Raw genomic sequence first — 444,525 nt, forward strand, 5'->3', positions numbered from 1 at the left:
TTCCAAGCGTCTGATGCAGAACGAAGGTCGCCTGCTGCGTCTCGCCGAAAGCTATGGCGTCAAGCGCGAGGCCTTCCTCGAGCAGTACCAGGGTGCCGAACTTGATCCGAACTGGATGAAGTCCATCGCCAATCTTTCCGGCCGTGGCTGGAAGGAATTTGCCAAGGAAGAGAACCAGACGATCCGCGATATCCGTGGCGAAATCCAGAATCTCGCCACCGAAACCGGTATCTCGATCGCCGAATTCCGCCGCATCGTGTCGATGGTGCAGAAGGGCGAACGCGAAGCGCGCATCGCCAAGAAGGAAATGGTCGAGGCGAACCTGCGTCTCGTCATCTCCATCGCCAAGAAGTACACGAACCGCGGGTTGCAGTTCCTCGACCTCATTCAGGAAGGCAATATCGGCCTGATGAAGGCGGTCGACAAGTTCGAGTATCGTCGCGGCTACAAGTTCTCCACCTATGCGACCTGGTGGATCCGTCAGGCGATCACCCGTTCGATCGCCGACCAGGCCCGCACGATCCGCATTCCGGTGCACATGATCGAGACGATCAACAAGATCGTCCGCACCTCGCGCCAGATGCTGCACGAAATCGGTCGCGAGCCGACGCCGGAAGAACTGGCCGAAAAGCTCGCAATGCCGCTCGAAAAGGTCCGCAAGGTCCTGAAGATCGCCAAGGAGCCGATCTCGCTCGAAACCCCTGTTGGTGACGAAGAGGATAGCCACCTCGGCGATTTCATCGAGGACAAGAACGCGCTGCTGCCGATCGACGCCGCCATCCAGGCGAACCTGCGCGAGACGACCACCCGCGTTCTCGCCTCGCTCACGCCGCGTGAAGAACGCGTGCTGCGCATGCGCTTCGGCATCGGCATGAACACCGACCACACGCTCGAAGAAGTCGGCCAGCAGTTCTCGGTCACTCGCGAACGTATCCGTCAGATCGAAGCGAAGGCGCTGCGCAAGCTGAAGCATCCGAGCCGCAGCCGCAAGCTGCGGAGCTTCCTGGATAGCTGATCAGGCGAGAGAGTTCTGAAATGCCAAACCCGTCGGAGCGATCCGGCGGGTTTTTCTTCGTGACCTCTGACCTTACTCTTGTTCGTAAGGCTCTTTCGCCTTACTTTGGGCGCATGGAGGATCTGATGGCCAAGCTGAGTATCACATCAAAAGGGCAGGTGACGCTGCGCAAGGAGGTTCTGAAGCATCTTGGCTTGAGGCCCGGTGACAAGGTTGCCGTAGACCTCCTGCCGGATGGGCGCGCAACTCTTTCCCCGGTTCGGTCCGAGCAGACGTTTCGAGACCTTTCTGCCATTTTGAAGGGGCGGACGAATGGGCGCATCCTTTCGATCGACGAGTTGAACGAGGCTATCGCTTCAGCCGCTGTAGACGTTGGAACCGGATCGGATCCCGTAAAATGAAAATCACGGCGGACACCAATGTTCTTCTGCGTGCTGTTGTCGGAGATGACGCGCGGCAATCAAAGGCAGCCGTTGAGCTTCTGGCCGATGCGGAGTTGGTTGCCATCACTCCTCAGGCGCTTTGCGAACTCGTGTGGGTTCTCGACAGATCCTATGGGGTGAGCAAATCCGATATCTCGAAGGTAATTCTTGGGCTTCTGGACACGAAGAATGTCACCGTTGATCGCGCCTTAGCATTCAATGGACTTGGCGCGCTGGAAGCCGGCGGTGATTTCGCCGACGGCGTCATTGCGTTTTCCGGCCGGATGATGGGCGGCGAGCAGTTTGTATCTTTCGATAGAAAGGCTGTTCGGATTCTGACGGAGGCGGGCCAGGCAGCCCACCTGATCACTTGACAGTCTTATTGCTTCTCTTGTTGGCTCCGCCTCCCTTTTTGCCGCAATCGTCGCTATGGATCACACCATGACGGATACGAGGAAGACAGGCTGGCGGCGCTTCGGTGGAGGGCTCGCCCTCTCGCTGTTGCTGCATGCGCTTGCAGTGGCCGTCTTCCTGTTGAGCTTCGATAGCCCCCATCAACTCTCGCCAGAGGATCAGGCCGTCGCGGTGACGCTGGTTGCTCCGCCGCCGGTACCCGAACCTGAGCCTGAACCTGAACCGCAACCCGAACCGGCGGAGCCGCCGGCTGAGGCCGAACAGCCGCCGACACCGGAAGAGCCGGTCGAACCGCCGCCGGTCCCGGAGCCAGAAGCGCAAGTGCCTGCGGAAGAGGTGACCGAACCGGAGCCTGAGCTGCCGGATGCCGCGTCGGCACCGATCCCCGTGCTGCGGCCCGTTGTGCGCTTTGGTGAGCGGGACAGCGGACCGGAGATTGCGCGCGGAACCGAGGCCGAGCGCAATGCCGAAGACAATGCGCGCCCCGCCGAAGAGGCAGAACAGGTGGCCGAGGCGGCGCCGACGCTCGCCCAGCCGGAGATCAGTCTGCCGGAAGCGCCGCCGATCGAGGGGGCTTTGCCGGAGGCCGCCGAAGAAACCCAGGCGGGGGAGGGTGAAGCCGAGGCGGACGTCGCGACGGAGAATGCGCCCGCAGATCCGGCAGTTGTGACGGCGATTGCCGAAGCGCGGCTTGAACCGCGCGAGGTGACGGAGCTCTTCTCCTCGGCGATATCGGGCGATCAGGCGGCCATGACCGCCATGGCCGGTCTGACACGCCAGGAACGCGGCGACCAGCTGTGCGGAACCGAACTCAGCCAGCAGCTGCGCAACGGGACACCCGCCTATGTGCCCTATCTGCTGCCTATACTGCGGCTCAGGGAGGGGAATGTCGTGGATGTTCCGCTTGCGGCCTTCCGCGATATCAACGGCGCCTGGATCAATATTGCCGTCCGCTGCGAGGTCGATGACGATGCAACCGAGGTCGTGTCCTTCTCGCTCTCGGTCGGCAAGGCTGTTCCAAAGTCCGAATGGGCCGAACGGGGCTTTCCGGACAGCTGACCGCTGCGTGGATCATCCGAGCGAGTTTCGGATGACGGCCATGAAGACCCGAGCGGCGATCGCCGTCAGTTCGTCGGGATAATCGTAGTCCGGATTGTGCAGGGCAGGGTGCGTCTCGCCGGCGCCGAGAAAGAACATGGCCGACGGGCAGACGGCGCGCAGACGGCCGAAATCCTCCGAGGCCCGCATCGGCAGATCTCCCTCGTTGAACCGTACTCCTTCGGTGGTCAGGGCCTGTTCCAGGTGAGCGACGGCTTCGGCTGCGTTCTCGCAGTGGAAAAAGACGTCGTGATAACTGATGGACCGTACGAGGCCGGCTTGAGCGGCGGCCGCCGTCACCAGACTTTCCGCCCTTTCGCAGAGTTCTGCCATCCGGTCGTCGATCAGCGTGCGCAGCGTCACCCAGATTTCGGCATCGCCGGGCGCAATGCCGAAGGCCGGTTCGCCGAGCCAGGCATGGGTGACGGTTGCCAGCCTGAAGTCGAGGGAAGGCGGCGCGTCCTGGGACAGGGCCGTCAGGGCCGGCATCAGCGCCGACATGGCCGCCATCGGCGAGATCCCGGTTTCGGGCTGCGACGCATGGGCCGTCTTGCCGGACAGCCTGATCTTCATGCCGCGCGACGCGCAGTTGACCGGGCCGCTTTTCAGCGCAACGGAGCCGAAGGCAAGGCCCGGCGTGTTGTGTAGCGCATAGGCAAAAATCCGGACGGATCTCGGAGAAGCGTGGATCCGCCAGCACGGCTGCTGCCCCACTGCCATCTTCCTCCGCCGGCTGCCAGAGCAAGACGACCCGGCCTCTGGTGATCGGCTGGCGGGATCGTCCCGTTGCAAGCGCGATGAGGATGGTCGAGTGGCCGTCATGGCCACAGAGATGGCCCTTGCCGGAGATGGTCGAGCGGTGGGCGGCTTCCGACTTTTCCTCGATCGGCAGGGCATCGAGTTCTGCGCGAAAAAGGAGGGTTGGCCCCGGCTCTGTTGCTTCGAAGACGGCTGCGACGCCGTGGCCGCCAAGGTTTGCGAGGATCTCAGAGGGCCCAAGAGACGCCAGTGCCTGAATGACGCGACGTGCCGTTTCCCGTTCCTCGCCCGAGACTTCCGGATGGCGATGCAGTTCATGGCGGAAGGCCTGCAGCTCGATGATTTCGCGGTTGGTCAGAAACATGCAGTGCTCCTCATTTCCCCCAGAATGGCATATAGCACGGCGGCCACAGACCCAAGGGGTGCAGACCCTAGAGATGGAGGCGGGGCTGCGGTCAGACCAGCAGCTTGATGGCAATCGCGGCCATCACCACGGCGATCACGGCATCGAGCACGCGCCAGGCGACCGGTCTGGCAAACAGCGGCGCCAGCAGGCGTGCGCCATAGCCGAGGGTGAAGAAGAAACAGAAGGATGCGGTCATGGCGCCCAGGGCAAAGGCGGTCTCATGACCGGCATAGCGGGTCGAGATTGATCCCAGCAGCACAACGGTATCAAGATAGACATGCGGGTTGAGCCAGGTGAACGCGAGACATGTCATGAAGGCGACCCGCAGGCTCGTGGCATCCGCACCGTCGGCCCTGAGGCTGTTGCCGCCGGTCCAGGCCGAATAGAGGCTGCGACTTGCATAGGCGAGCAAAAAGGCGGCTCCCCCGTAGCTCATGACCGGTTCGAGCCAGTCCAGGCGCGAAAGGATCGTGGCAAAGCCGGCGACCCCGAGCGCAATCAGGATCGCATCCGAAATGGCGCAGGTCAGCACCAGCGGCAGAACATGCTCCCGCCTGAGGCCCTGGCGCAGGATGAAGGCGTTTTGCGCGCCGATGGCGACGATCAGGCTCAGCCCGAGAAGAAATCCGGCGGTGGCGGCGGTGTACATGTGGCGCTCCAGATGAATGCCGCTTTGACTAAATCGAGAACGCGGATTAGGAAAGTTGATAAATCTGATCTCAGATAAGGGACGTTAATGTTTGATCCCGCCCAGCTTGCTGCCCTGTCGGCTGTCCTGAGAACCGGCAGTTTCGACCGCGCGGCGCAGCTCCTGCATGTCACACAGTCGGCGATCTCCCAGCGGGTCCGGCAGCTCGAGGAACAGGTCGGCACATCACTTGTCGTCCGGTCGCAGCCGTGCCGGGCCACCGAGGCGGGCGAGCGGCTTTTCCGTCATGCGGAGGAGGTGCGCCTGCTGGAGCAGGGCGTGCGGCGGGATCTCGGGTTGGCGTCGACGGGTGCTGAGGAAACCGGCGGCTGGCCAAGCCTGAGGATTGCCGTCAATGCCGACAGTCTGGCGACGTGGTTCCTGCCGGCCATGGCTGAGGTCGGCGGCGTTTTGTTCGATCTTGTCATCGACGATCAGGATCATAGTGCGGACTGGCTGAAGCGCGGCGAGGTCCGGGCGGCCATCAGCGGGTCGGCCAAGCCGGTCCAGGGCTGTGATTGCCGTCCGCTCGGTGCGCTCCGGTATCTGGCAACCGCGAGCCCTGCATTCATCCTCCGCTGGTTCGGCGACGACCCGGTGACGGCCGCGCGCCTGGCGCAGGCACCGGTCATCACCTTCAATGCCAAGGATCGGCTGCAGACGCGCTGGGCAGAGCAGACGCTCGGTGTCTCCAGTACCGGTCCATCCCACTGGCTGCCCTCCAGCCATGCCTTTGTCGATGCGGCAATTTCCGGCATCGGCTGGGGCATGAACCCGGAAAACCTGGCGGCTGCTGCGCTGGCCGATGGACGGTTGCAGGAACTGGTTGGGGGAAAACCGCTCGATGTGCCGCTTTACTGGCATGTCAGCCGCTCGGTGGCGGGTGCCTTGAGGCCGTTGACGGATGCCGTCATCAAGGCCACGCGCGGCGCGCTCCGCCCCCTGGCATGAGCCTGCTCGCAGCCGCTCGCATCTTGTCGCAGGCGATCATGAGCCTATGTTGGAAATAGAGAGGGAGAGGATCCATGTCATTGGAAGATCAGACACTTGCTGCGCTCGATGCGTTCAATCGTCACGACTTCGACGCGCTGATGCCGATGTTCGAGGACGAGGCCGTGCTGGACCTGCCGGATGGCATCCGGGTCATCGGTCATGCCTCGTTCCGCGATACACTCGCGGCCTATGTGCTGAGGCACGGCCTCTCGCTGTCCGATCATGTCGTCATGAGTGACAAAGCGGGCTTCCGTTTTGCGGTCGAATGTACGCTGAATGGTTCGGACCGTCGCGATGCCAATGGTGGCAATGCGGCGGATGAGGGGCCTTATGCACTGCCCGCAGTCATTGTCTTCGAGCGCGAGGATCAGCTTTTCTCGCGCCTGAGCCTTTATGCCGGAACCCGTCCGTGACGGCCGTCTGTCTCAGTACTTGCCGAGATAGGCTTCGAGAACAGTCACGATCATCGCGTGGTCTTCCTCGGACTTCAAACCGGAGACGGTGATCGCGGCGATCACGCCGGTGCCTTCGACGCGCACGGGGAAGCTGCCGCCGTGATCGGCATAGTCCAGGGGGTCGAGACCGATTTCCGGCGAGACGCTGCGACCACGGGCGCGGTTGAGTTCTCCGACCCTCAAAGAGGCCTTGTGCATGCGCAGCGTGACATTGCTCTTGCGGCGTGCCCAATGATCGTTGTCGGGCGCGGCGCCGGGCAGGGCGACGTGAAAGAGCGTACGGTCGGAGGTCCTGATGTCAATGACCACGGGTGCCTTTTCAGAGAGTGCCAGATCAACCAGCCGCCGGCCCACGTCGAGCGCGACGCGTTCATCGAAGCTCTTGAAAACGAGCAGGCTTTCCTGTCTCTCGATGGTTTCGATCAGGCTCATCGCTTGTGGTCCTCCCTAGGTTGGTCGGAGACTATAGAGGCCTGTCGGGATAGGCTAGATACCGGGCATGGTTCTCCCCGGCGAAGCGTGAAAGGTGTTGTTGATGGCGATGCTGCGACTGGCGATCTCCACCCGTGGGCAGGGGCTCTACGAGTTCACCGAGGCGGCAGGCAAGTTCCTGCGCGACAGCGGGTTGGAGGAGGGCGTCATGACGGTCTTCGTGCGACACACCTCCTGCTCCCTGCTGATCCAGGAGAATGCCGACCCCTCCGTTCAGACGGATCTCAAGGCCTTCTTTCGCCGGCTGGTCCCGCCGACCACGGATCCGGCGATGCAGTGGGTCACCCATCGCGACGAAGGTCCCGACGACATGCCGGCCCATATCAAGGCCGCGCTCCTGCCGGTCTCGCTGTCGATCCCCTTTTCCGAGCGCCGACTGCTGCTCGGCACCTGGCAGGGCATCTACCTCTTCGAACACCGCGACAGCCCGCATCGCCGGGAGGTGGTTCTGCATGTCTGAGCTCCCGTCGCCAAGGTGAACATGGTCTGAATGGCGGATTCGGACTGCATTCAGCCGGACGAAGCTAGTCTCTCCCCAATCGCCAGTGACGGCGGGATGGAAACAAAGGCGCCGCAACACGCGCCGGTTCGAGGAGAGAGAAAATGATCGGCATGCTTCGCAAAATCGGTCTTGCAGCCCTGGTTTCGGTCATGGCGACGGCCGGCCTCGCTGGTACGGCTTCGGCCGATAGCTTCGGCTGGGGCGTCTACATCGAAGGTCCGCGCCATGCCGGTCCGGGCTGGGATCGCCCCGGGCATCGGCCGGACTGGGACCGTCCCGGCTGGGATCGCCCGCATCGCGGTGAGTGCCGCCCGCATCACGCCGTGGAAAAGGCTCGCTGGAACGGCCTGCGCCGGGCCTTCGTCGCAGACGTGACGCCGCGCCGCGTCGTCGTCGCCGGCGTTCGTCACGGCGACCGTGACCGGATGGTCTTTGCGAATGTGCGCGGTTGCCCGATCATCCGTTACTGACGGAATGGCCGCGAAGTCGACCGGCTTTTGCGCCAATGCCTGAGCCTTGATCGCCCGCAGCCCGGGCCATGCAACACGGGGCCAGATAAGACCCCGGCTGCATGGCCCGTCTTTTTCCTATCGTTGTTTATCGATGCCTTGAAGACGCCCGAATCGCTTCCCATATGCCGATCAACCCGCTGGTCCGGGCCCCTCTGGCAAGAGCCCTCGGCACTCTTGCGATGTCGGACCGTTTCGACACCGTTGCCGGTCCAAGGACTAGTCCATGAGACGCCACCATTCCATTCTGATTTCCCCCGGCCGGTTTCCGGCCCATGAAGCTCAGGCCTCCGTGCCCGGCACGCCGAAGCCCCGTATCCATCTTCCGCATAACGTCGTATCCTCTGCCGCGCGGCAGGAGGTGATCCGATGATCGGTGAATGGATCGCATCCCTGTTTGCTGCCTTCGTCGTCGACCCGATCGAAGCCGATATCCGGCAGCGACTGGAGGAGATGCAGGCGCCTGTGCAGGTCGTCTCGCAAGCGGGTGACTGCCTGCGTACCACGGGACCTGCGCTGATCGAGCGTGCGGCCGGCGATCTCTGGTGGGCTGGGACCACGGCAGTTTATGTCGTCACCGGCCTGACGAGCCCGGCCGAGCTGCTCGATGCCAACAATCCGGCCTGTGCGCCGATTGCGAGCTATCTCACGTCTGCGGAAGCGGAAGCCTGATTGATGATCGAGGAGGAAAACCGACCCATGCCCCTGACCGTTGTAAAGACAGCCAATGCTGCCGCGCATCCGCATGAAGAGGATGGCCTCGGCAGCATTCGTGCACGCCGCAACCTTCTTGCCGGCTACTGGGCCGGTTCGCTGATCGGCTTTGCCGGCGATGATCTCGGGCGTTATGCCCGTGATCTGCATGCCGTCGATCACGTGGTGGCCGGCGACGGCGACGTGATTGCGCGCCTGTCTCGCGATCTTGCAACGGCCGGCCACAAGTTCACCAAAGCCGATATCGAAGCGGCGCTCCGCCGTTTTCATGCCCAGGCGCTCAAAGACACCGGCTGCACCGAATAAGCAGCCGGACGTCTTCCGTCTTCCGTCAGCGCTCCGATCTGGCGTTGTATCCGGCGTCAGACGCGTTACACTCCCCAACGTCACCATGAAATCGCTCGGGGAGGAGCAATTCGATGAGACGCATGTGGCCGGAGGAATTCAGCAATCTTCTCGATGGCGCCGAAGAGGTTACGCTTAACAGCGCTGCGCGCATGCGCGACGACGGTTCGCACAGTGAGGCGATCCATCGCAAGGCTCTCAAGCTGCGCCTGTCGCAGGCCGATTTCGAGCGCATCTGGCCGCTCGCCGAGGCTCGGTACCGTCTACAGGGCCGCCTCGCCGGCAAGGCGATCACGCTGATCGTCAACAACCCCCATTACAGCCAGTGGCATCCCGCCGATGGCGGTACGGAGGAAAGTGTGGCCGACAGCGGCCGCAGCTATTCCACGCGCTATGTCGTGGTGCATTTCCTGCTCGATGATGTGCAGGAGACAGTGGCCGCCTGAGGGGTGGTTTCAGCTATCGGAAATCGGAGCGGTGGGCCCGGAGGGCCTGCCGAATTCGAGCACGATCAGCCGTCTAACCCCGTCTGCGGCAACAACACCGTTTCATCAATCAATGGCTCAACAGAGCCGCCGCCCAAGACAATATGGACACGGTTGTCATCCGCTTCCGCAGTTGCATGCGAGGCATCCGATTATCAACCGAACATCAGGTTGGGCAGCCACAATACTGCGGCCGGGACGAAGACCAAGAGAATTGCCACCAAACTGACCGCGATCATGAAAGGGATCGACTCGCGGGTATAGTCGCTGATGCTCACTTTCAGGATTGAGCAGGCCGCATACATCGCTGCGCCGACCGGCGGGGTGAAATTGCCAATGGTGGCGGCGATGATGAAGACAATTCCGAAATGGACCGGATCTCCGTCTAGACTGCGTATCAGCGGCAGAACGATGGGGGTGAGCATGATGATCAGCACGGTGGCGTCGATGACGAGCCCTGCGATCAGCACCGCCAAGGCGATCAGCACCATGATCAGCGAAAGATTGTCCGTCAGCCCCAGGATTGCGCCGGCTATCGCGTCGGGGACGCGCTCAACAATTATGCCATAGGAAAAGATCGCTGACAGTGCGATCAGGAACATCACCGAGCCAACATCGCCAAGGCTGCCTTCCATGGCTTCTGCAAAGCTTCTGAACTTGAGCTGGCGGTAGATGATGACGCCGACAAAAATGGCGTAAAGCACGGCGAAAGCGCCGATTTCGGACGGGGTGAAGATGCCTGCGCGCAGCCCAAACAGCAGAATGACCGGGAAGAGCAGCGCCCAGATGCCGCCGCGCAACGCCGTGCCCAGTTCTTTCAGCGTGATCCGGCTTTGCCGCTCCGGCTTGTAGTTGCGGGCATTGGCGGTGATCCACACGGCCACAGCCAGCGCCACCCACAACATCAGCGCCGGCACAATGCTGGCCGCGAACAGGCGTCCGATCGAGACCTGCCCTATCGAGCCGTACAGGATCATGCCGATGCCGGGCGGGATGATCGGGGTCAGGATCGCACTGAAGGAAATGATACCGGCGGTGAAGCCGGGCGAAAAGCCGCGCTTGATCATCGGTTCGCCCAGCATGCGCGATTGCATGGCGGCGTCAGCGATGGCCGAGCCCGAAACGCCGCCCATCAGGGCCGAAAGGGCGATTGAAACCTGTGCCAGCCCCCCCTTGAGACGGCCGGTCATCACCAGGGCCAGATTCAGGAGCTGTTCGGTAATACCCGAACGGTTCATGAGATTGCCGGCGAGAATGAAGAGCGGTACGGCCAGCAGCGCGAAATTCTGCGTCTGGCTGACGGTCACCTGCACTGGAATGGTGAAGGGCAGTTCGGGGTGTTGCGCGAAAAAGATCGCGCCCGAAATGCCGATGGCAAACGCCACGGGCATGCCCATCGCCAGCAGCACGAGAAAGGCGATTGCGACGAGGATCATGGCGCTAGCACCTTGGCTTCAAATGCATTGCGGGCGAGATCACGCCGCATCTTGATGATTGTGGTGATGAGCATGAGGGTCGCCCCGACCGGCAGGCTGGCCGTGACCCAGCTGTAGCTGACACCCGGAATGCCCTGGAAACTACGCGCCCTGCTGGTCCAGGTCAGCTGGAAACCTGAATAGATGAGATAGACGAGGAAGGCCGCGATCAGCAGATAGTTGATCAGCATCATCAGCCGCTTGATGGACGGCGAGAACCGGGTCACCAGCGCATCAATCGACATGAAGAGGTCCTTGCGCCAGGCAATGTCAGCGCAAAGGAAGGCGGCCCAGGCAAAGGCGCAGGTGGCGATGTCCATGGTCCAGTTGAGTGGCATGCGATAAAGCCTTGCCACTCCACCGGTGAAGATCATTGCCACCATGATGAGCAGAAAAGTGCCGGCGAGGATGGCTTCTAGCCTGATGAAGCCGTTGTAGAGCTTTTGCATGAGTTCACATCCTCGCCGGTGAAATGGGCCAGATTACTTCTTGCCGATTTCGCTGTAGACCTTCGCGCGCGCCTCGGTGAGGCCCAGCGCTTCGTAAGCTGCCATGCCTGCCTGCTTGAACGGAGCAAGGTCGATGTCATCGACAATCGTCATGCCCTTGTCGACCAGCGTCTGCTTTGCGGTTTTGGCGGCCTCGGCCATCGTGGCCGAGGTAGCCTGCCCGGCTGTGCGGCATTCTTCGACGAGAGCGGTCTGGTAGTCCGCGGGCAGCTTGTTGAACCACTCGTTGCTCACCACCTGGAAGTTGATCAACTTGATATGTGCCGTCTCGTTGGCATGGGTGAGCACCTCGAACAGGTTGCCGGCAGTGATGTTGGGGTAAACGAGTTCGGCGCCATCGATCGCCATCTGCTGCAGGCCCGGATAGACGTCACCGAAAGCCATGGCGGTCGGTGCTGCGCCCAGTGCGCGGATGGATTCCTGCCAGATCGGGGCAGGCGGGGTGCGGATACGCAGGCCCGCCAAGTCCTCGGGTGAGCGGATCGCCTTGTTGGTGAAGAAGTGGCGATCACCCTGGACCCAGTCGAAGCAGACCACCTTGATGCCGTGCTCATCCGCGAGCTTCTTCTGCCATTCGACCATTGAGGGCGCGGTGGCGAGCGCGAATGCTTCCTCGTTGCTATCGACGAAATAGGGCCCGTTCACCACGGCCAGTTCCTTGACGTAATTGCCAAGGCGGGCGGCATCGGTATTCTGCCCGATATTGGCGCCCTGGCGGATCTGTTCGATAATGTCTTCTTCGACGCCGAGCTGGGCTGAGGGGAAGACCTCGATGGTCAGCCCGCCATTGGTTCTTTCCTTGACCGCTTCGGCCCAGGCCAGGAAGCCCTGGTGATAGGGCTCGGACGGGCCAAGCACGTGGTTGAAGCGCAGCGTGAAGTTTTCCTGGGCATGCGCGCTTGCAATTCCTGTAAGGGTCGTGGCCGCCACGAGCATGGCGGCAAGCTTTAGGGTCTTTCTCATGCTGTTCCTCCCTTGTGTGGAATACTGGGTTCATCTGCGGTGTTCTCCTCAGCCCACCGCCCTTCATTCGCCCTGTCGCTCACTTGCTCCAGGGTAATTTCACCGCATATCTGTGTGCCAACCGCTCAAAGGCTGACTGTGTATCGGGATCCAACGGCACGCCGGTGGCTTCGCGCTCTTTCGCTACGGCCCATTCGCGGTCGCCGGGTGCCATGACCTTGGCCCCTTCGCGCACCGTCGAGTTTCTGAGTGCATCGACATAACGCTGCATGCCGTCATCGAATGTCTTCCGATCCACAACGGCATCGGGGCGTATCGCAAGGGTGAATGCACCCATATATCGGGGCGTCTGTTTGTCAGGTCCGCCCATGGGTAGAATTTCGTGGCTGAGTTTCATGCCGGAAATCACGGCGGAGAAAATCTCCACCATGCCGGCCAGGCCCGCACCCTTGAAACCGAAGTCACCGCCCAGTGGCGCCAGCATTTCAACCAGCGAGGCGTCAAGCGTGTCGCGCCCGAAGCCATCAGAGGCTGTTGCCTCGGGCAAAGGCCGGCCCAGGCTCTGGTAGAGCTTGACCCGATTATACGGGATTGCGCTGGTCGCCATGTCGAGAAGCCAGGGTTCCTGCTGGTCTATCGGCACGGCCATGGCGATCGGATTGGTGCCGTGAAATCTTTCAGCACCCCCATGCAGTCTTACAAAACTGTCAGAGTTGCAGAAGGCGATGCCAATATAGCCCTTCCGCGCCGCTTCCAGCGCATAGGCCCCAGCCGGGCCGAAATGTGAGGAGTTGCAGATGGACACGGCGCCGATCCCCGCCGCTTCGGCCATCTCGATTGCATATTCCATGCCGAGATAGGCGCCGAGTGCTCCATGGCCGTTGTCGGCGTCCAGACGGCCGAAACTGGCATAAGTGCGCAGAAAGGTGGGGTAGGGCGCTTTGTTCACGCGCCCGCCTTCAAACACCGAGACATAATGGTCGAGCAGGCGTATGCCGTGGCTATCGACACCCAGACGGGAGCCATGCAGCATTGCCCGAGTGGCTGCGTCACAGCTGTGTGCGTCGGCCCCAACCGCTGCCAGCACTTCGCGGCTGAAACGGTCGAGTTCCTCAAGCTTTGCCAGCGTTCGATCGCTTTGGGCCACTGCGTTCATAGTGTCTGTCCCCCATCAATCACAAGCACCGTGCCCGTCATGAACGCACTCTCATCGCTGGCGAGATAGACGCAGGCAGCGGCCATTTCATCGAGAGTGCCCAGTCGGCCCATGGGTTGGCGCGCGATAAATGCAGCCCGTGTCGCTGCCGGATCCGGCGTTGCCATGATGCGTTCGTTCAGCGATGGCGATTCTGTCGTGCCCGGCGCGAGCACGTTGCAGCGAATGCCCTGCCCGATGAAGTCGCGGGCCACAGCCTTGCTCAGCCCGATCAGGGCTGCCTTCGATGCGCCATAGGCAGCGCGATTTGCCACTCCGGTGATCGAGGATGCAACCGAAGCAACATTCACGATCGAGCCCGATCCGCGCTCAAGCATGCCCGGCAATGCCGCCTTCATTGTCCGAAAGCAGGCGGTCACATTCTGGTCCAGGCTGCGCGCCCAGTCCGCGTCGTTGCAGTCGAGAATTGTGCCGCTGTGGACCCAGCCGGCACAATTGACCAGGATGTCCACCGGGCCGACTTCGACGAAGGTCTTCGCGATGGCCGTGTCATTGGTCACATCCATGGCCGATATGGAGATCGCGTCCGACTGCTTGAGATCCATGAGCTTGTCGAGGGAGCGGCTGGTCGCGATGACCTTGGCGCCCTCTGCCGCCATTGCCACGGCAACCGCCCGGCCTATGCCTTGTCCGGCACCCGTGACCAACGCAGTTTTTCCGGCCAGACGTCCTGTCACAATGCTCCTCCGTGATGTACTATGTACACAATAGACATTTTTTGAGAGGCTGTGCAAGGGGGCTGCGGTGTTGTCGCTCGACAATGTGATTGCTATGCTGGATGCCTAAAGGATGAGTATCATCACAACCATGGCCAGATCTGCCGCAACACCGCTCGGCCCGGCGCCGCGCCTTCACACTCAGATTAGGGATATCGTGGCGGCGAGAATCGCGCAGGGGGCTCTTGCCGCCGGGACGCATCTGCATGAGTCCCAGCTCGCGACGGAATTCGGGATCTCGCGAGCGCCTGCGCGGCATGCCTTGGCTGCGCTTGAAGAGGCAGGTTTCGTCACCAAGGCGGCGGGGCGGGGCTATCTTGTCGCGGCCAACCCGCCATCGGTTGACTACGCTTCCGATCTGTCGTCCCCCGATCCTGTGGTAACTGTCAATTCCAGCGCCAGTTGGGAGCGCATCTATCAGGAGGTGGAAAACGAAATCATCGCCCGCATTTCCTTTGGCAGTTGGCGGCTGAGCGAAGTGGCCCTCGCCAGTCACTATGGTGTCAGCCGCACGGTAGCGCGCGATGTTGTCGGTCGCTTGCAGCAGCGTGGCCTGGTCCGCAAGGACGATGGCGGCCGCTGGTATGCGCCGGCGCTCACCCCGGAACATATTGGCGAACTCTATGAAATGCGCGCGCTGCTTGAGCCTGCGGCCTTGCTTAAGGCCGTTCCCAACCTGCCCGATGGCCTGCTCGACACAATGAGCGCCGATCTCGATGCGGCTATCGCCAATGCCGAGGTTATCGGTGGCGATGTTCTCGATGAACTCGAGAACCAGTTGCACTTTCAATTGCTGAGCTTTTGCGGTCAGAACACATTGATGCAGGCGATCATCCAGCATCAGTCACTTCTCGTTGCGCATCATTTTCTCTATCGCTGGACGCCGAAGCTCTTCCGCTCCGAGCCCTTTCTTCCCGAGCACCGAGAAATCCTGGACCGGCTTATGGCCGGCCGCTTTGAGGATGCGTCTCATAGCTTGAAATGGCACCTGCAATCATCGAGTGCGCGCGTCATTGCCCGTGTCGATCTCATCCAGGACGAGTTCCGCACCGAGGGCATCTCCTTCCTTACCCTGGCGAAATAGAGTGGGCGGAGGCTGGCCTGTAGAAAATGCTTGATGTATGCATTGGTCATTTTCTGCGCGGAGGATCGGGTCATGAGGTTGAAGGGTAAAACGGCTGTTATCATCGGCGGTAGCGGCGGCATCGGGTTGGCGCTCGCCCAAGCCATGGACCGCGAAGGCGCTCGGGTTGCGATCGTTGCGCGGAACCAGAACAAGCTCGATCAGGCCGCCAGCGCTCTTTCGGAACAGACGGTCCTGCATGCCGCCGATGTCAATGAACCGGTGGCAATGGACGATATGGTCGCGAGCCTGACCGATAAACTCGGCACACCCGACATTCTCGTGAATTGCCAGGGCACCACGGTCATCAAGCCAACACTTGAGATCACTCGCGAGGAGTTTGCCGAGGTGATGCGTACCAATATCGAGAGCGTCACTTTTGCCTCGATCGCCTTTGGCCGCGACATGATCGCGCGTGGATCTGGTTCGATCATCAACATTGCTTCGCTGTCGGCCCATCGTGGTTGGCCCTTGGCGGCGGTCTACGCCATGTCGAAGCACGCGATTATCGGCCTCACCAAATCCCTTGCCGCCGAATGGGCCCCCCACGGGGTGCGTTGCAACTCCATTTCGCCGGGTTTCTTCATGACCGATCTCAACCGCGAACGGATGCCTGAGGCGCGTAAGCAGGCTGCGCTTGCGCGTACTCCCTATGCGCGGTTCGGGAATGTCGAGGAATTGGCCGGTGCGGCGCTTTACCTCGCCTCGGACGAGTCCCGCTTCGTTTCCGGTGCCGACATCAATGTCGACGGCGGCTATCTTGCCGCCGGCATATAGTTGACGTTTGAGGCGAGGGGCATCGCAGTCCACTGTTGGCCTGGCTCGCTCTCCAAACGGCACAAGTGCGGTTGATCAATCGCAATCACGATGCAAGGCAGTGCGCTCAATCCCAATAAGTAAAAATATGTTACTAAAATGCATATTTTTCAGTAATTTGGCGTTATAGATGCATTAGTGCATTTTGCGCTTGTCAATTGCCTTTCGCTAGGGCATCACGGTGTTATACGTCATCCCCGGAAGCCTTAGGCGGACCTTGCCCTGACCCCAAGGTGAGGCTCAAGCATTCAACATGATCAGTGCCTTTTCGCCATATTCAGACAGATGGGGTCATCTTGGCGAGAGCCCCGTTTTTGATCCGAACGGCATGTGCCTCTGGTGGGCCGATACCGAAGGCTGCCAGATCTTGCGCACGGCTCTGACGAGCGGGGCAACCACGACGTTCAAGGCGCCGGAGGCCGTCGGCTGCATTGGGATGTGGTCCGATGGCAAGCTGCTGGCAGGTCTTGCCTCGGGCATGTTTCTGTTTGATCCGGACAGCGGGACGTTTGATCTCGCTTGCAGTCCGGAGACACGGCAGGATGTGCGCTTCAATGATGGTGCGCTCGATCCCGCCGGGCGGTTTTTTGCCGGCACCATGCATCGCGATATCACAGAGCCGGCCGGGGCGATTTTTTGCGTGGAAAGGGACTTGAGCCACCGACGTCTCTTCGAGGGTCTGTGGACACCCAATGGCCTTGCATTCGACCCGGTGCGTGCGCGGATGTATTTTTCCGACTCCCACCCGTCCGTGCGCACGATCTGGGTATCCGATTATGACGTCATCACCGGCACGCCCAGCAATCGGCGTGTCTTTGCGACCACGCATGCGGTCGAGGGAAGGCCGGACGGTGCCTTTGTCGACGCAGAGGGAATATACTGGATCGCCGGTGTCGGCGGCTCGCAGATACTGAGATTTACCCCAGGCGGAGAGATGCTGGCACCGATCACGGTGCCGATCAGCCATCCCACCAAGCTCTTGATCGTCGATGGAAGCCTCTATCTCACGTCGCGCCGCACGGCGTCGCCTGGAGAAGAGCATCCATCTGGCCATCTCCTGCGGGCCAGCATCTCTTAGCAGTACCGGCGAAAACCGCACTGCCGCACATCCGCTAGGATATGTCGGCCGGCAACTTGATGTAATCGGGATACTTGTCGCTGATCGTATCGATGACGGACAGCGTGCCCGAGAGATGGTGGCGAAGGCTGGCTGTGGCCGCCTCCACATCTCCCGAACGGATTGCTTCGACGATGGCGCGGTGGTCCGAAAGTACCTGATCCTGCTTGCCTGGCATAGGCAGGTTGAGCATGCGGAGACGATCCAGATGCAGGCTCTTGCGACGGATCGTTTCGTGAAGGCCCATGATGCCGGCACGTTCGAACAGGATGCGATGAAACGCCTTGTCCAGTTCGTCGAAGCGATCATAATCGGAGGGCGACATGGCATTCTGCTGATCGGCGAGAGCTGATTGCAATGCCTCTGCCGTCTCGACAGCTGATGTTGCGGTCAGCCGGCGCACGGCCTCGAGCTCGACCGACAGACGCAGGAAATGTGCTTCCGTGGCCAGTTTGATGTCGATCTTGGCGACGACGGTGGCAAACTGAGGAAAGACTTCGACAAGTCCCTCTTCCTCCAACCGTATCAGCGCGTCCCTGACCGGGGTCTGGCTGACATGGAATTCCTGCTGCAAGCCCTGCCTGGATATGACCGTGCCCGGAGGCATGGCGAGCGAGAGGATGCGCATGCGCAGGATTTCGAGAATCTGTGGCCCCGCCTGACGCCAGCGGTCAAGGCCACGCATGCGCGACTTCACCTTCAAGGACGCACTCCCCTTCACTGTCTGAACCTGTTCGTTCGCTTATCCAAGCAATTTCCCATATTTCAGACCGGGCTGCGTGACCAGCCGTATTGTGACGACAACGACTGCCAATCTCGATCCTAGAGCCCCTCATCATCGACACCTGGTATCGGCGCCGCCGGATTAAGCCGGCGGCGCAATGTCTTAGCCAAAGGCAAGATTAGGCAGGAAGAGCACCACTTCCGGCAGGAAAAGCAGAGCCACGACCAAGGCGATCACCGTTGCGAGGAATGGCAGTGCCTCTCTCAGATACTCGTCTATCTTCACATGCATGAGCGAGCAGACGGCGAACATGGCCACGCCCACTGGCGGTGTCATGCCCCCGAGGGTGACGATACTCATCATCAGAATGCCGAAATGCACCGGATCGACACCGATCTGCGTGATGATCGGAACGAAGATCGGCGTCAGCAAGAGGACGAGCACCGTGCTTTCGATGAACAGGCCGGCGACCAGCAGGAAAAACAGGATCATCGCCACGATGACTGCCGGGCTTTCTATCCCCTCCAGCATCCACGTCGAAACATCCTGAGGCACCTGAAGATAGATGATCGCAAAACCAACCATGCCCGACATGAGGATGATGATCATGATCAAGCCGATATCAGAAACGGCCTGAGACACGGCTTCCTTCAGCCGGGCGAAATCGAGTTCCCGGTGACCGAAATAACCGACAAAAACGGCATAGGCGACGGCAAAGGCGCCGACTTCCGACGGTGTGAACACCCCGCCACGAATGGAAAACACGAGCGCGACGGGAAAGAGTAGCGCCCATTTGGCATCCCACATGGCCATCATCAGAGCCTTGAAGGTAGGCCGCTTGCTGTCTGAAACTACATAGTCACGACGCTTCGCGATCACATAGGTTGTCAGCATGAGAGCGGCCATCATCAGAAGGCCTGGGACAATGCCTGCAAGAAACAGCCGACCAATCGAAACATTCCCGACATAACCATAGAGGATGAGCCCGATGCTCGGAGGGATCGTCGCGGTTATCAGGGAGCTTACTGCGATGATGCCGGCAGAAAAGCCGTTGCTATAGCCTTGCGCGATCATCGTGGGTCCAAGAACACGCGCCTCCATGGCAGCATCGGCGACTGCCGAACCGGAAACTCCGCCCATGACCGTCGAGAGGACGATCGACACCTGGGCAAGGCCACCGGCCATCCAGCCCACTGCGACAAATGAAAACTTGAACAGTCGGTCAGTGATGCCGCTGACATTCATCAGATGTCCGGCGAACACAAAGAAGGGCACAGCCAGCAAAGGAAAGCTCTGGCTCATGGTCGCAATCTTCTGAACCGCAATCGAGATGGGCATGGTCGATTCGTTGAGAAAGAAGACAAAGCCCGCAATCCCGATTGCGAATGCGACCGGCATCCCAATCAGCATGAATGTAAAAAAGATGACTGAAATCAGGCCCATGTCATGCCTCCGGAGTGGTCGGACGATGCTCGTCGCGCGAATAGATGAAGGCAGCGCCGTTAGTCCCGCGTTTGGCGGCACTGACCATGTTCCTCACGAGAGCAATGGCGATCATCAGACAGCCGACAGGAACTGCAGAGGTCACGAAGGCATAAGACAGGCCGCTGTCTCCAAACACCCGTTGCGTGTTGAGGAGGGTCAGCTGGTAGCCTTCGATGGCGAGGAACAGCAAGAATGTCAGAATGACCAGGGAAACGGCAAATTCCAGACGCAACCTTGTCGTCGGGTTGAGCCAACGCACGAGGATATCGATACCGAGATGGGCCCGTTCGCGCATGCCGCGCGCCGCACCAAAGAAACACAGCCAGATGAACAGCAATTGCGCCATGTCCATCGACCAGATGAGCGGATAACCAAAAAAGCGCATGATGGCGGCAGTCAGCACCAGCAACACGATCGCACAGAGCAGCAAGGACGCTATTGCCAGTTCCAGCATAGCCAAACGTTTCAACATGGAGATTTTCCCTGAAGGAGAAGGAAAGCGGGGGCTTTCGCCCCCGTCACAAGGTTATTCCGAAGCAATCTTCTGCAGGGTATCACGCAGTTCGCCATAACCCAGGGCATCGTAAACCGAAGCTGTGGCCTCCTTGAAAGGCGTTACATCGATTTCGGCGACGGTCATGCCACCGGCCTTCAGCTCTGCTTCGATGCTTGCGAGCACATCACGGGTGCCGAAGGAGGCGACGTCGCCGGCCTTCAGAGCCTCTTCGCGAAGGAGCGCCTGGAGGTCGGCCGGAAGGCTGTCGAACCAGGTCGCACTGGTGACCAGTCCCGTGATCAGGTTGATGTGTCCGGTCTTGGTGAGGTGGGTGGTGACTTCGGCAAGCTTGGCACCTTTGCCTGCCGGCAACTGCGCTTCGGCAGCATCGATGACACTCTGCTGTAGGGCCGAGTAGACTTCAGCAAACGGCATCGGGGTGGGGGTCGCCCCCATGGCCTTCACGGTTTCCATCCAGACAGGCGCACCGGGTGTGCGAAGACGAACGCCGGAAAGGTCTGCTGGACCGGCGACAGGCTTTTTCGTCCAAAGATGCCGCTCGCCCTGCCACCAGTTGAAGGACAGGATCTGATGGCCCGATGCGGTACGCAGGGCCGCGACCCATTCTTCAAACAGAGGGCTTGTGACAACCTTTCGCATGCCGTCATAGCCATCTGCGAGATAGGGGGCGCCGAGAACGCCGAACTCCTTCTGGAACACCGCCAATCGTCCACCATCGACGACCACGGCAACAGGCGCACCGGCGCGGGCCTGCTCCAATACGTCTTCATCCGGCCCGAGCTGCGAGTTGGGGAACAGTCTAATTTCAAGTGCACCATTGCTGCGTGCCGCGATCGCATCGCGGAAGCTTTCCAGTCCCTTGTAGAGGGGGTCGGTGGTGGTCAGCGCCGTGTTGATGCTGAGCGTGTGATCAGCAGCCTGAAGCGGCAGAGCTGTTGCCAGGCCGGCAGCGGCGGCAACGAGAGTCATGAGCAAGGGTCGCATAGTTCTCCTCCAGTGTTCGGCTCCTCCGGCCGTCATCTCACGCTAGTGCTCTAATGCATCAGCGTCAATAGACTCTACAAAACAATGTTATACGCCATTTTCTCGTATTGCGTTTTCTAAACATTCCAGATTACGATGAAGGCTGATGCACTGATGCATCAGAATAAGAGGCCAAGCGGCGTCAGATCGCTGGTCGCGGACGATCCGCCCGCCGTCGTGTGCGCGGTCATGGCGGTATCGACAAGAACGAGGGACGGAAACGGCATGACAAGAAAAACTCCGGAAACCCTGCGCTCAGCACGCTGGTTCGCACCGGATGACCTTCGCAGCATGGGGCACAGGTCCCGCATGATGCAGCTTGGTTATGCTGAGTCCGAATTCATGGGGCGACCGGTCATCGGCATTATGGACACCTGGTCGGAGCTGAACACCTGCCACTCTCACTTCCCTGAACGTGTGGCCGATGTGAAGCGCGGCGTCCTCCAGGCGGGTGGCTTCCCCGTCCGGATGCCATCGCTTTCCGTCGATGAAAGCAACATGAAACCGACATCCATGCTGTTTCGCAACATGCTGGCGATCGAGACGGAGGAAATGATCCGTTGCCATCCACTCGATGGCATCGTCCTGATGGGCGGCTGCGACAAGACCACGCCCGGCCTGGTCTTGGGCGCCATCTCTGCCGGTGTGCCCTTCATCTACATTCCGGCTGGTCCGATGATTCGCGGAAACTTTGCCGGCAAGACCCTGGGCTCTGGTTCGGATGCCTGGAAATACTGGGACGAGCGGCGGGCCGGCAATCTGACAGACGAAGATTGGCGCGGCATTCAGGGCGGCATCGCCCGCTCACCCGGCACCTGCATGACGATGGGGACGGCGAGCACGATGACCGCCATCGCTGAAAGCATGGGGCTCACTCTGCCTGGCGCATCCTCAATCCCGGCGGTCGACAGCAATCATCAGCGCATGGCGTCCGAGGCCGGGCGCCGCATTGTCGATATGGTGTGGGAGGATTTGAGGCCCTCCGACATTATCACCGAGGCAGCCTGCCGCAATGCCGCCATCGTGGCCATGGCCACCGGTTGTTCGACCAATGCCGTCGTGCATCTGATCGCGATTGCGAAACGCGCCGGCATTTCCCTGACCCTCGACGATCTCGATGCTTTGGGCCGTGTCACGCCGCTGATTGCCAATGTCCGCCCCGCCGGCAAAGACTATCTAATGGAGGACTTCTACTATGCCGGGGGGCTCAGAGCGCTCATGGCGCAGCTCAGAGACCGTCTTGATTGTTCGGCGATCACGGTGACGGGCAAGAGCCTCGGGGACAACCTTGAGGGTGCGAAGGTCTATAATGATGACGTCATCCGACCGCTCAGCAACCCGGTCTATCATCAGGGTTCGCTTGCCGTGCTGCGGGGCAATCTGTGCCCCAACGGAGCCGTGATCAAGCCGGCGGCCTGCGATCCGCGATACTATCGCCACGAGGGCCCCGCTTTGGTCTATGACAGCTATCCCGAGCTGAAGGCCGCCATCGATGATGAGAATCTGCACGTGACGCCCGATCACGTGCTGGTCTTGCGAAATGCAGGTCCGCTTGGTGGTCCGGGCTTTCCGGAATGGGGCATGCTGCCCATCCCCAAGGCGCTGATCAAGCAGGGACATCGGGATATGCTCAGGATCTCCGATGCCCGCATGTCCGGGACGTCCTATGGCGCCTGCGTGCTGCATGTGTCGCCGGAGAGCTTTATCGGCGGCCCCCTGGCGCTGCTGAAGACCGGCGACATGATCCGGCTCGACATCGAAAACCGGAGCCTCGACATGCTTGTGTCCGACGAGGAGCTTGCCCGCCGAAAGGCTGCCTGGACACCGCCGGAACCGCGTTATGAGCGCGGCTGGGGATGGCTCTTCTCCAAACATGTGACCCAGGCCGATCAAGGCTGCGACTTCGATTTCCTGCAGACTGACTTTGGTCGCACGGCCGGCGAGCCCGACATTTACTAACCGAGGATCCCTGATGACCACCTATGTTCTGTCGGACGACGTCCGGGCGAAATTCACCAAGATCTCCACCGCATCGATTGCGACCGCCCTCTACAAACGCGGCCTGCGCAATCAGTTCATCCAGGGCGTGGTTCCCGTCACGCCGAAGGCTGAGACCATGGTCGGCCAGGCCTTTACCCTGCGCTATATTCCGGCCCGCGAGGACCGCAATCCGATCACCGTCTTCCGCAACCCCGACCATCCGCAGCGGGTTGCTGTCGAAACCTGCCCGGCGGGCCATGTGCTGGTGATGGATGCACGCAAGGACAGCCGCGCTGCAACGGCCGGCTCCATCCTGATCACCCGCCTGGCGCTAAGAGGCGCTGCCGGCGTGGTCTCCGATGGTGGCTTTCGCGATGCCGAAGGGATCGGTGCGCTCGACATGCCGGCTTACTATGCGCGGCCATCGGCACCGACAAACCTCACCCTGCATGAAGCCATCGACATCAACGTGCCGATCTCCTGTGGCGATGTCGCGGTGTTTCCGGGTGACGTGCTGGTCGGTGACCGCGACGGCGTGATGGTCATTCCAGCCCATCTTGCCGACGAACTTGCCGAGGAATGCTCTGGCATGGAGAGCTACGAGGAATTTGTTCTCGAAAAGGTCAAGGCCGGCACCCCTATCATCGGGCTTTACCCCCCGACCAACGAAACCTTCCTTGAGCAGTATCAGGATTGGAAAAAGCAGAATTAGGCAGAAATGGTGGGCCCGGAGGGAGCGCCCACCATCGCTCAAAAGCCTTAAAAGCCAGGGCTTGAGGGATCGCTAGGGGGGCACGATGTCCCCCCTTTGTGTCTCTGCATTGCATGGAACAAATGGACATGCAATCAGAATGAGTATTAGTTGCGTTGACCTAGCTGCCGTCAGAACTGGTTATCTCAGGGGTGAGAGACAACGAGTTTGCTCCAAAACGCCTATGCACTTCTGCCTGTAGAACCGCCGCATGCTTCTGGGCGTCCTGAAGCGCCTCCTCTAGCCGGCGCAAGTTTTCCCAATGTTGCGCCCATAATGTAGCATCTGCTAATTTTTCAAGTGGTAGCGGCTGTACTGCTCCCCAAGTCTCGAAACGCTCCAGCGCTGCAATACGCTTGTCTAGGTCTGGAATTTTTCTGGATGCTGGTGAGCCAGCGGCACTGCCTACGATCCAAGAGCGCCATTCTTTTGCACCCTTAGACTGGTTGCAGCGGCCACATGACGGCACCAAATTCTTGTAGTCAGAAATGTATCCTGTGGGCCTCTTGTTCCTTACAAGTGGGCGTAGATGATCCCAATCTGAAGCTACCCCGCCGCAGTACGCACATACAATGCCATCGTCCATACCAAGCTCTCGCAGAGCCTCCGACTGCTGGCTAGATGAGGGCGGGACCCAAGGAATAACCGCTTGGACAAAGCTATTCGTAACCGAGGATACTCGTTGCGTAATCTTCAATGGCTTTCTGAACTTCACTTCTTATTCATCCCCAAATCATCAATGCGATTTCTACATTGTCGTTTCGCCCGAATTTCCTGTGGGAAGCGGAGCGCTTTTTACAGCGAATGCTGATACGACCATAGGCTTCAGGCTTTCATGGGGGTAGTTTCTATAGGTTGATAAACATTGACCAGATCTATCGACACCGAATCAAATATGGTGCAACTTGGTGCAAAGGGGTGCGCATGGCCACGACTCAGCATCAGAAGCGTTTTACGGTGTCTCTCGAAGCTGAGGACTACGACGCGCTTCGTGCGATTGCTGACGGCCACCGCCCCCCTCTTAAGCTGCAATACGTTGTAAACGTTGCAATAAAGAATCTCTTAGAGCGGCATGCTACAAAGCAATTGTCGTTCCCTTTGGATGAGTAACCAAATGGGCGGCCTCAAATTTATCGATCTCTTTGCTGGCCTTGGCGGCTTCCATCAGGCACTTGAACGGCTCGGGCATACGTGTGTCTTTGCCTCTGAACTCGATCCGGCGCTTGCCAGCCTCTATGAGAAGAATTTCGGCATCCGGCCACACGGCGATATACGTGAGGCCTTTTCTAAGGTGCCTGCACACGACGTTCTGTGTGCAGGGTTTCCTTGTCAGCCGTTTTCAAAGGCGGGTGATCAGCTTGGTTTTGATTGCCCGCAATGGGGTGACTTGTTTGACTACGTTCTGAGAATCCTAGACACGCATAAACCATCCTACCTGCTTATCGAAAACGTTCCGAATCTCCTGCGCCATAACGAGGGTAAGACTTGGGAGAAGATCAAAGCAAGGCTGGAAGAGCTGGAATATGTGGTCGATAAGCACAAGTTGTCGCCATATATGTTCGGCGTCCCACAAGTGCGCGAACGTGCCATCATCGTTGGGGCGCGGGCAGGTCTAGGTCACTTTGCGTGGCCCAAGCCGACCCACAAGCTTGAAGAAGTCACGATTAAGAGTGTTCTCGATAAGCGGCCGCCCGATGCACGGGCGCTAGGCCCGAAGTTCATTGAATACTTGGCAACTTGGCAGCAGCTCTTAGATTCACTACCTCGAGACGAAGAACTCCCATCATTCCCCATATGGGCAATGGAATTCGGAGCGACCTACCCGTTTCGCGATCGGTCGCCGCATGACATCGGCTTCGGGGCGATTGGCGCCTATAAGGGCGCGCTGGGGAGGCCGCTGCGCGGTCTTAGTTCCGAAGAGGTGAAAAAAACTCTACCTGCTTATGCGCTTGATGAGATTGCTAGTTTTCCCGAGTGGAAGAAGACTTTCATCCGTCAGAACAGGGAGTTCTATAAGCGGCATAAGGCCGTTATTGATCCATGGCTCCCCAAACTCGTGGATTTCTCCCCCAGCTTCCAGAAACTTGAGTGGAATTGGAAGGGTGGGCCAAGGGATTTGTGGCAGACTGTCATCCAATTCCGCGCATCAGGGATTCGCGCCAAACGTCCGACTGCAGCACCCTCGCTCGTCGCCCTCACTACCAGCCAAGTACCGGTAATCCCATGGGAACGGCGATACATGACCATGCGAGAATGTGCTCGGCTTCAAAGCATGGGAGCCCTACCTTACCTACCCGAAAGCCAGACCGCAGCGCATAAAGCACTTGGAAATGCGGTCAACGTTGACGTTATACATGCAGTTGCAACCGCATTGCTGGTGCCGCCCTCTACCCGGAATGCAGCGGCATATGAAATGACTTCAAGCGCTGAGAGCAGCTATGCTGCATGAACAAGGCGGGCCCGAAGAACCCATCACCGCTGTACCTATTCGGCCTGGTGTAAGCGTACTCTCGATCTTGCGGCACCTGAACTATAAGACTTGGTTCGCGTTGGCTGAGTTCGTGGACAACGCCGTGCAGAGCTATCTTGTAAACAAAGATCGCCTTGAGACACTTCATGGCTCTGATTTTCGCCTCAAGGTAGATATTTCGATCGAGTCAGCCGCGCCATCGCGTATCGTCATACGAGACAATGCTGCCGGTATCGCTTTGCAAGACTTCCCTCGCGCGTTTCGACCAGCCGCAATTCCACCTGATCGCAGCGGGCTATCAGAATTCGGCATGGGGATGAAAAGCGCTGCATGCTGGTTCGCGCCACGATGGTCGGTGCGGACAAAGGCGCTCGACGAATCTGCCGAACGAATGGTTCGCTTCGATGTAGCGAAGATTGTCCAGGACCAGCTCGAAGAACTGGAGATAGCGGAAAGCCCGGCACAGCCAAAGGCCCACTTCACCGAGCTTGTTCTTGATGAACCTTATCACATTCCCGCCGGGCGAACTGTTGGTAAGATCAAAGACCATCTCACGGACATTTATCGCGTTTACATTCGAGGTGGAATTCTTGAGCTGCGCTTCAACGGCGAGTTGTTAGAGTATTCTCCCCCGCGTCTGTTGTCCGCGCCTTATGCGCGCAAGCCGGAAGACGGCATCCGGGAATGGATGTGCAATGTCGAATTTGACTTCGGCAACGGTCTGTCGGTGACTGGATTTGCTGGCCTAATGGACCCGATGAACACCAATCGCTCCGGTTTCGCATTGTTTCGACGTAACCGCCTCATCGAGGGAAGTGGCGACGAGGGATATCGACCCCCTTTCATTTTCGGTCAGCCCGGTAACTTCCGTTGGCGCAGGCTCTTTGGTGAGCTTCACCTAGAAGGTTTCGATGTTAGCCACACGAAGGATGGTTTCCGCTGGGATGAGAACGAGCAGCCATTTCTTGAGTTATTGCGCGAGAAGCTTGACGGGGACGACTTACCCATGCTTCGGCAGGCGGACCTTTATCGTGTTCAAGCTGCACGCAACGAACTAGCCAGGGCAGCGCAAACAGCGATTAGCAGGGCTGTTGACGCCATGCAGGCAACCTTGCCTGGTGCGCTACCCGCCGTTGCCAACGAGCAGGCAATCGAAACGCCAGACACCCCACTCGAACCTGAACCTTCTATCTTAGCGGCTCGCGAGCTAGCGATTAGCTTCCGTGACCAAAAATGGCTACTGCGCATCGAACTGACTAGCGACCCCGCGCAAGGTGATTGGCTCGCAACTAGTGACCACATCTCACGCGAGGATGGAGTACAGGTCTTAGAAATGAGACTGTCAGTAGTTCATCCGTTTATGGTCAGTTTTGCACAAACGGACCCCGATGACTTGGAAGCCTTGCTGCGTGTAGCGGCAGGACTAGCGCTTTCCGAAAAGCTGGCACGGGGTGTCGGCGTGACTATGGCGGGCACCATTCGCCGCAACTTGAACGAGCTTTTGAGAGAAGCTCTGGCCACTCCATAGGTGTGATACATGTCCAGCGGATCAGCAGTCGTTACACCCCTCGATCCACCCCGGCAGCCGGGTATGAACTGGAATCCACATATAGGGGAAGAAGCGCAAGATTTGGTTGCACGCAAGCTTTCCCACGAAAGCGAGGAAGCCCGCACCGCTGTTTTACGCTCTGCTGCGTCCATTTTGTCTAAGGCGGTTGATCCACAAGTCGCGTCGGGCAGTGAAACTGGTCTGGTCGTAGGCTATGTGCAGAGCGGCAAAACATTGTCGTTCTCTACCGTTATGGCTCTAGCGCGTGACAATGGTTTCCAACTTGTCATTGTCGTGGCGGGTACATCCAAGCTATTGCTGAAACAGTCTACTGACCGACTACGGAATGACCTCCAGATCGATAGGATCGAAGGTCTTTTAAAATGGAAGCTTTTTACTGGCCTTGCGGACAACGAAACCAACCGTCGGCATATTCAGCAGACACTAGGTGAATGGTCAGACCCTGATGTGGCGCCCAGCGAGCGAGCGACTGTCCTTATTACAGTAATGAAGCAACACACTTGGCTGAGGAAGCTCGTCAATTTGCTGGGGCATCTCAACCTGACGGGCGTTCCGACACTGATTATCGACGACGAGGCGGATCAGGCTAGCCTAAATACACTCGTTCGGCAGCAGCGCCAAAGCACTACATACCAGCGACTACTGGACCTACGTGACGCGATTCCACACCACACTTTTCTGCAGTATACCGCGACGCCCCAGGCGCCATTGCTTATCAACATCATCGACACCCTATCGCCGAGTTTCGTCGAAGTGCTGGAGCCCGGCACGGGTTATGTCGGTGGACAGGGTTTCTTTTTTGGCAACAGGCCTCTTATACGAGTAATTGGACCCGACGACATCTCAACTGACGACAATCCGCTCGCAGACCCGCCGCAGCCCCTGCGTGAAGCTCTTCGAGTGTTTCTGCTAGGCGTAGCCGCCGGCCTTATAGAGGGGAGAAGTGCGAGAAATCTACAACGCTCCATGCTTGTGCATCCATCTCAACGTACAGATTCGCACGCAGAATACTGGCAGTGGATCGGCAACATGTTCGACGAGTGGCAACGCGTGCTGGAACTCCCCGACGACGATGCTGATAAGCAGGACCTCATTGAGGAATTCAGGCAGGACTATACGGAACTTGCATCTACAGTAGATTCACTCGCTTCGTTCGAGGATATCGTACGGAGACTTCCCCGAGCATTCCGCAACACCAAGATCGAACAAGTAAACGCGAGGAGTGGCAAAACGCCAGAAATCGATTGGAGTCAGTCCTATGGCTGGATCTTGGTCGGTGGACAGTCGATGGACCGTGGATTTACCGTGGAAGGGCTGACTGTAACCTACATGCCGCGCGGGCCGGGGCTCAACAATGCCGATACGGTTCAGCAGCGTGGCCGGTTCTTCGGTTACAAGCAGCGTTATCTGGGATTCTGCCGCGTTTACTTGGAACAAGAAGCTCTAAACTCCTTCAGCGATTACGTAACGCACGAGGAGTTTATGCGGCATCAACTCCAAGAACTTCAACGCAGCGGTGCGCCTCTTCGGGAATGGAAGCGCGCCTTTGTTCTTTCACCGGCCCTGCAGGCTTGCCGCCGAAACGTTCTAGATTACGATTATGTGCGCGGTAACTACTCTGATCAATGGTTCTATCCTGGCATCGCAGAGGCACCTGATGAGGTTCTTGTAGCCAACCGAAATACAATCTCCAATTACATAGCGTCGATCAACCTAGTTGTTGATCCAGATCTTGCTGATCGAGAACCCGCCCAGCGACATAAAGTTTGCCGTGGCCTTTCGTTGGCACAAGTGGTTAGCGATCTAATCGTACCGTTCCGAGTTACCGGGGCCGCAGATTCACGCAATCTTATCGGACTACTTCTTCAGCTATCGCACGCTTTGGAAGTAAACGGCGACGAGCGGTGCACGGTCTACCAGATCAGTCCAGAGTTTGCTCGTTCACGTGCGATCGATACCAATGGTAAGATCAACGAACTCTTCCAGGGGGCAACCCGACTAGCTGCTGGGGGCTACAGCTACCCTGGTGATGCTGCTTTTCGGGATGAGAACACTATAACGATCCAGCTGCACAGTCTACAGTTGCGGCGAGACGGCGCTACTGTCATCGAAAATGTGCCAGTAGTTGCAATCTGGGTTCCGAGCAGGCTCAGACTACAGTGGATTTCGCAGCACCAGCCCGAACAAGATGACTGAGGTTTCACTTTTTGATCTTTTGTCCTTGGTTGAGCCGCTGCCGCAAAGCACGAGCGAGCGGTCGCTTCGGGTGCGCTCGATACCGGGCTATGAGCGTCACTATGTGGGCCGAAATAGTTTTGGCCATCCCTGCCTCTTGCTAGGTAGCCAGCCAGGGGCGTTTCAGGTGCCGGTACGGCTGGCTATGATAGAGGTTCGCTACGGGAATCTTCATCGCATACATCCTCTAGATGGTGATGAGCGTGAGGAATTGCTATCTGTTATCTCGTGTACATCCCATGATATTCAGACCCAGGCGCATTTTCTGCACATCTGCGAGACCGTTTTACGCATACTAGGATCTGACCCAACGCTGCATGACATCGTACTGACTGTGCAGCGCCTCATCGAGCTCTTCCGAAAACTCTCTCAACCGGCTTCTCGCTCGCTGACAGGTCTACTGGGGGAATTATTCTTGATTGCAGCTAGTCGCAACATACGTGCCGCTGCATCAGCATGGCGAACGACCGACGTTGACAGATTCGATTTCTCTACTGCCGACGTGCGCCTTGACGTAAAAGCTTCGAGTGACCGCTCGCGTGTCCATCATTTGTCAGCAGAGCAATGTCAGCCGCCTGTCGCAACTGTAGGTCTCCTTGCCTCACTATTCATCGAGCGCAATGGCGGCGGGCAATCGGTGCGCGAACTGATCGGAACCATCGAGACCGCGTTAGCCGGTGACAACGAATTGATCCTACGAGTGCAAGAAACGATAGCTCAAACTCTCGGCGAGAGCCTGCCTACGGCTATGACCGTTCGTTTCGACGAGCGCCTTGCACGCGCATCGCTACGGTTCTTCGACTTGGCCACAATTCCCGCAATTCGTGATGGCATCCCCAATGGCGTGAGCGGCGTACATTTTCGATCCGACTTATCTCAGAGCGCTGCTTTGACTCAGCGCGACGTGGAGAATTTGTCCGTTAACGCCGGAATTTTTCTGCCTGCATAGGTATGAAAGGTGTTCGATGCCCACCTTCTCAATCACGAAATGGAAAAATTTTTGCGAGGGGGTATCTATGTTGCCTCCCACAGCCATTGCCCCCATGGGCACCTAAAGGTCTGGCATGCCCTCGTACTCGACCTTGGGCCTTGATAATTCTGCTCTGCCATCTTCGGATTAACACGAACCACATAGGCGAGGGGGGGGGGGAGGCCTGTGTCCGCAAGGGGTATGCCTCAGCGAGCGTCCACAGGCGAGGGGGCGGAAGTGTCTGCAAGGGTTGCCGTACCTTTATGGATACCCGTTTAGAGGACACGCCACTCTACCGGACAACCTGAGTATTCAGTATGCTTCGAAATGGTATGCCCAAAGCGAATCGCTTTACAGTGCGACAAGTGACGCTTCGATAAGCTGTCTTGACAACTCAAAGCGAAGTGAAAATAACGAAGGTATCCAAAACGAAGTGAGGTGCCTTATGTTTGTCCGTGCCTATCTCAGAGCGTCGACTAAGGAGCAGGATGCCAACCGCAGCAGAAATGACCTACAACGCTTCACTGACGAGCGTGGGCTCAAGATCGCGGCGTGGTATGTCGAGAATGAAAGCGGCGCATCCCTGAAACGTCCTGAGCTCTTTAGGCTGCTATCCGATTGCCAACCGGGTGACGCCCTGCTTGTCGAACAAGTTGACCGGCTCAGTCGCCTGAATACAGGTGACTGGGAGCAGCTGAAGTCCGAGATCAGTGCGAAGCGAGTAAGGGTAGTGGCCCTGGACCTGCCGACATCACACCAGCTTATCCAGGCTGGTGGTGACGAGTTCTCAACGCGTATGTTGGACGCCATCAATGGTATGATGTTGGACATGCTAGCTGCCATTGCTCGCAAAGACTACGATGACCGACGCAGAAGGCAGCGGCAGGGCATTGATGACGCTAAGGCCCGAGGGGTCTACAGGGGTAGGCCAGAAGATGAGAAGCGGAATGCGGCATTGATGAGCATGCTACGGAGCGGCCAGACATGGTCGAGCATTGTTCAGGCTACTGGCGTGTCTACGTCAACGCTGTCGCGGTTGGCAAAGCGGCTCAAAACCGGCGCGACGGACGGGAACGTGTCGCTCTAAATCGGCATCTACCTAATCTGCACTAGTAATGGCGGGTGGGAGGCCCTTAGGCCGACCCCGCCGATCCATCCCATATAACCAGTCTAATCTCCTTTGCTCATAGTGACCTTGCCCCCAAGTTTTATCCAGTTTTGAGTTCGCTCCGGCGGTTTTGTGTTGCTGTATTCGGGGCGGTAGCGGCGGGTTGCGGTGCGGAGCCATTCCGGCTGCGCAGCACCGCATCACGTCGCGGGTTGATGGTCTGGGCAAACTCGGTTGGCGTGAGCCAGCCGAGGGCTGAGTGTGGTCGATGATCGTTGTAGTCGCTACGCCAGCTTGAGAGCGCCGATCGGGCATGGTTCAATGACGAGAAGAGCGTCTCGTTCAGGAGTTCATCCCGCAGTCGGCCATTGAAGCTTTCGATGAAGGCGTTCTGGATCGGCTTACCCGGCGCGATGTAGTGCCATTCCACCTTGACCTGGTCCGTCCATTGCAGGATCGCGTTGCTGGTGAACTCGCTACCATTGTCGCTGACAATCATCTTCGGCTTACCGCGCTCCTTGATGATCCGGTCCAGTTCACGAGCAACGCGCAGACCGGAAAGGGATGTGTCGGCGACAAGACCCAGGCATTCCCTGGTGCAATCATCGACAATCGTCAGCACCCGGAACCTGCGGCCATCGGTGAGTTGATCCGACACAAAGTCCAGCGACCAGCGATCATTGGCCGTCATCGGGACCAGCATCGGTGCACGTGTGCCGATCGCTCGCTTGCGGCCGCCGCGCTTGCGCACCGTCAGCTTCTCCTCCCGATACAGCCGGAAGAGTTTCTTGTGGTTCACATGGTGCCCCTCGCGTTTGAGCAGCACGTGGATGCGTCTATAGCCAAAGCGGCGGCGTTCATGCGCCAATGCTTTCATTCGCTCGCGAAGACGATCATCGTCGCTGCGCCTGGTTTCGTAACGGACCGTCATTCGGCAAAAGCCGCTGGCTTTACACGCCCGCCGTTCGCTCATCTGGTGGTGATCCATCAGATGCACGACAGCTTTCCGCCTTGCTGCGGGCGTCACCACTTCTTTCCCAACAGGTCCTTCAAAGCTGCATTGTCGAGCATCGCGTCCGCCAGAAGCCGCTTCAGCTTCGCGTTCTCGTCCTCCAATGTCTTCAACCTCTTGGCTTCGGACACGTCCATGCCGCCGAATTTGGCCTTCCATTTATAGATGCTGGCATCGCTCACGCCGTGCTTGCGGCAAAGCTCTGAGACCGGCGTGCCTGCCTCGTGCTCCTTCAGTATCCCTATAATCTGTTCGTCCGTGAAACGGTTGCGCTTCATTCTCTGGTCCTCTCAATAGGCCAGAGCTTACTTCAAAATGGATTAGTTCAGCGGGGCAAGGTCAGTTCGTATATGCCCCACGCTCCCCGTCGTTGTTCTTCTTGGTCTGCCTTACTCCGAGACCGGAGAAAAAATTCTCGCTGGCATGGTGGTTCTGTTTCGCCCACTCGAAGAGCTCGTGGTAGGTTTGCAGGTACTTGTTGATTGTCGCAACCTGGATAACCTCGACCCCCTGCATATTGAGAACGTCGGCGAGGGGCTTGCCTCGCGTGAGCGGGTTCTTGGACCGATTGCGCGGATAAGCTAGCAGGGTGTCCTTGACCCGCTTGGCATCCATGGCGGTTAGCGTACGAACATCCGTATCGCCGCCTAAGATCTCCTCTAGGAGTTTGATGTGGTCAGCCTTCTCGATAACGGTCTTCTCTGCCCAAGCTTTGCCTCTCTGGCGTTCTGCGCTGTAGGCGGTCGCTACTTCGGCTACGGTCATGCCAGAGGTCTGCGCCGCTTGGGTCGGCGCTGAGAACGTCTGCTGTGGATCGTCACCAAGGTCATACCGCGTCAGCGACTTGTTGTAAGCAAGAACCGCTTTGGCGAACTCGTGGAATGATAGCTTCATTTCCCGTTCGAGCCAGCCGTACTGTGTGCTGCCCGGTTGGATGTCTAGGTCGTATTCATTGATGAAGCGGGCCAACAACTCGTCGTCAGATTTCACGAGAGAGAGCGGAGTATCGGTTTTCTTTGCATGCTTCGCTACGCGCTTGCTGGTCTCGTAGGCTTGCCGGTCCATCTCGTTCAGAGGGCCGGTATCATCCATTTCTTTTTTCGCCTGATTCAGCAAACGCCGGAAATGCTCGGTCAACGCGTTTCTAATTTCCTCGTACCGCATTCCGCACGCAATTCCGTATTCATTCCATTGTTCGCCTATGTGGCTCAGAGAACGGGACAAGCGCAATGCTTTTCGTGGGTCACGGGTCTGTAGAGATAGCTTGAGTGTCGAAGCTTTTTTCTGTGGATGCAGCTGCTTTGGTATGGGCCAACGCAGATAGAAGATGCCGCATCGAGACTTCACGAGATAGGCCGGATTGAACAAACCAATGTTCCCCTTGGATGTCTCCCCAAGAAAATCCGTCTTTGTTGTTTGACACCTAGTTCTGCAGTTAACCGGGAATAACTGGGAAAAGGCGGGAACTGGTGAAAAGCGCCGAGAAAACAGGCCGATAGGCGCGACCAGGTGAGGCGAAAACAGCCGATCGGTTTGACGCGAGGTTTTGCAGCCCCTGCGGCAAAAATGATGCGAACGGTACGATCCGAGATCTCTGCACCGGCTGTTTCAAAAAAGGGGCTCTCGATTTCAAGAGAGCTTCAAAACCCCGCAAAACCGGGCTTTTGAAGAGTTCGGAGCCTCGGGGCGTACGCACTTTTCGCCCTGGCACACCGGCGCAATTCCAATTTTAAGTTTCCGGTCTGCCGGAAAGTTAGATCAAGCCATTGTTACGAAAAGAAAAAAGCCCCTTTGATGGGGCTTTCTAAGTTTCCGGCTATCAGGCGTAGTTAGCCGTGGGCACTGGTCCATCCTGGCTTGGCCGAACGAGGTCCATGCATGACGGCTGCGAGTGCGGAAGTGAGGCGGTGGGGGTCGCGAAGTTCAAACATGAGTTCGGCGAGTGCATCCTCCTTGTCGAGCGACTTTGCTTCCTCGCCGGCCTTCGCCGCGTCCGGGTCTACGAGCTTGAGTGCCTCCCAATATCGCCAGGCATTCGGGCACGCGCGACCGGCGAGAGCCTTGCCTTTGCCAAGCAGGAAGAGGGCTGCGATGGCAGGCAAAGTCAGCAGTGCCGACGACACTCCCCAGACGATTGGGTTGCGGTTCCAGCGACGCGCGAGCGCAGCGCCGAACAGTCCGAACGTCGCCATCGAGTAAACATACCAGAACCAGAGCTGGTCACTTTCCATTGTCAAAACCTCGGTTGTATCCGTCTCTCTCTTAAACCGCTCGCATAACATAGACAACGCGGCCATGGACGTGGAGCCGCTTCAGATGGTTCCGCGAGATCCTGATCGGCGGGTATTGCGGCCCGTCGGCATCCGAGATCAGAGTGACGCCTGCCGGGTCGTTCTGTAGACGCTTGACGAAGAGATCGTCGTCGAGCTGGGCCACGTAGATCTGACCGCTGCGAGGCGTCGTGTCGTTTACATCGACGAGCAGCAGCGAGCCGTCAGGGATCGTCGGGAACATGCTGTCGCCCCGAGCCCAAAGCATCGCCAGGCCGTTCGGACGCAGTCCGAGGCTGTCGAGCAAATCCAGACCAAGCGTCAGTTCGCTTTGAGGGTCGCCAGAGAAGGCGAAGCCACCTGGGCCGGCCGATGCCCGGATGTCGAACAGCGGCAAATGGGCGACTTCCGGCAAACTGACCGGGTTTGGTCTCTGTTCCTGAAGCCCTTGGGTCGCCAGTAGATTTTGCACGCCGACCATCTCCGGCTTCGCGATCTTGGGACCATCTCCGGTGATGAGCCAGTTCAGGTTTACGCCGGTGACCTCGGCAATCTTCTGCAAGCCCTCCGGCTTTGGACGGGTACCAATCAGCCAGTTTCCGATTGTACGCCGAGGGATGTCCGTGGCCTTCGCCAAGGCCTTCAGACCGCCGACCAGTTCACTTGCTTCCCTGATCCGTTCTTCAATTCCGGACATGCGACCTCACGTGGTGGCCAAAAATGGTGACTTCCCGCTTGACAGGTCACCAGATTTGGCTACTTTCAATCTCAGCGTAACGCATCGGCGACCAAACCCAGCGATACGCACTCGCGTCTTAACCAGCGACAAAAAGCGGCCGAAGCCGCTGAAAGCCGAGGAATGAATATGACCGACCCCAAGCGGACCTGGGATCAGCACTCGATCAAGGCGGAACTTCACCGCCGTGGCATGACCCTCAGCGGCCTGGCGCAGTTGAAGGGCATCAACCCGAACAACTTTCGCGCCGTCTGGTCGCGTCCCAACCGCAAAGCGGAAGCGGCCATCGCCGAATTTCTTCAGGTGCCGGAGAAGGAGCTCTTCCCGGACCGGTATCCGATCAAGAAGGGGAGGATCCTTTCCCCAGAGTATCAGGCGGCAATCGAGAAGGCTGCTGCCTGATGGCACGGACGGCGGGAGCGCTCTGGCCTTTGACGTCCGCAGATGCGGCAGAAGGCGGGCTCAACCACTCCTCCCGGCCGTCGTTCCCGGCCGTCCGTGTTGCCTTGAACTAAACTCCATTTGACCGAGTCTCACAATGACGAAACGGCCTTCCAAAATCGACACGCGAAATCCTCTAGCCCCTGCTTTCCCGGCTCGGGACGCAAGTCCAGATGTCTTGATCGCGACGGTTGTGACGCTCGCCCTTTTCGGTGCTGCTCTCGCGGTGGCGGGGGTGATGCTTTGAACGCCTTTGATCTCGATCTCGGCCATGTGGAAGCGGCCTGCTTTGCGGCAGTCTCAGAATACTTCCCGCATCTCTCTCTTCGCGACGTCATCGCGCCACCTCACCAGTGGTTTGATGCCGCACTCGCTCGGCAGATCGCGCTGCATCTGATGGTGCGCCAGTTCAACCTGCCAAAGCGCCGTGTCGTCGAGATGCAGCAACGCTCCCGCGAAGCCATCAACCGCGCCTTGCGCACGATCGACGAGCGTCTGGCCGACCGACCGTTTGCCGCAAGCTACGGCGCCATGGCCGAGCGGGCACACATCCTTTTGATCCACCGCATTGAAGAGGCAGCGTGATGGCCGAACTCAAATCCATTTCCATCTCCGACATCCATATCGGCGATCGTTTGCGCGAGATCGACGAGGATCACGCCCAGGCCATCGCGTTGTCAATCGGCGAGATCGGCTTGCAGTCACCCATCCAGGTGCGCCCGACACCTGCCCAGAAGGGCGGTAAGTTCACTCTGGTTGCCGGAGGGCATCGCCTTCGCGGCTGCCAGATCGCGGGGCTAACCGAGATCGATGCCTTCGTGGTCAAGGCCGACGGCCGGCAGGCGCAGCTCCTTGAGATTGCTGAGAACCTCTTCCGCAATGATCTCTCCATTATCGACCGGGCCATCTTCGTCCAGCAGTACCGCGCGCTTTGGGAAGATGAGCATGGCGAGATCAAGCGCGGCGGTGATCAGAAATCAAAGGGCAACGGTTGCCCTTTGATCGAGGGGAGCTTTTCTGAGCACGTGGCTGATCGCTTGGGTGTGTCGGTCCGATCGGCCAAAAACCTCGACAACATTGCAAGGCGTCTCCACCCAGAGCTTCGATCGGCGCTTCGGCATACACAGGTTGCCGATCAGACAACCATGCTCCTGAAGCTCGCGAAGATGGAGCCGGCCATGCAGCGCCGTGCAGCGATTGCCTATCGCGACCTGGGCGACATCAAACAGGCGCTGACGCTGATCAGCGACAAGCGGCCTGTCGAGAAAAGCGCCGACGAAATCCTTTTCGAAAAGCTCGTTGACCTTTGGTCGCGCTCGAACGCGAGCGTCAAAGCGAGCTTCCTTTCCCACATCGGTCTCTCAGACGAGACCACCCAGGCTGCGGAGTGACCCCCATGAGCCGCAATCCCGACCAGCTCGACTTCTTCATGCAATCCACCTTTCCGATCCGGACGAAGGTGACGACGATCGATCTCGACCGGTTTCGCTCCCGGATCAAGCGGGCCATGGCGAAGGCGGTTCGCGAGTGCCCGTATGACCGCACCGAAATTGCTGCACGCATGGCCCGGTATCTCAGCCAGAAGGTCACGAAATCTGCGGTCGATTCCTACACGGCCGAAAGCAAGGTCAGCCACGACATCAGCCTCGTGCGCTTCAAGGCATTCGTTCACGCAACCGGCGCCGTCTGGCTTTGGGATGAACTGGTCTGTGACGACGGGCTGACCGTGCTCGATGGCGAAGAAACCAAGCTGGCAGAGATCGCCTACTGGCAGCAGGAGCAGGAGAACATCCGCGCCAAGCTGAAAGCCCTCAAGTCAGTGCCGGTGCAGGTGCGGGAGCGCGCTCGCTGATGTCGAAGGTGTCCCTCAAAAGCCAGATCGCAGCCGTGCGCAGTGTCGCCGAAGGGGAATTCCCCATCGTCGCCAGCAGCAACCAGAAGCGCGACTTGCTACGGGACCATCTCAAGGCCGCTCACGCCACCCTTCGGTGGCTGGAGCAGAACGAGGCTGCGATCCGCAGTTTTATCGAGCGTCAACGGGGAGGCGCAGCGTGAAGAAAGAATGGTTCACCCTTGCCGAGATTGCGGCTTCGGCACTGCCGGAGTTGCCGAGGGGCAAATCGGCTTTGAGCGAGCTGGCGGCTCGCGAGGGATGGCGTTACCAGCCAGGCAAAGTCCGCAAGCTTGACCGACGCGGCGGCGGCTTCGAATACCACATCAGTCTTCTGCCCGGTGCAGCCCAGGTGAAGATTGCCGCGATCCATGGCGCACCGGCCAATGACGACACGGACGCTGTTGCCGAGGTTCGGGAAAAGCTGTGGGCGCGTTTCGAAGCCTTGCCTGCCAAGCATAAAGGCATCGCTGAAGCCCATTTGAAGGCCGTTCAGGACTTCATGCGGATGTGTGCCGAGGGAATGTCGACACAGGTTGCCGCCGCGATCATCGCCCAGCGGGAAGGTGTGTCGGTCCGCACCGTCTACTACTGGCAAGAGACAGTCGTTCTTCATCCGCGCACCGACTGGCTGGCAGCGCTCGCACCCTCTTACGGCAGCGTGAAAGGGTGGGCTGATTGCCACCCGCAGATCTGGGACTGCATCAAGTCTGATTTCCTGCGGCCGGAGAAACCGAGCTTTTCGGCCTGCTATCGGCGGGTGAAGGCAGCGGCCGAGCAGCATGGCTGGACGCCGCTGCCATCGGAACGTGCTCTTCGCCGCCGCCTCGATTCCGAGGTTCCTGAGGCCGTCCAGGTGCTTGCCCGCTCCGGCAAGGACAAGGCGAAGACGCTCTTCCCGGCTCAGCGCCGTACCCGCGACCATCTGCATGCGATGGAAGCCGTCAACATGGACGGCCACAAGTTCGACGTCTTCGTGAAGATGCCCGACGGGACTGTGACGCGCCTCTATCTGATTGCGCTCCAGGATCTCTATTCGGGCAAGTTCGTCGCCTGGCGTCTGTCCGACAGCGAGAACAAGGAGACCACCCGCCTGGTCATCGGTGATATGATCGAGCGCTATGGCATCCCAGAGCGGATTACGCTCGATAACGGCCGGGCCTTTGCTTCGAAGTGGATTACGGGCGGTGCCGCCAACCGCTATCGATTCAAGGTTCGGGACGAGGATCCGCAAGGCCTTCTGACCACGCTCGGCGTCGAGCTGCAGTTCACGAAGCCCTATTCCGGCCAGTCCAAGCCGATCGAGCGCGCCTTCAAGGATCTCACCGATGACGTCGCGCGCCACCCGTTTTGCGCCGGCGCATATACCGGAAACAAGCCGGATGCGAAGCCCGAGAACTATGCGAGCCGTGCCATCCCGCTTGAAGATTTCCGGCGGCATGTCGACAGTCTCATGGCCGAGCACAATGCACGGCCTGGCCGCAAGGGCGGCAACTGTAACGGTCGTAGCTTCGACGAAACCTTCAGCCAGTCCATGGAAGCGCCCGACACGATCGTGCGCCAGCCGACCGCTGCACAACGCGCTCTCTGGCTTCTGGCCTCCGAGGGGATCAAAGCGCGCAAGGGCAATGGCGAGATCCACATCTATGGCAACCGTTACTGGTCCAAGGAACTTACGGCCTATGCCGGGAAGTCAGTCATCATCCGGTTCGATCCGGAGCACCTGACGCGGGATCTCAGGGTCTACGACCTCAACAATCAGCTGATCTGCTCGGCACCCTGCATAGCCGACACCGGCTTCCACGATGCGGAGGCCGCTCGCCTGCACGAGAAGGCACGCTCCGGCTACCAGAAGGCGGTGAAGGCCGAGAAGGACGCCCATGCTGCGCTCTCGGCACAGCAGCTCGCCGAGATCTACTCCAAGGGCAAGCCGGAAGCACCGGCCACGCCCGTGGCTATCAGACCCAAGATTTCACGGATCTTCACAGGCTCTGCAGCGGCAAAGGTCGAGGCGGTGTCGGAGGAGAGTTTCGAAAACAGTTTTGGCCGCGCCATGTCGCTTCTTGGCGGTGCGGACATCCTTGAGTTCCCGCGAGGGAATGAGCCGGTAAGTACTGCGTACGGTTCCAAAAAGAAGGGCGGGAAGTGATCCCGCCCCATCGGCCACAAGGCCAGCATAGCTGAGGAACCAAATACATGAACGACATTCAAAGCACAAGCGCGGGGTGGGAGCGGCCTTTGTCAGGTCCGTCGATCATCCCTGGACGGGTTCAAGACGATATCGACGCGTGGTCAAACCTCGTCGACCGTGTCCGCGAGGTCGCGATCCGTCGCGGCTGGAACAAGGCAGAAACTGCTCGCCGCTCCGGCATGGCGAGCGGCACCTTCTCACAATGGTACTCGGGCACCTATGCCGGTCGCCTTGATCGCCAGAACGACATCATCGGCAAATGGCTGGACGCGCTCGAAGATCAGGCTGAGCTTGCAGCGACAATTCCGACCGGGCCGAGCTTCCTGCGGCTTAAGACATCGGAGGAGATCATCCAGACACTGCGCTGGTCACAGCTATGCCCGGATCTGGTGGTCATCACTGCCGCCTCCGGTCTGGGCAAGACCGAGGCCTGCAGGCACTATCATCGGACAGTCCCTCACACGCACATGGTGACCATGAGCCCGCACACCAAGACGGTGCACGGGATGCTGGTTGCTTTGGTGAGTGCTCTCGGGATCCAGCAGCACAACCCCGCTCGCTACGTCGAGGCGATCGGACAGCGGCTCGAGTTCGAGCGGCAGCAACACGTTGCTGATCGTGGATGAGGCCCAGAACCTCGTCGATGACGCCGTCAATCAGCTGCGCCACTTCGTCGATAACAACCGCTGCGGTGTCGCCCTCGTTGGCAACGAAGAGATCTACGCCCGCTTCACCAAGAAGTCGGACGGGCCGAGCTATGCTCAGCTGAAACGTCGCATCGGCAAGCGTTTGAAGCGCAACAAGCCATATACCTCTGATCTCTCCGCCTACATCGAGGCGTGGGGCGTGACCGAACCGGAGGCTGCGAAGTTTCTCACTGGCGTCGGCATGAAAGGCGGCGCTCTCGGCCAGATCGACAAGACCATGAAGCTTGCCAGCATGCTGGCGCTGGGCAGTGGCCACGAGCAGGTGACGCTTGCCCATATCCGCGAAGCCTGGAGCAACCGCGATGTCGAGGACATGGCATGACCCAGCTCTCCCACGAACTTTTGATGATCTCCATGGAGCTGGAGAAGGAGCGCCCCGAGGTTTCCGAGAGGATCAAGCTGCTCTCAGGCTTGGCCTGGTCGCAGGAAATGGAGCTGCAGGCGCACCGGCTGCTTGAAGCCAGCCGCCAGGGCAATCGCTTCGTCGCCCAGCTTGCAGCCGGCGTCGAGGCCCTTGCGGATGAGGACAGCAATGTTGTCCGCCCGGATTTCGGGAAAGGAGGTCGCTCATGAGCAGCTTACCTCTCGTTTCCGATCTGGTCGGTGCCGTGATCAAGTCCTTCCGCCCGTTTGAAGACAGCGGAATGGAGCTGAACCCTCAGGCCGTTACCACGATCATCCGCAATCTGCGCACGATCCAGGAGATTGCTCGTGATTACGAGCAGGAGGCCGGGATCCAGATCGAGCTGGCCCGGATTGATGCCGGGCGCCAGGCATCCCGCGACCAGCGGTTTGCCGATCGTGTCGATTCCCAGCTTGGCGGCAATGTCTACCGCCTGCCGACCAGGCTGCGCGTCATCGAGCACGGTCCGGATGGGGGTGATGCGGCATGACACAGTCCATCAGCCTCATGGCCCGCATCGAACTTCCGATCGCCGATCTGATCGCGGCGGTCGGCCCCGAGATCTACGCCAGAGCCAATGCGCGCCCGACCCTTCGGACGCGCACCGACAGGCAGGCAGAAGCCCGCGCCGTCGATCAGGTGATTGCCGCCTTTGAGCGGCTTGAACGGGTGACCAATACGGTGGGCGAAAGCGAAGCCCGCCGAAACCTCATGAACGCAATCAGCGGACTTAGAACCGTCCGCGTCAAATCCCGGAGCAAGTGAGATGGAAGCAGTCATTTTGGAAGAAAAGCCGGAGGACGGCGTGACCATCATGAACGGGCGCCCGTTCATGACCGATGCAAAAGGCCGGCTGGTGCCGCTGGCGAACGTCTCGGCCCAGGACAAGCTGGAAGACGAAACCGTTCGCAAGATCATTGGCCACGCCAAGGCGCTGAATGCCCAGATCGCCCGCTTTCGGGATCACACCGTCGGCGACATGAACAGCTTCGACGCGCTGCTGGCGCAGGAATACGGCGTGTTCAAGGGCGGCCGGAAGGGCAACAAGACCTATCACAGCTTCGACGGACTGATGCGCGTCACGCTGCAGGTTCAGGATCAGATCACCTTCGGACCGCAGCTGCAGATCGCGAAAACGCTGATCGACGAATGCCTCAACGAATGGTCGGCCGACAGCCGGCCGGAGATCCAGGCGATCGTCACCCGCGCCTTCAACACCGACCAGGAAGGCAAGATCAACAGGAGCGAGCTGTTCATGCTGCTCCGCCTCGACATCCCAGACGAGCGCTGGAACCGGGCCATGGATGCGATCCGTGCCTCCATGCGGGTCACCGGCTCGAAGGAATATGTCCGTTTTCATTTCCGCGAAACGGTCGAGGGCCGATGGATGCCCATCACGATCGACCTTGCCAACGCCTGAAGGAGGCACCGATGCAGAGCAAGATCATGGATATCGTGAAGCTCATCGAAGGCGGCCTGCAAGCGCTTCCGCCCTATGTCGATGATCGGGGCGTCAAAGCCTGGGAGGACAGCTTCGCCAGCCGTCGCAAGGCCTCACGCCAAGTAATGCTGGATGCGATCGAGCAGGCAGGCAGCGGCAAATACACGGGCGATATAGGCAATCACCGCCTGGAGATCGCCGGGGTCGCTGTTGCTGACCGCAATGCCTATGAGCAGCTCATGAGCGGTTGGCTTGATGCGGCAAAGCGCGTGGCAGGTGCCGCATGACCAAGAAATCCCGCACCGACAAGCGCTCGAAGTCCGGCGCGCAGACGCCTTGCCCGCACTGCGGCAAGCTGCTGCGCGGCGCCAAGGGCATGAAGATGCACATGGCCGAGCAGCATTCAGACAAGGCCGCACCGGCTCAGGTAGGTGCGGCATGATCGCGGCTGTCCGAACACTGGTCGCCCAGAACAACTGCCCGATCTGCGGCAGCGCGGTAACCAGCGGCGGCGGCGGCGTCGCCTTCGCCTCTGCCAGCTTTGCCTGCGGCGCCGAGCTGCAGACAGCCAATGGCCAGATCGTCATCAGTACAGCCTGCCCGTCGCCAAGCTATGTGGCCGTGCGGGCTCTCAACGAGCTGGTCCGCGCAACGGCCGAGGCAGGTGCGGCATGACCGAACTGACCCGCCGGGAGCGCATCCGCGCCATCCTCATCGCCGAATTCAAAGGCGATGGCCATGAGCTGTTCGAGCACGAGGGCGAGACCTATGCGCGCCTGGTCGAGAACACGAAGCGCGGCGCCGTCGTGCTCGCCGAGTTCAACCTCGACACGCTGGCCAGCCAGATCGATAGGAGGCTCGGATGAACAAGGCGCGCCGCCGCACTCAGCCGCTCGGGCAACGCACTGTCACCGACTGGACGCCTAAGAAGGCCCACACGTTCGCAATGAAGCGCGTAAAAGAGATCGAGCTTCTCCTTCAGGAGATCAGCTACACCTATGACCAGATCTTTCAGCCGGTTGCCTACGAATGCGATCAGCTGATCGAGAGCCTGAAGCTGATCCGCGAGGAAATCGACAACGCTCTTGAGATCGAGGCACAGCCATGACCTCCTCGATCGCCGCCATCCACTCCCTCTCGAAAAAGCTCGGTCTGGACGAGGATACGCGTCGGGCCAAGATGACCGTGATCACGGGCAAAAGTTCGACCAAGGAGATGACCGAGGAAGAACGGCAGCGCGTGGTTGTCGCGCTGAAGGCTGAAGCCGGGCAGACGCCGCCAAAGGCATCGGCGGTGAAGGGGCTGACGGGCAAGTTTGCCAAGAAACTGCAGGCCCTCTGGATTGCCGGCTACAACCTCGGCGTCGTCAAGGATCGCCGGGATGCTGCACTGCTCGCCTTCGTCAAGCGCCAGACCGGTCTCGATCACACTCGATTTCTGCACCATGCCGACGACGGTCGCGCCGCGATCGAGGCGCTCAAGGGCTGGCTGAAGCGCGAAGCCGGCGTCGGCTTTGGCAACAACAACGGATACGAGTGGCTGCAGCGCGACGGTGCGAAGATCGCCTGGGCGCAGTGGCGCATTCTTCATCCAGGCGCTGGCCTCATCCGGCGCGAGGGCTTCGACCAGGAGGCCATCCGGCTTTCCGGCCGGGAAGATGCGCAGGTGCTGAGCCACCTGGTGGACCGCGACTGGCAGCGGGTGATGAATGTTCTTGGCGAACGCGTGCGCGCCGCGAAAGGCGGTGCGTGATGGCTCGCCTTCTTTGCTCTCATTGCGGCCAGCCCATGGGCGACTTCTCCGGCATCGACGTTGCGGGTTTGACGCGTACTGAGCTGTCTCTTCTGGAAGCGCTGGTCAAAGCGAGACACAAGCTCACGCCGCTCTCCACCTTAACGGATCTGATTTATTGTGATCGTCCTGATGGTGGGCCAGAGGATGCGGAAAACGTGGTCCGCCAGATGATCCGTCGCTTGCGCAGCAAGCTCGAAGAGAAGGGCTGGTCTGTTGAGGTCAGGTGGGGCGTTGGATATCGGCTGATCCGCCTCGACGGAAAGGCGGTGGCGTGATGACCTCTGTCCACGTCATGAACCAACGCCACCAGGCGGCTGATAGCCTGGACTACTTCCCTACACCGCCCTGGGCGACCCGCGCCATGCTGCACGAGGTGCTGATACCCCGGCAGAACGTCTTGTTTCCGATCGCCGAGATGACAGCGCTCGACCCGTGCTGCGGCGGTGGCCATATGGTCGTGCCTTTGCGTGAGGTGTTCCGTCAGGTCGAGTTCTCCGATGTCCATGATTGGGGCTTCAATCCGCCGATCCGCGACTTCACCTTCGAGAGCCGCGCGAGCCTTGAGGCCGACGGCCGGATCGTGCCTGACTGGCTCTTCATCAACCCGCCTTTCAACATCGCTCAAAGCTTCTTCGACACGGCTTTGAGGATCGCTCGAAAGGGTGTGGCCTTCTTTGTTCGCGTCTCCTGGCTTTCCGGCCAGGAGCGCTACCACCTGATCTATCGCGACACGCCACCATCCTATGTCGTGCATTTCGCCGAGCGTGTCTCGCTGATGGAAGGCGTATGGGATCCCGAGCTGTCGAGTGCCACCGACTATGTGTGGCTCGCCTGGGTGGACGGCGTGCCGCCGCAGCCGCCGATCTGGCTTAGGCCCGGCATGGAACAAACCTACACGAAGCTTTCCGACATGGTGCTCGCCACACCAGGCGAGGCTGCACGCCGGCTGAAGCGGAAGAAGGAAGAGGCCGCGCGGCTTGCGGCAGAGAGGGCAGGTGCGTGATGAGCTTACTTAGCGCCAACAAGTTCGCAGCGCCTTCTGTAGGGTTCTCCCCCAAAGTGCAGCCAGTTTGCAGCTACGCTGTGGAACCACGGCAGCACCAGATGCTCTTTGTTGAGATCGAACGCACCGGTAGAAGCAAGAGCTTGATTGTAAGCCTTTGCGTCAAGTGCGTGGTAGACGGGCGGTTCGTCGGCAGCGATCTGCAGGGCTTCTCCACGCCACCGTGCGCAATCGTCGGCAGTCGGTATGGTCATGGCCTCGATCGATGCCAGAAGCCGATAGTATTCTTTCTGCAGGGTTTGATGGCGGCTAGCTCTGCCACTGAAATCATAGACGAGCTGAGCGGCCCCGATGACGGCGGTCAACATAGCTGGCCATTCAGGCCCGATACCCAGAACACTCAGAACGTCGGAAGCGGCGGTCGCTCCAAGTACGACCACCAAAAAATTGAAACGGCGGCTCCAGCTTTCAAGCACCCTCTGTCGTGCACTGTGGTAGATCGCGTTCTTGAGAGCGTTCACCCTTATGAGTTGGTACTCGAACGGGTCAGCAGACATTTCTACTCCTTCTTTTTTGGCTCCGCAGGTGCCGGCTTCGACGACGTAGGCGGTGAAGCAATCAGGCTGTTTCTGTCTGGAGTGCGCGGGTTCGCGCTCAGGATTTCAGTCGGCGAGTCCGGTCGGGTCGTCACAATACCCAAGGACATCTTCAATTCTTCTTCAGCCATAAAGTTCGTCTCCAGATGGTTGCTGCATTTGGGGATGATCGGGGCTGCAGGGCGGTGGTACGCCCTGCAGCCCAACCACTATAGCTGGTTTCAGCCATTGTTCCAGCGACCCCTTCTCACCGCGAAGGAGATCGTGTGATGGTTGCCTACGGCTTCAAGAAATACTTCGCGCCGCAGATCGAGGACGGCAGCAAGGGCCACACCATCCGGGGGCATCGCCGCCGGCATGCGCATGTCGGCGAGCCGGTGCAGCTCTTCACCGGGATGCGCACCCGCCATTGCCGGAAGATCATCCCGGATCCGGTCTGCATCGCCGTGCTGCCGATCACAATCATGTCTTCGGATCTGATCGAGGCGGGCATTGCCTATATCGAGGTGGATGGAACACCGCTGCACCGGGACGAGATCGAGGCCTTTGCCATTTCTGACGGTTTCGACCCGGCCCGGCTCACGGGGCTGGCACCGTCCAGGCTGATCGGGGCGACGGCTCGCGAGACCATGGGCCGCTTCTGGGCTACTGAGAACCCCGGCTCGATCTTCCAGGGCGTGATCATCCGCTGGGAGGCTCGCTACTGATGGCCCGCGCGCTGCCGCTTTTCGACGCCATGGAGCTGGACAGGATCCGGCGCAAGCGCATCGAGCTGCAGTGCAAACTCGCGCGTGGGGGTGTGGATGTCCGCACGCGCATTCACCGGGAAGAAGAGCTGCGCAAGCTCACCGCCCGCCAGATCGAGATCGAGCAGCGGCTCGGGATCGGAGGCCGGTCATGACCAGCCTGCCAGGAATCCTCGCCGATATCGCAGACATTGCCGGCGTAGACGTTGCCTACGAGATCGCGCGCAGCCATGGTGGAACCCGTGTCTCCATCCCGCCGCGTGCGGTGCAAGGCCACTGGCTGACGGAGCTTGTGGGCTTCGAGACGGCCGACAAGATCTGCCAGGGGCTTGCCACGCTCGATCCCGATGGCAAGCTGCGCGGCGTTCAAAACGAAGTCATCCCGCGCGGCCCGGCCTCTATCCTCAGGGCCGCCCGGCGCCGGGCACAGGAAGCGTTGGATGGCGGCATGAGCACGCGCGAGGCTGCGCGCGCCTCAGGCTTGCATGAACGCACGATTTGGCGCATGAAAGCCAAGGAAGACGACGGCCAGGGCAGTCTCTTCTGAACCTGCTGACAGCTGTCAGCCCTGCAAATCCCCCACTGATTGCATAGTCGCTCCAGATCACCGGCCATCCGGCCGTTCGCGTTTCTGGAGCCCATCATGACAAGATCCGTGAGCCCGAAAGGGCGAAAGTTCCTCTACGCTCACGAGGGCGTGGTGACGAAAGCCTATCGCTGCCCGGCCGGGATCTGGACGATCGGTGCGGGCCTTACGACGGCCTCGGGTGTCGTCACGGTCAAGCCGGGCATGGTGATCACGGAAGCCGAGAACGACCGCCTCGTGGATCTCGCGCTGAAGCGAAACTATCTGCCGCGCGTTCTGAAGGCTTTGGGCGAAAGCTGCAGCCAGCATGCGCTCGATGCCGGCACGAGCTTCGATTACAACACGGGCAAGATCCACTCCGCCTCCTGGGTCAAGTCCTTCCTTGCCAACAACCCGATCGACACCCGCCGCCGCTTGCTGATGTGGAACAAGGGCAACGGCAAGGTTCTGCCCGGCCTGACGCGCCGCCGTGGCGAGGAGGCGACCCTGCTTCTCGAAGGACGGTTCCCGGCCGAGATCGAGCGCTCCGTTGTCGGGCTCCAGCAGGCCAAGCCCGGCGCTTTTGCATCCATCGTGGTCTCTCTGACGACGGCGGAAATCGAAGAGGCCAAGGAGGCGCTTGTGAAGCTGGGATACAATGCCGGCGCGCCGACCGGCGCCATCGATCGCGCTGCCGTCGAGCAGTTCCAGAAGGCGCATGACCTTACCGTTGACGGCAAGGTCGGCATGGCCACGCTTGCAACCCTTCAGCGGGAACTCGACGCCCGCTCGAAGGCGGCTCAAGGCTCTGTCGCAACAGCCGGAGGCGCGGGTGTTGCCGGCGGTGACCAGGTGGCCTCAGCCGTCACCGGGCCGGCGCCTGTCGATCCCACGGCCGTGGCCTCCGATCAGCTCGCCACGGTGGTCGGCCTCGGCTTAGCAGCCGTCGCCGTCGTCTATCTCGCCTGGCAGGCCTACCGGTACCGTGACGTTATCGCCGCGCGCATCGGCGACAAGGCTCCCCGTCTCACCGCTTTTCTCCGGAGCTTCTGACATGTCCGCGATCGCATCCATTGTCCTCGCCTCGGCTGCCAAAGTCGGCGCACCTATCGTGAAGGCCATCCTGGAAAAGCATGTCGGGGGATTGCCCGGAACCTTGGCCGGCACCGTTGTCGATCATGTCGCTGAGCGTATCGGTGTTCCGCCGGAGGAACTGCCGATGCAGGATCCCAAACTGATCGAGAACGCAGTCCGCGATGTCGAGGCAGCCGGGCCCGAGGTCATTGCGCTCTATGAGGCGGGGCTGAAGGGGCAGTTCGAGCTGCTACAGGCCGAGCTTCAGGAGGGCTTCTGGCAGAGCGCCTGGCGCTGGGGCTGGATGTATCTGCTCGCCTTCCTCTGGGTCTGCGCCTTCCTGCTTTTCCCGGTGCTGAAGGCCTTTGGCATTGCGCTCGACCCGATCGACAGCGCCACCCTGATGACGCTCACCGGTTGGTTCATCAGCCTCTACATGGGCGGCCATACCGTGAAGGAAATCGGCCGTCAGGCGGTTGAGGCGGTCAAGACCTGGCGGGGTCCGAATGTACAGTGATTTCGACCGCGAGATCGGCGAAGAGCGCGTCGAGCAGGAGCGCCAGGCGAAGATCGATGCTGCCCGCGCGGCGCTGCAGAGGCACGGTCGCGAGGTCTGCGAGTGCGGCGCCACGATTTCGGCTGCGCGCCGCGCCGTCTACCCATCCGCCACACGTTGCCTGGAATGCCAGGAGATTGCCGAGAAGGAAGCCTATCTCAGATGACCCCAGCCGAAATCTCTCAATATCTCGGGCTGGCGCTCGCAATCATCGCCCTTCTCGGTCACGCCAAGGGCTACTTTTCCTCGGGTGAGAAACAGCTTTCCAAGGATGTGGCAGCCCTCAGGAAAGAGGTTGAAGAGTGTCAGGACGAGCTGGTCGGCCAGGCGCGGCGGATCCAAACGATCGAAGGCGAAATGAAGCATCTGCCCGACCGAGAAGCGCAACACCGTATGGAACTGCAGCTTGCCGAGATGAATGGCAAGTTCGCTGCCCTTGAGGAGCGGCTGCGGCCGATCGCGCAGGTCAGCATCCGCCTTCAGGAATTCATGCTGGAGCAGGCTAACAGGTCATGACGAGGATTTCGATGGAAGAGGAAGCGCGGCTGGCCATCCTTAAGGAGCTGGCCAAAGAGGACAACAAGGCGATGTCGTCTGCCCGTATGCAGGGTTTCCTCCTGACGGGTTTCCTGATTGACAAGCCACGCGAGTGGGTCGAGGCGCAGTACCAGTACCTAAAGGATATGGGCGCGGTGTCTGTTGTGTCGCGCGACACCGTCAAGATTGCCCGCCTCGAGGCGCGTGGGCAACATCATCTCTCTGGCCTCCTCAACATCCCCGGCGTCATGCCGACCAGCGCACGGCCGGAGTGAACCATGGCGGGGCGTGGGCGTCTTTCCAATCTTGATCTTTTGCCGGAAGAAGCGCGCGACGATGTCCTCTGGGCAATCGGCGAGCTGAACAAGCGCGAACGCACGCAAGCCGATATCCACTTCGAACTGAATGATCGGCTCGAAGCCAAAGGTATCGAGACGATCTCACGCTCGGCGTTTAACCGCAAAGCGATGCGGCTAGCAAAGAGATCGATGCAGCTGGAGGAGCGCCGTCACATCTATGCCGGCATTGCCGAGCGATTGACGCCGGAAGAGATCGGAAATGCGGATCTCGTTCTCGGCGAGTTCCTGAAGACACTGCTGGACGAATTGCTCGATGAGGACGGTATCGGCACCAAGGGCGCGATGGAGTTGGCCCGTGCCTACAAGGATACGGTCATGGCACAGCGGCATTCGGCCGAGCTGCAGGAGAAGGCAGAGGCCAGAGCCAATGCGAAGCTGAAAAAGGCCGTCACCGACGTCACCGACGTGGTCCGCAAAGCCGGCGTCTCTGAAGAAACCATGCAAGAGATCAACCGTCGCCTGGGCATCGTCTGATGGGCCGCGCCTTAATCATCCCGGAAAATCCGAAGGCGATCTTTCTGCCCTATCAGAGCCGTTGGATCACCGACCTTTCGCGTCTGAAGCTTATGGAGAAGGGCCGACAGATCGGTCTCTCATGGTCAACAGCCTATGCCACGGTTTCCCGCACATCGCTGATGTCGGCCCGTCACGATCAGTGGGTGTCATCCCGAGACGATATTCAGGCGCGCCTCTTCCTGGAAGACTGCAAGCTGTGGTCGGGCAATCTAGAGCTTGCTGCTCGCGACATGGGCGAAATTGCCCTGGACGAAGAGGGCAGACATACCGCCTACACCCTGCGCTTTGCCAATGGCAAACGGATCAATTCGATGTCGTCGAACCCGGATGCGCAGGCCGGCAAGCGCGGCGGTCGCGTCCTCGACGAATTCGCACTGCATCCCGATCCCCGCAAGCTCTGGGCCATTGCCTATCCCGGCATCACCTGGGGCGGATCGATGGAGGTGATTTCCACCCATCGCGGCAGCCAGAACTTCTTCAACGGTCTCGTCCGCGAGGCACGGGAAAAAGGCAACCCGAAAAAGATAAGCCTGCATCGAGTCACACTGGAAGACGCCTTGAACGACGGCTTCCTATACAAGCTGCAGCAATCTCTTCCCGATGACGATGAACGCCAGGAGATGACCGAGGCCCAGTACTTCGACTGGGTCAAATCCGGCTGCGCCGATGAGGAGAGCTTCTTTCAGGAATACATGTGCCAGCCCGCCGACGATGACGCGGCATTCCTGGAATACGACCTGATCGCGGCCAATGAGTATCCCGAGCGGATGAACTGGCAGGAGATCCAGGGACGTAACCTCTATGCCGGTGTGGACATCGGTCGAAAGCACGATCTGACCGTTCTCTGGATTGTCGAGGTCCTGGGCGATGTGGTCTACACGCGGCACATCGAAACCATGAAGAACATGAGCAAGCCGAACCAGGAGAAGATCCTCTGGCCCTGGCTTGAGAAGTGCGTGCGCACCTGCATCGACGCCACAGGCCTCGGTATTGGCTGGGCAGACGATGCCCAGGCGAAGTTTGGGAGCTACGCTGTCGAGGCGGTCACCTTCACGCCCAAGGTCAAGGAAGCGCTTGCCTATCCTGTCCGGTCACACATGGAAGAGCGCACGCTGCGAATACCTTATGACAGGGAAATCCGCGCGGACCTTCGATCGGTAACCAAACAGGTAACCGCCTCAGGAAATGTCAGGTTCACCGCCGAACGTACACCGGATGGACATGCCGACCGCTTCTGGGCGCTTGCCCTGGCGCTTGAAGCCGCGAAGGGCTCTCACGGTGAATATGCATATCAGTCCGTCAAGGATCAGGCCCGCGACAGTCGCAGAGCGGCCGATGACGATGACGACACAGACTTCGGGAGACGGCATTGGTAGAGCGCAAATCACCTATCCTCGGACCGGACGGCAATCCGATCGTCATCCGCACGCTCTCGCAGGAAGTCGCGACACCGACGATCGCGGGCGTGCGCCGCACCCATGAAGAACGGGTCGCGGCCGGCCTGACGCCGGAGCGGCTCGGCACCATCCTGCGTGACGCGGCCGAGGGCAATGCCCGGTCGTATCTGACGCTAGCGGAAGAGATGGAGGAGAGATATCTGCATTACGCGTCGCAGCTCCAGACCCGGCGTCTGGCGATCGAGAGCATCGATTTCACGATCGAGGCCGATGATGTCGATTCGAAGATCGTCGATGCGGTGACCGAGCTGATCCATGACGAAGGTTTCAAGGAGGCGCGCGGCCATCTGCCGGACGGGATCTCCAAGGGCTATGCCGTCGTCGAGATGATGTGGGAATACGAGCGCAAGGCGCTGCGGCCTGTCGAGTATGTCGATCGGGATCCGCGCTTCTTTCAGCTCGACCGGATGACGCTGCGAAACTTACGGCTTGCGGTCGATGGCTCGATCGAGGGCGAGCAGCTCCCGGAGGCGAAGTTCCTGCGGCATATGCCGCGCACCAAGCTCGGCCTGCCGCTGCGCCGTGGCATGGCCCGGCCTGCCGCCTGGGCCTATCTCATCCAGCAGTTCACGCTGCAGGATTGGGCGGCCTTCTCCGAGGTCTATGGCATGCCGCTTCGGGTCGGCAAATACAATGCGAGTGCAAGTCCAGCCGACAAGCGGACACTGCTGAAGGCCGTCGCCTCGATTGCCAATGATGCCGCCGCGATCATTCCCCAAGGCATGGATATCGAGTTCCATGAGGTCAATGGTGCGAATGGCGCTGCCGTCTTTTCCGGCCTGCTCGATTACATCGACAAGCAGATTTCGAAGCTGATCGTCGGGCAGACCATGACCAGCGACGACGGTTCGTCGCTCGGCCAGGCGAAGATCCACAACGAGGTGCGTCTCGATATCCTCAGGGCCGATTGCAAGCAGCTCGCGGCCACCATCAACCGCGACCTGATCAAGCCTTTCATCGATCTGAACTTCGGCCCGCAAGACAGATATCCGTTGGTCGAGCTGCCGGTTCCGGACCCGGAGGATGTCAAGGCGCTGGCCGACAGCCTCGGCGTGCTCGTGCCGCTCGGCTTCCGGGTGAAGCAGACGGAGATCCGCGAGAAGCTCGGCCTGTCTGACCCGGCCAAGGATGACGAGGTGCTTGTGCCTGTCCAGGCATCAACCACCGCGCCTGCGGCGCAGACGAAGCCGGAGGAGACGCCCGAGTCCAAGGCAAAGCTTGACCCACAGGCCGCAACGACCGAAGCAGCCGAGGACGTCAAGGCCAAGGTCGCGGCACTCTCCGCCATCGTATCCGACCACAAGCGTTCCTGCCGCTGCGGTGCCTGCACCTCGCTGCTCGCGGCGGAGGCCGGAGAGCCGGAGGCGCTTGACCAGGTCGAGGCGCTGTTTGCATCTGCGATGGATGATTGGGAGGCGATGGCGACCCCGATCATCGCGCCGATCGCCGAGATCATAGAGAAGGCCGGCAGTTTCGAAGAGGCTTCGAGCATGCTTGAAACCCGCTTTCCAGACGCTTCGAAACTGGCTGAGCGCCTCGGCCGCTTGACGGCGATTGCGCGCGGCGTCGGCGACATCGTGGACTGACGATGGCAGAACGCAAGAAATTCGCGGTTCCGGCCGAGGTCACCGACTACTTCGACGGCAAGACCTCCATGCCGGCTTTCTCCTGGGCCGATGTCTGGGCGGAGGAACATGCCTACACGTTCACAGTCGCCAAGGCCGTCGAGCTCGATGTGCTCGACGCCTTTCGATCGACGATCTCCACCGCGATCTCTGAGGGCCAGGGCTTCGAGAGCTGGAAGCCGATGATCGAGAAGGAGCTGACGAAGCTCGGCTGGTGGGGACCGCGCATGGTCTCCGATCCGACCGGCGCCCAGCCAGACCGCATGGTGAACTTCGCCAGCGATCGGCGGCTGAAGACGACGTTCTGGGCCAACATGAACACGGCGCGGGCTGCCGGCCAGTGGGAACGGGCGCAGCGCTCGAAACGGGTGCTGCCCTATGTGCTCTATGTGCGCACCACATCTGGTGATCCGCGCGTCGAGCATCTGCGATGGGTCGGCCTGATCCTGCCGATCGACGACCCCTTCTGGCGAACCCATTGGCCGCCGAACGGCTGGGGGTGCAAATGCCAGGTGCGGATGATCTCGGCCCGCGAGCGTGAGCGGCTGATGGGAACCGAGCGTGTCATCGGGCAGGATCTCGACGGCAACGACGTCAAGATCCGCTATACCGACCAGGCGCCTGATCTCGGGCCTGATATCCAGTATCGCAACCGGCGCACGGGCGAGATCTCCATGGTGCCGCCGGGGATCGATGCCGGCTGGCAGACCAACTCCGGACTGGCGCGCGCCTCGACGCTCATCCAGAACCTCGACACGAAGCTGGCGGTGGCCGCTCCGGAGGACGCCACCCGCGTGCTTCGGGATCTCTGGGCGGATCCTTATCTGAGGATTGCGCCGCGCCTTCCGCAGGCCTTCGCTCTGCCGGCAGGACACAATGCCGGCATTGCGGCCGAGCTTGGCGCGACATCGCCGGTCATCTCGATCACGGGCGAGGCGATCGGCACGCTGCTCGGCGCCGGGCTCGATATCGACGATCTCTCGGTTCTGCCCGATGTTCTGTCCTCGACGGCGGTGAAAAGCTTCCCGACCGACGAGCGTCCTGAGATCGAGATCATCGCGCGCCTGGGTTCGGTGATTTGGCGCAGCATTCTGCGCCTCGCCCAGGGTGGCCTTATGCGGATCGAACGGCTCGAACAGGGCAACGAGTAGGACGGCCACAGACGCGCTTAAAGCCCCTCTGACGGGCGGTGAGCCGTGCCCGACCCTTAAAACGCGTCCACGGGCTTTGAAGAGGCTTCGAAAACGGATCGGGGCTTGATCCCATCCCCCGCTCGGGGTTAGATGCGCGCATGTGAGGCGAACGGCCCGTCAACGGCCTCCTTCGTGGCAGGCTGACAGATGTCAGCCTCAGGGCGGGCGTGAATGGTGGCAGTTTGCCGCCATGTTCACGAAACCCCAGACACTCATCCTATCGACGCTTGCTCCCGCTGTCCCCGGCATCGCCGAGGCCATGACCGGTCTGACGGTGCTCGACGCCTACCTGGCCGATCCGACCGCCGCTGCCAGCCAAGCCGGCCCGGAATGGATCAAGGTCACGCCGCGCGGCAAGTTCACGGCACGCGACGGTCGCGTCTTCGATGTGGATCCCGAGCTGCTCGCCGCCCGCTTCGTCCAGGACGGTGTCGATCTTCCCGTCGATATCGACCATGCGACGGTGAAGAAGGCGATGTTCGGCGAGGCAGCTCCGGCTGTCGGCTGGATCTCGAAGCTCGAAGCCCGCGCCGATGGCCTTTATGGCAAGGTCGAGTGGCTGGCCGAAGGCCTTGCTGTGCTCGCTGCCCGCACCCACCGCTACATTTCACCCACACTGAAACACGACGAGAACGGCAAGGCCTTCTGGCTGCATTCGGCCGCGCTCGTTGCTGCGCCGGCTGCTGCGATGGCGGCCGTCGCATCGGCTGACCTTTCAACCTCTGAGGATCCCAAAATGCTGAAAGCCATTGCCGCCGCCCTCGGCCTTTCCGAGGACGCGTCCGAGGCCTCGTGCCTATCTGCCGTCACCAACCTGAAAGCCCGCATCGACCCTCAGGTTCATCAGGCCGCACTCGACCAGATCAAGACTTTGTCGGCCGATCTCGATGCCCGCAATGCTGCCGATCACAAGGCCAAGGTCGATGGGCTGCTCGAAGACGCGCTGAAGGCGAAGAAGATCGTGCCGGCGCAGCGCGACCGGTATGCCGCGCTCTGCGCCACGCCGGAGGGTCTCGCCCAGGTCACGGCGCTGTTCGCCACCATGACCGCGACGCTCAGCGCCTCCGGCCTCGACGAAAAGCAGCCCGCCGACAAGGTCTCGACGCTCTCGGCCGAGGATCGTGAGGTCATGAAGATGCTCGGCATCTCCGAAGACGACTACCGCAAGGCCAACGGCCTGACGGCTGCTGCCTGAACCCCTGAAACCTGCTGGAGACAAAGATGACCGCTCTTAGCCAGGCCCGCCCCGTCGTCCAGATCGAGGGCCGCCAGTCCAACCCACCCGTCAAGGGTGGCACCACCATCTACCAGGGCGGCCTCGTCGTCATGGACAACGGCCTGGCTGTGCCAGGGCGCACGGCAACCGGGCTGATCGCCATCGGTATTGCACAGCAGACCGTCGTCAACTCCGGTGCTGACGGCGCCAAGAAGGTTCCGATCGAGCGCGGCTGCTTCAAGTTCGCGAACCTCGGCGCCGACGCTGTCACCGCAGCCGATATCGGCAAGGATTGCTTCATCGTCGATGATCAGACGGTGGCCAAGACTTCCGCCACGAACACCCGCTCGATCGCGGGCAAGGTCATCGAAGTCGAGGCTGACGGCGTCTTCGTCCGCGTCGGCAACTAACGCCCGAAAGGACCAGAACCCAATGGCACGAGTTATCACAGCCGCCCTGCTGGATGCAGCACTTCGCGGTTACAAAACGATCTACCAGGGCGCCTTCGCAGCCGCTCCTTCCATGTATGCCTCCGTCTCGACGATCGTCACCTCGACGACCCGCGAGGAGATCTACTCCTGGCTTGGCGACATGCCGAAGATGCGTGAGTGGATCGGCGATCGCCGCGTCAAGCAGCTCGCCGCCAAGGGCTACAGCATCACGAACCGCAAGTTCGAGATGACCATCGCCGTCGAGCGTGACGACATCGAAGACGACAAGCTCTCCCTCTACAATTCCCGTTTCCAGATGATGGGCCAGTCGGCCGCGCAGCACCCGGACGAGATCGTGTTCGAGCTGATCAACGGCGGCTTCACCACGCTCTGCTACGACGGTCAGAACTTCTTCGATACCGACCATCCTGTCGGCCAGCCTGGTCAGGAGACGTCTGTCTCCAACATGCAGGCTGGCTCCGGCGAGATCTGGATCCTGGCCGATCTGTCTCGCCCCCTGAAGCCGTTCATTTTCCAGAAGCGCCGTGACTACGAGTTCACGACCAAGGAAGACGGCCGGACGTCCGATCATGTGTTCATGAAGGACCAGTATCTCTACGGCGTGGATGCGCGTGTCGCCGCCGGCTTCGGCTTCTGGCAGATGGCCTTCGGTTCCAAGGCCGAGCTGACGTCGGCGAACCTCCGGGCTGCCTATACTGCCATGACCGAGTTCAAGGACGACGAAGGCCGGAAGCTCAATATCCGTCCGACCCACCTGATTGTGGGCAACACCAATCACTTCAAGGCGCGCGACATTCTCATGTCCGAGCAGGTGAACGGAACCACCAACACCGACCGCAACCTCGTGCAGCTGATGCACGCACCGTTGCTGGGCTGATCCACGAACCCTTGGGGGGTGCGGCGAGCGATCCGGTGGCCCGAGCGTTTGCGGGCCACCGGGTTTTCCGGAAAGCGGCAGGCCGTGCCTCTTTCCCGAAAACCCGAAGACCAGGAGAAACATGATGTCGAAGCGTTCCCAGGCAAAGCCGGCGATCAAGCCGAAGGCAGAAGAAACCTTGAACGGCTCGAACACGCTGCCGGCGCTGATCGAGATTGCCGAGGGCCAGGCACTGCAGATCGGCACGGTCGTGAGCTTCGCCCACACCTTGTCCGCTCTCGCTGTCGATGCCTGGAACGCGCTTTCCGAAGCTGAGCGGGATGAGCGCCTCAATACGGTGATTGCAGACATCAAGGTTGCCCACGCTGCGGATGCCCTGCCGGAAGATATCAAGGGCAAGCTGGTCGATCCTTCGACCGGCGCTCTGCTGTCCGGTGCCAGCGCGGCTCAGGAATTCGAAATGGTCGTTGCCGAGCAGGTGTTGATCGTCTCCGCGCCTGGTGGCCCGCGCCGTCGCGCCGGCTTCAGCTTTGGTCCGGTTCCGGTCGAGCTGCGTGCCGAGGATCTGGGCGATGATCCGGCTGCGGTCCTGGAAGCGCTGCGCGCGGATCCGCTGCTGAAGATCGACGGGCGCTTCGAAGAGCGCCCGGCAGACAACGACTGATCAGGAATACCGAGCGAAAGCATCCGGCGACAACGGTCAGGCCACCCGCCCAAAACTGAAACGGCGGATCTGATGACGGGAGATGCGAGTAGGCGAGGCCCGCGCGCACGGCGCCTGCAACGTCTGACAATGGACGTGACAGCCGGGAGAGACCGGCACCAAACTCCAAGAGGACGCCATGCAGCCTTACGCCACCATCGCAGACATCGAAGCCCGGTTCCGCGATCAGCTTACGCTGGTGGCGGCCGACGAGCAGACCGGCCTGCGCGATGATGTGCGCATCGAGAAGGGACTGCTCGACGCCTCGATCGAGATCCGCGGCATCCTCGCCGGCCGCTATTCGCCGGCCGAGCTTGCCAGCCTTGACGCCGACTCTCTTTCGCTTCTCCGGCTCTACTGCATCGACGTTGCCTTCTACCGGATCGCGCTCGACTTCTCGCGATCGACCGAGAACATCAAGGAGCGCTACGACCAGACCATCAAGCGGCTGGAACAGATCGCGGCCGGCAAGGGTGCGCTGACATCGAGCGCCCCTTCCGGCGGTGGCGACGCTACCGAGGCCGGCGACATCGGCCAGAATGAAGTCGTGCTGCAGGCGCCCGAGCGCATGTTCACCCGAGACCGGTTGGGCAGCATATGAGCACGTCCATCATCATCGACATTTCCGGCCTGGACGAAGCCTTCGTCCGCCTCCGCCCGATCTTCGAGTTCGAACCCACCGAGCTGATGACCGCGATCGGCGCGCTCGGCGATAGCCAGACGCGCCGGCGCATCGAAGAGGAAAAGACCGCACCGGATGGCACGCCCTGGCTGCCCAACACGCAGCGGACGTCGATCCTGATGGAGACCGGCCAGCACCTCCTGTCGTCGCTGGTCTGGACTGCATCCGCTGAGCAGGCCGAATGGGGCGCCACCTGGGAATATGCCCATGTCCATCAGGAGGGCATGACGATCGTGCCGAAGAACGGCAAGGCACTCGTCTTCACGCTCGGCGGCAACGCCCAGGTGATCCATGCGAAGAAGGTCACGATCCCGCCGCGTCCCTTTGTCGGCCTCTCCGATGACAACATCGAAGAGATCATCGGCGTCGTGACCGACCACTTCGGAGTGATGCAATGATCGCGCCGAAGCCACTCGATCAGCTGCTTGCCACCGATGCGCTCGGGCCGCTGCAGGCCGCGATCGTCTCGACGCTTGCCGCGCTCAATCCGGGCGTGACCGTCACGGCCCATCCGGGCAAGGTCGATATCTCGGAACTCCTCAACAAGACCGTCGTCAAGGCGCCCGGAATCGGCGTCGGCTTTTCCAAGATCAAGACCGGCCAGCAGGTGGACGGGCGCTTCTGGCTGGTGATCGAATGGGTCGCCTATGTGGTGGCCGAAGCCAAGGTCGTTGGCGCCAGGCGCGTCGAGAAGGAAGCCGTGGGTCTCGCGATCGGCGGGCGGGTGCTGGAGATCCTTGCTGATCTGGAGACCTCGCTCTGGCAGCGCTCCGGCGTCATGCCGCCGGAGACGACACCGCCGGCAGAGCTTAAACCCCTCTTCACGATCAAGGATCAGTCCCAGGGCGTCGCCTATTACACGGTGACCTGGACACAGATCATGGCGGATCTCGGCGGCAGCGTCTTCCCCGACCACGTCGGCCGCTACAACGAGGAGACCGGCCTGATCGATTATGACGAGGGCCGGATGATCAACGAGATTGGGCCGTGGATCCCGGCAGCCGAGGAGGCCGACGATGCGTGATCCCGTCGCCCTTGAACTGCGCCGGCAGATGAACCGCATCGAAGCGGCCGAGCGGCGCATGTCCATGGTGGTCCTGACCGGAAAGGTCGGTCCAAAGGATGCTGCAAAGCGCCGGCTGCGGCTGAAGCTCGGCAAGAACTCGAAGGGCGAGGACGTGCTCGGCCCGTGGATCCGCTGGCAGGAGGCCGGCGTCGGAGCGCTCTCGATCCACAGCGAGCCGGCCGAAGGCGAGCAGATGCTGATGATCTCGATGTCCGGCACCGTCGGCGCCGGGTCGATCGCGCTCCCGGCGGCCTTCGACCAGGACAACCCGTCTCCTTCCGATGCCAGCGACGAGACCGTGATGAAGCGGCAGTCGGGCAAGTTTCACCTGGTCGCGCCGGATGGTTTCCTCTTGGAAGGTCCGGTCGAGATCAAGGGCGACTTCCAGGCGCGCGACGGCAGCTTCCGCCACAACGAAACAAACGTGGGCGACGACCACGGCCACATATCCGCACCGCCGGGAGTGCCCGGCCCACCCTTGTCTTCCTGAGGAGATCACCATGGCCCAGACCAGCAGAGCAAAGACCAGTAGAACAAAGTCCACTCCGATCGACCCAGTCGAACCGGCTGAACCGACCGAGATCACGGCCGCAACGACCGGCGAAACGGATGGCGCCAAGACCTATGTGGTCACCGAGAAGGCACCCGCGCGGGTCGCCGGCAAGCGCGTGACCGCCGGCGAGAGCATCGTTCTCACCGACGACCAGGCGCGCGGCGAGCTGCTCGCGCTGCACATCCGTCCGGAGGGTGTCGAGCCGAAGGCCGACGCACCTGAAGGCGCTGAGAACAACGGTTCGAACGAAGCATAAAGACTGTTTGAAGGGCCTTTGAAACCATGGCAGGCGAGATCCGCTACCGGACAGGCATCAACGCACGGACAGGCCAGATCCTGACCGGCCCGGCGCATCTTGCCCAATCCTTGGCCAAGATCTGGCAGACCCGGCTCAGCACCCGCGTGATGCGCCTGACCTTCGGTGCAGATCTCCGCTCTGCGCTTTCCGAGGACCTGACGCCCTCGATCGCACTTCTGATCTACAACGAGATGGTGGCTTCCGCCGCGCGCTGGGAGCCGGAATATCTGATCACCCAGCTGCAGCTTGTGACGCTTCAGGAATCGGGAAAGCTCGGGATCCGCCACGGCGGGATCTACTATCCCGAGGGTCGCTTCGGAAACTATGGGCTTGCCGTCGATCTCGGCCTTCAGTCCACCACACCAACCGCGCTGGGGCTCTGATGGCGACGATCGACCTTTCCACCCTGCCGAAGCCGACCGTGATCCAGGAGCTGGATCACCAGGCGATCGTCGATCGCCAGCAGCAAAGGTTCCTGACGATCTGGAACGAGAAGCGGGCGATCTTCCCGGATCTGCCGGAATACTCGGTCGAGATGCTGGCAAGCGATCCCTTCGCCATCGAGAACGAAGCCGACAGCTATCGCGAGATGCTGCTCAGGGCCGAGATCAACGACGTCTTCCGGGCGACGCTTCTCTACTTCGCGAAGGACGCCAACCTCGATCACCTGGCTGCCTTCCTCGACGTGGTGCGCATGCCGGGCGAGAACGACGATCGCCTGCTGACCCGCGTGCTGCTCGCCGTCATGGGGCGCTCGACCGGCGGGCCGATGGAGCGCTATCAGTCGATCGCCATGGAGGCCGATATCCGTGTCGAGTGGGCTCAGCCCTATCGCAGCTTTCGCAGCCCCGTCGTCTACATCGCGATCTTCTCGACGGAAGCCGACGGCGTTGCGAGCACGGAGCTTCTCGACAAGGTGCGTGCTGCCCTGGCCAATCCGGGTGCACAGCTGGTCAACGACACCATCATCGTGCAGGCCGCCATCCGGCGCGTCGTCAATCTGACCGGGGACATCTGGATCCTGCCGGATGCGGATGATGCAACCGTCGCCCGTGCGATCGCCAATCTCCGCGCCGAGTGGGACAAAGAGCAGAAGCTCGGCCGGGATCTCACCCACGCCTGGGTGCTGTCGAAGCTGATGATCTCCGGCGTGCACAAGGTCGCGCTCGCCTCGTCGGCCGATGAAATCGCACAGCCGACCGAGGCCATCTCGATCGGCACCGTCAACCTCACGCTGCGCGGGAGGGCCTATTGACCTCGCTTCTGCCCGCCAGCTCCGACATCTATGAGCGCGTGCTCGAACAGTCCCGCGAACAGCGCTGGGCCGCTCTGAAGGCTGCCGTGCCGGCGATCCGCACGGGCAAGCGGATCTCGCCGGCACCCGACGTCCTGCCGTTCCTCGTCTTCGAGGACGGGCTTGGCATGCTGACCCCGTTCGTCTCCAACATCTACGAGCTGCTCGACGGCCGGGGCCGCGCCTGGATGCGCAAGCGCGGCACCTATGAAGCGGTCACGCGCGGTCTTGCCTTCCTCGGCCTGACCGCCTCGATCGAGGCGGCAGACCATCGCCGTGTCTGGTGGAATTCCGCCCAGCTTCGCTTTCCGGTTCTGCCTGAAAACGACAGCCCGCTGCTTGACCGGATAGAGGGCATCACGAAGCTTTCGCTGCCGTTCCGGTCGGATTTCCGCCGGGGCGTACACCAGTACGACATCGGCCCGGCGATCGGCAATGCGAGCCGGTTGAACAGCAGCCTGCTGGAGCATGAAAGCGGTACGCGGCTCAGGGCCGGTGGACCGATCTGGTCCTTCGGCCGCACCACGGAGATCGAGCACAGCCTGACCAAAGCCGAGGGTACGGCGATCGGCAACTGGCTGGACACGCCCGAAGACGGTGGGCTTGCCTGGGTGGATATGGATTACCCCTGGGTGACGGCAGATTTCGCATGGGCGGATGATCCGGTCACCCAGCGCGCCAAGCTGATGGCGGCCTGGTTCAACGGGCGGCTTTTCTATCTCAAGCTGATCGACGGAAATGGCGATGTCCTTGGATATCGTCGAGTCAAATCGAGCCATGCTGTATCGCCAAGCTTCGATGGTCCATTCATTTTCGGCGGCCAGAGATATTCCAAGTCGCCGGCTGGTCAGCTCGCCTATGTCGAGTTCATGACCGATTTCGGTGACTTCGATGGCGTCCAAATCGAAGCTGTCGAGGTCGTGAGTGATCTCGTCTTGGCTTCGGATGTCAAGCCAGGCAAGGCGATGCTCGGGCCTGAAGATGTGGTCAGGCAGGTTTCATTTCCCGCCGGTCGCTTCTGGATGGGTGCCGCTGATTTCCCGTCCTTCGCCCACCGAAAGGTAACATTGCCGCTTCGCAAAACGGTCCGCGAGCGCTTCAAATTCCTCGTGAGGTTCTGATGGCTTTCGAACACCCTTCCGGCCTGCCCTTCGCCTATGACCGCGCTCAGAGCCGGCCGGAGATCCAGCAGCTCATCTTTCACGGCCAGCAGGCCTATATCCAGACGTCTGAACTGACCGAGATGGGCACGATCGCCCGCAACCTGATCAAGCGGCTCGGCCGGGTCATCGTCAGTGACGGCGACCGCATCGAGCGCGGCGACGCCTTTGTCGATATCGACGCCGAGACCGTGACGATCGAAGCCGGCCGCGTCTATGCAGACGGTGATGTCTGGGATGTGCCGGGCCGCGTTCTCTCAGACGTGGCCATGACCGGCCGCACGGAGGTCGGCATCCGGCTCGTGACCACCTGGATCACATCGGAAGATGACCCGACGCTGCTTGGCCTGGTGCCGGGATCGGATGCCGAAGGCGAGCCGGGGGCGGCCCGCGAGATACGGAGCGCCACCTGGTCGCGGCAGGATGCGGATGAGCCGGGCCTGTTCTTCACGGTCTACACGCTGCAGGACGGGGTGATCCTCGACCAGACCGGGCCGAACATCCTGGCGCCGGCGCTGCAGTCGATCATCGAATATGACCGGCCGAACGGCAACTATATCGTCAGCGGCTGCCGCGTGACCTGGCTCGGTACCGATGCCGGCAAGCAGATCTTCTCGATCTCGGAGGGCGAGGCCAACATCAACGGCTACAAGCGCACCCGGCTTGCCGCACTCCGCCATGAAGAGCTGGAAGACTGGGACGAGCTGCTGATCAACGGCGAGACCCACACCTATCCCGGCGGCGCCTCGCATACCTTCGCGGTCGATGTTCCGCCGATCGGCGTCATCAACACCATCCTGCTCACCAAGCAGAAGACGGTCGCGGTGACACGCGGGGCGATTGCCAATGGCGCCGATGGCCTGCCGGATACCAGCGTGACCGAGATCATCTCGGTAACGCAGGGCGGAACCACCTATGTCCAGGGCACGGATTTCACGCGCGTGGGCAATACCGTCGATTGGGTGCTGGTCGGCGCGGAGCCGGCTGCCGGATCAACATATTCGGTTACGTACCGCTACCGGGCCAATGTCACGGCCGACGCCTTTACCGATCGCGAGATAACCGTCTCCGGCGGGGCGACGGGTGGCGATATCATCGTGACCTATACCAGCAAGCTGCCGCGCATCGACCGGCTCTGCCTGACCGAGGAAGGCGCACCGCTTTACATCAAGGGCATTTCCGCGCGCTCCAATCCGCGCCCGCCAGGCGCGCCGAGCGATGCGCTTAAGCTCTGCCAGATCCGCAACGACTGGATGTCACCGCCGGTGATCATTGTCGATGGTGTCGATGACGGCGTGCGCTTCCTGCCTGCATCCGAGATCGCGCGGCTCTATTACAGCCATCTCGACATGCTCCGGCTCTTCGGCCTGGAGCGGCTGAAGAACGCGACCGACGCCCGCGAGCCGGTGGCCAAGAAAGGGATCTTCGTCGACCCCTTCACCGATGACAGCTACCGCGATGTCGGCGTTGCCCAGACCGGCGCGATCTTCAACGGCATGCTGCAGCTCGCCATCGACCCGACCTTTTACGACACGACGCTGACCGCACCCGTCACGCTGGATGGCGTCGAGGAGGTGATCATCTCGCAGGAGCTGAAGAGCCAGTGCGAGAAGATCAACCCCTATATGAACTTCACCTTCCTGCCGGCTTCCATGGTGCTGCAGCCGCCGGTGGATTTCTGGACGGTGAGCCGGCAGCAATGGCTTTCGGCGCAGACACAGGAGTTCAATCAGGGGGTCCGCACGGATGGCGGCCCGCTGACGACCGTCAGCAGCGTCAACCAGCTGGTGGACACCCGCAGCGAGCTGATCGAGTTCCTGCGCCAGATTACGGTGGGTTTCACGATCGAGGGCTTTGCGCCCGGCGAGATCCTGGAGGAGCTGAGTTTCGACGGCGTGGATGTGACTCCTGTGGGCACGCTGACGGCCAATGCGAGCGGCGTGGTCACCGGCAGTTTCGTGATCCCCGAAAACGTGACGGCCGGTACCAAGACGGTCTTTGCCAGCGGCATGGGCGGCTCTGAGGCCACCGCGCTCTTTGCCGGCCAGGGCCGCATCGAAACCCAGATCATGCGCCAGGTGACGACCGTCAACCGGTGGACCGAGCTTCAGGTCGTGCAGCAGTTTCGCCAGAGCGAGCGCAGCTCCGATCCACAGGCGCAGCTCTTTGCCGTTCCCGAACTGCGCCAGATCATCGGCTTCGATTTCCACCTCTGCGCGATCGGCGACACCAGCAAGGATATCGTCGTCAACCAGGTCACTACCGCGAACGGCTATCCGACCGCCGACATCCAGGCGGAGGCCTTCGTCTCGATGGCCGGCGCTGTCGTCGGCTGGAAGGAAGCACGCTTCTCGCTCCCGGTCACGACCACACCGCAGACCCTGCACGGGCATGTCATCAAGACCGATGACGGCGATCATGCGGTCTCGGTTGCCAAGCTCGGCGGCTTCGATGTCGAGCTGCAGCAGAAGATCTCGCGGCACCCTTACGTGGTTGCGCCGCGCTTCTCCTCGGTTAACGCCCGGACCTGGACGGCGCATCAGGACGAGGCCCTGAGCTGGCGGGTCGTTGCCTTGACCTATCCGGTGACGACGAAGGTGGTGGAGCTTGGAAGCTTCGCGCTTGTGGATTGCTCCGATCTTCAGATCCGCGCCAGCATCGAGCTGCCCTCGGCCGGCTGCTCGGTCGAGTTCGAGATCGAGCGGACGAACGGCACGATCTACCGGCTCGCCGCCGGCCAGGTGCTGCAGCTCCCGGAATATCTGACGGAGACCGTCGAACTTCGGGCGGTGCTAAAGGGCACGTCGAAGCTCTCTCCGATCCTTTATGCGCCGGTGCAGCTCGTTGCCGGCAAGATCCACGAGGAGCTGACCTATGTCACGCGCGCCTTCGATCTCGGGGAGCTGGTGCGCGTGGCGAGCTACTACAAGGCGTTTCTGCCCGGGGGCTCTTCCGTGACCATGCACATCTCGAAGGACGGAGGCGCCTGGACGCTGATGCCGCTCGAAGACACGGAGCCGCTTGCCTTCCCGCTCTGGGTCGATCGCAAGCATGAACTGACCGGGCAGACGGCGACGACCTGCCGGCTGAGGATCACGGGCACCGGCGGGCCGGCCTCGCGCCTGCTGATCGGTGACTTCAGCGCAGCCGTCTTCTGAGGAGAATGACCATGGACCGGACACCCAACCTCAATCTCCCGATCCCGAACGAGAACGCGGATCCGCCGACGAAAATCAGCCAGCAGTTCCCGGACATTGCCCTGGCCTTCATGATGCTCGACACGATCATCCACACGCTGCAGAGCGTGGTGGCGGGCAAAGCCAACGCCGAACATAACCAGGCTATGTCAACGATCACCGGCCTGGTCGAAGCGCTGGCGGCCAAGATGCCGGCGAACGCGACCTTCTCGCTCGATGATCTGACGGATGTGCAGGGCGCGGCTGCAGCTGCGGTCAATTATGTCCTGGTGAAGAACGCCGAGGGCAATTGGGTTCCTTCTTCGGCGCTTGCTGCGGTCGGGGCACACGAGCATTCGATTGCCCAGGTCGTGGGGTTGTCCGCGCTCCTGGAAGACATCGCCGAGCTGCTTGCCACCAAGGCTGATAATGACGACCTGACCGGACTTGTCTCCGAAGGCGGCACGCAGACACTTTCGAACAAGACGCTGGCAGCGCCCGTGGTGAACGCGCCTCAAGGTGAGTTTCTTCGCGGTGTCGGGCGCGGACTGACCATGGCCAATGACGTGACAGATGCCAACAACCGCATCGTCTTCTCGACCGGCTCCTATCCCAGCGATGGCGCCACGCCGGCACTGATGACGCTGTCCAGCGCATTGACCAAGAGGCTGGATGCAAACTGGACTGTTGGCAACAATCAGGGCGGGCTGGATACAGGCTCCAAGGCGATCAACACCTGGTACTACCCGCATCTCATCCAGCGGTCCGACACGGCTGTCGTTGACGTGCTGCTCTCGGTCAATGCAACAAACCCAAGCCTGCCGGCGAACTACAACCGCAAAAGCCGGCTTCGCGGCGCGGTCAGAACCAATGCCAGCGGCAACATCATCCCATTCGTGCACATCGGAGACGACTATTGGTGGTCCAACCGTGCACAGGATGTGAGTGCTGCCGCGTCCAACTCGGCGCAGGTCGTTCAAATCTCCGTGCCGCCCGGTCGCAAGGTCATCGCGAAGCTGCTTGTGAAGCTGCAGATCAACCGCGACAACGCGCTCTTCCTGACAGCGAGGGTATCGGACCCCGACACCCCGGACGTGGCGCCATCAACCGATCATGACCCGATCCTGCAGTTCACGGGCGGGGTCGCAGGATCCATCATCACGCAGACATTTTACATGGAGGTGCCGACGAACGCCTCCGGCCAGATCCGGTATCGCTGCGGAAACTCCCAGACAGGGTCTTCCATTCAAATCGCAACACTTGGATGGCGCGAGGTTCGAGACTGATATGCCTTACATTCAACGATTAAACGGCACGATTGTTGGCGCGTTCACCTTCGAGCAGCCTGGACTTGCCGAGGAGTTTCTGGCCGAGGATCATCCGGAAGTCGTGGCATTCAGAACGCCGTCGGCTTCGCCCCCGCTCACCCAACCGCTTGATCGCCTGCGTTTCTGGCTGGCGGCGGCCTCGGTCCATATCTCGAAATGGGACATCCGGGACCGCATTGCTGCCATGCCGGACGAGACTTTCGAAGAGAGGCAGGCAAAAAGCGAAGCCATCGCGTGGTTCGAAGAAGCCAAGGTCTACCGCCGCAACGATCCGCTGCTGATCCGCTTTGCAAGCGAAGAAGGGATCAGCGCACAGGAACTCGACGCTCTCTGGATCTGGACCGTCCAGTCGGCACCGCCGATGCCAAGTCAGCAGGCTTGATTTTGCCGGTCGGGGAGGCCATGCTCCGACCATTCAAACTTTTTTCGACAATTGGAGCTGACTGCTGACAGCTGACAGCCGCAGATTTTTCGTGCTGTTGGCCACGGTTGCCTGAACCTAATGATAGGCAGGGATGACCGATGTCAGGCACCACGGATTTCGTCGGCGTACGCCAGTTTTCCAACCTTCGCAGCACCGTCGCCAAGATCGACACGCGCGACTCCACGGTTATTGGCGTGCCTCTGCCGGCGCCGCTCGCCGACAATGTGGCGTTTCCGATCGATGAGCCGGTTACGCTCTCGCTCGACAACAGCGCGCAGATCGAGCTGCTGGGGGCCGGCATCGCCAGGGACACGGTCAACCAGATCCTGTCGGAAGGCATCGTCACCGATCTCGCCTTCGTGCGCACCCAGCATTCGACGCTGACGGACCCGCAGGCAAAGCTCGAAGCCGAGATCAACTCCATCGTGGGCAGTGCCGGCGCCAAGACCGGTGTCTGGGCGCTGCTCGATGCGAAAAGCCACATCAAGATCGAGCCGGGCTGCATCATTGCACCTGGCTATATGGCGCACCGGCTCGACAATGCCGCCAATCCGATTGTCGCGGCCGCCCGCACGGTTGCCGACCGCATCATCGACTGCGTGGTGATCGCCGATACGCCTTCCAGCTCGACGGAGGACGCGATCGAATGGGCGGAGGATTTTGCCACCGCCATGAACGTCATCGGCATGTATCCCGGTGGCGTGGTCAATCTCGGCGCCGGCAATGTCACCCGGCCACTTTCGGCCCATGTCGCGGGTGCCATGGTGCGCCGGGACAAGGAGACCGGTGGGCCTTACAAGGCGTTCTGGAACCGCGCGCTCCAGGGTGTTCTCGCTCCTTCTGTGCCGGTCGGTTACACCGACGGCGACATCAATTCCGAAGCCAACCAGCTCGCCCAGGCAGGCGTCGGTTCGATCATCGAAGGCAATCTGCTCTGGGCGCCGTTCACCACGGCGACCGACCCGACGGTGAAGAGCTGGCGCTCGATCAAGAAGATCCGCACGCGCCGCGCCGTGCAGAAGGCGATGCTTCGCCCGCTGCGCCAGTATCTGGCCGAGGACATCACGCCGCATACGGTGGCGCTGGTCTATCGCGCGGCCGACCAGTTCCTCTCCGACCTGGTCACGCTCGGCGCGATCATCGATTACGAGCTGATCTGGTCGAAGTCTCTGAACCCGGCCTCGCTGCTGGAAGCCGGCGGTCTGCGCGTGAAGATGCGTTGGGCCGAGACGCCGGATCTGGTCGATCTGCAGCTCTACGACGAACCCATGCCGGAAGCCTTCGACCTGCTCGATGCCAACATCGCCGCAGCGCTCTCGCAGCTCGGCCTCTCGAACATCCGCGTCACGGCCTAAAGGAGACTGACCCATGGATCGCATCATCCGAGGCGCAAACTGGTACTGTGACGAGATCAACCAGCGCCTGCGTGCCGATGAAACCACGCTGCCGACGCTCACCCGTGAAATGATGAGTTTCGTCATGGGGGGCGGCTTCTTCGCCATGGAGCTGCCGGCCGAGATCCAGCCGCTCTCCTGCGAAATGTCGGTCAACGGTGTTCACGAGAACCTGAAGTCCCGCTTCGGCCGCGAGCCGGGCGACTGGACGACGATCACCTACTACGAGAACCTCCTGAACGTCTTCCCGACGAATTCGACCGGCGAGGTCGAGGGCGGCGGGCAGCCGCAGCTGACCGGTCGTGTCGTCTTCCTGAAGGGCCTGTTGAACGAATATGCCCAGGGCGGCGTGAAGGGCCAGAAATCGACCGGCGCCACCCGGCTGCGCTGGTCCTCGATCGTGCTCTACCACGACATCTTCAACGGCCAGACGGTTCACAAGTTCGATGTCCAGAACAACACGCTGATCATCGACGGCGTGAACTACACGGCCGAGCATAACCGACTGATCGCGGCCTGATCTTCGCGCCTGAGCGTCTGATCCCCTTGTGCTGGCCGCGCGACGCTGCGGCCGGCCTTCCTTTTGAAGAGGCTTTAAAATGACGTCGAACAGTCCTCAAAAAGCGACCATTTTCACCCCGCAGTCGAAGAGCGATCCCACCGATGTGAAGGTCGAGGAAATACCGCTGCCGCCTGCCGAGATGTGGGAGGAGCTGGACAACAGCGGCAAGGCGAAGACGGCGGCGGAACCGGAGAAGCGGCCCGTGAAGGCGGTGGACCAGGCGGCGGGCGACCGGCCGATCGCGGCCTTGAAGTTCCTGAAGGCTATGGAGCAATCAGTCGCCCTTGATTTTCCATTCGAGCATCCGGAGCTGGGTGAAATCGAGGCCGTCACCGTGAGACGCATGACGGTCGGGCAGATGGGCGACATTCTCGACCGCCGCGATCCGAAGTCTCCCGACCTTTTCGACATCTACGCGATCATGACCGGACTTGAGGCCGATGTGCTTCGGGGTCTTGAGGCTAAGGACGGCGAGCGGGTGACGGGGGTGTGCTTTGATTTTTTGCCCCCGTTGTTGCGGCCGGTCCCCAGGGACTGAACCGCGTCATCATTGATCTGACGAGGTGGCGTTCCGTGATGGCCCGAATTTCAAACAGCTTCTCGACCCCGCTCGACGCGCTTTCGCGGATGGCCTGGGACGAGGCGCTACTTTGGTACCCTGAAGCGCAATCCGTCTATTCCGAGACCTGGGGAAGAGCTCGATGACCAATATCGATGTAGCCCTCAGGCTTCGCCTTGATTATCAGAAGCGTGGTGCGGACGAAGCCGAGCGCGACCTGAAGGAAATCAAGCAGGCCGCCGACCAGATCGGGAGGTCTCGGGGCGGCGAGCAGCTCAACCAGGACATAAGGGCGATCGGACGCTCGGCCGATGATGCCAAGCAGAAGATTTCCGCGATCGGGACGGGCTTCAATGGTGTCGCCCAGGAGGCGCGCGAGGCAGCCACGGCTGTCGGTCGCATCAAGACGGAAGCCGACCTGGCGCGCGCTTCGATCGCCACCATGGACAACGGCGCATTCACCGGCCTGAAGACTGACGCGGCCAGTGCCAAGGCTGCCATTGCCGAGATCGGTGCGGCCGCTGACGCTGCTCAGAACAAGATAAGGCAGTTGCGGCCCGGCTACTCGACCATGACGACGGGCGGTGGACGTCTGATCGCTGACGGTCATTGGCGGCCCGCTGGTGGAATGATGACATCGGCCGAGGGAGCGCTTGATCAGTTCGGTGTTCCCCTGGCCTTGGGTGCCGGGGGTGCTTATCTGGCCGGCGCCGTCCCAGCCGGTGCGGCTGTGGCGGCGGGCGCTGCCGTCCGTGCCGCCGGAAACGATGAGTTCAGGCTCGATCAGATCCAGAACATCGGCGGCTTCACAGACGAGGAAAAGCGCCGCTATGACCAGATACTTGGGGCCATCGGTCCTCAATATGGTGTTGGGAAATCGGGCGCGATGGATGCTTTCGGCTCGCTGCTTGCCGGAGGTCTGAGTCACAGCGACGCTGCGGTGATGACGGAAGGCGTGCTTAAGTTTGCCAAGGCCTCGGATACGAACGTAGGTGACGCCGCCAACATGGCGACGGCCTTGCGCAACAACATGAAGATAGACCCGAAGGATTTGCCCGGCGTCTACGATTCAATCATTGTCGGTGGTAACGCCGGCAAGTTTGAAGTTGGCGATATGGCCCGCCACTTTCCGTCCATTCTTGCAGCCATGGCGGTGCAGGGTTCAACGGGGGCTAGCGGCGTCAACCTCGCGGCTGCAGTAACACAATCAATTCGCGAGAGGTCTGGATCCTCTGACCAGGCCAAGACATCCTTTGAAGCAGTCCTGCGCGACATGCTGGCCCCGGAGGTGACAGAGAGGGCCAAGGAAGACTATGGCCTTGATGCCTTTGCGGTGCAGGAAGCTGCTGCGAAGGAAGGTCAGGATCCCGTTCTAGCATTGATCAAAGCCTATCGAAAAGCTGTCGGCGGTGATCAACGCAAGATGCGCGACCTCTTCCGGAACGACGAAAGCTTCAAGGGATTGGCCGCCATCTTTGACGATCTCGAAGCGATAGAAGCGCTGATGGCCAGAATGAATGAGGCCCGAGGCACGGTTGATTCACAATACGAGAATGCGACCGACAACTTGAATTCTCAAGGCTCTCGCTTGAGCTCGAATGTCGGCCAGAACCTAAAAGACGCTGCTGCTCCGCTCCTCCCGTACTTGACGGGTGCAGCGCGCGCCATTTCTGAGGCCATGGAGCAGGCGCGAGATCAGCAGCAGAACGATCCGACTTCGATTGCTCCAAGCGGGGGCTTGATCCAAGAGGGCCTAAAACTCTGGCTCGAACACACTTCGTCCGGACGAAAGCAGCCCTCAGCCATAGAACGCTTCCTATGGGGCAGCGCCGCTGACCCCAACTTCAATTCCAAGGACCATTTCGGGATCAGCCTGAAGCCGTCCGCTCAGACCTCCATGGAGGGTTATCGGGAAGGATTCGCTGAGGAAAGCGCAAAGGCCGAGCAGGACGCGCAGTCGTTTGTCGATAGGATGAAGGCTCTTCTCGGGTTTACGGTGTCGCCGGTCATCTCTCCGACCTATGTGCCACCGGCCGGGGCTCCCTCGTCTCCGGCGCCGGGCCAGCAGTCGTCGATCTCGCCGAGCAACACCAACAATCTGACGATCAACTCCCCGAACGCCAAACATGCCGGCCGGCAGGCGGCGCGCGAGATCCAGCGCGCCCAGGCCCGCTCACTTTATGACACCGGCAGGAGGCCTGCATGAGCGCACTTCGGCCAAACGGCGCCCTGATCTCAATCGGCGGTGCGATCCTCTACACCGTGGGTCTGAACCCGCAGCGGATTGGCTATTCCTCGACCGCCCGCTTTCCCGTCCATCCGGTGCAGTCCGGCTTCAGGATGCAGAAGACGGGCGTGGATCCGGAGCGGATCATCATTGAGGCACAGACCTTCCCGCATGTCGTTGGTGGGCTCGATGCCTATGCGATCCTCAAGGCCTATCACCGGGCCCAGAACGTCGTTCCCTATATCCGGCTGCGGGGCAACTATCTCGGGGAATCGGGCGGGCTTTGCGTGATCGAGACGATCGACACGGACGAGGAGCGGCTCCATCCCTTCGACGGCGTTGGCCGCAAGGTCGATGTTTCGCTCGGTCTCATGCTTGTGCCGGCGACGGCAAGCCTGGGCGGAGGGATTGATATCGCCACGTTGGGAGGGCTGCTCGGATGACCTACACCGTAGCCTTCGGCGGAGAGCGCCTCGACCGTATCGCGAGGAAATTGATGCAGACCGAGCGGCAGGGCACGGTCGAGGCTCTGCTCGACGCCAATCCGGGTCTCGCGGCTTCCATCCAGTCCGGCATCGTGCCGGCCGGCACTGTCATCCGGCTTCCGGCCGTGTTCACGGCCAAGGTCGAAGAGACCACCTTCACGCTGGCTTGGGAGTGATCAATGCGCAAACCCGTCGTTCAGGTTATCGGAGAGCTGGGCAGCGATCTCGTGCCGGGCTGGGGAAGTGCGCTGATTTCGGTCTCTTACACTGACAACGAGGGCGGAGAGGCCGATGAAATCGAGCTGCAGTTCTCCGTCGCCCCGCCGTTTCCCGCGCCGCCGCCGAAAGGCCAGAAGTATCGGCTGCTTTATGGCTGGGAGGCATCGGCCCTGAAGGATGCCGGCATCTTCACAGCCCAGAGCCCAAGCCTGACCTTCGATGCGGAAAGTGGCTGGACGATGCTGGTCGTTGCCCGCTCTGCCGACTTTGTCGATGCGGATAAGGCGGCAGATGCTGAGCATTTCGAAGAGACGACGGCCGGCGAGATCTTCCGGAAGCTTGCCTCGGGCGTCGGCAAGAGCGCCCGCGTCCATCCGTCGATCGCCCGAATCGAGATCCCCTATCGCCTGCGGATGCAGCAATCGGCGGTGGGCTTTGCGCAGCAGCTCGCCGACGATCTGGGCGGCACCCTGAAGCTTGCCAACGGGCAATGGCTGATCACCGCCAAGAACAGCGGAGAGACGGCCGGTGGCTCGACCATTCCACCGATTGTCATCTCCGCCGATGAAATCATCAGCTGCGACCTGACGACCGAAGGACGGCCGGAGTTCGGCGAGATCCAGGCGAGCTGGTTTGACGAGGAGCAGGGCGTGTCCATCCTCGAAGTTGTTCCCGGCCTCGGCCAGGTGGCGAAGTTCCTCGCGCTGCATCCAGCTCCTTCGGCCGGCGAAGCAAAGCAAAGGAGCAGGGCCGAGGCGCTGGACATGGCGCGGGCTACGATCTCAGGCAGCGTCACGATCGAAGGGCGGCCGGAGGCTATGGCTGGGGCTCCCATCGTGCTTTCCGGCTTCGGCGGCTGGTCGGGCTCAGATCTCGTTGCTCCGACAGTTGTTCACACCTTCACCTTTGATGAAAGCGGCGGATGGCTGATGTCGCTTGAATGCGCTGCAAAGACCTAAAGAGGATCCAGATATGCCAACCAGACTGAACGTGACAAATACGACAGGTGAGGGAAATTCTTGGTCTCCCCCCGACGACTTCATCGTCCAGGTGAAGGCCCAGTATCCTCTTGCCGTTTTCGATGTACTGGGTCGGGTGGACGAAGCTGCTGACTGGATGCTGATGGGCTCCATCAGGCCAGAGGACAGTTTCGGCCGCTTCCCGAGGATGCCGTTTGTGAAAGTCGCTGTTCGAGAGAACAAGTCTGGTTCCACAGCTACCGCTTGGAGCGACATTTAGAAAGGTTTTCACCATGCCAGCAGTCACCAAAGGGGTTGTCTGCCCCGCCGGCCAGTGGACGGCCATTGCCACGAACGCGGTCAACGTCCTGGCGTCGCTTCGGACGATTGGGGTCGCCTACATCCGGACGGGGACCTCGACGCCTTCCACCGTGCCTGATCCTTCAGGTTCCGGAGCGGCCCTGGATTTCCTGAGCGTCAAAAGTGGCCAGCCGATCTCGCTGTCCGTCGATGAGTTCAATGCGATCAACGTCTATGCCTACCCATCCGGGTCCGAGGCGCTAACCTTTGAGGTCATATCGGAATGAGCGTTCTTGCCTTGGGGAATGCCAGGTTAGCCGTCGGTGGGATGAAGCTCGGTCTTGCCCCAAACAGGGGGCCTGCCTTCATACGTGGCGCGGCGGTCGATCTGCGCTTTGACATCGGCCGCTACCGTCTCAACGGCCAGTCCGTGTCGCTTGCCACCATCGACGCCTACCACTCCCGCGCCTCAAACTCCTGGGGCCAGAATGCGCAAGGCATCTGGCAGGAGTTTCCGACAGGTCAGATGGAGGTGTTTCCGGGGCTTGGTTATGATGGGCGGGAGGGGCATACGGTTCTCAATGCGAACCCGTTGAACCCGAGGCTGTGGAGCATTACTAGCGCCTCCGTTAGCGACGAGATCGGGACTTTTCTCGGCTTCTCTTCTGCACGTCGAGTTGCGACCGATGGAAACATCTTTTCCAACGTTCAAGCCTCAATTACGGGCGGATTGACAAGCGGCACCGTTTACGCCGTTCGCGCTTTGTATGTTGTAGGCTCATCAGGACGCGCGAGACTTATTGTCCGCAATGTTAGCGGCGGTGTCGAAAGCCGCCTTAATGGTGCAGCAGAGGCGCTGACTTCTGGATCAACCGCTGCTGGAACTTGGTCGAACATCGTCAACATCAACCACGGCGGCGGTATCTACGAAATCCAAGCGATTTTCACGGCGACGTCAACAGGCGCCTCGGCAATACTTGCGCTCGGTCCCGACAGCACCACCGCAGGTCAGGACGTCATCGTCATCGCTGGCCAGATCGTCCAGCGACCCTACCAAGTCCCCTTCGGTGTCGGCACGGTCGCAGCGGACACGCTGATTATCCCCGCAGCCGATGCAGGTATGGCGGTTAATCCGAGTGTGACCGGCGTGACGATGTTCTGGCGGGGGAGAACGTTCGCCTCTGCGGCAACCTTCGCAAACCTCTTGGATGTTCGTGCTGACAGCAGCAATCGTCTAGGCTTCTTCGTTCGAACCAATGGCACCATTGGCTTAACGGTGCAGTCCACAGGGAATAACATCACTCAGGGAAGCAGTGTTGCTGATCTTAGGGGGCAAGAGTTTACGGCACTCTTGACAGCCAGACCCAACGGGACGGCCTGGAGCAAAATCGCGACCCAAGCGCCTAGCACAACGCCTTGTGTTCCAAGTGGCATGGCCATGTCTGGCGTGGGGGTTGGTAACGAAGGTGGCGGCGGTGCCCCATCAAACCACATCACCCGCCGCGCTGGCTTCCTGCCGTTTGCCCTCTCCGACGCCGACGCGCTCGCGCTCTTCAACCAGATCAATCAGGGGCTTTGACATGATCGACCACCTCATCGTCACACAGACCGCCCCTGATCTTTCCCCGTTCGGTATCGAGGCATGGGACGGACCTAACCCCGTTTCCGGCACCTTCGAGGGCCACCGCGTGGACGTGATCCCGGTCACGATCTACCGCACCGAGGCCGCCGAAGAGACACCCGCCGAAACCGCTCCCGGCTTCTGGTTTGCAGTGCGCTCCTCCCAAGAGCTTTCCCTGCCGTGGCCCGTCGTCACGGTAACGGACAGTGACCGAGCAGATCTCGGCGAGCCTTTCGTTCTCAACGTGGGGGACGGCTGGACCTGGGAGCAACTGACGGGCCGCGTCTGGCCGGTATGGGCCGGGACCGAGTATCCGTTTGGGCCAAGCATGGGTCCACACATGCTGGTGCCCGAATGAGCTTCTGGTCCCGCTTCAGAAAGCCGAAGACGGTGACCGCCGCCAACAAGTCCGACGCCCCGCTGCAATGGCTTGTCTTTGCTCTACAGCATCCTCAGGAGTCCAGGCGGGGCACGGCTGATCCACTCGTCTATTCCGCCGGTCTGATGGCCACGCTGGACCGGATAAACCGGCAGGTGAACCGCTCCATCAAACCGGCCTCCGATAAGCGTGACGTCTGGACGCTGTCACCCCAGCAGGGTGATTGTGACGACTATGCCGTAACGAAACGGCATCTTCTGCGCAGGGCAGGGCTCAATGTCGGCGCTTTGCGGATCGCCATGGTGATCACATCCAAAGGCGAGCACCACGCCGTTCTCGTCGTCAAGACAAAGGCGGGTGACTTCGTGCTCGATAACCTCACCGACAAGATCCTGCGGTGGGATCAGGCCGGATTGAGACTGCTCAGAGTGCAGACCGCAGACCCTTCTGTCTGGGCGGCGTGATTCGAAGGGCTTTCACTCGATCTTCAAATGGGGTTTGAGAAGTGTCTCACGAACCTTTGACACATCGGTCTGAAAATAGTTTCTGCTGCAAAACCTTGCGTCAAATTTGCAGTTTTTCGCGGCGAGCTACAGTCTTCTAAGTGCTTGATTATAAAAGAAATGGTGGGCCCGGAGGGCCTGTGAAAGCCATGAGATTTCAACGGGCTGCATAGCGGTTCGCCACCATGGTTAGCCAGGTGGTTAGCCACGTCGCTTTTTGGAGCGGATATCGTTGGTCAGCCGCTTCATGGCGTCCGATGCCAGCCGCTCCTGCTCAGCGGCGCGGCTGTACAGTTCGGCATGGGCGATATCGTCATGACCGAGCGTTCCCATAAGCTGACGCGTCGACGCGCCAGTCTCCGCGAGCATTTTCCCCAGCGTCTTCCTAAGTCCGTGCAGCGTGCAGCCCTTCGGCATGCCTGCGCTGTGCGTCCAGTCGGCCATGCGGCCGGTCAGTGACTTCTCTGAGAAGGGCTCGCCGTATGCGGTCAGCAGCACCGTTTTCGCATCCGGCTTGCGTTTGATCGCCATCAGCGCCTCGCGCAGCATGGGGGTGATCGGCAGCACAAGAAGCTTGTCGCCCTTCTTGGTCGTCAGCGTAACATTGCCCTTCACGAAATCGAACCAACTCCATTCAAGGCGGGCGATGTCCGAGCGACGATTGCCAAGCCAGAGGGCGAGGGCATAGGCGGTGCGCGGCGTGGTGCCAAGCGCCCAGCGAGCCTCGAACATCTCCCTCTCCGCGTCCGTCCACGCACGCCAACCCTTGTAAGCGGGCTTATAGGCCAGCTTCCATGTCGGATCGCTCTCGATCCATTCTTCGTCCAGACCGACAACGATCATCTTTCGGAGCGCGACCAGGAGATGCTTCGCCTTATGCGGCGTGGCAGCAAATCGAGCGAGGATGGCCTTGACGTGACGGCGCTTTAGATCGGCGACGAGCATGTCGCCCCATAGTTCGGGGAAGTCAGGATCGACCGGCAGCTCCAGGAACTCTTCCGCGAGGTGAACATTCTTCGACCTGGTCGCGGGATCGAAGGCCAGCCATTCTGGCGACTGCTGGACCTTGCGCCATGCCGCTCTGAAGGATTCCGGTCTTGCGGCGCCGGGCATCGTGACGAGCTGCGCCTGCTTGATCGGTTGGCCCGTGGTCGCGGCCTCATAAGCCGCTTCGAACTCAGGATCTCCGGGGCTGCCCGGTATCGCTATCGTCTTTCCTTTACGGCGAAACCGCCACCGGAGTTTTCCGTGGCGGTCCTCATAGCACGACAGGTTCGGGCGCTTTTCTTCGATCATTGCACCACTTAGGCACGAAGCTTCTGTCTCGACAAGATCTCGTCGATGGCATTGCCCTCGCTCGGCAGCTCGTTGAAGGCAAGATCGAGCGCAACTCGATCCCAGATCACACGCCCGTCGATCTTCTTCGGTTTCGGCATGCGGCGATCCTTGACCATGTCATCGAACTTGGTGGTGCCGACGCCGATGTATCGCGCGGCTTCCTCGCGGGACAGCCCGCGCGGCGGATAGGACAGGCTATCGGAACGCTGGCTCATATTTCGCTCCTGGTCTTCTTCTGTTGGATGCGTTCAAGCTTCAGCTTGTCGTCAATTAGGAAGAGCTCGCTGTAGCGGTGCATCATGCTGGTCGGGATCGTGATGATGGCGAACTGCACGAAGAGCCTCGCCAATGCGGTGCGGGTTTCGATCATTCCCCCACCTCCCTCGGTTCGGGTGATGGGGTTTCAGCCAGCAAGCGATATGCCTCGATCACACCGGCTGCCTGAGCCTTGGCGTCGTCCAAGGCGTTGTGAGCCACGCCAACGGTTGGCTGTGATACACCGGTGATGTCGAACAGGGTTCGGCAGTCTCGATGCGTCCGGAAATGCCAAGGAGGAGACAGCTTGCAGGCCCTCATTGCGGCTTCCAAGAGAACGAGGTCAAACGACGGCGGCTTTGCCCATACGCGGGACGGACTACCGGCAACAGCAAACAGACCGAACTCCCCGAGGGCGCCGCTAAGGAAGCGATCGCCCGAAAACGCTGCATCCTGCGCCTCTGTCGATTGTTTCATCCACCAAAGCATTGTGTCGATATCGGTTGTAAGGCCCGCCTCGATGCACGATGAAGGCTTGATTGCGGCATAGAACTCCTTGCCAAGCTCACCTGTCTCCGCATCGAAATAGACGGCACCGATGCTCAAGATGACGCTGCCTGGCCGGCTGCCCAGAGTTTCAATGTCTATCATCAGGTCACGCATTGTCCTTGCCCTCCGTGGTGGCGTTGGCGGTTTCAAGTGCCTGCGCTTCGTCAGGGGTTGCGACTTCGAAGTGGGGATGAGCGTTGCCCTCTTCGTCGATCACCTCCATCTCGTGGAGCCGGAATAGGCCGCCGAGCGTCCAGTTACAGGGATCGCCATCTGGCTCCTTGCGCGGACTCTTTGCGCCCATGAAGCGACCGACGCAGGAGAAGCCGATTTGCCTCTCTGCAGTCTCCGCATCAGCGCCAGCACGTGCAAAGCTGGTCATTGACTGGACAGTCTTGCACATGGGGCACTTAAACGCGGCGTGAGAGCGGTCGGATACACCCTGTGCTTTGATGCGAGCGCGGAACTCGTCGAGCTTGACCGTTTCCATCAGCGAGCGTCCTCCGTAGTGGTGAGAAAGGTCGAGAGGCCGTTTTTCTCGCTGGTGCTGTTGAACTTGGCGACAACGGCCGGTTCGATCTCAATCCCAGCGGTGATGGCGACGAGGATGGCGCAATGAATTACGTCGGCCAGTTCCTCGGCCAGGTGCTCGACGGTGTCTCGCGAGCCCCGCCAGCCGTGCCGCTCGCGCTCAAGCTTTTTGATGACGTTCTGCGCCTCGCCACATTCGCCGCCGAGTTCGTTGCCGCGGAAGGACAGGTCGGGCTTCTGATCCGGGCACCATTCTTCCTGACGCTCGACATGAGCGCGCTGCAACTCGGACAGCGAAAAGCCTGCCACATGTGATGAGGGTGGTGGGGGTGCCGGGTGCTCATAGAGGGGCTTTGCATCTGCGGGCACGTCTGGCTTCCGATCGTCGCCAGTCATGTAGAGGCAGCCGAGATGGTCAAACCAATACCATGCGAAGGGTTGCGGTTGCTCCGGGGATTCCGGGTTGCTGCCAAGTGCGCGCGCAGCTATCCCGCTTGCCGCTTCGAGTTGCCTCGAAAGAATAACTTCCTCCAGGGCCTTCATGTAATGAGCTGCCAGTCTGCGCATATGCTCGGCATGTGCCTCAAGAGCACGGATGGTCAGTTCGCGCTTTGGTGTGGCCTCTGTATTCATCTCACTCTCTCCTTGAAGCTCTTCAGGAGGCTCTGCCAGCGGGCGGCGGCTTCCGGGTTATCGTCCAGTTCGGCGCGGCTCTTCACCCGCAGCATGTTGCGGACATGGGTCGCGATGCGATTGGGATCGGCGATGTCGGCGCCGTGGACGTCGCGCAGCCATTGCTGGAAGTCCTGGCGGCCGCAGTAGGTGCCGCACTGCTGGGCGTGGCTGAAACGCTTGGTGGTCGGGTCCGGCTCACCTTTCAGGCGACGGATCTCGTCTTCAAGGTGCTTAACCATGTCCTTCAGGTATCTGCCGGCTGAGAGCGCTGCGCGCAGCATTTGCGGGCCGCGAACGACAAATTCTCGATCGGCATGACTGATCTCTTCCGTGAGAAGGAGGATCGGTCGCGCATCGGCGCCGCTGTCACCCTCGATAAGGATCTCGGTGCGCCCGTCCTCGAAGTTGCGGAAACCCTGCCATCCGAGCGATAGTAAGGGCTCGATCTCCGCTGCCTTCTGCAAAAGAGCCCTTTCCTGGTCGTTCGGCTTTGGGGCGGAGATGGTCATGCTGCCTCCCTGCCTGGCGCGTTGCGGTAGCGCATGACCTGAAGGACGAAGACTTCGGTGTCAGACCCCACGGGCACGACCAGGACAGGGGTAACGGCGTCGGTGAAGTACATCCGCACCCGCTCGCTGCTGATATTTGCCATTAGCTTCAGGAGCTGCGCGCCGTTGATTCCAACCTCGAAATCGACAGGGGCCGAGACCGAGCACTCGACCTCTTCGACGGCGATGCCACCGGTCTCTCCGATAAGGTCAAGCTTGATGCCTGTCTGAGTGATGACCACGCGCATGGCGTCGTGCTTCTGGTCATCAATGACGATACTGACGCGGCGCACAGCTGCGGTAATGTCGGCGGTGACGGCCTCGATGTACTGGTCGCGGCTCTTGGGAATGACACCTTCGTAGCCGGGATAGGTTCCGTCGATCAGCTTGGAGATCATGGTCACGCCATCACGCCGGGCGAATAGCAGCCCATCCGTTGTGGCGATGCTGCAGCCCCGCTGCGCACCTTCGAACATCTTGCGCAGGCTTTCGACCGTCTTCGGCGGCAGGATCACATGCGGATAGCTATGGCGCCGCTCAGGCAGGCGAGGTTCGGGCGTCGAGGGGCAGTAGACCCGAGCGAGGCTGATGCCGTCAGTGGCGACTAGCGTCAAAATCTCGCGGCCATCCATCTCGCGAGCGTGAAGGCAGAGTCCTGCAAGATAAGCTCGATCGTCGCGCTTGTTGTAGGCGAAACTGGACTTGCCGAGGCCTTGCGCCAGCTCGTTGCCATCCACATCATACCAGTCGGCGCCGCTTCCATCGCCGATCGAAGGGAAATCCTCACCGGGAAGGAAGGGGATGGACAGGCTGGCCTTGCCGGATCGGATGGATACCTGATCCTTAAAGCGCCCGGATCCGAATATGATCTCGCCACTCTCCGGCAAGCTTGACGACAAGGCCTTCAGGCGGTCTCCGGGCAGGCAGAATGCGGCGCGGTCGGTCGCCTCAAAGATCTCGCATTCAGCGTCGACCTGCAGATCGAGGTTCGATGCGCGCAAAGTCAGCACGTCGCCGTCGATCGAGAACATGACGTGTCCGAGGATCGGGATGGTGCTGCCAAAATCGACAGCGCCCATAATCATGGCGAGCGCCTTGCGGAAATCGGCGTGGTGCGCGCGGAACCAGATGTCAGCCATGAGCCGGCTCCTGCCGGGCACCGCACATGCGGGCAAGATTGAGCTCCGCTAGGGGGGGGCGCAGCCCAGCAGCATCGCCTGCAAAATCGTAGAAGCGTTGGAGCAACTGTTCCGTGCTCTCGCGATCGGCGATGGCGCGATAGATTTCGGCAGCCTCGGCGCGTTCGGCGTCATCCAGACAGAGAGTTCTCATTGATGCGTTCCTTTCTGGTCCAGCCATTCCTGCAGCGTGGCGGCAAGCTGTCGGTCGCGTGGATCGTTGGTGAGCGCGGCAAGTTCGAGCGACAGCCGGAGGGACCAACCGAGGGTTCGGCCTTTCGACAGGCCACCGAGGCCAAGCGTGGACGTGCCGGCGGCGGCGTTTTCCGTGCCGGCCTCGATATCGCCGCTGATGGCCGCGACGAGATCCTCAGCATTCCCAAGGTGGGTCAAGGCTTCGAAATTCGGGCGGCGTGGCTGACCGGGCGCAGGCGCGTGATCTCGCGGACGGAACTGAATAACTTCGCAAAGATGGGTCATGCGCCGCCGCCGATCTGCAGCACGTCAACATCGGCTGGCGCCTTCCAGCGCTTGATCTTGGTGATCAGCGCAGCGGGATACCTGGCCTGGATGCTGGCTGTTGCGGCCTTCGGATCGTCGGCCTCGACGAGCCTGCAGTCGGCCGTGCCATCTGCGCGGGTGAAATGGACGTTGAAGCTGGTCATGGCTCAAACTCCCTCGGCGTCGATCGAGGCCTGCTGCACTGCCGGAAGGCGGACGGAAGCGGCGTAGACGGTGAGGCCGCTCAAGGCTGCGAGGAAGCCGATCAGGGCATAACCCAGCATGAGCGAGCGCAGACGCGCCATGCGAGTTTCGCGCGTCGCGGCGAGCCGAATGGACAGCGACGGGCGCAGCGATACCAGATGCGGATCGAGATCCTCTGGCGGGTGGCGCCAGACGGGCTCGATGTGCATGGCGGCGCCGGGATCGTCGAGTGACCAGTCGTACGGGTCGCGGGCTTCGCGAATAGGTGAAGGCGAGGTGCGATCGAAGCGGTCGAGCGAAAGGGATGTCTCGACGTCTGCAGCTTCGGTCATGCGCGGGTGAAGGGCGAGGGCGGTCCGCATGGTCAGACCTGCTTAACGAAGTTGCGGCGGGCGAGCTGGCGGGCCTGTTCGGCGTAGCGAGCGACGACTGCCGGCGGAATGCCGCGGGCAACGAAGGCGTCCTCGGTGATGGGTTCGCCACTGCCAGCGAGTTCGCGGATGGTATCGGCAATGCGGCGGACCGCGATCTGCCGGCAGGACTGCCGTGCGGATGGCATGGGGTTTTCTCGAAACTCAATCATGGGGCTCTCCGATCCTCCGGCTCGAAGCGATGCCCCGCCGGCTGGAGGAGTGCCGGCGGGGTTACGCGTCCGCAACTGGGAGGAGGAGTGCTGCGGATGAAATGGAAAATAAATCTACATCTGCCGCGCGTCAATACGAAGATAGAAATAAAATCTACAATGAAAATGCGACTCGACTCGGTTCGTTCTCTGCGGAATTATGAGAACCAAAGGAGAACGGGATGCAACTTGCGTATAGTAGGCCTGGGGTGGCCTTTGAGCTGCATATTCGGTGTGAGAACTGCCAGCGAGAGACGTCGCGGCAGATTACTGTTCCGTTGGTCGACGATGCTCCTCGGGATATCGACGAGCTTCTGGACAGCGCGTTTCTGTCGTCTCTCCGATATTGCTGCCGCCATTGCCAAAGTCCGATAGGGCGGCTTTTCGGTGTCTTGCCTGTCGACCGTTACTAAAGGGGAAGGTCGTTAACGATGCGTCGAACTAAGGCGATGATCTGCACAGATGTGCCGTCATCCGCTTCGTGGTTCCGGTTCACAAGGATTGGCTTGTGTCGGCCGTTCGTCGAGCGAGGATGGAACTCCACGCGATCTCCGTACAGTTCGATCTGCTTCACTGACCACTCGCGGGTGTGGCCGCCGTCTTTTGTTCGCTCGACCACCACTACCATTCCGTCACGCAATGCGATCTCGTGATCAATGTCGTCGTAAGCAACGGAAATGATGCGGTCTCCGGGAAGGATGGGGCGCGGCTTTAGATCGTTCATGGAATCGCCGGAGACGTCGAAGGCCATCTGCCTTGCTTTAGGAAAGCGGTCATCGGCAGGCAGGGTCACGTATCGGGCATCAGATTGATCGAATTCATCGACCTCGCGAAACGTGCCGGCTTCCACGGTTCCTGCGATCGCCACTGGCACCATCCGACCGCTACCTGCAGAGACTTCGATCTCCTCCGGATCAATTCCCTCTTGGAGCCATAGCTTAGGCTTGCCAATTGCCTTCGCCAGACGGTCCATTACATCGCCCCTCGGCTGTTCAATCTCGCCGTTCAGGTACTTGTTGATGTTCGCATAGGGAATGCCACTCTGGCGGGCAAGGTCCTTGCCGTTCCAGCCAAGTTCATTCCGGCTATCGTTCAATCTCTTCCACCAGGTCATGCTTAGCATTTTAAATCCGAATTTTTTTCCGGGGGTAGATTTCGCGGCGCTTGCTTGTAGATTTAAAATCTATTACGAAGGCAGCATGAGAAACGCGCTAACAGTGTCTGACCTAATCAAATCCGCAGGCGGACCTGCGGCGATCCAAGCCGAGCTTGATCGGGTCGGTAGCGCATTGACGCGTGACGCAATTTACAAGTGGCAGAAGACAGGCATTCCGGACCGCTACTGGTTTGCGCTGATGTCGCTGACCGGTTGTTCTCCCGGAGAACTGTACAACGCCAACTGCGTTGCGCGCGCTGCCCCGGCCCCTGTTCCGGAGGCCGCAGAATGAATTTGCGCCTCTCAACCCTCGGGCCTTTGCCCGTCGTCTGCCTGGGCGCCATGCCCCTTTCCATCCTTGGCGCGCTGGCAGGCGAAAACGTCCGGTCTTGTGATGGGGCCGGCTGCAAGGCTGCTGCGGCGGATGTGAACAGTCGCCGCCATCGACCGTTACAATGTCGCAGCAGCTTTTCTCTTTTCCCCACGCGCCAGATTGACCTCGGCGCGTCGCCTGCCCGGAGCGCCGCGCATCGGCGGACCTCATCGGCTGCGCTGGCAGCTCCGGGCTTTTTCTGTTCCGCATGTGGGCCTCCATGAGTTTTTCCATGCCGCAGCCTTAAGCGCGGCACTGCGTCCCATCACCGAATGAATTTTGGCCTTTGATTCCTTGACGAACCGGGGAGCGATTTCGTGCGCGTCATTTCCGAGAGAGACCTGAAGAAGCTGAAGGCCGCGACGCGGTTTTCGGTCGATGGCGCCGGCGGCTCGGAAGAGTTCCAGAAGGCGACCCGCGTGCGCCAGGGGCAGCTTTCCAAGTATGGACTGGCCGGCGACGAGCATATGGAAACCTTCGTTCCGATCGATGTCGCGGTCGAGGCCGATCTCGAAGCGGGATCTCCGATCATCACCGAGATGATGGCGAAGCTGCAGGGCTATCGCCTGGTGCGGGACGACGCGGAAGCGCCGGAGGCGGGGCTGACGCATCGCGACATCTCGGCGCTGAATGCCGAGGTCGGCGACGTCTCACGGCTGGCGATCGAAGCGCTCGACGACGGGAAGGTCGATGCCCGCGAAAAGCGCGACCTGATGCGCGAGCTGGCGGATCTGAAAGCCCAGATCGCCCTGATCGAGGGCAAGCTCGGAGGTGGGGCATGACCAGCCTGCCCGCCGGATGGACTGAGGAAGATTTTGACACGCTGAAACGCCTCTGGGCCGATAGCGAAAAGACGATCGTCATCGCAGCGGAACTCGGCATGACCGAGGGCCGGGTGACAGGCGTGATCGAGCGGCATCGCGACCTTTTCGGCAATCGTGACCGGCATGCGCGCGCTAGGCGGCGCGGCAAGGCTCTGGCGCAGCTCTGGCTGCAGCGGCGGGCGGAGATCCTGAGCGAGGGTACCCGGCCATGATCGGCACGCTTGTTTCCCTTATCGAGAGCATTCAGTCGCGGCAGACCTGCCCGGCCTGCGACGGGCCACGACAACCGAACAAGCTGCGGACGGAATGGCACCGGTCGCGGGCGATCTTCGCCTGTGGTGCCGTGTTCATCGCGCGCGGCGAGGCGATCGAGGTCGAGCGGCCTTGCGGGGATCGCTCGAAGCTTTGCGCCGAACTCTGGACGATCTCGGCCAAGGGGCAGGGCGGGGCATGAGCGAGCGGCAGGCAGAGCAGGAACAGGTTCGGTCGGCGCTGCTGATCAAGCAGGCGCGCATGGAGCGCGTTCTGGAGCTGCATCACCGGCAGGGTTTTTCGACCTTCTGCGTGGCGGCGGAACTGAAGATTTCCGAGGACGAGGTTTGCGCCATCCTCGAAGAAGTGGAGCGGGGGCGGTGATGAACGAGATTTCGACCGTCCGCGCGGATCATGCCGACATTTCCGCGCTGCTCTCACGCATTGATGAGGCGCGTTACCTTCTTGAGACCGGCGACGTGCGGCAAGCGCTGTTCCTGTCCGAGGGCGCCTATGACGAGGCGAAGGCGGCACGCGGTTTTGCAGCGCGTATGAAAGCCAGCGAAGATCTGATCGCCCAGACGAACGCCATGGTGGCCGAGGCGCTGGAGATTGGCAGCCTCGCCAAGGTCGCGCTCGCCAATGAGTATGACCGGGCTCAAGCGGCCGGTGTAGTTGCAACGCGCGGACGTCCGAAAAAGGTCGCAGGCGAGGACCTTTTTCAATTGTCCGATTTCCGGCTCGACAAGCGTGTCATTCTCGATGCCCGGAAGCTGAGAGATGCCGAGAACAAAAACCCGGGCGTGATTTCGCGTACGATTGCCGTGCTTTCTGCCGGGGGTGTTCTGCCGACGAAGGCGAACCTGCGCGCGGCGATCGGTACCGCCTCAGCCTCGAAAGAAGATCGCGGCAAGAACTTTTATCAGACGCCACGGGTGGCAACGATCGCGCTCCTGGCGCATGAGAGTTTCACCGCGACGATCTGGGAGCCGGCCTGCGGCTTCAATGCCATCGGTCGGGTGCTGGAAGGGCAGGGCTACGATGTCCTGCTGTCTGATATCGAGGATCGCGGCACGGTCTCCGAGGCTGGTGACGCGCAGAGCGTTGGTGACTTCCTGCTGAGCAAGCCCGACGACTCCGGCGATGGGCCGGACATCGTCACCAATCCTCCCTATGGCGCGGAACTGAACGCCTTCGTCGCCCATGCGCTGCGTGTCCACAAGCCGCGCAAGATGGCATTGCTACTTAACTCGAATTTCGAATTCGGGTTCGACGATGACGATCGCAATTTCGTTATGGAGGATTGCGCGCCGTCGCGGATCTACAAGTTCAAGCGCCGGCTGCCGATGATGCACCGTGAAGGCTATACGGGGCCGGAAGCCTCCAGCCGCATGAATACGGCCTGGTTCATCTGGGAGCGCAACGAAGACGGCAGCTATGGCAATGCCGACGGCTGGACGAAGAGCCGGCGTATTGACTGGGCTGACTATGCCGATGTCGACGCGCTTGAGCCAGGTGAAGGCGGAAATTCGCACGGCATCGAGTTCGACGATGCCCCACGAACGACGGTGAAGCTGGAGCTGCACGAGCGTGTCGAGCGCGACCGGCAGGACGCCCTGGCCTGGATCAGGGCGCGCGAGAGCTTTAGCCGGCGCGAACTGTGCAGCGGAATCGGCAGGCGCGACTCGACCGTCGAGGCGCTTATTTCAGAATTCGAGAGCGATGGTTTGATCTCTCCCGCCGATGCGACTGGTCGCGACGGGCGGCACGTGGTGCTGCAGGTTCGTCAGGCGGTGGCGGCATGACCTCGCGCCTCGATTTCGGACCCGGAATGCTCGCGCTCTTCCTGCGGGCGCATGTGATCTATGCGGGCGTCTGTGGCGCGTCTCTTCCCGTCAATCAGCGGAAGCTGGACGGGCCGCGCAAGGCGGCAGAGCAAGAGGAAGAACGACGGCTGGCAAAGGCTGCCGGCCTGCGTGTCGAGACCCTACGGCAGGCCATGCGCTGCAGCCAGAAGGTGACCTTCGACGAGCGTACAGCGCTTTGGCTGTCCATGGACATCAATCCTTACATTCATCAGCGGAGGGCGGCATGAGCGGGCTGCAGAACGGGCGCGACCCGTCCTACGGGGATCTCGACTGGCGCCGTCTCGCCGTCGAGGTGAGGCGTCATCGAGCAAAAGACCATCGTGGCATCAGGGATATCACGCCTGACATCGGCATCACCAATTCTGACTTTTCTCGCGTGATGAACGGGCAGGTGATCGGCGCCGGCCGCGTCATCGCGCTGTGCCGCTGGATGGGGTGCCAGATCGACGACTTTTACATCGAACCAGAAAACGCAAAGAAATCAGTCTGTTTCACTGGGCGCAACGTGAAACATAGCGGGGGTGCGCATGTTTCGTGAAAGCCTTTTCGCCGGGACTATGCTTGCGGCGGCAGCGCTGCCCTATTCCGGCGAGCCGATCATCATTGATAGTTTTGCGGGTGGTGGCGGCGCCTCGACCGGAATCGAGCAGGCGCTCGGTCGGTCTCCGGATTATGCCATCAACCACAATGCGGCGGCACTTGCGCTGCATGCGGTCAACCATCCCGAGACGGTGCACCTGTCGGAGAACGTCTACAAGATCGACCCGCTGGACTATCTGCGCGGAAAGCATGTGGGCCTCGCCTGGTTCTCGCCGGACTGTAAGCATTTCTCCAAGGCGAAAGGCGGAAAGCCGGTCTCGCGCAACATTCGAGACCTGTGCTGGATCATTCCGGGCTGGATCGAGCGGATCCAGAAAAGCGGCGGCAAGGTCGATATCGTCATCATGGAGAACGTCGAGGAGTTCAAGGATTACGGCCCCTTGAAATATACCGACCGTGGCGAGATGCCCGATCCGGAACGCAAGGGCGAGACGTTCCAGAAGTGGTGCAGGAAGCTTCGCCAGCTCGGCGGCAAGATCGAGACGCGAGAGCTGCGCGGCCGGGACTTCGGCGCACCGACGATCCGCAAGCGGCTGTTCATCATTATCCGGTTCGATGGCCAGAAGATTGTCTGGCCCGAGCCGACGCACGGCAGCCCTGACGATCCGGATGTGATCGCAGGCCGGAAGCTGCCGTGGCCCATCGTTGCCGACCAGATCGATTTCAGCCTGCCATGTCCGTCCATCTTCGACAGTGCCGAGGAGATCTGGGAGAAGCACCAGGTGCGGGCCGTGCGTCCGCTCGCCGACAATTCGCACGCTCGTATCGCTCGCGGGATGGATCGCTTCGTGCTCAAGGCCAAGCGACCCTTTCTCGTGCAGACCGGTTACGGCGAAAGAAGCGGACAGGCTCCACGCTGCATGAGTGTCGACGAACCGCTTGGCACGGTGGTGGCTGGTGGCATGAAACATGCACTCGTAGCACCGTCGATCCAGCGCTTCAACGGGGGTGCCGTAGGCTGCGACATGCGCGGCCAGCTCGGCGCAATCACTGCTAACAGCTTCATCAAGCGACCGGGCGGCGCGGCGCCTCTGGGCGTCTTGGCGCCGGTCCTGACTTATGCACAGCAGGGTGGCGCGAACAGGCCGGTGGACGGCCAACTGCAGACCGTGACGGCGAGCGAGAAAGACCAGAACGCGGTCATGTGCGCATGGATGGCGCAGTTCAACAATGACAGCCGGCGCATCGGCGGCGTCAATCCCGGCAGGCCTCTAGACGAGGCCGCGTCGACGATCACGCAGACAGGCAGTCACCAGCAGCTCGTCTCGGCCTATATCGCGCGCCAGTTCGGCACAAGCACCGGCCACGCCGTCACTGAGCCGTTGGCAACGACCATGGCGGACGGGCAGGCGAAGAGTCAGCTGATCCTTCCCTACCTGCAGTCCTATTACGGAAACGGCGAGGGCGGTCGCGAAGACGAGGCGATGCACACGGCCACGACGCGCGAGCGGTTCGGCCATATCGAGGCGCTGGTCGGTGTGCCGCCTTTCACAGAGGCGCAGGCCGCGCGTGCGCGGCAGGTGGCTGACTTTCTGCGGGCACATGGGGTTTGGGACGAGCGTGAGTTCGTCACCGTGGATGTCGACGGAGTGACCTTCGTCATCGTCGATATCGGCATGCGCATGCTGACGCCGCGCGAGCTCTACAACGCGCAAGGCTTCCCCCGCGACTACAAGATCGACGGCTACCGCGACCAGAGCGGGGCATGGGTGCCGTTCTCGAAATCGGTGCAGGTTTCCTGCGTCGGCAATAGCGTCTGCCCGCCTGTGGCGAAGGCGCTGGTGGCGGCGAATGCGATGCATCTGGCAAGACAGGAGATGGCAGCGTGAGCATCCTGCTGATGTCCCGTATATTCCGGCAGCCGATGGGCGGGCACACGCGCAAGGCTCTGGCCGTGCGCCTGGCCGACTTCGCCGACGACGAGGGGCGCGGGATCTGGCCGAGTGTCGACAGACTGGCGGAAGAGACAGAGCTTTCGGTGCGGACCGTGCAGCGTCTGCTGGCCGATTTCGTGGAGGAAGGCGTTCTCGTTCTCGTGAAAAAGGCGAGCGGGCGGCCGGGAGAGGCGAACCGGTACGACTTCGATCTCGACCGTCTCTTCGCGGCGCCGTCCGCAAAGGAAAACAATCCTGTGGTCAAAACGACGGGTGACACTGTGACACCCGTCGAGGGTGACCAGACGGGTGTCACCGTGACGGAGAGGGGTGACACTGACGACGGAGACGGGTGTCACCGTGTCACCCGAACCGTAATAGAACCTCCAGTTAACCTTCATGAGAGAGAGGGCGCGAGCGAGCGAGACGGGCAAGGGGAAGAAAATCCCAAGACCATTGTCCGGAAGTTCGACAAGTGGTGGCCGACCTATCCGGGCTATGCAGGCACCAGCCGTGACGCGGCGGTTCGGGAATGGATGGCCATGAGCCGGCAGGAGCGGGACGACTGCATTGCCCGGACGCCGGCTTTCATCAAAGCGACGCAGGCGATCAAGGGCAGTTTCGTCTGGCCGAGCGTCTATCTGAGGGAACGCAAGTGGCTGCTGATGGACGAGCCGACCTCGGCCGTGGCGACGCCGACCGTGCACAACCCGTTCTCCCGTGCCTGGATGGCGCTCAGGCTTTCGGAGCTTACGAAACCGATGCGGCGGGAAGGCTGGCCGGCTCTCAGCCAGTTCCAGGCGACGCAGGCTCGTGACCCCGAAAAGGCGCGGCAGATCAACCTGGAGCGCAAGGCGCGCTATGGCTGGCCGAAGGTGACCGAGATGCACGACAAGGCCGACAGGCGGCAGGGGATGCTGGTGCATGGACCTCTCGTCGGGATCTCCGAGAGCTTCGTGAAGATGCATCGCGACAGCGAGGAGGCGGGTCGCTGGAAGGCGCTGCACGAGCGCATGGGCTGGCCATGGCTTCCGGAGCCGACGCCGGAATGGCTGTGGATGCCCGAGGGCGAACCCGAAGCGGCGATGGCGGAGCTGCAGGCGAAACTGAACGAGGCGACAGGCAGAGGGATCAGCGATGATGCAGCATAGGGGATTGGTGGGCGTGGCGATCGCAGCGCGGTCGCGGGCAAGCTTCGATGACATCGAACGCGAGGCAAGGCTCGAAGTGCTCGAACGGGCGGCGCGAATCATCCATGCCGATTCGCCGTGGTTTGCTCTGCGGGTGATGACCGGAAAGGAAGTTACCGTGCAGGAAGCGCTGGAAGTTCTGGGGATAACTTCTCTGGTGCCGATGCGTAAAGGGCCGGATCTGAGGCGGCGCCATCGCATCATTCCGGGTAGTTTGCAGCCCGTCATCTACGGCTATGTGCTGGTGCAGAGCGATCCGGCGCCGGATATTCTGGTCGCATTCAAGGGGCTCGATGACGTGATCGGTATCCTGGGTGGAGCGGAAAAACCGATGCGCGTTACCGCAAGTGAAATCAATCGGTTCAAGGCCATGGCTGATGCGGGGCTTTACGATTGGGAGAAGCCTTGCGGCCTGGTCGTGGTGGCTGGCGAAAGGGTTCGGACGACGGACGGACCGTTCTCGGGTTTCGTGGCGACGGTGGTCACGCCGAATGCCAAGGGTAGAGGTGACGTGGTGATCTCGGTCGACATATTCGGACGCGAGACACCGGTGACCGTGCCGCTTGCCATCCTCGAAAAACTGTGAGAGTCATCCTTCCACTGGATGAGCTGATGATCCTGCAGTGAGCCTCTGAAAACGCCTAAACAGCGGGGAGAAATCCCGAGGTCGGTACGCCGGTCAGCCCCAGCCTTGACGGTCCGAAGATCGGACATCGACTCAAGGCCAGTGCGTAAGCCATGACCTGATGAGAGTGATGAGCCCGGTGATGATCCGGGCTTTGTTGTGTCTAGGAGTATGGGCAAGCTGAAGACCTTGGCGCCGAGGCTAGGTGCCCTCGCACCGCGACTGGGCCGAGCGCCTGGTGATGAGAAGGCCCGGCTCAAGGAGCGAGACCAGAACGTCGAGTGGCGCGGCTGGTATGGCACCGAGCGATGGAAGAAGCTGAGACGTCAGGTCTGGGCTCGCGATCATTACAGGTGCCAGAAGACGGGCGTGCTCTGCATCGGCAAGTACCCGGCCGACAACAGCCCGGTGGCCGACCACAAGATCCGGCACGGCGGTGACCCTGTCCTGTTCTGGGACCCCGAGAACATCGAGACCGTCAGCAAAGCCTACCACGACAGCGAGAAGCAGAAGCAGGAGCGGGCTCAGTCCCGATAGCGAAGATGGCGTCTCTCAACCTCGATGCGGGTCAGCTGATGAGTGAAGTGACAATGACCTTCACGCTCACCCGCACATATCGGCTTCGTATGTGGATCGCGGCACGCTTGATCGCACTCGCTGGTCTGGCACTCGGCACGACCATGGTCATCGTTGAAGTCGATGGTGACGAGGCCGATCAGGCAGGCGCCTAACCCTTAGCAGGGGGGGGCGGGTCGAAAGTTCGGAAGGCCTTCGCTTCCCCACCCGCGCCCTTCTCATTCAGAGATTTTTTTCGTGATGACTGAGAATTTTGACCTGTTCGGCAACCCTTGGGTGGATGAGCCGGTAAAGCGCGGAAGGCCTCCGCATGAGGTCTCCGTCAGAAACCGTAACAGAGTCAGCATGTTGGTTGCGCTCGGATGGACAAACCCGCGCATCGCAACTGCTTTGGGCGTCACTTTGCCGACGCTTCACAAGTATTATTTTTATGAGCTCCGCCAGCGTGAGGTAGCACGTGACCGGCTAGAGCTTCGCCGCTTGGAGTTGGCATGGGAGTTGGCTGAGAAGGGCAACGTTGGCGCCTTCAAGGAATTCGGCAAGCTCGTCGAGCGAAACGACCGCATGGAGCTGGAGCGGGAGCTGGCGACGGCTCCAAAGCGCGAGGAGAAGGCAACGACAGCAGAGCGAGTCGGCAAGAAGGTCATGGACGAGATGCGAGCGCTCGACGCCGATGCCGATCTGATGGCCGAGCTGGAGCGGGAAGCCACGCAGAATGCACGCCACTGAAGACCTCCCTCGGTTCGCTTGCCCGGACTGGTGGGAGAAGCTCCAGGCATGTGAGACCCCAATGGCCGATGTCCCTCTCAACCGGGAGAAGGCAGCCAAGGCGCTTGCATTCTTCAACCGGCTGCGATTGCCAGATGTGCCTGGCAATCCGACTTTGGCCGAGGCTTGTGGTGATTGGTTCCGCGATATCCTGTGCGCGTTCCTTGCTAGCGAGGATCCAGAAACCAAGCAGCGGCTGGTCTGGGAATTGCTCTGCATGGTGCCGAAGAAGAATTCGAAGACCACCTATGTGGCGGCGCTGGGCCTTACCGCGCTGTTCATGGAGGAGGCTCCGAACCGGCAGATGCTGATCGTCGCGCCCAGTCAGAACATCTCTGAGCGCTGCTTTGGCCAAGCCCAGTTGATGGTTCAGAGCGACCACAAACTGGCCGAGATTTTCAAGGTGCAGGAGCACCTGAAGTGCATCACTCGCCGGAAGACGGGCACGCAGTTGGACGTGAAGACCTTCGACACGTCGATCGTAACAGGCGAAATCCCGATACTCACGATCATTGACGAGCTACACGAACTGGGGAAGGCAGCGAAAGCTACCAGGGTGATGCAGCAAATCCGGGGCGGCGGTATCACGAAGCAGCGCGGCCAGGTGCTGATGATTACGACCCAGTCGGATGAGGCTCCTGCAGGGATCTGGCGGACAGAACTGGATAAGGCCCGTGCGATCAGAGACGGCAAGGCCGGTGCATCGCCCATCATGCTGCCTGTCCTCTACGAGTTCCCGAAGGAGCAACAGGTTAACCAGGACTATTGGCGCGACCAGCAGAACTGGAAGTTCATTCTTCCAAACCTAGGCCGCTCGATCGATCCGCAAGCCCTGATCGACGACTACGAAAACAACGGCAAGGTCAGCAAAGAGACCGAGCAGATCTGGGCAAGCCAGCATCTCAATATCGAGATCGGCGTCGGCCTTGGCGGTGATGGTTGGTCTGGCGCTCTTCACTGGTCTTCCTGCATCGATGCAAGCCTGTCCGGGCTTGATGCGCTACTGGCAAGGTCGGAGGTTTGCACCATAGGGATCGACTGGGGCGGTGCGGACGACCTGGCCGCGCTTTACGTGATCGGGCGCGAGAAACGCACAAAGCGGTGGCTTGGTTGGGGTCGCGCGTGGGCTCGGAAAAGCGTGTTTGAGCAGCGCAAGTCCATCGCCTCACGCCTCAGGGAGTTCGAGCAGGCTGGCGATCTTGTCGTGTCAGCGACCGGTGAAGAGCAGGCAGCCTCGGCCGCCGAAATCTGCAAGCGCGTGGCGGACTCGGGTTTGCTTCCCGAGCAGGCTGGTATCGGTCTCGATAGTGCTGGCATCGCGTTGCTGCTGGATGCACTCGAAGAGTTGAAGCTTGAGCAGCCGTTGGTTCAGGCCGTTGCGCAGGGTTGGAAGCTGCAGACCGCGATTTCGTCGGTTCCGCTAAAGCTTGAAGACGCGCGTTTCCTGCATGGCGATCAACCGATGATGGCCTGGGCTGTTGGTAACGCCAAACAGGAATTGAAGGGCAGTAACTACGTGGTGACCAAGCAGGTCTCGGGTGCTGCCAAGATCGACATGCTGATGGCGCTGTTCAATGCCGCAATGCTGATGTTTCAGAACCCTGACGCGAAAGACGACGGCATGGATGACTATTTCAAAAGTCTGGCAGGTGCAGCGTGAAGGTTCTGGACCGGATCAAGAGTGCGATCGTGCGCCGACTGGATGTACGGGAGCCGGACAATTGGGCTTCGAACAGCATGCGCGGCGATGCCGGCGAGGTCGTGACCGATGACACGGTGCTGTCGCTGTCGGCGGTCTGGGCCTGCGTCAACCTGATCGCCGGGACCATCGCCAGTCTGCCGCTGGTGGTCTATCGCACCGACAGTCAGGGGCGGCGGAATGTCGCCCGTGATCACAAGCTCTACCGGGTGCTGCATGACAGCCCGAACTATGATCAGACCGCCGTCGATTTCTGGGAGTTCGTCAGCGCCTCGATCGAGCTTTGGGGCAATGCTTATGCGCGGATCTCGCGCACCGGCTCGGACGTGGCCAGCCTGCATCCTATCGCGCCGAACCTCGTTTCGGTTCGCCGGCTCGCCTCCGGAACGATCGAATACCGCTGGACGGAAGAGGGCAGGTCCTTTGTCGAGACCGACAAGACGATGCTCCACATCCGAGGATTTGGTGGCAACCCTCTAGGCGGCATGTCGACGCTGCATTTCGGGCGCCACGCCTTCAGCCTTGCGAGGGCTGTCGATCGCTCTGCCGGATCAACGTTCAAGCATGGTCTTCGTCCTTCCGGTGTCCTGACCTTCGAGAAATGGCTCTCGCCTGAGCAGCGCCAGGTCGCAGAGGATAAGCTCAACGAGAAATTCCTCGGCGCCATGAACGCTGGGCGACCTCTGATCCTCGAAGGCGGCACGAAGTGGGAGCAACTTACAATCTCGCCCGACGATGCGCAGCTTCTGCAGTCGCGTGGCTTTTCGATCGAGGAGATCTGCCGCTTCTTCGGCACGCCGCCCTTCATGATCGGTCATACAGAGAAGTCGACGAGCTGGGGCACTGGCCTCGAACAGCAGACCCTCGGCTTCCAGAAGTTCACGCTGCGTAGGCGGCTGAAGCGCATCGAGCAGTCGCTCGAGAAGCAGCTTTTGACGGCAAATGATCGGGCGAACCGCGTCACCATCGAATTCAACCTCGAAGGATTGCTGCGCGGCGACAGCGCCGGCCGCGCCCGGTTCTACCAGCAGATGACGCAGATCGGCGCGATGACCATCAATGAAGTGCGCGCGCTCGAAAACCTGCCTCCTGTAGACGGTGGCGACGTGCCGCGCATGCAGATGCAGAACATGCCCATTACGGAAATCGACGAGGAGGCCGTGCGCCGCCTCATCGCGCAGCAAGGAACATCGGCATGAGCAAGTTGCTTCTGGCAAACCTCCTGAAATCCGACGCGCACGGCGACGACATCAAGTCGGGTCCGTGCATCGAGATCAAGGCCGACACACTCAAGGAAAGCGGGGAGTTTTCCGGCTATGGGTCGACTTTCGGGGGCGAGCCTGACAGCTATGGCGATGTGATCGCGCCTGGCGCTTTCAGCGATTCCTTGGCAGCCCACGCGGCTGCCGGCACCATGCCGAAGATGTACTGGCAGCATGACCGGACCAAGCCCATCGGCAAATGGCTGGAAGCCAAGGAAGACGCGAACGGCCTCTTCCTGGTCGGCAAGCTCAATCTCGATGTCCAGCAGGCGCGCGAGGCATATTCGCACCTGAAGAACGGCGACATCGATGGTCTTTCGATCGGCTACCGCATCAAGGCCTATTCAGTCGACACGGACACAGGCGTCTGGACCCTTGAGAAGCTAGATCTTCGCGAGGTTTCCATAGTCTCCGAAGGCGCGAACGACCGCGCCACGGTTTCGAGCGTTAAGGCTGCCAAGCAGTTTCAGCAGCTGACAGAAAAACTGAAGGCCGGGGACCGGCTGACAGAGCGGGAGTTCGAGGGTTGGCTCAAGGGATTGGGCTTCTCGAACTCGCAGGCGGAGCGTGCCGCGCGTCTCCACCTGAAGGGGCAGGGGGAACCTGCCGAAGCGGATACTGGCGTCGCGTTCTTGCAGGCACTGCTGCGCGATTAACCCCTTCCCAACGAGGCACATCATGAAGAAGAAGTTCTATATGCTGGCATCCGCCGGCATCCTCGGCGCTATGACCGCCAACGAACGCATGGCTGGCCGCTATCTGCGCGATGGCGGCGGTCACCCGAACCCGGAAGCACTTGCCCAGCAGGTCAAGCAGAAGTTCGATTCTGCGCTCGACGCCGTAAAGGCGATCGCAGAGGAGGCTCTCGGCAAGGCGAAGAGCGGTGAGGAGCTGTCGACCTCCCTGAAGGAAAAGGCCGACGAAGCCCTGACCAAGATGAATGGCCTGAATGAACAGGTCGCTGAATTGCAGCAGAAGCTCGATCGGGTCGGCGGCGGTGATGACGCCGAGCGCAAGTCGGCCGGTGAACTCTTCACCAGCGACGAGCGTGTGAAATCGTTCCTTGGCAATGAGCCCAGCTCCGGCAAGGTTGATGTCCGCATCAAGGCGACGCTGACCTCGCTGACGACCGACGCTGCCGGCTCGGTTGGTGATGCAATCGCGCCGACGCGTCTTCCTGGCGTCCTGCCGCTTCCGCAGCGCCGCCTCACCGTCCGCGATCTTCTGTCTCAGGGCCGCATGGACGGCAACGCTCTCGAATACGTCAAGGAAACCGGCTTCGTGAACAACGCGGCGCCGGTGGCTGAAGGCGCTGCCAAGCCGTCGTCCGACATGAAGCTCGATTTGGTCACCACCTCGGCCAAGGTCATCGCCCACTGGATGAAGGCATCCAAGCAGGTCTTGTCGGACATCTCGCAGCTGCGCTCCATCATCGACCAGCGCCTGCTTTACGGTCTGGCCTATGTCGAGGAAGCGCAGCTGTTGAACGGTGACGGCACTGGCCAGAACCTCGCCGGCATCATCCCGCAGGCGACCGCCTACTCGGCGCCGATCACTCTGTCTTCGCCGACCAGCATCGACATGATCCGCCTCATGCACCTGCAGGCGGCGCTTGCCGAGTATCCGTCGACCGGCACGGTCATGCATCCGAGCGATTGGGCTTGGATCGAGACCCTGAAGGACACGACCGGCCGATACATCATCGGCAATCCGCAGGGCGGTATCGCTCCGACCCTCTGGGGTCTGCCTGTTGTCGCCACCCAGGCAATGACGATCGACAAGGTCCTCGTCGGTGCGTTCCAGCTTGGTGCTCAGATCTTCGATCGTTGGGATGCCCGCGTCGAAACCGGCTTCGTCAATGACGACTTCACCAAGAACCTCGTCACCATTCTGGCAGAAGAACGTCTGGCCCTCGCGGTCTACCGCCCGGAAGCCTTCATCTACGGCGACTTCGGTCGCGTGACCTGATCGAGGTCGGCTCATCAAGGAGGGCGGCAGCTCGCCGCCCTCTCTATGAACCGATGGAGACTGTCATGAAAAACTACACCGTTATGCGCCAGCACCTCGGCGACAAGATGTACATGCCCGGCGATACCAGGAAGGCAAAGCCCTCCGACGTCGCTCACCTGGTAAAAAGCGGCGTCCTCGTCGAAGGCGAGGGCGCGAAGTCGGAAAAGCCTGCCAGCAATAAGGCGGAGCCGCCGGTGCGCAACAAGGCCCGCTGATCCAGCTGTCACCCGAACCCGCTTGGTGGTCTGATCCCATGCATCGTCCTGTCCTGGTTACTGCGGCCACGGCTCTGCCTGTCTCGGTCGATGACGTGAAGCTTGCTCTTCGGATCGACGGCTCCGACCTCGATGCCGATATCGATCGGCTCATTCGCAGCGCCGTCGCTCACTATGAAGGCTGGGGCGGCGTCCTCGGAATCAGCCTTGTCGAACAGACATGGCGGCAGGATTTCGACCGGTTCGAGCAGCGCATGCTTTTGCCGGTTGGTCCGGTCACAGAAATTGTCTCCGTCTCATACAGGAATGCATCAGGCGCCCCGTCGACAATCGACGACAGCCACTATGCTTTGAAACAGGATGCAGGCGGACGCTTCTTCGCCCGCTTCGTCAACGCCTTCTCAACGCCATCAGATCTCTACGAGGATGCTGCGGTGTCTGTCGAGTACAAGGCCGGTTGGCCGCTCGGTGACGGTGACGCCTCGACGGTGCCAGCGGATATCAAGACCGCGATCATTCTCTTCGTTCAGAAGCACATCGATGAGGCGGCTCAGAGCGCGGCTGACTTGCTCGATCGCGTCGAGAAGGATCTCGTCTACAAGTATCGGAAACCAGTCTGATGTCGATCGCGGCGCAAGACCTGAACAGGCGCATCACTTTCCAGCGTGCGACGACCGTCCCCAATGAGTTGAATGAGCCTGTCGAGACCTGGGTCGATCTGGCGACGGTATGGGCGAAGCGGGAGGATGCGAGTTCCGGAGAGAAGGAAGCCGCTGGGCAGACCGGTGCTTTCCTCATGGCGCGCTTCACGGTGCGGCGCAGTGCAACGTCTGACGGGATCAAGCCTAACGACCGCATCAGCCATGATGGTGCGATTTGGTCCATCGTCGAGAAGATGGAGCACATCGAAGCGCCGCGGCGATTCCTGACAATCAAAGCTGTTCGGGACGCAGACTGATGGCGCGCAGTAAAGTCAAGATCGAAGGGCTGCGCGAACTGGATCGCGCACTTGGCCAGCTGCCAAAGGCGACGGCGAAGGCAGCGCTGCGTCAGGTACTCAAGGATGCAGCTGAACCTGTGGCGCAGGCTGCGAGGGCTGGGGCTCCGCGCGATGAGTATCACCTCTTCGAGAGTATCGACGTGTCAACGCGCCTTAATCGTCGACAGAGGGGTCTGCATCGCGCGCGGGAGACCGCGACGTTCCAAGAGATGTTCGTCGGCACAAACAACCCGGCGGGCGTGCAGCAGGAATTCGGGAACGAACGGCATGTCGCGCAGCCCTTCATGCGGCCCGCGTGGGACGCAGAGAAACAGCCGACGCTGGAGCGGATCTCGAACTCTCTCTGGCTGCGGATCACCGAAGCCGCCCAGAGGCTGGCAAGACGAGCCGCAAGGGGGCGTTGATGGAAGCCGAACTCACTGCGTTGCTGGCGTCCGTCGCCGGCGGGCATCGCTATTGGGTTAGAGCGCCGCAAGGTCTTTCGCAGCGGCCCTATGTCGTTCTGCAGCGCGCCTCGAGACTGCCCAACTACACGATGGGTGGTGCCTCCGGTTATATCGCCAGCCGCGTCCAGGCTGACATCTACGGCGAAAGTTTCACGACGACCAAGGCTGCAGCTGACGCGCTGAAAGGCGTCGTGTCAGGTTACACAGGCGGCTCGATCCAAGGGATCTTCATCGACGCCGAAAGAGATCTGCCCGACGCGGATGCGGGCGAGGTGAACAAGCTGTTCCGCATATCCATCGACCTCATCATTCACCATGGAGAAGCACCATGACCGACGCCCGTATCGGCTACGGCACCAAATATGAAATCTGGGATGCCAGCCTCACCACGCCCGCCTTCGTCGAGGTGGCGGAAGTCATCAACGTTACGCCTGGCGAAGCGACTGCCGACCGCATCGACGCGACCCATATGCAGAGCCCGAACCGCCGGCGCGAATACATCTCCGGCCTGATCGACAACGGCGAGGCCTCTTTCGAGATCAACTGGGTTCCGGGCAGCGACACCGACGAGCTGCTGCGCGGACTCTTCGATTCCGGCGAGACGGTCCAGCATCGCATTACCTTTCCGGGCCCATCGCCGCGTGTCACCTGCACGTTCGACGCCGCGCTCATCGGCTATTCGAAAGCGATCCCGATCGATGATCGCATGACCGCCACCATCACTGTTGCCGTTTCCGGCGAGGAAACTTGGGGCACGGCGACCTGATGGCAAACTCTGCACGCGGATCGGTCGCGCTTCAGGCCGGCGACCAGGAATACATCATATCGTTCTCGATCAACGCTCTCTGCGAGATCGAAGACGCGTTTGGCGTCACTGTCCAACAGATCGGCGCGATCTTCGAAAAAGATGCGAGCATGAAAGACGTTCGCAAGCTCGCTCGCTGCGCACTGTCCGATCATCATCCCGAGGTCACTGACAAGGAAGCGGGCAAGATCGTGACGGCTGCCGGGCTGCCGGTCTTCATGGATGCTGTCCAGCGGGCGTTCCAGCTTGCGTTCCCGGAGGCGAAGGGTACGGAAAACCCTCCGCCGGCGAGGGCTTCAGACCGCTAGACCTTCTTCGGTCATGGGTCGAATGCGGGCTGGAGCCTTCGCAATTCTGGCGTCTCACGCTCCGGGAGATCGGGGTTGTCCTCGACGGGGCTGTCGCGCGGATGAATCGCGAGCGCGACGAAACAATTGTCCTTGCCTGGCATATCGAAGCCATTGCCCGGCAGAAAAAGCTTCCGCCCCTTGAGCGGTTGCTGAAACCGCAAAGTCAGCCAACCGGGCGCGTGATGACGCCCGATCAAATTCAGTCGGCCCTGCGCGGGTGGTTCGGCGCTCGAAAAGGCAAAAGGTGACGAATGGGATCGGCAGTCATTGGCGCGCTTCGCGTCAATCTTGGTATCGATACAGCACAGTTTACCGATGGGCTGAAGGGCGCGCAGGCGTTCATGCAGCGCATCGGCAAGCAGATGCAGAGTGTCGGCGCGACGCTCTCGACCTATGTCACCGCGCCTCTGGCGCTCGCCGGTGGTGCAATCGCAGCGGCAGCAATTGGGCTGGCGAAGGATGTCGACGAACTGAAGAAAGCGGCCCAGATCTCGAATGTCGGCTTTGAAGAGTTCCAGAAGCTCGCCTATGCAGCGAAGTCAGTGGGTATCGAGGGCGACAAGCTGGCGGACATCTTTAAGGACGTGAATGACCGCATTGGTGACTTCAACGAGACCGGCGGCGGGCCGATGGCCGACTTCTTTGAGAACATCGCGCCGAAGGTCGGGATTACTGCCGACGCCTTCAAGGGGCTGTCAGGCCCGCAGGCGCTGCAGCTCTATTACGATAGCCTGAAAAAGGCTGGCGTGTCTCAGCAGGAAATGACGTTCTACCTCGAAGCCATGGCATCGGACCTGACGGCACTCATTCCTTTGCTTGAAAACGGTGGTGAGGGCTTTCGCGAACTGGGGGAAGGCGCTGCCGTCATCACTCCAGAACAGGCGGCCGGCCTCAAAGCTTACAATGACGCCATGCGTGCTTTGTCCGAGGCCTTCAAGGGGCTCACCATCGCCATTGCGACCAGCGGCCTCCTGGAGTTCGTGACATCGATGGTTCTGCAGTTGACCGAGGTGGTGCAGGCTATCTCGCAGACCAACCCGGCGCTTCTTCAGTGGGGCACCGTTATTGCCGGCCTCGCTGCCATTCTCGGTCCTCTCCTGGTCGGTGTCGGGCTCTTCGTGACCGCTGTTGCCGCGATCAGTGCCCCGGTGCTGGCGGCGGTCGCAGGGATTACCGCGCTTGTTGCCGCAGGTGTTGCGCTCTATGCAAACTGGGACGAGATCACGGCGCGCTTTCCGATAGTCCAGCAGGTCATCACGACGGCAGTCGACGTCATCAAGGTTAGCCTTACAGGCTTGCTCGAAAACGCGCGCCTCATGGCGACCGGTATCGTGCAGCTTCTCAGCGGCGACTTCGCCGGCGCATGGACCACAGCGCGCGAGCTGGTGCACAACTTCTGGCAGACGCTCGGCGCTGTCATGGACACGGTCTTGCCCGGGTTTACTGCGGGCCTGAGCCGCATGATGCAGGCGGTCCAGCAGTTCGTGACCGACATGGTCAACGCGTTCCTGGCTCTGCCTGCTAAGATGATCGAAATTGGCGGTCAGATCATCGACGGGCTCTGGCAGGGTATCCAGGCGCGCTGGGAGAGTGTGAAGGGCAACATTACGGGTCTTGCAAACAGCATTACCGACAGCGTGAAGTCTACCCTCGGCATCCGCTCACCGTCGCGCGTCATGCAGGAACTCGGCACTTACATTGTCCAGGGTCTCGCCAACGGGATCACGTCGACCCAGAGCCAAGCCATTGCCGCCGCTCAGGGTGTTTCCGGTGCTGTCACGGGTGCGTTCGACGGCGTGCAGCAGATCGGCGACAGCCTCGCCAGCACGCTTTCCGGTGCGTTTCAGGGGCTGATCGACGGCTCAAAGAGTGTAAAAGACGTGCTCAAGGATCTTCTGGGGCAGCTTTCCAGCATGTGGCTGAACAAGGCATTCCAGATGCTGCTCGGCGGTGGCGGAGGCGGCATGGGGGGCGGTGGTCTCTTCGGCGGTCTTTTTGCCGGTATCGGCAAGATTTTCGGGTTTGCGCGGGGCGGCAGTATTCTGCCGGGCGGCGCCGGTGGTATCGACAGTCAGCTCGTCATGTTCCGGAAGTCTCCCAACGAGCGCGTTGACATCACCAAGCCGGGTCAGACGCTTTCCAGCGGTCGCGGAGGCGTCGCAGACGTACGGGTGTTTGTCGACGACAATGGCAACTGGCAGGCCAAAGTCGAGCAAATTTCTGATGGTCGCGTGGCTCGCGCTGCCCCCGCTATCGTCGGCCAAGCCAATAACCAGGTGCTGCCGACGATGGCCCGTCATCAGATGCAGAAGGCAGGAGGAGATTACCGCCTTGGTTGATCTACTTCAGTGGCCCCGGGATCTTCTCGTGCCGAAGGCCTGCCGTGCGAACCTGATGCCATTTACGAGATCCGGTGGACGGTCGCTCGGCGGGGTCCGGCCCGCGACGCGGACGGATGTCGGGTTCTGGTCCATCGAGTTTGCCGAAATCCTGATTCACAGCCGTGCCCAGCAACGGACGTTCGAGGCGATCAAGGGCGCTCTCTCGGGTGCGGCTGGTCGCATTGCGGTGCCCGTCTACGCACCGAAGCGGGCACCGTATGCATCAGGCGCATTCGAGCCTCAACGCGAAGTGCCGCACTCCGACGACAGCCTTTTCGACGATGATACGGGCTACGTTCAAGGCGCGATCTCCGTGAAGAGTGTCGGGGTCACGGCTCTGGGTGCGACGCTCATCCGTGTCAAGGTGATTGCAGGTGAGGAAGATCTGGTCGGTTGCCTGTTTTCCTACGGTCATGCTCTCTACAGTATCAGCCAGCTGATCGAGGAGTCCGATGACGTCCAGACGCTGCGTATCAGCCCACCGGTGCGTGAACTGATTCCTGATGATGCCGATCTGGAATTCGACGAGCCGACATGCCTTTGCAACCTGGCCAGCGATAGCCAGATGGCCAATGGCGAGAACGCTGAGGGCTTCGAGCCGGTCTCCCTGTCTTTCGTTGAAGACACGGACTACTGGAACCGGCTGGCACTGGGGCTGATCTGATGACGATCAAGTCACTGCGCGTTCTGGGGCAGCTCGATCTTCCGTCCGGCACCTTGCGGTTCTGGGATGGCTCCGGCGGTCCCCTGGTGACCGAGGATGGAGAAATCTGGCGCGCCTGCGTGCTCACCGACGATGCGCTCGATCAGATCGAGCAGGCGATCAACGCTGAAGCATTCACGCTCGCGCTGGTCATCTCCGGCATCGACGAGGTCGCCTCGAACCGGATCTGGGCAGACTATCAGGCGGGCACCATCCGGGGCTCACGCTTCAGGATCATGATCCAGGCCTGCGACGCGTTCGAGCAGCCGATCGGATTACCACAGATCAAAGGGACCTATCGCATCGACAACCTCATCTTTGGCGATGCTGTCTCCGAAGATGGCATCCGGTCGACCATCACGATCGAAATGACCAACCGGTTTGCTCTCCGGACCTTGACCAACGGTGCCGTCCTTTCTGACGTCGACCAGAAGGAGAGGTCGCGTATCCTCAATCCGACCGCCTGGCTGGCGGGTCTCTATGACCGGTTTTGTGAGCGCATCATCCTGATGCGTGACCGAACCATTCGGTGGCCAAACTGGTGATGGACGTCACGCTGGCGGCCTTTCTGTCGTCCTACGAGCGGAAGGTCTGGGTTCCGGCTCATGTGAATTGCCTGATGTATCTCGCCGCATGGGCGATCTGGCTCGGTCATAAGGACCCGGCACGGCAATGGCGAGAGACTTTTGAAACCGAAGAAGGTTTCAGGGCGATCATCTCGGCGGCCGGCGGCTGCGTTCCGATCGTCACCGAGGCGGTTTCGGCACTGAACTGCTCGCCAGTTTCGGTTCCTACCTGCGGAGACATCGCCGTGATCGGCTCCGCGAAGAACCTGCAGAGACAATTCGGCGCGATCTACGACGGCGAGCGTTGGCTTGTGCGCTTCACCAACTCCATCGGTCCGATGTCGGCCCGGCCACTGGCTATCTGGAGACTTTGATTTGCCTGGCGTAATCGAAACAGTGGCGCTGATCGTCTCCTCGATCGCGACGACAACCCTTGCTGCGAACGCGCTCTATCTGGGCACCATGGCGCTTGCCTATGCCGGGCTTGCCTACGGCGCGACGCTGCTGCAGGGGCTGTTCGTGCAGAAGCCGTCCGTTCCGCGTCCGGAGGATGGTTCCTACAATCTGAAACAGAACGTGCCATCACTTTCCTACGTCCTGGGGCGGGTGAAAAAGGGCGGCGACTACGTCTTCCTGGAAGAGGCGTCGGGAACGGCCTACCACGTCACTGTCTTCGCTGCTCATCAGGTCCAAGGATATGCGCAGCATTACCTGCATGATGATCCCGTCGTTCTCAACGGATCGAACCAGGTCGTCAGTCCGGATCATTACTTCCTGGCTTCTGTGGGCTACGTGACGATCGAGACCCGGCGCGGTCTTCCGGCGGAGACCGCCTATGCGATCCTGCTGCTTCGCTTTCCTTCAATCTGGACTGCGCAGCATCGTGGAGACGGGCTGGCCTCTGTTCTGATGGCATGCGCATCGACCGCTGCTGAGGACTATCTCAATGTCTATCCCAACCAGATGCCGCAACACTCTGCGGATCTCTATGGGCACTCGAAGATCTACGATCCGCGCACCGAAACCTACGGCTACACCTCGAACATCGCGCTGTTTCGATTGTGGCACCTGACCAGCCCGGTCGGTGGTCGGCTTTCGCTCGATGATGTCTACCTGCCCGACTGGGAAGCCGCCGCAGATGTCTGTGACGAGTTCGTCACCAACAGGAGCGGGGGATCGGAGCGCCGATACCATGGCGGCATGTGGTTCAGGGCAAACAATGACCCGGTCGAGATTGGCCGGAACATGGACCAGGCGGCAGAGCTCGTCGTGTATGAGCGGCCCGATGGCCTGGTCGGTGTTCATTCCGGGCGCTATGTCGAGCCCGATATCCGGCTGACCCGCGACGACATCATCAGCATCCAGCTGGATGGCAACACGCGAGAAGCTGGGAATGTGCTTGCCGTTCGCGGTCGTTATGTCGACATCGGGTCGGCGTTCAACACGGCCGACGCCGCCATCTACGGCGATCCCTATGTCGACGAAACCGAGCGCACCAAGACAGTCGATAACGTGCTGGTGCAGTCGCATAACCATGTGCAGCGTCTGCAGAAGCTGACCTATCAGCGCTCCAATGCGCCCAGAGTCGCGGTCCTTGCGCATTACGAGCCTGCAAAGGATGTGGCTTACCGGCGCTTCATCAGGATCCATCTTCCGCCGAAGATGTCGGAAGTCGTCGTCGAGATCACCAGCTCTCCAAAGCTTTCGCTGCGCAATCTCACCGTGGAGTTCTCCGGGATCATCGTTCCGGCCTCCCTTTACGATTTCGATGCGGCGACGGAAGAGGGCGCGCCGGGGTCCAGTGTCGTGATCCTTCCCCCCGGTGGCGTTCCTACGCCTGCTGGCTTCAGTGTCGTTATCCTGAACGAAGCGGTGACCGGTGGCGGCACGGCTGCCTATGCGAAGGCCAGCTGGGCCTTCGAAGCGGCGTCGCTGATCTATGAACTGGAGTGGGAACGAACATCAGGATCGGAGCCGCCGCTCTCGGTGAACTCGAAGGCAGGGCAGACAGAGGTCCGGTCGGGATACCTGGCTGACGGCGTACAGTATCGCTTTCGTCTCCGGGCCTGGGGCAACGGCACGCCTTCGGACTGGACCGGATATCAGGTGCTGAACGCGACGGCCGATCCGGTGGCACCTGCCGCCGTTTCCGGCGCCGGCGTGACCGGGGGCGCCGGGCAGGCGAGCTTCACTTGGGTGGCGCCGAACAGCGCCAACTATGCGGGCGTCCGCATCTACATCAACACTTCGAACAGCTTCACAGGCGCAACTCTTGTCGCGACCGAGTACGGGCCGGCGAACATCGCCGATGGCAAGATCGTCACCGGACTGACCGCTGGCACCAAATACGGCTTCCTGGTCGCCATCAACGCCTCCGGCACTGCCGCAGCTCCGGTCGCGACCGGTGCCTTTACCGTCAGCTAATAAGAGCCGACGCAATCACGCTCACTGCTTTTTGGAGAACTTCATGTCGATTAACCCGCCTGGATCTGAAGTATTCCGCGACTATCAAACCGACGGTGTTCCGGCCTCCGGGGTGCATAAGCCTAAGAAATCGGCTATCAGAGCATGGTCACAGAGCATCGAAACGCTCCTCTCCGCTACTGCAAGTGCTGCCGCTGTCTTCGACACGCGTACATCTCTTTTTGCCAACGTTGACTATCCTGCAAACACTCTTGCCTGGGTGGTCGCGGACGCGATGGCGGATTTCAATGGGATCTATCGAAAGAGCGGCGCTTCAGGAGGTGGCTCGTGGACGCGCGTTGCTGACCTGCCCTACAGCTTTCTGGTCGCAAGCGACGTAGGTGCGGGGACGCCGAGCGCGATTCAAGCGACCACCAGCATCCCAGTTACTGCCGGTGTTTTGGTAGTGCTCAATGTCTTCGATACGAACACTTCCTCGCCTGTGACCATATCGTTCAACGGCGGCGCATCCTTGACGCTGAAGACTATCAGCGGTTCAGATATCCTTCCCGGTGCCCTACTGGCCGGATCCGTGGTTGCCGGCTATGTGACGGGCGGGACATTTCGACTTTTGACGGACATTGCCAGTGCGGCAATTCAGGAAGCGGCCGAGTCTGCTGCCGAACTTGCGCGGAAGTGGGCGGAAGGAACGCTGCCTGCAGGTGGCGGAACGAAGTCTGCCAAAGAATGGGCCGAGCTTGCGGGCGAAATCACGCTGGGCATCGCGCCAATCTCGGCGACTGGCGATGGATTGACGACCACCTTGTCGCTGCCAATCGACCCCGTTTTCGTCTACAACGTGCGCGTCGCCATCGATGGCGTTGCTCAAAAGCCGGGGGCCGCTTTCACCACGAGCGGCACGACGCTCACTTGGTCCGAGCCACCACCGAACGGCAGCGACATCTTTGGCTACATCATTACGGCTACCGAGGTATCGGTGGGAACGCCATCGGCTGGCACAGTATCTGGCGGCAGCATCAACACAGGGCAGGGGGCCGAGATCGTCGCGGCCATCGGCGCGCAGGCATTGTATGCGCAGTGCCAAGGTAGGTTAACTTTGGCATCTGGCGCGGCAGTACCATCTACCGATGTCACTGGTGCACCGACGATCTATTGGACGCCGTATTCTGGCGAGCGGGTATGGCTCTACTCCGGCACCCTCTGGAGGTCGTTTGCTCCGGGCGAACTTTCGCTTGCATTATCTGGTGGCACCGCATCGCGGCCGCATGATGTATTCATGGATTTCAACGGCGGCGTTCCATCGCTCGTCCTGGCAGCTTGGACCAACGATACGACGCGCGCTACTCCTCTCGCTTCGCAAAACGGCATTCTGGTCAAGAGTGGGACACCGACGCAGCGTTATTTGGGCACCATCTACCTTAGCGCTTCAAAGCAGTGTGAGGACTCCATGTCCCGGCGCTGGGTGTGGAATATGTATAACCGTCGCCATCGTCCAATGCGGGCGGTGGAAGGTGCGGATACATGGAACTATACGCTAGCAACAATTCGGCAGGCGAACGCAAATGCGGCAAACCAGCTGGATTTCGTTCGGGGTCTCGATGAGGATTTCGTCGAAGCTGTCATATCCGCTGTAGCTACCAACGGAACAGTGCCGTGCGGCGTTCGTGTCTTCATCGGATTGGACAGCACTACCGCACCAGTAGCTGGTTCGCTTTTCACGTTCGCTGAGTGCCAAGTGGCCAACCGCGCAGCGCTGCCTAGTGCAACTTTCCGGGGGCTTGCCGGTATTGGTCGCCACGCGCTTACGTGGCTCGAATCGTCGACGGCTACCGGAACGACCACATGGTACGGCGACAATGGTTCAACAACATCCATTCAATCCGGCATCGCCGGCTCAGTCTTCGCTTAAGGAAAAGACATGACACTCATTCGTGTATCTGACGCGATGCTTGACGACGACGTCGGAGGCGGTGGCGCCGCGAAGTCGACGATCGCAGAGATCAAGGCAATTGATCCTACAACACAGAAGTCGGTGGAATTGGTGGATAGGCTCCGCTCTGGTCACTTTGATCGCGTGGATAGCGATCTGTCAGCCAGGCTGGTGACAAAGATCGTCGCCAGCACTTCAGTCTCTGGAAATACCTTCACTGCCACCGCGCACGGCTTCTACAGTGGGCAAGTTCTGCTAGCCACCGCGACAGCCAACGGCGTGACGGCCGGGACGAAGTACTGGGTCATCAGAACTGGCTCAAACACCTTCCAACTGGCTACGTCCTACGCCAACATGCGCGCAGGGACGCCGGTCACGTTGACTGGCACGACCAACCAGACATTCAAGCGGCTGCTTGATCCGCTTGAGGGAATGTTCATCATTGCTAACGGGCAGGCTGTGACAGGCGAGAACGGGGCCTGGGTCAGGCGGTGGGACTTTACGAATGTCTACCCTCAATGGTTCGGTGCAAACCTGAATGGCACGGACGATCGTCAAGCTATCATGGCAGCCTTGGAGGTTGCGGCCGAATACGAAGACTACAGTCCGACCGGCGGTGGCCTTGTTTGCCGTCTTCCGGCCGGGGCGATCGGCTTCAACGGCGAACTCTACAACTACCGGAATGCTTCTCTAATTGGGGCCGGGCGAGCTAAAACGGTACTCAAGAACCTGTCTTTGACAGAAAACGCTGTCACGTTTGAGCGCGCCGGGTCTTACGGCCCGACTCCCGGTTCGCCGCCGTGGGCAAGCGGCGGTCTCAACACATCGTTTGGTCGAGTCGGTGGGTTCACACTGGAGCAGAATGAAAGCGCCGGGCGCGGGCTATACGTTGGCGGTCAGTATACGGTTGCCGATGATATCATGGTGAGAAATCAGGGCGGGACTGACGTTTACGCCATCACCCTTGAGGGCTGTACGCTCTCTGGCCTCCTTAACATCGACATCCTGCATTCGAACTGCGGACTTCGTATGATCGACGTCTTTTATCCGACGTTGGATCGCGTGAGCATCGAAGCAACTGAAGGCTACGCCATCTACGCGACAAACTGCACCTGCATCTCGATGAAGGCTCTATACGTCGACCCGTGGGATCAAAACACGCGCGACGGATTATGCTATTTTGATTCTTGCCCAAGCGTTGATCTTTATTCCGTCACAGCGGAGTTGCCCGCCGCAGCGGCAATCGATGCTCTGGGGTGGTTCCACTTCGCCAACTGCGAAGGGGTCAGGGTGCGCGGGGGGCGCATAAACCACAGCGCCACTCAGGACTCGAAGTGCATGTTCCTCATTGAGGGTGGTGGCAATGTGAACATAGAAGGCGTTGAGTGGATAGAATCCACTCCAAACATGTCGTTCCTTCGCTCTTTGACTGAAGGTGCCAAGGGCGTTCGGGTCGCCAACATCTATACGAGACACGCTGGCGCTACCGGACGAGACGGCGTCCTTCTTGCTTCCGTCGCATGCAGTGACGTAATCATTGAAAACTGGGTTGATGCTACGGGGGTGTGCACGCATACCTTGCTTGGAAACCGCATCTTCTGCTTGAATACGCTTTCGAATATTACTCTTTCTTCAGGTTCGCACCACACGCTAGTAAACTGCCGCGGGACGAACGGAGGTGCGGTGATTGGTGCCGCGCAGAAGATCAACTCGGCTTAACGCCTGAACAGCAGTTGGCCGGGAATGGCAAGCCCGACCAATAGCCAGAAGGCAGGAGAATCGAGAAAATTGGCCGCCAGTGAAAAGGTAGCAAGGGCAATCGCAAGTGATACGTGTTCGACGCCAAAGGCTGCCGAATTCCGCTCAAAGGCCTTTCTCGCATCATTGTTGAGAAGGCACAAAAAGTACGCGCCGAATATCAAGGTCAAAAGTATTGGTAAAAACGGGACCAGGGTTGAGTAGCCGGAAACCGTTCTGGACGAAGCGGCCTCGGACGCAATCAACTCCAAAATGTCCTGTCGCAATATCCCAGCCTCAGATGGGCAGAAGTTGGTGTTATCAAGCCAACTGAAGATGCCAGCCTCGTTCGTCCCGAAAATCGAGTGACCCAGATCTGCAATCCTCACAGCGATGCTTTGCCAAATGTTGTGGCAGTTGAAAAAGTAGAGTTGGAATACTCCTGGGAACAGAAGGGCATATGCCGCAAGCGCAATAGCCAAAGCTGCTGCCATCCTCACAGCGCCTCGGCGACAACCAAAAAAGTAGTTGTAGATTATGATCAGGCCGACGCCGAGAAAGACCACTTTTGCAAGCGACAATGCCGCCGAAATAGACAGCATCGCTACTGCGACGATGTTTCTCGCAGCGATCGAAGGCGCACACAATCCAAATCCAACCAAGATTAACAATGAGGCAAACTGGTTTGAGTGCAGTAGCCCCGCCGGCCGACCCTGAAGGTAATTCGCTTCAACCTCGGCGTAGCCAAGCATGAAAGTCGGATGAGACGTTTTAGGTACTTGAAAAGATTCCGAAACGTATCCGTGCGTTGTCAGAAGCTGCGTCCACTCTCCCGCACCTGCAAGCTGAAGGGCCATGAGCGCTGCAGAGGCAGTGAGGATTATGAGCAACGCGTTTGTGAAACCTTCACGATTCCTATGTCCGATCAAGGCGCCGGCGGCAAAGAAAACTAGGCAGATGGCTACCTGGTAAGGCAATCGGTAGCCGGTAGCGCCGAGCAAGAAGGCTAACAAGGAAAGACCGGCGAACTTAATGAAGCGCTTTTCCTGTATTAGCAGGATTGAGCAGCAAATACCTATGCTGAACAAATGGAACGCTCGGCCTGCTAGCGCGAAGTGAGCGCCGATCTGATTGGACAGCACCACTGCCGCAATGGCGCAAAAGGCCAAAGAAAAGCTTAGGGTGGCAGAAAGCCGCTGTGCAGCCGAACTAGATGCCGATGGCAAGCGTCGGCCCTCTCGTGACGGTGCCAAGCCGTTCATCAGTTTCAATCTCAGCGAGTCCCAGCGCGATGAGGCCTGCGCACAGGGCCATCCAAAGCGAAAACCCACCGACTAGTTGTCGGATCACGTTCTTTACCACGCCCCTCTCCATTGTTGGTGTGGTGGTGGGTAGCACAACCAAGGCGCATCCGCCAGTCGGACGAGCACTTTTGGTTTTCTTTCGCGCTTCTGAAAACCATTCTGCACGACTTACCCGAGAAAATGAGGAGCCTCCCATGATCACGACCACGTCCCCCCGTGGCCGCGCCTTTACGCGCGGGCATGAAGGCGTTGTGCTGACCTGCTATCTTGACGCGGCTGGAATTCCGACGATCGGAACCGGCTTCACCATGCGCAGTGCTGCCGTGCGGCGCGAGCTTGCCAAAATCGGCATCACGAAGCTGGTGCCGGGCAAAACGAAGATCACGATCGCGCAGAACGATGCGATCTTCGCCGCCGTGCTGGCTGACGAGTTCGAACCCGCCGTGGTGAAGAACTCTCCCGCCGGCCGCACGCAGCAGCAGATGGATGCGGCCACCAGCGCCATCTTCAACCTCGGCACGGGCGCCATGGGTTGGCGCTGGGCTGATGCGTGGCGCCGAGGCGACGTGGCTTCTGCCGGGTCTATCCTTGGCAGCAACTACAACACCGCCGGCGGAAGGAAGCTTCCTGGGCTCGTCCGTCGACGCCGGGAAGAGGCTGCACTGTTTCTGCGCGGCGACTATGGCGACCTTCGTTACACCAAGCCGGAGGGCGTGCAGCGCAGTGTGCAGACCTCAAAGCCATCCGGCCCCGACGAGGTGGTGCGGGAAGCGCAGGAGCTGCTGCGCAAAGCCGGCTTCGACCCAGGATCTGTCGACGGATGGATGGGGCCAAAGACGACGTCAGCGATCGTGGCTTTCCAGACTGCGCATCCTCACCTCACGGCAGACGGCATTCTGGGACCGGCCACGCTGGCACAATTGCGCCGCGAAGCGACTGTGGCCTCGGAGGCCGCGACCAAAGGCGCTGCCGGCGGCGCGGTTGCTGGTGCCGCGGCGCTCGCCAGCGGACTGCCGTGGAGCTGGGTTGTTACTGGCGCCTGCATCGGGGTTGCAGGTCTTCTGGCCTATGTGGCCTGGCGCAAGCGCGACGTGATCGCGAGGCACATCAACACCTGGCGCGGACGCGACGCGGTCGTCTGACCTTGGTCCTCGATCGATCCTTCATGAGGAGAACACTCAATGAGCATTGTGGCATCCGTCCTGATAGAGGCAGCCGCGCGGATCGGTGCGCCCGTCGTCAAGTCGCTGCTGGAAAAGCACGTCGGTGGCATCGCTGGCGAGGCCGGCGGGGCCGTGATCGACGCCATCGCAAACCAGGCCGGCGTACAGCCTGAGCAATTGCCGCAGCTGCCGGCGGATCGCATCGAGCAGGCGGTTCAGGCGGTCGAAGAATCACCGGACATCATTCTCGCACATGCCCGCAGCCAGGAGCTTGCCAACGAGTTGATGCTGGCGGAGATGCAGAAAGAACACTGGTTCGGTTGGGCTTGGCGTCCGGCAGGCATGTGGCTGATGCTGGCCTGCGTCGGCTGGCTCATGCTCGTACGGCCGATCGTCAATGCGATGCTCTGGGCGATGGTGCCGGGCATTCAGATCGAAGCGGGTATCGATTTCGCCAACTTCTTCGGAATATTCACCATTTATACCAGTCTCTACATGGGTGGACATACCGTGATGAAAGCCGTCGAGAAGGCGAGGCGGTCATGACGCCGGCGGAGGGCTATCGGGGGCCGGGGATCTGGATCCGCATCCAGCATCGCTTCGGGCCTCGCATGATGGAATGGTTCATGGCCGCACACATGATGCTGTTCGGCTGCGTTCTCCTCATGCCGACGCAAACGTTCAACCAGCCGGCCTGGAGAACATTTCGGGACGTCTTTCCCTCCGAGGATATTCTCGGCTGGACCATGTTCTGGGTCGGCGTGCTGCGCATCGTCGGCCTCATCATCAACGGCGCGCGCAAGAATGTGACGCCGCAAATCAGGCAGGTGTCAGCCGGGATCGGCTGCTTCATCTGGGCAGGCATCACATTCGGGTTCTACTCCTCCGATGTCGTCTCGACCTGGCTCGCCATCTATCCGCTTTTCGCGATGGGCGAACTCGTCAACATCCACCGGGCCGCACACGACGAGGGGGAAATCAGGAATGGAACAGCAGATCGCTAACTTGCCGCTTCCAGCGCTCTTGGCCTTCGGCGCAACAGTAGGGGCCGTCTGGGGCGCGCGATGGCTTGGCCTACTGCAGGGGCAGAAGGCCGCGCCAGCGACCGCAGGCACCGCGCAGGTGGCGGCCGTGGTCGTTGATCCAACTGCGCTCAATCGGGCCACATCCGCTCTTGAAGCGCACACCGAGGCGCTGCGCGAGCTGACCGAGGAAGTTCACGACGGGAACCGCACGCTGAAGCTCCTGGCACAGGAGACGGACAGGATCCGGGAGGAGCTGCGTATCCAGCGGGAGATCCGCCGACAGTAAAGCCCGATCTGCCAAAATCTTATGCCCCAAAAGGCGCTCCAGTGAACATATAAGCGAGATCCGGACATCCGACGCGGCAAGGTCGTTTCGCGTCGCCGTCTCGCGGGCAGTTCGCGGTCAGCCGCATGAACTGGTTCAATGTCATGTCCGGGCCGTGTCTCTCTTTCGCGCGCGCAAGATTGTAGCGACCTCGCCGATCGCATTCCGTGCACATCAGCTCTATGATCGGTAGCGTGAAGTTACCGAGCGTCGGGACCGTCGACCAGATTGTCTTGGTCATCCGAATAGGCTCCAGATCTGCGCGCCGACTGAGACCAGAGTGGCCAAGATCATCAGCGCAGCGATAACCATGACGACTCGGTCCCAATTCATTGCGGGCCTCGCTTGCGCAGCTCCTCGATCTGCCGATTGACCCTTTCATTCTCGCATATCGCGAGCATGCGGTTTTCCGCGACGGCTACCAGAGCCGCGAGGGTCTCGACCTCTCCCCAACCAACTTCGACAGCATTATCCACCAGCTGCAGCAAATCATCCTCCAGTGCTTCCTGCGCGTCTAGGAAGCGATCTGGATGCTGTGCAGGGCGGGGTGGAGGTTTGATGGCCATGATCGAGCATATGGCTCGGTTCGTGCGGCTTGCAAGAGTGGCGTCAATTGCACCAGCTGCGACGCTTGCCGGTCCAAGGGCGGGCAAGGCCTTCGGCGATCAGCTGCTCGCCTATGTCGACGCCGTTGATATCCACGACTGCAAGGGTTCTGCCGTATTTGTCAGTCATGCGACTGCCGTCACCCCGCTGTATTCCTATCGTGCCGCTGGCCAGTAGCTCCCGGACGCGACTCTTTGCGACCTGACCGAGCCGTCGCTCTGCATCGCATTGGGCGTGCCGGATCTCTGGCGTATCGATGTTTAGAATTCGGATTGTTTCGCCATCGACTTCGATCGTGTCGCCGTCGATCGTGCGCACTGAAGCTGGCGACGCCGTGCCTGTTAAGGCTGCCGTTAGAAGAGCAATGGCCGCAAATGCACGAATCGAGTGTGTCCCTGTCATGTGACTTTCATCGGCCATCCGAGAAGCGGACGCAATAGGTTCGCCGGTTCGCCGGAAAACAACGGGAACAGAGGTGGCTAACCGGTGGCTAAATGCCTTTGAAATCGAAGGAATTTGGTGGGCCCGGAGGGACTCGAACCCCCAACCAAGCGGTTATGAGCCGCCGGCTCTAACCATTGAGCTACAGGCCCAGCCCGGCGCGATGCCGTCGGGCGGGCAATGGTTACCCCGCACCGGTGACGGGCTCTAACGCAATTTCAGGTATGCGACAAGCCTCTGCCGCAATGGCTTCACAATCACGCGTCATCACAGGTGGTGGAAGGGCATTGCGCCGGGTGAGACGAAGAGGTCCGCTGGCGCTGCGGGACACAAGGAAACATATTCATGCTGAAATTTACACGCAGCCTCGTCGTTGCGACGGCCCTTTCGGGTTCCGTACTCACGGCCGGTTTTATCGCGCCGGCGCTGGCTGCCGAGGCGGAGCGCCGCGAGGCTACGATCATGGTGTCCGGCGAGGGCGAGGCGACCGTGTCGCCGGATATGGCCGTCATATCGCTGGCCGTTGTCCGCGATGCCGATACGGCGTCTGAGGCACTTTCTGCCAATAGCGCCGCGATGACGGAGGTGCTCGCCGCCCTCAAGGCGCAGGGTATTGCGGAGAAGGATCTGCAGACCACGGAATTCTCCATCCAGCCGAAATACAAGCAGGATACCCGAAGCGATGGCACCTACGAGGCGCCCGTGATCGTCGGCTACACGGTCAGCAATGGTCTGACGGTCCGGGTGCGGGACCTCGCCAAGCTCGGCACGATCATCGACCAATCGGTGAAACTCGGCGTCAACCAGGGTGGCGGCATCTCGTTCACCAATGACGATCCGGAAGCGACCATCGAGGCCGCGCGCAAGCAGGCGGTCGAAAAGGCTGCGGCTAAGGCCAAGACATTGACGGACGCTGCCGGCGTCAAGCTCGGTCGGGTCGTCGAGATCTCGGAGAATTTCGCCCGCCCGATGCCGCAGGTCTATGCGGCCGCACCGATGGCGAAGATGGCGGATGAGTCGGTGCCGATCGCATCTGGCGAAAACCTCTATTCGGTGACCGTCAACATCACCTATGCGATCGAGCAGTGAGTGCTGATCGCAATCCTGGAATAGAGAAAGGGCCGGTTTTCCGGCCCTTTTTGCATCTGCCGGTCTCGTGGATGCTCAGACGTCGAGCGGGTGTTCGGCGATCATTTTCGTCAGACTGCCGTCTGCCGGGAAGAGCGGAATGAGGCAGGCCTGGAGGGCGTGGTAAATGTCGCCCTTGCCGGGGAAGAGGCTGTTTGATGGCTTGCCGTCTTCGGTCAGTTCCTCGAACCAGCCGCCATGCTCCCGGTCGAGATTGTTATTCGCGATATAGTTCCAGATCTTGCGGTAGCTTTCCTCGTGGAAGTCGCTTTCCTGGTGCTGGTTCAGGAAGTGGGCAGCGGCAGCGCCTTCGCAGAGCGGCCACCAGAGTTTGGCCCGCTTGTCGGGGGCGTTCGCCCAGTCGAGCGTGTAGAAGAAGCCGCCTTTGTCCTTGTCCCAGCCGAGCGCCATGGACTGAAAGAAGAGGCCGCGCGCGGCTTCCGGCATCCAGTCGTGTTGCTTATCCCCGAGCCCCCACAGCTGCAGGATAAGGCGAGCCCATTCCAGCCAGTGGCCGGGTGTGGTGCCAGCGGGGCGGAACATTTCGTTTGGATGGTAGTAATTGCGGTCGACCACCCAGTTTTCATCGAAGTGCTCGGCGACACGGAAGGCTTCTTCGCGGGCGCGGCGGTTGATGATCAGGTCGGCGATGCGTTCGGCCTTGGTGAGGTAATGCCGCTCGCCTGTCGCCTCGAAAGCGGCCATCAGGCTTTCGGTGAGGTGCATATTGGAGTTCTGGCCGCGATAGCCGGGGACGGGCTGCCAGTCGGAGGAGAATTCCTCGGCGATTGCGCCGTGGCTCTCTTCCCAGAATTTCTTCTCGATCACCTCTGTGATGTCGGCGAGCATGGCGTCTGCCAGCGGATGGCCGACGCATTTGGCCGAGGACGCCGCCAGCAGGACGAAGGCATGGCCGTAACCCTGTTTCGTGTCGTCGACAGCGCCGGTGTCGTTTGCCTGCCAGAAGTAACCGCCGTTCTTCTGGTCGCGGTGGCGTTCCCAGAGATAGCGCATGCCGTGATCGACGATATCGGTCGAGCCCGGGCGGCCCAGCAGGTGTCCAATCGCGTAGCAATGCACCATGCGGGCGCTGGCATGAATGCCGCGCGCTGGATTGTCGGTAACTAGCGGCTTGCCGTCGCGCGACAGGTCGTAGAAGCCGCCCTTCGGGTTGAGCGCGGGACCTTGGAAGAAATCGAACAGGCCATCGGCCTGGGCCAGCAGCCATTTGCGATGATAGGGGCGTGTGCTCCAGGAGGTCGACAGGGCCTGCTGCGATTGATTTTCCGACATTTTGTCCTCCCGGGCTGCATCGTTGCAGCCTCTATATCCGACCGGTGGGGTCGCTGTCACGGCCTCCGCGCTGACAGTCACAGGATGATCGCATGTTGACATAAAGATGTCTTTATGTGATTTGGCTCGTGTCGCAGACACAATAGGAGACTTCGCAGATGCTCGATTCACTGTTCGGCCGTGACGGTGCTGCCCGGGACGGAGCGGAGATCCTGGAAGCGCTGCAAAAGGCGGCGCGCGAGCGTATCCTGATCCTCGACGGCGCCATGGGCACGGAGATCCAGGGGCTCGGCCTTACCGAAGAGGATTTTCGCGGCGAGCGTTTCCTCGGCTGCGCCTGCCATCAGCAGGGCAATAACGACCTGCTGATCCTCACCCAGCCCAACGCCATCGAGGACATCCATTTCCGCTATGCAATGGCGGGTGCCGATATCCTCGAAACCAATACCTTCTCCTCGACCCGCATCGCCCAGGCCGATTACGAGATGGAAGGGGCGGTCTATGACCTGAACCGTCACGGCGCGGAACTCGTGCGCCGGGCGGCCTGGCGGGCCGAGCGCGAGGATGGCAAGCGCCGTTTCGTCGCCGGTGCCATCGGACCGACGAACCGGACGGCGTCGATTTCGCCGGATGTCAATAATCCCGGCTATCGCGCCGTCTCCTTTGACGATCTGCGCCTTGCTTACGGCGAGCAGATCGACGGGCTGATCGATGGCGGCGCCGACATCATCCTGATCGAGACGATCTTCGATACGCTGAATGCCAAGGCGGCGATCTTTGCCTGCGAAGAGCGTTTTCTCGCCAAGGGCATTCGCCTGCCGGTGATGATCTCGGGCACGATCACCGATCTTTCTGGCCGCACGCTGTCGGGCCAGACGCCGACGGCCTTCTGGAATTCCGTGCGCCATGCCAAGCCCTTTGCAGTGGGCCTGAACTGCGCGCTCGGGGCAGATGCCATGCGGCCGCATCTGCAGGAATTGTCCGGCGTCGCCGATACTTTCATCTCTGCCTATCCAAATGCCGGCCTGCCGAACGAATTCGGCCGCTACGACCAGAGCCCGGAAGAAATGGCGGAACTCGTTGCCGGTTTTGCCGAGGAGGGCATCGTCAATGTCGTCGGTGGCTGCTGTGGTTCGACGCCGGCGCATATCGCCGCGATCGCAGAGGCTGTGAAGGGCAGGGCACCGCGCCAGCCGGCCGAGCATCGGCCCTTCATGTCGCTCTCGGGGCTTGAGCCGTTTGAACTGATCAAGGACATTCCCTTCGTCAATGTCGGCGAGCGAACCAATGTCACCGGCTCGGCCAAGTTCCGCAAGCTGATCACGGCAGGCGACTACACGGCAGCACTCGCCGTTGCCCGCGACCAGGTGGAGAACGGCGCGCAGATCATCGACATCAACATGGATGAGGGCCTGATCGATTCGGAAAAGGCCATGGTCGAATTCCTGAACCTGATTGCCGCCGAGCCTGACATCGCCAAGGTGCCGGTCATGATCGACTCGTCGAAGTTCCCGATCATCGAAGCCGGCCTCAAATGCGTGCAGGGCAAGGCGGTGGTGAACTCGATCTCGCTGAAGGAAGGCGAGGAGAATTTCGTCGCCCAGGGCAAGCTGATCCGCAATTACGGTGCTGCCGTCGTCGTCATGGCCTTCGACGAGAAGGGGCAGGCCGATACCTATGAGCGCAAGGTCGAAATCTGCCGCCGCGCTTATCGCATCCTGACGGAAGAGGCGGGCTTTGCGCCTGAAGACATCATCTTCGATCCCAATATCTTTGCGGTCGCGACCGGTATCGAGGAACACGACAATTACGGCGTCGACTTCATCGAAGCGACCCGGACGATAAGGCAGGAAATGCCGCTGGTGCATGTCTCGGGCGGGGTGTCGAACCTCTCCTTCTCCTTCCGCGGCAACGAGCCGGTGCGGGAAGCCATGCATGCGGTCTTCCTCTACCATGCCATCCAGGCGGGCATGGACATGGGCATCGTCAATGCGGGACAGCTCGCGGTCTACGAGAGCATCGATCCGGACCTGCGCGAGGCCTGTGAAGACGTGGTGCTGAACCGTCGCAAGGACGGAACGGAACGCTTGCTGGAGATCGCCGAACGCTATCGCGGCACGGGTGAGGCAAAGACCCGGACACAGGACATGAGCTGGCGCGAATGGCCGGTCGAAAAGCGGCTGGAGCATGCGCTGGTCAATGGGATCACCGAATTCATCGATGTTGATACGGAAGAGGCGCGCAAACAGGCCGAGCGTCCGCTGCATGTTATCGAGGGGCCGCTGATGGCGGGCATGAATGTCGTCGGCGATCTCTTCGGTGCGGGAAAAATGTTCCTGCCGCAGGTGGTGAAATCGGCGCGGGTGATGAAGCAGGCGGTGGCGGTTCTGCTGCCCCATATGGAAGAAGAGAAGCGGCTGAATGGCGGCACCGGCGAACGCCAGGCGGCGGGCAAAGTGCTGATGGCGACCGTCAAGGGCGATGTGCATGACATCGGCAAGAACATTGTCGGCGTGGTTCTCGCCTGCAACAATTACGAGATCATCGATCTCGGCGTCATGGTGCCGGCGACCAAGATCCTCGAAGTGGCGAAAGCGGAAAATGTCGATGTCATCGGTCTGTCCGGCCTGATCACGCCATCGCTGGACGAGATGGTGTATGTGGCATCCGAAATGCAGCGCCAGGGGTTCAATATTCCACTGTTGATCGGCGGTGCGACGACGAGCCGGGTGCATACGGCGGTAAAGATTCACCCGCAATACAAAGCGGGGCAGGCGGTCTATGTGACCGATGCCAGCCGCGCCGTCGGCGTCGTCTCGTCCCTGCTCGCTGAGGATGGCAACGAGACCTATGTCGACGGTATCCGCGCCGAATATGCGAAGGTGGCCGAGGCCCATGCGCGGGCGGAGGCCGAAAAGCAGCGCCAGCCGCTGGCGTCTGCCCGGGAGAATGCCGTCAAGCTCGACTGGGGTGCTTACAAGCCGACGAAGCCGAGCTTCTCGGGCACGAAGGTGTTCGAGGAATATGATCTGGCCGAGCTCGCCCGCTATATCGACTGGACGCCCTTCTTCCAGACCTGGGAGCTGAAGGGGCGTTTCCCGGCCATTCTCGACGACGAGAAGCAGGGGGAGGCGGCCCGTCAGCTTTATGCCGATTCGCAGGCGATGCTCGAGAAGATCATTGCGGAAAACTGGTTCCGTCCGCGTGCGGTGATCGGCTTCTGGCCGGCCAATGCTGTCGGTGACGATATCCGGCTGTTCAAGGATGACAGCCGCGCCGACGAGCTTGCAACCTTCTTCACGCTGCGCCAGCAGATCGCCAAACGCGAGGGCAGGGCCAATGTCGCCTTGTCGGACTTCGTGGCGCCAGTCGAGACGGGTCTGCAGGATTACGTCGGAGGTTTCGTTGTGACGGCCGGCATCGAGGAGGTGGCGATCGCCGAGCGTTTCGAGCGGGCGAATGACGATTATTCCTCGATCCTGGTCAAGGCCCTGGCCGACCGCTTTGCCGAGGCCTTTGCCGAGCGCATGCATGAGCGGGTGCGTCGCGAATTCTGGGGCTATGCGCCGGACGAGGCCTTCACGCCGGAGGAGCTGATCTCGGAGACCTATGGCGGCATCCGCCCCGCGCCCGGCTATCCGGCCCAGCCCGACCATACGGAAAAACTGACGCTGTTCTCGCTCTTGGATGCGACCAAGGCGACCGGCGTGACGCTGACGGAAAGCTATGCCATGTGGCCGGGCTCCTCTGTTTCGGGCCTCTATATCGGCCATCCCGACAGCTACTATTTCGGCGTTGCCAAGGTCGAGCGCGATCAGGTGGAGGACTATGCGGCCCGCAAGGGTATGGATGTGCGCGAGGTGGAGCGCTGGCTGGGGCCGGTGTTGAATTATGTGCCGAAGGCTGATGCCTGAGGATGGATTGGCGCTACGGCCCCTCATCCCCCTGCCGGGACCTTCTCCCCGTGAACGGGGAGAAGGGGGCAAGACGCTGGCCGCACTCGCCTTCTCCCCGCTTGCGGGGAGAAGGTGCCGCCCTTCGGCGGGCTCAGGAGGCGGATGAGGGGGCTGCCGCTAGGGTAGCGACCGGCGCCGAGCGCCAAATACTTGCCTCATCCACTGCGCGAACGCGCTGACAAATCGATTCCAAATTCGGCGATAAGGTATTGAGGCAGATTCCTAATTGCCTTTATGCCTCCAGCCGCAGCAGGATCGCTGTCGTGTCGTCGCTCTGCTTGTAACGCGGATAGTTCAACCCGTCCGGATCAACCGTCCGCTCCATGTGGCGAAGCTCCATGACCAGTGACTTCAGCCCGGCAGTTGCCGCCCGCTGGATCAACGTTGCCGCGTCGTAGAGCTTGTAGAGGGCAACGAGGTCGGCCAGCCCGTCGGAGCAAAGGATGGCGGTTGCGCCCCCGCCATAGATGGGCACATCGACCATGGCGAGGTGATCGGCAGCTTCGGGCACCACGCCGAAGGTCCATGTGGTGCCGCCGGGCGTGTTCTGTCGCGCGCGTCCTTCACGCAGGTTCGCCAGGGTTTCCGGATCACTGGTTGCGATGTTGGCCGAACCGATGCCGCCGAGGCGGGCAATGTGCTTGGCGGCCTGATGCTGTTCCCATTCATAGGCGCCGGGGATCGGGATGACGAAGTCGGCGCGCCCGTCGTCATGCAGGAGATACAGGCAGCTGTCGCCGAGACCGAACCAGCGGAAGCCGGTCGGCGTCGCCTGTAGGCCCGTCAGACTGCAGAGCGGCCAGGCGTAGCGCGGCTGGTCGCCGGCTGTGGCGATGAAGGTGTCGCGGGCCTCATGCGAGACCTGTCGCAGGACCGTCTTCGGGTCGGCGGTAAAGTCCAACCGTTCGGCAAATCGGATGGCGGCGAATTCCGCGATCCAGGCGGCGTCGGAGCCGTAGCCCTCCATGAACTGCCGATCGCCAAGGCCCGTCGCCCCGTCGATGACGAAGGCCGCGTCGCGATTATAGCTGAGGCGATCCTCGTTCGGGCGGTCCGGCTTGCCGGGGTCGGAAATGGTGTCGATGATCGAGATTTGCGGCATTGGTATCCCGTGCATTGGCCGTTGGCCGGATGTGTCCGGTCTGCCCTGTGCCTAGCATGTGGGAACGTCTGCGTCAGCCGCGAGCGGCGCGAAAGCGGCTCATGATCTCGGCCCGGGTCGGGTCCGTCATCACGACTGCCAATCCGAATTCGAGGGGAGTGAGCTTGGCCTCATCGGGATAGATGATGTCGTCTGCAAGAATTTCAGCCGGCAGAAGCGCCCGGACCCGGCTGTCGGTAGCCGTGCCCCTGTGAACGACGTGCTCGCGCGCGGCGATCTCGGGATCAAGCAGGTGGTTGATCAGGGCATGGGCGCCACGTTTGTTGTGGGCTCTGGCGGGGATGGCGTAATAGTCCGTCCAGATTTCGCCCCCATCCGAGGCAATGGCATAGGCGATGTCAGGCACATCGCCATGCATCTGTGAGGCGTCATTGCTCCAGCACATGGTCATCCAGGCTTCGCCGGTGCGCATGGCAGGCTGATAATCGCTGTCGATAGCCAGCAGGTGGGGTTTGACCTGCATCAAGAGGTCTTCGGCGCGCCGCAGCTCCTCCGGTTCCAGCGAGTTGAAACTGTGGCCGAGAGCCACCAGCGCACCGCCGATCGCAGTCAGTTGATAGTCTTGCACGATGGTTCTGCCCGAGGCGGTGGTCATCGCGACATAGAAAAAATCGCGCCAGCTTTCGACCGGGTCGAGTTCGCGGCTGTTATAGGCGATGCCCGTGGTGCCGGCGTTCTTCGGTACGGCAAAGATGGCGCCTGCCCGCACGCCGGGTTTGAGAAATCGGTCGGCATGGGCGGCGAGACTGAAGTTCGGGATATGCCTCAGATCAAGCGGCATGAGCATGTCGCGCCGGACATAGGGCGCGATCGCATATTGCGTGGGTACGATGATGTCCCAGACACGGCCGCGTTCCAGCGCCTGCAAGGTGCCTTCGTTGGAACCGATAATCGAGATGTCCACCTCGACACCGTAGCGGGCGGTGAAGTCCTCGAAGGTCTTGGGATCGTGATAGTTCGGCCAGGTGGCGAGCGAGACCTTCTTGCCGAGCGGCGAACCTTCCGATGTTGCGACGCTGGTGCGGCGGGCTCCGCCAACGACCAAAGCCGCCAGTCCAAGCCCGGTGACGGCGAGGAAATGCCGGCGTGTGACGGAGCCGCGTTTGAGCCGCATGAATTCGTTCATGAAGCCCTTGGCGTCAGTCTCTGGCAATGTCTTCTGCTTGACCATGGCTGCTCTCGATCCGTTTCCGGTTTCGTGCAGCCAAATTTCAGCACAAACGAGTTAACGCTATCACACCATATGGAGGAGATCGGTTGTTTCGGCAGGTGCCATCAGATCATCCTATCGATGATGCCGATGCCGTTTTCACGGAAACTGTCCATGGTGGCGAGCGCCGGGGCGGCTTCGGTCAACGTGATGCGGCGGCCAATCAGTCGGTCGGGCGAGAGCTTGCCGGAGAGGATCATGCGCAGCATGGCGTCGTAGCGCCAGGACTGCATGCCGTGGCTGCCATAGATTTCGAGTTCATGCGCGATGACGCGGGCCATGGGGATGGCGGGGGTCGCGTGATCCGCCAACATCAGGCCGACCTGCACATGGCGGCCGCGACGGCGCAAGTTGAGGATCGAGTTGCAGCAGGTTTGGGGATGACCAAGCGCATCGACGGAAACATGGGCGCCGCCGCCCGTTACCTCGCGCACAGCTTCGGAGACATCGGCGACCGAACGGCTGTCGATGGTGACGGATGCGCCAAGGGCTTGGGCGAGTGCCAGCTTGTCCTCGGCGATATCGATGGCCACGACATTGGCACCGAGCGCGGCACCGATCATGATCGCCGAGAGGCCGACACCACCGCAACCGTGGACTGCCAGCCATTCGCCGCCCTGCAGCCGGCCCTGGTCGACGACGGCGCGGAAGGAGGTGGCAAAGCGACAGCCGAGGCTGGCTGCAGTTTCGTAGCTGATCTCTTCCGGTAGATGCACCAGGTTCTGGTCGGCATAGTCGATCGCGACATATTCGGCGAAGGAACCCCAATGGGTGAAGCCGGGCTGGAACTGTTCCTCGCAGACCTGCTGGTTGCCGGAGCGGCATTCCATGCAGTGGCCGCAGCCGGAGACGAAGGGGACGGTCACGCGATCGCCGACCTTGAAGCGCCTGACATCGCGGCCGACGGCGGCGATCGTGCCGGCCAGTTCGTGGCCGGGCACGTGGGGCAGCTTGATGTCGGGATCGTGGCCCATCCAGCCATGCCAGTCGCTCCGGCATAGGCCGGTTGCCTTGACGGTGATGACCACTCCGCCATTCGTCGGTGTCGGGTCGGGCAGGGTGCGGATTTCCGGTGCCGCTCCGAACTGTTCGTAATACATGGCGCGCATGGGGTCCTCCTCCTGAAGAAAAATGCCGCCCCGAGGGACGGCATCTCGATATCATTGCCGTTCGGTGTGCTGTGCCTCAGCTGGCCAGCACGATCAAGGCCGAGGGGTCGATCTTGACGCCGACGGTGTCGCCGACAACAGGCGGCCGGGTGCCCGGATCGTTGAAGGTGTCGAAGGACAGTGTCTTGCCACCGACATCGATCCGGGTGCGGATCACCGAGCCGAGGAACTGGCTTGACGTGACTTTGCCCTGCACCGTCGCCTCATCCGAACCTGCAAGGCTACCTGCCTCCGGGCGCATGGCGAGCTGGATCGTCTGACCGTTTGCAGCGGGGATCGTCTCCTTGATCACCAGCGTCTTGTCGCCGACCTGCACGATGCCGGCGCCCTGATCGGTCACGATGGCATCGATCACGTTCAGCGTGCCGACGAAGGAGGCGACGAAGCGGGTGGTGGGGCGGTTGTAGATCTCGAAGGGCGTGCCGATCTGGTCGGCCTTGCCGGCGTTCATGACGACGATGCGGTCGGAGATCGACAGCGCCTCTTCCTGGTCATGGGTGACGAAGACAGTGGTGATGCCGAGCTGTTGCTGGATCTGGCGGATTTCCTCACGCAGCGACACGCGGATCTTGGCGTCCAGCGCCGAGAGTGGTTCGTCGAGCAATAGCACCTGCGGCTTGGGCGCCAGCGCACGGGCGAGTGCGACGCGCTGCTGCTGACCGCCCGAGAGCTGATAAGGGTAGCGCTCGGCGAGATGATCGAGATGGATCAGGGCGAGCATTTCCTTGACGCGCTTGTCGATGTCGGCCTTGGGCATGCCTGAGATCTTCAGGCCGAAGGCGACGTTGTCGAAGACGTTCATGTTGGGAAACAGCGCATAGGCCTGGAAGACCATGCCGATATTGCGCTGGTTCGGCTTCAGATTGGTCTGGTCCTTGCCGGCGATTTCTATCGTGCCGCCGGACGGCGTCTCGAAGCCGGCGATCATGCGCAGAACGGTCGTCTTGCCGCAGCCCGATGGCCCGAGAAACGAGATGAACTCGCCCTTTTCGATCGCCATGTTGAAGTCGTGCACGACCTGCGTGGCGCCGAAGGATTTCTTGAGATGAGAGAGTGTCAGGAAGGTCATGAAAAGAAATCCTCAAGCCTGGCGCGGGGCTGTTTTTTGAAGGCGGGAGACAAGCTGGATCAGCCCGAGGCAGCCCCAGGTGATGCCGAAGGCAATGACCGCAAGCGCTGCGGGTTCATAGGCGCGGTTGGCACCGAGTAGCTGCATGAAGGGTCCGAAGGCCGGCTTGTTGAGAAGGGCCGCCATGGTGAATTCGCCGATGACGATGGCAAAGGTCAGGAAGGCGCCCGAGAGCACGGCGACCAGCACATTCGGCAGGATGATCTTCGAGATGATGGTGAACCAGCCGGCGCCGAGGCTCTGGGCGGCTTCCGTCAGCGTGCCGATGTCGATGGTGCGAAGACCCGTATCGACGGCGCGATACATGTAAGGCAGAGCGAGCGTCGCATAGCCGAACATCAGCAGGATGTCGGTGCCGAAGGCCGAGCCCGTCAGCGGCAGCCAGCTGGAGGTGTTGTAGAGCCGGATATAGCCGAAGACGATGACGATGGCCGGAATGACCAGCGGCAGCAGCGTGACGAACTCGATATAGGGCCGCAGCCGCGGCAGCTTCAGACGAACCCAATAGGCGGTGGGCACCACGAGGAACACACCGAAGAGGATGGTCACGAGTGCCATGGTGACGGAATATGTGAAGGTCTCCTGGAAGCGCGGGTCGGCGAGCACCTTGCCATAGGCATCAAAGGAGTATTCTCCACGCCGCATTTTAAGCGAGAAGTTGGTCATGCCGATCAGCGGCAGGAAGAAATAGAGGAGGCCGAAGATCAGGGCCCCCCAGGCCCATAAACGCTTCATTTCAGCCACCTTTCGCTGCGGGCGCGCAGCCAGATATAGAGAGCATTGGCGACACCGGTCACGACGATCATGCCGAAGGCGAGCGCGTAGCCGAGATGGGGATCACCCAGCACGTCACCGCGGATCTGGGCGAAGAGCAGGATCGGAACGATATTCAGCGACGAGCCGGTCAGTGCAATCGCGGTTGCGACGGCGCCGAACGCATTTGCGAAGAGAAGTGCCATCGTCCCGAGAATTGAGGGCAGAAGGATCGGGAAGGCGACGAGGCGCCAGTATTGCGCATTGGTCGCGCCGAGGATCGAGGCGGCCTCGCGCCATTCGCGCTTCAGGCCGTCGAGTGCCGGCGTGATGATCAGGACCATCAGCGGGATCTGGAAGAAGAGATAAGTGACCGTCAGGCCCCAGAAGGACAGGAGATTGAAGCCCATCAGGCGCAGATCGATGCCGAGCTGTGTTTTCAGGAAAACGGTGAGCATGCCGACCGGGCCGAGGGTCGCCAGAAAGGCGAAGGCCAGCGGCACGCCGGCAAAGTTGGAGGCGACGCCGGAGAAAGTGAGCAGCGGGCCACGTATCCACTGCGGCAAGCCACCGAGCACCACGGCTGCGGCGACACTGAAGCCGATCAGGCAGCCCAGAATGGCCGAGGCGAGGCTGATCTTGATCGAGATCCAGTAGGCCGCCATGATCGAAGGCGTGAAGAGGTTGGCAATATTGTCCAGCGTGAAGGAGCCGTCGGGGCGCTGGAAGGCGCCGATGACGATCTTCATGGTCGGCATGATCAAGAAGAGAATCACGAAGGCTGCAAAGGGCACGACCCCGAGCCAGTGAAGTGGAAGTTTCGTTCGTGGCCGCGCCTGATGGCCCGGACTCACCGCCTCTGTCGACATTCGATCTGCCCCTCTGTCCGCAGTTTCACGGATCGTCTTAAAATGCGAGCGCCGCCCCGACCTTAGAGAAGATCGGGGCGGCACATCAAGAACTTACCTTACTGAACGTTGGCGCCGACGACGCTATCCCAGCCGGCGGTAACGGCGGCCTTGTTGGCGTCTACTTCTTCGAGCGTCGGGAAGTAGGCCTTCTCATAGGACGCAGCCGGCGGCAGTGCGTCGAGCAGGTCCTGCGGGACCTTGCCAGCCTTGACCATGGCGTTGAAGCGGGCCGGGTGGCAGTAGCCCTTCAGCCAGCCGAGCTGACCTTCGTCCGAATACAGGTGTTCCATCCACAGCTTGGCCGCATTCGGATGCGGTGCATAGGCCGAGATACCCTGAACGTAGACGCCAGCGAGAACGCCCTTATCCGGAACGACGACTTCGACCGGCGGGTTGCCGGCAAGCGTGTCACGGGCTGCAAGCGCGTTGTAGTCCCACATGATGACGATCGGGGTTGCGCCCTGGGCGAGCGTGCCGGACTTGCCGATGACCGGAACGAAGTTGCCGGCCTTGTTCAGCTCGGCGAAGAACTTCAGACCGGCTTCGCCAGCGTCCTTGCCAGCGGCTGCACCCGTTGCCATGCCGGCGGCGAGAACGCCAAGAATGGCCTGGTTGGAGGCGCGCGGGTCGCCGGCGAGAGCAACTTGACCGGCATATTCCGGCTTCAAGAGGTCAGCCCAGTCCTTCGGCGTGTTGGCAACCAGGTCCTTGTTCACCAGGAAGGACATGACGCCGTAGTAGTCGCCGTACCAGTAGCCTTCAGCATCCTTGATGTTCTCAGGGATTTCGTCCCAGGTGGAGACCTTGTAAGGCTGCAGCAGGCCTTCGGCCTTCATCTGCGGACCGAAAGCGAGGCCGACGTCGACGACGTCAGGAGCCTGCGGGCCCTTGTTGTCCTTGTTCGCCTTGATGGCTTCAACTTCGTCAGCCGAGCCGGCATCCGGGTTCAGTTCGTTGACGGTGATTTCCGGATACTTCTTCTTGAAGGCGGCGATGACTTCGCCGTAGCCGCACCAGTCGTGGGGCAGGGCGATGGTGGTCAGCATGCCTTCCTTCTTGGCAGCTTCGATCAGCTCGGCGCTCGGCTCGGCGTAAGCGACAGCCGAGCTCGTCATGACCAGGGCGGTCGTGAGCGACAGGAATTTGCGGATGGTCTTGGTCACTGTGGTTCTCCTCTGAGGTTTGGCAGCGATGCGGTTCACTTAGGTGCGCTCTGTTATGGTTATGTGACGGATGACTTTGCTGCCGGTTCTTCTTTGCCGACGGGTGTCGCGTCATCCAAACAATAGTTCCTCCATTTCGTCGGGTTGCTCCTTACCGAGGTTTTCTGAAAAGGCGTGCCTGTTCGAAAAGTCCCTCAAGGGTATTGATACGCTCGCGCGTCTCGTCCCAGGACGAGCTCTGCACGGCTTCGATCAGTGCCTCCACAACGAATAGCGTGACCACGGAACTATCCCAGGCCGACGGTGCCTCGATATGAAGCTTGAAACAATGTCGCGCATGCTGTGCCACGGGCGACATCCACTGATCTGTAAAGACAATAATCTCGACGCCATTGGTTCTGGCGACTTCGGCAAGCGTGGTGAGATCCGCCTCGTATCGGCGGATGTCGAAGATTACCAGAACATCACCGGCCTGCATGTTGAGCACATGCTGCGGCCAGGAACTGGCATTCGAGGACATCAACGTCGTGCGCGGTCGGATGACCTGCATATGCGTGAAAAAATACTCCGCCAGAGCGCCGGTGATGCGCCCGCCGACGAAATAGAGGCTTCGGTTGCGATCGCCGATCAGGCGGGCGGCATCGTCGAAGGTCGCCGTGCGCAGCTCGCCAAGCGATGATCGGAGGTTGGCCATCACCGCTTCGGCAAAGCGATTGAGGATATGCCGGTTGGGCGCATTGGCGGCCCAGCGGTCGTGTTTGGCGATCGGGTTGGAGATCGTCGCTTCGAGTTCCTGGTGGAGATGCGCCTGGAACTCCGGATAGCCCTTATAGCCGAGCTTCTGCACCATACGGGCAACGGTCGGGGTCGAGACACCAGCGTTTTCGGCAACGGTCGTAATGCTGCCCAGCCCGGAGACGGGGTAGTTGTTCAGCAGGCTTTCGGCCAGCTGCCGTTCGGCACGCGTCAACCCATCGAAATGGGCATGGATCACGTCCGACACCGTGGTCGACGCATTCATCAAGGACCGATTGACTCCCCTCAAGCCAGTCTGTCGCCGGCTTTTGCAGGATTAAGCCTCGCTGTCACAATTGAGTCAACCGGGATGTGAAGAGAAATTTTCAGAGGCGGATTGACAGACGCTTAACCGTGAAGAATTCTCTTCGAAAATAATGTGGGACAGTGAGCCCGGGGGAACAATCAGCATGCTCTTGAGGTCGGGGATCCTGACAGCGTCCGATGGCGACGTCGTTGCATTGGAAAATGCGACGGCGGCAAGCGGCGTGGTTCTTGTCTGCGAGCATGCCTCTTCGCTACTGCCGCCTTCTGCCGGTGATCTCGGCTTATCATCAGACGCATTGTCGAGCCATATTGCCTGGGATCCGGGCGCACTTGATGTTGCGCGTCGCCTTGCTGCGGCGCTTGATGGCCTTCTCGTCCACCAGCGTTTCTCTCGCCTGATCTATGACTGCAATCGTCCGCCAGAATCGCCAGCAGCGATGCCGGAGAAAAGCGAAATCTACGAGATCCCAGGCAATCTGAACCTCACTCCTGCGGAGCGCTATGCGCGGACGGCAGCGCTTTACATTCCCTTCCACGATCGGATCAACACCGAGATCGAGCGGATCCTGGGCGAGGGGCGCAAGCCGGTCATCGTGACCATACACACATTTACGCCGGTCTATTTCGGCAAGGCTCGCGAGGTCGAGATCGGCATCCTGCACGACACGGATAGCAGGCTTGCCGATGCGATGCTGCAGGCTGCGGACGGTGGCCCCTACAGGGTTGAGCGCAATTCTCCCTACGGCCCCGAGGACGGGGTGACCCATACTCTGCGCCTGCACGCGCTGCCGAAGGGGTATGCGAACGTCATGATTGAGGTTCGCAACGATCTGGTTCGCGACGGGGCAGGCGTGGCGGCAATCTCCACCTATCTCGCGGACTTGATTTCGGCGGGGCTGCAAAGGGTCGCATAACTATTTGAAACGCTGGGCAAACCATACATCAAAGAGGGAACGGATGCCGGCAGATGAGATCATGAGACGAGGACCGCTCAGGCGGTTCGGGCTGGCGGTGGATTGATGCCGCAGGCTCTTCAAACCTATGTGCGCGTCGTGGACGCTTTCAATCGCCGTGTCGGGCGCATCGTCATGTACGGCGTTTTCGTCATGATGGGCATCCTGCTTTATTCGTCATTTTCAAAAGGGCTTTTGCTGCCGGCCAACTGGACGCTGGAAATGGCGCAGTTCGTAATGGCCGGCTACTATCTCCTGGGTGGCGCCTATTCGCTGCAGCTCGACAGTCACGTGCGCATGGATCTGCTCTATGGGCGCTGGTCGCCCAAGACGAAGGCGGTCGTGGACGTGATCACGATTATGATGCTCTTCGTCTACCTGTTCTTCCTGCTCTGGGGTGGTGTCTCCAGCACGACCTATGCGCTTCAATACAATGAGACCAGCTACTCGTCCTGGTCGCCCTATATGGCGCCGATCAAGATCATCATGGTGGTCGGCATCTTTCTGACCTTCCTGCAGGCGACCTCGATTTTCATCAAGGACCTTGCGCTTGCGATGGGGAGGCCGATCGCATGAGCGATTACTTGAGCTATGAAATGATCGCGCTCCTGATGTTCTCATCGATGATGATGTCGATGCTGACAGGTCAGCGCGTGTTTGCGACGATCGGTTTCGTCGGTGTTGTCGCCGCCGCCGTGCTCTGGGGCAATGGCGGCTTCGAGATGGGCTTTTCTGCCGGCATGAAGCTGATGAAGTGGTATCCGCTGCTGACGCTGCCGCTCTTCATCTACATGGGTTACATGCTGTCGGAATCCGGCATTGCCGAAGACCTCTACAAAGCCTTCCATGTCTGGTTTGGTGGCATGCCGGGTGGTCTGGCGATCGGTACGATCGGCTTGATGGTCGTGATCTCTGCGATGAACGGGCTTTCGGTCGCGGGCATGGCGATCGGCGCTTCGATTGCGCTGCCCGAACTGCTGCGCCGCGGCTATGACAAGATCATGGTTTCCGGCGTGATCCAGGCCGGCAGCTCGCTCGGCATCCTTATCCCGCCGAGTGTCGTCCTGGTGCTCTATGGCATGATCGCGCGTCAGCCGGTGAGCCAGTTGTGGCTTGCGGGTGTCTTCCCTGGGCTGCTGCTCGCGACGCTGTTCTGCATTTACATCTACGTTCGTTGCCGCCTCAACCCCGCGCTCGGTCCCGCCCTTCCCAAGGAAGAGCGCGACATGCCGATGCGCGAGAAATTGAAACTGCTGCAGGCGGGCATCCTGCCTTTCCTCATCTTCTTCCTGATGATGGGCTTGTTCCTGATGGGCGTCACAAGCCTTGTCGAAAGCTCGGCTGTGGGTGCGCTCGGCGCTCTCTTCGCCGCCTGGTACAAGGGGCGCCTGACCAAGGCGGTGTGGAACCGTGTGCTGGAGCAGACGCTCGGCATCTCCTGCATGTTCATGTGGATCATCTTGGCGGCCCTCTGCTTCGGCGCCGTTTTCGACGGGCTCGGTGCGGTCAGGGCAATCGAGAAGCTGCTCGTCAACGATATCGGTCTGACACCCTGGCAGATCCTGATCATGATGCAGTTGTCGTTCCTGGTGATGGGTGCGTTCCTTGATGACACCGCCATGCTGGTCATCGTTGCACCGCTTTACATCCCGCTGGTCGGGAAGCTCGATCTCGGGATCGACAATGCGTTGATCTGGTACGGCGTGCTCTACACGATCACCTGCCAGATCGCCTATATGACGCCGCCCTTCGGCTACAATCTCTTCCTGATGAAGGCGATGGCGCCGCCCGACTTCCGGTTGATCGACATCTATCGGTCGGTCATCCCCTTCGTGCTGATCATGATGCTGGGCATGGTGATCATTATGATCTTTCCGCAGATCGCCACCTGGCTACCAAGCCAGATCTATCTCCGAGGTTAGCGTTCGAATGACAAGAGGCCCGGCAAACGGGCCCGGCACCAGGACTACCCGCCGGATCCGAGGTTCTGCGGGCTTCAAAAGAAACGAAGAACAGAGGGAAACGAAATGACCAACAGCAGACGTTCATTCCTGAAGACGGCCGCCATGGCGACACCCGCCGTTCTGGCAGCCCCTTATGTCAAGGCCCAGAACGCCAAGATCACCTGGCGCCTGCAGACCTATGCCGGTGCGGCACTTGCCGAATTCGTCATTCGACCGGCGGTCGATGCCTTCAACAAGGCGGCCAACGGAGAGATGGAGATCCAGCTCTTTACCGCCGACCAGCTGGTGCCGACCGGCGAACTCTTCCGCGCCATGCAGGCGGGCACCATCGACGCCGTCCAGTCCGACGACGACTCGATGAACTCGCCTGTCGATATCAAGGTCTTCGGCGGCTACTTCCCGTTTGCCTCGCGCTACAGCCTCGATGTGCCGACGCTGTTTTACGAATACGGTCTCGCCCAGATCTGGGATGAAGCCTATACGGAAGTCGGCGTGAAGTGGCTGTCCGCCGGCGCCTGGGACCCGTGCAACTTCGCCACCAACAAGCCGATCACCAAGCTCGACGATCTGAAGGGTCTGCGCGTCTTCACCTTCCCGACGGCGGGCCAGTTCCTGTCGCAGTTCGGCGTCGTGCCGGTCACCATTCCCTTCGAAGACGTGCCGGTTGCCATGCAGACCGGTGAAATCGACGCGATCGCCTGGTCTGGTATCACCGAGGTCTTCACGTCCGGTTGGGTGGATGTCACCAAGTACTTCCTGACCAACAACGTGTCGGGCGGCTGGTGCGGTTCGTTCTTTGCCAATGCCGATCGCTGGAACGAGGTTCCGCCGCATCTGCAGACGCTCTGGCAGATGTGCATGGATAGTTCCCATTACAAGCGCCTGCACTGGTACTGGGGCGGTGAAGCCCGCCTTCGCGCCGAAGGTGGCCGTCTCGAACTCACCAGCATCCCGGATGCCGAATGGAAGACCGTCGAGGATGCGGCGCATGTCTTCTGGGAAGAGGTCGCCAAGCAGACTCCGCGCACCGGCAAGGTCGTCGAGATCCTGAAAAAGTACAATGCCGACATGGAAAAGGCCGGCAAGCCTTACCGTTACGGCTGATCAACGGAAGCGGTGGCCCGGCTTCTGGCCGGGTCACCTTCACAAACAAGACGGCATGAGCCAATCACTGCCCTGGGAACACCGAGATGACCACTTACACATTCGAAGATCTGAAAAAGGACGTCACTGAGGGGCGCATCGACACGGTATTGGCGTGTCAGGTGGACATGCAGGGCCGTTTGATGGGCAAGCGCTTCCAGGCGGAGTATTTTGTCGAGAGCGCCTACAAGGAAACCCATAGCTGCAACTATCTGCTCGCGACCGATATGGAGATGGAAACCGTCTCCGGCTACAAGGCGACGAGCTGGGAGAAGGGTTACGGCGACTACACGATGAAGCCGGATCTTTCGACGCTGCGTCGCATCCCCTGGCTTGAAGGCACAGCGCTGGTGCTCTGCGACATGCTCGACCATGCGACCCATGCGGAAGTGCCGCATTCGCCGCGCGCGATCCTGAAGAAGCAGGTCGCCCGGCTTGAAGCCATGGGCATGAAGGCCTTCATGGCGACGGAACTCGAATTCTTCCTCTTTGACCAGACCTATGACGAGGCGCGGCTTTCGGGTTACCGCGACCTCAAGCTGGTTTCAGGCTATAACGAGGACTACCACATCTTCCAGACGACCAAGGAAGAGGATGTGATGCGGGCGATCCGCAAGGGCCTCCAGGGCGCCGGCATCCCGGTTGAAAACTCCAAGGGCGAGGCCTCTGCCGGCCAGGAAGAGATCAACGTCCGTTATGCCGACGCTCTGTCCATGGCCGACCGGCACGTCATCATCAAGAACGGCTGCAAGGAAATCGCCTGGTCGAAGGGCAAGGCCATCACCTTCCTTGCCAAGTGGCATTACAATGCTGCCGGTTCGTCCTCGCATATCCACCAGTCGCTTTGGTCCGCCGATGGCAAGACGCCGCTCTTCTTTGACGAGAAGGGCCAGTACGGCATGTCGGACACCATGAAGCACTACATGGCCGGGCTGCTCAGCCACGCTTCCGAGATCACCTATTTCCTGGCGCCCTATATCAATTCCTACAAGCGCTTCATGGCGGGCACGTTTGCGCCGACCAAGGCGATCTGGTCGAAGGACAACCGCACCGCCGGCTACCGCCTCTGCGGCGATGGCACCAAGGGCATCCGCGTGGAGTGCCGCGTCGGTGGCTCCGATCTCAACCCCTATCTCGCCATGGCAGCGCTGCTGGCGGCTGGCATCGACGGCATCGAGAAGAAGATGGAACTCGAGCCGGCCTTCACCGGTGATGCCTATGGCGCGCAGGGTGTTCGCGAGATCCCGCGCACGCTGAGAGCAGCGACGGAAACGTTGAAGGATTCGGCCATGCTCAGGGCTGCATTTGGCGATGATGTGGTCGACCACTATGTCCGTGCTGCCGAATGGGAACAGGAGGAATATGACCGTCGGATCACCGACTGGGAGGTGGCGCGCGGTTTTGAGCGGGCTTGAGGTTGTTGCGGTGAGAACCACGGGCTGGTAAAATCGCAACAGCCTGGAGGTGCCTCATGATCGACAGTGCCTGGTTCTATCAGCAGCTTGAAAAAGATGGACGTTCGCTCCGCGCCATGGCGCGGGAGCTTGGTCTTGACCCGAGTGCGGTCTCACGGATGCTGCGGGGCGAGCGAAAGATGAGCGCCGAGGAGCAGGATGGGATAGCCGCCTATCTCGCCGTGCCGCTTGCGGTGGTCGCTGCGAGGCGGCGCGGGGAGGTGGCAGGCTTCGCCGAAGAGGGACAGGAGGGGTATGTGCTCAATCCCCCTCCGGTGGACCTTGCAAAGACGAAAACGCAGTCCGCTGCTCCGTGGGATGCGGACCCACTGGAGGGACTCAATCTGGAGGCAACGAATTTCTACGATCGCGTTCGCGGTTGCATGAGGGGCACGATTACGATTGCGCCCGGTGTCGATCTGACTGAGCCAGCTGACCCGGAATGGGCGAAGGTCTATGACGACTAGGCGGTTTTTGCTTGATACCTGCGCCTTGATCTATCTAGCTGAAGATCAATCAATTGCGATTGATGCTCAAGCCGCGTTGCGCACAGTCGAGCCTGTGAGTCGCGGCATCTGGGTATCGGTCTTCTCGGCGTGGGAGATCGGCATGCTGGTGAGCAAAAGTCGCTTGATGACGGCGAGGGAGCCAAAGCTGTGGTTCGACTCTGCCGTTTCAAAATTTGGAGCAGGGATTCTGGGAGTGACAACGGATTTGCTGTTGCAGTCCTCCTTCCTGCCCGAACCGCTGCATGGCGATCCGGCTGACCGGATCCTGATTGCGACCGCGCGGTCCTATGATTTGACGATCGTGACCCGCGACCGCGCCATTCTGACCTATGGCGCGGCGGGTCATGTGAAAGTACTGGCCTGCTAGGCCGAAGGAGCAAGTGAGAATGACGATGATCCAATGCATTTCGCCGATCGATGGATCGGTTTATGCCGAGCGACCGGCGATGTCGCTGGAAGCGGCGACCGAGGCCGTGGCTCGCGCGCGCAAGGCGCAGAAGGCCTGGGCGCGCCGGCCGCTCGAAGACCGCATCCAGCTCGTGCTGAAGGGCGTGGCCCGTCTCAACGAGATGTCCAACGAAGTGGTGCCGGAACTGGCCCATATGATGGGCCGTCCGGTGCGCTATGGCGGCGAGTACAAGGGCTTCAACGAGCGCTCCAACTATGTCGCGGCGATTGCTGCCGATGCACTTGCGCCGCTGGTCGTTGAAAACAGTGCAAGCTTCGAGCGCCGCATCGAGCGCGAGCCGCATGGCGTCGTCTTCGTCATCGCGCCGTGGAATTATCCTTACATGACCGCGATCAACACGATCGCGCCGGCGCTGATGGCCGGCAATACCGTGGTCATCAAGCATGCGACCCAGACGCTGCTGGTTGGCGAGCGCATGGTGCGTGCCTTTGTCGAAGCGGGTGTTCCCGATGATGTCTTCATCAACCTCTTCCTCGACCACGCCACGACGTCCGCGCTGATCGCCGCTGGCAACTTCAACTTCATCAACTTCACCGGTTCGGTCGAAGGCGGGCGTTCGATCGAACGGGCCGCTGCCGGTACCTTTGCCGGTCTCGGCCTAGAGCTCGGCGGCAAGGACCCCGGTTACGTCATGGAAGACGCCGACCTCGACGCTGCCGTCGATACGCTGATGGATGGTGCCACCTACAATTCCGGCCAGTGCTGCTGCGGCATCGAGCGCATCTATGTGCATGAGAGCCTCTACGACGCCTTCGTCGAGAAGTCGGTTGCCTGGGTGTCGAACTACAAGCTCGGCAATCCGCTCGATCCGGAAACGTCGCTCGGGCCGATGGCCAACAAACGCTTCGCCAAGGTGGTGCGCGAGCAGATCGCCGATGCGGTCTCCAAGGGCGCCAAGGCGCTGGTCGATCCGAAGCTCTTCCCTGCCGATGACGGCGGCGCCTATATCATGCCGCAGATCCTCGTGAACGTGGATCACTCAATGACCTTCATGAAGGAAGAAACCTTCGGCCCCGCCGTCGGCATCATGAAGGTCAAGAGCGACGCTGAGGCCCTCGAACTGATGAACGACAGCCCCTATGGTCTGACTGCCTCGCTCTGGACGCAGGATCCCGAACGCGCCGCCCGCATCGGCCGTGACATCGAGACCGGCACCGTCTTCATGAACCGGGCAGACTATCTCGACCCGGCGCTCTGCTGGACCGGCGTCAAGGAAACCGGCAAGGGCGGCTCGCTCTCCGTTCTCGGCTTCCAGAACCTCACCCGTCCGAAATCCTACCACCTGAAGAAAGTCACGAAATGAACATCGTCGCCAACTGGAGCTACCCCACCGCCGTCAAGATGGGACGTGGCCGCATCAAGGAACTGGCGGACGCCTGCAAGTCGCTCGGCATGAAGAAGCCGCTGCTGATCACCGACCGGGGCCTTGCTCCGATGGCGATCACCCAGACGGCGCTCGACGTGCTGGAAGAAGCCGGCCTCGGTCGCGCGCTGTTTGCCGATGTCGATCCGAACCCGAATGAGAAGAACCTCGAAGCCGGCATCAAGGCCTACAAGGATGGCGGTCATGACGGCGTCGTCGCCTTCGGTGGCGGTTCTGGCCTCGACCTCGGCAAGTGCGTGGCCTTCATGGCCGGCCAGACCCGTCCGGTCTGGGACTTCGAGGATATCGGTGACTGGTGGACCCGCGCCAATTCCGACGGCATCGCGCCGATCGTTGCCGTGCCGACCACGGCGGGCACCGGCTCGGAAGTCGGTCGCGCTTCGGTCATCACCAATTCCGTCACGCATGTGAAGAAGATCATCTTCCATCCGAAGTTCCTGCCCGGCGTCGTTATCTGCGATCCGGAACTGACCGTCGGCATGCCGAAGATGATTACGGCGGGCACGGGCATGGACGCATTTGCGCATTGCCTGGAAGCCTATTCCTCGCCCTTCTATCATCCGATGAGCCAGGGCATTGCGCTCGAAGGCATGCGGCTGGTGAAGGAATTCCTGCCGCGTGCCTACAAGGACGGCACTGACCTCGAAGCCCGCACCAACATGATGTCGGCGGCTGCCATGGGTGCTGTTGCCTTCCAGAAGGGGCTCGGCGCGATCCATGCGCTGTCGCATCCGATCGGTGCCGTCTACAACACCCATCACGGCATGACGAATGCTGTGGTGATGCCGCCGGTTCTGAAGTTCAACCGTCATGTCATCGACGAGAAGATCGAACGCGCGGCTGCCTATCTCGGGATATCAGGCGGCTTTGACGGCTTCTACGATTACGTGCTGGCCCTGCGTGCTGAACTCAACGTGCCGGCCAATTTGACCGCCATGGGCATTGCCAATGACCGGATCGACGAGCTCTCGGCCATGGCGATCGAAGATCCGAGCGCCGGTGGCAATCCGGTCAAGATGACGCTGGAAAACACCAAGCAGTTGTTCGCCGACTGCTTCTGAGCGTTTTCAGACATGATCTGATGGCCCTGGCACCTGATGCCGGGGCCTTTTTTTGTGCGGTCGCCAGATGTTCGAGTCTTCGACATTGAGATGCATCGCACCTTTGCGACGTTGATCGCGGCGATCTTTCCGGCTCATGCCAATCTTCGAATATGCTATGTTTTTCCGCCGCTTCTCCCCATTAAGGGGGAGGGCGCTGGGGCTGTTGTTTCCATTTTGTTAACCATGTTTGGGCCATCATGCAGACACGTGGCGCCGATGATGCAGGTTGCCCCAGAGCGATGAGCCGCTCGGACCGGACCTCTCAAGGATCAAGCATGCCAGTCATTTCTTTCGCCAATGCCAAGGGCGGCGCCGGCAAGACCACCGCAGCCCTTCTTCTTGCCACCGAACTGGCACATCAGGGCTACCGAGTCGCCATTCTGGACGCCGATCCGCAGCGCTGGATCACCCAATGGCACGAGATTTCCGGCCCGCAGCGCAATATCGAAGTTATCTCCGAAGTGACGGTTGCTTCCGTGCAGGGGCATATCCGCGAGCTGTCGCGCACGAACGACTACATCATCATGGATCTGGCCGGCGCGCGTGACGCGATGGTCACGACGGCCATCGGCCTGTCGGATCACGTGATGATCCCGGTGCAGGGTTGCGCCATGGACGCCAAGGGTGGCGCTCAGATCCTCGATCTGATCAAGCTGATGGAAGATGCCGGCAATCTGGTCATTCCGCATTCGGTGGTTCTGACCCGTGTCACCTCGATGGTGACGACGCGTGCGCTTCTGACGATCAAGGGGCTGCTGGCTGCCCGAGGCGTGAATGTCATCAATACCCCGATTGCCGAGCGAAGCGCCTATCGCGAGATCTTCGACTGTGGTGGCACGCTGTATTCCATGGATGCAGCGAAGATCAGCAATCTCGACAAAGCCCAGGAAAACGCCAAGGCTTTTGCCTCGGAAGTCATGCGCCTGCTGCCGGTGAAAATCATCCGCTCCGGCGAGCCGCGCCGCCTGTTCCGGCTGGTCCGTTCGGCAGCCTGAGCCGCAAACTTCCACGTTGCGAACGAAGAGACCGCCGGGTTTGCCGGCGGTCTCTTCGTTTTTTAGGTTGTCATCGCATGCCGAACGTGGCCGGTCTATTACTCGACAAATTCCACCGTCACGCCGGGCTTCACCATCTTGGCAAGCTCCGTCGCATCCCAGTTGGTCAGGCGGATGCAGCCATGGCTTTGGGTGCGGCCGATCTTGGATGGTTCGGGCGTGCCGTGGATGCCGTAGGTCGGCTTGGACAGCGCCAGCCAGACCGTTCCGACCGGGCCGTTCGGACCTGGCGGGATCTGCAGGACTTGCGTGTTGTTGCCCTGCTGGAAGTTGATCTTCGGGTTGTAGGTGTAACCCGGATTGAGGGCGATGCGATCGATCGTCACCGTGCCGGTGGGCGAGGGCGTATCCGCCGAGCCGATGCTGGCGGGATAGGCGGCGATCAGGCTGCCATCCTCGCCATAGGCGAAGACCTGCTTTAAGCCCTTGTTGGCGACGATGCGTGCCACATTGGCCTTTTTCGTCGGGCCTGGCTCGACCACCTTGATCGTCGTGCCGGGGATCGAGAAATCGACGCCGGGATTGAGTTCCCTCAGATAGGCTTCGTCCATGTGGAAACGTTCGGCGAGCATCTCTGCCGTCGAGGTGTAGGACATGGCCGGCAGTTGTGCCTTGTGGGCATAGTCGTCGGGGATCGATGCAACGAAGGGCCCGGCGGCATCGCCGGCCGTGATCGTGTAGTTCTTGATGGCGAGGCCACCCGACAGGCGCAGGCGCTCCAGAATGTCGTCCGCATTGTTGGGGTCGAGCGTCTCGCCCGTCATCTGTTCCCAGGCGACGATCGCCTTGTTGACGTTCTGGCCCATCTTGCCATCGATGACGCCGGGCGAAATGCCCTCGCGATCGAGGAAAACCTGGAGGGCGGTGATTTCGAGGCGAGAGAGATCGCTCTTGACCGGTATGTCGGGCGTCACCGTACGGGCTGGAGCCGTCTCGGCAGGAGCCGGAAGATCCGGTCCGCCATAGGGCATGTCCTGAGGCATGTTGTCGAGCGGGATGCTGTCTCTGGGCGCCGCGTCCGGGATCGAAGCGGTGGTGACATCGTCATCCCAGCCGCGCGGTGCAGGTTCCGGCTCCGCATAGGGGTCATAGACGCCCGGAAGGCTGCGGTCGCCGCCACGCTGGCGCGGCGGATAGTAACTTTCGGCGGGGATCTCGGTTGCGACCAGATTGCCCATCCGGTCGATCAGGACCGTACGTCCCATGCGGTCGCGGCTGATGAAGACTTCTCCGGCCTCCGGCACGTAATCGAGGATGTCGCCTTCGGGCGATATCAACAAAGTCTGCGACCGACCGTAGTCATAAACTGACTGGGCTGATGTCGCGCTGACAGATGCGACTGAAGCGACAGCGAAAACCGCCAGTATCAAGCCAGAATTTCTCAAGTCGATCACGATCCGATTCCTCGATTAAGCCCGCGACAAACGCGACAAATTTGACACTAATGTGGAAAAGGTGAATTCATAATGAAGATAAGGTTAATCCGCTGTGGGGGCGGACGGGATGATCGTGTTGTAGGCAGGGTCAAAGCGCGGGTTTTGAGGGGGACGCATGCAAGATCGACTGAGTATGGAAACCTTCCTGCCTTTTCGGTTGCTCAGGGTGGCCGAAAGCGTTGACCATGGCTTCATGCAGTTCTGCGGGCCGGAGGACGAATTGTCCTGGTCCGAATGGCAGGTTCTCTGGTCGCTGGGGGAGCGGACGCCGACGACTGCCAAGGCGATCTCGTCCCATTCCGGGCTCTCCAAGACAAAGATCAGCCGCGCGGTGAAGGTCTTGGAGGACAAGGACTACCTCGTTCGGAAGAAGGATCGGCTGGACCGGCGCTTCGAACTTCTGTCTCTAACGCAGAAGGGGCAGCAAAGGTTCGAGCGACTGGCGAAGGAGGCGGGCGCCTTCCAGCGGTGGCTTGAGCGCAGCGTCAACATCGCCTATCTCTCCTCGCTCGATAGCGGACTCGGCGGGCTGGAGGATTTGATTTCCACCGGTTACCTCAGGGCGCCGCAGCGTCTGCCCGAGGAAACGCTTGCATGATCACATTTTCCGGCCCGAAGGGGCCGCGTCTTGCCCTTGATCAAGGGTCGGTTTTCGACATCGGCTCCTGCATCGTGGATGGGGTGGATCTCGCGCCCGGTCGGGCGATCCCTGATGACGGCGATCCGCGCATCGATCATTCGCTGGAAGGCTTTCTCTTCACCTGTGGGCCAGACCATATCCGCCATCGCGAGCCGATTGCGGGAACGGATCTGTTCTATCCCTTGCACGGATCCTTCTCGGCCAATCCGGCCCATTCCCTTGAAATCACCGTTGATGGCGAGGATCTCGTGGCGCGCGCCAGTGTTGACGTGGCGCTTGCGGGCGGCGGCAAGGCTGAGCTTCGGCGGCAATGGCGCCTGAAAGGTGAGAGTGGCGAAGTGCAGCTTGCCGATACCGTTGTCAATGTCGGCAAGACAGCGTTTCCGGCGTTCCTGATGTACCACATGAATCTCGGCGCCAAGCACTTCGACGCCGGCACGCGGCTGGAAGGCGCGATGCTGGATAGCGGCGGACTTCCGTGGGCTTTCGGCGAGGGGGATGGTGGCATATTCTGTGTGCCAGCGGGGCATGGCGGCTGGGCGGAGCTCAGGCTCGGACCGATCGCGGCCATTGGCGGAAAAACGCTGAAAGTCCGCTTCCGCACCGATACGCTGCCGCATCTGCAGGTCTGGCGGAACCAGAAGGCACCCGCGCATGTGCTCGGGATCGAGCCCGTTTCGCATCGCTGGGTGGGACTTGCCGAGCTCGAAGCGGCCGGCGAATTCAACATTTTGCAGCCGGGTGAAAGCCGCGATTACGGTCTGGCCTTTTCGTTCGTCTGACGCGGAATGGCGAGCCTGTCGCGATTGACGCTCAGGGATGCCCGTCGTAGATGTTTGGCCCAATGAAATGGACGAGGTGCCCCGATGAACATCCGTGAGATCAACGAGGAATATTCGGTCAGCGGCCAGATCACCGTCGACGAAGTCGACGAGATCAAGGCGCTCGGCTTCAAGTCGATCGTCTGCCATCGCCCCGACGGCGAAGACTTTGGCCAGCCCGATTTTGCCATTATCGCAAAGCGCGCCGAAGAACTGGGCCTCAAGATCAAGCATGTGCCTGTTGGCCCCATGGGCGTCACGCCCGATGCCGTCGCCGACATGGTCGATGCGCTGGAGGAGTTCGAGCGTCCCATGCTTGGCTATTGCCGCTCGGGTGCGCGCTCGACCGCGACCTACGAACACGCGCTTCGCCAGCGCGGCTGATCCGATTTCGTCACCATCGCCGGCCGGACCTTTGCGTCCGGCTTCTGCGTGTTTTACCCAAGCCTCAAGCAGGAGTTTTCCCATGAGCATCAAGCGTATCGAGCCCGGCAAGCGCATGAGCGGCGCCGTCGTCCACGGCAACACCGTCTATCTCGCCGGCCAGGTTGGCGAAGGCGCATCCGTGACCGAGCAGTCGAAGTCGGCACTTGCCGAAGTCGACCGCCTGCTGGCCGCTGCCGGTTCGGACAAGTCGAAGATCCTGCAGACGATCATCTACCTCTCCGACATGTCGACCTTCGGCGAAATGAACGCCGTCTGGGAAGCCTGGATCGATCCGGCCAACCCGCCGGCCCGCGCGACGTCGCAAGCCGCTCTCGCGACCCCGGACTACAAGGTCGAGTTCATCGTCACCGCCGCTCTCTGATTTTTGAGAGACGTCCCAGAACAGGAAAAGGCCGGGAGCGATCCCGGCCTTTTCTCGTTTCCGATCAAGGGCCTGTCAGGCCTTGTTGCGAATCTGAGTCAGCGTCCGCGTCGGCGTGATCGCTTCCGGATCGAGCTTGATTTCGATGATCGCCGGCTTGCCGGAGGCGCGGGCGCGCAGGAAGGCGGGGGCGAAGTCTTCGGTCTTTTCCACGGTTTCGCCGTGGCCGCCATAGGCCTTGGCGAGTGCCGCAAAATCGGGGTTGGTCAGGTCCGTGGCGCTGACGCGGCCCGGATATTCGCGCTCCTGGTGCATGCGGATCGTGCCATACATGCCGTTGTTGATCACGAGCGTGATGATCGGCAGGTTGTAGCGGATGGCGGTCGCGAATTCCTGGCCATGCATCATGAAGCAGCCGTCACCGGCAAAGCAGATGACTTCACGCTCAAGGAACAGCTGCTTGGCGGCGACGGCTGCCGGAAGGCCGTATCCCATGGAGCCGGAGGTCGGGGCGGCCTGGGTGTTGAAGGCCTGGAAGCGGTGGAAGCGATGCAGCCAGGTGGCATAGTTGCCGGCGCCATTGGTGAAAATCGCATCCTTCGGCGTGTTGGCTTCGATCCACTCCATGATCGGCCCCATCTGCACGGCGCCGGGACCGGCTTTGGGCGGCGTCGACCAGGTGAGATAGGCGGCGTGCATGGTCTCAGTGCGTTCGGCCCAGGCGGGGGCGGCGGGTGCCTTGAGGGTTTCGAGCGCTGCGACGAATTCCTCAGGCGCCGCGCAGATGGCGAGATCAGCGCGGTAGACGCGGCCGAGTTCGGACGGGTCTGGATGCACATGCACGAGCTTTTGCGCCGGGTAGGGGATGTCCATCAGCGTGTAGGAGGAGGAGGGCATTTCGGAGAAACGGCTGCCGAGCAGGATCAGCAGGTCTGCTTCCTTCACTTCCCTAGCCAGCGCCGGGTTGATGCCGATGCCGACATCGCCGGCATAGGACGGATGCAGGTGATCGAAGAGCATCTGGCGGCGGAAGGAGCAGCCGACGGGCAGCTTGAACTTTTCTGCAAAGGCCTGGATGCCGGCGACCGAGGTCTCGCTCCAGCGGGTGCCGCCGAGAACGACCATCGGGCGCTTGGCGGTCTTCAGCATTTCGCCGAGGGCGGCGATCTGGCTTGGGCCGGGATGGGCCTCGACGGGGGTGTAGGGCTTGGCTTCCGGGGCTTCGACCTCGTCGAGCAGCATATCCTCGGGCAACGTCAGCACGACGGGGCCGGGGCGGCCTGAGGTGGCGACGGCAAAGGCGCGGGTGACGAATTCCGGGATGCGGCGGGCGTCATCGATTTCGCCGACCCATTTGGCAAATTCGGTGAAGGCGCGGCGGTACTCGACTTCCTGGAAGGCTTCGCGCTCCTTCATGTCACGGCCGATCTGGCCGATGAAGAGGATCATCGGGATCGAATCCTGCTTTGCCACATGCAGGCCGGCGGAGGCGTTGGTGGCGCCCGGACCACGGGTGACCATGCAGATGCCGGGTTTGCCGGTGAGGCGGCCCCAGGTGTCGGCCATCATCGCAGCGCCACCTTCCTGGCGGCAGACCAGCGTCTCGATGCCGCTGTCCTTCAGCGCGTCGAGCACGGCCAGATAGCTTTCGCCGGGAACACAGGAGACGCGCTCGACGCCGTTGGCCTTCAGCGCCTCGACGATCAGTTCACCGCCGGTTCTCTTCATTTCGTCTTCCTTTCCAGCTCGGCCAGTTCGGCCAGAATGTCGTCGCCATGCTCGCCGATGCGCGGGCTTGGGCGCTCGTAGCGCAGGGGGGTCTCGGAGAGCACGATCGGCGTGCGCACGCCCGGGATCACGGTGCCCTTGTCGTCGGTCAGCTCGATCTTCAGGCCACGTGCCTCAACCTGCGGGTCGGCGAACATTTCCTCGATCGAGTTGATCGGTCCTGCCGGCACGGCATTCGCCTCACAGGCGGAGAGCAGATCGCGCTTCTGCCACTTCGCGGTTTCTGTGGTGACGATCCGCCGGACTTCGACCTTGTTGGCAACGCGGGCCTTGTTGGTGGCGAAGCGTTCGTCCTCGGCAACAGAGGGGATGCCGAGGATGCTGCAGAGGCGCTTGAACTGCCCGTCATTGCCGACAGCGAGGATCAGGTGGCCGTCTGCTGTTGGCACCACTTCATAGGGACTGATATTGGGATGGGCATTGCCGAGGCGAACAGGCGGCTTGCCGGAGATCAGGTAGTTCATGTTCTGGTTGGCGAGCACAGCCGACATGACGTCGAGCAGGGCCATATCGACGAACTGGCCCTGGCCGGTCTTCATGACGTGAATGAGGGCAGCCTGGATGGCGGTGACGGCATAGATGCCGGTGAAGATATCGGCGATGGCCACACCCGCCTTCATCGGCGCGCCGTCCTTCTCGCCTGTGATCGACATGAAGCCGGACATGCCCTGGACGATGTAGTCGTAACCGGCGAAATCGGCATAGGGGCCGTTCTGGCCAAAGCCGGTGATCGAGCAATAGACGAGCTTCGGGTTGATCGCCCTCAGGCTCTCGTAATCAAGGCCGTATTTTTCGAGGCCGCCGCGCTTGAAGTTTTCTATGACGACATCGGCAGAGGCGCAGAGACGGCGGACCGTTTCCTGGCCTTCCGGCGACTTCAGGTCGAGCGCGATCGAGCGCTTGTTGCGGTTGGTCGAATGGTAATAGGCGGCCGAGAGGTTGTCGCCGTCGGCGCCTTCGACGAAGGGTGGACCCCAGGCGCGGGTGTCGTCGCCGCCTTCGGGGTTTTCCACCTTGATCACGTCAGCACCGAGATCGGCGAGCATCTGGCCTGCCCAGGGACCTGCCAGCACGCGGGCAAGTTCGATCACGCGGATGCCGGTGAGCGGAGCAGGGGATGATGGCTTGGGCGTCATTGCGCGATCCTGTTCGGCGTCGTCAGTGGCGCAGGCCCATCCCGAAGCGGTGGTCTGCCATGACAAGAACTGCTGTCAGTCGAGCTATATCGCCGGATTTCACCATTCGCACCTGATATTCTCTCATGGCATCATTCCGTTTCGGCAATATCCTGACGCGTCACGGGCCAAGATTGCCGAGCCATGCGAGGAAATCGGCAATCGGTTTTTCACGGCCGATCTCGTTCAGCGTCTCATGGCGCATGCTGTCATAGACCGTGGTTTCGACATCCGTCATGCCGACATCGAGCATACGTTGGCCGAGCCAGCGGATCTCGCGGCCCATGTTGGTCGCCGGATCCTGGCCGCCGCCGACGAGATAGACCGGAAGGCGCTGCGGCAGGCGGGCGAGGCGTTCCGGCTCTGCGCCGGCAAAGGTGAAGCGGAAGATGTCGCGCCACATCGAGACGCTGGCATCGAAGCCGCACAGCGGATCGGCGATGTAGGCGTCGACTTCCTTCGGGTCGTGCGACAGCCAGTCGAAAGCGGTGCGATGGCCGGGAATGGCGCGTCCCCAGGCGGCAAAGGTCGCCTTCGGCAGGATGAGTGACGGGACGTCCGAGCCCTTCAACATTTGTTCAAGGTAGAGCACGCCCTGGGCGAAGCGACCCGCGAGCCCCGGATTGAAATTGGAGTTCCAGATGGTCAGGGCGTTGAAGGATTGCGGGTGTTCGATGGCGACGTTGAGCGCGATCAGCCCGCCCATGGAATGGCCGAAGAGGATGACGGGCAGGCCTGGGTGGTTCTGCACCGCCATATCCCGCATCGCCATGACATCGGCAATCACTTTGGATACGCCCTCCTGGCGGGCAAACAGACCCAGCGCAGCATCCGGTGCCGTGGTTTCCCCATGGCCGCGATGGTCGTGGGCATAGATGTGATAGCCCTGTTCTGCCATCGTGGCGCCGAAGGCCTCGTAGCGACGCGAATGCTCCGCCAGGCCGTGGCAGATGATCAGGACTGCGCGTGGTTCTCGTGTCGATGGCTGATGGTGATAGGCGAGGTGGGCGCCTGATGGCGACGGATGATAGGATAGATCTGAATACATGCATGTCTCCCCAGAGCGATAGAAAGCCATCCGGCACCGTCATGCAATGCCCCGGTTTTGCTTTTGGACGCCTTGAGGTCGATCAAGCGGCTAACTCAGCGTTAAGGCAGGCTGGTCAGAGTGCTGCCAGATCCTGGAACGCCATCTGATGATGAAGTTGTCCAGGCCAGACCAGGAGCGAGAAAGCTTGCGACAGAATCCTGACATTCGCGATCGGCCTGCCGTCTATGCCGCCATCATCTTTTGGGCCGGTGTCTTTGTTATCTTCGTCGATCTCGCGGATGGACGTTCCCTGATCCTTGATGTCGATGACCAATTGCGCGCATTGCAGATCCAACTGTTTTTCTCCGGCCAGTCGAACTGGCATGATCTTTCCATTCCTGCTGTGCGGCTGCCGGAGGTTTACATCTCTCCGTGGTCCCGTCTGGTGGATCTCCCTTACATCCTGATTGGATGGACGCTCACCCCGCTCTTCGGAGCAGCGGCAGCACTGGACCTGAGCTTTCTGATCTGGCCACTGGTCATGCTTGCTCTTTATGCGCTCTTGGCTGCCGCTTTCCTTTGCCGTCTGCTCGGGCCTCTCGAATGGCCGCCGCTTCGCCGAGCTCTGCTCATCTGCATCATCGGCCTGATGATGGGACCGGCACTCCTTGAGTTTACGCCCGGACGGATCGATCACCACAATGTCCAGCTTCTGGCCATGCTTGGCATCCTGGTCGGCATTCAACGCTTCGATCGTGCCGGGGCCGTCCTCATTGGACTGTGCTCATCTGTTTCGCTGCTGGTCGGGCTTGAGTGCCTGCCGCTGATCATGGCCGCCTATGCTGGGCTGGTGATCTTCTGGCTTGCCGGTGTCCGAAACAGCGATGTTGTGATGGGCTATGCCGGCGCAGGTTTCGCAGTTTTTTCCAGTCTACTCGGCCTTATCTTCGTCGGGCCGTCGGACCTTCTGGAAACCGCTTGTGATGCTTTCTCGGCTCCCTTCGCTTTGGCAACGCTGCTGCTCGGTTTGCTGCTTGCGGGGCTTGGCCCATGGGGTCGGAAAAAGCGGACAGGCCTGCGTCTCCTGGTCCTGGTTATCGGGGCGGCTAGCATCCTTCTGTCGATGATTGCGCTCTATCCGCAATGCCTGGCCGGCCCGTATGGAATGATCGACCCCTTGGTCAGGTCGAACTGGTTGGATCGGATCCCACAGGAGCATGGGCTGATCTTTCAGGTTCAAAACGGCTCGATCAATATCTTGCCTCTGATCGCCTTGCCGGTCCTGATCGCGATCTGGACTGCTCCCGCCTTTCGTTCGAGGCTGCGCGAGGATCCCGGGCTCGCGCTTGCCCTGCTCGTCGCGCTAGTTTCGGTCGCGGCTGTCATCCTGCAATTGCGCTATGCCCGTTTTCCTATCGCTCTTATGCCGCTCTTCATCCCGCTTGCCGTTTCATGTCTGCTCTCAGGTCCATCGCGCGCTGCGCTTGGCGGTGTCGCTGTCGTGTCCGGGGCGTTTATCCTTTCTCTCGGGATAGGTGCGCTCACCTATGCCGGCACAAGCCGCGACATCGCGGTCATTGATACCATGGGTAATCCTTGTGATGGCGCGGATTTCACCGCGATTAGAGAGATCGAGCCTGGCCGGGTGCTCGCGCCACAAGGTCTCGGGCTCCCGCTCATCCGAGCATCGGATGGCCGCGTCGAAGTTGCCGCGATCCCCTTCCATCGCGCATCCCCCGGGCTCTCGACGATGTTTGCGGCTTTCCTTTCCGATGATGGGGCAGTGCGCCGTCAAGCGCTTGAAGGGTTCGACTGTGTCGCGGTCTGCGCGTACCCGATCGATGCGGGGCCGTCGTCCACCTCGCTCTATGCAAATCTGCTGAGCGGAAAGGGCTGGCCGGGCTTGACGGATGTCTCCGGATCCCCAACTTCGCCGCTCAGGATCTTCCGGATCGATCATGGTCAGCTGCAATAGGTCCATGGACGGCTTCGAAAATCGGTCAATTGGCGTGTCCGCCGCATTGCCCCCATTGCCAGTTTCGCCTACATAGCGGCAACTTTCCCCTTTTCGACGCGCGGAGCTCCCCGACGATGGCACGTCAGTTCATCTACCACATGGCCGGCCTCAACAAGGCCTATGGCAACAAGAAGATCCTTGAGAACATCCATCTCTCCTTCTATCCCGATGCCAAGATCGGCATTCTCGGTCCGAACGGTGCGGGTAAGTCGACCGTGCTCAAGATCATGGCCGGTCTCGACAAGGAGTGGACGGGTGAGGCCTGGCTCGCCGACGGCGCGACGCTTGGCTATCTGCCGCAGGAGCCGCAACTCGATCCGACCAAGACCGTGTTCGAAAATGTCATGGAAGGCGTTGCCGACAAGACGGCCATCCTTAATCGCTACAACGAACTGATGATGAACTATTCCGACGAGACGGCGGAAGAGGGCTCCAAGCTCCAGGACATCATCGACAGCCAGAACCTCTGGGATCTGGAAAGCCAGGTCGAGATGGCCATGGACGCGCTGCGCTGCCCGCCTGGCGATGCGGATGTGTCCAACCTGTCGGGTGGTGAGCGCCGTCGCGTCGCGCTTTGCCAGCTCCTCCTGCGCAAGCCGGACCTGCTCTTGCTCGACGAACCGACCAACCACCTGGACGCCGAGACGATTGCCTGGCTGGAAAAGCATCTGCGCGAATATCCGGGCGCCATCCTGATGGTCACCCACGACCGCTACTTCCTCGACAACGTCACGGGCTGGATCCTCGAGCTCGACCGCGGTCGCGGCATTCCCTACGAAGGCAACTATTCGGCCTATCTGACCGCCAAGGCCAAGCGCCTGGCGCAGGAAGAGCGCGAAGAGGGCAGCCGCCAGAAGGCGCTGTCGCGCGAACAGGAATGGATCGCGGCAAGCCCGAAGGCGCGTCAGGCGAAGTCGAAGGCGCGTATCCGCGCCTATGACGAGTTGGTGGCCGCTGCCGAAAACCGTCGTCCGGGCGAAGCCCAGATCATCATCCCGGTCGGCGAGCGTCTCGGCCAGGTGGTCATCGAGGCGGAAAACCTCACCAAGGCCTATGACGGCCGCGTGCTGTTCGAGAACCTATCCTTCAAGCTGCCGCCAGGCGGTATCGTCGGCGTCATCGGCCCGAACGGTGCCGGTAAGTCGACGCTGTTCCGCCTGATCACCGGTCAGGAAACGCCGGATAGCGGTACGATCCGCGTCGGCGATACCGTGCAGCTGGGCTATGTCGACCAGAGCCGCGATTCGCTCGATGGTTCGAAGAACGTCTGGGAAGAAATCTCGGGCGGCAACGACATCATCAAGCTCGGCAAGTACGACATGAACAGCCGAGCCTATTGCGGCGCCTTCAACTTCAAGGGCGGCGACCAGCAGCAGAAGGTCGGCAATCTCTCAGGCGGTCAGCGCAACCGCGTGCATCTCGCCAAGATGCTGAAGGCGGGCGGCAACGTTCTGCTGCTCGACGAACCGACCAACGACCTCGACACCGAAACGCTGTCGGCTCTCGAAGACGCGCTGGAAAATTTCGCCGGCTGCGCCGTGATCATCAGCCACGATCGCATGTTCCTCGATCGTCTCGCCACGCATATCCTTGCCTTCGAAGGCGACAGCCATGTCGAATGGTTCGAAGGCAACTTCGAAGATTACGAGCAGGACAAAATCCGCCGCCTTGGGCCGGAATCGGTCAATCCGAAGCGGGTCACCTACAAGCGCCTGACGCGCTGAGGCAGACAGAGACTTAAAAGCTTACAGGGCCGGCTTTGAGAGAAGCCGGCCCTTTTGATATCGTCTGACCATGGGTGCTGTCTTGCGACATCGGCCTTGCGTGTTTTAGTAAATTTGCAATAAGTTTTACATACTAATGTCCCGATTTGACTGGCTGGGGGGCTTAAGTCCTGCAGCGCAACTTGGGGGGTTACATGGCTGCGCTATCGCTACGGAGACAGCTCTATCTCATCGCCACGGCGCCGTTGATCGCCTTTCTTTGGCTCAGTGTCACGTCGGTTTGGAGCGGCTACCAGCAGTATGCTGCGCTTGACCGACAGATGGTGGTGCAGACGCTGGCAATGGCTGGCGGGAGAATTGCTCAAGTCCTTCCGGCTGAGGCTTTTGCTACGCCGGATAATCTCGTTGAACGGCGCAGAGCTGTCGATGAGGGGCTGGCCACGCTGAAGACAGCCTACGCCGCGTGGCAGGCGCAAGGCGGGAAGGACGCTACAATCGAGAAGGCCTTTGCTCTGATCATCGAGAAGGAACGGGGTCTTGCGACCTATCGTACGAACGTCGATGCGGGGACTGCGACTTCGGATGAGGCCCTTTTCGTGTTGCAGCCTGCGTCAGCGGCCGGTCTTGAGTTGGTGCGCCGTTCGGGTGCAACCATACAAGATCTCGAACTTGCAAGGCTGATCGACGGCTACTACGCCCTGATGCAGGTGAATGATGCTGGTCTGATTGAAATTCGACTGGGCGAGCAGTACTTCTCAGGTCAAGCGCTTGAGCAGAAGCAGTATGCGTTCTTCCTGCACGCGTTTGGCCTGCGCGAGCGCTTTACACCCTTGCTGCGGGAATTCCTCCCGCCTGAAATCGTAGAGCCTTTCGATGCATTTCAGGCCGGCGCGGAGGGGCAGTTCCTGCAGGCTGCTCGCCTGAAGATAAGTGAAACTGCTCCTGCTGGTGCGGATCCAGCTTCCGCTGAACAGTGGCTGGGCTATACCGGTGCGCAAGCGGGCATGATGGCGAAACTGATTGCTCAGACTGACGTCTTCTTGGCCAATGGCGCGCAACAGAAGCTCGAAAGCCTTTACGCGAAGTTCCTGAAGGGCGTGGTTGTCGCCCTCTGCGTCACATTCGTGGTGTTGGGGCTCTTCTTCTTCGTAGTTCGTTCCGTATCGCGGATGATTCGCGGGACTGCCGACCGCATGAAAACGCTCGCTGATGGTGACCGACAGGCGCCGATACCCTTCATTGAGCGCTCTGACGAAATTGGAGGTATGGCGCGCTCTGTCGAGGTCTTCCGTGAGGCGGCGATCCGCAATGCCGAACTGGAGGCTGAGGCAGAAGAGAACCGCAGCCGAGCAGAGCGCGAACGCGCCGAGATGCAGGCCCGCGCCGAAGCGGATGCGGAAGAGCGTCTGACCAAGGCGACAGGCACGCTCGCTGCCGGCCTGAAGCGGCTGGCGTCCGGCGATCTGCTGTGCGAGATCGACGAGCAGTTTGCCCCGCAGTTCGAGGCGCTGCGCCACGACTTCAATACCTCGGTGCAGCAGCTGCGCGGAGTTCTCGTCTCCGTCGGTCGCTCGGCCCATGCGGTCAGTGGCGGCTCGGGCGAGATTTCGCATGCCTCCGACGATCTGGCCAAGCGCACCGAACAGCAGGCGGCTTCGCTCGAAGAGACGGCAGCAGCCCTTGAGGAGATCACCTCCAACGTCACCGCCACCTCGCGCAGGACCGGCGAGGCGCGGGATATCGTGCGCAATACCCGCAGCCGCGCCGAACAGTCGGGCGTCGTGGTCGGCAATGCGGTGACGGCAATGGAGCGCATCGAGCATGCCTCGAAGCAGATCAGCCAGATCATCGGCGTGATCGACGAGATCGCCTTCCAGACGAACCTGCTTGCGCTCAACGCCGGTGTTGAAGCAGCCCGCGCCGGTGAAGCCGGCAAGGGCTTTGCCGTCGTTGCCCAAGAAGTGCGCGAGCTCGCACAGCGTTCCGCGAATGCTGCGAAGGAGATCAAGGCGCTGATCGGCAATTCGGAAGTGGCGGTCAGCGAAGGCGTGAAGCTGGTCAACGAGACCGGCGACGGGCTGACCGCGATCGCCGGTCTCGTGCAGGCGATCAACGAGCATATGGACGCTATTGCCTCCGCCGCCCAGGAACAGTCGGTCGGCCTTGGCGAGGTGAACCAGGCGGTCAATCACATGGACCAGGCGACGCAGAAGAATGCGGCGATGGTTGAGGAAATGAATGCGGCGTCGGCCGGTCTTGCCCAGGAAGCGGCAAGCCTTGCCGAGCTGTTGCAGCGCTTCCGTACCGGGCAGGAGAGGGCCGCTCCCTCCGCAGGTCAGACTGCAGCCCAGAGCCGCATGGCTGCACCGGCGCGTCCGGTGAGCGCCCCCGTTGCGCAGCCGGCTCCCCGTCGCGCCATGCCGGCTGTCTCCGGCAACACGGCACTGTCCAAGGACAACTGGGAAGAATTCTGAGCGGGACCTGCGGTCCGCACTTTATTCAGCATTGTCGCGAGCGGCCGCCTCACAAGGGTGGCCGTTCCGGTTTTCTCAGTCCTTGAGCCGCAGCATTGCCGATTCATGCTTGCATCAGATGCGAAACAGACATAAAGATATCTTTATGTCGTTATTGCGGTGGTGCGAATGAGACTTGGCGTTGATCCTCTGGTGGAATTGCTGAAGGCAGCGGGCGAGCCGACCCGTCTGCGCCTCCTCACGCTTTTGTCGTCGGGTGACCTTACGGTGACCGATCTTACCGAAATCCTGGGCCAGTCGCAGCCGCGAATCTCGCGGCATCTGAAATTGCTTGCGGAAGCGGATCTCATCGATCGCTATCAGGAAGGGGCCTGGGCCTATTTTCGCCTGAAGCAGGATGGCGCAGCTGCCGCCCTTGTCCGCGTTCTGTTGGATGCCGCTGATGAGGCTGACCCTGTGCTGCAGCGTGATCGGGATCGTCTGGCCGGCGTCAAGCGGGCGAGGGCGGAGAAGGCTCAGGCCTATTTCAGCCGCAACGCCTCGGAATGGGACGAGCTTCGGCGCCTGCATGTCAACGATGCAGATGTTGAGGCCGCACTTTTGCGCATTGTCGGAAGCGAGGCCGTTGATTCGATGCTCGACCTGGGCACCGGCACCGGACGCATCCTGCAATTGCTGGCGCCCCGTTACCGGCGCGCCATCGGCATTGATGCCAGCCGCGATATGCTCGCGGTTGCCCGTTCGAACCTCGACAAGGAAGGTATCCTCTCGGCGAGCGTTCGGCATGGCGATATTCTGAACTTGCCGCTGGATGCGACCGATTACGATCTCGTTACCATCCACCAGGTCCTGCACTTTCTGGAAGAGCCGGAGCTGGCTCTCGCCGAAGCGGCCCGGATGTTGAAGCCGGGTGGCCGTCTCGCGATAATCGATCTCGCGCCGCATGCCCATGAGTATCTGCGTGACGAACACGCCCATGTCCGTCTCGGTTTCTCTCATGGCGTGATGGCAGAATGGCTCGGCCGGCGCGGGCTGACGGTCGAGAAGGTCCTCGACCTGCCGCCGGAGAGCGCCAGCGGTCGCGGGCTGACGGTGACGATCTGGCTCGCCCGGCGCGGCGCCTCTGCTGAGACTGTTTCAGACCAACCTCTTGCCAAGACCGGGAGCAGATGAATGACGAAGCCCGAACGGCCTATCGCCAAGACCCCCGCGCTGCGGATTTCCTTTGAGTTTTTCCCCCCTAAGTCTCCCGATATGGAGGATCAGCTCTGGCAGACGGTCAAGGCCTTGCAGCCTTACCAGCCGGATTTCGTGTCCGTCACCTATGGCGCGGGCGGAACGACGCGGGAGCCGACATTGGCGACGGTCAAACGCCTGATCAATGACACCCCGCTGGCGACGGCCTCGCACCTGACCTGTGTCGGAGCGACCCGCGAGGAGGTGCGTGCCGTGGTCGAAGAATTCCAGGCCGCCGGCGTTCGTCACTTCGTTGCGCTGCGTGGCGACCCGCAAGGCGGCGTCGGTACGCGTTATGCACCGCATCCGGGTGGGTTTGTGAATGCTGCCGACCTCGTCTCAGGTCTCAGAGAGATCGGCGATTTCGAGATCTCTGTCTCGGCCTATCCAGAGCGGCATCCCGAAAGCGGCACCGATGCGGTCGATCTCGATATGCTGAAGCAGAAGGTCGATGCTGGGGCAACGCGGGCTCTGACGCAGTTTTTCTTCGACAACGACATCTTCGAGCGTTATCTGGAGCGTGTCCGCAAAGCCGGGATCAATATCCCGATCGTGCCGGGGATCATGCCGATCCAGAACCTCACCCAGTTGAAGCGCTTTGCATCCATGTGCGGGGCAAGCACGCCTGCCTTCCTCGATGAACGTTTCGAAGGAACTGAGGGCGATGCTCAGCAGCGTGCCGCTGTCGCGGCGGATATCGCGGCGGAGCAGATCGCTGATCTTTCGCGCCGTGGGCTCCAGGAATTCCATATCTACACGATGAACAGGGCTCCGCTGACGATTGCGGTCCTCGAACGGCTCGGCATGTCCTTGCCGGCCAGCAATGTATCGGGTGCCGCCGCCTGACGCGCCTTCATTCATGACGAAAAGAGGCGCATGACAGTCCATGTCATGCGCCTCTTCTCCGTTTCGGTAGTCAGGAATGCTGGAGAGGCCGAGCCCGGCCAACCCATGGGTGGGGTCGTTCAACCTGTGTCAGATAAACAGCATCGTGGCTATGAAAACAAACGCTGCACCGACGATCAGGACATTGATAGAATTGGTCAGTCCCATGTGTGCCTCCTTGCGTTGACCGTTAGATATTATGTCCGTTTTGTGTCGGCGCAAAGCCAATTCTGTGCTGCGCTGCGGCAAGAGGCGGTGGAAAACTTATCAAAATCCTTCAATAATCTATTTTTCTCAGAGGGTTACGGTGACTCTCGCCCTGTTAATGAAGTTTAATTTCCGTGATGCGGGATCGGGGTGCTCGGAGGGCTTTCTTCGCATTCGTCATGATCTTCCGGTGCGCTTGCGAAAGACAAAAAAGCCGGGACGACGTCATCGACCCGGCTTTAATGATGATCCTCGACGGATGGCTCAGAGTGCGCTGAGAAGGGCAGGCGTCGGCCAGCCATCGGCGGGCAGGCCAACCCGCTGCTGTTCCTTCTGCACGGCGACGCGCGTACCGGCGCCCAAGATGCCGTCGATCTTGCCGACGTCATGGCCAAGTGCCTGCAACTTGGTCTGAAGCGCCTTCATCTGATCGACGTCGAGGCCCTGTTCGGGATTGCCCTTCTGATAGACCGGTGCGCCGCCGAAGCGGGTGGCGAAATAGGCTGCCGAGGTCGTGTAGATGAAGGACTGGTTCCATTCGAGATAGATGTTGAAGTTCGGATAGGTGATGAAGGCCGGCCCCTTGCGGCCCTGCGGCAGCACGAGGGCGGCCGGCAGAGAAGAGAAGGCTGTGTTGCCATCGCGCGGCTGGACGCCGAGTGCGAACCAGTCTCCAGCGGTCAGCGTGCCGCCGAGACCTGATTTCTCGAAGGGCAGATTGTCCGGGATCGTGACCTCCTGGATCCAGGGCTCGCCGCGTTTGAACCCGAGATGCTGAATGAATTTTGCCGCCGTCAGAATGGCATCCGGGCTGCTCTGCTTGACGTTGACGTGACCGTCGCCGTCACCGTCACCGTCGATGCCAAACTCGATGATATCCTCTGGAAGCATCTGGACCTGACCGATTTCGCCGGCCCAGGCGCCGGTATTGGTCGCGGGTTCCAGGTCACCATGCTCGACCATCTTGATGAGGGCGAGAAGTTGCGGGCGGAAGAGCTCCGGGCGGCGGCAGTCGTGGGCAAGGGTCACCAGGGCGTTGCGCGTGTTGAAATCGCCCTGAACCGCGCCGAAGTCGGTTTCCATGGCCCAGAAGGCCGTGATGACGCCGGCCGGCACGCCATACTCCTGCTCGGCACGGGCGAAGACCTCGGCATATTCCTTGATCTTTTGCCGACCGATGTCGAGGCGGGACTGGCTGACGGTGCGCCCGGAAAACTCGAGGAAGGTCTGGCGGAAGACACCCTGAGACCGGTCGCGGGAGAGAACCTTCTGGTCGATTGCGGCTCCGGCCAGCGCCTTGTCGGCGACATCGGCCGGGGTGCCCGCGGCAATGGCTTCCGCCTTGACACCGTCCAGGAAGGTCGCGAGATCGCCACCGCATTGCTGCTGCGCCTGGGCCAGACCCGTGGAGGCAAGGAGCAGGGCGAGGGGGAGCGCAAGACGCCGGGCTTTGTTCATCGATCGGTCCTTCATTTTAAAGTTCCGGCGCATGGCGCTTCTTGCGTATGCATCCGGTCAATTCAGGTGGTTCAGCAGAGCCTCTAGGCCGTGTTTGCGATCATTTCGAGACGGCAGCAACCCAATTCTGCCAGTTCTTCTGCGTGCCGGCAAAGACGTTGATGTCGGTTTCTCCGTTGATGCCGGGGATAACGCCGGTCGAGGTATACTGCCAGAACGACCAGCGGCGCTCCGGATAGATGACACTGGGGTGCTGGGCGACAGCCCGAACCCAGAAATGATGGTCCTTGAAGGCGCCTTCGAGATTGTCCCGGTGAAAGTCGACCGAGGTATAGATGATCGGGCGCTTGCCGTAATGGGCCTCGATGCGTTGCATGAACCGCTGCATTTCCGCGCGCACAGTCGCGGGATCTGGCCTCAGGCGGCAGGTCGGAGAGGTCGGGTTCCATTCGACGTCGAGCACCGGCGGCAGAAGGTTTGCGTCGCGCGGCACATTGCGGATGAACCAGTCGGCCTGTTCGTCCGCCGATGAGCAGAAGTAGTAGAAGTGGTAGGCCGCATGCGGGATATCGGCGTCGCTGGCTCCCTGCCAGTACTCTTGGAAACGCGGATCCAGCATGTCCTTGCCTTCCGTTGCCTTGATGAAGACGAAGGAAACCCCCGACCTCTTCACTTGGCGCCAATCGACGTCGCCGTTCCACTTGGAGACATCGATGCCATGGACTTCGTGGCGATGCGGGGTCTTGCCATCGAAATGCTGCGGATCGGTGTCGTGGAAGCGCGGTGAGACGGAGGCCGTTTCCAGCACGTCATAGGATCCCGAGGTGCAGGCCGTCATGGCGAGGCAAGTCAGGAGAAGCGTCGAAAGCCAGCGCATCATGGGTCCGTGATCTCAGAATGGACGGTCGATGCGCCCAATCGGCTCATCAACGGTTCGTGGGGCAGGCGCGAACACCGTCCCCATCATGGTGAAAACCGGATTAGATGCAATCTTGCTTGCGCGAGGCGGTCAGCGCGTCAGGACGGCGTGCCAGGCATAACCGCGCCAAAGTGGCTGGAAGCTGAGGCCTAGACCCTGCGCCAAGGCGCGCTCTTCCAGCACGGCGCGCAGGTCCGGACGGGGCGTGACGTGGAAGCGGACTAGCCAGGCCTGCAGTCCGCTCCTGAACCATCGCGGCAGGTGTTCCTGCTGGCCGAAATCGACGATATGCAGCGACCCTTTCGGTGCAAGCGCGTCGATCCCCCTGTCAATCGCCGCCTGCCAGTCCGGGATCATGGAGAGCGCGTAGGAGATCATCACGCGATCGAAATGGGGTTCGGCAAAATCGGCAGGTCGGAAGGCTGTCGCATCCGCGACCTCAAGCCTTGGGGGAGAGGCTGTGCCCTGAAACTTCGCCCGAGCGGTTGCCAGCATTTCTGCCGAGATATCCAGACCGTAAAGGCGCGCCGCCGGGAATTGCCGGCGGGCCAGCACAAGGTTGCGGCCAGTGCCGCAGCCGATCTCCAGCAGCGAACCGCCCTTCGGAACATCCAGGCTCGTGATCATGTGGTCACGGCCGAGCAGATAGTATTTGCGCGTCAGGTCGTAAATATGGCGCTGGTAGCGATACATCCGGTCCATGCGGTCGGCATGGCTGTCATTCTGATCGGCTGCGAAGGTGGCAGGGCTTTCGCTCATGCGGGCCGCTTTTCGTAGATGTGGAAACCGCCATAGATGGCGGAGCGATCCTGACGGTTCAGGTTCTGTGAGCGGTCGGCGTGGTAATCCCACTGGGCGAGCAGATCCGGCGCGAGCTTGCCGTTCAGGATGCTCTCTTCCGCAGCCGTGCGGAAGATGACACGGGCGCCCTCGGCGGCGGTGCGCGTGATTTCGGTCCACAGCTCGTTCAACTGCCGCGGGTTCATCCAGTCCTGGGCGTCCAGAAGCACGTAACGGTCGACGCTGTTTGCCGGCTTCTTCGTCAGGAGCTCGGTGAAGCTTGCATGGTCGACCGTCACGCGATCGGCGGCATCGCGAATGGCGCAATAGTGCTGCTCCTGCAGATAGGTCGGCAGCACGCCTTCTTCCGGCTTCGGATAGCGGCGCATGAAGGCCTGCCAGGCGAAATAGTTGTCCTTCAGGAGGAAGTGGCAGCAGAGTTTTTCCAGCCTGTGGCGCAGGACGGGTGCGATCGTGCCGTCGTCGGCGAGCGATGCAAGCTCGTCATATTGCTGTGGCGGAATGCCGAGACCGAAGAGCGAACTCTTCTGGCGGGTGAGCCAGCGGATCAGCGGCTTGTCGAACAGCGGCGCGATCCGGCTGTCGAAGAACATGCGCTGTTCGCGCAGCGACCGGGTTTGCGCGAGTTCCTCCAGCCGCACGCCATGGCTGCGGGCAATCAGGTGGCCGATGGCGATGAAGCGGCCGAGCAGGCCGGTGCGATAGATGTTGCGATTGAAGACCGCGATGCGCCGGCGGCCGTCCAGTCCGCGCGCGTCCCAATGGCGCCGGGTGGCGGCGTCGAGATGGGAGGCGATATGGCGGTCATAGAGACGCACATTCGATTTCACCGAATGCTCGCCCAGCAATCGCCGGACCGATGCGTGGTCCGGAAGGTGGCGGAAGGCTGCGAGCTTCAGGCGGTTCAGCGCGATGTGGTTCGGGTTGAGATCGACTACGTCGATCGAGGCCGGACGGCGGCTCAGGTAAGCCAGCATATTGCAGCCGCCGGAGCCGATCGTCACGATCCGATGGCCCTCGGCCAGGTCCATGGCCTGCATGTCGACTTCCGGATCTTCCCAGATCTGGGCGTAGACGAGGCCTGAGAAAAGCCAGCCGAACACGCGTTCCGACATGCCGGCGGGTGAGAGGGCTGCGTGCTGCAGCAGGGCGTCCTTCAGCTTCTCGTTTCCGCGAAATCCGGCATCTGGTGCAAGCTCGGTCATATCGATCCGCCGTCCTGTTGTGTTTCACGGCGTGTAGCGTCGCGTTGCTACAGTTTGATGACGTCACCCCCGAAGGACGGTAACCGAATTTCAACGCATTCTATGCAAATTCTCCTCAGTTATTTTTGGGGTGTTTAACATGATGTTAAGTGAAATCCCGCTCGGCAGACGTTTGCATTATGGTCTTGCCGGCTTTGTTGGCGGTGCTGCCGCGCCTCTTGCGATTGCGGTTCCGTTGGTTGCTCAGTCCGGTTTTCCGGCGCTTTCCACTACACTCAGCGATCATTGGTCCCTTTTGGCTGCTTGCTGCCTGCCGCTTGTCGGCACGGCCCTCGGTTGGCGCATCGCTGCCTGGGAGACAGCCTTGCATGACCGCATTCGCCACCTGGAGGGGGGCGCGTCGGTGCTCAGAGCTGCCTCACGGACCGACAGCTTGACCGGTCTTGGGAACCGCCAGACGCTGAATGAGGCGCTTGCGAAAAGGCTGGAAACCGGCGGCCCTGGCGGCGGTACGTTGCTTCTCCTTGATCTTGACCGATTCAACTACGTCAACGGCACGCTGGGACATGCTGCCGGCGACGCCCTGTTGGTGGCCGTTGCGGATCGCCTGCGTCAGGCTGCTGGCGGGGATGCAGAGCTCTACCGGATCGGGGCTGACGAGTTTGCGGTCATCCTTCCCCAAGTGCATCGGAGAGCCGTTGCAGAATTTGTCTGCCTGGAGATCGAGCAGGCCATGGCGGTGCCTTTCGACCTCGCCGAGGGCCGCATCATGGCCGATGTCAGCATCGGTGCGGTCCATATCTCTCCGCAGGATGAGGACCCGGCCCGCTTGCTTGAGCGGGGAGCTATGGCGCTCTATCGTGCGAAGGAAGCTTTCGGGCCTGCACATGCCTTCTACGACGAGACCGTCGCCCGTGAGGTGAGGCACGGTCTGGAACTCGAACGGGATCTTTCCCGAGGCTTCGTCGATGGTGAATTCTATCTCGAGTATCAGCCCATCGTCGGCGTCGAGAGCGGCGAAGTCCGCTCGCTTGAAGCGCTCCTGCGCTGGCGTCATCCGGAAAAGGGGTTGATTACACCCGATGTCTTCATCCCTCTTGCAGAGAAGACCGGTATCATCCAGCTGATCGGCAAATGGGTTGTACAGCAGGCCTGTGCCGCCGCCGCGACATGGCCGGCACCCACCGGTGTCAGCGTCAATGTGTCCGGGGATCAGTTCAAGGATCCGCAATTCGTTGCCCACATCCTCGATTGCCTTGTCGACACGGGGCTTGCGGCGGAGCGCCTCACGGTCGAGGTGACGGAAGCGGTGTTCTCCGTCGATATCGACCTTGTCTGCCGCAGTCTGGCGGAATTGCGGTCGGCCGGTGTGCGCATTGCGCTTGACGACTTCGGAACGGGCTTCTCCTCCATCAACAATCTGAGACTTTTCCCGCTCGACGAATTGAAGATCGACCGCTCCTTTGCGCAGCAGATGCTGGAGACGACGCAGGGCGCCAGACTGGTCGACCTGATGCACAAGCTGTCGGAGACCTTCCAGATCCGCACCACGATCGAGGGCATCGAGACCAAGAATCAGCTCGACTACGTCAGGCTGCTGGGCATAGGCGAGGCCCAGGGTTTTCTGTTTTCCAGACCCTTCGCCCCGGCAGACGTCTTGGGCTATCTACAGACACACGTGGTTCAGCGCTCGGCCTCGCCGGCAAGCTGAAAGTCACGGGATAAGCGTGGAGTGTCTTCATCCTGATCTTTCGCCTGTCATGCATTCCTGCTTCGATGGTGATCACAGGAGGACGGACATATGCGGAAACTGGTGAAGTGGGCCTTGCGGAGCGTGGTTGCCCTGGTTGTGATCCTAGGGCTCGGTGCCGGTTGGGTCATTGCTTTTCCGCCGGAATTGTTGCGGGTGGGGACTGGCTATGCAGCCAAGATCATCTGCTCCAACGTTTTTATTGCCGGTCGTGATGCGGACGACGTGCTGCGCGATGACGTGCAGGCACCAGGACATCCCTTGCTGAAGCTCGTCAGCGCGGATGTTGACCTCGAACAGGGGCTTGTCAGGACGTCCTTGATCGGCGTCGTTGCGCCGTCTGCGGCGCTCTATCGCACCGGCCTTGGCTGCACCACCGTGCGAGAAAGCGAAATCGACGCGGCGAGGGCACTGACCGCGCCAGCAGCGGAAGTATCTCCCCCAGATCTGGCGACGGCCTGGCCGGAGGGGGAGGCGGATGTCGAGAATGATACCCGCCTTGCCGAGGTCCTTGATGATCCGGATCTGGTCGGCCCGCATGTCCGCGCCGTTCTCGTCGTCAAGGATGGTCGGATCATCGGCGAGACTTATGGCGCTGGCTTCAATGCGCAGACGCCTTTGCTCGGTTGGTCGATGACGAAGACGGTGACCGCAGCGCTTGTCGGTATCCTCAAGCGCGAAGGGCGGATCGATGAAAAGGCGGCAAATCTGTTCCCCGAGTGGAGCAATGATCGCCGCGCTGAGATTACACTTGCCAATCTGCTCGCGATGGAAAGCGGCCTGCGCTTCAACGAGAGCTATGGTGATGTGACCGACGTGACGCGGATGCTTTATCTGGAAGGCGACATGGGCGCCTATGTGGCGTCATTGCCTGCCGAAGCCCAGCGAGGCACGCAGTTCAACTACTCCTCCGGCGAGACGGTGCTCATCTCCCGCTATTGGATGTCCCAGTTCGCTGATCGCAAGGACGCGCTTGCCTTTCCCCGGCGTGCCTTGTTCGACGCGATCGGCATGCGCAGTGCCGTGCTTGAAGCGGATCCGACGGGCACCTTTGTGGGCGGCTCGTATCTTTATGCGACCGCGCGAGACTGGGCCCGGTTCGGGTTGCTGATCGCCGAGAAGGGCCGGTGGGCCGATCGGCAGATCATTGATCCCTCGATCATGACCAAAATCTATGCGCCGACAGTCGCCTCCGGCGGCGATTACACCGAGGGCCAGGCGTGGCAGAATGGACCGGGTGGCAATGACAGCAATTTTGCGCTGCCAGACGACGCGCTGTGGATGTCGGGCCACGATGGGCAGTCGATCGCGGTTATTCCGTCGGAGCGACTGGTGGTCGTCAGAATGGGCTTGACCCCGCGCAGGCTAGACTACAGGCCGCAGCGGCTTGTTCAGGCTGTGCGCGAAGTCCTGCGCTGATACTCACTGCATGAGGTGCAGCAGACCCTTTCGCTTGGCATCGTAGTAATAGCCACGCGAATAAAGCCGGATGGCCTGATCGTGGTCGTTGTCCGCAACGATCCAGGCACCGCGCAGATACTTCACTGCATATCTGATGTTCGTTTCCGCGTCGAAAAGCCCCTCGGCCGGGCCTTGGTAGCCCATTGCCTTTGCCGTGTTGTAACGGATCTGCATCAGGCCGTAATTGCCCTTGCTATAGGCGGCCGGATCGTAGCGGCTCTCGCGATGAACGACGCGATGAACGAGGTCGAGCGGTACCTCGTATTTTTCTGCGTATTTTTCGAGCAGCGCGTTGAGCCGGGTCGGGCCAACGGTCGATGGCTTGCGTTCGGCGTTCAAAGCAGGCGGTTCGCCGGGCGGCGAGACGTCGAAGGGATCGCCAAAGCTGGTGAGTGCTGTGACGCGCAAGGGGGCTGCATAGGCCAGAACAACCTCAGGCCTGTCGCCGGCCGGCGCGGCTGCCGTGGCCACCGCCGCCGATGCAGGTGCTGCCAGTGTTGCCTGGGTTGGGGCCGCAGCCGCTGCGATCTGCTGACTGCCGGTCGTTGTCGTGGGCGTGGTGACCATGGCGAGCGCATCGGTCGCAGCGGTCTGTGGTGCCGTGGGAGACAGGGCGGAAGCCTTCAGCGCCGGGATCGGGGCCGCCGTTTCGGTGCCGGGAATGATCGGTGCAGGGCCGGGATTGGCCGCAGCGAGTTCGGCCTGTGTCATAACCGGAGCACCGCTCGTCACGGCCTCTGCCGCCAGGGCGGCCTGCATTTCCGGCGATGTTGGATTGGCTTTGGGCGCCGAGGCGAGATCCGCCTTCACGCTTTCATCGATCGCGGTGCATCCGCTCAATCCAGCCAACAGGGAGACGGCCATGCACAGCGCAATGCCACGATCAGTTCTGACGTTCATGCCATTATCCGTTACGAGACGCAGGCGAAGAGATCGGCAAATCACCGACAATTCGTTTCCATTCCTTAATCTATGCCCAGCATTGCGGCAAGCTTGCGACCGGGCGGGCTTCCCGGACGCGCTGCAAATCTTCAGGCAGCGATCTTGCGATAGCCGGCAGTGACGGCCTTCGCGGCAATCAGAACGGTTCCGCCAGATCGATTGACCGTGCGGCGAACCACATGTTTTCTCATCACTTTCCGGGCGCGCTCGGCAAACAGTGCATAGGGAAGGGTGGTGACCACGGTAAGCGCCAGGAAGGTGCCGCCGAGCGCCAGGGCCTGCGGGACATAGGCGGCATCCGGCGTTAGGAATTGCGACAGAATTGCGGCGGCGAGCAGGCCGCTGCGCAGGTCCCGGGATTCGCTGCGCGAGCAGTGGAGGATCACCCGCAGCGGGCGCTCTTCAGGCAGGTTGTCATTGTCAGCCACAGGTTCCACACCAACCGGTGCGCGCGACAGGCCAAGCGCAAATAGGGCCAGCCAGAGCAGACCGATCCACTGATAGACCGCGAAAGCTGTCGGTGACAGGGAAAGCAGCCCCCAGGACAATATCAGCGCTGCAGTGACCGGCACCACTGCGCCAAGGGCCGTCCCGGTTGCCGTGGCGAAGACGCTCTTGCGGCCATGGGCCAGCGCATAGGCCAGCACCAAACGCTTCGAGCGGCCGGGCACAAGCAGAGCGGCCGTCGCAATCGCCGCGAACAGGATCCAGACAGACAGGGGCATGACACTCACTCCTCGAACAAGAGGAAGCCAGCTTTCGACGGCGAGGTCAATGGATTGGACGGTACTTCTGTCCGAGATAATCCATCACTTCTTTGAACCATGGCGTGTCCAGGTCGAATGGCTTGCCGCCCTTGATGCGGGGGAACTCAATGGTGCGCAGACGCCCACCCTGATCCTCGTCATGGCCGGTGACACCGGAGACCTTGTTGAGGCCGCTTTCGACGGCGAGATCCACCATGCTCTGGATGAGCCTTAGGTCATCATAATTGGCCGGGGCCGAGCGTGCATAGTAGCCGGATTTCTGGACCATCGAGCGGTCGGCATCGAGGAGCTTGGCGAAGTGCTTCTGGAACCAGTTTCCTACATTGATCGTGTCGAGCTTCACATGGCCGAAGGCGTCGCGTTTGATCTCCTCGCCGGCGGCTTCGCGATCGGCGACGATCTCGTCCATGCAGGCGCCTTCCGAAACGAAAAGCGTGACGAAACCAGTGCGGTCCATGATCTCCTTCAGACGGGCGGCTTCGCCTTCCATGTCGAAATGGGTTTCCGGCAGATAGAGACCGTCGATGTTCTTGAGCTCCTGATTCATCATGAAGCCTTCGACATATTCATTGTGCTTGGTGCGCTGCATGTAGGCGCGGGCGGTTGCCGCCGTCAGCCAGCCGCAGTGGCGACCCATGACTTCGTGGATGACAAGCGTGCGCGGCGAGGCGCTCTGCTCGTTGGAGACGTGGTCGAAGAAGCGGGCCCCGACTTCGGCCGCCGTCCAGGCGCCGAGCGTCTGCTTGATCGGATAGACGTCGTTGTCGACGGTCTTCGGCAGGCCGACGACGGTGAGGTTATAGCCGTTGGCGCCGAGATAGGCGGCAAGGTCTGCGGCTGTCGTGTTGGTGTCGTCACCGCCGATCGTGTGCAGGATGGTGATGCCATCGGCGGCTAGACGTTCGGCTGCGACCCGAAGTGGGTTTTCATCCTCCTTGACGAGGCCGCGCTTGACGCAGTCGGCGACATTGGTGAGCTTTACGCGGCTGTTGCCGATCGGCGAGCCGCCATAGCGATGCAGAACATGCGCCTTTTCGCGCATCTCCTTGGTGATCTCGATCTTGTAGTCCATGAGCAGACCGCGGAAGCCGGACTTGTAGGCGACGATCTCGACTTCGGGTGCGATGTCGGTGTAGCGCTCGATCAATCCGCCCACGGCGGACGAGAGACAGGGCGCGAGGCCCCCGGCGGTCAACATCGCGACTTTCTGCTTGGCCATCATTCCTCCTCGGGCCGTCATAGAGCCCGCTGCCGTCTGCGTCAGGTGGCAAATGGATGCGATAGGCGGTCACGGCTGTAAAGCGAAAAAATCAAGAAAAACCAACGTTTCGCTGCGCGTTTCGCGGCGTCCGTGAATATAATCGATTCAATCGCCACGATGTCCCGGAACGCCGCCTGTGGATAATCCGTCGCGAATGGCAGTGCGAACAGATCCTGCCTGTTTCAGCAAAACCGATTCAAGATGAAGAAACTTTAATCTGCGCTTACTGGCTCGGCTCCTTGCTTTTCCTGGACATATTTGGTCAAGCTTTTCGCATGATCTTCGATTTCGCCTGCGAACAAATATCGTCATTCTGGGACCGTTTGCTCGGTGCGATCGGTGACGCCGCCGGCAATGTGATCGGCAGCATCGTCGAAGCCGTGCGCACGGTGTTCGAAGGCGATCCCGAAACGCGGCGACGCGTTTCCTTCTCCGTTGCGATCATTGCCCTGTCAGCCAAGATGGCGAAGGCTGACGGGATCGTGTCGAATGCCGAGGTCGATGCATTCCGCAAGATTTTCGAGTTTCCGCCGGAAGAGGCGCGGAACGTCGCGCGCCTTTACAATCTCGCGCGCCAGGATGTCGCCGGATTCGAGACCTATGCGAAAAATCTTGCCACCATGTGCCGGACCTGTGACGAGTTCTGCCCGGTTCTCGAAGACATCATCGACGCACTCTTCCACATCGCCAAGGCCGATGGTCTGGTGCATGAGAAGGAACTGGCATTCCTCGCCCGTATTGCAGAGATTTTCAGCATTCCGGATGAACGTTTCGCCTCGATTACAGAGCGGCACATTCACCAGGAGGGTGATCCCTATGGTGTGCTCGGCGTAAAGCCCTCGGACGATTTTGCGACGATCCGCAGGCGGTACAGGGCGCTGGCTGCCGAACATCATCCGGATCGTCTGCATGCGCGTGGCGTACCGACGGAGTTCCACTCGGTGGCGCATCACCGCATGGCGAAGTTCAACGCGGCCTATTCGGCAATCGAAAAGGCGCGTCGCGCCGCATGACGTCTTTCCAGGCTGACTACGGGCGTGCGGAGATCTGTCCGTCTCCGAATCATGGCGAGCGGCTCGGCGTCGAGCGGCCCGATATTCTTCTCCTGCATTACACCGGAATGCCGTCTGCCGAGGGCGCGCAGGCATGGCTCTGCACGCCAGAGAGCCAGGTTTCCAGTCACTACATCGTCCATGAGGACGGGCGTGTTGTGCAGATGGTCCCCGAATCGCGTCGTGCCTGGCATGCGGGCAAAAGCGTCTGGGCCGGTGAGACCGACATTAATTCCCGTTCGATCGGCATTGAAATCGCCAATGCCGGGCATCCCGCAGGGCTGCCGGATTATCCCGATGTGCAGATCGAATCCGTCATCCAATTGTGTCGCGAATGCGTCAATCGCCATCAGATAGCCCCTGAGCGGGTGCTCGCACACTCCGATGTCGCCCCCATTCGCAAGGTCGATCCGGGTGAAAATTTCCCCTGGGATCGGCTCTACCGGGCAGGGGTCGGGCACTGGGTTGAGCCCGCACCCATCGGCGGTGGACGCTTCTTCCAGCGCGGCGACCGCGGGCAGCCTGTGGAGGCGCTTCAATCGATGCTGTCCCTCTATGGCTATGGAATTGAAATCACAGGCGAATTCTGCGCTCAGACCGAGGGCGTCGTGGCCGCATTCCAGCGGCATTTCCGGCAAGCCAAGGTTGACGGCGTGGCCGACAGCTCGACCATCGAGACGCTGCATCGGCTACTGACGAGCCTGCCGCGCTTTAGCTGAAAGGCGACCCTTTACACTCTGTTTCGGACCAACGAGGTCAACGCGTGCCGATCGCTTTTGTTGCGACGCCACAGGATTTCCTCATTGGGCGGCTCTAAAGGACGGGCTGAACGGCGCCAGCGGTTCAATGAGGAACCCGGCGCGAAGATCAACTTGAGAACCGAGACGGGCGGCCCGAGCCGGGCTCGCGACGCGATTTCGCGTCCGCTTTGACGCGCGCTGACTTCGGTTGCTCGATTGGAGACTGAACCTTCCATGACACGACGACTTGTTGCTGCTGCGGCATGCATTGCCCTTCTGTTGACTCATGCCCAGTCGGCGCTTGCCGGCAGCGAGGAGCGCCGTTTCAAGAAACCACTGAAGACCATTTCCCGCGATGCCGGCTATCCGGCCGCTCCCTCCTTCTCCAAGAGCCCCTACAGCGCCATCATCACCAAATATGCCAAGACCTATGGGGTCCCTGTCGATCTCGCCCATGCCGTCGTGCGCATCGAGAGCAATTTCAATCCCAAGGCGCGTGGCAGCGCTGGCGAAGTTGGGCTCATGCAGATCAAGCCGGCAACCGCCCGGGCCATGGGCTATCGCGGCAAGACCAAGGGGCTTTACGATCCGGAGACGAATATCCGCTACGGCATGAAATACCTGTCGATGGCCCATGAACTGGGCGGGGGTGAAACCTGCGGCACCATTCTGCGCTACAATGCGGGGCACGCCGCCAAGCGCATGAACCCGATCTCCAAGCGTTATTGCGGCAAGGTCATCGCGCTGATCGGCAACTGAGAAAGACCTGTGCCGGAGGGGTTTCTCAGACTGGACACGAGGTTTCGCCATGCTATCACCGGACGCAACGTAAGGATGGTGTCGTATGGTCGAGCGGTTCAAGTTTCTTGTTGTTGGTCGGGGCATGATGGGGGCTGCAGCGGCCCGTTACCTCGCGATGCAGGGTGATGGCGTTGCCGTCATCGGCCCGGACGAGCCGAAAGACTGGGCGAACCATCAGGGCGTCTTTGCCAGCCATTATGACGAGGCGCGGATTACCCGGACGATCGATTCGAACCCAGTCTGGGCCCGGCTCGCCAATCGGTCGATCGCCCGATATGGCGAGATTGCCGCCGAGAGTGGCGTCGACTTCTACGAAGAGATTGGTTGCCTGATCGTCGGGCCGAAACGCGGCGGGCGCGATCCCTATGTCGGTCAGGTCGAGTTGGCGGCTCGCCAGCTCGGCGTTTCGATCGAGATGCTGTCGGATGCCGAGCTCACGTCGCGCTTCCGCTATTTCGACTTCGGCACCGATTGCGAGGGTGTCTACGAAGAGAAGAATGCCGGTTACGTCAATCCGCGTCGGCTCGTCGAGGCGCAGAGCGTTCTGGCCGAGAAGGCCGGTGCGACCGTGATCCGCCGGACGGCGGTGTCGGTTCGGGAGGAGGGGGATGTCGCCATCGTCACCACCGACGATGGCGCGGTCTATTCGGCGGAACGGGTGCTGATCGCCGCTGGCGGTTTCTCGATCAACGAAAACCTTCTGCCGCGTTCCCTCGATCTCAAGGTCTATGGGCGTACGGTTGCCTTCTTCGAGATCCCGGACGCGGAACTGGACGCCTATGCCGGCATGCCATCGCTGATCCACCAGCCGGATGATCCCATCGATCACATCTACCTTCTGCCGCCGGTGCGCTATCCCGATGGCAAGACCTATCTGAAGATCGGCGGCGATCCCGATGATCTGCTGCTTGAAACCGAGCCGGAGATCCGTGCCTGGTTCCGGCGCGGCGGGCGGCTGACGACACGCGATCATCTGCATCGAATCATCACCGGACTGGTGCCGACGCTTGCGGATGCGCCTATTTCCATGGCGGCCTGCGTGACCTCGTTCACGCCGGACAACTATCCGGCCATCGGTTTTGCCGGCGAGCGAATCGCCGTGTTGACCGGCGGATGCGGTGCGGCGGCGAAGAGTTCCGACGAGATCGGACGCCTCGGTGCCGAACTCATCCAGCATGGACGGATCCTGGACGATGCCTATGGGGACGTGTTCCGGCCCGTGTTCAGAGACTGATTCACCAAAAGCCTCCAAGCCGGCGTGGCGTCTCGCTTTTTGATGGCAATCGCAGAACGGGTCGGCTAAGGACCCCTTGCCAGTTGGCCGGGCAGCCGCGCTTTACCAATGCCGAAAGGCGGTAGGGTGAGGAAAGTCCGGGCTCCACGGAAACACGGTGCCGGATAACGTCCGGCGAGGGCGACCTCAGGGAAAGTGCCACAGAAAGCAAACCGCCTCGCATGCGAGGTCAGGGTGAAAGGGTGGGGTAAGAGCCCACCGCGTCGCTGGCAACAGGGACGGCACGGCAAACCCCACCGGGAGCAAAACCGAATAGGGATGACGCGGGTGGCGCGCAAGCGTTGCTACAGCCTGTTTCCGGGCCAGTCATCCGGGTGGGTTGCGCGAGGCAGCGTGCAAACGCTGTCCCAGATGAATGGCTGCCACGTTCCGGGAAACCGGGGCCATACAGAACCCGGCTTACAGGCCAACTGGCAAATTTTCCCTTTTTCCTCTTTTCGGCGAACCGCCTGAAAACAAAGGCGGAATGTGCTGCGCGCGGTCGGATCACATTTGCGGCAACGGCTGCCGAATTGCGCCCGGAAAACAGCGGCTTCTAACCATTCGTTAAGCTTAACCGCCTATCAATAATTGAATCGCGGAAAGGGCTCATCCCGACCGTTCCCATTGACGCCCATATTGTCCCATGGTATCCCATTTGCATGCCGTTGCGGGGGTCTTTCCATTCCCCCAGTCCCGTGAATCAGGTGCTTCCTCTCGTCTTTCGGGCGGGCGCGTCGCGGGTGTTTCGGTTGGTGTATCCATGCGTAATCGGGGGTCGTGTGGTGGCCCTTCGTCCAAGGGGAGGTCGGTAGTCAGAGATGAGCCGCTTCCTGTCCAACGCGACAAACAGGATCGATGCGAAGGGGCGGGTTTCCGTCCCTGCGGCATTTCGCGCCGTGCTGGTGCAGCGCGGAATTCAGGAGCTTTATTGTCTCCAGGATTTCGTCTATCCGGCGATCAATATCGGTGGTCCGGATCTGCTCGAGCGGTACGAGCGGAAAGTGGCGGCCGAGGATCCCTTTGCGTTGGAGGCAAACGAGATGTCGCTGCTGCTGCATGGTGGCGGCGTCTTCACGCGACTCGATGCCGAAGGGCGATTGGCGGTGACGGATTTCATCCGGGATTTCACGGGGATTTCCTCGGAGGTCTGTTTCGTCGGCCGTTCGGATCATTTTCAGGTGTGGCAACCGCAGGCGTTTCACGAGGCGCAGGCGAGGGCCAGAGAGGTGGTCAGGCAGCGGGGCCTGCGCACCTAGAAAGACGGGGAAACGGAATGGCGGCGAACTTTGGCGAAGGTTTTTCCGATGCCGATGGCGGACCGGTTCGTCACATTCCGGTTCTTCTCACAGAAGTGCTTGATGCGCTGGAGCCAGCTTCCGGCAAAGTCATCCTCGATGGCACCTTTGGTGCAGGCGGCTATACGACCGCCATTCTCGGCAAGGGTGCCGATGTGATTGCGCTCGACCGTGATCCCAATGCGATTGCGGGCGGTCAGGCGCTTGTCGATGCAAGCGGCGGTCGCCTCAGCCTGCATCACACGGAATTTTCCAATCTCGGCAACTTTGCGCCTGCGGGTGGTCTAGACGGTGTCGTTCTCGATATCGGCGTCTCCTCGATGCAGATCGATGAGGCCGAGCGCGGTTTTTCGTTCCAGCGCAACGGGCCGCTCGACATGCGCATGGCCGTTTCCGGCGTTTCTGCAGCGGATGTCGTCAATCGCGCCAAGGTTTCGGACCTCATCCGTATCTTCGGCTTTCTAGGCGAAGAGAAGCATGCGGGCCGAATCGCACGCGCCATCGAAAAGCGCCGCGCCAGCGAACCGTTCCAGACGACGCGTGAGCTCGCCAACCTCATCGAGACGGTCAATCCGCGCAAGGCCAAGGACAAGATCCATCCGGCCACGCGCGTTTTTCAGGCCTTGCGCATTTATGTGAACGACGAGCTGGGCGAGCTTGCCCAGGCACTGTTTGCCGCCGAGCGGGCGCTGAAGCCCGGTGGTCGTCTGGTCGTCGTCACCTTCCACTCGCTGGAAGATCGCATCGTCAAGAAATTCTTCTCCGAACGGTCCGGCAAGGCGTCAGGCTCGCGCCATCTTCCCATGGTGGAAGCGCGCCCGGCAACCTTCGAACCGGTCGGCAAGGGCATGGTCGCAGCGACAGACGAAGAGGCGGAACTGAACCCCCGCGCTCGCTCCGCGAAGCTTCGCGCCGGCATCCGCACTTCGGCGCCTGCCGAGCGCGCCGATATGTCGATCTTCGATCTGCCTGACCTTGCCACTCTCGAAAAGATCGGAGGCTGACCGTGCTGAGACCCTTCGATTTTCTCATGGTCTGCGCCATGCTGGCGGCGGCGACCGTCACCTACAAGATCAAGCATCACACAGATAACAAGGCGGCCGAAGTTCGCCGGCTCGAAGCTGAAATCAAGCTCGAGAAAGATACGATCGATCTCCTGAAGGCGGACGAGGCCTTGCTGACGCAACCCAACCGTCTGGAGCGGCTGGTGCAGACCTATGCGGCCGAGCTGCAGCTCGTGCCGACCGATCCCAGCCAGCTCGCCCGGCCGATGGAACTGCCCATGCCGAAGGACCAGGTTCCCGTGCCGGAAGCCGAGGAGGGCGCTGCCGACGGCCTCAGCGCAACGGCTCCGTCCGACCCCATCAAGGATCTCATCATGACAGGATCGGTGGACCGCTGATGACATTTCTTTCGAAAATCATGCTGCTGAAAAGCCAGGCGCACTTTTCCACCGACGTGCAGCGTGGCGGTGCCGTGGTGAATACCGCCACGTTCAAGGGGACAGGCAAGCGCAAGTCCGAGATGGCGAAGACCCGCGTCGGCCTGATGATCGCCACCTTCTGCATCGCCTATGCGGTGATTGGCGGTCGTCTGGTGCAGTATGGCCATGCCCAGCCGGAAACCGTGTCCAGCATCCTGCCGGCCGATCGTCTGATGGCGTCCCGCCCCGATATCCTGGATCGCAACGGCGAAGTGCTGGCCACCGACATCCGTACCGTGTCGCTGTTTGCCGAGCCGCACAAGATCGTCGATCCCGACGAGGCGGTCGAGCGTCTTTCGACCGTGCTCAAGGATCTCGACGTCAGGGATACCTATCGCAAGCTCTCGTCCGATTCCCGCTTCCAGTGGCTTCGCCGTCAGCTGACGCCGAAGCAGCAGAGCCAGATACTGGCGCTCGGCATTCCCGGAATCGGCTTCCGTCCGGAAAAGCGCCGCTTCTATCCGGGTGGTGCGACTGCCTCGCATATCGTCGGCTACGTCAATATCGACAATCGCGGTATGGCCGGCATGGAGAAGTACATCGACAACCAGGGGATGGCGGATCTGCGTGCGCTTGGCATGACCAGCGACACGCCGCTTGAGCCCGTCCAGCTCTCCGTCGATATCCGTGTTCAGAACATTCTGCGTGACGCTTTGGTTACTGCCGTTACGAAGTATGAGGCGATTGCTGCCGGTGCCGTCGTGCTCGACGTGCATACGGGTGAAGTCATTGCCATGTCTTCCATTCCGGACTTCGACCCGAATCGCCCCCAGGAAGGGGCGCAGGAGGGCTGGATGAACCGGATGACGAACGGCACGTTCGAAATGGGTTCAACCTTCAAGACCTTCACCACGGCCATGGCGCTCGATTCGGGCAAGGTGTCGATGAAGGACAGTTTCGACGCCCGCTATCCGATCCGCATCGGTCGCTTCACCATCAAGGATTTCCACGGCAAGAACCGGATCCTGACCGTGCCGGAGATCTTCCAGTATTCCTCCAACATCGGCACGGCCCGCATGGCCGAAGCCGTCGGTACGGCCGGCCACCGGGAGTTCCTGACACGGATGGGGCTTCTGACGCGACTTGAGACCGAGCTGCCCGAAGTCAAGGCGCCGTCGCAGCCGCGCGAATGGAAGCAGATCAACTCGATCACCATCTCGTTCGGCCACGGCGTTTCGACGACGCCTTTGCAGACGGCGGTCAGTGCTGCAGCCCTCGTGAATGGTGGCAAGCTGATCGCGCCGACCTTCCTGACCCGCAACCGCGAACAGGCCGACCAGATTGCACAGGTCGTGGTGAAGAAGCAGACCAGCGACGATATCCGTTATCTGTTCTGGCTGAACGGCAAGAGCGGTTCGGGCAAGCACGCGCTTGTCGAAGGTTTCAATGTCGGCGGCAAGACCGGTACGGCGGAAAAGGTCGTCAACGGGCGGTATTCCGACGATCAGAACTTCAACTCCTATGTGGCGGCCTTCCCGATCGAAAATCCGCAATATCTCGTACTGAGCTTCATCGATGCACCTAAGACGGGCGAGGGCGGAGGCCGCACCGCTGGTCTGACGGCTGCACCCATCGTCGGCGAGATCATCCGCAGAAGCGCCGCAATTCTTGGTGTAGAACCGAAATACGGGGAAGACGGCTCAGCATTGCTCGTCTCTTATTGATCAGATCGACTACAGACGGGGCGATTCGCGAAAATTGCCCCGAGAGGATGGACTGCATATGCTTTTGGGCGCACTGGCTGGCGAGGAGTTTGGGGATCAGGTGACAGCTGGCGGCGCTGCCGGCATCGAGGTTCGGGGACTTTCAGCCGACAGCCGCAAGGTCGAACCGGGCACCGTCTTCTTCGCCTTCTCCGGATCGAAGGCCGATGGTTCGGCCTATGCTGCTCAGGCCGTCGAAAAGGGCGCCGTCGCCATCGTCGCCTCCCATACCATCGACACCTCCGTTCCCGTCGTGGTCGTCGATAATCCGCGCCGTTTTCTGGCGCTTGCGGCTGCCCGCTTCGTCGGTCGCCAGCCAAAGGTGATGGTCGCCGTGACCGGTACCGCCGGCAAGACGTCGGTCGCCTCCTTCACGCGCCAGATCTGGGCGGAAGCCGGCCATGCGGCAGCCCAGATCGGCACGACCGGCGTTATCTCGCCGAAGCGCAATGATTATGGTTCGTTGACCACGCCGGATCCGCTGGCATTGCACACGCTTCTCGGCGAACTCGCCGATGAGGGCGTGACGCATGCTGCCATGGAAGCGTCCAGCCACGGGCTCGACCAAAGCCGTCTCGACGGCGTGGTGCTCTCGGCTGCCGGTTTTACCAATCTCGGTCGGGACCACATGGACTACCACCCGACCATGGAAGACTACATGGCGGCCAAGATGCGGCTGTTTGATACGCTGCTGCCCAAGGGCGCGCCGGCTGTTGTTTTCGCTGATGATGCCTGGTCGGACGAGGCGATCCGCGTCGTGAAGGCATCCGGCCACGATGTCCGGACCGTGGGCCGCAAGGGCGATTTCCTCAGCCTGAAGCGCGTCGAGCATTTTCGTCACAAGCAGGTCGCCGAAGTCCATCATGCGGGCGAAATCTTCGAAGTTCACATTCCGCTTGCCGGCGATTTCCAGATTGCCAATGCCCTGGTGTCTGCCGGTCTCGCCATCGCGACGGGTGTGGGACCCGCTGTCGCGCTCAAGGCGCTGGAGCATCTGAAGGGTGCATCTGGTCGGCTGGAACTTGTTGGCCAGACCAAGGGCGGGGCACTTGCCTATGTCGATTATGCCCATAAGCCGGAAGCGCTTGAAAATGTGCTGACCTCGGTTCGTCCGTTTACGACGGGCCGGGTGATCGTGGTCTTCGGTTGCGGTGGGGACCGCGACAAGGGCAAGCGGCCGATCATGGGCGAGATCGCCGCGCGGCTTGCCGACGTGGTTATTGTCACCGATGACAATCCGCGCTCGGAAGTGCCGGCGACCATCCGCTCCGAGATCATGGCGGCAACGCCAAAGGGGATCGAGATCGGCGACCGCGCCCAGGCCATACGGGCCGGGGTTGCCATGCTTTCCACCGGGGACACGCTGATCGTGGCGGGCAAGGGGCATGAGGAAGGACAGACGGTCGGGACCGAGACGCATCCGTTCTCGGACCACCAGGAAGTCCGCAAAGCCTTGGAGGAGTTCGACCGTTGACCCTGCTCTGGACCGCGCGTGAAATGGTTACCGCCATGGGTGGCCGTCCCTTCGGCAATCTGCCTGAAGGCGTTACCGGTATTTCGATCGACAGCCGCACGATCACACCAGGCGAAGCCTTCTTCGCCATCAAAGGTGACCGTGTCGACGGCCATGACTATGCCAGCATCGCGATTGCCAACGGTGCATCGCTGCTTGTCGTCAGCGAAGCCAAGCTGCCCGCGCTAGGCCGTCTGACCGTGCCGATGATCGTGGTCGAGGATGTTCTCGTCGGCCTGCAGAAGCTCGGCATGGCCGCCCGTGACCGGACTCCCGCGACCGTGATTGCCGTCACGGGTTCGGTCGGCAAGACGACGACCAAGGAGATGCTGCGCCTGACGCTTGCGCCCTCCGGCAAGGTGCATGCCTCCGTCGCCTCGTTCAACAATCATTGGGGTGTGCCGCTGACGCTGGCCCGCATGCCGATCGACACGCGTTACGGCGTGTTCGAACTCGGAATGAACCATTCCGGGGAGCTCGGTCCCCTGTCGCGCATGGTGCGGCCCGATGTTGCGATCATCACGACCGTTGCGCCCGCCCATCTCGGGAATTTCTCCGATGTGTCAGAGATTGCCGACGCCAAGGCGGAGATCTTCGAGGGCATCGTCAATGGCGGCGACGCGATCCTCAATCGCGACAATCCCTATTACGAACGCCTCGAACAGGCGGCGCTCGCGCAAGGTGTCGAAAACATTCATAGCTTCGGGCAGCACGCCAAGGCTGAGTTCCGGCTGGCGGAATTCGATGGTGCGGCCGAGATCTCGACGCTTTGGGTGTCGTTTGGCGGTGAGACGCGCGAAGTGACGATCGGTGCTCCTGGCCGGCATCTGGCCGAAAATGCGATGGCGGTTCTTGCCGCCGTCTCGCTTGTCGGTGCAGATGTCGATGCGGCCATCGAGGCGCTTGCGAACTTGACGCCGGTCAAGGGGCGCGGTCAGCGCCACCGGCTGAAGATGCCCGATGGCGTGCTGACGCTGATCGATGAAAGCTACAATGCCAATCCGGCGTCGATGCGGGCCGCGATTGCCGTTCTCGCAGCCGCCCAGCCGACAGGCGAGGGGCGACGGATCGCCATTCTCGGCGACATGCTGGAAATGGGCCAGTTTGCTCCGAGCGTGCATGCCGATCTCGCCGGCCCGTTGCTTGCTGCCGGCATTGAGCATGTCTGGCTTGCTGGTCCGGAAATGGCGGCGCTTCGCGACGCTCTGCCGGAAACGGTGCACGTCGTCTATCTCGAGACCACGCAGGAGCTCGCGAATTTCGTTACCGCAGAGGTCCGGTCCGGCGATGTCGTGATGGTCAAATCTTCTCTCGGCATCGGTTTCGGCAAGATCGTTTCGGCTCTGCTTGACAAGTATCCGGCATTCACCGACACGGAGCGCCACCTTTAATTCCGGGCTTTTTGAAAGGGCTCCCATGCTGATCTGGCTTGTGGAACTGGCGGACAACCTTCAGTTTTTCAATCTCTTCCGTTACATCACCTTCCGGACCGGGGCTGCTCTCTTCACCTCGGCGCTGGTGGTCTTCCTGTTCGGCCCGGCGATGATTTCTTCGCTGCGCGTGCGCCAGGGCAAGGGTCAACCGATCCGTGCCGACGGACCCCAGACCCATTTCAAGAAGGCGGGTACGCCGACCATGGGCGGTCTGATGATCCTCGCAGGCATCGTGGTTTCCTCGCTGCTCTGGGCGGATCTTTCGAACGTTTATGTCGTCGCGACACTGCTGGTCACGCTAGGCTTCGGCGCGATCGGCTTTTATGACGACTATCTCAAGGTGACGAAGCAGACGGAAAAGGGCTTTTCCGGCAAGGCGCGTCTGGGGATCGAGTTTTTGATCGCGGGCACTGCCGTCTATTTCATGATGTCAACGGCGCTGAGCTCTGGACCGCAGGGCTCGACCTTCGGGTCTTCGATCGCCTTCCCGTTCTTCAAGGACTTCCTGATCGATCTCGGCATCTTCTTCGTGCTGTTCGGCGGCTTCGTCATCGTCGGCGCCGGCAATGCGGTGAACCTGACCGACGGTCTCGATGGTCTGGCGATCGTGCCGGTTATGATTGCCGCTGCCTCGTTCGGCGTCATCGCCTATCTCGCCGGTAATGCCGTCTTTGCGAACTATCTGCAGATCAATTTCGTGCCCGGCACCGGTGAGCTTGCGGTTGTGCTTGGCGCGGTGATCGGAGCGGGCCTCGGCTTCCTGTGGTTTAATGCCCCGCCGGCGGCCATCTTCATGGGTGACACCGGCTCGCTTGCCCTTGGCGGTCTGATCGGCTCGGTCGCTGTCGCGACCAAGCACGAGATCGTCATGGCGATCATCGGCGGTCTTTTCGTCATGGAGACGCTCTCGGTCATCATCCAGGTCGGCTATTTCAAGCTGACCGGCAAGCGCGTCTTCCTGATGGCGCCGATCCATCATCACTTCGAAAAGCTCGGCTGGACGGAGAGCCAGGTGGTCATCCGTTTCTGGATCATCGCGGTTGGCCTTGCCATGCTCGGCCTGTCCACCCTGAAGCTGCGGTGAGGCGGCGATGATTCCGGCGACCACGTTCAAGGGCAAGACCGTCGCACTGTTCGGGCTCGGTGGCTCGGGGCTCGCGACCGCCAAGGCCTTGCAGGCCGGCGGGGCTGGTGTGATCGCCTGGGACGACAATCCCGACAGTGTGGCACGGGCCGCTGCCGAAGGTGTCCCGACGCGGGATCTGCGCGAGATCGACTGGTCCTCCGTCGCTTCCTTCGTGCTTTCGCCGGGCGTGCCACTTACCCATCCGAAGCCGCACTGGACGGTGGGCTTTGCGCGTGCCGCTGGCGTCGAGATCATCGGCGATGTCGAGATCTTCGTGCGCGAGCGCCGGACGCATGCGCCGGACTGCCCGTTCATCGCGATTACCGGAACCAACGGCAAGTCGACGACCACGGCATTGATTGCCCATATTCTTCAGGCAAGCGGTCGCGACACGCAGCTGGGCGGCAATATTGGCCGTGCGGTGCTGACGCTCGATCCACCGAAGGACGGTCGCTTCTTCGTCGTCGAGTGCTCGTCCTACCAGATCGATCTTGCGCCGACTCTCAATCCGACGGCCGGCATCCTGCTCAACCTGACGCCCGATCATCTCGATCGTCACGGCACCATGCAGCACTATGCGGATGTGAAGGAACGTCTGGTCGCCGGGGCAAAGACGGCGATCGTCGGCATCGATGACAGCTACTGCGAACTGATCGGTGACCGCATTGAGCGGGCCGGGACGAAGGTCATCCGGATCTCCAAGCGCCAGCCGCTGGCAGACGGGCTCTATGCAGAGGGTTCGCGGATCATGCGGGCGGAGCAGGGTGCAACGTCGCTGCTGGTGGATCTCGATGGCATCCAGACGCTGCGCGGCAGCCACAATGCCCAGAATGCCTGTGCGGCGATCGCAGCCTGCCTGGCCGCCGGGGCGTCGGAAGAGGAGATCCGCAAGGGGCTCCAGAGCTTTCCGGGCCTCAAGCATCGCATGCAGCCGGTTGGGCGGCGCGCTCAAGTCGTTTTCGTGAACGACAGCAAGGCGACCAATGCGGATGCGGCAGCGCCTGCGCTTTCAAGCTACGAGCGGATCTACTGGATCGCCGGCGGATTGCCGAAGGAAGGTGGCATCGCAAGCCTCGCACCACTCTTTCCGCGCATCGTGAAAGCCTATCTGATCGGTGAGGCTGCTTCGGCCTTTGCAGCACAGCTCGGGGACCGTGTGCCTTACGAGATCTCGGACCGACTGGAGCGTGCCGTGGCGCATGCTGCAGCGGATGCTGATCGGGATGGCGAAGCTTCGGCAGTGATGCTCTCACCGGCCTGTGCGAGCTTCGACCAGTACAAGAATTTCGAGGTCCGCGGCGACGCCTTCGTTTCGCATGTCGCAGATCTTCCAGGGGTGACGATGCTGATCGATCTGCCGACAGGAGGCAAATGAGATGGTAAGCCGCGTGGAGAGAGGGCCGGTCGCCGACTGGTTCTGGACGATTGACCGTCTGTTCCTGATCACCTTCGTTCTCCTCATGGGCATCGGGCTGATGCTCTCTTTCGCGGCCTCGCCGGCGGTGGCCGAACGGCTCGGCCTCGACAGCTTCCATTTTGTCAAGCGCCACGCGATCTTCATGATGCCGGCGCTTGTGGTCATGATTGGCCTGTCGTTTCTTTCCCCGCGCCAGGTACGGCGTGTGGCCATGCTGATCCTGGCGGCCTCTCTGATGATGATGGTGTTGGTGCTTTTCATCGGTCTTGAGGTCAAAGGCGGGCGGCGCTGGCTGTCGATCGGATCCATGTCGATCCAGCCGTCTGAGTTCATGAAACCTGCCTTCGTTGTGATCTGCGCCTGGCTGTTTTCCGAACACGCGCGCCAGCCGGAAATTCCCGGCAATCTCTTCGCCATCCTGCTGTTTGCCATCGCCGCTGCACTGCTGATCGCCCAGCCTGACCTTGGTCAGACAATCCTGATCGGCAGTGTCTGGGGGGCGATGTTCTTCATGGCCGGCATGCCCTGGCTCTGGATTGTCATTCTGGGCGTCCTGGGGGGCGCCGGGTTCTTCGGGGCCTATCTGACGCTGCCGCATGTTGCGGGGCGAATAGATCGATTCCTGACCGGGGAAGGCGACACCTTCCAGGTCGATACCGCCCGCGAAGCCATCATTCGTGGTGACTGGTTTGGCCAGGGGCCAGGCGAGGGTGTGGTCAAGCGCATCATCCCTGATAGCCATACCGACTTCATTTTCTCGGTCGCGGCCGAAGAATTCGGCATCGTCTTCTGCATGGTGCTGGTGGCGATCTTCGCCTTCCTCGTGCTGCGTGGCTTGAGCCACGCCTACAAGGAGCGCAACGATTTCAACCGTCTCGCCGTGTCGGGCCTCGTGCTGCTACTCGGCGTGCAGTCGATGATCAATATCGGCGTCAATCTCGAACTTCTGCCGGCCAAGGGCATGACGCTGCCGCTCATATCCTATGGTGGATCGTCGATGACGGCGATCTGTGTCACGGCCGGCTTCATCCTGGCGTTGACGCGCCGTCGTCCGGAAAAGCGCGCTCAGGAGCGCAGTCTTTTCCGCTCGGTGGCGGGTGTGCCTGCGGAGTAGTTGAATGAGCAAGGGTATCGTGTTGCTTGCCGCCGGTGGAACCGGCGGTCATCTTTTTCCGGCCGAAGCGCTGGCGCATGAGTTGAGGGCGCGCGGCTTTGCCGTGCATCTCGTCACTGACCGGCGTGCGGAACGTTATGCGGGCAGCTTCCCGGCAGACGAAATCCATACGGTCTCCTCGGCGACCATCGGTTCGAAGAACCCTGTTGCCGTCGTCAAGGCGTTTTTGTCCCTTTGGCGCGGCTATCGGGAAGCGCGGGCGCTCATCTTGCGCCTGAAGCCAAAGGCCGTCATCGGCTTCGGTGGCTATCCGACCGTTCCCCCCGTCTTTGCTGCCGCCGGTCTCGGCGTTCCGACGGCCTTGCACGAGCAGAATGCGGTGATGGGGCGTGCCAACAAGCTGCTCGCCTCGCGTGTTCGCGCGATCGCCGGCGGATTTCTGTCTCCGAGTGGCGATCATGCGGCGAAGATGGTGCTCACCGGCAATCCCGTTCGCCCGGCGGTGATTGCCGCAGCAGCCCAGCCCTATACGCCTTCGGGTGCGAATGAGGCGTTCAATCTCGTGGTCTTCGGCGGGAGCCAGGGTGCGCAATTCTTCTCCGACGCCATTCCCGGTGCGATCCGCCTGTTGCCCGATGCGCTGCGTCAGCGTCTGGCGGTGACACAGCAGGCGCGGCCGGAAGATCGGCAGAAGGTGATCGACAGCTACACGACGCTTGGCATTCGCGCGGATGTCGCGCCCTTCTTCACCGACATGGCGGAGCGTCTGGCAGCTGCTCATCTCGCGATCTGCCGCTCTGGCGCGTCGACGGTGTCGGAGCTCGCCGTGATCGGGCGTCCGAGCGTGCTTGTGCCCTATCCCTATGCACTGGACCATGACCAAGCGGCGAATGCAGCCGCGCTGGCTGCCCAGGGCGGTGCGCAGGTGATAGCCCAGGCTGAGCTTTCCCCAGAGCGGATCGCAGACCTCCTGACCAAGGCGATGGAGGGGCCGGAGGGGCTTGTCACCATGGCTCATGCCGCGAAAAGCACGGGCAAGCCCGACGCTGCCGGCTTGCTCGCCGACCTCGTAGAGGCTATTGCCGCCGGCAAGGGCATTGCCCAGTCGAAGGGAGCCACACAATGAAAATGCCGAAATCCATCGGCCTGGTCCATTTCATCGGGATCGGCGGCATCGGAATGAGCGGGATCGCCGAGGTGCTGCACAATCTCGGTCACAAGGTGCAAGGGTCTGATCAGGCCGAAAGTGCCAATGTCCAGCGTCTGCGCGCCAAGGGCATCGAAGTCTTTGTCGGCCACAAGGCCGAGAACCTTGGCGACGCCGAAGTCGTCGTCGTATCGACCGCGATCAAGAAGAACAATCCGGAACTGATTGCGGCGCGCGAAAAGCTCTTGCCGATCGTCCGACGTGCCGAAATGCTGGCCGAGTTGATGCGCTTCCGTAATGCGATTGCCATTGGAGGCACGCATGGCAAGACGACGACCACGTCGATGGTCGCCGCGCTTCTCGAAGCCGGCAATCTCGACCCGACCGTCATCAATGGCGGCATCATCAATGCCTATGGTACCAATGCCCGCATGGGCGAGGGCGAGTGGATGGTGGTCGAGGCGGATGAGTCCGACGGCACCTTCTTGAAGCTGCCGGCCGATGTAGCTGTCGTCACCAATATCGACCCAGAGCATCTCGACCATTACGGCACATTCGACAATGCGCGGGCGGCGTTCCGCCAGTTTGTCGAGAACGTGCCGTTCTACGGTTTCGGTGTGATGTGCCTCGACCATCCGGAAGTGCAGGCGCTGGTCAGCAAGATCGAGGACCGCAAGGTCATCACCTATGGTGAGAACCCGCAGGCCGATGTGCGCTTCTCGAATGTGCGCCTCGATGGTACGCGCTCGATCTTCGACGTCGAGATCCGCCGTCGCCGCACGGGTCGCGTCTTCAACTTCAAGGATCTCGTGCTGCCAATGCCGGGCCGGCACAACATCTCCAATGCCTGCGCGGCGATTGCTGTGGCCAATCGGCTCGACATTTCCGAAGAGGCGATCCGCAAGGGGCTGGCCGGCTTCGGGGGCGTGAAGCGGCGGTTCACGCTGACGGGGACCTGGAACGGAGTACAGGTCTTCGACGACTACGGGCATCATCCGGTCGAGATCAAGGCCGTGCTGAGGGCGGCGCGCGAGGCCTGCCAGGGCCGGATCATTGCCGTGCACCAGCCGCATCGCTTCACGCGCCTGTCGAGCCTGTTTGATGATTTCGCCAACTGCTTCAACGATGCCGACACGATTTTCCTGTCGCCGGTCTATTCGGCAGGGGAGGATCCGATCGAGGGTGTCGATTCGGAGACCCTGGTGTCGCGCATCAAATCTGGTGGTCATCGCGATGCGCGTTACTTGGCCGCGCCGGATCAACTCGCCTCCCTCGTTGCGGGCATTGCACAACCGGGTGATTTCGTGGTCCTGTTGGGGGCTGGCAACATCACCCAGTGGGCGGCAGCCCTGCCGGCGGAACTTGATGCAATTTCGGGAAAGTCTTGAATGAAACAGGTGGATGGGGAAAAGCTTCTGGCGTCGCTCGGCCCGGGGGTCAACGATCTCAAGGGGCGGCTGACACCGGATGCGCCGATGGACCGGGTCACCTGGTTCCAGGCCGGCGGTCTTGCGGAACTGATGTTCCAGCCGCATGACGTTGAGGACCTGACTGCCTTCCTGAAACTCTTGCCGGAAGATGTGCCGCTCACCGTCGTGGGCGTCGGATCGAACCTGCTCGTGCGTGACGGCGGCATCCCCGGTGTGGTGATCCGCCTGTCCGCCAAGGGGTTCGGCCAGGTCGAGCTTGCGGGTGAGAACCGGATCCGCGCCGGTGCGATCTGCCCGGACAAGCACATTGCCGCCATGGCGATGGACAACAATATCGGTGGCTTCCACTTCTATTACGGTATTCCCGGTTCGATCGGCGGCGCCGTGCGTATGAATGCCGGCGCCAATGGCGGAGACACGGCAGGCCGTCTGATCGAAGTCGAAGCGGTTGACCGCAAGGGCAATGTGCATGTCCTGTCGAATGCCGACATGGGCTACAGCTATCGCCATTCGGCGGCACCCGACGGTCTGATCTTCACCAGCGCGCTGTTTGAGGGTTACCCGGAAGAAAAGGCAAAGATCCGCGCCGACATGGATGCGGTTCGCCATCACCGGGAAACGGTCCAGCCGATCAAGGAAAAGACTGGAGGGTCGACCTTCAAGAACCCGGAAGGACATTCCGCCTGGGAACTGATCGATGAGGCCGGTTGCCGCGGTCTGATGATCGGCGGTGCGCAGATGTCGTCGTTGCACTGCAACTTCATGATCAATGTCGGCCATGCGACGGGTTACGATCTCGAATATCTCGGCGAGACCGTGCGCCAGCGGGTGTTTGAAACCTCCGGCATCAAGCTCGAATGGGAAATCAAGCGGTTCGGGATTTTCATGCCCGGTCGCGAGGTCAAGCCTTTCATGGGTAGTGTGCCGGCCTGAGGCCTCGCATTCCCGTACGAAGTTTTAACTTCGCTCAATTAGGCTTCCCGAAGTTTCGGGGAGTTTCATGTTCGATCTGGTGCATGTCTGGGTTATTCGACAGCTGACGCTTGGTGAGTTTGCGTCGCGGCAGTCGGTGCTGTCGAAAGCTGTCTTGATGGCGGCGAAGATCGCTGTCTTTGCCTATCTGTTGAATATCGTTGGCCACCTCATCCTCGTGGCTCTTGGGCTGCTTCCCTATCCCCTTCTTCCGGCACTCGTGGTTGCGACGATGCTGACGCCGCCGGTATCCTTTATCGTTGCGGTGATTGCCTATTCGGTCGTGGGCCTTGCGATCTATGACCTTGGGGTGTCGCGCCAGCGCTTCGAGACCTTGAGCCGGACCGACATGCTGTCCGGGCTTATGAACCGCCGGGCATTCCTCGAGACGTTTGAGATGGCGCGCGGCCCGGTCGCCCTGATCCTTTTCGATATCGATCGCTTCAAGTCGATCAACGATACGCTTGGCCATAAGGCGGGAGACGATGTCATCGTCCGGACGGCGCAATGCCTGAAAGATGCCCTGGGCTCAGGGGAAGCCATCGCCCGCATCGGCGGCGAGGAGTTCGCCGTGTTGCTGACGGGGAAGGGAACGGAGCGGGCCATGCAGATAGCCGAGACCATTCGCGCATCCGTCCCAGGCATGGGTCTGACCATCGCCGGGCGCCAGGTCTCCGTCACCGTGTCTGCCGGGGTTTCCGAAGGTCTTGCCGAGCTTGGTTTCAGCGAACTCTTTTCCGGCGCAGATCGCGCTCTTTACCTCGCGAAAGCGAGCGGACGGAATCGAATCGTGCATGCGCGAGAGCTGGTTGAGGCTTCTCTCAGCCTGTCCGGCCCTGACGATGGTCAAGCCGTCGGGAGCCGTCCTCGGCTAACTGCCTGAAGCCAACCATCATAAAATAATCTCAATATCACAGTGCTTTACGTTGCTAAGCTAAATCGACTTATTAGCTTGTGAGGCATTCTGTTTTGCAGTCGAGTTAACGAAAGTAAACGGTTCATTAACCTTAATGTTGTTCAACTGGCCTCACAGAGCCGGATCAGTCGGTTTGACTGCCGGTCGGGTTTGGAATTTGCGAGGCGTTGATGAGTGGCAAGCATGTCGCGGTTTTGATGGGTGGATTGTCCTCCGAGCGGCCTGTCAGCTTGTCCTCGGGGAATGCCTGCGCGACTGCTCTCGAGGGTGAGGGCTTCAAGGTTACCCGTGTCGATGTTGGTCGTGACATTGGTCGGGTGCTCGAAGATCTCCGTCCGGATGTGGCCTTCAATGCGCTGCATGGTCCCTTTGGTGAGGACGGCACCATTCAGGGTGTTCTCGAATATCTTGAAATTCCCTACACGCATTCCGGCGTGCTCGCGTCCGCGCTTGCGATGGACAAGAAGCAGGCCAAGATCGTGGCGGCCCAGGCGGGCATCCCGGTTGCCGAGGCCATGGTCATCAGTCGTTTCGATATCGGCAATACGCATCCGATGGCGCCGCCATATGTGGTCAAGCCGGTCCGTGAAGGTTCGAGCTTCGGTGTCGTCATCGTCCGCGAGGATATGGCGCATCCGCCGCAGATCCTGACCTCCAGCGAATGGCGCTATGGCGACGTCGTGATGGTCGAGCGTTATGTCGCCGGTCGTGAGCTCACCTGCGGCGTGATGGATGGCACGGTGCTTGGTGTGACCGAGATTGTGCCGCTCGGGCACAGCTTCTACGACTACGACTCCAAGTATGCCGCTGGTGGCTCGCAACACGTGCTTCCTGCGCAAATTTCATCGAAAATTTACCAAAAAATACAATCATTAGCGCTCAAGGCACACCAGGCGCTCGGGTGTCGCGGGGTGAGTCGGTCAGACTTCCGTTACGACGATCGCTTCTCCGAGGATGGTGATCTGATCTGGCTGGAGCTCAACAATCAGCCGGGCATGACCCCCACTTCGTTGCTGCCGGAAATGGCTGCCCATGCGGGTTACAGCTTTGGTGAATTTGTACGTTGGATGGTGGAGGACGCTTCTTGTTCTCGTTGAGCGGCAACAAACTGGTTGATGGTCCGGGTGTTTATCCCGCTGCGCCGCTTGCCTCCGGGGAGGCGAAGGTGCTGCCGCGGCCGCTCCGCCGTCTCGTGCGTTTCGTGGTCAGCCTCTGCTCTGGCCGTATCGTTCTGCCGCCTCATCTCGGCAAGGCGAGCCTGGCCGGCTTCTATGGTCTTGTGTGCCTTCACGGTGTCATTGTCGGTGGTCACGGTCCTGTCGTGATGCAGACGGTCACGTCCAAGGCTGGTTTTGCGGTTGAGGACGTGCGGGTCTCCGGCAATCAGCACACGTCCGAAATCGACATTCTTCAGCTTCTGGGTCTTGATGGTTCGACCAGCCTGCTCGGCCTCGATATCGCTGCTGCGCGGCAAGCCTTGTCGCAGCTTCCCTGGGTCGAATCGGCCGAGGTTCGCAAGGTCTATCCTTCCACGGTCGAGGTGGTTCTGCGCGAGCGTCAGGCCTTTGGCATCTGGCAGCATGGCAATGACCTGTCGCTGATCGAGCGTTCGGGCTCGGTGATTGCTCCGCTGCGGGATAACAAATTTGCTTCGCTGCCGTTGTTCGTTGGCCGCGATGCCGAGACTGCGGCTGCGGCGATCGACGAGGAGTTTTCGAACTGGCCGGCCATTGCGTCGCGTGTGAAGGCTTTCGTTCGGATCGGCGGTCGTCGCTGGGACGTCCATCTCGACAATGGCGTGATCGTACGTCTGCCCGAGGAAAATGTCGCCGGTGCCCTGGCGCTGCTCAACCGGTTTGATGAAGAGCAGCAGGTCCTGTCGCGTGATATCGCGCTGGTGGACCTGCGTCTGCCCGATCGTGTTGCCGTCCGCCTGACGCCTGGTGCTCTGGAGCGCCGCACGGCTGCTCTTGAAGAGCGCCGCAAAGCCCTGAAGAAACTGGAGCAGAAGATATGAGCATCTTCGGCGGTTCCTCCTTCGGTTTCCCGCCCGCCAAGCCGCTTTCGTCGAAGCGGGCACATGTCGTCTCGGTCCTCGATATCGGCTCGACCAAGGTCGTCTGCATCATTGCGCGGCTTACGCCGCGTCGCGAATCGGCGGTTCTGCCCGGGCGCACCCACAATGTCGAAGTGATTGGTCTTGGCCATCAGCGTTCGCATGGCATCAAGTCCGGCGTGATTGCCGATCTCGACGCTGTCGAAAGCGTCGTGCGCCTCGCCGTCGATGCGGCAGAGCGCATGGCCGGCCTGACTGTCGAAAGCCTGATCGTCAACGTTTCTGCCGGGCGCATCGGTTCGGATGTCTATACGGCTTCGATCGACCTCGGCGGCCAGGAAGTCGAATCCGGCGACCTGCGCAAGGTTCTGATTGCGGCTGGCCAGCAGTCCCAGGGCAATGACCGTGCGGTCTTGCATTCGCTGCCCACGGGCTTTTCACTTGACGGAGAACGGGGAATCCGTGATCCCCTTGGAATGTATGGCGACGTTCTCGGCGTCGACATGCATGTGGTCACGGCCGAACGTGCAGCGCTTCGCAATCTGGAGCTCTGCATCAACAGGGCTCACCTGACCGTCGAGGGTGTGGTTGCCACGCCTTACGCCAGCGGGCTTGCTGCCCTGGTCGATGACGAGGTGGAGCTCGGTTGCGCGGCGATCGACATGGGCGGTGGCATGACCACCATCTCTGTCTTCGCCGAAGGCAAGTTGATCCATACGGACGCCATCGGGATCGGCGGTCACCATGTGACGACCGATCTGGCGCGCGGGTTGTCGACCCGTATCGAGGATGCAGAACGTCTGAAGGTCGTTCACGGTTCGGCTGTCGCCAACGGCGCCGACGAGCGCGAAGTCGTGTCGGTTCCGCCGATCGGCGAGGACGACCGGGATCAGCCGACCCAGGTTCCGAAGGCGCTCCTGACCCGGATCATCAGCGCGCGGATCGAGGAAACCCTCGAAATGCTGCGCGACCGGATCCAGAAGTCCGGCTTCTCGCCGGTGGTCGGAAAGCGCGTTGTGCTCACGGGTGGCGCCTGCCAGCTGACCGGCATGCCGGAAGCGGCGCGCCGCATTCTGGCCCGGAACGTGCGTATCGGTCGCCCGATGGGTGTCTCTGGTCTGCCGGCGGCAGCCAAGGGACCGGCCTTCTCGACGGCCGTCGGCCTGACGATCTATCCGCAGATGGCGGATCAGGAAACACATGCCGGGCAGGGCGGGTTGTTCTCGCCCTTCGGCAACGGAAACAGCCGCTTCGCCCGCATGGGCCAATGGCTGAAAGAGAGTTTTTGAGTTCACCCGGCCGAACACAAGGTTCGGCCAAGGGAAATCTGTTGAAATGACATGGCCGGCTTGGCGATGCGGCCGGAAAAAGAAGGAACGGGTACCATGACCATCAAGCTGCAGAAGCCAGATATCACTGAGCTGAAGCCCCGCATCACCGTCTTCGGTGTCGGTGGCGGTGGCGGCAATGCCGTCAACAACATGATCACCGCTGGTCTGCAGGGCGTCGATTTCGTCGTCGCCAACACGGATGCCCAGGCGCTGACGATGACCAAGGCCGAGCGCATCATCCAGCTCGGCGTCAACGTAACCGAAGGTCTCGGCGCCGGCTCGCAGCCGGAAGTCGGACGTGCGGCCGCAGAAGAGTGCATCGACGAGATCATCGACCATCTCAACGGCACCCACATGTGCTTTGTCACCGCCGGCATGGGCGGTGGTACCGGCACGGGCGCTGCCCCGGTTGTCGCCCAGGCCGCCCGCAACAAGGGCATCCTGACCGTTGGCGTCGTCACCAAGCCGTTCCACTTCGAAGGCCAGCGCCGCATGCGTCTCGCCGAGCAGGGCATCGAGGAACTGCAGAAGTCGGTCGACACGCTGATCGTCATTCCGAACCAGAACCTCTTCCGCATCGCCAACGACCGCACCACCTTCGCCGACGCCTTCGCGATGGCCGACCAGGTCCTGTATTCCGGCGTTGCCTGCATCACCGACCTGATGGTCAAGGAAGGCCTGATCAACCTCGACTTCGCGGACGTTCGCTCCGTGATGCGCGAGATGGGCCGCGCGATGATGGGCACGGGCGAAGCATCGGGCGAAGGCCGCGCCATGCAGGCTGCTGAAGCTGCCATTGCCAATCCGCTGCTCGACGAAACCTCGATGAAGGGCGCTCAGGGCCTGCTGATCTCGATCACCGGCGGTCGTGACCTGACCCTGTTCGAAGTCGACGAAGCTGCCACCCGCATCCGCGAAGAAGTCGACCCGGACGCCAACATCATCCTTGGTGCTACCTTCGACGAAGCTCTGGAAGGCATCATCCGCGTGTCGGTCGTTGCCACCGGCATCGACCGTGCGGCGCTTGCCTCCAAGGGCTTCGAGGCCGCTCCGCTGGCAAAGCCGGCTATGCGTCCTTCCGCGGCCGTTGCTCCGGCACCGGCCGCATATCAGCCTGCAATGACGCAGGCCCCCAAGCCGACCATGGACCCGGTCGCAGACACCATTCGTTCGGCTGAAGCAGCCATGGAACGTGAACTTGAAATCGCCGTTGCCCGTCAGTCGCTGAGCCAGCCTCAGCCTGCTCCGCAGCAGGAATTCCGCCCGGCAAGCCGTCTGTTCGCTTCGCCGGCTCCGGAAGCGGCTCCCGCTCCGCAGATGGCACAGCCGGTTGCTCCCGCCCCGGTCATTAGCCAGCCTGCTCCCGTCATGCAGCAGCCCGCTCCGGTCATGCAGGCGCCTGTCGCGCCGGCTCCGATCGCAGCCGAGCCCCGCATGGCAGCAGAGCCGGTCCGCATGCCGAAGGTGGAAGACTTCCCGCCGGTTCTGCGCGCCGAAATCGATCACCGCGCCCAGCCGGTAGCACCTGCTGCCCAGGACGAGCGTGGCCCGATGGGTCTCTTGAAGCGCATCACCAACTCGCTCGGCCGCCAGGCTGACGAGGAGCCTGTGATGGGCGACATGACCGGTTCTGCTCCGGCTGCTGCCTCGCAGCAGCGCCGTCCGCTTTCGGCGGAGGCAAGCCTCTATGCACCGCGTCGTGGCCAGCTCGACGATCACGGCCGTGCAACGCCGGCCCGTGCCGTCAGCGAAGACGACCAGCTCGAAATCCCGGCTTTCCTGCGCCGTCAGACGAGCTAAGCACTATCCGAGACTCACTTCCGAGAACCCGGGTCGCAAGACCCGGGTTCTCTGCGTTTAACACTTTGTTAGATGATTGGAAATTCTCAAGGAAATTCAATCGGCTGTCTTCGTTACAAAACGAAAGAATCAGTGATTTGGCTCACGTCCCGGTCACACGTATGTATGAAGTCGAAACAAGGGGTAACGCTCCTTCGGCAAGAGACTGCGACGGGAAACGATCGATCCACCGCCTCGTCGCATCAGTTGTAAGGCTATCGGAATGGCAATTGCTTTGCTCGGATTTCAGACCACGATCGCAGCGCCACTTACGCTGACGGGTATCGGGGTTCATTCCGGCCGTGAGGTGTCTATCACCTTTCAGCCGGCGGAAGCCGGGACGGGCATCATGTTTGTTCGCCAGCACGATGATGGCTCCACCAGCGAATATCGCGCGGTCTCTGCGCATGTTGGCAACACCGATCTCTGCACGGTGCTCGGTACCAATCCGGCACGGTCTGTTGCAACCATCGAACATGTGATGGCCGCGCTTTATGCGCTTGGCCTCGATAATGTTGTCGTCGAGGTCGATGGCGCGGAAATGCCGATCATGGACGGCAGTTCCGAAGTCTTCATCGATGCGATCGAACAAATTGGCATCGTCAATCTCGGCGTCAAGCGCCGCTACATCCGCGTGACCAAGCCTGTCCGTATCGAGGCCGGCGCGTCGTGGTCGGAGTTCCGCCCCTATGATGGCACACGCTTCGAGGTCGAAATCGATTTCGACAGCAAGTTGATCGGTCGGCAGAAGTGGGAAGGCGATCTGACAGCCGAAACCTTCAAGACGGAACTGGCGCGAGCCCGTACCTTCGGTTTCATGCGCGATGTCGAGCGCCTCTGGGCTGCCGGTTTTGCGCTGGGCTCGTCGCTGGAAAACTCGGTCGTGATCTCTGACGATGATACCGTCATCAATGTCGAAGGTCTGCGCTACGAGAAGGATGAGTTCGTCCGTCACAAGACGCTCGACGCTGTCGGTGACCTGGCACTTGCCGGCGCGCAGTTCATCGGTTGCTACCGTTCCTATCGTGGCGGTCACAAGATGAATGCCAACGCCCTGAAAGCGCTGCTGAGCGATCCGACAGCCTATGAGGTTGTCGAGGCTCCGAGCCGCAGCCATCAGGTTCGTGCGCGTGAGTTTGTTCCGGTGCAGGTTTCGGAGTTTGCACCCTGGTCGGCTTAAGTGCAGGACAGAATATCTGAATTTGACCGCCGGCCTCTCTTCGAGCGCCGGCGTTTTTGCTTGAGAATTGGGGGAGGGGCGAGAATGCCACTTTCTTCGCGCCCTGCCACAAAAATGCGTTAAAGTGACATCACTGCGTTGCCCTCATGCTGCTTTTGTGGCTAGAAACGCCAATTGAAGGCGACGGTTTTCAAGCGGCGCTGCAATCGGGATCATTTCGAATGAATCATGTGGGATCGGTCGTTGTGAAGAAAGCCGTGCGTATTGCGGGCCTCAGCGTGATGTTGTCTGTGGGCGCCTTGCTCGCGGGATGCCAAAGCGACCCGGATATCGACATCAGCAAGCTGGCTGCAGAGACCGAGCCGCCGGAAGTTCTCTACAATCAGGGCCTCGCCAACATCAAGGCCGGCAACATGGCCGAGGCGTCGCGCAAGTTTGACGCGGTCGATGCGCAGAACCCGTTCTCCGAATGGTCGCGCAAGGCGCTCGTCATGAGCACCTTCACCAAGTATCGTCTTGGCCGCTATTCCGATGCGATCGCGACCGGTAACCGCTACCTGAGCCTCTATCCGAAGTCCGAGGACGCAGCTTACGCCCAGTATCTCGTTGGTCTGGCCTATTGGCGGCAGATTTCCAGCGTCACGCAGGATCAGCGTAATTCGCTGAAGACGATCGAAGCGATGGAACGCGTCGTCAACGACTATCCCGATTCGGAATATGTCGATGATGCGCAGGCCAAGATCCGGTTTGCCCGCGACCAGCTCGCCGGCAAGGAAATGCAGGTTGGCCGTTACTATCTGGAACGTAAGGAATATCTCGCTGCGGTCTCGCGCTTCCGCGTGGTCGTCGAGGAGTATCCGAACACGAACCAGATTGAAGAAGCCTTGGCACGCCTCGTCGAGTCCTATTATGCCATGGGTGTCGTATCGGAGGCCCAGGCCGCTGCAGCGGTTCTTGGCCACAACTACCCGGACAGCCAGTGGTATGCCGACAGCTATGCGCTGCTGCAGAAGGGCGGTCTGGAGCCGCGTGAAAATGCCGGTTCCTGGATTACCCGTGCCGGCCGCAGACTGCTGATCGGGACCTGACGGTCCCTCGTCACGAAGTGAGATCCTGAGCCCATGCTGGTCCAGCTGTCGATCCGCGATATCGTCCTGATCGAGCGGCTCGATCTTGCCTTCGAGACGGGCCTGTCCGTGCTGACCGGTGAAACCGGCGCTGGCAAATCCATCCTGCTCGACAGTCTTTCCTTGGCACTCGGCGGCCGTGGTGACGGCTCGCTGGTGCGCCATGGCGAGGACAAGGGCCAGGTGACGGCCGTGTTCGACGTTGGCGGTAGCCATCCTGCGCGGACGTTGCTCAAGGGCAACGGCGTTGACGACGACGGCGACCTGATCTTCCGTCGTGTCCAGTCGGCTGACGGCCGCACCCGCGCCTATATCAACGATCAGCCGGTCAGCGTGCAGCTGCTGCGTCAGGTCGGCCAGCTGCTGGTCGAGATCCATGGGCAGCATGACGACCGCGCCCTGATCGATACCGATGCCCATCGCATGCTGCTTGACGCCTTTGCCGGCCTGACGGACGAGGCGCTCGATCTTGGCGAAAGCTATCGTCGCTGGCGCGATGCCGAGCGGGCCTTCAAGACGCATAAGGCGAAGGTCGAGGCTGCCGCACGCGAGGCCGACTATTTGCGTGCCTCCGTCGAGGAGCTCGAAGGTCTGTCTCCGCTCGACGGCGAGGAAGACGAACTCGCCGAGCGTCGCTCGCGGATGCAGAAGTCCGAGCGGATCGCCGGCGACATTGCCGAGGCTTCCGAATTCCTGAACGGCACGGCGTCACCCGTCCCGCATATCGCCTCGCTGATGCGGCGTCTCGAGCGAAAGAGCCATGAGGCGCCGGGACTGCTCGAAGAAACCGTGCAGCTCCTCGGCGCGGCACTCGACACTCTGTCTGCCGCACAGATGGAAGTGGAAGCGGCGCTGCGCCGCACCGAGTTCGATCCGCGTGAACTGGAGCGTGTCGAGGAGCGTCTGTTTGCGCTGCGTGCGGCCGGTCGCAAGTATTCCGTGGCGGTTGCCGACCTGCCGGCGCTGGCAGAAAAGATGGTTGCGGATCTCGCCGACCTCGATGCCGGCGAAGAGCGGCTTGGCCAGCTGGAGACCGCTGTTCGCGATGCCAAGGGGCATTATGACCATCTGGCCCAGCAGCTTTCCTCGAAACGCCAGAACGCCGCCCAGGCGCTCGCCGATGCGGTCATGCAGGAACTGCCGGCGCTGAAGCTCGAGCGTGCACGGTTCATGGTCGAAGTCGCAGTTGATCCGGAAAATGCGACTGCCGACGGCATCGATACCGTGGAATTCCATGTCCAGACCAATCCCGGAACCCGCCCCGGACCGATCATGAAGGTTGCTTCTGGTGGTGAGCTTTCTCGCTTCCTGCTGGCGCTCAAGGTGGCGCTTGCCGATCGCGGTTCAGCGCCGACGCTGGTCTTTGATGAAATCGACACCGGTGTCGGCGGTGCCGTCGCGGATGCGATCGGCCAGCGGTTGAAGCGGCTCTCCGCGAAGGTCCAGGTGCTGTCGGTTACCCATGCGCCGCAAGTCGCGGCACGTGCGTCCACGCATTTCCTGATCTCCAAGGGGCCCTCCGGTGACGCCGGCGATAAGATCGCGACCCGCGTCGCCATCATGGAACCGGATCATCGCCGGGAAGAGATCGCCCGCATGCTGGCCGGTGCCTCGGTGACCGACGAGGCGCGGGCCGCGGCTGCGAAGCTTCTGGCGGCTGGCGAGTGAACATCTTGCCCCGGGCACCCGTTGCCTTCAAAATCGAAACCTGTTTCGTTGCCGCATTATGATGGACTTGATCCAGATCTACTGGGCTGAAACCCTTGCCGTGCTCTCTGTCGTGTTCGGCACGGTGGCGGCGACCCATGCAGCGATGACCAAGCGCGAGGTGCGCTCGGCACTCGGCTGGGTGGGCGTGATCATTCTGTCGCCGCTGGTCGGGGCAATGATCTATGCGGTCGCTGGCATCAACCGGATCCGTCGCGCCACACTGATCTCCAGGCGGGCGCTTGAACTTGATGAAATCTGGCGCAATCTGTCGCTTTATGCTGTCAGTGGACAAGCCATCGCCGATCAGTTCGGTAACCGCTTCCGCCAGATGAAGCTGCTCGGCGATAAGGTGACCCGTCACCCGCTGTCCTCCGGCAACCGCATCACGATGCTGTCGACCGGGGACGAGACCTTCGAGGCCATGTGCCAGGCGATCGAGGCGGCGGAAAAGAGCGTCATTCTCGAAACCTATATCTTCGATCGGGACAGTGTCGGACGACGCGTCGCCGATTGCCTGATCGCGGCGCATAAGCGCGGGGTGGCGGTCCGGGTGATCGTGGATGCCGTGGGCGCCCGATACAGTGTCCCCAGCATTATCGGCTATCTCGAACAGGAAGGTGTGTCCGTCGCCGCCTTCAATGGTCAGGTCATCATGGGGCTTCGGCTGCCTTATGCGAACTTGCGCACGCACCGGAAGATCATGGTGGTCGACGGCACCATCGGCTTCGTGGGGGGCATGAACATTCGTGCGGCCTTTGCCGGGCGTAACGCAGCCCGTGACACGCATTTCCGTGTCACTGGTCCTGTTGTCGCCGATATTCTGGCTGTTGCTGCCGAGGACTGGCATTTTGAAACAGACGAGATGTTGCTCGGACCCGAATGGCAAATAGAGCTCAAGGAGGCGGTGCCGGGTGCAGGGACCGCGATCCGGGCTGTGGTATCGGGACCGGACACCCATATCGAGACCAACCATCGGCTGCTTCTCGGCGCTTTCTCGGTTGCGGAGCATTCGATCCGGATCGTGTCGCCTTACTTCCTGCCGGACACGACCTTCATCGCGGCGTTGAATACGGCGGCTCGGCGCGGCGTGCAGGTGGACGTCATCGTGCCCTCGCAAAACAATCTGGCGATCGTTGCGCGGGCGATGATGGGCCAGTTCGACCAGATTCTGCGGGAAGGCTGCAGGGTGCATTTTTCCACCGGTCCCTTCGACCATTCCAAACTGATGGTCATTGACCGGCAATGGTGTTTCATCGGTTCGTCAAACCTCGATTCCCGCTCGCTGCGGCTGAATTTCGAAATCGACCTTGAGGTTTATGACCGGGTGCTCGCCGAGCAGATCTCCGACCAGATCGATTCAAGGCTGGCAACAGCGGAAGAGATCACGCTTGAGGCGCTGAAAGCGCGTTCGCTGCCGAACAGGATGCTTGATCGCTTGTTCTGGCTCGGATCGCCCTATCTTTGATTTTGGACGTCCTGCTTGAGGTCGTCTTCTGCGGAAGTCGATCCTGGCCCAACCGACGACGGATACGAATGGTGTGATGAAGAAGAGCAAGCCCAGTCTCGCCAGCGCCATGGTCTCGTCGATTCGCAACAAAAAGTGGCGCCCGGGAGCGCCTGCCCCGTCGGAAGCCACGGACGGCACGATCACCGTTGCCTCCTACAACGTGCACAAATGCGTCGGCACCGATGGCCGCTTCGATCCCGAACGGATCATCGACGTCATCAGGGAAATCGGCCCTGACGTGATCGCACTGCAGGAGGCCGATCAGCGGTTCGGGGAGCGATCGGGGCTTCTCGATCTCAATCGGTTGAGGCTGGAGACCGGACTTTTGCCGGTGCCTGTGATGTCCGGTCCGAAATCGCATGGCTGGCGGGGCAATGTGCTCCTCTTTCGCGAGGGCATCGTGCGCGACGTGCATCAGGTGGCGCTGCCGGGGCTCGAACCCCGCGGCGCCCTGGTGGCCGAAATCGATCTGGAAGGGCGGTCGTCCCTCAGGGTGATTGCGGCGCATCTCGGGCTGTTGCGCTGGGCGCGGCGGCAGCAAGCCGATGTCATTCTAGGGCTTCTCCAGGGCAGGGCAGAGCGCCCCACGATCCTGATGGGCGATTTCAACGAATGGCGGCTCGGACCGGGCTCGGCGCTGACGCGGCTGGAGCCTGTTTTCGGGCCACTGCCGCCGGCAATCCCGAGCTTTCCTGCGCGTATGCCCGTGCTTTCTCTGGACCGGATCATGGCGAATAGGGCGGGGCTGATCGCCAGTCTCACCGTGCATGACACGCCGCTAGCACGACGCGCTTCCGACCATCTGCCGCTCACCGCAAGGCTCGACCTCAGCAAGGTGGAGGACTGAGGCGGAACCCTTTTCATTCGCCGATTTTCCGCTAAACCCGACTGGAGAATTCCGGAGGACGCCATGGCCGTTGACACAATTCCCGTCGAGACCCTGACCGAAGAGCAGGCGAGGGCCGAGCTTCAGAGGCTTGCCGCCGAGATCGCCCATCACGACGCGCTCTACCACGGCAAGGACCAGCCGGAGATTTCCGACGCCGATTACGATGCGCTGAAGCGGCGCAACGATGCAATCGAGGCTGAGTTTCCGCAGCTGGTGCGCACAGACAGCCCGTCGCAGCGTGTCGGTGCCGCCCCTGCCGGCATCTTTGCGCAGGTGGTGCATGCGCGGCCGATGCTCTCGCTCGACAATACGTTTTCCGACGAGGACGTGCAGGACTTCGTCGCCTCCGTCTATCGCTTCCTCGGACAGCTTCCGGACAGTTCGATTGCCTTTACCGCCGAGCCGAAGATCGACGGGCTTTCCATGTCGCTGCGCTACGAGAACCGCAGGCTGGTGACGGCGGCGACCCGCGGGGATGGTACGACCGGTGAAAACGTTACGGCGAACATCCTGACCATCAAGGAAATCCCGACCGAGCTGCCTGCGGATGCGCCCGATGTCGTCGAGGTGCGTGGCGAAGTCTACATGGCGAAATCCGACTTCCTGGCGCTCAATGCGCAGATGGAGGCCGAGGGCAAGCAGACCTATGTCAATCCGCGGAACACGGCGTCCGGATCGCTGCGCCAGCTCGATCCGAAGGTGACTGCGAGCCGCAAGCTGCGCTTCTTCGCCTATGCCTGGGGCGAGATGAGCCAGATGCCGGCGGAGACGCAATGGGAGATGGTCCAGACGTTCGGCCGCTGGGGCTTCCCGATCAACCCGCTTACGGCGCGCCTGACTTCGGTCGAAGCAATCATCGACCATTACCGCCAGATCGGCCTGCAGCGGCCGGATCTCGACTATGATATCGACGGTGTCGTCTACAAGGTCGACCGGCTGGATCTGCAGGCGCGGCTCGGTTTCAGGTCGCGCTCGCCGCGCTGGGCAACCGCCCACAAGTTCCCCGCCGAACAGGCCTTCACCACCGTCGAGGCGATCGACATTCAGGTGGGCCGCACCGGGGCGCTGACGCCGGTAGCTCGGCTGACGCCGATCACCGTTGGCGGCGTGGTCGTGACCAATGCGACGCTGCACAACGAGGATTACATCAGGGGTATCGGCAATTCCGGCGACCGCATTCGGCCGGATGAGCATGACATCCGGATCGGCGACACGGTCATCGTCCAGCGTGCGGGTGATGTCATACCGCAGGTGCTCGACGTCGTGCTCGAAAAGCGGCCTGCTGCGTCCGTATCTTACGTCTTCCCGAAGACCTGCCCGGTTTGCGGCAGCCATGCGGTGCGGGAAAAGAACGAAAAAACCGGCAAGCTCGATTCTGTCACCCGCTGCACCGGTGGCTTCGTCTGCCGGGCACAGGCCGTCGAGCACATCAAGCATTTCGTCTCGCGCAATGCCTTCGACATTGAGGGGCTCGGCACAAAGCAGGTCGACTTCTTCTTCGAGAGCGACGATCCGGCGCTGATGATCCGCACCGCGCCTGACATCTTCACGCTGAAGGCACGGCAAGAGCGATCGCTGACCAAGCTTGAAAACATCGAAGGGTTCGGCCGGGTCAGTGTGCGCAAGCTCTTCGAGGCGATCGATGCCCGGCGCGAGATCGCGCTCAACCGGTTCATCTTCGCGCTCGGGATTCGCCACGTGGGTGAGACCACGGCCAAGCTGCTCGCGCGCTCCTATGGCAGCTATGCGGCTTTTGCAGAGGCAATGGAGGGCGCTGCGCCGAAGTTTGGCGAGGCCTGGAATGAACTCAACAGCATCGAAGGGATCGGCGAAGTCGTTGCCGCTTCGATCGTGGAGTTCTTCAAGGAGCCCCGCAATCTCGAGGTCGTGCAGCGGCTTCTCGCCGAGGTGACACCGCTCGATGCGGAAGCACCTGTTGCCAGCGACAGTCCCGTCGCCGGCAAGATCGTCGTTTTCACGGGCTCGCTCGAACGCTTCACCCGTGACGAGGCCAAGGCACGGGCGGAAGGGCTGGGCGCCAAGGTCGCAGGGTCGGTGTCCAAGAAGACGGATTACGTGGTGGCGGGCCCGGGTGCCGGTTCGAAGCTCGACAAGGCACGCGAGCTTAGCGTGCAGGTGATGACCGAAGACGAGTGGCTGGCCCTGATCGGTGGGTGAGTTAGGCCACGCTGACCGCCGCATCCGACCGTTCGGAAGCCATCGACTGGATGTGGGCCCCCCGCATCAGTTCATTCTCGTGGAGAATGCGGTTGCGACCGGACGACTTGGCGAGGTACAGGGCGCGATCGGCGGCGGCATAGACTGCCGAGAAGTCGCGTAGCGGTGTTATGTCGGCGATCCCGCCTGATACGGTCACCGCGATGGACTGGTGGACGGATTCGACAGGGCGACTTGCGATGGAACGACGAAGCTTTTCAGCGACCCGTTGGACTTCGGCATAATCAGCGTGGCGGAACAAGACGGCGAATTCTTCGCCACCGATCCGTGCAATCAGATGTGACTGATCGATTGTGTCGGTTATGGTCTGCGCAATTGATACGATGACATCGTCGCCGGCCATGTGCCCATAACGGTCGTTGATCTGCTTGAATCGGTCGATGTCGAGGATCAACAGCTGACCATGTTCGACCTGCGAAAGATCCTCGATGAAGGCGCGGCGGTTCAGCAAGCCTGACAGCATGTCGGTCCGGCTCAACTGCTGGAATTCCAGCCGTGTCCGGGCAAGGTGGATAACGGCATAGCCCATATACAGCGAACAGAGCATCGTCAGCGTAAAGGATACAACCAGAGCTATTGTGCAGCCGATGAGCAGGTCCCGCCATAGCGGGTTCAGCAGGATATCAACCGCATGTAGCAATGTGAGTATCGCCGCGACCATCAGGCTAGCAAGGATGGCAGTGCGCAGAGAAAGCCGAGTCGCAAATCTCAGAAGTGGATCCCAGTGATCAAACTCTGTCGCGCCTATGTCGCGGATCACCCATGCTTCAATCTGCTGCTTCAACATTCTTGCGACCACACAATAAGACTTGAAAGGATAGTCATTTCCTCGTCACGAGAGGAAATCTCGTGGCGTCTTGCGTCCAGATCTTCTGTTATCCGTTGCCTGCATGTGTCTTGCGTCACCGTGACAATTACAACCTATGCAGTAAAGGACTCATTTGGACCCCTACTAGTTTTAGTCATCGAAAAATTAAGTTTCAATGAATTTGTAACCTTTGATTGCGTTGTTTCTGCACCATATCGGAGCGTCTACGGCTCGGTGAAGCTGGTTGGCACAATTTCAAGTAGGCCTGCGGAGGGATTGTTTACGAATATCATCGCGCCGCGAGAGGTCGATCCGGCGGCCACATAGTCAAAGGTCAGTTCTGCCTCCTCCGGTTGCATATCTTGGCTTCGAAGCGTGGCTTTCACATTCACGTCGGCAGCGGCCTGATCACCCGTGTTTTCTACTTGGATCATCACGTGCCAGCCTGGCGAGACAGCTTCAGTTGCGATGACCCTTGCGGAGAGTTCCGGCGGGCGATCGGAGGAGGTTGTCGCTTCAAACAGCATCCAGCCTATGATGGCGAGAACGAGGAGGCTGGAGAGAATGCCCGTGAACCACTCGATCCAGTGAGGCCGCATCTGTTCGGCGTGTTTGCTGAGACTTGAACGTGTCATGATGCTGTTCCTCACAGGACAAGACGGGCAGCGGCCGCACCGATTGCAGCCGGAAAACCAAGGACAATGATCGTCACAAGGGCCTGGGTCATGCCAAGGTCGTCGAGCCGACCGAAGGTCCAGAGCGTGTAGAGGCTGACCATCAGGGCAACGGTATAGCCGGGCAGGGTGAAGCGAAAGAAGGCGTGCCAGGCCGGTGTTTCGGCCTCAAGGCTATGGCTGCCTCTGAAGGCGAGAGCGTAGACGAAGCCGTGCATCAAGAGGACAGAGAGAACGAGCAAGGCCAGCGCGTGCCATACGGTCATCTTGTAGGCGATGAGGATCATCTCTTCCGTCGGCGCCAGGTTGAGCGATAGATACACGGCGCCTACCGCCATCATGAAGAGTTCTGTGGCATAGCTCGTCACATTCTCTTGGATATCTTCATCTTCCTTCTCGCCGTCACTCATGCCGAGTTGGCTGCGACCGAGCAGCGCGCCGATGCTTGCCGGCACGGCCTGGAGCGCCACCATGCCGACCCATTCTCCTGGCGGCATGTCTGGTTTGATGACCCCAAGCAGAACGAGGACCAATCCGCAGGCCGCGATGCCCATGCCATAGGGGACAATCGCGTCCCGGGCCGATTCGGGCCAGGAGCCGGTGCGCTCAAAGCCGATTCGATGCGACAGGCAGAGGAGAAGTGGCAGATTGAGGATGAGCAGGAGGAGCAGTCGTTCGCGCTCCATATAAAAGCCGATGAACCACATCTCCATGGTCATCAGCATCGGGAGGGAGAAGAGCAGGGCACCCGCGCCGCCGCGTGCCAGTCCGACCAAGAAGCGGCGCGCTTGTGCCGGATCGTGACCTTTGTTCTCGATTGCTGCCATCGTTCCACCGTCCCTTGCCCCGCAGGGAATGCGCGGCGGACAGTGGTTGTTCCGTCTGTCGTATAGAGGACGGAGAGAGGCAGGGTATCTCTCTCAAGATGCAGAGCTCCCTGCGGAAGCCCCGACCTTGTCTTAAAAGCGTGTCAGCCCTTCGGCTTGAAGCTCTTCTTCTTCGGACCGGCGGCGCCGCCGCGATCGTCGAACTTGCCCTTCGGCTTGCCGGCAAAGGCCGGCTTGTCGCCCTTCGGCTTGCCCGTCCATTCGGGCTTGGCCGGCTTGTCCCAGGCATTCGAGGCGCCCTTCGGCTTCTTCTTGAAGGCGGGCTTGTCGTCGCTCCAGTCGTTGCGCTTCGGCTTGGGCGCGTCACCCCAGACTTCGGCATCGGTCACGGCCATGCTGTCGCGCGGACGCTCGGCGCCTTCGGCCTTGCGGGCATAGGGCTTCTTGTCACCGAACGGTTTCTTTTCGCCGTAGGGTGCCTTGTCGCCATAGGCCTTCTTTTCGCCGTAAGGCTTCTTGTCACCATAGGACTTCTTCTCGCCATAGGGCTTGCGGTCACCCTCTTCGCGCGGCGGGCGCGGGGCGCGCTCTTTCGGCGGGGCGGAGAAGTCCGGCGTGCCCGGAAGCTGGGCCAGCGTGATGCCACGCTCCAGCGCTTTATTCGGGCCGAGCGCACCGAGGAAGGTGTCGAGCGCGTTTGCCGCGATCTCGACGAAGGTTTCTTCGGGCTGCATCTTGATCGCGCCGATCTCATTCTTGGTGATATTGCCATTGCGGCAGAGCATCGGGATCAGCCAGCGCGGTTCGGCATTCTGGCGACGGCCGACGGAAACGGAGAACCAGACGCTCGGACCAAAATCGCCGCGCGGCTTGGTGACGGCGCTGGCGGGGTTGGCATAGTCGGGCTCCTTGCGGACCTTGCCGGCTTCGAGGCTGACGGGGATCAGGTCTTCCGGTGCCGACCGCTTGCCGCGCTGCAGACGCAGGAAGGCGGCCGCCACCTGTTCGGCGCCATGGGTTGCGATCAGCGCCTCGATCATCGGTGCTTCGTCTTCGGTGACCGCTTCGGTGAGGGTCGGATCGGCCATCAGGCGTTCGTCATCACGGGCCTGCACTTCATCGGCAGAGGGCGGCAGGGCCCAGGTCGGGCGGACATTGGCGCCGGCGAGCAGGCGTTCCGCCTTTCGGCGGGCGCTGTTGGGCACGATCAGCGCCGAGACACCCTTGTTGCCGGCACGACCGGTACGACCCGAGCGGTGCAGCAGGGTTTCGGAATTGGTGGGAAGGTCCGCATGGATGACGAGCTCAAGTCCGGGCAGGTCGATGCCGCGGGCGGCGACATCGGTCGCGATGCAGACGCGCGCACGGCCGTCGCGCATGGCCTGCAGCGCATGGGTGCGCTCGTTCTGCGAGAGTTCGCCGGACAGCGCCACGACGGAGAAGCCACGATTGTGCAGGCGGGCGGTCAGGTGGTTGACGGCCGCACGCGTCGAGCAGAAGACGATGGCATTGCGGGCTTCGTAGAAGCGCAACACGTTGATGATTGCGTTTTCGCGGTCGGGATTGGCGACTGCGAGTGCCCGGTATTCGATGTCGACATGCTGCTTCTGCTCCGACACCGTTTCGATGCGGCGGGCGTCGCGCTGGTAGCTCTTGGCCAGATCGGCAATCGAGCGCGGAACCGTTGCCGAGAACATCAGGGTGCGGCGGTCGTCCGGCGATTCCTCGAGGATGAATTCGAGATCTTCGCGGAATCCTAAATCTAGCATCTCGTCGGCTTCGTCGAGCACCACGACCCGCATCTGCGACAGGTCGAGCGCGCCACGGGTGATGTGGTCGCGCAGACGGCCCGGCGTGCCGACGACGATATGGGCACCGCGTTCCAGCGCCCGGCGCTCGTTGCGAATGTCCATGCCGCCGACGCAGGAGCCGATGACAGCGCCGGTTTCGGCGTAAAGCCATTCCAATTCACGCTTCACCTGCATGGCAAGTTCGCGGGTCGGGGCGATGGCAAGGGCGAGCGGTTGACCGGCGCGGTCGAAGCGGCCGGCTTGCGGAATAATGGTCGGCGCCATGGCAAGGCCGAAGGCAACCGTCTTGCCGGAGCCGGTCTGGGCGGAGACGAGCGCATCGCGACCTTCAAGGTCAGGGTCGATCATCGCCTGCTGCACGGGGGTGAGGGTTTCGTACCCGCGCTTGCGCAAGGCCTCGGCGATCGCCGGGACGATGGCGTCAAAATCAGTCATGAATTGGTCTTTCGAATGTGATGGATGATGCGGGCCAAAGCGCCGCGCCCGCCGATTGCGGGTATGTTGGCGCCGTTCCTACTCGCCTCGGCCTCGAAAGTCGAGGGGCAGGGGAGGAAAAGGGTTTCTTATGGTGAAGGGACGGGGCGTTGTCTTGTCCGAATCCGCTGCACGGCCTAAGGCTTGATCCATGTCCATCTGCGCATTTTCCGGGAAGACCATCGCCATCGACTTCGAGACCGCCACGGAAGCGCGGGCGAGTGCCTGTTCGGTTGGCCTTGCCTTCATCGAGGAAGGGCGGGTCGTCAGGGTCGAAGAGCGCCTGATCCGGCCACCGGGGAACCGCTACTCGCCCTTCAACATTGCCATCCATGGGATTGGTCCGGACGATACCTCTCATGCGCCGGACTTTGCCGAGGTCATGGCCGAATTCGCCGGGGAGTTCGAGGGTGCGCGCATGGTGGCGCATAATGCAGCTTTCGACTTTTCCGTGCTGCGGGCCTGCCTTGATCTGGCAGATCTGGACTATCCGGAGGTGTCCTACCTGTGCAGCGTCAAGCTCGCCCAGCGCCATTGGCCGGATCTCGGATCGCATCGGCTGAACGTCCTGGCTGCCCATCTCGGGCTTCGGTTCGTCCATCACAACGCAGCCGAGGATGCGCGCATCTGTGCGGAAGCCTGTCTGGCGATGGCGCGCGAGGCAGAAGTCGCCGATTTCGTCGAACTGGCGCTCAAGCTCGGTCTGAATGTCGGGCGGTTGAACCGCCGCAGCTACGAGCCTTGCTCCTTTGCTCGCAAGCCGAAACGGGTTGCCGCCTTGCAAGCGTGATGCGGTATCTTATGTTTGGGATACTGTTCACAAAGGAGTGATGACCATGTCCCTGAAGTCGATCCTCACCGCTTCCGCCCTCTTGGTCGCGACAGCAGCCCCGGTTTCTGCGGAGGTGGTTGGCGAAGTCGGTGTCGATTGGGTCGGCAATGACATCATCGTCGAGGCGATGACCGATCCTGATGTGAAGGGTGTCACCTGCCATGTCACCTATTTCGACCGGTCGATCATTGACCGCCTCTCCAACGGCAACTGGTTCGAGGATCCCTCCAACAATTCGATTGCCTGCCGCCAGACAGGGCCGATCGAGATCGGCGACATCGATCTGTCTCGGGAAGGTGAGGAGGTCTTTCGCGAGGGGCTATCGATCATTTGGAAGTCGCTGGTCGTGAACCGGATCTACGACAAGCAGAACGACACGCTGATCTATCTGGTCCATTCGCGCCAGGTGGTCGAGGGCTCTGCCAAAATGGCGATTTCGACAGTGCCGCTTTTCAATCAGACCGTCGTCTGGACGAACGGCAAGCCGAACTAAGACCAGTTTTGGGTGGAGTGAAGCTCCTAAGTGGTCATGTGACCACAGTCACTGTCATGAACCGGTGACATCTGCCAATCGTTAGGTTCCGGCGATGCGTCACCCCCAATCTCGCAGCCGGGTGGAGAGCAGCCTGTTCAACTCTCCCAATGAAAACGCCCTGGAGCCGTTCGGATCCAGGGCGTTTCTTGTTGTGCGGCAGGGCCTTACTTCACGTAGACAATCTTGCCGCCATTTGCTGCGGTTTCCACGTCAATGACGTTCATCGCTTCGATGCTCTGCTCCTGAAGAGCAGCCATGATCGCCGGGTCGGCGCTCACCTCGGCCTGAGCTTCGGCCATAGCGGTCTGGTCGTTGACCATGGCTTCCAGGCGGGTGTGCTGCTGACGGTCCTGGTCGTTGTTCAGGCTGTCGAGGCGGACGATGTTCACGCCTTCCGTCGCCATTGTCGTCGAATTGGTGGTGGTCGTGGTATCGACCATCGGGTCAGCGGTCTGAGCCAGTGCTACGCCCGAAACGGACGCGAGAGACATGGCACCGGCGAGCGCGAGCTTTACAGCAGAATTCATAGTATTTCTCCTTTGATTCCTTGCAGAAACTTCCGCGTCGTCGGAAGCCATGGAGAAACGTCGGAGCCCGCTGACGGTTCCGTATTTTTTATAACATGTATTAACTATAAGTTTCTGTGGCCGTGCAACTGCCCAAACGGGAACGAGCCCCGACAGGGTCGAGGCTCCTTCCTGGGAAGAGGACTATCAATCAGGCGGCCTGGGCCAGCTCGTCGGCAATCACGGTGTCGAGGTTGAGGAAGCAGACCATCGACTTTTCGAGGGCGACGATACCGCGGCAGAAGGCGCGCTGGGCTTCCGGAATGATTTCCGGTGCCGGCTGCAGATCTTCCGAGCGAATGGTCATCATGTCCGAAACCTGCTCGACCAGCAGACCGACCAGCTTGCCGGCGATGTCCGTGACGATGATCGCCGCGCGTTCGGATGGCTCGGTCATCTTCATGCCTAGGCGGCAGGCCATGTCGATAACCGGGATAACGGCGCCGCGAAGGTTGATGAGGCCGAGCACGTAGGGCGGGGTATGGGGCATCGGAGTGACCGGGGCCCAGCCGCGAATTTCACGGATCGCCATGATGTCGATGCAGAATTCCTGGTCGCCAAGGTGGAAAGATACGATTTCGAGATAGGCACCCGACTGTTTAATGGCATTGCTCATGTTTAGAACTCTTCCCAGTGTTCTTTTGCTGCGGCAGCAGAAGCGGTTGCCGAAGCTGTTCGGTTAAACGATCCCGCAACCTTGTCCATCAGTGCCCGCGCGGGGGACGGTTTCTGAGGGGAGGCGGCCAGGGCCGGCTCCTGCTGTTGAACATGAACAGGATCGTTCAAGTTGACCTTGAACTGACTGACGAGGCGCGAAAGGCTTTCCGCATCACTCGCCAGCGTGTGGCTTGCCGCATTGGTCTGCTCTACCATGGCGGCATTCTGCTGCGTGACCTGGTCCATCTGCCCAACGGCGGAGTTGATCTCGCTCAGACCAACTGATTGTTCTCTCGCGCTGGTAACGATTGCCTTAACGTGCTCGTTAATTCGTAAAACATCTTCGCCGATGCGATGCAGGGCCTCGCCGGTGGCGGTGACGATTTCGACGCCGGAGCGAACTTCTTCGCTGGATCGGCCAACAAGTGTCTTGATGTCGCGGGCTGCTTCGGCGGCTCTGCCGGCGAGTGCACGAACCTCCTGTGCGACGACGGCGAAGCCCTTGCCGGCCTCGCCCGCGCGGGCGGCTTCGACACCGGCGTTCAGTGCGAGAAGGTTGGTCTGGAAGGCGATTTCGTCGATGACGTTGATGATCTTGCCGATTTCACCTGTCGCGCCCTCGATGCGCTCCATGGCCGCCATGGCATCGTTGACGACAGCGCTCGACTGCTCCGCATAGGTCTTGGCGTTGTCGACCATGTGGCTTGCCTCTTCGGCGCGTTCGGTCGCCGTCCTCACCGTCTCGGTGATTTCGGTGAGGGCAGCCGAGGTTTCCTCAAGGGAAGCGGCCTGTTGTTCGGTCCGTCGGGCCAGATCGTCGGCGGCACTGCGCATCTGCTGGCTGTTTGCACGGATGGAGCTGCTGTTGCTGGCGATCTCTGTCATCACCCGCTTCAGATTGGTGGCGACTTCATTGAAGTCGTTTCTGAGGCGTTCAAGATCCGGCGGGAAGGGGCTTGTGATGGCGGCGCAGAGATCGCCGTTTGACAGTCGCGTGAGGCCTTCGCCAAGCGCATCGACGGCGAGTTTGAGAGCCTTTGTGTCAGCTTCCATGGCGGCCGTGCGGCTTTCGCGTTCCGCTTCGTTTTGCCGGCGCTGTGTCCGGCTCGCCTCTTCAAGATCATGTTTTTCGATGGCCGCCTTGCGGAAGATGTCGGCTGAACGGGCCATGCCGCCGATTTCGTCCTGCCGGTCTGTGCCGGCAACTTCGGTCTGATAGTCGCCATCGATGATCCGCTGCATGCTTGTGCGGACCAGGCGGATGCCATCGGCGATGGAATTGCCGTGGATGAGCTGGAGGGCAATGACTGTGATGAACGCAAGACTGCCCAGGCCAAGCTGGAAGAACAGCGCCTGATCGCTCCGACGGGTTGCCTCGCTGACATATTCCTCGACGAGATTGCCGCCGAGGGCCGATAGGTTGTTCAGAGAGCCTGCGAGCCGCTCGCCGGCGCCGTCGATCGTATCATCGATGGCCGCGTAATCGGCTTCCGGTGCGCCGGTCTCCACCATGCGTTTCAGATCAACCTTGATCGCCTGCGTGACTGCGGCGAGGTCTGCCTCGTAGCTGCTGACTTCGCCAGGCGCGCCTGCTTCCTCTGCCACAGCTCTCAATACCGACGTACCATCGGTCAGCAGGGCGACCGCAGCATCGATGATTGCGACACGTTCCGGCTGGATGCTGCCTTCGCCGCGGTCAATGATCGTGTCCATCGCCGCCAGCACCATATTGGCGTTGGCAAGGCGCATTTCGTTGATGCGCTCGACTTCGTTCTTGATGTCGATCGATTCCTGGATGGCGGTCGATATGCGTGCATTCTGGTACCAGCCGACTGCGAGCATCGAACCAATTCCGAGGACTGCAGCGGCGCCGAGCGTCATCAGACGCTGTTTGACGGACAGATCTTTACCCGTGATGAAATTGAACATTGAGCTCCCCAGCCTCGATCCCGGCTGCCTCTGCATGCCGGCGACACCATGCGTAGTCGGGAGCACCCTGCGGACTGTCATGCCCGCCTGACCGGGACGGCCAGAACGCTTCACGCAGAATCTAGAATATTAGTTAATCAAGAACTAATCATGGCCGCATTTGGCTTAAACATCGTCTGTTGCCGGCTAAGATGCTGTAATCGCGCGGCGATAGAGATGCCATGTGGCGTGTCCTAGAAAGGGGAGGACCACCAGGAGGCCAAGAAACGCGGGAAGCAGCGAGATGACGGCCAGTCCTGCGACGATCACACCGAATGCCAACATCGGTACGGGGTTTTCGATGACGGTGCGCATGCTGGTCAACATGGCGGTGACGAAGTCCACATCGTGGTCCAGGAGCAGCGGCATCGAGATGACAGTGGCGGTAAACAGGATGATTGCAAGCACAGCCCCGACGACTGTACCGACGGCAAGGAAGAGCAGACCCTGGGGCGTGGTCAGGACCACATTGACGAAAGCGTCGAGTGTGGCGGGGACCCTGAAGCCCAAGAAAAGCGCCATGAGCAGCCGAACCTGATAGATCCAGATCCAGAAGATGAACAGCACGACGAAGGCCATCCAGGAGAGCTGACGCTCTCGCTGGCGGAAGACCTCGGCGAGGACCGCCTTCCAGCCGATCGGCTCGCCGAGCCTGTGGCGACGGCTGATCTCATAGAGCCCAACGGCGATGAACGGGCCGATCAGAGGGAAGCCGATCGCAACGGGGATGATCATCCAGGGCAGGTGGTAGTAGCTCAGCATAACGGCAATGAAGATGCCGCCCAGGGCATAGATTGCCCCGAAGAACAGGCCGAAAGTCGGGTAGGCTCTGAAGTCGCCCCAGCCGTCGGCCAGCGCTGCTCGAATGTCGTCGATACGAAGCCGGTTGATACGAAACTTTGGCAGCGTGCCGCGATCGAGTGCCTGCTGTTCCATCCGTCCCTCCCAAAGACGTAGATTGCTGCGACAATCTGTCAGAAACTACCATGTTTCTTCCTTGATATCCGTCAAATCATGTCCTTGCGGATCAAAATCTCGCGTTTCATCTGGCTTCAAGTGCGATATGATGCGGACATGACCGTTCAAGTTCGTTCGCAGAAATGGTTGCCGCTGACGGCTCTGCTGCTGGCAGGGGCACTCTTCAGTGCTGCAGTCTTCCTTGGCTGGATGCATCACGGGGCTGATATTTTTCTAACCCTCATCGAAAGCGGGCTGGCCTACTGCTTCTGACCCGCCGCTCCGTGACAAATCGGCGCTCATGCCCGGATTTACATCGAGTTGAATTGCCTTCTCGCATCGGGAGGCTTATCGGGCTGAACATAAAGTTCGATTTCAAGGAATTGCCATTATGCAAACGGTCAGGGTCATCTTGTGGGCGGCGGTTGTCGTCATGGCGGGCGTTCTCGGCTGGTTGACCTATTCGGTTACGAAGTCTGATCAGCAGATTGCAGAAGCGCCCTTTGGCGTCCCCTTCCAGCTGGTTGATCAAAATGGCCAGCCCATCACCGAGCAGGCGTTCCGTGGCAAGCCGACGGCCCTGTTCTTCGGCTTCACCCATTGCCCTGAAGTCTGCCCGACCACTCTGTTCGAGCTTGATGGGTGGCTGAAGCAGGTGGACCCGAATGCTACCGGCTTGCAGGCCTATTTCGTCACGGTTGATCCGGAGCGTGATACGCCCGAAATCCTTGGCCGTTACATTTCCAACGTGACCGACCGGATCACCGGCATTGCCGGCGACCCCGCCAAGATCGCTGAGGTCGTGAAGGGCTTTCGCGTCTATGCCAAAAAGATCCCGCTGGATGAAGCGCAGCCGGATGGCGATTACACCATGGACCACACCGCCTCGATCTTCCTTCTCGATGCGGAGGGGCGCTTCAAGGGTACGATCGCCTATGGAGAAAATCCCGACACGGCGATCAAGAAGCTCGAAAACCTGATGAAAGGCTGACGCCCTGGAGCTTCGGCTGAGGTTGCCATCCGGGCGTTTGCGTTGTACCGCAACGCCTCTGACTGCCCTGACCTTCCAAGGATGACCGATCGTGGCCGAAATTCGCCTTTATGTGACCACCACCGAGAAGAATGCCAACCGGATCCTCGATCTGATGAGCTTCGCTTTCGGTGAGGAGGACTATGCGATCGCGACCACCGAGGTCGACGAGAAGGCCGATATCTGGGAGGCTTCCATCTATCTGATGGCCGACCAGGAGGAGGAGGTCATCCCCCGGGTTCAGGAACTGCTTTCTGAAGAATTTCCGGAGGCTGCAATCGAGCGCGAGGTGATCCCGGACATTGATTGGATCGCCAAGTCGCTCGAGGGCTTGAAGCCGGTGCGGGCCGGCCGTTTTCTGGTTCACGGTTCGCATGATCGCGACAAGGTCCAGCCGCACGACGTGGCGATCGAGATCGATGCCGGTCAGGCCTTTGGCACCGGACATCACGGAACGACGGCAGGCTGCCTCGAAGTCATCGAAAAGGTCGTCAGGGCGCGGAAAGTGCGCAATGCGCTGGATCTCGGAACGGGCAGTGGTGTGCTGGCGATTGCCGTGCGCAAGCTTCTACCCGTACCGGTGCTGGCGACCGATATCGATCCGATTGCGGTTCGTGTGGCCAAGGAAAATGCGCGCCGCAACCAGGTCGTTGACGGGATCGACTTTCGCACGGCGCCTGGCTTTCACTCGACCGCGTTCCGCGAGCATGGCCCCTTCGATCTGATCATCGCCAACATTCTGGCGCGGCCGCTGATCAAGATGGCGCCGCAGCTCGTCAATCACCTCGCGGCAAATGGTTCCGTCATCCTGTCGGGCATCCTGGCGGAGCAGCGCTGGAAGGTGATTGCCGCCTACAGCGGCGAGGGGCTCTCGCATGTGAAGACGATCTGGCGCAATGGCTGGGTCACCATTCACTTTACCCAAGGTAAGGGTTGATACCTAAGGTCAGTTTTGATCATGCAGAAAAGGCGGCCCGCTAGGAGCCGCCTTTTGGGCTTCGGCATCATGCCGCGCCGGGGGCCGCGAGCGTGGGAGGAGCGCTCAAGCGGACACATTTTAAAGCGGTCCTTCGACCGCCGACTGTCAGATGATCGAACGCTGATGCGGGCGACGGCGCAGCTCGTCACGGTTCAGGCCCATGGCCTGCAGCGAGGAGTCATCAAGGTTCAGAAGAGCGCCGGTTGCATAGAGATCGGCACGGCGCTGGCGTGCCTCAACGAGGTTGTTCAGGGCGGTGCGCAGGAAGGACTTGGCCATCTCTTGGTTTCCTTTCGGTTCCGGACGCTTCGTTCTGCGTCCTCGATGACCCTGATATAGTCCTATTGGAGCCGCTCAGTCAGATGGCTTGGAGCACGGGAGATCTGCAAATGCTGCATGGCAGCATGAGGACTGCCTCAAATTGTGGCGTATCGGGCTGGATCAGGATGCATCTGATGCGAAACCATGCGGCGATGGTGGTGGCAACGGAGTGGCCTTGCTATAAACGCCGAGAGAGTCCCGAACCCACCGCGAGTCATTCCCCATGTTTCAGTCCTTCGAGGTCAAGTCCACGCCGCATCACGGCAAGTCCCGGATCGCAGCGCTCAGGGGACTGTTTGCAGAGTTTGGTATCGATGGACTGCTGGTCCCGCGCTCGGATGACTATCTCGGCGAATACGTGCCCGAGTCCGCCGAGCGTCTCGCCTGGGCGACCGGCTTCACCGGTTCGGCCGGGATGCTGCTTTTGACCGAGGTGCAGGCCGTCGTCTTCGTGGACGGCCGTTACGTCACGCAGCTTGCCCAGCAGGTCGATCCGACCGTCTTCACGCCCGGAGACCTTGTCGGCGAACCGCCGCACAAATGGATCGAGAACCGCGCATCGAAGGGTTTTCGTCTGGGGATCGATCCCTGGGTGCATACCGGTGCGGAGGTCCGCAGGCTGGAAAAGGCGCTGGCGGAGAAGGGCGGCAGCCTTGTCTTCCTGCCGCATAACCCGGTCGATCGGCTCTGGACGGACCGTCCGGCCGAGCCCAAGGGCGCCGTCATGATCCAGGCGCTGAACCAGGCCGGTGTGTCCGCTGCCGACAAGCTGAAGAAGATCGCAGCCGATCTGACCGAGAAGAGCCTCGCCGCCGTCCTGATTTCCGATCCGTCGTCGGTGGCCTGGATCTTCAATCTGCGTGGCAGCGATGTGCCGCATACGCCGCATCCGCTGTCACGGGCGATCATCAAGGCGAATGGATCTGCCGAACTCTTCCTTGACAGCGCCAAGACCAATCTCGAGGTCGAGACCTATCTCCGCGACCTTTGCGAACAGGTTGATCCCACGTTGTTGGCCGAACGGCTGGAACGGGTCGCCAAGGGCGGCCAGCGCATACTCGTCGATCCGGATCTGACCCCTTATGCGCTGGCCCGCCTGATCCGCGAGAGTGGCGGCGACGTCGTCGAAGGCAATGACCCGGCAAAGCTCGGGCGTGCGGTGAAGAACATGGTCGAGCTCAACGGCTCGGCGGCGGCGCATCTGCAGGACGGCGTTGCAATGGTCGAGTTTTTGCACTGGTTTGACGAGCAGCCGCATGGCAGCCTCACCGAGATTGCGGCTGCGCAGAAGCTTGAAGCCGTCCGCGCCGCTGTCGGGCAGCGGATGCAGAACCCGCTCAGGGATATCTCCTTCGACACGATCTCTGGTTCCGGTGAGAATGCGGCGATCATGCATTACCGCGTGACGACCGAGAGCGACCGGCAAATCCGCTCCGGCGAGATGTTCCTGATCGATTCGGGCGCGCAATATGTGAATGGGACGACCGACATCACGCGGACGCTGGCCGTCGGTGAGGTGCCGGAGGAGCAGAAGCGCTTCTTCACCTTGGCGCTGAAGGGGATGATCGCGATCAGCACGGCGCGCTTTCCGAAGGGCACGCGCGGCTGCGATCTCGATCCTTTGGCCCGTATCGCGCTCTGGAAGGCCGGTGCCGACTTCGCCCATGGCACAGGCCATGGCGTCGGGTCCTATCTCTCGGTGCATGAAGGGCCGCAGCGCATTGCTCGGCTTTCGACGCAGGAGCTGCTGCCCGGCATGATCCTGTCGAACGAGCCGGGTTATTATCGCCCCGGCAGCTTCGGTATCCGGATAGAGAACCTTATCTATGTCCGCGAGGCCGAGACGATCGAGGGCGGCGACCAGCCGATGCTCGGCTTCGAGACGCTGACCTTTGTGCCGATCGATCGCCGGCTGATCGTGCAGGATCTGCTGACGCGCGACGAATTGAAGTGGCTTGACGCCTATCACGCCAAGACCCGTGACGAGCTGCTACCGCTGATCTCCGACGTGGCCACCAAGCAGTGGCTGGAGCAGGCGACGGCGCCGTTTGAGCGCTGACCTGAGACCTCAGACCTCAGACGAGGAACTGCCGCATCAGCATGACGACGGCCCAGCCGCCGATCAGCATGGGAATGGTGGAGAAGCGCAGGCCGATCAGAAGCGAGGCCGCCATGGCGGCCTTGACGTCGATCTCGCCGGCGAAAAAGGCGGGGGCGACGAGTGTCGTCAGGACGGCTGCCGGGACGGCATTGAGCGCGGCCTCCAGCCTGGGCGGCATGGTTTTCAGCCGTTTCACCAGGACGTAGCCACCAATACGGGTGAGGAAGGTCGCAATCGCTGCTGCCGCGATCAGCATTGTCATGTAGGGCGTCAGAAGCGTGCTCATCGGGCGGTCTCCTCGGCAGGCTCGTCCTTCGGCGGAAGAGGCAGAAGAGCCGCGAGCAAAACTCCCGCCAAGGCGCCGATGCTGATGTGCCAGGGTGTGCCGACAACATGCTGAGCGGCCACCGAGACAACGGCGCTCACAGTCACGATCAGCAGGAAATTGCCTCGCTTGCGGAAGCCGAGAACGAGGCCGAGGAAATAGATCGGCAGCAGAACGTCGATGCCGTAGTCGGCGGGATTGCCGATGACGCTGCCCAGCGCGCCGCCAAGCGCGCTCATGGCGACCCAGGGAACGTAGATCATCGCGCCGAAGCCGAAATACCAGGGGAAGCTCACTTCTTTGCCGCTTTCACCGCGCGCCACGGCTTCTGCAAATTGCGGGTCGGTCAGCAGGAAGAAGCTCAGCAGCTTCTGCGGCAGGGTGAAGTGATCGATGAACGGGGTGAGGGCCGCCGAATAGAGGATGTGGCGGAAATTCACCGCCAGGATCGAGAGGACGACGATCCACATCGGCACAGCCTGCCCGAAAAGCTCGATGCCGACCAATTGGCTGGCGCCGGCATAGACGGTGGCGCTCATCAGCGCTGCCTCGGCGACAGTCTGGCCGTTCGCCACGGCGACCGCGCCGAACAGGATCGCAAACGGACCGGCAGAGATGATGACGGGCAGCGCTTTGAGCGCGCCTTCGGTGAAATCGGATCGGGACATGTTAGACTTCTCGCGTTCATCTGCTGGCTAAAGCCTGTCGCTCTGATCGACAAACCAATTCCGCTGATGGAACGACCATCGCCGTTGATGAATGGCATTGCCATCCGGACGGGATTTCCGTCTTGTCGAAAAGTCGCATCCGATGTGGAGGAAAGGCAGATGGAGAAGGATCTGATCAGTCGCGAGGACAGGGAGCGGCTGTTACTCAAGGTTCAGCGTCATCTGTCCGATGAGGCCGAAACGGAGCTCGGGCGCTTCGAGGTCGAGACTCTGGTCGATCTGGTCGCGCGGCTTATCGGGCCGCACTACTACAACAAGGGACTGCGCGACGCGCAGGCGCTCATTGCCCGGCAGGTCGACCAGATCAACGATGCGCTCTACGAAATGGAACAGCTGCCGGAGGCCTATACCAAGTGTCGATGATAGGGACCTATAGGATGGCTTCTTGCGGGTCTCTGGCTAGGCGCGGCGCGCCGGACGATGCTGTCGCATCGGCCAAGCGGCGCAACAACGCCAGGGGCCCGCAAGAAGCCACCTCCGGTCGGCTTCCCGGCCTTTCTGGCGTCGTCGAGTTCCTCGACCGATGCGCAAGCATCGGTCTTCGGACCTCTCCTAGCCAGTAAGACCGGTCGAGCCGATCCTATGGGTTCCTATCACCGACACTTGGTATTACTATTTCTTCGGGCGGATCTGGAACGTGTGTTCCTGACCGGGGAAGACGCGGTCCTTGACCTCGGATGCATAATCGCTGGCGGCCTTGTCGATGACCTCGGCCAATTCGCTGTAATGCTTGACGAAGCGCGGCTTGAACTCGTTGAACAGGCCCAGCATGTCATCTGAGACCAGGATCTGGCCATCGCAGGCCGGCGAGGCGCCGATTCCGATGGTGGCGGCTCTGACATTGGCCGAGATTTCCCGTGCCAAGGGTTCGACGGTGCCTTCGATGACCATGGCGAATGCGCCGGCCTCATCGATCGCCTTGGCGTCGCGGCGGATCTTGTCCTGCTCGGCTTCACTGTGGCCCTTGGAGCGGTAGCCGCCCGACGTATTCACCTGTTGCGGCATGAGGCCGATATGGCCGAAGACCGGCACGCCGCGAGTGACCAGGAACTCCACGGTTTCGGCCATTTCGGCGCCACCCTCGAGCTTCACGCCGTCGCAGCCGGTTTCCTTCATCAGGCGCACCGCGTTGCGGAAGGCCTGTTCCTTGCTTTCCTGGTAGGAGCCGAAGGGCAGGTCGACGATGACGCAGCCGCGCGTCGTGCCGCGCATGACGGCCTGGCCGTGGGCAACCATCATCTCCATGGTCACGCCGACAGTCGTATCCATGCCGTAAAGCACCATGCCGAGGCTGTCGCCGACGAGCAGCAGATCGCAATGCCGGTCGAGGATGCGGGCGATCGGGGTCGTGTAGGCGGTCAGCGAGACGATCGGACGGTTGCCCTTCAGGGCCGTGATGTCGGCCGGGGTGAAGCGCTTCTGGCGGGGTGGTGTGCTCATGTCAGGCGGCCTCCATGCCGGTGGCGGCCGCTTGGCCGATGATGCGGTTGTCGAGAAGCTTGGTCTTGCCGAAACGGACATAGAGCAGCACCAGGGCATTCCCGTGGACCGTCTCGATGCGTTCCAGCGTGCGCGGATCGCGGATGGCGACGACTTCCGGCTCGGCGAGCGGTTCGGTGCGCAGGAAGTCGATGAGTTTTGCTTGGAGTGTCGCGACGTCGCGAATTCCGGTCCGCAGAAGGCGCTCGGCCTCAGCCAGCGTCTTCGGCACGATGACAGCGGCGGCTCGCTCTGCGGGTGACAAATAGACGTTGCGCGAGGAGCAGGCTAGACCATCGGATTCGCGCACCGTCGGAACAGGCACGACGCGGACGGGCTGGGCCAGGTCCTCGACCATCTTCTGGATGATGGTCACTTGCTGATAGTCTTTCTCACCGAAATAGGCGGCATCCGGCTGGACGATGTTGAAGAGCTTGGTCACGACAGTTGCCACGCCGGCGAAATGACCCGGACGGGCTTCACCTTCGAGCTCCGAGCCGAGTTTTGGCAGATCGACGACGGTCTGCATCGGTTCGGGATACATGTCCTCGACACCGGGCGCGAAGAGAAAATCGACACCGGCCTCTTCCAGCATGGCGCTGTCGCGCGCCAGATCGCGCGGGTATTTTTCAAGATCCTCGTTCTTGCCGAACTGCAGCGGGTTGACGAAGATCGAGACGACGGTGACGTCGTTTTCAGACTTGGCGCGACCGACCAGGCTCAGGTGGCCCTGATGCAGATAACCCATGGTCGGCACGAAGCCGATCACCTGGCCGGCACGGCGGCGGGGCGCGAGCTTCTGTCGCAAAGCGGCGATCGTGGTGACGATTTCCATGACCGGCGTCCTCCCTGTCTTGTCGTTGGCTCGGCTCTAGCGCTTGCCGCTAAAAAAGGCAATCGCACGGATCCTCAGCAGAGATGTCCTCAAGCCGTGATCATGGTGCTGTCGGTGATCTCGACGCCTGCCCGGCGCATCGCCTCGATTGCCTCTTCGACACCCTTCGCGTCGATCCCACGGCAGCCATCGGCGATCAGGCGGACCTTGACATCAGGCAGCATGTCGACGGCATCCAGCGCTGAGAACTTGACGCAATAGTCGGTCGCAAGACCCATTATGTCGAGCGCGGTCACACCCTTCTGCTTCAGCCAGCCGGAGAGGCCGGTAAGGGCTGCCTTGTCGTTGTCGCGAAAGGCCGAGTAGCTATCGACGGTCGGGTTTTCGCCCTTGCGCTGGATATAGTCGATGCGCGCGGTCTTCAGGTCCGGGTGAAATTCGGCATCTGCCGTGCCCTGAACGCAGTGGTCTGGCCACATGACCTGCGGCTGCCCGGAAAGCTCGCCCATGTCGAAGGGGTTCTTGCCCTCATGCTGGGACGCAAAGCTGCCATGGTTGGCGGGGTGCCAGTCCTGCGAGGCGACGATCAGATCATAGACGCCGCTTTCGATCAGGCGATTGGCGACGGGCACCACCGCGTCACCCTCGGCGACGGGCAGGTTCCCGCCGGGGCAGAAGCCGTTCTGGATGTCGATGAGCAGCAGGGCCTTGGTCATGATGGTGCTCCAATTCTTGTGCGGCGCAAGATGGCAACCGCAAGCCGTCTTATCAAGGGGATGGGGCAGATTTCGCAGTCGTAGAATGCGAAGCATGATGGCGCTTGCGGCGATCGGTAGTTCGGTGATCCGGTGCCGGCGGATGGCATCACCACGCTTCGGCTTCGCACCCGTCAACGGCGGTTGCCTGGTTCACTTTCGGCACACTTCGACGTGTCCGGATCTTGTGCCGAAACGGAACGTTAACCATGTGATTCTACACACATGCCGTAACGTGAGGATGTTTCGCATGAGTAGCCAAGCCATGAACGGCCAAACCAACCCGACCATCGCCTTCTTTCCGCTCGCGAACCGTAGGGATCTGGTCCGCCGTTCCGCGATCGAACTCGATCGCCTGAATGGCTATGCTGCAACCGAGTTCTGGAAGACGACCTGCCGGGGACTTGGAAACGAACTTCTCGCCCTCGGCTGCCCGGAAGACGAGATGCGCGCCGAGATCATGGATTTTCAGGCTGCGGTCCAAGTCGAGCTGATGTGGCTGCATCGCGAGGAAGCGGCCCAGGGCTGAACGTCTTGGCTTCATCGCCATAGTTCCTGTTGGCAATGCTGACCGGTGCTTGTGTCCTGTCTTTTCTCTCCGCTAAGACAGCGCCATCACGCATCCCGTTATGAGCAGCAAGCCTTGGCCAAACTCCACTACATCTACGCCACCATGAATGCCGGCAAGTCGACGCTGCTCCTGCAGGCGGCGTATAACTACCAGGAGCGCGGCATGCGGGTGGCCATGCTGATAAGCGCGCTCGACAACCGGGCCGGCAAGGGCTTCATCGGGTCGCGGATCGGGCTTCGTGCCGAGGCATCCGCCTTTGGTTCGGAGGCAGATCTGTTTGAAGCCATCCGGGCGGATCACGCGGCGTCGCCGCTCTCTTGCGTTTTCGTCGACGAGGCTCAGTTCCTGACCACCGAACAGGTCTGGCAACTCGCCCGCGTCGTCGATTCCCTCGATATTCCCGTTATGACCTATGGCTTGCGCACCGATTTCCGCGGCGAGCTTTTCCCCGGCTCCAAGGCGCTTCTCGCCATCGCCGATGAACTCACCGAAGCCCGCTCGATTTGCCATTGCGGTCGCAAGGCAACCATGGTCGTGCGCATTGGCGAAGACGGCAAGGCACAGCGGGATGGCGCACAGGTTCTGATCGGCGGCAACGAGACCTATACGTCGCTGTGCCGCCGGCATTGGCAACGGGCCTTTGCTGCTGAGGAAGTCACCGCCGAAGCGTGACGACGGCCGGTGGGATCAGCGCCCGCGTGAGCGCAGCCTCTGCCACAGGAGCAGGCTTCCCCGGGCGATAACCCGGCTGACTTCCAGATAGGTTCTGTAAGGCAACACGGTCAGATAGCGCCAGCGCGGCAGCTTGTGGGAATTCATGTCGCCCTGGATCTGCGATTCAAACGCGGTGTCCTGGCTCGCGACCAGAGGGCTTATGAAGGCACCCTTCAAGCCTGAGAGATATTCGAGATCGAAGGCGATGTCGTAGGCAAGCCGCATGGGCACCAGGTCTTCTGCGATCCAGCGGGCTGCCTTGCGGTTGATCATATAGGCGCCCGAGCCCTTTTCACGGGTGAGGGCAATGGCCAGCGAACGGCGGTCCGTCAGCTTGCGATAGGGAAATTTCCGTCCGCTGCTCACCGTCGTCAGGCGCAGGATATCCCAGGCATCGCTGTTCCTGGCGGCAGCATCGATCGTTTCAAGGAAGTCCGGCTCGAAGCTCACGTCGTCTTCGAGGATGAGGCAGAGATCCGCATCCGAGGCGAGGAAGCGGCGCGCGCATTCGACGTGGCTGAGATAGCAGCCGACTTCGCCATATTTCATGCGGCGGCCATGGAGCAGCTTGTAGGAGAGTTCGGAAAACTCGGGGATCGGGAAGCGGAGATTGCGACCGATGACAGCCGGTACGCGTTCCGCATGAATGCCCGCGGCTGCGGTCTCGCGGTTCATCACCTCCATACGATCCTCTGCCCCATCCATGTTGATAAGATAGATGGCGAGGTTCAGGCGGCTTTCCGGAAGGACTTGCAATGCGGTCTCCAATCAGACGGGCGAACGGCCTGCCTTCTGCGCAATCGGGGTCGAGGCGTCAATAGTCGCCGCGACCGCTCACGCTTTTTCGACGAAGCCGTCGAGCACGCGTTTCTGGCCGGCGCGGTCGAAATCGATGGTCAGCTTGTTGCCTTCGATTGCTGACACGTTGCCGTTACCGAACTTGATGTGGAAGACGCGGTCGCCCACCGAAAAACGCGAGGGTTCTGACGTCGTCGACTTGGCGACGAGCTCGCCTTCGATCGTCTTTGCGCGTGGTCCGCTTTCGCCATAACCGATCCGCTCCACCGCATGGCCGGAGCGCGCGCCCCAGTTTTCACGGGTCGCGTCGGTCTTGTTGGCCTGGGCACGCTTCCAGCCGGGCGTCGAATAGCTGTTCTGAAAGGGTTCCTGCTTGTCGAAGCGCGACTGGCCGTAGGGGTTGCGGCCGTAACCGCCATAGGAGGTCTCCGCTTCGGCGACCTCGACATGCGCCGGCGGCAGCTCGTCCAGGAAGCGCGAGGGCATGGTCGACTGCCAGAGGCCATGGATTCGGCGGTTGGAGACGAACCAGATGTGGCAGCGGCGCTTGGCGCGGGTGATGCCGACATAGGCGAGGCGGCGTTCTTCTTCGAGGCCGGCGCGACCACCTTCGTCGAGGGCGCGCTGGTGCGGGAAGAGACCTTCCTCCCAGCCGGGCAGGAAGACGGTTTCGAATTCCAGGCCCTTGGCCGAGTGCAGCGTCATGATCGAGACGGCGTCGAGGTTCTCGTTGGTCTCGGCGTCCATGACGAGCGAGACGTGTTCGAGGAAGCCGCGCATGCTCTCGAAGGCTTCCATCGAGCGGATGAGTTCCTTCAGGTTTTCCAGACGTCCCGGCGCTTCCGCCGATTTGTCGTTCTGCCACATGGCCGTGTAGCCGCTCTCGTCGAGGATCTGCTCGGCGAGTTCGGTATGCGGCGTGTTTTCGAGCAGGGTCTGCCAACGGCGGAAGTCGGTGACGACATCGAAGAGCGCCTTGCGGGCCTTCGGCTTCAACTCGTCGGTCTCGATGATGTCGGCGGCTGCCGCGAGCATTGGGATGTCGCGGGCGCGGGCGTAGTCGTGCAGATTGCGGATCGTGGTGTCGCCGAGGCCGCGCTTCGGCGTGTTGACGATGCGCTCGAAGGCGAGGTCGTCGGCCGGCTGGCAGACGAGGCGGAAGTAGGCCATCGCATCGCGGATTTCGAGGCGCTCGTAGAAGCGTGGGCCACCGATGACGCGGTAATTGAGGCCGAGCGTGACAAAGCGGTCTTCGAATTCGCGCATCTGAAAGGAGGCGCGGACCAGGATCGCCATGTTGTTCAGCGGATGCTGCTGGCGCTGCAGCTGTTCGATCTCCTCCCCGACAGCCCGGGCTTCCTCTTCCGAATCCCAGGCCGCATGCACGACGACCTTGTCGTCGTTCGGATCGACGCGGTCGGTGAACAGCGTCTTGCCGAGGCGGCCCTCGTTATGGGCGATCAGAAAGCCGGCTGCACCGAGGATATGTTCGGTCGAGCGGTAGTTACGCTCGAGCTTGATGACCTTGGCGCCAGGGAAATCCTTCTCGAAGCGTAGGATATTGTCGACTTCGGCGCCGCGCCAGCCATAGATCGACTGGTCGTCATCGCCAACGCAGCAGACATTCTGCGGCACGCCCGGCGGGCGCTGGGCGAGCAGCCTTAGCCACATGTACTGTGCGGTGTTGGTGTCCTGATACTCGTCCACCAGAACGTATTTGAAGCGCTGGTGGTACTCCTTCAGCACGTCGGGATTGGCCTTGAACATCCGGATCGGATGCAGCAGCAGATCGCCGAAGTCGCAGGCGTTCAAGGTCTTCAGGCGGTTCTGGTAGGCGACGTAGAGTTCGCGGCCCTTGCCATTGGCAAACGCCCGGGCGTCGCCTTCCGGAATCTGGGCTGGATCGAGCCCCTTGTTCTTCCAGCCGTCGATCATCTGGGCGAACTGCTTTGCGGGCCAGCGCTTGTCGTCGAGACCTTCGGCCTGGATGATCTGCTTGATCAGCCGCACGACGTCGTCGGTATCGAGAATGGTGAAATCGGAGGACAGGCCGACGAGTTCGGCGTGTCGGCGCAAGAGCTTCACGCCGATCGAGTGGAAGGTGCCGAGCCAGGGCATGCCTTCGACGGCACCGCCAACGAGATGGCCGATGCGCTCCTTCATCTCGCGCGCGGCCTTGTTGGTGAAGGTCACCGCAAGGATCTGGCTCGGAAAGGCCTTTCCTGTTGCGAGGATGTGGGCAATGCGGGTCGTCAGTACGCGGGTCTTGCCGGTGCCGGCGCCGGCGAGCACCAGAACGGGGCCATCGACGGTCTCGACGGCTTCGCGCTGCTCCGGGTTCAGCCCCGAGAGATAATCGGGCGCACGGGCCTGATCACGGGCGGCCATGGCGCGCGCGGCGATGCCGAGACCGCCAGGGGCAGGCATACCGGGTGCGGGCGCGGTGGACGCGGCCGGCTTGCGCGGCGCGGGCTCTTCATCGAAGAAGGGAATATCGTCGAAACCGTTACTCATGCGGCCCAATGTAGTGATTCGGGTTCGAAAGGCCAGTGACGCCGTTCTGGTTTTATTCCTCGCAGACCGTTGCGCACGGATTTTGCGAGGCTTTGTGAGCGTCGCGTGGTAAGATCGAAGAACCAGCGCGTTTCGGGCTTCTGCAGGCACCTGTTCACGGGGGCGTGAAAAGATGCGAGATTACAAATCAGTAAGCTTGCCATCGAGCCATTGCCACCTTGAGTTTGCGCCCGATACTAAACGGCATCTTTTCGTCCGATATTTTGGAGCCCTGCATGCCGCTTTGGAAGCAACTCGCCATTTCTATTGCCATCCTCTTTCTCGGTCTCTGTTCGCTCGTCTATTTTTCGCCGGGCGCCGGCCAGACGCTCGTGTCGATGGGTGTGCCGCAATCGATGATCTCGCTCGTCAGCCGCGCTCCCGAGGCCGATGGTGCGGGTCCGGGCGGCCAGCAGGCGCAAGCCGGCGGTCAGGCGGCTGGTCAGCGCCAAGGGCAGGGTCAGGGGCAAGGACAGGGGCAGGGCAACCGGCGCGGCGGCAATCAGGCCATCCTCGTCGCCACACAGCCGGTCAGTATGGGCGTCATCAATGATCGCCTGAGTGCGATTGGGGACGGCGAGGCGATCGAGGCCGTTACCGTGATGCCGCAGGCGTCCGGGACTGTTGCGGAGATTCTCGTCACCTCCGGCCAGAAGGTGCAAAAGGGCGATGTGATCGCGCGGCTTGATCGCGAAGAGCAGGTGATCCTGCGTGACCAGGCGGCTGTCGCCTTGCGCAGCGCGACGGAGAAGGCCGAGTCCTATCGCAACCTGCAGAGCTTCTCACGGCTCGACGTGCTCGATGCCCAGATTGCCCAGGAACAGGCGCAGCTGCAGCTGACGACCGCCGAACTGAACCTGAAGCGCCGCGATATCGTCGCGCCGATCAATGGTATCATCGGCATTGTCGGGGTCAGCGTCGGTGACAACGTTACCAATTCGACCGCGATCGTCTCGCTCGACAACCGGAGCCAGCTGCTCGTCGATTTCTGGGCTCCGGAGCGCTTCGCCGCTGCCGTGCGCCCGGGAATGCCCGTTGAGGCGAGCCTGGTTTCGCGACCGGGACAAATCTTCCAGGGCAGCGTCGAGGCCGTCGATAGCCGTGTTGATCAGGCTAGTCGTACGATCCGCATCCGTGCGAAGATTGACAACCCCGATGATGTGCTGCGTGCCGGCATGTCCTTCAATGTCGTAATGCGTTTCCCCGGCGACAGCTATGCTGCCGTCAATCCACTGGCGGTGCAGTGGGACGGTGAAGGCTCCTTCGTCTGGCAGATCGTCGATAACAAATCCGTGAAGACGCGTGTCACCATCGTGCAGCGCAATTCAGATCAGATCCTGGTCGAAGCGCCCTTGAAGGAGGGCGATGTTGTCGCCGTTGAAGGTCTGCAGCGTGTTCGCGAGGGCGGGGCGGTCGAAGTGGCCGGTGGTGCTGAATCCCAGGAGGTTGCCACACGATGAGCGCGTCTGAGATCGGTTCCGAACAGTCCGGGCGCAGCTTTACCGCGCTCTTTGTCCGCCGCCCGGTTCTCGCGGCGGTGCTCAATACACTGCTTGTGGTCGCAGGTCTTGCAGCCCTTGCCGGTGTCGAGATCCGCGAATTGCCGGATGTCGATCAGCCGGTCATCACGGTGAGCACCGATTATGATGGTGCGTCCGCAGAGACCATGGACCAGGAGGTCACACGCGTCATTGAAGGGGCGGTCGCTCGTGTCAGCGGGCTCAAATCCATGTCGTCGCGCTCTTCTTTCGGGGAAAGCCGCACGACGCTGGAATTCAACGACAGCGTCGATCTGGCTGTGGCGGCCAATGATGTCCGGGATGCGCTGGGACGTATCCGCAACCAGTTGCCTGATGACGTCGAAGAGCCTCGCATCGTCAAGGCCGATGCCGACTCACAGCCGATCATGCGACTTGGTGTGACGTCCAGCACGCTGTCGATGGAAGATCTCACGCTTCTCGTCGAAAACGAGATCTCGGACCGTCTTGCTGCGGTCGATGGTGTCGCTGATGTTCAGATCTACGGCGATCAGGAGAAGGTCTTCCGGATCGACGTTAACCAGGCTGCGCTCGCCAGCCGGGGTTTGAGCGTTGCCGATCTGGCGACAGGTCTGCAGAATGCATCGCTCGACGTTCCCGCGGGTTCGCTGGAATCGCAGACGCAGGACATCGTTGTGCGGGCGACCGCGAACCTGACATCCGTCGAAGACTTCGAGAATGTCCTGATTGGCGAACGGGTGCGCATGCGCGACGTGGCGACGATCACGCTGGGACCGGATGACGGCTCGACATCGCTCCGGTCGAATGGCGTTCCGGGTGTGGGCCTTGGTGTGATCCGTCAGGCTCAGTCCAATACGCTCAGCATCTCGGAAGGGGTTCGCGCCGCTGTTGTTACCATGCAGGATGCGCTGCCGGAAGGCACGCGCGTCATTGTCACGAGTGACGATGCCGTGTTCATCGAGGGTGCCCTGCATGAAGTCGAGCTTGCGCTCGCGCTGTCTGCGGTCATCGTCCTGGTGGTGCTTTTCCTGTTCCTGCGTGACTGGAGAGCGACACTCATCCCCGCGCTCACGATGCCGGTTGCTTTGATCGGCACGCTGGTTGCAATCTATCTGGTCGGTTTCTCGATCAACATCCTGACGCTTCTGGCCATCGTTCTGGCGACGGGTCTCGTCGTCGATGATGCGATCGTGGTGCTTGAGAACATCGTCCGACGGCGAGCGGAGGGCATGGGGCCACGTGCGGCGGCGGTGCTTGGGACACAGGAGGTGTTCTTCGCCGTTCTCGCAACAACTGCGACCCTTGCTGCCGTCTTCGTACCCTTGTCTTTCCTTCCCGGACAGCTGGGCGGTCTGTTTCGCGAATTCGGCTTCGTGCTTGCGTTTGCCGTCCTCTTGTCATCGATCACCGCTCTGACGCTCTGTCCGATGATGGCATCTCGGATGCTGTCGCGGGAAGCCAATCATGATCACGGTGTTCTCGGTGCTTTCGGTCGTGGGTTTGCCAGCTTCTACGGACGCACGCTGAGGGCATGCCTGGGCAATCCCTTGATCGTGATTGTCGTGGCTTCGCTGTTCTCCGGTGCTGCCTATTTCGCCTTCACGACGATCCGCAGCGAGCTGACGCCGCGCGAAGACCGCTCCATGGTGATGATGCGACTGACGACACCGCAGGGATCGAGCCTTGCCTATACCCGCGATCAGGTCCAGCGGGTCGAGGAGAACCTGAAGCCGCTGCGAGACAGCGGAGAGATCGAAAACATCTTCTCGATCTCGGGGCAGGGCTCCTCGAACAGCGCGTTCATGGTCATGACGCTCGCGCCCTGGTCCGAACGGACACGCAGCCAAGATCAGATTGCCCAGGACATCAACGCGGCCACGGCCAAGGTGCCTGCCCTTCGCGGCAATGTGTTCCAGACCAACAGTCTGCGCATCCGCGGTGCCGGCAGCGGTCTGCAGATGGCCATGGTCGGGTCGAGCCACGAGAAGCTGACCGAGGCTGTTCTTCGGGTCGTTGAGCAGATGCGCGACCGTCCGGAGTTCCAGACGCCGCGTCTCGACAACGAACCGACCCAGGCACAGATCTCCGTCACCATGGATCGGGAACGGGCCTCCGATCTCGGCGTCGATATCGGTGCGATCGGCACTTCGCTCCAGGCTTTGCTGGAAGGCCGCTCTGTCACGGACGTCTTCGTCGACGGCAATTCGATCCCCGTGCGGCTGGTCTCCAGCACGCAGCCTATCAATGACCCGACCGACCTCGAAAACATCTTCCTGACCACCTCCGATGGTCGGGTGGTACCGATGTCGACCATCGCGTCGCTGGAAGAGAGGGCGGTCTCACCGCAGTTGAACCGCGAACAGCAACTGGCTTCGGTTTCGTTCTCGGCGGGGCTCGCAAACGGTGTGGCATTGGGTGATGCGGTGCAGGCGGTCACGGAACTGGCGCAACCGCTTCTGCCGCCGGGCGCTCGGTTGATCCCGCTCGCAGAGGCCGCAACGCTTGAGGAAAACAGCTATGGCATGGCGCTCACTTTCGGATTTGCGATTGCGATCATCTTCCTGGTGCTTGCCGCACAGTTCGAAAGCGTCGTCTCGTCGCTGATCATCATGGCGACGGTTCCGCTCGGTCTTGCCTGTGCCGTCTTCGCGCTCGTCGTCACCGGCTCGACGCTCAACGTCTACAGCCAGATTGGCCTCGTGCTCCTGGTCGGGGTCATGGCCAAAAACGGCATTCTGATCGTGGAATTCGCCAACCAGCTGCGCGATCGCGGACTATCGGTGCGCGAAGCGATCGAAACGGCCTGCACCATCCGCCTGCGGCCGGTCATGATGACGATGATCGCGACCGTGCTCGGTGGCGTGCCGCTGGTTCTGGCGCAAGGTGCAGGCGCCGAGGCCCGGATTGCGCTTGGCTGGGTGATCGTCGGTGGTCTCGGCTTTGCGACGGTCGTGACCCTCTACATCACGCCGGTTGCCTACCTGCTGCTTGCCCGTTTCTCCAAGCCGCATGCACAGGAAGAGGCACGCCTGCGCACGGAACTCGAAGACGCGTCTCTGAAGAGCGCAAATGATCCGGGCCTGCCGCCGAGGATTGCTGCCGAATGATCCAAGAGGACGCCCGGCCTTTGCTTGTGTCGGGCGTCTGGACAATTCCAAAACCCTATCCCATAGCAGGTGTGCACGGCGTCTTTCTCCGTGCAGCCTTGTCTTGGATCTGGGGAGGTGACGGATGGCTCGTAAGGATGTGATCGATGGCAAGCGCAACGAGGAGGGACTTGCTCTCGTGGTGCCGATCCTGAAGCAGCGCTTCGGCGAGCGATTTCAGACCGGGCAATCCTTTCGTGACCAGCACAGCCACACCACGACCTATCTGCGATCGCAGCTGCCCGATGGCGTCGTCTTCGTTGAGAGTGCTGACGATGTGCGCGAAGTCGTGCGAATCTGTGCCGCCAATCGCGTCCCGATCGTGCCGTTCGGCACGGGCTCGTCGCTGGAGGGACAGGTCAACGCACCGTCCGGCGGGATTTCGGTCGACTTTACCAGGATGAACCGCGTGCTGTCGGTCAATGCCGAAGATCTCGACTGCACCGTCGAACCCGGTGTCACCCGCGAGGATCTGAATACCTATCTGCGTGACACGGGCCTGTTCTTCCCGATCGATCCGGGTGCCAATGCCTCGCTTGGGGGCATGACGGCAACGCGGGCCTCGGGCACCAATGCCGTTCGCTATGGGACGATGAAGGACAATGTGCTGGCGCTAACGGTGGTGACAGCGGATGGCGAGGAGATCCGCACGGCGCAGCGTGCACGCAAGTCCTCTGCCGGATATGATTTGACGCGGCTGTTCATCGGCTCTGAGGGCACGCTCGGGGTGATCACCTCGATCACGCTGAGGCTCCAGGGGATCCCGGCCAAGATCAGTGGCGGCGTCGTTGCCTTTCCGACCCTTGAGGATGCCTGCAATGCCGTGATCATGACGATCCAGATGGGCATTCCGGTGGCGCGCATCGAATTGCTCGACGAGATGCAGATCCGCGCCTGCAATGCCTATTCGAAGCTTTCCTACGCGGAGCAGCCGACGCTCTTCGTCGAATTTCACGGAACGGAAGAAACGGTCGAACTGCAGGCCGCCCAGTTCGGGGAGATCGCGGCGGAGTTCGGTGGCGGCGCATTTGCCTATACCGCCAATGCCGAGGAGCGGAACCAGCTCTGGAAGGCGCGACATAACGCCTATTGGGCGAGCCGCGCGCTCGCGCCCGAACTTGCGGCCCTTTCGACCGATGTCTGCGTTCCGATCTCCCGCCTTGCCGAATGTGTGGCCGCGACACAGGCCGATATCCGGGAGAACGGGTTCCGGGCGCCGATCGTCGGCCACGCGGGCGATGGAAACTTTCATGTGCTGCTGCTGTTCAACGACAAGGACCCGGCTGACGTCGAGAGGGCAGAAGCTTTCCTGGCGCGGCTTAACGGGCGCGCACTTGCCATGGAGGGAACCTGCACGGGCGAACACGGGGTTGGACAGGGCAAGATCAGCTATCTGGAGCAGGAGCTGGGTTCGGCTCTGCCGGCGATGCGCGCGATCAAGGCCGGTCTCGATCCGGACAACATCTTCAATCCCGGCAAGATCTTTCGGCTGTGACTGCAAGAGCTTGCGGGTTGCCCCTGCGGCGAATTGCGTTACCTTCGGGGCCGTAATCAAGGGAGTGGCATTCGGTGCTCGGACGCATACTGGTAACGCTCGGCGGTCTTCTGGTGGTTGCGCTTTTTTCCGCGCTGTTGGCGCCCCTGTTCGTGGACTGGACGAATTTTCGCCAGAACTTCGAGAGCCAGGCGAGCCAGCTGCTTGGCAAGAAAGTCGTGGTGAATGGCGAGGTTTCAGCGCGTCTTTTGCCGTTCCCGTCGGTCACCATGGAAGATGTCACCGTCGGCAGTGATGTGGATGGCACGCCGCTTGTCAGGGTCGCCCGCTTCTCGCTCGATGCGGAACTTGCCCCCATTCTCTCCGGTGAGGCCCGCATCTTCGACATGCGGATCGAGGAGCCGAAGGCGCGAATCCGGCTTCGGCCGGACGGCACGCTCGACTGGTTGCGCGGCAGCAGGCCCAGCATCCCCGCCCGGACCGTCGTTCTCGAAAAAGCCTCCGTCACCGGCGGAACCATTGAATTCATCGATGAGCAGTCGGGTCGCAACCGCGTCCTAAGCAGGCTGGACGCTGCCCTTTCGGCACGCACGCTGGCAGGTCCCTGGTCGGTCGAGGGCAGGGCGGTGCTGGATGGCGAGGCAGCCCAGTTTGCTCTGACCACCTCCGAAATGTCCGGTGCTGCCTTGCCGCTGCGTCTCCGGATCGACCCTGAGGCGCGGCCCTTCGACCTGCTGCTGGAGGGTGAACTGGCGCTGGAAGAGGGAAAGCCCCACTACACGGGCAATTTTTCCTCGACCTGGAAGATCGCACCGGTGGCAGAGGCTCAGCCATCCGAGCAGGCAGCTGTGCCGCCGCCGCGCATCAGGGGGGAATTCAAGCTTGCCAATGACAGCATCACGGTAGCCAACTACCGGCTTGAACTCGGCGATGCGGTCGATCCCTATGTCATCACCGGAGAGGCCAAGCTTGATACCGGGGCCAATCCGGAGTTTCTGCTGACGGCCGAGGGACAGCAGGTCGACGTCAACCGGATGGCAGCCGATGGCAGTCGTGCGAAGACCTCCAGAAACGGCGCGATCTCCGTCCAACAGCGACTGGCCTTGTTGATGTCTGCGGCCGCAGAAATCCCCATCCCCAAGGTTCAAGGACGTGCGACGCTAAGTCTTCCGGCGATCGTGGCCGGCGATACCGTGTTTCGTGATCTTCAGCTCGACGTGCGCCCGGCCGGCAATGGCTGGACGGTGGACAGAGCCGTTGGCGTTCTGCCGGGGCGGACGCAAGTGGAAGCGACCGGGCGGCTGGTGCTCGTGGGCAGGCCCTCTTTCGAGGGCAAATTGCTCGTGGCATCGACCCAGCCGTCGGGGCTTGCAACCTGGATTTCCGGTCGCGTTGATCCTTCCATCCGCAGCCTCGCCTCGGCCGGATTTTCTGCCTCGGTCAATCTGACGCCTGAGCTGCAGCGCTTCGAGAATCTCGAACTGGCCATCGGTGCGGAGCCTTTGAAGGGGCGGATCGAGCGGGAATCACCAGAAGGGGAGGCTGCCAGTCTTTCCGTCGATCTGACTGGCGATGGTCTCGACCTTGATGCGGCACGCGCGATTGCGGCGCTTGTCGTCGGTGAGGATGCCGAGCAGCGATTGCTTGCCGAGCGGGTCGCGACCCGGCTGAACGTTGGCGCTCTCAGGGCCTTTGGTGTAACGGCAGAAGATGTGGAAGCGATCGCTACCTATCAGGCCGGGGAGCTTTCTATCGAACGCTTAAACCTCGGCAATGTGGCCGGTAGCGCAGTCCGGATCAACGGCGTCTGGCGTGACACGGAGGAGGCACCTGTCGGAGAGGCTGATATCGACTATGTTTCCGACGATCCTGGCCCATTCCTTGATCTCCTTCGCCAACGCCTGCCGTCGAGCCCTTTGGTTGACCGGCTTGCGAGCAGTGCGCAGTGGTATGCCGAAAGCGATATCAAAGCCAAATTGCAGGTTGCTGACGCTGGCGCGGTCACGATTGACCTGACGGGCCGCGTCAATCAGAGCGCTCTCGCGATGACGGTTGAAGCGAACGAAATGGCGGCGCTGTTGGACGGCGGTGAACGCAATTTCGAGATCCGGCTTGAGAACGACGAGGCACAGGTCCTGCTCGGACAGGTCGGCCTCGATCCTCTGCCATGGACCACGGGCGAAGGCGGCGTGTTGACGCTGACGATCAATGATGCGGCGAACGGAGATGCCGACGCCGTAGTCGGCTTCGCCGGCCCCGCAACGATATTCGACGCAACCGCGAAGCTCACGGCTTTCAATTCGCCCCGTCTTCTCGATGGCGCTTGGCAGCTGTCGCTCGACAGCCAGGACTTCGGCCCCTATCTCATGGCGCTCGGTCTCAGCCTGCCCGATGCGGCAACCGGCCTGCCGGTCAAGCTGGACAGCGCCCTTTCGCTCGCCGAAGATCAACTCGCTGTCGATCGTTTGGCCGGGACGCTGGGCGGTCAGTCGATCGAGGCGCAAGGACAGGTGAACCTGGCAGGTGCCATTCCCTCCGCCGTCGGCACCGCGCGTGTCGATCAACTCGATCTGGACTGGCTTGCGGAGACCATGGTCGGACCCCTTGCCGATCCTGCCGACGGGACATTGTCGAATGCGCCGCTCAATCCGGCGAGCTTGCCGTTTGATCTCGATCTTGGGCTTTCGGTGAAGCAATTCTGGCCGGGCGTCGCGGAGGCGATGACCGACGTGTCGGCGAAGCTCAAGAACAAGGCTGGCGAGTTGAGCCTCGATGACATCTCCGGTGGATGGTTGGGTGGTCAGGTCACAGGGCGGTTCTCCGTGGCGAACACGGATGGCAGCGGTTTCCTGCAGACCCGGCTCGATGTCGCCGGCGCTGATGTTCTGCGTACGCTCAACGCCTTGCGGCTTGAGCGGGGTATGGCGGAGGCCAAAACTCCCGCGGGACGCATGGACGTCACCTTTGTTGCCGAAGGCGCGGGTAAGACGCCGGCCGAGCTGATCGGGACTGCGAGCGGATCCGGAGAGGTGCGGTTCAGCATGGTGGCGTTCGATTCGCTGCGCCTCGATATCCTCCCGGCGCTGATCACAGAGGTGGACACGCTCGGTACCGAGATTGGTGAGGACAGGGTGCGCGGCATCGCAGAACGTCTCGTCGGGGAGGGGCAAAGCGAGTTCAAGGCGCTCGTCCTGCCATTCTCGCTCTCGGACGGAACGGTTCGCATTCAGGCGGCGAGCCACCAGACTCCGGAAGCAAAGCTGGACGGGACGCTGCGGCTCGACCTTCGAAGCGGGCTTATCGATGCAGATCTCGGTGTCGCCCTCAATCCCGGCGAGGCTGCCATGGAGGGCGCACAACCCAATCTCCGCCTGATCTTTGAGGGCGATGCGCTGGCGCCCGAGCGATCGCTGGAGGTGACAGAACTCACCAACTTCGTGTCGCTACGCGCGTTCGAGATTGAAAGGCGCAGGGTTGAAGCTTTGCAGGCGAGCGTGCTCGAAAAGCAGCGGCTTCGGCGTGAGGCAGCCCTTGCCCGATCCCGCGCCGAGGAGAGGACGCAAGCTGAGGCCGAACGCTTGCAGCAGGAAGAGGCGGCGCGGGCACAGGCAGAAGAAGAGGCGCGCGCCGCAGCAGAACAGGCTGAGACGGCGCCGGGATCGCCCGATGCATCCACAACGGAGCCCCGCGCTCCCCTAACAACCGAGACCGTGCCGACCACACCCGTTCTGCCCGTTGCGCCTCAGGAGCGCGTGGTGCGCCAACCCCTGCCTGACATGCGTTTTGAGGGGCTGCCGGGCGTCAATTGAATTTCAGTCGAGGTGATCGCACAGCTCAGTTGCGGATTGGACGTCGGTTATCAGGTCCCTGATGGATGAGATGCCGCGTGCTTGAGTTCTCGCAGCACGAACAGCCGAAGTGCGGAGGAGAGGTTCGAATCGAGGGGTCTGGCTTCGTCGATTTCGGCGATCAGGCCGGCAAAACTCAGACCGCGCCGTGCGGCGAGCGTCTTGAGTTCGTCGAGAAACGCGTCTTCGACGGAAAAGCTCGTGCGGTGTCCATGTAGGGTGATCGAACGCTTGCGGATCATGGCGGCTCCCGACGGGCGGCAAGTGTTCAGGCGTGGCACGTGGGTCGGAGTTGCAGTGCGGGTTCAGTCCCGGTCGGGCTTCTCGATCCGGCCCTGTTCATGCTGGCGCGCCGCTTTGTCGTTCAAAGTTTTTGTCAGCGATTTTTCCGCCTTCGTCCTGCCATGGCTGATGCGGTTCTGCTCGGCCACAGCCTCGCGTTCGCTGCGGGCCTTTGCCTTGCGAAACTGGCGGAGATTGACGACGTCGGCGGCCATGCTTGGTGCTCCACGAATAAGGCCGGGTGGTAAGCCCGGCCGAACGTCATGCGATCACTGCTTCTTGCGGAAGGCGTCGAGGGAAACGACGGAGCCTTCCTTCTTCTCGTCGGACTTCGGAGCCTCAGTCTCCTCCGTCTTGGCGACGGCTTCCAGCGGGTAGGCGGTGATCTCGGCCTCACCTTCGTCCTCGTCGGCGAGCGGCACGTCGAATTCGAGCTCGAAATTCACGGAGGGGTCGTAGAAGCCGCGGATGGCATTGAAGGGGATGACCAGCTTTTCAGGCGTATCGGAGAAGGACAGACCGATCTCGAACAGGCTGTCGGTCACCTTCAGGTCCCAGAACTGGTGCTGGATGACGATGGTCATCTGCTCGGCATACTTCGCCTTCAGATGCTGGGAAATGCGCACGCCCGGCGCGCCGGTCAGGAAGGTGATGAAGAAGTGATGGTCGCCCGGCAGGCGCCCCGTCGCGGCAACCTCGGCCAAGACCTTGCGGATGACGCCGCGAAGTGCGTCCTGGGCCAGAATGTCGTAGCGAATATGGTCGTGCCCCATCAGATCCCTGCTTTCCTTATCATGCCGAATTTCAGCGGCTTATGCCACGACGCGACGAAGCGGAAAAGCCCCGAAGCATCAAACTGGTTCGGGCAATGTACATCAAATCTCAGGCTGCTGGTAGCAGCGAAATCCGAAGCAAAGTCATGGAGAAACACTGAGGGTTGAGATTAGGTGAAGGCTTCTGTTGCCAGGTGCCTTCGGACCCCGCCTTAAGGGGCTAACCCTAAGGACTTAGAGCGGGTTTCCCGCACCGCCATTAGGCAGCGAGAGCGTAACCCTTAGCGTTGTTGTCGTTTGCAACTACACTTGTGACCCGATAACGGCGGTATCATGCCGAGCAAAAGTTCGATCTTTACGCCCTTGTCGATCCTATTTCGCCCCCATCAAAAGCCGGTCAGAACATAACGTCGTCACCGACCGGTTTTTGGTGGAGGCGCCGGGTACCGCCCCCGGGTCCAATAGGTTTATTACACCGACCGTTTATTGCCATAGCCGGAGCAAGCCCCGGCAAGGCTGATATAGGTGTTTCCAACCCCGATGAAAAGAGGGCCGGGGCACAATCGACCGGAGACGTTGCTGTTCCAGCCCTTCTGGCGGGGATAACAGCGCATGCCGCATTGGTTTGGGCCGCATGCGGCGGTATGATGTCGGCGACAACGACTCGATGATGGACTCATGCACCAGTATCACGACCTTCTGCGCCATGTTCTCGAAAATGGCAGTGATCGCGGCGATCGCACCGGGACCGGGACGCGCTCGATCTTCGGGCATCAGATGCGCTTTGACCTGGCCGACGGCTTTCCGGTGATCACGACGAAGCGGCTGCATCTAAAGTCGATCATCCATGAGCTCCTCTGGTTCCTCAAGGGCGATACGAATATCCGCTATCTCAAGGAAAATGGCGTCAGCATCTGGGACGAATGGGCCGACGAAGACGGCAATCTTGGCCCCGTCTACGGCGCCCAGTGGCGCTCCTGGCCGGATTATGACGGCGGGCACATCGATCAGATGGCCAAGCTCGTCGAGAGCATCAAGACCAATCCGAATTCTCGCCGCCATATCGTGACCGCCTGGAACCCGGCGCTGGTCGACGAAATGGCACTGCCGCCATGCCACTGCCTGTTCCAGTTCTATGTGGCGGACGGGCGGCTTTCCTGCCAGCTTTACCAGCGATCGGCCGATATCTTCCTCGGCGTTCCCTTCAACATCGCATCCTATGCGCTGCTGACGTTGATGATCGCCCAGGTGACGGGGCTGGAGCCGGGTGACTTCGTGCACACGCTCGGGGATGCGCATCTCTATGCCAACCACTTCGATCAGGCGAAGCTGCAGCTGACCCGGACGCCGAAGGCGCTGCCGGTGATGAAGCTCAATCCCGAGGTCAAGGATCTCTTCTCGTTCAAATACGAGGACTTCACGCTGATCGGCTACGAGGCCGATGCCAGCATCAAGGCGCCGATCGCCGTCTGATGCAAGGCGAGGGCTCCGTAAAGCACATGGCAGACATCAAGATCGTCATCATCGTGGCCGTGTCCGAGAACGGTATCATCGGGCGGGATGGTGACATGCCTTGGAGGCTGTCGACGGATCTGAAGCGTTTCAAGGCGCTCAGCATGGGCAAGCCGCTGGTCATGGGCCGCAAGACGTTTGAGTCCGTCGGGTCAAAACCGCTGCCTGGCCGTCCGCATATCATCGTCAGTCGAAGCCAGAACTTCGACATGCCCGGCGTGGAGACCGTTGCAAGCCTTGAGCAGGCGCTTGATCGCGGTCGCGCGATCGCAGACGAAGCGGGCGTGGATGAAGTCTGCGTTGTCGGGGGCGGGGAGATCTATCGCCAGTCACTGGCGCTTGCCGATCTCCTGTACGTGACCCATGTCGAAACGGTCGTAGAAGGCGATACCGCGTTTCCGGCGATTGATCCTGCGATGTTCGAACGCGTCGAGGAAACGGCCGTTCCAGCCGGCGAGAAGGACAATTACCCCACACGCTACGCGATATACCGTCGCAGGCGCGTCTAATAACGCAAAATTTGCCCTTTCCGAAGAAGAAGTTGGCCCCCTCGCGTTGAAAGCGGTGACCGCGATACCTATAAACCTCTGGAACCTCATGCATGTCGGTCGATCGGCCAGCGGGCGGAGGACGTGGGAGCTTTTACAGCAAAGAGGTATTGATGCCCTGGAGCAATCAAAACGGCGGCGGCGGCGGTCCATGGGGCGGCGGCGGCGGCGGTGGTAACAATCAGGGCCCCTGGGGGCAGGGGCCAAACCGGCCACGCGGAAACGGTGGTGGCGGCGGCGGCGGCGGTGGCGGCAACCAGCCCCCGGATCTAGAGGATCTGATCCGCCGTGGGCAGGATCGACTGAAGAACGTCGTTCCCGGCGGTATCAACGGCGGCGCATTCGTCATCATCGGCATCGTGCTGGTCGCCTTCTGGGCGATGCAGGCCATCTACACGGTTCAGCCCGATGAGCGTGGCGTCGAACTGCGCTTCGGTTCGCCGAAAGAAGAAGTGGCCATGCCGGGTCTGCACTTCCATCTCTGGCCGATCGAATCGGTCGAGATCGTCAAGGTCACCGAGCAGCAGCAGAATATCGGCAGCCGCCCGACCTCGAACAATCCGGGCGCCGGCCTGATGCTCAGCGGCGACCAGAACATCGTCAGCGTTCAGTTCTCGGTGCTCTACACCGTGTCGGACCCGCAGTCCTATCTCTTCAACCTCGAAGACCCGACGCAGACGCTGCAGCAGGTCTCTGAAAGCGCCATGCGTGAAGTGGTCGGCCGTCGTCCTGCGCAGGATGTCTTCCGCGATAACCGTGAAGAGATTTCGACCCAGGTTCGCGACATCATCCAGGGCACCATGGACACCTATGGCGCCGGCATCGCGATCAACGCGGTTCCGATCGAAGATGCCGCTCCGCCGCGCGAAGTGGCCGAGGCCTTCGAAGAAGTGCAGCGCGCCCAGCAGGACGAAGACCGCTTCGTCGAAGAAGCCAACCAGTACGCCAACCAGCGTCTCGGTCAGGCCCGTGGTCAGGCCGCCCAGATCCGCGAAGAGGCAGCCGCCTATAAGGATCAGGTCGTCAAGGAAGCGGAAGGTGAGGCCCAGCGCTTCATCTCGATCTATGACGAATACGTCAAGGCGCCCGACGTGACGCGTCAGCGCATCTATCTGGAAACCATGGAGAATGTCCTGCGTAATTCCAACAAGGTGATCATCGACGAGAAGCAGGGCGTCGTGCCTTATCTGCCGCTCAACGAAATCACGCGCCAGCCGGGCAACCAGCCCGCAGGCCAGTCGGCGACGGGAGGCAACTGATATGCAGAACCGTATTGCCTATATCCTCGTTGCCATCGGCGCCGTGCTCTTCTTCGTCTATTCGTCGATCTTCGTGGTCAACGAACGCGAACAGGCGATCGTGCTGCGTTTCGGTCAGATCCAGGACGTCAAGAGCGAACCCGGCCTCTACTTCAAGCTGCCCTTCGCCTTCATGGACGCCGACCGCGTTCAGTATGTCGAAGACCGCGCTTTGCGCTTCGACCTGCCGAACATTCGTGTCCAGGTTCGCGGCGGTGCCTTCTATGAAGTCGACGCCTTCGCTGTCTATCGCATCACCGATGCCCGTCGCTTCCGCGAAACGGTCTCGGCCGATCGGGAAGCGGCTGAATCGCGTCTGCGTACCCGTCTCGATGCAGCCCTTCGCCGCGTCTACGGTCTGCGTAACTTCGATGCAGCCCTTTCCGAAGAGCGTGGTTCGATGATGTCGGACGTTCGCAACGATCTTCAGGCGGCAGCCGAAAGCCTCGGCCTGCAGGTCACCGACGTGCGTATTCGCCGGACAGACCTGACGCAGGAAGTGTCGCAGCAGACCTTCCAGCGCATGAAGGCCGAGCGTCTGGCCGAAGCCGAACTGATCCGCGCCCGTGGTAACGAAGAAAGCCAGCGTCGCCGGGCGATCGCCGACCGTCAGGTCGTCGAGCTCCAGGCCGAAGCGCAGCGTGATTCGGAAATCCTGCGCGGTGAAGGCGATGCCCAGCGCAACAGCATCTTCGCCGATGCCTTCCAGCGCGACCCGGCCTTCTTCGAGTTCTATCGCTCGATGCGCGCCTATGTTGCTTCGATGAGCAATCAGGGCACGACGATGGTTCTGTCGCCAGACAGCGACTTCTTCCGCTTCTTCAACAGCGGTGTCGGCACTGGTGGGGCAGGGCAGGCTGTTCCTGCGCCGGTGACACCGCCAGCGGCGGTCGGCAACTGACCTGATGGATGACCTGCTCGCAGGGATCGCCATCTTTCTGATCATCGAGGGGCTGGCCTATGCGCTGGCCCCTCGTTTTCTTGTGCGCATGGCGCGGCTCTTGCCGCATGTCCCCGAGGACCAGCTGCGGCTGCTCGGGCTCACGGCCGTGACAACAGGCGTTGCAATCGTATGGTGGATCCGCGGTTGACAAGATCTGGTCGCAAGCTGCGGTTAGAGCTATTCCGGCAATTGTGATTTTCCCTTCGCCCATTCCGCCTTATGTTCTTTCAGACAGCAGACAATCCAGTGAGGAAGCCGATGATGAAACCTGCCCGCGCGTCGCGAATGATTCTGTCGGCTCTTCTGATGGGAACCACGCTGGGCCTTGGCACAGTCGGCATACCCGCAGCCGTTCATGCGCAACAAGGACCTGATTCTGTTGCGGATCTCGCCAGCGGACTGCTGGGCGCGGTGGTGAATATCTCGACGTCTCAGAGCGTCGCGGAGGAGGGCGAGGGACCCCTTCCGCAGGTGCCGGAGGGTTCGCCGTTTCAGGAACTGTTCGAGGATTTCTACAGGAATCGCGAGGGTGGCGGCAGCAACAACCGGGTGAACTCCCTCGGCTCCGGCTTCGTCATTGATCCGACCGGCTTCATCGTGACAAACAATCACGTGATCGAGAATGCCGATGATATCGAGGTCATTTTTTCCGATGGTTCCAAGCTGAAGGCGAAGCTCATCGGCACCGATACCAAGACCGATCTGTCCGTGCTCAAGGTCGAGCCGCCTCAGCCGCTGACCTCGGTCAAGTTCGGTGATTCGACCAAAATGCGGATCGGCGATTGGGTCATGGCGATCGGCAACCCGTTCGGTCTCGGCGGGTCCGTGACGGTCGGCATCATTTCGGCGAGCGGCCGCAACATCAATGCAGGCCCCTATGACAACTTCATCCAGACGGATGCGGCGATCAACAAGGGCAATTCCGGCGGACCGCTGTTCAATATGAATGGTGAGGTCATCGGCATCAACACGGCGATCATTTCGCCAAGCGGAGGATCGATCGGTATCGGCTTTGCGGTGCCGACCGAGCTTGCGGAGAACATCGTCAATCAGCTCATTGAATTCGGGGAAACCCGTCGTGGCTGGCTCGGTGTCCGTATCCAGCCGGTCTCGGATGAGGTTGCGCAAAGCTTGAACATCGGACGTGCGCGCGGCGCATTGATCAGCGGGATCGTCGAGGGTGGCCCGGTGGCCAATGGTCCGATTGAAGTCGGTGATATCGTCACCTCCTTCAACGGTCGTGCGATTGCCGAAACGCGTGACCTGACTCGTATCGTGGCCGAGAGCCCGATCGGCGAGCCACTTGATGTCGTCATTCTTCGCGATGGCAAGGAGCAGACCGTCAAGGTCACCCTCGGTCGTCTTGAGGACGAGGAGGTCGCCAGCAATGAGACCGATCCGGGGACCACGGTGGAGCCCGGTGAAGAGGGGACCGCGCCCGATGGTGATCAGCAGACGCCCGCCGACCCGCCGGCCACAGACGAGGCTCCGGATGGTGGCCAGCAGGCCGAACCGCCGGCTGCGGATGACCAGGCCGAGCAGAGTGCGCCTGTGACCGAAGGGCTGATCGGGGTCGAACTGACTGCCCTGACCGACGCCAATCGCCAGAGCTTCTCGATTGCCGAGGGTGTCGAGGGCGTATTGATCACGCGCGTGCTGCCCGGCTCCAAGGCGGAAGGCAAAGGGCTGAAGGTCGGCGAGGTCATCGTTGAAGTGGCGCAGGAATTCATGAAGACGCCGCAGCAGGTCGCCGAGAAACTCACCAGCATCAAGGGTGAGGGCCGACGCAGTGGTTATCTGATGATCGCTGACAAGGATGGCAATCTGCGGCTCGTGGCCGTGCCGCTGGAATAGGTCAGGCGGACAGTCTCTGGACGGAAGGGTTCGTCTGGATCAGATGGTTTTGGAAGCTTTCCACCGGCATTGGTCGGCCGGTGAAGTAGCCCTGGATTTCGCTACAGCCCATCTGGCGTAGCCGCTCCAGCTGTTCCTTGGTTTCCACGCCTTCGGCGGCGATGCTCATGCGCAGATCGCCAGCCAGCCTGATGACGGCTTCAACGATGGCTCGGCTGTCTGCGTTTGTTTCCAGGTCCGAGATGAAGGACTGGTCGATCTTCAATTTATCGAAGTGGAAGCGGCGCAAATAGCTCAGGGATGAGAAGCCCGTACCGAAATCATCCAGTGCGATCCGGACGCCGAGCCGCGAAATCGTTTCCAGCGTCTGTTGGATCCCGATCGTGGTCTCCATCAACAGGCTTTCCGTCACCTCCAGCTCCAGGCGATGGGCTGGCAGCCGATTTTCCGTGAGAGCCGTTTCGATGAGCGGCAGAAGGCCGGGACTGAGGAACTGGCGCGAAGACAGATTGACCGCCACACGCACGTTCTCGGGCCAAGTGGCGGCATGCCTGCAGGCCTCACGCAGTACCCAGCCGCCGAGCGCTGTAATCTGACCGACGTCTTCGGCGATGGGAATGAACTCGGCCGGGCTAATTGGCCCGAGCTTCGGATGGTTCCAGCGCAGCAAGGCTTCGGCGCAAACCACTTGCTGGGTCTCTGCATTGACGAGCGGCTGGAAATAGACGGTAAGGCTTTCCTCGGCGATCGCCAGTACCAGCTCTTGTTCGATGAGGTTGCGCCTTCGGGCGGCTGCATCGAGAGAATTATCGAAGAAGCGATAACGGTTGCGCCCGTCGGTCTTGGCTCGGTAAAGCGCCAGATCTGCGTTGCGCATCAATTGATCTGGTTCAGTCCCGTCGATTGGGGCGCAGGCAATGCCGATACTGACCCCGATATGAACCGAACCGCAGCGCAAATCGATCGGCTCGGCGAATTTATCGATGATGCGCGATGCCAGTATCGCTGCACTTTGCGGATCGTCGCCACAGACATGCAAAATGGCGAACTCGTCGCCGCCAACACGTGCAAGCGTATCGGTATCGCCGCGCAGCTGGCTGAGGATGCTGGCAACAGCGCGTAGCAACTCGTCGCCGCTTGTGTGGCCGAAATTGTCATTGACCTGCTTGAAACGGTCGAGATCGAGCAGAAGCACGGAGAAGGCATCTCCAAAGCGCTCATAGCGCGAGACGGCCCTCTCGAAATCCTCGGATAACAGAACACGATTGCCAACCTCTGTCAGAGGATCGTGGCGCGCCATGTGCTCGATGCGAAGGCGGCTTTCGCGGTTAGCAGTGACATCACGACCAACGCCCCGGTAGCCCATGAAGTTGCCCTGTGGGTCGTAGATCGCCTTGGCGGTCAGGGACCAGATCGCAAGTTCGCCACCGAGTTCCACGCAGATGTCCTGATCACGGAAGGATTGCCGCGACATCAGACTGTTGGTGAAACTCTCACGGCAATCGTGTCCTTCCAGACTGACGGAAGAGAAGGGCATGATGGACAACAAGGGCTGCCCGAGCACCATATTCTCGGGTACCTGCAGCGTGTCATAGAAGCGTGTGGAGGCGCGCTCAAGATTGAGATCTTTGTCGACACCCCAGAGCCAATCAGCGGCGTTTTCCTCGAAATCGTTGAGCAGCAGGCCGATCACTGCGCGCTGTTCGTCTGATGCAATCTTGGCCCGAACGCGCTCGGTCAGGCTTTTACAGACGGCCAGCGATGAGCGGATGATGATCGAAGCGAAGACGATGTACAGCGCGAAGAGATAGGCACCAACGATGGAGGGATCGCGCGAGAGGGCGATCGCCGCACCGATTGCGACCGTTCCACAGAACACGATGGACGCCGGCGGAATGGTGGCCAGGGCGAAGCCACCACCGCCCGCCATTCCGACCGTCAGCGCAATCAGCACCATGCGCTGGGTCTCGTTGGCGGTTGGATAGGCGACGATGTCCAGCACTGCCCAAAGACCGCTCAAGATGGCGGCATAGATGACTGTCAGGATCGTGCCCCGCAAACTCGCACGCTCCCTCGGGCCGCGCTTGCGATTTCGCCACCAGGAAAGGCTGGTATAGAAGACGACGGCGAGGAGCAGGCCGCAGATGAGATAGACGGCCGGCGCCGAAGGGCTGCCGTGAAAGACAAAGATGGTCAGCGTTGCGTTGCAGAGGTTGGCCGCCATCATCCAGGGCGTGCTGGCGGACAGGACCGAGAGCCGTATCGCGCGGATACGATCTGCTTCCTCCGCTGTCTGGTCGCCTTCTCCAAGACGCAAGAAGCGGTCGACCATGATCGATATTCGAGAGGCAGCTCGCGCCAGGATTGTTGTCTCCATGGCGCCAGAGATAGCATTTACATTTTAAGTACGCGTAAATTAGTCACTTCAATTGAGAGGCATCCCCAGAATTGCCCTGACTGCGAAACAAGACATGCCGCTTCAGGTGCGGGTGGGTGTCGGGCACCTTGGGGTGATCGAAGTCATTTCCGTGCATGGGTCGCATATCGATACGACGCATAACCGCGATGGAGCGGTGGTTGTTTTGCACCGCGAAGGCGTAGATTTCCTGAAAGCCGCAGGTCTCATGCCCGTATCTGAGCAGTCGCGTCGCCGCTTCCGTCACGAAGCCTTGACCCCAGAACCGTGTCGCCAGGCGCCAGCCGATCTCGACAGCATCGACAGGAAGTATGTCGGGTAGCTCGGACCGCGCCAGACCGCAGAAACCCATCGCCTCATCGGTCATACGATCGGCTAGCGCGTAGAAGCCGAGGCCGGTCTCGCTGATCATAGCGCGGTTGCGGTCGAACAACAGGTCGCATTCCGCGTGTGAGCGGCGGAAGGGGAAGAACTCCATGACCTTCGCATCACGATTGATTTCGTAAAACAGATCACGATCCTCATCCCGCCAGTTGCGCAGGCTCAGGCGCTCTGTTTCAACGATCCGCATGGCCGTCCCTTAAGACGTCACAAAGTCCGACTTCCGATAGCCCTGGAGATAGAGGAGGGCAGTCAGGTCGCCGTGATGGATGCGAATCTTTGCCTCTGCCGCAACGGCAGGCTTGGCGTGCAGCGCGACGCCGGACCCTGCAATGCCCAGCATGCCGAGATCGTTTGCGCCGTCACCAACCGCAATGACGTCGTCGGGGCTGATACCCAGACGGTGTGTGATGTCGAGCAGGGAGTCCACTTTCGCCTGCTTGCCAAGAATGGGCTCGGCAACCTCGCCGGTCAGCACACCGTCCCGTTCGATCAGCGTGTTGGCACGGTTCTCGTCGAATCCAAGCATGGCAGCAATCGGTCCTGTGAAGACGGTGAAACCACCTGAGACGAGGGCCGTGTAACCGCCCTCGGATTTCATGGTGGCGATCAGTTCCTTGCCGCCGGGCGTCAGCGTTATACGCTTTGATATTACCTCGCCGACCACAGAGATCGGCAGGCCTTTCAGTAGCGCGACACGCTCGCGCAGTGCCGGCTCAAAAGCGATCTCGCCATTCATGGCCCGAGCCGTAATCAGCGACACCTTGTCCTTCAAACCGACTTCAGCGGCCAGTTCATCAATGCATTCCTGGCCGATCATGGTCGAATCCATGTCGGCGATCAGGAAGGATTTGCGGCGCGTGTCGGCGTCCTGGACGGCGACGTCCACCGGTTGGCCCTCAAGCGCCTGGCGCAGCAGGTGTTCCGCCTGAAGCGGGTCTGTGCCATCGGCAAGCGCAATATCGCAGGCGATCCCATCCGCGAGCCAGTACACGCGAGAGGACGCGACGGCATCAGCAGCCTTTTCGGCAAGGGATGGGCTCAGAACAGGGTTTGACGGATTGGCGACAAGCGTGGCAACCAAGGCCATGATGGAAGATCCTAGCAAGAACAGAGACGCGATCCTGATAACCGGGCCGACCGCCAGCGGCAAGTCCGCGCTGGCACTGGCGTTTGCCCGCCGTCACCAGGGCGTCGTCATCAATGCCGACAGCATGCAGGTCTACGATACGCTGCGCGTCATCACCGCCCGCCCCAGCGAGGCTGACATGGATGGGGTGCCGCATGCGCTCTACGGCCATGTTCCGGTGCAGAGAAGCTATTCGACGGGCGACTGGTTGCGTGACGTGGGTGCGCTGCTGGATGAGCTTAAACGAGCGGAACGGCTGCCGGTCATTGTTGGCGGGACGGGTCTCTACTTCAAGGCATTGACGGGTGGACTTTCGGCGATGCCCGTGATCCCGGATGTGGTGCGCGCCGATATCCGCCGTCGATTGGAGACGGAAGGCGCTGAAGCGCTGCATCTTGAACTCTCGACCATCGACCCGGCGGTCGCAGAGCGCCTCAATCCAGCAGACGGCCAGAGAATCGTCCGGGCGCTGGAGCTCCTTCGGGTCAGTGGGCGATCGATTGCCGAGTTTCAGGGGCATTCGGGGCCCATGCTGGTTGATCCCGATCGGGCGCAAAAGCTGGTTGTCCTGCCTGATCGAGCGGTGCTGCACGAGCGCATCAACACGCGCTTTGGCAAGATGATGGAGGAGGGGGCGGTCGAGGAGGTCGAAGCGCTTCTTGCACTCGGTCTACCGCCCGAAATGCCAGCGATGAAGGCAATCGGCGTTGCTCAGATTGCCGACATGCTCGCAGGTCGCATTGGGCGCGACGATGCGGTTGAGCGCGCGTCTGCAGCCACACGACAATATGCCAAGCGGCAGATGACGTGGTTTCGCAACCAGATGGATGAGAGCTGGGCGCGCGTCGATCCGGCGAGCATCCGGATCGACTGAGCGATCAATCGCGCTTGTAGAGGCTGGACAGAGGCTTCTTCAGGATGCTTTCGCGCAGGGAAGAGCCGCCTTCGCGGCGAAGTTGCTGCGAGCCGAAGCTGGGTGGCGCAGGGTCTGCCGCATAGCCGGTTGACGGTGTCGCCGGTCGCGGCCGTAGATTGTCGTCCACGCCCGATCGCGGAAGCATGTCGGGCCGGTAGGGCTCGATCGGCGGCGTTTCGGATGTCGCCAGGCTTTGTCTCTGGATGGGCGGCTCGAATGCGGGCCTTTGGCTCGGCTGGTAGGTTGAATGCTGATGAGCCGTCACGGCCGGGCTGCGCGGCAGTGGCGCGGAATGCTGATCGTCGTCGTCGAACTCTTCGTCATCATAGACGCCGTCCGGGGCTTGTGGCAGGTCGTTCCGACCGAGGCTGCTTTCGAAGCTCTGCTGGAATGCAGATATGTCGGGTCCTGCAATGGCGCGCATGCGGCCGACAATGGTGCGAAGATCAACGGTATCGGGCGTTTCCTCGGTGTGTTTGGCGTTGACACCGTTGGCTTTTGGCAGTGCCGATTCATCGACACGGGTGAAACGCATGCGCATCGGTACGGCGATGGCTTCACCAAAGGCAATCGCTTCACCGTTGCCAATCGAGGAAATGAAGCTCGTCGTCGAGATCGAGCTATCGGGGATCGCCGAGCGGATGATCTCCTGGTCGCGGTCGTTGGCAAGCCGCATGGCAAACAGCGTCGAGCACTGCGATAGAATGGTCTGGTCCAGTTCGCCGGGACGCTGGGTGATCACGCCGAGCGAGACGCCGTATTTTCGGCCTTCCTTGGCGATCCGGGCAATCGCCTGGCGCGTCGGGAAGAAACCGAGGGTGGGATCGGCCGGTACGTATCGGTGGGCCTCTTCGCAAACGACCAGCATATGGATCGCGCCGTTCGACCAAAGCGCAAGCTCGAAGGCCATGCGGCAGAGAACGGATGCAACCGAGTTGACGACTTCGGAGGGAATGCCTGCGAGCTGAAACGTCGAGATCGGGCGATCGTCTCCCGGAATGCGGAAGATATGCGCGATCGTCTCCATGATCGTGTCGCTGATCGTGTTGTTGGAGAACATGAAGTGATAGCGCGGGTCGTTGACCGCTGACATGATGCGCATCTTCAACGAGCGCAGGAATGGCTTTTCCGAGCGGCCCTCCAGGCGGCCGATGCGCTCATCGATCAGGGCAAGCAGGTCGGCGATACGATAGGGGACGGGCGTATCCGCCGTCATCGAGCTCTTGTCGGCCATACGGCGCATGAGCGCGCTCTCATTGCCTCGGAAGGCACGCTTAGCCTCGGGCATCAGATCGCGCAGGATATCCAGTTCCTCTGCAACCGGGGGGCGGCCGCGGAACAACACTTCGGCGAATTCTTCAAGCCGCATCAGCCAGAAGGGCAGGTCGAGCGTGTCGGTGTCGATGACAACGGCGAGCTCTGGGAAGGCTGCTGCGAATTCGTTGTGCGGGTCGAGGATCAGGATGCGCAGCTTCCGATCGCTTTCGATTGCCTTGCGCAGCAGGAGCGAGACGGCAGTCGATTTGCCCACACCTGTCGAGCCAACAACGGCGAAGTGCTTCGACAACATGGAAGGAATATGGATCGTCGCGTCGATCGATTCGTCCTGGGTCAGATTACCAATCACAGCGGTGTCGCCGAGACGCGTATCGTAAATGCGCGACAGGTCGGCTGCCCGGATACGGTGGGCGATGGCGCCGAGATAGGGATAACGCGAGATGCCTGTCGTGAAGACTTCCTTGCCGTCAGCCTGTACATAGACCTCGCCGAGCAGCTCGACTTCGATGAGGAACTGGTTGTCGGCGCCTTCACCCCAGTCCTTGCCATCCGTCTGCATGGAATAGGCGAGCGCTACGACGCGGTTCTTTCCGACGCTGATCGAGATCAGTCGGCCGACGGACCAGAGCTCTGTCAGATCGGTGCCGCCATCTTCGGCGACAGCGGCGATCGTTGCACGCGAACCGTTACAGGCGACGACGCGCCCGAGCATCCGGTTGCCTGGCCGCATACCATCGCGGCGGTCTTGTTCTCCGGCGGCGCCGGACTTGTGAAGATCATCGTTCAACAAGCGCATTCTCCCTGCTGGCGCAAGCTTAGGGAGGAGCGCTTAAAACTTCGTGTAACCCGTTAGGCTGGCGGTGATAAATCATCACTGTCTGCGCAACAAACTTTCGTCCTTGATGCAGAAAATTTACAAAAGATGCGTTGACCGTGACCGGCTTTCTGGCTAACACTTCGGCCCATGAAAAACTCGGTTGCACTTATCGTGGTGGGAAGGCGCATGGGCAGGATGGTGTAACCATCCGGCGATAGCCACCCATGCGCTAGATGACAGGCTCCTCAAAGGGGCCTTTTTTTATGCCCTGAACCGGGTTATCAGCCCCAAAACCAAGAAGGCAGATGGAAACACAGCATGACGGGTAAAGACAATCAGATGACTGGCGCCGAGATCGTCCTGCGCGCGCTGAAGGATAACGGTGTCGAGCATATCTTCGGCTATCCCGGTGGGGCCGTGCTTCCGATCTATGACGAGATCTTCCAGCAGGAAGAGATCCAGCACATTCTCGTCCGCCACGAGCAGGGCGCAGGTCACGCGGCGGAAGGTTACGCAAGGTCAACCGGCAAGGTCGGCGTCATGCTTGTGACCTCCGGCCCCGGTGCCACCAATGCGGTGACGCCGCTGCAGGACGCGCTGATGGACAGCGTTCCGCTCGTCTGCATCTCCGGTCAGGTGCCGACTTCGCTGATCGGTTCGGACGCCTTCCAGGAATGCGATACCGTTGGCATCACGCGCCCCTGCACCAAGCACAACTGGCTGGTCAAGGACGTCAACCAGCTGGCCTCGATCATCCATGAGGCCTTCCGCATTGCCCAGACGGGCCGTCCGGGTCCGGTTCTCGTCGATATTCCGAAGGACATCCAGTTCGCCACCGGCACCTATACGCCGCCGGATGCGCACAAGACGCTGAAGAGCTACCAGCCGAAGGTCTCGGGCGATGCCCGTGCCATCCAGGCAGCCGTCGAACTGATGGCGTCTGCCCGTCGCCCGATCATTTATTCTGGCGGTGGCGTCGTGAATTCCGGTCCGGAAGCGACGAAGCTGCTGCGTGAACTGGTCGGTCTCACGGACTTCCCGATCACCTCGACCCTGATGGGTCTCGGCTGCTATCCGGCCTCGGGCAAGAACTGGCTCGGCATGCTCGGCATGCACGGTTCCTACGAAGCCAACATGGCGATGCATGATTGCGACGTCATGGTCTGCATCGGTGCGCGCTTCGATGACCGCATCACTGGCCGTCTGAACGCGTTTTCGCCGAACTCGAAGAAGATCCACATCGACATCGACCCGTCGTCGATCAACAAGAATGTCCGCGTCGACGTGCCGATCACCGGTGATGTCGGCCGCGTTCTCGAAGACATGGTCCGCGCCTGGCGCGCCCTGCCGAAGAAGCCTGAGGCGTCGCAGACGGCCGAGTGGAATGCGACCATCGCCAAATGGCGCGCCCGCAACTCCTTCGCCTACTCGCCGTCGAAGGACGTGATCATGCCGCAATACGCCCTGCAGCGGCTCTATCAGCTGACCAAGGATCGCGACACCTACATCACGACCGAAGTCGGCCAGCACCAGATGTGGGCGGCCCAGTACTACGGCTTCGAGCAGCCGAACCGGTGGATGACCTCCGGTGGCCTCGGCACCATGGGCTACGGCCTGCCGGCAGCTCTCGGCGTGCAGATCGCCCATCCGGAAGCTCTCGTCATCGACATCGCCGGTGACGCCTCGATCCAGATGTGCATTCAGGAAATGTCGGCCGCCATCCAGTATGAAGCACCGATCAAGATCTTCATCCTGAACAACCAGTACATGGGCATGGTCCGCCAGTGGCAGCAGCTTCTGCACGGCAACCGTCTGTCGAACTCCTATACGGAAGCCATGCCTGACTTCGTCAAGCTGGCCGAAGCCTATGGCGCCGTCGGCATTCGCTGCGAAAAGCCCGATGATCTCGATGGCGCGATCCAGGAGATGATCGACGTGAAGAAGCCCGTGATCTTCGACTGCCGTGTGGCCAATCTCGCCAATTGCTTCCCGATGATCCCGTCGGGCAAGGCGCATAACGAGATGCTGCTGCCGGACGAGGCGACGGATGAAGTCGTTGCCAATGCCATCGATGCCAAGGGCCGTCAGCTCGTCTGACCGGGAGGAACAAGACCATGAACGCACATCTTCAGCCGACCGGTTCGGCCTACTTTATCGCCAAGGAAACCTCGGCCATTGAGAGCCATACGCTCTCGGTGCTTGTCGATAACGAGCCGGGCGTCCTTGCCCGCGTCATCGGCCTGTTCTCCGGTCGCGGTTACAACATCGAAAGCCTCACGGTCTCCGAGACCGAGCATGAGGCGCATTTGTCGCGCATCACCATCGTGACGCGCGGGACGCCAACCGTTCTCGAGCAGATCAAGGCTCAGCTCGAGCGCATCGTTCCGGTGCATCGCGTAGTGGATCTGACCGTTCGCGCGCGTGAACTGGGTCAGGAGCGCCCGATCGAGCGTGAGGTCGCCCTGGTGAAGGTGGTGGCGGAAGCGGAAATGCGGGCGGAAACCCTGCGCCTTGCCGATGCTTTCCATGCCAAGGTGGTGGACGCGACCGTCAACCACTTCATCTTCGAGATCACCGGCAAGTCCTCCAAGATCGACCAGTTCGTGTCGATCATGAAGCCGCTTGGCCTCAACGAGATCTGCCGCACCGGGATCGCTGCGATGAACCGTGGTCCGCAGGGCATGTAAGGAATTCGGGAATTCCCGAACTGAAAAAGGGCGGCCTCGCGGTCGCCCTTTTTTGTTGTCTTCTCTCTTCAATTCATGCCGAGGAGATCGAGGAGGCCCATCTGCTGCGGCGCAGGGGGTAGATCAGCCTCCGCCTTTTTCGCCTTTTCCTTGACTGGCTTCTCACTGGCCTTGACCTTCGAAGTCTTCTCCAATTTGTCAGAGTTTGCCTCGACATCTGCCGGATCGGCCTTCTTATCGGAGGGCTTTTTGGCCTTGGCTACCGTTTCCTCGGTGGCCAATGCGCCTGCCGTCTCGCCGTCGACGTCCGTCGTTGTCAGCATGGCTGTCAGCGCATGGCGCAGCGCTGCAGGCCTCAGGCTGTAGTGGATGTATTGCCCCTTCTTCTCGCCTTCGATCAGTTCGGCGTTTTCCAGGATCGAGAGGTGCTGGGAAATCGAGGGCTTGGCCATGTCGAAGCGTGCGGCGATTTCACCGGCGGTAAGGGTCGACTGTGACAGATGGACCAGCATCATCCGCCGGGGATCAGACGCCAGCGCATGAAAGACGCGGGACGAGATCTTGTCCATTGCCGGATGCAGGTCGGTCTTGCCGCGTTTTGCCATGTCATGCCCCTCAGCCTGCGGTTTTCACACCGCAATTTTCAAATTAGGCAATCTCCTAATTTCCTGAGGGACTGCGGTAAAGTGCCGGAAATGCAGGGCCTGTGGATAGATCGCGATTTTGCGATGGTCAGAGCCGTTCATTTTTAAATGGAAGCAGTTCTGCCGGAGCAGGTTTTCGTCAGGGCAGCGACGATCGACGCTGCGCATACCCTGAGGTATGGGCGAGACGATCGCCGCTGATCCTGGCGGAAAGATGCCCGGCCCTTCGGGTTGGCTGGAATGGGCCGCCTGATCGCCCGGCTGGCTTGGCCGTATGCTGTGGCTACGACGCGCGCCAGCCGGGCGACCATCCGACTCCGTTTCAGCCAACAGAACTGATTCCATTTAGAAATGAACGGCTCTAGAAGCCGATCGGTATCTCGGGCTTGTTCAGCATCAGCCAGAGGATGGCCATGACAGAGAAGAAGGCGGGAAAGCCGCAGGCAAACCAGATGCGGAAGAGCCTGTGATAGCGGGGTGGCAGCGGCGAGCCGGTCGCGGCGGCTTCCCGGGCGAGATCGCGGAGCCGGATCTGGATCCAGACGACGGGCAGCCAGAAGAGGCCGACCACGACATAGAGGATCAGTGACAGCAGCACCCAGCCAGACATCAGCGGCCAGCCGATCTCATAGGCCAGCCAGGCGCCGGTGATCGGCTGAAGGATGGCGGCGGTCGCGGTGAAGATCGTGTCGGCGATGACCACAGTTCCGGCTACATGGGCAATATGCGAGGCATTGCCGGTCCTGTGCGCCAGCAGCATGAAGAAGGCGATGCCGGCACCGGTGCCGAAGAGTACGGTCGCCCCGATCACATGCACGAAGCGCAGGATCTCCTCCAGCATCTCAGCGCTCCTCCAGGACTGCAAGCGTTGCTAGCGTCAGCAGGATTGAGGGGATGACCTTCACCAGCGGTCCAAGTGGATCGAGCCAGAGGGTTGGTTCGATCAGCGTTCCGCCGGCAAGATAGGCGAGTGAGACGGCGATCATGCCGAGCATGGCTCGTTTTGCCCAAGGCTGCACGAGGATCGCGAGGCCGAGTGCGATATCCAGCAGCGAGGTGAGGATGGTGACGGTGAAAGCCATGCCTGCCGGCATGCTGGCGCCGAAGCGCAGCGATGTCGTGACAGGATCGAGAAGCGGCACCAGACCGGAGACGATCCAGAATAGCGAGAGCGTCAGGATCATCAGAGGCTTTAGCAGATAGAGACGGGCGAACCAGAGGTCCTGAACGGCAGCCGGTTCTGTCGCCAGCCGCAGTGTCGGGTCGGGCGCGGTCAGGGGCGGGCGGGCTCTCTCCGGTGCCACGCCGATGCCGCTGATGCGGATGGCGGTGGAGCGCAAGGGTGAGCGCCAGCCGAGGCGCCCGGCGAGATCGGCGGCAAGGGAGAGAGGCCGAGCCAGCGCTGAGGGCAAGCGGATGACGGGTGCATCGGCAAGGCCGAGCCAGCGGCGGTAAAAGCGTGCCATCTGCTCGACACTGCGGGTCGGTTCGCCTGCGAGCACCAGATCGGACCCAGGGGCGATACGGCCGTCGATGGCGTCGAGCACCGCCTGTGCCACGTCATGCACATGGACTGTATTCATCGGGCTTTCGGCGTCGACCAGCGGCAGGACGCCGGGGAAGGAGGCGATGGCGCGCAGCAGGGCGGTGCCGCCATAGGCATTGCGTCCGACCACGACCGTCGGACGCAGGATGACATGCGGGAGGCCCGAAGCCGCGAGCGCGCGGTCGGCCTCAAGCTTGGTGGCCATGAAGGTGGTGCCGGCGCTCGCCAGGTTTTCGGGTGCCGAGATCTGGATGATCAGCGGAGGTGCTGAGCGCGTGGCGGCCGCCTGTTGCAGGGCGAGCATGGCCTCCGTCTGCACGGCCACGAGATCGTCGCGCAACCCGTCCTGCAGGGCGCCGGCGCAGTTGATCACGGCTGTCACGCCATCCAGGAGCGGAAGCCAGTCCGCCGCTTGCCGGAGCGTGCGGAGATCGCGGGCGATCCAGGTTGCTGCGGGAAAACGGGTGCTGGCCTGCGTGGTGTCGCGGCCAAGGCCGGTGACCGGATGGCCGGCTTCTCTGAGCGTCAGCAGAACCTGCTGGCCGATGAAGCCGGTCGCGCCAAGGATGAGGATGGTCATGCGTTCACTTTCCGCCGTGCCGGTCGAGATCAGATCATGTCCAGCGGCATTTTGCGCGCCGGTGGCGGGAAGGCAGCGTCGAGGCGGGCCCAGTCCTCGTCGGAGATTTCGAGATCCACCGCGTCGCGATTCTCGTGCAGGCGGCGAATGTTCGAGGTTTTCGGGATCGGGATGACGCCATCACGCTCCAGCAGGAAGGCAAGGGCAACCTGTGCCGGGGTCGCCTGATAGGCCTTGGCGATGTGAATGAGTTCGGGATGGTGCAGAATGCGGCCCTGTTCGATCGGTGAATAGGCCATGATCGGGATGCCGTGCTCCTGGCACCAGGGCAGGAGATCGAATTCGATGCCGCGACGGGAGAGATTGTAGAGGACCTGATTGACGGCGCAGTTTTCGCCATCGGCCACGGAGAACAGCTCCTCCATGTCATCAAGGTCGAAATTCGAGACGCCCCAGGCGCGAATTCGGCCCGCAGCTTTCAGTTCTTCCATCGCCGCGACCGTGTCGTCGAGCGGGTGTTCGCCCCGCCAGTGCAGAAGGTAGAGGTCGAGATGGTCGGTCCCCAGCCGGTCGAGGCTGGCATGGCAGGCCTTGATCGTGCCATCGTAACTCGCATTCCAGGGCAGGACCTTGGAGACGAGAAAGGCGTCTTCGCGCCGATCCTTCAAGGCTTCGCCGACAATGCGTTCGGCACCGCCGTCGCCATACATCTCGGCCGTGTCGATCACCGTCATGCCGAGATCGAGCGCCAGCCTGACGGCATCGACTTCCGCCTTGGCCTCGGATTTCGTTTCGCCCATCATCCAGGTGCCGAAGCCGAGAGTCGGGATCTCCGCGCCGCTCGGCAAGGTGACAGTGGGGATGGCGTCATGCATGGTGATCCTCCTTGAGGCGGAATGCGCGAAGGATAGCGAGGCGGTCCCGCGAGGCAAGGACAAAGCGCTGTTGCCTTCGTGTCACCATAACAAGAATGCGGATGGCGCCTGGCGATATGACAGTTAGGCTGACATAAAAATCCGGGAGGAATACACATGTCGGTCGATACCCTTCTTGCGCTCGTCCTGTTTGCCTTCGCGACCTCGATCACGCCGGGGCCGAACAACATGATGCTGTTCGCGTCGGGCGTGAATTTCGGCTTCCGGCGGACGGTGCCGCATATGCTCGGCATCGGTGCCGGTTTCCTCTCCCTTCTGATCGGTGTCGGCATGGGGCTCGGCGCCGTGCTGCATGCCTATCCGCCGGCCTTCATCGCCCTCAAGGTTGCAGGCGGTCTTTATCTCCTGTGGATCGCCTGGAGAATCGGCACGTCTCGGTCGATGGGCGAGGGGGAGGCCAAGGCGCGACCGATGACCTTCTTCGGCGCTGCCGCCTTTCAATGGGTCAATCCGAAGGCCTGGGTGATGGCCGTAACGGCGATGGCGGTCTATCCTAACCCGGAGCAATATGCGCTAACGGTCGCCATCGTCGCGCTGGTGTTTGCTGCCGTGAACGTGCCGAGTGTCTCGACCTGGGCGGGTTTCGGCTCGGCGCTCAGGGAGTGGTTGTCGGTGCCGATCCGGCTCAAATGGTTCAATATCACCATGGCTGTGCTGCTGGTGCTCAGCCTCTGGCCAATGCTGAAATAGGAATTCCGATGTCCGGCCATCACCACGACGATCATCACCATCACCATGGTCATGATCACCACCACGACAACCAGTATTCGGACATGCAGGCGCGGGTGAAGGCGCTCGAAACGCTGCTGACCGAAAAGGGCTTGATCGATCCTGATGCGATCGATGCGATCGTCGAGACCTACGAGACGAAGGTGGGCCCAAGAAATGGCGCGCGGGTCGTGGCCAAGGCCTGGGCCGATCCCGCATTTGCCGACTGGCTGAAGCGCGATGCAACGGCGGCGATCGCAAGCCTCGGCTATACAGGGCGGCAGGGCGAACACATGCGCGCTGTCTTCAACACGCCCGACACCCACAATCTCGTCGTCTGCACGCTGTGCTCCTGTTACCCCTGGTCGGTGCTTGGTCTGCCGCCGGTCTGGTACAAGGCACCGGCCTATCGATCGCGGGCAGTGATTGATCCGCGCGGGGTGTTGGCCGAATTCGGCGTAAGCCTGCCGGAGGAGATCAGGATCCGCGTCTGGGATTCGACGGCGGAACTGCGCTATCTCGTCGTGCCCCTGCGTCCCGCCGGAACGGAGGCGCTCGACGAAGAGGCGCTCGCCGATCTCGTGACGCGCGATTCGATGATCGGTACCGGTCTGGCGCTTGCTCCGGAGGGTTTGCGATGAACGGGCCGCATGATCTCGGCGGGCAGATGGGCTTCGGGCCGGTCGCGCCGGAAAAGGACGAGCCGTATTTCCATGCCGACTGGGAAAAGCGGGCGCTCGGGATCACGCTCTCCTGCGGCGCTTTCGGCGCCTGGTCGATCGACGAAAGCCGGCATGCGCGCGAGAATATTCCGCCTGCGAGCTACCTGGCAGCGAGCTATTACGAGGTGTGGATCCGCGGTGTCGACATACTGCTGGAGCGGCATGGTTTTGCGACTGCCGACGAACTGGCAACCGGTCATCACCACGAGCAAGGGCGTGCGCCAAAACGTGTCCTGAAAGCCGAGATGGTCGAAGGCGTGCTGGCCCGTGGCGGGCCGTGCGACCGGCCCGTCGATGTTGCGCCGAAGTTTGCCGTCGGTGACCGTGTGCGGACGAAGAATTTCCATCCGACGGGCCATACACGGCTGCCCCGTTATGCCCGTGCGAAGACGGGTGTCGTCGAGGCGGTACAAGGCGGCTTCGTTTTCCCTGATGATAATGCCCATGGGCGGGGTGAAAACCCGCAATGGGTTTATACCGTCGTGTTCACGGGACAGGAGATCTGGGGCGAGGGTGCCGATCCGACACTCACCGTCTCCATCGATGCCTGGGAGAGCTATCTTGAGCGTGTGTGACACGGTGACCGATCTTACGGCATCGCCGGGCCTGCCGCGCTCGCCCGAAGGGGCGCCTGTCTTTGCCGAGCCGTGGCAGGCGCAGGCTTTCGCCATGACCGTGCATCTGCATGCGCGTGGCGTGTTCAGCTGGGCGGAATGGGCCGACAGCCTGTCTGCCGAAGTGCATCGTCCGGAGCGGGCGGCGGATGGATCCGACTATTTCGACGCCTGGGTCGCGGCCTTGGCGGGCCTGCTGGAGCGCAAGGGGATCGCCGATCGCGACATCGTCGAAGCCCTGCGCGAAAGCTGGCAGCGGGCGGCGGAGGCGACGCCGCATGGTGCGCCGATCGAGCTAATCAACGACCCGCTTAGGGCCTGATGTCCACGATTTGTTCTGATTTTCCCGGCTTTGGCCTTGCATCGGGCCTACGAATCCGCGCATGACCTAGGCCATGCAATTCGCGCCCCAGCAAGACGAGGCCCTCAAGGCCGTTTCGAAATGGCTGAAGGAGGGGAAATCCCCCGTCTTCCGTCTGTTCGGCTATGCGGGTACGGGCAAGACGACGCTGGCCAAGCACTTTGCCGAACATGTCGACGGCGACGTGCTGTTTGCGGCCTTTACCGGCAAGGCAGCGCAGGTGCTTCGCTCGCGCGGTGCCTCCAACGCCAAGACAATTCATTCGCTTATCTACCGCCCGCGCGGCGAAGAGGCTGTCGAGGACGAGGAGACCGGCAAGACGTCGATTGCGCCGATGTTCTCGATCAACCGTCAGAGCCCGGTCGCCAAGGCGGCACTGATCGTCATCGACGAATGCTCGATGGTCGACGAGGCGCTCGGCCGCGACCTGATGAGCTTCGGCACGCCGATCCTGGTGCTCGGCGATCCCGGCCAGTTGCCGCCGGTCTCCGGTGGCGGCTTCTTCACCGACCAGGAACCGGATTATCTCCTGACCGAGATCCACCGCCAGGCGCGCGACAACCCGATCATCCAGCTCGCAATGCATATCCGCGAGGGCAAGGAGATCATGTATGGCGACTACGGCACGACAGCGCGGGTGATCTCGAAGAACGAGGTGACGCAGGATCTCGTGCTGGGCGCTGATCAGGTCCTGGTCGGCACCAACAAGACGCGGCGGCGCTACAACATGCGCCTCAGGGAGCTGAAAGGCTTTACCGTCGACTATCCGCAGGCTGGCGACAAGCTGGTGTGCCTGAGGAACGACCAGGTGAAGGGCCTGTTGAACGGTTCGCTCTGGCAGGTCATGACCTCGTCGCGCGAGACGGTCAAACCCGGCATCAATCTCCTGATCAAGCCGGAAGACGACGACATGGATCGCGGGGCGGCGAAGATCAAGCTTCTGAAGGCGGCCTTCGAGGACATCGAGACCGAGGTGCCGTGGTCGACGCGCAAGCGTTACGACGAGTTCGATTACGGCTATGCGCTGACGGTCCACAAGGCTCAGGGCTCGCAGTGGAACGACGTTGTGCTGTTCGACGAAAGCTGGGCGTTTCGGGATACGCGCGAGCGCTGGCTCTATACGGCCGTTACCCGCGCGGCAGAGACGCTCACCATCGTCAGGTGAGCGCTCGTGACAAAGCTCACTTCGCCTTGAGCGCAGTCAGCGTGGCCATCAGTTCCATCGTGTCCTTGCCGGAGGCCGTCGCGATTTCGGTCAGGGGCTTGGCGCCATCCGCCGCCGTGAAGCCTCCCTGTTTCAACGCATCGACAACTTCCGCCTCTGTTTTCCCGAGCAGTGGGGCAACCTGACCCGGCGTGCCCGCAGCGACCACGTTGACCATGGCAAAGGCCGGATTGCCGCCTGCGCCGCTTGACGAGCCCGTCATGGCGGGCCAGGCAAAGACAAGGCCGGCGACCAGACAGAGGCCGAGCGACAGGGCCATGGGCAGGCGCTTGAAATAGGCGAGGAACGGGCGCCAGTTTTTCCAGACATGCAGGACGAAAGGCAGGATCAGCACCAAACTCAGCCATTCATGCATCTCGCGGAAGGCGGCAGTACCGAAATGGAAAAACAGTGCAATTCCGGAAATCAAAGAGACGAGGAAGAGCCCGGTGGTGAAGGGTGTTGCATAACGGGACAGGAGATTCGGCATGATGGAGAGGGCCTCAGTCGTTGACATCGCCTTGCTCCTAATCCTCGTCTATCGCCCTGTCCCGTTAAACTTCCTCCACAATTGATGATCGGCAACCCTATCCGGCAGGGGGGTTCAGTTTGCCACCATTCCGAGGAGAACGGCTTTTGCAACCGCCTGGAACCGGTTCTGGGCATCGAGTTTGCCAACGATGCTCGCTTCGACGGCGGCGACCTCGTCCATCTTCAGCTCCAGTGTCCGTGCGATCCGGATTGGCGTGTAGCCTTCAGCCATCAACTGCAGGCACCGTGCTTCCATCTCCGTCAGGCTTGGTCCCTTCTGTTCGGTCGATGTGCGCTTTGCCTGAGTTTCCTCATGCTCCAGCAAGATGTTCAGCTGCTGAAGCTGGCGATGGACCGTCGAAAGATTGGCGGCCAGCTCACGGCGCCGGGCGAGGAGCGTTTCCTCTAGGATCAGGTTTGCCTCGCTTTTCGATGTGGCCGTTGCGAGTGTGTCGAAGAGATCCTGGATGACCGAGATCGGCATGCCGACCTCGCGGCAGATATTGATGAGTGCCATACGGGCCACTTCGTTGCGACCATAGACACGCATCAAGCCGATGCGCTGGGCCTTGATCAGCCCCTTTTCCTCGTAGAAGTGCAGTGTTCTATGGGTCACCCCAAAGAATTCCGCCATATCCGCGATCGCCACGGGGTCTTTGGGTGGCTCTTTCAGCAGGACGATGTCGGGAAAGATCATGTCCATTCCGGACTGGCCGGATGTGGTGGTGATCGGTTGCAGATGGTGTGTTCCGTTCGACATGTTCCCCTCCATGTTCCGTGTCGACGCCTGCTTAAGCCGATGGTCCGCCGTTTTGTTTCCTCTGTGTCCGGTCTTCCTCCGGCTTTCGAATCTCCACCTGTCTGGAAGTCTATAGTATATTCGATATTCATAAAATAAAAAATCAGCCTTGCCGAGTGCCGATGCAACGCGACGGGATTTCGGCTTCAGCGAGCGAGCGCCGACAGGCTGATCAGTTTGTTGATTTCTGTAATGATGTCACTGCCCGGGCCGAGGCCGGGCCATTGCTGCTGACAGCGGCGTGCGCTGACATAGGCCGCATCAGTGCGTTCGAGTGAATAGCGATAGGTCGCCTCAAGGCATTTCATCTGTCCGGTCGCAAGGCCGGAGGCATGACAGAAGCGGTAGATGGTGCCGGGTATGGTGAGGTTTGCTGCCGCGAACTGATTGGCGATCATGCCGACCTCGAGGCTGTCTCCAGACGTCTCGTAGATGCTGTTGCCGACCGGGACCTCTCGGTCTGATCGAAGATGACGCAAGCAAAGCCTGAGGGCCTTGGCGTCAAGTGCCTCCGCCTGCAGTTCGAAATGCAGCGGGTGTGGAGCCCCCCCATCACGTCTTGGCCCGCCTTCAGCGCTGGCTATCGCGACTGCCCAGAGCCGATTGCGCCAGAGCCTTGTGGCGTTGATGAAAACCGATGCCAGATGGTCGCCGGGTTTCGGAGGGCAGATGAAGAGTTCCGGCAGATTCTTGCTCGCGCTTTCTTCGGTTCCCGTTGCGGATCTCAAGGGCGTCTTGTTGACGCTGACGTCGCCGCTTTGTTGCCATCCTCGTTGTTCTTCTGCTCGACCCTCATAGACCGGAACATAGGCGCCTGTGGGGATGCGGATGCGAAGCGGCTCTTCGCGGCCTTCATTGGTGTAGAACTGGGTGAGAAGTTTGCGGAGTTTGCCGGCCTGTACACGGACAAGCGGGTCTGTGCCCGGATCGAAGCCTTCGCTGCGGCCGAACACATCTATGCCGATCGTATAGCCTTTCAACTGATGGGCGAGCCCAGCCTGCTCCGTTTCGACAATGTATCTGAGAAAGGCCCGAAGTCGCTCCGAGCGGGCAAAGGTGCGGCTGGCGAGAATCCGCTGCATGGCATTTGTGACCTCTCGGCCATCGAACCTAGCATCCGTCAACATTCTTGCTCCAAACCGTCGCCGGCCGCGCACGTTGCATCGGCTGATGCTGTCATCGAGTGTGCGATCCGTCACAATCCGCTTCTGACTAAGCCATGGGAGAGCGGGGTCAATACCCCAAAGTCTAGGGGGCTGAGGGCGTTGCCATTCATCAATTTTGCGCATCGGCGCATTTGCGATTCTCGTTGGCCTTCGCGCGCATGATGACGTAAGGATGCCGGCGAAACTTTCCATTGCTGGATCATGCCGCCATGCCTGCCAAGCTCTCCGTCAATCTCAATGCCATCGCCATGCTCCGCAATCGCCGAGACCTGCCTTGGCCAAGCGTTGCCGATCTGGGCCTCATTGCCCTGGCTGCCGGTGCCAGCGGTTTGACGGTGCATCCGCGCCCTGATCAGCGGCATATCCGGTTCAGCGACTTGCCGGTGCTGCGCGCCTTGATTGACGATGAGTTTCCCCAGGCCGAGTTCAACATCGAAGGTTATCCGAGCGAGGATTTTCTGGCGCTCTGTGAGGCGACCGAGCCTGAGCAGGTGACGCTGGTGCCGGATGATCCGTCGCAGGCAACGTCCGACCATGGCTGGGACCTCTTCAAGCATCAGGATTTTCTGAAGGGCGTCGTCTCGCGGTTGAAGTCCAAGGGCATGCGGGTTTCGCTCTTCGTCGATGGTGACGGGCGCGCCGAACCCATGGCGCTTGCCAAAGCAACTGGAGCAGACCGGGTCGAGCTTTATACGGGCCCATACGGTGGCTGCTATCATGATCCGGACGAAGCCGCCCGTCAGGTGGAATTGCTTGGCCGGACTGCCGACGCGGCCAAGGCTGAAGGTCTCGAGGTGAATGCTGGCCACGATCTTACCGTGGCCAACCTCCCGGCGCTGGTCAAGCGCATCCCGCATCTGGCGGAAGTGTCGATCGGCCACGGTTTGACGGCTGATGCGCTGGAATATGGCATGGCGGAAACCGTCCGGCGCTTTTGCCGTGCCTGCGGCCAGGCCATCTAAGTTCCGACAGCGGCCTCAAGCCGCGCGCATGTCTCGTCCGTCTTGAAGAGCGAAAGTCACTGCGGCTTCAGCATGGATCGTGGTCGAGTCGTAGCCGGGCAGGGCAAGCCTTGCAGGGTCTAGGATCAGGCAAATCTCCGTGCAGCCCAGGATGACGCTGTCGGCGCCCTCGGCCTTTGCCTGCTCGATGATCTCGAGAAGCCTGTCACGCGACGGTTCGAGAATGCGGCCGGCGCAAAGTTCGTCGAAGATGATGTCATGGGTTGCGGTCCGTCCCGCTTCGTCCGGTACCATGATCTCGATGCCATGGCGCTTCATGCGTTCGGCATAAAAGGGCTGTTCCATGGTGTAGCGGGTGGCAAGCAAGAGCGGGCGTTTCATGCCTCCGGCCTTCAGGGCGCGGGCGGTTTCGTCGATGATGTTGACCAGCGGTACGCTCAGCTGCGCCTCGACCTCATCGGCGACCATATGCATGGTGTTGGTGCAGATGAGAACACAGGCGGCGCCCGCCTTTTCAAGGCCCGAGGCAACCTCGCCCAGCCGCTTGGCGGCGAGGTCCCAGCGTCCGGCCTTCTGCAGGGCGACGATCTCTTCGAAGTTGACCGAATGCATCAGGACTTCGGCGGAGGCCAGACCGCCGAGGCGGGCGCGTACGGCCTCGTTGACCTGGCGGTAATAGACCGCCGAACTCTCGAAACTCATCCCGCCGATCAGGCCAATCGTCTTCATCTTTCGTCTCCCAGTTTGGATAGCAAGATCATCGCTCGGGTTCAGCGCGAATGGGTTGCAATGATCTCAAGGGATTGATGGCTTGGCGCTTCTGCATATGCGCGATATGAAGCATCCGCGCGCAATTTTTGCGCATGTCTTGGAAACGGCGAGGTGTGGTGGCGTGATTGATGACCGAGACAGGAAGATTCTCGAACTGCTTCAACAGGATGCGAACCTCGCCGTCGCGGATCTGGCGGAAAAGGTGGCGCTGTCAACGTCCGCCTGCTCTCGGCGCATCCAGAAGCTTGAGGAGCAGGGATTTATTGCGCGGCGCATCGTGGTGCTGGACCGGGAAAAGGTCGGTGTTCCCACCACGGTCTACGCCCTGGTGAAGACTGCGCATCACGCCGACGAGTGGATCGAGGCGTTTCGACGGGCGATCAGCGATATTCCGGAGATCGTCGAGGCGCATCGGCTGACGGGCCACTACGACTATATCCTGAAACTGGTGTTGCCACGTGTCGAGCATTACGACGTGGTCTATCGACGGCTGGTCAAGCGAGTTCGAGCTCTTCGATGTCTCTGCATCGATCTCGATGGAGACATTGAAGCAGGGACTGGCAGTGCCGGTTACCTATGCGCAGTGACTATTCTGGATCGGGCAAGGCCGTGTCGGCACGGCAGCGGCTGATCGGCAGTTGCTCAACACTATAGATCGCCGAAATGCGGCCTAAGAAACTGTCGCCAAAATCGCTGCTGCGCTCTGTCTCGGCTTGGATGCAGCCGCAGGCGTAGCCGTAATATCCATTGGTCTGAACAAAGTCACCGGTGGTGAAATCGGGCATGTTTTCCATGCCAAGCGGCTCCAGGTCTGAGCCTTGGGCCATCATCATCCAGGAGCCTTCTCCGTCATCGAGCCAGTAATTTCCCGGGGTCGGGTTCTGGATCCAGCCGCAGCGATTTTCTTTTGCCGAGACGGCAGTGGTTGCGCCAAGGATGAGGGTGAAAGAGAGGAAAAGAGGTGCGATGCGCATGAGACTGTCCTGTGGTTTGACTGAACCATACGGAGTGTTTCCGATGGTGGGAATGACCAAAACTGGACTGTCCATGCTGCACGACGCAAAGAAAGCCCCGCAGCCTAGGCTGCGGGGCCCCACACGCACCCTGAAGATCAGGAGGCGTTGGAGATGGAGCGGTTGACGAGGGTCACGGTCTTGTCGGCGTTGACCTTGTAGATCTCGCGAACGTCCTGGCCGCTGCCGTTGTTGAAGGTGTGGAAGAAGGTCGAACCGGCGGGTGCCTTTTCGAGCGTGACATTGGCGTTGTCATAGGTGATCGAGCCCGGGATCGGCTGGACGGCGGCGAAAGCGGAAGTGCCGGCTGCGAGGGCGATGAGGGCGGCGGAGATGATGGTCTTCATGGTCGTGTTCCTTGTCTAGGGTTGGGTTGGCCGCGGCTCGGGGTCTGAGGGGGAGGGCCGAGCCAGCCGCCGGGGTCTTCTGTGCGTCTTGGGAGGCGCGTTAATTACGAAGCGTTGGAGATCTGGCGATCAACCAGGGTCACCGACTTGTCGGCGTTGACCTTGTAGATCTCGCGAACGTCACGGCCGTCACCGTTGTTGAAGGTGTGGAAGAAGGTCGAACCGGCAGGTGCCTTTTCCAGCTGGACGTTTGCGTTGTCATAGGTGATCGAGCCCGGGATCGGCTGGACGGCGGCGAAAGCGGAAGTGCCGGCTGCGAGGGCGATGAGGGCGGCGGAGATGATGGTCTTCATGGTCGTGTTCCTTGTCTAGGGTTAGGTTGGCGGCGGCTCGGGGTCTGAGGGGGAGGGCCGAGCCAGCCACCGGGGGTCTTCTGTGCGTCTTGGGAGGCGCGTTAATTACGAAGCGTTGGAGATCTGGCGATCAACCAGGGTCACGGTCTTGTCGGCGTTGACCTTGTAGACTTCGCGAACGTCACGGCCATCACCGTTGTTGAAGGTGTGGAAGAAGGTCGAACCGGCAGGTGCCTTTTCCAGCTGGACGTTTGCGTTGTCATAGGTGATCGAGCCCGGGATCGGCTGGACGGCGGCGAAAGCGGAGGTGCCGGCTGCGAGGGCGATGAGGGTGGCGGAGATGATGGTCTTCATGGTCGTGTTTCCTTATCTTGAATAGAGCTGGCCTTCAGTTCTCAGCTCTAGGTTGCGTTTCAGGGTATGCTTCACCTGTGTTGCGGGTCGTCCTCTGCGTCAGTCGTTCGACATGGAACGGGAGACGATGGAGACGGTCCGTTCTGGGTTCACCTTGTAAATCTCGTGCACCTCGGTGCCGTTGAGATAGAAGGTGTGGAAGAAGTTCGAACCGGCGGGGGCCTGTTCGAGCCTCGGTTGGGCACCGCCATAGGTGATGGAGCCCGGGATTGGCTGCATCGCAGCAGCGGCCGACGTGGCCAGGGGAGCGGCCAGTATGGAGGTCATGATTGCTGCTGCGATGGTCTTCATGAGTGTGTGCCTTTAGAACCTTGCTTAATCGAACTGCTCGGTTCGATGATTGAGATATGGCGTAGAGGGATTTGGTTTGCAAGAGCCATTTGCGCACAATCGAACTGATTGGTTCGGTTGAAGTACTCGGTATCAAGGATGATACTTGCGGAGAGATGTGATTGAAATCAGTATGTTAGCGTTGAAGGACACTGTCATTTAACTATGACATACAACGATTATTTTCTACTGCTTTCACCCTTTCGTGACGGCGATTGAGGGCTTCGGGAGGGGTTGCCTGCCCAAAACTCTGTCTCTCCGCTGAGGCAATTGCAGCCTTTTTTCGCAAATTTGGTCTTGACCTTCCGCCGTTGGACAGACATAAACCTGCGAACCGTACCGTACGGTACCAGGAGGCGCTCATGTCCATCGACAGTCCGACATCGGAATTTACGCCGCGTCAGAATGCCGTTCTGGCTGAGGCGCTGCGGCTGCTCGTCGAGGGTGGCGACAAGGCCGTGACGACTGCCGGTCTAGCGCGCGCCGCCAACTGCTCGAAGGAAAGCCTCTACAAGTGGTTCGGAGACCGGGATGGTCTTCTGTCGGCGATGATTTCCTACCAGGCGAGCAAGGTCCGGACCTTCGAGCGTCCGGGCGAACGGCTGACGGTTGCGAGCCTCACGGATCATCTGGAAATCTTCGCGCGCGATCTGCTGGACGTTCTCGCCGGCGATGTGTCGCTCGCTCTCAACCGCCTTGCCATCGGCCAGTCGAGCCGCGATGGATCGAAGCTCGGCACGCTGCTTCTCGAACGCGGCCGTCGGCAGATCGATCGCCGGGCGAGGGCGCTGCTCGATGCGGGACAGCGGGACGGGCTCCTGCGTTTCGGCGATGGCGAAGAGGCCTATCGCACGCTTTATGGCCTGATCGTCAGCGATTTGCATGTGCGCATGCTGCTCGGCGAAGCGCCGCAGACCCACAAATTCGGTGCTCGGGCCTCGAAGGCGGTTTCCGCCTTTCTCGCCCTTTATGGCACGGACCGCGTCTTGGCGGGCCTTGACGGGGCATCCCGTTCTGGCTCGCCGACCAACAACATCCACCACAACTGACAAGCATAGGGAAGGACACTACAATGCGCGTCTATTACGATCGTGATGCCGACTTGAACCTGATCAAGTCGAAGAAGGTTGCCATCATCGGTTACGGTTCGCAGGGCCGCGCGCATGCGCTGAACCTGAAGGATTCTGGTGCCCAGAACCTCGTCATCGCCCTGAAGGCCGGTTCGCCGACCATCAAGAAGGCAGAAGCCGATGGCCTCAAGGTGATGACGGTTGCCGAAGCTGCCGCCTGGGCCGACCTGATGATGATGGCGACCCCGGACGAGCTGCAGGCCGACATCTACAAGGCCGACATCGCTCCGAACATCCGTGACGGTGCAGCGATTGCTTTCGCCCACGGCCTCAACGTACATTTCGGCCTGATCGAGCCGAAGTCGACCGTCGACGTCGTCATGATCGCACCGAAGGGCCCGGGCCACACGGTTCGCGGCGAATACCAGAAGGGCGGCGGCGTTCCCTGCCTCGTTGCCATCCATCACAATGCCTCGGGCAACGCCCTTGAACTCGCGCTCTCCTACGCCTGTGGCGTTGGTGGCGGCCGTTCGGGCATCATCGAAACCTCCTTCAAGGAAGAGTGCGAAACCGACCTCTTCGGCGAACAGGTCGTTCTCTGCGGCGGTCTCGTCGAGCTGATCCGCGCTGGTTTCGAAACCCTGGTCGAAGCCGGCTACGCCCCGGAAATGGCCTATTTCGAGTGCCTGCACGAAGTGAAGCTGATCGTCGACCTGATCTATGAAGGCGGCATCGCCAACATGAACTACTCGATCTCGAACACGGCCGAGTGGGGCGAATACGTCACCGGTCCGCGCATCATCACGGCTGAAACCAAGGCTGAAATGAAGCGCGTGCTGCATGACATCCAGACCGGGAAGTTCACCTCGGACTGGATGCAGGAATACCGCGCCGGTGCAGCCCGCTTCAAGGGTATCCGCCGCATGAACGACGCCCACCAGATCGAAGAAGTCGGCGCCAAGCTGCGCGGCATGATGCCGTGGATCGGCAAGAACAAGCTGGTCGACAAGGCCCGCAACTGATCGACTGCTGCATCAGTCTGCAGGACTGATCATCGCCTGATAAAGAGATGGCCGGGAAGAAAACTCTTCCCGGCCATTTTTCATCGGCGTCGTCCGTTGTTTAGGCTTGATCGTCGTTCAGGCAGAGCCAACCAGACGTTCTGGCTGGTCGGTGTCGCAGACGCGGTTGCGCCCGGCAGCCTTGGCATCGTAAAGGCGCCGGTCGGCACGTGCGACGAGGGTGTGCGCGTCATCGGCCGGTTTTGCGCGTGCGACGCCAATGCTGACGGTGAGCTGAGCAGAAATTCCGTTATCAAGCGTCATGAGCAAGTTGCCCACACGCAGACGCAGCTCTTCGGCAATGCGCGAAGCCGAGTGCGCCTGCTCGCCTTGCACCAGGACGGCGAATTCTTCCCCGCCATACCGGGCCGCAATCCCGCCAATCTTGCGCGTGTGCGCGGACAGAAGTTCGGCGAAAACCCGAAGGGCCTGGTCGCCGGCCGGGTGGCCATGTGTATCGTTGAAGCGTTTGAAGTGATCGACATCGATCAGCAGCAGCGCCAATGGTGTGTCGGCGTCTTGCAGCTGTGAAAGACGGCTTGCCAGTTCCTGGTCGAAACTGCCGCGGTTGTCGAGGCCGGTCAGAGCGTCTGTTCGGGCATGGCGGCGAAGTTGCTCATTCGCATGCATGAGCTTTTCATTGCTGTCTGCCAGGGCTTGGACGAGAACCTGCGTTTTCTTCTCGGCTGCGAGACGTTTTTCGTCCATCGCGATCAATCGGACCATATAGCTTGCGAGGAAGCCGACATAGGCAAGGCAGATCGGCACCATGATCCAGTTGCCCTCACGGATTGCCGCGATGTTGATGAAGAGCGTGATGATCAGAATGACGAGCAGGGTCGAACGTGGCGCGAGATAGGCGCGGGCCGCGCTGGATTGCAGGATGCCGCAGCCGATCGCGAGAACAACCACCTGGGTATTCGGACTGCCGCCGGCGTAGAGGATAGCAAGGGCCGTGCCCCAGACGATGCCCGAGAGCAATGAGACGATTGTGAACAACTTCAGCCAGGGTCGAATATGGTCGGCCGGGTTACGTCTGCGAAACCGAATGTCCGCGATGCCACGCATCGTCACCTGCGCTGCCAGCAATGCGGCGACCACGCCCACCTCCATCGTCCGTCCTTCCAGGAGAGGCAAGATGGCGGCTGACAGGATGGCGATGGCGGCAACAATGTGTGGCAGGATGTGAAACAGAACCGAGAGATGATCCCACGGCGGATTCGTTTCGTCTTCGATGCCGATCATGGGCAGGGTAAGCTTTTGCATTTGCAACAGTCGGTCCTTTCGTCTTGCAACGCAATTATAGGCTCGATCCCGTTAAATTTTAGGGCTGGCTCAGAAAGAGACTTTGGATGGTTTCCCGTCGATGAATCCCGGGCCCATAGCGATAGGTCAGCATTGTTGACCTATCGAATTTTTCGTGGTCTGTTGCTGGACAATCAAAAAATTCGAGGAAACATCCATGCTGAACTGGGACCATGTTTTTGCCACGCGTTCGTCGCGCATGCGCGCCTCCGAGATCCGCGAATTGCTGAAACTGCTCGACAAGCCGGACATCATTTCGTTTGCCGGTGGCATTCCTGATCCGGCCCTCTTTCCCGAGGCGGAATTTGCGGAAGCCTATGCTGCGCTGTTTGCCGATGGGAAAGCGGGAGCTGCGCTGCAATACTCCGTCTCTGAAGGGTATGGCCCGCTGCGCGCCTGGCTCAAAGATGAGATGGGCCGGCTCGGCATCGCCTGCGAGGTCGACAACATCTTCATCACCTCCGGCTCGCAACAGGCGCTCGACTATCTTGGCAAGCTGTTTCTCTCGCCCGGCGACACGGCGCTTGTGACCTGGCCGACCTATCTCGGTGCGCTTCAGGCCTTCAATGCTTACGAACCGCTCTATGATCAGTTGTCGATCGGCAACCGGACGCCCGAGAGCTACAGGGTGGAGGCTAAGGGGCAGGGGAGTGCCGTCAAGTTTGCCTATCTCTCTACCGATTTCGCCAACCCGACTGGACAGACCGTGAGCCTTGAAGAACGGCACCGGGTGCTGGGTCTGGCCGACGCACTCGACATCCCGGTGATCGAGGATGCGGCCTATCAGCATCTGCGTTATGACGGGGAGGCGATCCCGCCAATCCTTGCGCTCGATATCGCCCGCAGCGGTGGCATCGACGCCTGCCGGACGATCTATTGCGGCAGCTTTTCCAAGACGCTCGCGCCGGGCCTGCGCGTCGGTTACGTCGTGGCGGCACAGCCGGTGATCCGCAAGCTTGTGCTGATGAAACAGGCGGCGGATCTACATTCCTCGACCATCAACCAGATGGTTGTGGCCGAAGTGGCGGCAAAACATTTCCCGGCACAGATTGCCAAGATCCGTGCGGCCTATGTCGCCCGTCGCGATGCGATGCTGTCAGCCCTGCAGAGGAATATGCCTGATGGCACCGAATGGACGCGCCCCGAGGGCGGCATGTTCGTTTGGGTAACGCTGCCGGAGGGCATGGATGGCGCGGCACTGCTGGCCCGGTCGGTCGAGACGGAGAAAGTGGCTTTCGTGCCGGGACAAGCCTTCTTTGCCGATCGCTCCGGCGCCAACACGATCCGTCTGTCCTATTCCTGCGCCAACGAAGCGATGATCGAGGAGGGCATCCGGCGTCTGGGGCGGCTGGTCGGGCATGCCCTGGTACTTGCTGCGTGACAGACTAAGGCAGTCCAGAGCTGACCTGAACCGGCCTGGGTTGCGGAGGCGGAAGCGGCGTGATTGAGTGCGCCCAAGCCGCCGCCTTCGCAACCGATCTCCCGTCAGGTGTTCATGTCCATTCGCATCGCGACCTTCAACATCGAAAACCTGATCGCCCGCTTCGATTTCACCGGCTATCGCAATCAATTAAAGTCGGATCGCGTCCTGAAGCTGTTCGATATCAAGTCGGAAGCCGACTATCAGCGGCTTGAGGCAGCAAGGATCGTGTCTGCCACCGACGACACGCGGCAGCTCTCGGCGCTGGCGATTGCCGACACCAATGCCGACATCCTGTGCCTGCAGGAGGTCGACAACATGGAAGCGCTCAAGGCCTTCGAATACGGCTATCTCTTCCGGATGATCGGCTCTGGCTATCGGCAGAAATATCTGGTCGAAGGCAATGACAGTCGCGGCATCGACGTTGCCGTGCTGATGCGGGAGGAGACCCGGGACGGCCAGCCGATCGAGCTGCGCGATGTCACCAGCCACGCAGCGCTGACCTATCACGATCTCGGTCTTTATCATCCGGAGCTCGGGGAGCGGATTCGACCGGATGACCGGATCTTCAAGCGGGACTGCCTGGAACTCGACCTGCGCGTCGGTGGTCGGCCACTGACGGTCTATGTGGTGCACTTCAAATCGATGACCAATGGTCGCGACGGGGTGGATGGCCGGACCTCGACCATGCCGATCCGCGAGGCGGAAGCCAAGGCCGTCCGGCACATCATCGAGAATCGCTTCGGTCGAGACAATGCTTCACGGCGCAATTTCGTGATCTGCGGCGACATGAACGACTATCAGGAGCGCGTCGATGTCATCGGTGACCGGCGCTCGGGGTACGAATACGTGCATCGGCCTAACCTTTCGAGCGCGCTCGATGTCTTTTCTCACGACGGGTTTGCCGAGAATCCGATGCTGCGCCGGGACGCGCTTGATCGCTGGACGCTCTACCATGCGCGCGGCCCCGAGGAGCAGCATCTGTGTCAGCTCGACTATATCTGGCTGTCGAGCGGGCTTGCGAAGGCCAACCCGAAAGCCGTTGCGGAGGTGATCCGCAACGGCCAGCCCTTCCGCACGCCCTTTCCGCCGGGACAGGAAGTGGAGCGCTATCCGCGGATCGGATGGGACAGGCCCAAGGCGTCCGACCACTGCCCGGTCGCCATCACCCTGCATCTGCCATGAGCGACTTGCCGCTGGACGACATAGGATTGCCGGCCGATGGCAGTCTCCATCCGGTTCGCTCGCTTGCGTTGCGGATTTTGCCTGATCCGCATCCCTTGGATCTGACCGAGGGCGAGGCGATCCTCGCCAACTGGGACCGCGAGGTATCGGCAAATCCGGCGCTCTTCAACGGCAGGCTAATCCTGCAGCGCGAAATCCGCTATCAGGGCGGCGATCTCCAGGCACTCGGCCATGTGTCCAACTTCGCCACCTTCCTTTGGTGGCGGCGGCAACCTGCGCTCGCGGGAGCCTGTCACCTGTTTGGCTATCCCGTCCTCGTCTCCTCTGACGGGGCACTGATTGCCGTCGAGATGGCACCGCACACCGCCAATCCGGGACAAGTCTATTTCGCGGCAGGTTCGCTCGATCTGTCGGATGTCGTGGATGGGGTTTGCGATATCGAGGGCAATATGCGCCGCGAGGTGATGGAGGAGACGGGGCTTGATCTCGACCTCGCCCGGGCTGATCCGGTGCTCTATGCGAGTTATCGTTCGCGGCGCATGACGCTGGTCCGGCTGTTTTCTTTCGAGCAAACCGCCGAAGAACTGGTACGGCAGATTAATGCCTTTGCTCGCGACTGCCCGGAGCCGGAAATCACGCGGGCTGTCGCTATCCGCAGCGACGACCTTGGCGCGCATCGATACGGTGCCGCAATGCCGCCGATTCTGACCTGGTATTTTCGCGACCGACGCTAGTCCGGCTCGACTTGCCTTGGCGTTTCGGGTCGGGCAGTGTGTGCCGCGAGCGTGACCTTCAACGGAGACGGCCCGTGGCGAGACAATATGCCATCTATGACGTGTTTACCGACCGGAAGCTGGCGGGCAATCCACTCGCCGTGATCTTCGATGGCGCAGACCTCTCCGATGAGATGATGCAGACGATCGCGGGCGAGATGAACCTGTCGGAAACCGTCTTCGTCCAGCCCGCCGATCACGCCTCACATACCGCCCGGATCCGCATTTTCACGCCTGGACGGGAGTTGCCCTTCGCCGGGCATCCGACGGTGGGGACGGCGATTGCGCTGGCAGAGCGGGCCTATAGCGGCGAGGCCGCCAATATGGATATCGTTTCCGTGCTTGAGGAGACGATCGGGCCGGTGCGTTGTGCTGTCAGGGTCCGTCCAGGGGAGGCGAGCTTCGCGGAATTCGATCTGCCGCGGATATCCAGCCGTCACGATCATCATCTGGATCGCCAGGGCCTTGCCGATGCCTTGTCGGTCAAGGTGAGCGCCATCGGCTTTGAAAATCATCAGCCGATGGTGTGGAGTGCCGGCGTGCCGTTTCTGCTGGTTCCGCTGCACGATGTGGCGGCGATGGAGAGCGTAGAGTTCGACCCGCAGCTCTGGGAGCGCGTGGCGCCGATGAGCGAAGGACGGATGACATCGGCCTATGTCTATTGTCGCGGCGGGGTTCACCATGCCGCGAAATTCCATGCCCGCATGTTTTCACCCGATATGGGCATAGCCGAGGATCCTGCAACCGGGGCTGCCGTGGCAGCACTTTCTGGTGCAATCCATTTCTTTGACGGTCTGCCGGATGGTCATCATCCAATGATGATCGAGCAGGGCGTGGAGATGGGGCGGCCGTCCTACATCCATCTCCATATCGACGTCAAAGACGCTGTCGTCTCACGGGCACGTATCGGTGGTCAGGCCGTTCGCCTGGCCTATGGAACTCTGGATCTTTGAAAAGATTGAGAATTTCCCGGATTTTGAAATTTTTTTGACCAAAGGGCCAAGATTTTTCCCGGGGGCGCTGGACAAGGTGCCTGATCCTGTTTATACGCCCGGTCACGCCACCGGAAACGGGGCGTACGAGACCGGAAACGGTGTCAGGCGGGTGATTAGCTCAGTTGGTAGAGCAGCTGACTCTTAATCAGCGGGTCGTAGGTTCGAGCCCTACATCACCCACCAAATTCTCCGGAATATCAGATGTTTCTGATTAGCTTCTAATCCAAAGATTGAACAATAAATCGTGCGTTTGCTCGATGGCTTGCCGACTGTTTCAATCCACGGCTGTCATCTCTTCCGTATCGCACTGCTTCAAACGAGTACTGTTCGTTGGCTAAGGTTGTTCCCGCTCTCCTTGCGCCGAATCTCTTGATGTCCAGTCCGGTTTGTTTTCTTTTTGTTCCGCCAATTTGTCGATCAGGTTCGCTTTTTGTATCGGATTTTTGTGCCGATTTGAGCGTCTTGCCCTGTGGATAACTGTGGACAACCCATGTAGCCGGCTCAGCGTGTCGCGCTGAACCGGGCCTGGGGCAGGACATAGGGGATCGTTGCGCTTGGCAGGCGTCCGACGCTGCCGGTGATGCCGTAGACATGGGCAATCGTCTCGTCGTCGATCGTATCCTTGGGATGCCCCTCACGGATCAGTTTGCCGTGGTGCAGAACGGCCAGATGATCGGCAAATTCGGCAGCAAGGTTGAGATCGTGCAGGATGGCGAGGACGGCGCCGCCGCGTCGGGCGAAGTCGCGGGCGAGTTCCAGAACCGAGATCTGGTGGCCGATATCGAGACTTGCTGTCGGCTCGTCGAGGAAAATCGCGCGCGGGCGACCCTCCAGCACCGGATCCGGCATCTGTGCCAGCACACGCGCCAGCTGGACACGCTGTTGCTCGCCGCCGGACAGTGCGTTGTAGCTGCGCCCTTCAAAGCCTCCGAGACCGACGCGGGCCAGGGCCTGGCGTGCCGCAAAGTTGGGATCCCGGCTGCCATGGGCGACTGCGCCCATGCGCACCACTTCAAGCGTCGTGAACGGGAAGGAGAGGGCAGTGGACTGTGGCAGGACCGCCCGTTCGCGGGCGAGATCGAGGGGGCTGAGTGTCGCGATCCGCTGGTCGCGGTAAAGCACGTCGCCGGCATCGGCCCGCATCTCGCCGGAGAGTGTCTTCAGAAGAGTGGACTTGCCAGCGCCGTTCGGGCCGATGATCACGGTGACCTTGCCGGCCTCAAGATGCAGGCTGACCTTGTCGAGAAGGGTGCGCCCGCCGCGGCGGATGGTAATGTCTTGCGAACGGATCATCACAAGCCCTCCATGGCCTGGCGGCCCTGTCTGCCGAGCAGCAGCATCAGGAAGACGGGTGCGCCGAGGATTGCGGTGATGATGCCGATCGGCAGCTCTGCCGGCGCGGCGATCGTGCGGGCGACCGTGTCGGCGAGCAGTAGCAAGGCTGCTCCGCCGAGTGCCGAGGCAGGCAACAGGAAACGGTGCGACGGGCCGATTGCCAGCCTCAACAGATGCGGCACGACGATCCCGATGAAACCGATCGAGCCGGCTGCGGCCACGGTTGCGCCGCAGGCGGCGGCCACGGCGAGGATGGTCAGACGCTTCAGCCGCTGGACCGGCACGCCCATGTGGAATGCTGCGGCGTCACCCAGGATCAAGGCGTCAAGGCCGCGTGCGACGAAGGGGATGATGGCGAGCACGAAAAGCACGAAAGGCAGGATCGCCATGATCTTCGCCGTGGTCGCGCCGCTCAGCGAACCAAGGGACCAGAAGGTGATGTCGCGCAGCGCCCGATCGTCGGCGATGAAGATCAGGAGACCGGTGGCAGCCCCCGTCATCGCGGCAATCGCGATCCCGGAGAGGATCAGCGCCGTCGTCGATGTCTGGCCGTTTCGGGTCGCGATCACATAGAGAAGAAAGGTGTTTGCAAGGCCACCGAGGAAGGCCATCAGGGGCAGGAACTGCTCGCCGAACAGCGACTGAAGCGGAAAGAGCAGTGTCGGACCGAGAACGATGGCGATGACGGCAGCGAGCGCTGCGCCCGAGGTCACGCCGACGATGCCGGGATCGGCGAGCGGATTGCGGAACAGGCCCTGCATCATGGCGCCGGAGACACCGAGCGCGGCGCCGATCAAAAGGCCCATGCCGGTGCGCGGCAGGCGCACGGCCTCCAGGATGATCAGATTTTGCTGATCCATGCTCGCCTGATCGCCCGTCAGATAGGCGATCAGGTGCGGCAGGCCGACGCCCGTCGGGCCGACCACGATCGAAACGAAGACCGCAACCGCCAGGAGGACGGCCAGCAATACCAGAACGAGGAGACCGATCGCGGACCGGTCTCCGTCACGCCTGCCGAGGGTCGACATCAGGGCGAGCGTGTTCACGGTTACTGTCCTTCCGGATAGAGCATGCCGTGGAGGTCGCGGGCGGCGTCGGCCGCACGCGGTCCAAGCCCAAGCAGATAGAGCCCGTCCATCGTCAGGAAGGCCTTGTTGCGGCCTGCGGGCGTTGCGGCAAGGGCGGGAAGTGCGAAGGCCTGATCGGCCGTCAGGTGCTGGGCCCCGCCGCTCATGACAAGCACGACATCCGGCGCTGCAGCGATCACGGCTTCATCCGTCAAGGGCTTGTAGCCGGAGATGGTCGATACCGCATTTTCGCCACCGGCGAGGCGGATCATCGCGTCAGCCGAGCTCTGGCTCCCGGCGGCCATGACACGGCCATTGGCCAAGGACAAAGCGAAGAGAACCTTCTTCTTCGGTCCGGTTGCGGATTTCACCTTGTCTTCGACGGCCTTGAGGCTGGCCTCGACCGACTTTGCCAGTTCCTCTGCCTTTTCGGCGCGGCCGATGGCCTGGCCGACGGCGCGGATCTTGTCGGGGATTGCCGCTGTCTCGGGTGGCGACGGGATGCTGACGAAGGTCAGCCCGCTCGCTTTCAGGATATTGATCGAATCGACCGGGCCGGCGCCGGCTTCGGCGATGATGAGATCCGGTTTCTGCGATAGGACCCCTTCGGCGGAGATCTGCCGCACATAGCCGATATCTGGCTTGGATGTCGCTTCCGGCGGATAGAGGCTCGTCGTATCGACGGCGACGACCCTGTCACCCTCGCCGAGTGCATAGATGATCTCCGTGACGGTTCCGCCGATCGCCACGATGCGCTCGGCATCTTTCGCCGTTCCTGTTTCAGGCAGGAAGAGGGGCAGCGTGAGGGCAAGGGCAAGAGCAGGGAGCACCTGGCGGCGTGACGGGCGAATGGTCAACATGGATGTGTTCAAACCTATGATCCGGGCATCCGCAGGCGGGCGCGTATCCGCCTCCAGATCGCCAATTATGAGATTGTCATGTACGGGAAACTCCCGACAATTAACTTGACTGTGCTACACAAGTTTAAATAGGAAGGCAACAGAGCGTGGTCGTTCCAACGCGCCGGATTTCGCGGTAAACTCGCGAGCCGAGCGCATGCCCGACCGCGACGAACCGATCTTGCAAAGAGGGAAGCAGACCCATGTACATCGCCATGAACCGTTTTCGCGTCGTCCCGGGCTTCGAGGAAGCCTTCGAGAACCAGTGGAAGGCCCGTGAAGGCCGGCTCGCCGAGATGCCCGGTTACATCGAGTTCCACATGCTGAAGGGCCCCAAGGCCGAAGACCACACGCTCTACGCCTCGCACACCGTCTGGGAAACTCATGCCCATTTCGTCGCCTGGACGAAGTCGGAGCAGTTCCGCGCGGCCCATGCCCGCGCCGGTGAAAGCAAGGTGCAGTATCTCTCCGGCCCGCATTTCGAAGGCTTCGACGTCATCATCCACGAAGACCGCTCGGGCAAGCGCTCCGCGCCCGAAGCCGCGTGAGGTCGTGATGGACACGCTGACTCAAACCAGCAGTGAACGTCGCGAACGGGCACTCGCAGCGCTGGCCGAAAAGCCCGATGGCGTGATCGAGCAGATCGCTGCCAAGGCCGAGGTTACGCCGGCGGAGGTGCTCGCCATTCTTCCGGAAGGCGCTGCCGTGGTGGTGCCCTCCGAGAAATGGGAGCAGATCTGGAAGGACCTGACCTCCTGGGGCGAGATCCTGATGATCGTGCACACCGACGACATCGTACTCGAGGTCGAGGGCAGCCTGCCCGAAGGCAGCGAAGGCCATGGCTGGTTCAACATCCATGGCGACAGCCCGATCGGCGGTCATATCCGGAAGGAACGCTGCGTTTCGATCGCATTCGTCGATCGCGGTTTCCACGGCCGTCGCTCCTGTTCCGTCTGGTTCATGAATGCGGACGGCAAGGCCATGTTCAAGGTCTTCGTCCGTCGCGACAAGGAACGCAACCTGCTGGAAGGCCAGGTGGCGCGCTTCGAGGCGTTGCGCCAGAGCATCGTCTGACGTTGGAAACTCGAACCGCCGGTCGCTGTTGACCGGCGGTCACTTCCATTAAGCTGTTCTTTCTTTTGCCTTTAACCGCATCTATTGTCCTGCGGATTTCATCCACGCACTGGACTAGATTTTGATCCGATTCCGTTCGATTTCGTTCGCCGTCGCGCTTGGCCTTCTGGCGGGCTGCTCCTTCTTGCTGATTCAACAAGCGCCTGCCTTTGCACAGAGCTCGGATGCCCCACCGGCGGCGGTGGCCGCACCTGTGACGCCCGCGCCTGCCGAGGTAGCGCCGCAAGCGCCAGTCGAGGCAGCTCCGGCAGCTCCGCAACGCGACGAACAGATCGTTGCCGCCGAGCAGCGGATTGAAGAAGCTCGCGCCCGGCTTTCCAGCCTCCGCGATCAGGTGGAAAAGAACCTGCAGGAAGACGGAGTTCTTGCAGAGCTGAAGGTCAAGGCGGATGCTCTGGTACGGGAAGCGCTGGCCTTCACGGTTGATCTTCGCCCGCGTATCGATGCCATTCAGACGCGACTGACGGAACTCGGTGAGCCGCCCGCGGAGGGGCAGCCGGCCGAAAGCGCCAGCGTGACTGACGAGCGCGTGCGACTGAATGCAGCCCGTGCCGAAGTCAATGCGCTGACCGGCCAGGCCGAGGATCTGTCGATTGACGCAAAGGGTCTCTCTGACCGGATCTCGAACATTCGCCGTGCGCTGTTCACAAGCCGATTGTTCGAGCACACCGATATCAATGGTGGCGTCGTTGACGAGGCGCTGCAGTCGTTTTCGGCGGATGCAGAGCGTGTTCAGCGCAGTATCACAAGCTGGCTGACCTTCGTCATCAAGTTCAAAGCAGTGCCACTGACCTTCGCCGTGCTTCTCTCCATGGCGTTGGCCTCGCTGATCCTGTTTGTCGAGTATCGCCTATTCGGCAGGATCAACCGGCGTGATCCCACAATCGAGGACCCGTCCTATCTCAGCCGCTTCTCAGTGGCCTTCTTCTCGACGATCCTGCCGTCGCTGGCGCTGAGCTTTTTCCTGGCCTCGACCTACTTCCTTCTTGATACGTTCAACGTGCTGAGATCGGACATTTCGCCGATCATTGCCTCGGTCTTTGCGCTGATCGGTCTGGTCTTCTTTGTAACGGCGATTTCGCGCGCGGTCCTTGCACCGGCCGCACCGAACTGGCGCCTGGTCGGGCTGTCCAACAAGGGTGCGCGTGATCTCAGCATCGCCATCTTCCTGATGGCCCTGGTGAACGGGCTCGACTATGTGGTGTCCGTTATCAACGAGACCTACAGCTCGCCTGTCGTCCTGACCGTCATGAAGAGCTTCGCCTCGTCGGTCGTCGTCGGACTGCTGCTGTTCTTCGTCTCCTTCCTCAGGCCAGTCATCACCGAGAGCGGTGATCCTGCGGCGCGGGGCAGTCCGTGGCCGCGTGCCGTCTCCATCACCCTGCGGATCGTCGGGGCGGTGCTCATCCTCGCTGCGGCGATCGGCTATGTCGGCCTTGCGCGGTTCCTCGCGACCCAGATTGTGCTCACCGGCGCGGTTCTGGCGACCATGTATATTGGTATCCTTTCGGGCAAGGCGATCTCGGCTCCCAACCAGTTCGGCGAGACCCGTGTCGGCCAGTTCATCGCCCGGCGCTTCCGGCTCTCGGCCGTGGGGCTGGACCAGAGCGGTATTGCCGCTGGCCTCTTCATCTACGCCTTCGCACTGGCCACCGGCATTCCGCTAATCCTGATGTCCTGGGGTTTCCAACCTCGCGATCTGCAGCTCTGGCTGTTCAATCTCTTTACCGAAATCAATATCGGTACGATCCGCATTTCGATCTTCGGCATCCTGGGCGGCGTTCTGTTGTTTGCCGCCGGTGTCATGGTCACCCGGTGGTTCCAAAGGTGGCTCGACGGCAATGTCATGGCGCGCAGCCATGTCGATGGTGGGGTGCGCAATTCGGTCAAGACCGGTATCGGTTATCTCGGAACCGGTGTCGCTGCCATCATCGGCATCTCCGCTGCCGGCATCGACCTGTCGAGCCTCGCGCTGGTGGCCGGTGCCCTTTCCCTCGGCATCGGTTTCGGTCTGCAGAACATCGTCTCCAACTTCGTTTCCGGATTGATCCTTCTGGTGGAGCGCCCGTTCAAGGTCGGCGACCATGTTATCACTGGTGCCAATGAAGGGATCGTCAAGCGCATTTCGGTGCGCGCCACCGAGATCGAGACCTTCCGGCGCCAGTCGATCATCGTGCCGAATTCGGAGCTGATCAATTCGCCGCTCGGCAACTGGACCCACCGCAACAAGGTGCAGCGCTCGGAAGTGCCGGTCAGTGTCGCCTATGACACCGATCCGCAGGAGGTCATCGATCTGCTGCTGGAGGTGGTCAACGAACGGTCTGACGTGTTGCGCAATCCCGAACCCCATGTCGAATTCCTGCGGTTCGGCGCATCCTCGCTGGACTTCGAACTCCGTTTCCATCTGGCCGACATGGGCGAGGGGCTCCATGTGCGCAACGAGGTGCGGATGGAGATCCTGCGTCGTTTCCGCGCCCGCGGAATCGTCATGCCCTATCCGCATCAGGACGTCATGCTGCATATCCAGGAGCATGATCGCCAGGCGCTCGTACGGCGCAAGACGCGTGAGGCACAGCCCCTCCCTGAGACGGTTAAGGAATTGTCACCGGAGCCGGATGATGACAAACTCCTGCCATGAACGCCGCATTCAGCCGCCATTCAGGCGAAATGCGGCATAGAGGGGGCAGAAGCGATCGGGAGTGTGCCGAGCGCGTTTGAAAGGGACGGAGCTTTGGCTCCGCTATCGGCATGAAGCAGGTCTATGCGCAGCTGGTTGTGGTGGTGGGTAGCATCTTGGTGGCAGGGCCAGGGCTTGCTGCCTCCATCTTGAACACCGGCTCTTCTGCCGTCACGCTCGTGGTCGTCGAGGACGGAAACCGCACGGAGGTTTCGGTCGATGCTGGCGGCTCGGATACGATCTGCGCATCGGGGTGCTTTCTCACGCTGCCCAATGGAGACCGCATTGGACTGACTGGCGGTGAAACCGTTGAAATCAAGGATGGTGTCGCCACCATCAAGTGAGCGAGCCAAAACCATCTCCTTATTCTGATATTGCGGATTGTTTAACTATAAGGTTGCGAGCAGCATACCTTCGTCCTTCAGTTAACGGTTCTGCAAACGCCAGTTGATATGTGTATTGCTAACGAACAAGACACACATAAAGGCGAGCCATGGCTGTTCTCGGCGTTTCTGGAATGCAGTATTCGGGGGAAACCTTTCCGGACGTCCGGATCATTCTCGGCGAGGACTCCAATGTCTTCACCCAGATGATCAGTCAGCGACTTAACGAGCTTATGGGCGTCGATGTCGAGATCTGCCGGACCTTCGAAGATATGCAGATGGCCAATGAGCTGTCGCAAGAGCCGGTCAAGCTCGCAATCTCGAACATCAACCTGCCGGGCGCCGAGAATGGCGAAGCGCTGGAATATCTGATCGACTGCAACATCCCGACCATTGTCTTCACGGGCACCTTCCAGGACGAGATGCGTGAGAAGCTGCTGTCGAAGGACATCGTCGACTACATCCTCAAGGATAATGTTTTTGCCGTCGAGATGCTGGCGGAATCGGTCTACCGCTTCCTGACCAACCATCGTCATCACGTCCTGATCGTCGATGACAGCCCGACGGCGCGTGCGCTTCTGTCGAGCCGCCTGCGTCGCTATAATTTCCGCGTCAGCCTGGCTGAAAGCGGTGCCAAGGCGATCGAGATCCTGAAGGCGAACGCGGATATCGGTCTTGTCGTCACAGACTACAACATGCCCGATATCGACGGCTTCGAATTGACCCGCCGCATTCGCTCGGTCCGTGGTTCGCATGAGCTGAGAATCATCGGCGTCTCGTCCTCGACCAACCGCCTGCTTTCAGCCCGCTTCCTCAAGGTCGGCGGCAATGACTTCATGCTGCGCCCCTTCATCGATGAAGAGTTTTATTGCCGCGTGAACCAGAACCTCGACACCCTGGTTCAGATAAAGGCGGCACAGGCTCGCAAGAAGTAATCGGCCCGAAATCCCACGGTCTACGCGCCCTGCCCATCGGTAGGGCGTTTCCGTTTCTCCCTCGTAGATCGGGGCTGGGCAGGTTTCGGCAGCAGCCATATTGCGCCGAGTACGCGTTTAAATCTTCCGATGACCTGCTTATGGATTTGTCTTCTCTGGTCCTGATGGAAGTGTTTGCCTATATAGGCGTCACCTCCCGCAGCCGAGAAGTGTCCTCATGGCTCCCATTATCTCCATCAAATCCCTGTCGAAGACCTATGCCAACGGCTTCAAGGCGCTCGACACCGTCAGCTTCGACATCGAGGAGGGCGAGATCCTCGCATTGCTCGGCCCGAACGGAGCCGGCAAGACCACGCTCATTTCGATCATCTGCGGCATGACCAACCCCAGTGGCGGGCAGGTCACCGTCTCGGGGCATGATGTGGTCAAGGATTTTCGCCGGACCCGTGCGGAGATCGGGCTCGTGCCGCAGGAACTGACGACCGACATGTTCGAGACGGTCTTCAACACCGTCAGCTTTTCCCGCGGTCTGCACGGCAAGAGCCCCGATCCGGCCTATATCGAGCAGGTGCTGAAGGATCTCAGCCTTTACGAGAAGCGCAACAATGCCTTGCGGGAACTGTCTGGTGGCATGAAGCGCCGGGTGCTGATCGCCAAGGCCCTGTCGCACGAGCCGCGCATTCTGTTTCTCGACGAGCCCACGGCCGGCGTGGATGTCGCGCTTCGCAAGGACATGTGGCAATTGGTGGAGCGTCTGAGAAAGACCGGCGTGACGATCATCCTGACCACGCATTACATCGAAGAGGCGCAGGAAATCGCCGATCGTGTCGGTGTCATCAATCGCGGCAAGCTGCTTCTGGTCGAGGAGAAGACAGCACTGATGCGCAAGCTCGGTCGCAAGCAGCTGACGATCACGCTCACGGCGCCAATTCAGGCGGTTCCCGAAAGTCTTGCCGGCTATGCAATGACGCTTGCAGAGGGCGGCCGCGAACTCGTCTACGACTATGAACTGGGAAGCGAAGACGGCGAGATTGCCCGGCTGCTGCTGGCGATCGACGCTGCGGGTTTGACGTTTGGCGATGTTTCCACGCGCCAGACCTCGCTCGAAGACATCTTTGTTTCGCTGATCGGAGAGGCCGCATGAATATCGAGGCGATCAAATCCATCTATGTCTACGAGATGGCGCGCACCCGCCGCACTCTGTTGCAAAGCGTCATTTCGCCCGTCCTGTCCACGGCGCTCTACTTCATCGTTTTCGGCGCGGCCGTCGGCTCGCGCATGGAAGAGATCGGCGGGGTGTCCTATGGGGCGTTCATCACGCCGGGCCTGATCATGCTGGCGCTGATCACCCAATGCATCTCGAACGGTTCGGCGGGGATCTACTTTCCGAAGTTCACCGGGACGATCTACGAGATCCTGTCCGCGCCGATTGCCATGACCGAGATCCTGATCGGCTATGTCGGGGCTGCCGCCACCAAGGGCATGATGATCGGGCTTATCATTCTCGCGACGGCAATGTTCTTCGTCGACTTGCACATCGTGCACCCGATGCTGATGCTGTTCTTCATGGTGCTGACCTCGATCACCTTCAGCCTGGCCGGTTTCATCATCGGCATTCTGGCGAAGAATTTCGAACAGCTCAGCCTCGTGCCGTCCCTGGTCGTGCCGCCCCTGACCTTTCTCGGCGGGACCTTCTACTCGATCGACATGCTGCCGCCCTTCTGGCAGGCGGTCAGCCATCTGAACCCGGTGCTCTATCTGGTTTCCGGTTTCCGCTGGAGCTTCTTCGAGGTTTCGGATGTGCACCCGCTGATCAGCCTCGCCATGATCGGGATCTTCCTCGGTGGCTGCCTGGGCTTCCTCGCCTGGATCTTCAGGACGGGTTACAAGCTGAGGCCCTGAGCCCGGTCGTTCAGTCGCGCAGCCGCAGCTCGTCGGTCTGCATCTGCATCGAGCTCAAGGTCGACAGGAAACTCATGCCCAGCAGGCTCTGGTCGAGGCGGCCCTCTTCCAGAACCACGGCATCGACATCGTAGCGGACGATCGGCCCAAGCCTGATTTCCGGAATGCGCAGCGGCGCGGCCGATCCCCGTCCATTGGCCGTCAGCACGGTGCGGGTGAAGCTGAGCTCGCCCGGATCTATGCCGATGCGCATGGCGTCCTCGTAGCGAAGAGCGACCGAGCTTGCGCCGGTGTCGATGAGGACCGGGACGAAGACAGGACCGATGCCGACTTCGGTTTCGAAATGGCCGCCCAGAACCTTGTGCAGCACCACCTCGGCACGACCGTCGGCGGTCGAGACGGTCACCGCGCGTCCCGGCATCAATCCGGCAAGCACCCGTTCGCCGACACTGCGGAAATCGTTGCGGTAGAGATAGGCCGTCACGAGAGCAAGGGCGATCAGTACCCAGATCGCCATCTGGCGCATGCTCTGTCCGAACTGTCGGCGGCCGAGCACGATGCCGGCGGATATCATCAGCAGGATTGGTAGTGTCACCACAAGCTGGCCGAAATCGTCATTGTCGATGCCGAAGCTCTGACCGCTGTCATGGTTGATGATCAGGACGACAAGCCCGATACCGAGAATGGCAAGGCCAATGATGAAGCGCATCAGCCGCCCTCGCGTTCACGGACCATGCGTGTCCGGCGCGTTTCCCGGCGCGGTCTGCGCTCGACATTTTCCAGGCGGGCAGGGAGTTCGGCCATGATCGTGCGACGCTCCAGGCTCGTGTAACTGGTCCAGAGACCAATCTCTTCGCGTGTGCGGCCGCAGCCGAAGCAGTAGCCGGTCTTGTCATCGATCGAACAGACGAGAATGCAGGGAGATTCCATCACGAGCCCTTTGGTTTCGCTCCTATATCGGGTTCCTAAACTATGATGGCAAGAGCCAGCAGGAAGGCGCTCTCGCAGAGTTGTTGGCTGGCGCCGATCGTGTCCCCCGTATGTCCGTCGAGCCGGTTTCTGACATGGCGGGTAAAGAGTGAAACGGTGGCGAGGGCCAGCAGAGCTGCCGGGAACCAGGCGTGAAAGGGCAGGGCGATCAGGCAGAGCGCTGCCGTCAGCACGGCGCCGAGTGCAAGGCCGGTGCGCGTGGCGTCTGCATCCGGTGTGCCTGCAGCTGCCGCAACGCCGTCGGTCCGCGCCGAGGGCAGGGACGACCAGTGCCATACCAGCAAGGTACGGCTCAAGACTGCGGTTGCGATGACAGCCAATGTGGCAGACGGCGCCGGCAGGGCGGCGATCAGAATGGTGAGCGAGGCCACGCGAAATCCGACCGAGAGGATCAGGGCCAATGCGCCATAGGTGCCGATGCGGCTGTCCTTCATGATCGCGAGTGCCTTCTCGCGGCTGCGACCGCCGCCCAGGCCGTCGGCGGTATCCGAAAGACCATCTTCGTGCAGGGCGCCGGTCAGCAAGACCTGCAGGGCAATGGCAATCAGCGCGACCAGGACCGGTTCTACTCTTGCCGCAGACAGGAGACCGAGGAGAACCGCCACCGGCAAGGCGATCACCAGGCCGGCAAGGGGAAAGGCGGCCACCGTGCGCCTCAGGCTGCCGTCATGACCTGTAAAGAAGCGATCGGGCACCGGCAGGCGGCTCAGGAAGGAAATGGCACGCGCCGTTTCCGTGATGAGGTTGTCTAAGACCTGCATGGGTCCTTTCCGTTTCGTTCTCGACCACCTGCGTCGCTTTTTTAAGTTGAGCGGCACGGGTCCGGTCATTATGAGAGAGGCCACAAAGCCTGATTTGCTGGAAGAATACAAGGAAGCCCGATCCATGAGCGTTACCGGCCTGCCATTCGATGACTTTCGCGCCCTGTTGCGCGACCTGCCGGGCCCCCATACGGCGGCGCTGGTGGCGGCACGGGAACGCGACAAGCAGCTGACCAAGCCGCCGGGCGCGCTTGGGCGGCTCGAAGAGATCGCGATGTGGCTTGCTGCCTGGAGTGGACGGGCACCGGCCGTCAACCGGCCGCTGGTCGCGATTTTCGCTGGCAATCATGGTGTCACCAAGCACGGGATCACCCCGTTTCCGTCTTCGGTGACCCAGCAGATGGTGGAAAACTTCGCCGCCGGTGGCGCCGCGATCAACCAGATCTGCGTGACCCATGACCTCGGCCTCAAGATCTTCGATCTTGCGCTCGATTACCCGACGGGCGACATCACCTGCGAGGCTGCCCTTTCCGAGCGCGATTGTGCGGCCACCATGGCGTTTGGCATGGAGGCGATTGCCGGCGGCACCGATCTGCTTTGCATCGGCGAGATGGGGATCGGCAACACGACGATTGCTGCCGCCATCAATCTGGCCCTTTATGGCGGTGAAGCGGAAGACTGGGTTGGGCCCGGCACGGGTTCTGAGGGAGATGTCCTCGCCCGCAAGGTCGCAGCCGTGAAGCAGGCGGTCGCCTTCCATCGCGAGCATCTGTCCGATCCGCTGGAAGTGCTTCGCCGCCTCGGCGGTCGTGAAATCGCCGCGATGGCCGGCGCCATCCTGGCTGCCCGAATGGAAAAGATCCCTGTGTTGATCGATGGCTATGTCGCGACGGCGGCTGCTTCCATCCTGAAGGCTGCCAATCCCTCGGCGCTCGACCATTGCCTGATCGGCCATGTCTCGGGCGAGCCGGGGCATCTCAGGGCGATCGAGCGGCTGGGCAAAACGCCGTTGCTTGCGCTCGGCATGCGTCTCGGTGAAGGTACCGGTGCCGCACTTGCTGCCGGGATCGTCAAGGCGGCCGCTGCCTGCCATTCAGGCATGGCGACCTTCGAACAGGCTGGGGTATCCAACAAGTCCCATGGCTGATCGCAAGAAGAAGAACGGCGGTAGCGAACCGCTCGCATCGACCGTGATCCAGAAGAAAACCGGTATCGCACATCTGTTTGCGGCCACCCAGTATTCGGCACAGGGTTTCAAACGGCTGATCCAGGAAGCGGCATTCCGGCACGAGCTTCTCGCCTTCGCGGCCGGACTTGTCATTTTCGGTCTGGTCGGGGCGAGCCTTGTCGAATTCCTCGCCTTCATCGTGCTGATGATGTTGATGTTCTGTGTGGAGGCGCTGAACACGGCGATCGAGGAACTGGTCGACCGCATTTCGCCGGAGATTTCGACGGTTGGGCGCAATGCCAAGGATCTTGGATCCTTCGCCGTCTTCTGCCTGATCGTCGCCAATGGCGCTTTTGCGGCCTATGTGGTGCTCAGCCGGCTGTTCTTCGCCTGATCAGGCGAATTGGCGGCGGCGCGGTTCCACCGCCTTGACTTCTGAAACAGCCGGCAGGCTCTCGAGCACGCGGCTCGATGGCAGGATGGCGATGACCTCAGTGCCTTCGCGCAGCTTGGATTTGAGCTTGAACTCGCCACCATGCTTGGCAAGGATCGCCTGGACGATCGGCAGGCCAAGGCCCGTGCCCTGTTCGGCACTCTTGATCGCGATAGAGCCCTGACCGAAGGCGGAGAGCACGACAGGGATTTCGTTTTCCGGAATGCCTGGGCCGTTGTCGCGGATCGAGATGTATTGACCGCCGCCGGCCGTCCAGCCGGCCTTGACCATGATCTCGCCGCCCTGGGGCGTGAATTTCACGGCATTCGACAGTAGATTGAGGATCACCTGGCGCAGCGCCTTCTCGTCAGCCCAGAGTGATGGCAGATCCCGCTCGAACTGCTGTTCGATCCGGATACTCTTCGATTTGGCGCGCAGCTGGATCATGCCGATGCAGTCCTCGGCGATCTCCAGCAGGGAGACGCTTTCCTCGCTCAGCTCGTATTTGCCGGCTTCGATACGTGAGAGATCCAGGATCTCGTTGATCAGTTCCAGCAGGTGGCTTCCCGATCGGTGAATGTCGCCCGCATATTCCTTGTAGAGCGGGTTGTTGAGCGGTCCGAGCACTTCCGTCGCCATGACTTCGGAGAAGCCGAGGATGGCGTTGAGCGGTGTGCGCAGTTCATGCGACATGGAGGCCAGGAAGCGTGACTTGGCCATGTTGGCCTCTTCCGCGCGTCGTCTTGCCTCGTCCGACAACGATTTCGCCACTTCGAGCTCGGCGATCAGATCGTCCTTTTCCGTCTGGAAGGACAGGAGCTTGACATTGGCCTGGTGCAGCCGGCTCGTGATGTAGATGAAGAAGATCAGGGCGGTGCTGAAGACGGCGGTCAGGCCGAGATCAAGAACGTTGCGGCTGCCGATCGACAGATAGGTGAGTGCCACGACGACCGGCAGGAAGCCGAAGAGGACGGCCTGACGCAGGAGCATGCTCGCCATGGCCGTGACCGAAAGCGCGACGAGCAGAACTGCACCCTTGTAGAAGCTGAAAGCCGTCGGATCGCATTTTGTGCAATCCTGCAGAGCAAAGATGGCCCAGGACAAGCCCATGGCCACCTGCGCCAGAAGCAGAATCTGGCGCCATCTGTTCTGATTTTCAGCCGTGATTTCAGTTTTCGATGCACGCTTGACGATGACGATGCCGATAGCATGCATGGTTAGCGCGAACAGGCCCCAAGCGAGGAAATGGGGTTGGGACGTGAAATAAGCACCGGATGCGGCGATCAAAAGAATGATGATCGGAATCACGGCTGCGCCCTGAAGGCAGGCGGTGACATGCATCGCAAGGATTTCGGCGTCAAAGGCAGGCGAGGTGCCTTGACCTGTCTGCAGACGCTCGCGCGTAGTGCGGACAGCGCGGGTCGCAGCCCTGTTGCGATGATTCCGCGTCAGGTCGAGAACGTTTTTGTCCGCCGATGTATCTACGCCGTTACTCATTGCGTTGCAGTCTTCCGCGCCTTGGGGAACCCTAGCGGCGAATTCTTAAGAAGATCCTGTCGTGGAAGGATTTGTTTGCCATGTGTGACAAGGATCTGTTGTCAAAATGGGTGGGAATGTGACGAGGCGGCGAAACCGGCTGCGCGATGTGGTGCTCGGGCTGGCCATCCTGGCGCTGGCGCTGCTGATCATTGCCAAACTGGAGAATGAACAGGCGCTGAGGTTTTCAGGACCGTTCTTTGCAATCGATGGCGATACGCTCGGTTCCGATGGAGAGCGGCTCAGGATCGAGAGGATTGATGCCCCCGAAATGGCGCAGATCTGCGAAGGGGTGGATGGAGTATCCTATTCCTGCGGTGAGGCGGCTCGTCAGGCCCTGAGATTGCTTGTCTCCGAGAAGGGCTGGGAATGCAGCGGGACGCGCCGCGATCGATATGATCGCCTGCTCGTCGTGTGCAAGCGTGGCCGGGAGGATCTCGGGGAAATGCTCGTCGCTTCCGGAGCCGTTGTGGCAGACGGAGGTTATCTCGCTGTCGAGGCCAGTGCGCGCAAGGCAGGCAAGGGGATCTGGAGCGGGCGTTTCGAGCGACCTTCGGACTGGCGACGGCAACAGCAGATCGAAGAAGCGGAACCAGCCGGTTGGTTCGGTGCGTTTCTGCCGCAATGGCTTAAACCTTGGCAGAAGGACTGAAAGACAGAATGGTCGCCGATTTCTCTATTCCGCCGGACATGCCACCGGCGATGCCGCGCGGAGACCTGCCGCCGACGATCGAAGCCTTGTCTCAAGCGATCGCCCGCTGTCGGATCTGTCGGGACTGTCCGGCCGGTGGCCCTGAACGGCGCATGCCGCACGAGCCAAGACCTGTGGCCTGGCTCTCTGCGACCGCGCGTGTTCTTGTTGCGGGACAGGCGCCGGGGCTTCGGGTGCATGAGACGGGCATCCCATTCAACGATGCGTCCGGCGACCGATTGCGCCAATGGCTCGGTGTGGATCGCGAGACCTTTTATGATCGCTCCCGGATCGCCATCGCGCCCATGGGATTCTGCTTCCCAGGCTATGATGAACACGGCCATGACTTGCCGCCGCGCCGGGAATGCGCGCCACACTGGCGGCAATCGGTCATGGACGCCATGCCGCAGGTCGAGCTGATCCTGGCGATCGGTCAGTATGCGCAGGCCTGGCATCTCGGTCGGGTGCGGCGGAAGACGATGACGGAGACCGTGGCGAATTGGCGGGAGTTTCTCCTGGCCAATCGCGAGGGTCCGCGGGTGTTGCCGCTTCCCCATCCGAGCTGGCGCAACACCGGCTGGCTCAAGCGTCATCCCTGGTTCGAAGCCGAGGTGCTTCCAGTACTAAAGCGTGAGGTTTCCTTGTTGATAGTTTGAAATGATTTTCCATAATTTTTACCAAAGTGGCTATATAGAGGAAAATCAGTTTTATAGGATTTTTCATGGACCGGCTCGATCGCAAAATTCTCCGCATTCTCCAGGAAGACTCGACGCTTGCCGTAGCCGATCTCGCCAAGAAGGTCGGTTTGTCGACCACGCCCTGCTGGCGCCGCATTCAAAAGATGGAAGAGGATGGCGTGATCCGCCGCCGCGTCGCGCTTCTCGATCCCGCCAAGGTCAACACCAAGGTGACGGTGTTCGTTTCGATCCGTACGTCCAGTCACTCGATCGAATGGCTGAAGCGCTTTTCGGAGGTCGTCTCCGAGTTTCCGGAAGTGGTCGAGTTCTACCGCATGAGCGGCGACGTCGATTACCTGTTGCGCGTGGTCGTTCCGGACATCGCGGCCTATGACGCCTTCTACAAGCGCATGATCGCGAAGATCGAGATCCGTGACGTCTCCTCGGCCTTTGCCATGGAGCAGATCAAGTACACGACGGAGCTTCCGCTCGACTACATGGTGATCGACAACCAGAAGAATTCCGAGGACTGAGGGGCGCCGGAGCGCCCCTTCTGAATTTTACTTTTCAAGCCGTGCCAGCAGGGACGAGGTGTCCCAGCGGTTGCCGCCGAGCTTCTGCACTTCGCCATAGAACTGATCGACCAGTGCGGTGACCGGCAGGTTAGCGCCGTTGCGACGCGCCTCGGTCAGCACGATATCGAGGTCCTTGCGCATCCAGTCGACGGCAAAGCCGAAATCGTATTTGCCCTGGTTCATGGTCTTGTGTCGGTTCTCCATCTGCCAGGAGCCTGCGGCGCCCTTGGAGATGACTTCGATCACCTTCTCGATGTCCAACCCGGCCTTCTTGCCGAAATGCACACCTTCGGCGAGCCCCTGGACGAGGCCCGCGATGCAGATCTGGTTGACCATTTTGGTCAGCTGGCCGGCGCCGGCCGGGCCCATCAGGCCGACCATGCGGGCATAGGCGTCGATGACGGGGCGGGCCTTTTCGAAGGTGGCTTCGTCGCCGCCGCACATGACGGTCAGGACGCCGTTCTCGGCGCCCGCCTGACCACCCGAGACGGGGGCGTCAATGAAGCCGCAGCCTCTGGCCGCCGTTGCTTCGGCGAGCTCCCGCGCCACTTCGGCTGAGGCGGTCGTGTTGTCGATCAGGATCGCGCCGTGCTTCATGACGGCGATGACGCCGTTTTCGCCCGTTGTCACCGAGCGCAGGTCGTCGTCGTTTCCGACGCAGGTGAAGACGAAGTCCGCACCTTCGGCAGCCTCTGCCGGTGTGACGCCATGGGAACCGCCGAACTTGGCGACCCAGGCTTCAGCCTTGGCCGTCGTCCGGTTATAGACCTTCACCTCATGGCCACCCTTGACCCTGAGGTGACCGGCCATGGGGAAACCCATGACACCCAAACCGATGAATGCGACCTTTGCCATAAATACTGCCTCCGTCATTTCGCTGATGGCAAAGGCATAAAGCAGGACGGGCTCCAGGAAAAGCGTGTTGCCGCCTTCCTGCAGGCGGCGGTCAGCCCAAGGCTGGAGGCTTAGGCGGGTCACCATCCAGACGCTTGGACCGTTCGCCGAGCGAGTCGGAGATCTCCTGCCAGATGCGACGCAACCGGCGCACATGCAGATCGTCCGCGATCCAGCCCATCATGTGTTCCACCCGCGCTTTTACGTCTGCCGGCTCGATGCCGAGCTTCTGGCGGAACCAGCGGCAGAATTCATCGGGATCCGCTGCTGACCTGATCTTTGTTTCATCGACCATCAAGAGCTGGACGCCGCCGGTGGTGCAGACATCACGCAGGTTCTGGGTTGGCGCGATCAGGACGCCGGCCAGAAGCAGGTCGAACTCCTCAGGACTGTCGCTCACATCCGACCCGGTCCTGCGAAAATCGATCGCTCTTTCCAAATCAAAAATCGTGCGGATCTGGAGTTCGCGGAGGATCAGAAATTTTTCAAGCCCGACAAGGTGGCAAAGCTGGGCCTGGGCAATCCAGTCAACGGCCTGGTAGATCCCATAGGGCGTTTCAATATGCAGCATGACCGGATTGTAGGTGGCGAGACTCTGGACGTCGTAAATGCCGGACTCTTGCAGACGAAAACGGGTGGCGTAGTCGATGCCGTCGAGGGCATCAAGCGGCGTGATCCGGGTGACCTTATTGAAGCGGTCATCATCCATTTTCACCCAGGAGATCAGCGATTGCAGGCGCAGGATGGCGAATTTCGATGCGCTATCAGGCAGGTAACCCAGGACAGGCGCGAGAATGAGCCAGATGCTCGATACCTCCGGAAGCGGTGTGGATGTCTGCGCCGGAGGAAGGGCCGCATTGCCCGCTGTCTCGGTCACGATCCTGATTCCCAACGTTGGATCGGGGATCGCACGGTAAGCCGCGACAATAAACACGACAGAGACGATCGTTTCCACCGTATAGCGCAGGAAGGTAATCGGAGAGAGGTCGAATGCCGCAAGCCCGCGCATAAAGCCACGAATGGCGGCCAGATAGGCTCCGGCAAAGGCGAGGCCGGCGATGAGATATAGATCTGCCGTCAAAGGGGAAGGCTGTGTCGTGCCACAATTGAAAAAGCAGGAGGACGAGGTTTGCGCAGACAGTCCGAGCAGCAGCGCATCCGCCCCATAGTAGGTCACGATCATCATGCCAGAGGATGCGACAAGCAGGCGAAGATCGCTCCAATCGAGTAGCTTCACGCCAGAGATGAAGTCATCAAGCTCCTCAATCGGTGTCTGTTTGGAGGTATCTGTGGCCTTGTCCTTCGATTTTGGAATGCCCTGGACATACTTGGAGCGCACAAACTCGACGGAGGGATTGATGTAGTGGTTTTCGTCAGACCCATCCTTCGTCGGTTTGGTCGTTGCGGGGTATGACGTCAGGAAATCTTTGATGACGAGAAGCCGCCTCAGTCGCATTTCATTTCGGGCGTAGACGAAAAGGACAGGCGTTAGGATTGCAAGGGCCAGCGCGTATCCGTTAGGCGAACACCCATCAAGGCCACTGATGCCCATCCAGTTTTTTAGGCAATTAACGAAATTGCTGATGTCCATTGCTCGGGCTCCCCTCTGCCTTGCCGGAAGCAAAGCAGGAGGCGCCAGCCATGACTACCAATTACGTGCGCGCAATGATTGAAAAATCAACCTATGCGATAGTCATCAAATCTTTTTCGCCACAATCAGATGCCCTGGTGACGGATTGCCATCCTGCATGCGGACGTTGATGTCGGTGATCTCGACGAGTTCGAAGCCCGTCGCCGTCAGCCGTTCGCGCACATAGCTCTCGGCATGCAGGAAACGCTGATGGGGTCCGACCATGAAGGGACGCCCGTTCATCACGTCCTGCGACGCGGTTTCCGACGAGAAGATCAGGATCCCGCCGTCGGTCATGTTCTCGCTCGCGCCGAAGAACAGGGGCTCAAGCGCGCCGAGATAGGGCAGCACGTCGGTTGCAGTCACCAGATCGAAGGGCTCATCATCGTTGTCTTCGAGGAAGTCCTCAAGTTCGGCGACATAAAGCGTCTCGTAGAGATCCTTTTCATGAGCCAGCTCAACCATCTTTTCGGAGATGTCGATGCCGGTCATGTCCGCGACCACGTCGCGCAGCGCGCCGCCGGTGAGGCCGGTGCCGCAGCCGAGGTCGAGCAGGCGCTTGAAGGGGCCGAGCCCAAGCGCCTGGAGCCGTTGGCGAACCATCATCGGTACGCTGTAGCCGAGTTGTTCAACGAGGATGTCCTCGAAAGCTTCGGCATGTTGATCGAAAAGCGTCTCGACATAGGCATCCGGTGCCTTCGGTGGGGCCTCGCCACGTCCGAGGGCCGCAATGCGGACCGAGGCGCCGCCATGGTCCTCGGGGTCGATTGCCAACACTTCCTCATAGGCCTTGACGGCAGCATCGACGTCGCCGGCTTTTTCAAGCGCGAGCGCGCGGTTATAGGCTTCCGCCAGGGCTTCTTCGTCGATCTTCGCCATGTCAGGCTCCTATACTCGTGGCCGCACAACGGGCCTTTTCCCGGTCGTCTAGCCGGTCGTATCGAGCTTGGCAATGAAAAGGGAACCGTGCGGCACCTCTTGGTGTTTCCGGACCAGGAGCCAAGCATGGAACAGAGTGCACAAGAGAAAGCCGGTATCCTGCCGCTGGAAAGCGCCACGCCCGCGCGCCTTGCACCGGCGCTGCCGGCGAATTCCGCCGAAAAGGCGAATATGATCATCCATTACTACAGGGGCGAGATCGGTCGCATGACGAGCTGGCGTGACCGGATCGACCGGACGACCAACTGGTCGATGACAGTCGTGGCGGGTCTTCTCTCGGTGTCCCTTTCGACGCCGTCGTCCCATCATGGCGTGGTGCTGTTCGCCATGTTGCTGGTCTCCGTGTTTCTGTTGATCGAAGCACGGCGCTATCGGTTTTTCGATGTCTACCGGGCACGGGTGCGGCAGCTGGAACGGCACTATTTCGCTCAGGCGCTTTGCCCACAGGCGGAACTGAAGCCGGATTGGGCCGAGGCGATTGCCGCGAGCCTGCGCAAGCCGGTGTTTCTCATGACCTACCGTGAAGCGCTCTTCCGGCGCATCCGCCGCAATTACAGTTGGATGTATCTCATTCTGCTCCTCGCCTGGTCGCTCAAGATCTCCAGCCCCAAGTTGCAACAGGACGGCGTGCCGGCCGAATTCGTGAGCAGCGTGTCACAGGTGATCGACAACGCAGCTCTCGGCCCATTGCATGGCGGCATCGTGCTTGCCGGGATTGGCGCTTTCTATGTTGCGCTTCTCTTCGCCGTCCTTCACCGCGAGCCTGATGACGGCGAATTCGCCCATGGCGAAGTGCATGTCTGATACCAAGTGTCGCTCCTGATCACCGACATTTGGTATGCCTTCAATGCAGGATGAATTCGCCCTTGAGCGAACGCCATTCACTGGCAGCAATCATCTTCTTGTGCACGTAAGTCACCGAGTGGATCGGGCCTTCGATCTTGTCCTGCCAGAACCGCAGAAAGCCGCGCATTTCCGGAAAATCCGGCGCCAGATCGTAATGCTGCCAGATGTAGCTTTGCAGGAGAGATGGGTGGTCGGGCAGGCGGTAGAGGATCTGGGCGGTGGTCAGCCCGTAACCCTTCAGCATCAGTTCCATTTCGCTGTTCATGTGCCAGCGTTCCCCGTGTTCTTGTGGACGACGGATCGACGCGGGCGGTGTCATCGCTTCCGCGACCGACCGGGGCCGCGACCGACGCGGGCCCTGAGATGATGGAAACATCGGGTGGTAAAGGAAGTGCTAAAGGAGGGCGGAGCCGTGCGGCGACCGCCCCACTTGTGATCATCGTTTCAGATGTCGCGTCAGCCGTGCCTCGATCGCGCCCCAGGTGTGGCGCAGGGCTTCGACGATCGCGAGATAGAAGATCGCCGCCCAAAGATAGGTCTGGTAGTCGAAGGTGCGCGAGAAGGCGTAGCGGGTCTGCCCCATGAGATCCAATACCGTTACCACGGCGACGACGGCGGAGCCCTTGATCATGAAGATGATCTCATTGCCATAAGGGCGGAGCGCGACGATCAGGGCCTGGGGCAGGATGATCTTCCAGAAGGTGACTGAGGTTGGCAGGCCAAGCGACTTTGCCCCTTCCGTCTGGCCGCGCGGGACGCTTTCAATCGCGCCGCGCAGGATCTCCGCCTGATAGGCGGCAGTGTTGAGCGTCATGGCAAAGAGCGCGCAGTACCAGGCCTCGCGGAAGAACCACCACAATCCGACCGCCTCGATCTGCGGCCGGAACGAGCCGAGACCGTAATAGATCAGGAAGATCTGCAAGAGCATTGGCGTGCTGCGGAAGACATAGACATAGGCATAGGCGATGGTGTTCAAAACCCTGTTCTTCGACATCCGGGCGAAGGTCACCGGAAAGGACAGGACGGCGCCCAGCGTGATCGAGCCGAAGGTGAGGATGAGCGTTGTCGCGAGCCCGTCTAGATAGCGCCAGCCGTAACGCTCGATCTTTTCCGGGTCCCAATTCGATGCCAGATACCAGACCAGAGCCAGTCCAAGGAGAGCCCAGAGCGATAGAATGGCATAACCGACAATGCGTGCTGTACTGATTTGCCTTGCCTTGGCAGGCGGGGCAGGCCGGGCAGGGATCATTTCCATGGCATGGCTCATCGACCGACCTCCGCACGATTGGCCCAACGGGCGATGGCATTGAGACCGATCGAGGAGACGGTGGCGAGCACGAGATAGAGCAGGCAGGCAATACCGTAGAACAGGAAGGCCTCCTTGGTCACCCGTGCGGCGACGCCGGTTTGACGGACGATGTCGGCAAGCCCGATGACAGAGACAAGGGCTGTGTCCTTCAGGAGCACGAGCCAGAGATTGCTCAATCCCGGCAATGCTATGCGGATCAATTGCGGCACGATGATCAGCCACATGGTCTTGCGCCGGCTCAGCCCGACAGCACTTCCGGCTTCATATTGGCCACGTGGTATGGCCTGGAAGGCGGAGAGCAGCACCTCCGATGCATAGGAGGAGAAGACGACCGACAAGGCGATCATGCCGGCCACGAAGGCATTGATCTCGACGCGCTGGTCGATGCCGAGCCACGACAGCACGGTTTGCAGGAGGATCTGGAAGCCGAAATAGACGATGAACAGGGTCAGCAGTTCGGGCAGTCCGCGGAAGATCGTGGTGTAGACGCCGGTGGCAGCCCGCAGGCTCCATTCGTCCGACTGCCTTGCCAGTGCGATCAGAAAGCCGAGGGCGAGGCCGACCGGCAGCGTCGCGATCGCCAGCGAGATGGTCACCTTCACGCCGAAGGCGATCTCGTCGCCCCAACCCGCATCGCCGCAGCCAACTAGCGTATTGCCCGCCAGCAGCTGGAAAAGCCCGACCGGTCCGCAAAATGGGTCGAAGGTGTAACTGATCCAGGCCCAAAATGAGCCCAGAGCGGAGGATATTCCGCCCATGCCATTCCCCCTTGGCGGTTTTCTCCGCCATTTTGATAGTCATGCCGTCTAAATGCAAAATGGCGGAAGTGTTCGACTTCCGCCACTCGGTTTTGTCAGGTTATCCCTGGATCAGTTGCCGTATACGTCGAAATCAAAATATTTCTTGTTGATTTCGGCATATTTGCCATTTGCACGGATGGCTTCGATGGCGGCCGTGAACTTGTCAGCCAGCGCGGTTTCACCCTTGCGGACGGCAATGCCTGCACCTTCGCCGTTGATCTCGACGTCAACCGGGAGCGGCGTCAGGATCTTGCAGCAGGCGCCGGCTTCGGTCTTCAGCCATTCGGAGAGAACGACGATGTCGTCGACCACGGCGTCAACGCGGCCGCCTTCCAGGTCGAGCTTGTATTCGTCGGCCGTCGGGTAGAGCTTCAGCTCGCTATCGGGCATGTGCTTTTCGGCATAGTTGGCGTGCGTGGTCGAGGACTGGGCACCAATCGACTTGCCGGCGAGGCCAGCGACGTCGGTGATGGTCGAATCCTTCGGCACGGCAACGGCCGGCGGGGTGTTGTAGTACTTCTTGGAGAAGTCGACCTTCTCAAGCCGTTCCGGGGTGATCGACATGGATGCAATGATCGCGTCGAACTTCTTGGCCTGCAGGGCAGGAATGATGCCGTCCCAATCCTGCGTGACGAATTCGCAGGTGACCTTCATTTCTTCGCAAAGCGCCTTGGCGATGTCGATGTCGAAGCCAACCAGCGAGCCGTCGGCTTCGAGGTTGTTGAAGGGCGGGTAGGCGCCTTCGGTGCCGATGATCAGCTTTTCCTGCGCCATGGCCGAACCGGCAAAGAGCGACAGGGCAGCGATCGATGCTGCGGCCAGAAAACGTGTCGGAATACGCATAGGATCCTCTCTGTTGGGTGGACGCCGATTGTTGTTGTAAGGCGGCTGTCCGTGATCGTGTGACATGGTCGGCCACACTTGGGCCCAATATTCGTCTTGTTTTTTGGCTGAAATCAACAACAAACCGGCGTGAACATCAAAATTTGCCCTTTAAAACCGCTAGAGGTTCCAAAAGGCGATGTTTTGTTCCATCCGGCATGGTTAAATGGAGCAAAACTCGTTCTGGTCCGTTCAGCCACGGTTAATTATCCGAAAACTAGCTTGGCGAGAGCCTCGGTTCGCGTAATCGAGCACGCATTCAACAGCATGACGGGGTGAGCGCAGCTCACAAGTTCATGCGCAGGGAAGGAAACGCAAGGCATGTTCAAGAAGAGATTGCTCAATACGGTGGCAATCCCGGTCCTGTCCGTCGCGGTGCTGGCGAAGCCAGTCGCGGCTTCGATTACCGGACACCCAGAACGACAGGTTCAGACCCAGCAGGCCGAGGAAAAGCTCATTCAGTTGGCGCAGGCCGTCACCTGTAACGATGGGTCGGAGGCACCGGATGCCGAGACCTGTGCCGCGCGTGAGGCCGAGGCCGCAGCCCAGGAAGAAGCTCGCCGTCAGGCTGAGGCTGAAGCGCAGCGTGCTGCCGAAGAAGAGGCGCTTCGCCGAGCTGAGGCTGAAGCGCAACGGGCCGCCGAAGAGGAAGCCCAGCGCCAGGCGGAAGCCGAGGCACAGCGCGCTGCCGAAGAAGCGCAACGTCAGGCGGAAGCCGAGGCGCAGCGTGCCGCCGAAGAGGAAGCCCAGCGCCAGGCGGAAGCCGAGGCACAGCGTGCTGCCGAAGAGGAAGCCCAGCGCCAGGCGGAAGCCGAGGCGCAGCGTGCCGCCGAGGAAGAAGCCCAGCGCCAGGCGGAAGCCGAGGCGCAGCGTGCCGCCGAAGAAGAAGCCCAGCGCCAGGCGGAAGCCGAAGCTCAACGTGCCGCTGAAGAGGCACAGCAGGCTGCCGAGGAGCAGCAGCCGACGGCTGTAACCTGCGCTGATGGGTCTCAGGCGGCGTCCGAGGCTGAATGCCCCGTGCCCCAGCAGCCTGAGGAACAGCCGGCCGAGCAGCCGGAAGCCCAGACCGAAGAGGCGCCTGCAGAAGAGCCGCAGGCAACCGAGGAACCGGCTGTGCCTGACCAGACGCAGGAGCAGGCTCCGGCCGAAAGCGAAGCTCAGCCGACCGAACAGCCAGTGGAAGAGCAGCCAGTCGAAGAACAGCCGGTCCAGGGCGTGACCTGTGCGGACGGTACTCAGGCCGCCTCCGAGGCAGAATGCGTCGTCGCTCCGCCGGCCGAGCAGCCGCAGACCGAGGAACAGCCTGCTGATCAGCAGCCGACCGACGATCAGGTCCTGGTGCCTGCCGTCGAGCCGCCGGTCGATCAACCCGTCGAGGAGATCGTCGACGAGCGCAGCGTTGAGGAAAAGGAGGCAATTGCCGAAGATCCGTCGCAGACGACCGAAACGGTGGTTCTGCCCGTAGATAACGGTGCTGCCGTTCTGGATAGCGACAAGGAAGCCGACAACTCGGGCGGTGAGACGGCACGCGAAGAGCGCACGCAGTTGAGGGCCCAGGAAGACGTGGCTCCCCCGCCGGAAACCGACGCTGAGGCTCAGGCCGACACTGCCGAGGTGGACCCGCAGGTCATCCAGGCGACGATTGCCGAGCAGGGCACGACGCTTGATGCCGCGCCGACCTTCGATGTGCCGACCACCGTCACCAATGTCACCAATAGCAATGTGACGAACAACGTCACCAACAATGTGACGAACAACAACGTGACGAACAATGTCACGAACAACACGGTCATCCAGAACAACGTGGTCAATCAGGTCACCGAGATCCGGGTCATCGAGCAGATCGACAACCGGACCGTCATCAATGTTGGCAATCAGATCGTGGTGCGCAGCGATGACCGCCAGCGCCTGCGCTACGATGCGGAAGAAACCTATTACGAGCAGCTGTCTCGCGGCCGTGTCCGCGAAACGATCGAACGCCTTGATGGCAGCAAGCTGGTGACGGTCTACAACCGCTACGGCGACATCATCATCCGGTCGCGCATTTCCCCGCGTGGTCGTGAATATGTGCTGATCTATTCGCCGGAAGCCGATAGCGAACGTCCTCGCGTCTTCGTCGATGTCGGTCTGTCGCTGCCGCCGATGCGCCTGACCATTCCGGTCAGCGACTATATCGTCTCGACGTCTCGCGCGCCGGATCGCGATTACTACGACTTCCTTGCGCGACCGCCGGTCGAACGTGTGGAGCGCGTGTACTCGATCGACGAAGTGAAGTCCTCGGCCCGTATCCGTGACAAGGTGCGCCGTATCGATCTCGATACTATCACCTTCCCGTCGGGCTCGGCTGAAGTGCCTCTCGAACAGGCTCGGACGCTGCGTCGCGTTGCACAGGCAATGGAGAAGCTGCTGGAGCAGGATCCGGGCGAGGTCTTCCTGATTGAAGGCCATACCGATGCCGTCGGTTCGGATCGCTCCAACCTTGTCCTGTCGGACAAGCGTGCCGAGACGGTCGCAAACCTCCTGACCGAAGTTTATGGCATCCCGCCGGAAAACATGTCGGTGCAGGGCTATGGCGAGCGCTTCCTGAAGATCCGCACGGAAGCTGCCGAGCAGCAGAACCGTCGTGTGGCCATCCGTCGCGTGACGACGCTGGTCCGCCCGGCCAACGTGTCGAGCAACAACTGATCGGTTGAGACAGCACAAATACGAAGGCCGCCGGAGCGATCCGGCGGCCTTCTCTTTTGCCCAGGCGCTATCAAGATTTCGGCGGAAGTTTCGTGACTGCGGCGATGAAATCGGCAATGGCGACGGTGTCATCCAGGTCGAACACCGGGAGGTCGGTGTCATCCACCCGATGATCGGCCGCTATGGCACGGATATGCGGATCGGAGGGTGCCAGCGGCTCCCGCTTGGCGGCGGCTTCTCGGCGCGCCTCGATTTTCGGTACCGGCTCGCGTTTATAGCCTTCGATCAGCACGAGGTCGCAGGGGCCAATGCGGGCAAGGATTTCCTCAAAGCTCGGTTCCGGCCCGCCGCGCAGTTCATGCATGATGGCGTAGCGCGTGCCTGAGACGATGACGACCTCATGGGCGCCGGCCTCGCGGTGGCGGTAGCTATCGGCACCGACCTTGTCGATGTCGAAGTCATGATGGGCATGTTTGATGGTCGAGATCCTGTAGCCGCGACGAGTGAATTCCTCGACCAACCTTACGGCCAGGCCCGTCTTGCCGGAATTCTTCCAGCCGGCGATGCCGAAGATGCGTGGGCTCTGGGTCATGCTGCACCGTGGTCGAGGATGGCTCGGGCAGTCTCGAGATCCTCCGGGGTGTTGACGTTGAAAAACGGATCAACCGCGCCCAAGGGGCCCAGGAACGGGGCGAAGTCTACGGTCTGTGCTTGATGTCGGGCGATGAAATCGAAAACGCGGCGGTGCGTCGGGTCCGAAAGCCATGCTTCCAGATCGTCTGCCAGCGACAGGGGCCAGAGTGCTGTGATCGGATGCGTCCGACCTCCGGAGCCTGCTAGCACGATTGTGTCGGTTTCAGCGTTGCCGACCAAACGTTCAACCAGATCGGTGGGCAGGAAGGGCGTATCGCAAGGGGTGGTCAGCAAATGTGTCGGGGGCTCAGCCCGTTCAGCCAGGTGTTTCAAGCCTGCCAACACGCCGGCCAGTGGACCTGGTCGGTCCGGGCGGGTGTCCGGTATAAGAGGGAGGTGTGTGGCCAGGGGATGATCCGCAGACGCATTGAGGTAGAGCGTCGAGACTTGCGGCTTCAACCTTTCTACAATCCGGAGGGCGAGCGGCGTTCCCTGCAGCGCCACTTGGGCCTTGTCGCGGCCCATGCGGCGGGACAGACCGCCTGCAAGGATAACGGCGGGCGGGCGTGCATCCTTCTGGTTCATCGGCTCACCGTTCTTCGCCAGGGGCAAATCTCAGGAAGACAACCGCGATCAGCGCCAACACGCAGCAGGCGAGCATCACGAGCAGCAGAGGCATCGCGCCTGTCTCGACCGAGAGGATCCTTGATGCGAGCCAGGAGACGAAGGCGCCGCCTCCCATGGAAATTGCCCCGCCGAGCCCGGAAGCGGAGCCTGCAAGCTCCGGCCTGACGCTGACGATGCCGGCATTGGTGCTGGGCAGCGACAGACCGTTGCCGAAACCGACCACGACCTGTGGTGCAAAGAAAGCGAGGTAAGACATGTAGCCCTGCGCAAAAAGCAGGATCGGAATGGCGGCTCCGACCAGGGCGACTAAACCGCCGATCAGCATCATCATGTCGATGCCAGCTCGGCGGGCGAACCGGCCGGAGAGGTAGTTCCCGGCAATATAACCGGCTGCAATGAACATGAATTGCAGACCGAGTACGCTCGGTGTCAGACCCATCAGGGTTCCACCGACGAAAGGCGCCCCGCCGAGAAAGGCGAAGAAGGCGCCCGATGTAAAGGTGCCGGCCATGGTGTAGCCCCAGAAGCGCGGCGAGGTCAGAAGCCTTGGCCAGGCCCTGAACTGCTCTGAAAAACTGCCGCTCTTCTGGCGGTTTGTCTCGCCAAGGTCCCGGTAAATGAGAAGCAGGACAATCAGCGCCGCAATCAGGATGGCGGCAAAGTTCGAGCGCCAGCCGAAATGGTCGCTCAACACGCCGCCGAGCGTTGGGCCGATCATCGGGATCAGAGTCATGCCCATGGTGACATAGCCGATCATGGACGCGGCTTCCTCCATGGGCACCATGTCGCGGATGATGGCACGCGAGAGGACAAGACCGGCGACCACGGCCGTCTGGACCATACGGGCAACCGTCAGAAGCTCGATCGATGTTGCCACCATGCAGACGAGCGAGGAGGCTATCAGAATGAGCAGCGCGCCGATCATCACCGGGCGCCGCCCGTAGCGATCAGACAGGGGGCCGATCACCAACTGTACAAGTGCGGTCATCGCGATATAGCCTGAGACGAGGACCTGCACCCGATCGTAATCAACCTCTAAGTCGGACGCCATGGCCGGGAGCGCGGGCAGGAAGATGTTCATGGTCAGCGCCGACAGACCGGCGATCGCCACGAGACTGACGATATGCGGGGCCGTTGTCCTGTCGAGGAAGCGAGACTGCTGCTGCTGCACGCCGGAATGTCCTTGCGTCAATGGTGTAATCAGCCGGGGGACGCAGGGTCCGCACGGCGGGCGAGGGCGGCCTTGCGCTTGCTCTCACGGTAGAATGTGTAGAGACCCGAACCGATGACAATGGCCGAGCCGATGATCATCCAAATATCCGGTGTCTCGCCGAAAAAGATCATGCCGAGCAGGACGGCCCACAGGAGGCTCGTATAACGGAAGGGCGCGATGAAGGAGATTTCGCCGGTGCGCATGGCCATGATGATTGCCTGGTAGCCGGCAAACAGAAAGATCGAGGCGAAGGCGAGCCTGCCAAGCGCGCTGCCAGAAAGCGGCTGCCAGCCGCCGAAGGCCGGGACCAGAAGCAGGCCGGCAAAGGAGATCGAGGCGGCCGTGAAGAAGGTGACCGTCAGCGACGAAATGTTGGGATCGATTCGGCGTGTGACCAGATCGCGTCCGGCTGCCGTGATCACGCAGAACACGATGTAGAGTGAGGCAAGCGTAAAGCCTTCCGGACCCGGCTGAATGATCACGAGCACGCCGATGAAGCCGAGGCCGATCGCCGTCCAGCGGCGCCAGCCGACCGGCTCCTTGTAGAAGATCGCGGCACCCAGCGTCACCGCGAGCGGCAGCGACTGCAGGATTGCCGAGGCATTGGCGAGCGGAACCTGACCGAGGGCCGCAAGGAAGGCGACGGCGGCGACCGTTTCGAAGGCGATGCGCAGGAGGATCAGCGGCTGGAGGATGTTTCTGATGTGGTCGAGTGCACCCATGCGGCGGGCGACCACATAGACCAGAAGTGCCGTAAACGCACCGCGCACGAACATGATCTGCGCCACGGTCAGCTCCGCAGTCACCGATTTCGTCAGAGCGTCGTTGAAGGTGAAGCCCGCCATCGAGATCGCCATCAGGAGGGCGCCTCGGGTGTTCTCGGATAATGCCATGCTCGATTCCCGTGCGTACTCGATGTTTCTAAACCAAGCGGCAGGCGCGAGAAATAAGAATTCGGCTGCCGCGCTTGGCAAACGATGCTGCAGTGCCAAAAACGTGGTGCGCGGTTAACTTTTGCTCAAACTCCCAAGGACAAGCTCGCAATCGGAACTGCATGAGGCGGATCCCTTTCTTCGACCCTGCGCGATGATCTCGCAGGCTTTCGACCTCTCTGAGGGTCCCCATGAGTTTTATCGATCGCCTTCTGCAAAGTCGCAGGATCGTCACCAAGGTATTGCTGTTTGTTGTTCCTCTCGTTCTGCTGATGGCGGGCGTTGGCCTGCTGGGATACTGGACTGCCACGACCTTGAACGGTCACATGACCGTCACGCGCGCGACCATTGGCAATATCAGTGACCTGGAGACGCTGCAGCAGGGGCTGCAGGAGTTCAGCCTTGATCCAACCGAGGAAAGCAAGCAGGCGCTGCTCTCCGCCATAGACGGCCAGGAGAAGGGGCTCGATGTTCTCAACGGTGTCCTTGCGAAACAGGCGCAGTCTGCGGATCTCTCCGCCCTGACGCAGCTTCCCTCGCAGATGCGGACGCAGACCGCAGCATTGTGGGACAACAAGACGAAGCGCGACGAGCTGGATGCGGGCCTCAATGCTGCGGTGGCCGCGCTGCAGGCTGAGAGCCAGCAGATCGTCAAGCAGGTCGATTTCGTCCGCGAGGATCTCTCAGGCAAGGAGCGCTTTGCCAAGGAACTGCTGTTCGATGCTTCGGCGTTCAAGTCGCTTCTCGATCGCCTCGGCAAGTTGCGAGTCGGCGTGCAGATGGCCTTTACGCCGGAAGAGCAGTTGGCCGAGGCCAAGCTTTATCTCGGACCGATGCAGAAGGATCTGGCCAAGGCCAACGAGATCGCATCCGAGAAGGGCAGGGTGCTGGTCGGCGAAGTTGCCGCCGCCATCGGCAAGATCGAGACGATCCTCGGGCAGTCGTCGCCGGACGACGCCAAGGCGCAGGAACTCGGGCGTGTGCTCGCCGAACTGGTCGAGATCGAGCAGAAGATCACGCTGCAGGCGGCCAAGAACAGCGATGTTGCCGCCGACCGCTTCGTCAATCTGGACAAGCTTGTCGCCGAACAGAAGGAGCTGATGGCGCTCGTCGATACGGCGGCGCTCAATGTTGCGACCATGGAATTGCGCGTTCAGCAGATGCTGGGGGCGCTGAGTGACGAAAGCCGCGCCGTTGTCGTGAAGGAGATCGAAGCCCTGCAGGCCATTGCAGCGCGGATTTCCGAGCTTGGTTCCAAGAACAGCGCGCTGCGGGACTTCCCGCAGAAGATTGCACCGCAGCTTGCAGCACTTGCCGACATGTCCCAGGCCCGCCTCGATGCAGGACGTGACTGGGAGGAAAAGCGTCTGGCCGCCAGTGCTGCCGTTTCGGCGGGGATGGGCTCGTTGCGCAATTTCGTCGCCCAGGCCCAGGAGATTGGCCGTGAAGACAGCGAGCGGTCGGCGACGATCTCGGTCATCACCATGGTCGTCGGGACGCTGCTTGCGATCATCGGCGGTCTGATGCTGGTCGAAACCTTGCGGGCGCCGCTGAAGCGGATCACCAGCGTCATGGCACGCCTTGCGAACGGCGATCTTTCCGTCCCGATCGAAGGCCGCAATCGCGGCGACGAAATCGGCGACATGGTGCGCTCCGTTACCGTCTTCCGCGATGCGGCGTTGGAAAACCGGCGTCTCGAGGAGGAAGCGGAAGCCGCGCGTGCGCGCTCCGAGCGGGAAAGCGCACAGCGTGCCGAGGAGCGTGCCCGTGTCGAGGCCGATCAGCGCTCGGCGCTGGAAGCCCTGTCGTCTGTGCTCGAAGCGCTCGCCAACGGTCAGCTCGACGTCTCCATGCGCGACGACCTGCCGGCCGACTTCGTCGCCATGGCCTCGACCTACAACCAGGCCGTGGAAGCGCTGAGGGCGACACTCGAAGAGGTGCGGGCGGCAAGCGTCGACATCAATGCCGGCACCGAAAACCTTGCTGTTTCTGCCGATGATCTGGCCCGCCGCACCGAGCAGCAGGCGGCAGCGCTTGAAGAGAGCGTTCGTGCGCTCTCGCATCTGAGCGATGTCGTGCGCTCGACGGCAGATGGGGCAGGGCGCACTGCCCAGTCCGTCCAGTCGGCCCGGGATCATGCCCGCCAGTCGGGCGTGGTGGTGAAGAAGGCGGTGGAGGCGATGGCCGAGATCAGCCGGTCCTCGGAAAAGATTTCGACGATCATTGGAGTGATCGACGAAATCGCATTCCAGACCAATCTGCTGGCGCTCAATGCCGGCGTCGAGGCCGCCCGCGCCGGGGAAGCCGGTCGTGGTTTTGCGGTGGTTGCCCAGGAAGTTCGTGATCTGGCTCAGCGCTGCGCCAACGCGGCCAAGGAGATCAAGACGCTGATCTCCGTCAGCGGCGGTCAGGTCCGTTCGGGCGTCGAGCTTGTCGAGAACACCGGTGTCGCGCTGCAGGCGATCATCGATCAGGTCGAAGAAGTTCAGTCGCTGGTCGAGGGCATTTCGGCAGCCACTCGCGAACAGTCGACGGGCATCAGCGAAGTGACGTCCGCCGTGCGTGATGTCGAACTGATCACCCAGCAGAACGCCGCCATGGTCGAGGAAAACAATGCCGAAATCCAGGGGCTGCGGCAGCGCGTCGACAATCTGATGCACAAGATCTCGCGCTTCCGCACCGACAGCCAGCGGGCAGCTCCGCAGGTCTATCGCCGTTCGGCCTGAGGACTGAGAAGAAAGCCGGCGGCGTTCAGCCGCCGGTGACGCTCATGTGCCGCGCGACAGCCGGCTTGCGATGGGCGCGGTCGATGATGAAATCGTGACCCTTTGGCTTGCGTGAAATCGCCTCGTCGATGGCCGCCGACAGATAGGCGTCGTCGTCGGATGCCCTGAGAGCAGTGCGCAGGTCGGCTGCATCATCCTGGCCAAGGCACATATAGAGCGTGCCCGTGCAGGTCAGACGCACACGATTGCAGCTTTCACAGAAGTTATGGGTGAGGGGCGTGATGAAGCCGAGGCGACCGCCGGTCTCGCGCACCTCGACATAGCGTGCCGGGCCGCCGGTCCGATAGGGGATGTCGTTGAGCGTGAACTGCTCTTCGAGTGACGCGCGGACTTTCGAGAGCGGGAGATACTGGTCCGTCCGGTCCTCGCCCGTCTCGCCCATCGGCATGGTCTCGATCAGGGTCAGGTCCATGCCCTCGCCATGGGCAAAACGCAGGAGGTCCGGGATCTCGTGCTCGTTGAAATCCTTCAGTGCCACGGCGTTGAGCTTGATGTGGATACCGGCGGCCTGGGCTGCGCGAATGCCGTCCATCACCGTGCCGAATTCGCCCCAGCGGGTGATCGCCTTGAACTTGTCCGGGTCCAGCGTGTCGAGGGAGACGTTGATGCGTCTGACGCCGCAGTCGGCGAGTTCTTGGGCATGGCGGACAAGCTGAGAGCCGTTGGTGGTCAGCGTCAGCTCATCCAGACCCTTGCCGATATGGCGCGACAGGGCGCGCACCAGATGCATGATGTTCTTGCGGACCAGCGGCTCGCCGCCCGTCAGGCGCAGCTTGCGAACGCCCTTGGCAATGAAGGCGGAACAGAGCCGGTCGAGCTCCTCCAGCGTCAGAAGATCCTTCTTTGGCAGGAATGTCATGTTCTCCGCCATGCAATAGGTGCAGCGGAAGTCGCATCGGTCGGTAACGGAGACGCGCAGATAGGTCACGGCCCGTCCGAAGGGGTCGATCATCGGGTTTGCTCGTTCCACGAGCGGTTCTGCATGGCGCCAATCGGCGGGGGTCTGGTCCAACAGATCTCTCCTGTCCGTTTCGTCCAATGTGGGGCCAAGCCCTTGAAGCGTCAAGCTGACAGGCGACGACTTCATCAAGACGGATTGCAAAGCTCAGCACTTGGTCCTAGGTCTGCAGCATCCGACAAAAAAGCCCATCCGAGGATAACATGAGCGAGATCTGGCCGACCGAACTCAAGGTGTCGAAGGACCGACGGCTCTTGACCGTCAGCTTCAACGACGGTGTCGTTGCCGCGCTTCCGGCCGAAATGCTCAGGGTGCTGTCGCCATCGGCAGAGGTTCAGGGGCATGGACCGGGCCAGAAGGTCACGGTGCCTGGCAAGAGGCATGTCGCGATCCGGCAGATGGTGCCGACCGGCAATTACGCGGTGCGGATCGGCTTCGATGACGGACACGACACCGGGATCTTCACCTGGAACTACCTGCGCGAACTCGGCGAAAGCGGTGACGAGAAGTTTGCGGCCTATGAGGCGGAGCTTGCCGAAAAGCGCCTCAGTCGCGATCCGCGCTGAGTTCAGGGTCCACCATCCCGTCGGCCGACAGCATGCGCTGGATCAACAGGTCCATGTTTTCGGCGAGGCGCTGGCATTCGTCGATCGGCGTCGCGGAAAGCGTTCGCTCGATGAGATCTGTCTGAATCTGCATCGCCCTCTCACTCAGATCCCGACCCTCCGCGGTGAGGAACAGCCGTAAGACGCGCTTGTCCCGCTGATCCGGTCGCCGCTCGAGAAGGCCGCGCTTTTCCATCTGCGGCAGCAGCATGCTCATATTGGAGCGGCCGACCAGCAGCTTGCGGGCCAGTTCCTGCTGGGAAATCCCTTCGAAACGATAGAGATTGACGAGGATATCGAGATGCGGCGGCTTGATGTCGAGCGGTGCCAGCGCACGACCGAGGGCCTGCTGCATCAGCTGGCAGGCACGGGCAACCGAAATCCAGCTGCGAAATCGAGGATGATCCCAGGGGAAGGCTTGCTTTTTGTTCATTCTTGTACTTTATTGTTCATCATTGAACAGTCTAAGGGATTCTGACTATGCCATCCTTTCCGCTCAAGGTCACCCGCCTGGCTTTCGCGCAGCTGGAAAAGCTTTCGCCCGGAGTGGCCGGGCGGATTGCGTTTGAACTCTTCTGCCGCACACCGAGCCGGAAACCCAAGGGCGCCAAGGCACGGCAAGTTTTCAAAGTTGGCCGCAATCGGCTGAGGCAGGCGACATTGGTGCGCCTGGCGCTGTCGCGCGGCATGGCAGCGGCGCATCATCTGCCGGCGGAGGGTGAAGCTGAGAGGCCGCGGATCCTTGTGGTGCATGGCTGGGGCTCTCGCGCCGAGTATCTGTCGGACCTCGCCTGGGGACTTCGGCAGAGCGGCGCAGACGTGATCGTGCTCGACCTGCCCGGACATGGTGCCTCGAGTGGGCGGCGGCTCGATCTGAAGATCGCTGCAGAAGCCATCGTCGCCGCAGAGCGGCATTTCGGTCGCTTCGACGGCGTGGTGGGCCACTCCTTTGGCGGCGCCGCCGTGATGATGGCCGCGGGCGGAGTGTTTTCGGATCTGCAGACCCTGAAGGCTACCCGGATCGCGCTGATCGGCTCGCCCTCCAGCATGGGCGAAGTGTTCAGCGGCTTTGCCGCGATGGTCGGTCTCGGTCGAAGCAGTGTCGGCGCGATGCGCAGCCGGGCATTGGAAATCGCCGGCGCGCGGGTCGAGGAGCTCGACGGGGTCAGCGTTGCCCGCCGGATCGACCGGCCTCTGCTTGTCGTTCATGCAGAGGATGACAAGGAGGTGAATGTGGGCCATGCACAGCGCTATATCGGTGTTTCGCCGCATGTCCGGCATCTCTGGGCCAATGGCCACGGGCATCGGCGCATCGTCAGCGCACCCGAAGTCATCGCTGCGGTCGCATCCTTCCTGAGCGGAGCAGAGTTGGCGGGACAGTCCGGTGAGCGCCGGGTGTCATAGTCGCGTCATCGCTCTTGCCTACCCCGAACCGGCGTTTAGTGTCGGAAGGATAAGCGGGAGCGAGAAGCATGACCATCATCACCACCGTTGAGGACCTCAAGGCGATCTATGGCGAGGTCTCCGAGGCATCGACCGCCAAGGTCACGACGTTCCTGACCTTAGCCTACCGGCAAATGATTGAAGCCTCGCCATTCGTGGCTCTCGCCACAGTCGGGCCGGAGGGGCTTGACTGTTCACCGCGCGGCGATCGCGGGGCCGTTGTCCGGATCGAAGATGAGAAGACGCTCGCTTTGCCGGATTGGCGCGGCAACAACCGGGTCGATTCGCTCGCCAACATCGTGCGCGATCCGCGCGTTGCGCTGATGTTTCTGATCCCCGGTTCCGACAGTGTCGTGCGGATCAACGGAAGGGCAGTGGTTTCGGTTGAGCCCGAACTCCTAAAGAGTTTCGAAATGGATGGCCGCCATCCGCGAAGTGTCGTGGTCGTGACAATCGCGGAGGCCTATTTCCAGTGCGCCAGGGCGGTGATGCGGGCCGAGCTTCTGGAATGTGGAGAAACAAGAGGTGGCGAAAGGATTGCCAACGCCCGGCGAGATGCTCAAGGCCGCAAAAGAGAGTTTCGACCAGGAAACCTATGACCGCGAATGGCCAGCCCGGGCGGCAAAAACCATGTGGTAAGCCCGGGCGATCTCACCGCTTGTAGATGAGCCAGCTCTTGGTGAAGTCTTTTTTCATGCCGTCTTCATAGGGCTTGGTGCGGTTGCGTCCCGCATTCTTGGCACAATAGAGGGCAATGTCGGATCTGGCGTACAGTTCGCCGGCATCCTCGGCATCGGCTGCCATGGCAAAGCCCAGAGAAATAGTGATCGGGCCGTAGTTGACGCCTGTCTTGGAGTTTTTGAACGGCGTGGTTTCCAGCGCGACACGAATGCGCTCGCACATCTGCAAAACCTCTTCCGTGGTATTGCCTTCGGCGATGATGGCAAATTCCTCGCCGCCGGTTCTCGCGACAAAACAGTCCTTGCGGACATTGCTGCGGATGACGGTAGCAACGGTGGCCAGGATCTTGTCGCCAACGGGGTGCCCGTAGACGTCGTTGACCTTTTTGAAGTTGTCGATATCGGCCAGCACGAGCGCGGCGAGCGATTTCGTTCCGCTCGTGTATATGGCCGCGAGCTTCTCGTCGAAGGCACGACGATTGGCGATGCGGGTCAGCGAGTCGGTATTGGCGATCCGCTTATATTCGTTCAGTTCTCGCCGAACCTCGTCCATCTCTTTCGAGCGCTCTGACATCTCGACGACCGTCTTCTCGCCATGCGCCATGGTGGAGCCGGTTGCCTCGGTCAGGATGTTGATGGCGCTGCGCAGGATGTCGGCGCTGTTGGTGCTTTTCGAATTGATGCGGTGATAGGTTTCACCCAGCAGTCGGCTGTAGCTCTGCAACGAGTTTTGTTCCTGCTGCAGCAGGCGCAGAAGGCCATCCAGCTCGCCAATCAGTTTGCTGTGGACGTTCTCAATCGCGCGGGTCTGGTGGCTGCCGAAATACTGCTCCCCCAGCGCATCCAGTTCATCCTGCGTTGCACGGCTGCCGAGAGCTGCCAGTTCGCGTGTCAGTGCCGGGTTGGAGCCGATATAGGCCTCATAGAACAGCTCGTAATTGCGCGGAATTGGGGCAACCCCCATCGAGCGCATCGCGTAGGTGATCTGTGCCGCAACGTCAGGGCTCTGCGTCTTGGGCGGTGCCGCCGTGCTCATTCGGCCAACTCCAGTGGTCGTCACTCGGGACATTAGAGGTCTAAAGAATAATTAGCGGAAAATGATTGGAAAATGTTTAATAATCGCGCAACGAGAACTTAAGGGCGCAAAATCAGCAGGCTTCGCTCATCTGCGTAACGCCTTGTAAAAGATATGAGAAATTGCCGTCGCGAAAGTCGCCTTCCGCAACGGCACGCTGATTTTCACAGAAAAATATCAACCCAGATTGAATTCCTGGAAGAAATCATTGCCCTTGTCGTCTGTGACGATGAAGGCCGGGAAATCCTCGACTTCGATTTTCCAGACTGCTTCCATGCCGAGTTCCGGGTATTCCAGAACCTCGACATGTCTGATGCAGTCCTGGGCAAGACGGGCGGCCGGGCCGCCGATCGAGCCGAGATAGAAACCGCCATGCGTCTTGCAGGCCTCGCGCACGGCGCGCGAGCGGTTGCCCTTGGCGAGCATGACCATAGAGCCACCGAAGGACTGGAACTGATCGACGTAGCTGTCCATGCGGCCGGCCGTGGTCGGGCCGAAGGAACCCGAGGCATAGCCGGTCGGCGTCTTGGCGGGCCCGGCGTAGTAGACCGGATGGTTCTTCATATATTCCGGCATGCCTTCGCCCTTTTCGAGGCGATCGCGGATCTTGGAGTGGGCAAGGTCGCGGGCAACGATGATTGTACCGGTCAGCGACAGGCGGGTCTTGACCGGATGTTTGGTGAGTTCCGCGAGGATTGCAGTCATCGGCTGGTTGAGGTCGATCTTGACCACGGATGAGGAGAGGGCCGCTTCATCGATATCGGGCATGTATTTCGACGGATCGGTTTCCAGCTGCTCGATATAGATCCCGTCTCTGGTGATCTTGCCCTTGGCCTGGCGATCGGCGGAACAGCTGACGCCGAGGCCGATCGGAAGCGATGCGCCGTGGCGGGGCAGGCGGATCACCCGCACGTCATGACAGAAATACTTGCCACCGAACTGGGCGCCGACACCCATTGACTGGGTAAGCTTGTGGATTTCCTTTTCCATCTCCAGATCGCGGAAGGCGTGGCCCGACTCGGAGCCTTCGGTCGGCAGGTCGTCCAAGTAACGAGCCGACGCCAGCTTGACCGTCTTCAGCGTCATCTCGGCGGAAAGGCCGCCAATGACGATCGCCAGATGGTAGGGGGGACAGGCTGCCGTACCCAGGGTCAGGATCTTCTCCTTGAGGAAGTCGATCATCCGGTCATGGGTCAGAAGCGAGGGCGTTCCCTGATAAAGGAAGGTCTTGTTGGCCGAGCCGCCGCCCTTGGCCATGAACAGGAACTTGTAAGCGTCCTCGCCCTCTTCATAGAGGTCGATCTGGGCCGGCAGGTTGGTCTTGGTGTTCTTTTCCTCGAACATCTTGATCGGTGCCAGCTGCGAGTAGCGCAGGTTGCGGCGCTCATAGGCGTCGCGGACACCTTCGGCCAGCGCCTCGTAGTCATGGCCGTCGGTCCAGACGCGACGACCCTTCTTCCCCATGACGATCGCGGTGCCCGTATCCTGGCACATAGGCAGGATGCCGCCGGCGGCGATGTTGGCGTTCTTCAGGAGGTCGAAGGCGACGAAGCGGTCGTTGTCGGTCGCTTCGGGGTCTTCGAGGATGGAGGCGAGCTGTTTCAGGTGCCCGGGGCGCAGGAGGTGGTTGATGTCCGACAGCGCGGTTTCGGCCAGCAGGCGCAGGCCTTCGGGCTCGACGGTCAAAATCTCCTGACCCTTGAAGGTCTCGACGGAGACGTAATCGGATGTGATCTTGCGGTAGGGGGTCTTGTCCTCGCCGAGGGGGAACAGATCGTCAGCCATTGCAGCACCTTTTGAAGCCGGAACGAGAGGTCACTCGGCAGCCGGTCTAGTCGCGGTGTTCCAATTTTGCAATGGTTCTAAAGACGAGTGGCGAAGGCGGCGTGGTGCCGCCTTCGGTCAGGGTTTCCAGAGGGTGTGCGCGGCGTTGCTCACTGCGGGCTGATCATCAGCTCCGGGCGAACATACTGGTCGAATTCCTCGTTGGTGAGATAGCCGCCGCCCACGGCTTCTTCGCGTAAGGTGGTGCCGTTCTTGTGAGCCGTCTTGGCGATCTTGGCGCAGAGGTCGTAGCCCAGCTTGCCGTTGAGCGCCGTCACCAGCATCAGCGAGTTTTCGACGCCCTTGCGAATGTTGTCCTCGCGCGCTTCGATGCCGGTGACGCAATTGTCGGTGAAGGAGACGGCGGCATCGCCCAGAAGCTGGACCGACTGCAGGAAGTTGTAGGCCATCATCGGATTGTAGACGTTGAGTTCGAAATGCCCCTGGCTGCCGGCGAAGGTGATGGCCGCCTGATTGCCGAAGATATGGGCGCAGACCTGGGTGAGGGCCTCCGACTGGGTCGGGTTGACCTTGCCCGGCATGATCGATGAGCCCGGCTCGTTCTCCGGCAGGGCCAGTTCGCCCAGACCGGCGCGCGGGCCAGACCCCAGGAAGCGGATGTCGTTGGCGATCTTGAAGAGCGCCGCCGCCGCCGCATTGATCGCGCCATGGGCAAAGACCATGGCGTCATGGGCGGCCAGCGCCTCGAACTTGTTGGGTGCCGTAACAAAGGGCAGGCCGGTGATCTCTGCGATTTCTTCGGCGACCTTTTCAGCGAACCCGATCGGTGCATTGAGGCCCGTGCCGACGGCCGTGCCGCCCTGGGCGAAGCTCGTAGAGGCCGGGCAGAGTGAGTTCGATCCGCTTGATCGAGGACGCGACCTGGGCGGCATAGCCCGAGAATTCCTGACCGAGCGTCAGGGGAGTGGCATCCTGCGTATGGGTTCGGCCAATCTTGATGATATGCGCAAAGGCCTTGGCCTTGGCGTCGAGTGCCGCATGAAGATGCCTGAGCGCCGGCAGCAGGTGGTGGACCACATGTTCTGCGGCCGCGATATGCATGGCCGTGGGATAGGTGTCGTTGGACGACTGGCTCATGTTGACGTGGTCATTGGGATGGACCGGCTTCTTCGAACCCATCTCGCCGCCCAGCATCTCGATGGCACGGTTCGAGATCACCTCATTGGCATTCATGTTCGACTGCGTGCCCGAACCCGTCTGCCAGACGACCAGTGGAAAATGGTCATTGAGCTTGCCGTCGATGACTTCCTGGGCGGCGATGACGATCGCATCGCCGAGCTTGGCGTCGAGTTTGCCCAAGGCCATATTGGCGCGGGCGGCGGCCTGTTTTACGATTCCGAGCGCACGCACCACCGGCAGGGGCTGCTTTTCCCAGCCGATCTTGAAATTGCCGAGTGACCGTTCGGCCTGCGCGCCCCAATAGCGATCCGAAGCGACGTCAATGGGGCCGAAAGTATCGGTTTCAGTGCGATAGGTCATGAAAAGTCCTGCCTTTTGCGACGCCGAGGCTCAGGTTGAAAGCTCACCTTAGATTTAGGGAGGGGTGGGCCCGATACAAGCGAATGAGCATAAGATGATTTCTATAGTCAAGTATTTATGTTGGCTTGATGCGGTGGGCTCCTGTGTCCTTTGCGGCACGTCTCACGACTATTTGTGTGCGGGCTAATCGGTAACTCGGCCCTCGCTCTTCCATCATCTGTTAACGTCAATCAAAATTTAACGAATGTTTCCATTTAGTTTGCGCTGTGCTGGTTTGCCGGTCTGCTGCCGGGTCACGCAAAGGTGACGGTATCTGGCGGACGCGCCGAACATTGGCCAACTTTTCAATGAAATGCCGATCCGCTAGTGATCCGCAAAAGACAAAACGCACTGCGAGTCCCCGTCGGGCTCGATGCAGGGAAATGGAACCGAGAATGACGAGAAACAAGAATTTTGTAGTCGCTGCCTTGCTGGCTGCGACTGCGGCTGCGGGAACCCTGCCGGGCGAGGCTGCCGCGACCACGCTTCTCGATCTTCTCCGGGGCGGCCCGGCGCGGCAGGTGAAGGAGCAGGGGGCGTCGGCTTCCATTGAAAGCCAGGCACAGGGTGGCCTTGAAATAGGCGATCCCGAGCCGCTGCCCAAAATTACCGGACCGCGCTACTACACCTACAAGCCCGAAGCGCAGCGCGCCATCAAGATCAAATTGCCGGTCTCCGAACCGGTTGCCGGTTCTGCAGAGGTGCAGGCGGCGCCCGAAGTTCTCGGTCATCGCCGCTTCCTTTTTGAGGTCAGCGTTCGCGCGACGGACGAGGTCGCAAAGACCGTCGAGGCTTACTACGGCAATCCGAACAAGCCGATGCTCTGGACCGATGAGCAAGGTATTTCTGACCGCGCTCGGGCGATGATCGCGGCTCTCTCCGGCGCTGACGCTGTTGGTCTTACGCCGGACGACTACCTCGTTCCGATGCCGTCCGAGACGGCGGATGCTGCAGATCCGGAACAGCGCCAACGCGATCTCGCGGGCTTCGAAGTCGCCCTTTCGGCCAAGGTTCTGACCTATGTGCAGGACACGGTTCGCGGTCGTATCGATCCGAACAAGATCTCGGGCTATTACGATTTCAAGCGCAAATCCGTGAACATTGCTCCGGTGCTCGACATGCTGCGTTTGAGCCCCGATGTTGCCGCCTATCTGCGCAACCGGGACCCGAAGAGCCCGCAATTTGTGGCTCTCAGGGACGAGCTCACGCGGCTCAAGGCCGAAGATGCGGCTGCAACGGCTGAGGTGATTACGATTGCTCCCGGCACGCTTCTGAAGCCCGGGCAAAGCAAGCCGGAAACGGTTCAGGTGATCGGTGCGTTGAAGCAGGTGGCCTCGGAGACGGTGCTGAAGGATCATGCCGTCGCGCTGACCGCCTACGCCGGCACACCGGAATACACCCCGGAATTGGTTGCCGCTGTCGAGGCTTTCCAGAAGGAAAAGGGCTTGAAGCCGGACGGTGTCGTCGGCCCAGCAACGATCCGGGCAATGACCGGCCACAGCAATGCCGAGAAGATTGCCAAACTGCAGGTGGCCATGGAGGCGATCCGCTGGCTGCCGGCTGACCTTGGCGCCCGTCACGTCTTCATCAATGCGCCTGCCTTCAAAGCAACCTATGTCAATGACGGCAAGGAACAGCTGTCGATGCGAGTGGTCGTGGGGTCGAAGGCCAACCAGACCTATTTCTTCCAGGACCAGATCGAGACGGTTGAATTCAACCCCTATTGGGGCGTGCCGAAGTCGATCATCGTCAACGAGATGCTGCCAAAACTGCGCGCGGATCCGTCCTATCTCGACCGCCTCGGCTACGAGGTCTCTTATGGCGGGCGCAAGGTGGCCTCAAGCCAGGTCGATTGGAACGTGACCCATGCCGTTGATGTTCGCCAGCCGCCGGGCGGCGACAATGCACTCGGCGAATTGAAAATCATGTTCCCGAACGAACATGCAATCTACATGCATGATACGCCGTCCAAGAGCTATTTCAGCCGCGACATGCGCGCATTGAGCCATGGCTGTGTGCGTCTTGCCGAACCCCGTGTGATGGCCGCTGCCGTGATGGGGACGACGGTCGAAGAGATCGGCAAGCAGATCGCATCGGGCCAAAATCGCGCGGTCCAGGTTCCGCAAAAAATCCCGGTCTACGTGTCCTATTTCACTGCCTGGCCAAACAAGGATGGCGTGGTCGAATATTTCGACGATGTCTATGGCCGCGACGACCACACGGCCAAGGCTTTCAAGGCGACGACGGATGCCCGCACGCCGGGCGCCTGAGAGGACCTAGAGAAACTCAGATATGGAATGGCGGGCCCTCAGGTCCGCCATTTTTCATGGCGTCATCCACGAAGCAGTCGTTGCACGAGTTCGACGGACAGTTCGTCGAAATGGCGGATGATGTGCGAAGCCCCGAGTTCTTCCACTGCGACGTCTGAGTAGCCGAAAGGCACGGCGATCGAGGGAATGCCGCCATTTCTGGCGGCAAGGATGTCGTTGATGCTGTCGCCGATCATCAGCACCTTGTTCGATGTGCCACCGGCACGCTCGACGGTGGCGAGGATATGGGCGGGATCCGGCTTGCGGAAGGCGAAGGTGTCACCGCCAGCGATGGCGGCGAAATAGTCCGTCAACGCGAGACGATTGAGGAGCGGGACTGCCAGCCGCTCCATCTTGTTGGTGCAGACGGCCAGGATATATCCGGCGGCCTTGAGGCGGTTGAGGGCATCGAGAAGCCCCGGATAGAGGCGGCTCTTGCCGGGCATGCCGGCTTCATAATGATCGATGAAGCGATCAAGGAGGGCAGGGATCTCGTATTCATTCAGAGGAGCGCCGCGCAGGGCAAAGGCCCGCTGGATCATAACCCGTGCGCCCTGACCGACCAGGTGGGTCAGGTCCTCGTAGCTGACGGGTTCAAGGTCGCGTGCCGCGATCGTGTGGTTGAGGCTCTCGACGAGATCAGGTGCTGTATCGATCAGCGTTCCGTCGAGATCAAAAACGATTGTCGTGGCGGTCAAGACCATACTCCCCTGCAGCATCCTGTGTGATGCCGGGGGTAGGGGAAATCCTTTGAAAAGGCAATCTTGGGCGGCTGCGCAGGGCTTTCACTCCGCCGAGTAGGCGTGTAAACAGCTTCCGACGAAACAGATGGGAGCTTTCGGCGCATGGACGCCCGCGAAATGAAGATCAAGGCTGCAGCCGCGGCGCTGGAGCATGTTGAAGACGGCATGCGCCTTGGCATCGGTACTGGTTCGACGGCGGAAGAATTTGTCCGTCTGCTGGCAGAAAAAGTGGCTGGCGGACTGAAGGTTCAGGGCGTGCCGACATCGGAACGGACAGCGCGCTTGTGTCTCGAACTCGGTGTCGCCCTGAAGTCGCTCGATGAACTGCCCGAACTAGACCTGACGATTGATGGTGCTGATGAGATCGATCCGCAGTTCCGTCTGATCAAGGGCGGCGGCGGTGCTCTGCTGCGCGAAAAGATCGTCGCTGCAGCTTCGAACCGCATGATCGTGATTGCAGACGAGACCAAGCTGGTCGAGACCCTTGGGGCCTTTCCGCTGCCAATCGAGATCAACCCGTTCGGTCAGGCATCGACGCGCATCGCCATCGAGCGGCTGGCGTCCGAACTGGGTCTCACCGGTGCCATGAAGCTCAGGACCTATTCCGACGAGAGCCCCTATACGACGGATGGCGGACATCTGATCCTCGACGCATCTTTTGGCCGCATTCCTGATGCAGACGCACTGGCAAGCCGGCTGAACGAAATCCCCGGCGTGGTGGAACACGGCCTTTTCATAAACTTGGCATCGCTCGCGATCATCGCCGGACCGGCTGGTGCTCGGGTGATGGAGCCGAAGAACTAACAGGAGCTTAGAATTTCATGATCAGCTTTACGGGTATGGGCCGCTTCGCCTCGATCGCCGTCATCGCCGGTAGCGTCATGCTGGGTGCTGTCTCTGCCAAGGCGCAGGATGTACCGGCAGAGCATCTGCAGGCGGCACGCGAGGCCATCACCGCCCTTGGTGTAACCGATCGCTTCGATGCCATCTTGCCGAACATCATGGACCGGCTGACTGTCCAGCTGATCCAAGCCTATCCCAACCTTCAGGACGCTATTTCCGCCCGGGTCGAAGAAGAAGCCCTGAAGCTGGCCGCCCGCCGCGCCGATCTCGAGCGTGAGGCCGCCGTCGTCTATGCGAAGGCATTCACCGCCGAAGAATTGCAGCAGATCACCGCATTCTACACCAGCGAAACCGGCAAGAAGTTGCTGAAGGACGGTCCGATTGCCACCCGCGAATTGCTGAAGGCTGCCGACATCTGGACTGCCGGCATTGCGCGCGATCTGGAAAAGCAGGCCAATGACGCCCTGCTCGCCGAGGTGCAGCCGGTTGCTCCGGCCGAAGCGCCGAAGCCGTAAGTCGATCCGTTTTGGATTGTTGAGCCCGGTCATCGTACCGGGCTTTTCTTTTGGTCCTTGCGCCACCTATATCAGGCGCAGTTTCAGCGAGAGCCCAACCGCGCAGGAGTTTGCCATGAGCCAGTTCGATTATGACCTCTTTGTCATCGGTGGCGGGTCCGGTGGGGTCCGCAGCGCGCGCGTCGCGGCATCCCTCGGCAAGAAGGTGGCGATCGCCGAGGAGTATCGTTTCGGCGGGACCTGCGTCATCCGCGGTTGCGTGCCGAAGAAGCTGTTTGTCTACGCTTCTCAGTTTCATGAGCATTTCGAGGACGCTGCCGGCTATGGCTGGACTGTCGGCGAAAGCCGGTTCGACTGGGCGTCGCTGATCGCGGCCAAGGACAAGGAAATCGCGCGGCTTGAGGGGCTCTATCGCAAGGGGCTGGAAAACGCCGGCGCCGAGATCTTGGAAACACGGGCCGTCCTGACCGGGCCGAACAGTGTGCGCCTTGTCGCCAGCGGCAAGGAAGTGACTGCGGAGCGGATCGTGGTGGCCGTCGGTGGCGCAGCCAATCCGCACGCCGCCCTGCCGGGCCACGAGTTCTGCATCTCCTCAAACGAAGCCTTCCATCTGGAAAGCCTTCCCAGCTCGATCCTGATCGCCGGCGGTGGCTATATCGCGGTGGAATTCGCCAATATCTTCCACGGGTTGGGTGTCCAGACAACGCTGATCTATCGCGGGGCGGAAATCCTCAGCCGCTTCGATCAGGATATGCGCCGGGGCCTGCATGAGGCGATGGAAGCCAAGGGCATCCGTATTCTCTGCCATGACCATATCCAGAAGGTCACCAAGTCGGCGGCGGGCAATCTGGAGGTCGAGACCATGAACAATGGCCGCCTTGTCGTCGAGCAGGTGATGCTGGCACTCGGGCGTGACCCGAACACCACCGGGCTCGGGCTGGAGGCCGCCGGTGTTCAAACCAATGAGCGGGGCGCCATTATCGTCGATAAATTCTCTCGCACCAATGTGCCGAGTATCTTCGCTCTCGGTGATGTGACCGACCGCGTGCAGCTGACACCGGTCGCGATCCATGAGGCGATGTGCTTCATCGAGACGGAGTACAAGAACAACCCGACCGCTCCGGATCACGACCTGATCGCCACCGCCGTTTTCTCGCAGCCGGAAATCGGCACTGTCGGTCTCTCGGAAGAGGCGGCGGCCAAGAAGTTCGAGGAGATCGAGGTCTACCGCGCGCAGTTCCGCCCGATGAAGGCGACGCTGTCTGGCCGTCAGGAGAAGATGATCATGAAGTTGATCGTCAATGCCGCAGACCGAAAGGTGGTCGGCGCGCATATTCTCGGTCACGATGCGGGGGAAATGGCGCAGCTGCTCGGCATCACCCTGAAAGCTGGCTGCACCAAGGACGATTTTGACCGGACCATGGCCGTTCATCCGACGGCGGCGGAGGAACTGGTCACCATGTACAATCCGACCTACCGGATCCGCAACGGTGAGCGCGTCTGATAGGCCGCGCCGCCCGTCGCCATCAGCATGAGCGGTTGAAGAAATCCAAGGATCTCGGTCGGGCTGCACCGACCGTGACCACGGTCGCACTCAGAATTTTGATATCAGGTCAAATCCCAGGACTGGCGCGGAAAGCGCAGCAAGGGTCAGGAGAGAGAGAAGGGCAAGTCGAACCCGACGGGTTCTGCGGGTTTGTACTCCGGTCCAATCATACGCCATCACACGATCCTCATGATCAAGGTGGGAAGTCAAAACTTCCCAAACTCCACGCTACGCCCCCGGCTGTCGGGTAGAGGCTGAGGCTTGCTCGAAGCTTGCGGCCATCCGGAAGATGCACGCCTTGAGGATCCCATGCTGGCACTAAGCTTTTTCTTTGCAAGCGGTTGCTTATGAACTCTTGGTCCCGCCGCTGTGAATCCTGTGGGTAATCCTGATGCGCTGCAGCAAGTCAGTCCTGCTGCAGCCAGTCGATCGCGGGTTTCCACAAGCTATCCCTGAAGGCGGACCGGAAGAAGCCAAGGTGGCCGACGGGTGCGCCTGCCTGATCGGGCGAAATCCAGCGGATCTCGGTCGGGGCGCGGTGGTAGTATTTCAGGAGTGCATTCTGCGCCTTGGGCGTTCCCCAGGGGTCATCGGTCAAGCCGATGGCAAGGATCGGTGTTTCAACTTCCGCAAAGCGGCGCGCGGCATCCATGGTCGGGTCTGCGAAGAAGTATTCCGGGTGTCGTCCCCAGCGTGCCCATTCGCGGAATACGCTACCGGGTAAGGTCTGCCCGAGGCCAATCTGTCCCGGTACCTTGCCCAGCAGGATCGCGAGCGGTACGCCGACCAGGTTCATCTGACTGAACACCCGCATGCGGGTCCGCGTGTTTCCCCAGTATCCCGTCATCGTGGCCACCATCAGGTAGCGGCTGAAGCGCTCGGAGCGTCCACCCAGTGCCAGGACCTGTCCGCCAAAGGATTGGCCGACTCCAACGATCGGGTGGTCAGGAGCTTCCTGCTCCAGTCTATGCAAGGCCGCCGGCATGTCGAAATGTGCCCAGTCCCGCATCAGCAAGGGACGCCTCCAGCTTCTCGGGGCCTGCGAGGCGGCCACACCGCGATAGTCATAGGTCAATGCCGCGCGGAACCCATGATGCGTGACGAGATGCTCGGCAAAGCGTCCGTAGAAGCCGCGTGGCACGGCGGCGGCGGACGAGATGAGTGCCATGGGGCCAAGACCGCTGCCGCGTATCAGAGTGCCGTGCAGGGGGAACTGATCCGTCGTATCGAATTGGATCTCGGTTTTCTCAAACTCATGCGGTGCCACGCCGAACCTCCCGTTCCGGATGTCGGGATGGAGTTTACGTTTACGTTCATGTCATATCAAGTTCGAAACCGATTTCAGGGCGATGAACGGAACGCAACGGGCTGCCCGATCGGCTGAATGTATGCGTTGGTTCCCCTTCGAAAGTCCCTAAACTACGGCTTTCCAAGCCGTGATTAACCGTTTATAAGCCCCCATCCGATGCGGCCGGGAGGTTGCCGCAAGTAGTGTAAAACAGGTGACGACCATGGCGCAGAATTGGACCCCGAGCAGCTGGAGACAGAAGCCGATCAAGCAGGTTCCGGCCTATCCGGACCTCGACGCATTGAAGGCTGCCGAGCAGCAGCTTTCGACCTATCCGCCGCTGGTCTTTGCCGGTGAAGCGCGTCGCCTGAAGAAGTCGCTGGCCCAGGTCGCAGAAGGCGAAGCCTTCCTGCTGCAGGGTGGCGATTGCGCCGAGAGCTTTGCTGAGCATGGCGCCGACAATATCCGCGACTTCTTCCGTGCCTTCCTGCAGATGGCCGTTGTGCTGACGTTCGGTGCGCAGCTGCCGGTGGTCAAGGTCGGTCGTATCGCCGGCCAATTCGCCAAGCCGCGTTCTTCCGACATCGAGAAGATCGGTGATGTCGAGCTGCCGAGCTACCGTGGCGATATCATCAATGGCATCGAGTTCACCGAGGAAGCTCGTATTCCGAGCCCTGAACGTCAGCTGATGGCCTATCGCCAGTCGGCTGCGACGCTTAACCTGCTGCGCGCCTTCGCTATGGGTGGCTATGCCAACCTCGAAAACGTGCATCAGTGGATGCTGGGCTTCGTCAAGGACAGCCCGCAGGCCGAGCGCTACCGCAAGCTGGCCGACCGCATTTCAGAAACCATGGACTTCATGAAGGCCGTTGGTATCACTGCGGAAAACAATCCGAGCCTGCGCGAGACCGATTTCTTCACCAGCCATGAAGCCCTGCTTCTCGGCTATGAAGAGGCGCTGACGCGCGTCGATTCCACCTCGGGTGATTGGTATGCCACGTCCGGCCACATGATCTGGATCGGTGACCGCACCCGCCAGGCCGACCATGCGCATCTCGAATACTGCCGTGGCATCAAGAACCCGATCGGCCTGAAGTGCGGCCCGTCGCTGCAGGCAGACGATCTGTTGAACCTGATCGACATCCTGAACCCGCAGAACGAGGCCGGTCGCCTGACGCTGATCTGCCGCTTCGGCCACGACAAGGTTGCCGAGCACCTGCCACGTCTCGTGCGCGCTGTGGAGCGGGAAGGCCGCAAGGTCGTGTGGTCCTGCGATCCGATGCATGGCAACACGATCACGCTCAACAACTACAAGACCCGTCCCTTCGAGCGGATCCTGTCGGAAGTCGAAAGCTTCTTCCAGATCCATCGTGCGGAAGGCTCGCACCCGGGCGGCATCCATATCGAGATGACCGGCAAGGACGTCACCGAATGCACCGGTGGTGCGCGTGCGGTGACCGGCAACGATCTGGCCGACCGTTACCACACCCATTGCGACCCGCGTCTCAATGCCGACCAGGCGCTGGAACTTGCCTTCCTGCTCGCCGAGCGGATGAAGAGCGGTCGCGACGAGAAGCGAATGCTTGTTGCAAACGGCTGAAGCTTAAGTTCAGCATTCCGAGTTTGACGACCGGGCGGGCCTCTGTGAGGCTCGCCCGGTTTTCGTTTGGGAGGATGACGCATGGAAGAAAAGACCGGGCACTGCCTATGCGCTGCGGTGCGGTTCAGGACGCGCGGGCCTTTGCGTGAGGTGATCGCGTGCCATTGTTCCCAATGCCGGCGGCAGACCGGGCTCTATTATGCTGCCACGAATGTCTCACTTGACCGCCTGGACGTGGATGGCATGGACCATGTCACATGGTACCGCGCCAGCGACAGCGCACGACGCGGCTTTTGTCGCGTCTGCGGTTCGGCGCTTTTCTGGCAGGCCGATGGCACCGACTATATGTCGGTCATGGCCGGCGCCTTCGATCAGCCGAGCGGACTGTCGATGGGTTACCACATCTTCTGCGCCGATAAAGGCGACTTCTACGAGATTGATGATGGACTGACCCAGTATGCCGCCGGCAGCAGTTAAATTCGCTCACGCCGCCTCGGCCCCCGTCGGCAGGATGCCCAGCTGGGCAAGCGCTTTGTGGTAGCATAGGTCGATGGCCGCGAATTTCGCGGATTGCCATGTGAAGTAGTCTTCGACGAACTGGCTTGTCAGCAGCAAACTGCCTCGGCGGCGCGCGTGTTCCCAACGCAGGAGGCCGTCCGTCTCGGCTTTCTTGAACATGCGTTTCAGGTTCGTTGTGGATGCCTGGTAGGTCTCGCTCAAGTCGGCCAAGGTAACAGGCCCACACGCATGCATGGGGGCTGAACGATCCACGCTGTCGAGACGCGCGATCAAATCGTGGAGGATGATGCCCCCTAGGTCGGACCATAGAAAATGTCCGATGGAATCCGGCGGCTCGCGCCAGATCGGGTCAGCAATCATGATGTCGGCGCCCATTGGCTGAGCAAGCAGGAAAATTCGCTCATCTGCGAGCGACGTTGCTTCCCGGGTGCCGCCGTCGAGCCGGTCGAGACAGGCAAGGTGACCGTTGAACCAGCTTCGCAAGCCATTGAGGCTGAGTTCCGTAGGCTCCAGAACGCGGACACGTTTGTCAGGCACATCTGGAACATCCTTCAGGAACTTGTACGCGACCAGTTCTGCGAGGTAAGCAGTTGCGGTGTTTCGGCTTGACGCGCCCAGTCGCATGACTGTCTCAACGAACCGTGTCGCTGTCAGCCCGGAGAGCGGATCGTCGGGGCTGCGTCTGAGCGCCAGCGCAAAGAGAGACTGGGTCATCAACCATTTGCGGTGCGACGCCTTGAGACGAGACATCCGTGGCGTGCGCAGATGCATGCCGATGAGATGCTGGGCAATCTGCTTTTCGATGTCAGGAAACAGGGTATGGCTAAAAATTTCACTGCGCGTCATAAGCGGCATGGCAATGGCTCGCCTCACACTAAATTTTTACCGGAGCGGCCCACCACATGGGATGGGCGGAGCAGAGCGACAGAAATGCTGTCAAGCACTCCATTTCCTCGAACAAAAAAAGTCTATGGCGGAAATGCTGAAGCACTGCAATAGCATCTGAGCCCGAACCGGTAATTCCGAAGAAATGTGATCGAGCAAAGGCCCGTTCAACTGCTCGGCTGAAGTCGATCAGCCTGTTCAGGGAAGAAGCGTTCGAGGCCATAACCTTCGCCGAACATCACATCATGCTGCAACAGTCGATAGTCCCGGATGAGGGGGTCGATGCGACCGGACAGGGCCCAGTCGGCCTGTGACTTGTTGTTGCGGCCAATCAACAGATGACGGTCGATGACTGCGTAGCGCTCTGATACGCGGCCCAGCATGCCCGTATAGTATGGGTGACGATAGCCCGCCATGCGAACGATGTAATGGGGAAGCTGCGAGGGGCTGACCGAACCGATGTCCTTCTGGACGCCACGCTTCGATGACCAGACGACCAGCGGTGTCTCGTGTTCGCGCTTCATCGTTTCGACCGAAGCCTTGCGGGTGGCCACCACATTCGCCATGTAGCCGCTCTCGGTATAGACCTCGTTCAGCGGCGGCAGGTGGTCCCCGAAGAGGACGATGATCGTTTCGCGGCGACGCTTCTTGGCCCAGTCCATCAACGCCTTCAGGCTCTGGTCGGCTTCCTTCACGCCCTGTGTGTATGTGGCAAGCGCACTTTCGCTGGCGGCCGACAGGGTTGGTGCGTCGATCTCGATGGTGTTCTTCGCATAGCGGTTTCGCTCATAGGGACCGTGGCCCTGAAGCGTAACGGCGAAGAAGAAGAATGGTTTCTCGGTGTCTTCCGCTTGCTGGATGATGTAGCGCGTCAGGGATTCGTCGGAGGCGAAGATGCCGCGCTTGTCCATTGCCGGCATGTTTTCTTCCGAGTGGAATTCCTGGAAGCCGAGCGATTGATAGACGTTGTTGCGGTTCCAGAACCAACCCTGGAACGGGTGGAATGCCTTGGTCACATAACCCTTCGATTCGAAAAAGGTGGCAAGCGACGGGACCGGACGACGGATATACTGCTGATAGGGGATGCTGCCATAGGGCAGGAAGGCGTTGGAGAAGCCGGTCAAGGCTTCGAATTCGACATTGGCGGTCATGCCACCAAACTCCGGTGAAAAGACCTGCCCGGATTGGCTCGCACGAATGGTCGGCATGGGATCTGCGGAGAAGCCTACGCTGTTCATGCGGGTGGGATCCCACAGGGATTCACTCATCACGACAATGACGTCGGCCTGACGGCCGGAGAAGAAGGACGCGGGGAGCCTGTCCGTCTGAATGTCTGTGATAGCGACATTGCTGTAGCCGGCCGGGGCCGCGACATTGGCCATCGGCACGTTGAAGGCGAAGGCGAGCAGGAAGCCGTTGTGCCGGTAGTTTTCTTTCTGGTCCCACATCATGGGCACGATGTTGAGGCGATCGCGGAACGCGGAAAACGCCATCGGATCCATCAGAGAGACGAAGCCGGCGAGAAGCGGAAATGCGACGGCCAGACGAATACCGCGGGCAGGCAGGTTCAGGCGCGGGAATACCTTGCGGCTTTTCCAGATCAGGGCGACAAACGCTACCACAAAGACAAGGCTGCCGACGGCAAGCCCGATTGCCTTGAAGGGCTCGGCCGCAACCATGGCCGGCATGAGCTGCATGATCTGACGACCGAAGAGCAGGTCGCTCGGGAAAAGCGGATCCGACAGGAAGAGTTGCTTCTGCCCCGAGAAGAATGCCGGCAGCAGCAACAGGGGGCCGACAAGCAGTGTCGACTGATAGGATTTGCCGATGATCGCATCGGCAAAGGCCAGAATGAGAAAGACGATACCGACGGCCACAGGGCCGGGACGGCTCGTCGAGGTCATGTATTCCACGACATCGATCATGCTGCCACGCGCCAGGACCTCGCTCAGCAGAACGATCGCCGCAGCAATCAGCGCCGTGTTGATAGACTGGACAACGAGCTGGACGATCCAGGACCCGCCGAGCTCACGCTCACGCACCGCACCGAAGGCGGTAAAGATGTTCGCGACTCGCGTTTTCGGGCTGGTCTGGACCACGTCGAACTCCAGGTCATGGGAGGGTGTCATGAAAGGTTCGCATAGGTGTCACATAAGTGTCATGAATGCTACATGAACCGAAAGCGAAGAACCTTTGTTCCCAGAAATTCCGGTGGTTTGGTTAGCGCCGGAGCACCATATAAAGGGGGCGCCCGCGAAGCGACGTTGCGATAGGGCGGGCGAGCGGCTAAATCGGTGTCATGAGCGAAGCAAAGAAGATCTCCGACGTCCTGCGCATAGCGGTGGCACAGTTCAATCCGACGGTGGGTGACGTCACCGGCAATCTCGCCAAGGCGCGTGCTGCGCGTGCCGAGGCTGCCGGGCAGGGGGCCGATCTCCTGCTCCTGACGGAGCTCTTCATTTCCGGCTATCCGCCGGAAGATCTGGTGCTGAAGCCCGCCTTCCTCAAAGCCTGTCTGCAGGCTGTCGAGGCGCTTGCCGCCGATACTGCCGATGGCGGTCCGGGGGTGATCGTCGGCTTTCCGCGGCAGGGCGAGAAGGGCCGGCACAATTCCGTTGCGATCCTCGACGGCGGCAAGATCCTTGCCTTCCGCGACAAGATCGATCTGCCGAATTACGGCGAGTTCGATGAGAAGCGCGTCTTCGTCGAGGGCGAGATGCCGGGACCGGTGAACTTTCGGGGTGTTCGCATCGGCGTGCCGATCTGCGAGGAAATCTGGAACGATCTCGGCGTTTGCGAGACGCTGGCCGAGACGGGGGCCGAGATCCTGCTCGTGCCGAATGGCTCGCCCTATTATCGCGGTAAGGTGGATGTCCGCCATCAGGTGGCGCTGCGCCAGGTGATCGAAACCGGACTGCCGCTGGTCTTCGCCAATCAGCTCGGCGGTCAGGACGAACTGGTCTTCGACGGCGCGAGCTTCGCCTTCAATGGTGACAAGTCGCTGGCCTTCCAGATGAGCCAGTTCGAGGAGACGCTGTCGGTCACGACCTGGCGACGCGCGGCCGATGGCTGGCGCTGTGACGAAGGGCCGATGTCGCGCATCCCGGAAAAGGAAGAGGCCGATTACCGCGCCTGCGTGCTCGGTTTCCGCGATTACGTCAACAAGAACGGTTTCAAGAGCGTCGTGCTCGGTCTCTCGGGCGGTATCGATTCGGCTATCTGTGCGGCGATCGCGGTGGATGCGCTGGGCGAGGAGCGCGTTCGCACGATCATGCTGCCCTACCGCTACACCTCGCAGGAAAGCTTTGCCGATGCCGAGGCCTGCGCCAAGGCGCTCGGCTGCCACTACGACATCGTGCCGATCCAGGAACCGGTCGAGGGCTTCCTCTCGTCGCTGTCGGACATGTTCGAGGGCACCGAGAGCGGCATCACCGAGGAGAACCTGCAGAGCCGTACGCGCGGCACGATCCTGATGGCGATCTCCAACAAGTTCGGCTCGATGGTGGTGACCACCGGCAACAAGTCGGAGATGTCGGTCGGCTACGCGACGCTCTATGGTGACATGAACGGTGGCTTCAATCCGATCAAGGACCTCTACAAGATGCAGGTCTATGCGCTGTCGGCCTGGCGCAACGCCAATGTTCCGCCGGGTGCGCTTGGCCCCTCGGGCGAGGTGATCCCGGCCAACATCCTGTCGAAGGCCCCCTCTGCGGAGCTTCGACCGAACCAGACCGACCAGGATTCGCTGCCGGCCTATCCGGTTCTCGACGACATTCTTGAATGCCTGGTCGAGAAGGAAATGGGTGTCGACGAGATCGTCGCTCGGGGCCATGACATTGCGACCGTACACCGGGTCGAGCACCTGCTTTATCTCGCCGAATACAAGCGCCGCCAGTCGGCACCGGGCGTGAAGATCACCAAGAAGAATTTCGGACGCGATCGTCGCTATCCGATCACGAACCGGTTCCGCGATCGCTGAGCGATCCGGGACGGCCGAGAGGAAGCATCATGCGCAGTTCCGTCGAAATCTTTGACATCAACACCCGCGAATGCGAGGTCGTCTGGCAGACGGAAGATCTCGTCGAGGCGCCGAACTGGTCGCGGGACGGCGAGTTTCTGATCATCAACGGCGATGGGCTTCTCTATGCCCTGCCGCTCGATGAGGAGGACCCAGAGCCGGAACTGATCGACACCGGTTTTGCCGTTAGACTGAACAACGACCATGGCATTTCGCCTGACGGTGCCTCGATCGCCTTTTCGGACCATACGCTCTACGGCAAATCCTGCATTTATCTGCTGGGCGATGGTGACGACGAGCCGCGCCAGGTGACCGACAATATGCCGTCCTATTGGCATGGCTGGTCGCCGGACGGAAAGGAACTTGCCTATTGTGGTGATCGCGGCGGTGTCTTCGACATTTACACGATCTCCACGAAAGGCGGGTCCGAGCGACGTCTGACGCATGGCGAAGGTCACAATGACGGTCCCGATTACTCGCCTGACGGTCAGTGGATCTATTTCAACTCAAGCCGCAGCGGCACCATGCAGATCTGGCGGATGCGCACGGATGGGAGCGACCCGCAGCAGCTGACTTCGGACGGCTACGGCGACTGGTTCCCGCACCCGTCGCCGGATGGGAAGAAGGTGCTGTTCCTCTCCTACGACGCTGACGTGACAGGCCATCCGCGTGACAAGCAGGTCAGGCTTCGGCTGATGGATGCCGATGGCGGCAATGTCGAGACGCTTCTCGAGTTCTTCGGCGGGCAGGGCTCGATCAACGTGCCGAACTGGGCGCCGGACGGAACGGCCTTCGCCTTCGTGCGCTATTTCCCACGGCCTGAGTGACGCTGTCGCTTTTGGTCTGTCCTCCGCAACCTCCGTCAAGTAGAACACCTGTGTCAGGTGCCTGCCGGAAGGCGGGAGAATCGGGAAGCCGGTGAAAATCCGGCACGTGCCCAACGCTGTGAGGCGGACGTGACGTGTGAGGGGAAACCCAGCCACTGGAGCAATCCGGGAAGGTGCGCGTCGCGGATGAAGCCCAGTCAGAAGACCGGCCTGGCGAGATAGACCGAACCCGCGTGGACGGCGGGCGGTTGCGCATTGTGGGGATTACGATGCACGACAGACCGAACGAGTTTCTCGTCCGGACAGCGCCCTTTGCCGAGCCTGACAGGGACGCCGTCTACCGGGCCATCCATACGCGCCGTGACGTGCGCGACCAGTTCCTTCCCGATCCACTGCCGGACGATCTCGTGCGCCGGCTGCTGCAAGCCGCCCATGCGGCGCCATCCGTCGGCTTCATGCAGCCCTGGAGTTTCCTGCTGATCCGCAATTCCGAGACCCGCGAGGCGGTCTGGCAGGCGTTCAGCCGGGCGAATGAGGAGGCTGAGGCGATGTTTCCTGAGGAGCGTCGCAGCGCCTATCGCGCGCTGAAACTGGAAGGCATCCGCAAGGCGCCGCTCAATATCTGCGTCACCTGCGATCCGGATCGTGCGGGGCCGGTCGTGCTCGGGCGGACCCATGATATGCGAATGGATGCTTTCTCAACCGTTTGTGCGATCCAGAACCTCTGGCTGGCCGCCCGGGCCGAAGGGGTGGGCCTCGGCTGGGTCAGCATATTCCACGAGGCGGAGGTGAGGGCGATCCTCGGAATACCGGATCGGGTGCAGATCATCGGCTATCTCTGCCTCGGCTATGTGGATGAACTCTATGCCGTGCCGGAACTTGCGTTGAAGGGCTGGCGCCAGCGCCTGTCGCTCGACGATCTCGTCTTCGAAGACCGCTGGGGCGAAAAGCCGGAGGAGCCCGTCACTCCTGCAGCGGCTGGGGTCCCGGGGCTGCGGGGTTCCTGAGGTCGATCGTCCCCTTGTCCGACGGCAGGAAGGCGGGCCCCACCTGCCTAACATTCAGGTTTGCCTCGTCGAGCTCGCGCTCGATCACCGGCTGGGTGGTCGGCTCTGTCGGTTTTGTCTTGGGGGAGACTTCCATGATCGAGGATTGGTACTCAGGAACGGCAGATCTCGGCGTCATGCGCTGATAGTATTGCTGCAGGTTGCAGCCACAGGAGGGTTCTGCATCGCTGCGACGGTTGCGATAGAGAAAGGCGTTGGGCAGATCGCGATAGGGGCGGCCGGTGACCGCCGAAACCATATCCACTGTCTCGCTCAGTTCCGGAGCATGGAAGAAGAGCTCGGTCTGCGTCCCTGGACACATCTGCTGGCATTGCGCCGCGTCGCGGGCAAAGTTCATCGCCGAGGTCTGAGACGAGATCGGGAAGAAACCGCCGTCGCAGGTGCGCACACAAAGCGTGCGCACATTGCCGCTTGGCAGCATTCCGATGGACGGCGGTGTGGCTGAATAGGCGGCTTCCGCTGCCCTGTCCGGACGGTAGGGTTCTGCCACGCTGTCGAGATAGGGGATGCGCTCTGCCTCTTCTGGATAGGCGGCCTGATCCGGGCCGCAGCCATTTTCCTCAAGCGCCGTGACCAGGGCCGCACGGGTGTCGGCAACCCGGCTCGCGCGCAGATCCGCGAGCCTTGCGGTCAGGATGTCGCGATTGGCCTCCATGCGGGAGATCGCGGTTGCAAGATCGCTGCAGTCGTTGCCGCCATCCGGACGTATCTGGACAATCGACGAAGTCAGGCAGCGGAGCCGACGCTGGTCCTGGCGTGCCTTGCGCAGTTCAAGGTTCTGCTGGGCAATCGCGCTGGCATAACTGTTGATCTCGGGCGATGGCGAGCCCTGTTCGACCAGCACAAGCCGATCCCGCAGCCGTTCGCAGAGCGCCGAGGCTTCCGCCCCGCCCGGGATGACGCTAGCGAGCGTGAGCAATACAGCGATCGAAATTGTTATTCTGCTCGGCACATCCGGATCCCAGTGGTCGCTTGCAAGGCAGAATAAAGCCCTTGTAAACCCAGGATAGCCGAGTGCCGGTGAAATGAAAATGACGGATGACATGGCGGATGCATGCGCTGTCATCCGCCATGCGATGTGGATTACGCGGCCTGCGCTGCCATCAGCGTCATCGGCTCTTCCAAGACGCTGCCGTCGATCGCCGCAATCGCCTTCATCCTATCGAGCAGGTCTTCGGAGACCTCCCAGGATACCGCGACCGCCTGGACAACGCCGATGCGGCGAGGTTCTCCGATCCGGATCCCTGGGCAGCCCATGCGCTTGAACATGCGTTCCAGGAAGACATCCGTGACGGTGACGATATGGCTGAGGTCCGAGGCGAGCCCGAGTTCGCCGACACCGCACATCAGTTCTGCTGCGGCAATTGTGACCTGGTTGCTGGCGCGGTCCTGCGAAATCTCGGGGTCGATGCAGAAGCGGCTGGATTCCCACACGGCTGCACTACGAATTTGCGGCCCATTGCCTAGAAGGATCGGGAATGTATCGTCGAGCATATTCGGCCCGAGGGTTGGCAGCAGACGCAAAGACCCCCGCAACTTTCCTTCCTCACTATAGGAGAGAACATAGAGCGGATTGGCCCGATCATAGTCGTCGATTTCCCAGGCGTCGCGGACTTGCACCTCCCAGCCGAGGAGGTCATGGAAGACCCGCTTTCTCAGCCTGTGCATCGCGTCGATATCGGCTGGAAACTGGCTTCTGCGGCTACCGTTGATGATCCTGATCATGCTTTGCTCCTTCTTGCAGAACGGAACAGGCAAAATGCAGTTCAATGGTCGTTTATGAAACTGACGGTGGCGACAGCTTCAGCGCTTGCAATCTGTGATACGATCAAGGGATTTGCAAAGCGGGCTCGGCCAACCTGGGGATCAGGCCGCGCCATACCGCTTCCGCCACAGCCTGGGCATTGTTGACGACATCGAGTTTTTGACGCGCATTCGCCATGAAATGACGGATGGTGCGTTCAGAAATGCCCAGGATGACGGCGGTTTCCCAGTAGCTTTTGCCGGCTGCAATCCATGCCAGTGTCTCCCTCTCACGACGTGTCAAAGGGCGAGCCCGGGCTTTTTCCTGATGGTCACTGGTTGATGTTTTGATAAAACGTGCATTCAGAAGGGTCGCGAGGCTCAGGATGTCGCGGTCGTTCTGACGGCGCCAAGCCGCCAGTTCATCGAACCTGGAGGGAAACTCGACGAGCAGGCAGCTCTGTCTGCCGGCCAGGGGATAACCGACAACCCTGTGATGGTGATGGGCGGTCCGGTGCCAGGACATGAACTCGATCGGCTCAAGAGCAGAGAGCACGCCGGAAATTTGCTCGAGGATCGGCTTTCGGTTCAATGTCCGCGCCAATTGCTGGGCATTGCGTTTCTGGCTGTAGAACATGTTTTGAACGCGTACGCGCCCGCCGGGGATCACGCCGCTCAAATAGATGATCGGGCCGGTCCCATAGGATGCCTGAAGCCTTGAGAGAGTGGACGCTGGATCAGGCTTCTCCTGTCGGTCCAGCCAATCCAACAGATCAAAATAGACTTCAGACGCGCCCATCAACTATGCCCTAGATTTCCAGGGGAGCAGTGTCGGGGCTAGCACTTTGGCTTGTCTAGATGGCAGATTTCGCGAAGCGAGCGGCGAGGCAAGGCGCCGCTCGCTTTTTTCGATCTTCAGCCTGTCGGCTGGGAGGCTTCGACCACGGCGAGCGCTGCCATGTTGACGACGCCGCGCGATGTAACCGATGTCGAGAGCACATGCGCGGGCAGGGCCGCGCCCAGAAGGATCGGGCCGACATGCAAGGCATCCATCATGGTGCGGACAATACCGAGCGAGATGTTGGCGGCATCAAGGTTCGGGAAGACCAGCAGGTTTGCCTCGCCGGTCAGGGTGCTGTCCGGCATGGCGCGCTTGCGCAGCACTTCCGACAGGGCCGAGCCGCCCTGCATTTCGCCATCGACCTCCAGTTCCGGTGCCTTGTCACGCAGGATCTGAAGGGCCTGACGCATCTTGGACGCGCTGGCAGATGGCCGCGATCCGAAGTTGGAATGGGATAACAGGGCAGCCTTTGGCGTTATGCCGAATCGGCGGATTTCCTGCGCCGCGAGCATTGTCATTTCGGCGATTTCCTCGGCGCAGGGCTCGTCCGTCACGAAGGTGTCGGTGAAGAAGATCGCGCCGCGCTGGGAGATCAGAAGGCTCAAGCCCGAATAGTCACGCACGCCCGGACGCTTGCCGATAATCTGGCGCACATCACGGACATGACGGTCGAAGCGCCCTTCGACGCCGCAGATCAACGCATCGGCTTCGCCACGCTTGACGGCGAGCGCACCGATGACCGTTGTATTGGTACGGACGATCGTCTTGGCGGCTTCGGGGTTGATGCCGGCACGCCCGACCAGCGAGAAATAGTCGTCGACATATTCGCGATAACGCGGATCGTCTTCCGGGTTCACCAGCTCGAAATCCGTGCCGGGGCGAATACGCAGGCCATAGCGCTTGAGACGCGTCTCGATGATCTGCGGACGGCCGATCAGGATTGGTTCGCCGATGCCATCCTCCAGCAGGACCTGGGCGGCGCGCAGCACGCGCTCGTCTTCGCCTTCGGAGAAGATCACACGCTTCTTCGCGGCGGTCTTCGCTGCTGCAAAGATCGGCTTCATAACGAAGCCGGAGCGGAAGACGAAACGGTTCAGTTGGTCGAGATAGGTATCGAAGTCTGTGATCGGTCGACGCGCCACGCCGCTATCGGCTGCGGCCTTGGCGACCGCCGGAGCGATGCGCAGGATGAGGCGCGGATCAAAGGGTGAAGGAATGAGGTAGTCCGGTCCAAAGGTCGGCGTTTCGCCGGTATAGGCTTTCGCAGCGACTTCCGAGACTTCCTCGCGGGCCAGCGCTGCAATCGCGCGCACGGCCGCCATCTTCATCTCTTCGTTGATCGTCGTTGCGCCGCAGTCCAGCGCGCCGCGGAAGATGTACGGGAAGCAGAGAACGTTGTTGACCTGGTTCGGGAAGTCCGATCTTCCGGTGCAGATCATGGCGTCCGGACGGGCGGCGCGTGCCTCTTCCGGCATGATTTCCGGCTTCGGATTGGCGAGCGCCATGATCAACGGCTTCGGTGCCATGCGGGCCAGCAGTTCTGGCTTGAGGACGCCGGCGGCCGACAGACCGAGGAAGACGTCTGCATCGTCGATGGTTTCAGACAACGACCGCTTGTCGGTCTCCTGGGAGTAGATTTCCTTCCAGGGGTCCATAAGCTCGTTGCGGCCCTTGTAGACGAGCCCTTCGATGTCGTGGACCCAGATGTTCTCGCGCTTTGCACCCAGGATCACGAGCAGGTTGAGGCAGGCCAGCGCTGCAGCACCGGCGCCTGAGGCGACGATCTTGACGTTTTCTATGGCCTTTCCGGCCAGTTCCAGACCGTTGAGGATTGCGGCTGCCACAATGATCGCGGTGCCGTGCTGGTCGTCATGAAAGACCGGAATGTTCATCTTGGCGCGCAGCTGGTCTTCCACCTGGAAGCATTCGGGCGCCTTGATGTCTTCGAGATTGATGCCGCCGAATGTGGGTTCCAGCGCCGAAATGGTCGAGACCATCTGATCGACAGTTGGGGCCTCGATTTCAATGTCGAACACATCGATGCCCGCAAACTTCTTGAACAGAACGGCCTTGCCTTCCATGACGGGCTTGGAGGCGAGCGGTCCGATATTGCCGAGCCCGAGAACGGCCGTCCCGTTGGAGATGACGGCGACCAGGTTGGAGCGCGCCGTATAGTCGTCGGCGGCAGCCGGATCGTCCTTGATGGCGAGACAGGGGGCGGCGACGCCCGGGGAATAGGCGAGTGCCAGATCGCGCTGGTTGCCAAGCGGTTTGGTGGCCTGGATTTCCAGTTTCCCGGGACGAGGATAGCGGTGATAGAAAAGCGCCTGTTCGTCGAGATCGGCAGTCGGGTTGGCTACTTGCGGCTTGTTCTTGTCCTGAGAAGTCATTGGTTCACCGGCAATTCCTGTCTTCACACACTCCTTCACGTCATACACGAATTGGCTGCAAGTGGTAGACTTTAGTTCCGTGATCCCCGGTCTGCGCGGAATGCGTGCTGGAATGGGTCAATCGCCGCAAATCTTCCAATGTCATCTTCCTGAAACACGAGTCTGGTTTAGCGCTTGGCAGACAGCGAAAAGGATCGTGCCGTGGAAGACGCCAGCGAAACACGTCATTTCAGGACCCTGTTCATCTCGGACGTCCACCTCGGATCGAAGGCCGCCAAGACGGACTTCCTTCTCGATTTTTTGCGGACCCATGAAGCCGATACCATCATCCTGGTGGGCGACATCGTCGATGGCTGGCGTCTGAAGCGCAGCTGGTATTGGCCGCAGGCATGCAATGACGTGGTGCAGAAACTGCTGCGCAAAGCGCGCAAGGGGACCAGGATCATCTACATCCCCGGCAATCACGATGAATTCATGCGCGACTTCCCGGGCATCCATTTCGGTGGCATCGAGGTGGAGCCGCGCATCGTTCATGAGATGGCGGACGGCAAGAAGTATCTCGTGCTGCATGGCGACGAATTCGATGTCGTGGTCCGCAATGCCCGCTTGCTGGCCTATCTCGGCGACTGGGCCTATGACACGGCCATCGTCATCAATGTGATGCTTGCGGCCATCCGCCGTCGTCTCGGCATGCCCTATTGGTCCTTCTCCGCCTGGGCCAAGCTGCAGGTCAAGCATGCGGTCAATTTCATCGGCGAGTTTCAGCGGGTTGTGGCCGACGAGGCCCGCCGTGCCGAGGTGGATGGTGTCATCTGCGGGCATATCCACCATGCCGTGATGCAGGACATCGACGGGATCCATTACGTCAACACGGGCGACTGGGTGGAAAGCTGCACGGCCATCGCCGAACACCCGGATGGCCGGCTTGAGCTGATTTCCTGGGGGCACAAGGTCAGCGAAGCCCCGGCCGGCAAGCGGGCAGGCAAGCTGGTACCTATCCTTTTGCCGAAGCCGCTCGCGGAGCCGTCGCAGGACGATGGGATCCGCGCTGCCTGAACTCACGGTTTGTTGCAAAGCGGTCATGGCGCACGCCATTCGAGCAGGAAAACCCAATTTAGACTTTGCAAAGGATTTGTTCCCGGGCTCTGATGGTTATAGTGTGAAGCCATATGTCATGTGATTTGCGGATCCGGATCGTCCCGGCGCGCATATGGAAGTTGTCGCCACCTTGAGTCCGGTTGAGCCCGAAAACGCCCGTATCGAAATCGAGGATCAGCCGGACGGCAACGGTCGGCTGATCCGGCTTTCTGGCCGATGGAAAAACAATAGTCTCAGCGGAATGATCAAGTCTGCCGGCCCTTTGATCGAGGCCAGGGCCGTGGGCCATGAGCGCATCGATCTCGAAGGCGTTTCGGGAATGGACACCGCCGGAGCCTGGTTGATTCGTCGCTTCGTCACGGAACGTCGCGCAGGCGGTGGTACCGTTGAGATTGTCGGTGGAACCCCCGGTATGCGGGAGCTGATCGAGGCTCTGCCGGAACGCGTGACACCGCCCGAACAGCCGGTCGACCATCGCACTCTGTTCGAACGAATCTTCGAACCTGTCGGCCGTGTTACCGTCAATCTCTGGGCCGATATCGTCGCGATGATGTTCGTGCTCGGCTCTGCCGTCCGGGGAGCCCAGACGAAGCTCGGACGGGGTTCCGGCGTTTCGCCGGCTTCGGTCGTCAATCAGCTGGACCACATGGGCGTGCGCGCGGTGCCGATCATCGTGCTGATGTCCTTCCTCATCGGCGCGATCATTGCCCAGCAGGGGGCGTTTCAGCTGCGCTATTTCGGCGCTGAAGTTTTCGTCGTGGATCTCGTCGGCATCCTGCAGCTGCGCGAAATCGGCGTGCTGTTGACGGCGATCATGATCGCCGGTCGCTCGGGTAGTGCCATTACCGCAGAGATTGGCTCGATGAAGATGCGCGAGGAGATCGACGCGCTAAAGGTCATCGGCCTCAATCCGATCGGTGTGCTCGTCTTCCCGCGACTCGTGGCTTTGACCATCGCTCTGCCGTTGCTCACCATCGTTGCGAACTTCTCGGCGCTTTATGGCGCCGCCGTGGTGGCCTGGGCCTATTCTGGGATTACCTTCGACGTCTTCATTACGCGCCTGCATGAAGCGGTTGATTATTCGACGCTGGCGACCGGCATGATCAAGGCGCCGTTCATGGCGTTGATCATCGGCATTATTGCTGCGGTCGAGGGCATGAAGGTCGGCGGCAGCGCCGAATCGCTCGGTCGCCATGTGACCGCCTCGGTGGTCAAATCCATCTTTGTCGTCATCCTCGTGGACGGGCTGTTTGCCATGTTCTACGCGGCCATCGATTTCTAAGGGGGGGCGGATCATGAGAACACCCTCCGGGCGTGAAACCATTCTGTCGGTCAAGGATCTGACAGTCGGCTTCGGCGAGAAGATCGTTCTCGACAAGCTCAACCTCGATATCTATCGCGGCGAAATCTTAGGCTTCGTTGGCGCCTCGGGTGCGGGCAAGTCCGTGCTGATGCGAACCGTGCTCAGGCTTCTGCCGCGCCGCTCAGGGTCGATTGAGATCCTTGGTGCAGACTATGATGCCGTTGATGAAGCGCAGCGCATGGCGCTCGACACGCGGCTGGGGGTTCTTTTTCAGCACGGCGCCCTATTTTCGGCTTTGACCGTGAAGGAGAATATCCAGCTGCCCATGCGAGAATATCTCGACCTGCCGCAATGGCTGATGGATGAGCTCGCCTATTTGAAGATCGAGCTTGTCGGTCTGAAGCCCGATGCTGCAGACAAGTATCCGTCCGAACTCTCGGGCGGCATGATCAAGCGTGCGGCGCTCGCCCGTGCGCTGGCGCTCGATCCAGATCTCGTCTTTCTCGACGAGCCGACCTCCGGCCTCGACCCGATTGGTGCTGCGGAATTTGATGAATTGATCGCGCAACTGCGAGATACTCTTGGATTGACCGTCTATATGGTGACCCACGACCTCGACAGTCTGTTCTCCGTCTGCGACCGTATCGCGGTCCTCGGACAGAAGCGGGTTCTGGTCGAGGGAACGCTGGATGACATGCTCGCCTTCGACGATGCGTGGGTACAATCCTATTTCCGGGGCAAGCGTGCCCGTTCCATTCCCCGCGCGGAGCCTTCCGCCGGACATCCGGTAGAGTGAGCCATGGAAACCAAAGCCAATTACGCAATCGTCGGTTTTTTCACGATGCTGGTCATCGGGGCCGCCTTTGCTTTTGTCTATTGGATGGCAGAATACGGCAGGGGTGGCGAGATGGCGCCGTTGGCCATCCGTATCCCTGGCTCAGCCAATGGTCTGAGCATCGGCTCGCCGGTTCGCTTCAACGGTATCTCGGTCGGTTCGGTGCGCAATCTCTATATCGACAACGAAGATCCGAACTTCTCCGTTGCATTCACGGAGGTCCGAGCCGATGCGCCCGTGACGTCAGGGACCAAGGCTGTCTTGGAAATCCAGGGTCTGACGGGTGCCGCCTATGTCGAACTCTCCGGCGGTGGCCCCGGTTCGGGTGAGGCGATCCTGAGGCGGGCGCTTGATACCGGTGAGCCGGCTATTCTGACGGCCGAGCAGTCGAGCGTTACTAATCTCCTGTCCACTGCGGACCGTATTCTTCAGCGTGCTGACGGGGCGGTGGCCGAGTTGCAAGGCTTCATCGAGGATGCGCGAGCGCCGTTGACCAATACCGTTCGCAACGCCGAGACCTTCTCAAAATCTCTCGCCGACAATGCGGAAGGCATAGACCAATTTCTGCAGAGCGTGAGCGCCCTCTCTGAGTCCGTGTCGGGTCTGTCCGGTCGCCTGGATTCGACGCTGGGCGCCGCAGAGGATCTGTTTAGAGCATTGAACTCGGAGAAGATTGATCAGATCTTGACCAATACCGAGCTGGCGACGGCAAGCTTTGCAGAGGCGTCCGACAGAATCGGGCCCGCCATTGACAGTTTCCGCGAGACCGCCGACACGTTCCAGCGCTTCGGTAGCAATGCTGACCAGACACTTCAGAAGGTATCGAGCCTGATCGACGCCATCGACAGCCAGAAGATCGGACAGGTCGTCGACAATGTGTCGGTGGCTTCTGCTGACGCGCGAGAGGCCATCGCCGGCTTCAAGGATCTTTCGACGAGCATCACCGGCCGCAGAGATGATATCAACCGGGCGATCGATGATTTCACCCAACTCGCCAGCCGCCTGAACGAATCGTCCCAACAGGTGGATGGCATTCTCCGCAAGGTCGATAGCTTCCTTGGCTCGGGCGATGCCAATTCCTTGAGCGTCGAGGCGCGCAAGACGCTAGAGGCAATACGGATCACGGCAGATAACCTCAACGCCCAAATCGGTCCGATAGCAGCGAACCTCCAGCGCTTCTCTGCCACGGGTCTGCGTGACATCCAGACGCTGGTCAACGACACGCGCAACACCGTTCGTGGCTTGAACGATGCGATCACCAACTTCGACCAGGACCCGCAGCGCCTGATCTTCGGCGGCGACACGGTGAAGGAATTTGACGGACGGACGCGCCGATGACGACAGGTTCCGGAAAGGACGACAGCATGCAAAGCTTCGGAGCGCCTCTCTCTCATCTGCGGCTTCCCCGATGGATCTCGGCCTCCCTTCTTGTTCCGGCGCTCGGGCTTGGGCTTGTGGCCTGCGGCAGCAATGCCGTGAACGATACATTCGACCTGACGGCCTCCGTCAGCGAGGTTACGACGACTGCCAGCGCGCGAAATCGCCAGCTGCTGGTCGCGGATCCCTCTGCGCTCAAGGCGCTCGACAGCGAACAGATCCTGGTGCGCGTGTCCGGCGCGGAAATCCGCTATCTGTCCCAGTCGCAGTGGAGTGATCGGCTGACGCGCGTCGTCCAGTCGAAGCTGGTCGAGGCCTTCGAGAATACCGGTCGCTTGGGTGGCGTCGGCAAGCCGGGGCAGGGGCTTGCCATCGACTTCCAGCTCATCACCGATGTGCGCGCCTTCGAAATCTCCGCCGAGGGCGGTGATCGGGGTGTGGTCGAGATTTCGGCCAAGCTGCTCAATGATCGCAACGGCACGGTCAAGGCGCAACGTGTCTTCCGGGCGGAAGTGCCATCTTCCGGCTCGGACAATTCCGCCTATGTGGCCGCACTCGACAGGGCCTTCGCCCGGGTGACCGCCGATATCGTCGGCTGGACGCTGCAGTCGATCTGAAATCTGTCGAACTTAAAGCGTGTCGCATTTATTCAGCCTCATATCCTGCGGCTTTGAAGAAGTTTCGGCATTCAGTGACAGAGAAGAGGGCGATGATGTCGCCGAGGGCTTGGGCAATCGTGTCGAAGCTCCTGGCTGCTCGCTTTCGCAAGAGCGCCTTGAGCTTTGAGAACGCCATTTCGATGGGGTTCAGGTCCGGCGAATAGGGCGGCAGGACGAGAAGCCAGGCCCCCTTCGCCTTGACCAGTTGTTCGGCTTTCTCGCTTTTGTGGAAGCCGACATTGTCGAGGATGACAACATCGCCGGGCGACAGTGTCGGCGCAAGCTGTGTCTCGATCCATGTTTCAAAGATGCGGCTGTTCATGGGTGCATCGACAATCCATGGCGCGGTCAGGCCATGGCAGCGCAGTCCGGCGATGAATGTCTGCGTCTTCCAGTGGCCGAAGGGAGCGTAAGCCGCAAAGCGACTGCCTTTGGCAGACCATCCGGTGCGCTTCGTCAGACGGGTATTCGTGGACGTCTCATCGATAAAGATGAGCCGTGACAACGCCTTGTTGAAGAACCGCTTTCGCCGGCTAATCCAAAGATCACGCGCCTTGGCGATCTCCGGTCTGAGCTGCTCGCTTGCCTTGAGGCTTTTTTTTATTGCTGAGCCCAAGCCGATGTAGAAACCGCCCGACGGTTGCGCGGTGGACTTCGATGCCGCGCTCGGCCAGTTCGAGACACAGTTCGTCCAGCGTCACTTCGCCATTGAGGGCTACGCGCTCGCTGATCCATTCCCCATACGGCGAAAGTTTACTGCCAGGCGGGTGGCCCTGTCTGGCAGGCCGAAGAGAACCAGAGGAACGATGCAGGATCATCATGTTGTTGACGAACCGGGGCGAAACCCGGAAATGCCGGGCGGCTTCCCGATTGCTGTTGCCTTCATTCACAAACGCAACGACACGCTCACGCAACTCCATCGGATGCGGCTTGCCCATGGCGCTTCTCCTTCCACGGGCACAGTCAATCACAGATCAAGAAAAACCGGAATCCTGAATCCCGTTTGCCGCGACACGCTTTAGTTGCCCCAACAAGAAACTCCGGACCGCGATCCGGGGTTTCGCTTGGCGTGGCGCAGGAAGCTGGTCGTGCCAGCTACGTGTCGTGATCAGCTAAACCGACCTGCCGCATGGGCAAGCATGGTGTAGACCTTGCCGGTGTCCGAAGTCAGATAGGACTGTGTGATGGACTTGTCCCGGTCAGTGCGAGCGACGTCCGACAGCAGCTTCTCGAAATCGGCGATGTAGCGATCGACGGCGACGCGGAATTCCGGTTCGCGGTCATACTTGCGCTTGATCTCGTCGAAGGTCTGCTGGCCCTTCAGCGTATAGAGGCGGCGGGTGAAGATGTCGCGCTCGCCGCGCTGATAGCGGCGCCAAAGATCGACCGAAGCGTCGTGATCGATGGCACGTGCGATATCGACTGAAAGCGAGTTCAGCGATTCGACCATGTGACGTGGGTTGCGGGTGTCACCCTGGCGGGCATGCGGGTTTTCGGCGACCGGACGCTGCGGAGCCGGAGCCGGGCGTGACTGGGCCGCTTCTGCGGGCTCTTCGCGCGATGCCCCGCGCAGCAGGTCGCTGATCCAGCCACCACCTTCGGCACGCGTGGCTGCTGCGGTCGATTGCGCATAGGGATCCGTCGTTCCAAGACTGCCGCGCAGGCCGAGGCTGTCGGTCTGACGGACAGGCGGCTGGGGCTGCGGGGCTGCGGGCTGGCGGCGCACGGGTTCCGGCTGCGCTTCCGCCAGACGGCGGGCCACCGGCTCGGAGATTTCGAGCGTCTGGCTGGTGCGGCCAACCAATTGCGAAATGTCCTGCAAAGCCTTGATCTGCTCGGCCACGGCGCGGCGCATCTGGGCCGCACTTTCCTTGGCTTCTTCGGGCAGGTCGAAGGCACCGCGCTTCAGCTCATTGCGGGTCAGGTCGAGTTCCTTGCGGATATCGACGGCCGAACGGCGGATCTCATCCGTGGCACCGGTGAAGCGTGCGACGGCCTCGTTGACGGCCTGATGCATGGCTTCGCGCAGCGCGGCGGCGGCGCCTTCCGATTTGCGGCCGGCTTCTGCGAGCAGCCTGTCGATATCGCTCAGCGAAATAGCGAGACCGCCACGGAGACGATTTGCCAGCTCGCCAGACCGCTTCTCGGCTTCGCTCAACGTCTTGTCGATGGAGACCTGTGCTTCCTGTTCTGCGGAGAGCAGGGCGTTGCGCATATTGGCGGCGGTGATCTGGGCCTTCTTCTCGGTTTCGCCGAGGATCTGACCGACATCCGTAAACGATGCCTGGACGCTCTGGCGCAGATTGCCGGCCATCTGGCCGGAGCGCTGTTCGGCGCGGTCGAACGCGGTTTCGACCATCTTGCCCAGCCCCTGCATCGTCGTCTCGATTTCTTCCGAGCGCTTGACGAGACCGATTGAGAGATCGCGCAGAGCCTGCTGGCGCTCTTCGAGGGTGCCAACCAGGTTGGACTGAGCGGCGGACAGAAGTTCCGACGCCTTGCCCAGAACCTGGGTATGGTCGCCGAAGCGGCTGACGATCGAGGAGACCTGCTGCAACGTCTCGCCTGAGATGGAGGTCAGGCGACCGAGCTTGTCGTCGAGCAGGCGGTTCGAGGTCGACAGCATGTCTGTCGCCTGGTTCGCCGTTTCGCTGAAGCGATTTGCCGTAGCTCCCAGACGGCTGTCCAGCGAGCCGATGCTCTGGACCGCCTGGTCGATCATCGAGGACAGGCCGGCATTGCTGTCGCCGAGACGCTCGATCAGCTGTGAGGCGCTTGCCACGAGGCTCTGTTCGGCCATGCCGAGGGTTGCCACGGCGCGGTCGGTGCGCTGGCTGATGGCGTCGACAAGGGCTGCATTTTCGCTGCGCAGCCGCTCGGCGCTCTGCTCTGCGGCAGCGGTGATCTGTTCGGCGGCGGCGCGTCCGGTTTCCGCATAGGCGTTGACGACGGGTGCGGCCTTTTCGTCGATAAGACGCGACAGTTCGGCCGACCGGGTCGACAGCATGGAGTTCAGCTCGCGGGTGCGATCGTCGAGAACCGAGCGAATTGAGTTCCCGCGGGCTTCCAATGCCTTTTCCACCGCGTTCATGGTGGTGGCGAGTTCCTGCGTGTTACCGGAAATCGCATCGCGGATCGCTGCGGCACGCTGCTCCAAGGTTGAGCTCACGTCCGACAGCGTGCCGGACAAGTTGGCAACCTGTGCGCTGACCAGCGCTTCCGCCTGCGTCACCTTGTTGGTGATCACGTCGCCAGCTTGCGAGAAAGTCTGCGCGATCTGTGCCGCCTGACCGGCGAGCCGGTTCTGCGTGTCGGTGATCCGCTTGGCCAGTTCTTCCGAGCGTTCTTCGACGGCGCGATTGAGTTCGGCACTGCGCTCGCCGATCTGTTCGGCAAACTGCGTCGTCGTCTCCGTCAGACGATCGACCGAGCGCTGGGCTTCCGCATCCAGATCGCGGGCGGCATCCGTGACCGCGCTGCGCAGAGCCGTTGCAAGACCTGCTGCCTTGCCTTCAATCGTGCGGTTGACGTTTTCCAGGCCGATGTTGAGCGCACGGTCCATGGTAGCGAGGCGCTCTTCGATGATCGGCGTTCGGCTGTCGAAGGTTTCCACGACACGGTTCGTGCCTTCGTCGAGGGCCTGAGCCACCCGCATCGACGCCTCGTCGCCGACGCGCTCGATGGCCGAGACTTTCTCGTCCAGGCGTGCAGCGAATTTTTCACCGGCATCGTTGACGCGCGCATCGACGCCGTCGAGACCGTTGCGCAGACGATCTTCGAGCGTGCCGAGGCTTTGTTCGATGCGAGTGCTCGTGTCGTCGAGACGGCTGGTCATGCCGGTGACGGATTGCTCCACGGTGCCGGAGAAGCCCTGGGCGGAACGGGTGATGTCTTCGGCAGCTTCCCGGATCTGCTCGGTCAGGGCGCCTGCCGTGCCGCGCAGGCGCGCATCGAGCGCAATGCTTGAGTCATCGATCGCCTTGCGCAGGCTTTCCTGATGATCTTCAAGGCTCATTTCCAGCATGCCGGCGCTGGCGGCAAAGGAGGCACCGATCGAGGTCGCGTGTTCTGTGAGGCTCGTTTCGAGCGCTTCGCGGGAGCCGTCGATGGCGGTCGTGATCGCCTGCGTCCGGTCGTCAAGGGTGGCGCGGATGCGCTCATGGGTATCGACGAGGCGGGTATCGATGTCACGGACACCGGCTTCGACCGTGTCCGCGATCCGGTTTGTACCGTCGCCGATGGTTCGGGCGAGTTCGGCATTGGCGGTTTCCAGCGTGGTGCGCAAGCCGTCGCTTGTGCCTGCGAGCTTGCCGTCGATATCGCTGATGCCGGTCGCCAGGGCTTCGGAGATTCGGCTCGAGGTTTGGCCCAGGCTGCGCTCGATATCGCTGCTTGCATCCTCCAATGTCGAGGCGAGATAGGAGGTATGGCCAGCCAGGGAGAGTTCGAGACGCTCCTGGTTTTCCCCATAGGCGTTGCGGATCGCTTCTGCCTTTTCGGCAAATGCGGCATCGATCCGGCGATCGGCATCGGCAACGGTGTCGATGATGGCGGATGCGCGCTGGCTCAGCGTCTCGTCAATCCGGCGCTGGCTGTCGTTGAGCGTCTCCGAGAGGTCTTGCGTCCGCGCCGTCAGCGTGAGGTCGAGTTCCAGGCTCTTGGTGTTCAGGGCATCGATCAGCTGCTCGCTCTGACCTTCAACCAGCGTCGCGATGCCGCGCGCCTTGGTGTCCAGGGTCTCGGCAAAGCGGTCCTGGTTCGTCTCAAGCGCATTGACGATATGTTCCGCGCGGCTCGACAGCGTCTGCTCGAAGCGCGACTGGTTGTCCGTGAGCGCGTTGTAGAGCGATCCACTGCGCTCTTCCATCACCTGGTCGATGCGGCGCTGCGCGTTTTCGAGGCTTTCGGTCAGCGCAGCTGCGCGCGCCGACATGGCGTCGGCGATTTCCTGCGCGCGATCCGATATCGAACTGTCCAGCATTTCCTGGCTGGTGCTCAGCGTCATCGCCAGGGCAAGCGACTGATCGGTCAGCGTCGAGCCGAGACGCTCGATGCTGGAGTTCAGGATGCCGCTGATCGCTTCGGTTCCGCCGTTCACCGTTTCGTTGATGCGCGCGAGGCTTTCCATCAGCTTCGAATCGAGAGAGCCCGACCGCTGATCGAAGGCGCTGGCGAATTCCGCCACACGCTGGTCGAAGGTGGCGTTGATCTGACCGATCGTCGTCTGGAAGCGGTCTTCGAACAGGCCGGAACGCAGATCGAGATCGACGATGGCATCATCGGCGCTTGCCTGGAGGCTCTGCCGGAAGCTACGGCCCCGCTCGTCGAGCGAGCTGTTGAGGCGTGCAAGAACGTCGTCCAGCGAGGAGGTGATCGTGCTTTCGCTGCCTTTCAGCGTCTCGGCGATATCGCGGGTGCGCTCGACCAGTGTTTCATTCAGCTGACGGGCGCGCTCGTTGAGCGCAGCGTTGAGTTTTTCTGTATTCGCATCAAGCGTTGAGGCACGCGTCTCGAATTCCCCCAGGAGCTCGCGACCCCGGCTGTTCAGCGTCGACGTCAGGGATTGCAGCTTGGTGTCGAATTCGTTGGTGAGCGACATTCCGGAGGCGGCGAGCGTCTGGACCATGCTTTCGGTCTTGTGCGCCAGCAGCGAGCCCAGCGCCGTCACCGCCGCGTCGGACTTTTCCATGATCGTAGCGGCACGCATATCGATCATGGAGGCGAAGGCTTCGCCGGAGGTCTGCAGCCGGACGGAAATTTCTTCGGTGGCCAGGGACAGCTCTTCCTTGAGCTGTTCATGAGCGCCAACGATGGACGAACGAATGCGTTCGGCGTGATTGACGATCGCGTCGCGCTCGGCGCCCAGTTCGTGAACCAGGCCGCGGACGCGCAGCTCGTTGTCGGTATAGCTGCGCTCAAGCGCTGTGACTTCGGAATGCACGAGAGTTTCGAGTTCGGTCGCACGTGCAATGGTGCGCTCGATGCCTTCATTCATCGCCGAAACTTCGCGGCGCACCGCCTGACCGACGGTCATGATGCGCTCTGAGGCGATGGTTTCCGGCTCGGCAAGGCGAAGGGCGACTTCCGCCATCGAGCGTGCCGCGTTGCGCAGGTCATGGGCGCGCGCCATCATGATCGCGAAGGCGAAGAACAGCATGATCGGCAGGAATGTGCCCACCACGATGGCGACCACGCCGGGCATCGCGACAATCTCTGCAAGCGATGCGGCCTGCCAGATCGCGCCGCCATAGAGAACCTGGCTCAGCCCGAGTGCGCCGAGCACCCAAAGTGCCGAGACGATGGCAGCGTTGCGCAGAGCTGAGGTGAGCGAGGCGCCGTCGAGGGATTTCAGGATGGCGGAGGGTGTGCGGCGTGAGCCGTCATTGGCGGGTGCGAAGGCAGGTGCTTTCGGCGCCGGCTCGGGATTGAGCTCGCCGGCCCGCGCGGAGCGGCGCTCTATCGTTTTCTTCGAAGCTGAACGCGGAACACTATCAGACAAAGGGGCCTCCGGGGCGCGCGCTTGAGACCGTGCCTTGCCAGGCGCGGCGGCTTCATCACCGTCGAAATCGATGCTCAGGGCCGCCTCGAGAGCCTGGAACGCGTTCTCGTCTATCGAGTCGGTCTTCTTGTTCGCCATAGGGTTACGCCTCGTTACCGCTTACTCTCGGCAGATCTGGCTGAAGCTACGATGGCGCTCATCGCGTCGCTTCGTCCGGCACCTGCCGTTCACTTAAGAGCCCGTCTGCCGCCACGTCAGACGAAATCTCTTCTTCTTGCAGTACGGCCGCTTGCGCTGCCAGCGTTCCCGCCGGAAGTACTCGCACCGACTGGCTTCGGGACAGAGCGCACACGTCTCGACCCAATCAACCGTATCGTACTGACACATTTGGTCATCCGATACAATTAATGCGCTTCCGGCGCTCCCTGGGTCATGCCCCTTGTTAACAGTATTTCAATCAAGGTTTCGGCCGAAAAGCCAGTCTGTCTCGGGGTTTAATTCGCGTTAACCATAGAATGAGCTTTTTGGCGCGACGCCGAGGATTTTTAACGGGATGCCCACGTCGCTGCCGCAAACTGAAGCCACCAAGAACAAGAAAAGAAGGATCACCTCATGGCAGCCGCAGTCAATATCGCATTTGAAGCTCCCGACAATCTGAACGGTTTGACCCCGTCGCAGCAGCGGCCCATCGACCTCGTTCATCTTGCGACCCAGACCAAGGGCGACAAATCCGTCGAAATCGAGATCCTACAGATGTTTGCGCGTCAGGCGCGGGGCTGTCTCGTTGCTCTCACTGGACAGCGTAGCAAAGTGGAGGTCAAGGCTGCGGCCAATCGCCTGCGCAATGCAGCCATCGCCGTGGGCGCGCTGCGGGTTGCCTCGGCCGCCGATCTGATCGAGACCAAGGGCGCAAATCCCGATACGCTCGCTTCCATATCCTCAGCTGTGCTCGAAGCCGAACACTTCATCCTGAAGCTCGCGCGCTGATCTCTGCCAGGGCGTCGCAGATGCCCATCTTCGCTTCGGCGTGAGTTGACTGACTATCCGATTTGGGGGATGACTTCGCCGGTTTTTCCACATGGCGAAGTCTGGACAGGAACTCATGGCAAATATCAGCATCATTGCATTCGACGGCACTCGTTTCGATATCGCGGCGGCCGAGGGCTCCACGGTCATGGAAAATGCCGTGCGCAACTCGGTCCCCGGGATTGATGCCGAATGTGGTGGCGCATGCGCCTGTGCCACCTGTCATGTCTATGTCGATCAGGCCTGGACCGACAAGGTCGGCCAGCCATCGGCCATGGAAGAGGATATGCTGGACTTCGCCGTCGATGTGCGTCCGACGTCGCGGCTCTCCTGTCAGATCAAGGTGACGGCCGCGCTGGAAGGCCTGGTCGTTCACGTCCCCGAACGCCAGGGCTGACCGGAAGCGGTTGCGCTTACACCAAAAAAAGGCCCCGCTCTCGTTTGACGAAAGCGGGGCAAGGGGGCGCATCGCCAAGCAGGCGAGGGAGGAAGCGCCTGTGGCACCAGGACGCGCCGGGAGAACGGGGAAATCGGGTACGCTTAATCAACGTATTCGATGACACTTATATTTCAGATTTGTATCAAGAGCCACGCCGAGAAATCGCCGGTTATTCACAGGCGCGGGCGCAAGCCTCGTGCAAGGCGCAGCGTTCGCGCAACAGATACCCCCGAGTTTGAGGGGTGATTTCTACTGGTTTTCCTGGCTCTCGCGCCGGTATCGGAGGATCCGCAACATACGGTCTTCAAAATTCTTGGATTCGATCAGATCGAATCGCATCTGTGCTTCGTCGTGGGCGAGTGTGACCTCGTCGGTCACGACCGAGACCCTATCCTGCAGGACTTCGCAGTCGCGCTCCGGTCGAAGCTTCATCAGTTGCTGCTCAAGCATCCTCGCATGCTGACGGGCAATCTCAGCATGGCGTTCCTCATGTCTCTTGATATCGGCGGCCAGAGCATCCCAGAGCAGCGCCATCTCCTTTGATGCCGTCTTGCGGTTTTTCCAGCGTGGGAGAATGAGTTTGGTCTGGACCGTTACGCGCACATCATCGATGGCGCATCGGTTTCCACGGCGCGTATAGGTCAGGTCACCCCCGAAGCGGATCTGTGTGGCGCCGGGGTGGCGACTGCCTGTCGCCTGGGTCAATGGTCCTTTGCGCGCCATTTCGGCGTCGAGTTCGGCGGCAGTGCGGCCACCGATCTGAAAGTATGTGATCGATTTTTGGACGACAACTTCGGCGCTGGCCGAGAGCGGCAGGGAGAGGCCGGTCATGACCGCAAACACGGCGGCGGTCCGAAGACGGCGGGTGTGCTTCATTCTTTTTTCCGCATGTTGTATTCGCCGCGCCCTTGGGGCATAGCCAGACCCGTTCTGCACTATCGCAGCTTCGCGGTTTTCCGTCGAGAGGATACAGGGGTCGGGTGACCAGAGTTGATCAGACAATTTGGCATGTTGGCCAGGGCCGCTCACTCGATCTGACAGAGCGCGGTGCAATCATGGCGATCATCAATGTGACCCCTGATTCCTTCTCCGATGGTGGCCTGCACGAGACGGTCGATGCGGCCGTTCAGTACGCGCTGACCTTAATCAACGAGGGGGCTGTCATTCTCGATATCGGCGGCGAGTCGACGCGGCCGGGCGCGGCGGAAGTCAGTGTTGATGAAGAAATCGGGCGCGTCGTGCCGGTCATTTCCCGGCTTCGACATGAGACTGATGCGTTGATCTCGATCGATACCTATCGCGCTGCCACCGCAAGGGCAGCGGTTGAGGCGGGGGCCCACATCATCAACGACGTGCATGGCCTTCAGCGTGAACCCGATATCGCGAGGGTTGCCGCGGACCATGGTGCGGGGCTCTGCATCACGCATACCGGTCGTGGCCGGGACAAGCTTGCTGATCCGATCGCCGACCAGAGGCACTTCCTCGACCTGTCGCTTGGTATTGCCGCGCGCGCCGGCATTCGGCGCGAAACAATCATGCTCGATCCCGGTTTCGGTTTCGCCAAGGAAACAACCGAGGAGAATATGGATCTGATGGCGCGTTTCGAAGAGCTTCACGGTTTTGGATTGCCGCTTCTTGTGGGCACGTCGCGCAAGCGCTTCCTTGGTGCATTGACCGGTCGCGATGCCCGGGACCGGGATGCCGCAACTGCTGCGACCACCGTTGCGCTGCGATTGAAGGGCGCCTCCGTTTTCCGCGTCCACAATGTCGCGATCAACCGCGACGCGCTGCTGGTCGCCGATGCTATGTTACTGGCCGAGCGGCGACATGCTGCGGCAAAGGGATCAATTGCATGAGCGGTGTATTCACCATCACCCTGAAAAACTGCGCCTTCTTCGCCCATCACGGCGTCTTCCCCGAAGAGGGCGTCCTCGGTCAGCGCTTCTTCGTTGACGCGGAATTCGATGTGGACGCCATTCAGGCTGCCGAGACCGACACGCTGGAAGGGACGGTGCATTACGGGATTGCCTTCGAGGTGATCCGCGACATCGTCACCGGCAGCCGCCGGCAGCTCATCGAAGCGCTGGCGCTTGCAATCGCCCGGGGGCTTCTCGATCGGTTTCCCGAAATTCTGCGCTGCCGGATCACCGTGCGCAAGCCGAGCGCTCCGATCGCCGGCATTCTCGACCATGTACAGGTGAGCGTTGAGCAATACCGGAATTAAGGGCTTTCAGGCGGCAACGCTTGGACTTGGCGGCAATATCGGTGATCCTGTCGCCGCCATGGCCGATGCGCTGCGACGCCTTGATCAGCGGCATGACTGTCGCGTCACATCCGTGTCACGTCTCTACCGCACACCGCCCTGGGGCAAGACCGATCAGGCCGATTTCTACAATGCCTGTGCTGCCGTCGAGACGCTGCTCGAGCCGCAGGAATTGCTGGCGGCCTGTCTCGAGATCGAGCGGACGATGAAGCGGGTGCGTGTCGAACGCTGGGGCCCGCGCACCATCGATATCGACATCCTGACATTTGCCGACAGAACGATCGATGCCGAGCACCTGAAGGTTCCGCATCCGCGCATGACCGAACGCGCCTTCGTGCTTTTGCCGCTGGCCGATATTGATCCGGACCTGGTGGTGAAGGGAAAGTCCGTTTCGACATGGCTTGGTCTGGCGGACCAGACGGGGATTGCTGTCGCAAACGAAAACCGCGCCTGGTGGCGCGGTTGAATTCAAGGCGATAGGGGTGTCGGCCTGTCAGTCGTTTTCGGCTGTCTCTGCCATGGCGGTTGCCTGCCGGTTCAGCTTGAGGCCGATGACCGGGATCATGCGATCCTCGACCTTCACCGAAATCGTGATGTTCATCGCATCGTCTTCTTCAAGACGAGCGACCATGGCGCCGTTCAGCTTGTTCCTGTTGATGCCCATGACTGCGCGGTTGCCGGTCACGCTGCCCGAAACGATGTCGAGACCCTTGCCCTCGGCGCCATCCAGGAACTGGCCCTTGTAGCTGCCGCCGGCCTGCGAGATCACCGCAGACATGGGCTGGCTGAACATGCCGACGCGGCAGGTGCCGTCGAGCTTCAGGCCGGTTTCCTTGCCCTCGGCCGGCAGGCCGGTGAGGTTGCAGGTAAACTTCGTGCCCTTGTATTTTCCGGCAACGATCTCGCCCGGACCTTTCCAGACCCCAGCAACGGATTCGAAGAAGCGCTTGTCGCGAGAAGCGGCATCGGCAACCGTGACCGGCATGAGTGCGGCAACGGCAAGGATGGCGGCGCAACGGCCGAATGTCGAGGAGCGAGAGAACATCGATTTGCCTTGGTACGAGAAACCAGAAACCCCGCGAAGACCCTAGCGGAAAAATGGTTAATGCATCATTGCCATTACCCTCAAAAGCCGTTCTCGACAACCGGCAAAAGTCACGGGTCTCGCGGTCTGGCTCGCCGGTCTCAGCCCTTCCTGTCGCGATCCTTGCCCGTCATCGACGGTGTGAGGTCGCCGATGAAGTCGCCGATGCCGGGGCGTTTTGTTGCGCGAAACGGCAAAGGGCGGCAGAGATCCATGGCGGCGATGCCGATGCGCGCCGTCATCAGGCCATTGATCACACCTTCGCCGAGGCGGGTCGAAAGGCGCGCCGCAAGGCCATGGCCGAGTACCTGCTGGGCAAGGCCGTCGCCGATGGCGATCGAGCCGGTCACCGCGAGATGGGCAAAGACGTCCCTCAAAAGTCTCAGCATGCCGAAGGAGCCGGGGCGGCCGCCATAGAGATCCGCCATGGCGCGCACGAGGCGCACGACCTCGAACAGGACATAGGCCAGATCGACTACGGCGCGCGGGCTGACCGCAGTCACCACCGAAACCCGCTTGGCGGAATTCAGAATCAGCGCGCGCGCCTTGAGATCAAGCGGCGCCAGAAGCTCGCGCTCGGCAAGCTCGATCAGATGTGGCGCGTCGATGATGTCGTCTTCGACGGCGGCGAGCGTTTTCTGGCCGCGCGCGGTTTCGGCGCGATGGGCGACCAGGCCAGTCAATTTCTTGACAACAGAGGCTGCCTGCTTGCGCTTTCCGCTCTCGGCTGCGGCTTCCGCCTCGGCCTTCAGATCCTGAACCTTGTCGAGGCGCCACAGGCCGACAAGCTCGCGTCCCACGGCGATCGCGAGCGCGATCAGTCCGACGGCTAGCACCGTCAGCGCCAGATATCCGAGCCAGTCGGCCCGGGCAAAGAGATCCGTCACCAGGCGGTCGACCCACAGGCCGAAGGCGAGCGACAGAAGGATGCCGAAGGCGCCTGTCGCCAGTTTGGCGAAGGAAAACCGTCTGTGCCGGGGTTCTGCGACGGGAACCGGCGGCATGTCCTCTGCGGCGGCGAGGAAGGGATCTTCTTCGTCGGGGACAATGACCACATCGCCGGCAAAGCTGCGCGGCGGGCGGTTCAGGGCTTCGGTCGGGCGGGTTGTCTCTTCATCGGGTTGAACGGTGAAGGCTGCGGGCCGCCGCTGGAGATCCGGTGTCGGCGTGCCGGCGGTACCGATCGGGGGAACTGTCGGTTTCTTCATGCGAGACGGTCTCCCAGCAGGAATTGCAGTGCCCGGTCGAGGCGGATATGCGGCACCGAGAGGGTGACGCCCTGCTTGTTGTCGAGCTGCGGTGGGCGGAAGCGCACGATGCTCAAATCGGGCAGGGCGGCCGAGGCATCGCCCGCGTCCACGGAGCGGAAATAGGCTTCCGGATCACGCGGCAGGTCGCCCGGGAAGACGGCCGTCTTGCGGTTGCCGTCGAAGACTTCGTCGCCGATGCGCTCACCGGCCATCGGCGTTCCGACGATGACCGGAAGGTCATGGCCGTCCTGCTTGACGTTGGCCTCGCGAGTCGCCCGCACAGAGGCAAGCGCCATGACCTCGATGCCAGCACCACTCATGCCGATCGTCTGGATGGCACGGTTGACGAGCCTTCGTGTCAGCACCTCGAGCCGGTCATGGCTCTCGTGATGCAGATGATCGGCCTTGGTGGCCGCCACCAGTACCCGGTCGATGCGACGACGGATGAGGGACGTCAGGATGTTGTTGGAGCCGGCGCGGAAGCAGGCGAGCACGTCGCCCAGCGCCCGTTCGAGGTCCTGCACGGCCTCCGGGCCGCGATTGATGGCCTGCAGCGCATCAACGAGCACGATCTGCCGATCGAGCCTTGCGAAATGGTCGCGGAAGAAGGGCTTCACCACGACGGTCTTGTAGGCCTCGAAGCGGCGTTCCATCATCGCCCGCAACGATCCCTTCGCCGCCCGTCCTTCCGGGATGACGGGCAGGGGCGCGAATGTGAGCGCTGGCGAACCTTCGAGATCGCCCGGCATGAGGAAACGCCCCGGCGGCAGGGTCGAGAGCGAACGTTCGTCGGACTTGCAGCGTCGCAGATAGGTCGTGAACGCTTCAGCCAGACGGCGCGCGGTCATTTCATCCGCGGGACCGTCCGGATCGACGGCGGCGGCAAGGGCCAGCCATTCCTGTGCGAGTTCGGCGCGCACACCGCCTTCGGCGAGCATGGCCGCATTGGCGGAAAAGGTGCGATAGTCCTGGGCGAGCAGCGGCAGGTCGAGCAGCCACTCGCCGGGATAATCGACGATATCGATCGACAGCTTGCCGGATGAAAACATCCGGCTGAAGCTGCTGGCGCTGTTGTATTCGATCGTCAGGCGAAGCTCGGAAATGGCGCGGGTCGAATCCGGCCAGACGCGCTCTTCGACGAGAGCCCGGATATGATCCTCGTACTGAAAGCGCGGGACGGCATCGTCGGGCTGTTCCTGCAGGGTGGCCCCGGTCATCCGGCCCGAGCGCAGCGGTTCGAAGAGCGGCAGGCGACCACCATGCAGGAGATTATGCACCAGCGACGAGATAAAAACCGTCTTGCCCGCCCGCGACAGTCCGGTCACGCCGAGCCTGATCGTCGGGTGGACGAGGTGGGCGGCGCGATCGGCGAGATTGTCTAGCGCGATCGCGGCTTCGTCGGTCAGGCTGGTCAGGGAAGGGGGCAAGGTCATGTCCTGCTGGCTGTGGCGGGCAAGGCGCGACGTCGGCACAAGACCGTGAGCGCCCTCTGCCTCTCATATAGGCGGCGGTTGCGGCGCAAAAAAGAGGCAAGTAGCAGGCCAGCGAGGGCTCAGCCGACCAGGAAATCGCGCAGGGCGTAGGTTTCGTCGCTTGCCGCGTCGATGACGGCAAGCCCCGAGGTGGGATAGCCTTCCGGCACGGTGCGGGCCATGACATCGTTGCCGCAGAGGTTTGCGAAGACTTCTTCCATAGCGGGGTTATGGCCTACCAGCATGAGCCCCTCGACGCCCTGCGTGGATCGCGCGATTTCCAGATATATTTCGGCGGGTGCGTTGTAGAGCGCATCGACATAGCGGAACTCGACGAGTCCGGAAAAGACGCGATTAAAGGCATCGGCAGTCTGCCGGCAGCGTTTGGCGGTCGAACATACGACGAGATCAGGCCGGTAGCCTCTATCAGCGGCCGCATCTGCCACCAGCTCGGCCTCAGCGAAGCCGGCATCGGACAGGCTGCGATCGAAGTCGCGACCACCAGGCTCCACCCAGCCGGATTTCGCGTGGCGCAGCAGATAGATGCGCTTGGGACGTTGAATGGAGGGCGTCATCCGTTGAGGTTTCCGCGTGCGATCTTGCTCTCATCTGAAGTACCGGTTCTTAGCCCATGCCGTCAACTATCCGCAGGGCGTAGCTCGATCATCCTATCACGATCTGCCGTTAGGTCGGTCTGTCATGCTCGGAAAGAAAATTATGCTTAAAAAATAGAAATTTAGATGAAAAATGTAACAGATTTAAAAATGCCTCCGAAACAGTCTGAAGGCTTGAACCGCTTGCCTTGAAAGGATATACACCCGCCCATTGAGATGTTCTTCAGGAGAATCGCGTTGAGTGAGAAGATCAATCTTAGCAATTATGTCCTCTCCGAGGACGAAGAGTTCATGAACGCGAACCAGCGGGCCTATTTCAGGGCCAAGCTTATCGCCTGGAAAAACGACATCCTCCGGGAAGCGCGCGAGACACTCGACCACCTCGCCGAAGAAAGCGCCAATCACCCTGACCTCGCCGACAGGGCTTCCTCCGAAACCGACAGAGCCATCGAACTTCGCGCCCGCGACCGTCAGCGCAAGCTGATTTCCAAGATCGATGCCGCCCTTCAGCGTATCGAGGACGGGACCTACGGCTATTGCGAGGAGACCGGTGAGCCGATCGGCCTGAAGCGTCTCGACGCCCGCCCGATTGCAACCCTGTCGATCGAAGCGCAGGAGCGCCACGAGCGTCGCGAGAAGGTTTATCGCGACGAGTGAGGCGCGAAAGCCCAAGTCGATAAGTATGATTTATAAGACCCGCCAATGGCGGGTCTTTTTTGCGTTTACGGCCAGTCTACCGTGACACGGTAGCTGGCCAGCTGTTACGGATTTCGGTGTTTACGTGTTTCGGCTCGCCGACATCTCGCCGAAGATCCGGGCGATCTCGTTCTGAAGATTCGGTTCCTGGCCCTGCTGGGACGCGTTGAGCGTTCCGTTCGGCGCGCGGCCTGCCTCTGGGAGAATGGCCGTAACAGGCGGACGTGGCCTGTCGGCACGGGTCTCGGGCAGTATCGGCGGCAGTGACGGCGCCGGCGTGGGTGCCGGATCGGCTGCCAGATGCAGTGCCATTTCTTCCTCGAGCACACGCTCGAAATCGCTCATGTCACGAGTGGCCGGCTCGTTGGCCGCGATCGGCGGTTGGCGCTGGATCACCGGTTCGATCTGTTGCGGTTCGACGAGGCGGGTCTGGACCGGTGCTGGGGCCGGGGCGAGGACCCGCTGGCGCGCGGCTTCCAGCACGTCTTCTGCGACCGGAGCATCAATGACTGGCGGCAGCACGACCTCGGGTTCGACATGGTCGCGCCTGACGTCTTCGAAGAAGACAGGCTTCGGTGCCTCAGCCATCATCGGTTCGATGGCGTCCAGCCGCATTGGCTCCACCGGCGGCGTAACCGCTGCCGTATCAGCTTGTACGGTGGGAACAGTCTTCGGCTCTGGAGCCACAGGCGCCGCGTCAGAAACAGGCGCGGTCATCACGGGTTCTACTTCGGCGGCAACCACGGGTTCAAGCCTGGCTGATGGTCGCATGGGTTGCACGTCCGGCGCGGAGGGCTGCGCGATCGGTCCGGAAACAGCGACTGGTTCAATTGTCGGCGCGCCCATCACCACAGAGCGTGGCGGCTCCGCGACCGGGCCGGCGGCAACCGCAATGGGGGTGGCAGCCGCAGCTGCGACCGGCGGAAGCGCTTCTGTCGGTGTCTGACGTTGTGTCGAGGGTTCTGGCGGGCGGACGGGCGCGGGCTGCGGGCGGCGTTCGGCGGCGACACTCTGAGACTGCGGCTGCGGACGAAGCGGTGCCTCAGATGCGACCGGTCGCACCGGCTCGGGCATGGGTGCCCGCCTTGCCGGCGGCTCGATGGTGGCGGTTCCGGCTGCGGCTGCAGGAGCCGGCACTGCTACCGGCTGTGCCGGTGCGTCGCTCGCCGCAAGTGCTGGCTGTTGGGCGGGTTTCGGGAGTTCCTGCTGTTCGGCTACTGCCTGTGGCAGAACTGTCTGGGCATTCAGATAGGGGCGCTCGTCGCCGATGCCGCTTTCAATGACAATGTCTGTCGGACCGCCGATCATGACCAGATGTTCGACATTATCGCGCCGGATCAGAACGATGCGACGGCGCGTGTCGACCGCTGCAGCGTCCAGAACCTGAAGCCGGGGCTGGCGGTTGCGGCCACCGCGCACGAAGGGAGAGGGTGCCCGGTTGCGCAGGATCCAGAGCACGACAAACAGGCAGAGAAGGGCCAGGCTGACGCCCAGCGCTGCAACGAGAAAACGATCGCCATAGGCCGAGATCAAGTCATTCAGCATGTCGTGCTCCTTTTGACTGGCTTTCTGGCAGAAGACGGCCTGGTCCGCAATCTAGCATAAGTGCTTGTGTCGGTGCCCCGATCGCGAAAAAGCCTGGAGATAATTGGCCATGAATGCGGCATTCCTGTGGGAGAGCTGGCCCGCGGGGCGATCTGGCCCTTTCTTTGCTTTTTGCGGTTACGGCAAGTTGCTAAACAGATGATTGCGCCGATTCTCGCTTGGTCGGATCGTCCGTGCGCAAAGGCAAGAGGCATCAATGACACGACAGCAGTTCGATCGCGATGGAGACGCCCCCTTGGTCGATCGCCGTGGTGGCGTCGGCATGGCGCTGCGCATCCTTCTGCTCGCACTTGCACTGATCGCGGCATCCGCCGCCTTCATCTTTTTCCGCGACCAGCTGGACAACCAGGTGGTGCTGGGCGTGCTCGGCATCCTGGCGATGATGGGGATCTTCTTCATCGTCTCGGCCGTGATCGGCTTTGTCGAGGTGATGCCTCAGTCGAACAGCGACTCGCTGGCTCGCGGCTTCCTCGCTAGCCAGCCCGAGGGGACGTTGATCACCGATCCCGAAGGCCGCATTGTTTTCGCCAACGCCGCCTATGGCACCATGACCGGCGCACGCAAGGCAACCGAGGTGCAGACGCTTGAGGCGCTGCTGTCGCGCTACCGCGAATCGAGCGAGGCGTTGTACCGCCTGACCAATGGTCTGCGCGAGGGGCGCGACAGCTACGAGGAATTCCGGCTGCTGAAGCCGCTTGGCAGCCAGACGATCAACGGATCGGGAGCCCACTGGTATCGCCTCAAGGCCCGGCTTCTGCCCGGCGAAGGGCGCGGCAAGCCGCTGCATATCTGGCAGATCTCCGACATTACTGCGGAGCGCGACGACCAGGAGCGCTTTTTCAAGGAGCTGCAGCACGCGATCGATTATCTCGACCACGCGCCTGCGGGCTTCTTCTCTGCCGGCCGCAAGGGTGAAATCTATTATCTGAATGCCACGCTGGCCGAATGGCTGGGCGTCGATCTCACCCAGTTCAATCCAGGCTCGATGACGATTGCCGACCTGGTTGCGGGTGAGGGCATGGCGCTGATCAATTCCGTCCAGGCCGAACCGGGGCAGGCACGCACGGAAACGCTCGATCTTGATCTGCGCCGGGTCAATGGCCAGAGCCTGCCGGTGCGCCTCGTGCATCGGGTCCGAGCTGCTCGTGACGGTGCGCCGGGCGAGAGCCGGTCGATCGTGCTGGCGCGAACGCAAAGCGAGGGCGGGGATCATTCGGATTCCGTCGCCTCGATGCGCTTCACCCGCTTTTTCAACAATACACCGATGGCGATTGCCTCGGTCGATGGCGAAGGTCGCATCCTCAGGACCAATGCGCCGTTCATGAAGCTTTTCGCGGATGTGATATCGCGAGACGAGATCGAACGGCGTGGGCGTATCGAAGTCGTGCTGCATGAGACCGAGCGCGACAGTTTCCGCAACGCCCTGGCCGCTGCGATGGACCGTCAGGTCGATATTGCGCCGATCGACAGCCGTCACCCGACAAACGATAGCCGGCATTTTCGGTTCTATGTGAATGCCGTGATCGACCAGAGTGACGAGGCGCCTGAAGAGGCGGCCATCGTCTATGCCGTCGATGTGACTGACCAGAAGGCGCTTGAGGCGCAGATGGCGCAGACGCAGAAGATGAATGCCGTGGGCACGCTGGCCGGCGGCATTGCGCATGACTTCAACAACGTGCTGACCGCGATCCTCTTGTCCTCCGATCACTTGCTGCTGCAGGCGCGTCCGTCTGACGCAAGCTTTGCCGACCTGATGGAGATCAAGCGCAATGCCAACCGCGCTGCCGTGCTGGTGCGCCAGCTGCTTGCCTTCTCGCGCAAGCAGACGATGCGGCCGAGCGTGCTTAATCTGACGGACGTGATCGGCGATCTCCGCATGCTGGTCGACCGGCTGATCTCCGGCACCAATGTCAAGCTCAAGGTCGAATATGGCCGCGACCTCTGGCCGGTGAAGACGGACCTTTCGCAGTTCGAGCAGGTGCTGATCAATCTCTGCGTCAATGCCCGTGATGCGATGCCGGAGGGCGGATCGATCACGGTGTCGACGCGCAATATCTGCGCCGACGAGGCCACCGGCTTCGGCTATCGCGGTCTTCCGTCCGAGGATATGGTTCTGGTCGAAGTCGCCGATACCGGAACCGGGATTGCGCCCGAAATCATGGACAAGATCTTCGAGCCCTTCTTCACCACCAAGGAAGTCGGCAAGGGCACGGGCCTCGGGCTTGCGATGGTCTATGGCATCGTCAAACAGTCGGGCGGTTACATCTATCCGGAATCGGAAGTCGGCAAAGGCACCACCTTCCGCATCTTCCTGCCGCGCCATGTGCCCGAGGTTCAGCCCGATGTCGAAGCGCAGGCCGTGGCTGGGGCCGCTCATGGCGAGACCATTCCCGCAGCCTCTGTCAAGGGCGCTGCCGATGTGCAGGACGCGCCGGACCTTACGGGTAAGTCGGCCGTCGTCCTGCTCGTCGAGGACGAAGAGGCCGTGCGTCGCGGTGGCAAGCGGATGCTGGAGACGCGCGGCTACACGGTTCACGAGGCCGGCTCCGGGGTCGAGGCGCTCGACATCATGGAAGAGCTTGAGGGCGAGGTCGATATCGTCGTGTCCGACGTCGTCATGCCCGAGATGGATGGCCCGACGCTGCTGACCGAGCTGCGCAAGAAGTATCCGGATCTGAAGTTCATCTTCGTCTCGGGTTATGCCGAGGATGCCTTTGCCCGCAATCTGCCGGCGGACGCCAAGTTCGGCTTCCTGCCCAAGCCCTTCTCGCTGAAGCAGCTTGCCGTAGCCGTGCGTGAGATGCTCGACGGGCAGGGCTGACACCGGTTTCGACACATCCGAAACGAAAGACCCCGCCGGATGGCTCCGGCGGGGTCTTTCGTTGTGGCGGTGTGCTTGTCGCTCAGCCGTTCATGGCAACGGCGATTTCGGCGGCAAGCCGCGCATTGTTCTCGACCAGCGCGATGTTGGTCTTCAGCGAACGGCCACCGGTCAGGTGGAAGATGTTGTCGAGCAGGTAAGGGGTGACTGCCTTGCCGGCGATCTCGTCGCGTTCGGCATTGGCAAGCGCGCGGCTGATGTAGATTTCCATTTCCTCGCGCGGGATCTCGTCGGCTTCCGGCACCGGATTGGCGATCAGCATGCCGCCGTCAATGCCGAGTTGGTCGCGCATCTTCTGGAAATTGGCGATGGCCGCCGGGCTCGGCAGGTTCAAGACGCTCTTGAGGCCGGAGCTGCGCGACCAGAAGGCCGGGAAGTCCTCGCTGTCATAGGTGACGACGGGCACGCCGCGCGTTTCCAGCACTTCCAGCGTCTTCGGAATGTCAAGGATGGCCTTCGGGCCGGCCGAGACGACGATCACGGCGGTGCGGGCGAGTTCCTCAAGATCGGCTGATATGTCGAAGCTTTCCTCGGCACCACGATGCACGCCGCCGATGCCGCCTGTGGCAAAGACAGAGATGCCGGCGCGGGCGGCGGCGATCATGGTGGCGGCGACGGTGGTTGCGCCGTTGCGGCGCTCGGCAATCGCAAAGGCGAGATCGGCGCGCGAAAGTTTCATCACGTTTTCCATCTGCGCCAGCGCCTCAAGCTCTGCCGGCTCCAGGCCGATATGCAGCACGCCCTTGATCACGGCGATGGTTGCCGGCACCGCACCCTGCTGGCGGACGATGTCCTCGACGCTGCGGGCCATCTGCAGATTGCCCGGATAGGGCATGCCATGGGTGATGATGGTGGATTCAAGTGCCACGATTGGGGCGCCGCGCTGCTTGGCGGCGCTCACTTCGCTCGAATAGGTGATGGGCAACAGGGGGGAGATGGAACGGGTCATGGGGATCTTCCGCTTATATTTTCAGGTTCTCATGACAGGAAACGGGCCGGCGGGACAAGAGCCAACTGTCTTTGCAGCTTCTCCTGCGAGAGATTTTCGTCAGTTGCATGGGGCGATTTCAGGGTGATGGCGGCGCTTGCCGTGCCATAACGCAGCGCCTCCGCCAGTGAGGCGCCGGAGAGGCGCGCGTTGAGGAAACCCGCTGCAAAGGCGTCGCCCGCGCCGGTGACATCGGCAATCTCGGCAATTGGTGCGGGCTCGATCAGGGCGATGGCCGTCTCGTCGAAGGCAATGGTCGGGCCGCTGCCGCTCGTCACGCTGCCGCCTTTCAGGCCTTTCGCACGCAGGAGGTCGGGCCATTCCTCAGGTTGCTCGGCGCGCCTGCCGGCAATGGCTTCGGCTTCTGCACCATTCATGAAGAGATGGGTGAGGAAGGGCAGGGCCGCCTCGAACTTCACCACCTTGGCCGGGGAAATGGCAATCGCGGATATGCCGAGCCCCGCTGCATGGCAGGCGCTGGCGAGAGCAGACAGCGTGTCAGCACGCAGGTTCGCATCGGTCAGGACGTGGCCTGCTTCGGCAAGGCTGTCGCGCAGGGATCTCGCCTTGATGCGACGCGCGGAAAACGCATCATAGAGCGCCATATCGGCAAGCGCGATCACCAGATTGCCATCTCGTTCCAGGATGGCCGTATAGCTTGGCGTCGCGCGGTCGAGGAAAATGACCGGCTGGTCGTCGAGACCGGCTCGGGCTGCTGCTTCTGCCACGATCTGGCCGGCAGCATCGCCGCCGCGCGGGGCAATCAGCCGGACGGCGCGACCGAGCCGCGAGAGATTGCAGGCCGCGTTGAAGACGCCGCCGCCGGCTTCCTCGAACCAGTGGCCGGGATTGCTGGCACCGGGTTTCGTGTCGCCGAACAGGCGTCCGCGCCGATCGATATGGGCGCCGCCGATCGCTACAATCTCGACCGTCATGCTCTCGTCTCCGCGACCGTGAAAGGACGAATCGAAGCGCTGCGATCCGGACCGCGGCAGCCGATCAGCCCATTTGCCTGATCCGCCTTGGGAAGCGGCGGAACAGATTTCGAACACGCCTCAAAAAGCGATTTTATATCAATCGCTTCGCGTGCTCTTGCAAAATGAGAACAAAAAGAGTACATATTCCCCATCGGCGGCTTCATTGCCTATGCGGCCTCAATAACCTAAAGGTGGATCAAATGGCACAGAATTCTTTGCGGCTTGTAGAGGACAAATCGGTGGATAAAAGCAAGGCATTGGAAGCGGCGCTCTCGCAGATCGAACGCTCGTTCGGCAAGGGCTCGATCATGAAGCTCGGCGCGAACGAGAGCGTGGTCGAAGTCGAGACGGTCTCGACGGGGTCGCTCAGCCTCGATATCGCGCTCGGCATCGGCGGCCTGCCCAAGGGGCGCATCATTGAAGTTTACGGTCCGGAAAGCTCGGGTAAGACGACGCTGGCGCTGCAGACCATTGCAGAAGCCCAGAAGAAGGGCGGTATCTGCGCATTTGTCGACGCCGAACATGCGCTTGACCCGGTCTATGCCCGCAAGCTCGGTGTCGACCTGCAGAACCTCCTGATCTCGCAGCCCGACACCGGCGAACAGGCGCTGGAAATCACCGACACGCTGGTTCGTTCCGGCGCCATCGATGTTCTCGTCGTCGACTCGGTTGCAGCGCTGACGCCGCGTGCTGAAATCGAAGGCGAAATGGGCGACAGCCTGCCGGGCATGCAGGCTCGCCTGATGAGCCAGGCGCTGCGCAAGCTGACCGCCTCGATCTCCAAGTCGAAGACGATGGTCATTTTCATCAACCAGATCCGCATGAAGATCGGCGTGATGTTCGGTTCGCCGGAAACGACGACCGGCGGTAACGCGCTGAAGTTCTACGCCTCTGTGCGTCTCGACATCCGCCGCATCGGCGCGGTCAAGGACCGCGAAGAGGTCGTTGGCAACCAGACCCGCGTGAAGGTCGTCAAGAACAAGATGGCGCCGCCGTTCAAGCAGGTCGAATTCGACATCATGTATGGCGAAGGCGTCTCCAAGACCGGCGAGCTCGTCGATCTCGGCGTCAAGGCTGGAATCGTCGAGAAATCGGGGGCCTGGTTCTCCTACAACAGCCAGCGTCTCGGCCAGGGCCGTGAGAATGCCAAGCTCTTCCTGCGCGACAATCCCGCCGTCGCCCAGGAGATCGAAATGGCGCTGCGCCAGAATGCCGGCCTGATCGCGGAAAAATTCCTTCAGAACGGCGGGCCCGACGCCAATGACGGTGATGTTGCCGACGACGCGTAAACTGCTGTCCATCTTCGACTATTGTGTCGGCCGCGTTTCCTTCGAGACGCGGCCGGTTTTCGTTTCGGCTGCTGGACAGGGATGAAGCCGGGCGATAAAAGCCATTGATTTTGCAAATTGGCCGGCTTCCCGGCCTGAATGAAGGGCGTGACATGAGCGGTGTAAACGACATCCGGTCGACTTTTCTCGATTACTTCAAGACGAACGGTCACGAGGTCGTTTCCTCCAGCCCGCTGGTGCCGCGCAACGATCCGACGCTGATGTTCACCAATGCCGGTATGGTGCAGTTCAAGAACGTCTTTACCGGTCTCGAGCAGCGCCCCTATTCGACGGCTGCGACGGCGCAGAAATGCGTTCGCGCCGGCGGCAAGCACAACGACCTCGACAATGTCGGCTATACCGCGCGCCACCACACCTTCTTCGAGATGCTCGGCAACTTCTCCTTCGGTGACTACTTCAAGGAGCGCGCCATCGAGCTTGCCTGGAACCTGATCACCAAGGAATTCGGCCTCGACCGCAATCGTCTTCTGGTCACCGTCTACCACACCGACGACGAGGCACATGGCCTGTGGAAGAAGATCGCGGGTCTTTCCGACGACAAGATCATCCGCATCCCGACCAGCGACAATTTCTGGGCCATGGGTGACACCGGTCCCTGCGGTCCGTGCTCGGAAATCTTCTACGATCACGGCGATCATATCTGGGGTGGTCCTCCGGGCTCGCCGGAAGAGGATGGTGACCGCTTCATCGAAATCTGGAACCTCGTCTTCATGCAGTATGAGCAGGTGACGAAGGAAGAGCGCATCAACCTGCCGCGTCCGTCGATCGACACCGGCATGGGTCTGGAGCGCGTCGCCGCCGTGCTGCAGGGCCGCCACGACAACTACGAGATCGATCTGTTCCGCGCGCTCATCGACGCCTCCGTCGACCTCACCGGCGTCAAGGCCGAGGGCGAGCGTCGCGCAAGCCACCGCGTGATTGCCGACCACCTGCGCTCGTCTGCCTTCCTGATCGCCGACGGTGTTCTGCCGTCGAACGAGGGCCGCGGCTATGTGCTCCGCCGCATCATGCGTCGCGCCATGCGCCATGCGCAGCTGCTCGGTGCCAAGGATCCGATCATCTACAAGCTGCTGCCGGTTCTCGTTCAGCAGATGGGCCGCGCCTATCCGGAACTGGTGCGCGCCGAAGCACTGATTTCCGAGACGCTGAAACTTGAGGAAACCCGTTTCCGCAAGACTCTGGAGCGCGGCCTGACGCTGCTCTCCGATGCGACTGCGTCGCTGGACAAGGGCGACAGCCTGGATGGTGAGACCGCCTTCAAGCTCTACGATACCTATGGCTTCCCGCTCGACCTGACGCAGGACGCGCTTCGCGGCCGCGGCATCGGCGTCGATCTCACCGGCTTCAACGACGCCATGCAGCGCCAGAAGGCCGAGGCCCGCGCCAGCTGGGCCGGCTCTGGTGACAAGGCCCAGGAGACTGTTTGGTTTGAGCTCAAGGAAAAGTTCGGCGCGACCGAATTCCTTGGTTACAGCTCCGAAACCGCCGAAGGCCAGATCCTTGCGCTCGTCAAGGACGGCAAGGTCGTCGAGCAGGTGAGTGCCGGCGAGAGTGTCCAGGTCGTCGTCAACCAGACGCCGTTCTACGGTGAATCCGGCGGCCAGATGGGCGATACCGGCGAAATCGTCGGCGAGGGCTTCTCGCTTTCCGTCAGCGATACCCAGAAGAAGGGTGAGGGCGTCTTCGTCCATGTCGCCACGGTTCAGAACGGCGTGGTCAAGGCCGGCGGCGCGGTGCAGTTGAATGTCGACCATGCGCGTCGCTCGCGCCTGCGCTCGAACCATTCGGCGACCCATCTTCTGCATGAGGCGCTGCGCGAAGTGCTGGGCACCCATGTCGCCCAGAAGGGCTCGCTGGTCGCCCCCGAGCGCCTGCGCTTCGACATCTCGCATCCGAAGCCGATTTCGGCTGAGGAGTTGAAGGTGGTCGAGGAGATGGCGAACGAAATCATCATCCAGAATTCGCCTGTTACCACCCGTCTGATGGCCGTCGATGACGCGATTGCGGAAGGCGCTATGGCGCTGTTCGGCGAGAAGTATGGCGATGAGGTCCGCGTTGTTTCGATGGGCACGGCCGTGCGCGGCGAAAAGGCCGGCAAGAGCTATTCGACGGAACTCTGCGGTGGCACGCATGTGTCGGCCACCGGCGATATCGGCCTGGTGCGTCTCGTCGGCGAAAGCGCCGTCGGTGCCGGTGTGCGCCGCATCGAGGCGCTGACAGGTGAGGCGGCGCGCGCCTATCTTGCCGAGCAGGACGAACGCGTGAAGACACTCGCTTCGACGCTGAAGGTTCAGCCGACCGATGTCGTCGCCCGTGTCGAGGCGCTGGTCGAAGAGCGCCGCAAGCTCGAAAAGGAACTGGCAGACGCCAAGCGCAAGCTCGCCATGGGCGGCGGTGCTTCCGGAGGCGCTGAAGCGCCGAAGCAGGTCAACGGGATCAACTTCATCGGTCGCATCCTGAACGGTATCGACGCCAAGGACCTGAAGGGCATGGCGGACGAGGCAAAGGCCGGTCTGGCGACCGCTGTCGTCGTGCTGATCGCCGTCGCCGAAGATGGCAAGGCGAGTGCTGTGGTGTCGGTGACCCCTGATCTCACCGATCGCTTCAGCGCTGTCGACCTCGTTCGTGTGGCCTCCGCTGCGCTTGGCGGCAAGGGTGGCGGCGGACGTCCCGACATGGCGCAGGCCGGTGGCCCGGATGGAGCCCAGGCGGAAGCAGCGATTGCGGCGGTCGAAGCAGCGCTTGCTTGAGCCATAGACGATTTCTGTCCATCAAGGCCGGGCTTTGCTCGGCCTTTTTTTTGTTTAAGAGAATCGAGATTTACCGATCGGTTTTGGGTTTTCTTCAGTCTTCTGCGATATCGGTAGGGCCTCTTAGAGGTGCTTGACTTGGCCGCAGTCTTCCACATTCCGACCCTCACCGTTTGCCTCGCGGCAACGCTGATCATCCTTGCCGCTTTCCTGACCTTGCTTTGGGCAACCGAGCGGGACAATCGGGCCCTTGGACTGTGGTCGCTTGGTTTCTCCGCTGGCGCGCTGGGCATGGTGCTCGTCAGTCTTCGTGATGTGGCGCCGCCGCTTCTGGCGCTTGGTGTTGGCAACGCCCTTGGCATTTACAGCCTGGGTTTGATCTGGATGGGGTGTCAGGCGTTTGAAGAGGAGCCGCGCAAAGGCGCGGGTCTGGTTGCGGCTGCCGGCGCCGTGGTTTGGCTGTCCTTGTTCGCGCTTCCTGGTTTTTCCACGGACCTTGGGATGCGTCTCCTCGTCGCCTCCGTGCTCTATGCCTTTTATTCGTTCCTGATCATACCAGTGCTGTTGCGCGGTCAGCGGCGCGAGCCCCTGCCTGCGCGCATGCTTGCCATTCTCGCATTTGGCACACACGGTGCCGCCTATCTGGTTCGGCTGCCCTTGCTGATGGTGGAACCGGTTCAACTGGTGGCCGGCCATGCCCCACTCTGGTACGGGATCATGACCTTCGGCTTCTTCGTTCAGGGTCTGCTTGCCGCACTCGCCGTTTTGGGCATGGTTCATGAAAGAGCCACGCAGCGATACAAGATCGCCTCCGAGACCGACGGCCTGACGCGTCTGAAAAACCGGCGGGCCTTCATCGATTCCATCGCCACGCTTCGCGCTTCCAGGGCTGGTGCAACTGAGGGTGCCGTGCTGGCGCTTGTCGATGTCGACCATTTCAAGCGTATCAATGATACCCATGGCCATGGTGCGGGCGATCTGGTCCTGATGGAACTCGGCCGTTTGCTGTCTCGGGCCATGCCGCAAGGGTCCATCGTTGGGCGGCTTGGCGGTGAGGAGTTCGGTATCTATCTGCCGGCAGGGCATATTGGACAGCGAGCGGACCTGCTGGAAGATCTCAGGCTGAGTGTTGCTGAGATGATCGTCGGTGACGATCATTCCTTGCCGAAGGTAACGGTCAGCATTGGTGCGGTCTTGTTGCCGCCGGGGCCGCTGGACTTCCCCCAGGCTTTGGCGCTGGCCGACAAGGCGCTTTACGCCTCCAAGAAGGCGGGGCGTAATAGCGTAACCTGGAGTGGTCAGGAGGCCGGCCGCGTGCTGGACAGGTCTTCGAAGGCCGTGACTCCGGCACCGGAATTTGCCGACCCTGCCTCCCGTTCCGCAGCCTGAGCGCCTTCAGTTTGGGGAATGCGTCTGCGTCTGTGCGATCTGCGCGCGTGCCTCAGCCAGCGTCTCGACAAAGTGGACGCCATGTTCCGGCACTTCCTGATGGTGCAGCATGGTCTTCAACTCACGCCGCTCGGTGATGACATAAACCTCAACTCCCTGCCGTATCGCCTTGCGGATGACGCTGGCGAGCAGATTGACGCCTGAGGTGTCGACGAATCGGATGCCGGAGCAATCGAGCACGAGATTGCGGTGGTCGTCACCGATGCGGTCGAGCACGGCGCCTGCGGCGGCGACAGCACCAAAGAAAAAGGCTCCGTCGAGGCGATAGGTCACGGTATCGCTATCCGTCGCATCCAGAGGCTTTTCCGGCCCCTCGGCCGTCACCCGGATGTTCTTCGACATGTGATGAATGAACTGCAGGGCCGCCAGTGAAAAGCCGACGACGATGCCTTCCGTCAGATCACGGAAGACGACGAGCAGGAAGGTGACGGCGAGGATCAATGTCTCGCCGCGCGAGGAGCGGACAAGCGCCGCGATCGCCGACTTCTCCACCATGTTCCAGGAGACGACCGCAAGCACGCCTGCGAGGGCCGCGAGCGGAATATAGGCGGCAAGCGGGGCAGCGATCAGCATGAAGACGAGAAGGAAGGCCGCATGCAGCATGCCGGACACGGGGCTGGTCGCACCCGCCCGAACATTGGTTGCGGTGCGGGCAATGGTGCCGGTGACGCAGATGCCGCCGAACAGAGCCGACCCGATATTGGCGATGCCCTGCGCCACCAGTTCGGTGTTTGACCGGTGACGCCGACCGGTCATGCCATCGGCGACGACAGCGGAGAGCAGGGATTCGATGGCACCGAGCAAGGCAAAAGCTATGGCATCGGGGAGCACGGCGATCGCCAGCTCCGGGGTGATGACAGGCAGGGACGGCAGCGGCAGACCGGAGGGAATACCGCCGAACTTCGAGCCGATGGTGGCGACAGGCAGTTGCAGCACTGCTGCGGCCGCCGAGGCGACGATGACGGCAATCAAGAGGCCCGGCCAGGTCGGCCGCGTGCGGCGCAGGATGAGGATGATGGCGATGGTCAGAACCGCAATCGCTGCCGCCGAGGGTGAAAACTCCGGAAGTGCGGCGACGATCGCGCCGAGCTTTTCGGCGAGCGGTCCGGGTTCGCCGTTTGGAAAGGTCAGGCCAAGCAGTTCGCCAATCTGGCTGGCGAAGATGATGACCGCAATGCCGGCCGTAAAGCCGACGGTCACGGGATAGGGAATGAACTTGATGTAGTCGCCAAGCCTCAGCAGTCCGCAGGCGATCAGCATCAGTCCGGCCATTGCGGTCGCGAGCAGCAGGCCATCAATGCCGTGGGTGGCAACGGTTGCACTGACCAATACGATAAAGGCACCTGCCGGTCCGCCGATCTGGTGGCGGCTACCGCCGAGCAGCGAGACGAGAAAGCCCCCGATGATCGCCGTATAGAGCCCCCGATCCGGGGTGACGCCGGAAGCTATCGCGATGGCCATCGAAAGTGGCAGGGCGACGATCGCAACCGTCAATCCGGCAAGCGCGTCCGCCTTGAAGCGGGCAGGCCCGTAGCCTTCACGAAAGACACTGATTGTCTTGGGCAGGATAACGTCGGTCATGCTGGTCGTGCTCGCCGTTCAGGACATGGCCGGCCCCTCCCGCCATTCCGAAATGACATAGGACGCTGAGTCCCGGCTTTTGACAACATGGCCAAAGGGATACTCTCCCATCGGTTGATCCCGGACTGTTCGCCTCTGCTGATTTTGCCTATGGTGGACCGGCATGAAGACCGAGACCATCTATCCCACGTTCATCGCCTATCCGCGCCGCGGCTTTGCCGTCCTATGGGCGGCGGGGTCCGCCATCCTCTTGTCCGTGGCCTTCGGCGGGCTGCTTGCCGGCCTTCTCAGTGGCGACTGGGCGAGCCCTATCCTGCTGCTTTATCTCGCCCTTCTCTCTCTGGCCATCTTCGGGTTGCGCCGGGGCTGGCGGGGGATTGCGTCGGCCATGAAGCCGGCCGTGGAACTCAACAATGAAGAGCTGATCGATTATCGCCATGATCGTCGGATTGCCTGGGCCAACATGGTCGAGCTCGCACAGCGACGGGTGGCCGGCGTCTGGGTGATCGATATCGACTATCTCGACGAGGAGGAGCCGGACCGCCTGGAGTCTTATGCCTTGCCGCTATCCGGGTACCATATATCCGGCCGGAGGCTGGGTGCCGAAATCCGCAAGCGTTTTGCCGATGTCGATGCCGGGAGCGACCTTGGGGAGCTGTAAACAGAAAACCCGGCCACGTCGCCGTGACCGGGTTCTGAATTTTGAAACGCTTGGCTGCCGATCAGGCGGCCATGGCCTTCTTCAGGTTTTCGTCGACCTTGTCGAGGAAGGCGGTCGTCGACAGCCACGGCTGATCCGGCCCGATAAGCAGCGCCAGGTCCTTGGTCATGTAGCCGGCTTCGACGGTGTCGATGCAGACCTTTTCGAGCGTCGTTGCAAAACGGGCGAGTTCCGCATTGTCGTCGAGCTTGGCGCGGTGGGCGAGGCCACGGGTCCAGGCGAAGATCGAGGCGATCGAGTTGGTCGAGGTTTCCTGACCCTTCTGGTGCTGACGGTAGTGACGGGTCACCGTACCGTGGGCGGCTTCGGCTTCAACCGTGCGGCCATCGGGAGATAGAAGAACCGAAGTCATCAGGCCGAGCGAGCCGAAGCCCTGCGCGACCGTATCAGACTGTACGTCGCCGTCGTAGTTTTTGCAGGCCCAGACGTAACCGCCGGACCACTTCAGAGCGGAAGCGACCATGTCGTCGATCAGGCGGTGTTCGTAGACGATGCCGATCTCGTCGAACTTCGCCTTGAACTCGTTCTGGTAGACTTCTTCGAAGATGTCCTTGAAGCGGCCGTCATAGGCCTTGAGGATGGTGTTCTTCGTCGACAGGTAGACCGGCCACTTGCGCATCAGGCCGTACATCATCGAGGCGCGGGCGAATTCGCGGATTGATTCGTCCAGGTTGTACATGGCCAGAGCCACGCCGGCGCCCGGTGCGTTGTAGACTTCCTTTTCAATCACTTCGCCGTCTTCGCCGACGAACTTGATCGTCAGCTTGCCCTTGCCGGGGAACTTGAAGTCGGTTGCCTTGTACTGGTCACCGAAAGCATGGCGACCGACAACGATCGGCTTGGTCCAGCCGGGAACGAGGCGCGGCACGTTCTTACAGATGATCGGCTCGCGGAAGATGACGCCGCCCAAGATGTTGCGGATGGTGCCGTTCGGGCTCTTCCACATTTCCTTGAGGTTGAATTCCTTCACGCGGGCTTCGTCCGGGGTGATGGTCGCGCACTTGATGCCGACGCCGTGCTTCTTGATGGCGTGGGCGGCGTCGATGGTCACCTGGTCGTTGGTGGCGTCGCGGTTTTCAACCGAGAGGTCATAATATTCGATCTTGAGATCGAGGTAGGGCAGGATCAGCTTGTCCTTGATGAACTGCCAGATGATGCGGGTCATCTCGTCGCCGTCGAGATCGACGACCGGGTTGGCTACCTTGATCTTGGTCATGAATATCCTCACGGGTTTTTTGCCTGTCTCGCAGGCGCGGGGAGGGCGCTCTGCCGAAGGCCTGCCTATAACATTCTCTCGTTGCAAGGCAAACAGCAGAGGGCCCGATCGCGGAAATTCTCGCTCAGACTTTCGGCGGGCATTTTCCTCCCAAACTTGGCCCTCTCGATTGCATGCTTTCCAGTTAAAACAGCGCCAAACGATTTGCTCACGAGGTCTTGATGAAAATCTTCTCTCCCGTCCTGTTCCTGGCTTTGTCCCTGGGCGCGCCGGTGGCGCTTCATGCGGCTTCCGACGTCACATCACCGGTCCGCGAGGTGATCGAGGCGGCGGCGCTTGGATGGGATGAAACGGTCGATGAGCCGCCCGTCGAGGTCTTCAGCGCAGATAATCTTCAGCGCCTGTTTTCCAAGGAGTTTGCCGAGGCTTTCATGGCGGCTTCCAAGAACCCGCCTCACGATCCGCCAGAGGGCGAAACGACCGGCTTTCCCTTCGACTATGATCCCATCGCTCAAGGCCAGGATGGCTGCCCGTTCGAAAACATTCGGATCGAAGATGACGGCGACGGTCAGGTGACTGCCCTGTTCAACAACCGCAAATGCTTCGGCGAAGGTCCGGAGTACAAGGCCGATACCGTGCTGATCTTCCATGTCATCGAGGAAAACGGACGTCCGGTGATCGATGATTTCTTCCCCGTGGTCGACGGGCAAACCGGCCGATCGATCAAGACGGATCTCCAGGATCAGGGCGGTCTCTGACGATCGCCGGGAGGCATCTTCTCCCCGGGGGTGATCGGACAGGTCAGGCCTGTCCGCAGCAGCTGAGCCGTCTGCCCCTTTGCGCCCGGACGATTTTATGCGAATGGGTGCCCGAATTCTTCTGAAGGGCAGATCATGGCAGGAACGAACAGCGAGCGTATCATGCTGGCCGAAGGGCCGGCGATCATTCTGATGGAGCCGCAGCTTGGCGAGAACATCGGCATGGTGGCGCGAGCTATGGCGAATTTTGGCCTGGTCGAGCTCAGACTGGTCAATCCACGTGACGGCTGGCCGTCCGAAAAGGCGCGCGCGGCGGCTGCCAAGGCCGATCACGTGATCGACGGCACGGTCGTTTTCGATACACTCGAAGAGGCCATTGCCGATCTGAACTTCGTCTATGCGACGACCGCGCGCCAGCGCGACGGCTTCAAGCCAGTCCGTTCTCCGGTGACGGCGGCGGAAACGCTCCGGAGGAAATTCCGGTCCGGCGAAAAGACCGGCATTCTCTTCGGCCGGGAAAAGTCGGGTCTGTCGAACGAAGAGGTGGCGCTCGCTGACGAAATCGTGACCTTCCCCGTCAACCCCGCCTTCGCCTCGCTGAACATCGCCCAGGCCGTGCTCCTGATGTCCTATGAATGGATGAAGTCGGGGATGGAAGACGTGCATGCGGTGCCCTTCGACGCACCCGAACAGCCGCCGGCCACCAAGGACGAGCTCATCGGGCTTTTTGACCATCTGGAAGAAGCGCTCGAAGCGCGCAACTATTTCCATCCGGCCCACAAAAAGCCCAAGATGATCGAAAACCTCAGGGCTGTGTTCAGCAGACGCGCTTTCACCGGTCCGGAGATCCATGTGGTTCGCGGTGTCATCAGTTCGCTCGACCGATTTGCACGCGCCGGGCAAAGGCTGCCTGCGGCGATGACTGGAAGCGAGGCTCAGGCCAGAGATGACGACAAACGGGACGCCTGATCTCAAGCCGATCCTGGTCTTCGATTCCGGCATCGGCGGTCTGACCGTCCTGCGCGAGGCGCGGCTTCTGATGCCGGAACGCGGTTTCATCTATGTCGCCGACGATGCCGGCTTTCCCTATGGTGGGTGGGAGGAAGAACCGCTCAAGGCCCGGATCGCCCGTTTGTTTGAAGAGCTCTTTACGCAGTATGATCCTGAAGCCGTGATCGTCGCCTGCAATACCGCCTTCACTCTGGCTGGCGCCGATTTGAGGCAACGGTTCCCCGACAGGCGGTTCATCGGCACAGTGCCTGCCATCAAGCCGGCGGCGGAGCGAACGCGGTCCGGACTGGTCTCGGTGCTCGCCACGCCCGGTACCGTCAAACGTGCCTATACCCGCGATCTGATCCAATCCTTTGCCTCTCAATGCCATGTGCGGCTCGTCGGATCGGAAAATCTGGCGCGCATGGCGGAGGCCTATATCCGCGGCGAGGTCCTCGACGATGCCGCAGTGCTGGCGGAAATCGCGCCCTGCTTCGTCGAGAAGGACGGCGCGCGGACCGACATCGTCGTCCTTGCCTGCACGCATTATCCCTTCCTCGCCAATGTCTTCCGCAGGCTGGCTCCCTGGCCGGTCGACTGGCTCGATCCGGCGGAGGCGATTGCAAGGCAGGCGCGTCGGCTGGTGCCGCTCATCGAAGGGGCCGAACATCCTGACGATTTCGACTTTGCCGTCTTCACCTCGGGGGCCCCGGATTTCTCCACCCGGCGCCTGATGCAGGGCATGGGATTGTCGGTGAAGGTCGCTTCCAAACCCTATTTTGCCTGAACGGTCTTTTGACAATTGGCTAGCCGTGCTACCTATGCCCGGTTGCCGGACGCTCAGCCGGTGTAGAGGAGCTTTGCCCCCTTTCTTGTTTACCGAAATTGCGATTGTTCTTTTCCTGACCGTTCTCAACGGCGTTCTTGCCATGTCGGAGCTTGCGGTCGTCTCTGCTCGTCCGGCGCGTCTGAAGGTTCTTGCAGAGCAGGGAAGCCGGGGCGCTGAAACAGCCCTGAGGCTTGCGAGTGATCCTGGCCGCTTCCTGTCCACGGTGCAGATCGGCATCACGCTTGTCGGCGTTCTCTCCGGCGCCTTCTCGGGTGCCACGCTCGGCGCCCGGCTTTCGTCCTGGCTTGAAGTGCAAGGCTTTTCGGAAGCTGCGGCCGATGCGCTCGGCGTCGGTAGCGTCGTGGTGCTCATTACCTATCTGTCGCTGATCGTCGGTGAATTGGTGCCCAAGCAGGTTGCGCTGCGCAATCCCGAGGGCGTGGCCGTGCGTGTCGCCATTCCCATGGGCGTACTTTCGAAGGTTGCTGCACCGCTGGTCTGGCTGCTCAACGGATCCGGCAAGCTGGTGCTGTCCCTGCTTGGACAAAGCGGTGACGGCGGTGGCAAGGTGACGGATGAGGAAATCCGCACGGTTCTCGCCGAAGCGCATAGCGCGGGTGTGATCGAGACCAGCGAGTCCGCCATGCTTTCGGGCGTCATGCGTCTCGCCGATCGCCAGGCGCGCGGGCTGATGACCCCGCGTCGCGACGTGGAAATGCTCGAGCTTGACGATACGATCGATGAAATCCGGGAGAAGCTGCGCGGGATGCCGCATTCGCGCATTCCGGTTCGCAGCGGCGATTCCGACGAGATCCTCGGTGTCGTCCTGACCAAGAAGCTCTACGAACACATGGCCGAAGGTGGGCCGATCAATCTTGCCGACATGGTGAGCGACGTGCCCGTGGTCTCGGATCTCGCAAAGGCGACCGACATCATCGAATCCTTGCGCAAGACGTCGATGCACATGGTGCTCGTCTATGACGAATACGGCCATTTCGAAGGCATCGTCACGTCCGGCGATATCCTGGAAGCGATCACGGGCGCCTTCAGCCAGGACGAAACGGAAGAACAGGCGATGGTTCAGCGGCAGGACGGGTCCTATCTCGTCGCCGGCTGGACGCCGGTGGATGAATTCGTCGACATCATCCGCGTCCCGATCGATTCCGATCCGGATTATACCACTGTGGCCGGCTTCGTGCTCGACGAGCTCAAGCGCATCCCCGAACTTGGCGAAAGCTTCGTGAAGGGCGACTGGCGTTTCGAGGTGATCGACCTCGACGGCCGGCGCATCGACAAGCTGCTCGTCTCGCGCGTCGGAGCCTCCGAGGCCTGAGGGTCTCCCTCACAAGTCCTGCGACATTTTGTTGCATAAGTGCAACGGCTCGCCGCTAGTTCTGCAATCTCGAATTGCGGACTTGCGGCGTGCCTTTTTGCGTGCCATGGTCCCAGCATCCGCAACACAAACTACAGGAGGCGACCGATGACCCATATTTTCATGCGCATGCGCCTCTCTGGCGGATCGGTGAACTCTACGTGCGGTCGACTTTCCACGCGCGTTCAGTCCACCCGATGACTGTCTGATCAGTCAATTTCCCTGCCTTTTCTGGCGTTTTTCACCATCCTGACGTGACTTGCCGTCTGCGCGTATCAACGCGTTCGTCTGTCTGGTTCACGTCGCTTTTCATCATCGAAAGGACCTGGACGCTCGCGCGTTCCGGGACGGACAAGTCATGCACGACAATCAATCTATAGTTGAATTTTCGCTGGCCCAGCGGATGGACGAACTCCTCGAGCGTTTCGGCTCCTGGCGCCTCCTGGCAGCTCTCATCGGGGCCAGTTGGCGGCGGCGGCAGGTCCGCAAGCTGGCGGAGCACCTGTCACCGCAGATGCGGCGCGACATCGGGCTGCCGGTGGAAGATGAGCTGAAGAGGCCGAGAAGTCTCTCCCTTTGGGATTTCCGGGTCTGATGAAGATCGGTCAGGACGGTGGCTTCCCGGCGGATCGATCTTCTATTTTCTGCGCAAGCAGACCACTCTCTCGGGTGGTCTGCTTTCCAAAACAACGCCAGTGGCCGACAGTCTGCGTCGCTCTCCGATTCCCATCCCGTCGCTTCTGCGGATCTCCGATGTCTCCCAAATTCACCATCATGACCGCCTTCTTCCTGCAGCCGATCGCCTTCGGCAGCTGGCTTCCGCAAATTCCAGGCGTACAGGAGAGGCTATCGCTCGGTCCTGCCGAGCTTGCCATTGCCCTTCTTGGTCTGCCGACGGGCATCCTCCTGATGCTGCCATTTGCCGGTCAGCTCGTCGGGCGGATCGGCAGTCGCAACACTCTTATCTTCGGCTTCCCGATCTTTCTGGCGCTTGTGCCGCTTCCGGTCGCCGCACCCGACATTGTCTCGCTCTTTTTGCTGCTCGCTCTGCTCGGGATCGGTCTGTCGACGATCGAGCTCGGGCTCAATGTCGAAGCCGATGTGATCGAGAAGCGCGGCACGGTGTCGATCATGAACCGCTGCCATGGCTTCTGGAGCCTTGGTATCATGACCGGAAGCCTTGTTGGTGCCGGGTTCCTGGCGTTGCACACGTCGCCCTTCGTGGCGATCGGTCTCCTGTCGCTGGTTCTGATGCCGGTCTCGGTGATTGTCTGCCGGGCACTACCCGTTCACGAGGCGCCGGTTACAGAAACCCAGCCCAGGTCATCCTGGCGGCGCCCAAGCCCCGCCATCCTTGGCATCAGTCTGTTCGTCTTCGGCATCACCATGACCGAAGGAGCCGTGGCCGATTGGTCTGCCGTCTATCTCAAGGAAGTCTTTGCCACCACGGGTGTGGCGACCGGGATGGGCTATGTGGTCTTTGCGGCCATGGTCTCGGTGGGCCGGTTCCTTGGTGACGCGGCCAAGGAGCGGTGCGGTGCGGTTCTGCTCGCGCGGCTTTGCCTCATCTTTGCGCTCGGCGGCATGCTGCTCGTGGTCACCGCGCCGGTGACAGCGCTCGTCTATGTCGGGCTTGCCTCCGTCGGTCTCGGTGTCTCCGTCGGCTTCCCGCTCGCGGTGACGGCGTCGGCCGATCTGGGTGACAGGCCAGCGGCGGAGAATGTCGCGATCCTGAGCTTCATTGCGCTTCTCGGCTTCCTGATCGGTCCGCCGATGATCGGTTTCGTCGCGGAGGTGCTGGGATTGCGCAGCGGGCTTGCCACGCTTCTCCCGCCGCTTGTCCTCAGCATCCTGCTCGCCGGTCTGCTCGGGCGCCGCAAGCCGGCGTAAAGGCCGCACTTCCCTGTGGGTTTCGTGGATGCGGGTGACACGGGTGCCCCCAACTCTGTTAGTGACTACAGATCAACACATGATTTGAGGATGCCGGTATTGAAGGTCGGAATCGATATGGGAACGGTGCAGGGCGGTCAGCCTGCCAAGCTCGATATCGAGGAGCTTCTTGCGACCCGCCTCCTGGTGCAGGGCAATTCGGGTTCGGGGAAGTCGCATTTGCTCCGTCGCCTGCTGGAGCAGTCGGCCCAGTGGGTGCAGCAGGTGATCATCGACCCCGAGGGTGATTTCGTCACGCTCTCGGACAAGTATGGCCATGTCGTCGTCGATGGGGAACGCACGGAAGCGGAACTCGCCGGCATTGCCGACCGCATCCGCCGCCACCGCGTGTCCTGCGTGCTGACGCTTGAGGGCCTCGATGTCGAGCAGCAGATGCGTGCCGCCGGCGCCTTCCTCAATGGTCTTTTCGATGCCGATCGCGAATTCTGGTATCCGGTACTGGTCGTTGTCGACGAAGCGCAGATGTTCGCGCCTGCCGTCGGCGGTGACGTCTCCGAGGATGCCCGCAAGATGTCGCTCGGTGCCATGACCAACCTGATGTGCCGGGGACGAAAGCGCGGTCTGGCCGGCGTTATCGCCACGCAGCGTCTGGCGAAGCTCGCCAAGAACGTTGCGGCGGAAGCCTCCAACTTCCTGATGGGGCGAACCTTCCTCGATATCGACATGGCGCGTGCGGCCGACCTGCTCGGCATGGATCGTCGCCAGGCGGAGATGTTCCGCGATCTGCAGCGGGGCAATTTCGTCGCTCTCGGCCCTGCGATGTCGCGCCGGCCGATGCCGATCGTCATCGGCGCCGTCGAGACCTCGGCGCGCTCATCCTCTCCGAAGCTGATGCCGCTGCCGGATGCGCCACAGGATGTCGAAGACCTGATCTTCACGCCGGATCCGGAAGAATTCACCCGGCCGATCGTGCGCCGTGCGCCGCCGGCGCCGCGGCCGACGACCGATATTCTCGCCGAACTCTCGCGCTCGACGCCCGCCTCGCTGACGCCGTCCCCGAACGAGGCGCCGGTGCGGGGTGCAGAGATGTCGGCGGAAGAGCGAGAGGAGCGGCTGTCTGCCGTGCTCTCAGAAATCCTGGGTGACCCGCAGGCGGCCTATCGGACCGACAGCGTGCTCTATCAGGAGTTCCTGGTGCGTGCCCGCATGCGCCGCGTGTCCGGTCCGCCAATGCCGATGGGTGAGTTCCGCCGCCGGGTGGCGATTGCCAGGGCAGGGGTCGACGAGGAGACGGCTGCAAGTGAAGGCTGGCAGACGGCGCTGTCGCTGTCCGTCCGCGTCTCCGACGATCTTCAGGGCGTGTTTCTGCTGCTCGCCAAGGCGGCACTGCGCAACGAGGAATGCCCTTCCGACCAGCGCATCGCACGGGCCTATGGCACGCATTCGGCCCGCCGCGCCCGTCGCCTTCTCGGTTATTTCGAAGAGCAGGGACTGGTCGTGGTCCACACCGATTTTTCCGGCAAGCGCATCGTCGCCTTTCCGGATCTGGAAGCCGAGACGCAGCCCGGCGATCCCAACCAGCTGGATGCCGACGAGCAGACGCCGTCTGCTGCCGAGTAACGGTATAGCGGATTCCTGCGGACGGCTTATACCAAGTGTCGATAATAGGAACCGATAGGATGGCTTATTGCAGGTCGCTGGCTAGGCGCGGTGCGCCGGGCGATGCTGTCGCATCGGCCAAGCGGCGCAACAACGCCAGAGACCTGCAATAAGCCACCTTCGGTCGGCTTCCCGCCCGTTCTGGCGTCGTCGAGCTCCTTGACCGATGCGACAGCATCGCTCTTCGGACCTCTCCTAGCCAGAAAGGGCGGTCGAGCCGATCCTATGGGTTCTTATTGTCGACACTTGGTATTACGCCGCCCGCTCTTCCCAGACCTTGACCAGAGCGACAATCGTCTCGACGGCCTTCTCCATGTCCTGGACGCTCACCCATTCGAGCGGCGAGTGATAGGCATGACCGCCGGTATAGATGTTGGGGCAGGGCAGGCCCATGAAGGAGAGGCGCGAGCCGTCGGTGCCGCCGCGAATGCTGTGGCGCACGGGTTCCAGGCCGACGCGGCGGACGGCTTCCTCGAGATTGTCCATGATCTCCGGATGGCGATCGAGCACTTCCTTCATGTTGCGATACTGGTGCTTGACCGTGAAGCTATGGCTCGAACCCGGATAGGTCGCCATGACGTCCTCGGTGATCTGTTGCAGCAGCTCTTCCTTCTCTTTCAGGCCGGCTTCGGTGAAGTCTCTGACGATGAGCTGAAGCTTTGCCGCTTCCATGCTGCCTGACATGTCGACCGGGTGGATGAAGCCTTCACGGCCCTCGGTGGTCTCCGGTGCGATGTCGCGGGGCAGGCGGGCGACGATGTCGCTTGCGGCCTTGATGGCATTCTCCATCTTGCCCTTGGCATAACCCGGATGCATGGCCACGCCGGTGATCTCGATCGTCACACCATCGGCGGAGAAAGTCTCGTTCTCGATCTCGCCGACCGTCGAGCCGTCGAGCGTATAGGCGAAGCGGGCGCCGAGCTTTGCGAGATCCACCTTGTCGGCGCCACGGCCGATTTCCTCGTCGGTCGTGAACAGGATCTTGATCGTGCCATGCTTGATCTGAGGGTTTGCCATCAGATGGGCCGCCGCCGTCATGATTTCGGCGACGCCGGCCTTGTCGTCGGCGCCGAGCAGCGTCGTGCCGTCGGTGGTGACGATGTCGTTGCCGATCTGCTTGTTGAGCTGCGGATGGGATGCAACGCGGATCACCTGGCTCGTGTCGCCGGTCAGCGTGATATCGCCGCCCTGAAAGTTGCGCAGCAGCTGCGGCTTGACATTCTTGCCCGTGAAATCCGGTGCCGTATCCATGTGGCTGCAGAAGCAGATGACGGGAACGTCCTTGTCCGTGTTGCACGGGATCGTCGCATAGACATTGCCATGTTCATCAAGATGAGCGTCTTCAAGTCCCAGCGCCAGGAGTTCGGCGACGAGAATGCGGCCGAGATCCTTCTGCTTTTCCGTGGACGGCTGGCTGTCTGAGGCCGGATCGGATTGCGTGTCGATGACGACGTAACGAAGGAAGCGGTCGAGAACGGTGTCGGTCATGGCAAAACCTTTCCTGATCTTCCTGAGATCACTGGCTGACTTTTGTGCCCAAATGCCGGTCGAAGAGGGTGATCATTTCCTGCGTCCGGGCATTGCCGCTGTCGGCGCCCAGCACGACGCCGATCAGGCGGCGGTTGCCGTTGCTGGCTGAGGTCACGATGTTGTAGCCCGAGGCCTTGGTATAGCCGGTCTTGATGCCCTCGGCGCCCGGATACTGCACAAGGAAAGCGTTGTGGCCGCGGAACCTCATCCCGCGAAAGGTCATGCCGCGCGAGGCAAACAGCTTGTATTCCTCGGGGAAGTCGCGCAGCAGCGCGAGACCCAAGCGCGCCATGTCGGTTGCCGTCGTCACCTGACGGGGGTCGGGAAGGCCCGAGGGGTTGGTGAAGACGGTGCTCGCCATGCCGAGCTCGCGGGCCTTTGAGGTCATCATCTGACCAAAGGCTTCTTCGGAGCCGGCCAGTTCCTCGGCAACGGCGGTGGCCGCGTCATTGGTCGATAGCACGACCATGCCCATGACGGCTTCCTGGACGCTGATCGTGCTGCCGGCACCGATCGCGAACTTGTAGGGTTCCTTGTCATTGGCGTTTTGCGACATGACGAGCCGCTGATCCCATTTGAAGCGGCCCGAATGCAGTGCCTCGAAGGTGAGATAGAGCGTCATCATCTTCGTCAGCGATGCCGGGTAGAGCACCATGTCGGGGTTCTCCGCCTCCAGGATCGCGCCGGTTCCGGCATCGACCAGAATATGGGCATGGCCGGGTTTCTGGACTTCAGCCACCGCAGGGCTGATGGCCATGAGAAGGCTGAGGAGGGCGAGGACGGGCAGGCGGAGGACGCTGTTCATCATGAAGGGGTAGGATCTCTTTCATTGAGGATGATCCGGGATAGCGGAGTTGTCGGCTTCTGTCAGCCTTTGCGCCGGCTCAGGTGGTTCTTTCTGCTGGATAAAGTGCCAGATCGTCGGTATTTTTGCGCTGCAAGTCAGCGTTCACGCGTGTCGTTGTTGACATTTCCCGTTCACCCCACTAATGACGCCCCCAACGCCGGGCCGAAACGCCCGGTGTTTGTTTTGACATGTCCCGTGGTTTTCTCCGTTCGCTGACGTGAGAATCCTGTCGGAGCCTCGGAAACGGAGGCTCAGAGGAGGGCGTGTTTCCTTAAAGCGGCTTGGCAACAAACCGCTGTAACCTGTTGAAAGGAAATACGGATGAGCAAGCGCGCATCTTCCAAGTACAAAATCGATCGCCGTATGGGCGAAAACATCTGGGGCCGTCCGAAGTCCCCGGTCAACCGCCGCGAATACGGCCCGGGCCAGCACGGCCAGCGCCGCAAGGGCAAGCTTTCCGACTTCGGCGTGCAGCTGCGCGCCAAGCAGAAGCTGAAGGGCTACTACGGCGACATCCGCGAGAAGCAGTTCCGCGCGATCTTCGAAGAAGCCAACCGCCGCAAGGGCGACACCGGCGAAAACCTGATCGGCCTGCTTGAGTCGCGTCTGGACGCCATCGTTTACCGCGCCAAGTTTGTACCGACGGTCTTTGCTGCCCGTCAGTTCGTCAACCACGGCCACGTCACGGTCAACGGCGTTCGCGTCAACATCGGTTCTTACCGTTGCAAGGCCGGCGACGTCATCGAAGTTCGTCAGAAGTCCAAGCAGCTCGTGACCGTTCTGGAATCGGCCCAGCTCGCCGAGCGCGACGTTCCTGATTACCTCGAAGTCGACCACAACAAGATGGTTGCCACCTTCGCTCGCGTTCCGGGCCTGTCGGATGTTCCGTATCCGGTCATCATGGAACCGAACCTGGTCGTCGAATTCTACTCGCGCTAATTGCTTGCGAGACGGATTTGTGGAAAGCCGCCCTTCGGGGCGGCTTTTTCTGTTTGCAGTGCAGCGTCGAGCGATGATGATGGCGCCGCAAGGGATCGGGTAAGGGGAACGAGATGGATCTGCAGCTGATTGCCGACGAGATCGTCACGGCACTTGAGCCGCGTCTCGGCGAGGGCAAGGTGGCCGACTATATCCCGGAGCTCGCCCGCGTCGATCCCAAGCAGTTCGGCATTGCAATCACCACCGTCGACGGTCAGACCTACAAGGCGGGCCATGCGGATACCGCATTTTCGATCCAGAGCATTTCCAAGGTCTTCATGCTGACGCTGGCACTCGGCAAGGCGGGCGAATCGATCTGGAAACGCGTCGGTCGCGAGCCGTCGGGCTCTTCCTTCAATTCGATCGTCCAGCTTGAGCACGAGCACGGCATTCCGCGCAACCCCTTCATCAATGCCGGCGCGATCGTCGTCACCGACATGGTGCTGGCGGGCCACGCGCCGCGCGAGGCGATCGGTGAATATCTGCGTTTCATGCGTTATCTCGCCGATGACGAGACGCTGTCGATCGACGAGAAGGTGGCGCAGTCGGAGCAGCGCACCGGCTATCGCAACTTCGCGCTCGCGAATTTCATGCGTGGCTTCGGCAATCTCGACCATCCGGTCGAGCACACGCTCGGCGTCTATTTCCACCAATGCGCGCTGGCGCTTTCCTGCGTGCAGCTCTCCCATGCCGGCCTGTTTCTCGCCAATCGTGGCACCAATCCGCTGACCGGCTTTTCCGTCGTTTCGCCGAAACGGGCGCGGCGTATCAATGCGCTGATGCTGATGTGCGGCCATTATGACGGCTCGGGAGATTTCGCCTATCATGTCGGCCTGCCCGGCAAGTCCGGCGTCGGTGGCGGCATCCTTGCGGTGGCGCCGGGCAAGGCCTCGATTGCGGTCTGGTCGCCGGGTCTCAACAAGGTCGGCAATTCGGCGCTCGGCTCGGCTGCGCTCGAAATGCTGGCCGCCCGCACTGGCTGGTCGGTGTTCGGGACTTGATCTTCAAGCCCCGAGCAGGCATTGCAGAGCCGAATTGCCGCTGAGGCCGGAGCCGAAGATGAACCTCGTGAACACGATCGAAAGCCAGGATGCCGCCGCGCTCTATGGCGAGGATGCGCTCGACCTGTCGCCCGTGCATCCGGTCTTTGCCAAGGCGCCGCGTTCGGTTTCGTTCAACAAGCTGCGCAAGCGTCTCATCCGTCAGGTGCGCCAGGCCATATCCGACTTCGACATGCTGAAGGGCCAGAAGCGCTGGCTGGTCGGTCTGTCGGGCGGCAAGGACAGCTACGGCCTGCTCGCGATCCTGCTCGACCTGCAATGGCGCGGGCTTCTGCCGGTCGAACTCATCGCCTGCAATCTCGACCAGGGGCAGCCGAATTTTCCGAAGCATATCCTGCCCGAATATCTGGCCTCGATCGGCGTGAAGCACCGGATCGAGTATCGCGACACCTATTCGATCGTGAAGGAGAAGGTGCCCAGTGGCGGCACCTATTGCTCGCTCTGTTCGCGGCTCCGGCGCGGCAATCTCTACCGTATCGCCCGCGAAGAGGGCTGCGACGCGCTGGTGCTTGGCCACCACCGCGAGGATATCCTCGAAACCTTCTTCATGAACTTCTTTCATGGCGGTCGTCTCTCGGCCATGCCGGCAAAGCTTTTGAACGATGAGAAGGATCTCTTCGTGCTCCGTCCGCTGGCTTATGTTGCGGAAGAGGACATGGCGCGCTTTGCCCAGGCTATGGAGTTCCCGATCATCCCCTGCGACCTCTGCGGTTCGCAGGATGGCCTTCAGCGCAATGCGATGAAGGAGATGCTGGCGGGGATCGAAGCAAAGATGCCGGGCCGCAAGGATGCGATGCTGCGCGCGCTCGCGCATGTCGATCCCTCGCATCTGCTCGATCCGAAGCTCTTCGATTTCGCCGGTCTCGCTGTCACGACGCCGTCACAGACTGAGGGCTAATAACGACCGCATTTCGCTGGCCCCCCAAGACAGGTCTTCATGCAGGAGCTCCAGGTCGCCCAAACAGGGGTCCGAGGTGCTTGGCTGAAATCCGCCTTCGGGTCGTCCAGGCAGTTCAAGACGGGCCGAAGGCATGATTTTTCGCGACAATGATCTCATCGATATCCTCGACCTGGTGAGGACGGCCGGGCATAGGGAAATCCTTCCGAGGTTCCGCCGCTTCGATGCGCCCGATGTCGTCGAAAAGAAATCCTTGATCGATCTGGTGACCGATGCTGATCTCAAGACCGAGGCCTATCTGACGGCAGAGCTCCTGAAGCGATGGCCGCAGGCGCTGGTCGTCGGCGAGGAGGCCTCAGAAACCAATCCGGCGCTGGTGTCGGCCCTGGCCGATGCGGAGCTTGCATTCGTCATCGATCCCGTGGACGGGACCTTTAATTTTCAGGCGGGATTGCCGGTCTTTGGAACCAATCTCGCCGTGGTCCGGCGTGGCGAGACGATTGCGGCATTGATCCATGACAGCGTCCTCGGCGATACGCTGATCGCGACCAAGGCTGCCGGCGCGCGCTGGCTGAAGGCCGACGGCAAGGAGGCGGCGATCCGGGTTGCGGCGGCGACCGAGCTGTCGATGATGGTAGGCACCATATCGATCAATGACATCGACCAGGAGGATCGTCGGCGGATCGCCGGCAATCTGGCGCAGACCAAGATGGCCTTTGCCTATAACTGCTCGGCTTACGAATACTGGCTTGTCGCGACAGGAAAGGTCCATTTTATCGGCCACCACAAGCTGATGCCCTGGGATCATCTCGCCGGCGTTCTGTTGCACGAGGAGGCCGGTGGTGTGACGCGAAAGTTCGATGGCTCGCCGTACCTGCCCGGGGAGACGAGCGGCGGCATTCTCAGTGCACCGGATGCCGATAGCTGGGAGATGATCCTGTCGAGAGTGGTTCTGGCGCGCTGAAGGGCGAGTTGCCTGGGCAATGTGGGCCGGATCTCTCTCAGGGTGGCTCGACGGGCCGGCCGCAGGGCTGGTCTTCAACAAACCACAGGAAATGTCAGTATTTCCGGATGTGCTTGAGGCTTTGGCTGGACTGTGTCTGAGGCTTCTTGCACATTGCGGCCCAACGAAGACCCTTGAGCCGGGCTCAAGGTTTCGAGCAGCGCGTGGGAGTAGGAATGTCTGAGGTCGCTCAGCCTTCGGTGTCGAGGCGTGCCGTGTTTCTGGTCGGCGGATATGAACGCAACGACGCCAACGGCTTCTTCCGGCGGATCGGCCGCGAGATGGAGCGCTTTCGCAAGTGCTGGGCGGTCGAAGCCAAGCTCGGTACACCGGTGGAAGCGACCGGCAGCATGGCCATGACTGCGGTGGCCGATTACCGGGGGCCCGATGGCGTCTGCGAAACGGAGATCACCTTTCTGAGCTTCGACGACATCGTCAGACATGATGGCGCGCGCCCCTTCTTCATCCGTCTGCTTGCCTATCTCGCCGCCTTCGTCGACTATATCGCGAGCGGTACCATGTTCCGCTTCTTCGCGACCAACTGGCGGTTTGCGCTCTATTTCCTCTATCCCTGCGCCATGTTGGCCTTCTTCGTCTGGATCGGTACGGTCTTCTATCGGTTGGCCGCTCATTTGCCGCTTCCCGGCGGTGCTGCGCTGCCCGTTATCATCGGTGTGGGTGCGACCTACGGGATCGGCCGATATGTGGGCCGACGTTACTTCGTCTTTCATCTGATGGATCTCTGGTCCTTCAGCCGCGAACACCTGCGATGCCAGCGTCCTGGCATGGATCAACGGATCGATAGCTGGGCTGCGCTTATTGCGGAACGAATGGCGGCCTCGAACCATGACGAGGTGCTGCTTGTTGGCCACTCAACGGGTGGTGCGCTGATCCTTGATGTCGCCCATCAGCTTGCGGAACGGTTGAAGGCCGAGGAGCGCAGCGTCAATTTCCAGCTGGTGACTGTCGGTTCGACCTCGCTCAAGGTTGCGCTGCATCCGGCTGCCGGCCGGGCGAGGCAGCGCCTCCAGGCGCTTGCGAGCTATCCCGCTATTCGCTGGACCGAATTCCAGGCGCTGACTGACATCATCAACTTCTACAAATGCGACCCTTATGCCCGCGCGGGTCTGACCCATCAGCGCCCGGACGCATTCCCGCGCCAGTTCCAGGTGCGCATTCGCGACATGCTGGAGCGGGAGACCTACCGGCGCGTGAAGAGGAATTTCTTCCGCGTTCACTATCAGTTTATCTCGGCCAACAGCCGGCGGTATTTCTATGATTTCTTCATGATCTGCTGTGGCACGCGGCCGATTGACGCCGTAAGAGGCGACATGCTGCCGCTTGCGGCAGAGACAGGCAAGACCGTAGAGGCGACTTCATGATCCGCATTTCCTTCATCCTCTGGGCCCTGATGCTGGTGACCTGGTGCGCCATGCGCTATCCGGCCATGCGTCGCGCACGGCGGCAGAAGACGGCGGTCGACAAGCGCACGCCGCTCGATATCTCGCTTCTGGTCTTCTGCACCGTCGGACTTGTCGTCATGCCGGTTCTCTGGCGCCTTGGCGTCTTCGGCGGTATGGCCGATCGCGGGCAGGGGGCGGTCACCCTTGTGCTCGGCACGCTGTCCGGGATCGCCTTTCTCTGGCTCTTCCGCCGCAGCCACAAGGATCTTGGCAAGAACTGGTCCGTGACGCTGGAAGTCCGAGAGGGACATCAGCTGGTCACAGGCGGTGTCTACGCCCACGTACGTCACCCGATGTATGCCTCGTTCCTGCTCTGGGGTGTGACCCAGGCGCTGATGATCCCGAACTGGATCGCCGGTTTTGCCGGGTTGATTGCGGTCCTCGCCCTCTACGCCGTGCGTCAGTCGCGCGAGGAAGCGATGATGCGGGAGACCTTCGGCGCCGAATACGACGCCTATTGCGCCCGCACCAAGCGCCTTATTCCAGGTGTCTTCTGACCGGCTCAGCGCCGACGCAGCGCCTGTTTGATTTCCTTGATTGCCCGCTCGTGCAGCTTCGGGTTTTTGTCGATGTTGAAATGGCCGATGCCGCTGATCGCCGTTTCGCCCTGGCGCAGGTTGATATTGGCCAACTCGCCCTTGAACCCGGGCGCCGGAAGGACCGGTGACCAGAGGTTCTCGCCGCCGGTATAGAAGTTCAGCGTCTTCCTGACATTGCCGGGCACGGGACCCTTGCCGGTCGGATCGAAGCTGAGGATGAGCGCGACCGGGATCTTCATCGGTTGGAGGGCGCTTGCCACGGAAAACGTCATGTCTGCGCCAAGAGAATGTCCCACCAGCACGATTGGTCGCGCATCCTTCGACGCCCTATAGCGCTCAGCGATCTTGCGCGCGAACGTTTGGGCACTCGGCAGCGACATGACCTCCGCATTGATACCATCCGCCTTCAGCTGCTGTGTCAGCGTGTTGAGGCCTGTCGAAAAAATGTCGGCGAAGCCTCTGAAGAGATAGACCTGCCCGTTCGGGGGCTTCGGCTTGCGGGGTTTTGCCGCTTCGGCAGGAAGGACTGAGGCTGCCAGAAAGAGGGAAGCCTGGGATAGAAGCGCGCGCCTGGAAATCATGTCGAAGGGACGTCCTGAGTAACAGTGATTTCGAAATCATGCATGATTTGCCCAGCCTGACAACCGACATGCTGCACCATCGGACCTATACTTTGCCATCTCCGCCGGGCTAGAACGAGCGGAACATGATGGCGCGTCGTTTCGTGCCTCTTTCACGGAACAGGAAGGCCCGCTCATGACCGCAACCATCGATATCGCCGTCCTTGCCAATCTTCTCCAAGAGGCCGCCGTCGAGGAGATTCTGCCCCGTTTCCGCAATCTCGGTGACGGGGACATCAGGATGAAAACGGAGGCGATCGATCTGGTGACGGAAGCCGACGAGGCCGCCGAGCGCGTCATCCGTAAGGGGATCGAGGCGCTGATGCCGGATGCTCTCTTCGTCGGCGAAGAATCGGTCGCTGCCGAGCCGGCTTTGCTCGACAGGCTGAAGGACGCAGACCTTGCGGTGGTCGTCGATCCGATTGACGGGACCTTCAATTTTGCATCCGGTCTGACGCTGTTCGGCATGATCCTCGCCGTCGTGTCGAAGGGCGAGACCGTCGCCGGTGTCATCTATGATCCCGTGGGCAATGACTGGGCGCTGGTCGAGAAGGGCTCCGGGGCCTGGATCTATCGACCGGATGGGTCGCAGGAGCAGATGCAGATGCGGCCGAGCGGCCCACTCGAGCAGATGATCGGGATTGCCAATACGGGTTTCTTCGATATCGAGACCCGCCGGAAAATCCTCTCCAACCTGGCCGATGTGCGCCTCTTCACCAGCTATCGCTGTGCCGCGCATGAATACCGCCTGCTCGGTCAGGGGCATATGGATTTCGCCATGTACAACAAGCTGATGCCCTGGGATCATCTGGCCGGTGCATTAATGATGCAGGAAGCCGGCGCTCATGTCGCGCGCTTCGACGGTTCGGCCTATCTGCCGCATCATACGACGGGCGGGCTACTCATCGCCTCCGATGCCGATGCCTGGCAGGAGTTGCGGGAGCGGATCTTTACCGTTGATTGAAAGACAAAAGGCCGGGATCGACCGGGCCTTTCGCATTTTTGGGGTGTCTGATCGGCTCAGACCGGCTTGTTCTGCGCCTGGAACAGTCGGCCCTTTTCGCCGATCAGAACGAAGATAAGCCCGATGATCGAGACGACGAAAAAGCCCGTGACCATCGGCAGCGCCGTGCCGTTGAAGGCCTGGCCGATCACCGCGCCGATGATCGACCCGCCGATCGTGCCCATGAAGCCCAGCACCGAGGAAGCCGTACCCGCAACATGGCCGAGCGGCTCCATGGCCAGCGAGTTGAAGTTCGAGCCGATCCAGCCGAACTGGAACATCGCCAGCGAGAAGAAGGTGATGAACAGGAAGAAGGGCATCGGCTGGGGGCCGAGGACCTGCACCACCAGCCAGACGAAGTTGATGGCGATGAAGCCGATGAGCGAGCCATGCGACAGCTTGCGCATGCCGAAGCGGCCGACCAGCTTCGCATTGACGAAGGAGGAGAGCGCCATGAACAGGGCGACCGCCGCAAAGGCGACGGGGAACCAGACGCCGAGCCCATAAATGCCGACATAGACCTGCTGGGCCGAATTGATGAAGCCGAACAGGGCACCGAAGATGAAGGTGCTGGCGATCGTGTAGCAGAGTGCCACACGGTCTGTGAGCACGATGCGGAAGCCTTCGAGGATGACCTTCACGGTGAAGGGTCGCACATCCTCCGGTGCCAGCGTCTCCGGCAGGCGGATATACATCCACACACCGACGATCAGCGCGATCACCGCCATGAAGACGAAGATCCAGTGCCAGTCACCGAAGAGCATGATCACCTGGCCGGTGCCGGGCGCCACGACCGGGATCACCATGAAGACCATCATGATCAGCGACATGACTTCCGCCATCTGGCGACCGCCAAAGACGTCCCGCACGATTGAAACGGTGATGACGCGGGTTGCCGCCGAGCCGATGCCCTGGATGAAACGCAGCAGCAGCAGCGATTCGAAGGATGGCACGAAGACAACTGCGAGCGACGACACGACGTAGATGCCAAGGCCGACGATCATCGGCATTCGTCGTCCGAAGCGGTCAGCGATCGGACCGTAGAAGAGCTGGGCGACGCCAAAACCGATCAGATAGGCCGAAACGACATATTGCCGGTGGTTTTCGTTTTCGACATTGAGGGCCGCCCCGATTTCCTGGAGGCCCGGCAGCATGATGTCGATGGCTAGCGCGTTGAGCGCCATCAGGAATGCCATCATGGCGATGAATTCGGCGCGTCCCATGCCCCCGAGTGTCCTGGGGGCGGACTGTAATGAATCTGACATGGAGTATGACCTTAGAACGGCATGAAGGCGTTGCTTGGGAACAACGCCTTCATCACCTGGAGATTATGCCGGCCTATCGGCCGAGGGGTCAGGCAGCGCCGCGAACGGCGATGCCCTGGTCTTCAAAATGCTTCTGCAGTTCGCCAGCCTGGAACATCTCGCGGACGATATCACAACCGCCAACAAATTCGCCCTTGATATAGAGCTGCGGAATGGTCGGCCAGTTGGAATACTGCTTGATGCCTTCGCGGATTTCCATGTCGGCAAGCACGTTCACGCCCTTGTAGTTGACGCCGAGATAGTCGAGGATCTGAACCACCTGGCCGGAGAAACCACACTGGGGAAACTGCGGGCTGCCCTTCATGAACAGGACGACATCGTTGGTCTTGACTTCGTTGTCGATGAATTCGTGGGCGCTCATGTCATTCTTCCTTTCACATGCCGTTCAAGGCGGCAGCTTCGATCTGCCGTAGAAATAGCAATATGGCTTGGGTTTTGCCAGTGGCGAGTTTGCGACAAAACCCTGTTTTAGCGGCTGCGCTGACGGCTGCGTTTGGCGGCGCTGCGGCGGCGGCTTACCTGCTTGCGGGCGGGTGCCTTGACGCGCTTGGTCGTCTTGCGCACGAAGCGGCCCGTTGTTGCCGATCGCGTCTGGCGCTTGCGCCGCCTCGTCGTGCCCTTGCCGGTCGTTTTCTTCAGGATCTCCTTCAGCACGCCCTCAACGACTTTACCGACGATGTCACCGACCAGATCCGCCATATTCTCTCCCCCCAGTCCTTCGGTTTCAGAAGGTTTTGTTCCTTACGCTCTTTAAATCAGCGCAATTCTCGTCTAGCAAGCGCCACCTGCGGCGGGACGCCGCCGATTGAGTGACTGAGTTTATGATCCAAAGCCGTATTGTCCTGCATTTTCCGGGTTTCGAGCCACTCGATGCCGAAGCCCATCGCCAGCGCTATGTCCGGTCGGCGAAGCAGGCTTCTTCCGTGTGGAAGACGCGGTTCGATGTCGGTGAACTGACGCTCGATGCCGAGGGCGCGCATTTCGACGTCGAGGCGCAAGGCGAGGGCTGGAGGGTACAGTCGCGCCTTCACGTCTTCGACCACAACAGGCTGATCACCGCGATGCGCTCGGAGCCGGTCTGGGTGCAGATTGTCCGTGGATTTGCGGCCGGTTTGCAGGTTGTCTGCCAGGGTGGTGCCTTTGCCTATCTGCGCCACGCCTGGCGTTTCGGGCTGTTCTTCCTGTTTCCCTTTCTGTTCCTGGCTGCCGGCCTGGCGCTTGGCATCAACATCGCGGCTGTTCCGTCCACCTTCGAACTCGACGTCTGGTGGTTCCTCCTTACCGTTCCGGCCGGTTATCTGGCCTTTCGCTATGGCGTCTTGCCTTTCTCGGACCGCTACCACGTCATGCACCTTCTGGCAGATTGGCGACTTGCGGTCGCCGTGGCGGAAGATCGTCCTGAAGTGGCCTTGCTGATCGAACAAGCGGCGGATCAGGCGATCGCCGCCCTGCAAAGGCCCGCTGATGAAATCCTCGTGACCTCGCACAGCATGGGAGCGAATTTCGCGATCTCGGTGATCGGCCGCCTTCTGGAGAAGGCCCCTGATCTGCTGCAAGGGCGCCGGATTGTCTTCGTCACCCTCGGTGGCGCGGCTTTGCAGTGCAGCCTGTTGTTCTCCGCAGCGGTGTTGAGACGGCGGATCGGCATGCTTGCCCGTCATGCGGCCGTGGACTGGTTCGACATCCAGTGCCTGACGGACCCGATCCACCTCTACAAATGCCACACGGTTCATCTGTCCGGGCATCCCGACGCGCCGCAGCCGAAACTGGTCTTTGTCCGGTTCAAGCATGCACTGTCGGCTGAGCGTTACCGGAAAAACCGCCGCGATTTCCTCAGAATGCATCGCCAATATGTGCTGGGTCCGGATCAGCCGAGCGGCTTTGATTTCACGCTGATGACGGCGGGACCGCTGCCGGCGAAGTCCTTCGAGCAGCTTGAATCGGCTACGCCGCCGACGTTTCCTGCGGCGTCATGAAAAAAGCCCGCCGCTGATTGCGGCAGGCTTGATGCATCGGCTCGTCCGGGTCTGAGACCGTCAGTCGGGTACGCTCGTCTGCAGCGCCAGCGCATGCAGCACGCCGCCCATGTTGCCCTTCAGCGCTTCATAGACCATCTGGTGCTGCTGGACCCGGCTCTTGCCGCGAAAGGCTTCGGCGACGACCTCGGCGGCATAGTGATCTCCGTCACCGGCGAGGTCGCGGATGACGACCTTTGCTCCCGGAATGCCGGCCTTGATCATGTCTTCGATGTCGCCTGGTTTCATCGGCATGTAACGGATCCCTCATGCAAATCAGCAATATGAGGACTATCTTCCATTCGCCGAAGTCTTTCAATGGGGTAGGGCACGCCTACCCCATGCTCCACAGGCATGTGATCGAAGCCTCAGGCGATCTCGCCGTCCATGAGGGCCGGGAACCAGGCCTCGTGGGCCTTCTTCAGTTCCTCGACTGCAACCGGCTTTGCATTGCCAAGCACGACATTCGAGCCACCGGTGCGGCCGATCCAAGGGCAGAAGACGCCAGCGGCTTCGGCACGGAGCTGCACCTTTTCGACATCGCCTTCCTTGACGGTCAGCACGTAGCGGCCTTGGTCTTCGCCATAGAAGACGGCGATCGGGTTTGCATCGTTCAAGGCGTTGATATGCGCACCGATGCCGGAAGCCATGGCCATTTCGGCGACGGCGAGGCCAAGGCCGCCCGACGAGCAGTCATGCACGGCCGTTGCAAGACCGTCCTGGATCAAGCCACGGACGAAATCGCCGACCTTCTTTTCATGGGCGAGATCGACATGCGGGGCCGGACCATCGGTGCGGCCATGGATGTCGCGCAGGTAGACGGACTGGCCAAGATGCGTGCCCCAGCTTGACGGAGCGCCGGCGAGCAGGATGGCTTCGCCCTGAGCGGCAAAGCGGATGCGGGCCATCTTCTTCCAGTCCTTCATCAGGCCAACGCCAGCAATCGTAGGGGTCGGCAGGATGGCCTGGCCATTGGTCTCGTTGTAGAGCGACACGTTGCCCGAAACGATCGGGAAGTCGAGCGCCTTGCAGGCCTCGCCGATGCCTTTAATAGCAAAAACGAACTGGCCCATGATCTCGGGGCGCTCGGGATTGCCGAAGTTCAGGTTGTCGGTCGCTGCCAGCGGAAGCGCGCCGGTCGCGGTGATGTTGCGCCAGCATTCGGCAACCGCCTGCTTGCCACCTTCAAACGGGTCTGCCTCGACGTAACGCGGGGTGACGTCGGAGGAAAAGGCGAGCGCCTTGGAGGCGTGGCCTTCGACACGGATGACGCCGGCGTCGCCGCCCGGAAGCTGCAGCGAATTGCCCTGGATCAGCGTGTCATACTGCTCGTAGACCCAGCGGCGCGAGGAGTTGTTGGCGGAGCCGACCAACTTCAGCAGAGCGTCTGCGACGTCGCCGACCGGGATGTCGTTCTCGGCGAGCGGGGCAGGGATCTTCGGCTCGATCCAGGGACGGTCGTATTCCGGGGCTTCGTCGCCGAGTTCCTTGATCGGCAGGTTTGCGACTTCCTCGCCCTGATGGATGACGCGGAAGCGCAGGTCGTCGGTGGTATAGCCGACAATCGCAAAATCGAGGCCCCACTTGACGAAGATCGCCTTGGCGACCTCTTCCTTGGACGGCTCGAGCACCATGAGCATGCGCTCCTGGCTTTCCGACAGCATCATTTCATAGGCCGTCATCCGCTCTTCGCGCACCGGCACCTTGTCGAGATGCAGCTCGATGCCGAGGTCGCCCTTGGCGCCCATTTCGACAGCCGAGCAAGTGAGGCCGGCGGCACCCATGTCCTGGATGGCGATGACGGCGCCGGTCTTCATCAGCTCAAGGCAGGCTTCGAGCAGGCATTTTTCGGTGAAGGGGTCGCCGACCTGCACGGTCGGGCGCTTCTCCTCGATGGACTCGTCGAATTCGGCGGACGCCATGGTCGCGCCACCGACACCGTCACGGCCGGTCTTGGCACCGAGATAGACGACGGGGAGACCGACGCCCTTGGCCTGGGACAGGAAGATGCCGTCAGATTTGGCAAGACCTGCGGCAAAGGCGTTGACGAGGATATTGCCGTTATAGCGGGGGTCGAATTCGACTTCACCGCCAACTGTGGGAACACCGAAGGAATTGCCGTAGCCGCCGACACCGGCAACGACGCCAGCGACCAGATGCTTGGTCTTCGGATGGTCGGGCGCTCCGAAGCGCAGGGCGTTCATGGCTGCGACCGGACGGGCGCCCATGGTGAAGACGTCGCGCAGGATGCCGCCGACGCCGGTTGCTGCACCCTGATAGGGCTCGATATAGGACGGGTGGTTGTGGCTTTCCATCTTGAAGACCACGACGTCGCCATCGTCGATGTCGACCACGCCAGCGTTTTCGCCTGGGCCCTGAATGACGCGCGGCCCCTTGGTCGGCAGTGTCTTCAGCCACTTCTTCGAAGACTTGTAGGAGCAGTGCTCGTTCCACATCGCCGAGAAGATGCCAAGCTCGGTGAAGGTCGGCTCGCGTCCGATCAGGTTCAGGATGCGATCGTATTCGTCCGGCTTCAGGCCGTGGCTTGCGATCAATTCTGCGGTGATGGGACGGGAGTTGGAAACGGTCATCTGGCTCTCAGGGCAATGGGAGATCTGGGGGAGATCGGTTTCGAGGCAGGCTATAACCCAAGCACGCGCCCGGCGCACTTGAAAAATGCGCGCAATCAAGCCTTTCCTCCGGCTTTCCGGGAGGTGGCGTGGTGCCCCTGTGTGACGGTCAGACGATGGCGCTTGTGCCGAGCGGCGATTGGTCGAGAATTCTACGAACGGTCTTCAACCCCTCGGTCGAGATCGATCGTTCGCGGCCCTCGCTGAAGCCGATGCGGACATGGTGATAGACCCGCGACGAGCGGGCCGGCTTGAACTCGTCCTCGTCATCAATCAAGACATCGGCATCGAGCACGGCCTGCTTGAAGGTGCCGGACAGCCAGGGTTCGGGAAGCTTCAGCCAGAAGAAGGGCAGGCGCGGATGGGAGCGGAATTCCTTTCCGGCAAAGAGCTGGCGAACCACCGCCTCCCGTTCGCCAATCTCGCCCAAGACCTTGCTGCGGATTTCGCCGGCGGCCCCTGATAGCACAAGCCTGGCCGAGAGTTCGGCGAGCAGGAAGGGCAGGCCGCCGCTCACCATTTTCTGAGTGACGCGGACCCGCTGGCTCATATGCGGCGGGCAGGCGACCCAGCCGCCGCGCACACCGGCTGCGACCGACTTCGACAGGCCGTTGAGCAGGAAGGTGCGGTCGGGCGCGAGTTCGGCCAGAAGCGGAATGCGGTCGTCGATCATGCCGCCATAGAGATAGTCCTCGATCAGCCAGACGTTGTGCTTGCGGGCGATGTCGACAATCTCCTTGCGGCGGGAGAGCGGAATGGTGGCAAGCGTCGGATTCTGCCCCGACGACATGATGAAGGCGGCCTTGGGATGCTCGCGGGCGCAGACCCGCTCGAAATCCTCCGGCATGATGCCGTCCTGGTCCGAATCAACAAGTGCGATCTGGCGGCCCATCAGGTTGGCGCTGCGCGACACCTGAGAGTAGGTGAGGTGCTCGCAGACGATCCGGTCGCCGGCACCGCTTACGGCTGCGACGACGGCGTTGATGCCGGCATGCACGCCAAGCTGCGGCAGGACCTGCTCGGCATCGGGCTTCCAGTTGCCCGAGGACAGCCAATGGCGGCCCGCTTCCAGCCAATCAGGGGAAAGGGTGCGGGTGTAGCTTGAGATTTCGCCCGGATGTGATGTTGCAATCTCGGCCATGATGCGGCCGACGATCTCTGCCTGCCCCACATCAATCGCGGCAGTCGTGTCGAAGCGCAGCTTGCCGGGTGGTGGGGTGATGGCACGCGTGCCGCCGAAATTGAGGCTCACCGGATCGCGGGCCGGCAAGGTTCCGTCACCGCTGGACTGCACATAGGTGCCACGGCCCACTTCGCCCGTGACCAGGCCGCGCTCGCGCAACAAGGCGTATGCGCGCGATATTGTCCCGATTGTCACCCCAACGTCATAGGCCAGATCACGCTGCGGCGGCAGCTTTGCACCATGGGGCAGGGCGCCTGATTTGATGGCGCTTTCTGCCTCATCCGCAATGCGGATGTAGAGTGGACCTGTTCCGGTATCGAGAGTGGGAAGCCAATTTGTCATGATGACAATTCTATAGATTGTCACCGCAATGGAGTCAATTCATAGACTGCTTGCACGAATGGATACATCAGGAACAGCCGCCATGGTGACAATTGATACAATCGCGACCGATCATGCCGTTGAGGCTGTCGTGCCCGTGCGCGCGGACGGAGTGTTTTCGCTGAAAGGTGTCAGGGCAAGCCTCCAGCTCTGGTGGCGTCGTCGCAGGACGCGCGCTCATCTCTATCAGCTGACAGAGCTGGAGTTACGGGATGTCGGTCTGACGCCTGAGATGGCCGAGCGGGAAATCAGGAAGTCGAAGCTGCTTCTGCTGGATCGGCCTTTTCAGCCGCCGTTCTGATCAGCAGTCGTTCCGGCCATTTGCCCAGCGAACGACGTCCTGGCGGATCCGCGGTGCGATATCCTCGTTGAGAAGAGGGCCGAACGCGTCGAGGCGCGGGGGCTTGCCCTCAGCCTGGACCACGAGAACGGGACGGTCGTCGCGTGAACCCTTGCGAACCAGGAGGATCCGTGGGCGACCGGAGAAGGAGCTGAGTTCCGGCGACAACTGGTAGGTCTTGAACGCGGCATCTCCGGACTTGAACCAGCAGCGGTTCGCGGCGACGGCAACCTTTTCCATGATGTCGAGGGCCGATTGTCCGCTAGTGGGCAGCCTTGGCGCCTCTGGCTTGCAGGCGGCGAGGCCGGCTGCTGCAAGGAGTACGACGGAGAAGGCGAGGCGGCGCATGGGCGAACTTTCGGCTGATGGCCGCCTCTTCCTAAGGGTCCGTGGTTAAGCGAAGCTTACCTCAGGCCGCGATAACGTCCAGGGCCGAGGCAAAGATGCCGCGGCCATCATTGCCGCCATGCGCGGCTTCGATCAGGTTTTCCGGATGCGGCATCATGCCGAGCACATTGCCCTTGGCGTTGATGACACCGGCAATGTCGTTCATTGAGCCGTTCGGATTCGTGCCGTCTGCATAGCGGAAGACCACCTGGCCATTGCCTTCGATCGCCTTCAACGTTTCGGCGTCGGCGAAATAGTTGCCGTCGTGATGGGCGACCGGGCAGCGGATGATCTGGCCCTTGGCATAGGCGCGGGTGAAGTCAGTGTCGGCGTTGACGACCTCAAGCTTGATTTCCTTGCAGACGAATTTGAGCGAGGTGTTGCGCATCAGCGCGCCCGGCAGCATGCCCGCTTCGACCAGGATCTGGAAGCCGTTGCAGACGCCGATGACCTTGACGCCCTGTTCGGCCTTTTCCTTGATCGCCTGCATGACCGGCATCCGGGCTGCGATCGCGCCGCAGCGCAGGTAGTCACCATAGGAGAAGCCGCCGGGGATGACGATCAGGTCGACATCCGGGATCTCGGTCTCGGTCTGCCAGATGGTGACAGGCGCATGGCCAGATATCTTGGTAAGTGCTGCGATCATGTCGCGGTCACGGTTGAGGCCTGGGAGCTGGACGACGGCTGATTTCATGGCTGTGGCTCAAACCTTAGTTGGGCTTCCTGGAACTCGCGCAGTTCCAGGCGATTGTCGATCCGGTCTAACCGGCTTTCGAAGTGTCCGACTGTTGCGCGCAGGTTGTTCACGTCACCCTGCAGCGCATGCAATTGCGCGCGCATTGTCTGATTATCCGCGCGCAACTCGCTGATGGCGAAGTCGACCCTGTCAAGTTTCTGATGGAGCTTCTTCAGAAGCTCGAACATCAACTCGCTGGTGATCTCGGCCATCGTGCATCTCCTTCAACCCTCAGGCGATGGAGATAGTATAATTCTCGATAACCGTGTTGGCGAGCAGCTTCTCGCACATCGCCTTCAGGTCGCTCTCTACCTTGGCCTTGTCATCACCGGCAAGCTCGAGATCGAAGACCTTGCCCTGGCGGACCTGGCCGACGCCGTCGAAGCCGAGTGCGCCGAGCGCGCCTTCGATGGCCTTGCCCTGAGGGTCCAGAACGCCGTTCTTCAGGGTGACGGTGACGCGTGCCTTGATCACTGATCTCTTCTCCAAAGCTTACTTGACGAGAACCGGGCCAGTGCCGCGCACCGGTTCGTTTTCATTCATGATGCCGAGACGGCGGGCGACTTCCTGATAGGCCTCGAGCAGGCCGCCCATGTCGTGGCGGAAGCGGTCCTTGTCGAGCTTCTCGCGGGTCTCGATGTCCCAGAGGCGGCAGCTGTCCGGCGAGATTTCATCGGCGAGGATGATGCGCATCATGTCGCCTTCATAGAGGCGGCCGCATTCGATCTTGAAATCGACGAGCTGGATGCCGATGCCGAGGAAGAGGCCGGAGAGGAAGTCGTTGACGCGGATGGCGAGCGCCATGATGTCATCGAGTTCGGCGGGGTTTGCCCAGCCAAAGGCGGTGATGTGCTCTTCGGAGACCATGGGGTCGCCGAGCGCGTCAGACTTGTAGTAGAATTCGATGATCGAGCGCGGCAGGACGATGCCTTCCTCGATGCCGAGGCGGGTCGAGAGAGAGCCTGCGGCGACATTGCGCACGACGATCTCGAGCGGGATGATCTCGACTTCCTTGATCAGCTGCTCGCGCATGTTCATGCGGCGGATGAAGTGGGTCGGAATGCCGATCTTGTTCAGATGCGTGAAGACGTATTCAGAGATGCGGTTGTTCAGAACGCCTTTCCCGTCGATGACTTCATGCTTCTTCTTGTTGAATGCCGTGGCATCGTCCTTGAAGAACTGGATCAGCGTGCCGGGCTCGGGACCCTCATAGAGGATCTTTGCCTTGCCCTCGTAAACGCGGCGGCGACGGTTCATGGGTGGTTTTCTCTGTTGTTGGCATCCCGGCGCGAAAGCGCGGACGCAGTGGATCGGTATTTGAAGCGGTCCCTTAACGGAAAACCTCGGTTTTCACAATGCGCAGATCACCCCTTCCTGCCAAAACGTCGCGCCTTCAGGGACTCACCTGGAATCGCGGAAGTTTGCATTGCACTTTGTACTCCCTTTTGATTAATGGGGAAACCAAACCGCACAATGACGGCATAAAACGGGAGATCGATATGAGCGGCATCAGTGATCGCGAAAAGGCCTTCGAAAACAAGTTCGCCCACGACCAGGAACTGCGCTTCAAGGCAGAAGCTCGCCGCAACAAGCTTGTCGGTCTCTGGGCCGCCGGTCTGCTCGGCAAGGCTGATCCGGACGCCTATGCGAAAGAAGTGGTCGCTGCCGATTTCGAAGAGGCCGGTGACGAAGACGTGATCCGCAAGGTCAAGGCCGATCTGACCGCCGGTGGCGTGTCGATCACCGACGAGGAACTGCGCGCCAAGATGGTCGAATTCCTCGGCCAGGCCATCGAGCAGATCCAGAAGGCCTGAACGGGCGTTCTGTCTTGCCCTGATCCGATCCGCCCGGGCTCAGCCCTGGGCGGATTTTTTGTTTCTGAGGAGCTTCGAGGTGTCCTCGAAGCTGGTTGGCCAGGCCAAGCCATAGCCCTGCAGGACGTCGCAGCCGAGCCGGCAGAGGATGCGGGCATGCTCCTCGGTCTCGACCCCTTCTGCCGTGACCTTGATCCCGAGAGATCGAGCGATCTGGATGATCGACTTGACCAGGATCCGCTGCTCCTGGCTGTGTGGCACATCCTCAATCAGTTGCCGGTCGATTTTCAATGTCGTCGGTTTGAGATTGAGCAGGCCGACAATCGAGGCGTGGCCGGTTCCGAAGTCGTCGATTTCGACGTCGATTGCCAGACGCCGCAGCATGTCCAGATTGCTCATCACGGCGGCGTCCTGGCGGTCGAGGAACACGCTTTCCAGGAGTTCGAAGGAGACGGTCCCCGGCTTGATGTCGAGGTCCTGCAGGCCGCGGGCGAGGTCCGGATCGGTCAGTCGCCGGGCTGAGACGTTGACGGAGAGTTTCGGCGGAGCAATTCCCTCTGCGCGCCAGGCTTCGTGGTCCGCGAGTGCCTTTTCCAGGATTAGCCCGTCGATCTGGGCGAGTACCCCGTATTCCTCGGCAATGGTCAGAAATTTGTCCGGGCCAATGATGCCACGCGTCGGGTGGTTCCAGCGCGCCAGACACTCCGCGCCGACAACCGCACGGGTGCGTGCGTCGAACTGCAGCTGGTAATGGGGAAAGATCTCGTCGTTCTCAAGCGCGCGCAACAGCTCGCTGGAGAGGCGGCTCGCATCGGCGATCAGCGTGCGGCTTGCCGGTACGAAGAATTCATATCGGTTGCGGCCGAGATTCTTGGCCTTGTAGAGAGCGATGTCGGCGTTTTGCAGCAGCTGTTTCGGATCGATGTCGCGGGTCAGTGTGTGGGCAATCCCAACACTGGCGCCGAAGCGGCATTCCTGTCCGTTGTACCAGGCCGGCTGCCGCATTTGGGCGATGATGCGGCTGGCGATGGCTGCTAGCGCCGGGGTTGCGCCGTCGTGATCGATGAGGACGACGAATTCGTCGCCGCCGATTCGCGCTGCAAAGTCGGTGGCGCGGATGTTTTCCTTCAGGATCTTTGCCGCCAGCGTCAGCATGGCATCGCCGGCGCCGTGGCCGAGCGTATCGTTGATTTGCTTGAAGCGGTCGAGGTCGATGTGGAGAATGGCGATACCGGAGCCGAGACTGCCTTTGCCTGCGCGCCATTCCTCGAGCTTTTCCTCCAGGAAGCGCCTGTTCGGCAATCCGGTCAGATGGTCGTGCAGGGCGGCTTGTTCCGCTTCGATCCGGGTTCGCTCGAGCTCGGCATTACGCGCCTCGGCCAGTGTCTTCTGCTGCTCCAGTTCCCGTCTGAGACGCTGATCTTCCGTCACATCCCAGTTGACGCCGATCATCTTCAAACGGCCGTCGTGATCCATGTACGGGAGGCTGTTGGAGCGGATGTAGCGCGTGCTGCCATCCTTGGCGATGATCCGGTAGTTGTCGGTGAAAGGTTTCAGCTCCGCAATCTTCGTGGCCACATAGGCCATGGTGCGGGCACGGTCTTCCGGATGCAGCTTGCTCTCCCAGAAGCCACCGATCTGCACCTCGCAATCGGTCTCGACTTCGAAGATGCGGCGCATGCCCTCGTCCCACTCGCTGGTCCCTGCTTCGAAATCCGTTTCGAAGATACCGATGCCCGAAATGTCGATGGCGAGCTTCAATCGCCGAGAGAGGCTGTCCAGCCATTCTTCCTGCTGCTTGCGCGCGGTGATGTCTGTGTCCGTCCCGATGATCCGAAGCGGCTTTCCCTGCTCATCGCGCTCCACGCAGGCGCCGCGGCACTCGATCCAGACGTAGTGGCCGTCACGGTGCAGTTCCCGGTACTGGAAGACCGCATAATCCGGGTCGCCGGCGTTCTGCCGTTCGATGCAGTGGAGAACGCGTTCACGGTCCTGGGGATGGACGAGCTTCAACCATTCCTCTGTGGTCGGCGGGAAGGGGTCTTCCGGTCCCAGTCCCCGGATCTTGCGCCAGACTTCGGAGTAGTAGAGTTCGCCGGTGCTGCGCTGATCCCAGACGCCCGAGATCGAGCCGACAAGCGCGTGGTTCCAGCGGCTTTCCCGCTCCTGCACTTCGTGCAGCTTGCGGCGGAGATCCGTCACGTCCGTCAATTGCAACAGGGCCGATGCGTCTTTGGCGCGGGATGCCGTGTGGCCTGCCAGCGTCGCGATGAAGTGTCTCTGTTCGCGGCCGGGTGTCGAAATTTCGATGGTCGAGGGGGTGCCGTCCATCAGCCTTGCCAGTGCGAGCAGCAGTTTCGGGCCGTCTGCGCCCTGAAGATAGGCGGCGAGGTTCTCCCCTGTCTTGATCGAAGGTCCGAGAGCCTCCTGCAAGGGCTGGTTCATCGCTATGATCATGCCATCGGGAGCGAGCCAGACAGCCGGCCATGGAAGGCAGGAGATGTCGATTCCACCCGCGCCGGGAGTGGATACGGCGGCAGCTTTTGGGCGCAAAATCAGCTCCTCACTTCACAGGGTTGCAGCCGAGTCTATGAGCGCCTGCTTAAAAAGGGCTTAAACCTGTCCCCTGGAAATGGGTGTTAACGCCAAATTTGGACTTTCACCGATGCGCCGGTTCTGTCGCGTCAGGCCTGCAAGCGGCCCAGGAACTGCGCGAAGACCATCGTTCCCTCGGGCCAGGGCCCGTGACCGGATTCCGCATTGATGTGGCCGGATTCCCCAGCGTCGATCAGGAATGAGCCCCAGGCATTGGCGATATCCTCGGCATGGGCATACTCGCCGAACGGGTCGTTGCGGCTCGCGATCATGATCGAGGGGAAGGGCAGGGGCAGGCGCGGATAGGGCCCGAACGTCATGAGGTGCTTTGGGCGGATCTCCGGATTGGCGACATCCGGCGGGGCGACCAGAAAGGCGCCTGCGACCTTTTTCTTCATCTCCGGAACGGCATGCACGATGGCCGGCACGCCCAGGGAATGGCCAACCAGCACCACGGGTTTCGTGGCGGCGTTCACTTCCTCGGCGACGCGAGCGACCCAGTCCTCGCGCACGGGCTTGGACCATTCCGCCTGTTCGACGCGCCGCGCCGTCGACAGTTTCGCCTCCCAGCGGGACTGCCAGTGCTCGGGGCCGGAATTGGTGTAGCCGGGGACGATCAGGATTTCTGCTTCTGAGACCTTCATGGCCCCTATCTGCTGTCCCGCGCGGGCGGCGTCAAGATTTTGCGTTGATTGAAAGACCAGAAAATCGATGGCTTCTCTCTCTGTCATCCTGGCGGAAACCTGCTGGATCACGGGATCGTGCGTCAATACCCCTGACATTGAGATCGTTAGCTGATAAACTAATTAACTGTTCACGATGTCGCCCGCAGCGCGCCAGATGGCCATGCCGGACGCGACAGACGGCGCCCATTCGCGGCCGCTTCCGGCACCGATGGCGCCCACGCATTTCACTTTGCAGCTTACAGACCCTGTTGCTCGAGGAGGAAGTGAGAATGTCGACCTTTCATGTGATGACCGGTGCGACCGGTGCAATTGTCAGACCCGCGGTCCGCCAGATCGCCATTTCCGATGTCTTCGCCGCGCTGCGGGAAGGTTATGAGGATTTTCGCGAAAAGCCTTCCCATTATGCCTTCGTGGCGCTCATCTATCCGATTGTCGGCGCCATAATGATCGGATGGAGTGCGGGCGTTGAGCTCTTGCCCATGGTTTACCCGCTGCTCACGGGCTTTACCCTGGTCGGACCGCTTCTGGCGCTGGGCCTGATGGAGATCAGCCGGCGACGCGAACTCGGACAGCCGGCCGATTGGTCGAACGTGCTTGATCTCGTCAAATCACCGGCCCTTCCGGCGTTGCTTATGATGAGCATCTATCTGTTGACGCTCTTCATGGTCTGGCTTGTCGTGTCGCGCGGGCTCTATCTCACCCTGATCGGTGACTATCCGTCGCCTGGCGTCTTCGCCTTTGCGAGCGGCGTTTTCGATCACCCGAATGCGCTTACCTTCCTGTTCTGGAGCAATGCATTCGGCTTTGCGCTGGCGCTGATCGCGCTGGTCATCAGCATCGTCGCCTATCCGATGCTGCTCGATCGCGACTGCGGGGCGGCGGCGGCGGTTTCGACATCCGTGCGCGCCAGTCTCGCCAATCCGGTTCCTGTGGCCGTCTGGGGGCTGATGGTGGCGTGCCTGCTCGCCATCGGCATGGCAACCCTGATGGTGGGTCTGGTGATCATCGTTCCGGTGCTGGGCCACGCGTCCTGGCATTTCTATCGCCGGCTGGTGGCCTAAAGCATTTTCAGCCGAAGCCTAGCCGCTTCGGCGTTGGACAATGCGTAGAATCAAAAGCCTGGAACACTTCCGGTGATCCCCTGATCGCCGAAAGTGTTCTAGATCGTCGGCCACTATGGGCGGCTGAAGACATAGGCGGCGAGTGCCGCCAGCGACAGGACGAGAGGCAGGAGACGCTCGCCTCTCGTCCGTGCCTTGGTGAAGATCGCCAGCATCGCCGATGCCGCCAGAGCGGTCGCGAGCAGAAGCGTGCGAACCAGCGCACGGCTGCCATCCGTCTCGATGCCGGAGGGGTCGATCGTCGGATCAAGTCCCGGCATCCAGTCGTATCGGTCGCCGCTCAGCAGCAGAATGCCTGAGACGGCGATGACAGAGAGTGTCGAGAGAAAGAGGCGAGACGGGCTCGGCATGGATCAATCCTCTCCAATGAAAACGGGCGCGAATGTCTTCGCGCCCGTTGCGTGATGATCTGCCTGTGCGCTGGCTCTCAGCCGAAGACGCGGGCGAAGATCGTGTCGACATGCTTGGTATGATAACCGAGGTCGAATTTTTCGCGAATGTCCTCTTCCGAAAGGGCGGCACGCACCTCTTCGTCGGCCAGCAGCTCTTCCAGGAAGTCTGCACCCTTTTCCCAGACCTTCATGGCGTTGCGCTGCACGAGGCGATAGCTGTCCTCGCGCGATACGCCGGCCTGGGTCAGTGCCAGAAGGACGCGCTGGCTCATGACCAGGCCCTTGAACTTGTTCATGTTCTTCAACATGTTCTCGGGGTAGATCACGAGCTTTTCGATGACGCCCGCCAGACGGTTCAAGGCAAAGTCGAGGGTGATCGTCGTATCAGGGCCGATCGCGCGCTCGACGCTCGAATGGCTGATATCGCGCTCGTGCCAGAGGGCGACGTTTTCAAGCGCCGGCGTCACCGACATGCGCACCAGGCGGGCAAGGCCCGTCAGGTTCTCGGTCAGAACCGGGTTGCGCTTGTGCGGCATGGCGGACGAGCCCTTCTGGCCCGGCGAGAAGAATTCCTCCGCTTCCAGCACTTCCGTGCGCTGCATGTGGCGGATTTCGATCGCGACGTTTTCGATCGACGAGGCGATGACGCCGAGCGTGGCGAAGAACATGGCGTGACGGTCGCGCGGGATGACCTGCGTCGAAATCGGCTCCGGCACGAGGCCGAGCTTTGCGCAGACATGCTCTTCAACGCGCGGATCGATATTGGCGAAGGTGCCGACGGCGCCCGAGATCGCGCCGGTTGCGACTTCCGCACGGGCGTTGACGAGGCGGTCGCGGTTGCGGGCCATTTCGGCATAGAAGCGGGCGAAGGTCAGGCCCATGGTCGTCGGCTCGGCATGGATGCCATGGCTGCGGCCGATACGCACCGTATCCTTGTGTTCGAAGGCACGCGCCTTCAGGGCTGCCAGCACGCGGTCCATGTCGGCAAGCAGGATGTCGGCGGCGCGCACCAGCTGGATGTTGAGCGTCGTGTCGAGCACGTCGGACGAGGTCATGCCCTGGTGGACGAAGCGGCTGTCAGGGCCGATGAATTCGGCGAGATGCGTCAGGAAGGCGATGACGTCATGCTTGGTGACGGCTTCGATCTCATCGATGCGGGCGACGTCAAATTCTGCAGGGCCACCCTTTTCCCAGATGGTGCGGGCGGATTCCTTCGGGATCACGCCGAGATCGGCGAGCGCGTCGCAGGCATGGGCTTCGATCTCGAACCAGATGCGGAACTTGGTTTCGGGGGACCAGATGGCGACCATTTCCGGCCGGGAGTAACGCGGGATCATCGGGCTCGTCTTTCGTTGGACTTCACAAAAAGCTGGCCCCCCTTAGCAAAGTGGGGCGGCAAGCTCAACGGCTGCGACGGGCCATGAGAATGCTGAGCGCGAGAAGCAGGACAAGACCCATCGGCATCAGGTGGCGCAGACCAAGGACGGCGAACTGATAGAGCGCCGACGCGGTGGTGAAAATCTGCTGATAGACCCAGATCCGCGACGGAAAGGGCGCGTGCCAATGGGCGTAGAGTGTTCGATATTGCAGCGCATAGACACCGGCGATCGCGCCAACGCTGACGACACCGAGCAGCAGCAGCCAGGCCGCGAGAACGGCTTGCGGTTGCCCACGTCGGTTGAACAGGTAGATGAGAGGCAGCGCGACAAGCCAACCGAGCAAGCCACCGGCAGCATAAATCAGGGTCAGCGCCAGGTCATGGCTGCTGGTCGCGCGACCGAAGAGGTGTACCGAGAGCTGAAAGCTTGTTGCCATCGCCATCCCCCAGGCAAGGGACCCGCCTACCCAGACCGGCAGCGACGGCAGAGATCGGCCCAGCATCATGGCTTCACCGGGACGGCCAACCAGCGCAGATTGTTACCCTCGAAGCCGAGGGATGTCACCTGCACCATGACCATATGCGGTGCAGCTGAGCCGTAACCTCCCGTGACGACCCCGCCGATCGCATAGGCGCTTGGGCAGTTGCGGCTCTTCGGAATGGTTGCGTCGCGGTAGACCTCACGTCGAATGTCGGGTTTCGCGTCATCGGCCATCGAGAGTGCAAAGCCGCGAACCTCAACATCCATGCCGGCACAGAGCTCGTCACCTTTGGCATCGAATTCTTTAAGCGCGATCCGATACAGCCCCTCGGAAACATAGAAGCTCGGAAACACCTGGTAACGCAATTCGTGCCGATTTTCCGACAGCTCGCTGATCGGCGCGAGTGCCACCAGATGCCCCGGATCCTCGCCGATCTTGCGTGCATCGAGAATGGCTTTGGCCTGGTTAAGGCTCTGCCGTCGCGCCTCGCCGATCGAGGCGTCTTCCCGCTCGATCAGAACCCGGATCGGGGTGCCCGCGACGTATTTGTCCGTCTCCGTGTCGATCACCTGGATTTCGGCATAGGCGAAGCCGGAGCCATCCTGCTCGCCGAACTGCTCGAAGGCGAAGAGCCTGCCGTCAGGCGAAAAACCCAGGGGGCGCATCTCCGCCACGTCTCCGGCTGAGGCCGCAGAGGCCGTCAGAAACGCGATCGCGATGGCGGACAGCTGCAGTTTCAAGCCCGACCTCCCTCGGCTGCCTTTCGCAGAGTGTCGACCGTCTTGCGGTAGTCGTCAACGCCCTTGCCCTTGAAGATCGCGGAGCCTGCGACCAGCGCATTGGCTCCGGCTTTGGCGATTTCCGCAGCATTGTCGGCGGTGACGCCGCCATCGACTTCCAGGTCGATCGGGCGGTTGCCGATCAGGGCCTTAGTGCGCGCGATCTTGTCCGTCATTGCCGGAATATACTTTTGGCCGCCAAAGCCCGGATTGACGCTCATGATCAGGATCAGGTCGAGATCGTCCATCACATGCTCAAGCACCGAAAGCGGCGTGGCCGGGTTGATCGACACGCCGGCCTTCTTGCCGAGCGCCCGGATGGTCTGCAGCGAGCGATGCAGATGGGGTCCTGCTTCCGCATGCACCGTGATGATGTCGCAGCCGGCATCGGCGAAGGCGGCGAGATAGGGATCGGCCGGTGCGATCATCAGATGGCAGTCGAAGACCGCCTTGGTCCAGGGGCGCAGTGCCTTGATGACCGCCGGACCGAAGGAGATGTTCGGCACGAAATGGCCGTCCATCACGTCGAGATGCACCCATTCGGCGCCGGCCTCGACGACGTCGCGCACTTCCTCGCCAAGGCGGGAGAAGTCGGCGGCGAGAATGGAGGGCGAAATCAGGAGGGGGCGGGTCATCTGGGGCTCCTCGCAGGGCAGGATCAATATTCGGCGTCCGCATAGCACTGGCCACCGTGAGCGGCAACCATGCCTTCGGATGAGACATCACCGTTGCCACGCCGTTACGCCCTTGACGATTGCCGAGCCGCCCTTCATCCCTGCGAGATAAGCAAAGCAGTCTGGGAGGACGACATGGCCAAGTTCGCGATCATCACCGGCGGCAGTTCCGGCATTGGCCGGCACCTCGTCTCGGCCTTCGTGCGTGAAGGGTATGACGTCGCCTTCACCCATCTTTCCCAGCATGCTGCCGCGACCGAGGTCGAGGCCGAAGCGGCAGCACTCGGCGGTCGGGCGATCGGCCGGGAATGCGAGGTGGCCAACAGTGCTGCCATCGAGACCTTTCTCGACGAGGTGATCGCCTGGGCGGGACAGGTGCCCGATGTCCTGGTCAACAATGCCGGCATCCAGACCTGGGCCTCGATGCTCGAGCTCTCCGAGGAGCGCTGGGATGCCGTGATCAGCACCAATCTCAAGGGCACCTTCTTGAACACCCAGCGTGTCGCCCGCCGCATGGTCGAGGCGGGCAAGGGCGGCTCGATCATCAATCTCGGTTCCGGCTGCAACAAACACGCCTTCCCGAAGCTCGTCGACTATACCGCCTCCAAGGGCGGCATCGAGCAGCTGACCAAGGTGTCCGCCGTCGAGCTTGGGCCACACCAGATCCGGGTCAATTGCGTGGCGCCGGGCGCCATCGAGACGGCCCGCACCCAGGCCGAAGCGCCCGACTATGCCAAGACATGGGGTGATGTGACACCGCTGCGCCGTGTCGGCACGCCCGAGGATATCGCTGGTCCAATTCTCTTCCTTGCGGGGCCGCAATCGGCCTTTGTCACCGGCCAGACGATCTGGGTGGATGGCGGTGTCTTCAGCCAGGCCTTCTGGCCCTATCGCGACTGAGAGGGCTCTTTACTGCGTCCTTTCGGGAACGGCCACGAAGCGGCTGTCGCGCCATTCGAGCAGGAGGTAGGGATTTTCCGTCAGTTCGTGATCGTCTCCGAAGGCAATCGGGCCGATCGCGGTCTCGAAGGTGGTGCCGACCAGCGCATCGCTCATCGGCGTTCCCATGGCAGTTGAAATGCCCCAGGCATCCGCCAGGATGGTGACGGCGGCATGGGCCGGCAGGACATAACCTTCTGGCGCTATTCCGGCGGCAGTGAAGTCCGCGGTGATGCCCGCAGCTGATGGCCCCTCTGGTGTTTCGACGAGGCCGACTGCCAGAACCCCATCTTCCAGCAGAACGGGTTCGTCGGCGGCGCGCATGGCTTCGCCGCCAAGCAGCGTCAATGAGAGGCCTTCCGCCTTCGCATCGCGGGCGATGATCGACACGTCATTGCGGTCGCCGCCGACAAAGGCATGGGTGATGCCTGCGGTTTTCAGCCGCCGGACCAGCGTCAGCTGCTGTTCCTGGCCGGGGCGGAAGGTGTCGATGAATGCCGGCTTCAGGCCCTTTTCCTCTAGGCTGATCCGGATCGCTTCGGTCAGTTCGCGGCCACGGATCGTCCCGTCTTCGAGAAGAGCCACGGGCTCGCCTGCCCAGTCTCGCAGGATGATCTCGGATAGTCTGGCCGCCTCCTGGTCGCCATTGGGTGCGAGGCGGTAAAGCGGCCAGCCATCCTTGATCGCGTCTTCCATTACGCCTTTCCAGCGGACCGACAGGGTGAAGGCTGGAACACTGGCCTCGGCAAGGCCGGGCATGGCCTCTTTCAGGCTCTCGCTGCAGAGAAAGCCGATCGCCGCCTTGGCGCCTGCGGCCGTGACAGCATCGGCCACCGCCTTGCCGCTTCCTTCGCTGCAGCTCTCGTCGATTTCGACGATGGCGATCGACAGCTTGCCAGCCGCTAGCGCTGCTCCCTGCCGCATCTGGTCGCCGAGAATGGCATAGGGGCCGGTCTTCGGCGCCACGACGGCAAGTTTAAGCTCCGCCGCCGCACTCGGACCAGCGGCCAGCGCCAAGAGAAGAGGGATCGAGAGCCAGGATGTCAGCGGTCGGCTTTGTGTCATGACGCGATCCTAGCCGAAAGCGCAGGCGATTGGAATTGCAGGCTTTCCGGTCATTCGCCAGCCAATCGAACGAAATCGTGATGGCGTTGTGGAAAAGATAAGACCCGCGGCCCATATTGCGGTGTCTTGAGGGGCAGATACCAAGGGGAGACGTGAGTTTGAGCATGCAAGGTGTGGATCCGGTCGTCTATCGCGAGGCCATGAGCCGGTATGCGGGGCATGTGCAGATCGTGACGACGGAGTATGAGGGCATTCGACGCGGCGTGACCATCACCGCTGCCTGCTCGGTCTCCGACAGCCCGCCCATGGTGCTGGCCTGCCTCAACAACAGCAATCCGAACAATGCCGTGCTGTTCGAGAGCCCGCATTTCGTGCTGAACACGCTCGCCGCCCATCATCAGGATCTTGCCAATGCGTTTGCAGGCTTCGGCAAGCTGTCCTCCGAAGATCGTTTTGCGCTTGCCGAGTGGCAGGTGCTGCAAACCGGCTCGCCGGTGCTTTCCGATGCGATCGCAGCTTTCGACTGCGTCGTCACCGATCGCAAGGTGACGAGTACCCATACGGTGCTGTTCGGCGAAGTCCGGGCCGTGCATTTCGGTCAGCATGAGCCGTCGCTCATCTATCTGGACCGGGGCTATCGCACGCTATAGACTTCTTCCGAACATGGGAGGAGACATGGCAGAGACCTCGGGAAAGGCCCTGCCGGAGACGATCGATGGCATCATCGATCTGCTTGCGGCTGAGGATTATCTGGCGGCAAGGCCGCTCGCGACCGTTCTGTTTCTGGCGCTGAAGATGAAGCGACCGCTCTTCCTCGAGGGCGAGGCGGGGGTCGGCAAGACCGAAGTCGCCAAGGTGCTGGCCAAGGCGCTGGACCGGCCGTTGATCCGCCTGCAATGTTACGAAGGCCTCGATGTCGCCTCCGCCGTCTACGAGTGGAATTATCCGGCGCAGATGCTGGAGATCCGCATGGCCGAGGCATCGGGTGCGTCGGATCGCTCCAAGCTCGAACACGATATCTTTTCCGAACGCTATCTGATCCGCCGGCCCGTTCTTCAGGCCCTTCAAGGCGAAGCGGGCCGCGCGCCGGTCTTCCTGATCGACGAACTCGACCGGACCGACGAAGCCTTCGAGGCTTTCCTGCTGGAAGTGCTCTCTGACTTCCAGGTGACGATCCCCGAATTCGGAACGGTCAAGGCCGCCGAGCCACCGATTGTCATCGTCACCTCGAACCGCACCCGCGAGGTGCATGATGCCCTGAAGCGTCGCTGCCTCTATCACTGGGTCGATTATCCGGCAGCGCCTGAGGAACTGGCGATCATCCGCCGCAAGGTGAAGGGCTGCAACGAACAGCTCTCCCGGCAGGTCGTCGCCTATGTCCAGAAGCTCAGGACCATCGACCTGTTCAAGAACCCCGGCATTGCCGAAACCATTGACTGGGCAACGGCACTCACCGAGCTCGACCGCCTGGCGCTCGATCCCGAGACGATTGCCGACACGCTGGGCACGCTGTTGAAATACCAGGAGGACATTGCCCGTATCCAGGGCAGCGAAGGCGATAAGCTGCTTTCGGAGGTCAAGGCCGAACTCCTGGCGAAGGCCGGCTGAAATGGAGAGCTTCGGGCCGCATGCTGCCAGCGGACGCGACGGCATCGTGGTGCCGCCGCCGGTGCAGGGTCACGGGCGGCTCGCGGACAACATCGTGCATTTCGCCCGGGTCCTGCGCAAGGCGGGTCTCAAGCCCGGGCCCGGTGCCGTGATCGACGCCATCGAGGCTATCGACGCTATCGGCATCGGCTCGCGCGTCGAATTTCACGCGGCGCTTTCCGCCATCTTCGTCAAGCGCCATGAAGACCAGCCTGTCTTCGACGAGGCCTTTTCGATCTTCTGGCGCTCGCGGGATCTCGTCGGCAAGATGATCGCGCTGATGTCGCCGGTGGCGGCAATCGGGGAACGGCAGAAGCCGAAGGCGGGCGGTGCGCGCGTCAGCGATGCGCTGTTTGCCGACCGCAAACGCGAGCCGAAGCCACGCGACGAGCCGGATGTCGAAGTCGATGCCCGGCTCACGGTTTCGGGTCAGGAGGTGTTTCGTCGGCTTGATTTCGGCCAGATGACGGCCAGCGAGTTGAAGGAGGCACGCCGCGCCATCGAGCGCCTCGCCATGCCGCTCGATCTTGTTCAAACGCGCCGCTACCGGATGTCGCCGCGGGGGCGGACCATCGATCCGCGTGCCAGCATGCGTCAGTCGCTGCGAACCGGTGGCGACCTCATGCTGCCGAAGTTTCGCCAGCGCCGGCAACAGCCGCCACCGCTCGTCATCCTCGCCGATATTTCCGGCTCGATGAGCCAGTATACCCGCATCTTCCTGCATTTCCTGCATGTTTTGACGGAGCGCCGCCGCCGGGTGCACACCTTCCTCTTCGGCACGAGGCTCACCAATGTCACGCGCCAGCTTCGCCATCGCGATCCCGACGAGGCGATTGCCCAGTGTACCGATGCCGTCGCCGACTGGTCGGGCGGCACCCGGATCGGCGAGACACTGAAGCTTTTCAACCGGTATTGGGGCCGGCGCGTGCTCGGGCAGGGCGCCGTGGTGCTGCTGATCACCGACGGGCTGGAACGCGATGAGGTCGAGTTGCTTTCGCGCGAGACCGACCGTTTGCATCGCTCCTGCCGGCGACTGGTCTGGCTCAATCCGCTCTTGCGCTTTGCCGGTTTTGAGGCGCGTGCGCGGGGTGTTCGGGCCATGCTGCCGCATGTTGACGAACTCAGGTCCGTGCACAATCTGGAAGCCCTGTCGGATCTGGTGCAATCTCTCTCCGGCGCTCCGGATCGGGATTGTGATCCCAAGCGTTATCTCAGGTCTCAAAGGAGCCTGTCATGAACAGCGAAACGTCCGCCCGCGACCCCCTGGTGATTGCCGAGGCCTGGCATGCCGCAGGGCGATCGGTGGCCATTGCGACCGTCATCGAAACCTGGGGCTCGGCGCCGCGTCCGGTCGGCAGTCATCTTGTCATCGACGGCGAGGGCAATTTCGAGGGCTCGGTCTCCGGCGGCTGTGTCGAGGGGGCTGTGATCACCGAAGCGCTCGACGTCATCGAAAGCGGCAAGGCCAAGATGCTCGAATTCGGGGTTGCCGACGAGACCGCCTGGCGGGTGGGCCTCTCCTGTGGTGGGCGTATCCGTGTCCATGTCGAAAGGCTCGGCTGATGGATGTTGCCACGCTTGCAGCACTTAATGCCGCCAAACGCGATCGTCGCGGGGCAGTGCTGGTGAGTGACCTCGCCGCCGGGACATCGCACCTGGTGACCGAGGATCAGGTTGTCGCGGATGCACTCGGTGACGAAATCCGCGTGCGGCTTCTCTCCGGCAAGTCGGGGATCGTCGATGTCGAGGGCAAGAGCCTGTTTCTCAATGTGCATCTGCCGCCGCCGAGGATCGTGGTGATTGGCGCTGTCCACATCAGCCAGGCGCTGGCTCCTATGGCGGCGCTATCAGGCTTTGCGGTGACGATCATCGATCCGCGCACGGCCTTTGCCACGCCGGAGCGTTTTGCCGGCATTGATCTGCGCGCAGACTGGCCGGACGACGTCTTTGTTACCACGCCGCTCGATCGCTACAGCGCCCTCGTTGCCGTCACCCATGATCCGAAGATCGACGATCCCGGTCTGATCGCTGCCCTGGGAGCGGGCTGCTTCTATGTCGGCGCGCTCGGGTCGCGCAAGACACATGCAAAGCGTGTCGAACGGCTAACGTCGCTGGGTTTTGGTCCGTCCGCCATCGACAGCATTCGCGCGCCTATCGGCCTTGATATCGGGGCGGCAACCCCGGCGGAGATCGCGGTTGCCATTCTTGCTGAGATCATCCAGTCGCTGCGCCACCGCAGCCTGTCAGGTTCAGGCACATCCGCCGAGGCCGCGTCGTGAAGTTCGGACCGGTTGAGATCAGCGAGGCGGAGGGCACGATCCTCGCGCATTCCCAGCCACTCGCCTCCGGCAAGCTGCCGAAAGGCCATCGGCTTGAGCATGCCGATCTCGTCCGCCTTAGGGAGGCCGGCATTGCAACGGTGATTGCCTGCCGGCTTGAGCCTGGCGATCTTGCCGAGGACGAGGCCGCGGAGATCCTGTCCTCTGCCATTGCGCTGCAGGGGCTTTCCCGCAGTCCGGCCTCGACCGGCCGGGTGAATTTCTATGCCAGCGAAAATGGGTTGTTCCTCGCAGACAAGTCGCTGGTCGATCGTTTCAACAGTGTCGATCCCGCCATAACGCTTGCCTGCCTCTCAGACCGATCCGACGTGCGCGCCGGCGATCTGGTCGCAACGATCAAGATCATCCCGCTGGCGGTTGCCGGTCACAGCGTCGAGGCCGCTGCCGCGATCCTAACTGAAGGTTCGGCATTCCGAGTTGCAGGCTATCAGCCCCGTCGCGTCCATCTGATTGCCACGCAGCTGCCATCGCTGAAAACCTCGGTCATGGACAAGACCGCTAGAGTGCTTGAGGCGCGACTTGCCGCCTCGCAGAGCCGGATCGTCTCGGAAGATCGGGTGGCGCATCGGGCCGAGGCGGTGGCGGACGCCATCAAGGCGGCACTCGCTGAAGACAAGGCGGAAGCCGGTCAGCCGCCGCTCGTCATCGTCTTCGGTGCGTCCGCCGTTGCCGATGCCGATGATGTCATTCCCTCCGCCATCCGCCTTGCCGGTGGCGTGGTCGATCAGGTTGGTCTGCCTGTCGATCCCGGCAATCTCCTTGTTCTCGGGCATGTCGGTGATGTCGAGATCATCGGGGCGCCCGGCTGTGCCCGCTCGCCGAAGGAAAACGGCTTTGATTGGGTGCTGAACCGGATCCTCGCCGGTCATCCGCCGAATCGGACCGAAATGACAGGCTGGGGCGTCGGTGGTCTCTTGATGGAGATCCCCAGCCGTCCGCTGCCGCGGCTGGCCGCGACCGCAGACGCCGACCCGGCCGCCCTGGGGTTGGTGGTGCTCGCTGCGGGTCGTGCAAGCCGGATGGGTGAGGGCGGTCGGCACAAACTGCTGGCGGAGTTCGACGGCGAAGCGCTTGTCAGGCGGTCGGTGCGTCAGGCGGTGGAGGCTGATGTTGGCCCCGTCACCGTCGTTACCGGTCATCGCAGCGACGAAGTCGCGGACGCCCTTTCTGGTCTCAAGGCCACGGTTTTCGAAAACCCGGACTTTGCCAGCGGCATGGCGAGTTCTCTGAAGGCCGGTCTGGCGGCGATCGAAGCCAAGGGACTTCCGGGCATGATGGTGTTGCTCGCCGATATGCCGAACGTCTCCGCCGCCGACATCGTGGCGCTCGCCCGCGCCTATGCCAAATCGGGTGGCAAAGCGATCGTGCGCGCCGTGTCCGATGGTCAGCGCGGCAATCCGGTCATTCTGCCAGCGGCAACCTTCGAAGCCTTGAAGGCGCTTGAAGGCGATATCGGCGCCCGGCCGGTGATCGAAAGTTCGGGGCTTGCCGTGATCGATGTCGAAATCGGTCCAGCCGCGCGTCTTGATGTCGATACGCCCGAGGCTATCCTTGCGGCAGGCGGCATTCTGAGGGGCTGACAATGGACAATGCGGCGATCGAGGAGATGTTTGAGGCGGTCGGGCCGGTGACGATCCGCCGGATGTTCGGCGGCAAGGGCATCTATGCCCGTGGTATCATCTTTGCGCTCGAGCTGCGCGGGGAACTGATGCTGAAGGGCGATGAGGAGAGTGCGCCTCTGCTGGAAGAGGCCGGAGCGATCCGCTGGCGCTACGAGGGCAAGAGCGGAAAACCCGTCGCCATGCCCGACTGGACGATCCCTGACGAGGCGCTCGATGATCCCGACCTGATGGCGAAATGGGCGCGGATCGCGCTCGATGCCGCGATGAGGGTTACTGAGCGTGAGGCGCTCAGCGCAAATAGGTCAGGACAGTCTGCGTGAAGACCGACAGCGGCTGCGGCAGATCGTCGAGGTCGAACCAGCCGATATCGGACAGCTTGTCGGGCTCGGTCAATTGCGGCTCGCCGATCGTGTCGTCGGTGACGTAGAGCAGCGAGGCCCAGTGCTGGCGATCCGCTTCGATCAACTGCTCGGTCACGCCCAGATAGCGGATCGCACCGATCGAAAGCCCCGTTTCTTCCTCGGCCTCGCGGCGTGCGGCCAGTTCCGCCGGCTCCATATGGTCGACCTTGCCGCCGACGATGTTCCAGTGACCGGCTTCCGGTGCCTTCATGCGCCTGCATAAAAGCAGTTTGCCATCCCGAAGGATGGCAAGACCGACCCCGAGACCGGGGAAATCAAGACCGGGCTGACCCACGGGGATCAGGCCTTGGCGGCTGCAACGATCAACATGAAGGCCGGGATGTCGTCGCCGAAGCCAACCGGCGTCGGGCCGTCGTCGTGATCGTGATGACGGTTGCGGCGGCGATCGCGGTTGTCGTCGTTCGCCGGATAGGGGTTGTTGCGGTTGTTGCGCGGGTTCTGGTCGCGGCGCTTGTCCGCCTTGCGTTCCGTTGCCACCGCTTCCACTTTGACCGCTTCCATCACCTGTTGTTCCTCTACCGGTTTGACTGGTTCGACGCGCGCCTCGGAAGGCTTTGCATACTCGCTGCGCGTATCGGATTTATGACCGCCGCGCCGCTCGCGACCCTTGTCGCGACCGCGTTTTCCACGGCTTTCGTCATGGCTTTCCGCCGGCGCCGGAAGCGCAGTCAGATCGCCGTTCAGCCATTCGATCTTCTGGTCGATCAGCTTTTCGATGGCATCGAGGAACTTGGTGTCGCTGCGCGTCACCAGGGTAAAGGCGGCACCCGAGCGTCCGGCGCGGCCGGTACGGCCGATGCGGTGGACATAATCTTCGGCGTGGATCGGAACGTCAAAATTGAACACGTGGCTGACATCGGGGATGTCGAGGCCGCGGGCGGCGACGTCGGAGGCGACGAGCAGCGTGATCGCATTGGCCTTGAAGTTTGCCAGCATGGTCGTGCGCGAGCGCTGGTCCATGTCGCCATGCAGCGCGCCGACGGAGAAGCCGTGGCGGTCAAGCGAACGGAAGAGGTCTGCGACATCCTTCTTGCGATTGCAGAAAATGATCGCGTTCTTCAGGTCGTCCTGGGCGCGGATCAGGTCACGCAGCGTCGAACGCTTTTCGTAATCCTTGTTGTGGCAGGCCACCAGGCGCTGGGTCACGGTCTTGGCCGTCGAGGACGGCGGCGCGACTTCGATGCGCTCAGGGTTCTGCAGGAACTGGTCGGCCAGCTTCTGGATTTCCGGCGGCATGGTCGCCGAGAAGAACAGGGTCTGGCGGGTGAACGGGATCATCTTGGCGATGCGCTCGATGTCCGGGATGAAGCCCATGTCCAGCATGCGGTCGGCTTCGTCGATGACGAAGACTTCGACGCCGCTCATCAGCAGTTTGCCGCGCTCGCAATGGTCGAGCAGGCGGCCGGGCGTGCAGATCAGGACGTCCGCGCCACGCTCAAGCTTGCGGTCCTGCTCCTCGAAGGACACACCGCCGATCAGAAGCGCCACGTTCAGCTTGTGATTCTTGCCGTATTTCTCGAAGTTCTCGGCGACCTGTGCGGCCAATTCGCGGGTCGGCTCGAGGATCAGCGTGCGCGGCATGCGGGCACGGGCACGGCCCTTTTCCAAGAGCGTCAGCATCGGGAGAACGAAGGATGCGGTCTTGCCGGTGCCTGTCTGCGCAATGCCGAGGATGTCCCGCCGCTGCAGGGCTGGCGGGATTGCGCCTGCCTGGATCGGGGTCGGGATCGTGTAGCCGGCATCAGTGACGGCAGAAAGGACTTTTTGGCTCAGGCCAAGGTCAGCAAAAGTGGTCAAAGGGAAGTAGTTTCCGTTCCTGTTCTCGCGAACATCGCTCAAAAGCCCGTGAGATCGGGCGCCAATGGTTGCGGCGATAGTGGGAAACTGCCGGAAAGTCAAGGAAACGGGCGGATTTACCCCTACAAAGGCTTAATGAGCACGATTAATTTCATCGCGCGTTACAAGGGGTCTGAAAACCTGTTGTCGAGCATACCAAAATCCTGGGCCGATTCGGCTTGCTAGTCGCTCAATTGATCAGCGGCGTCAGCTTCATACCGGCGTTGAGAAAGCGCATGGGATCGACGGGGTCGCCATTGCGGCGGACCTCATAGTGGAGATGGGGTCCCGTGGAGCGCCCGGTTGAGCCCGAAAGGCCGAGGATCTGGCCCGGCTCGACCGTGTCGCCTTCGCTCACCAGGATGCGGGACATATGGCCGTAACGGGTCGACAGGCCGAGGCCATGGTCGATTTCGACCATATTGCCGTAACCGCCGGAAAAGCTGGCCGTCACGACCTTGCCGGCGCCGGTGGAGCGGATTTCTGTTCCCGTCGGGGCGCGGAAGTCGATCCCGGCATGCATGGCAAGGCCACCGAAGAAGGGATCCGGGCGATTGCCGAATCGGCTGGTGATTTCCTGTCCTGGTGCGGGATTGGCAAAGGGAAGACGCTTGGCGGTATCACGCACGGTCTCAAGGCGGGTGAGTGCCGCGTCGAGGGCATTCAGCGAAGCGTTGAAGTCGCGGTCGGCCTGCGGCGCTAGGTAGGGGCCGCCGATCGCATCCGCGACGGGCAGAGACGCATGCTCGTCGACTGGAACGCCCTGACGCTTCAAAATGGCGGCAATCTCGTCTGCCGTCTGCGAGGCACCGTTGGCCAGTTCCTCGATGCGCTGCAGCTGTTCGGCCTCGATTTCCTTGAGCGACAGCGTCATGTGGGAAAACAGCCTGTCGGCACGATCGGCGACATTGCCATCGGTCATCGGCACGTAGCCGAGCGCAAGTTCGGGCTTCGTGTGGCTTTCGCCTTGGTGTGCCGGAGTTCGCTCGCCTAGCAGGGCGGCGAAGGCCTCTGTCCCGCCGGACAGCGACGCGCGATCCTTGCTGTCGATCACCGGCTTGTCTGCCGGGACGGGGCCATCGTTTGGCAGGGCATCCGTGCTGTCGTCCGCCTGCAACAAGGCGCCGATGCGGCCATGTCGCGACGTCAGGGCCATCTGCTGTTCAAGGAGCTTTTCGACCTTTTCCTCGACAACCTGCTGGTCAAGCAATTGGCGGGAGGTAACACGGTCCACCTGTGCCCGAAGCGCTGCGATCCTGTCTTCGTATTCGTGCTGCATGCGTGCCTGGCGGGCCATGGTGGCGCCAATCAGGTTGTCGCGCAGGACCAGATAGGTGGTCGCGCCGAGATAGCCGATCATCATCATGCCGACAAAGCAGATGCTGAGGGCCACCATCCAGGGGCGAATGGTCATGTGGCGAATGCGGTCGCCGCTCGCCAGGATGACGATATGTTGTTCCTTGCGCTTGCCGAAGACCTGGCTGTTCGAACCCGTCGCCACGCTGCCCCCCAATTCGTGCCGGGCGCAATGCGGTCGCATAAGTGCCCAGTCCGGCGACTCGCCTGTCCGATCCGCCTTTAGCAATTACGCATAATTAGGGTTAACGAAGCGTTATCTGTTTGGATTTGCGGGTCAAACAGATGAGTTGTTCTTGGACGACAGCGATCGGTAGAAGGACGGCGTCAAACCCGCCTCAGCCCGTGCGACGTCGTTGAAGGGCGCCTTGAGTTGGCCGCGGAAATTTGCGCGCACCAGCTCCTGGAAGGCCCTGGCAGGATCGCGCTTTTCTCGGGCGCAGAGGAAGCGGAACCATTTCGCGCCGACGGCAACATGGCCCTTCTCATCTTCGTAGATGACCTTCAGCACATCGGCGCTCTCGATGTCGCCGGTTTCGCGCATCTTGTCCTGCAGGGACGGGGTGACGTCGAGGCCGCGGGCTTCGAGAATCAGCGGCACCACGGCGAGGCGGGCGGTCAGGTCGTTCTTCGTCGAATGTGCCGCCTGCCAGAGCCCGTCATGGGCGGGCATGTCGCCGTAATCGGCGCCCAGCACCCTCAACCGGTCCCGCACCAGATTGAAATGCTTGGCTTCCTCATAGGCCACCTTCATCCAGCCGTCGAAGAAGGAATGCGGCACTGGCTCGGTTGCGAAGCGGGCGACGATGTCGAGCGCCAGGTCAACCGCATTGAGTTCGATATGGGCGAGTGCATGCAGAAGTGCGATTCGGCCGGGCAGCGTATGGAGCGAGCGCTTTTCGACTGCCTTGGGCGGGACCAGTTCCGGTTTTGCCGGCCGTCCCGGCCTGTCGGGCAAAGGCGGGTCGAGCGGCGAGCGCAAGGAGAGGCGTCGCTCCTGCCAGCGGAGCGCTGCGGTTTGAGCGAGCGCCGTCTTCTCGTTGAGGTCGGCGCTCAGGATTGCGAGAGTGGCAGCGCCGCGAAGGGAATGGAAAGCCGTCTCGGGCTGCATCGTCTCGGGCATGTCAGAGGGCCTGCGCCGCCTTCAGAACGGCTCCCGCGTGGCCGGGCACCTTCACCTTGCGCCAGACCTCGGCAACCTTGCCCGACTTGTCGATCAGGAAGGTCGAGCGCTCCACGCCCATGTAGGTCTTGCCGTACATGCTCTTTTCCTTCCAGACGCCATAGGCTTCCAGAGCCTTGTGCTCCTCGTCGGCGGCCAGCACCACGGAGAGGTTGTGCTTGGCGGCAAACTTGTCGTGGCTCTTCACCGAATCAGGGGAGACGCCGATGACGGTCGCGCCGAGCTTTTCGAATTCGGCGGTCAGGCCTGAAAAGTCCACGGCTTCGGTGGTGCAGCCGCTCGTATCGTCCTTCGGGTAGAAATACAGAACCACCGGTTTTCCGGCAAAATCGGAGAGCGAAACGGTGCCGCCGCCATTGCGGGGCAGGGAGAAATCGGGGGCCTTTTCCCCGGCAGTCAAATCCGTCATGGGATAACCTTTCTTTTGCCCGTTTTGTGGGTGAATGTGGGCGTCATCGATATATAGTCCGCTCCGCAGTCGTCCAGAGCGACTTGTTAGCGGCATCGATCGACGGAGACAATCACCAGGACATGTCGGAGATCCGGGGCGAAAAGCTACGGTTTCGCAAGCGGGATATTCCACCGCTGCACGATCTTCCGTCTGCTCAGACCGAGGATCCCCTGATTGTGCATTGTCCGCCGCCGAAGCGCTCCTTGATGAGGCGCTTCCTGCGGGTTCTCGCCGGTTTCGCTGGCCTTTGGCTCATTGTTTTCTTCGGCGTTTATGCCGTCGTGGAAAGCGGCACGCTCGATGCAGCGCTCGCGCAACGGGCGCAGACCGTTCTGAACAGGGCGCTCGGTCCGCAATTCAACGCCGAGATTGGCGGTACCGAAGTTCGCTTTTCCAGCGGCATGGAGCTTACCGTCGAGGCGCGTGATGTCACCCTGCACGAACAGGATGGCGGCCAACGGGTCGCGCTGACCAATTCGGTCCGCTTCATCCTGGAGCCGCTCGCGCTTCTCGGTGGCCGTTTTTCAATTCGCGAGGTCGTCAGCGAAGGCATCAATCTCGATGCGACGGTCCTGCCAAAGTCGGAGCCGGTTGATCTCGCCAACTGGCGCGTGGACCAGGTGCCTGTCCGGCTTGCGGAAGCTTTTGCAGAACTCGATCGGCTGCAGGGTTTTATCGCCCGCGGAGGGCTTGATCGGATGCGTCTTGCGGGTCTTGAGATCGCGTCCACCAGTGCGAGCGGCCGCCCGCTGACCATCGCCATCGACGACATCGTACTGGAGCGCGGCGAGGACGGCTCGCTGTCGATCTTCGGCGCGGTCGCTGTGAACGGGCAGCAGACGGAACTCACGGCGCTGACCACAAATGTCGATGGGCGAGCGACTGCGCTGACGATGCGGGTCGCCGATGTCAGGGTGACGCCATTCCTGCTGCGGCGTTCGAGTACCGGCGAGGCGCGCCAGGGGATCGACGGGTCGGCTGAGCTCTTGCTCACAGCGCGACGGGCGGATCAGGGTCAGGCGCCCTACATGTCGCTCGGCATCAACATGCGCAATGCAAGCTTTTACTCCGACGGGCAACGCCAGGACCTGACCGACGCTCAGCTGAAGCTTTCCTATGATTTTGCCAAGGACACGATCGAGCTTGCCGATTCGACGGCGCGCTTTGGCGAAACGGTGTTGCCGCTGTCGGGCGGCGTGATCGATCTTGATCGACTGCCCGAGGGGAAAAGTTTCGGCAAGGGTTTTGGTATTGATCTTGTGGTGACCGACGGTCGGGCGAATGTGCCGAGCGCCGGAGAGGCACCGTTCCCCTTCTTTCTCAAGGGTTATGGCCGCTATCTGGTGGCGGAAAACCAGTTGCAGCTCGACACGGTCGATGTGTCAACGCCTTCGGGCAATATGCGAGGCAAGTTGCAGGTCCGCTTCGGCGGGACCGGACCGGAAATCCGGTTCAATGCGCAGGTGCAGAACATGCGCACCACTGTCGTCAAGCAGCTATGGCCCTATTGGATCGCCTCCAAGCCCCGGCAATGGGTGCTCGAAAACATCTTTGGCGGTGTCATTCCGCAAGGCACGATTGACGTTTTCATTCCGCAGAATCGCTTGTCGATCGATCCCAAGCCGGTGCGGCTCAATGCCGATGAGTTGAAGATCGGCTTCGACCTTGAGGATGCCCGTGTCAATCTCACCGGGGATCTGCCGCCGCTGCGCGATGTCTACGGCCGCTTCGACATGGTGGGCGAGCGCGTGGATGTGGCGATCAACTCCGCCGGGTCCTTCTTCCCCTCGGGACGTATGGTCAAACTGGAAAAGGGGCGTTTCGTTCTCCAGAACGCCTATGAGAAGCCATTGATGGCCGATCTCGATCTTGATGTCAGCGGCGCCGCCGATGCGGTTGCGGAGCTCGTCTCCTTCAAGCCGATCGAAGCCTTGAAGGTGGTCGATTTTCAGCCCGCCGATTTTTCCGGGCAGATCAGAGGGCAGGCAAAGATCCGGGTCGGACTGGTGCCGGAGCAGACGCCGCCCGAGCCGAGCTGGACCGCCGAGGTGTTGCTCGACAAGGTGGATGTGGCCAAGTCGTTCGACGGTCGTACAATCTCGGATGTCGACGGTACGCTTGTGGTCGATCCCGACAAGGCTGTCCTGAAAGCCGCAGCGAAGATCGATGACGTGCCGATGGACGTGAACCTGACGGAACCGGTTCGGCGCGGTGAGGGCGAAGTCAAGCGCGAGCAGATCGTCACGGCCACCCTCGACAATGCGGCCCGCGACAAGATCGCGCCGGGTCTTGGAGAGATCGTCAACGGCCCGATCAAGCTCGAGCTGCGCCGGGTCGACGAGAATGTGCAGGCGGTCTCGGTTAATCTTCGCTCGGCGACCCTTACCATCCCCTGGGTCGGCTGGTCCAAGGGCCAGGGTATCGGTGCGACTGCCACCTTCGAACTTGCGAAGGACGGCGAGCAATCGCTGATTCGCAAATTCACCCTGGATGGCGACGGCTTCGGTGCTTCGGGGGAGATGACCATCGACAAAACCGGGCTTGTCGCGGCCAATCTGTCGCGGGTGCGCCTGTCGCCGGAAGACGAGGTGGCGCTCACCGTGCGGCTCAGCAGAGGCGTCTATTCCGTTGTTGCCAATGGCACAGCCTTCGATGCTCGATCTCTGATCTCGACCCTGCAGAAACCTTCAGGCGATGGCGGCGATTCAAACACATCCCGTGCATCGTTGAAGCTCGAAGGGCGCTTCGATCAGGTGATAGGCTTCAGCGGCGAACAATTGGGCGGTGTCTCGATCGTCTACAGCGCGGCCAAGGGGCGGGTAACCGGTGTCGATTTCTCCGGTGTGACGGGCGGCGGGCAGGCGCTGGTTGCGAAGCTGCGCCAGCCGGAGGGGTTGCGCGAGATGTCTGTGACCACCAGCGATGCCGGCGCAGTGCTGCGGTTCTTCGATACCTACAAGCGTCTCGGCGGCGGGCTTGCCAATCTTCGTCTGACCGAAACCCGCGAGGGGGCCTGGAGCGGCAATCTGGATCTGCGCAATTTTCAGGTCGAAAACGAGGAGCGACTTCAGACGATCGTCTCGGCACCAGCCGGGGCCGACGGCCGCAGTCTGAATAACGCCGTGCGCAGCAATATCGATGTGAGTTCCGCCAGCTTCCAGCGCGCCTTTGCGCGGCTTTCGTTCGTTGATGGCACGCTCAGCGTCGAAAACGGCATCGTGCGCGGCGAGCAGGTCGGGGCAACGTTCCAGGGCATCGTGCGTGACAAGACGGGTCTGATCGACCTCACCGGCACCTTCATGCCCGCCTATGGCCTGAACCGTCTGTTCGGCGAACTGCCGGTTATTGGCGCGATCCTCGGCAATGGTCGAGATCGTGGCTTGCTCGGCATTACCTTCAAGCTGACGGGGGCGACCTCGCGACCGAATCTGGTGATCAATCCCCTCTCGATCATCGCGCCGGGCGTATTCCGGCAAATCTTCGAGTTCCGCTAAAAGTCTGTCGGTCAATCGCGTTCCAGCATGATCACCGGCAGCGCCAGTTTGCGCGCCGCGATGATCTTGGCGTAACCCGCCGGGCCGCCGGAGTTGCGGCAGACGAGATGCGTCACGCCATGGGCGGTGAAGAGATCAGCCTCCCGGTCGGGGTCACTGGAGGGCTTGCCGACCACCAGGAGATGATCGGGAAAGGCAAGCCGTGTCTCCGGTGGATCGACCATCCGGATGATGAAGCGGCAATCGGATCGGTTGACAAAGGCGTCGAGATATTGCCGCCCGAGGGCCAGGAAAACCGTCGATCCCGGGGGCAGGGCGTCCGCTGCCGCGTCGAGCGAGGCAACCGATCTCCATCGGTCACCCGGCAGTTTCTGCCAGCGTGGCCGAAGCCTCTGCTCCAGCGGAACGCCCGAAATCGCGGCCGCCTTGATGGCGTTTTCGCTGATGCGCCGGGCAAAGGGATGCGTGGCGTCGATCATCCGCTCGAAGCCTTCATCGCGGAGATAGGCGGCAAGCCCGTCTGCGCCGCCGAAGCCGCCGATCCTGACCGCGCCTTCCGGCAGGATCGGATCAACCGTCCGTCCGGCGAGCGAGGTGGTCACGGCATGGCCTTGCGCCACGAGTTCAGTGGCGAGTGTCCGCGCCTCCGCCGTGCCCCCGAGGATCAGTATCTTCTGCGGCTTTGCCTCTTCCTCAGAGCGCATGGGCAATGATCGTTCCCTTGCGGTCGGTGATGATGATGTCCACCGTCACGCCGCTGTCGCGCAGCACGCCTTCCGCCGTTTTCTTCGCGGCGTCCGCCACGGCTGCCGCGATATCAATCTTCTCTCTCGTGAGGATTTCGAGCACTTCGAGCGCCGTGTTGGCGTTTTCGATTGTCAGACGCAGTTCCGGAGAAAGCGACTGCGTGTGAGGCAGCGCCAGATAGAAGGCGTTGTCGACCTGGCTGCGGGATGAATGCAGGTCGAGCGCGCCCTGGGCAAGCTTCGACAGTTTGGCAAAACCGCCCGCAATCGTCAGGCGCGGCACCGGGTGGGCCCTCAGATATTTGAGCAATCCGCCGGCGAAATCGCCCATGTCGATCAGCGCGCCATCGGGCAAGGCGTGAAAGTCCTGGGCCGCCTTTTCGGAGGTCGATCCCGTTGCCCCGAGGAGATGGGTAAGCCCCTCGGCGCGCGCCACGTCGATGCCGCGATGAATGGAATGGATCCAGGCCGCACAGGAAAAGGGATGCACCACGCCCGTCGTGCCGAGGATCGAAATGCCGCCTAGAATGCCGAGCCGCGGGTTCCAGGTCTTTTCGGCGATGACGGCACCGCCCGGCACCGAGATCCGGATTTCCACATCCGGTGACACCTGATGCGCCGCCGACAGGGCCTCGATCTCGGCCGTCATCATGGCGCGTGGCACCGGATTGATCGCGGGCTCGCCGACCGCGATCGGCAGACCCGCCTTGGTCACCGTGCCGACGCCGTCGCCGGCCACAAAGCGGATGCCGCTTCCGGGGGCTAGGCGGCTGACCTCTGCGATTACGGTGGCACCATGGGTCACATCCGGATCATCACCGGCATCCTTGACGATGCCCGCAAAGGCGCCGCCTGCGTTGAAGCCTTCGCGGGCCAGCGCGAAGGCGGGTGTTTCACCCTTGGGAAGCGTGATCGAAACGGGATCCGGGAAATGCCCGGTCAGAAGCGCCGTATAAGCCGCTTTGGTCGCCGCCGTCGCGCAGGCGCCGGTCGTCCAGCCGGTGCGCAGCGGCGCACCCTCGGGCTTGTCCAGCCGCTGGCCTTCCTTTGCGTCGTTTCGCTCGGCGTCACTCATGGCTCGCTTATAGGCGAGCCGACCGGATTGAGGAAGGCGGCAGACGGCAGCTTCGTTGCGGAAAGCGGCGTCACGGAATTGCAATTTCTTCGGACGGGGCCTAGACCATGACCATGAGTGACACGACGCGTCTTGCCCTGCCAACAAGCCTGCCGGCCATCGAGCCCGGTCATGTGTGGCTGGCAGGTGCGGGCCCCGGTGACCCCGGCCTTCTCACGCTGCTCGCGGCCAAGGGTCTGTCGGAAGCCGATATCATCGTACACGACGCGCTCGTCAACGAAGACTGCCTCAAACTCGCGCGAACCGGCGCCGTGCTCGAATATGCGGGCAAGCGTGGCGGCAAGCCATCGGCCAAGCAGCGCGACATTTCGCTGCGTCTCGTCGAACTTGCCAAGGCCGGACATCGCGTGCTGCGGCTCAAGGGGGGCGACCCCTTTGTCTTCGGTCGCGGCGGCGAAGAGGCGTTGACCCTCATCGAACATGGCGTGCCCTTTCGGATCGTTCCCGGCATCACTGCCGGCATCGGCGGTCTCGCCTATGCCGGTATCCCGGTCACCCATCGCGAGGTGAACCACGCCGTCACCTTCCTGACCGGCCATGATTCCTCCGGTGTGGTGCCTGACAGGATCGACTGGGATGCGATTGGTCGCGGCTCGCCCGTCATCGTCATGTATATGGCGATGAAACATATGGGCCAGATCGCGGCCAATCTGATGGCTGCTGGCCGTCATGCCGACGAGGCCGTGGCCTTTGTCTGCAATGCGGCGACGCCGGAGCAGACCGTTCTTGAAACCACGCTCGGGCGGGCCGAAGCCGACATGCTGGCGGCAGGGATCGAGCCGCCGGCGATTGTCGTGATCGGCGAAGTCGTGCGCCTCAGGCCGTCGCTCGACTGGCTCGGCGCGCTGTCGGGACGCAAGCTGTTGCCCGATCCTTTTGCCGTGGAGCGGAAAGACACGGCATGAGTGGACTGCTGATCGCCGCGCCGGCCTCCGGTTCGGGCAAGACGGTGGTAACGCTCGGCCTGATGCGGGCGCTTGCGCGGCGCGGGCATGCCGTCGCGCCCGGCAAGGCTGGCCCTGACTACATCGATCCAGCCTTTCATGCCGCAGCCAGTGGCTCCCAATGCTTCAACTTCGACCCCTGGGCGATGCGCCCGTCGTATATCAAGGCGCAGGCCGCAAGATCAGCGGCGAGCGGCACCCTGATCGTCGAAGCGATGATGGGTCTCTTTGATGGTGCCGCTGATGGTCGCGGCAGTGCTGCCGATCTCGCCGCTCTCCTGTCGCTGCCCGTCGTGCTCGTGATCGATTGCGCGCGCACCTCGCAATCCGTGGCAGCACTTGCCACCGGCTTTGCGCGGTTCCGCAGGGATGTGCAGGTGGCCGGGGTCATTCTCAATCGCGTCGGCAGCGACCGGCACGAGCGAATGCTGCGCACTGCCATGGCCGAAACAGAGTTGCCGGTTCTCGGCAATCTGCGATCCGATCCTCAATTGGCGCTGCCCGAGCGTCATCTCGGTCTCGTTCAGGCCGGCGAACATTCCGCACTCGAAAGCTTCATCGAGCGTGCCGCCGATGCAGTCGAAACGGGTGTCGAGCTCAACCAGTTGATCGCGCTGGCGGGGAGGGCTGCTCCATCGGCCGATATCCGCCCTGTCAAAGGAATTCCGCCGCTTGGCCAGCGCATCGCTGTCGCCCGCGATATCGCCTTTGCCTTCTCCTATCCGCATCTGCTTCAGGGCTGGCGCTTTGCGGGGGCGGAGCTCTCCTTCTTTTCACCGCTCGCCGATGAGCCGCCGGCAGACGACGCCGACGCGGTCTACCTGCCGGGCGGCTATCCCGAGCTGCATGCCGGCGTTCTCGCATCCGCCGGGAGGTTTCACTGGGGTATGGCGCAAGCCGCAGAACGTGGTGCCAGGATCTACGGCGAATGCGGGGGCTATATGGTGCTCGGCGAGGGCCTCATCGATGCTGGCGGAAACCGGCATGCCATGCTCGGCCTCCTGCCGCTGGTGACGAGCTATGCGGCGTGCAAACGCCATCTCGGCTATCGACGCCTGCGCTCGCTTGCGCCCGATTTTCTGGCCGGGCAGTTCACGGCGCACGAGTTTCACTATTCCTCTGTGATTTCCGAGGGCGAAGCGGATCGCCTGTTCGAAGCCGGGGATGCGCTTGGCGAGACTCAGGGGTCCGTGGGCTTGAGGCGTGGCACAACCGCCGGCTCCTATATGCATCTGATCGACGTCGCGGGAGAGATGCCATGAGCGGACCGATCCAGCATGGCGGGGGGCTTGCCGCCTCGGCTGCGGAATTCGGAGGGCGGATCGAGGACTGGCTCGATCTGTCGACCGGTATCAACCCGTGTCCGCCAGCCTTGCCGGAGATCCCGATGCGTGCCTGGCATCGCCTGCCGGACCAGGAGCGCGAGCTGGCGGCCCGGGAAGCCGCACGCCGCCACTATGGTTCCGGTTCCCGCCTGCCGCTTCCCGTTCCGGGCACGCAGTCGGTCATCCAGCTTTTGCCGCGACTGGTGCCGGCCGGCCGTCGTGTCGCGGTTTTCTCGCCGACCTATGGCGAATATGTCAGGGCCTTCACACTCGCGGGTCTTGCTGTCGATCAGATCATCGATCTCGACGCTGTCACCCGGGATCACCACCTCGTGGTCGTGGTCAATCCCAACAATCCCGATGGCCGCCTCTTTCCGCGCGAAACGCTCTGCCGACTTGCCGCCGATCTCGCCACGCGTGACGGCCTGCTCGTCGTCGATGAAGCCTTCGGCGACACGGAGCCAGGCGAAAGCCTTGCGGGTGAGGGGAACGACAACCTCGTCGTCTTCCGCTCCTTCGGCAAGTTCTTTGGTCTGGCCGGCATCCGCCTTGGTTTCGTGATCGCGGATGATCCGTTGACGGCGAAATTTGCCGAATGGCTCGGTCCTTGGGCGGTATCGGGTCCGGCGCTTGTTCTGGCAGAGCAGCTGATGTCTTCCGATACCGGCCCGATCCGCGCGGACATTCGCCGGCGATTCGAGGGGCTCACGGCGGTTCTGCGCCATGCCGGTTTCACGGTTCGCGGCGGCACGCAGCTCTTCCAACTGGTGCAAGACGCGCATGCCGCAGCCCTCCATCATCACCTGTGCCGCCATCATATCTTGACGCGCAAGTTCGATTACCGCAGCGACTGGCTTCGCTTCGGGCTTTCTCCCGACGCTCAGGGTGACCAGCGGCTTCTCGACGCCCTTCTATCCTTCCGGAGCCCTGCGGCATGAGCCATTTCCTCGTTCTGCTCGCCGCCATCGCGCTTGACCGGATTGTCGGCGATCCACCCTCATTGTGGCGCCGCATCCCGCATCCGGTGGTGATCTTCGGCAAGGCGATCGATCTCTTCGAAGAGCGGCTCAACCGCGCTAGCTTTACTCCGGAAGGACGCAAGCTCAACGGCGTCGTGACGATCATCGCACTGCTCGTCGCCTCCGTGGTCGTTGGCCAGCTTCTGGCCTCGATCTTCCATCACCTCGGTTTCTTCGGTCTGCTCCTCGAAATCGTCGTCGTCGCTATCTTCCTGGCGCAGAAAAGCCTTGGCGATCACGTGCAGGCGGTGGCGGACGGGCTGTTTCAGGATGGGCTCGAAGGCGGTCGTCAGGCTGTCTCGATGATTGTCGGTCGCGATCCGAAGACGCTCGACGAATCCGGTGTTTCGCGCGCGGCGATCGAGAGCCTGTCGGAGAACTTCGCCGATGGCGTCGTGGCGCCGGCACTGTGGTATGCGATCGCCGGTCTGCCCGGCATCCTTGCCTATAAGATGCTGAACACCGCCGATTCGATGATCGGGCACAAGAATGACCGCTTCCGCGATTTCGGCTGGGCCTCCGCGCGTCTCGATGATCTTGCAAATTGGCCTGCCGCGCGGCTTTCCGCCGTGTTCATCGCACTTGCTGCTGCGGTGAAGCTCGGCGTCCCGTCCGGCCGCCGGTCCTTCTCTGCTGCGCTGCGCGACAGCGGCCTGCATCGATCACCGAATTCGGGATGGCCCGAAGCCGCGATGGCCGGCGCGCTTGACCTGCAACTGGCAGGCCCGCGTGTCTATGGCGGTGTTCGCGTCAGCGAGCCGATGATGCATGCAGCAGGCCGCAGCAATGCAGGTCCCCGGGATATCCTCCTAGGCATCGGGATCTTCTACGCGGCCTGTTCGACTATGGCCGCATTTGTGGCTGCGACATGGCTAGGCGTCCGGTTGCTGTGAACCGGTTCTTGCGACGACCGAATTCCTGAAATGATGCCCGCGTTTGGGCCGTTGTCGATCGAATCAATCGATCCCGGCGGCATCGCGCAGGCGTTCGAGCTTCGGCACGATGACGTGGCGGTTGTTCTCGATGACGATGACACCGTCCTTGCGGAGCTTGGTCATCTGGCGGCTGACCGTCTCAATGGTCAATCCGAGGAAATCCGCGATATCGGCACGCGACAATGGCAGATCGAAGGTCTGGATCCCCTCGCTTTCCGGATCGATGTGAGTCGCGATCAGATAGAGGAAGCTCGCTACCTTTTCCTGGGCCGTCTTGCGGCCCAAGGTCAGCATCCAGTCGCGGGCTTCATCGAGTTCCTTCAGCGACTGGGCATGCAGCTTGCGCTCCATGTCCGGGACTTCGCCGACCATGCGGTCAACGATGTTGCGCGGGAAGGTGCATATTTCGGTATCTGTCGCGGCTTCTGCCGTGATCGTGCTTTCGCCGAGAAATGGGCGGCCCAGGAAGTCGGGCGCAAATTGCAGGCCGACGATCTGCTGGCGTCCATCGGCCATCATCTTCGACAGCTTGATGACGCCCTTGAGAATATTGCTATAGCTGCCGACTTGTTCGCCCTGACCAATCACTTCATTACCAGAGTCGATGCGGCGGCGGATCGAGTGTTTGTTCAATTCCGTCAATTGGCTGGAAGTCAGAACGGAGCAGAGGCCTCCATGGCGCGCCTCGCAGGAACGACAGACGGCCGGAGCCTCGCATTCCGGGAAGTGTTTTCTGTAAGTGTCCATGGTCTTGCCGTCCCGTCCAACCGAACTTCGGCGCTACACGCCGACTCCGGTCGATGGCCCATTCAGGGCCGCTGAGTTTCAATAAACTCTACGTGAGAAATGTATCAGCAAATTGATCGATGTCAAAGGCCGCCATCGCAGTTGGCGCTATCTTTGGTCGTAGCTTGATACATATTAAGGCATCGCAACGTCATGATAAATGAGCTTCTCGCCCGGTATTCCAGTGCTGTACCCCGGTATACAAGCTATCCGACGGCGCCGCATTTTCATGAAGATGTCGACTGCGGCAAATATGCGCAGTGGCTAAAGGCGATCACTGGACGGGAGCGAATCTCTCTCTATATCCATGTCCCCTATTGTGATCGTCTCTGCTGGTTCTGTGCCTGTCACACCAAACATACGTTGCGCTATGAACCTATCGCGATCTATCTGGAATCGTTGAAAAAAGAGATCTCGGCCGTCGGCGCGCTCGTGAGTCGCGACGCAGCCGTCACGGCTGTGCATTTCGGCGGAGGCTCGCCGACAATGGTTCGCCCGGAGGACATGATTGACCTCATGGCCGCGCTGCGGGCAGCCTTCCGTTTCTCCGACGATGTCGAGATCAGCGTCGAAATGGATCCAAACGATCTCGACGAGCCGCGTTATGATGCGCTTGCTGCTATCGGCATGACGCGCGCCAGCCTCGGCGTCCAGGACTTCCACCCAGAGGTGCAGAAGGCAATCAACCGTATACAAACATTCGAACATACGAAATCAGTCGTCGATGCCGTCCGCGCGCGGGGCGTGCATTCGGTCAATTGCGACATACTCTACGGTCTCCCGCACCAGACGGAGGAAACCCTGACCGAGACGGTCAACGATATCCTGTCGCTCGCCCCGGATCGCATCGCTCTCTTTGGGTATGCGCATGTGCCATGGATGAAGAAGCATCAGACGATGATCAAGGAAGAGGTTCTACCGGGGCTTCAGGAGCGCTTTGCGCAGATGAACCTTGCCGCCTCGATGCTGATTGCCGCCGGTTACGAGCCCGTCGGCATCGACCATTTCGCGCTGCCCTCCGACCGTATGGCGATTGCCCAGAGGGAAGGGCGCCTGCGCCGGAATTTCCAGGGCTACACCGATGATGGGGCGGAAGCCCTTATCGGCCTTGGCGCCTCCTCGATCGGCCAGCTGCCGCAGGGTTACGTACAGAACATGCCGGCCACCGGCGAATACCAGCGCATGGCGGATGCCGGTGGGCTGACGGCTGTGCGCGGCATCGAGGTCTCCGAGGACGACAAGCTGCGCCGCCGGGTGATCGAGGAGATCATGTGCCGCTTCGCCCTGTCGTTTTCCGACCTGCGTTCGGAATTCGGCGATGCGGTCGATGCCATCGTGTCGGAGGCGAAGGGCTTCGCCCAATCGAACCAGGACGGCCTGTGTCTGATCGACGGCGATCGTTTCGTCATCACCGAGATCGGCCGACTGTTTGCGCGCACCATTGCTGCGGTGTTCGACAGCTATCTGTCGAACGGCAAGGGACGCCATTCGATTGCTGTTTAGGCAACACTAACGCCGCAAATTTCGCTGTCGCACAAAAGCACCATTGGCATTTGACAGTGTTTTCCTTATGTGGAACCCAGAATTTGAGACATATGAGGTATTGGCGTGACCGCTACATTCGACAAAGTTGCCGACATCATTGCTGAGACCAGCGAAATCGACCGCGAGACGATTACGCCGGAAAGCCACACGATTGATGACCTCGGCATCGACAGCCTCGACTTCCTCGACATCGTCTTTGCGATCGACAAGGAATTCGGCATCAAGATCCCGCTCGAGCAGTGGACGCAGGAAGTCAACGAAGGCAAGGTTTCGACCGAGGAATACTTCGTTCTGAAGAACCTCTGCGCCAAGATCGACGAACTTCGCGCCGCCAAGGGCTGACCCGCCCCCAAAGGAGCGGACACCGTCATGCTGCTTGAATATTTCCAGATGATTGACAAGGTCGAGAGCGTGGATCTCGGCCTTGGTCGTTTGAAGGCCACTTCCGTGGTCCCGATGGAAAGCCCTGTTTTCGAAGGGCATTTTCCCGGCATGCCGCTGGTGCCGGGCGTGCTCCTGATCGAAACCATGGCGCAGGCCTCCGGCATGCTGCTGCTCGCGGTCAAGGACTTCGAGGCCATGCCTTTCCTGATGTCCGTCGATGGCGCCAAGATGCGCACCTTCGTCGAGCCAGGTGCCGTTCTCGACATCGAGGCGGAACTCGAGCATGACGGATCGGGCTTTGCCGTCACCAAGGCGAAGATCACGAGCGGCGGCAAGAAGGTCTGCGATGCCCAGCTGAAGCTGCGCACCATGCCTTTCTCCGAAGTGCCGCTCGCGCCGATCGTGCGCAAACGCGCCGAGGAAGTCGGCCTGATCGCCGCGATGGCGGCCCAGGCTTAAGGCGCATTCGGCCGCAAGCGCGCAATCTCCTATTGACCTTGGGGCCTTATTCGGGAAAACCCGCATTTTACGCTGGCCAGCCTGCCGGCGAGAGGATTGCATATGGTCAAGAAACCGAATGATGTGGTGATCACCGGTGTGGGGATCGTCACCTGCCACGGCACCGGCAAGGACGCGCATGTCGCGCTGCTCTCGGCGAAGACTGCGCCGGAGCCGGTCCTGGAGACCGAAAAGTTCGCGCCTTATGTCGTGCACAAGCTGCCCGAGATCGACTGGTCGCAGCAGATCGCCAAGCGTGGTGACCAGCGCCAGATGGAAAACTGGCAGCGTCTCGGCGTCTTCGCAGCCGGCCTTGCGCTCGACGATGCCGGCATGAAGGACGATGCGGACGCCTGCGGGACCATGGACTTGATCGTGGCGGCCGGCGGTGGCGAGCGTGATATCGCTGTCGACAGCCTAATCGTCGACGAGGCTTTGCAGCGCAATGACCGCGAAAAATTCCTGATCGAGAAGCTGAAGACCGAGCTTCGTCCGACGCTGTTCCTGGCGCAGCTCTCCAACCTGCTCGCCGGCAATATCTCGATCGTCCACAAGGTCACCGGTTCCTCGCGCACCTTCATGGGCGAAGAGGCCGCCGGCATTTCGGCCATCGAAACAGCTTTCGCCCGCATCAAGGCCGGCCAGTCGACGCATACGCTGGTCGGTGGCGCCTTCGTGTCCGAGCGCCCTGATATCCTGCTACTGGTCGAGGGCATCCGTGCCCATCAGACCGGTCCCTGGCAGCCGCTCTGGTCGCGCGATGGTTCCTCGGGCGGCGGCATGATCCTCGGCACGGTCGGCGCCTTCCTGGTGCTCGAATCCCGCGAACATGCCGAGGCGCGTGGCGCGCATATCTATGCCGTGCTCGACGCCGTCGAAGGCGATCGCGGCAATCGCGACGAGGGCAAGCTCGAAGCGCGTCTGGGCCGCATGGTGCCGGAAGCAGCCTCCCTTTCGGCTGCCGATACCGTCGTCTTCTCGGGCGCCTCCGGTCTGGCCGAACTCACGCAACGTGAGAAGGCTCACCTTGCGGAATGTTTCGCCGGCATGCCGGTGCGTGGCTATGCCGGCTCGATCGGTCATTCGGTCGAAGCGCAGTTCCCGGCGGGTCTGGCGCTTGCAGCGCTTGCCATCGATTCCGGTGCGATGGTGCCCGCCTTTGATCCGGCGAGCGAAGCTGCTCAGGCTGGCCCCGCCAAACATGCCATCATCTCCACCGTCGGCTATGTGCGAGGCGAAGGCCTTGCCGTGCTCTCGGCGAATGCGTGAGGAGGATAGATCCATGACCGACAGCCGTTTCAAGGATCATCTGGGCCGCCCGATCATTGCCGTTACCGGCATGGGCGTCATCACCTCGCTTGGCCAGGGGCTTTCCGACAACTGGTCGAAGCTGACCTCCGGCAAGTCCGGCATCCACTACATCAAGCGCTTCGACACCGAGGGCATGTCGACCCGTATCGGTGGTACGGTCGATTTCATCGCCGTTCCCGCCAACAATGCCGTCGAGCGTTCCTATGCGCTGGCCCGCGAAACGACCATCGAGGCGCTGGCTCAGGCTGGCATCAATGGCGATTTCAACGGTCCGCTTTTCCTCGCTGCCCCGCCGGTCGAGCCGGAATGGCATGACCGCTTTGCGCTGGCCGAACGGGCTCCGGCCTCGACCCAGCCGGGCGACGCCTATGACCGCTTTTTGGCAGCCATGCGTGAAAAGCCGGATCCGGTCTTCCTCGAAGCCGTGCAATTCGGCTCGATCTCGGAACGTCTCTCCGACAAGTTCGGGACACGTGGTCTTCCTGTGACGCTGTCGACGGCTTGTGCTTCGGGCGCGACCGCGATCCAGCTCGGCGTCGAGGCGATCCGCCAGGGCCGCACGGAGCGGGCGCTGACGGTTGCCACCGATGGCTCGATCAGCCCGGAGGCGGTCATCCGCTTCTCGCTGCTCTCGGCGCTGTCGACCCAGAACGATCCGCCGGAAAAGGCGTCGAAGCCGTTCAGCAAGGAACGCGATGGTTTTGTCATCGCCGAAGGGGCCGCAACGCTCGTGCTGGAATCGCTCGAAGCAGCGGTTGCCCGCGGCGCCAAGGTGCTCGGCATCATCAAGGGCTGCGGCGAAAAGGCCGATCATTTCCACCGGACGCGCTCTTCGCCGGATGGTGGTCCTGCGATCGCGACGATCAAGGCAGCGCTTGCGGATGCCGGTCTCTCCGAAGAGGCCATCGGCTACATCAATGCCCATGGCACTTCGACGCCCGAAAACGACAAGATGGAATATGGCGCCATGCTGTCCGTCTTCGGCGACCGGCTGAAGGATTCCATTCCGTGCTCGTCGAACAAGTCGATGATCGGCCACACGCTGACGGCTGCCGGTGCGGTCGAGGCTGTGTTCTCGCTGCAGACCATGCTGACCGGCACGCTGCCGCCGACCATCAATTACACCAATCCCGATCCCTCGATCGTGCTTGATGTGGTGCCGAACGTAAAGCGGGAGGCCTCGGTTTCGGCTGTGCTCTCCAACTCCTTCGGCTTTGGTGGCCAGAACGCCAGCCTTGTCATGACGCGGGAACCGGCGTAATCGGCTCCGCAACATCGAACAGACCAGATTTGACGCCCATTGGGCGGGGATAAGAACTCATGCGCGCATTGCAACTCGTCGAAGACCGCAAGCTTGAAATCGTCGATCTGCCGGAGCCGGATGCACCGGGTCCGGGTGAGGTGACGCTGCGCGTCAAGGCGGTTGCGCTCAACCATATCGACGTCTGGGGCTGGCGCGGCATGGCCTTCGCCAAGCGCAAGATGCCGCTCGTCATCGGTGCGGAAGCTTCGGGCGTGGTCGAGGCAATTGGACCCGGCGTCGGCAATATCCTGCCGGGTCAGCTGGCGGCCGTCTACGGTGCGCGCACCTGCGGTCTCTGCAAGCCCTGCCGCGAAGGCCGTGACAACCTCTGCGAACATGTCGGCGGCGTGCACGGCTTCCATCTCGACGGCTTCGCGCAGGAAAAGATCAACCTGCCGGCGCGTCTGCTGGTGCCGGCACCTCATGGCGTCGATGCGGTTGGTGCCGCTCTTGCTCCGGTGACCTTCGGCACCGTCGAGCACATGCTCTTCGACAATGCCAAGCTTGAGCCAGGTGAAACCATCCTCGTGCATGCCGGCGGTTCTGGCATCGGCACGGCGGCGATCCAGCTTGCCAAGAAGATTGGTTGCACCGTCATCACCACCGTCGGTTCCGACGACAAGATCGAGCCGGCCAAGGCGCTGGGTGCCGACCACGTCATCAACTACCGCACCGACCGCTTCGAGGGTGTCGTGCGCAAGCTCACCAAGAAGAAAGGCGTCGACGTCGTCTTCGAACATGTCGGCAAGGATACCTGGGCCGGTTCCATGCTCTGCCTGAAGCGCGGTGGCCGTCTGGTCACCTGCGGTTCGACCTCGGGCGTGTCGACCGACATGAATCTGATGATGCTCTTCCAGCAGCAGCTCAAGCTGCTTGGCTCCTTCGGCTGCCGCATGGAAAACATGGCGAACGCCATGCAGAAGATGGCGCGCGGCATCGTGCATCCGGTCATCGACACCGAAGTGACCTTCGACGATATCGACCGCGCTCTCGCCCGCATGGAAGGCCGCCAGGTCTTCGGCAAGATCATCCTGAAGATGGACTGACCGCGTGCGGATGCTCGTCACCCGCATCGTTCTGGCGCTGCGCAAGTTCTACCAGTGGTCCGTGGCGCAGTTCGCGTTCGGCTCCCTGACAGCGTTGAAGATCCTGCCGGCGGATGCTGCGATCAACTTCGCCGACCGTGTTATGCGCTGGATCGGGCCGAAGACCAGGCGTCACCGCCTCATGCAGGTGAACCTGCGCAATGCTTTCCCGGAGAAGTCCGAGGCGGAGCGGGAAGCAATCGCGCTGGCGAGCTGGGGCCATATGGGGCGCCTTGCCGCCGAATATGTCTTCCTTGACCGCCTCTTCGATTTCGATCCGGAGAAACCGGGCGAGGGCAGGGTGGAAGTGTCAGGTGTCGAGCAGTTTCTCGACCTGCGCGACAATCCACGTCCCTTCATCGTCTTTACCGGCCATACCGCCAACTTCGAGCTCCTGCCGGTCGCGGGTGCTGCCTTCGGTCTCTATGTGACGGTGCTGTTCCGTCCGCCGAACAATCCCTATATCGCCGAAAAGGTCTTCGACTTCCGCCGCAAGCGGATGGGCAAGCTCGTGCCGTCGCATGCCGGCTCGTCCTTTGCGCTGGCGCGCCAGCTGGAGCAGGGCGGCGGCGTCGGCGTGCTCGTCGACCAGAAATTCTGGAAGGGCGTAGAAACGCAATTCTTCGGCCAGCCGGTCAAGACCAATCCGTTGCTTGCCAAGCTGACGCGGCAGTTCGACTGCGAAGTCTATCCGGCACGCTGCATCCGTCTGCCGGGCAACCGTTTCCGGCTGGAGATCGAACCCCGTGTCGATATTCCCCGCAACGAGCGCGGCCAGGTGGATGTGAATGCCACCGCGCAATTGCTGAATGACAAGGTCGAAGCCTGGGTTCGGGAATATCCAGAGCAGTGGCTCTGGTATCACGACCGCTGGGCGATCAAAGACAAGATCTAGCCCCGATATCGACACGACGCCCGCAGTGATTCGCCGTCCGAGCATGACGAGCGCTGTGGCCTCGCGCGTTTTCGTGCTTTTTCATCATGATATCTGAATTGTTCGATAGATATTTTTTGGGCTGCGCCGTGCTCCGGTGCCCGTGCGGATTGAACGTGACGCAACCTCATGTTACCCACGCCAAAAGTATGTGATCTCTTAGCTTTCTACGTCACATTCAGGGATGAGGTTGCGAATGTCTTTCGGCGAATTCCGTGATTCGAATCTGCGAGCAATGTTCGAAGCGGTTTCGTTGAAGAATCTTCAGTTGCAGCAGGCCATCCGCAATGGCGATGACCATCTCGTGCGGATCCTTGATCGGGAGATCGATCCGTTGATGACGAGTCTCATCAGCTATCGTGCGACGGATCTGGATGACATTTACTTGCAGATGCGGCTTCTCACCAAACTCCTGCGCGAGGATGCAGACGACGGATCCTGCGTGCTGCGCCATGCCTCCATGCTGTCATTGCTCGTCGAACGGTATTTTGGACCGAAGCGCAGTCAGCAAAGTCCGGCGACCCATGCCTTTGCGCCACCAGAGCCGCGGGATGGGGACGATGAACAGCTGAACGAGATCATTCTCAACAATCTTCCCGAGCGCGTCGCGGTCGTAACGCGCGACTACCGCTATCTGTTCGCCAACAAGGCCATGGCATGCATGCTGGGCATGCGGCAGATCGAGGTGATTGGGCGCAGCGTCTTCGATGTCGGCCTTGCTGCCGGTTCGCATGAGTGGCTTCAGGATGCTCTTGATGCGGCCTTTGCCGGGTGCTCCGGCTCGTTCGTCGCACGCATGTCGGCGGCGACCGTGTCGGGAGAGATGCCGGGGCGTTTCAGTCCGCTTCGTTCATCCGATGGCAGCATCAGTGGCGCCGTCTTGACCCTCGGAGAGAGCGAGCCGGTCTTTGGTGGCGTTGCCGCCTGATCATCCCGCCGCTCTCGCGGCAGCGGGAATGTCTCTGTCACATCGCGCCGGCCTGTAATTCTTCTTCTGTGACGCCCTGCAGGAGATGCTCCCGCTCGAAGGCGATGTGGCGGCGGATCCCTTCAAAGAAGCCGCGCAGCATGTAGCCGACCGCCTCCATATTGACCCGGTCGCCCGAGCCAAGCTTCAGGAGCGCGTCCGTCAACTCCTCCGCAAAGCACTCATCCTCGCAATGCTCGAATTTCAGCCGCTCGAGGGTCGGACCGAGCGCCTCGGTCGCATCGGGGCTCGACTGGAGCTGCGGGAAGAGCACCGTTTCCTCGTAATGATGGATGCCCTTGATCAGCGGGCCAAGCGCCTTTGCGGCATAGATACATTTCTGCCGGTTGATGTTCGCCGGCAGTGAGTCGGCGATGTCTTCCAACTCGCGGCAGAGGGCGAGCTGTTCCGTATGGGCGCGGCCGAGCCAGGCGAGGTCGCGCGTGCCGGCGTCCAGCAGACGGTTGCCTGTTCTTGCGGCCGTGCTGTTTTGTGTGCGGCCTTGAGTGTTGGTCAGCATGTCCGTTCTCTCCAATGGGTTCTCCCTGGCGGGGACCCCTCTGCTCCAAGACACGCGCAGCGGGAGTGATCTGCGGCGATCTCAGGCCTTGGTGCCCAAGGGACCGCCATCCCGATTGCTGATTTGGAGCCTCGCCAAATTTGCCGATGATCGCATTGACCTGGATCAAGGTGGATTGGCTTCCCCGGTGCGATTGGTGCATTCGACGCGGGAGGAATCTCCTGATCAGGCGAAGGCCCCCGCGATGTGATCAGCAAGCGTTGGGGGATTCCAACAATGAACTACACGTTAGAGACACTGGTGATGGCGGTTCTCGCCTTCGCCGCGCTGCTCGGGGTGGCTTTCGCCCACGACAGCCTCTTTGCGGCCCATATGTGGGTCGCCTTCTTCGTGCTGGCGGGCGGCACGATTGTTATGCTGCGCCGGATGCAGTTTGCACCGTCTGCAGCGTCCTCCGCCTCTGCGGCGCCCAAGGCCTCCTCATCGGAGTATTTTGATGATGTCGTGCGCTACGGCGTCATCGCCACGGTCTTCTGGGGCGTTGTCGGCTTTCTGGTTGGCGTGGTCGTCGCGCTGCAAATGGCCTATCCCGAGCTCTATATCGAGCCGTGGTTCACCTTCGGTCGCCTGCGCCCGTTGCACACCTCTGCCGTCATCTTCGCCTTTGGCGGCAACGCGCTGATCGCCACGTCCTTCTATGTCGTCCAGCGCACCTCCCGCCAGCGTCTGTTCGGCGGCAGCCTGCCGTGGTTCGTCTTCTGGGGCTACCAGTTCTTCATCGTCATGGCTGCCACGGGCTACCTGCTCGGCATCACCCAGGGTCGCGAATACGCCGAGCCGGAATGGTATGTCGATCTCTGGCTGACCGTCGTCTGGGTCGCCTATCTGATCACCTTCATGGGCACGATCCTGACCCGCAAGGAGCCGCATATCTATGTTGCGAACTGGTTCTATCTGTCCTTCATCGTCACGATCGCGATGCTGCACATCGTCAACAATCTGGCGATGCCGGTGTCCTTCCTCGGGGTCAAGAGCTACTCGGCCTTCTCCGGTGTCCAGGACGCGCTGACCCAGTGGTGGTACGGCCATAATGCGGTCGGCTTCTTCCTGACCGCAGGCTTCCTCGGCATGATGTACTATTTCGTGCCCAAGCAGGCCGGTCGTCCCGTCTATTCCTACCGCCTGTCGATCATCCACTTCTGGGCCCTGATCTTCATGTATATCTGGGCCGGTCCGCACCACCTGCACTATACCGCGCTGCCCGACTGGGCTCAGACGCTCGGCATGGTGTTCTCGGTCATGCTCTGGATGCCGTCCTGGGGTGGCATGATCAATGGTCTGATGACGCTGTCCGGCGCCTGGGACAAGATCCGCACCGACCCGATCATCCGCATGATGGTGATTGCGATTGCCTTCTACGGCATGTCGACCTTCGAAGGCCCGATGATGTCGATCAAGGCGGTCAACTCGCTCAGCCACTATACCGAATGGACCATCGGTCACGTTCACTCGGGCGCACTCGGCTGGGTCGGCATGATCTCCTTCGGTGCAATCTACTACCTGACGCCGAAGCTCTGGAACCGCAACCGCCTCTACTCGATGCGGATGGTCAACTGGCACTTCTGGCTCGCCACTCTCGGCATCGTTGTCTACGCCGCCGTTCTGTGGGTCGCCGGTATCCAGCAGGGTCTGATGTGGCGCGAATACGACGATCAGGGCTTCCTGGTCTACTCCTTCGCCGAATCGGTTGCTGCCATGCATCCCTACTACGTGCTCCGCACGATCGGCGGCGCCATGTATCTCCTGGGCGGCGTGATCATGGCCTACAACATCGCCATGACCATCCTTGGCTATGAACGCGAAGAAGCTCCGGTGCCCGGCTCGACCGTCCCCGCTGCTGTTCAGCCGGCTGAATAAGAAGGAAGGCTCTGATGTCCATTCTTGATAAACACGCAATCCTCGAGAAGAACGCGAGCCTTCTCTTCCTCGGTTCGCTGGTGGTTGTGACCATCGGCGGTATCGTGGAAATCGTGCCGCTCTTTTACCTCGAGAACACCATCGAAAAGGTGGAGGGCATGCGGCCCTACGCCCCGCTCGAACTGGCCGGTCGCAACATCTACATCCGCGAAGGATGCTATGTCTGCCACAGCCAGATGATCCGTCCGTTCAAGGACGAGGTCGAGCGCTACGGTCACTATTCGCTGGCGGCGGAGTCGATGTACGACCATCCGTTCCAGTGGGGATCGAAGCGCACCGGTCCCGACCTTGCCCGCGTCGGCGATCGCTACTCGAACGAGTGGCATGTCCAGCATCTCGTCAATCCGCGCGACGTCGTGCCGGAATCGATCATGCCGGGCTATGCCTTCCTGAAGGAAACGCCTCTGCAGATCACCAGCGTTGGTATGATGCTGCAGGCCAACCGGACCGTCACCGTTCCCTATACGGACGAGATGATTGCCGAGGCCGAGGCGGATCTTGCCGCCCAGGCCGATCCGAACGCGGATACGTCGGGTCTGCTGGCTCGCTATCCCAAGGCTAAGGTCGGCGATTTCGACGGCGATCCGGCCAAGCTCACGGAGATGGACGCACTCGTCGCCTATCTCCAGATGCTCGGCACGCTCGTCGACTTCTCCACCTATGACGACGCAACCGGTTATCGCTGAGGTGACACCATGGAAACCTACACTGCACTGCGCCAGTTCGCCGACAGTTGGGCTCTGCTTGCGATGACTCTGTTCTTCGTCGGTGTCGTGCTCTTCACATTCCGCCCGGGCGGCAAGAAGCCTGCCGACGATGCGGCCAGCATCCCTCTCAAGGAGGATTGAACAATGGCAGACAAGAAACACATCGACGAGATCAGCGGCGTCGAGACCACCGGCCATGAGTGGGACGGCATTCGCGAGCTGAACAATCCGATGCCGCGCTGGTGGGTCTATACCTTCTACGCGACGATCGTCTGGTCGATCGGCTACACGATCATGTATCCGGCCTGGCCGCTCCTGACCGACAACACCAAGGGCATGCTCGGCTATTCCAGCCGTGCGGAAGTCGCCCAGGAACTGGTTGAAGCGAAGTCGGCCCAGGCGGTCTATCTCGACAAGATTGCGGCCCTGCCGCTTGAGGAGATCATCGCCGACCAGGAACTCACCCAGTTTGCTGTTGCCGGTGGTGCCGCGGCCTTCAAGGTCAACTGCTCGCCCTGCCACGGTTCGGGTGCTGCCGGCGGTGCCGGTTATCCGAACCTCAACGACGACGACTGGCTGTGGGGCGGCGACCTCGAAGCGATCCACGCGACGATCGCCCATGGTATCCGCTACGATCAGGATCCTGACACCCGCGTCTCGGAAATGCCGGCCTTTGCCGACATCATCGAACCGGAGCAGATCAAGCAGGTTGCAGCCTATGTCGTCAGCCTGACGGGCACCCCGATCGACGCCTCGATGGTTGAGCCGGGCAAACAGATCTATGCCGATAACTGCGCCTCCTGCCATGGAGACGACGCCAAGGGCAATCGCGATTTCGGTGCGCCTAATCTCGCCGATGCTATCTGGCTGAAGGTCGATGGCGAAGCGCAAATTGCCGCGCAGATTCGTCAGCCTCGCCATGGTGCCATGCCCGGCTGGGCTGCCCGTCTCGGTGATACCACCGTCAAGCAGCTGACCGTCTACGTTCATCAGCTCGGCGGCGGCGAATAAGCATCCAGATCCTCCCAGAAGACCTTGGGCCGCATCCACAGATGCGGCCCATTTTTTATATGAAAAATCCTATGTGTTGCGACGCTTCGCCGCTGCTTGACTTAAGTCAAGGCAGGCTCGCCCCCCAGATGGGACAAGACGAGCATCAGAAGAAGGTTCTCGTCCCATGAACATGCATGCCGATCAGGCCCATGCCGCCGAGGCGCCCGAGATCGAGAGACTCGATGCCGAGGCGGTGATGTCGGCCAAGAAGCGCGGTCCGCTCTATGAGGCCCGCAAGAAGATCTTTCCGAAGCGGGCCGAAGGCAGTTTCCGTCGGTTCAAATGGATCGTCATGGCGATCACGCTCGGCATCTATTACCTGACGCCCTGGCTGCGTTGGGATCGTGGCGAGTTCGCTCCTGACCAGGCGGTTCTGATCGATATCGCCCATCGCCGC

General features: G+C 61.2%; 455 protein-coding genes, 2 tRNA genes, 2 other RNA genes, 5 pseudogenes and 1 riboswitch (2 of these 465 only partly in view). Of the genes and pseudogenes, 292 read left to right on the forward strand and 172 right to left on the reverse strand.

All coding sequences use genetic code 11. From position 1 onward, the window contains the following. The 4 genes from rpoD to AC1PUL_RS04605 all read left to right on the forward strand — a co-directional run. On the forward strand, positions 1–1,015 hold the 3' portion of the coding sequence (rpoD, locus tag AC1PUL_RS04590) for an RNA polymerase sigma factor RpoD (RefSeq protein ID WP_480466837.1). Its footprint begins 1,049 nt before the window's first position; only the last 1,015 of its 2,064 coding nucleotides appear in the window; the start codon falls outside the window, past its left edge; it ends in the stop codon at positions 1,013–1,015. A gap of 20 nt (positions 1,016–1,035) precedes the next feature. Continuing rightward, positions 1,036–1,416: an AbrB/MazE/SpoVT family DNA-binding domain-containing protein gene (locus tag AC1PUL_RS04595; RefSeq protein WP_480466838.1), complete on the forward strand. Its 381-nt coding sequence runs from the start codon at positions 1,036–1,038 to the stop codon at positions 1,414–1,416. Beyond that, complete coding sequence (locus AC1PUL_RS04600; RefSeq protein ID WP_480466839.1) at positions 1,413–1,811, forward strand: type II toxin-antitoxin system VapC family toxin; 399 nt, start codon at positions 1,413–1,415, stop codon at positions 1,809–1,811. Before AC1PUL_RS04595 ends, AC1PUL_RS04600 begins: the two co-directional genes overlap by 4 nt. A 67-nt stretch (positions 1,812–1,878) precedes the next feature. Continuing rightward, a complete protein-coding gene (locus AC1PUL_RS04605) occupies positions 1,879–2,910 on the forward strand; it encodes a DUF930 domain-containing protein (RefSeq protein WP_480466840.1) in 1,032 nt (343 codons plus the stop codon). Positions 2,911–2,922: 12 nt separating this feature from the next. Here the strand turns inward: AC1PUL_RS04605 and AC1PUL_RS04610 are convergent. Further along, positions 2,923–4,072 (reverse strand): annotated as a pseudogene (locus tag AC1PUL_RS04610) (amidohydrolase). Between the two features lie 91 nt (positions 4,073–4,163). Beyond that, positions 4,164–4,763 (reverse strand): LysE/ArgO family amino acid transporter, encoded by a 600-nt coding sequence (locus tag AC1PUL_RS04615; RefSeq protein WP_480466841.1) that lies wholly within the window; start codon positions 4,761–4,763, stop codon positions 4,164–4,166. Between the two features lie 87 nt (positions 4,764–4,850). Between AC1PUL_RS04615 and AC1PUL_RS04620 the strand changes: the two genes are divergently transcribed. Both AC1PUL_RS04620 and AC1PUL_RS04625 read left to right on the forward strand, forming a co-directional pair. Next, positions 4,851–5,753 carry a LysR family transcriptional regulator ArgP gene (locus tag AC1PUL_RS04620; protein ID WP_480466842.1) on the forward strand — a complete coding sequence of 301 codons (903 nt, stop codon included), beginning with the start codon at positions 4,851–4,853 and terminating at the stop codon, positions 5,751–5,753. Positions 5,754–5,827: 74 nt separating this feature from the next. Beyond that, positions 5,828–6,208, forward strand: coding sequence for a nuclear transport factor 2 family protein (locus tag AC1PUL_RS04625; protein WP_480466843.1), 381 nt, complete (start codon positions 5,828–5,830; stop codon positions 6,206–6,208). Positions 6,209–6,220: 12 nt separating this feature from the next. On the opposite strand, the gene AC1PUL_RS04630 is transcribed toward AC1PUL_RS04625, so the two are convergent. Continuing rightward, complete coding sequence (locus AC1PUL_RS04630) at positions 6,221–6,682, reverse strand: heme-degrading domain-containing protein (RefSeq protein ID WP_480466844.1); 462 nt, start codon at positions 6,680–6,682, stop codon at positions 6,221–6,223. A gap of 103 nt (positions 6,683–6,785) precedes the next feature. Between AC1PUL_RS04630 and AC1PUL_RS04635 the strand changes: the two genes are divergently transcribed. The 6 genes from AC1PUL_RS04635 (at position 6,786) to AC1PUL_RS04660 (ending at position 9,258) form a co-directional block, all read left to right on the forward strand. Beyond that, a complete protein-coding gene (locus AC1PUL_RS04635) occupies positions 6,786–7,202 on the forward strand; it encodes a secondary thiamine-phosphate synthase enzyme YjbQ (RefSeq protein WP_480466845.1) in 417 nt (138 codons plus the stop codon). Positions 7,203–7,345: 143 nt separating this feature from the next. After that, positions 7,346–7,714 carry a hypothetical protein gene (locus AC1PUL_RS04640; protein WP_480466846.1) on the forward strand — a complete coding sequence of 123 codons (369 nt, stop codon included), beginning with the start codon at positions 7,346–7,348 and terminating at the stop codon, positions 7,712–7,714. A 265-nt stretch (positions 7,715–7,979) separates the two neighbouring features. Next, positions 7,980–8,126, forward strand: a complete 147-nt coding sequence (locus AC1PUL_RS04645; RefSeq protein ID WP_480466847.1) for a hypothetical protein — start codon at positions 7,980–7,982, stop codon at positions 8,124–8,126. Next, positions 8,123–8,425 (forward strand): hypothetical protein, encoded by a 303-nt coding sequence (locus tag AC1PUL_RS04650; protein WP_298469355.1) that lies wholly within the window; start codon positions 8,123–8,125, stop codon positions 8,423–8,425. Before AC1PUL_RS04645 ends, AC1PUL_RS04650 begins: the two co-directional genes overlap by 4 nt. Before the next feature lie 27 nt (positions 8,426–8,452). Further along, positions 8,453–8,773 (forward strand): ATPase inhibitor subunit zeta, encoded by a 321-nt coding sequence (locus AC1PUL_RS04655; protein ID WP_480466848.1) that lies wholly within the window; start codon positions 8,453–8,455, stop codon positions 8,771–8,773. Positions 8,774–8,895: 122 nt separating this feature from the next. Further along, positions 8,896–9,258, forward strand: a complete 363-nt coding sequence (locus AC1PUL_RS04660; RefSeq protein WP_298469724.1) for a hypothetical protein — start codon at positions 8,896–8,898, stop codon at positions 9,256–9,258. Between the two features lie 194 nt (positions 9,259–9,452). On the opposite strand, the gene AC1PUL_RS04665 is transcribed toward AC1PUL_RS04660, so the two are convergent. From AC1PUL_RS04665 to AC1PUL_RS04685, 5 genes are all read right to left on the reverse strand, one after another. Beyond that, a complete protein-coding gene (locus tag AC1PUL_RS04665) occupies positions 9,453–10,733 on the reverse strand; it encodes a TRAP transporter large permease (RefSeq protein WP_480466849.1) in 1,281 nt (426 codons plus the stop codon). Further along, positions 10,730–11,221, reverse strand: a complete 492-nt coding sequence (locus AC1PUL_RS04670; protein ID WP_480466850.1) for a TRAP transporter small permease — start codon at positions 11,219–11,221, stop codon at positions 10,730–10,732. Before AC1PUL_RS04670 ends, AC1PUL_RS04665 begins: the two co-directional genes overlap by 4 nt. A gap of 33 nt (positions 11,222–11,254) precedes the next feature. Further along, positions 11,255–12,244 (reverse strand): C4-dicarboxylate TRAP transporter substrate-binding protein, encoded by a 990-nt coding sequence (locus tag AC1PUL_RS04675; RefSeq protein WP_480466851.1) that lies wholly within the window; start codon positions 12,242–12,244, stop codon positions 11,255–11,257. A gap of 79 nt (positions 12,245–12,323) precedes the next feature. After that, positions 12,324–13,400 carry an Ldh family oxidoreductase gene (locus tag AC1PUL_RS04680; protein ID WP_480466852.1) on the reverse strand — a complete coding sequence of 359 codons (1,077 nt, stop codon included), beginning with the start codon at positions 13,398–13,400 and terminating at the stop codon, positions 12,324–12,326. Continuing rightward, positions 13,397–14,137 carry an SDR family oxidoreductase gene (locus AC1PUL_RS04685; protein WP_480466853.1) on the reverse strand — a complete coding sequence of 247 codons (741 nt, stop codon included), beginning with the start codon at positions 14,135–14,137 and terminating at the stop codon, positions 13,397–13,399. The genes AC1PUL_RS04680 and AC1PUL_RS04685 overlap by 4 nt, the downstream gene beginning before the upstream one ends. A gap of 112 nt (positions 14,138–14,249) precedes the next feature. On the opposite strand from AC1PUL_RS04685, the gene AC1PUL_RS04690 reads away from it, so the two are divergent. The 3 genes from AC1PUL_RS04690 to AC1PUL_RS04700 all read left to right on the forward strand — a co-directional run bounded on the left by AC1PUL_RS04690 (position 14,250) and on the right by AC1PUL_RS04700 (position 17,193). Beyond that, positions 14,250–15,260: a GntR family transcriptional regulator gene (locus AC1PUL_RS04690; RefSeq protein WP_480466854.1), complete on the forward strand. Its 1,011-nt coding sequence runs from the start codon at positions 14,250–14,252 to the stop codon at positions 15,258–15,260. A gap of 72 nt (positions 15,261–15,332) precedes the next feature. Then, positions 15,333–16,076 carry an SDR family NAD(P)-dependent oxidoreductase gene (locus tag AC1PUL_RS04695; RefSeq protein ID WP_480466855.1) on the forward strand — a complete coding sequence of 248 codons (744 nt, stop codon included), beginning with the start codon at positions 15,333–15,335 and terminating at the stop codon, positions 16,074–16,076. A gap of 292 nt (positions 16,077–16,368) precedes the next feature. Next, the gene (locus AC1PUL_RS04700) at positions 16,369–17,193 is read left to right on the forward strand and encodes an SMP-30/gluconolactonase/LRE family protein (protein WP_480466856.1); all 825 of its coding nucleotides are present in this window, start codon (positions 16,369–16,371) and stop codon (positions 17,191–17,193) included. Positions 17,194–17,227: 34 nt separating this feature from the next. Here AC1PUL_RS04700 and AC1PUL_RS04705 read toward each other — a convergent pair whose 3' ends face one another. From AC1PUL_RS04705 to AC1PUL_RS04720, 4 genes are all read right to left on the reverse strand, one after another. Further along, on the reverse strand, positions 17,228–17,917 hold the full coding sequence (locus tag AC1PUL_RS04705) for a GntR family transcriptional regulator (RefSeq protein ID WP_480468487.1): 690 nt from the start codon (positions 17,915–17,917) through the stop codon (positions 17,228–17,230). 201 nt (positions 17,918–18,118) lie between these two features. After that, positions 18,119–19,399 carry a TRAP transporter large permease gene (locus tag AC1PUL_RS04710; protein ID WP_480466857.1) on the reverse strand — a complete coding sequence of 427 codons (1,281 nt, stop codon included), beginning with the start codon at positions 19,397–19,399 and terminating at the stop codon, positions 18,119–18,121. A 1-nt stretch (position 19,400) separates the two neighbouring features. After that, positions 19,401–19,895, reverse strand: a complete 495-nt coding sequence (locus AC1PUL_RS04715) for a TRAP transporter small permease (RefSeq protein ID WP_480466858.1) — start codon at positions 19,893–19,895, stop codon at positions 19,401–19,403. Between the two features lie 72 nt (positions 19,896–19,967). Then, the gene (locus AC1PUL_RS04720) at positions 19,968–20,927 is read right to left on the reverse strand and encodes a C4-dicarboxylate TRAP transporter substrate-binding protein (protein WP_480468489.1); all 960 of its coding nucleotides are present in this window, start codon (positions 20,925–20,927) and stop codon (positions 19,968–19,970) included. A gap of 279 nt (positions 20,928–21,206) precedes the next feature. Here AC1PUL_RS04720 and araD point away from each other — a divergent pair, with 279 nt between their 5' ends. Together araD and AC1PUL_RS04730 are read left to right on the forward strand one after the other, a co-directional pair. After that, positions 21,207–22,940 carry an L-arabinonate dehydratase gene (araD, locus tag AC1PUL_RS04725; RefSeq protein WP_480466859.1) on the forward strand — a complete coding sequence of 578 codons (1,734 nt, stop codon included), beginning with the start codon at positions 21,207–21,209 and terminating at the stop codon, positions 22,938–22,940. Positions 22,941–22,953: 13 nt separating this feature from the next. Then, positions 22,954–23,673, forward strand: a complete 720-nt coding sequence (locus AC1PUL_RS04730) for a ribonuclease activity regulator RraA (protein WP_480466860.1) — start codon at positions 22,954–22,956, stop codon at positions 23,671–23,673. Positions 23,674–23,833: 160 nt separating this feature from the next. On the opposite strand, the gene AC1PUL_RS04735 is transcribed toward AC1PUL_RS04730, so the two are convergent. Beyond that, positions 23,834–24,298 carry an HNH endonuclease gene (locus tag AC1PUL_RS04735; RefSeq protein ID WP_480466861.1) on the reverse strand — a complete coding sequence of 155 codons (465 nt, stop codon included), beginning with the start codon at positions 24,296–24,298 and terminating at the stop codon, positions 23,834–23,836. Positions 24,299–24,826: 528 nt separating this feature from the next. Between AC1PUL_RS04735 and AC1PUL_RS04740 the strand changes: the two genes are divergently transcribed. The 5 genes from AC1PUL_RS04740 to AC1PUL_RS04760 all read left to right on the forward strand — a co-directional run bounded on the left by AC1PUL_RS04740 (position 24,827) and on the right by AC1PUL_RS04760 (position 32,044). Beyond that, on the forward strand, positions 24,827–26,161 hold the full coding sequence (locus AC1PUL_RS04740) for a DNA cytosine methyltransferase (RefSeq protein WP_480466862.1): 1,335 nt from the start codon (positions 24,827–24,829) through the stop codon (positions 26,159–26,161). After that, complete coding sequence (locus AC1PUL_RS04745; RefSeq protein WP_480466863.1) at positions 26,151–27,710, forward strand: ATP-binding protein; 1,560 nt, start codon at positions 26,151–26,153, stop codon at positions 27,708–27,710. Before AC1PUL_RS04740 ends, AC1PUL_RS04745 begins: the two co-directional genes overlap by 11 nt. Before the next feature lie 9 nt (positions 27,711–27,719). After that, the gene (locus tag AC1PUL_RS04750; RefSeq protein WP_480466864.1) at positions 27,720–29,948 is read left to right on the forward strand and encodes a Z1 domain-containing protein; all 2,229 of its coding nucleotides are present in this window, start codon (positions 27,720–27,722) and stop codon (positions 29,946–29,948) included. Further along, positions 29,941–30,936: a PD-(D/E)XK motif protein gene (locus AC1PUL_RS04755; protein WP_480466865.1), complete on the forward strand. Its 996-nt coding sequence runs from the start codon at positions 29,941–29,943 to the stop codon at positions 30,934–30,936. The genes AC1PUL_RS04750 and AC1PUL_RS04755 overlap by 8 nt, the downstream gene beginning before the upstream one ends. A 466-nt stretch (positions 30,937–31,402) precedes the next feature. After that, positions 31,403–32,044: a recombinase family protein gene (locus AC1PUL_RS04760; protein ID WP_480466866.1), complete on the forward strand. Its 642-nt coding sequence runs from the start codon at positions 31,403–31,405 to the stop codon at positions 32,042–32,044. 121 nt (positions 32,045–32,165) lie between these two features. Here the strand turns inward: AC1PUL_RS04760 and AC1PUL_RS04765 are convergent. The 4 genes from AC1PUL_RS04765 to AC1PUL_RS04780 form a co-directional block, all read right to left on the reverse strand. Continuing rightward, positions 32,166–33,355, reverse strand: a protein-coding gene (locus AC1PUL_RS04765; protein WP_480465857.1) for an IS3 family transposase whose coding sequence is annotated in 2 segments (ribosomal slippage) — positions 32,166–33,106 and positions 33,106–33,355 — 1,191 coding nt in all. Because the reading frame shifts where the segments join, the coding sequence is not laid out codon by codon here. Positions 33,356–33,416: 61 nt separating this feature from the next. Further along, on the reverse strand, positions 33,417–34,445 hold the full coding sequence (locus AC1PUL_RS04770; RefSeq protein WP_480466867.1) for a DUF6538 domain-containing protein: 1,029 nt from the start codon (positions 34,443–34,445) through the stop codon (positions 33,417–33,419). Between the two features lie 461 nt (positions 34,446–34,906). After that, positions 34,907–35,308 (reverse strand): hypothetical protein, encoded by a 402-nt coding sequence (locus AC1PUL_RS04775; protein WP_480466868.1) that lies wholly within the window; start codon positions 35,306–35,308, stop codon positions 34,907–34,909. A gap of 31 nt (positions 35,309–35,339) precedes the next feature. Continuing rightward, positions 35,340–36,044: an XRE family transcriptional regulator gene (locus AC1PUL_RS04780; RefSeq protein ID WP_480466869.1), complete on the reverse strand. Its 705-nt coding sequence runs from the start codon at positions 36,042–36,044 to the stop codon at positions 35,340–35,342. A gap of 168 nt (positions 36,045–36,212) precedes the next feature. Here AC1PUL_RS04780 and AC1PUL_RS04785 point away from each other — a divergent pair, with 168 nt between their 5' ends. The 20 genes from AC1PUL_RS04785 to AC1PUL_RS04880 all read left to right on the forward strand — a co-directional run bounded on the left by AC1PUL_RS04785 (position 36,213) and on the right by AC1PUL_RS04880 (position 45,954). Beyond that, positions 36,213–36,485, forward strand: a complete 273-nt coding sequence (locus tag AC1PUL_RS04785) for a helix-turn-helix domain-containing protein (RefSeq protein ID WP_444559155.1) — start codon at positions 36,213–36,215, stop codon at positions 36,483–36,485. A gap of 282 nt (positions 36,486–36,767) precedes the next feature. Next, positions 36,768–37,109 carry a hypothetical protein gene (locus tag AC1PUL_RS04790; protein ID WP_480466870.1) on the forward strand — a complete coding sequence of 114 codons (342 nt, stop codon included), beginning with the start codon at positions 36,768–36,770 and terminating at the stop codon, positions 37,107–37,109. After that, entirely contained in the window at positions 37,109–37,915 is an 807-nt protein-coding gene (locus AC1PUL_RS04795; RefSeq protein WP_480466871.1) for a ParB/RepB/Spo0J family partition protein, read from the forward strand. Before AC1PUL_RS04790 ends, AC1PUL_RS04795 begins: the two co-directional genes overlap by 1 nt. 5 nt (positions 37,916–37,920) lie before the next feature. Next, positions 37,921–38,376 carry a hypothetical protein gene (locus AC1PUL_RS04800; RefSeq protein WP_480466872.1) on the forward strand — a complete coding sequence of 152 codons (456 nt, stop codon included), beginning with the start codon at positions 37,921–37,923 and terminating at the stop codon, positions 38,374–38,376. Beyond that, on the forward strand, positions 38,376–38,579 hold the full coding sequence (locus tag AC1PUL_RS04805) for a hypothetical protein (RefSeq protein ID WP_480466873.1): 204 nt from the start codon (positions 38,376–38,378) through the stop codon (positions 38,577–38,579). Before AC1PUL_RS04800 ends, AC1PUL_RS04805 begins: the two co-directional genes overlap by 1 nt. Continuing rightward, entirely contained in the window at positions 38,576–40,564 is a 1,989-nt protein-coding gene (locus AC1PUL_RS04810) for a transposase domain-containing protein (RefSeq protein WP_480466874.1), read from the forward strand. Before AC1PUL_RS04805 ends, AC1PUL_RS04810 begins: the two co-directional genes overlap by 4 nt. Before the next feature lie 47 nt (positions 40,565–40,611). Further along, the gene (locus AC1PUL_RS04815; RefSeq protein ID WP_480466875.1) at positions 40,612–41,232 is read left to right on the forward strand and encodes a TniB family NTP-binding protein; all 621 of its coding nucleotides are present in this window, start codon (positions 40,612–40,614) and stop codon (positions 41,230–41,232) included. Further along, entirely contained in the window at positions 41,225–41,635 is a 411-nt protein-coding gene (locus tag AC1PUL_RS04820; protein WP_480468491.1) for a TniB family NTP-binding protein, read from the forward strand. The genes AC1PUL_RS04815 and AC1PUL_RS04820 overlap by 8 nt, the downstream gene beginning before the upstream one ends. After that, positions 41,632–41,886: a hypothetical protein gene (locus tag AC1PUL_RS04825; RefSeq protein WP_480466876.1), complete on the forward strand. Its 255-nt coding sequence runs from the start codon at positions 41,632–41,634 to the stop codon at positions 41,884–41,886. The genes AC1PUL_RS04820 and AC1PUL_RS04825 overlap by 4 nt, the downstream gene beginning before the upstream one ends. After that, complete coding sequence (locus AC1PUL_RS04830) at positions 41,883–42,206, forward strand: hypothetical protein (protein ID WP_480466877.1); 324 nt, start codon at positions 41,883–41,885, stop codon at positions 42,204–42,206. The genes AC1PUL_RS04825 and AC1PUL_RS04830 overlap by 4 nt, the downstream gene beginning before the upstream one ends. Beyond that, the gene (locus AC1PUL_RS04835) at positions 42,203–42,481 is read left to right on the forward strand and encodes a hypothetical protein (protein ID WP_480466878.1); all 279 of its coding nucleotides are present in this window, start codon (positions 42,203–42,205) and stop codon (positions 42,479–42,481) included. Before AC1PUL_RS04830 ends, AC1PUL_RS04835 begins: the two co-directional genes overlap by 4 nt. Before the next feature lies 1 nt (position 42,482). Next, positions 42,483–43,136, forward strand: coding sequence for a DUF3164 family protein (locus AC1PUL_RS04840; protein WP_480466879.1), 654 nt, complete (start codon positions 42,483–42,485; stop codon positions 43,134–43,136). Between the two features lie 11 nt (positions 43,137–43,147). Next, positions 43,148–43,444: a hypothetical protein gene (locus AC1PUL_RS04845; protein WP_480466880.1), complete on the forward strand. Its 297-nt coding sequence runs from the start codon at positions 43,148–43,150 to the stop codon at positions 43,442–43,444. Continuing rightward, positions 43,441–43,599 carry a hypothetical protein gene (locus tag AC1PUL_RS04850; RefSeq protein WP_480466881.1) on the forward strand — a complete coding sequence of 53 codons (159 nt, stop codon included), beginning with the start codon at positions 43,441–43,443 and terminating at the stop codon, positions 43,597–43,599. The genes AC1PUL_RS04845 and AC1PUL_RS04850 overlap by 4 nt, the downstream gene beginning before the upstream one ends. After that, positions 43,596–43,832 carry a hypothetical protein gene (locus AC1PUL_RS04855; protein WP_480466882.1) on the forward strand — a complete coding sequence of 79 codons (237 nt, stop codon included), beginning with the start codon at positions 43,596–43,598 and terminating at the stop codon, positions 43,830–43,832. Before AC1PUL_RS04850 ends, AC1PUL_RS04855 begins: the two co-directional genes overlap by 4 nt. Continuing rightward, positions 43,829–44,023 carry a hypothetical protein gene (locus AC1PUL_RS04860; RefSeq protein WP_480466883.1) on the forward strand — a complete coding sequence of 65 codons (195 nt, stop codon included), beginning with the start codon at positions 43,829–43,831 and terminating at the stop codon, positions 44,021–44,023. Before AC1PUL_RS04855 ends, AC1PUL_RS04860 begins: the two co-directional genes overlap by 4 nt. Beyond that, entirely contained in the window at positions 44,020–44,265 is a 246-nt protein-coding gene (locus tag AC1PUL_RS04865; protein WP_480466884.1) for a hypothetical protein, read from the forward strand. Before AC1PUL_RS04860 ends, AC1PUL_RS04865 begins: the two co-directional genes overlap by 4 nt. Beyond that, the gene (locus AC1PUL_RS04870; protein WP_480466885.1) at positions 44,262–44,909 is read left to right on the forward strand and encodes a regulatory protein GemA; all 648 of its coding nucleotides are present in this window, start codon (positions 44,262–44,264) and stop codon (positions 44,907–44,909) included. The genes AC1PUL_RS04865 and AC1PUL_RS04870 overlap by 4 nt, the downstream gene beginning before the upstream one ends. A gap of 35 nt (positions 44,910–44,944) precedes the next feature. Next, the gene (locus AC1PUL_RS04875; protein WP_480466886.1) at positions 44,945–45,226 is read left to right on the forward strand and encodes a helix-turn-helix domain-containing protein; all 282 of its coding nucleotides are present in this window, start codon (positions 44,945–44,947) and stop codon (positions 45,224–45,226) included. Further along, entirely contained in the window at positions 45,226–45,954 is a 729-nt protein-coding gene (locus AC1PUL_RS04880) for an SAM-dependent DNA methyltransferase (RefSeq protein ID WP_480466887.1), read from the forward strand. The genes AC1PUL_RS04875 and AC1PUL_RS04880 overlap by 1 nt, the downstream gene beginning before the upstream one ends. Before the next feature lie 5 nt (positions 45,955–45,959). Here AC1PUL_RS04880 and AC1PUL_RS04885 read toward each other — a convergent pair whose 3' ends face one another. Further along, positions 45,960–46,511: a hypothetical protein gene (locus AC1PUL_RS04885; protein WP_480466888.1), complete on the reverse strand. Its 552-nt coding sequence runs from the start codon at positions 46,509–46,511 to the stop codon at positions 45,960–45,962. A gap of 308 nt (positions 46,512–46,819) precedes the next feature. Here AC1PUL_RS04885 and AC1PUL_RS04890 point away from each other — a divergent pair, with 308 nt between their 5' ends. The 30 genes from AC1PUL_RS04890 to AC1PUL_RS05035 all read left to right on the forward strand — a co-directional run bounded on the left by AC1PUL_RS04890 (position 46,820) and on the right by AC1PUL_RS05035 (position 70,901). Further along, positions 46,820–47,257, forward strand: coding sequence for an ASCH domain-containing protein (locus AC1PUL_RS04890; protein ID WP_480466889.1), 438 nt, complete (start codon positions 46,820–46,822; stop codon positions 47,255–47,257). Beyond that, positions 47,257–47,451: a hypothetical protein gene (locus AC1PUL_RS04895; RefSeq protein WP_480466890.1), complete on the forward strand. Its 195-nt coding sequence runs from the start codon at positions 47,257–47,259 to the stop codon at positions 47,449–47,451. The genes AC1PUL_RS04890 and AC1PUL_RS04895 overlap by 1 nt, the downstream gene beginning before the upstream one ends. Then, on the forward strand, positions 47,448–47,843 hold the full coding sequence (locus AC1PUL_RS04900) for a hypothetical protein (RefSeq protein ID WP_480466891.1): 396 nt from the start codon (positions 47,448–47,450) through the stop codon (positions 47,841–47,843). Before AC1PUL_RS04895 ends, AC1PUL_RS04900 begins: the two co-directional genes overlap by 4 nt. A gap of 96 nt (positions 47,844–47,939) precedes the next feature. Continuing rightward, the gene (locus AC1PUL_RS04905) at positions 47,940–48,914 is read left to right on the forward strand and encodes a glycoside hydrolase family protein (protein WP_480466892.1); all 975 of its coding nucleotides are present in this window, start codon (positions 47,940–47,942) and stop codon (positions 48,912–48,914) included. A gap of 1 nt (position 48,915) precedes the next feature. Next, positions 48,916–49,452, forward strand: a complete 537-nt coding sequence (locus tag AC1PUL_RS04910; RefSeq protein WP_480466893.1) for a hypothetical protein — start codon at positions 48,916–48,918, stop codon at positions 49,450–49,452. After that, the gene (locus tag AC1PUL_RS04915) at positions 49,442–49,657 is read left to right on the forward strand and encodes a TraR/DksA C4-type zinc finger protein (protein ID WP_480466894.1); all 216 of its coding nucleotides are present in this window, start codon (positions 49,442–49,444) and stop codon (positions 49,655–49,657) included. Before AC1PUL_RS04910 ends, AC1PUL_RS04915 begins: the two co-directional genes overlap by 11 nt. Then, on the forward strand, positions 49,654–50,007 hold the full coding sequence (locus AC1PUL_RS04920; protein WP_480466895.1) for a DUF2730 family protein: 354 nt from the start codon (positions 49,654–49,656) through the stop codon (positions 50,005–50,007). The genes AC1PUL_RS04915 and AC1PUL_RS04920 overlap by 4 nt, the downstream gene beginning before the upstream one ends. A gap of 11 nt (positions 50,008–50,018) precedes the next feature. Beyond that, positions 50,019–50,303 carry a hypothetical protein gene (locus AC1PUL_RS04925; RefSeq protein ID WP_480466896.1) on the forward strand — a complete coding sequence of 95 codons (285 nt, stop codon included), beginning with the start codon at positions 50,019–50,021 and terminating at the stop codon, positions 50,301–50,303. A 3-nt stretch (positions 50,304–50,306) separates the two neighbouring features. Next, on the forward strand, positions 50,307–50,861 hold the full coding sequence (locus AC1PUL_RS04930; RefSeq protein ID WP_480466897.1) for a phage protein Gp27 family protein: 555 nt from the start codon (positions 50,307–50,309) through the stop codon (positions 50,859–50,861). Next, entirely contained in the window at positions 50,861–52,279 is a 1,419-nt protein-coding gene (locus AC1PUL_RS04935; RefSeq protein WP_480466898.1) for a phage terminase large subunit family protein, read from the forward strand. The genes AC1PUL_RS04930 and AC1PUL_RS04935 overlap by 1 nt, the downstream gene beginning before the upstream one ends. Further along, positions 52,273–53,946 (forward strand): DUF935 domain-containing protein, encoded by a 1,674-nt coding sequence (locus AC1PUL_RS04940; protein WP_480466899.1) that lies wholly within the window; start codon positions 52,273–52,275, stop codon positions 53,944–53,946. Before AC1PUL_RS04935 ends, AC1PUL_RS04940 begins: the two co-directional genes overlap by 7 nt. Before the next feature lie 2 nt (positions 53,947–53,948). Continuing rightward, positions 53,949–55,136, forward strand: a complete 1,188-nt coding sequence (locus AC1PUL_RS04945; RefSeq protein WP_480466900.1) for a phage head morphogenesis protein — start codon at positions 53,949–53,951, stop codon at positions 55,134–55,136. A 232-nt stretch (positions 55,137–55,368) separates the two neighbouring features. Continuing rightward, entirely contained in the window at positions 55,369–56,373 is a 1,005-nt protein-coding gene (locus tag AC1PUL_RS04950) for a phage protease (RefSeq protein ID WP_480466901.1), read from the forward strand. Positions 56,374–56,399: 26 nt separating this feature from the next. Further along, positions 56,400–56,804, forward strand: coding sequence for a hypothetical protein (locus tag AC1PUL_RS04955; protein ID WP_480466902.1), 405 nt, complete (start codon positions 56,400–56,402; stop codon positions 56,802–56,804). A 22-nt stretch (positions 56,805–56,826) separates the two neighbouring features. Continuing rightward, positions 56,827–57,723, forward strand: coding sequence for a Mu-like prophage major head subunit gpT family protein (locus AC1PUL_RS04960; RefSeq protein WP_480466903.1), 897 nt, complete (start codon positions 56,827–56,829; stop codon positions 57,721–57,723). Between the two features lie 124 nt (positions 57,724–57,847). Next, a complete protein-coding gene (locus AC1PUL_RS04965) occupies positions 57,848–58,387 on the forward strand; it encodes a hypothetical protein (protein ID WP_480466904.1) in 540 nt (179 codons plus the stop codon). A gap of 178 nt (positions 58,388–58,565) precedes the next feature. Next, positions 58,566–59,027 (forward strand): gp436 family protein, encoded by a 462-nt coding sequence (locus AC1PUL_RS04970; protein WP_480466905.1) that lies wholly within the window; start codon positions 58,566–58,568, stop codon positions 59,025–59,027. After that, the gene (locus AC1PUL_RS04975; protein ID WP_480466907.1) at positions 59,024–59,506 is read left to right on the forward strand and encodes a phage virion morphogenesis protein; all 483 of its coding nucleotides are present in this window, start codon (positions 59,024–59,026) and stop codon (positions 59,504–59,506) included. The genes AC1PUL_RS04970 and AC1PUL_RS04975 overlap by 4 nt, the downstream gene beginning before the upstream one ends. After that, positions 59,503–60,132, forward strand: coding sequence for a hypothetical protein (locus AC1PUL_RS04980; protein ID WP_480466908.1), 630 nt, complete (start codon positions 59,503–59,505; stop codon positions 60,130–60,132). Before AC1PUL_RS04975 ends, AC1PUL_RS04980 begins: the two co-directional genes overlap by 4 nt. Continuing rightward, positions 60,125–60,664, forward strand: coding sequence for a phage baseplate protein (locus AC1PUL_RS04985; protein ID WP_480466910.1), 540 nt, complete (start codon positions 60,125–60,127; stop codon positions 60,662–60,664). Before AC1PUL_RS04980 ends, AC1PUL_RS04985 begins: the two co-directional genes overlap by 8 nt. A 10-nt stretch (positions 60,665–60,674) precedes the next feature. After that, positions 60,675–60,983, forward strand: a complete 309-nt coding sequence (locus tag AC1PUL_RS04990; protein WP_480466912.1) for a hypothetical protein — start codon at positions 60,675–60,677, stop codon at positions 60,981–60,983. Positions 60,984–61,009: 26 nt separating this feature from the next. Next, positions 61,010–61,408 carry a GPW/gp25 family protein gene (locus AC1PUL_RS04995; RefSeq protein WP_480466913.1) on the forward strand — a complete coding sequence of 133 codons (399 nt, stop codon included), beginning with the start codon at positions 61,010–61,012 and terminating at the stop codon, positions 61,406–61,408. Beyond that, positions 61,408–62,280, forward strand: coding sequence for a baseplate assembly protein (locus tag AC1PUL_RS05000; RefSeq protein ID WP_480466915.1), 873 nt, complete (start codon positions 61,408–61,410; stop codon positions 62,278–62,280). Before AC1PUL_RS04995 ends, AC1PUL_RS05000 begins: the two co-directional genes overlap by 1 nt. Then, positions 62,277–63,440 carry a phage tail protein gene (locus AC1PUL_RS05005; protein ID WP_480466916.1) on the forward strand — a complete coding sequence of 388 codons (1,164 nt, stop codon included), beginning with the start codon at positions 62,277–62,279 and terminating at the stop codon, positions 63,438–63,440. The genes AC1PUL_RS05000 and AC1PUL_RS05005 overlap by 4 nt, the downstream gene beginning before the upstream one ends. Then, positions 63,440–66,637, forward strand: coding sequence for a DUF4815 domain-containing protein (locus AC1PUL_RS05010; protein WP_480466917.1), 3,198 nt, complete (start codon positions 63,440–63,442; stop codon positions 66,635–66,637). Before AC1PUL_RS05005 ends, AC1PUL_RS05010 begins: the two co-directional genes overlap by 1 nt. An 11-nt stretch (positions 66,638–66,648) precedes the next feature. Beyond that, a complete protein-coding gene (locus AC1PUL_RS05015; RefSeq protein ID WP_480466919.1) occupies positions 66,649–67,941 on the forward strand; it encodes a phage tail fiber repeat family protein in 1,293 nt (430 codons plus the stop codon). Between the two features lies 1 nt (position 67,942). Further along, positions 67,943–68,365, forward strand: a complete 423-nt coding sequence (locus AC1PUL_RS05020) for a hypothetical protein (RefSeq protein ID WP_480466921.1) — start codon at positions 67,943–67,945, stop codon at positions 68,363–68,365. Positions 68,366–68,505: 140 nt separating this feature from the next. Further along, positions 68,506–69,762 (forward strand): phage tail sheath family protein, encoded by a 1,257-nt coding sequence (locus AC1PUL_RS05025; protein WP_480466922.1) that lies wholly within the window; start codon positions 68,506–68,508, stop codon positions 69,760–69,762. Between the two features lie 13 nt (positions 69,763–69,775). Next, positions 69,776–70,321 (forward strand): phage major tail tube protein, encoded by a 546-nt coding sequence (locus AC1PUL_RS05030; RefSeq protein ID WP_480466923.1) that lies wholly within the window; start codon positions 69,776–69,778, stop codon positions 70,319–70,321. A 145-nt stretch (positions 70,322–70,466) separates the two neighbouring features. Further along, positions 70,467–70,901, forward strand: a complete 435-nt coding sequence (locus tag AC1PUL_RS05035) for a hypothetical protein (RefSeq protein WP_480466924.1) — start codon at positions 70,467–70,469, stop codon at positions 70,899–70,901. A gap of 136 nt (positions 70,902–71,037) precedes the next feature. Here AC1PUL_RS05035 and AC1PUL_RS05040 read toward each other — a convergent pair whose 3' ends face one another. Beyond that, positions 71,038–71,532 (reverse strand): hypothetical protein, encoded by a 495-nt coding sequence (locus tag AC1PUL_RS05040; protein ID WP_480466926.1) that lies wholly within the window; start codon positions 71,530–71,532, stop codon positions 71,038–71,040. Between the two features lie 21 nt (positions 71,533–71,553). Here AC1PUL_RS05040 and AC1PUL_RS05045 point away from each other — a divergent pair, with 21 nt between their 5' ends. The 8 genes from AC1PUL_RS05045 to AC1PUL_RS05080 all read left to right on the forward strand — a co-directional run bounded on the left by AC1PUL_RS05045 (position 71,554) and on the right by AC1PUL_RS05080 (position 77,576). Continuing rightward, the gene (locus AC1PUL_RS05045; RefSeq protein ID WP_480466927.1) at positions 71,554–73,128 is read left to right on the forward strand and encodes a phage tail tape measure protein; all 1,575 of its coding nucleotides are present in this window, start codon (positions 71,554–71,556) and stop codon (positions 73,126–73,128) included. Then, positions 73,125–73,592 (forward strand): phage tail protein, encoded by a 468-nt coding sequence (locus AC1PUL_RS05050; protein WP_480466928.1) that lies wholly within the window; start codon positions 73,125–73,127, stop codon positions 73,590–73,592. Before AC1PUL_RS05045 ends, AC1PUL_RS05050 begins: the two co-directional genes overlap by 4 nt. Next, positions 73,589–73,810, forward strand: coding sequence for a tail protein X (locus tag AC1PUL_RS05055; RefSeq protein ID WP_480466930.1), 222 nt, complete (start codon positions 73,589–73,591; stop codon positions 73,808–73,810). The genes AC1PUL_RS05050 and AC1PUL_RS05055 overlap by 4 nt, the downstream gene beginning before the upstream one ends. A gap of 3 nt (positions 73,811–73,813) precedes the next feature. After that, positions 73,814–74,812 carry a phage late control D family protein gene (locus AC1PUL_RS05060; RefSeq protein ID WP_480466932.1) on the forward strand — a complete coding sequence of 333 codons (999 nt, stop codon included), beginning with the start codon at positions 73,814–73,816 and terminating at the stop codon, positions 74,810–74,812. A gap of 293 nt (positions 74,813–75,105) precedes the next feature. Then, entirely contained in the window at positions 75,106–75,399 is a 294-nt protein-coding gene (locus AC1PUL_RS05065; RefSeq protein ID WP_480466934.1) for a hypothetical protein, read from the forward strand. Beyond that, positions 75,396–76,691 (forward strand): hypothetical protein, encoded by a 1,296-nt coding sequence (locus tag AC1PUL_RS05070; RefSeq protein ID WP_480466935.1) that lies wholly within the window; start codon positions 75,396–75,398, stop codon positions 76,689–76,691. The genes AC1PUL_RS05065 and AC1PUL_RS05070 overlap by 4 nt, the downstream gene beginning before the upstream one ends. A gap of 1 nt (position 76,692) precedes the next feature. Further along, positions 76,693–77,091: a hypothetical protein gene (locus tag AC1PUL_RS05075; RefSeq protein ID WP_480466937.1), complete on the forward strand. Its 399-nt coding sequence runs from the start codon at positions 76,693–76,695 to the stop codon at positions 77,089–77,091. Continuing rightward, complete coding sequence (locus AC1PUL_RS05080; RefSeq protein ID WP_480466939.1) at positions 77,088–77,576, forward strand: transglutaminase-like cysteine peptidase; 489 nt, start codon at positions 77,088–77,090, stop codon at positions 77,574–77,576. Before AC1PUL_RS05075 ends, AC1PUL_RS05080 begins: the two co-directional genes overlap by 4 nt. A 240-nt stretch (positions 77,577–77,816) precedes the next feature. Here the strand turns inward: AC1PUL_RS05080 and AC1PUL_RS05085 are convergent, their stop codons facing one another. From AC1PUL_RS05085 to AC1PUL_RS05150, 14 genes are all read right to left on the reverse strand, one after another. Next, the gene (locus AC1PUL_RS05085; RefSeq protein ID WP_480466941.1) at positions 77,817–78,911 is read right to left on the reverse strand and encodes a tyrosine-type recombinase/integrase; all 1,095 of its coding nucleotides are present in this window, start codon (positions 78,909–78,911) and stop codon (positions 77,817–77,819) included. Positions 78,912–78,919: 8 nt separating this feature from the next. Next, on the reverse strand, positions 78,920–79,168 hold the full coding sequence (locus tag AC1PUL_RS05090) for a hypothetical protein (protein WP_480466942.1): 249 nt from the start codon (positions 79,166–79,168) through the stop codon (positions 78,920–78,922). Next, positions 79,165–79,323 carry a hypothetical protein gene (locus AC1PUL_RS05095; RefSeq protein WP_480466943.1) on the reverse strand — a complete coding sequence of 53 codons (159 nt, stop codon included), beginning with the start codon at positions 79,321–79,323 and terminating at the stop codon, positions 79,165–79,167. Before AC1PUL_RS05095 ends, AC1PUL_RS05090 begins: the two co-directional genes overlap by 4 nt. After that, the gene (locus AC1PUL_RS05100) at positions 79,320–79,871 is read right to left on the reverse strand and encodes a 3'-5' exonuclease (protein ID WP_480466944.1); all 552 of its coding nucleotides are present in this window, start codon (positions 79,869–79,871) and stop codon (positions 79,320–79,322) included. The genes AC1PUL_RS05095 and AC1PUL_RS05100 overlap by 4 nt, the downstream gene beginning before the upstream one ends. Then, positions 79,864–80,247: a VVA0879 family protein gene (locus AC1PUL_RS05105; protein WP_480466946.1), complete on the reverse strand. Its 384-nt coding sequence runs from the start codon at positions 80,245–80,247 to the stop codon at positions 79,864–79,866. Before AC1PUL_RS05105 ends, AC1PUL_RS05100 begins: the two co-directional genes overlap by 8 nt. Then, positions 80,247–80,921, reverse strand: a complete 675-nt coding sequence (locus AC1PUL_RS05110; RefSeq protein ID WP_480466948.1) for a MazG-like family protein — start codon at positions 80,919–80,921, stop codon at positions 80,247–80,249. The genes AC1PUL_RS05105 and AC1PUL_RS05110 overlap by 1 nt, the downstream gene beginning before the upstream one ends. Further along, positions 80,918–81,472: a hypothetical protein gene (locus AC1PUL_RS05115; RefSeq protein ID WP_480466950.1), complete on the reverse strand. Its 555-nt coding sequence runs from the start codon at positions 81,470–81,472 to the stop codon at positions 80,918–80,920. Before AC1PUL_RS05115 ends, AC1PUL_RS05110 begins: the two co-directional genes overlap by 4 nt. After that, the gene (gene dnaN / locus AC1PUL_RS05120; protein ID WP_480466951.1) at positions 81,469–82,650 is read right to left on the reverse strand and encodes a DNA polymerase III subunit beta; all 1,182 of its coding nucleotides are present in this window, start codon (positions 82,648–82,650) and stop codon (positions 81,469–81,471) included. The genes AC1PUL_RS05115 and dnaN overlap by 4 nt, the downstream gene beginning before the upstream one ends. Next, entirely contained in the window at positions 82,643–82,843 is a 201-nt protein-coding gene (locus AC1PUL_RS05125; protein WP_480466953.1) for a hypothetical protein, read from the reverse strand. The genes dnaN and AC1PUL_RS05125 overlap by 8 nt, the downstream gene beginning before the upstream one ends. Next, on the reverse strand, positions 82,840–83,082 hold the full coding sequence (locus AC1PUL_RS05130) for a hypothetical protein (protein WP_480466955.1): 243 nt from the start codon (positions 83,080–83,082) through the stop codon (positions 82,840–82,842). The genes AC1PUL_RS05125 and AC1PUL_RS05130 overlap by 4 nt, the downstream gene beginning before the upstream one ends. A gap of 83 nt (positions 83,083–83,165) precedes the next feature. After that, the gene (locus AC1PUL_RS05135; protein ID WP_480466956.1) at positions 83,166–83,354 is read right to left on the reverse strand and encodes a hypothetical protein; all 189 of its coding nucleotides are present in this window, start codon (positions 83,352–83,354) and stop codon (positions 83,166–83,168) included. 3 nt (positions 83,355–83,357) lie between these two features. After that, a complete protein-coding gene (locus AC1PUL_RS05140) occupies positions 83,358–83,756 on the reverse strand; it encodes a hypothetical protein (RefSeq protein WP_480466958.1) in 399 nt (132 codons plus the stop codon). Between the two features lie 2 nt (positions 83,757–83,758). Further along, on the reverse strand, positions 83,759–83,977 hold the full coding sequence (locus tag AC1PUL_RS05145; RefSeq protein WP_480466959.1) for a hypothetical protein: 219 nt from the start codon (positions 83,975–83,977) through the stop codon (positions 83,759–83,761). 448 nt (positions 83,978–84,425) lie between these two features. Then, positions 84,426–85,130, reverse strand: a complete 705-nt coding sequence (locus tag AC1PUL_RS05150) for a LexA family transcriptional regulator (RefSeq protein ID WP_480466961.1) — start codon at positions 85,128–85,130, stop codon at positions 84,426–84,428. Between the two features lie 732 nt (positions 85,131–85,862). Between AC1PUL_RS05150 and AC1PUL_RS05155 the strand changes: the two genes are divergently transcribed. The 32 genes from AC1PUL_RS05155 (at position 85,863) to AC1PUL_RS05310 (ending at position 111,632) form a co-directional block, all read left to right on the forward strand. Next, positions 85,863–86,327: a phage regulatory CII family protein gene (locus AC1PUL_RS05155; RefSeq protein ID WP_480466963.1), complete on the forward strand. Its 465-nt coding sequence runs from the start codon at positions 85,863–85,865 to the stop codon at positions 86,325–86,327. Next, on the forward strand, positions 86,324–86,581 hold the full coding sequence (locus AC1PUL_RS05160) for a hypothetical protein (RefSeq protein ID WP_480466965.1): 258 nt from the start codon (positions 86,324–86,326) through the stop codon (positions 86,579–86,581). The genes AC1PUL_RS05155 and AC1PUL_RS05160 overlap by 4 nt, the downstream gene beginning before the upstream one ends. Then, complete coding sequence (locus AC1PUL_RS05165; RefSeq protein WP_480466967.1) at positions 86,578–86,823, forward strand: hypothetical protein; 246 nt, start codon at positions 86,578–86,580, stop codon at positions 86,821–86,823. The genes AC1PUL_RS05160 and AC1PUL_RS05165 overlap by 4 nt, the downstream gene beginning before the upstream one ends. Next, the gene (locus tag AC1PUL_RS05170; protein WP_480466969.1) at positions 86,820–87,005 is read left to right on the forward strand and encodes a hypothetical protein; all 186 of its coding nucleotides are present in this window, start codon (positions 86,820–86,822) and stop codon (positions 87,003–87,005) included. The genes AC1PUL_RS05165 and AC1PUL_RS05170 overlap by 4 nt, the downstream gene beginning before the upstream one ends. Further along, complete coding sequence (locus AC1PUL_RS05175) at positions 87,005–88,426, forward strand: TRM11 family methyltransferase (RefSeq protein WP_480466971.1); 1,422 nt, start codon at positions 87,005–87,007, stop codon at positions 88,424–88,426. The genes AC1PUL_RS05170 and AC1PUL_RS05175 overlap by 1 nt, the downstream gene beginning before the upstream one ends. Further along, complete coding sequence (locus tag AC1PUL_RS05180) at positions 88,423–88,716, forward strand: hypothetical protein (protein WP_480466972.1); 294 nt, start codon at positions 88,423–88,425, stop codon at positions 88,714–88,716. Before AC1PUL_RS05175 ends, AC1PUL_RS05180 begins: the two co-directional genes overlap by 4 nt. Further along, entirely contained in the window at positions 88,713–89,027 is a 315-nt protein-coding gene (locus AC1PUL_RS05185) for a hypothetical protein (RefSeq protein WP_480466974.1), read from the forward strand. Before AC1PUL_RS05180 ends, AC1PUL_RS05185 begins: the two co-directional genes overlap by 4 nt. After that, positions 89,017–90,918, forward strand: coding sequence for a DNA cytosine methyltransferase (locus tag AC1PUL_RS05190; protein ID WP_480466976.1), 1,902 nt, complete (start codon positions 89,017–89,019; stop codon positions 90,916–90,918). Before AC1PUL_RS05185 ends, AC1PUL_RS05190 begins: the two co-directional genes overlap by 11 nt. Further along, a complete protein-coding gene (locus tag AC1PUL_RS05195) occupies positions 90,915–92,114 on the forward strand; it encodes a helix-turn-helix domain-containing protein (RefSeq protein WP_480466978.1) in 1,200 nt (399 codons plus the stop codon). The genes AC1PUL_RS05190 and AC1PUL_RS05195 overlap by 4 nt, the downstream gene beginning before the upstream one ends. Beyond that, on the forward strand, positions 92,101–92,739 hold the full coding sequence (gene nusG / locus AC1PUL_RS05200) for a transcription termination/antitermination protein NusG (RefSeq protein WP_480466980.1): 639 nt from the start codon (positions 92,101–92,103) through the stop codon (positions 92,737–92,739). The genes AC1PUL_RS05195 and nusG overlap by 14 nt, the downstream gene beginning before the upstream one ends. Positions 92,740–92,967: 228 nt before the next feature. Then, entirely contained in the window at positions 92,968–93,315 is a 348-nt protein-coding gene (locus AC1PUL_RS05205; RefSeq protein WP_480466981.1) for an HNH endonuclease, read from the forward strand. Positions 93,316–93,320: 5 nt separating this feature from the next. Further along, positions 93,321–93,509, forward strand: a complete 189-nt coding sequence (locus tag AC1PUL_RS05210) for a hypothetical protein (RefSeq protein ID WP_480466983.1) — start codon at positions 93,321–93,323, stop codon at positions 93,507–93,509. A 190-nt stretch (positions 93,510–93,699) separates the two neighbouring features. Continuing rightward, positions 93,700–94,083, forward strand: a complete 384-nt coding sequence (locus AC1PUL_RS05215; protein WP_480466985.1) for a hypothetical protein — start codon at positions 93,700–93,702, stop codon at positions 94,081–94,083. A 61-nt stretch (positions 94,084–94,144) separates the two neighbouring features. Further along, a complete protein-coding gene (locus AC1PUL_RS05220; protein ID WP_480466986.1) occupies positions 94,145–95,782 on the forward strand; it encodes a terminase large subunit domain-containing protein in 1,638 nt (545 codons plus the stop codon). Beyond that, entirely contained in the window at positions 95,779–97,020 is a 1,242-nt protein-coding gene (locus AC1PUL_RS05225; RefSeq protein ID WP_480466988.1) for a phage portal protein, read from the forward strand. Before AC1PUL_RS05220 ends, AC1PUL_RS05225 begins: the two co-directional genes overlap by 4 nt. Beyond that, positions 97,017–97,739, forward strand: a complete 723-nt coding sequence (locus AC1PUL_RS05230) for an HK97 family phage prohead protease (protein WP_480466990.1) — start codon at positions 97,017–97,019, stop codon at positions 97,737–97,739. Before AC1PUL_RS05225 ends, AC1PUL_RS05230 begins: the two co-directional genes overlap by 4 nt. An 88-nt stretch (positions 97,740–97,827) precedes the next feature. Beyond that, positions 97,828–99,051, forward strand: coding sequence for a phage major capsid protein (locus AC1PUL_RS05235; RefSeq protein WP_480468493.1), 1,224 nt, complete (start codon positions 97,828–97,830; stop codon positions 99,049–99,051). Between the two features lie 65 nt (positions 99,052–99,116). Further along, positions 99,117–99,308: a hypothetical protein gene (locus AC1PUL_RS05240; RefSeq protein ID WP_480466991.1), complete on the forward strand. Its 192-nt coding sequence runs from the start codon at positions 99,117–99,119 to the stop codon at positions 99,306–99,308. 38 nt (positions 99,309–99,346) lie between these two features. After that, on the forward strand, positions 99,347–99,928 hold the full coding sequence (locus AC1PUL_RS05245; RefSeq protein WP_480466992.1) for a head-tail connector protein: 582 nt from the start codon (positions 99,347–99,349) through the stop codon (positions 99,926–99,928). Next, a complete protein-coding gene (locus tag AC1PUL_RS05250) occupies positions 99,928–100,266 on the forward strand; it encodes a phage head closure protein (RefSeq protein WP_480466993.1) in 339 nt (112 codons plus the stop codon). Before AC1PUL_RS05245 ends, AC1PUL_RS05250 begins: the two co-directional genes overlap by 1 nt. Then, positions 100,266–100,712 (forward strand): HK97-gp10 family putative phage morphogenesis protein, encoded by a 447-nt coding sequence (locus AC1PUL_RS05255; protein ID WP_480466995.1) that lies wholly within the window; start codon positions 100,266–100,268, stop codon positions 100,710–100,712. Before AC1PUL_RS05250 ends, AC1PUL_RS05255 begins: the two co-directional genes overlap by 1 nt. Then, positions 100,712–101,086: a tail completion protein gp17 gene (gene gp17 / locus AC1PUL_RS05260; RefSeq protein ID WP_480466997.1), complete on the forward strand. Its 375-nt coding sequence runs from the start codon at positions 100,712–100,714 to the stop codon at positions 101,084–101,086. Before AC1PUL_RS05255 ends, gp17 begins: the two co-directional genes overlap by 1 nt. Beyond that, a complete protein-coding gene (locus tag AC1PUL_RS05265) occupies positions 101,083–101,520 on the forward strand; it encodes a phage tail tube protein (protein WP_480466999.1) in 438 nt (145 codons plus the stop codon). Before gp17 ends, AC1PUL_RS05265 begins: the two co-directional genes overlap by 4 nt. Beyond that, entirely contained in the window at positions 101,520–101,867 is a 348-nt protein-coding gene (locus tag AC1PUL_RS05270; RefSeq protein WP_480467000.1) for a GTA-gp10 family protein, read from the forward strand. Before AC1PUL_RS05265 ends, AC1PUL_RS05270 begins: the two co-directional genes overlap by 1 nt. Positions 101,868–101,968: 101 nt before the next feature. Further along, positions 101,969–102,157, forward strand: coding sequence for a hypothetical protein (locus tag AC1PUL_RS05275; RefSeq protein ID WP_480467001.1), 189 nt, complete (start codon positions 101,969–101,971; stop codon positions 102,155–102,157). Positions 102,158–102,160: 3 nt separating this feature from the next. Then, the gene (locus tag AC1PUL_RS05280) at positions 102,161–104,248 is read left to right on the forward strand and encodes a phage tail tape measure protein (protein ID WP_480467003.1); all 2,088 of its coding nucleotides are present in this window, start codon (positions 102,161–102,163) and stop codon (positions 104,246–104,248) included. Beyond that, complete coding sequence (locus AC1PUL_RS05285) at positions 104,241–104,954, forward strand: hypothetical protein (protein ID WP_480467005.1); 714 nt, start codon at positions 104,241–104,243, stop codon at positions 104,952–104,954. Before AC1PUL_RS05280 ends, AC1PUL_RS05285 begins: the two co-directional genes overlap by 8 nt. Next, on the forward strand, positions 104,954–105,538 hold the full coding sequence (locus tag AC1PUL_RS05290; protein WP_480467007.1) for a hypothetical protein: 585 nt from the start codon (positions 104,954–104,956) through the stop codon (positions 105,536–105,538). Before AC1PUL_RS05285 ends, AC1PUL_RS05290 begins: the two co-directional genes overlap by 1 nt. Next, positions 105,523–105,933 carry a DUF6950 family protein gene (locus tag AC1PUL_RS05295; RefSeq protein ID WP_480467009.1) on the forward strand — a complete coding sequence of 137 codons (411 nt, stop codon included), beginning with the start codon at positions 105,523–105,525 and terminating at the stop codon, positions 105,931–105,933. The genes AC1PUL_RS05290 and AC1PUL_RS05295 overlap by 16 nt, the downstream gene beginning before the upstream one ends. 1 nt (position 105,934) lies before the next feature. Beyond that, positions 105,935–107,983 carry a phage tail protein gene (locus tag AC1PUL_RS05300; RefSeq protein WP_480467010.1) on the forward strand — a complete coding sequence of 683 codons (2,049 nt, stop codon included), beginning with the start codon at positions 105,935–105,937 and terminating at the stop codon, positions 107,981–107,983. Between the two features lie 43 nt (positions 107,984–108,026). Beyond that, positions 108,027–109,892, forward strand: a complete 1,866-nt coding sequence (locus tag AC1PUL_RS05305; RefSeq protein ID WP_480467012.1) for a hypothetical protein — start codon at positions 108,027–108,029, stop codon at positions 109,890–109,892. Positions 109,893–109,901: 9 nt separating this feature from the next. Continuing rightward, positions 109,902–111,632, forward strand: coding sequence for a hypothetical protein (locus AC1PUL_RS05310; protein ID WP_480467014.1), 1,731 nt, complete (start codon positions 109,902–109,904; stop codon positions 111,630–111,632). Here the strand turns inward: AC1PUL_RS05310 and AC1PUL_RS05315 are convergent. Continuing rightward, positions 111,629–112,921 carry a hypothetical protein gene (locus tag AC1PUL_RS05315; protein WP_480467015.1) on the reverse strand — a complete coding sequence of 431 codons (1,293 nt, stop codon included), beginning with the start codon at positions 112,919–112,921 and terminating at the stop codon, positions 111,629–111,631. The genes AC1PUL_RS05310 and AC1PUL_RS05315 overlap by 4 nt on opposite strands. Positions 112,922–113,148: 227 nt before the next feature. Here AC1PUL_RS05315 and AC1PUL_RS05320 point away from each other — a divergent pair, with 227 nt between their 5' ends. Genes AC1PUL_RS05320 through AC1PUL_RS05335 form a run of 4 tightly spaced genes read left to right on the forward strand, consistent with a single transcriptional unit; the run spans position 113,149 to position 115,428 of the window. Further along, positions 113,149–114,096, forward strand: a complete 948-nt coding sequence (locus tag AC1PUL_RS05320; protein ID WP_480467016.1) for a glycoside hydrolase family protein — start codon at positions 113,149–113,151, stop codon at positions 114,094–114,096. Positions 114,097–114,135: 39 nt separating this feature from the next. Continuing rightward, positions 114,136–114,663: a 3TM-type holin gene (locus tag AC1PUL_RS05325; protein WP_480467017.1), complete on the forward strand. Its 528-nt coding sequence runs from the start codon at positions 114,136–114,138 to the stop codon at positions 114,661–114,663. Then, positions 114,660–115,121 (forward strand): hypothetical protein, encoded by a 462-nt coding sequence (locus AC1PUL_RS05330; RefSeq protein WP_480467018.1) that lies wholly within the window; start codon positions 114,660–114,662, stop codon positions 115,119–115,121. The genes AC1PUL_RS05325 and AC1PUL_RS05330 overlap by 4 nt, the downstream gene beginning before the upstream one ends. Continuing rightward, on the forward strand, positions 115,102–115,428 hold the full coding sequence (locus AC1PUL_RS05335) for a hypothetical protein (protein ID WP_480467020.1): 327 nt from the start codon (positions 115,102–115,104) through the stop codon (positions 115,426–115,428). The genes AC1PUL_RS05330 and AC1PUL_RS05335 overlap by 20 nt, the downstream gene beginning before the upstream one ends. A 19-nt stretch (positions 115,429–115,447) precedes the next feature. Here the strand turns inward: AC1PUL_RS05335 and AC1PUL_RS05340 are convergent, their stop codons facing one another. From AC1PUL_RS05340 to AC1PUL_RS05355, 4 genes are all read right to left on the reverse strand, one after another. Further along, positions 115,448–115,708: a hypothetical protein gene (locus AC1PUL_RS05340; RefSeq protein WP_480467021.1), complete on the reverse strand. Its 261-nt coding sequence runs from the start codon at positions 115,706–115,708 to the stop codon at positions 115,448–115,450. An 88-nt stretch (positions 115,709–115,796) separates the two neighbouring features. Beyond that, entirely contained in the window at positions 115,797–116,033 is a 237-nt protein-coding gene (locus AC1PUL_RS05345) for a hypothetical protein (protein ID WP_480467022.1), read from the reverse strand. A 43-nt stretch (positions 116,034–116,076) separates the two neighbouring features. Continuing rightward, the gene (locus AC1PUL_RS05350) at positions 116,077–116,493 is read right to left on the reverse strand and encodes a thermonuclease family protein (RefSeq protein WP_480467023.1); all 417 of its coding nucleotides are present in this window, start codon (positions 116,491–116,493) and stop codon (positions 116,077–116,079) included. Positions 116,494–116,590: 97 nt separating this feature from the next. Further along, positions 116,591–116,666 (reverse strand) — tRNA-Ile (locus AC1PUL_RS05355). A gap of 193 nt (positions 116,667–116,859) precedes the next feature. Between AC1PUL_RS05355 and AC1PUL_RS05360 the strand changes: the two genes are divergently transcribed. Then, positions 116,860–117,603, forward strand: a complete 744-nt coding sequence (locus tag AC1PUL_RS05360; RefSeq protein WP_480467024.1) for an SIMPL domain-containing protein — start codon at positions 116,860–116,862, stop codon at positions 117,601–117,603. Positions 117,604–117,678: 75 nt separating this feature from the next. Here AC1PUL_RS05360 and AC1PUL_RS05365 read toward each other — a convergent pair whose 3' ends face one another. After that, positions 117,679–118,935, reverse strand: coding sequence for an AGE family epimerase/isomerase (locus AC1PUL_RS05365; protein ID WP_480467026.1), 1,257 nt, complete (start codon positions 118,933–118,935; stop codon positions 117,679–117,681). 158 nt (positions 118,936–119,093) lie between these two features. On the opposite strand from AC1PUL_RS05365, the gene metH reads away from it, so the two are divergent. After that, positions 119,094–122,849, forward strand: coding sequence for a methionine synthase (gene metH, locus AC1PUL_RS05370; RefSeq protein WP_480467028.1), 3,756 nt, complete (start codon positions 119,094–119,096; stop codon positions 122,847–122,849). 274 nt (positions 122,850–123,123) lie between these two features. Here the strand turns inward: metH and AC1PUL_RS05375 are convergent, their stop codons facing one another. From AC1PUL_RS05375 to AC1PUL_RS05410, 8 genes are all read right to left on the reverse strand, one after another. Next, complete coding sequence (locus AC1PUL_RS05375) at positions 123,124–123,993, reverse strand: PP2C family serine/threonine-protein phosphatase (protein WP_480467030.1); 870 nt, start codon at positions 123,991–123,993, stop codon at positions 123,124–123,126. Between the two features lie 73 nt (positions 123,994–124,066). Next, positions 124,067–125,224: an ABC transporter substrate-binding protein gene (locus tag AC1PUL_RS05380; RefSeq protein ID WP_480467031.1), complete on the reverse strand. Its 1,158-nt coding sequence runs from the start codon at positions 125,222–125,224 to the stop codon at positions 124,067–124,069. A gap of 104 nt (positions 125,225–125,328) precedes the next feature. Continuing rightward, entirely contained in the window at positions 125,329–126,372 is a 1,044-nt protein-coding gene (locus AC1PUL_RS05385) for a zinc-dependent alcohol dehydrogenase family protein (protein WP_480467033.1), read from the reverse strand. A gap of 76 nt (positions 126,373–126,448) precedes the next feature. After that, positions 126,449–127,501, reverse strand: a complete 1,053-nt coding sequence (locus AC1PUL_RS05390; protein ID WP_480467035.1) for an ABC transporter ATP-binding protein — start codon at positions 127,499–127,501, stop codon at positions 126,449–126,451. Between the two features lie 12 nt (positions 127,502–127,513). After that, the gene (locus tag AC1PUL_RS05395) at positions 127,514–128,296 is read right to left on the reverse strand and encodes an ABC transporter permease (RefSeq protein ID WP_480467036.1); all 783 of its coding nucleotides are present in this window, start codon (positions 128,294–128,296) and stop codon (positions 127,514–127,516) included. Continuing rightward, the gene (locus AC1PUL_RS05400; protein WP_480467038.1) at positions 128,293–129,183 is read right to left on the reverse strand and encodes an ABC transporter permease; all 891 of its coding nucleotides are present in this window, start codon (positions 129,181–129,183) and stop codon (positions 128,293–128,295) included. The genes AC1PUL_RS05395 and AC1PUL_RS05400 overlap by 4 nt, the downstream gene beginning before the upstream one ends. 98 nt (positions 129,184–129,281) lie before the next feature. Further along, positions 129,282–130,340, reverse strand: a complete 1,059-nt coding sequence (locus AC1PUL_RS05405; RefSeq protein ID WP_480468495.1) for an ABC transporter substrate-binding protein — start codon at positions 130,338–130,340, stop codon at positions 129,282–129,284. Positions 130,341–130,539: 199 nt separating this feature from the next. Continuing rightward, positions 130,540–131,409, reverse strand: coding sequence for a MurR/RpiR family transcriptional regulator (locus AC1PUL_RS05410; protein WP_480467040.1), 870 nt, complete (start codon positions 131,407–131,409; stop codon positions 130,540–130,542). 184 nt (positions 131,410–131,593) lie between these two features. Here AC1PUL_RS05410 and AC1PUL_RS05415 point away from each other — a divergent pair, with 184 nt between their 5' ends. From AC1PUL_RS05415 to AC1PUL_RS05460, 10 genes are all read left to right on the forward strand, one after another. Beyond that, positions 131,594–132,364 carry an N-formylglutamate amidohydrolase gene (locus tag AC1PUL_RS05415; RefSeq protein WP_480467042.1) on the forward strand — a complete coding sequence of 257 codons (771 nt, stop codon included), beginning with the start codon at positions 131,594–131,596 and terminating at the stop codon, positions 132,362–132,364. A gap of 105 nt (positions 132,365–132,469) precedes the next feature. Next, positions 132,470–132,979 carry a TRAP transporter small permease subunit gene (locus tag AC1PUL_RS05420; RefSeq protein WP_480467044.1) on the forward strand — a complete coding sequence of 170 codons (510 nt, stop codon included), beginning with the start codon at positions 132,470–132,472 and terminating at the stop codon, positions 132,977–132,979. A gap of 8 nt (positions 132,980–132,987) precedes the next feature. After that, positions 132,988–134,325 carry a TRAP transporter large permease gene (locus AC1PUL_RS05425; RefSeq protein ID WP_480468497.1) on the forward strand — a complete coding sequence of 446 codons (1,338 nt, stop codon included), beginning with the start codon at positions 132,988–132,990 and terminating at the stop codon, positions 134,323–134,325. 105 nt (positions 134,326–134,430) lie between these two features. Then, positions 134,431–135,471 (forward strand): TRAP transporter substrate-binding protein, encoded by a 1,041-nt coding sequence (locus tag AC1PUL_RS05430; RefSeq protein ID WP_480467046.1) that lies wholly within the window; start codon positions 134,431–134,433, stop codon positions 135,469–135,471. A gap of 86 nt (positions 135,472–135,557) precedes the next feature. Beyond that, positions 135,558–136,925 carry a glutamine synthetase family protein gene (locus AC1PUL_RS05435; RefSeq protein ID WP_480467047.1) on the forward strand — a complete coding sequence of 456 codons (1,368 nt, stop codon included), beginning with the start codon at positions 135,558–135,560 and terminating at the stop codon, positions 136,923–136,925. Between the two features lie 56 nt (positions 136,926–136,981). Continuing rightward, complete coding sequence (locus tag AC1PUL_RS05440) at positions 136,982–137,431, forward strand: helix-turn-helix domain-containing protein (protein WP_298461536.1); 450 nt, start codon at positions 136,982–136,984, stop codon at positions 137,429–137,431. Beyond that, positions 137,421–137,840 carry a type II toxin-antitoxin system VapC family toxin gene (locus tag AC1PUL_RS05445; protein WP_480467050.1) on the forward strand — a complete coding sequence of 140 codons (420 nt, stop codon included), beginning with the start codon at positions 137,421–137,423 and terminating at the stop codon, positions 137,838–137,840. Before AC1PUL_RS05440 ends, AC1PUL_RS05445 begins: the two co-directional genes overlap by 11 nt. Positions 137,841–137,859: 19 nt before the next feature. Further along, positions 137,860–139,245, forward strand: coding sequence for an aldehyde dehydrogenase family protein (locus tag AC1PUL_RS05450; RefSeq protein WP_480467052.1), 1,386 nt, complete (start codon positions 137,860–137,862; stop codon positions 139,243–139,245). Continuing rightward, positions 139,242–140,387: an iron-containing alcohol dehydrogenase gene (locus AC1PUL_RS05455; RefSeq protein ID WP_480467053.1), complete on the forward strand. Its 1,146-nt coding sequence runs from the start codon at positions 139,242–139,244 to the stop codon at positions 140,385–140,387. The genes AC1PUL_RS05450 and AC1PUL_RS05455 overlap by 4 nt, the downstream gene beginning before the upstream one ends. A 317-nt stretch (positions 140,388–140,704) precedes the next feature. Then, on the forward strand, positions 140,705–141,424 hold the full coding sequence (locus AC1PUL_RS05460) for an AAA family ATPase (RefSeq protein WP_480467056.1): 720 nt from the start codon (positions 140,705–140,707) through the stop codon (positions 141,422–141,424). A 98-nt stretch (positions 141,425–141,522) separates the two neighbouring features. On the opposite strand, the gene AC1PUL_RS05465 is transcribed toward AC1PUL_RS05460, so the two are convergent. Continuing rightward, positions 141,523–142,878, reverse strand: a complete 1,356-nt coding sequence (locus tag AC1PUL_RS05465; protein ID WP_480467058.1) for a L,D-transpeptidase — start codon at positions 142,876–142,878, stop codon at positions 141,523–141,525. A gap of 157 nt (positions 142,879–143,035) precedes the next feature. Here AC1PUL_RS05465 and AC1PUL_RS05470 point away from each other — a divergent pair, with 157 nt between their 5' ends. The 4 genes from AC1PUL_RS05470 to AC1PUL_RS05485 all read left to right on the forward strand — a co-directional run bounded on the left by AC1PUL_RS05470 (position 143,036) and on the right by AC1PUL_RS05485 (position 145,189). Further along, positions 143,036–143,518, forward strand: coding sequence for a MarR family transcriptional regulator (locus AC1PUL_RS05470; protein WP_298461555.1), 483 nt, complete (start codon positions 143,036–143,038; stop codon positions 143,516–143,518). Continuing rightward, positions 143,515–144,342, forward strand: coding sequence for a DUF4432 family protein (locus AC1PUL_RS05475; protein ID WP_480467060.1), 828 nt, complete (start codon positions 143,515–143,517; stop codon positions 144,340–144,342). Before AC1PUL_RS05470 ends, AC1PUL_RS05475 begins: the two co-directional genes overlap by 4 nt. Before the next feature lie 84 nt (positions 144,343–144,426). After that, complete coding sequence (locus tag AC1PUL_RS05480; RefSeq protein WP_480467061.1) at positions 144,427–144,765, forward strand: protein tyrosine phosphatase family protein; 339 nt, start codon at positions 144,427–144,429, stop codon at positions 144,763–144,765. An 82-nt stretch (positions 144,766–144,847) separates the two neighbouring features. Beyond that, positions 144,848–145,189 carry a RidA family protein gene (locus tag AC1PUL_RS05485; RefSeq protein ID WP_480467063.1) on the forward strand — a complete coding sequence of 114 codons (342 nt, stop codon included), beginning with the start codon at positions 144,848–144,850 and terminating at the stop codon, positions 145,187–145,189. A gap of 75 nt (positions 145,190–145,264) precedes the next feature. Here AC1PUL_RS05485 and AC1PUL_RS05490 read toward each other — a convergent pair whose 3' ends face one another. The 3 genes from AC1PUL_RS05490 to AC1PUL_RS05500 form a co-directional block, all read right to left on the reverse strand. Further along, positions 145,265–146,917 carry a thiamine pyrophosphate-binding protein gene (locus tag AC1PUL_RS05490; RefSeq protein ID WP_480467065.1) on the reverse strand — a complete coding sequence of 551 codons (1,653 nt, stop codon included), beginning with the start codon at positions 146,915–146,917 and terminating at the stop codon, positions 145,265–145,267. Next, the gene (gene caiB, locus AC1PUL_RS05495) at positions 146,914–148,113 is read right to left on the reverse strand and encodes a succinate--glutarate CoA-transferase (RefSeq protein ID WP_480467066.1); all 1,200 of its coding nucleotides are present in this window, start codon (positions 148,111–148,113) and stop codon (positions 146,914–146,916) included. Before caiB ends, AC1PUL_RS05490 begins: the two co-directional genes overlap by 4 nt. A gap of 160 nt (positions 148,114–148,273) precedes the next feature. Then, a complete protein-coding gene (locus tag AC1PUL_RS05500) occupies positions 148,274–149,200 on the reverse strand; it encodes an alpha/beta hydrolase (protein ID WP_480467067.1) in 927 nt (308 codons plus the stop codon). Positions 149,201–149,387: 187 nt separating this feature from the next. Here AC1PUL_RS05500 and AC1PUL_RS05505 point away from each other — a divergent pair, with 187 nt between their 5' ends. The 6 genes from AC1PUL_RS05505 to AC1PUL_RS05530 all read left to right on the forward strand — a co-directional run bounded on the left by AC1PUL_RS05505 (position 149,388) and on the right by AC1PUL_RS05530 (position 157,854). After that, positions 149,388–151,157 (forward strand): hypothetical protein, encoded by a 1,770-nt coding sequence (locus AC1PUL_RS05505; RefSeq protein WP_480467069.1) that lies wholly within the window; start codon positions 149,388–149,390, stop codon positions 151,155–151,157. Between the two features lie 116 nt (positions 151,158–151,273). After that, entirely contained in the window at positions 151,274–152,923 is a 1,650-nt protein-coding gene (gene ettA / locus AC1PUL_RS05510) for an energy-dependent translational throttle protein EttA (protein WP_298461586.1), read from the forward strand. Between the two features lie 194 nt (positions 152,924–153,117). Beyond that, positions 153,118–155,397, forward strand: a complete 2,280-nt coding sequence (locus AC1PUL_RS05515; protein ID WP_480467072.1) for a methyl-accepting chemotaxis protein — start codon at positions 153,118–153,120, stop codon at positions 155,395–155,397. A gap of 168 nt (positions 155,398–155,565) precedes the next feature. Next, complete coding sequence (locus AC1PUL_RS05520; RefSeq protein WP_480467074.1) at positions 155,566–156,570, forward strand: ArsR/SmtB family transcription factor; 1,005 nt, start codon at positions 155,566–155,568, stop codon at positions 156,568–156,570. Beyond that, positions 156,571–157,479 (forward strand): methylenetetrahydrofolate reductase [NAD(P)H], encoded by a 909-nt coding sequence (metF, locus tag AC1PUL_RS05525; protein WP_480467076.1) that lies wholly within the window; start codon positions 156,571–156,573, stop codon positions 157,477–157,479. Positions 157,480–157,509: 30 nt separating this feature from the next. Further along, the gene (locus AC1PUL_RS05530) at positions 157,510–157,854 is read left to right on the forward strand and encodes a hypothetical protein (RefSeq protein WP_480467077.1); all 345 of its coding nucleotides are present in this window, start codon (positions 157,510–157,512) and stop codon (positions 157,852–157,854) included. A 135-nt stretch (positions 157,855–157,989) separates the two neighbouring features. Here the strand turns inward: AC1PUL_RS05530 and AC1PUL_RS05535 are convergent, their stop codons facing one another. From AC1PUL_RS05535 to AC1PUL_RS05550, 4 genes are all read right to left on the reverse strand, one after another. After that, the gene (locus tag AC1PUL_RS05535; RefSeq protein WP_480467079.1) at positions 157,990–159,183 is read right to left on the reverse strand and encodes a lytic murein transglycosylase; all 1,194 of its coding nucleotides are present in this window, start codon (positions 159,181–159,183) and stop codon (positions 157,990–157,992) included. Between the two features lie 100 nt (positions 159,184–159,283). Then, positions 159,284–160,063: a glycoside hydrolase family 25 protein gene (locus tag AC1PUL_RS05540; RefSeq protein WP_480467081.1), complete on the reverse strand. Its 780-nt coding sequence runs from the start codon at positions 160,061–160,063 to the stop codon at positions 159,284–159,286. Between the two features lie 129 nt (positions 160,064–160,192). Continuing rightward, the gene (locus tag AC1PUL_RS05545) at positions 160,193–160,861 is read right to left on the reverse strand and encodes a class I SAM-dependent methyltransferase (RefSeq protein WP_480467083.1); all 669 of its coding nucleotides are present in this window, start codon (positions 160,859–160,861) and stop codon (positions 160,193–160,195) included. Further along, positions 160,858–162,108, reverse strand: a complete 1,251-nt coding sequence (locus AC1PUL_RS05550) for a BtaA family protein (protein ID WP_480467084.1) — start codon at positions 162,106–162,108, stop codon at positions 160,858–160,860. Before AC1PUL_RS05550 ends, AC1PUL_RS05545 begins: the two co-directional genes overlap by 4 nt. A gap of 139 nt (positions 162,109–162,247) precedes the next feature. Between AC1PUL_RS05550 and AC1PUL_RS05555 the strand changes: the two genes are divergently transcribed. Beyond that, a complete protein-coding gene (locus AC1PUL_RS05555; RefSeq protein ID WP_480467086.1) occupies positions 162,248–163,819 on the forward strand; it encodes a putative bifunctional diguanylate cyclase/phosphodiesterase in 1,572 nt (523 codons plus the stop codon). Positions 163,820–163,909: 90 nt separating this feature from the next. After that, positions 163,910–165,277 carry a serine hydrolase domain-containing protein gene (locus tag AC1PUL_RS05560; protein ID WP_480467088.1) on the forward strand — a complete coding sequence of 456 codons (1,368 nt, stop codon included), beginning with the start codon at positions 163,910–163,912 and terminating at the stop codon, positions 165,275–165,277. 3 nt (positions 165,278–165,280) lie between these two features. Here AC1PUL_RS05560 and AC1PUL_RS05565 read toward each other — a convergent pair whose 3' ends face one another. The 3 genes from AC1PUL_RS05565 to AC1PUL_RS05575 form a co-directional block, all read right to left on the reverse strand. Further along, on the reverse strand, positions 165,281–166,219 hold the full coding sequence (locus tag AC1PUL_RS05565) for a transglycosylase SLT domain-containing protein (protein ID WP_480467089.1): 939 nt from the start codon (positions 166,217–166,219) through the stop codon (positions 165,281–165,283). Positions 166,220–166,350: 131 nt separating this feature from the next. Continuing rightward, positions 166,351–166,986, reverse strand: a complete 636-nt coding sequence (locus AC1PUL_RS05570) for a LysE family translocator (protein ID WP_480467090.1) — start codon at positions 166,984–166,986, stop codon at positions 166,351–166,353. Positions 166,987–167,032: 46 nt separating this feature from the next. After that, complete coding sequence (locus AC1PUL_RS05575) at positions 167,033–168,247, reverse strand: pyrophosphate--fructose-6-phosphate 1-phosphotransferase (RefSeq protein WP_480467092.1); 1,215 nt, start codon at positions 168,245–168,247, stop codon at positions 167,033–167,035. Between the two features lie 317 nt (positions 168,248–168,564). On the opposite strand from AC1PUL_RS05575, the gene AC1PUL_RS05580 reads away from it, so the two are divergent. The 28 genes from AC1PUL_RS05580 to ligA all read left to right on the forward strand — a co-directional run bounded on the left by AC1PUL_RS05580 (position 168,565) and on the right by ligA (position 201,524). Further along, positions 168,565–169,302 carry a TerB family tellurite resistance protein gene (locus AC1PUL_RS05580; RefSeq protein ID WP_480467094.1) on the forward strand — a complete coding sequence of 246 codons (738 nt, stop codon included), beginning with the start codon at positions 168,565–168,567 and terminating at the stop codon, positions 169,300–169,302. Next, positions 169,299–170,060: an N-acetylmuramoyl-L-alanine amidase gene (locus AC1PUL_RS05585; protein WP_480467096.1), complete on the forward strand. Its 762-nt coding sequence runs from the start codon at positions 169,299–169,301 to the stop codon at positions 170,058–170,060. Before AC1PUL_RS05580 ends, AC1PUL_RS05585 begins: the two co-directional genes overlap by 4 nt. A 255-nt stretch (positions 170,061–170,315) precedes the next feature. Further along, a complete protein-coding gene (locus AC1PUL_RS05590) occupies positions 170,316–170,840 on the forward strand; it encodes a transglycosylase SLT domain-containing protein (protein WP_298461636.1) in 525 nt (174 codons plus the stop codon). A gap of 85 nt (positions 170,841–170,925) precedes the next feature. Further along, on the forward strand, positions 170,926–172,116 hold the full coding sequence (locus AC1PUL_RS05595; protein ID WP_480467097.1) for an NAD(P)/FAD-dependent oxidoreductase: 1,191 nt from the start codon (positions 170,926–170,928) through the stop codon (positions 172,114–172,116). 79 nt (positions 172,117–172,195) lie between these two features. Further along, positions 172,196–172,594, forward strand: an RNA gene (gene rnpB, locus AC1PUL_RS05600) — RNase P RNA component class A. 382 nt (positions 172,595–172,976) lie between these two features. Next, positions 172,977–173,414 (forward strand): division/cell wall cluster transcriptional repressor MraZ, encoded by a 438-nt coding sequence (gene mraZ / locus AC1PUL_RS05605; protein WP_136542797.1) that lies wholly within the window; start codon positions 172,977–172,979, stop codon positions 173,412–173,414. A gap of 17 nt (positions 173,415–173,431) precedes the next feature. Then, a complete protein-coding gene (rsmH, locus tag AC1PUL_RS05610; protein ID WP_480467099.1) occupies positions 173,432–174,457 on the forward strand; it encodes a 16S rRNA (cytosine(1402)-N(4))-methyltransferase RsmH in 1,026 nt (341 codons plus the stop codon). A 2-nt stretch (positions 174,458–174,459) separates the two neighbouring features. Then, the gene (gene ftsL, locus AC1PUL_RS05615) at positions 174,460–174,855 is read left to right on the forward strand and encodes a cell division protein FtsL (RefSeq protein WP_480467101.1); all 396 of its coding nucleotides are present in this window, start codon (positions 174,460–174,462) and stop codon (positions 174,853–174,855) included. After that, a complete protein-coding gene (locus AC1PUL_RS05620; RefSeq protein ID WP_480467103.1) occupies positions 174,855–176,600 on the forward strand; it encodes a peptidoglycan D,D-transpeptidase FtsI family protein in 1,746 nt (581 codons plus the stop codon). Before ftsL ends, AC1PUL_RS05620 begins: the two co-directional genes overlap by 1 nt. Before the next feature lie 58 nt (positions 176,601–176,658). Next, a complete protein-coding gene (locus tag AC1PUL_RS05625; protein ID WP_480467105.1) occupies positions 176,659–178,113 on the forward strand; it encodes a UDP-N-acetylmuramoyl-L-alanyl-D-glutamate--2,6-diaminopimelate ligase in 1,455 nt (484 codons plus the stop codon). Then, positions 178,110–179,543 (forward strand): UDP-N-acetylmuramoylalanyl-D-glutamyl-2,6-diaminopimelate--D-alanyl-D-alanine ligase, encoded by a 1,434-nt coding sequence (locus tag AC1PUL_RS05630; protein ID WP_480467107.1) that lies wholly within the window; start codon positions 178,110–178,112, stop codon positions 179,541–179,543. The genes AC1PUL_RS05625 and AC1PUL_RS05630 overlap by 4 nt, the downstream gene beginning before the upstream one ends. 25 nt (positions 179,544–179,568) lie before the next feature. Then, the gene (gene mraY, locus AC1PUL_RS05635) at positions 179,569–180,669 is read left to right on the forward strand and encodes a phospho-N-acetylmuramoyl-pentapeptide-transferase (RefSeq protein WP_298461659.1); all 1,101 of its coding nucleotides are present in this window, start codon (positions 179,569–179,571) and stop codon (positions 180,667–180,669) included. A 7-nt stretch (positions 180,670–180,676) separates the two neighbouring features. Beyond that, on the forward strand, positions 180,677–182,086 hold the full coding sequence (murD, locus tag AC1PUL_RS05640; protein ID WP_480467108.1) for a UDP-N-acetylmuramoyl-L-alanine--D-glutamate ligase: 1,410 nt from the start codon (positions 180,677–180,679) through the stop codon (positions 182,084–182,086). A 1-nt stretch (position 182,087) separates the two neighbouring features. Continuing rightward, on the forward strand, positions 182,088–183,242 hold the full coding sequence (ftsW, locus tag AC1PUL_RS05645) for a putative lipid II flippase FtsW (RefSeq protein WP_480467109.1): 1,155 nt from the start codon (positions 182,088–182,090) through the stop codon (positions 183,240–183,242). Between the two features lie 4 nt (positions 183,243–183,246). After that, the gene (gene murG, locus AC1PUL_RS05650) at positions 183,247–184,368 is read left to right on the forward strand and encodes an undecaprenyldiphospho-muramoylpentapeptide beta-N-acetylglucosaminyltransferase (RefSeq protein WP_480467111.1); all 1,122 of its coding nucleotides are present in this window, start codon (positions 183,247–183,249) and stop codon (positions 184,366–184,368) included. Next, positions 184,365–185,777, forward strand: a complete 1,413-nt coding sequence (gene murC, locus AC1PUL_RS05655; protein ID WP_480467113.1) for a UDP-N-acetylmuramate--L-alanine ligase — start codon at positions 184,365–184,367, stop codon at positions 185,775–185,777. Before murG ends, murC begins: the two co-directional genes overlap by 4 nt. After that, entirely contained in the window at positions 185,778–186,752 is a 975-nt protein-coding gene (murB, locus tag AC1PUL_RS05660) for a UDP-N-acetylmuramate dehydrogenase (RefSeq protein WP_480467114.1), read from the forward strand. A 67-nt stretch (positions 186,753–186,819) separates the two neighbouring features. Beyond that, on the forward strand, positions 186,820–187,674 hold the full coding sequence (locus tag AC1PUL_RS05665) for a GGDEF domain-containing protein (protein ID WP_480467116.1): 855 nt from the start codon (positions 186,820–186,822) through the stop codon (positions 187,672–187,674). 203 nt (positions 187,675–187,877) lie between these two features. Beyond that, complete coding sequence (locus tag AC1PUL_RS05670) at positions 187,878–188,804, forward strand: D-alanine--D-alanine ligase (protein WP_480467118.1); 927 nt, start codon at positions 187,878–187,880, stop codon at positions 188,802–188,804. Next, positions 188,792–189,724 (forward strand): cell division protein FtsQ/DivIB, encoded by a 933-nt coding sequence (locus AC1PUL_RS05675; RefSeq protein ID WP_480467120.1) that lies wholly within the window; start codon positions 188,792–188,794, stop codon positions 189,722–189,724. Before AC1PUL_RS05670 ends, AC1PUL_RS05675 begins: the two co-directional genes overlap by 13 nt. Beyond that, positions 189,721–191,052 (forward strand): cell division protein FtsA, encoded by a 1,332-nt coding sequence (gene ftsA, locus AC1PUL_RS05680; RefSeq protein WP_480467121.1) that lies wholly within the window; start codon positions 189,721–189,723, stop codon positions 191,050–191,052. Before AC1PUL_RS05675 ends, ftsA begins: the two co-directional genes overlap by 4 nt. Positions 191,053–191,148: 96 nt before the next feature. Then, the gene (gene ftsZ / locus AC1PUL_RS05685; protein ID WP_480467123.1) at positions 191,149–192,894 is read left to right on the forward strand and encodes a cell division protein FtsZ; all 1,746 of its coding nucleotides are present in this window, start codon (positions 191,149–191,151) and stop codon (positions 192,892–192,894) included. Positions 192,895–193,156: 262 nt separating this feature from the next. After that, positions 193,157–194,113 (forward strand): UDP-3-O-acyl-N-acetylglucosamine deacetylase, encoded by a 957-nt coding sequence (gene lpxC / locus AC1PUL_RS05690; RefSeq protein ID WP_480467124.1) that lies wholly within the window; start codon positions 193,157–193,159, stop codon positions 194,111–194,113. A 281-nt stretch (positions 194,114–194,394) separates the two neighbouring features. Next, positions 194,395–195,201, forward strand: coding sequence for an outer membrane protein assembly factor BamD (locus AC1PUL_RS05695; RefSeq protein ID WP_480468499.1), 807 nt, complete (start codon positions 194,395–194,397; stop codon positions 195,199–195,201). 33 nt (positions 195,202–195,234) lie between these two features. Next, the gene (recN, locus tag AC1PUL_RS05700; protein WP_480467125.1) at positions 195,235–196,908 is read left to right on the forward strand and encodes a DNA repair protein RecN; all 1,674 of its coding nucleotides are present in this window, start codon (positions 195,235–195,237) and stop codon (positions 196,906–196,908) included. Positions 196,909–196,966: 58 nt separating this feature from the next. Continuing rightward, positions 196,967–198,415, forward strand: coding sequence for a cardiolipin synthase (cls, locus tag AC1PUL_RS05705; protein WP_480467127.1), 1,449 nt, complete (start codon positions 196,967–196,969; stop codon positions 198,413–198,415). Between the two features lie 76 nt (positions 198,416–198,491). Beyond that, positions 198,492–199,304, forward strand: a complete 813-nt coding sequence (locus AC1PUL_RS05710) for an endonuclease/exonuclease/phosphatase family protein (RefSeq protein ID WP_480467128.1) — start codon at positions 198,492–198,494, stop codon at positions 199,302–199,304. A gap of 63 nt (positions 199,305–199,367) precedes the next feature. After that, positions 199,368–201,524 carry an NAD-dependent DNA ligase LigA gene (ligA, locus tag AC1PUL_RS05715; RefSeq protein ID WP_480467130.1) on the forward strand — a complete coding sequence of 719 codons (2,157 nt, stop codon included), beginning with the start codon at positions 199,368–199,370 and terminating at the stop codon, positions 201,522–201,524. A gap of 1 nt (position 201,525) precedes the next feature. On the opposite strand, the gene AC1PUL_RS05720 is transcribed toward ligA, so the two are convergent. From AC1PUL_RS05720 to AC1PUL_RS05735, 4 genes are all read right to left on the reverse strand, one after another. Further along, positions 201,526–202,371 carry a GGDEF domain-containing protein gene (locus AC1PUL_RS05720; RefSeq protein ID WP_480467131.1) on the reverse strand — a complete coding sequence of 282 codons (846 nt, stop codon included), beginning with the start codon at positions 202,369–202,371 and terminating at the stop codon, positions 201,526–201,528. Positions 202,372–202,616: 245 nt separating this feature from the next. Next, a complete protein-coding gene (locus tag AC1PUL_RS05725) occupies positions 202,617–203,027 on the reverse strand; it encodes a hypothetical protein (protein WP_480467132.1) in 411 nt (136 codons plus the stop codon). Positions 203,028–203,038: 11 nt separating this feature from the next. Beyond that, the gene (locus AC1PUL_RS05730) at positions 203,039–203,893 is read right to left on the reverse strand and encodes a TIGR02587 family membrane protein (RefSeq protein ID WP_480467134.1); all 855 of its coding nucleotides are present in this window, start codon (positions 203,891–203,893) and stop codon (positions 203,039–203,041) included. A gap of 143 nt (positions 203,894–204,036) precedes the next feature. Continuing rightward, positions 204,037–206,139 (reverse strand): DEAD/DEAH box helicase, encoded by a 2,103-nt coding sequence (locus AC1PUL_RS05735; protein ID WP_480467136.1) that lies wholly within the window; start codon positions 206,137–206,139, stop codon positions 204,037–204,039. A gap of 190 nt (positions 206,140–206,329) precedes the next feature. Here AC1PUL_RS05735 and AC1PUL_RS05740 point away from each other — a divergent pair, with 190 nt between their 5' ends. Both AC1PUL_RS05740 and AC1PUL_RS05745 read left to right on the forward strand, forming a co-directional pair. Then, positions 206,330–206,968, forward strand: coding sequence for a 3'-5' exonuclease (locus AC1PUL_RS05740; protein WP_480467138.1), 639 nt, complete (start codon positions 206,330–206,332; stop codon positions 206,966–206,968). A gap of 46 nt (positions 206,969–207,014) precedes the next feature. Then, positions 207,015–207,503 carry a CreA family protein gene (locus AC1PUL_RS05745; protein WP_480467140.1) on the forward strand — a complete coding sequence of 163 codons (489 nt, stop codon included), beginning with the start codon at positions 207,015–207,017 and terminating at the stop codon, positions 207,501–207,503. 206 nt (positions 207,504–207,709) lie between these two features. On the opposite strand, the gene AC1PUL_RS05750 is transcribed toward AC1PUL_RS05745, so the two are convergent. From AC1PUL_RS05750 to AC1PUL_RS05765, 4 genes are all read right to left on the reverse strand, one after another. Further along, positions 207,710–208,072 (reverse strand): hypothetical protein, encoded by a 363-nt coding sequence (locus AC1PUL_RS05750; RefSeq protein WP_480467141.1) that lies wholly within the window; start codon positions 208,070–208,072, stop codon positions 207,710–207,712. Positions 208,073–208,262: 190 nt separating this feature from the next. Further along, positions 208,263–208,727: a chemotaxis protein CheW gene (locus AC1PUL_RS05755; RefSeq protein WP_062278961.1), complete on the reverse strand. Its 465-nt coding sequence runs from the start codon at positions 208,725–208,727 to the stop codon at positions 208,263–208,265. A gap of 2 nt (positions 208,728–208,729) precedes the next feature. Beyond that, entirely contained in the window at positions 208,730–210,697 is a 1,968-nt protein-coding gene (locus AC1PUL_RS05760) for a methyl-accepting chemotaxis protein (protein WP_480467143.1), read from the reverse strand. 186 nt (positions 210,698–210,883) lie between these two features. Then, positions 210,884–211,672, reverse strand: a complete 789-nt coding sequence (locus AC1PUL_RS05765; RefSeq protein WP_480467145.1) for a DUF2189 domain-containing protein — start codon at positions 211,670–211,672, stop codon at positions 210,884–210,886. A 138-nt stretch (positions 211,673–211,810) separates the two neighbouring features. On the opposite strand from AC1PUL_RS05765, the gene AC1PUL_RS05770 reads away from it, so the two are divergent. The 3 genes from AC1PUL_RS05770 to AC1PUL_RS05780 all read left to right on the forward strand — a co-directional run bounded on the left by AC1PUL_RS05770 (position 211,811) and on the right by AC1PUL_RS05780 (position 213,660). After that, positions 211,811–211,966, forward strand: coding sequence for a hypothetical protein (locus AC1PUL_RS05770; RefSeq protein ID WP_480467147.1), 156 nt, complete (start codon positions 211,811–211,813; stop codon positions 211,964–211,966). A gap of 118 nt (positions 211,967–212,084) precedes the next feature. Then, the gene (locus AC1PUL_RS05775; protein WP_480467148.1) at positions 212,085–212,684 is read left to right on the forward strand and encodes an SCO family protein; all 600 of its coding nucleotides are present in this window, start codon (positions 212,085–212,087) and stop codon (positions 212,682–212,684) included. 91 nt (positions 212,685–212,775) lie between these two features. Next, complete coding sequence (locus AC1PUL_RS05780) at positions 212,776–213,660, forward strand: 50S ribosomal protein L11 methyltransferase (RefSeq protein WP_480467149.1); 885 nt, start codon at positions 212,776–212,778, stop codon at positions 213,658–213,660. Between the two features lie 147 nt (positions 213,661–213,807). Here AC1PUL_RS05780 and AC1PUL_RS05785 read toward each other — a convergent pair whose 3' ends face one another. Further along, complete coding sequence (locus AC1PUL_RS05785) at positions 213,808–213,981, reverse strand: hypothetical protein (RefSeq protein WP_480467151.1); 174 nt, start codon at positions 213,979–213,981, stop codon at positions 213,808–213,810. 265 nt (positions 213,982–214,246) lie between these two features. Here AC1PUL_RS05785 and AC1PUL_RS05790 point away from each other — a divergent pair, with 265 nt between their 5' ends. After that, a complete protein-coding gene (locus AC1PUL_RS05790; protein WP_480467153.1) occupies positions 214,247–216,082 on the forward strand; it encodes an aminopeptidase P family protein in 1,836 nt (611 codons plus the stop codon). A 16-nt stretch (positions 216,083–216,098) separates the two neighbouring features. Here the strand turns inward: AC1PUL_RS05790 and AC1PUL_RS05795 are convergent, their stop codons facing one another. Then, positions 216,099–216,410, reverse strand: coding sequence for an AzlD family protein (locus AC1PUL_RS05795; RefSeq protein WP_480467155.1), 312 nt, complete (start codon positions 216,408–216,410; stop codon positions 216,099–216,101). Then, a complete protein-coding gene (locus AC1PUL_RS05800; protein WP_480467157.1) occupies positions 216,407–217,117 on the reverse strand; it encodes an AzlC family ABC transporter permease in 711 nt (236 codons plus the stop codon). The genes AC1PUL_RS05795 and AC1PUL_RS05800 overlap by 4 nt, the downstream gene beginning before the upstream one ends. A gap of 159 nt (positions 217,118–217,276) precedes the next feature. Between AC1PUL_RS05800 and AC1PUL_RS05805 the strand changes: the two genes are divergently transcribed. After that, positions 217,277–217,540: a DUF2164 domain-containing protein gene (locus AC1PUL_RS05805; protein WP_480467159.1), complete on the forward strand. Its 264-nt coding sequence runs from the start codon at positions 217,277–217,279 to the stop codon at positions 217,538–217,540. A 249-nt stretch (positions 217,541–217,789) separates the two neighbouring features. On the opposite strand, the gene panB is transcribed toward AC1PUL_RS05805, so the two are convergent. From panB to pncA, 3 genes are all read right to left on the reverse strand, one after another. Further along, complete coding sequence (panB, locus tag AC1PUL_RS05810) at positions 217,790–218,617, reverse strand: 3-methyl-2-oxobutanoate hydroxymethyltransferase (RefSeq protein ID WP_480467160.1); 828 nt, start codon at positions 218,615–218,617, stop codon at positions 217,790–217,792. A 1-nt stretch (position 218,618) separates the two neighbouring features. Continuing rightward, on the reverse strand, positions 218,619–219,491 hold the full coding sequence (gene panC, locus AC1PUL_RS05815; protein WP_480467161.1) for a pantoate--beta-alanine ligase: 873 nt from the start codon (positions 219,489–219,491) through the stop codon (positions 218,619–218,621). Between the two features lie 89 nt (positions 219,492–219,580). Further along, the gene (gene pncA, locus AC1PUL_RS05820; RefSeq protein WP_480467163.1) at positions 219,581–220,207 is read right to left on the reverse strand and encodes a bifunctional nicotinamidase/pyrazinamidase; all 627 of its coding nucleotides are present in this window, start codon (positions 220,205–220,207) and stop codon (positions 219,581–219,583) included. 289 nt (positions 220,208–220,496) lie between these two features. Between pncA and AC1PUL_RS05825 the strand changes: the two genes are divergently transcribed. Both AC1PUL_RS05825 and AC1PUL_RS05830 read left to right on the forward strand, forming a co-directional pair. Continuing rightward, a complete protein-coding gene (locus AC1PUL_RS05825) occupies positions 220,497–220,775 on the forward strand; it encodes a DUF6074 family protein (protein WP_298461756.1) in 279 nt (92 codons plus the stop codon). Positions 220,776–220,889: 114 nt separating this feature from the next. Continuing rightward, positions 220,890–221,489 carry a thymidine kinase gene (locus tag AC1PUL_RS05830; RefSeq protein ID WP_298461759.1) on the forward strand — a complete coding sequence of 200 codons (600 nt, stop codon included), beginning with the start codon at positions 220,890–220,892 and terminating at the stop codon, positions 221,487–221,489. Between the two features lie 15 nt (positions 221,490–221,504). On the opposite strand, the gene AC1PUL_RS05835 is transcribed toward AC1PUL_RS05830, so the two are convergent. Continuing rightward, on the reverse strand, positions 221,505–222,287 hold the full coding sequence (locus AC1PUL_RS05835) for a glycosyltransferase family 25 protein (protein ID WP_480467164.1): 783 nt from the start codon (positions 222,285–222,287) through the stop codon (positions 221,505–221,507). A 78-nt stretch (positions 222,288–222,365) separates the two neighbouring features. Further along, positions 222,366–224,843, reverse strand: coding sequence for an ATP-dependent helicase (locus AC1PUL_RS05840; RefSeq protein ID WP_480467166.1), 2,478 nt, complete (start codon positions 224,841–224,843; stop codon positions 222,366–222,368). A gap of 275 nt (positions 224,844–225,118) precedes the next feature. Between AC1PUL_RS05840 and AC1PUL_RS05845 the strand changes: the two genes are divergently transcribed. From AC1PUL_RS05845 to AC1PUL_RS05860, 4 genes are all read left to right on the forward strand, one after another. Next, positions 225,119–226,342, forward strand: a complete 1,224-nt coding sequence (locus AC1PUL_RS05845; RefSeq protein WP_480467167.1) for an efflux RND transporter periplasmic adaptor subunit — start codon at positions 225,119–225,121, stop codon at positions 226,340–226,342. Further along, entirely contained in the window at positions 226,339–229,488 is a 3,150-nt protein-coding gene (locus AC1PUL_RS05850; RefSeq protein ID WP_480467169.1) for an efflux RND transporter permease subunit, read from the forward strand. The genes AC1PUL_RS05845 and AC1PUL_RS05850 overlap by 4 nt, the downstream gene beginning before the upstream one ends. A gap of 124 nt (positions 229,489–229,612) precedes the next feature. Beyond that, a complete protein-coding gene (locus AC1PUL_RS05855) occupies positions 229,613–231,022 on the forward strand; it encodes an FAD-binding oxidoreductase (RefSeq protein ID WP_480467171.1) in 1,410 nt (469 codons plus the stop codon). A 74-nt stretch (positions 231,023–231,096) separates the two neighbouring features. Next, positions 231,097–234,831: an AsmA family protein gene (locus tag AC1PUL_RS05860; RefSeq protein WP_480467172.1), complete on the forward strand. Its 3,735-nt coding sequence runs from the start codon at positions 231,097–231,099 to the stop codon at positions 234,829–234,831. A 50-nt stretch (positions 234,832–234,881) separates the two neighbouring features. Here the strand turns inward: AC1PUL_RS05860 and AC1PUL_RS05865 are convergent, their stop codons facing one another. From AC1PUL_RS05865 to ssrA, 4 genes are all read right to left on the reverse strand, one after another. Beyond that, positions 234,882–235,112: a ribbon-helix-helix domain-containing protein gene (locus tag AC1PUL_RS05865; RefSeq protein ID WP_480467173.1), complete on the reverse strand. Its 231-nt coding sequence runs from the start codon at positions 235,110–235,112 to the stop codon at positions 234,882–234,884. Positions 235,113–235,175: 63 nt separating this feature from the next. Continuing rightward, positions 235,176–235,367, reverse strand: a complete 192-nt coding sequence (locus tag AC1PUL_RS05870; protein ID WP_480467174.1) for a DUF4169 family protein — start codon at positions 235,365–235,367, stop codon at positions 235,176–235,178. A gap of 54 nt (positions 235,368–235,421) precedes the next feature. Next, on the reverse strand, positions 235,422–235,925 hold the full coding sequence (locus tag AC1PUL_RS05875) for an SspB family protein (protein WP_185811268.1): 504 nt from the start codon (positions 235,923–235,925) through the stop codon (positions 235,422–235,424). 173 nt (positions 235,926–236,098) lie between these two features. After that, positions 236,099–236,476, reverse strand: a transfer-messenger RNA (tmRNA) gene (ssrA, locus tag AC1PUL_RS05880). A gap of 127 nt (positions 236,477–236,603) precedes the next feature. Here ssrA and AC1PUL_RS05885 point away from each other — a divergent pair. The 6 genes from AC1PUL_RS05885 to AC1PUL_RS05910 all read left to right on the forward strand — a co-directional run bounded on the left by AC1PUL_RS05885 (position 236,604) and on the right by AC1PUL_RS05910 (position 242,080). After that, on the forward strand, positions 236,604–237,398 hold the full coding sequence (locus tag AC1PUL_RS05885) for a thymidylate synthase (protein ID WP_480467176.1): 795 nt from the start codon (positions 236,604–236,606) through the stop codon (positions 237,396–237,398). Between the two features lie 26 nt (positions 237,399–237,424). Continuing rightward, positions 237,425–237,946 (forward strand): dihydrofolate reductase, encoded by a 522-nt coding sequence (locus tag AC1PUL_RS05890; protein WP_480467178.1) that lies wholly within the window; start codon positions 237,425–237,427, stop codon positions 237,944–237,946. A gap of 152 nt (positions 237,947–238,098) precedes the next feature. After that, positions 238,099–239,244: an FtsH protease activity modulator HflK gene (gene hflK / locus AC1PUL_RS05895; protein ID WP_480467180.1), complete on the forward strand. Its 1,146-nt coding sequence runs from the start codon at positions 238,099–238,101 to the stop codon at positions 239,242–239,244. A 1-nt stretch (position 239,245) separates the two neighbouring features. Continuing rightward, positions 239,246–240,184 (forward strand): protease modulator HflC, encoded by a 939-nt coding sequence (hflC, locus tag AC1PUL_RS05900; protein WP_480467182.1) that lies wholly within the window; start codon positions 239,246–239,248, stop codon positions 240,182–240,184. Between the two features lie 4 nt (positions 240,185–240,188). Continuing rightward, positions 240,189–240,374, forward strand: a complete 186-nt coding sequence (locus tag AC1PUL_RS05905; RefSeq protein ID WP_480467184.1) for a DUF2065 domain-containing protein — start codon at positions 240,189–240,191, stop codon at positions 240,372–240,374. 110 nt (positions 240,375–240,484) lie between these two features. After that, positions 240,485–242,080 carry a Do family serine endopeptidase gene (locus AC1PUL_RS05910; RefSeq protein WP_480467186.1) on the forward strand — a complete coding sequence of 532 codons (1,596 nt, stop codon included), beginning with the start codon at positions 240,485–240,487 and terminating at the stop codon, positions 242,078–242,080. Position 242,081: 1 nt separating this feature from the next. On the opposite strand, the gene AC1PUL_RS05915 is transcribed toward AC1PUL_RS05910, so the two are convergent. The 3 genes from AC1PUL_RS05915 to serB all read right to left on the reverse strand — a co-directional run bounded on the left by AC1PUL_RS05915 (position 242,082) and on the right by serB (position 245,967). After that, positions 242,082–244,412 carry a putative bifunctional diguanylate cyclase/phosphodiesterase gene (locus AC1PUL_RS05915; RefSeq protein ID WP_480467187.1) on the reverse strand — a complete coding sequence of 777 codons (2,331 nt, stop codon included), beginning with the start codon at positions 244,410–244,412 and terminating at the stop codon, positions 242,082–242,084. An 88-nt stretch (positions 244,413–244,500) separates the two neighbouring features. After that, positions 244,501–245,067 carry a GNAT family N-acetyltransferase gene (locus tag AC1PUL_RS05920; protein WP_480467189.1) on the reverse strand — a complete coding sequence of 189 codons (567 nt, stop codon included), beginning with the start codon at positions 245,065–245,067 and terminating at the stop codon, positions 244,501–244,503. Positions 245,068–245,076: 9 nt separating this feature from the next. Further along, the gene (serB, locus tag AC1PUL_RS05925; RefSeq protein ID WP_480467190.1) at positions 245,077–245,967 is read right to left on the reverse strand and encodes a phosphoserine phosphatase SerB; all 891 of its coding nucleotides are present in this window, start codon (positions 245,965–245,967) and stop codon (positions 245,077–245,079) included. Here serB and miaA point away from each other — a divergent pair. Continuing rightward, complete coding sequence (gene miaA, locus AC1PUL_RS05930; protein ID WP_480468501.1) at positions 245,966–246,880, forward strand: tRNA (adenosine(37)-N6)-dimethylallyltransferase MiaA; 915 nt, start codon at positions 245,966–245,968, stop codon at positions 246,878–246,880. The genes serB and miaA overlap by 2 nt on opposite strands. Positions 246,881–246,884: 4 nt before the next feature. Here the strand turns inward: miaA and AC1PUL_RS05935 are convergent, their stop codons facing one another. Further along, a complete protein-coding gene (locus AC1PUL_RS05935) occupies positions 246,885–248,990 on the reverse strand; it encodes an ATP-binding protein (RefSeq protein WP_480467191.1) in 2,106 nt (701 codons plus the stop codon). 366 nt (positions 248,991–249,356) lie between these two features. On the opposite strand from AC1PUL_RS05935, the gene AC1PUL_RS05940 reads away from it, so the two are divergent. Beyond that, on the forward strand, positions 249,357–251,114 hold the full coding sequence (locus AC1PUL_RS05940) for an acetolactate synthase 3 large subunit (RefSeq protein ID WP_480468504.1): 1,758 nt from the start codon (positions 249,357–249,359) through the stop codon (positions 251,112–251,114). Positions 251,115–251,131: 17 nt separating this feature from the next. Beyond that, the gene (gene ilvN / locus AC1PUL_RS05945) at positions 251,132–251,704 is read left to right on the forward strand and encodes an acetolactate synthase small subunit (protein ID WP_298461814.1); all 573 of its coding nucleotides are present in this window, start codon (positions 251,132–251,134) and stop codon (positions 251,702–251,704) included. Positions 251,705–252,033: 329 nt separating this feature from the next. Here the strand turns inward: ilvN and AC1PUL_RS05950 are convergent. The 5 genes and pseudogenes from AC1PUL_RS05950 to AC1PUL_RS05970 all read right to left on the reverse strand — a co-directional run. Then, positions 252,034–252,309: pseudogene (locus tag AC1PUL_RS05950) on the reverse strand (metalloregulator ArsR/SmtB family transcription factor); the annotation flags it as partial. Positions 252,310–252,333: 24 nt separating this feature from the next. Continuing rightward, entirely contained in the window at positions 252,334–252,693 is a 360-nt protein-coding gene (locus AC1PUL_RS05955) for a hypothetical protein (protein WP_480467193.1), read from the reverse strand. 16 nt (positions 252,694–252,709) lie between these two features. Then, complete coding sequence (locus AC1PUL_RS05960) at positions 252,710–253,189, reverse strand: DUF2269 domain-containing protein (protein ID WP_298463084.1); 480 nt, start codon at positions 253,187–253,189, stop codon at positions 252,710–252,712. A gap of 1 nt (position 253,190) precedes the next feature. After that, entirely contained in the window at positions 253,191–254,474 is a 1,284-nt protein-coding gene (locus AC1PUL_RS05965; RefSeq protein WP_480467194.1) for an SDR family oxidoreductase, read from the reverse strand. A gap of 29 nt (positions 254,475–254,503) precedes the next feature. Then, positions 254,504–255,349: an aldo/keto reductase gene (locus AC1PUL_RS05970; RefSeq protein ID WP_480467195.1), complete on the reverse strand. Its 846-nt coding sequence runs from the start codon at positions 255,347–255,349 to the stop codon at positions 254,504–254,506. A gap of 156 nt (positions 255,350–255,505) precedes the next feature. Here AC1PUL_RS05970 and AC1PUL_RS05975 point away from each other — a divergent pair, with 156 nt between their 5' ends. The 5 genes from AC1PUL_RS05975 to AC1PUL_RS05995 all read left to right on the forward strand — a co-directional run bounded on the left by AC1PUL_RS05975 (position 255,506) and on the right by AC1PUL_RS05995 (position 258,979). Beyond that, positions 255,506–256,099, forward strand: coding sequence for a LysE family translocator (locus AC1PUL_RS05975; protein ID WP_480467196.1), 594 nt, complete (start codon positions 255,506–255,508; stop codon positions 256,097–256,099). A gap of 8 nt (positions 256,100–256,107) precedes the next feature. After that, positions 256,108–256,758 carry a nitrile hydratase subunit alpha gene (gene nthA / locus AC1PUL_RS05980; protein ID WP_480467198.1) on the forward strand — a complete coding sequence of 217 codons (651 nt, stop codon included), beginning with the start codon at positions 256,108–256,110 and terminating at the stop codon, positions 256,756–256,758. Next, on the forward strand, positions 256,755–257,414 hold the full coding sequence (nthB, locus tag AC1PUL_RS05985) for a nitrile hydratase subunit beta (RefSeq protein WP_480467200.1): 660 nt from the start codon (positions 256,755–256,757) through the stop codon (positions 257,412–257,414). Before nthA ends, nthB begins: the two co-directional genes overlap by 4 nt. After that, entirely contained in the window at positions 257,401–257,775 is a 375-nt protein-coding gene (locus tag AC1PUL_RS05990; protein WP_480467202.1) for a nitrile hydratase accessory protein, read from the forward strand. The genes nthB and AC1PUL_RS05990 overlap by 14 nt, the downstream gene beginning before the upstream one ends. Before the next feature lie 73 nt (positions 257,776–257,848). Further along, entirely contained in the window at positions 257,849–258,979 is a 1,131-nt protein-coding gene (locus AC1PUL_RS05995) for an ATP-dependent DNA helicase (RefSeq protein WP_185811249.1), read from the forward strand. Positions 258,980–258,995: 16 nt separating this feature from the next. Here AC1PUL_RS05995 and AC1PUL_RS06000 read toward each other — a convergent pair whose 3' ends face one another. From AC1PUL_RS06000 to AC1PUL_RS06010, 3 genes are all read right to left on the reverse strand, one after another. Next, on the reverse strand, positions 258,996–259,535 hold the full coding sequence (locus AC1PUL_RS06000) for a DUF4405 domain-containing protein (protein ID WP_480467204.1): 540 nt from the start codon (positions 259,533–259,535) through the stop codon (positions 258,996–258,998). Between the two features lie 87 nt (positions 259,536–259,622). Next, the gene (locus AC1PUL_RS06005; RefSeq protein WP_480467205.1) at positions 259,623–260,309 is read right to left on the reverse strand and encodes a MerR family transcriptional regulator; all 687 of its coding nucleotides are present in this window, start codon (positions 260,307–260,309) and stop codon (positions 259,623–259,625) included. A gap of 185 nt (positions 260,310–260,494) precedes the next feature. Further along, complete coding sequence (locus AC1PUL_RS06010) at positions 260,495–261,547, reverse strand: hypothetical protein (RefSeq protein WP_480467206.1); 1,053 nt, start codon at positions 261,545–261,547, stop codon at positions 260,495–260,497. Between the two features lie 176 nt (positions 261,548–261,723). On the opposite strand from AC1PUL_RS06010, the gene AC1PUL_RS06015 reads away from it, so the two are divergent. Next, positions 261,724–262,476, forward strand: a complete 753-nt coding sequence (locus AC1PUL_RS06015) for a pyridoxine 5'-phosphate synthase (protein WP_480467207.1) — start codon at positions 261,724–261,726, stop codon at positions 262,474–262,476. A gap of 15 nt (positions 262,477–262,491) precedes the next feature. On the opposite strand, the gene AC1PUL_RS06020 is transcribed toward AC1PUL_RS06015, so the two are convergent. Beyond that, entirely contained in the window at positions 262,492–263,205 is a 714-nt protein-coding gene (locus AC1PUL_RS06020) for an aspartate/glutamate racemase family protein (protein WP_480467209.1), read from the reverse strand. Positions 263,206–263,368: 163 nt separating this feature from the next. On the opposite strand from AC1PUL_RS06020, the pseudogene AC1PUL_RS06025 reads away from it, so the two are divergent. Further along, positions 263,369–263,834, forward strand: a pseudogene (locus tag AC1PUL_RS06025) (Lrp/AsnC family transcriptional regulator). Here AC1PUL_RS06025 and AC1PUL_RS06030 read toward each other — a convergent pair. The 3 genes from AC1PUL_RS06030 to AC1PUL_RS06040 all read right to left on the reverse strand — a co-directional run bounded on the left by AC1PUL_RS06030 (position 263,835) and on the right by AC1PUL_RS06040 (position 264,960). After that, positions 263,835–264,281: a DUF4087 domain-containing protein gene (locus AC1PUL_RS06030; RefSeq protein ID WP_480467211.1), complete on the reverse strand. Its 447-nt coding sequence runs from the start codon at positions 264,279–264,281 to the stop codon at positions 263,835–263,837. A 77-nt stretch (positions 264,282–264,358) separates the two neighbouring features. Then, positions 264,359–264,607, reverse strand: a complete 249-nt coding sequence (locus AC1PUL_RS06035) for a hypothetical protein (protein ID WP_480467213.1) — start codon at positions 264,605–264,607, stop codon at positions 264,359–264,361. Between the two features lie 104 nt (positions 264,608–264,711). After that, complete coding sequence (locus AC1PUL_RS06040) at positions 264,712–264,960, reverse strand: hypothetical protein (protein ID WP_480467214.1); 249 nt, start codon at positions 264,958–264,960, stop codon at positions 264,712–264,714. A gap of 26 nt (positions 264,961–264,986) precedes the next feature. Between AC1PUL_RS06040 and AC1PUL_RS06045 the strand changes: the two genes are divergently transcribed. Then, positions 264,987–265,121 (forward strand): PEP-CTERM sorting domain-containing protein, encoded by a 135-nt coding sequence (locus AC1PUL_RS06045; protein WP_480468506.1) that lies wholly within the window; start codon positions 264,987–264,989, stop codon positions 265,119–265,121. On the opposite strand, the gene AC1PUL_RS06050 is transcribed toward AC1PUL_RS06045, so the two are convergent. Further along, positions 265,066–265,314, reverse strand: a complete 249-nt coding sequence (locus AC1PUL_RS06050; protein WP_480467215.1) for a hypothetical protein — start codon at positions 265,312–265,314, stop codon at positions 265,066–265,068. The genes AC1PUL_RS06045 and AC1PUL_RS06050 overlap by 56 nt on opposite strands. A gap of 99 nt (positions 265,315–265,413) precedes the next feature. Further along, on the reverse strand, positions 265,414–265,665 hold the full coding sequence (locus AC1PUL_RS06055; RefSeq protein WP_480467217.1) for a hypothetical protein: 252 nt from the start codon (positions 265,663–265,665) through the stop codon (positions 265,414–265,416). 401 nt (positions 265,666–266,066) lie between these two features. On the opposite strand from AC1PUL_RS06055, the gene AC1PUL_RS06060 reads away from it, so the two are divergent. Both AC1PUL_RS06060 and ilvC read left to right on the forward strand, forming a co-directional pair. Continuing rightward, the gene (locus tag AC1PUL_RS06060; protein ID WP_480467218.1) at positions 266,067–266,753 is read left to right on the forward strand and encodes a TetR/AcrR family transcriptional regulator; all 687 of its coding nucleotides are present in this window, start codon (positions 266,067–266,069) and stop codon (positions 266,751–266,753) included. Positions 266,754–266,776: 23 nt separating this feature from the next. Then, on the forward strand, positions 266,777–267,796 hold the full coding sequence (gene ilvC, locus AC1PUL_RS06065) for a ketol-acid reductoisomerase (RefSeq protein ID WP_298468163.1): 1,020 nt from the start codon (positions 266,777–266,779) through the stop codon (positions 267,794–267,796). 117 nt (positions 267,797–267,913) lie between these two features. On the opposite strand, the gene AC1PUL_RS06070 is transcribed toward ilvC, so the two are convergent. Next, entirely contained in the window at positions 267,914–269,101 is a 1,188-nt protein-coding gene (locus AC1PUL_RS06070) for a GGDEF domain-containing protein (RefSeq protein WP_480467220.1), read from the reverse strand. Between the two features lie 196 nt (positions 269,102–269,297). Between AC1PUL_RS06070 and AC1PUL_RS06075 the strand changes: the two genes are divergently transcribed. From AC1PUL_RS06075 to AC1PUL_RS06095, 5 genes are all read left to right on the forward strand, one after another. Further along, a complete protein-coding gene (locus AC1PUL_RS06075) occupies positions 269,298–270,521 on the forward strand; it encodes an aminotransferase-like domain-containing protein (protein WP_480467221.1) in 1,224 nt (407 codons plus the stop codon). Between the two features lie 114 nt (positions 270,522–270,635). Beyond that, entirely contained in the window at positions 270,636–271,745 is a 1,110-nt protein-coding gene (locus AC1PUL_RS06080) for an endonuclease/exonuclease/phosphatase family protein (RefSeq protein ID WP_480467222.1), read from the forward strand. After that, on the forward strand, positions 271,742–272,479 hold the full coding sequence (locus tag AC1PUL_RS06085) for an NUDIX hydrolase (protein WP_480467224.1): 738 nt from the start codon (positions 271,742–271,744) through the stop codon (positions 272,477–272,479). The genes AC1PUL_RS06080 and AC1PUL_RS06085 overlap by 4 nt, the downstream gene beginning before the upstream one ends. A gap of 74 nt (positions 272,480–272,553) precedes the next feature. Further along, on the forward strand, positions 272,554–273,471 hold the full coding sequence (locus AC1PUL_RS06090; RefSeq protein ID WP_480467226.1) for a PhzF family phenazine biosynthesis protein: 918 nt from the start codon (positions 272,554–272,556) through the stop codon (positions 273,469–273,471). A 149-nt stretch (positions 273,472–273,620) separates the two neighbouring features. Beyond that, positions 273,621–273,696 (forward strand) — tRNA-Lys (locus tag AC1PUL_RS06095). 318 nt (positions 273,697–274,014) lie between these two features. Here the strand turns inward: AC1PUL_RS06095 and AC1PUL_RS06100 are convergent. The 3 genes from AC1PUL_RS06100 to AC1PUL_RS06110 are packed head-to-tail and all read right to left on the reverse strand — an operon-like array spanning position 274,015 to position 276,775. After that, complete coding sequence (locus tag AC1PUL_RS06100) at positions 274,015–274,806, reverse strand: heme ABC transporter ATP-binding protein (RefSeq protein WP_480467227.1); 792 nt, start codon at positions 274,804–274,806, stop codon at positions 274,015–274,017. Continuing rightward, positions 274,806–275,876, reverse strand: a complete 1,071-nt coding sequence (locus AC1PUL_RS06105) for a FecCD family ABC transporter permease (protein WP_210314799.1) — start codon at positions 275,874–275,876, stop codon at positions 274,806–274,808. The genes AC1PUL_RS06100 and AC1PUL_RS06105 overlap by 1 nt, the downstream gene beginning before the upstream one ends. Positions 275,877–275,896: 20 nt before the next feature. Continuing rightward, entirely contained in the window at positions 275,897–276,775 is an 879-nt protein-coding gene (locus AC1PUL_RS06110; RefSeq protein WP_480467228.1) for a heme/hemin ABC transporter substrate-binding protein, read from the reverse strand. Positions 276,776–277,017: 242 nt separating this feature from the next. On the opposite strand from AC1PUL_RS06110, the gene hmuQ reads away from it, so the two are divergent. The 7 genes from hmuQ to AC1PUL_RS06145 all read left to right on the forward strand — a co-directional run bounded on the left by hmuQ (position 277,018) and on the right by AC1PUL_RS06145 (position 283,845). After that, positions 277,018–277,362 (forward strand): heme-degrading protein HmuQ, encoded by a 345-nt coding sequence (hmuQ, locus tag AC1PUL_RS06115; RefSeq protein ID WP_298468133.1) that lies wholly within the window; start codon positions 277,018–277,020, stop codon positions 277,360–277,362. A gap of 7 nt (positions 277,363–277,369) precedes the next feature. Continuing rightward, entirely contained in the window at positions 277,370–277,888 is a 519-nt protein-coding gene (hutX, locus tag AC1PUL_RS06120; RefSeq protein WP_480467230.1) for a heme utilization cystosolic carrier protein HutX, read from the forward strand. Positions 277,889–278,009: 121 nt separating this feature from the next. Continuing rightward, the gene (locus tag AC1PUL_RS06125; protein ID WP_480467232.1) at positions 278,010–280,586 is read left to right on the forward strand and encodes a DUF3772 domain-containing protein; all 2,577 of its coding nucleotides are present in this window, start codon (positions 278,010–278,012) and stop codon (positions 280,584–280,586) included. A 110-nt stretch (positions 280,587–280,696) separates the two neighbouring features. Further along, on the forward strand, positions 280,697–280,969 hold the full coding sequence (locus AC1PUL_RS06130; protein ID WP_480467234.1) for a hypothetical protein: 273 nt from the start codon (positions 280,697–280,699) through the stop codon (positions 280,967–280,969). A 149-nt stretch (positions 280,970–281,118) separates the two neighbouring features. Beyond that, a complete protein-coding gene (locus AC1PUL_RS06135) occupies positions 281,119–281,943 on the forward strand; it encodes a response regulator (RefSeq protein WP_480467236.1) in 825 nt (274 codons plus the stop codon). A gap of 217 nt (positions 281,944–282,160) precedes the next feature. Continuing rightward, on the forward strand, positions 282,161–283,087 hold the full coding sequence (locus AC1PUL_RS06140) for an ABC transporter ATP-binding protein (RefSeq protein WP_480467238.1): 927 nt from the start codon (positions 282,161–282,163) through the stop codon (positions 283,085–283,087). Beyond that, positions 283,084–283,845 (forward strand): ABC transporter permease, encoded by a 762-nt coding sequence (locus AC1PUL_RS06145; protein ID WP_480467240.1) that lies wholly within the window; start codon positions 283,084–283,086, stop codon positions 283,843–283,845. The genes AC1PUL_RS06140 and AC1PUL_RS06145 overlap by 4 nt, the downstream gene beginning before the upstream one ends. Positions 283,846–283,855: 10 nt before the next feature. Here the strand turns inward: AC1PUL_RS06145 and AC1PUL_RS06150 are convergent, their stop codons facing one another. From AC1PUL_RS06150 to cobS, 3 genes are read right to left on the reverse strand one after another with little or no spacing between them, the layout of a single operon-like run. Further along, the gene (locus tag AC1PUL_RS06150) at positions 283,856–284,557 is read right to left on the reverse strand and encodes a TIGR02281 family clan AA aspartic protease (protein ID WP_480468508.1); all 702 of its coding nucleotides are present in this window, start codon (positions 284,555–284,557) and stop codon (positions 283,856–283,858) included. Further along, a complete protein-coding gene (locus AC1PUL_RS06155; RefSeq protein WP_298468114.1) occupies positions 284,554–284,775 on the reverse strand; it encodes a DUF1289 domain-containing protein in 222 nt (73 codons plus the stop codon). The genes AC1PUL_RS06150 and AC1PUL_RS06155 overlap by 4 nt, the downstream gene beginning before the upstream one ends. 35 nt (positions 284,776–284,810) lie before the next feature. Then, the gene (gene cobS / locus AC1PUL_RS06160; protein ID WP_480467242.1) at positions 284,811–285,596 is read right to left on the reverse strand and encodes an adenosylcobinamide-GDP ribazoletransferase; all 786 of its coding nucleotides are present in this window, start codon (positions 285,594–285,596) and stop codon (positions 284,811–284,813) included. A gap of 124 nt (positions 285,597–285,720) precedes the next feature. Between cobS and cobT the strand changes: the two genes are divergently transcribed. After that, positions 285,721–286,743, forward strand: a complete 1,023-nt coding sequence (gene cobT, locus AC1PUL_RS06165; protein ID WP_480467244.1) for a nicotinate-nucleotide--dimethylbenzimidazole phosphoribosyltransferase — start codon at positions 285,721–285,723, stop codon at positions 286,741–286,743. Further along, positions 286,736–287,158, forward strand: a complete 423-nt coding sequence (locus tag AC1PUL_RS06170; RefSeq protein WP_480467246.1) for a diacylglycerol kinase — start codon at positions 286,736–286,738, stop codon at positions 287,156–287,158. The genes cobT and AC1PUL_RS06170 overlap by 8 nt, the downstream gene beginning before the upstream one ends. On the opposite strand, the gene AC1PUL_RS06175 is transcribed toward AC1PUL_RS06170, so the two are convergent. Next, positions 287,159–288,694 (reverse strand): sensor histidine kinase, encoded by a 1,536-nt coding sequence (locus AC1PUL_RS06175; protein WP_480467248.1) that lies wholly within the window; start codon positions 288,692–288,694, stop codon positions 287,159–287,161. Positions 288,695–288,812: 118 nt separating this feature from the next. Here AC1PUL_RS06175 and AC1PUL_RS06180 point away from each other — a divergent pair, with 118 nt between their 5' ends. From AC1PUL_RS06180 to AC1PUL_RS06190, 3 genes are all read left to right on the forward strand, one after another. Further along, on the forward strand, positions 288,813–289,385 hold the full coding sequence (locus tag AC1PUL_RS06180; RefSeq protein WP_480467250.1) for a thermonuclease family protein: 573 nt from the start codon (positions 288,813–288,815) through the stop codon (positions 289,383–289,385). 50 nt (positions 289,386–289,435) lie between these two features. Then, positions 289,436–290,080 (forward strand): uracil-DNA glycosylase family protein, encoded by a 645-nt coding sequence (locus tag AC1PUL_RS06185; RefSeq protein WP_480468510.1) that lies wholly within the window; start codon positions 289,436–289,438, stop codon positions 290,078–290,080. 65 nt (positions 290,081–290,145) lie between these two features. Beyond that, on the forward strand, positions 290,146–290,634 hold the full coding sequence (locus tag AC1PUL_RS06190; protein ID WP_480467252.1) for an Lrp/AsnC family transcriptional regulator: 489 nt from the start codon (positions 290,146–290,148) through the stop codon (positions 290,632–290,634). Between the two features lie 27 nt (positions 290,635–290,661). Here AC1PUL_RS06190 and AC1PUL_RS06195 read toward each other — a convergent pair whose 3' ends face one another. The 3 genes from AC1PUL_RS06195 to AC1PUL_RS06205 form a co-directional block, all read right to left on the reverse strand. Further along, positions 290,662–291,531, reverse strand: coding sequence for an NAD(P)-dependent oxidoreductase (locus AC1PUL_RS06195; protein ID WP_480468512.1), 870 nt, complete (start codon positions 291,529–291,531; stop codon positions 290,662–290,664). A gap of 91 nt (positions 291,532–291,622) precedes the next feature. Then, positions 291,623–293,026 (reverse strand): hypothetical protein, encoded by a 1,404-nt coding sequence (locus AC1PUL_RS06200; RefSeq protein WP_480467254.1) that lies wholly within the window; start codon positions 293,024–293,026, stop codon positions 291,623–291,625. Positions 293,027–293,266: 240 nt separating this feature from the next. Then, entirely contained in the window at positions 293,267–294,079 is an 813-nt protein-coding gene (locus tag AC1PUL_RS06205) for a class I SAM-dependent methyltransferase (RefSeq protein ID WP_480467255.1), read from the reverse strand. 126 nt (positions 294,080–294,205) lie between these two features. Between AC1PUL_RS06205 and AC1PUL_RS06210 the strand changes: the two genes are divergently transcribed. Then, a complete protein-coding gene (locus tag AC1PUL_RS06210; protein WP_480467256.1) occupies positions 294,206–294,943 on the forward strand; it encodes a DUF2270 domain-containing protein in 738 nt (245 codons plus the stop codon). A gap of 40 nt (positions 294,944–294,983) precedes the next feature. On the opposite strand, the gene AC1PUL_RS06215 is transcribed toward AC1PUL_RS06210, so the two are convergent. The 4 genes from AC1PUL_RS06215 to AC1PUL_RS06230 all read right to left on the reverse strand — a co-directional run bounded on the left by AC1PUL_RS06215 (position 294,984) and on the right by AC1PUL_RS06230 (position 297,937). Beyond that, positions 294,984–295,250, reverse strand: a complete 267-nt coding sequence (locus AC1PUL_RS06215) for an usg protein (RefSeq protein ID WP_480467258.1) — start codon at positions 295,248–295,250, stop codon at positions 294,984–294,986. Positions 295,251–295,421: 171 nt separating this feature from the next. After that, a complete protein-coding gene (locus tag AC1PUL_RS06220; protein WP_480467260.1) occupies positions 295,422–296,252 on the reverse strand; it encodes an ABC transporter permease in 831 nt (276 codons plus the stop codon). Continuing rightward, a complete protein-coding gene (locus AC1PUL_RS06225) occupies positions 296,249–297,052 on the reverse strand; it encodes an ABC transporter permease (RefSeq protein ID WP_480467262.1) in 804 nt (267 codons plus the stop codon). The genes AC1PUL_RS06220 and AC1PUL_RS06225 overlap by 4 nt, the downstream gene beginning before the upstream one ends. A 111-nt stretch (positions 297,053–297,163) precedes the next feature. Beyond that, positions 297,164–297,937: an ABC transporter substrate-binding protein gene (locus tag AC1PUL_RS06230; protein ID WP_480467264.1), complete on the reverse strand. Its 774-nt coding sequence runs from the start codon at positions 297,935–297,937 to the stop codon at positions 297,164–297,166. Positions 297,938–298,297: 360 nt separating this feature from the next. Between AC1PUL_RS06230 and AC1PUL_RS06235 the strand changes: the two genes are divergently transcribed. Next, the gene (locus AC1PUL_RS06235) at positions 298,298–300,661 is read left to right on the forward strand and encodes an OmpA family protein (protein ID WP_480467265.1); all 2,364 of its coding nucleotides are present in this window, start codon (positions 298,298–298,300) and stop codon (positions 300,659–300,661) included. Positions 300,662–300,731: 70 nt separating this feature from the next. On the opposite strand, the gene mobB is transcribed toward AC1PUL_RS06235, so the two are convergent. The 4 genes from mobB to AC1PUL_RS06255 are packed head-to-tail and all read right to left on the reverse strand — an operon-like array spanning position 300,732 to position 304,027. Continuing rightward, positions 300,732–301,253, reverse strand: a complete 522-nt coding sequence (gene mobB, locus AC1PUL_RS06240) for a molybdopterin-guanine dinucleotide biosynthesis protein B (RefSeq protein ID WP_480467267.1) — start codon at positions 301,251–301,253, stop codon at positions 300,732–300,734. Further along, positions 301,250–301,879 (reverse strand): molybdenum cofactor guanylyltransferase MobA, encoded by a 630-nt coding sequence (gene mobA / locus AC1PUL_RS06245; RefSeq protein WP_480467269.1) that lies wholly within the window; start codon positions 301,877–301,879, stop codon positions 301,250–301,252. The genes mobB and mobA overlap by 4 nt, the downstream gene beginning before the upstream one ends. A 4-nt stretch (positions 301,880–301,883) precedes the next feature. Further along, positions 301,884–303,092 carry a multidrug effflux MFS transporter gene (locus tag AC1PUL_RS06250; RefSeq protein WP_480467271.1) on the reverse strand — a complete coding sequence of 403 codons (1,209 nt, stop codon included), beginning with the start codon at positions 303,090–303,092 and terminating at the stop codon, positions 301,884–301,886. Positions 303,093–303,121: 29 nt separating this feature from the next. Next, complete coding sequence (locus AC1PUL_RS06255; RefSeq protein WP_480467272.1) at positions 303,122–304,027, reverse strand: DMT family transporter; 906 nt, start codon at positions 304,025–304,027, stop codon at positions 303,122–303,124. 230 nt (positions 304,028–304,257) lie between these two features. Here AC1PUL_RS06255 and AC1PUL_RS06260 point away from each other — a divergent pair, with 230 nt between their 5' ends. Next, entirely contained in the window at positions 304,258–306,792 is a 2,535-nt protein-coding gene (locus AC1PUL_RS06260; protein ID WP_480467273.1) for a methyl-accepting chemotaxis protein, read from the forward strand. A gap of 25 nt (positions 306,793–306,817) precedes the next feature. On the opposite strand, the gene moaA is transcribed toward AC1PUL_RS06260, so the two are convergent. After that, positions 306,818–307,804 carry a GTP 3',8-cyclase MoaA gene (gene moaA, locus AC1PUL_RS06265; protein WP_480468514.1) on the reverse strand — a complete coding sequence of 329 codons (987 nt, stop codon included), beginning with the start codon at positions 307,802–307,804 and terminating at the stop codon, positions 306,818–306,820. Positions 307,805–308,013: 209 nt separating this feature from the next. Here moaA and AC1PUL_RS06270 point away from each other — a divergent pair, with 209 nt between their 5' ends. Further along, on the forward strand, positions 308,014–308,376 hold the full coding sequence (locus AC1PUL_RS06270) for a gamma-butyrobetaine hydroxylase family protein (RefSeq protein WP_480467274.1): 363 nt from the start codon (positions 308,014–308,016) through the stop codon (positions 308,374–308,376). On the opposite strand, the gene AC1PUL_RS06275 is transcribed toward AC1PUL_RS06270, so the two are convergent. Further along, on the reverse strand, positions 308,357–308,848 hold the full coding sequence (locus tag AC1PUL_RS06275; protein ID WP_480467276.1) for a MarR family winged helix-turn-helix transcriptional regulator: 492 nt from the start codon (positions 308,846–308,848) through the stop codon (positions 308,357–308,359). The two genes, AC1PUL_RS06270 and AC1PUL_RS06275, sit on opposite strands and share 20 nt — an antisense overlap. 47 nt (positions 308,849–308,895) lie before the next feature. Between AC1PUL_RS06275 and AC1PUL_RS06280 the strand changes: the two genes are divergently transcribed. Next, positions 308,896–309,819 carry an alpha/beta hydrolase gene (locus AC1PUL_RS06280; protein WP_480467277.1) on the forward strand — a complete coding sequence of 308 codons (924 nt, stop codon included), beginning with the start codon at positions 308,896–308,898 and terminating at the stop codon, positions 309,817–309,819. 68 nt (positions 309,820–309,887) lie between these two features. Beyond that, positions 309,888–310,497: pseudogene (locus tag AC1PUL_RS06285) on the forward strand (pyridoxamine 5'-phosphate oxidase family protein). Positions 310,498–310,509: 12 nt separating this feature from the next. Here AC1PUL_RS06285 and AC1PUL_RS06290 read toward each other — a convergent pair. The 3 genes and pseudogenes from AC1PUL_RS06290 to fumC all read right to left on the reverse strand — a co-directional run bounded on the left by AC1PUL_RS06290 (position 310,510) and on the right by fumC (position 314,937). Further along, a complete protein-coding gene (locus AC1PUL_RS06290; RefSeq protein ID WP_480467278.1) occupies positions 310,510–311,574 on the reverse strand; it encodes a GGDEF domain-containing protein in 1,065 nt (354 codons plus the stop codon). A 216-nt stretch (positions 311,575–311,790) separates the two neighbouring features. Next, on the reverse strand, positions 311,791–313,398 hold the full coding sequence (locus AC1PUL_RS06295) for a fumarate hydratase (RefSeq protein ID WP_480467279.1): 1,608 nt from the start codon (positions 313,396–313,398) through the stop codon (positions 311,791–311,793). A 149-nt stretch (positions 313,399–313,547) separates the two neighbouring features. Continuing rightward, positions 313,548–314,937, reverse strand: a pseudogene (gene fumC / locus AC1PUL_RS06300) (class II fumarate hydratase). A 434-nt stretch (positions 314,938–315,371) separates the two neighbouring features. On the opposite strand from fumC, the gene AC1PUL_RS06305 reads away from it, so the two are divergent. Continuing rightward, on the forward strand, positions 315,372–317,246 hold the full coding sequence (locus tag AC1PUL_RS06305) for a L,D-transpeptidase family protein (protein WP_480467280.1): 1,875 nt from the start codon (positions 315,372–315,374) through the stop codon (positions 317,244–317,246). Between the two features lie 62 nt (positions 317,247–317,308). Here the strand turns inward: AC1PUL_RS06305 and gph are convergent, their stop codons facing one another. Continuing rightward, positions 317,309–317,989, reverse strand: a complete 681-nt coding sequence (gene gph / locus AC1PUL_RS06310; protein ID WP_480467281.1) for a phosphoglycolate phosphatase — start codon at positions 317,987–317,989, stop codon at positions 317,309–317,311. A gap of 141 nt (positions 317,990–318,130) precedes the next feature. Between gph and rpiA the strand changes: the two genes are divergently transcribed. From rpiA to gor, 3 genes are all read left to right on the forward strand, one after another. After that, positions 318,131–318,832, forward strand: a complete 702-nt coding sequence (gene rpiA / locus AC1PUL_RS06315) for a ribose-5-phosphate isomerase RpiA (RefSeq protein WP_480467282.1) — start codon at positions 318,131–318,133, stop codon at positions 318,830–318,832. Positions 318,833–318,849: 17 nt separating this feature from the next. Beyond that, entirely contained in the window at positions 318,850–319,386 is a 537-nt protein-coding gene (locus AC1PUL_RS06320; RefSeq protein WP_480467283.1) for a DUF2059 domain-containing protein, read from the forward strand. A 115-nt stretch (positions 319,387–319,501) separates the two neighbouring features. Beyond that, positions 319,502–320,890: a glutathione-disulfide reductase gene (gor, locus tag AC1PUL_RS06325; protein ID WP_480467285.1), complete on the forward strand. Its 1,389-nt coding sequence runs from the start codon at positions 319,502–319,504 to the stop codon at positions 320,888–320,890. A 448-nt stretch (positions 320,891–321,338) separates the two neighbouring features. On the opposite strand, the gene AC1PUL_RS06330 is transcribed toward gor, so the two are convergent. Continuing rightward, complete coding sequence (locus AC1PUL_RS06330) at positions 321,339–322,199, reverse strand: alpha/beta hydrolase family protein (RefSeq protein ID WP_480467287.1); 861 nt, start codon at positions 322,197–322,199, stop codon at positions 321,339–321,341. Positions 322,200–322,443: 244 nt separating this feature from the next. Here AC1PUL_RS06330 and AC1PUL_RS06335 point away from each other — a divergent pair, with 244 nt between their 5' ends. Together AC1PUL_RS06335 and AC1PUL_RS06340 are read left to right on the forward strand one after the other, a co-directional pair. Beyond that, positions 322,444–323,820, forward strand: a complete 1,377-nt coding sequence (locus tag AC1PUL_RS06335) for a class II 3-deoxy-7-phosphoheptulonate synthase (protein ID WP_480467289.1) — start codon at positions 322,444–322,446, stop codon at positions 323,818–323,820. An 81-nt stretch (positions 323,821–323,901) separates the two neighbouring features. Further along, positions 323,902–324,297: a GFA family protein gene (locus AC1PUL_RS06340; protein ID WP_480467290.1), complete on the forward strand. Its 396-nt coding sequence runs from the start codon at positions 323,902–323,904 to the stop codon at positions 324,295–324,297. A gap of 6 nt (positions 324,298–324,303) precedes the next feature. Here the strand turns inward: AC1PUL_RS06340 and AC1PUL_RS06345 are convergent, their stop codons facing one another. Then, the gene (locus AC1PUL_RS06345) at positions 324,304–325,194 is read right to left on the reverse strand and encodes a hypothetical protein (RefSeq protein WP_480467292.1); all 891 of its coding nucleotides are present in this window, start codon (positions 325,192–325,194) and stop codon (positions 324,304–324,306) included. A 197-nt stretch (positions 325,195–325,391) separates the two neighbouring features. Then, positions 325,392–327,353 (reverse strand): LTA synthase family protein, encoded by a 1,962-nt coding sequence (locus AC1PUL_RS06350; protein ID WP_480467294.1) that lies wholly within the window; start codon positions 327,351–327,353, stop codon positions 325,392–325,394. A 170-nt stretch (positions 327,354–327,523) separates the two neighbouring features. On the opposite strand from AC1PUL_RS06350, the gene AC1PUL_RS06355 reads away from it, so the two are divergent. From AC1PUL_RS06355 to bluB, 3 genes are all read left to right on the forward strand, one after another. Continuing rightward, on the forward strand, positions 327,524–329,203 hold the full coding sequence (locus AC1PUL_RS06355; RefSeq protein WP_480467295.1) for an NAD+ synthase: 1,680 nt from the start codon (positions 327,524–327,526) through the stop codon (positions 329,201–329,203). A gap of 29 nt (positions 329,204–329,232) precedes the next feature. Then, positions 329,233–330,069, forward strand: coding sequence for a TolB family protein (locus AC1PUL_RS06360; RefSeq protein ID WP_480467297.1), 837 nt, complete (start codon positions 329,233–329,235; stop codon positions 330,067–330,069). Between the two features lie 38 nt (positions 330,070–330,107). Continuing rightward, positions 330,108–330,297: riboswitch (cobalamin riboswitch) on the forward strand. Positions 330,298–330,338: 41 nt separating this feature from the next. After that, positions 330,339–331,076, forward strand: a complete 738-nt coding sequence (gene bluB, locus AC1PUL_RS06365) for a 5,6-dimethylbenzimidazole synthase (protein ID WP_480467298.1) — start codon at positions 330,339–330,341, stop codon at positions 331,074–331,076. On the opposite strand, the gene AC1PUL_RS06370 is transcribed toward bluB, so the two are convergent. The 4 genes from AC1PUL_RS06370 to AC1PUL_RS06385 all read right to left on the reverse strand — a co-directional run bounded on the left by AC1PUL_RS06370 (position 331,033) and on the right by AC1PUL_RS06385 (position 336,110). After that, positions 331,033–332,088: a DUF2865 domain-containing protein gene (locus AC1PUL_RS06370; RefSeq protein ID WP_480467299.1), complete on the reverse strand. Its 1,056-nt coding sequence runs from the start codon at positions 332,086–332,088 to the stop codon at positions 331,033–331,035. The two genes, bluB and AC1PUL_RS06370, sit on opposite strands and share 44 nt — an antisense overlap. A 131-nt stretch (positions 332,089–332,219) precedes the next feature. Then, the gene (locus AC1PUL_RS06375) at positions 332,220–332,861 is read right to left on the reverse strand and encodes an acyl-homoserine-lactone synthase (RefSeq protein WP_480467300.1); all 642 of its coding nucleotides are present in this window, start codon (positions 332,859–332,861) and stop codon (positions 332,220–332,222) included. Between the two features lie 103 nt (positions 332,862–332,964). Further along, complete coding sequence (locus AC1PUL_RS06380) at positions 332,965–333,678, reverse strand: helix-turn-helix transcriptional regulator (RefSeq protein ID WP_480467302.1); 714 nt, start codon at positions 333,676–333,678, stop codon at positions 332,965–332,967. A 116-nt stretch (positions 333,679–333,794) separates the two neighbouring features. After that, positions 333,795–336,110, reverse strand: a complete 2,316-nt coding sequence (locus AC1PUL_RS06385) for an NADP-dependent malic enzyme (protein WP_480467304.1) — start codon at positions 336,108–336,110, stop codon at positions 333,795–333,797. A gap of 201 nt (positions 336,111–336,311) precedes the next feature. Here AC1PUL_RS06385 and AC1PUL_RS06390 point away from each other — a divergent pair, with 201 nt between their 5' ends. From AC1PUL_RS06390 to AC1PUL_RS06410, 5 genes are all read left to right on the forward strand, one after another. Then, positions 336,312–337,166, forward strand: a complete 855-nt coding sequence (locus tag AC1PUL_RS06390) for a UDP-2,3-diacylglucosamine diphosphatase (protein ID WP_480468516.1) — start codon at positions 336,312–336,314, stop codon at positions 337,164–337,166. 154 nt (positions 337,167–337,320) lie between these two features. Next, positions 337,321–338,490, forward strand: a complete 1,170-nt coding sequence (locus tag AC1PUL_RS06395; protein WP_480467306.1) for an ABC transporter permease — start codon at positions 337,321–337,323, stop codon at positions 338,488–338,490. A gap of 13 nt (positions 338,491–338,503) precedes the next feature. Further along, positions 338,504–339,307 carry an ABC transporter ATP-binding protein gene (locus AC1PUL_RS06400; RefSeq protein WP_480467308.1) on the forward strand — a complete coding sequence of 268 codons (804 nt, stop codon included), beginning with the start codon at positions 338,504–338,506 and terminating at the stop codon, positions 339,305–339,307. A gap of 3 nt (positions 339,308–339,310) precedes the next feature. Next, the gene (locus tag AC1PUL_RS06405; RefSeq protein ID WP_480467309.1) at positions 339,311–340,684 is read left to right on the forward strand and encodes an MlaD family protein; all 1,374 of its coding nucleotides are present in this window, start codon (positions 339,311–339,313) and stop codon (positions 340,682–340,684) included. Positions 340,685–340,710: 26 nt separating this feature from the next. Beyond that, on the forward strand, positions 340,711–341,340 hold the full coding sequence (locus AC1PUL_RS06410; RefSeq protein WP_480467311.1) for an ABC-type transport auxiliary lipoprotein family protein: 630 nt from the start codon (positions 340,711–340,713) through the stop codon (positions 341,338–341,340). Positions 341,341–341,368: 28 nt separating this feature from the next. Here the strand turns inward: AC1PUL_RS06410 and AC1PUL_RS06415 are convergent, their stop codons facing one another. The 3 genes from AC1PUL_RS06415 to AC1PUL_RS06425 all read right to left on the reverse strand — a co-directional run bounded on the left by AC1PUL_RS06415 (position 341,369) and on the right by AC1PUL_RS06425 (position 348,019). Next, positions 341,369–341,887, reverse strand: coding sequence for an IS630 family transposase (locus AC1PUL_RS06415; RefSeq protein ID WP_480465289.1), 519 nt, complete (start codon positions 341,885–341,887; stop codon positions 341,369–341,371). A gap of 40 nt (positions 341,888–341,927) precedes the next feature. After that, positions 341,928–342,320 (reverse strand): helix-turn-helix domain-containing protein, encoded by a 393-nt coding sequence (locus tag AC1PUL_RS06420; protein WP_480465094.1) that lies wholly within the window; start codon positions 342,318–342,320, stop codon positions 341,928–341,930. Positions 342,321–342,490: 170 nt separating this feature from the next. Continuing rightward, positions 342,491–348,019 carry an apolipoprotein A-IV repeat region-like domain-containing protein gene (locus AC1PUL_RS06425; protein WP_480467313.1) on the reverse strand — a complete coding sequence of 1,843 codons (5,529 nt, stop codon included), beginning with the start codon at positions 348,017–348,019 and terminating at the stop codon, positions 342,491–342,493. Positions 348,020–348,493: 474 nt separating this feature from the next. Between AC1PUL_RS06425 and AC1PUL_RS06430 the strand changes: the two genes are divergently transcribed. Together AC1PUL_RS06430 and AC1PUL_RS06435 are read left to right on the forward strand one after the other, a co-directional pair. After that, on the forward strand, positions 348,494–348,868 hold the full coding sequence (locus AC1PUL_RS06430; protein WP_480467315.1) for an Hpt domain-containing protein: 375 nt from the start codon (positions 348,494–348,496) through the stop codon (positions 348,866–348,868). Between the two features lie 115 nt (positions 348,869–348,983). Further along, entirely contained in the window at positions 348,984–349,304 is a 321-nt protein-coding gene (locus AC1PUL_RS06435; protein WP_480467317.1) for a 2Fe-2S iron-sulfur cluster-binding protein, read from the forward strand. A 291-nt stretch (positions 349,305–349,595) separates the two neighbouring features. On the opposite strand, the gene AC1PUL_RS06440 is transcribed toward AC1PUL_RS06435, so the two are convergent. After that, positions 349,596–350,222, reverse strand: coding sequence for a DUF922 domain-containing Zn-dependent protease (locus AC1PUL_RS06440; RefSeq protein ID WP_480467318.1), 627 nt, complete (start codon positions 350,220–350,222; stop codon positions 349,596–349,598). A 104-nt stretch (positions 350,223–350,326) separates the two neighbouring features. On the opposite strand from AC1PUL_RS06440, the gene folP reads away from it, so the two are divergent. The 3 genes from folP to folK are packed head-to-tail and all read left to right on the forward strand — an operon-like array spanning position 350,327 to position 352,075. Next, a complete protein-coding gene (gene folP, locus AC1PUL_RS06445) occupies positions 350,327–351,202 on the forward strand; it encodes a dihydropteroate synthase (RefSeq protein WP_480467320.1) in 876 nt (291 codons plus the stop codon). Continuing rightward, positions 351,199–351,570 (forward strand): dihydroneopterin aldolase, encoded by a 372-nt coding sequence (gene folB, locus AC1PUL_RS06450; RefSeq protein WP_298467959.1) that lies wholly within the window; start codon positions 351,199–351,201, stop codon positions 351,568–351,570. The genes folP and folB overlap by 4 nt, the downstream gene beginning before the upstream one ends. After that, positions 351,551–352,075, forward strand: a complete 525-nt coding sequence (gene folK, locus AC1PUL_RS06455; RefSeq protein WP_480467321.1) for a 2-amino-4-hydroxy-6-hydroxymethyldihydropteridine diphosphokinase — start codon at positions 351,551–351,553, stop codon at positions 352,073–352,075. Before folB ends, folK begins: the two co-directional genes overlap by 20 nt. Positions 352,076–352,102: 27 nt before the next feature. Here the strand turns inward: folK and AC1PUL_RS06460 are convergent, their stop codons facing one another. From AC1PUL_RS06460 to AC1PUL_RS06475, 4 genes are all read right to left on the reverse strand, one after another. Continuing rightward, positions 352,103–352,654 carry a hypothetical protein gene (locus tag AC1PUL_RS06460; protein ID WP_298467950.1) on the reverse strand — a complete coding sequence of 184 codons (552 nt, stop codon included), beginning with the start codon at positions 352,652–352,654 and terminating at the stop codon, positions 352,103–352,105. 140 nt (positions 352,655–352,794) lie between these two features. Then, positions 352,795–353,901 carry a YcjF family protein gene (locus tag AC1PUL_RS06465; protein WP_480467322.1) on the reverse strand — a complete coding sequence of 369 codons (1,107 nt, stop codon included), beginning with the start codon at positions 353,899–353,901 and terminating at the stop codon, positions 352,795–352,797. Continuing rightward, positions 353,898–355,370 carry a YcjX family GTP-binding protein gene (locus tag AC1PUL_RS06470; protein WP_480467323.1) on the reverse strand — a complete coding sequence of 491 codons (1,473 nt, stop codon included), beginning with the start codon at positions 355,368–355,370 and terminating at the stop codon, positions 353,898–353,900. Before AC1PUL_RS06470 ends, AC1PUL_RS06465 begins: the two co-directional genes overlap by 4 nt. 125 nt (positions 355,371–355,495) lie before the next feature. Continuing rightward, positions 355,496–355,990: a SixA phosphatase family protein gene (locus AC1PUL_RS06475; protein ID WP_480467325.1), complete on the reverse strand. Its 495-nt coding sequence runs from the start codon at positions 355,988–355,990 to the stop codon at positions 355,496–355,498. Positions 355,991–356,266: 276 nt separating this feature from the next. Between AC1PUL_RS06475 and dksA the strand changes: the two genes are divergently transcribed. Then, entirely contained in the window at positions 356,267–356,686 is a 420-nt protein-coding gene (dksA, locus tag AC1PUL_RS06480; RefSeq protein WP_185809764.1) for an RNA polymerase-binding protein DksA, read from the forward strand. A 120-nt stretch (positions 356,687–356,806) separates the two neighbouring features. Here dksA and AC1PUL_RS06485 read toward each other — a convergent pair whose 3' ends face one another. Then, the gene (locus AC1PUL_RS06485) at positions 356,807–358,270 is read right to left on the reverse strand and encodes a flagellar biosynthetic protein FliO (RefSeq protein WP_480467326.1); all 1,464 of its coding nucleotides are present in this window, start codon (positions 358,268–358,270) and stop codon (positions 356,807–356,809) included. Between the two features lie 256 nt (positions 358,271–358,526). On the opposite strand from AC1PUL_RS06485, the gene cckA reads away from it, so the two are divergent. After that, positions 358,527–361,151, forward strand: a complete 2,625-nt coding sequence (gene cckA / locus AC1PUL_RS06490; RefSeq protein ID WP_480467328.1) for a cell cycle histidine kinase CckA — start codon at positions 358,527–358,529, stop codon at positions 361,149–361,151. An 82-nt stretch (positions 361,152–361,233) separates the two neighbouring features. On the opposite strand, the gene AC1PUL_RS06495 is transcribed toward cckA, so the two are convergent. Together AC1PUL_RS06495 and AC1PUL_RS06500 are read right to left on the reverse strand one after the other, a co-directional pair. Then, entirely contained in the window at positions 361,234–362,160 is a 927-nt protein-coding gene (locus AC1PUL_RS06495) for a pseudouridine-5'-phosphate glycosidase (RefSeq protein ID WP_480467330.1), read from the reverse strand. 29 nt (positions 362,161–362,189) lie between these two features. Then, on the reverse strand, positions 362,190–363,134 hold the full coding sequence (locus AC1PUL_RS06500; protein WP_480467331.1) for a carbohydrate kinase family protein: 945 nt from the start codon (positions 363,132–363,134) through the stop codon (positions 362,190–362,192). A gap of 242 nt (positions 363,135–363,376) precedes the next feature. Between AC1PUL_RS06500 and recA the strand changes: the two genes are divergently transcribed. The 3 genes from recA (at position 363,377) to AC1PUL_RS06515 (ending at position 368,664) form a co-directional block, all read left to right on the forward strand. Then, positions 363,377–364,465, forward strand: coding sequence for a recombinase RecA (recA, locus tag AC1PUL_RS06505; protein ID WP_298467927.1), 1,089 nt, complete (start codon positions 363,377–363,379; stop codon positions 364,463–364,465). Between the two features lie 152 nt (positions 364,466–364,617). Next, positions 364,618–367,275 carry an alanine--tRNA ligase gene (gene alaS / locus AC1PUL_RS06510; protein WP_480467332.1) on the forward strand — a complete coding sequence of 886 codons (2,658 nt, stop codon included), beginning with the start codon at positions 364,618–364,620 and terminating at the stop codon, positions 367,273–367,275. Between the two features lie 138 nt (positions 367,276–367,413). Next, positions 367,414–368,664 carry a GGDEF domain-containing protein gene (locus AC1PUL_RS06515; protein WP_480467333.1) on the forward strand — a complete coding sequence of 417 codons (1,251 nt, stop codon included), beginning with the start codon at positions 367,414–367,416 and terminating at the stop codon, positions 368,662–368,664. Between the two features lie 6 nt (positions 368,665–368,670). On the opposite strand, the gene AC1PUL_RS06520 is transcribed toward AC1PUL_RS06515, so the two are convergent. Next, on the reverse strand, positions 368,671–370,305 hold the full coding sequence (locus AC1PUL_RS06520; RefSeq protein WP_480467334.1) for a SulP family inorganic anion transporter: 1,635 nt from the start codon (positions 370,303–370,305) through the stop codon (positions 368,671–368,673). A gap of 163 nt (positions 370,306–370,468) precedes the next feature. Here AC1PUL_RS06520 and AC1PUL_RS06525 point away from each other — a divergent pair, with 163 nt between their 5' ends. Continuing rightward, entirely contained in the window at positions 370,469–370,966 is a 498-nt protein-coding gene (locus AC1PUL_RS06525) for a hypothetical protein (protein WP_480467336.1), read from the forward strand. A 61-nt stretch (positions 370,967–371,027) separates the two neighbouring features. On the opposite strand, the gene AC1PUL_RS06530 is transcribed toward AC1PUL_RS06525, so the two are convergent. Further along, positions 371,028–372,242 (reverse strand): NADP-dependent isocitrate dehydrogenase, encoded by a 1,215-nt coding sequence (locus AC1PUL_RS06530; RefSeq protein WP_480467337.1) that lies wholly within the window; start codon positions 372,240–372,242, stop codon positions 371,028–371,030. A 221-nt stretch (positions 372,243–372,463) separates the two neighbouring features. On the opposite strand from AC1PUL_RS06530, the gene AC1PUL_RS06535 reads away from it, so the two are divergent. From AC1PUL_RS06535 to AC1PUL_RS06565, 7 genes are all read left to right on the forward strand, one after another. After that, entirely contained in the window at positions 372,464–373,000 is a 537-nt protein-coding gene (locus tag AC1PUL_RS06535) for a hypothetical protein (RefSeq protein WP_480467339.1), read from the forward strand. Between the two features lie 135 nt (positions 373,001–373,135). Further along, positions 373,136–373,969 carry an RNA methyltransferase gene (locus tag AC1PUL_RS06540; protein ID WP_480467340.1) on the forward strand — a complete coding sequence of 278 codons (834 nt, stop codon included), beginning with the start codon at positions 373,136–373,138 and terminating at the stop codon, positions 373,967–373,969. Next, a complete protein-coding gene (murI, locus tag AC1PUL_RS06545) occupies positions 373,947–374,777 on the forward strand; it encodes a glutamate racemase (protein ID WP_480467341.1) in 831 nt (276 codons plus the stop codon). Before AC1PUL_RS06540 ends, murI begins: the two co-directional genes overlap by 23 nt. 85 nt (positions 374,778–374,862) lie before the next feature. Then, the gene (locus AC1PUL_RS06550; RefSeq protein WP_480467342.1) at positions 374,863–376,152 is read left to right on the forward strand and encodes a hemolysin family protein; all 1,290 of its coding nucleotides are present in this window, start codon (positions 374,863–374,865) and stop codon (positions 376,150–376,152) included. Positions 376,153–376,549: 397 nt separating this feature from the next. Then, positions 376,550–376,786, forward strand: a complete 237-nt coding sequence (locus AC1PUL_RS06555; RefSeq protein ID WP_480467344.1) for a DUF1127 domain-containing protein — start codon at positions 376,550–376,552, stop codon at positions 376,784–376,786. 158 nt (positions 376,787–376,944) lie between these two features. Then, positions 376,945–378,081, forward strand: coding sequence for an MFS transporter (locus tag AC1PUL_RS06560; protein ID WP_480467345.1), 1,137 nt, complete (start codon positions 376,945–376,947; stop codon positions 378,079–378,081). Positions 378,082–378,180: 99 nt separating this feature from the next. Then, entirely contained in the window at positions 378,181–379,701 is a 1,521-nt protein-coding gene (locus AC1PUL_RS06565; RefSeq protein ID WP_480467346.1) for a helicase HerA domain-containing protein, read from the forward strand. Positions 379,702–379,992: 291 nt separating this feature from the next. On the opposite strand, the gene pepT is transcribed toward AC1PUL_RS06565, so the two are convergent. Together pepT and AC1PUL_RS06575 are read right to left on the reverse strand one after the other, a co-directional pair. Further along, positions 379,993–381,228, reverse strand: a complete 1,236-nt coding sequence (gene pepT / locus AC1PUL_RS06570; RefSeq protein ID WP_480467347.1) for a peptidase T — start codon at positions 381,226–381,228, stop codon at positions 379,993–379,995. 28 nt (positions 381,229–381,256) lie between these two features. Next, positions 381,257–382,027, reverse strand: coding sequence for a D-alanyl-D-alanine carboxypeptidase family protein (locus AC1PUL_RS06575; protein ID WP_480468518.1), 771 nt, complete (start codon positions 382,025–382,027; stop codon positions 381,257–381,259). Positions 382,028–382,438: 411 nt separating this feature from the next. Here AC1PUL_RS06575 and rpsD point away from each other — a divergent pair, with 411 nt between their 5' ends. The 6 genes from rpsD (at position 382,439) to AC1PUL_RS06605 (ending at position 388,017) form a co-directional block, all read left to right on the forward strand. Beyond that, on the forward strand, positions 382,439–383,056 hold the full coding sequence (gene rpsD / locus AC1PUL_RS06580; protein WP_166599712.1) for a 30S ribosomal protein S4: 618 nt from the start codon (positions 382,439–382,441) through the stop codon (positions 383,054–383,056). Between the two features lie 113 nt (positions 383,057–383,169). Then, complete coding sequence (locus tag AC1PUL_RS06585) at positions 383,170–384,096, forward strand: glutaminase (RefSeq protein WP_298467885.1); 927 nt, start codon at positions 383,170–383,172, stop codon at positions 384,094–384,096. 58 nt (positions 384,097–384,154) lie between these two features. Further along, on the forward strand, positions 384,155–385,054 hold the full coding sequence (gene ttcA / locus AC1PUL_RS06590) for a tRNA 2-thiocytidine(32) synthetase TtcA (protein ID WP_480467348.1): 900 nt from the start codon (positions 384,155–384,157) through the stop codon (positions 385,052–385,054). Positions 385,055–385,187: 133 nt separating this feature from the next. Beyond that, positions 385,188–386,018, forward strand: a complete 831-nt coding sequence (locus tag AC1PUL_RS06595; RefSeq protein WP_480467349.1) for an inositol monophosphatase family protein — start codon at positions 385,188–385,190, stop codon at positions 386,016–386,018. Positions 386,019–386,233: 215 nt separating this feature from the next. Further along, the gene (locus AC1PUL_RS06600) at positions 386,234–387,439 is read left to right on the forward strand and encodes an alpha/beta fold hydrolase (RefSeq protein ID WP_480467350.1); all 1,206 of its coding nucleotides are present in this window, start codon (positions 386,234–386,236) and stop codon (positions 387,437–387,439) included. Next, the gene (locus AC1PUL_RS06605) at positions 387,436–388,017 is read left to right on the forward strand and encodes a protein-S-isoprenylcysteine O-methyltransferase (protein WP_480467351.1); all 582 of its coding nucleotides are present in this window, start codon (positions 387,436–387,438) and stop codon (positions 388,015–388,017) included. Before AC1PUL_RS06600 ends, AC1PUL_RS06605 begins: the two co-directional genes overlap by 4 nt. A 5-nt stretch (positions 388,018–388,022) precedes the next feature. Here AC1PUL_RS06605 and AC1PUL_RS06610 read toward each other — a convergent pair whose 3' ends face one another. Beyond that, the gene (locus tag AC1PUL_RS06610; RefSeq protein ID WP_480467353.1) at positions 388,023–388,640 is read right to left on the reverse strand and encodes a thioesterase domain-containing protein; all 618 of its coding nucleotides are present in this window, start codon (positions 388,638–388,640) and stop codon (positions 388,023–388,025) included. 175 nt (positions 388,641–388,815) lie between these two features. Between AC1PUL_RS06610 and AC1PUL_RS06615 the strand changes: the two genes are divergently transcribed. Further along, a complete protein-coding gene (locus AC1PUL_RS06615; protein ID WP_480467355.1) occupies positions 388,816–389,643 on the forward strand; it encodes an inositol monophosphatase family protein in 828 nt (275 codons plus the stop codon). A gap of 56 nt (positions 389,644–389,699) precedes the next feature. Here the strand turns inward: AC1PUL_RS06615 and AC1PUL_RS06620 are convergent, their stop codons facing one another. From AC1PUL_RS06620 to AC1PUL_RS06630, 3 genes are all read right to left on the reverse strand, one after another. Further along, entirely contained in the window at positions 389,700–390,905 is a 1,206-nt protein-coding gene (locus tag AC1PUL_RS06620) for a multidrug effflux MFS transporter (protein ID WP_480467357.1), read from the reverse strand. A 130-nt stretch (positions 390,906–391,035) separates the two neighbouring features. After that, a complete protein-coding gene (grxD, locus tag AC1PUL_RS06625) occupies positions 391,036–391,368 on the reverse strand; it encodes a Grx4 family monothiol glutaredoxin (RefSeq protein WP_298467865.1) in 333 nt (110 codons plus the stop codon). Positions 391,369–391,475: 107 nt separating this feature from the next. After that, positions 391,476–391,706: a hypothetical protein gene (locus AC1PUL_RS06630; RefSeq protein WP_480467358.1), complete on the reverse strand. Its 231-nt coding sequence runs from the start codon at positions 391,704–391,706 to the stop codon at positions 391,476–391,478. Between the two features lie 122 nt (positions 391,707–391,828). Here AC1PUL_RS06630 and AC1PUL_RS06635 point away from each other — a divergent pair, with 122 nt between their 5' ends. Further along, complete coding sequence (locus AC1PUL_RS06635; RefSeq protein WP_480467359.1) at positions 391,829–392,983, forward strand: hypothetical protein; 1,155 nt, start codon at positions 391,829–391,831, stop codon at positions 392,981–392,983. 60 nt (positions 392,984–393,043) lie between these two features. Here AC1PUL_RS06635 and AC1PUL_RS06640 read toward each other — a convergent pair whose 3' ends face one another. The 3 genes from AC1PUL_RS06640 to AC1PUL_RS06650 form a co-directional block, all read right to left on the reverse strand. Beyond that, the gene (locus AC1PUL_RS06640) at positions 393,044–393,277 is read right to left on the reverse strand and encodes a BolA/IbaG family iron-sulfur metabolism protein (protein WP_138286229.1); all 234 of its coding nucleotides are present in this window, start codon (positions 393,275–393,277) and stop codon (positions 393,044–393,046) included. Positions 393,278–393,390: 113 nt separating this feature from the next. Beyond that, the gene (purL, locus tag AC1PUL_RS06645) at positions 393,391–395,613 is read right to left on the reverse strand and encodes a phosphoribosylformylglycinamidine synthase subunit PurL (RefSeq protein ID WP_480467360.1); all 2,223 of its coding nucleotides are present in this window, start codon (positions 395,611–395,613) and stop codon (positions 393,391–393,393) included. Between the two features lie 148 nt (positions 395,614–395,761). Beyond that, a complete protein-coding gene (locus tag AC1PUL_RS06650; RefSeq protein ID WP_480467362.1) occupies positions 395,762–397,177 on the reverse strand; it encodes an aminotransferase-like domain-containing protein in 1,416 nt (471 codons plus the stop codon). Between the two features lie 82 nt (positions 397,178–397,259). Between AC1PUL_RS06650 and AC1PUL_RS06655 the strand changes: the two genes are divergently transcribed. Then, the gene (locus tag AC1PUL_RS06655; protein ID WP_480467363.1) at positions 397,260–397,517 is read left to right on the forward strand and encodes a DUF1127 domain-containing protein; all 258 of its coding nucleotides are present in this window, start codon (positions 397,260–397,262) and stop codon (positions 397,515–397,517) included. On the opposite strand, the gene AC1PUL_RS06660 is transcribed toward AC1PUL_RS06655, so the two are convergent. From AC1PUL_RS06660 to purC, 5 genes are all read right to left on the reverse strand, one after another. Continuing rightward, a complete protein-coding gene (locus AC1PUL_RS06660) occupies positions 397,518–397,904 on the reverse strand; it encodes a hypothetical protein (protein ID WP_480467364.1) in 387 nt (128 codons plus the stop codon). It lies immediately after the preceding gene. Between the two features lie 61 nt (positions 397,905–397,965). Then, entirely contained in the window at positions 397,966–398,637 is a 672-nt protein-coding gene (gene purQ / locus AC1PUL_RS06665) for a phosphoribosylformylglycinamidine synthase subunit PurQ (RefSeq protein WP_480467366.1), read from the reverse strand. Beyond that, complete coding sequence (locus AC1PUL_RS06670; protein ID WP_480467368.1) at positions 398,634–398,891, reverse strand: hypothetical protein; 258 nt, start codon at positions 398,889–398,891, stop codon at positions 398,634–398,636. The genes purQ and AC1PUL_RS06670 overlap by 4 nt, the downstream gene beginning before the upstream one ends. Positions 398,892–398,910: 19 nt before the next feature. Next, on the reverse strand, positions 398,911–399,153 hold the full coding sequence (purS, locus tag AC1PUL_RS06675; protein WP_480467370.1) for a phosphoribosylformylglycinamidine synthase subunit PurS: 243 nt from the start codon (positions 399,151–399,153) through the stop codon (positions 398,911–398,913). An 18-nt stretch (positions 399,154–399,171) separates the two neighbouring features. Beyond that, the gene (gene purC / locus AC1PUL_RS06680; RefSeq protein ID WP_185809797.1) at positions 399,172–399,936 is read right to left on the reverse strand and encodes a phosphoribosylaminoimidazolesuccinocarboxamide synthase; all 765 of its coding nucleotides are present in this window, start codon (positions 399,934–399,936) and stop codon (positions 399,172–399,174) included. Between the two features lie 242 nt (positions 399,937–400,178). On the opposite strand from purC, the gene AC1PUL_RS06685 reads away from it, so the two are divergent. Further along, a complete protein-coding gene (locus AC1PUL_RS06685; RefSeq protein WP_480467373.1) occupies positions 400,179–400,493 on the forward strand; it encodes a DUF1476 domain-containing protein in 315 nt (104 codons plus the stop codon). Between the two features lie 39 nt (positions 400,494–400,532). Here AC1PUL_RS06685 and AC1PUL_RS06690 read toward each other — a convergent pair whose 3' ends face one another. Both AC1PUL_RS06690 and AC1PUL_RS06695 read right to left on the reverse strand, forming a co-directional pair. Further along, positions 400,533–403,046: an EAL domain-containing protein gene (locus AC1PUL_RS06690; protein WP_480467374.1), complete on the reverse strand. Its 2,514-nt coding sequence runs from the start codon at positions 403,044–403,046 to the stop codon at positions 400,533–400,535. Between the two features lie 131 nt (positions 403,047–403,177). Continuing rightward, entirely contained in the window at positions 403,178–403,732 is a 555-nt protein-coding gene (locus tag AC1PUL_RS06695; protein ID WP_298467830.1) for an RBBP9/YdeN family alpha/beta hydrolase, read from the reverse strand. A 311-nt stretch (positions 403,733–404,043) separates the two neighbouring features. Between AC1PUL_RS06695 and AC1PUL_RS06700 the strand changes: the two genes are divergently transcribed. Continuing rightward, positions 404,044–404,835 (forward strand): DUF2189 domain-containing protein, encoded by a 792-nt coding sequence (locus AC1PUL_RS06700; protein ID WP_480467375.1) that lies wholly within the window; start codon positions 404,044–404,046, stop codon positions 404,833–404,835. Positions 404,836–404,948: 113 nt separating this feature from the next. On the opposite strand, the gene AC1PUL_RS06705 is transcribed toward AC1PUL_RS06700, so the two are convergent. From AC1PUL_RS06705 to rpe, 5 genes are all read right to left on the reverse strand, one after another. After that, positions 404,949–405,245: a hypothetical protein gene (locus tag AC1PUL_RS06705; protein ID WP_298467826.1), complete on the reverse strand. Its 297-nt coding sequence runs from the start codon at positions 405,243–405,245 to the stop codon at positions 404,949–404,951. A 77-nt stretch (positions 405,246–405,322) separates the two neighbouring features. Beyond that, positions 405,323–406,624, reverse strand: coding sequence for an adenylosuccinate lyase (purB, locus tag AC1PUL_RS06710; RefSeq protein ID WP_480467377.1), 1,302 nt, complete (start codon positions 406,622–406,624; stop codon positions 405,323–405,325). A gap of 64 nt (positions 406,625–406,688) precedes the next feature. Next, entirely contained in the window at positions 406,689–407,102 is a 414-nt protein-coding gene (locus AC1PUL_RS06715; RefSeq protein WP_480467378.1) for a hypothetical protein, read from the reverse strand. A gap of 65 nt (positions 407,103–407,167) precedes the next feature. Beyond that, positions 407,168–407,887: a DUF2259 domain-containing protein gene (locus tag AC1PUL_RS06720; RefSeq protein WP_480467380.1), complete on the reverse strand. Its 720-nt coding sequence runs from the start codon at positions 407,885–407,887 to the stop codon at positions 407,168–407,170. Beyond that, complete coding sequence (gene rpe / locus AC1PUL_RS06725) at positions 407,884–408,561, reverse strand: ribulose-phosphate 3-epimerase (RefSeq protein WP_480467382.1); 678 nt, start codon at positions 408,559–408,561, stop codon at positions 407,884–407,886. Before rpe ends, AC1PUL_RS06720 begins: the two co-directional genes overlap by 4 nt. 174 nt (positions 408,562–408,735) lie before the next feature. Here rpe and AC1PUL_RS06730 point away from each other — a divergent pair, with 174 nt between their 5' ends. Continuing rightward, entirely contained in the window at positions 408,736–409,500 is a 765-nt protein-coding gene (locus AC1PUL_RS06730; RefSeq protein WP_480467384.1) for an SDR family NAD(P)-dependent oxidoreductase, read from the forward strand. A gap of 9 nt (positions 409,501–409,509) precedes the next feature. Here the strand turns inward: AC1PUL_RS06730 and AC1PUL_RS06735 are convergent, their stop codons facing one another. Further along, positions 409,510–410,586, reverse strand: coding sequence for a branched-chain amino acid ABC transporter substrate-binding protein (locus tag AC1PUL_RS06735; protein ID WP_480468520.1), 1,077 nt, complete (start codon positions 410,584–410,586; stop codon positions 409,510–409,512). 182 nt (positions 410,587–410,768) lie between these two features. Here AC1PUL_RS06735 and AC1PUL_RS06740 point away from each other — a divergent pair, with 182 nt between their 5' ends. Genes AC1PUL_RS06740 through AC1PUL_RS06770 form a run of 7 tightly spaced genes read left to right on the forward strand, consistent with a single transcriptional unit; the run spans position 410,769 to position 416,532 of the window. Beyond that, entirely contained in the window at positions 410,769–411,254 is a 486-nt protein-coding gene (locus AC1PUL_RS06740; protein WP_480468521.1) for a flavin reductase, read from the forward strand. Between the two features lie 25 nt (positions 411,255–411,279). After that, positions 411,280–412,212, forward strand: a complete 933-nt coding sequence (locus tag AC1PUL_RS06745; RefSeq protein WP_298467809.1) for an AAA family ATPase — start codon at positions 411,280–411,282, stop codon at positions 412,210–412,212. A gap of 1 nt (position 412,213) precedes the next feature. Further along, positions 412,214–413,488, forward strand: a complete 1,275-nt coding sequence (locus tag AC1PUL_RS06750; protein ID WP_480467385.1) for a vWA domain-containing protein — start codon at positions 412,214–412,216, stop codon at positions 413,486–413,488. Beyond that, a complete protein-coding gene (locus tag AC1PUL_RS06755; RefSeq protein WP_298467802.1) occupies positions 413,485–413,814 on the forward strand; it encodes an XdhC family protein in 330 nt (109 codons plus the stop codon). The genes AC1PUL_RS06750 and AC1PUL_RS06755 overlap by 4 nt, the downstream gene beginning before the upstream one ends. Then, entirely contained in the window at positions 413,814–414,530 is a 717-nt protein-coding gene (locus tag AC1PUL_RS06760) for an XdhC family protein (RefSeq protein ID WP_480467387.1), read from the forward strand. The genes AC1PUL_RS06755 and AC1PUL_RS06760 overlap by 1 nt, the downstream gene beginning before the upstream one ends. Next, on the forward strand, positions 414,527–416,170 hold the full coding sequence (locus tag AC1PUL_RS06765) for an NTP transferase domain-containing protein (RefSeq protein ID WP_480467389.1): 1,644 nt from the start codon (positions 414,527–414,529) through the stop codon (positions 416,168–416,170). The genes AC1PUL_RS06760 and AC1PUL_RS06765 overlap by 4 nt, the downstream gene beginning before the upstream one ends. 2 nt (positions 416,171–416,172) lie before the next feature. Beyond that, positions 416,173–416,532 (forward strand): TfoX/Sxy family protein, encoded by a 360-nt coding sequence (locus AC1PUL_RS06770; RefSeq protein WP_480467390.1) that lies wholly within the window; start codon positions 416,173–416,175, stop codon positions 416,530–416,532. On the opposite strand, the gene AC1PUL_RS06775 is transcribed toward AC1PUL_RS06770, so the two are convergent. From AC1PUL_RS06775 to bcp, 5 genes are all read right to left on the reverse strand, one after another. After that, positions 416,501–416,908: an NUDIX domain-containing protein gene (locus AC1PUL_RS06775; RefSeq protein WP_480467392.1), complete on the reverse strand. Its 408-nt coding sequence runs from the start codon at positions 416,906–416,908 to the stop codon at positions 416,501–416,503. The genes AC1PUL_RS06770 and AC1PUL_RS06775 overlap by 32 nt on opposite strands. Before the next feature lie 5 nt (positions 416,909–416,913). Beyond that, complete coding sequence (locus AC1PUL_RS06780; RefSeq protein ID WP_480467393.1) at positions 416,914–418,431, reverse strand: DEAD/DEAH box helicase; 1,518 nt, start codon at positions 418,429–418,431, stop codon at positions 416,914–416,916. Positions 418,432–418,660: 229 nt separating this feature from the next. Further along, positions 418,661–419,971 (reverse strand): peptidoglycan DD-metalloendopeptidase family protein, encoded by a 1,311-nt coding sequence (locus tag AC1PUL_RS06785; protein WP_480467394.1) that lies wholly within the window; start codon positions 419,969–419,971, stop codon positions 418,661–418,663. Positions 419,972–420,103: 132 nt separating this feature from the next. Further along, a complete protein-coding gene (locus tag AC1PUL_RS06790; protein WP_480467396.1) occupies positions 420,104–420,949 on the reverse strand; it encodes a ferritin-like domain-containing protein in 846 nt (281 codons plus the stop codon). Between the two features lies 1 nt (position 420,950). Next, a complete protein-coding gene (bcp, locus tag AC1PUL_RS06795) occupies positions 420,951–421,418 on the reverse strand; it encodes a thioredoxin-dependent thiol peroxidase (RefSeq protein ID WP_480467398.1) in 468 nt (155 codons plus the stop codon). A gap of 122 nt (positions 421,419–421,540) precedes the next feature. On the opposite strand from bcp, the gene AC1PUL_RS06800 reads away from it, so the two are divergent. Then, positions 421,541–424,954: a hypothetical protein gene (locus AC1PUL_RS06800; RefSeq protein ID WP_480467400.1), complete on the forward strand. Its 3,414-nt coding sequence runs from the start codon at positions 421,541–421,543 to the stop codon at positions 424,952–424,954. A gap of 11 nt (positions 424,955–424,965) precedes the next feature. Here AC1PUL_RS06800 and AC1PUL_RS06805 read toward each other — a convergent pair whose 3' ends face one another. Both AC1PUL_RS06805 and AC1PUL_RS06810 read right to left on the reverse strand, forming a co-directional pair. Then, positions 424,966–425,658, reverse strand: coding sequence for a cobalt-precorrin-6A reductase (locus tag AC1PUL_RS06805; protein WP_480467401.1), 693 nt, complete (start codon positions 425,656–425,658; stop codon positions 424,966–424,968). Continuing rightward, complete coding sequence (locus tag AC1PUL_RS06810) at positions 425,648–426,775, reverse strand: cobalt-precorrin-5B (C(1))-methyltransferase (protein ID WP_480467402.1); 1,128 nt, start codon at positions 426,773–426,775, stop codon at positions 425,648–425,650. The genes AC1PUL_RS06805 and AC1PUL_RS06810 overlap by 11 nt, the downstream gene beginning before the upstream one ends. Positions 426,776–426,882: 107 nt before the next feature. Between AC1PUL_RS06810 and cobA the strand changes: the two genes are divergently transcribed. The 4 genes from cobA to cbiB are packed head-to-tail and all read left to right on the forward strand — an operon-like array spanning position 426,883 to position 431,016. Further along, positions 426,883–427,740 carry a uroporphyrinogen-III C-methyltransferase gene (cobA, locus tag AC1PUL_RS06815; RefSeq protein WP_480467404.1) on the forward strand — a complete coding sequence of 286 codons (858 nt, stop codon included), beginning with the start codon at positions 426,883–426,885 and terminating at the stop codon, positions 427,738–427,740. Continuing rightward, positions 427,737–429,041, forward strand: coding sequence for a cobyrinic acid a,c-diamide synthase CobB (locus tag AC1PUL_RS06820; RefSeq protein ID WP_480467406.1), 1,305 nt, complete (start codon positions 427,737–427,739; stop codon positions 429,039–429,041). Before cobA ends, AC1PUL_RS06820 begins: the two co-directional genes overlap by 4 nt. Further along, positions 429,038–430,042, forward strand: a complete 1,005-nt coding sequence (gene cobD, locus AC1PUL_RS06825) for a threonine-phosphate decarboxylase CobD (protein ID WP_480467407.1) — start codon at positions 429,038–429,040, stop codon at positions 430,040–430,042. Before AC1PUL_RS06820 ends, cobD begins: the two co-directional genes overlap by 4 nt. Beyond that, positions 430,039–431,016, forward strand: a complete 978-nt coding sequence (gene cbiB, locus AC1PUL_RS06830; RefSeq protein WP_480467409.1) for an adenosylcobinamide-phosphate synthase CbiB — start codon at positions 430,039–430,041, stop codon at positions 431,014–431,016. Before cobD ends, cbiB begins: the two co-directional genes overlap by 4 nt. Positions 431,017–431,079: 63 nt before the next feature. Here cbiB and AC1PUL_RS06835 read toward each other — a convergent pair whose 3' ends face one another. Continuing rightward, complete coding sequence (locus tag AC1PUL_RS06835; RefSeq protein ID WP_480467410.1) at positions 431,080–431,805, reverse strand: Crp/Fnr family transcriptional regulator; 726 nt, start codon at positions 431,803–431,805, stop codon at positions 431,080–431,082. 192 nt (positions 431,806–431,997) lie between these two features. Here AC1PUL_RS06835 and hemN point away from each other — a divergent pair, with 192 nt between their 5' ends. The 8 genes from hemN to AC1PUL_RS06875 all read left to right on the forward strand — a co-directional run bounded on the left by hemN (position 431,998) and on the right by AC1PUL_RS06875 (position 439,832). Then, positions 431,998–433,347 carry an oxygen-independent coproporphyrinogen III oxidase gene (gene hemN / locus AC1PUL_RS06840; protein WP_480467412.1) on the forward strand — a complete coding sequence of 450 codons (1,350 nt, stop codon included), beginning with the start codon at positions 431,998–432,000 and terminating at the stop codon, positions 433,345–433,347. A gap of 105 nt (positions 433,348–433,452) precedes the next feature. Beyond that, a complete protein-coding gene (locus tag AC1PUL_RS06845) occupies positions 433,453–433,731 on the forward strand; it encodes an acyl carrier protein (RefSeq protein WP_003502893.1) in 279 nt (92 codons plus the stop codon). A 27-nt stretch (positions 433,732–433,758) separates the two neighbouring features. Next, entirely contained in the window at positions 433,759–434,232 is a 474-nt protein-coding gene (locus AC1PUL_RS06850; protein WP_480467414.1) for a 3-hydroxyacyl-ACP dehydratase FabZ family protein, read from the forward strand. A gap of 102 nt (positions 434,233–434,334) precedes the next feature. Then, positions 434,335–435,540, forward strand: a complete 1,206-nt coding sequence (locus AC1PUL_RS06855) for a beta-ketoacyl-ACP synthase (RefSeq protein WP_480467415.1) — start codon at positions 434,335–434,337, stop codon at positions 435,538–435,540. 13 nt (positions 435,541–435,553) lie between these two features. After that, the gene (locus tag AC1PUL_RS06860) at positions 435,554–436,843 is read left to right on the forward strand and encodes a beta-ketoacyl-ACP synthase (protein ID WP_480467417.1); all 1,290 of its coding nucleotides are present in this window, start codon (positions 435,554–435,556) and stop codon (positions 436,841–436,843) included. 59 nt (positions 436,844–436,902) lie between these two features. After that, positions 436,903–437,931: a zinc-binding dehydrogenase gene (locus tag AC1PUL_RS06865; protein WP_113376533.1), complete on the forward strand. Its 1,029-nt coding sequence runs from the start codon at positions 436,903–436,905 to the stop codon at positions 437,929–437,931. Positions 437,932–437,941: 10 nt separating this feature from the next. Beyond that, on the forward strand, positions 437,942–438,865 hold the full coding sequence (locus AC1PUL_RS06870) for a lipid A biosynthesis lauroyl acyltransferase (RefSeq protein WP_480468522.1): 924 nt from the start codon (positions 437,942–437,944) through the stop codon (positions 438,863–438,865). A 235-nt stretch (positions 438,866–439,100) separates the two neighbouring features. Continuing rightward, complete coding sequence (locus AC1PUL_RS06875; protein WP_480467418.1) at positions 439,101–439,832, forward strand: PAS domain-containing protein; 732 nt, start codon at positions 439,101–439,103, stop codon at positions 439,830–439,832. Between the two features lie 37 nt (positions 439,833–439,869). On the opposite strand, the gene AC1PUL_RS06880 is transcribed toward AC1PUL_RS06875, so the two are convergent. Further along, entirely contained in the window at positions 439,870–440,391 is a 522-nt protein-coding gene (locus tag AC1PUL_RS06880; RefSeq protein WP_480467420.1) for a hemerythrin domain-containing protein, read from the reverse strand. 276 nt (positions 440,392–440,667) lie between these two features. Between AC1PUL_RS06880 and ccoN the strand changes: the two genes are divergently transcribed. The 5 genes from ccoN to ccoG all read left to right on the forward strand — a co-directional run. Continuing rightward, entirely contained in the window at positions 440,668–442,308 is a 1,641-nt protein-coding gene (gene ccoN / locus AC1PUL_RS06885; RefSeq protein ID WP_480467422.1) for a cytochrome-c oxidase, cbb3-type subunit I, read from the forward strand. 14 nt (positions 442,309–442,322) lie between these two features. Then, positions 442,323–443,054 (forward strand): cytochrome-c oxidase, cbb3-type subunit II, encoded by a 732-nt coding sequence (gene ccoO / locus AC1PUL_RS06890; protein ID WP_480467423.1) that lies wholly within the window; start codon positions 442,323–442,325, stop codon positions 443,052–443,054. Between the two features lie 9 nt (positions 443,055–443,063). Next, positions 443,064–443,216, forward strand: a complete 153-nt coding sequence (locus tag AC1PUL_RS06895) for a cbb3-type cytochrome c oxidase subunit 3 (RefSeq protein ID WP_307373214.1) — start codon at positions 443,064–443,066, stop codon at positions 443,214–443,216. Positions 443,217–443,219: 3 nt separating this feature from the next. Further along, positions 443,220–444,086: a cytochrome-c oxidase, cbb3-type subunit III gene (gene ccoP, locus AC1PUL_RS06900; protein WP_480467425.1), complete on the forward strand. Its 867-nt coding sequence runs from the start codon at positions 443,220–443,222 to the stop codon at positions 444,084–444,086. A 166-nt stretch (positions 444,087–444,252) separates the two neighbouring features. Next, positions 444,253–444,525 carry the 5' end (the start) of a cytochrome c oxidase accessory protein CcoG gene (gene ccoG / locus AC1PUL_RS06905; RefSeq protein WP_480467426.1) on the forward strand. The gene runs 1,311 nt beyond the window's last position, so the window shows 273 of its 1,584 coding nt (coding positions 1–273); it begins with the start codon at positions 444,253–444,255; its stop codon lies beyond the right edge, outside the window.

It is taken from the genome of Rhizobium sp. P43, assembly GCF_056730705.1.

Coding starts and splice junctions, on each gene's coding strand:
- AC1PUL_RS06295 (WP_480467279.1), bottom strand. CDS start 313,398: ATGGCTGACGATCTGTTCCCCCTCGGCGAGGACAAGACCCCCTACCGC.
- AC1PUL_RS05045 (WP_480466927.1), top strand. CDS start 71,554: ATGACATCGGCCGAGGGAGCGCTTGATCAGTTCGGTGTTCCCCTGGCC.
- AC1PUL_RS06440 (WP_480467318.1), bottom strand. CDS start 350,222: ATGAAGCACACCCGCCGTCTTCGGACCGCCGCCGTGTTTGCGGTCATG.
- AC1PUL_RS05305 (WP_480467012.1), top strand. CDS start 108,027: ATGTCGATTAACCCGCCTGGATCTGAAGTATTCCGCGACTATCAAACC.
- murD (WP_480467108.1), top strand. CDS start 180,677: ATGATTCCGGCGACCACGTTCAAGGGCAAGACCGTCGCACTGTTCGGG.
- AC1PUL_RS05385 (WP_480467033.1), bottom strand. CDS start 126,372: ATGCGCGCCATGTATTACGAACAGTTCGGAGCGGCACCGGAAATCCGC.
- AC1PUL_RS04670 (WP_480466850.1), bottom strand. CDS start 11,221: ATGCAAAAGCTCTACAACGGCTTCATCAGGCTAGAAGCCATCCTCGCC.
- AC1PUL_RS06210 (WP_480467256.1), top strand. CDS start 294,206: ATGGAACAGAGTGCACAAGAGAAAGCCGGTATCCTGCCGCTGGAAAGC.
- AC1PUL_RS06350 (WP_480467294.1), bottom strand. CDS start 327,353: ATGACACCCTCCCATGACCTGGAGTTCGACGTGGTCCAGACCAGCCCG.
- AC1PUL_RS05405 (WP_480468495.1), bottom strand. CDS start 130,340: ATGACGAGCTCGGCTGTCGCTTACGCCGAGCCGAGCGCCGAGCTGATC.
- AC1PUL_RS05470 (WP_298461555.1), top strand. CDS start 143,036: ATGCAAGATCGACTGAGTATGGAAACCTTCCTGCCTTTTCGGTTGCTC.
- serB (WP_480467190.1), bottom strand. CDS start 245,967: ATGGCCTTGGTTGCCACGCTTGTCGCCAATCCGTCAAACCCTGTTCTG.
- AC1PUL_RS06260 (WP_480467273.1), top strand. CDS start 304,258: ATGAGTTTTATCGATCGCCTTCTGCAAAGTCGCAGGATCGTCACCAAG.
- AC1PUL_RS05755 (WP_062278961.1), bottom strand. CDS start 208,727: ATGAGCAATGCCATTAAACAGTCGGGTGCCTATCTCGAAATCGTATCT.
- AC1PUL_RS06375 (WP_480467300.1), bottom strand. CDS start 332,861: ATGATCAGGATCATCAACGGTAGCCGCAGAAGCCAGTTTCCAGCCGAT.
- AC1PUL_RS04635 (WP_480466845.1), top strand. CDS start 6,786: ATGGCGATGCTGCGACTGGCGATCTCCACCCGTGGGCAGGGGCTCTAC.
- purL (WP_480467360.1), bottom strand. CDS start 395,613: ATGACCGTTTCCAACTCCCGTCCCATCACCGCAGAATTGATCGCAAGC.
- AC1PUL_RS06420 (WP_480465094.1), bottom strand. CDS start 342,320: ATGGGCAAGCCGCATCCGATGGAGTTGCGTGAGCGTGTCGTTGCGTTT.
- AC1PUL_RS06740 (WP_480468521.1), top strand. CDS start 410,769: ATGCAAGGTGTGGATCCGGTCGTCTATCGCGAGGCCATGAGCCGGTAT.
- AC1PUL_RS06495 (WP_480467330.1), bottom strand. CDS start 362,160: ATGACCCGTTCCATCTCCCCCCTGTTGCCCATCACCTATTCGAGCGAA.
- AC1PUL_RS05540 (WP_480467081.1), bottom strand. CDS start 160,063: ATGATGCGCTGGCTTTCGACGCTTCTCCTGACTTGCCTCGCCATGACG.
- AC1PUL_RS04835 (WP_480466878.1), top strand. CDS start 42,203: ATGACACAGTCCATCAGCCTCATGGCCCGCATCGAACTTCCGATCGCC.
- AC1PUL_RS05105 (WP_480466946.1), bottom strand. CDS start 80,247: ATGGAAACGGTCAAGCTCGACGAGTTCCGCGCTCGCATCAAAGCACAG.
- ccoN (WP_480467422.1), top strand. CDS start 440,668: ATGAACTACACGTTAGAGACACTGGTGATGGCGGTTCTCGCCTTCGCC.
- AC1PUL_RS04885 (WP_480466888.1), bottom strand. CDS start 46,511: ATGTCTGCTGACCCGTTCGAGTACCAACTCATAAGGGTGAACGCTCTC.
- AC1PUL_RS05975 (WP_480467196.1), top strand. CDS start 255,506: ATGTCGGTCGATACCCTTCTTGCGCTCGTCCTGTTTGCCTTCGCGACC.
- AC1PUL_RS05965 (WP_480467194.1), bottom strand. CDS start 254,474: ATGACCATCCTCATCCTTGGCGCGACCGGCTTCATCGGCCAGCAGGTT.
- AC1PUL_RS05795 (WP_480467155.1), bottom strand. CDS start 216,410: ATGAGCACGCTTCTGACGCCCTACATGACAATGCTGATCGCGGCAGCA.
- AC1PUL_RS04880 (WP_480466887.1), top strand. CDS start 45,226: ATGACCTCTGTCCACGTCATGAACCAACGCCACCAGGCGGCTGATAGC.
- AC1PUL_RS04650 (WP_298469355.1), top strand. CDS start 8,123: ATGATCGGTGAATGGATCGCATCCCTGTTTGCTGCCTTCGTCGTCGAC.
- AC1PUL_RS06405 (WP_480467309.1), top strand. CDS start 339,311: ATGGAAACCAAAGCCAATTACGCAATCGTCGGTTTTTTCACGATGCTG.
- AC1PUL_RS05020 (WP_480466921.1), top strand. CDS start 67,943: ATGCCTTACATTCAACGATTAAACGGCACGATTGTTGGCGCGTTCACC.
- AC1PUL_RS04855 (WP_480466882.1), top strand. CDS start 43,596: ATGATCGCGGCTGTCCGAACACTGGTCGCCCAGAACAACTGCCCGATC.
- AC1PUL_RS04975 (WP_480466907.1), top strand. CDS start 59,024: ATGAGCACGTCCATCATCATCGACATTTCCGGCCTGGACGAAGCCTTC.
- AC1PUL_RS05360 (WP_480467024.1), top strand. CDS start 116,860: ATGCTGAAATTTACACGCAGCCTCGTCGTTGCGACGGCCCTTTCGGGT.
- AC1PUL_RS04905 (WP_480466892.1), top strand. CDS start 47,940: ATGACAAGATCCGTGAGCCCGAAAGGGCGAAAGTTCCTCTACGCTCAC.
- AC1PUL_RS04870 (WP_480466885.1), top strand. CDS start 44,262: ATGACCTCCTCGATCGCCGCCATCCACTCCCTCTCGAAAAAGCTCGGT.
- AC1PUL_RS06630 (WP_480467358.1), bottom strand. CDS start 391,706: ATGGCGGATCTGGTCGGTGACATCGTCGGTAAAGTCGTTGAGGGCGTG.
- AC1PUL_RS04995 (WP_480466913.1), top strand. CDS start 61,010: ATGGCAGGCGAGATCCGCTACCGGACAGGCATCAACGCACGGACAGGC.
- AC1PUL_RS05065 (WP_480466934.1), top strand. CDS start 75,106: ATGCCAGCAGTCACCAAAGGGGTTGTCTGCCCCGCCGGCCAGTGGACG.
- rpiA (WP_480467282.1), top strand. CDS start 318,131: ATGGACGCCCGCGAAATGAAGATCAAGGCTGCAGCCGCGGCGCTGGAG.
- murB (WP_480467114.1), top strand. CDS start 185,778: ATGAAACAGGTGGATGGGGAAAAGCTTCTGGCGTCGCTCGGCCCGGGG.
- AC1PUL_RS04900 (WP_480466891.1), top strand. CDS start 47,448: ATGACCAGCCTGCCAGGAATCCTCGCCGATATCGCAGACATTGCCGGC.
- AC1PUL_RS06140 (WP_480467238.1), top strand. CDS start 282,161: ATGGCTCCCATTATCTCCATCAAATCCCTGTCGAAGACCTATGCCAAC.
- AC1PUL_RS04945 (WP_480466900.1), top strand. CDS start 53,949: ATGGCAGAACGCAAGAAATTCGCGGTTCCGGCCGAGGTCACCGACTAC.
- AC1PUL_RS05270 (WP_480467000.1), top strand. CDS start 101,520: ATGGCAAACTCTGCACGCGGATCGGTCGCGCTTCAGGCCGGCGACCAG.
- AC1PUL_RS04840 (WP_480466879.1), top strand. CDS start 42,483: ATGGAAGCAGTCATTTTGGAAGAAAAGCCGGAGGACGGCGTGACCATC.
- moaA (WP_480468514.1), bottom strand. CDS start 307,804: ATGATCGACCCCTTCGGACGGGCCGTGACCTATCTGCGCGTCTCCGTT.
- AC1PUL_RS06685 (WP_480467373.1), top strand. CDS start 400,179: ATGAGCGGCATCAGTGATCGCGAAAAGGCCTTCGAAAACAAGTTCGCC.
- AC1PUL_RS06760 (WP_480467387.1), top strand. CDS start 413,814: ATGGATGTTGCCACGCTTGCAGCACTTAATGCCGCCAAACGCGATCGT.
- pncA (WP_480467163.1), bottom strand. CDS start 220,207: ATGACCAAGGCCCTGCTGCTCATCGACATCCAGAACGGCTTCTGCCCC.
- murG (WP_480467111.1), top strand. CDS start 183,247: ATGAGCAAGGGTATCGTGTTGCTTGCCGCCGGTGGAACCGGCGGTCAT.
- AC1PUL_RS06695 (WP_298467830.1), bottom strand. CDS start 403,732: ATGAAGGTCTCAGAAGCAGAAATCCTGATCGTCCCCGGCTACACCAAT.
- AC1PUL_RS06575 (WP_480468518.1), bottom strand. CDS start 382,027: ATGGCCATCAGCCCTGCGGTGGCTGAAGTCCAGAAACCCGGCCATGCC.
- AC1PUL_RS06770 (WP_480467390.1), top strand. CDS start 416,173: ATGGACAATGCGGCGATCGAGGAGATGTTTGAGGCGGTCGGGCCGGTG.
- AC1PUL_RS04815 (WP_480466875.1), top strand. CDS start 40,612: ATGAACGACATTCAAAGCACAAGCGCGGGGTGGGAGCGGCCTTTGTCA.
- ftsW (WP_480467109.1), top strand. CDS start 182,088: ATGGTAAGCCGCGTGGAGAGAGGGCCGGTCGCCGACTGGTTCTGGACG.
- rpe (WP_480467382.1), bottom strand. CDS start 408,561: ATGACCCGCCCCCTCCTGATTTCGCCCTCCATTCTCGCCGCCGACTTC.
- AC1PUL_RS05595 (WP_480467097.1), top strand. CDS start 170,926: ATGGTCGAGCGGTTCAAGTTTCTTGTTGTTGGTCGGGGCATGATGGGG.
- AC1PUL_RS05245 (WP_480466992.1), top strand. CDS start 99,347: ATGCATCGTCCTGTCCTGGTTACTGCGGCCACGGCTCTGCCTGTCTCG.
- AC1PUL_RS06255 (WP_480467272.1), bottom strand. CDS start 304,027: ATGGCATTATCCGAGAACACCCGAGGCGCCCTCCTGATGGCGATCTCG.
- AC1PUL_RS05250 (WP_480466993.1), top strand. CDS start 99,928: ATGTCGATCGCGGCGCAAGACCTGAACAGGCGCATCACTTTCCAGCGT.
- murC (WP_480467113.1), top strand. CDS start 184,365: ATGAAAATGCCGAAATCCATCGGCCTGGTCCATTTCATCGGGATCGGC.
- AC1PUL_RS04595 (WP_480466838.1), top strand. CDS start 1,036: ATGCCAAACCCGTCGGAGCGATCCGGCGGGTTTTTCTTCGTGACCTCT.
- AC1PUL_RS05145 (WP_480466959.1), bottom strand. CDS start 83,977: ATGATTGAGTTTCGAGAAAACCCCATGCCATCCGCACGGCAGTCCTGC.
- AC1PUL_RS06530 (WP_480467337.1), bottom strand. CDS start 372,242: ATGACCAAGATCAAGGTAGCCAACCCGGTCGTCGATCTCGACGGCGAC.
- AC1PUL_RS06860 (WP_480467417.1), top strand. CDS start 435,554: ATGACCGACAGCCGTTTCAAGGATCATCTGGGCCGCCCGATCATTGCC.
- AC1PUL_RS05455 (WP_480467053.1), top strand. CDS start 139,242: ATGAACATCGTCGCCAACTGGAGCTACCCCACCGCCGTCAAGATGGGA.
- AC1PUL_RS05415 (WP_480467042.1), top strand. CDS start 131,594: ATGCTCTTGAGGTCGGGGATCCTGACAGCGTCCGATGGCGACGTCGTT.
- gph (WP_480467281.1), bottom strand. CDS start 317,989: ATGGTCTTGACCGCCACGACAATCGTTTTTGATCTCGACGGAACGCTG.
- AC1PUL_RS05095 (WP_480466943.1), bottom strand. CDS start 79,323: ATGATCGAAACCCGCACCGCATTGGCGAGGCTCTTCGTGCAGTTCGCC.
- AC1PUL_RS06185 (WP_480468510.1), top strand. CDS start 289,436: ATGCCGCGCGGAGACCTGCCGCCGACGATCGAAGCCTTGTCTCAAGCG.
- AC1PUL_RS05185 (WP_480466974.1), top strand. CDS start 88,713: ATGAGCGGGCTGCAGAACGGGCGCGACCCGTCCTACGGGGATCTCGAC.
- AC1PUL_RS05140 (WP_480466958.1), bottom strand. CDS start 83,756: ATGCGGACCGCCCTCGCCCTTCACCCGCGCATGACCGAAGCTGCAGAC.
- ttcA (WP_480467348.1), top strand. CDS start 384,155: ATGAACCTCGTGAACACGATCGAAAGCCAGGATGCCGCCGCGCTCTAT.
- AC1PUL_RS06535 (WP_480467339.1), top strand. CDS start 372,464: ATGAAAATCTTCTCTCCCGTCCTGTTCCTGGCTTTGTCCCTGGGCGCG.
- AC1PUL_RS05380 (WP_480467031.1), bottom strand. CDS start 125,224: ATGGTCAAGCAGAAGACATTGCCAGAGACTGACGCCAAGGGCTTCATG.
- AC1PUL_RS04965 (WP_480466904.1), top strand. CDS start 57,848: ATGTCGAAGCGTTCCCAGGCAAAGCCGGCGATCAAGCCGAAGGCAGAA.
- AC1PUL_RS05785 (WP_480467151.1), bottom strand. CDS start 213,981: ATGGCCAAGTCCTTCCTGCGCACCGCCCTGAACAACCTCGTTGAGGCA.
- AC1PUL_RS05575 (WP_480467092.1), bottom strand. CDS start 168,247: ATGGCCAAGCAGAAAGTCGCGATGTTGACCGCCGGGGGCCTCGCGCCC.
- AC1PUL_RS05970 (WP_480467195.1), bottom strand. CDS start 255,349: ATGCATGACGCCATCCCCACTGTCACCTTGCCGAGCGGCGCGGAGATC.
- AC1PUL_RS06170 (WP_480467246.1), top strand. CDS start 286,736: ATGGCTGATCGCAAGAAGAAGAACGGCGGTAGCGAACCGCTCGCATCG.
- mraZ (WP_136542797.1), top strand. CDS start 172,977: ATGAGCCGCTTCCTGTCCAACGCGACAAACAGGATCGATGCGAAGGGG.
- AC1PUL_RS05760 (WP_480467143.1), bottom strand. CDS start 210,697: ATGTTCAATTTCATCACGGGTAAAGATCTGTCCGTCAAACAGCGTCTG.
- AC1PUL_RS05290 (WP_480467007.1), top strand. CDS start 104,954: ATGACGATCAAGTCACTGCGCGTTCTGGGGCAGCTCGATCTTCCGTCC.
- AC1PUL_RS04775 (WP_480466868.1), bottom strand. CDS start 35,308: ATGGAAAGTGACCAGCTCTGGTTCTGGTATGTTTACTCGATGGCGACG.
- AC1PUL_RS06205 (WP_480467255.1), bottom strand. CDS start 294,079: ATGGCGAAGATCGACGAAGAAGCCCTGGCGGAAGCCTATAACCGCGCG.
- AC1PUL_RS06875 (WP_480467418.1), top strand. CDS start 439,101: ATGTCTTTCGGCGAATTCCGTGATTCGAATCTGCGAGCAATGTTCGAA.
- AC1PUL_RS04795 (WP_480466871.1), top strand. CDS start 37,109: ATGGCCGAACTCAAATCCATTTCCATCTCCGACATCCATATCGGCGAT.
- AC1PUL_RS05040 (WP_480466926.1), bottom strand. CDS start 71,532: ATGACCGTCAGCGATCAGACGTCCACCGCCCGTCGTCATGGTCGAGTA.
- AC1PUL_RS06660 (WP_480467364.1), bottom strand. CDS start 397,904: ATGCGCCGCCTCGCCTTCTCCGTCGTACTCCTTGCAGCAGCCGGCCTC.
- AC1PUL_RS05345 (WP_480467022.1), bottom strand. CDS start 116,033: ATGGCCATCAAACCTCCACCCCGCCCTGCACAGCATCCAGATCGCTTC.
- AC1PUL_RS06340 (WP_480467290.1), top strand. CDS start 323,902: ATGGAAGAAAAGACCGGGCACTGCCTATGCGCTGCGGTGCGGTTCAGG.
- ftsZ (WP_480467123.1), top strand. CDS start 191,149: ATGACCATCAAGCTGCAGAAGCCAGATATCACTGAGCTGAAGCCCCGC.
- AC1PUL_RS05115 (WP_480466950.1), bottom strand. CDS start 81,472: ATGACCATCTCCGCCCCAAAGCCGAACGACCAGGAAAGGGCTCTTTTG.
- purC (WP_185809797.1), bottom strand. CDS start 399,936: ATGAACCGTCGCCGCCGCGTTTACGAGGGCAAGGCAAAGATCCTCTAT.
- AC1PUL_RS05940 (WP_480468504.1), top strand. CDS start 249,357: ATGACTGGCGCCGAGATCGTCCTGCGCGCGCTGAAGGATAACGGTGTC.
- AC1PUL_RS04640 (WP_480466846.1), top strand. CDS start 7,346: ATGATCGGCATGCTTCGCAAAATCGGTCTTGCAGCCCTGGTTTCGGTC.
- lpxC (WP_480467124.1), top strand. CDS start 193,157: ATGGCAATTGCTTTGCTCGGATTTCAGACCACGATCGCAGCGCCACTT.
- AC1PUL_RS06380 (WP_480467302.1), bottom strand. CDS start 333,678: ATGGGCGCGTCTGAAGTCTATTTTGATCTGTTGGATTGGCTGGACCGA.
- AC1PUL_RS04990 (WP_480466912.1), top strand. CDS start 60,675: ATGGCCCAGACCAGCAGAGCAAAGACCAGTAGAACAAAGTCCACTCCG.
- AC1PUL_RS05500 (WP_480467067.1), bottom strand. CDS start 149,200: ATGTATTCAGATCTATCCTATCATCCGTCGCCATCAGGCGCCCACCTC.
- AC1PUL_RS05000 (WP_480466915.1), top strand. CDS start 61,408: ATGGCGACGATCGACCTTTCCACCCTGCCGAAGCCGACCGTGATCCAG.
- AC1PUL_RS05585 (WP_480467096.1), top strand. CDS start 169,299: ATGACGTCTTTCCAGGCTGACTACGGGCGTGCGGAGATCTGTCCGTCT.
- AC1PUL_RS05580 (WP_480467094.1), top strand. CDS start 168,565: ATGATCTTCGATTTCGCCTGCGAACAAATATCGTCATTCTGGGACCGT.
- AC1PUL_RS04600 (WP_480466839.1), top strand. CDS start 1,413: ATGAAAATCACGGCGGACACCAATGTTCTTCTGCGTGCTGTTGTCGGA.
- AC1PUL_RS05125 (WP_480466953.1), bottom strand. CDS start 82,843: ATGAGAACTCTCTGTCTGGATGACGCCGAACGCGCCGAGGCTGCCGAA.
- AC1PUL_RS06520 (WP_480467334.1), bottom strand. CDS start 370,305: ATGACCGACGTTATCCTGCCCAAGACAATCAGTGTCTTTCGTGAAGGC.
- AC1PUL_RS04705 (WP_480468487.1), bottom strand. CDS start 17,917: ATGCGTGGCCTTGACCGCTGGCGTCAGGCGGGGCCACAGATTCTCGAA.
- AC1PUL_RS05325 (WP_480467017.1), top strand. CDS start 114,136: ATGAGCATTGTGGCATCCGTCCTGATAGAGGCAGCCGCGCGGATCGGT.
- AC1PUL_RS06800 (WP_480467400.1), top strand. CDS start 421,541: ATGTCGGAGATCCGGGGCGAAAAGCTACGGTTTCGCAAGCGGGATATT.
- AC1PUL_RS05955 (WP_480467193.1), bottom strand. CDS start 252,693: ATGGAATCAGTTCTGTTGGCTGAAACGGAGTCGGATGGTCGCCCGGCT.
- AC1PUL_RS05230 (WP_480466990.1), top strand. CDS start 97,017: ATGAGCAAGTTGCTTCTGGCAAACCTCCTGAAATCCGACGCGCACGGC.
- AC1PUL_RS06635 (WP_480467359.1), top strand. CDS start 391,829: ATGATCCAAAGCCGTATTGTCCTGCATTTTCCGGGTTTCGAGCCACTC.
- AC1PUL_RS05460 (WP_480467056.1), top strand. CDS start 140,705: ATGCCAGTCATTTCTTTCGCCAATGCCAAGGGCGGCGCCGGCAAGACC.
- AC1PUL_RS06055 (WP_480467217.1), bottom strand. CDS start 265,665: ATGAAGACCATCGCAGCAGCAATCATGACCTCCATACTGGCCGCTCCC.
- AC1PUL_RS04935 (WP_480466898.1), top strand. CDS start 50,861: ATGGGCCGCGCCTTAATCATCCCGGAAAATCCGAAGGCGATCTTTCTG.
- nusG (WP_480466980.1), top strand. CDS start 92,101: ATGATGCAGCATAGGGGATTGGTGGGCGTGGCGATCGCAGCGCGGTCG.
- AC1PUL_RS04620 (WP_480466842.1), top strand. CDS start 4,851: ATGTTTGATCCCGCCCAGCTTGCTGCCCTGTCGGCTGTCCTGAGAACC.
- AC1PUL_RS06810 (WP_480467402.1), bottom strand. CDS start 426,775: ATGAGTGACGCCGAGCGAAACGACGCAAAGGAAGGCCAGCGGCTGGAC.
- AC1PUL_RS04630 (WP_480466844.1), bottom strand. CDS start 6,682: ATGAGCCTGATCGAAACCATCGAGAGACAGGAAAGCCTGCTCGTTTTC.
- AC1PUL_RS05725 (WP_480467132.1), bottom strand. CDS start 203,027: ATGACACGTTCAAGTCTCAGCAAACACGCCGAACAGATGCGGCCTCAC.
- AC1PUL_RS06155 (WP_298468114.1), bottom strand. CDS start 284,775: ATGGAATCTCCCTGCATTCTCGTCTGTTCGATCGATGACAAGACCGGC.
- AC1PUL_RS05765 (WP_480467145.1), bottom strand. CDS start 211,672: ATGGAACAGCAGGCACTCGATCGCGGCACGCTGCCAAAGTTTCGTATC.
- AC1PUL_RS05665 (WP_480467116.1), top strand. CDS start 186,820: ATGTTCGATCTGGTGCATGTCTGGGTTATTCGACAGCTGACGCTTGGT.
- murI (WP_480467341.1), top strand. CDS start 373,947: ATGACGACAAACGGGACGCCTGATCTCAAGCCGATCCTGGTCTTCGAT.
- AC1PUL_RS06540 (WP_480467340.1), top strand. CDS start 373,136: ATGGCAGGAACGAACAGCGAGCGTATCATGCTGGCCGAAGGGCCGGCG.
- purB (WP_480467377.1), bottom strand. CDS start 406,624: ATGATCCCGCGTTACTCCCGGCCGGAAATGGTCGCCATCTGGTCCCCC.
- AC1PUL_RS05885 (WP_480467176.1), top strand. CDS start 236,604: ATGCACCAGTATCACGACCTTCTGCGCCATGTTCTCGAAAATGGCAGT.
- cobA (WP_480467404.1), top strand. CDS start 426,883: ATGACCATGAGTGACACGACGCGTCTTGCCCTGCCAACAAGCCTGCCG.
- AC1PUL_RS06320 (WP_480467283.1), top strand. CDS start 318,850: ATGATCAGCTTTACGGGTATGGGCCGCTTCGCCTCGATCGCCGTCATC.
- AC1PUL_RS04915 (WP_480466894.1), top strand. CDS start 49,442: ATGTACAGTGATTTCGACCGCGAGATCGGCGAAGAGCGCGTCGAGCAG.
- AC1PUL_RS05220 (WP_480466986.1), top strand. CDS start 94,145: ATGGCCGATGTCCCTCTCAACCGGGAGAAGGCAGCCAAGGCGCTTGCA.
- AC1PUL_RS05435 (WP_480467047.1), top strand. CDS start 135,558: ATGACCACTTACACATTCGAAGATCTGAAAAAGGACGTCACTGAGGGG.
- AC1PUL_RS05555 (WP_480467086.1), top strand. CDS start 162,248: ATGATGTTAAGTGAAATCCCGCTCGGCAGACGTTTGCATTATGGTCTT.
- AC1PUL_RS05545 (WP_480467083.1), bottom strand. CDS start 160,861: ATGAGCGAAAGCCCTGCCACCTTCGCAGCCGATCAGAATGACAGCCAT.
- AC1PUL_RS06075 (WP_480467221.1), top strand. CDS start 269,298: ATGCTGAACTGGGACCATGTTTTTGCCACGCGTTCGTCGCGCATGCGC.
- AC1PUL_RS04760 (WP_480466866.1), top strand. CDS start 31,403: ATGTTTGTCCGTGCCTATCTCAGAGCGTCGACTAAGGAGCAGGATGCC.
- AC1PUL_RS05530 (WP_480467077.1), top strand. CDS start 157,510: ATGACAGTCCATGTCATGCGCCTCTTCTCCGTTTCGGTAGTCAGGAAT.
- AC1PUL_RS05375 (WP_480467030.1), bottom strand. CDS start 123,993: ATGCCGCAAATCTCGATCATCGACACCATTTCCGACCCCGGCAAGCCG.
- AC1PUL_RS05085 (WP_480466941.1), bottom strand. CDS start 78,911: ATGATCGAAGAAAAGCGCCCGAACCTGTCGTGCTATGAGGACCGCCAC.
- AC1PUL_RS05395 (WP_480467036.1), bottom strand. CDS start 128,296: ATGAAGCGTTTATGGGCCTGGGGGGCCCTGATCTTCGGCCTCCTCTAT.
- metH (WP_480467028.1), top strand. CDS start 119,094: ATGCTCGATTCACTGTTCGGCCGTGACGGTGCTGCCCGGGACGGAGCG.
- purQ (WP_480467366.1), bottom strand. CDS start 398,637: ATGAAATCAGCCGTCGTCCAGCTCCCAGGCCTCAACCGTGACCGCGAC.
- AC1PUL_RS05775 (WP_480467148.1), top strand. CDS start 212,085: ATGCAAACGGTCAGGGTCATCTTGTGGGCGGCGGTTGTCGTCATGGCG.
- AC1PUL_RS06750 (WP_480467385.1), top strand. CDS start 412,214: ATGGAGAGCTTCGGGCCGCATGCTGCCAGCGGACGCGACGGCATCGTG.
- ccoP (WP_480467425.1), top strand. CDS start 443,220: ATGGCAGACAAGAAACACATCGACGAGATCAGCGGCGTCGAGACCACC.
- AC1PUL_RS05920 (WP_480467189.1), bottom strand. CDS start 245,067: ATGCGGATCGTTGAAACAGAGCGCCTGAGCCTGCGCAACTGGCGGGAT.
- AC1PUL_RS05180 (WP_480466972.1), top strand. CDS start 88,423: ATGACCTCGCGCCTCGATTTCGGACCCGGAATGCTCGCGCTCTTCCTG.
- AC1PUL_RS05025 (WP_480466922.1), top strand. CDS start 68,506: ATGTCAGGCACCACGGATTTCGTCGGCGTACGCCAGTTTTCCAACCTT.
- cls (WP_480467127.1), top strand. CDS start 196,967: ATGATGGACTTGATCCAGATCTACTGGGCTGAAACCCTTGCCGTGCTC.
- AC1PUL_RS05720 (WP_480467131.1), bottom strand. CDS start 202,371: ATGTTGAAGCAGCAGATTGAAGCATGGGTGATCCGCGACATAGGCGCG.
- AC1PUL_RS06500 (WP_480467331.1), bottom strand. CDS start 363,134: ATGACGGTCGAGATTGTAGCGATCGGCGGCGCCCATATCGATCGGCGC.
- AC1PUL_RS05075 (WP_480466937.1), top strand. CDS start 76,693: ATGATCGACCACCTCATCGTCACACAGACCGCCCCTGATCTTTCCCCG.
- AC1PUL_RS05350 (WP_480467023.1), bottom strand. CDS start 116,493: ATGGCCGATGAAAGTCACATGACAGGGACACACTCGATTCGTGCATTT.
- AC1PUL_RS05825 (WP_298461756.1), top strand. CDS start 220,497: ATGAGTAGCCAAGCCATGAACGGCCAAACCAACCCGACCATCGCCTTC.
- AC1PUL_RS06040 (WP_480467214.1), bottom strand. CDS start 264,960: ATGAAGACCATCATCTCCGCCGCCCTCATCGCCCTCGCAGCCGGCACT.
- AC1PUL_RS04625 (WP_480466843.1), top strand. CDS start 5,828: ATGTCATTGGAAGATCAGACACTTGCTGCGCTCGATGCGTTCAATCGT.
- AC1PUL_RS05710 (WP_480467128.1), top strand. CDS start 198,492: ATGAAGAAGAGCAAGCCCAGTCTCGCCAGCGCCATGGTCTCGTCGATT.
- AC1PUL_RS05730 (WP_480467134.1), bottom strand. CDS start 203,893: ATGGCAGCAATCGAGAACAAAGGTCACGATCCGGCACAAGCGCGCCGC.
- AC1PUL_RS06110 (WP_480467228.1), bottom strand. CDS start 276,775: ATGTTGACCATTCGCCCGTCACGCCGCCAGGTGCTCCCTGCTCTTGCC.
- AC1PUL_RS05740 (WP_480467138.1), top strand. CDS start 206,330: ATGTCCATCTGCGCATTTTCCGGGAAGACCATCGCCATCGACTTCGAG.
- AC1PUL_RS04865 (WP_480466884.1), top strand. CDS start 44,020: ATGAACAAGGCGCGCCGCCGCACTCAGCCGCTCGGGCAACGCACTGTC.
- AC1PUL_RS04690 (WP_480466854.1), top strand. CDS start 14,250: ATGAGTATCATCACAACCATGGCCAGATCTGCCGCAACACCGCTCGGC.
- AC1PUL_RS06385 (WP_480467304.1), bottom strand. CDS start 336,110: ATGACTTCTCAGGACAAGAACAAGCCGCAAGTAGCCAACCCGACTGCC.
- AC1PUL_RS05695 (WP_480468499.1), top strand. CDS start 194,395: ATGTTGTCTGTGGGCGCCTTGCTCGCGGGATGCCAAAGCGACCCGGAT.
- AC1PUL_RS04755 (WP_480466865.1), top strand. CDS start 29,941: ATGACTGAGGTTTCACTTTTTGATCTTTTGTCCTTGGTTGAGCCGCTG.
- AC1PUL_RS04720 (WP_480468489.1), bottom strand. CDS start 20,927: ATGACTCTCGTTGCCGCCGCTGCCGGCCTGGCAACAGCTCTGCCGCTT.
- ettA (WP_298461586.1), top strand. CDS start 151,274: ATGGCACGTCAGTTCATCTACCACATGGCCGGCCTCAACAAGGCCTAT.
- AC1PUL_RS05335 (WP_480467020.1), top strand. CDS start 115,102: ATGGAACAGCAGATCGCTAACTTGCCGCTTCCAGCGCTCTTGGCCTTC.
- AC1PUL_RS05190 (WP_480466976.1), top strand. CDS start 89,017: ATGTTTCGTGAAAGCCTTTTCGCCGGGACTATGCTTGCGGCGGCAGCG.
- AC1PUL_RS04845 (WP_480466880.1), top strand. CDS start 43,148: ATGCAGAGCAAGATCATGGATATCGTGAAGCTCATCGAAGGCGGCCTG.
- AC1PUL_RS06280 (WP_480467277.1), top strand. CDS start 308,896: ATGCCATCCTTTCCGCTCAAGGTCACCCGCCTGGCTTTCGCGCAGCTG.
- AC1PUL_RS05845 (WP_480467167.1), top strand. CDS start 225,119: ATGCCGCTTTGGAAGCAACTCGCCATTTCTATTGCCATCCTCTTTCTC.
- AC1PUL_RS05150 (WP_480466961.1), bottom strand. CDS start 85,130: ATGACCTGGTGGAAGAGATTGAACGATAGCCGGAATGAACTTGGCTGG.
- AC1PUL_RS06715 (WP_480467378.1), bottom strand. CDS start 407,102: ATGGCAACAAGCTTTCAGCTCTCGGTACACCTCTTCGGTCGCGCGACC.
- cckA (WP_480467328.1), top strand. CDS start 358,527: ATGACACGACAGCAGTTCGATCGCGATGGAGACGCCCCCTTGGTCGAT.
- AC1PUL_RS06705 (WP_298467826.1), bottom strand. CDS start 405,245: ATGCCGAGCCCGTCTCGCCTCTTTCTCTCGACACTCTCTGTCATCGCC.
- AC1PUL_RS06290 (WP_480467278.1), bottom strand. CDS start 311,574: ATGAGCACGGCGGCACCGCCCAAGACGCAGAGCCCTGACGTTGCGGCA.
- AC1PUL_RS06220 (WP_480467260.1), bottom strand. CDS start 296,252: ATGAGCCATGCCATGGAAATGATCCCTGCCCGGCCTGCCCCGCCTGCC.
- AC1PUL_RS05365 (WP_480467026.1), bottom strand. CDS start 118,935: ATGTCGGAAAATCAATCGCAGCAGGCCCTGTCGACCTCCTGGAGCACA.
- AC1PUL_RS06595 (WP_480467349.1), top strand. CDS start 385,188: ATGATTTTTCGCGACAATGATCTCATCGATATCCTCGACCTGGTGAGG.
- panC (WP_480467161.1), bottom strand. CDS start 219,491: ATGGAAATCGTCACCACGATCGCCGCTTTGCGACAGAAGCTCGCGCCC.
- AC1PUL_RS05110 (WP_480466948.1), bottom strand. CDS start 80,921: ATGAATACAGAGGCCACACCAAAGCGCGAACTGACCATCCGTGCTCTT.
- AC1PUL_RS06175 (WP_480467248.1), bottom strand. CDS start 288,694: ATGAGTAACGGCGTAGATACATCGGCGGACAAAAACGTTCTCGACCTG.
- AC1PUL_RS05490 (WP_480467065.1), bottom strand. CDS start 146,917: ATGAAGAGAACCGGCGGTGAACTGATCGTCGAGGCGCTGAAGGCCAAC.
- AC1PUL_RS06100 (WP_480467227.1), bottom strand. CDS start 274,806: ATGATCCGTTCGCAAGACATTACCATCCGCCGCGGCGGGCGCACCCTT.
- AC1PUL_RS05915 (WP_480467187.1), bottom strand. CDS start 244,412: ATGGTCGACCGCTTCTTGCGTCTTGGAGAAGGCGACCAGACAGCGGAG.
- AC1PUL_RS05055 (WP_480466930.1), top strand. CDS start 73,589: ATGACCTACACCGTAGCCTTCGGCGGAGAGCGCCTCGACCGTATCGCG.
- hflK (WP_480467180.1), top strand. CDS start 238,099: ATGCCCTGGAGCAATCAAAACGGCGGCGGCGGCGGTCCATGGGGCGGC.
- AC1PUL_RS05670 (WP_480467118.1), top strand. CDS start 187,878: ATGAGTGGCAAGCATGTCGCGGTTTTGATGGGTGGATTGTCCTCCGAG.
- AC1PUL_RS05570 (WP_480467090.1), bottom strand. CDS start 166,986: ATGCCCCTGTCTGTCTGGATCCTGTTCGCGGCGATTGCGACGGCCGCT.
- alaS (WP_480467332.1), top strand. CDS start 364,618: ATGAGCGGTGTAAACGACATCCGGTCGACTTTTCTCGATTACTTCAAG.
- AC1PUL_RS05400 (WP_480467038.1), bottom strand. CDS start 129,183: ATGTCGACAGAGGCGGTGAGTCCGGGCCATCAGGCGCGGCCACGAACG.
- AC1PUL_RS05750 (WP_480467141.1), bottom strand. CDS start 208,072: ATGAATTCTGCTGTAAAGCTCGCGCTCGCCGGTGCCATGTCTCTCGCG.
- AC1PUL_RS06865 (WP_113376533.1), top strand. CDS start 436,903: ATGCGCGCATTGCAACTCGTCGAAGACCGCAAGCTTGAAATCGTCGAT.
- AC1PUL_RS06345 (WP_480467292.1), bottom strand. CDS start 325,194: ATGCCGCTTATGACGCGCAGTGAAATTTTTAGCCATACCCTGTTTCCT.
- hutX (WP_480467230.1), top strand. CDS start 277,370: ATGGACACGCTGACTCAAACCAGCAGTGAACGTCGCGAACGGGCACTC.
- AC1PUL_RS05440 (WP_298461536.1), top strand. CDS start 136,982: ATGATCGACAGTGCCTGGTTCTATCAGCAGCTTGAAAAAGATGGACGT.
- AC1PUL_RS04890 (WP_480466889.1), top strand. CDS start 46,820: ATGGTTGCCTACGGCTTCAAGAAATACTTCGCGCCGCAGATCGAGGAC.
- AC1PUL_RS06475 (WP_480467325.1), bottom strand. CDS start 355,990: ATGACGCCCTCCATTCAACGTCCCAAGCGCATCTATCTGCTGCGCCAC.
- AC1PUL_RS04645 (WP_480466847.1), top strand. CDS start 7,980: ATGAGACGCCACCATTCCATTCTGATTTCCCCCGGCCGGTTTCCGGCC.
- AC1PUL_RS04785 (WP_444559155.1), top strand. CDS start 36,213: ATGACCGACCCCAAGCGGACCTGGGATCAGCACTCGATCAAGGCGGAA.
- AC1PUL_RS06215 (WP_480467258.1), bottom strand. CDS start 295,250: ATGAACAGCGAAATGGAACTGATGCTGAAGGGTTACGGGCTGACCACC.
- AC1PUL_RS05485 (WP_480467063.1), top strand. CDS start 144,848: ATGAGCATCAAGCGTATCGAGCCCGGCAAGCGCATGAGCGGCGCCGTC.
- grxD (WP_298467865.1), bottom strand. CDS start 391,368: ATGAGCGCCCACGAATTCATCGACAACGAAGTCAAGACCAACGATGTC.
- AC1PUL_RS06485 (WP_480467326.1), bottom strand. CDS start 358,270: ATGCTGAATGACTTGATCTCGGCCTATGGCGATCGTTTTCTCGTTGCA.
- AC1PUL_RS05430 (WP_480467046.1), top strand. CDS start 134,431: ATGACCAACAGCAGACGTTCATTCCTGAAGACGGCCGCCATGGCGACA.
- AC1PUL_RS04955 (WP_480466902.1), top strand. CDS start 56,400: ATGACCGCTCTTAGCCAGGCCCGCCCCGTCGTCCAGATCGAGGGCCGC.
- AC1PUL_RS05515 (WP_480467072.1), top strand. CDS start 153,118: ATGGCTGCGCTATCGCTACGGAGACAGCTCTATCTCATCGCCACGGCG.
- AC1PUL_RS05170 (WP_480466969.1), top strand. CDS start 86,820: ATGAGCGAGCGGCAGGCAGAGCAGGAACAGGTTCGGTCGGCGCTGCTG.
- caiB (WP_480467066.1), bottom strand. CDS start 148,113: ATGACGCCCAAGCCATCATCCCCTGCTCCGCTCACCGGCATCCGCGTG.
- hmuQ (WP_298468133.1), top strand. CDS start 277,018: ATGTACATCGCCATGAACCGTTTTCGCGTCGTCCCGGGCTTCGAGGAA.
- AC1PUL_RS06560 (WP_480467345.1), top strand. CDS start 376,945: ATGTCTCCCAAATTCACCATCATGACCGCCTTCTTCCTGCAGCCGATC.
- metF (WP_480467076.1), top strand. CDS start 156,571: ATGACGAAGCCCGAACGGCCTATCGCCAAGACCCCCGCGCTGCGGATT.
- AC1PUL_RS05320 (WP_480467016.1), top strand. CDS start 113,149: ATGATCACGACCACGTCCCCCCGTGGCCGCGCCTTTACGCGCGGGCAT.
- AC1PUL_RS06700 (WP_480467375.1), top strand. CDS start 404,044: ATGTCGACCTTTCATGTGATGACCGGTGCGACCGGTGCAATTGTCAGA.
- AC1PUL_RS05050 (WP_480466928.1), top strand. CDS start 73,125: ATGAGCGCACTTCGGCCAAACGGCGCCCTGATCTCAATCGGCGGTGCG.
- AC1PUL_RS06085 (WP_480467224.1), top strand. CDS start 271,742: ATGAGCGACTTGCCGCTGGACGACATAGGATTGCCGGCCGATGGCAGT.
- AC1PUL_RS06880 (WP_480467420.1), bottom strand. CDS start 440,391: ATGCTGACCAACACTCAAGGCCGCACACAAAACAGCACGGCCGCAAGA.
- AC1PUL_RS06620 (WP_480467357.1), bottom strand. CDS start 390,905: ATGGGACGCGCCGAATTCATCGCCATGATGGCATTCCTGATGGCGCTC.
- AC1PUL_RS06615 (WP_480467355.1), top strand. CDS start 388,816: ATGACCGCAACCATCGATATCGCCGTCCTTGCCAATCTTCTCCAAGAG.
- cobT (WP_480467244.1), top strand. CDS start 285,721: ATGAGCGTTACCGGCCTGCCATTCGATGACTTTCGCGCCCTGTTGCGC.
- AC1PUL_RS06555 (WP_480467344.1), top strand. CDS start 376,550: ATGCACGACAATCAATCTATAGTTGAATTTTCGCTGGCCCAGCGGATG.
- AC1PUL_RS04730 (WP_480466860.1), top strand. CDS start 22,954: ATGACCACCTATGTTCTGTCGGACGACGTCCGGGCGAAATTCACCAAG.
- AC1PUL_RS05100 (WP_480466944.1), bottom strand. CDS start 79,871: ATGCGTGACCTGATGATAGACATTGAAACTCTGGGCAGCCGGCCAGGC.
- AC1PUL_RS04985 (WP_480466910.1), top strand. CDS start 60,125: ATGCGTGATCCCGTCGCCCTTGAACTGCGCCGGCAGATGAACCGCATC.
- AC1PUL_RS06235 (WP_480467265.1), top strand. CDS start 298,298: ATGTTCAAGAAGAGATTGCTCAATACGGTGGCAATCCCGGTCCTGTCC.
- rpsD (WP_166599712.1), top strand. CDS start 382,439: ATGAGCAAGCGCGCATCTTCCAAGTACAAAATCGATCGCCGTATGGGC.
- AC1PUL_RS04735 (WP_480466861.1), bottom strand. CDS start 24,298: ATGGACGATGGCATTGTATGTGCGTACTGCGGCGGGGTAGCTTCAGAT.
- AC1PUL_RS04980 (WP_480466908.1), top strand. CDS start 59,503: ATGATCGCGCCGAAGCCACTCGATCAGCTGCTTGCCACCGATGCGCTC.
- AC1PUL_RS06425 (WP_480467313.1), bottom strand. CDS start 348,019: ATGGCGAACAAGAAGACCGACTCGATAGACGAGAACGCGTTCCAGGCT.
- AC1PUL_RS05565 (WP_480467089.1), bottom strand. CDS start 166,219: ATGAACGTCAGAACTGATCGTGGCATTGCGCTGTGCATGGCCGTCTCC.
- AC1PUL_RS05870 (WP_480467174.1), bottom strand. CDS start 235,367: ATGGCCGCCGACGTCGTCAATCTCCGCCAGTTTCGCAAGGCAAAGGCC.
- AC1PUL_RS06745 (WP_298467809.1), top strand. CDS start 411,280: ATGGCAGAGACCTCGGGAAAGGCCCTGCCGGAGACGATCGATGGCATC.
- AC1PUL_RS05310 (WP_480467014.1), top strand. CDS start 109,902: ATGACACTCATTCGTGTATCTGACGCGATGCTTGACGACGACGTCGGA.
- AC1PUL_RS06435 (WP_480467317.1), top strand. CDS start 348,984: ATGGCAAATATCAGCATCATTGCATTCGACGGCACTCGTTTCGATATC.
- AC1PUL_RS04615 (WP_480466841.1), bottom strand. CDS start 4,763: ATGTACACCGCCGCCACCGCCGGATTTCTTCTCGGGCTGAGCCTGATC.
- AC1PUL_RS06870 (WP_480468522.1), top strand. CDS start 437,942: ATGCTCGTCACCCGCATCGTTCTGGCGCTGCGCAAGTTCTACCAGTGG.
- AC1PUL_RS05210 (WP_480466983.1), top strand. CDS start 93,321: ATGGCGTCTCTCAACCTCGATGCGGGTCAGCTGATGAGTGAAGTGACA.
- AC1PUL_RS05745 (WP_480467140.1), top strand. CDS start 207,015: ATGTCCCTGAAGTCGATCCTCACCGCTTCCGCCCTCTTGGTCGCGACA.
- AC1PUL_RS05280 (WP_480467003.1), top strand. CDS start 102,161: ATGGGATCGGCAGTCATTGGCGCGCTTCGCGTCAATCTTGGTATCGAT.
- AC1PUL_RS06225 (WP_480467262.1), bottom strand. CDS start 297,052: ATGGGCGGAATATCCTCCGCTCTGGGCTCATTTTGGGCCTGGATCAGT.
- gp17 (WP_480466997.1), top strand. CDS start 100,712: ATGGAAGCCGAACTCACTGCGTTGCTGGCGTCCGTCGCCGGCGGGCAT.
- AC1PUL_RS05560 (WP_480467088.1), top strand. CDS start 163,910: ATGCGGAAACTGGTGAAGTGGGCCTTGCGGAGCGTGGTTGCCCTGGTT.
- AC1PUL_RS05275 (WP_480467001.1), top strand. CDS start 101,969: ATGAATCGCGAGCGCGACGAAACAATTGTCCTTGCCTGGCATATCGAA.
- AC1PUL_RS04655 (WP_480466848.1), top strand. CDS start 8,453: ATGCCCCTGACCGTTGTAAAGACAGCCAATGCTGCCGCGCATCCGCAT.
- AC1PUL_RS05625 (WP_480467105.1), top strand. CDS start 176,659: ATGCTTTTGGGCGCACTGGCTGGCGAGGAGTTTGGGGATCAGGTGACA.
- AC1PUL_RS06050 (WP_480467215.1), bottom strand. CDS start 265,314: ATGAAGACCATCATCTCCGCCACCCTCATCGCCCTCGCAGCCGGCACC.
- AC1PUL_RS05445 (WP_480467050.1), top strand. CDS start 137,421: ATGACGACTAGGCGGTTTTTGCTTGATACCTGCGCCTTGATCTATCTA.
- ligA (WP_480467130.1), top strand. CDS start 199,368: ATGGCCGTTGACACAATTCCCGTCGAGACCCTGACCGAAGAGCAGGCG.
- AC1PUL_RS05535 (WP_480467079.1), bottom strand. CDS start 159,183: ATGAACAAAGCCCGGCGTCTTGCGCTCCCCCTCGCCCTGCTCCTTGCC.
- AC1PUL_RS06850 (WP_480467414.1), top strand. CDS start 433,759: ATGCTGCTTGAATATTTCCAGATGATTGACAAGGTCGAGAGCGTGGAT.
- AC1PUL_RS05855 (WP_480467171.1), top strand. CDS start 229,613: ATGGCTCGTAAGGATGTGATCGATGGCAAGCGCAACGAGGAGGGACTT.
- AC1PUL_RS04710 (WP_480466857.1), bottom strand. CDS start 19,399: ATGGGCCTGATTTCAGTCATCTTTTTTACATTCATGCTGATTGGGATG.
- AC1PUL_RS06820 (WP_480467406.1), top strand. CDS start 427,737: ATGAGTGGACTGCTGATCGCCGCGCCGGCCTCCGGTTCGGGCAAGACG.
- AC1PUL_RS05550 (WP_480467084.1), bottom strand. CDS start 162,108: ATGACCGAGCTTGCACCAGATGCCGGATTTCGCGGAAACGAGAAGCTG.
- AC1PUL_RS06135 (WP_480467236.1), top strand. CDS start 281,119: ATGGCTGTTCTCGGCGTTTCTGGAATGCAGTATTCGGGGGAAACCTTT.
- AC1PUL_RS04700 (WP_480466856.1), top strand. CDS start 16,369: ATGATCAGTGCCTTTTCGCCATATTCAGACAGATGGGGTCATCTTGGC.
- AC1PUL_RS05620 (WP_480467103.1), top strand. CDS start 174,855: ATGACATTTCTTTCGAAAATCATGCTGCTGAAAAGCCAGGCGCACTTT.
- AC1PUL_RS05480 (WP_480467061.1), top strand. CDS start 144,427: ATGAACATCCGTGAGATCAACGAGGAATATTCGGTCAGCGGCCAGATC.
- AC1PUL_RS05875 (WP_185811268.1), bottom strand. CDS start 235,925: ATGGGGCACGACCATATTCGCTACGACATTCTGGCCCAGGACGCACTT.
- AC1PUL_RS05070 (WP_480466935.1), top strand. CDS start 75,396: ATGAGCGTTCTTGCCTTGGGGAATGCCAGGTTAGCCGTCGGTGGGATG.
- bluB (WP_480467298.1), top strand. CDS start 330,339: ATGCACGACAGACCGAACGAGTTTCTCGTCCGGACAGCGCCCTTTGCC.
- AC1PUL_RS05235 (WP_480468493.1), top strand. CDS start 97,828: ATGGCTGGCCGCTATCTGCGCGATGGCGGCGGTCACCCGAACCCGGAA.
- AC1PUL_RS04920 (WP_480466895.1), top strand. CDS start 49,654: ATGACCCCAGCCGAAATCTCTCAATATCTCGGGCTGGCGCTCGCAATC.
- AC1PUL_RS05080 (WP_480466939.1), top strand. CDS start 77,088: ATGAGCTTCTGGTCCCGCTTCAGAAAGCCGAAGACGGTGACCGCCGCC.
- AC1PUL_RS05995 (WP_185811249.1), top strand. CDS start 257,849: ATGCAATTCGCGCCCCAGCAAGACGAGGCCCTCAAGGCCGTTTCGAAA.
- AC1PUL_RS06655 (WP_480467363.1), top strand. CDS start 397,260: ATGGTGACAATTGATACAATCGCGACCGATCATGCCGTTGAGGCTGTC.
- AC1PUL_RS04825 (WP_480466876.1), top strand. CDS start 41,632: ATGACCCAGCTCTCCCACGAACTTTTGATGATCTCCATGGAGCTGGAG.
- AC1PUL_RS04805 (WP_480466873.1), top strand. CDS start 38,376: ATGTCGAAGGTGTCCCTCAAAAGCCAGATCGCAGCCGTGCGCAGTGTC.
- AC1PUL_RS04740 (WP_480466862.1), top strand. CDS start 24,827: ATGGGCGGCCTCAAATTTATCGATCTCTTTGCTGGCCTTGGCGGCTTC.
- AC1PUL_RS06465 (WP_480467322.1), bottom strand. CDS start 353,901: ATGAAGAAACCGACAGTTCCCCCGATCGGTACCGCCGGCACGCCGACA.
- AC1PUL_RS06410 (WP_480467311.1), top strand. CDS start 340,711: ATGCAAAGCTTCGGAGCGCCTCTCTCTCATCTGCGGCTTCCCCGATGG.
- AC1PUL_RS05450 (WP_480467052.1), top strand. CDS start 137,860: ATGACGATGATCCAATGCATTTCGCCGATCGATGGATCGGTTTATGCC.
- rsmH (WP_480467099.1), top strand. CDS start 173,432: ATGGCGGCGAACTTTGGCGAAGGTTTTTCCGATGCCGATGGCGGACCG.
- AC1PUL_RS06605 (WP_480467351.1), top strand. CDS start 387,436: ATGATCCGCATTTCCTTCATCCTCTGGGCCCTGATGCTGGTGACCTGG.
- AC1PUL_RS05905 (WP_480467184.1), top strand. CDS start 240,189: ATGGATGACCTGCTCGCAGGGATCGCCATCTTTCTGATCATCGAGGGG.
- AC1PUL_RS06670 (WP_480467368.1), bottom strand. CDS start 398,891: ATGGCCGAGATCACCAGCGAGTTGATGTTCGAGCTTCTGAAGAAGCTC.
- panB (WP_480467160.1), bottom strand. CDS start 218,617: ATGAGCACACCACCCCGCCAGAAGCGCTTCACCCCGGCCGACATCACG.
- mobA (WP_480467269.1), bottom strand. CDS start 301,879: ATGAACCAGAAGGATGCACGCCCGCCCGCCGTTATCCTTGCAGGCGGT.
- AC1PUL_RS05215 (WP_480466985.1), top strand. CDS start 93,700: ATGTTGGTTGCGCTCGGATGGACAAACCCGCGCATCGCAACTGCTTTG.
- AC1PUL_RS06360 (WP_480467297.1), top strand. CDS start 329,233: ATGCGCAGTTCCGTCGAAATCTTTGACATCAACACCCGCGAATGCGAG.
- AC1PUL_RS05015 (WP_480466919.1), top strand. CDS start 66,649: ATGGACCGGACACCCAACCTCAATCTCCCGATCCCGAACGAGAACGCG.
- AC1PUL_RS05010 (WP_480466917.1), top strand. CDS start 63,440: ATGGCTTTCGAACACCCTTCCGGCCTGCCCTTCGCCTATGACCGCGCT.
- AC1PUL_RS04910 (WP_480466893.1), top strand. CDS start 48,916: ATGTCCGCGATCGCATCCATTGTCCTCGCCTCGGCTGCCAAAGTCGGC.
- AC1PUL_RS05805 (WP_480467159.1), top strand. CDS start 217,277: ATGGAGAAGGATCTGATCAGTCGCGAGGACAGGGAGCGGCTGTTACTC.
- AC1PUL_RS04745 (WP_480466863.1), top strand. CDS start 26,151: ATGCTGCATGAACAAGGCGGGCCCGAAGAACCCATCACCGCTGTACCT.
- ilvN (WP_298461814.1), top strand. CDS start 251,132: ATGAACGCACATCTTCAGCCGACCGGTTCGGCCTACTTTATCGCCAAG.
- ftsA (WP_480467121.1), top strand. CDS start 189,721: ATGAGCATCTTCGGCGGTTCCTCCTTCGGTTTCCCGCCCGCCAAGCCG.
- AC1PUL_RS04895 (WP_480466890.1), top strand. CDS start 47,257: ATGGCCCGCGCGCTGCCGCTTTTCGACGCCATGGAGCTGGACAGGATC.
- AC1PUL_RS05840 (WP_480467166.1), bottom strand. CDS start 224,843: ATGAGTAACGGTTTCGACGATATTCCCTTCTTCGATGAAGAGCCCGCG.
- AC1PUL_RS06525 (WP_480467336.1), top strand. CDS start 370,469: ATGAAGACCGAGACCATCTATCCCACGTTCATCGCCTATCCGCGCCGC.
- miaA (WP_480468501.1), top strand. CDS start 245,966: ATGATGGAAGATCCTAGCAAGAACAGAGACGCGATCCTGATAACCGGG.
- AC1PUL_RS04800 (WP_480466872.1), top strand. CDS start 37,921: ATGAGCCGCAATCCCGACCAGCTCGACTTCTTCATGCAATCCACCTTT.
- AC1PUL_RS06430 (WP_480467315.1), top strand. CDS start 348,494: ATGGCAGCCGCAGTCAATATCGCATTTGAAGCTCCCGACAATCTGAAC.
- dnaN (WP_480466951.1), bottom strand. CDS start 82,650: ATGGCTGACATCTGGTTCCGCGCGCACCACGCCGATTTCCGCAAGGCG.
- hflC (WP_480467182.1), top strand. CDS start 239,246: ATGCAGAACCGTATTGCCTATATCCTCGTTGCCATCGGCGCCGTGCTC.
- AC1PUL_RS05165 (WP_480466967.1), top strand. CDS start 86,578: ATGATCGGCACGCTTGTTTCCCTTATCGAGAGCATTCAGTCGCGGCAG.
- AC1PUL_RS06270 (WP_480467274.1), top strand. CDS start 308,014: ATGAGCGAGATCTGGCCGACCGAACTCAAGGTGTCGAAGGACCGACGG.
- AC1PUL_RS05060 (WP_480466932.1), top strand. CDS start 73,814: ATGCGCAAACCCGTCGTTCAGGTTATCGGAGAGCTGGGCAGCGATCTC.
- AC1PUL_RS05330 (WP_480467018.1), top strand. CDS start 114,660: ATGACGCCGGCGGAGGGCTATCGGGGGCCGGGGATCTGGATCCGCATC.
- AC1PUL_RS06145 (WP_480467240.1), top strand. CDS start 283,084: ATGAATATCGAGGCGATCAAATCCATCTATGTCTACGAGATGGCGCGC.
- AC1PUL_RS04930 (WP_480466897.1), top strand. CDS start 50,307: ATGGCGGGGCGTGGGCGTCTTTCCAATCTTGATCTTTTGCCGGAAGAA.
- ccoO (WP_480467423.1), top strand. CDS start 442,323: ATGTCCATTCTTGATAAACACGCAATCCTCGAGAAGAACGCGAGCCTT.
- AC1PUL_RS06305 (WP_480467280.1), top strand. CDS start 315,372: ATGACGAGAAACAAGAATTTTGTAGTCGCTGCCTTGCTGGCTGCGACT.
- AC1PUL_RS04675 (WP_480466851.1), bottom strand. CDS start 12,244: ATGAGAAAGACCCTAAAGCTTGCCGCCATGCTCGTGGCGGCCACGACC.
- AC1PUL_RS05090 (WP_480466942.1), bottom strand. CDS start 79,168: ATGAGCCAGCGTTCCGATAGCCTGTCCTATCCGCCGCGCGGGCTGTCC.
- AC1PUL_RS04780 (WP_480466869.1), bottom strand. CDS start 36,044: ATGTCCGGAATTGAAGAACGGATCAGGGAAGCAAGTGAACTGGTCGGC.
- AC1PUL_RS06835 (WP_480467410.1), bottom strand. CDS start 431,805: ATGGACACTTACAGAAAACACTTCCCGGAATGCGAGGCTCCGGCCGTC.
- AC1PUL_RS05735 (WP_480467136.1), bottom strand. CDS start 206,139: ATGACTGATTTTGACGCCATCGTCCCGGCGATCGCCGAGGCCTTGCGC.
- cobD (WP_480467407.1), top strand. CDS start 429,038: ATGAGCGGACCGATCCAGCATGGCGGGGGGCTTGCCGCCTCGGCTGCG.
- AC1PUL_RS06130 (WP_480467234.1), top strand. CDS start 280,697: ATGAAGCAGGTCTATGCGCAGCTGGTTGTGGTGGTGGGTAGCATCTTG.
- AC1PUL_RS04950 (WP_480466901.1), top strand. CDS start 55,369: ATGTTCACGAAACCCCAGACACTCATCCTATCGACGCTTGCTCCCGCT.
- AC1PUL_RS04665 (WP_480466849.1), bottom strand. CDS start 10,733: ATGATCCTCGTCGCAATCGCCTTTCTCGTGCTGCTGGCGATGGGCATG.
- AC1PUL_RS04695 (WP_480466855.1), top strand. CDS start 15,333: ATGAGGTTGAAGGGTAAAACGGCTGTTATCATCGGCGGTAGCGGCGGC.
- AC1PUL_RS06105 (WP_210314799.1), bottom strand. CDS start 275,876: ATGTCGACCCTCGGCAGGCGTGACGGAGACCGGTCCGCGATCGGTCTC.
- AC1PUL_RS06895 (WP_307373214.1), top strand. CDS start 443,064: ATGGAAACCTACACTGCACTGCGCCAGTTCGCCGACAGTTGGGCTCTG.
- AC1PUL_RS04850 (WP_480466881.1), top strand. CDS start 43,441: ATGACCAAGAAATCCCGCACCGACAAGCGCTCGAAGTCCGGCGCGCAG.
- AC1PUL_RS04715 (WP_480466858.1), bottom strand. CDS start 19,895: ATGCTGGAACTGGCAATAGCGTCCTTGCTGCTCTGTGCGATCGTGTTG.
- ilvC (WP_298468163.1), top strand. CDS start 266,777: ATGCGCGTCTATTACGATCGTGATGCCGACTTGAACCTGATCAAGTCG.
- AC1PUL_RS06060 (WP_480467218.1), top strand. CDS start 266,067: ATGTCCATCGACAGTCCGACATCGGAATTTACGCCGCGTCAGAATGCC.
- AC1PUL_RS05135 (WP_480466956.1), bottom strand. CDS start 83,354: ATGACCAGCTTCAACGTCCATTTCACCCGCGCAGATGGCACGGCCGAC.
- AC1PUL_RS05410 (WP_480467040.1), bottom strand. CDS start 131,409: ATGAATGCGTCGACCACGGTGTCGGACGTGATCCATGCCCATTTCGAT.
- AC1PUL_RS05030 (WP_480466923.1), top strand. CDS start 69,776: ATGGATCGCATCATCCGAGGCGCAAACTGGTACTGTGACGAGATCAAC.
- AC1PUL_RS04750 (WP_480466864.1), top strand. CDS start 27,720: ATGTCCAGCGGATCAGCAGTCGTTACACCCCTCGATCCACCCCGGCAG.
- AC1PUL_RS06275 (WP_480467276.1), bottom strand. CDS start 308,848: ATGAACAAAAAGCAAGCCTTCCCCTGGGATCATCCTCGATTTCGCAGC.
- AC1PUL_RS06230 (WP_480467264.1), bottom strand. CDS start 297,937: ATGCGTATTCCGACACGTTTTCTGGCCGCAGCATCGATCGCTGCCCTG.
- cbiB (WP_480467409.1), top strand. CDS start 430,039: ATGAGCCATTTCCTCGTTCTGCTCGCCGCCATCGCGCTTGACCGGATT.
- AC1PUL_RS06355 (WP_480467295.1), top strand. CDS start 327,524: ATGAGCGAAGCAAAGAAGATCTCCGACGTCCTGCGCATAGCGGTGGCA.
- AC1PUL_RS05790 (WP_480467153.1), top strand. CDS start 214,247: ATGTTTCAGTCCTTCGAGGTCAAGTCCACGCCGCATCACGGCAAGTCC.
- AC1PUL_RS06855 (WP_480467415.1), top strand. CDS start 434,335: ATGGTCAAGAAACCGAATGATGTGGTGATCACCGGTGTGGGGATCGTC.
- pepT (WP_480467347.1), bottom strand. CDS start 381,228: ATGACCGACACCGTTCTCGACCGCTTCCTTCGTTACGTCGTCATCGAC.
- mobB (WP_480467267.1), bottom strand. CDS start 301,253: ATGACCCAGAGCCCACGCATCTTCGGCATCGCCGGCTGGAAGAATTCC.
- AC1PUL_RS04830 (WP_480466877.1), top strand. CDS start 41,883: ATGAGCAGCTTACCTCTCGTTTCCGATCTGGTCGGTGCCGTGATCAAG.
- AC1PUL_RS04925 (WP_480466896.1), top strand. CDS start 50,019: ATGGAAGAGGAAGCGCGGCTGGCCATCCTTAAGGAGCTGGCCAAAGAG.
- AC1PUL_RS06035 (WP_480467213.1), bottom strand. CDS start 264,607: ATGAAGACCATCATCTCCGCCGCCCTCATCGCCCTCGCAGCCGGCACT.
- AC1PUL_RS05340 (WP_480467021.1), bottom strand. CDS start 115,708: ATGACCAAGACAATCTGGTCGACGGTCCCGACGCTCGGTAACTTCACG.
- AC1PUL_RS05770 (WP_480467147.1), top strand. CDS start 211,811: ATGACCGTTCAAGTTCGTTCGCAGAAATGGTTGCCGCTGACGGCTCTG.
- AC1PUL_RS06610 (WP_480467353.1), bottom strand. CDS start 388,640: ATGATTTCCAGGCGCGCGCTTCTATCCCAGGCTTCCCTCTTTCTGGCA.
- AC1PUL_RS06585 (WP_298467885.1), top strand. CDS start 383,170: ATGGATCTGCAGCTGATTGCCGACGAGATCGTCACGGCACTTGAGCCG.
- AC1PUL_RS06805 (WP_480467401.1), bottom strand. CDS start 425,658: ATGCGCTCTGAGGAAGAGGCAAAGCCGCAGAAGATACTGATCCTCGGG.
- AC1PUL_RS06395 (WP_480467306.1), top strand. CDS start 337,321: ATGGAAGTTGTCGCCACCTTGAGTCCGGTTGAGCCCGAAAACGCCCGT.
- recN (WP_480467125.1), top strand. CDS start 195,235: ATGCTGGTCCAGCTGTCGATCCGCGATATCGTCCTGATCGAGCGGCTC.
- recA (WP_298467927.1), top strand. CDS start 363,377: ATGGCACAGAATTCTTTGCGGCTTGTAGAGGACAAATCGGTGGATAAA.
- AC1PUL_RS06400 (WP_480467308.1), top strand. CDS start 338,504: ATGAGAACACCCTCCGGGCGTGAAACCATTCTGTCGGTCAAGGATCTG.
- AC1PUL_RS04960 (WP_480466903.1), top strand. CDS start 56,827: ATGGCACGAGTTATCACAGCCGCCCTGCTGGATGCAGCACTTCGCGGT.
- AC1PUL_RS05590 (WP_298461636.1), top strand. CDS start 170,316: ATGACACGACGACTTGTTGCTGCTGCGGCATGCATTGCCCTTCTGTTG.
- AC1PUL_RS05160 (WP_480466965.1), top strand. CDS start 86,324: ATGACCAGCCTGCCCGCCGGATGGACTGAGGAAGATTTTGACACGCTG.
- AC1PUL_RS04875 (WP_480466886.1), top strand. CDS start 44,945: ATGGGCGACTTCTCCGGCATCGACGTTGCGGGTTTGACGCGTACTGAG.
- AC1PUL_RS05800 (WP_480467157.1), bottom strand. CDS start 217,117: ATGTCCCGATCCGATTTCACCGAAGGCGCGCTCAAAGCGCTGCCCGTC.
- AC1PUL_RS06015 (WP_480467207.1), top strand. CDS start 261,724: ATGCCTGCCAAGCTCTCCGTCAATCTCAATGCCATCGCCATGCTCCGC.
- AC1PUL_RS06070 (WP_480467220.1), bottom strand. CDS start 269,101: ATGCAAAAGCTTACCCTGCCCATGATCGGCATCGAAGACGAAACGAAT.
- AC1PUL_RS06730 (WP_480467384.1), top strand. CDS start 408,736: ATGGCCAAGTTCGCGATCATCACCGGCGGCAGTTCCGGCATTGGCCGG.
- AC1PUL_RS05475 (WP_480467060.1), top strand. CDS start 143,515: ATGATCACATTTTCCGGCCCGAAGGGGCCGCGTCTTGCCCTTGATCAA.
- AC1PUL_RS05175 (WP_480466971.1), top strand. CDS start 87,005: ATGAACGAGATTTCGACCGTCCGCGCGGATCATGCCGACATTTCCGCG.
- mraY (WP_298461659.1), top strand. CDS start 179,569: ATGCTGATCTGGCTTGTGGAACTGGCGGACAACCTTCAGTTTTTCAAT.
- cobS (WP_480467242.1), bottom strand. CDS start 285,596: ATGCAGGTCTTAGACAACCTCATCACGGAAACGGCGCGTGCCATTTCC.
- nthA (WP_480467198.1), top strand. CDS start 256,108: ATGTCCGGCCATCACCACGACGATCATCACCATCACCATGGTCATGAT.
- gor (WP_480467285.1), top strand. CDS start 319,502: ATGAGCCAGTTCGATTATGACCTCTTTGTCATCGGTGGCGGGTCCGGT.
- AC1PUL_RS05265 (WP_480466999.1), top strand. CDS start 101,083: ATGACCGACGCCCGTATCGGCTACGGCACCAAATATGAAATCTGGGAT.
- folB (WP_298467959.1), top strand. CDS start 351,199: ATGAGCGGTGTATTCACCATCACCCTGAAAAACTGCGCCTTCTTCGCC.
- AC1PUL_RS05910 (WP_480467186.1), top strand. CDS start 240,485: ATGATGAAACCTGCCCGCGCGTCGCGAATGATTCTGTCGGCTCTTCTG.
- AC1PUL_RS04680 (WP_480466852.1), bottom strand. CDS start 13,400: ATGAACGCAGTGGCCCAAAGCGATCGAACGCTGGCAAAGCTTGAGGAA.
- AC1PUL_RS05390 (WP_480467035.1), bottom strand. CDS start 127,501: ATGACCTTCCTGACACTCTCTCATCTCAAGAAATCCTTCGGCGCCACG.
- bcp (WP_480467398.1), bottom strand. CDS start 421,418: ATGACGGATTTGACTGCCGGGGAAAAGGCCCCCGATTTCTCCCTGCCC.
- AC1PUL_RS06195 (WP_480468512.1), bottom strand. CDS start 291,531: ATGGCAAAGGTCGCATTCATCGGTTTGGGTGTCATGGGTTTCCCCATG.
- AC1PUL_RS06640 (WP_138286229.1), bottom strand. CDS start 393,277: ATGCCGATGAAACCAGGCGACATCGAAGACATGATCAAGGCCGGCATT.
- nthB (WP_480467200.1), top strand. CDS start 256,755: ATGAACGGGCCGCATGATCTCGGCGGGCAGATGGGCTTCGGGCCGGTC.
- AC1PUL_RS06020 (WP_480467209.1), bottom strand. CDS start 263,205: ATGAAGACGATTGGCCTGATCGGCGGGATGAGTTTCGAGAGTTCGGCG.
- AC1PUL_RS06005 (WP_480467205.1), bottom strand. CDS start 260,309: ATGTCGAACGGAACACACCATCTGCAACCGATCACCACCACATCCGGC.
- AC1PUL_RS05890 (WP_480467178.1), top strand. CDS start 237,425: ATGGCAGACATCAAGATCGTCATCATCGTGGCCGTGTCCGAGAACGGT.
- AC1PUL_RS06600 (WP_480467350.1), top strand. CDS start 386,234: ATGTCTGAGGTCGCTCAGCCTTCGGTGTCGAGGCGTGCCGTGTTTCTG.
- AC1PUL_RS06190 (WP_480467252.1), top strand. CDS start 290,146: ATGGACCGGCTCGATCGCAAAATTCTCCGCATTCTCCAGGAAGACTCG.
- AC1PUL_RS05960 (WP_298463084.1), bottom strand. CDS start 253,189: ATGCTGGAGGAGATCCTGCGCTTCGTGCATGTGATCGGGGCGACCGTA.
- hemN (WP_480467412.1), top strand. CDS start 431,998: ATGATAAATGAGCTTCTCGCCCGGTATTCCAGTGCTGTACCCCGGTAT.
- AC1PUL_RS06650 (WP_480467362.1), bottom strand. CDS start 397,177: ATGACAAATTGGCTTCCCACTCTCGATACCGGAACAGGTCCACTCTAC.
- AC1PUL_RS05850 (WP_480467169.1), top strand. CDS start 226,339: ATGAGCGCGTCTGAGATCGGTTCCGAACAGTCCGGGCGCAGCTTTACC.
- AC1PUL_RS05255 (WP_480466995.1), top strand. CDS start 100,266: ATGGCGCGCAGTAAAGTCAAGATCGAAGGGCTGCGCGAACTGGATCGC.
- AC1PUL_RS06790 (WP_480467396.1), bottom strand. CDS start 420,949: ATGCCCGAGACGATGCAGCCCGAGACGGCTTTCCATTCCCTTCGCGGC.
- AC1PUL_RS05520 (WP_480467074.1), top strand. CDS start 155,566: ATGAGACTTGGCGTTGATCCTCTGGTGGAATTGCTGAAGGCAGCGGGC.
- AC1PUL_RS06200 (WP_480467254.1), bottom strand. CDS start 293,026: ATGCGACTGAGGCGGCTTCTCGTCATCAAAGATTTCCTGACGTCATAC.
- AC1PUL_RS06000 (WP_480467204.1), bottom strand. CDS start 259,535: ATGTCAACGACTGAGGCCCTCTCCATCATGCCGAATCTCCTGTCCCGT.
- AC1PUL_RS05240 (WP_480466991.1), top strand. CDS start 99,117: ATGAAAAACTACACCGTTATGCGCCAGCACCTCGGCGACAAGATGTAC.
- AC1PUL_RS04970 (WP_480466905.1), top strand. CDS start 58,566: ATGCAGCCTTACGCCACCATCGCAGACATCGAAGCCCGGTTCCGCGAT.
- araD (WP_480466859.1), top strand. CDS start 21,207: ATGACAAGAAAAACTCCGGAAACCCTGCGCTCAGCACGCTGGTTCGCA.
- AC1PUL_RS06080 (WP_480467222.1), top strand. CDS start 270,636: ATGTCCATTCGCATCGCGACCTTCAACATCGAAAACCTGATCGCCCGC.
- AC1PUL_RS05865 (WP_480467173.1), bottom strand. CDS start 235,112: ATGATCCGCAAGCGTTCGATCACCCTACATGGACACCGCACGAGCTTT.
- AC1PUL_RS06755 (WP_298467802.1), top strand. CDS start 413,485: ATGAACAGCGAAACGTCCGCCCGCGACCCCCTGGTGATTGCCGAGGCC.
- AC1PUL_RS06335 (WP_480467289.1), top strand. CDS start 322,444: ATGGCGCAGAATTGGACCCCGAGCAGCTGGAGACAGAAGCCGATCAAG.
- AC1PUL_RS04605 (WP_480466840.1), top strand. CDS start 1,879: ATGACGGATACGAGGAAGACAGGCTGGCGGCGCTTCGGTGGAGGGCTC.
- AC1PUL_RS06460 (WP_298467950.1), bottom strand. CDS start 352,654: ATGTTCTCTCGCTCCTCGACATTCGGCCGTTGCGCCGCCATCCTTGCC.
- AC1PUL_RS04860 (WP_480466883.1), top strand. CDS start 43,829: ATGACCGAACTGACCCGCCGGGAGCGCATCCGCGCCATCCTCATCGCC.
- AC1PUL_RS05420 (WP_480467044.1), top strand. CDS start 132,470: ATGCCGCAGGCTCTTCAAACCTATGTGCGCGTCGTGGACGCTTTCAAT.
- AC1PUL_RS04660 (WP_298469724.1), top strand. CDS start 8,896: ATGTGGCCGGAGGAATTCAGCAATCTTCTCGATGGCGCCGAAGAGGTT.